This is a genomic window from Bacillus sp. FSL P4-0290 (assembly GCF_037975435.1).
GTDB lineage: Bacteria > Bacillota > Bacilli > Bacillales > Bacillaceae > Bacillus > Bacillus subtilis.
Map to the genome: position 1 here is coordinate 682,778 of NZ_CP150253.1, position 461,373 is coordinate 1,144,150.

The window sequence follows — 461,373 nt, forward strand, 5'->3', positions numbered from 1 at the left end:
TCAAAGGGGAAAAGGTGTATCCAATGGTGATTGCCCAGGATCACAAGCGTGCGTTTGACGGAGACAAAGGCCCGAACACGGGCGGAATGGGCGCTTACTCTCCAGTTCCGCAAATTTCGGAAGAAACGGTCCGCCATGCTGTAGAAACGATCGTTAAGCCGGCCGCAAAAGCAATGATACAAGAAGGCCGTTCCTTCACTGGCGTTTTGTACGCTGGATTGATGCTTACTGAAAATGGCTCGAAGGTCATCGAATTTAATGCCCGCTTCGGCGATCCGGAAACACAGGTCGTGCTTCCGCGCATGGAATCTGATCTGGTACAGGTGCTTCTTGATCTTTTAGATGATAAGGAAGTTGACTTAAGATGGAAGGATACCGCGGCAGTGAGTGTTGTGCTTGCATCAGAAGGGTATCCGGAAAGCTATGCAAAAGGCACGCCGATCGGCAGCCTTGCAGCAGAAACTGAGCAGGTCGTGGTCTTCCATGCCGGAACGAAAGCAGAAGGCGGAGAGTTCGTTACAAACGGGGGACGCGTCGCCAATGTGACGGCTTTTGATGAAACGTTTGAAGCGGCTAGAGACCGAGTGTACAAAGCGGTTGATGAAATTTTCAAACCGGGACTCTTTTTCAGAAAAGACATTGGGGCACGCGCTTTAAAGGCTGCTCAAAAATAAGTGAGGAAAACCCGCAGATGAAGCTGCGGGTTTTTTTATTATGTAAAAGTGGGATGGCAGCTAGAAGAAGAAAGCACAACGAGCGTGGTTGGTTTTCCATGGGCCATCGAGGCGTCAATAAAATCCTCAAGCGTATGTACCGATTCAGTCACGACCTTTGTCACATAGCTGTACATCCCCGTGATGCGGTGGTTTTCTGCTACATCAGGATGCGATGTTGCAAAGGCGGCGTAGTGCTTGCAGCTTTTCGGCTCCATGAGAATAAAAGCGGTGACATGCTTGTTTAGTTTTTCGTAACAGATATTCGCGCTGTAGCCGGTAATCACTCCTTTGTCTTCCAGCTTCCTGACACGCTCCGCCGCGCTTGGCGAGCTGAGTCCGACAAGCTTTCCCAGCTCAACCATCGTTAATCTGCCGTTTCGCTGCAAATGCGAGAGAATCTGAAGGTCTGTATCGTCCATTTGTCTGGCTCCTTTACATATTTAGGCGAATGAATGAAAATTCCTTTGATCGTAAGGTAATGCTGTTGATTTAACTTCATTGTAGCATATGGATGCCGTCTTATTTTTTCTATAATAAAGCCATCAATCAGAGAGGGGGCATCATGTTGCCAGAATTACAGCGCTCTATTACTTGGATACAAGGGACGGCGTTAACGATTGGGGCGGTTTTAGGATGCGGGATATTAATCCTGCCGTCTGTTACCGCGGATACGGCCGGTCCGGCTTCTTTATTTGTCTGGGTATTCATGTCTTTTTTATCTTTTCTTCTCGTCGGCACGCTGGCACGGCTTGTGAAAATTGCGCCTAGTGCGGGAGGAATCACTGCTTATGTGCAGCTGGCCTTTCAGAAAAAAGCCGGGGCTATTTTGGGCTGGATCATGTTAGGGTCCGTTCCGATCGGCGTTCCCATCATCGCTTTGACTGGCGCGCATTACGTCAGTTACATCACAGAGGCGGCCGATTGGCAGATTACATTGATTGCTGGTTGTATGCTGGCTATATCTATTTTGCTTCATATGAGAGGGATTCAACTATCCGCAAACATCAGTACACTCGTTATTTGTGTCATTGTATTTCTGCTTGTCACTTCTATTGCTGTGTCATTGCCACACGTCACGATAGCAGAATTCAAGCCGTTTCTTCCGCATGGCTGGTCTGCCGCTGGATCTGTTTCAGTTATGATTTTTTTCTCTTTTGTAGGCTGGGAAATGATTACCCCGTTGGCTGAGGAATTTCATCGCCCTGAAAAAGATGTCCCGCTCAGCTTGTTTTTGGCAGCGTCTTGTGTGGCAGGGCTGTATATCATGCTGTCATTTGTGACGGTGGGGACTCATTCATATGGAGAGAATGGAGAAATTGCATCGCTTGCCATGCTCATTTCAAAAGGAGCAGGAGAAAGCGGTGTATATGTCACGGTATGTTTAGCGCTGTTTATTACATTCGCCACCATCCATGCCAATATTGCCGGTTTTTCAAGAATGGTGTACGCATTGGCGAGAGAGGGGCACATACCCGTATTTTTTGGAAAACTCAGTGCGACAAAACGTACGCCTATTCGCGTTTTGACAGCGATGGCCGCAGTGTTTGGCTTAGTGCTTGCAGCGCATGGTCTGTTTCAAATCGATTTGACGACTCTGTTGAAAGGGCCGAGCGCGGCTTTTATCGCATCTTACATATGTACAATGGCGGCAGCACTGAAACTGCTGGGCAGGAGAGATATAGGCTGGTGGATGGCGCTCGGGGCATTTGTGGCGTGCGCGGTGATTTATTCATTCAGCGGCTGGGCACTGCTTTATCCGGCAGTGCTGGCAGCTGCAGGATATTTCTATATGAAAACAAAGGGTGGGCATAAAAAAAAGCTTGATCACGTTTTGTGATCAAGCTTTTCCATTTATCCGTTTTGATGCTCGTTATTTCCAGAATCGCTGTGTTGAAACATGTAGGTCACAGGACAGAAGCGCAAGATTCCCGAACCCGCTTTCATGGCCCCCATAAAGATGTAAAAGAGATGCATTCTGCACCAAGGTTTTTTCGTAAACTTTGCACTGGCGGCTGACATAATCGTCAATCCGCAGGCGATTCTGAACACGGCATTGATGAGACTGATGTTTGGCTTCAAGGAAATCCGCTCCTTTTACTTAAAAAAGTTTTTTAATCGAACCTTCAAAAATTTGTAACGTTTTTATCGTGCGTGATGAGGAAGGATGTGATACCATGAGTCTAATACATGTAAAGGAGAGTATGTGAATGTCCGAACGCACCTTTAACTGGAAAAACAAAGACATCAGGGCACAGGTTGATGTTGTAGACTCAAAGCTGCTTCCAACGCTCCTTTTACGGAATGCTCTCGTCTTAAATCCATATGTAAAACAATGGCTGAAAAAAAACATTTGGATTTATCAGGACCGCATTGTTTATGTGGGTCATGAACTTCCGAATAGAGCCGAAGAAATTCATACGATTGATTGTGAAGGAAAATACATTGTGCCAGGTTATATTGAACCGCACGCACATCCTTTTCAAATATATAATCCCCAAACACTGGCGGAATATGTGTCTCAATACGGAACAACGACATTCGTGAATGATAACTTATTTTTGCTTTTGCAAAGCGGAAAAAAGAAAGCGCTTACGATTTTGAATGAACTCAAAAAGCAGCCTGTCCAGTATTTTTGGTGGTCACGCTATGACCTCCAGACCGAGGTTCTGAACGAGGACCACGTCCTTCCATTTGACGTCAGAAAACAGTGGATTGAACATCCGGATGTGATTCAAGGCGGAGAAATGACCGGATGGCCTCGCCTGGTAGATGGTGATGATTTAATGCTCCACTGTATGCAAGCTACAAAGAAACAGAGAAAACGTATTGAAGGGCATTTTCCCGGCGCTTCTGATAAAACGCTTACAAAAATGAAGCTGTTCGGTGCGGATTGTGATCATGAAGCGATGACAGGTGATGAAGTGATGAGAAGGCTGGAACTGGGCTATTATGTTTCCCTTCGGAACTCTTCCATTCGCCCCGATGTAAGAAAAATCTTGCAAGAGCTGCATGAGAAGGGCTTCCGCTATTATGACCACTTCTTTTACACGACAGATGGCGCAACCCCGAATTTCTATAAAGGCGGCATGACAAACGAGCTGATTCGCATTGCGTTAGAAGAAGGCGTACCTGCAATCGACGCCTACAATATGGCATCATTTAATATCGCAAAGTATTACCAAATGGATGATTATTTAGGAGTTGTCGGACCGGGCAGACTGGCATCGCTAAACATACTGGAAGATCCGTTAAATCCGAATCCAGTGACTGTTCTGTCAAAAGGGACCATTCTGCGTGAAAACGGCTGTGATTTGAAGGCGTTTACAAAGACGGACTGGCACAAAGGCGGTCTTGTCCCGCTTGAGCTTTCATATGATATGACGATGGATGACTTGCAGTTTTCTATGCCGATGGGCGTGAAAATGCGGAATGCGGTTATTATGGAGCCATATATGATTGAGATCGACAATTCGATGGAACAGCTCTCGTTTGACCATGATGAAAGTTATTTGACGATGCTCGACAGACACGGGAAATGGCGCGTCAATACGATGATAAAAGGGTTTGCCTCAAGCGTGCAGGGATTTGTAAGCTCCTTTACGACGACGGGCGACATTGTCGCGATTGGAAAAAATAAAGCGGATATGCTGCTCGCTTTTGCCTGCATGAAAGAAATCGGAGGAGGAATTGTTTTAGCGGAGAACGGAAACATTCTGCATGAAATCCCGCTAGCGCTGTGCGGCTGCGCCTCTTCGGAAGCGTATGAAGAAGTGCTTGAGAAGGAACAAAAGCTGAGAGATCTTTTGACTGAAAGAGGCTATGAGTTTTGCGATCCTATCTATACGCTGCTCTTTTTGCAAAGTACGCACCTTCCGTATATACGCATTACGCCAAGAGGAATCTTCGACGTCATGAAAAAAACTGTACTCTTTCCATCGATAATGCGTTAAAATATAAAAGAGCAGGGAGCCGACATATGAAAAAATGGATGACAGTTTGCGCGCTGTGTTTCGTGTTTTTTCTGCTGGTATCCTGCCAGCAGAAGGATGCTGTCCCGGATACTGCAAAGAAGCTGAAAGCTCCTTTAACGGGGCTAAAGACTGAACAGAAAGTGACTGAACGCCGCCCTGTTGCTGTTGTGGTGAACAATCACCCGAAGGCGAGGCCGCAGTCGGGTCTGTCTAAAGCCGACATTGTCATAGAAGCGCTAGCCGAAGGGCAAATCACAAGATTTCTGGCCATTTTCCAAAGCCAGATGCCTGAAACTGTCGGACCTGTGCGGAGCGCGCGGGAATATTTCGTCACTCTCAGCAATGGCTTTGACAGCATATTTGTCCATCACGGCTGGAGTCCCGGCGCCAAAGAGCAGCTGGAATCCGGAGCTGCCGATTATATGAACGGATTGGATTTTGACGGAAGCTTATTTTGGAGAGCTGATTTCAGCAAACCGCCCCACAATTCCTATACGTCTTATGATTACATAAAAAAGGCGGCAGAACAAAAGGGTTATAAGCTGAAGCAGGAAACAAATCCGCTGCTGTTTCAAACATCAGATGCAAAACCTGCAAATGAATCTTACAATGTTCGGGTAGATTATGGAACAAAAAACGTTACAAATCTTGTCGAATACAACTATGATAAAAAAGCTGAATCTTATACAAGAAGCTCTGATGGTGTCATAACGACAGACCGGGAAACCGGAAAGCCGGTTGCAATGCAAAATATTTTCATTGTTGAAGCCAGCCATCATATTATTGATCAAGATGGAAGGCGGGACATCGACTTGGAATCAGGAGGAAAAGGTCTGTTGTTTCAGCACGGAAACGTCATTGAAACAGACTGGAAACAAGTGAATGGCAGAATTGTGCCGATAAAAGACGGCAAGTGGCTTCCGTTTGTGCCAGGAAAGACTTGGATCAATATCGTACCTGATCTTGATGCGGCTTCCATTAGTAAAGGAGAAGGTGTGTAACGATGCAAATCGATAAATTACGCGGCAAAGAGCTGGACCAGTTATTTAACTCGATCTTATCGCTGAAAGACCTGGAGGAATGTTACCGATTCTTCGATGATCTATGCACAATTAACGAAATTCAATCGCTGGCTCAGCGCCTTGAAGTGGCGCGCATGCTTCGCGAAGGAAACACGTATCATAAGATTGAAACAGAAACAGGCGCTTCCACGGCTACGATTTCCCGTGTGAAACGCTGCTTAAATTACGGGAATGACGCTTATGAAATGGCGCTTGACCGTGTGAAGGAGACGGAAACTGAGTCTTCTTCAAAATAACATAGAACCGCCCTGCCGTTCGGCAAGGGCGGTTTCTTTATGAAACAAATTGATGGATCAGGTTGTCGATATCGATGATACTGCCATCCTCTTTCCGATAGACAACATGCTCCTTGGAAAAGTGAATCGGCGAATTAATCCCTGCTGCGGCTGCGAGGTTAAACAGCCCCTCGCGCAGGGAAATGACGTAGTTGCAGACACGATGCTGTTTTTCCTCAACGCTCAATGCTTTTTGCAATTTCGGATCTGTCGTCGCCACACCTGCCGGACAGGTGTTGGTGTGGCAGACGAGAGCGCGGATGCAGCCAACGGAAAACATCATGCCGCGTGCGATGTTGACAAAGTCAGCGCCGAGGGCTAAGGCGACCGCGATTTTATCAGGAGTCAGGAGCTTTCCGGAAGCAAAGATTTTCAGCTGGCTGCGCAAGCCGTATTGTTTAAGAAGCGTGTCAACAATAGGCAGCGCTGTCATAATCGGAAGGCCGACTGTATCCGCGAGCTCGTAAAAGGAAGCTCCGGTACCGCCTTCACTTCCGTCGATCGTGATAAAATCCGGATGCTTTCCGCTTTTCTGCATATGAGAGAAAAGCTCATGCAATTCTTCAGGATGCCCTGCGACCAGTTTGATGCCGACTGGCTTTTGTCCGACATCTCTAAGTTTTTCAATAAAGTCGAGCATTTCAGGAGGGTTTGAGAATTCATAAAAGCGGTTCGGGCTGTCAATCGACTTTCCAGGTTCGACATTCCGAATGTCTGCCACTTCCTCTGATACTTTGGCGCCGTCCACATGGCCGCCCCGGGTTTTCGCTCCTTGTGCCAGCTTTAGCTCAAACGCTTTAATCTGGTCAATCCTGCTTTTTCTTTTAAATTCCTCCCACGAAAATTCCCCGTTTCTTTTGCGCACGCCGAATAGGCCCGGTCCGATTTGGCAAATGATATCGGCGCCGCCCTTTAAGTGATATTCAGACAATCCCCCTTCACCTGTATTCATCCAGGTGCCGCCTGCCTGATGGAGCCCTTTTGAGAGCGCCGTAACAGCCCGTTCTCCAAGAGAACCGTAGCTCATGGCAGACTGACCGACTAAGCCCTTCACATAAAATGGCTTCTCGCATGTATGCTCGCCAATCACCTGTACATCATCAGGATGGAGAAAATACGGGTCTGCCTTGATATGTTCGGCATGCTCCTTGCGTTTGAACAGATTGTCAGCATCCATTTTATAGATTTGGGTTTCAATTTTTGGCGTTTGATTTACGTGCATTTCTTCCCTTTGTTTTGGAAACATAGCGTTACGGATATAATAGCCAGGTTTATCAAAATCTCTTACAGATCCAAAGCCCATCATTCTGCTTTTGTATTTGCCGGAGATGACGGTTTGCTCATATTCCTTTCGTGAAAAAGGCTGCTCCTCATTGTCATTGCTGTATAAATACTGTCTGAGCTCCGGCCCGATTTTTTCAAGGATATACCGAAACCTTCCGATGACGGGATAGTTGCGAAGAATTGAGTGCTCCTGCTGTTTTTCATCCTTTATGTAGATCCAGGCAAACAAGACGATCGGGATAGCGATGATCCCTATGATAAATGCGATGAGTGCTATTATGATGGTTTCCATCTCTCAGCCTCCCTTTTTATGTAACCATTTCCACAGTTGAACACTTTCCAAACAATAGCAGAAGGAATCTGGTGAAAAATGTGTGCTTCTGCCGATACAGGACTCAGAGAGCAGGTACTGCCATATGCTCTTTTTTTATGAAAATAGAATCAAAACACCTTTTTCAGTGAATAACGAGATTAACGGCTTTTTCCGTTTTTCCGCGCTATGTGAATTTGTTATAATGTTTAAATGGTAACAAACGAATGGAGGAACGTATGACGTGTACGATGTAACGGAGTGGAAGCATGTCTTTAAACTCGATCCAAATAAAGATTTGCCTGACGAACAGCTGGAGATTCTTTGCGAATCAGGAACGGATGCGGTCATTATCGGAGGCAGTGATGGTGTAACAGAGGATAATGTCCTGCGGATGATGTCTAAGGTAAGACGGTTTTTGGTGCCGTGTGTCCTTGAGGTATCAGCGATTGAAGCGATCGTTCCCGGCTTTGACTTATATTTTATTCCGAGTGTATTAAACAGCAAAAACGCGGATTGGATTGTCGGAATGCACCAGAAAGCCATGAAGGAATACGGAGAACTGATGTCTATGGAAGAAATCGTGGCGGAGGGCTACTGCATCGCAAATCCAGATTGCAAAGCCGCGGCACTGACTGAAGCGGACGCCGATCTGAATATGGATGATATTGTCGCCTATGCGCGTGTGTCGGAGCTGCTGCAACTGCCGATTTTTTATTTAGAATACAGCGGCATGATTGGAGACATAGAAGCTGTCAAGAAAACGAAGGCTGTATTGGAAACGTCAACCTTGTTTTATGGCGGCGGCATCAAGGATGCGGAAACGGCAAAACAGTATGCAGAGCATGCGGACGTGATCGTTGTAGGCAATGCGGTGTATGAAGATTTTGACAGGGCTTTGAAAACAGTAGCGGCTGTGAAAGGCGAGTAGTAAATTGTACGGATTTGGTTTATGATAGAACATATGTTTTGTATAGGCGGGTGAACAAATTTTGAATTATATTAGCAATCAATTACTAAGCGGTTTAAACCCCGTTCAGCAGGAAGCAGTCAAAACAACGGACGGGCCTCTTTTGCTGATGGCGGGAGCGGGAAGCGGAAAGACGCGTGTCCTGACCCATAGAATTGCTTATTTAATGGCAGAAAAGCATGTGGCGCCGTGGAACATTCTGGCGATCACATTTACAAATAAAGCGGCACGCGAAATGAAAGAACGTGTGGAAAGCATCCTTGGACCCGGCGCGGACGATATCTGGATTTCCACATTCCACAGCATGTGCGTGCGGATCTTGCGCAGAGATATCGACCGGATTGGGATCAACCGAAATTTCTCCATCCTTGATACGGCTGACCAGCTTTCAGTGATCAAGGGGATTTTGAAGGAGCGCAATCTTGATCCGAAGAAGTTTGACCCGAGAAGCATCCTCGGTACGATCAGCAGTGCGAAAAACGAATTGACCGAACCGGAGGAATTCTCTAAAGTTGCTGGCGGCTACTACGATCAGGTGGTCAGCGATGTATATGCTGATTATCAGAAGAAGCTATTGAAAAACCAGTCGCTCGATTTCGACGATTTGATTATGACGACGATTAAACTGTTTGACCGAGTGCCGGAAGTGCTTGAATTTTATCAGCGCAAATTCCAGTACATTCACGTTGATGAGTATCAGGATACGAACAGGGCGCAATACATGCTCGTTAAGCAGCTTGCCGAGCGTTTCCAGAACCTTTGCGTTGTCGGGGATTCTGATCAGTCAATCTACAGATGGCGCGGCGCGGATATCACCAACATTCTTTCATTTGAAAAAGATTATCCGAATGCAAGCGTGATTTTGCTAGAACAAAACTATCGTTCAACGAAACGGATTTTGCGCGCGGCTAACGAGGTCATTAAAAACAACTCTAAACGCAAACCGAAAAATTTGTGGACGGAAAACGATGAAGGCATCAAGATTTCCTATTATCGCGGTGATAATGAGTTCGGTGAAGGACAGTTTGTGGCCGGCAAAATTCATCAGCTTCACAGCACAGGCAAGCGGAAGCTGTCGGATATCGCCATTTTATACCGGACAAACGCGCAGTCCCGTGTGATTGAGGAAACGCTTCTCAAAGCGGGTTTGAACTATAACATTGTCGGCGGCACAAAGTTCTATGACAGAAAAGAAATTAAAGACATTCTTGCGTACCTGCGCCTCGTATCCAATCCGGATGACGATATCAGTTTCACGCGCATTGTCAATGTGCCGAAGCGCGGAGTCGGCGCGACATCACTTGAAAAAATCGCTTCGTATGCGGCAATAAACGGCTTGTCCTTTTTCCAAGCGATTCAGCAGGTTGATTTTATCGGCGTCAGTGCCAAAGCGGCAAACGCGCTTGACAGCTTTAGACAGATGATTGAAAACCTGACCAATATGCAGGATTACTTATCCATTACAGAGCTGACAGAAGAAATTCTTGATAAGACGGAATACAGAGAAATGCTGAAGGCTGAGAAATCGATCGAAGCCCAAAGCCGTTTAGAAAATATCGACGAGTTCCTGTCTGTAACGAAAAACTTTGAACAGAAAAGTGAAGACAAGACACTCGTTGCGTTCCTGACAGACTTGGCGTTAATCGCAGATATTGATCAGCTCGATCAGAAGGAGGAAGAGTCAGGCGGCAAGGATGCGATCACCCTGATGACACTGCACGCCGCGAAAGGACTGGAGTTCCCGGTTGTTTTCTTGATGGGGCTTGAAGAAGGCGTCTTCCCGCATAGCCGTTCACTCATGGAGGAAGCGGAAATGGAAGAAGAACGCCGCCTTGCGTACGTTGGGATTACAAGGGCTGAACAGGAGCTTTATCTGACCAATGCTAAAATGCGCACCTTGTTTGGCCGGACAAATATGAACCCGGAATCTCGCTTCATTGCTGAAATACCGGATGATTTATTGGAAAACCTAAATGAGAAAAAAGAAACGAGAGCGACGTCTGCGAGAAAAATGCAGCCGAGACGCGGCCCTGTTTCACGCCCCGTATCCTACGCCAGCAAAACAGGCGGCGACACCTTAAACTGGGCAGTCGGAGATAAGGCGGGCCATAAAAAATGGGGAACAGGAACTGTCGTCAGCGTGAAAGGCGAAGGAGAAGGGACGGAGCTCGATATTGCCTTCCCGAGCCCTGTCGGCGTGAAACGCCTGTTAGCAGCATTTGCTCCTATTGAAAAGCAGTAATCGAAGAGGAAAGGAAGAAGCAGATGGACAAAGAAACAGCGAAGCAGCGGGCAGAAGAACTGCGCCGCACCATCAACAAGTATAGCTATGAATATTACACCCTAGATGAACCGAGCGTCCCTGATGCGGAATATGACAGATTGATGCAGGAGCTGATTGCGATCGAGGAGGAGCACCCAGACCTCAGAACGCCTGATTCTCCTACGCAGCGCGTCGGCGGAGCCGTGCTTGAAGCGTTTCAAAAAGTCACCCACGGCACACCGATGCTCAGTCTGGGCAACGCCTTTAATGCTGATGATCTTCGTGATTTCGACCGCCGTGTGCGCCAAGCCGTCGGCGACGATGTGGCGTATAATGTGGAGCTGAAAATAGACGGTCTTGCTGTTTCTCTCCGTTATGAAGACGGCTATTTTGTCAGAGGAGCCACAAGAGGTGACGGAACGACGGGAGAGGATATTACGGAGAATCTGAAGACGATTCGCAATATCCCGCTCAAAATGAACCGTGAGCTGTCAATCGAAGTGCGCGGCGAGGCGTATATGCCGAAGCGTTCGTTTGAAGCTCTCAATGAGGAACGAATTAAAAATGAGGAAGAACCGTTCGCCAATCCGCGAAATGCCGCGGCGGGATCTCTCAGGCAGCTTGATCCGAAAATTGCAGCGAAACGAAACCTCGATATCTTCGTCTACAGTATAGCGGAGCTTGACGAGATGGGTGTGGAGACGCAAAGCCAAGGGCTTGATTTTCTCGACGAACTCGGATTTAAAACGAATCAGGAACGAAAAAAATGCGGCAGCATAGAAGAAGTCATAGTACTGATCGATGAGTTTCAGGCGAAGCGCGCTGACCTGCCGTACGAAATAGACGGCATTGTCATTAAAGTCGATTCCCTCGATCAGCAGGAGGAGCTAGGTTTTACGGCGAAAAGCCCGCGCTGGGCCATCGCGTATAAGTTTCCTGCTGAAGAGGTCGTGACGAAGCTTCTTGATATCGAATTAAATGTCGGCAGAACGGGTGTGATTACGCCGACCGCGATTCTTGAGCCGGTAAAAGTTGCCGGCACAACGGTCTCAAGAGCATCCCTTCATAACGAAGATTTAATTAAAGAGAAGGACATTCGGATTTTGGATAAGGTTGTCGTCAAAAAAGCGGGCGATATCATCCCGGAAGTTGTGAATGTCCTCGTTGAACAGCGCACAGGAGAAGAAAAGGAATTCAGCATGCCGACGGAATGTCCTGAATGCGGCAGTGAGCTCGTCCGGATCGAAGGAGAAGTGGCGCTTCGCTGCATTAACCCTGAATGTCCGGCGCAAATCCGGGAAGGGCTGATCCATTTTGTTTCCCGGAATGCCATGAACATTGACGGGCTCGGCGAACGAGTGATCACACAGCTGTTTGAGGAAAACCTTGTCCGCAATGTGGCAGATTTATATAAGCTGACGAAGGAACGAGTCATCCAGCTCGAGCGCATGGGCGAAAAGTCCACTGAAAACCTGATTAGCTCCATCCAAAAATCAAAAGAAAATTCGTTAGAGCGTTTGTTGTTTGGGCTTGGCATCCGCTTTATCGGATCAAAGGCTGCAAAGACGCTTGCCATGCATTTTGAAAGCTTGGAGAACCTGAAAAAAGCCTCTAAAGAGGAACTTCTCGCGGTAGATGAAATCGGTGAAAAAATGGCTGATGCTGTGATCACCTATTTTCATAAAGAAGAAATGCTTGAACTCTTGAATGAACTTCAGGAGCTGGGCGTAAACACGCTCTACAAAGGCCCGAAAAAAGTAAAAGCAGAGGACAGCGATTCTTACTTTGCCGGTAAAACAATTGTTCTGACAGGAAAGCTGGAAGAGCTGTCAAGAAACGAAGCCAAAGCGCAAATTGAAGCGCTGGGCGGAAAGCTGACTGGAAGCGTCAGCAAAAACACAGACTTAGTCATCGCCGGAGAAGCGGCGGGAAGCAAGCTGACAAAAGCACAAGAGCTGAACATTGAAGTGTGGAATGAAGAACAGTTAATGGGAGAGCTAAAGAAATAAGAGGAGTGTTTTCTATTGAAAAAGACGTTGGCATTGGCGGCAACGGCGGCAGTATTAATGCTGTCTGCCTGCTCGTCAGGTTTCGGGGGGGAGAAGGAGGAAGAGATTACGCAAAAGACGGCGAAATCGTCAGAAAAAGCGATTGTCCCGAAATATAATATCTCTGACTCCTATTACAAAATGGTGCTGCCGTTTAAGGCAGGCAAAGCGCGCGGCTTAACAACGGAACAGCTGAATACTAGGCTGGACATTGACGAGTTTGAAACAGGGCTGATGCGTCTTGCCCAAGATTCTTTCTCGACTGACGATTATCTGTTCCAAGAAGGACAATATTTAGATGAGGATACAGTATTAAGCTGGCTGGCACGGAAAAAAACGGGCTCTGATTTGAAAAAAGCCGAAAAAGAAGATAAAAACTTCAAAAATGAAGGCTTGAACCCGGCGCTCCCGAGCTCTGGTTCAACAGAAGAAAAGAACGAAAGCAGCCCGATTTATTTAGCATCCATGCTTGAGCACGATTATTTAGTCAGAAAAGACAAGAATTCTATCCAGCTTGGCGGCGTCATGATCGGACTGGCGTTAAACTCCGTGTATTACTATCGTGAAAAAACTGGCGACCCGCAAAAAGAAGTGGAGATTAAAGACAGCACGCTTCGCCAGCAGGGAGAAAAAATCGCACAGGAGGTTATTAACCGCCTCCGCAAAAAAGATAACTTGAAGAATGTGCCGATTACCGTCGCGCTCTACAAGCAGGCGTCAAAAACATCGATTGTGCCGGGGAACTTCATCGCCAAAACAGAGGTCAAAGCAGGCTCTACTGATATCTCAAATTGGGATGACATCAATGAAAAATATGTATTCTATCCGGCGGATACAACCACAGCAGAAAAGTACCCGGATGACACCGAGGTCTTTAAGCGGTTCAAAAACTCAATTGAAGAATATTTCCCGAACTATACAGGCGTTGTCGGTACAGCGCTGTATGAAAATGATGAAATGAAGAAAATGAAGATTGACATACCAATGCAATTCTACGGAAAAAGTGAAGTTGTCGCGTTTACCCAGTTCTTAACGGGTGAAGTGATGGACTACTACTCTAAGAGCTCAGTTGATGTCGAAGTCAATATCACGTCCTCAGACGGACAGGAAGCGGTCATTATCCGCAATGCCGGAGATAAAGAGCCGACTGTTCACATTTATGACTGATAGAAAACCCTTGTGCCATATTGGCACAAGGGTTTTTATGTTACAATTAACAGGAAAAGGGAAATTGTTTCCGCTTCTGCCGAAACACAAATCAAGGGGAGGTATGTTGATGCTGGAAATCGTGTGAAAACAATCATTATCAAATCTATAGCAATGAAAGGATGTTAGACGTGCATAAAGATATCAAAAAAATATTTCATGAAGAGCAGGTTTTGGCAGAAGCTGCAGCGAGATACGGTTTCTCAAAAGATCAGGTGCGTTTTCTGGCTGATGCGGAAAACTATGTATATGAATGTATGAAAGACAATCAACCTTATATTTTAAAGATTACCCATACGATTCGGAGATCTTCTGATTATATAATGGGAGAGATGGAATGGCTCCGTCACCTTGCAATAGGGGGAATTTCAGTAGCCAAACCGCTCCCGTCGCTGAACGGAAAAGACGTAGAAGCAGTGCCGGACGGAAACGGCGGGTCATTTTTATTGAGAGTGTATGAGAAAGCTCCGGGGCAAAAAGTGGATGAATCGGACTGGAATGAAACGCTATTTTATGAGCTTGGCAGATACACAGGCAGCATGCACAGCCTGACAAAAAGCTACAAATTGAGCAATCCCGCTTTCAAAAGACAGGAATGGGATGAAGAGGAGCAATTAAAGCTGAGAAAATATGTGCCTGAAGATCAGATAAAGGTGTTTCAGCAAGCCGATTCTTTGATGAATGAACTGCGGAGGCTCCCGAAAAGCCAGGACAGCTACGGCTTGGTGCATGCGGATCTGCACCATGGCAATTTTAACTGGGATCATGGCAAAATCACGGCATTTGATTTTGATGATATCGGCTACAACTGGTTTGTTAACGATATTAGCATTCTTCTCTACAATGTCCTGTGGTATCCTGTTGTGCCATATGATGATAAAGCTGCGTTTACAGAAGAATTTATGACGCATTTTATGAAAGGGTACTGGGAGGAAAATGAGCTTGACCCTGCATGGCTGATGATAATACCTGATTTCCTCCGCCTTCGCCATATGCTGATTTACGGATTGCTGCATCAGATGTTTGACCTTAACACAATAGGAGAAGAAGAAAAAGAAATGCTGGCCGGTTTCAGAAGAGATATAGAGAATGGCACGCCGATTACAGCATTTGATTTTTCAGCACTGGTGTAGATAGAAAAAGCCAATGGGATTCCAGTCCCATTGGCTTTTATAATGTATCACACTTCACGCCGACTACGCCTTCAATGGCTTTAATGTCATAGTAGACATCGGTCGTGTATCTGTTTTTATGGACGCGGACCTTCACTTCCATAATTGGAAAATCCTTTTCGCCCAGGTCGTCGATCCGAACGGAGTGTGCTTTGATATCTCTTCTTTTCATTTCTTTTAAAATCTCTGTCATTTTGTCTTTATCAGAAAGCGACATTCTGATGCGGATGTCTTTTTCCTGCAGGCGGTCGGGGCCTATTTTTCTGACCACCCATGGGAGAAATTCCACGCTGATCAGGATGAACAGAAGACTGGCAAACGCTTCTTTATAAAAACCGGCTCCCGTAGCAAGCCCGAGCCCCGCTGCCCCCCAGATCATGGCCGATGTCGTCAGGCCGGAAATGACATCATTGCTTTTTCGCAGGATGACACCGGCTCCGATAAACCCGACGCCGGAGATGATTTGTGCCGGCAGACGAAGCGGATCCATCATGATGCGGTAGTATTTAGGGAAATGATATGCCGCATTAATACTGACGATCGTCAGCATGCATGAGCTGACTGCGATGACAATACAGGTTTTTAATCCGAGCGGCTTATTTTTTAATTCGCGTTCAAGCCCGATGACCATGCCAATCAATGTGGCAATGCCCAATTTCAATAAAATATCAGGATCAATATACCAGCTCAACAGCAACTTCCCCCTTCTCTATGGTGTTTTTAAATAAATATGATTTTCTCACAGTATTTATAGCAAAACAAGAGCACAAAAGCCACCAAGCTGCGCTTGATGGCTTATTGCTTACTTTTTGCGTTTTAACAGCTTTTCCATGACACCGAATAATCGGTAAGAGGCTTTTGCAGGACGTTTTGTGATCATGCTGACAATGATGCCGGCAATCATACTGAGAATAAACCCAGGGATGATTTCGTACACACCGGTTGATTTTGCCAGGCCGGTTGTAATCCAGATCAACACGGTCGCAGCCCCGACAATCATGGCAGCAAGCGCGCCCCATTCGTTCATTCGCTTCCAATATAGACTGAGCAGAATCGCAGGTCCGAAAGCTGAACCGAAGCCGGCCCAAGCGTATCCGACCAAATCAAGAATGGTGCTGTTCGGGTTCAATGACAAGAGTACCGCGATAACGGCAATGACTAAGACGGACAATCGCCCGATCATGACCAATTCTTTATCAGAAGCTTTTCGTCTGAAAAATGACCGGTATAAATCCTCTGTTACAGCACTTGCTGTGACCAAGAGCTGCGAGGAGATGGAACTCATGATTGCAGCCAAAATAGCTGACAATAAGAACCCTGTAATTAATGGGTGGAACAAGATTTTAGAGAAGATAATGAAAATCATCTCCGGATCTTTTACAGCAACTCCGAATTTATGGGCGTATGCAACACCGATTAAACCCGTCAGCACGGAACCTAGAACTGTAATGATCATCCAGCTCATGCCGATTCGGCGTGCAGGTTTTAAATCTTTAATGTCTTTAATGGCCATAAATCGGACGATGATATGAGGCTGGCCGTAGTAGCCCAACCCCCAGGCTAAATAGGAAATAATGCTAATGACGCTCGCGCCTTTAAAAATATCCAATAAATGTGGATTAACAGCGTCGATTTCATGGAAAGTCGGAGCAACGCCGCCCACATGGGTAAAAGCAACGATCGGCACAAGCACTAGTGCTGCAAACATGATCGCACCCTGCACGAAGTCAGTCAGACTGACAGCAAGGAAACCGCCAAACAGTGTGTATAACACGACAACTGCAGTGGTCAGAAACAAGCCTAATTTGTAATCCGCACCAAAAGCAGATTCAAACAGCCGTCCGCCAGATACCATACCGGAAGAGGTATACAATGTGAAAAAGATCATGATGATCAATGCAGATACGATTTTCAGCAGTGATGAAGAATGCTGGAATCGTTTATCAAAGAAATCAGGAATTGTAATCGCATCATCTGCCGCTTCTGTATAAGCACGCAGCCTTGGAGCCAGCAACAAGTAATTTGAGTACGCCCCGATTGTAAGACCTAAAGCAAGCCATAAGGTGGACAGCCCTGTCGCAAACATCGCGCCGGGAACACCCATCAGCATCCATCCGCTCATATCGGCCGCACCGGCAGACAAAGCAGTAACGAATGGTCCGAGGCCTCTTCCTCCAAGCATGTAATCATTGATGTCAGTGGTTTTCTTGAATGCATACCAGCCGATTAACAGCATGGCAATAAAGTAAATTCCTAAAGATATAATAATTTCAATACTCACGTTTTACCCTCTCTTCATTTCTAATAATGTTGCATCACCTCTCAAATTGATGGTGCCAGTTAAGCAGCCTGGCGTAAGTGCAAAACAAAAGAAATTCTTTTGCGGGTGCACTTGGTAACTTAACCTAACAAAGTATTCCCGGCCATTCAAGCGATGAAACATTGATCATGAGCGAGAAATACCGTTGCAAACCTAGAAGGGAATAAAGAATAAAACGCTTTCAAAAAATAATTAAAGTAAAAATATTCAGAAAAATATTTCGTTTCTCCTTCGCCTCATTTTAGTATAAAATATATAGGGTATTGTTTCGAAAACACAGGCCTGTCTTAAGGCGTTTTGTTGCTTTAAAGGGCTTGTTTTTGATATGATCAGTATTATATGACTTAACGGAGAAATATGTGGAGGTGGATCATATGTCACGAATTTCAATAGAAGAAGTAAAGCACGTTGCGCACCTTGCAAGACTTGCAATTACTGAAGAAGAAGCAAAAATGTTCACTGAACAGCTCGACAGTATCATTTCATTTGCCGAGGAGCTTAATGAGGTTAACACAGACAATGTGGAGCCTACAACTCACGTGCTGAAAATGAAAAATGTCATGAGAGAAGATGAAGCGGGTAAAGGTCTTCCGGTTGAGGATGTCATGAAAAATGCGCCTGACCATAAAGACGGCTATATTCGTGTGCCATCAATTCTGGACTAAAGGAGGGACACAAGAATGTCATTATTTGATCATAAAATCACAGAATTAAAACAGCTCATACATAAAAAAGAAATTAAGATTTCTGATCTGGTTGATGAATCTTATAAACGCATCCAAGCGGTTGATGATAAGGTACAAGCCTTTTTGGCATTAGATGAAGAAAGAGCGCGCGCATACGCGAAGGAGCTTGATGAGGCGGTTGACGGGCGTTCTGAGCACGGTCTTCTTTTCGGTATGCCGATCGGCGTAAAAGATAATATCGTAACAAAAGGGCTGCGCACAACATGCTCCAGCAAAATTCTCGAAAACTTTGATCCGATCTATGACGCTACTGTCGTTCAGCGCCTTCAAGACGCTGAAGCGGTCACAATCGGAAAACTGAACATGGACGAATTCGCCATGGGATCATCTACCGAAAACTCAGCTTACAAGCTGACGAAAAACCCTTGGAACTTAGAAACAGTTCCCGGCGGTTCAAGCGGCGGATCTGCGGCTGCGGTTGCTGCGGGAGAAGTTCCGTTTTCTCTTGGATCTGACACAGGCGGCTCCATCCGTCAGCCGGCATCTTTCTGCGGCGTTGTCGGATTAAAACCTACATACGGACGTGTATCTCGTTACGGCCTGGTCGCATTTGCGTCTTCATTAGACCAAATCGGACCGATTACACGTACGGTTGAGGATAACGCGTTTTTACTTCAAGCGATTTCCGGCGTAGACAAAATGGACTCCACGAGTGCAAATGTGGACGTGCCTGATTTTCTTTCTTCATTAACTGGCGACATCAAAGGGCTGAAAATCGCCGTTCCGAAAGAATACCTTGGTGAAGGTGTCGGCAAAGAAGCGAGAGAATCTGTCCTGGCAGCGCTAAAAGTCCTTGAAGGCCTCGGCGCTACATGGGAAGAAGTGTCTCTTCCGCACAGTAAATACGCGCTTGCGACATATTACCTGCTGTCATCTTCTGAAGCGTCAGCGAACCTTGCACGCTTTGACGGCATCCGCTACGGCTACCGCACAGACAATGCGGATAACCTGATCGATCTTTACAAGCAAACGCGTGCTGAAGGTTTCGGAAATGAAGTCAAACGCCGCATCATGCTCGGAACGTTTGCTTTAAGCTCAGGCTACTACGATGCGTACTACAAAAAAGCGCAAAAAGTGCGTACGTTGATTAAGAAGGATTTCGAGGACGTATTTGAAAAATATGATGTTATTGTTGGACCGACTACACCGACACCTGCGTTTAAAATCGGTGAAAACACGAAGGATCCGCTCACAATGTACGCAAACGATATCTTAACGATTCCGGTCAACCTTGCCGGCGTACCGGGAATCAGCGTGCCATGCGGATTAGCAGACGGACTTCCGCTCGGCCTGCAAATCATCGGAAAACACTTTGATGAAAGCACTGTATACCGCGTTGCTCATGCATTTGAACAAGCGACAGACCATCATAAAGCAAAACCTGAACTGTAAGGGGTGAAAAGAATTGAACTTTGAAACGGTAATCGGACTTGAAGTCCACGTTGAGTTAAAAACAAAATCAAAAATTTTCTCAAGCTCTCCAACGCCATTCGGCGCGGAGGCGAATACGCAGACAAGCGTTATTGACCTCGGATATCCGGGCGTCCTGCCTGTTCTGAACAAAGAAGCCGTTGAATTCGCAATGAAAGCCGCTATGGCGCTCAACTGTGAGATCGCAACGGATACGAAGTTTGACCGCAAAAACTATTTCTATCCTGACAACCCGAAAGCGTATCAGATTTCTCAATTTGATAAGCCAATCGGCGAAAACGGCTGGATCGAAATTGAAGTCGGCGGAAAAACAAAACGCATCGGCATCACGCGCCTTCACCTTGAAGAAGATGCCGGAAAACTGACGCATACGGGCGACGGCTATTCTCTTGTTGACTTCAACCGCCAAGGAACGCCGCTTGTTGAGATCGTATCAGAGCCGGATATCCGCACGCCGGAAGAAGCGTACGCGTATCTTGAAAAGCTGAAATCCATCATCCAGTATACAGGCGTTTCTGACTGTAAAATGGAAGAAGGCTCACTTCGCTGTGACGCCAATATCTCTCTTCGTCCGATCGGCCAAGAGGAATTCGGCACAAAAACAGAATTGAAAAACTTGAACTCCTTTGCGTTTGTTCAAAAAGGCCTTGAGCATGAAGAAAAACGCCAGGAGCAGGTTCTTCTTTCCGGCGGCGTCATCCAGCAAGAAACTCGCCGTTATGATGAAGCAACGAAGAAAACCATTCTTATGCGTGTCAAAGAGGGATCTGACGACTACCGTTACTTCCCAGAGCCGGATCTAGTCGAGCTCTACATTGATGATGAATGGAAGGAACGCGTAAAAGCAAGCATTCCTGAGCTTCCGGATGAGCGCCGCAAGCGTTATATCGAAGAGCTTGGCTTGCCTGCATATGACGCGATGGTTCTGACGCTGACAAAAGAAATGGCTGATTTCTTCGAAGAAACCGTTCAAAAAGGCGCTGAAGCCAAACAAGCGTCTAACTGGCTGATGGGTGAAGTGTCAGCTTACCTAAACGCTGAGCAAAAAGAGCTTGCCGATGTTGCCCTGACACCTGAAGGCCTTGCCGGCATGATCAAATTGATTGAAAAAGGAACCATTTCTTCTAAGATCGCGAAGAAAGTGTTTAAAGAATTGATTGAAAAAGGCGGCGACGCTGAGAAGATTGTGAAAGAGAAAGGCCTTGTTCAGATTTCTGACGAAGGCGTGCTTCTGAAGCTTGTCACTGAGGCGCTTGACAACAATCCTCAATCAATCGAAGACTTTAAAAACGGAAAAGACCGCGCGATCGGCTTCCTAGTCGGACAGATTATGAAAGCGTCCAAAGGACAAGCCAACCCGCCGATGGTCAACAAAATTCTGCTTGAAGAAATTAAAAAACGCTAATAAAAAAGCAGCCCTTAGAGGCTGCTTTTTTTATGGTCAAATTGAGATAAAGACAGAGATGAGGGCCCGAAGCCTTTCAACTTCTTTGTCGTTGGTTCCGGTCAAATTGGACAGCATGCCTTTAATAATCGGCTTGCGCGGTTTATCCTGAGTCAATTCTTCCTCGATAACATCAAGTGACACGGTGATATCCTCGGGCAGCGTGCTGTTTTCTTTCACTTTCTGAATGTCCTCAAGCAGCTGGTCTTTTCCCGCAGGCATCGGGTTGAAAATGTCTTTTGATACAATCGGATTGAGTGCAGAACGGCTCAGCCCCTGTACAAGATCATCCAGTCTCTCAATAATAAAGGCTGAGATTTCTTCTGCATCGATATTAAGCTCACCGTTAAATACCATCACGTTCATATAGGAATGCACAATGCCTCTTGCCATGATGGACAGATCTGCGACATACCGCTCGATTCCTTCGCCATAGGATACCAGCAAGGCGTTCCGGTACAGCTTATCCGTCTCCATGGTTACTTTGTAAAAGTATTGCTTGATTTCTTGATTTTCCGGAATGATATTTTCGGTAAGCAAAAGAACGATAAAATCTTTATGATCGCGAAAATCCTCAAATTGAGCGCCAATTTGCTTTTTTAACACTTCCTTAGGGGGCTTTCCGGCGAGATCTTCTTCTATATTTTTCATTTTGTTCATAGACATACCGATATAATATTCACAGGCAGATAACAGCAGCGCTTCTTTCGATTTGAAGTGCAAATAAAAAGCGCCCTTCGAAATGCCGCATTCACTGGCGATTTCTTGGATCGTCGTAGCTGCGAATCCTTTTTTCGCAAATAAACGAATGCTGGTTTTTATGATTCTCTCTTTTTTTTCATTCATGACGTGCTTCCCCTTAATCCTTGAAAAATTTAGTAAAATTTTCTGGTATATGAGTTGACGTTGTTGCGTTATAACGTTTAGTATTATATAGAATGACCAGTCAGTCAATAAAAAATGTAATGGAGGATATGATGAACCACGTTATTAATTTCGTTCTGAAAAACAAATTCGCCGTATGGCTGATGACGATTATTGTAACGGCAGCCGGCTTGTATGCGGGTATGAATATGAAGCAAGAGTCTATTCCTGACGTGAACATGCCTTACTTGACGATCAGCACGACATATCCGGGTGCAACACCAAGCCAAGTGGCTGATGAAGTGACCAAACCGGTTGAACAAGCCGTACAGAACTTGGACGGTGTCAGCGTTGTGACGTCGACGTCCTATGAAAACGCATCGTCGGTCATGATTGAATATGATTATGAGAAAGATATGGACAAAGCGAAAACAGAAGCAGCTGAAGCGTTAGAAAACGTCAACCTGCCTGATGACGCGAAAGATCCGGAGATTTCACGCTACAGCTTGAACTCATTCCCGATTCTGACGCTGAGCGTGTCCAGTGATAAAGATAATCTGCAAGAGCTGACGAAACAAGTGGAGGACAGCCTCGTTTCTAAACTTGAAGGCATAGAAGGCGTTGCGTCCGTCCAAGTATCAGGCCAGCAGGTGGAAGAGGTTGAATTCTCTTTCAAAGAAGACAAACTGAAGGAATACGGCCTTGATGAAGATACAGTCAAGCAAGTGATTCAAGGTTCAGATGTGACAACTCCGCTTGGATTGTACACATTCGGAAATGAAGAAAAATCTGTCGTCGTCAGCGGCGATATTGAAACAATTAAAGATTTGAAGAATATGAGAATCCCGACGGCATCTGCTTCAAGTGCAGGCAGCAGCGCAGCATCTCAAGCGGGTGCGCAGAGTGCTCAAGCAGCCCAAAGCGCACAAGCGGCAGCACAGGCGCAGCAAAGCGCAAGCACAGCAGTGCCGACAGTCAAGCTTTCTGACATTGCTACAATTAAAGATGTGAAAAAAGCTGAATCTGTTTCACGCACAAATGGCAAAGACAGCATCGGCATCAATATCGTCAAAGCAAACGATGCGAATACGGTAGAGGTTGCCGACAATGTCAAAGCTGAGCTGAAGAAGTTCAAAGAAGACCATAAAGGCTTCAATTACAGCGCAACTCTCGACATGGCGGAGCCGATCACACAGTCAGTTGACACGATGTTAAGCAAAGCCATCTTCGGTGCTATTTTTGCGATTGTGATTATTCTCTTATTCTTAAGAGATATCAAATCAACATTAATTTCTGTTGTTTCAATTCCATTATCATTGCTGATCGCACTCCTTGTGCTGCAGCAGCTTGATATCACATTGAATATTATGACGCTCGGCGCAATGACCGTTGCCATCGGACGTGTAGTCGATGACTCCATCGTTGTGATCGAGAACATTTACCGCCGCATGAGACTCAAAGATGAGCCGCTCCGCGGAAAAGCCTTGGTTCGTGAAGCGACGAAGGAAATGTTTAAACCGATCATGTCATCAACGATTGTGACAATCGCGGTATTCCTGCCACTCGCACTTGTAGGCGGACAAATCGGTGAATTGTTTATTCCATTTGCCTTAACGATTGTTTTTGCGCTTGCCGCATCCCTGGTGATTTCAATCACGCTTGTGCCGATGCTCGCACACAGCCTGTTCAAAAAATCATTAACGGGTGCGCCGATTAAAGCGAAAGAACACAAACCTGGCAGACTTGCAAACATCTATAAAAAAGTATTGAACTGGGCGCTGAGCCACAAATGGATCACGTCTATCATCGCTGTTCTGATGCTCCTTGGAAGCTTGTTCCTTGTACCGCTAATCGGTGCCAGCTACCTGCCGTCCGAGGAAGAAAAAACGATGCAGCTCACATACAGCCCAGAACCGGGTGAAACGAAAAAAGAAGCCGAAAATGAAGCTGAAAAAGCGGAAAAAATCCTGCTTGACCGCAAGCATGTCGATACGGTTCAGTATTCATTAGGCTCTGGCAGCCCGCTTGCCGGAGGAGATTCTAACGGTGCGTTATTCTATATCAAATATGAAAGCGACACACCTGACTTTGATAAAGAAAAAGATAACGTTCTGAAGGAAATCCAAAAGCAATCTGACCGCGGAGAATGGAAGTCACAGGACTTCAGCTCTTCAGGCAATAACAACGAATTAACATACTATGTGTATGGCGATTCTGAAAACGATATTAAAGACACGGTCAAAGACATTGAAAAAATCATGAAAGATGAAAAGGATCTGAAAAACGTAAACTCAGGCCTTTCCAGCACATATGATGAGTACACATTTGTCGCTGACCAAGAAAAACTAAGCAAACTCGGTTTAACTGCGTCTCAAATTTCTCAGGCCTTAATGTCACAAACATCACAAGAACCGCTCACAACAGTGAAAAAAGACGGCAAAGAGCTTGATGTGAACATTAAGACAGAAAAAGACGAGTATAAGAGTGTGAAAGATTTAGAGAATAAAAAGATCACTTCCGCGACTGGCCAGGAAGTCAAAATCGGCGATGTGGCAAAAGTGAAGGAAGGATCAACATCAGATACCGTGTCAAAACGTGACGGAAAAGTCTATGCAGATGTCACAGGTGAGGTTACCTCTGACAACGTCACAGCCGTATCAGCTGCTATCCAGAAGAAAATTGATAAGCTAGACCACCCTGATAACGTATCGATTGACACAGGCGGCGTATCAGCGGATATCGCTGATTCCTTCACGAAGCTCGGTTTAGCGATGCTGGCAGCAATAGCGATCGTTTACCTTGTGCTCGTGATTACCTTCGGTGGAGCACTAGCGCCATTTGCGATTCTGTTCTCATTGCCGTTCACAGTCATCGGTGCACTGGTCGGACTTTACGTATCAGGTGAAACGATCAGTCTGAACGCCATGATCGGTATGCTCATGCTGATCGGTATCGTTGTCACGAATGCCATTGTCTTAATTGACCGCGTGATTCATAAGGAAGCGGAAGGCCTGTCTACGAGAGAAGCGCTCCTGGAAGCCGGCTCTACACGACTCCGTCCGATCCTGATGACAGCCATTGCGACAATCGGCGCCTTGATTCCATTAGCCCTCGGCTTCGAAGGCGGAAGCCAGGTCATTTCAAAAGGACTCGGCGTCACGGTTATCGGCGGTTTGATCAGTTCAACACTTCTGACACTCCTGATCGTGCCAATCGTATATGAAGTATTGGCGAAGTTCCGCAAGAAAAAACCGGGAACGGAAGAAGAGTAAAAAACAAAAAGCCTCAGCTCTGCTGAGGCTTTTGTGCGTTTTCACCTGTAAGATTATGTACATTTTGTTGCGATTTTTTTAACTCATAGTATAATTAAAGGTTGTTAGTGTAAAAATGGATCGGATACTCTTAAGTAGGATGATGAGATAATGAAACGTGCACGCATAATATACAATCCGACTTCAGGACGGGAGATCTTTAAAAAGCATCTTGCCCAGGTCCTGCAAAAATTTGAACAAGCCGGCTATGAAACCTCCACCCATGCGACGACATGCGCAGGAGACGCTACACACGCTGCCAAGGAAGCGGCATTGCGTGAGTTTGACCTGATCATTGCGGCAGGCGGAGACGGAACGATCAACGAGGTCGTCAACGGGCTTGCGCCTTTAGACAACCGTCCGACACTTGGTGTCATTCCTGTCGGCACAACGAACGACTTCGCCAGAGCGCTCGGCATTCCGCGAGAGGATATTTTAAAAGCGGCAGATACGGTCATTAACGGCGTTGCCCGCCCGATTGATATCGGACAGGTCAACGGCCAGTATTTTATCAATATCGCCGGCGGAGGCCGTCTGACGGAGCTGACGTACGACGTGCCAAGCAAACTCAAAACAATGCTAGGCCAGCTTGCTTATTATTTAAAAGGAATGGAAATGCTGCCTTCACTTCGTCCGACAGAAGTCGAGATTGAATATGACGGCAAGCTGTTTCAGGGTGAAATCATGCTGTTTTTGGTCACGCTGACAAACTCCGTCGGCGGGTTCGAAAAACTCGCGCCGGATTCCAGCTTGAATGACGGCATGTTTGATTTGATGATACTAAAGAAAGCAAACCTTGCTGAATTTATCAGGGTCGCTACGATGGCGCTTCGCGGCGAACACATCAACGACCAGCACATTATTTATACAAAAGCGAACCGCGTGAAAGTCAATGTATCAGAAAAGATGCAGCTGAACCTGGACGGCGAGTACGGCGGCATGCTGCCGGGCGAATTCGTGAATCTGTATCGGCACATTCACGTCGTCATGCCGAAGGAGAAAGCGGAACAGCTGGATGACTAAAAACTTGGCTTTGTAAGCCAAGCTCAGAATGTTGACAAAATCCTAAAACAGTTTTCGTTTTAGGATTTTGTCATCTTTTCAGCGTGATTGAAAACCTTTGAAGTCTAGGAAGGGCGAGCATCGGAGCACAGCGAATGTTGAATTCGTGAGCACCGAAGCACAGGACTGACAACGAATGCGAAGGTTTGCCTACACGCTGAAACTTGGCTTGAATAGGCCAAGTTTTTCTTTCGCTTAAAACAAGAGGTGAACATACATGAAAATGAAACCCCCAGTAGAAAAAAACGAATACTATGACGTGACATTTGAGGATTTGACCCACGAAGGAGCGGGTGTCGCAAAGGTCCAAGGATTCCCGATCTTTGTGCCGAACGCCCTGCCGGAGGAAAAAGCCCAAATCAAAGTCACACGTGTCAAAAAAGGGTTCGCCTTCGGCCGTCTGATTGAGCTGAAGGAAGAAAGCCCGCATAGAACCGACGCCCCATGCCCGATTTACAAGCAATGCGGAGGCTGTCAGCTTCAGCACATGACCTACGAAGGCCAGCTCTTGTTTAAACAGAAACAAGTCAAAGACGTCTTAGAACGCATCGGCAAGCTGGACCTTTCAAACGTCACCGTGCACCCGACACTCGGCATGGAAGACCCGTGGAACTACAGAAACAAAGCACAGGTGCCGGTAGGAGAACGGGAAGGCGGACTCGTCGCGGGATTCTATCAGCAAAGAAGCCATGACATCATCGACATGAGCGCCTGCCTGATCCAGCAATCCAAAAACGACGAAGCCGTTCAAGCTGTCAAAGACATTTGCGCAAACTACGGTGTCAAAGCCTACAACGAAGAACGCCACAAAGGCTGGCTCCGCCACATCATGGTCAGATACGGCGTTGTTACGGGCGAAATGATGATCGTCTTCATCACAAGAACAAGCGACTTCCCGCACAAAGCGAAGATCATCGAAGACATCACAGCGCAATTCCCGCACGTCAAATCCATCGTGCAAAACATCAACCCAAACAAAACAAACGTCATTTTTGGCAACGAAACAAACGTCATCTGGGGCGAAGAATACATCTACGACCTCATTGGAGACGTCAAATTCGCCATCTCCGCCAGATCGTTCTATCAGGTCAATCCGGAGCAAACCAAAGTGCTCTACGACAAAGCGCTTGAGTACGCTGAGCTTCAAGGGGAAGAAACCGTCATCGACGCCTACTGCGGCATCGGAACGATTTCTTTATTTCTGGCAAAGCAAGCGAAAAAAGTGTACGGCGTAGAAATTGTACCGGAAGCAATTGAGGATGCCAAACGAAACGCCGAGCTCAACGGCATCACAAACGCTGAGTTCGCGGTCGGGGAAGCGGAAACTGTGATTCCAAAATGGTATGAAGAAGGCATTACAGCTGATACGCTAGTCGTCGACCCACCAAGAAAAGGCTGCGACGAAGCCCTCCTGCGGACGATTGTGGAGATGAAACCGAAGCGAGTTGTGTACGTGTCCTGTAATCCTGGCACGCTTGCGAGAGATTTGCGGGTGCTTGAGGATAGCGGGTATCAGACGCTCGAAGTGCAGCCTGTAGATATGTTTCCGCATACGAATCATGTGGAGTGTGTGGTTGTGCTAAAATTAATTAAATAAGAAGCAGGTGGGTTCGAGAATCGATAAAAAATTCTCGGACTTCATCTGCTTTTATTTCAATTGTCTCAAGAAAGCGATGAAGCATTTCTTGAGTTAATTCTTGAAATTCCATAAAAGCATCTAACTGTTGTTTAATATCATTGATATTGGTTGCAAGAGAAGTCTTCAATTGCTCGGTTTTAGAATTGATAATGTCCGTCTGGTCATTGATATCGCTGACACTCCATCATAATCTGCTTTGGATATTTTTTCGTCAATAAACAAATTGAGTGACTTCTTTTTCTTTTGTTTGAGCCGTTCTAATTCCTTCTCAAAGATTCTAATTTGCTTTACTGAATTCTTTTTCTGTTGAATAGATTGCTTACATTGATATGAAAATTTTGTCCAAATCGATGCTAGATGTTTTAAACTATTGAGAATGAATTGTAGTGATCACAGCTGATTTCTAATATTAATAATTAAGAGTAGAAATAGACACTATTTCGCTCAGGATTGATGAAACAATGTGTCAATAGATCGACAATTTTATTTAGAAATGTAGTAACACAATTTGAATACATAAATTTTCCTTTATTATTCTTTAATAATCTAAATAATTAGTATAAAAGCCCCTTATATAAGTGGGTTTTTAAAAGAGTCTGAATATTTGTAGCGTTTGACCTCTCATCGAATATTGGAGTTTTGTGCCCCCTCTTTACTTTATAGGGACACTCCATAAAATTTGGATGCTTACTAAAAAAAGAAACATGTAGTAGCAAATGTAGAGGGAGATTTTTATATGGTATTACTTTTTGTTGTACAAACTCTTATAATAATAGGTAATGATATCTATTTTGATGAATCAGTGAATAGGGTGTCAGTAGGTGATATGAGCGAAAAAATGCTCAGTTATTACAATAGATAAGCATCCTTAAATCTTGCTCAAATTATCTCAATCTAGCTACATGGAATTAGATTCGAAAAAAATTTTTAAATGAGGTATATAACATGATTAACTTCCAAGATAAAGTAAACTTCATTTGGTCAATTGCTGAGATTTTACGTGGACCTTATAAACCAGAAGACTACGGTAAAATCATTTTACCATTAGCAGTATTACGTCGTTTTGATTGCGTATTAGAGAGCACAAAAGAGGAAGTATTAGCTAAGGCAGAGCAGTTTGCAGCAATGAATGAAGATGCTCGTGAGCAGATTTTAAATCGTGTCTCAAAGCAAAACTTCCATAACACTAGCAAATATGATTTCAACAAGCTATTAACAGATTCAGATAACATTGCGGATAACTTACGTGATTATATAAATGGTTTTTCAAAAGTGGCTCGTGATATTATGGATCAATTTGACTTTGATCGCCAAATTGATAAGCTCGAACAAAATAACTTGTTGTACTTAACGATTAAACGCTTTAGTGAAATCGACTTACATCCAGAAACAGTGTCAAATATTGAGATGGGCTATGTATTTGAGGAATTAATTCGTCGTTTCAATGAAAATGCAGAAGCAGGGGATCACTATACGCCACGTGAAGTAATTCGCCTTATGACGCACTTATTATTCTTACATGACGATGCCAGCATTTTAACGAAGCCAGGTTTAACACAAACCTTGTATGACTGTGCAGCTGGTACCGGTGGGATGGGTTCTGTAGCACAAGAGTATTTACTAAGTCAAAACCCAACAGCACACTTAGAGTTTTTCGGCCAAGAAATTAATCCTGAATCATATGCGATTTGTAAAGCAGACTTGCTGATTAAGGGGGAAGACGCGCGTAACATTCGTTTGGGGAATACGTTATCAAAAGACCAATTCCCACGTGATAAATTCGATTACTTAATTTCAAATCCGCCATACGGAGTAGACTGGAAATCGTATGAGAAGCCAATTAAAGAAGAACATGAGAAACAAGGGTTTAACGGTCGTTTTGGTCCAGGTACACCAAGAACGAGTGATGGACAGCTACTATTCTTAATGCACTTACTGTCAAAAATGAAGCCAGTCACAGTAGAAAATCCACAAGGCTCTCGTTTAGCCATTATTATGAATGGTTCGCCGTTATTTACAGGTGATGCAGGTTCTGGTGAAAGCGAAATTCGTAAGTATGTGCTTGAAAACGATTTAGTAGAAGGTATTGTGGCATTGCCGAACGATCTTTTCTACAACACAGGCATTGCAACGTACATTTGGATTTTAACGAACAATAAAGCACCTCTTTATAAAGGGAAAGTACGGTTAGTCAATGCTGTAGACTTTTCGAAAAAAATGAAAAAGTCGATGGGGAGCAAGCGTAACGAAATTACAGAAGAGCAAATTAATGAGATTGTTCGTTTATACGGTGATGCACAGCCAAATGAGTACGTGAAGATTTTTGATAATGAGGACTTCGGCTACGCAAAAATTACAGTAGAACGTCCATTACGTTTAAACTTCCAAGTCAATGAAGAGCGTCTTGCTCGTGTTGCAGAGGGAAAAGGTTTTGCAAACTTAGCAACCTCAAAGAAAAAAGGCGATGCAGGTCACTTTGAAATTGAAGAAGGTAAGAAGCTGCAAACGCAAATTTTATATGTTTTACGCACGTTAGAAAGCGATACATTATATAAAAATCGTGACGAGTTCACGAAAGTACTAAAAGATGCATTGAAGCAAGCGGGTATTACTATCGGAGCACCTGTATTAAAAGCAATTTTAGCTGGTCTATCTGAAAAAGATGAAACAGCTGACGTATGTATGAAAAATAAAACTGATATCGAACCAGATACAGATTTACGTGATACTGAAAACGTACCGTTAAAAGAAAACATTCATGACTACTTTGCACGTGAAGTATTACCACATGTACCAGATGCATGGATTGATGAATCAAAAACAAAAATTGGCTACGAAATTCCATTCACTCGCCATTTCTACAAATACACAGCATTACGCAGCTCAGCAGAAATTATGGAAGAAATTCGTGCGTTAGAAGCAGAGATTGCTGTACAGTTGAAGAAGGTGATGGGATGAGGTTTAAAGAATCAAATATCAAAGGAATAGGTGCTATTCCATCACATTGGGAGATTAAAGAATTGAAATTTTGTTTACTTCCAGGGAGTGAAGGAATAAAGATAGGTCCATTCGGAAGCGCATTAAAATCAGAGATGTTAATTGAAGAAGGATATAAAGTTTACGGTCAAGAAAACTTAATAAAAGATGATTTTACTTTAGGTCATAGATTTATAAGTGAAGAAAAATTTAAAGAGTTAGAGGTTTATGAGATTTCTGAGAACGATGTCTTAATTTCAATGATGGGTACTATAGGTAAATGTAAAGTTGTTCCGCCAAATATTGAAAAAGGAATTATGGATTCTCACCTTATTCGAATTCGATTTAATGAAAATCTAATTTTACCAGAATTTGCAGCATACTTGATACAGGATTCGTATTATATCAAAGTACAAATCGACTTATATAGTAAAGGCTCAATTATGTCTGGTTTAAATTCCAGTATCATAAAAAATCTTAAATTAGTTCTTCCATCTATAGAAGAACAAAAGGTTATTTTAAAATATATTAGAAAGAAGAACACACAATTAAATCAATTGATAGATTCAAAAAATTTCTTAATTGATTTATTGAATCAACAACGCCAATCAATCATTACAGAAGCTGTTACAAAAGGTTTAAATCCGAATGTGAAAATGAAAGATTCAGGTGTTAAGTGGATTGGTGAGATTCCTCAGCATTGGGGAAAATCTAAACTTAAATACTTAACAAGGCAGATTATTGATGGAACACATCATACACCTGATTATCAAGATGAAGGTGTCCCTTTTTTAAGGGTTACTGATATAACTCAATCTAAAGGCAAGGATATTAATTTATCTGATGTAAAATATATTTCTCAAAGAGAACACAATGAATTAATTAAACGCTGTAGACCTGAAAATGGGGATCTTTTAGTGTCGAAAAATGGAACTATAGGAATTCCTAAAGTTATTGATTGGGATTGGGAATTTAGTATTTTTGTTAGTTTATGTTTAATTAAAATGAATAATGAAAAACTAAATACTTATTTCGCTAGTTTCTACTTTGAAAGTCAATTGGTTGACGAACAAATTGCATTTGGAAGTAAAAAGAGTACTATTATTAATTTACATCTTGATAAAGTCAAAGAATTTTTTATTTTTGTCCCTCCATTATTTGAACAAAATGAAATAGTAAAATTCCTAAAAGTTAAAATTTCCGAAGTAGATAATTTAAAAAGAATTGTAGAAAATGAAATCGAAAACCTAAAAGAATACCGCCAAGCCCTTATCTACGAAGCAGTAACAGGTAAAATCGATGTACGTGATATGAAACTTGATTAAGTGAGGTGAGTATTGATGGCAGTGGATACTTCAGAAAAAGGTTTCGAAACGAATATCGAAATCGCCTTAATTGCGAATGGATATAAAAAGCGTGTGCTTGAAGGTGAGGCGAGTGCATCTTTCAAGCAGCATGCAATCGACGTAGAAGAGCTATTTGCTTTTTTAGAGGATACGCAGGAAAAACGTATGCGTACCTTAGAGAAATCGTATGGTCCTTCTTATAAAGAAGAAGTGTTAAAACGTATTAAAGCCCAGCTGCATAAACAAGGTTTAGTCGAATGTTTACGGAAAGGTATCAAAGACCGTGGTGTGACATTACAGCTTGCGTATAATAAGCCACCTACAGATATGAACAAGACGTTAAATGAACAGTATGCGAAAAACCGCTTTAATGTTGCTCGCCAAGTGTATTACAGTGATAAGCATAATAATAGCTTAGATATGGTCCTGTTTTTAAACGGTTTGCCGCTTGTTGTGATGGAGCTGAAAAATCCATTAACAAATCAAACAGTTGAAGATGCGATGAAGCAATTAAAGACGTACCGTGATCCACGTGAGCAACTGTTCAAATTTAATGAGCGTGTTGCTGTCTACTTTGCAGTTGACTCAGATGAAGTATTTATGACAACAAAGCTTGATAAAGGTAAAACCTACTTCCTACCATTTAACAAAGGCAATAATGGTGGGAAAGGTAATCCGTTAACTTATGGAGACAATTATCGTACGCATTATTTATGGGAAGAAATTTTAGCCCCAGATAGCTTGCTCGATATTTTATATCGCTTTATCTTTATTAAGAAGGACGACATTAAAGATTCAAACGGTGAAACGATTGGTGAGCGTCAAATGCTCATTTTCCCCCGTTTCCATCAGCTTGATGTTGTACGTAAGTTAGAAGCAGATGTTGCACAAAAGCTTGTCGGTCGTAATTATTTAATTCAGCACTCTGCGGGATCGGGCAAGACGAACTCGATTTCGTGGCTTGCACACCGTTTAGCGAAGCTACATAACGAGGACAATGAATCAATTTTTAGTAGTATAATCGTAATTACCGATCGCCGAGTCTTAGATAAGCAATTGCAAGATGCAGTGTATCAGCTGGAGCATAAAGCAGGAATGGTAGAGCCGATTGATAAAGATTCAGAGCAATTGGCACGTGCCATTAATAATGAGACTCGTATTATTATTACGACGCTCCAAAAGTTCCCGTTTATTTTAGAAAAAGTAGCGGGCTTAGAGCGTAAAAAGTATGCGGTCATTATTGATGAGGCGCATTCATCCCAGGGTGGTAAAGCTTCAACTGCATTAACGAATGTGTTATCAGATAAAACGTTAGAAGCAGCTTATGAGGAAGATCGTATTGCGGAAGAAAACTTAGGTGATGTGGACGAAAAGATCGTTGAAGCCATCATGAAAAGTGGTAAACAAGATAACGTATCTTTCTTTGCGTTTACGGCGACACCAAAGCCAAAGACATTAGAGAAGTTCGGTACAATTGGCATAGATGGCAAGCCAGCTGCATTCCATCAATACACAATGCGCCAAGCGATTGAAGAAGGCTTTATTTTAGACGTACTTGAAAATTATACGACCTATAAAACGTTCTGGAAAATTGCAAAGACAGTTGAAGATGATCCAGAGGTATCAAAAAAACAAGCTACTAAAAAGCTAGCACAATACGTGTCACTACATCCACATAGCATCGCACAAAAAACAGAAATTATTATCGAGCATTATCGCAATTTCGTACAGCGCAAAATTGGCGGCCGTGCAAAGGCAATGGTTGTTACAGCAAGCCGTTTACACGCAGTACGTTACAAAATGGCTTTCGATAAGTATATTAATGAAATGGGCTACGATGATTTAAAAACAGTAGTTGCTTTCTCCGGTACTGTGAAAGATGGTGAGATTCATTATACTGAGTCAGAAATGAATCAGTTCTCTGAAAAAGAGTTACCTGAAAAGTTTAATTCTGATGAATACAAAGTGCTACTTGTTGCAGAGAAATATCAAACTGGATTTGATGAACCACTGTTGCACACAATGTATGTAGATAAGCCATTAAGCGGTATTAAGGCAGTGCAAACACTATCTCGTTTAAATCGCACATGCCCTGGTAAGGACGATACATTTGTTTTGGATTTTGTAAATGATCCAGAAGACATAAAAGCGTCTTTCCAGCCTTATTATGAATCGACAGGTCTATCAAAAATTTCTGATCCGAATATCCTATATGATATGCAGGCCGAGCTAGAGCCCTATCAAGTATTTACTGAGGAAGAGGTGCAAAAGGTAAATGAGCTTGAAGTAACGGGTGGTGTGAAGAAGTCTACGAAGGCCCAAGCCGAGTTAAATGCGCTTCTCGATAAAGGTGTGGAGCGTTTTAAAAAACTTTCGGGAGAAGAACAATTCGCATTTAAACAAGTGGCTACGAAATTTATACGTACGTATGGCTTTGTACTACAAGTAGTAACATTTATCGATTTAGATCTACACAAGCAATATATTTACCTGACGTACTTGTTACGTAAATTGCCCCGTGGTCGAGTAGATAAGGACGTTTACTTGGCGGATGATGTAGCACTTGAATACTACCGTAATCAAAAAGTATTCGAAGGTAGCATTGAGCTTGAGAAAACGGGCGGCTACGACTTAGATCCTCAGGAACATGGTGCTGGTGGTGCAGCTGAAGATGAGAAGGTTCGTTTATCGAGCGTGTTAGAAAAGTTAAATGAGCGCTTTGGCACGCAATTCACAGAAACAGATTTCCTTTCTCGCGAGCAAGTGAAAGAGGATATGTTAAATGACGAAGATATTTGTCAAAAAGCAAAAAACAACACAAAAGAAAACTTCAAATTCGCCTTTGAAAAATCCTTTATGGACTTCGTTATTGACCGTATGAGCAGCAATCAAGAGTTCTTTATGAAGATTTTAGAGAACGACGAGTTTAAGGCTTATATTATGGAAGATATGATGAATGAAGTTTATGGAGAAGTGAATAGTTAGCTCTTTAGTTTGGACGGAGTTATGATATTAATCTTTTAAGGTTAGTCTTGGCTCCGTTACATATATTATTTACAGAAAGGAAGTTTTATATTGACGCATTATTACGATTCTAATAAAGTAGATATTTCGTCTATTATTATTGATGATAGGCAAAATATTATACCGGGTGTAAATTTAAGATATAGCTTATCAATTCCTTTTAAAAATCGAATGGAAGGTATTACTGTTACAGTAATATTAATGAATCCATCGGAAGCTGAATCAAATATTTCAGATAGAACTGTAAATAAATTAATTGATTTTTTCTACTGTTATACCCATGAGAAAATTCAAGTAAAAAAACTTTACGTAGGAAATGTTATACCTATCTATGCTCCAAATCCAGCAGACACCTCAGCAAAATTGAAAAATATTCACGGTGCAAATCTATTAAATCATGTTCAAAAGAATAATATTAATATAGTTAGTTCAATGATAAATGATTCAGATATAGTTGTCCTTGCATGGGGGAAACCAAATGTGAAAACTGTACACAACCTTTATTACTATTCTCAAGTATATAAAATCATAGAGGTAATTTCGAATACTGATAAAGATATTTTTGTATTTAATATGGGAAATACAAACACATTCTTAACAGAACATGGCGACCCGAGACATGCTGGACGGTCAGCAACTTTAATTGATTTAATCAAAATAAATAGTAATGAATTATTGGAGTTAGCGTGAAATATGGGAATTTACGAATACAATTGAAAAAATTTCAATATCGAAAATAGCCCAGCAGTAAAGAGCTGAGCCATTTTTGATTTATAGACTGAAGTAGTTTATTACAAAATCTTTGTCTTTCTTATCTTCAGGCAAGATACCTAAATTCTTATATTCCCATACGACTTGCCGTTGTGTTCCGTTAAAGTCTGAGGCGATGACATCGGTGTAATCATAGTCTATTGAGAATTTACCGGTATTCTCTAGTTTAATCGTTAAATTGGTCCAAGTATCTTGGTTGTATGCTTTAAATTCTTCTCTTAACTCCTCGAATATCTCTTGAAGTTCAATTAATAAACTCACGTATATTTTTTTTTTACTAACATCGAATTGTTTCGGTATATCATGAGAATAGATATACTCTTCACTTTGCGGTGTATTGAAGAAAAAGTAAACTTCTGATGAATTATCTAATATTTCCGCATAAAGAATGATTTTTGTCCATCAAGATGGAATCATTTCATTAAGCTGTTCTGCTATTTGTTGATATAACTGTCCCATATCAGAAATTAATTTAAATTTTCCCTTCGTTAGTCTTGATATAATCCTCTAAAAAGTCTATTACCGTTTTCCTTTTTGGCAGTAAACCTAGATTTTTATACACCCAAACAGCCTTTCTTTGAGATCCATTTAGCTCTGAAGCAATTACATCTTCATAATTATAATCTATAGAAAACTGGCCTGTCCTATTTAGTTTCAAAGTCAAGTTCGTCCAAGTTTCTGGATTATTTTCCTTATATTCTTCGCGTAATTCTTCGAATGATTCTTGAAGTTCGATTAATAAATCATCATAAATATCTTCGCTTACATTAAAATATTCTGGAATGTTATGTGAGTATAAGAATTCATTCTCGGCCGGTATATTAAAATAAAAATATACTTCCGAAGAGTCGTCTAATATTTCAGCGTAAAGATATACATTTTCCCATACAGAGGGAATGATTTCATTTATCTGATTTGCTATTCTTTGATATAAGTCACCCATTTTTGGTGTTTCCATGATCTCAACCTCCGGATTGATTCTTTAATGTTACTTTTTCAAAATCAGCATCTCCAATTCTGTACTTAACGATGAATTTGTCTGGTCTTAGTGAATCACCTTTATATATGGCTTTTATATTAACGTTAACTTTTTGCGGGGGTTCTTCTTTAAGAGCCTTTGCCCATTCTTGCTCCATTTCATACCATCTGCCACCGCTCCTATTAATCTGAGAATTCATCGGCACGATATTGTCGAACTGGCCTGAGCCTTTGAATTGGGTGGCGATTAAATGGCCGCCGTCATCGTCAGGCTTTCGGTCTTGGGGCTTTCCAGCATTCGTCTGTGCATATTGGTTTCGTTTTGCTTCTCCCAACTGCAAGTCTGCTTTGACACTTGTAATTCTACCATAGTTGTCAGTCGTGTACGTGTAGCCTTCTTTTGTTTTGTAGATGATATTGGGCTTCAGCACTTTCTTTCTGCTCCATCTTGCGAAATGCTCGCCGTATTTGACGGTTACCGGCGGTACATGTGGCGCTGGAGTTCGTCTTCCGCTTGATGACGTTCCGTATGGTTTCGGCAGGATGACCTTGGCGAATTTTTGCAGTCCTTCTTTAAGCGTGACACCGTTGACTGCGTTGTAAGGAACGCCTGCCGGCACTAAATCGTGACGGGGATGATAGGGGAGAATATCCGCAAGTGTGAGATCTCCGATTTGATTTAACTTGGTTTTGACGTGTTTTTTTGATACTTCAATGCCTGTGTTTACTTTTTGTTTGATGTGATCAACGGTTTGTTTTGAGACTGTTATGGCTTTTTGGGCTGTTGCAGATTTGCTTGCTGTTGTTTTGACTTTGGCCGTCACTTTGGCTGCTGTGCCTGTTTTAGAGACGGCGCCAACACCTTTTGTGCCGACAATTGATGTGACAACAGTGCCAACCGCATATGACACCCATCTTGCTCGTGAGTAGGTGTTACCATTCACCATGTCTTTTTGGTACGATTCTTCGATTGCCGCTGAAATGGCTTCATACGTTTTGATCGGGTGAGCCACAGCTCCTGTAATGGCTTCAACGGTTCCGCCCGGATCTGTGACCATATCCCACAGGCCTACGACCGCGTCTTTCCCGGAATCATAAAGGCCGACGGCGACCCCTTTGAAGCCTGCTTCAAGCTCACGCGTGTTTTCAATTTGGGTGAAGTATCTTTGCTGTTCCGCTGTCAGATTTTTATAGCCGATCGTTTTTGCCATTTCGTAGAATTCATCGGCATCCGCATAATCGTAGTTTTTCAGTCTTTCTTTTAATTTTTCAATCTCGCGTTCCTTCGCTTCCTCTTTCTTAATCTTCAAGTAAGCCTCAGTCCGCTTTTCAATGTCGCCTTTTTTCTTATGTATGTCACTCTCACGGTACGCCTTGGCGTTGTAGTGGATGGGTGTGGCGTTTTTGCCTTTACCCGTTGCTTCTTGGAGCTTTTGGAAGTCGGATTTGATGAATTGTTCGTTTGGTTCAGACAGGGCGTATTCTGTTTTCAGGTCTTCGTCCAAGGCGTCCAATTTTTCCAGTGTTTTTTTGCGTTTGTCATTGGCATCGGCCAGCTCGTCTTTGAAGGTTTCTGTTGAAAACAAGTCGAGCGGGAGGATGTCGTCGACATCGTTCAGGATGTCTTTCATCGCTTTTTTCTGTTCGGACATGATGGATTTTGATTTTTTATTGGCATTTGCCAGTTCGTGCTCCAGGAAGGATTCTTCGATGTATGCGTCTGAGAGGCCTTTGTCTTCGGCGGCTCCGGCGATGCTGTTGAAAAATGCGATTTCATGTCGATGTAGTCGATCCACTGGTCTGTGACGCCGACGTGGTCGTGATAGAATGCCTTGATGTTGCTGGCGCCTTTTCCTGAGAATTCGCTGTCACTGAGATCAGCGACGCTTTTTAATGCTTTTCTCAAATTTACCATTTGCGTTCTTAGTTCTTTGTACTCTTTTGCACGGTCTGTTGCTTCCGAAAGCAGTGTTTTCGCTTCAAATACTTTCATGACCATTTCCCTTCTTTTGTTCGCTCAATATCACAAATTTTACCACGGGGCGGGATAAGGGTGGGGGTGAGAACGTGTTTTGGTGGAAAAATGAGTCATTAGGCATGTGTCTTTATTCGTGGAGGGATTGGCGGAAACATCCTCGAAGTGTATTGTCGCTACACATTTTTTGGAAGTTTGTATTCTATATTGTTATTTAAGGAGCATGTTGATGAAGAAAAAACGGTTTACATTTGGTTTATTAGGGTTAATGGTATGCGTCATACTGTTTGTTCAGTTACTCAATAAAGATAGTATTCCTGTCCAATCTTCCTCCATTCACTCCGAAGAAGACCGGATCTTTTTTATCTACTCCAATCCTTTCATAAAAGAAAGCGTGCTGCTTTCAACCTCAACAGGCGAACGGTTTAACAGGCGTACGTTTAAGGTGGCGGATGTTCCTTATATTCAAACGAAATCTTATGCATCAACAGACCTTGTATTATTGGCGGAACACGAGCCTTTTTACTACACGCTGGAGAAGGATGCGATCAAAGAGCATCCGCTTTCAGATCCATTTGCGTTTTGGCATGAGGGGAAGGATGTCTCTGTTAAGGCCTATAATGTTGATACAACGGGAAATGAGATCCACATAAACGACAGAAAAACGAAAAAGGAATATACCCTTACCTTGCCTTCGCTTGTCACGATGGGGGCCAGTGATGAGAACTATATTTATATCATTCAAAGCATGTCTATTTACGTGATTGATAGAAAAACAGAGGAAATGATTGAGACCCTGAGTTTAGCCTCGTACGCTGATCAATTCGTAGAATCGGAGGAATTTATTGTTGCGAGCTCGGAGCATGAATTGACTGTGATTGAAAAAGGGACATGGAAGACGACATATATTGCGTATCCTGAAGATCTTGAATATGCAGATACTGTGTATTATGACAAAGAAAGCGGCAGTTTTTATGTGACGTACGAGGACAAAGAGGGTGAGGCGAACTTGCTGAAGTATGGGAAGGAATTTTCCTTTCATACATATAGTTTGAATTTCCCTTATATGGAAGCGGAGTTTAAGGCGAATCTATTGTATATTGTCGCCCAGGAAGAGCATAAAAAGGGCATCGGCGGGTATGTGGGTGTGTTTGATATCCATTCTAAGAAGATGCTTTATCAGTTTGATTTGCCTGAGGAACAGGTGAAGGTGCAGGATTTTGTTGTGGTTGATTAGACTTCATAGCTATAATCTTGAATCAACTCATATGTAACGAGGTGAGTAAATTACAAATGTCCTTTTGCTTAATAATAGAATTTATTAAAACTTCAGATTGAAAGCATTTACTAGGAATATAATTTGAAAATATATTTTAATTCTAGTTTTTATGGTTTATAATGTATGTAAGTCCTGTATTTTACAATTTTAATTGATGGAGGTATTTGATAATGAAAAGAGTAAACCACTTGATGACACTAGTTCTTGCAGGTGTAATGGCATTTGGACTAGTATTCATTGGATCAGGTCAATCGGCTAAGGCTGTTAGTAAAACTACGAGTTTTACTTTTCATGCAACTGTAGAATCAAAATCTTATATTCACACATCAGAAAACTATAAGAATGTTTATACTACAGTTGAAATGGGGAGAACAGGAACTTGGGAAAGTGCTGCTTATTGCAAATTATATTTGCAACGTTATACAAATGGTTCTTGGAAAACAATTGATACAGCTTCTGGAAATGCATCATACGGTAAAAAACTAAATGTTACATTCACAAATATTGCAAAAAAATCTGCATCGACTAGAGTGAAACTAAAACTTTATAATAATTGGGATCATTCAGACTATATGCAAACAGTATATTCTAGTAAATGGACTAGATGAAGAAAAAGCTCTCCTTTTTAAGAAGGAGAGCTTTTTTTGTTATATTATGATTCCTTAGTTACCATTTTGATTTTGATTCTCTGCTAAGGTTTATTTAAATATATTGTTCTATAGTTTAGGTATCTGATTTTAGATTTGCAAACCTACAAAAACTATGAAATAAGAAAGCTACCATGAGAGAGCAGAAGGGTGAGAGAGACAATGAGTTATAAATTAGTTGCGATGCTTTTATCGATACTATTCCTATTATCGGCGTGTTCTAATAGCGGATCTTCTGATAAGGATCAAGAAAAGCAAGCCGTGAAGAAGGCGAGCGTTGCGAAGCTGACGGAGCAGGAAGTAAAATCAGCTTTGGAAAACGATATAGATTCGATCTTCAATGCATTTGATAAAGCGGGAAAGGAAAACGGCTGGAGCACGGCAAACAAGGCGGATTTCAGCAAGCTGCGGCCTAGTGTGCTGCCTTATGCAACAGAAACGTTTGCAGATCAGACCTTAAAGGATTTGGCCGGAGAGTACTTTTGCGAGTGTGATGCTCCTTTTCACCCCGGCACTGATTTCGATGTACGTTTTACTTATGAACAGGACAAGAATAAGATAGAGGCTTCATCAATAGACCCGGCAACAGAGTTAAACAATATGGGCACGTTATGGACGTTTGAATTGGTGAAGGAAGATGGCGATTGGAAGATCAACAAATGGGACAGTAAGTCGCTTCAAGGGGATGATATCAAGCTGACAAAAGAAGAAGCGAAAACGATTCTGTCTAGAAACGGTGAAACGGCGGAATTTGTGAAGTCCTATGAATCGAAGACTGCCGGCGGAACAGCTTATCTTTTCAATGTGAAAAGTTCAAATGGAGAAAGACAGGCGGCGATCAGTTCAAAGGTACCAGTATAGTGAGTGATAATGAAGACGAGACTGAGGCTCCGGAGCAAGAAAAAGTTCAAACGGCTGAGGAAACCGAGTCATCAGATAACGCGGATACACAGAGCAGTGAGCAGACAACGGGAAGTACAAAAGCAGATTATGTTGCCAAATTGTCAGCGACGGAACAGAAAGAAAAGCACAATGACTATCAAAGTGATTATCAGATGATTGAGGATTACGGCTACAATTATCAAATGTGGGACGGATTGCTAAACGAGATATACGGCGTGCTGCAGAAACAGCTTCCTGCTTCAGACATGGCGGCATTAAAAGTGAAACAGCGCCAATGGATAAAGGATAGGGATGCTGCGGCCACGAAACGATATGATGAGGAGGGCGGCGGTTCATTATCCCGAGTCGTCCAAACAGAAGAGCTTGCCAAACAGACGAAAGAGCGCTGTTACGAGCTCGTGAATACGTATATGAAATAGAATGACAAAGACCCTTGTGTAAAGGGTCTTTTTTGCGGAGAAAAACAAATTGACAGGATGAAAAAACAATTTCTTCCTTCTATATTGTTTTCAAAATTTGGGATTGATAGAATATGACATATCTCATAGAGAAGGAGGGAAGCCGTTGAGTCAAGCCATACCGTCTTCGCGTGTAGGTGTTAAGATTAATGAATGGTATAAAATGATTCGCCAGTTCAGTGTTCCGGATGCTGAGATTCTGAAAGCGGAGGTGGAGCAGGACATTCAGCAAATGGAAGAAGACCAGGATTTGCTGATCTATTATTCTCTGATGTGTTTTCGGCACCAGCTGATGCTTGATTATTTGGAGCCTGGACAAACATACGGAAATCGCCCTACAGTGACAGAGCTTCTTGAAACGATTGAGACCCCTCAGAAAAAACTCACAGGCCTTTTGAAATACTACTCTTTGTTTTTCCGCGGCATGTATGAATTTGACCAAAAAGAATATGTGGAAGCGATCGGATATTATCGCGAGGCGGAGAAAGAACTGCCGGTTGTGTCAGATGATATTGAGAAAGCCGAATTCCATTTTAAAGTGGCAGAAGCGTATTATCACATGAAGCAAACCCATGTGTCGATGCATCATATTCTTCAAGCCTTAGACATTTATCAAAAAAATCCCCTATACAGCATTAGAACGATACAAAGCTTGTTTGTGATCGCCGGCAACTATGATGATTTCAAACATTATGATAAAGCGCTCCCGCATTTAGAGGCGGCGCTAGATTTGGCAATGGACATTCAAAATGACAGGTTTATCGCCATTTCTCTATTGAACATCGCGAACAGCTATGACAGATCAGGAGACGATCAGATGGCTGTAGAACATTTCCAAAAAGCGGCGAAAGTAAGCAGAGAGAAAGTGCCTGATCTGCTTCCGAAAGTCTTGTTTGGATTAAGCTGGACATTATGTAAAGCGGGCCAAACACAGAAGGCGTTTCAGTTCATAGAGGAAGGATTAGACCATATCACAGCACGTTCTCATAAATTTTATAGAGAATTGTTTCTGTTCTTGCAGGCCGTGTACAAGGAGACTGTTGACGAACGAAAAATTCATGATCTTTTAAGCTATTTCGAAAAAAAGAACCTGCACGCTTACATTGAAGCATGTGCCCGGAGTGCTGCCGCTGTGTTTGAAAGCAGCTGTCACTTTGAACAAGCCGCTGCGTTTTATCGGAAAGTGCTGAAAGCCCAAGAAGATATTTTAAAAGGAGAGTGTTTATATGCCTATTAAGAAAAAAGTGATGATGTGCCTGGCTGTTACTCTAGTTTTGGGAAGCATGTCGTTTCCAACCCTGACAAACTCCGGCGGATTTAAGGAATCAACAGATCGAAATACGACGTATGTCGATCATTCCCCTTACAAACTTAGTGATCAGAAGAAAGCCCTTAGCTAGTGCTTTTTCTTGCTTTACAGAAGACGTTCCATTTTCCACATCGCGGCATTCCTTCTATTTCTAACGCAAGACACTCGAAACAACCAAACCATTTGAGGTATAATGGATAAAGTGAATAACAGTATTTAGATTGATATATATGAAAGAGAGTGGAACATCATGGGCCGTAAGTGGAACAATATTAAAGAGAAGAAGGCGTCTAAGGACGCAAATACGAGTCGGATTTATGCGAAGTTTGGCCGTGAGATTTATGTGGCGGCGAAACAGGGCGAGCCTGATCCGGAGTCCAACCAGGCGCTGAAGGTTGTGCTTGAGCGTGCGAAGACTTACAGCGTGCCGAAAAACATCATTGAACGTGCGATCGAGAAGGCGAAGGGCGGAGCGGAAGAGAATTACGATGAGCTTCGTTATGAGGGCTTCGGGCCGAACGGATCAATGATTATCGTTGATGCGCTGACGAATAATGTAAACCGTACGGCGCCGGAAGTGCGTGCGGCGTTCGGGAAAAACGGCGGAAACATGGGTGTGAGCGGATCTGTTGCTTACATGTTTGACGCGACGGCTGTAATCGGTGTGGAAGGCAAAACTGCTGACGAAGCGCTTGAAATCTTGATGGAAGCGGATGTTGATGTACGTGACATTTTAGAAGAGGATGACAGCGTGATCGTATATGCTGAGCCTGATCAATTCCATGCGGTGCAAGAGGCGTTTAAAAACGCGGGTGTCGAGGAATTTACAGTAGCGGAGCTGACAATGCTTGCGCAAAGTGAAGTAACGCTTCCGGATGATGCAAAGGAACAGTTTGAAAAATTGATTGATGCATTAGAAGATTTGGAAGATGTTCAGCAGGTATATCATAACGTTGATTTAGGTGAGTAAGGAGTGAGCAGGCTGTTATGGCCTGCTTTTTTTGTCCCGGAAATTGTTTTAGCTGTATGTAGGCGGCCGCCTATACGATCTATAAGATATTCTCATACTCTGGACTGTAACCTATGTGAAGGAGAGAGTGAATATGACTGATACAAGACATATGTATGGCGGACCTGGTTTTGGTCATTATCAGGGCTTTGGTATTGGCCACCCGGGCTATGGCATGCAAAGCACAGGCTATCCGGGCTATGGCATGTATGGAGGCCACCCGGGCTATGGCATGCAAGGCTACCCAGATCACGGCATACATGGAGGAGTCGGCGGCTATCCGGGATATGGAACGTACGGAGGATCCGGCGGTTACCCAAGCGGCGGCTATGGAGGCTCTCCGGGAACTGTAAGTTATCCGAACATGCACCATGAAAATGATGGCCATTACCACTATTATCACCATCATCATGATGGAAAAGATAATCTTCATCACCATCATCACCATGTTGGAAAGGATAATCATCACCATCATCATGATGGTCATTATGGCCACCATCATATGGGCCACTGGGGAAAAGACGGTTATAAATAAAGAAGATGATGGTATAAAGAGGACACTCTTGCAGATCAAGAGTGTTTTTTTATCTTTTTTTTCTTGACTGTTCAGTCTGAAAACTGGTAACATTTGTTTTAGGAGGTGATCATTTTTTGGGGAGGAATAAAGAATTTGATACGGCGCTTGTTCTTCACAGGGCGATAGAGGTCTTCGGAGAGTATGGCTACGAAGGAACGTCTCTTCAGGATCTGCTCTCTCATTTAGGCATTGCGCGCCAGAGCTTGTATGATACGTATGGCACGAAGCGTGATTTGTTTTTGTCCGCGGTGAAATCGTATCTTGAAGGGAAAAACGCTGCCGTTATGGAAAGGCTTGAAGCGCCAGGATCTGTAAAGGAAGCCATTCGTGATATTTTTCAAGAAGGTGTCAATGCCCTGAGGGATCCGGAACGGGCGAAGGCGTGCTACATTATTAACAGCGCGATTGAACAGATCCCGCATGACCCTGAGCTTGCCCGGTATTTTGAAAGACAATCCAAGCAGCTTGAGGACGCTTTTTATCAGGCGCTTTTAAGGGCGAAGGATCAAGGAGAATTGAATGGCGAAGATACTGATATATCTGCGCTTGCTCGGTACCTGAATCAGAGCAGGCTGTCACTGACATTTATTGCAAAAGTGACGGCAGATATGGATCGGCTTCAGGACCATGTTGACGTGAGTTTATCAGTGCTTGATTAACATGTGGTAAAGGATTCTTTGCCCATGTATGTACTTTTTGGACTGAATAGTCTAGAAATAAAAATGAGGTGATGATGAATGTTGATGAATGAGTTTGAAAAAGCATGTGAAACATTGAGAAAGTTTATGGCTTATATGCTTGAGAAGGACATGAAGAGCTGGACGGAGCTTTGGGATGAGAATGCTGTATTTGAGTTTCCTTATGCGCCGGAGGGATCACCAAAAAGAATAGAAGGAAAAGCGGCCATTTACGATTATATTAAAGATTATCCTAAGCAGATTCATCTTTCTTCATTTACCGCTCCGACAGTGTACCGTTCAGCAGACTCGAATACGGTGATTGCGGAGTTTCAATGTGACGGCCATGTGATTGAGACTGGACTGCCTTATCGCCAAAGCTATATCAGTGTCATCGAAACGAGAGACGGCCGCATTGTGCGTTATAGGGATTATTGGAATCCGCTTGTTGTAAAAGAGGCCTTTGGAGGATCATTTTTGCAAACAGAGGAGAGTGGGAAATGATGAAACAGAATCCGATTTTAATCACGGGCGGGACCGGCACAGTCGGCAGCCGAATCGCCAGCCGTTTAATAAAGCTGGGATACAGAGTGCGTATTGCAAGCCGAAAAAAGGGCGCGCTTGCAAGTGCGGAGTATGTGTATTTTGATTGGAAGGATGCCTCCAGTTTTACGCCTGCTCTAGAACAGGTAAAAGACATCTATCTTGTTGCTCCGGTTGGTGTACTTGATCCGGCTCCCTATGTGCTTCCCTTTTTAAAGGAAGCAAAGCGTCTCGGCGCAAAGCGGGTAGTGATGCAAAGTGCGTCTGTTGTCTCCGAGAACGGTCCCGTGTTTGGCGCGCTTCACCAGGCAGTGCGCGAGTTTCCAGAATGGACGGTGCTGCGGCCCTCATACTTTATGCAAAATTTCATCAATGTCCAGCATCGCATGTCTATTCAAACGGAGGGGCGCATCACAACGGCTTCGGGTGAAGGAAAACTTGGGTTTATTGACGCTGATGACATCGCAGAAACAGCCGTCAGGGCTTTGATTGATGATGTTCCTCATCAAACACATCATATTCTGACAGGTCCCGAGGCGCTGAGCTATGCCGAAGCGGCGGAGATCATTGGAGCTGCGGCGGGACGCCGGGTGGAGCATGTCAGCATTTCTCGTTCCGAGCTGCAGCATAAAATGGAGGCAGGAGGTTTGCCCGCGGATTATGCCCATTTTATGGCGAAGCTTGATGAGGCAATCAGCCATGGTGCGGAACATCGGGTAACGGATACAGTGAAGCGTGTGACGGGAAAAGAACCTCGTTCGCTGTCAGAGTTTGCGGCTGCTCATGCTGCATATTGGAAACACTGACCTCATTTTGGACTGAATAGTCTAGAAAGACCTTCGGCGCTTCCGAAGGTCTTCTTATTGAAAAAGCTAAGTCGTGTTTAGTCATAATCATGCCTCCTGCCTCATACCTATTAAGGTCATTGTTTTTGAGAAAGGAGGAGCCGGAATGAAGGATATGCAGCCGTTTACGCCTGTCAAATCATATACGCCCTTTCACAGCCGTTTTGATCCCTGTCCGCCCATAGGGAAGAAATATTACAGAACGCCCCCTAACCTTTATATGACCTTTCAGCCTGAGCACATGGAGCAGTTTTCGCCGATGGAGGCTTTGAGGAAAGGCACCCTTTGGAAGGATCTCTATGATTTTTATGAAAACCCTTATCGAGGGGGAGACGCACATGGCAAAAAAGGTTGACGCCGAATATTATCGTCAGCTTGAGCAAATACAGGCTGCTGATTTTGTGCTTGTTGAGCTGAGTCTTTATTTAAATACACATCCTCATGATGAAGATGCGCTGAAGCAATTCAACCAATATTCCGGCTATTCAAGGCACTTAAAAAGACAGTTCGAATCCTCTTACGGACCGCTTCTGCAGTTCGGCAACAGCCCCGCGGGCAAGGATTGGGATTGGGGAAAAGGGCCATGGCCGTGGCAAGTATAAGGAGGAATGCCTGAATGTGGGTGTATGAAAAGAAGCTGCAATACCCTGTCAAGGTCAGTACGTGCAACCCGACGCTGGCGAAGTATTTGATTGAGCAGTATGGCGGAGCGGACGGCGAGCTGGCCGCGGCTCTCCGGTATTTGAACCAGCGTTATACGATTCCTGATAAGGTCATCGGCCTTTTAACAGATATCGGCACGGAGGAGTTTGCCCATTTGGAAATGATTGCGACCATGGTCTATAAGTTAACGAAAGACGCCACACCGGAGCAGCTGCGTGAAGCCGGGCTTGGCGATCATTACGTCAATCACGACAGCGCGCTTTTTTATCATAATGCGGCGGGCGTGCCGTTTACCGCGAGCTATATCCAAGCGAAGGGCGATCCGATTGCCGATTTATACGAAGATATTGCCGCAGAAGAAAAGGCGCGGGCGACGTATCAATGGCTGATTGATATTTCGGATGATCCTGATTTAAACGATTCCCTGCGTTTTTTGCGTGAGCGTGAAATCGTACACTCTATGCGCTTCAGAGAAGCGGTTGAAATTTTAAAAGAAGAACGGGATAAAAAGAAGATTTTCTAATAGGCAGATTGGCCTCTCTTTCATACACCCTTTTACATACAGAGAAAATGGTCTGTTTTTGCAGTTTGGTCTGCATTATAATCAAGGTGTGTGTGCAAGCTTACTTTTTGATTGGGAGGCCTTTATGTCAGCTTTTAAGATTGAGAACGAAACGATTGCAGATGGATTTTACGCGTGTCCGGCCGTCTATGAGGATGCAGAATCGATTACCGGGTTGCTCGTCCGAACAGCTGAATGGCTCCGGGATCGGGGTTCTAACCAATGGAGCGGACTTCTGAAAGGGCAAGATATACATGATATCACGGGGTCAATTGAAAAGGGACATGTGTTTGTGTTTAAAAAAGATGAAGAGCTTGCGGCTGTCGTGATGCTGCTGCCTGAACCGAGCGAGTGGGACCGGACGCTTTGGGGAGACGATGGGCATGAGGAGTCCATTTATTTGCACCGCCTCGCAGTAAGCCGCCGGTTTGCGGGACAGGGGCTAGGAGCCCGCGTCCTTCAGTGGGCGGAGACGGGCATACACTTTCCGGAAAAAACGCGGATCCGGCTTGACTGTGTCGCTGATAGCGACGCCCTGCATTCCTTTTATCGGCGTATGGGATATGAATTCATGGGTGCTGATGCGTCCGGATATCATTTGTTTGAGAAAGAGATTACGGCAGAATAAGCGTCCTTTGCAGGGGGCTTTTTTGTCTTTTCTAAAAGGGAGGGCAGGCGATGTGTGGCCAATATTATTTGTGACAGGGATTGTGACGGCTTGTCTGTTTGCTGGCGTATCCGTTTTGATGCGGATGAGATTTCCTGACAAAAGTCGGCCGGAATGGATGTTGACCGGGCTGATCGTCCTTGGTGTGTTTCTGATCTGGTACAGCCTCGTGTATGTACGCGGCTGGGAAGGGGCTGCGCTCGGAATGCTTGGATTCAATGTCATTTTCGGAGCCATTGCCGGATATTTGATCGATAAGGCCATCCGGCGTTACAGGAAAAGATAAGGCTGCTGCCGTCTCTCATCATGTCGAAATTTTCACAGACCGGCAGGAATTTTCTTTCGAAAGGAGAAATACATATTACTTTAAAATGAAAGCGTTTTCCAAAGCGGGAAGGTGATGTTGATGATACACAGTGTGACAAATGGGCTGAATCGTTTTTGTACGTGGGTGATGAGATTGGCCTATTTGAATGTGCTTTGGATTTTGTTTTCTCTTGCAGGCCTGGTTGTGTTTGGGCTGATGCCCGCTACTGCCGCGATGTTTACAGTGGCGAGAGAATGGGCGAAGGGGAATACAGATGCCCCGGTGTTTTCTGTCTTTTTTCGGACGTTTAAAAAGGAATGGCGGGCATCACAGATCCTCGGGCTTATCGTTGTGACGGCTGCCCTGTTTCTGTTTGCGGATATGCGGATAGCGGCTCAGATGGACCAGCCTGTGCTCGTCAATGTATTCCTGAGCATTAGTTTGATTTTCGCGTTTGTTGTGCTGTATGTGTTCCCGGTATTTTCTCATTTTGACGTAAAAATCAGAGAGGTGCTGAGCATCAGCTTTTTCATTGCCTTCAGCCGTCCGGCGGTGACGCTTTTGATGGCGGCGGGCGCTGTCGGTGTGCTTTGTCTCGTTCTGTTTCATGTCACGTTTCTATTGTTTTTCAGCGGGAGTTTACTCAGCCTGATCTTAACGAAGCTGTCCTTTAAAGCGTTTCGGTCAATGGATCAGCGGCAGGAGAAAGAAAAGGCGGCATGAAGAAAAGAGTTGCTGGCTGGTACAGGCGGATGAAGATTAAGGATAAGCTGTTTGTGTTTCTATCGTTGATTATGGCCGTATCCTTTCTGTTTGTATACAGCGGGGTCCAGTATGCCTTTCATGTGTATGATGAGCAGATTTACCGCAAGTCCTCGGAGGTGCTTCGGATGTCTTCTGAAAGGATCGAAGACGAGCTGAAGAAGATAGAGGATGTGTCATATGAAATCATTACAGACGAACAGATTCAGCGCATCCTGAGTATGCAAAATCGGGATGATACGTATGATCAATATCAAATGAAGCAGGAGCTGTGGGATCAGCTTGCGGGATATGCCAGCGATGAAAAGTACATCGATTCCATTCATGTGATTGATGCCCGCGGCTCAGAGTATTCAGCCGGAAGCAGTTCTTCAGATCTTTTGCAGCAGGAGCAGGAAGAGGTATTTAAGCGAGCGAAAGCGAAAAGTGGAAGAAATCTTTGGATGACGCTCGGCGGGTCAGATCCTGTCCTGATTTCAGCACGGCAGATCAGGTCCTATCACCAGCTGAGTTTGAACGGCTTGGGCATGGTGCTGATCCAGGTCAATGTAAAACAGATGATTCGTGATGTGCCGAAGGATTGGGGCGATTCAGTCGGAGACATTATGATTGCTGACCAAGGCGGTAATTTGGTGTATACGGCACATGCATCAGCGCATGTTCCTGAGGCAGCAAAAGAGACGCTGAAGCACCCCGGTTATGACTTGATAAAAAAGAATGGCAAACGTTACTTTATTTCTTACCTTCAATCATCCTACCAAAATTGGAGCTACTATAACGTTATCCCCTTTGATCAGATGTTCGCAAAAATTTCCTTTATGAAAACAGTGATCGGCACATGCTTTCTTCTCTTTTTCTGTGTGGTTTTGCTTTTCGGAAGGAAAATCGCCAACAGCATCACGGAGCCGATTGAACAGCTTGTGACCGCGATGAAATCGGTACAGCACAGCGGCATTGAAGCAGGTGTGTCGCTTTCTCTGCCGGAACATACACAGGATGAGGCCGGCATGCTGAACCGCCATTTTACTGTCATGATGAAACGGATTAATGAGCTGATGGAAGAAAATGTGGAAAAACAGCTCATCATTAAAGAAACCGAATTGAAAGCACTGCAAGCCCAGATCAATCCGCATTTTTTATATAACACGCTCGAGTCCATCAATTGGCTGGCCAAGGCGAATCAGCAAAAGCAAATCTCAAAAATGGTGGAATCGCTCGGTTTTCTTCTGCGAAACAGCATACATATGAAGAAGGATATCGTGACCATTCAGGAGGAGGCGGACATTGTACGTCACTATATGACCATTCAGCGATTTCGATTTGAAGAGCGCCTGAATTTCACGTTGGATATTGACGATGAGGTGAAGCATTGCCTCATTCCGAAACTGACGCTCCAGCCGCTTGCGGAAAATGCGATTCAATACGCGCTTGAACCCTTTACAAGGCCATGCGCCATCCGGATTCAGGCGAAAAAGGCGAAGGGCTGTGTCTGTATTACGGTCGAAGATAACGGCCCTGGCATGGATGGACGGATTCTTGAATCAACGGGTGGAAGAGGAATCGGACTTTGGAATATTCGCGAGCGCATCAGCCTGACATTCGGAGAGCCATACGGCTTGCGGATTCATAGTGAGCATGAAAAGGCGACGAGGATTGTGATCACAATACCGTGCCGAAATGAGGTGGTGTGATGTATAAAATACTGCTGGCTGATGATGAGAGGATTATCCTTGATGGAATGGCGGGAATCATTGAGTGGGAGTCGCTTGGCGCCTCATTGATCGGAAAAGCGCAGAACGGACATGAAGCATATGAAAAGATTGTACATAAGCAGCCGCATATCGTCATCACAGACGTCAAAATGCCCGGCATGGACGGGCTTGAGCTGATCAAAAAGGTGTCAGCCGTCAGCCCGTCGGTGCAATTTATCGTCCTGTCCGGGTTTGGAGAGTTTGAATACGCAAAGGAAGCCATGAAATATGGGGTGAAGCATTATTTGCTGAAACCCTGCAATGAACAGCAGATTATCAGCTCGCTGGAGGAAATCATTGCTGAGCTGAAGCGGCAAGATGTGCACAAAAAGAAAACAGCCCATCTGAAACACGAGCTGGACCATATCCGTTCCTTTGCAGCCGATCAATACTTGGAAGGCTTGATCGCCGGTGTGGCCCAGCTGTCTCCGCCGCCATCACTTGCCGGAAAAAAGATCCGCCTCTTGATCTTAAAAGGGGAACAATCTATTGATGCCGCAGCCAGAGAGGCACTCGGATCGGCACTGACAGCGGTTTGCAGCAGCGGAGAATGGACCGTACTCGCCGTAGAGGAGAACGCCGCTGAAAAGGTGGCGGAGGTTTTTGCAACCCGCAAGATGGCCATCAGTCAGGCGGGAGAACTCCGGCACGCGGGGCAGCTGTTTCGTGACACAGCTGAAGCGTCTGGTGACCTGCATGGGAGCGCAGTGATTTCAAAAATGATCAGGCTTATTGCCGACGAGCTCGGAAATCCGAATCTGTCCTTAAAATGGGCGGCGAAGGATATGCTGTTTATGAATCCTGATTATCTCGGGAAGTTATTTAAGCAGGAAACAGGCGAGAAATTTTCCCAATATGTTACACGAGTGCGTCTTGAACATGCGATGAAACAGATGAAAATGAGGCGGGACGCGAGTGTATCAGAAATTGCTGAAGAAATCGGATTTGGCGATAATCCGAAGTATTTCAGTCTTGTTTTTAAAAAATATACCGGTCTGACACCGTCAGAATTCAGAAGAAAACAGGGAGGCGCTTCCGCAGGATAGCCATCTCTGTTTTTTTGACTTTCGCCACTGTTTTTTGAGTGTTTCGCCCTATCCGAACGCTTTAAAATAAAATGTAAGCACTTACATTAAAGGGGGGATTGGTTTGAAGAAGATTTGTTACGTGCTGTTATCCCTTGTCTGCGTCTTTTTTTTCAGCGGATGTTCAGCGGGTGAAGAGGCCTCGGGAAAAAAAGAAGACGTTACACTCAGAATCGCGTGGTGGGGCGGGCAGCCAAGACATGATTATACAACAAAGGTAATTGAACTTTACGAGAAAAAGAATCCGCACGTCCATATTGAAGCGGAATTTGCGAACTGGGATGACTACTGGAAAAAGCTCGCGCCCATGTCTGCCGCCGGCCAGCTTCCTGATGTCATTCAAATGGATACCGCTTACTTAGCCCAATACGGAAAGAAGAACCAGCTGGAAGATTTAACGCCGTATACAAAGGATGGAACGATTGACGTCAGTTCAATCGACGAGAATATGCTGTCGGGCGGAAAAATCGACAATAAGCTTTATGGATTTACGCTAGGTGTCAACGTGCTGTCTGTGATTGCCAATGAAGATTTGCTGGAAAAAGCCGGTGTGTCTATCAATCAGGAAAACTGGACGTGGGAGGATTACGAGAAGCTGGCGTATGATCTTCAGGAAAAAGCCGGTGTCTACGGTTCCAACGGAATGCATCCGCCTGATATTTTCTTCCCGTATTATTTGCGCACAAAGGGTGAGCGCTTTTACAAAGAAGACGGCACTGGCCTCGCGTATCAAGATGATCAGCTGTTTGTCGATTACTTTGAACGGCAGCTGAGGCTGGTGAAAGCGAAAACGTCCCCAACACCTGATGAAAGCGCACAGATTAAAGGGATGGAAGACGATTTTATCGTCAAAGGCAAATCAGCGATTACATGGAACTACTCCAATCAATATTTGGGCTTTGCCCGGCTGACAGACTCGCCGCTGTCTCTCTATCTGCCGCCGGAGCAAATGCAGGAAAAGGCGCTGACACTGAAGCCCAGTATGCTGTTTTCCATTCCGAAAAGCTCTGAGCATAAAAAAGAGGCAGCGAAATTTATTAATTTCTTCGTGAATAATGAGGAAGCGAACCAGCTGATTAAAGGCGAGCGAGGCGTTCCAGTCTCCGACAAGGTGGCGGATGCGATTAAACCGAAGCTGAATGAGGAAGAAGCCAACATCGTGGAGTATGTCGAAACCGCGTCAAAAAACATCAGCAAAGCCGATCCGCCAGAGCCTGTGGGAAGCGCGGAGGTCATCAAGCTGCTGAAGGATACGTCAGATCAGATTCTGTATCAGAAGGTATCGCCGGAAAAAGCCGCCAAAACGTTCCGGAAAAAGGCCAATGAGATATTAGAGAGGAATAATTGACGGGAAATGGGGCTGACGCAATGAAAAAAAGCCGGAGTATAAGAAAAGACAATCTGGCGGGATATGCTTTTATTTCTCCGTTTATCATCGGGTTCCTATGCTTTACGGTGATCCCGATGGGGGCGTCCCTGTTTCTGTCCTTCACGAGCTATGACTTGTTTACGGCGCCGAAATGGATCGGGCTCGACAACTTTAAGGAAATGTTTACGGGTGACGAAAAGTATTGGCAGTCTCTGAAGGTGACGTTTACGTATGTGCTTGCCGGGGTTCCGCTCCGCCTCGGCTTCGCGCTTTTTATCGCTGTCATTTTAAACAATGCAGCAAAAGGAACGGCCATTTACAGAACGCTCTTTTATCTGCCTTCGATCATCGGCGGGAGCGTCGCCGTGGCGATTATGTGGCGCAATATTTTTGGCAATGACGGGGTCATCAATGCGCTGCTGTTTTTTGTCGGGATTGATCAAAAAATTCTTTGGTACCAGAATCCGACAAGTGCGCTGTGGACATTGATTCTGCTGTCCGTCTGGCAGTTCGGGTCGTCAATGCTCATTTTTCTGGCCGGGCTGAAAAACATTCCGTCTTCGTATTTGGAAGCGGCAAGTGTGGATGGGGCGAATCGGGTGCAGCGTTTCTTCAAGATCACGCTTCCGATTCTTACACCGATTATTTTCTTTAACCTAGTGATGCAGACGATTTCTGCTTTTATGACATTTACACCTGCCTATATCATTTCGAAGGGCGAGGGCGGGCCGCTTGACGGGACACTTCTCTATTCGCTCTATTTGTTCCAGCGTGCGTTTAACTATTTTCAAATGGGCTACGCATCGGCGATGGCGTGGGTCATGCTTGTCATTGTCGGGCTGATTACGCTCATATTGTTTAAAACATCGTCATATTGGGTTCATTACGAGTCAAAGGAGGAATGACGGATGGAGCCGGTCAACGAGCCTGTCAGAAAAGCCCCGGTTTTAGAAAGAAAAAAAGCCGGGCGCGTCAGTCCCAAACGCATACTGTTCCATGTTTTTACGGCAACGCTGGCGGTGTTGCTGCTGTACCCGGTCATTTGGCTGTTTGTCAGCTCGTTTAAAGAAAGCGCCAGTATTTTTACAACCTCACATTCTCTCATTCCAGACCCTTTTATTCTCAGTAACTATGCTGAAGGGTGGAAGGGTATCGCGGGACAGCCGTTTCTGACGTTTATTAAAAACTCGGCGATCATTGTCGGACTGTCAACAATCGGTGCCGTCCTGTCATCGGCTGTCATTGCGTACGGATTTGCGCGTATTCCGTTTAAGGGAAAAAAATTTTGGTTTGCGTGCATGATGGGGACGTTAATGCTGCCTCATGAAGTGTTGATGATTCCGCAGTATATTATGTTTGCGAAATTAGACTGGCTGAATTCCTTTAAACCAATTGTCGTTCCGCAATTTTTCGGGCATGCGTTTTTTATCTTTCTGATGATCCAGTTTATCCGGACGATTCCCGAGGAGCTGGATGAAGCCGCGCGAATCGACGGATGCGGGCGCTTTGCCTGCTTTTGGCGGATCATTCTCCCGCTGATTGCCCCCGCGCTTGCGACGTCTGCGATTTTCTCCTTCTATTGGAAGTGGGAGGAGCTGATTCAGCCGCTTTTGTATTTGAATAAGCCGGAGCTTTACCCTGTTTCACTTGCGCTGAAGCTTTTTCTCGATACAGAGTCGGCTTCGAACTGGGGCGCGATGTTTGCCATGTCAGCCGTCTCGTTATTGCCTGTGATTCTTGTATTCTTTTTGTTTCAGAAATATATCGTTCAGGGCATCAGTACGACCGGATTAAAATAAAAAGGAGTGTTGCAGATGGCACAGCTTATCTTTGATGAAGAAAAGGTGACGTCGGTTATTGACCGGATCGTGAAACGGACATTTCAGATGGATTTTGCGTGGGATTGGCCGGGCGGCGTCGCGTTTTACGGTGTGGCGGAGGCCTATGAAGCGACGGAAAACGAGGAATATATCAATCTGTTAAAAACGTGGGTGGATGAACAGCTGGAGGATGGGCTGCCGCCGCTTTCGATCAACGGAGTTTCCATTGGGCATACGCTTTTGTTCCTCCACAAGGTGACAGGTGATGACGTGTATTTGGAAACAGCGGCCGAGATGGCGGAATATGTGCTGCATAAGGCGCCGCGCTTTGGCGAGGGTATCCTTCAGCATACGGTGAATGCGGCAGAATACGTGTTTCCTGAGCAGGCATGGGCGGATACGCTGATGATGGCTGGGCTGTTTATGCTGAGAATCGGGCGGATCATGGAGCGTGAGGATTATTTTGAAGACGGCCTGCGCCAGTTTCACGGACATGAGGACGTGCTTCAGGACCCTGTCACGAATTTGTACTACCACGCCTGGGACAACAAAGCGCAAAATCATCTGTCGGGGATTTATTGGGGCAGGGCGAACGGCTGGGCGGCACTCACGATGGCAAAGGCGCTCCCCCTTATTGAGGTGACACATCCTTCCTTTATGATCATCGACGGATCGCTCAGAGACCAACTGAGCGCGCTTGTCCGGCTTCAGGATGAATCAGGGCTGTGGCATACGATTTTGGATGATCCGGATTCTTATCTGGAGGTTTCGGCATCAGCCGGTATTGCTTCTGCTCTGATGTCGAGCGGAAAGCTGTATACAAAATATGTGCAGAAATCGCTTGCCGCCATTTTGGATGCGGTGGAAGAGGACGGACGGGTCAGCAAGGTATCGGCCGGGACAGCCGTCATGAAAAATGCCGAAGGATACAAACAGGTGCCTTACAAACGAATACAAGGATGGGGGCAGGGACTTGCGCTGACGTTTCTTGCTGATGTTTTGAAAACGAAAAAACACGTGTATCAGTAAAGACAGCGGCGGGGGGAAAGGGATGAAAAAACAGTCTCAACAGAAGGAACGGGTTTCTCGCTGGAAGGGAACGTATTTCAAAAGAAACTTTGTCTTCATTTTGCTGATTGCCTGTATTCCCGGATTGCTGACTGGCGGCGCAATCTACTTTCTTTCGATCGACAAGGTGGAGAAAGAGCTGCAGAGATCGCATGAAACACAGGTGGCGCGTGAGGTCAGCCGAATGGATGAGAAGCTGGGAGTGCTTGAACTGGCCCTCACCCAGATGGCCTACGATTCTTCACTGATGAACGGATTGGCTGAGAGGGATTTGGAGAAAGACTTTACGTTCTCCTATCAATTAACGAAAAAGCTGTTTCTTTTGCGGGACCAGCAGCCGCTGATCGAGCAGGCCTCCATCTTTCTGAACAGCCCCCGGCCTCTTGTGCTGAGCCCTGAATACAGCGCTTTGACAGAACAGGAGGCGCTTCGCAAGTATCGCTCGCTGCTTTCCTCAGACCACAGCATTTATTGGAAACGGTCGGGAAACCAAGCGATGCTGATCCAGCTCATTCCGGGCGCGGCGGAGAAACCGTTCGGCGCGATCATGCTGGCGGTTGATCCGAAAGAAATGGAATCAATCCTGCAAAGCTTGTCCCCCTATCCTGATGGAAGTGCGCTGCTTTTAGATCAAAATCGAGAGGTGCTGTTTCATGAGGGAGAAAAAGATTTTAAAAAGACTTTACTTCAAGAGATAAAAAAACAGCCTGCTGAGAACGGCCATTTTCAGATGGAATGGGAAGGCAAGGTGTATTCTGTCTCCTTTGGAGAAATGAACCGGATGCATCAGCAATGGACCTTTGTGTCAGCGGCGCCTCTTTCAGCTATTACAGCGCCGATGGTGTTTTTATCAAAAGTGATCATCGTGATGCTGGTCATTTGCATCGGTTTGGCGGTATGCATGACATGGTATGCATCAAAAAAAATCTATCGTCCCATTCAGCATTTGCTTGGCTTGTTTACCGGAGGAGAGAAGAAAACATGGCAGGCGTCCGGGCAGGATGAATTCAAGTGGATTGAAAAGAGGTGGCAGGATCTATCCCTTGAAAGCCGGAAGCTCCAAGAGCAGCTCCTGCGGCAGACGCCCCATATGAAAAAGAGTTTTTTGCAGCACCTCTTGCAGGGGGATTTTTACTATGACAACGAGGACAGTCTCAGATCTCGGATGGAGGAGGCCGGCTGGAACATCGGCGAAAACGTGTTTCATGTGCTGGATCTACAGGTGACAGGGCTCCGCTGTGAAAAAAGCGTCTTCCGTGAAGGTGATGAACAGCTTGCCGTGTTTACCCTGACCAATCTGGCTGAGGAATTGGCGGATAAACGCGTTTTTCAGCTCTCCATACTTGATATCGGCCGGCTTTCTGTCACCGTTCTTGTAATGAAAACAAACAGCTCTGATCTGAAGGCGTATATAACGGAGCTGGCACGCCAATTTGGGGATGTAACCGGACTATGCCTGACCTCGACATTGAGCAGCAAAACGGAGCGTATCACGGAAATTCCTTCTTTATTTCAGAATGTGAAATGCGGCAAATCCCGCAGGAAGTTTGCTAACCGGGATCAGGTCATTGATTTGCAGGCCGACTTCCCTCAGGATGAGCAGTTCGCTCCTTATTACCCTTTTGAGCTGGAAAAACAAATTGTTCAGGCCATACGGCTGGAAAGAAAACAGGAAGCCAAGGAACTGATAGATGGATGTATGAAGGAACTGGCGGAAAAGGTGTCCATAGACAGGCATGTGCATTCCGCCCTGATTCAGCTGTTTTCCCGCATTCAGGAGGATATTTTGCATTCCGGGCTCAATCCCAGTGAACTGTTTCAGCACCGGAATCCGTTTCTTGATATTTCAGAATTGCGCGAACCCAATGAAGCGGCGGCCTGGCTGATGGATGTAGTGGTGACGCCTTACCTTTCCAAGCTTGAGGGCAGAAAAAACAGACAGCAAAAGCAGCTGGCAGAACGTGTGATTGCGATGATTCACGAACAGTATATGGCGGACATTTCATTGGAAAGCTGTGCCGATGCGCTTGGCATGAATTCATATACGTTAAGCAAGGCATTTAAGCAAGTGACCGGCATTAATTTTATCGATTATGTGACCCAGATCAGAATCGAAAAGGCGAAGGAACTGCTGGTCAATACGAATAAAAAAATTCATGACGTGTCAGAAGAAGTCGGCTACCGCCACAATTACTTTAACCGGATTTTTAAAAAACAGGTCGGCATGCCGCCGGGTGTCTTCAGGCAAATGTATCAGGAAACGCCGTGAAAGGAGAGAACATGTGATGAAGAAACCAATTCAAGTATTTTTAGCGGGAGATTCCACTGTGAGTGACTGCCCGCCTCATGAAGCGCCGATGGCGGGGTGGGGGCAGGTATTCGGGCAATTGTTTTCTGAAGATGTGCTGGTCCGCAATCATGCCAAAGGAGGAGCGAGCACCAATTCTTTTGTGAAGGAAGGAAGGCTTCAAGCAATTGCCGAGCACATCACACAAGGCGATTATTTGTTGATTCAATTCGGCCACAATGACCAAAAACCGCGGGGGACGAAGCCGTACTCCACATTTCAGCAGTTTCTTACCTTGTTTGCAGATACGGCACGCGAAAAGGGCGCGCATCCTGTGTTCGTCACATCGGTGCAGCGCCGCCGCTTTGATGAATACGGACGGATCGAGCATTCCCTCGGTGAGTATCCCGATGCGATGAAAGCACTGGCGAAGGAGCTCGATGTACCTGTGATTGATCTGCTTGCGAAAACAAAGGTGCTGTATGAAGAATACGGGCCGGAGGAGTCGAAGCGATTGTTCGTTTGGTTTCAGCCGAATGAACATCCGAATTACCCGGACGGCATTGAGGACAATACGCATTTTTCGGAAAAAGGTGCAATGGAGGTTGCGAAGCTTGTGGCAGAAGGCATTGAAGAGCTCGGACTTCCGCTTAAGGACCACCTTGTGAGCCGGGAGGGAAAAGAACATGTATAAGGAAGGCGCGTGCCTGTACCGCAATCCGCTCCGGTCTAAAAGCGATGTGAAGGACTGGCGGATGGAGGGAGGCGGACAGATCTCATTTGACGATCACAGCTTGCACCTGTCACATGTTCAGGACGATGTGCACTTTGTCTTTTGGTGTCCGGAAACCTTTCCAGACGGCATCATTGTGACATGGGACTTCTCTCCGATCGAGCAGCCGGGATTGTGTATGCTGTTTTTTTCTGCTGCGGGAATGGGAGGCGAGGATTTGTTTGATCCAAGTCTCCAGAAAAGAACGGGAAAATACCCCGAGTATCATTCGGGGGACATCAATGCGCTCCACCTGTCGTATTTCCGCAGAAAATACGCGGAGGAAAGAGCGTTCCGCACCTGCAATTTAAGAAAAAGCCGCGGTTTCCACCTCGCCGCAATGGGGGCCGATCCGCTGCCTTCTCCAGACGACGCTGATTCTCCGTATCGTATGAAGCTGATCAAAGACAAAGGCTATGTGCACTTTTCAATCAATGGTCTGCCCATTCTTGAGTGGATGGACGACGGCAGCACATATGGGCCTGTGTTAACAAAAGGAAAAATCGGGTTCCGGCAGATGGCCCCCATGAAAGCCGTTTACAGGAATTTTGCCGTGCATCAAGCGGTGAGAAGATGAAGACGACTGTAACGGATGCGCTTTATGCAGGCTGCGAAGCGGTGGTGAAAATAGCATGGCTCAACGGGCTGTGGCTGTTGTTTACACTTTTGGGCGGCGTTCTTTTCGGATGGGCGCCGAGCACAGCCGCGATGTGTGCCGTTATAAGGAAATGGCTGATGGGGCAAAAGGATGTCTCGATATTTCCGTTATTTCTCGATACCTATAAAAAAGAGTTTCTCAAGGTTAATGCGATCGGATTGGCGTTTTCGGCTCTTTTGATCATATTGTCTGCCAACTATCATTATTTTTCTGCCAGTACGAATTGGCTGTCCTTTGCCGTAACAAACTGCACGCTGCTTGCAGGGCTTTTGTATATCATCGCGCTGATGTATGTGTTTCCCCTTTATGTGCATTACCAGCTCCCGCTTCGCAAATATATTCCGCAGGCACTGCTGTTTGGCGCCATGAGACCGCTGACAACCGGCTGTATGCTGATCGGGTGCGGATTTGTCCTTTATTTGCTTTATACGCTTCCTGGCCTGATCCCATTTTACGGCCCGTGTTTATTTGGGCTTGTGTTGATGTTTTTTGCTCTTAGGGGATTTCAAAAGACGGAGGCCCGGCACCATCAAGCCGGGTAACAAAAAAGTGACAAATACGCAAAAAAGTGCAGTGTCCGAAATAGGCAGATGCAAAAAAGTGAAATTGAAGACAGCTCACACAGCGCATAAAATCCAATTTAAGTAAGCGCTTACAGATAAATGAGAAGGAGCTGTCTGATGATTACACGAAGGAAACGCATGTTTACCGCTATTACGTTGCTGGTCTTGTTGGTGATGGGAACCTCTGTATGTCCTGTGAAAGCTGAAGGGGCAGCGCGGCAGATGGAAGCGCTGAACCGGGGGCTTGTAGCGGTCAAGACGGACGGGGGCATTTTTGTCAGCTGGCGGTTTCTTGGAACCGAAAACGCATCTGTTTTGTTCAATGTGTACAGAGACGGGCAAAAACTGAATGCTGCGCCTGTCAAAACCACGAACTATGTGGATAAAAACGGATCGGCGGGCTCAACGTATACGGTTCGGGCTGTTGTAAACGGTACCGAACAGCCGGCTTCTGAAAAAGCCTCCGTATGGGCGCAGCCGTATCATTCCGTCCCGCTGGATAAACCGGCTGGCGGCACGACGCCAAAGGGTGAAGCTTACACGTACAGCGCTAATGACGCAAGTGTTGGCGATGTGGATGGTGACGGGCAATACGAGCTGATCCTGAAATGGGACCCGTCTAACTCAAAAGACAATTCACAGGATGGCTATACGGGTGACGTGCTGATTGACGCGTATAAACTGGACGGCACAAAGTTATGGCGGATCAATCTCGGCAAAAACATCAGAGCGGGCGCGCACTACACCCAGTTTATGGTGTATGACCTTGATGGTGACGGAAAAGCAGAAGTGGCAATGAAAACGGCAGACGGGACAAAAGACGGCACGGGCAAAGTAATTGGAAATGCCAATGCTGATTACAGAAATGAACAGGGGCGTGTGCTTTCAGGCCCTGAATATCTCACTGTGTTTCAAGGTTCAACCGGGAAAGAGCTTGTCACCGCAAATTTTGAACCGGCGCGCGGCAATGTGTCGGATTGGGGAGACAGCTACGGCAACCGTGTTGACCGTTTTCTCGCCGGCATTGCCTACCTTGATGGACAGCGGCCGAGCCTGATCATGACCAGAGGGTATTACGCTAAAACCATGCTAGTTGCCTATAACTTCAGGGATGGAAAGCTGTCAAAGCTTTGGACGCTGGACTCCTCAAAGTCAGGAAATGAAGCGTTTGCTGGACAGGGGAATCACAACCTGAGCATCGCGGACGTTGACGGGGATGGAAAAGATGAGATTATTTTCGGCTCAATGGCTGTTGATCATGACGGGAAAGGCATGTACTCGACCGGCTTAGGCCATGGGGATGCCCTCCATACAGGAGATCTTGATCCGGGCCGGCCGGGGCTTGAGGTATTTCAAGTTCATGAGGACAAAAATGCAAAATACGGCTTATCTTTCCGGGATGCTGCAACCGGAAAAATCCTTTGGGGCGTTTATGCCGGCAAGGATGTAGGCCGGGGAATGGCTGCTGATATTGACCCGCGTTATCCGGGACAGGAAGTGTGGGCAAACGGTTCTCTCTACTCAGCGAAAGGGGTCAAAATCGGAAGCGGGGTTCCGTCCTCGACCAACTTCGGCATCTGGTGGGACGGCGATCTGCTCCGGGAACAGCTGGACAGCAACCGAATTGATAAGTGGGATTATCAAAACGGCGTATCAAAAAATGTGCTGACTGCATCAGGCGCAGCGGCTAACAACGGCACAAAAGCAACACCGGCGCTTCAGGCTGATCTGCTCGGTGACTGGCGCGAGGAAGTGGTGTGGAGAACGGAGGACAGCAGTGCTCTGCGCATTTACACGACGACCATTCCGACTGAGCACAGGCTGTATACACTGATGCACGATCCGGTGTACCGGCTCGGCATCGCCTGGCAAAATGTCGCCTATAACCAGCCGCCGCACACAAGCTTCTTTTTAGGAGACGGCATGGCGGAACAGCCAAAACCAAATATGTATACGCCTTAACTGAAAGGGGGAAGGAACGGGCTGCGCGCAGCCCGTTCCCATTAAAATGAAACCAAAAAAGAGGCAAATGGAATACTTGACCAGAGGTTTGATTGCGGTAAAGACAGAACAGGGCGTGTTTGTCAGCTGGCGTTTTCTCGGCACGGATCATGAGACGACGGCTTTTCACCTTTATCGAGATGGAAAGCGGATCACCCGCGATCCAATCGCTGAAAGCACTAATTTTCTCGATCAAAACGGAACGGCTGACGCTGTTTATCAGGTGGAGGCCGTCAATAAGGGAAGGGAAGAAAAACTGTCCAAAGAAGCTTCCGTCTGGCGGGAAAATGTACTGGAGGTTCCGCTTGCCAAACCGGAAGGCGGTATCACGCCGGACGGAAAGCCGTACACCTACAGCGCCAATGATGCCAGCGTCGGGGATGTGGACGGGGATGGAGAATATGAAATCATCCTGAAGTGGGACCCGTCCAATTCAAAAGACAACGCCCATGACGGGTATACCGGGGAGGTGCTCATAGATGCCTATAAACTGGACGGCACCTTTTTGTGGCGCATCAACCTCGGCAGAAACATCAGAGCGGGCGCTCATTACACACAATTTATGGTGTATGACCTGGATGGTGACGGAAAAGCAGAAATCGCCATGAAAACAGCTGACGGCACAACAGATGGGAAAGGACATATCATCGGTGATGAGCATGCCGATTTTAGAAACGAACAGGGCAGAATTTTGTCCGGTCCGGAATATTTGACGGTGTTTAAAGGAGAAACCGGTGAGGCGCTCACGACCGTGGAATATGAACCGCCCCGCGGCAAGCTGGAGGATTGGGGAGACGGCTATGGAAACCGGATGGACCGTTTTCTCGCTGGAATCGCTTATTTGGATGGGGAGCGGCCGAGCCTTGTAATGGCACGCGGCTACTATACGAGAGCCGTGCTCGTGGCATACGATTTCAGAAACGGAAGGCTCAAAAAACGCTGGGTATTTGACTCCAACCAGCCGGGACATGAAGCATACGCAGGACAGGGGAACCACAGCTTGAGCGTGGCGGATGTCGATGGAGACGGAAAGGATGAAATCATATACGGCGCAATGGCGGTCGATCATGACGGAACCGGCCTGTACTCAACGGGGCTCGGGCACGGAGACGCGATGCATGTAGGGGATCTGGACCCGTCACGAAAAGGGCTTGAAGTGTTCCAGGTACATGAGGACGCCACGAAGCCGTACGGACTGTCACTGCGAGATGCCGGAACCGGTGAGATATTATGGGGCGTCCATGCTGGAACTGACGTTGGCCGGGGCATGGCAGCTCATATTGATCCAAGCTACAAAGGGTCGCTCGTCTGGGGAATTGATCCGCCGGGCAATGATGGCATGTCGTATGGGCTTTTCACGAGCAAAGGCGAAAAAATCAGCGACAAAGCGCCCGCTTCAGCCAATTTCGCCATCTGGTGGGACGGTGATTTGGTCAGAGAACTGCTTGATCATGACTGGGACGGAACGATCGGCAGGCCAAAGATTGAAAAATGGGATGCTGAAAACGGCTGTCTGAAGACGATATTTCAGCCGGTTGGCGTGCTGTCCAACAACGGCACGAAAGGAAACCCGGTTCTTCAGGCCAACCTGTTCGGAGACTGGCGGGAAGAAGTGATATGGAGAACGGAAGACAGCAGCGCGCTCCGTATCTATACAACGACACATCTCACCCGCCACCGCTTTTACACGCTGATGCATGATCCGGTTTACAGGCTCGGCATCGCCTGGCAGAATACCGCCTACAACCAGCCGCCGCACACGAGCTTTTACCTCGGAACGGGAATGAAAAAACCGCCGAAGCCCGCCCTGTACATAGCGGGAAGTAAAGCGGAGGCACCGCTGTAGGAGGACTAAGGGATAAGACGCAAAGGCTGAACGCTACGACAAGATGATTAACGAACGGGCAGGACGAACCAATGCTCAAGCGCTGTACGCACCGGTCTTTTTCAAGGGAAGAGCTATCCGTGATGGAAGCTGTATAAAAAACGAGGGGGAATGAAAAATGGCAAATCATATTTATCTTGCCGGCGATTCGACTGTTCAAATGTATGGAGACAGCACAAATCAAGGGGGCTGGGGGCAGTTTCTCGGCTCGCATCTGCCGGAGCATATTCAAGTGATCAACAGAGCGATCGGGGGAAGAAGCTCGAAAACATTTGTGGAGGAGGGCAGGCTTCAGGCGATTCTTGATGTGATCGAGCCGGATGATTGGCTGTTCGTGCAGATGGGCCATAATGACGCGTCAAAAAATAAGCCGGAGCGCTACACCGAGCCCTATACTACTTATAAACAATATTTAAAGCAGTATATCGCCGGCGCGCGGGAAAAAGGCGCCCATCCGCTTCTCATTACCCCCGTAGCCCGCTTTCATTACGAAAACGGCGTGTTTTTGAACGATTTTCCTGATTACTGCATTGCCATGAAGCAGACGGCTGAAGAGGAGAATGTCCAGCTCATTGATCTGATGGAGAAAAGCCTTGCTTTCTTTACTGAGAAGGGCGAGGAAAAAGTATACACCTATTTTATGATTTCAGAAGGGATTAACGATTACACGCATTTTACAAAAAAAGGCGCAAATGAAATGGCGAAACTTGTGGCAAAAGGCATAAAGGAGCTCGGCCTGCCATTGACAGAATCGATCATCAAAGAAAGGTGAAAATGGGATGAGAAAACTGTATCATGGCGCTTGCTATTATCCGGAATTATGGGATGAAGAGACGATTCAGCAGGACATTGACATCATGCGTGAAGTTGGCGTAAATGTTGTGCGGATCGGCGAATTTGCCTGGTCTGTCATGGAACCTGAAGAAGGAAAAATTGACGTCGGTTTTTTCAAAGAAATCATCGCCCGGCTGTATGAAAGCGGGATCGAAACGATTATGTGCACGCCGACGCCTACCCCGCCAATTTGGTTCTCACACGGCCGGCCCGAACGCATGCATGTCAATGAAAAAAGAGAGATCATGGGGCATGGCTCCCGTCAGCATGCCTGTACGAACAACCCGTATTTCCGAAAAAAAGCCGCCATCATCACCACAGCCATCGCCAAGGAGCTTGGCCGGCTCCCGGGGCTGATCGGATGGCAGCTAGACAATGAGTTTAAATGCCATGTTGCAGAATGCATGTGTGAGACATGCTTGCGCTTATGGCATGACTGGCTCAAAAATCGCTACGGGGTGATTGAGCGCTTGAATGAAGCTTGGGGAACCGATGTGTGGAGCGAGACCTATCAGACGTTTGAGCAAGTCCCGCAGCCGGGACCTGCCCCGTTTCTGCATCATGCCTCTCTACGCACTATGTATCAGCTGTTTTCGATGGAGATGATCGCTTCGTTTGCGGATGAACAGGCCAAAATCATCCGCTGCTATTCAGATGCGCCGATCACGCATAACGGATCAGTCATGTTCAGCGTGGACAATGAACGAATGTTTCAGAATCTCGATTTTGCCTCCTATGACACGTACGCTTCGCAGGAAAACGCCTCTGCCTTTTTATTGAACTGTGATTTATGGAGAAATCTGAAACAGGGACGCCCGTTTTGGATTTTGGAAACGAGTCCGTCGTATGCCGCCTCGCTTGAAAGCTCCGCTTACCCGCACGCAGACGGGTATTTGCAGGCCGAAGCCGTATCGTCCTATGCCTTAGGGAGCCAGGGATTTTGCTACTGGCTATGGCGACAGCAGCGTTCAGGCAGCGAGATTTCCCACGGTTCGGTTCTCAGTGCCTGGGGCGAACCCACCATCGGCTATCAAAATGTGCTGGCGGTTGAGCGGGCAAGAAAGGAAATCGAGCCTATTATTCTATCGACTGAACCCGTTCAAGCCGAGGCGGCGATGACTTACTCTGACAGAGCAAAAGCATTTATTAAAACTGAGCCTCACCGGGGACTCCGGCATCGTTCGCTTGTGACGCATTTTTATGAACGTATTCTCAACACGGGGATTCACCGTGACCTTATTCCGGAAGGCGCTCCACTGGACGGCTATCGCTTGCTGTTTACGCCATTTGTGCCGTATTTGTCTTCTGAATTTATCAAAAAAGCTTCGGCATTCGCTGAAGCGGGCGGCATCTGGATCACCGGGCCGCTGACAGGAGGGCGCACATGCGAGCATACCATTCATACCGATTGCGGACTTGGCGAACTTGAGAAAACGTCAGGGGTCAAAACACTGTTTACCTTTCCGATGAATGAGAACGTGAATACAGGAAAAGCGTTTGGCATCACGGCGCCGCTCGGACTATGGAGCGCGGTGTTTGACACAGAGAGCGGAAACACCCTTGGCACGGTTGAAGCAGGACCGGGGGCGGGCCATGCTTTTCTGACGGAACGGAATTACGTCGAGGGGAAAATTGTCATGCTGGGCTCGCTTCCATCCGGGAAAGAAGGGGATGCGATGCTGGAAGCGCTCGTCAGGCATTACGCGGAGGAAGCTGGTATTTCCAGCCGGTCGGATGTTACGCCCGGCACAATCGTTGCCCCGCGCAAAGGCGATAACGGCCTTGTGTGGATCATCGTGAATATGGATGGAAAAGGAGGAAGTGTGACACTGCCGGAAGCGGGAACAGATCTGTTGACGCACCGCTTGGAAAAGGCGGGGAGACTGGCGGTCGGACCGCATGAATACCGTGTGATTCAATTTGACAATCACAGCTGATTCTTTGCATCGAATCAGCTTTTTTCTATGGAGGGAGAGACCGATGAAAAAGATCAAATGGTTATCAGGACAGCCAAAGGTGATAAGTGGTGTGACGTGGGGCGTGCCATGGAAAAAAGGAGAATTAAAAAAGGGTGACCGTCTGGCGCTTATGAATGAAAACGCGGAAATGCGATATGTGCAAAGCGAACCGTTGGCCTATTGGCCGGATGGGAGCATCAAGTGGACGAAGCACGCGGCGGTGTTTGGTGGTCGTAGAAACCAAATATTTACAGTTAGCAAAAGAGAAGTGCCGCAGCCAACTGAATCGCTCAGCATTCATGAGACAGAGCATGATATCCAAGTGAATACAGGATCACTCGTTTGTACCATTCATAAAAAAGGATCTGATTTCATTCAATCATTGCAGATCAATGGAAAGCCGATCGCCGCAGGCGGGAGGCTCGTTGCGATAAGGGAAACGAGAAAGGAGTCAGCGGCGGAAACGGTTCTTTTGCATGAAAGGTCTGTCAGCTTTATCAAACGGGCGGCGATTGAGCAGAGTGGTCCTGTCAAAGCAGTAGTCAAAATCGAGGGAGTGCATGTGCTCCATAAAACGAATGAAGAATGGCTGCCGTTTGTCATCCGATTGACGTTTTATGCCGGGCTGTCTGAGATCGGCCTTGTGCACACGCAGCTGATTGACAGGAGCGGTAAACAAGAATTCATTAAGGGGCTCGGCATCGAATTCGACCTTTTTTTGGAGGGAGAGCCGTACAACCGCCATTTCCGCTTTGCGGGAGAGAAAGGGATGTATAAAGAACCCGCCCAGCTGTTTGGCACACGTAAATTCAATGAACGATATCCGCTTTATGAAAAACAAATCAATGGCGAAATGCTGTCTCCAGATGAAGAGCATAAGGAATGGTTTGCACATGGCACACAGAATGTGGTTTGGGACGATGTCAAGCTCGTGCAAGATTCCAGCGATCATTACAGCCTGTCAAAACGGACCGGAAAAGATTATGCGTGGGTTGGAATGCTGCATGGCAGCCGGGCGAAGGGGCTCTGCTATGCGGGCGGAAAAAATGGCGGTGTGGCTCTCGGCCTGCGGTATTTCTTTGAGAAATATCCTTCAGCACTGGAAATCACAGGTCTTGCCGGCAGCCGCCCCAAAATGACTATCTGGCTTTGGCCTCCGGACGGCGAAGCGATGGATTTGCGGCATTATACAGGAAACACCCACGTGGCCAGCGCGTATGAAGGCTTTGATGAAATGCGCTCTGATCCGACAGGCATTGCGAACACAAATGAAATCAGCCTGGCGTGCTTTTCGCACATGCCGTCTGACGAAGTCCTCAATGCGCTGGCTGACAAATGGCAGGCGCCGCCGCTCATTGTATGCGAGCCGGACGTCTATTACGAATCAAAAGCACTCGGGGTATGGAGCATCATTGACACAACCCATCCGCTCAAAAAAGAGCTGGAAGAACAGCTCGATGCGGCCTTTCTGTTTTATAAAAAGGAAGTAGAGCAACGCAGATGGTACGGTTTTTGGCATTATGGCGATGTCATGCATACGTATGACCCGATCCGGCATATGTGGCGGTACGATCTCGGCGGATACGCATGGCAAAACAATGAGCTCGTTCCGACCCTATGGCTGTGGCAGGCGTTTTTCCGCTCAGGCAGAGAGGATATCTTCCGAATGGCAGAAGCCATGACCCGCCATACGAGTGAAACGGACAGCTTTCACCTCGGTGAATATGCCGGGCTTGGCTCACGGCATAATGTTGTGCACTGGGGATGCGGCTGCAAGGAAGCGAGAATCAGCATGGCCGGGCTTTATAAATTCTATTATTATCTGACGGGTGATGAGCGGACGGGAGATCTTTTGACAGAAGTGAAGGATGCCGATTATGCCCTCGTCAAAACCGATCCGATGCGCGCTTTTTACGAGAAAGGCAATCACCCGACTCACGCCAGAACGGGACCGGACTGGGCGGCGTTTTGCTCGAACTGGCTGGCGGAATGGGAGCGGACCGAAAATCCTGATTATCTCCACAAAATCCAAACAGGCATCAACTGTCTGAAGCGGCTGCCGCTCCGCTTATTATCCGGCCCGACATTTGAATATGATCCGGCGACCTCGATGCTTCATCATATGGGAGACGGCATTGCGGGCGGATATCATATGATCATTGCCTTCGGCGCGCCGCAAGTGTGGATGGAGCTGGCTGAGCTTCTTGATGACCGGGAATGGGAGGATATGCTGAGTGAATTCGGCGAATTTTACACACTCAGTGATGAGGAAAAACGGAAAAAAAGCGGAGGCGCTCTTCATGACGGGCATTTTCACTGGCCGATGTTCGCCGCCGGTATGACAGCCTACGCTGCAAGAAAAAAACAAGATCCTCATCTCGCCGCCAAAGCGTGGAATCTTTTGCTAGAAGATAAGCTCAGCCATACGCCGCTTCCGATCAAACCGGAGCGCATCGAGACATGGAAGCAGCTAGAGGAGCTTCCATGGGTGACAACGAACACTGTCTCTCAATGGTGTTTAAATGTCATAGCGGCGCTGGAACTGATCGGAGATTCCCTTCCGGCAAAAAAAGAAACATCGGGCAAAAAAGGATAACAGCCGGAATTTCATAGGAGAAATGGTGCAAAAAATGAAGATTGCAAGAATTTATGTAAGCGCTTTATATTGAGAGGGGCAAAGGGGAAATGCAAATTGAAAAAAGGGGGACATACGCAACATGAAAATAAGAATGCGAAAGAAATGGATGGCCTTGCCGCTTGCTGCCATGATGATCGCCGGATGCAGCCATTCGGAAACATCCAATTCAGCAAGCGGTTCGAAAGATACGATCAAAATTATGGCGCCGCTTTTATCGCCGGAAAGCCCGAGTGATAAGAGCCCTTCATTAAAAGCGCTCGAAAAATACACAGGCAAAGAGATTAAGGTCACATGGGTGCCTGATTCATCCTACAACGACAAATTCAACATCGTCATGGCTTCAGGAGAGATGCCTCACGCGATTGTCATTAAAGATAAGTCAGCGGGCTTTATCAAGTCTGTCAAAGCAGGGGCGTTTTGGGAGCTGTCTCCTTATTTAAAAGACTACAAGAATTTAAGCCAGGCAGATGAAAAGATTTTGAAGAACAGCTCGGTGAACGGCGAGGTGTACGGAATCTATAGAACGAGGGATCTGATCAGGGCGTGTATGATCATCAGAACCGACTGGCTGAAAAATGTCGGTCTGGATATGCCGGAAACGCTTGATGATTTCTATGAAGTGCTGAAAGCCTTTAAGGAAAAAGATCCTGACGGAAACGGCAAGGATGATACGTACGGCATGGTCGTGCCGAAATGGATGGGACTCGGCAACGGAAGCCCATGGGATGTTCTGCAAATCTGGTTCGGCGCTCCGAACCGCTACGGTGTTGAAAACGGAAAGCTGATTCCGGATTTTACAACGAAGGAATACATGGATGCGCTCACGTTTTTTAAAAAGCTCTATGATGAGGGCTTGATCAATAAGGACTTTGCTGTCATGGATTCTGCGAAGTGGAATGATCCGGTTGTAAAAGGAAAAGCGGGTGTCATCGTTGATACAGGCTCAAGAGCGTCTCAAATCCAAAGCGCGATGGAGGAGGCGGATGAGTCGAACAAGGATATCATTGATATCGTCGGCTCGCTTGAGGGACCGAATGGCAAGCGCACTTTCCCGACATCTGGTTATTCAGGCATGATCACGATACCAAAATCAAGCGTCAAAACCGAAAAAGAGCTGAAAGAGGTGCTGTCCTTCCTCGATAAGATGAATGATAAGGAAGCGCAGATTCTCACGAACAACGGAGTGAAGGGCCGCAATTACGAGCTCAAGGACGGCGTATTCACCTCACTTGAAAAAAACAACAAATCTCTCCTGTATGAGCATGAAGGCTTGGCACAGTTCAGCATGTCGATTCCGAAAAGCGAGTATTACATCGAAGACCAGAAAACCAAGCTCTTCCAGCATCGCAAGGACATCATAACCGAAGGAGAAAAAATAGCCGTCTTTAACCCAGCTGAATCGCTTGTATCTGATGTCTATACCCAAAAAGGAGCCCAGCTTGACAACATCATCCTCGACGCGAGAACACAATTTATCATTGGAGAAATTGATGAAAAAGGGTTCGCTGATGCAGTGGAGCTTTGGAAAAAAAGCGGCGGCAATGACCTGATGAAGGACTTGAACAAATTGTACCAATCGTCAAAATAAACCGATGCGCCTGCCGTTCGGCGGGCGCCCCGGTAACATGAAAGGAGAACAGATATGGAAACAGTGCCGAAGAAGGGAGATTCACCTGTTCTCACCGCTGGAAAAGGCATCAGCTGGATGGCTGCGCTCAAACGGGACAAATGGCTTTATCTTCTTCTTATTCCCGGTCTGATTTATTTCTTGATTTTCAAATACTTGCCGATGTGGGGCGTGCTGATCGCTTTTAAAGACTATTCGCCGTATCTTGGCTTCTGGAAAAGCGAATGGGTCGGTTTTGATTATTTCAAAGACTTTTTTATGAATCCGAATTTTTTCCGGCTGCTGCGCAACACCCTCATGCTGGCGAGCCTGGATCTTTTGTTTGCCTTTCCCGCGCCTCTCATTTTAGCCCTGCTTTTGAATGAGGTAAGAAAGGCCGTGTATAAAAGATGTATCCAAACCTTTATTTACGTACCCCATTTTGTATCATGGACAATTGTGGTCAGCATCACCTTCGTTTTCTTTACTGTCGATACAGGTGTGATCAACAAAATGATCATGAGCCTGACAGGTGAGCAGATTTCTTTCTTGTCGGATGCAGACTGGTTCCGGCCGATGATTGTGATGCAAAGCATCTGGAAGGAGACAGGCTGGGGAACGATTCTATTTTTGGCAGCGCTCGCTACAGTTGATCAAGAGCAGTATGAAGCGGCCATCATGGACGGAGCGGGGCGGTTCAGGAGAATGTGGCATATTACGCTGCCGGCGATTAGAAGCACCATTATCGTTTTGTTGATTTTAAGAATCGGCAGCTTTTTGAATCTTGGCTTTGAACAGGTGTATTTGATGACGAACTCACTCAACCGCAGTGTGGCTGACATCTTCGACACGTATGTGTATATGATGGGGATTACCCAAGGGGCGTATAGCTACAGCACGGCGGTCGGTTTGTTTAAATCAGTTGTCGGGATTATCTTGATTTTTGGCGCCAAATACATTGCGAAAAAGTTTGATCAGGAAGGATTGTTTTAGAGGAGGGAGAGGTATGGCTGAAATTCACACGATGCACAACACCAAAGCCGGACGGGTGTTTGACGTCTGCAACATTCTGTTTCTCGGCGGTGTCGGCGCGATTACCATTTTGCCGTTTTTATATATTATCGCCGGTTCCTTTGCGACAGAAGCGGAACTCGCCCAGCGGAGCTTCTTTATTTTCCCGAAAACCTTTACACTTGATGCTTACAAGTATGTGTTTTCGACACCGACGTTCCTTCGAAGCATGGGCGTGTCCATCTTCATCACGGTGGTTGGGACGGCTGTACAGCTGTTTTTCACCTTCACGATGGCGTATCCGCTGGCGAAGCGGCATGTGAAGGGACGGAATCTGCTGTTGAATCTGGTGATTTTCTCCATGCTGTTTTCAGGCGGCATGATTCCGACGTATCTTGTCGTAAAATCACTTGGCCTTTTGGATACGTATTGGGCATTGATTCTGCCGATGGCGATTAATCCGTTCAACCTTATTATTATCAAAAACTTCTTTCAGCAGCTGCCGCGCGAGCTGGAGGAATCAGCAAAAATTGACGGCTGTTCCGAAATCGGCGTCTTCTGGCGGATCGCCCTGCCCCTGTCAAAGCCGGTTATTGCGACCTTTGCGCTGTTTTATGCGGTCGGGATTTGGAATGATTTCTTCCACGCTCTCTTATATATCAATGACAGTGCAAAATGGCCGCTGCAAATGGTGCTTCGCCAAGTCACGATTTTATCGGATTTAACGGCGACCAATGGCGATACGATGCAAAATGCCGTTCCGCCGGAGCAGGGAATTAAACTCGCTGTCATTGTCATTGCGACGCTGCCGATTTTGGCGGTCTATCCATTTTTACAAAAACACTTTGCAAAGGGAATGCTGATCGGTTCGGTGAAAGGCTGAGAAAGGGAGTGTTTCATATCAGTACATTAGATCAGATTAAGATTGCCTATATCGGCGGGGGGTCCCAAGGCTGGGCCAGAAGCCTGATGAGTGATTTGTCGATTGATGAAAGGATGTCAGGCACGGTGGCGCTCTATGATCTTGATTTTGAAGCCGCTCAGAAAAATGAAGTGATCGGCAATCACAGCGGGAACGGCAAATGGAGATATGAGGCTGTTTCTACTTTGAAAAAGGCGTTATCAGCCGCGGATATCGTCATTATTTCCATTTTGCCGGGATCACTGGATGATATGGAAGTCGATGTCCACTTGCCTGAGCGCTGCGGTATTTATCAGTCTGTAGGTGATACTGTCGGGCCTGGAGGAATCATCAGAGGCTTGCGTGCTGTGCCGATATTTGCAGAAATTGCCCGGGCAATAAGAGACTACGCACCAGAGTCATGGGTCGTTAATTATACAAACCCGATGTCTGTCTGTACAAGAGTACTGTATAAAGTGTTTCCCGGCATCAAAGCAATTGGCTGCTGCCACGAGGTATTCGGGACGCAAAAGTTATTGGCGGAAATGGTCACGGAAAGGCTGGGGATTGAGGTGCCGCGGCGTGAGGATATCCGCGTTAATGTGCTCGGCATTAACCATTTTACATGGATCACAAAAGCCTCTTACCGCCATATTGACCTGCTGCCTATATTCGGTGAATTCAGCGCGCACTATTGGGAATCAGGATATGAGCTGGAGGGGGAAAGCTGGAGGGACAGCGTCTTTTGTTCGGCACACCGTGTTGCGTTTGATTTATTTGAAACGTATGGCGCCATCCCTGCTGCGGGTGACAGGCATCTGGCAGAGTTTCTTCCCGGTCCATACCTCAAACAGCCTGAAGTATGGAAATTTCATCTCACACCTATATCATTCAGAAAACAAGACAGAGCTGAGAAACGACAAGAAACAGAACGGTTGATCGTGCAACAACGGGGCGTTGCTGAGAAAGCTTCGGGAGAAGAAGGCGTGAACATCATAGCGGCTCTTCTCGGATTGAGTGAACTCGTCACAAATGTAAATATGCCGAATCAAGGCCAGGTCTCAAACCTTCCTATACAAGCCATTGTCGAAACAAACGCATTCATCACAAGGAACCGTGTCCAGCCGATTTTGTCCGGAGCGCTTCCGAAAGGTGTGGAAATGCTGGCGGCTAGGCATATATCCAATCAGGAGGCAGTGGCGGACGCAGGTTTAACAAAGGACACTGGCCTCGCGTTTCAAGCCTTCCTCAATGACCCGCTTGTCCAGATTGACCGCAGTGATGCAGAGCAGCTTTTCAATGACATGCTCCAATGCACCATGCAAAGCTGAGCTTGCCGATTAGCTCTTTCCGGTTTAGAAAGGAAAGCATTGACCATACTGATAGTATAATCAAGAAGTAGGTGCTATCAATATGGGAAATTATTTAAGTGTTGCGGTAGAACTGGTCTGCGGTTTAGGCATTTTATTTATCATCTTAAAGCTTCTCGGGAAAACCCAATTTTCTCAAATTACGCCGTTTGACTTTATCTCTGCTTTAATTTTAGGAGAATTGGTCGGAAATGCCGTTTACGATCATGAAATCAAAATCAAAGAAATTATTTTTGCTTCGCTGCTGTGGGGCGTGCTGATTTATATTATTGAATTTATCACGCAAAAAATGAAATCATCGCGAAAGTTCTTGGAGGGCGAGCCGAATATCGTCATCCGCAAAGGGGAGCTTCAATATAAAGTATTGAAGAAAAATAAGATGGACATTAACCAGCTGCAAAGCCTATTGAGGCAAGCTGGGAGCTTTTCGATCCAAGAAGTAGAATATGCGATTTTGGAAACAAACGGGATGGTCAGCGTGCTTCCAAAATCAGACTTTGACAAACCGACCAATAAGGATTTGCAGGTTCCTTCGAAGTCTGTTTCCCTGCCAATCACGTTAATCATAGATGGAGAGCTTGTCCGGGATAATCTGAAGGAAGCAGGTGTGGATGAACAGTGGCTGAAGCAAGAATTGAAAAAGAAGAACATTGATAAGACAGAGGACGTGTTATTTGCAGAATGGCATAAAAATAAGCCGCTGTATACCGTAACATACGAACAAAGCAGATCAACATGACTCTTAGAAAAAAGCTTGCAGCAAGGCGCAAGCTTTTTATTGATTGTATGTCCCTTGTTTGACAGCACGTACATGGTACATGCTCACTTCAGTGCTGATCAGATAGTCAGGCTTTGGTTTGCCTTTGTTTGCTTTATGGCCGGCGATATGCGCATCGCTTTTTTCCCATTGCTTCCAGTGATCCTCTGATTCCCAGCGAATCATGACAACAACTTCTTCATCACCGCGGCGCACATTTTTCTCAAGCACTGTCACATCAATTAAACCTTCTTGTTTTTCAATGATTCCTTCAGCGCTGAAACGTTCTATGACTTTATCTGCAAAGCCTTCTTTAACCGTCATTTTTCTCAACTGTACAAACATTTGTCTCACTCCAATCATTCTCACATATGAATAATTGTAAGTGAAATTCATTCTCAATGTCAAAGAAAGCGCAGGGCGGAATCGAACCGCAGTGCGCAACAGTTTATTCTTTTAATAAAAACACATTTCCGTCTTCGTCCTTAAATTGAACGAAGGTGCCCCACTCCATTTGATTGGGCTCACCGAGGAATTCTACACCGTTTGTCTTCATTTTCTCGTATGTACCAAAGATGTCTTCGCATTCAAACACAATAGAAGCCTTCATTTGCTCTGAGCCTTTCATCATGGCTTTCGGGTAAATGACTAAACGAGTCTCGGCCCCTTTTGGCGCAACCTCCAGCCAGCTTGCTTCAGGTCCCATTGGGTGGTCCGCTGCAATATCAAAGCCTACCTTCTCTGTCCAAAATTGCTTCGCTTTCTGCTGGTCCTCGACATATACAGCAACAGTGCCAATTTGTTTGATCATAGGGAAACCTCCAAGTTGAAAAGATAATAATACTATAACCTGTTTACGGCCGAAGTAACATAAAAAAATCAGCCGGGAAACCGGCTGATTATTAAAATGAGCAGCTTACAACATCGATGTGATTTGTGTCTAAGGCGAAATAAACCCAGCGGCGCCGTGAGGAATCCCAATAAAAGCCGCCGACGGATCTTCTGCCAAGGATGATCGGGTAAAACCAAAATGAGCGGCCATTGGTTAACCAAACATAGGTAAATCGGAAAAGGCAAGGACGAATGGTGATTGGTTCAACTAACAAAACGGCTCCTTGAGAACCCTGCGGTTTTGGGGGTTTCGCTGGTATTTGGGAAGGAGGAGGTCCCTGCGGCGCACCGCCGAAGCCTGGGCTGGCACCGCTGCCAATACCAGGGCCGGAGCCGCCGCCAAAACCTGGAATAGCGCCACCGCCAATGCCAGGGCCGGAGCCGCCGCCAAAGCCTGGAACAGCACCGCCGCCAAAGCCAGGGCCGGAGCCGCCGCCAGAGCCCGGAACAGCACCGCTGCCAATGCCAGGCCATGGATATCGGTATTCATATTCAAAAGCAGGCCAAGGCTCATAAAAATGCCCCGCAAACATATAAGGATCAACATAATACATGTGATAACGTCCTTTCTCATTGTAAACTGTACACTGCAGTTTATGCGGGCGGACTCTTATTGGTGCATTCGCCTAAGGATATGAAGCTGGAATGCTCTCAAAGAGCAGAATCATTTGATTTTTCTCTAGTCTTATTCACAATTCCGATTTATCATTTTATAATGAAAGTGCTTCTATTACGAAAAAGGAGACAGACCGTGAATATCGATCAATTATTATATCAATATATCATAGACAACACTGCGGATATTACTGAGAAATGGTTCAGTTTGCGTTGCCAGCTAAAAGGCGAGCTATATTCCGCCAGCCATTTAAGTGAAGAAACGAAAACACTTTTAACCGAGCAGCATACATTTACCAATATAACAATCGCAAGCGCATTTCTGGAGGATCAAACCGATTTTCAAGAAAACATGACAAAATGGGCGGAAAACGTTGCGAAAAACAGGGTAGAGCAGGATGTTCAAGTGCATGAGGTCGTAGAAGCCATATCCAATTCTAGAATCTCATTCTGGGACGCAGTCGCCACATTTATAAAAGAGAATCAGGAGATTGTGACAAATGAGGATGCAGACCGATGGAACCGCATTGTGAATCAGTCGTTCGATAAGCTGATTATTGAATTCTCTGAGCAGTACCAAAAATTCATGCTGATGAGGCTCACATCTCAGCAGGAACTGATCTCAGAGCTTGGCTGCCCGGTCATTTTCATTGCCGATGGAATCGGGATATTGCCGCTTATCGGCTCCATTGATACAAAACGGGCACAGGTCATTTTAGAAACAGTGCCGGTCCGCTGTGTCGAGAGAAAAATCACAAGCCTCGTCGTTGATCTTTCGGGTGTTCCGATTGTGGATACCATGGTGGCTCAGCAATTGTACAACCTGTATAAAACGCTTTTCTTATTAGGCGTCAAAGCCGTATTTTCAGGGATTCGCCCGGATGTGGCCCAAACTTCGATTCAATTGGGGCTTGATTTTAGTGAATATGAAACGTACGGCACGCTGAAGCAGGCATTAGAAAATATGGGTGTCCGCTGTATTGTTGAGGAATTGGAAGAAAACAAATAGGAAGTTTCCAGGCATATGATTGACCGTCACAGGGTGATCATATGCCTTTTTGATTTGAACAGAAATCACCATTGATTTATCAAAAAAAACATAATATTATAATTCTTATAAGAATACTGTGAATTAAAACCTATTCAACAGGGGGGAAGGTCTTTTGGTTTCTAAATCAACGATTGATCCGGAAGTGATTGAAAAAATAATCAGCTCGCTGGAAACACTCGATTTCGGCACCGTTCAGATTACAGTTCATGATTCTCAGATTACCCAAATTGAGAAAATAGAAAAGCACCGTTTTTCGCTGAAAAGGAAAGAATCAAAATGATAATGTAAAGGGCGTTTGTTTTCATTAAATTCTCCTTAAAACATATACATATTTCATCCAATTTTTATATAATAGACCTTTAAGATCATTTTTTAGGAGGATTTTTGACATGCAAGCTACGGTTCACGAGAGTAAGCAATCGATCATGCAACGCATTTTGACAGTCTTTGTCTTCACTTTGCTGATCGCGACTGTCGGCCTTTTTATCGGCCAATTTGTTCCTGCCGCTTTGATGCTGCCGCTTTCTATTCTTGAAGTGGCGATGATTATTCTGGCCTTCTGGATGCGCAGAAGAAAAGCGGTCGGGTATGCGTTTGTATATACATTCGCGTTCGTTTCCGGCATTACCTTATTTCCGATCGTCAGCCATTACGCTTCCATCGCCGGCGCCTATGTCGTGCTCGAAGCCTTTGGTTCTACATTTGTCATTTTTGCCGTCTTAGGCACAATCGGCGCAAAAATGAAGAAGGATTTATCCTTCCTGTGGTCGTTTCTGCTGGTTGCGGTGCTCGCACTCGCAGTGGTAGGGATTTTCAACATTTTCAGCCCGTTAAACTCAGCGGCGATGAAGGCGTACTCCGTGATCGGAACCATCGTCTTTTCCCTTTACATTTTGTATGATTTGAATCAAATCAAACACCGCCACATTACGGAAGACTTGATTCCGGTTATGGCGTTATCGCTGTACCTAGACTTTATCAACTTGTTCATCAACCTGCTCCGCTTCTTCGGCATTTTGAGCAGTGATGATTAATGAAAAAGCGCCTGTCATTGGATAGGCGTTTTTTGCCATACATCAAAAAGGCAGGTGGAGTCGTGCGTCTGTCATGTTGTCAGCCGTGATATTGAAGGAGCCGTTTGAGCTTGTGCATACTGTGTGTCATCAGCGGCATATTTGTTACGGTCATAAAGAAAAAACAGCCGGATGCGTATCCGGCTGCAGAAGAAAAGACGCTATAGCCTGTCCGGATCGGACGGGTTTTTTAGTCTTTAAACACGCTCAGCCTTTCAAAAAGATCACCAAGCATCTTCACGAACATGTCTTTTTCCTCGTCGCTGTAGTTTTCCATGACCGCTGAGATTTTGCTGAAATGGCCGGGCAGAAATTGCTTCAGGCGTGCTTTGCCTTCTGTTGTCAGTTCAATGCTGATTTTTCGTTTATCCTCTGTGTGATGCCTGCGGCTGACAAAACCGTCTCTCGCCAGCCCGTCCAGCAGGCCTGTAATTGTTGCTTTCGTGACATTTGACCGCTTGGCAAGCTCTGTCGGACTTAACCTATGATCCTTGGCATCAAAGAGCAGCATCAGGATTTTGAATTTTCCTTCTGAAAGCCCTCGGCCAGCAAAGTAATGCTCCATCACATGATTCATTTTTTTTGAAATATCAAATAGAGATAAAAACAATTCAAGAGAGCCGGCGTCAATATTGGCATACGTTTCGGCGTGCTCTGTTATATGCTTATATTTCGGTAAATGTTTTAATTCCATCGCAAGTAGCTCCCGTACATTCGTTGTGACACGATTATAAAGGAGGGAAAACCATAACGCAACTTGGCTTGGAGATGATTGACAGCTTTTCTTGGGACATAGTAAGGTAATATAGTTAGGTGCCTAACTAATACATATAGAGCTGAAAAGGTGGTTATTGATATGAAACATATGTTAATAGCAGGAGGCGGCATCGGCGGCTTATCAGCGGCCATTTCTCTCCGTAAGGCAGGGTTTTCCGTCACCTTATGTGAAGCGGCTTCAGAAAACCGAAAAACAGGTGCGGGGATTCTTCAGCCGCAAAACGCACTGGCGGTGTTGAAAGAACTGGGCGTATTCGAAGAGTGCTGTAAGCACGGCTTTCAAACAGAATGGTTTAAAACGTTTGATGAACAGGGGAATTTGCTGTTTCAAGTCAGTGAATCCTTTTTAGACGATTCACTTCCGGGACGCAATAATATCCTGCGCAAAACGTTAAATGACATTCTCATGAAGCATGCCGAGGCAGTGGGTGTAGACATCAAGTGGGGGAAAAAGGTTGTCGCTTATGAAGAAACAGCTGAATCGGTCACTGCCGTATGTGAAGATGGGGAAAAGATGCAGGCTGACATTCTGGCGGGCTTTGACGGCATTCACTCTGTTGTTCGCGATAAGATGCTGCAAAAGGAGACGGAAAAAGAGCATCTCGGCATGGGAGCGTGGCGCTTTTATATCGAACTTCCCGATTTTACATTTAAGGACGCGACATTGATGTACAGAAGCGGAGACACACAAATTGGCGTCGTGCCGTTGGCGGAACACGCTGGCTATGTCTTCGTCCTCCAGCCTTGCACGAGCGATTACTGGGATGAGGAAGATACCCGGTTTGATAGAGTAAAAGAGGTTCTTTCTGGTTTTCCGGGGCTGGATTTTGTCACAAAGCACATGTCAAAACAGCATCCTGTCATCTTTAACAAACTGGAGCAGGTCGCCGTGCAGGAGCCATGGCATAAAGGCCGCGTTGTCATCGGAGGAGACGCCGCCCACGCCGGCGCGCCGACCCTGGCGCAAGGAGCGGCAATGGCGATCGAGGATGCCATCGTCCTCGCCGAAGAACTCCAAAACCACGCCGACCACGAAACAGCATTACTGGCGTACTACAAAAGAAGAGCCCCACGAGCGCTCAAAGTCCAGAACTTATCATCGGAAATCGTACGCCGTGGGCTGAAAGGAGAGCCGGGAGCGGAAGAACTGATTGGGGAGTGCTATGCGGTGTTGAGGGAAGGGTATTAAATAGGAAAAGTCCAGAAAGTGATTTCTGGACTTTTTAGTCTTGCTCTGTTTTATTCCTTATCCGCTCAATCACCTCATGCAGCCCCTCAGGCTTATAAAACTCCACCGGTGAACTGCCTTTCTCAAACGAAATCGTCTCGGCTTCAATCAGCGCGACATAGCGCCCGTTTACTTTTGCGAGATGAATAGAATCGCCAAAATCCGCTAGCAATCCCTTAATCTCTGTTTCTCCGACTTTCATTTTCAGCTGGGCCTCTGGCGTGTGCTCGATGATTTGGGCGGAGGCTTCGATGACTTGATGGGTGTCGAGGCGCTCTTGGATTTCCCGTTTTTCGCTTGCTTCCCAAATCTCAATGTCGTGCTCGAACTGCTTGAGTTCTTCGCTGTTGTCTTCAAATGTCTCGTAGACGTGCTCTTGTACCATGTTCATGACCTGATTTTTCATGATTTCTGGCATTGATTCTCCGTACTCGACGAATTTCAGAAAGTCCTCAAAATAGCGGGCGTGTGAGGCCTGGTGGATTTTCAGTTCACCTTCCTCGACCATTCCTTCCTCTGGCATGTACGGGTATTGGATGCTTTTCATGTTTTTTGTCGTGATCGCCATTTCGACTTTTTTAATGAGAGAAGACGCGTCAGAGATGCGGGCGACCTTCGGCTCAAAATCACATTTCATAATAAAGACAAATGACTCGTCAAAGTATTTTCTCGGTACGGCCGAAGCGACGAGAAACACGCCGCCGCGAACCGCGCTTGTGTCAAGGTACGTGCGGACGAACTGCTCGCTCAGCTCATTGAAGTCTTCTTTTGTTTCCGCCAGACGCGCGCGGTTGAACATGTTGTAGTTTGGGTTAGAATCGAGCTCGTGGCCGGGCTCGACGATAAAATGGCCGATTTTCGTCGGGACCTGCTCGGACTGCGGATGGCGGTCTGCTTTCCGTTTGACGATTTTTTTCAGTTCCCCGTCGAGAAAGTCCTTCAGCTCGCTTTCTTCAAATTCGCCCGTATCAAGGGTCTGGAAGTGCTTGAACTGCTTGTTCGCCTGCTCATCTTTGCCTTCCACCTGTATGACATAAAAGGATAAAAACCGAATTTCAAAATCCATATATAAACTCACCTTATTCGCGTATTGTACAGCTTCTCAAGTATAGAAAAAACAGCGATCATGCGTCAATTGGGAGAACGGAATAATCATGACCATGAAAGGGAAATGTAGTCAAATAGAAGGCATCTCATACGGAAAGGAATGGTTCGATGAAGGAAACAAGCCCGATTCCTCAACCGAAGACGTTTGGGCCGCTCGGCAATTTGCCTTTAATCGATAAAGACAAGCCGACGCTTTCGCTGATCAAACTGGCGGAAGAACAGGGCCCGATTTTTCAAATCCATACACCCGCGGGCACGACCATTGTAGTGTCCGGCCACGAATTGGTGAAAGAGGTTTGTGATGAAGAACGGTTTGATAAAAGCATTGAAGGCGCCTTGGAAAAGGTTCGCGCATTTTCCGGTGACGGATTGTTTACGAGCTGGACGCATGAGCCTAACTGGAGAAAAGCGCACAACATTTTGATGCCGACGTTCAGCCAGCGGGCCATGAAGGACTATCATGAGAAAATGGTCGATATCGCTGTTCAGCTCATTCAAAAATGGGCAAGGCTCAACCCGAATGAAGCAGTCGATGTCCCGGGAGATATGACCCGGCTGACGCTCGACACCATTGGGCTATGCGGGTTTAACTACCGCTTTAACAGTTACTACAGAGAAACGCCCCACCCGTTTATCAACAGCATGGTGCGGGCGCTTGATGAAGCGATGCATCAAATGCAGCGGCTTGATGTTCAAGATAAGCTTATGGTCAGAACAAAGCGGCAATTCCACCATGATATTCAAACGATGTTTTCGTTAGTCGACAGCATTATTGCAGAGCGCAGATCGAATGGAGACCAGGATGAAAAAGATTTGCTCGCCCGCATGCTGAATGTGGAAGATCCGGAAACGGGTGAAAAGCTCGACGACGAAAATATCCGCTTTCAAATTATTACGTTTTTGATTGCCGGCCATGAAACAACGAGTGGCCTGCTTTCCTTTGCGACTTATTTTTTATTGAAGCATCCTGACAAACTGAAAAAGGCGTATGAAGAGGTCGATCGGGTGCTGACAGATGCAGCGCCGACCTATAAACAAGTGCTGGAGCTTACATACATACGGATGATTTTAAATGAATCACTGCGCTTATGGCCGACAGCTCCGGCTTTCAGCCTTTATCCAAAAGAAGACACAGTCATTGGCGGGAAATTTCCGATCACGACGAATGACAGAATTTCTGTGCTGATTCCGCAGCTTCATCGTGATCGAGACGCTTGGGGAAAGGACGCAGAAGAATTCCGGCCGGAACGGTTTGAGCATCAGGACCAAGTGCCTCATCATGCGTACAAACCATTCGGAAATGGACAACGGGCCTGTATCGGCATGCAGTTTGCCCTTCATGAAGCCACACTTGTGTTAGGCATGATTCTAAAATATTTCACATTGATTGATCATGAGAATTATGAGCTTGATATCAAACAAACCTTAACACTTAAGCCGGGCGATTTTCACATCAGGGTTCAAAGCCGTAATCAGGATGCCATTCATGCAGACGTCCAGGCAGCTGAAAAAGCCGCGTCTGATGAGCAAAAGGAGAAAACGGAAGCAAAGGGCACATCAGTCATCGGTCTTAACAACCGCCCGCTTCTCGTGCTGTACGGCTCAGATACCGGCACCGCAGAAGGCGTCGCCCGGGAGCTTGCGGATACTGCCAGTCTTCACGGCGTAAGGACAGAGACAGCACCTCTGAACGACCGGATTGGAAAGCTGCCGAAAGAGGGAGCGGTTGTCATTGTGACCTCGTCTTATAATGGAAAACCGCCAAGCAATGCCGGACAATTCGTGCAGTGGCTTCAAGAAATCAAACCGGGTGAGCTTGAGGGCGTCCATTACGCGGTATTTGGCTGCGGCGACCACAACTGGGCGAGCACGTATCAATACGTGCCGAGATTCATTGATGAGCAGCTTGCGGAGAAAGGCGCGACTCGGTTTTCTGCGCGCGGAGAAGGTGATGTCAGCGGTGATTTTGAAGGGCAGCTTGACGAGTGGAAAAAAAGCATGTGGGCGGACGCCATTAAGGCATTCGGACTGGAGCTGAATGAAAACGCCGATAAGGAACGAAGCACGCTAAGCCTTCAGTTTGTCAGAGGGCTGGGCGAGTCTCCGCTGGCTAGATCGTACGAAGCCTCTCACGCATCCATTGCCGAAAATCGTGAACTCCAGTCCGCGGACAGCGATCGAAGCACCCGCCATATCGAAATCGCATTGCCGCCGGATGTTGAATATCAAGAGGGCGACCATCTTGGCGTATTGCCAAAAAACAGCCAAACCAATGTCAGCCGGATTCTTCACAGATTCGGTTTGAAGGGAACCGACCAAGTGACATTGTCGGCAAGCGGCCACAGTGCGGGGCATCTGCCATTGGGCCGTCCTGTCAGCCTGCATGATCTTCTCAGCTACAGCGTCGAGGTGCAGGAAGCAGCCACAAGAGCGCAAATACGTGAACTGGCGGCATTTACAGTGTGTCCGCCGCATAGGCGCGAATTAGAAGAACTGTCAGCAGAGGGTGTTTATCAGGAGCAAATATTGAAAAAACGAATTTCCATGCTGGATCTGCTTGAAAAGTACGAAGCGTGCGACATGCCGTTTGAACGATTTTTAGAGCTTTTACGTCCGTTAAAACCGAGATATTATTCAATTTCAAGCTCTCCAAGAGTGAATCCGCGGCTAGCATCGATCACAGTCGGCGTCGTGCGCGGCCCTGCGTGGAGCGGCCGTGGCGAATACAGGGGCGTGGCTTCAAATGATTTAGCTGAGCGCCAAGCCGGTGATGATCTCGTGATGTTTGTACGCACACCAGAATCTCGGTTTCAGCTTCCAGAAGACCCTGAAACGCCAATCATTATGGTCGGACCTGGCACGGGAGTCGCGCCATTTCGCGGTTTCCTTCAAGCCCGCGAAGTTTTAAAGCGGGAGGGGAAAACGCTCGGTGAAGCTCATCTCTATTTTGGATGCAGAAACGATCGTGATTTTATATACCGCGATGAGCTTGAGCAGTTTGAAAAAGACGGAATCGTCACTGTCCACACAGCCTTTTCCCGTAAAGAAGGCATACCGAAAACGTATGTCCAGCATGTAATGGCTGACCATGCAGAAACGTTAATATCGATCCTTGACCGCGGAGGCAGGCTTTATGTATGCGGTGATGGCAGCAAAATGGCCCCGGATGTGGAGGCGGCACTACAAAAGGCGTATCAGTCTGTCCATGGCACCGGGGAGCAAGAAGCGCAAAACTGGCTGAGACATCTGCAGGATACCGGTATGTACGCTAAGGATGTCTGGGCAGGGATATAGATAAAGAAGACTGGAGACATCCAGTCTTTTTTGTCCTTTCGAAAAAATGGTGATCGCGCTAAACATTGATGCATACAATAACTTCAGTCCGCCGGAAGGGCGGGCTGTCTGCAAAACCTATTTTTCGTTTTTGCTAGTTTATGTTATTCTTATACTCGGTATCTATTTCTTTTTTCAAAGGCACACATGACAAAAGAAATCCTTTTTTTATTTTGGAGAAAAAAATGTGAAACGAAATGAAGGTTTCTTTCGTCCAGTGATTGGTTTCCAAATGGTTGTAATAAAAATGATATGGTGCGAAACATAAATATTCCGGCTTGCCGCGGTGTATTTCTTGTTGTGTGATGCCTTGATTTTGTTTGGAAAGAAGGAATTGGAAGGCAGGATATAAAGAGCAGGTAAATATGAATGAAGAACTTAAAGTGTTTAAGAAAGTAGAGGTTGCCATGAAGAAACTTTTTTCTTACAAACTTAGCTTTTTTGTGCTGGCTGTTATACTGTTTTGGGCAAAAACGTATTTATCCTACAAGACTGAGTTTAATCTTGGGGTAAAAGGCACAACTCAGGAGATCCTCCTGATATTTAACCCATTCTCAAGCGCCGTCTTCTTTTTAGGACTGGCTTTGCTGGCGAAAGGGCGTAAATCAGCCATTATTATGCTGATTATCGATTTCTTGATGACATTTGTGTTATATGCAAATATTTTATTCTATCGTTTCTTTGACGATTTCTTGACGTTCCCGAACATTAAACAGTCCGGAAACGTTGGAAACATGGGAGACGGGATTTTCAGTATCATGGCCGGTCATGATATTTTCTATTTCTTAGATATTATCATTTTGATTGCGGTATTGATCTGGAGACCTGAATTAAAAGAATACAAAATGAAAAAACGCTTTGCATCTTTAGTGATCCTTTCTGGGATCGCACTGTTTTTCATCAACCTGCACTATGCGGAAAAAGACCGTCCGCAGCTGCTGACAAGAACGTTTGACCGCAATTATATTGTGAAATATTTAGGTTTATACAACTACACCATTTATGACGGTGTACAGACGGCTCAAACAGAAACGCAACGGGCCTATGCAAGCAGCGATGATTTAACAAGCGTCGAGAATTACACGACGTCTCATTATGCAAAACCGAACGCCGAGTACTTCGGCTCTGCCAAAGGCAAAAATATCATTAAAATTCACCTCGAAAGCTTCCAGTCATTCCTGATTGACTACAAGCTAAACGGTGAAGAGGTGACGCCTTTCTTAAATAAACTTGCGCACGGCGGGGAAGATGTGACGTATTTTGATAACTTCTTCCATCAGACAGGCCAGGGAAAAACATCTGATGCCGAGCTGACAATGGATAACTCGATCTTCGGTCTTCCTGAAGGCTCCGCGTTTGTGACGAAAGGCGAAAACACCTACCAGTCGCTTCCTGCGATTTTAGACCAGAAGGAAGGCTATACAAGCGCCGTCCTGCATGGTGATTACAAATCGTTCTGGAACCGTGACCAGATTTACAAACATATCGGATATGACAAGTTCTTCGACGCAAGCACGTATGATATGTCAGATGAAAATGTGATTAATATGGGGCTTAAGGATAAGCCGTTCTTTACAGAATCGATTCCAAAGCTTGAGTCTCTTAAACAGCCGTTTTACGCGCATTTGATTACTTTGACAAACCATTATCCGTTTAACCTGGATGAAAAAGACGCGTCTCTTAAAAAAGCGACAACTGGCGATAACACAGTTGACAGCTACTTCCAGACAGCGCGTTACCTTGACGAAGCGCTTGAGCAATTCTTCAAGGAGCTGAAGGAAGCCGGCCTGTATGACAACTCAGTCATCATGATTTACGGTGACCATAACGGTATTTCTGAAAACCATAACCGAGCGATGAAAGAGATTCTTGGAAAAGAGATCACAGATTATCAAAACGCACAGAACCAGCGTGTGCCGCTGATGATCCGCGTTCCTGGCAAAAAAGGCGGAGTGAACCATACGTATGGCGGCGAAATTGACGTCATGCCGACAATTCTGCACTTAGAAGGAATTGATTCTCAGAAATACATCAACTTTGGTACTGACTTATTCTCTAAAGACCACGACGATACAGTGGCATTCAGAAACGGAGACTTCGTAACGCCGAAGTACACATCAGTCGACAATGTCATTTATGATACGAAGACTGGTGAAAAACTGAAAGCGAATGAAGAAACGAAGAATCTGAAAACAAGAGTGAACCAGCAGCTGAGCCTTTCAGACAGTGTCCTGTACAAAGACTTGCTGAGGTTCCATAAACTAAATGATTTCAAAGCCGTTGATCCGTCAGACTATCATTACGGCAAGGAGAAAGAAATCAAATAAGATGAAAAAGAGCCTTGAGCGGGCGCATTGCCTTCGCTCAAGGCTCTTTTTTTGGTTATACAACCAACTTGAAAAAATAGATTCCATTTGGTCACCAAGGCTGGCTTTCTCTCATATCATTACAGTAGATTTTGAAACCGGATTGAAATCGGACAAATTATCGGGGAAATGCCTTGATAGATTGTGAAGATGTACCAGGTTTCGAACTCAATATTCATAGAGATGAGGGGTAGAGATGAAAGCGGTCATTCTCTGCGGCGGAAAAGGAACGAGAATGAGTGAAGTCACGAATGACATTCCTAAACCGCTCGCCATGATAGGCGGCAAACCGATTCTATGGCATATTATGAAAATTTATCAGTACTACGGAGTAAACGAGTTTATTCTGCTTTTGGGCTATAAAGGAGAAAAAATCAAGGAATACTTTCTCGACTATGAATGGAAGCACAACAGCCTGACACTCGACAGCTCTACGGGAGAGGTACAGATGCTGGGGCAGCCTGAAACGTGGAAAATTACGTTTTTGGAGACTGGGGAAGATACGCTGACAGCCGGAAGAATCTTGCAGGCGAAAGACTATATCGGTGATGAAACATTTCTGCTCACCTATGGAGACGGGCTGGCCAATATCAATCTTTTTCATCTCATCAGCTATCATCAGACAAAAGGTGCTGCCGCGACTGTCACCGGGATTGACAAAGTCTCGCAGTTTGGCACCTTGACAGTTGAGGACGGCATGGCGAAAACATTTTCTGAGAAGACATCAAGTGACGGAATCATCAACGGCGGATTCTTCGTTCTCAGTCCAAAGGTTTTCGATTATTTGCCTAAAGACGGGAACACGATGTTCGAAGATGAACCGCTGAAGAACCTTGCCAAAGACGGGGAGCTTGCTGTGTACCGCCATTACGGATTTTGGACGGCCATCGATACGTATAAAAATCTCTTAGAAGTCAACAAAATGTGGAATCAAGGACAACAAGTATGGAAGGTATGGTGAATCGATTTGAGTTTCTGGAAAAATAAAAACGTATTTGTCACGGGATGCACAGGTCTTTTAGGCAGCTATTTGGTGAAAGAGCTGATCGATCAGGGCGCAAACGTTACGGGGCTTGTCAGGGATCATGTGCCTCAATCCAATCTTTATCAGGGAGAACATATCAAGAAAATGAATATCGTGCGGGGCTCTCTTGAGGACTTGGCTGTGATTGAACGCGCGCTTGGCGAGTATGAGATCGACACTGTCTTTCATCTTGCTGCACAAGCGATTGTCGGCGTGGCAAACCGCAACCCGATTTCTACCTTTGAAGCGAATATCCTCGGCACCTGGAATATTCTCGAAGCCTGCCGCAAGCATCCGTTAATTAAGCGGGTCATTGTCGCTTCAAGTGATAAAGCTTACGGCGATCAAGAAAACCTTCCATACGATGAAAACATGCCGCTGCAAGGCAAGCACCCGTACGACGTCTCAAAAAGCTGCGCAGATCTGATCAGCCACACCTATTTTCACACGTACGGGCTTCCGGTCTGCATTACGCGCTGCGGAAACTTATACGGCGGCGGAGATTTGAACTTCAACCGCATCATTCCTCAGACGATTCAGCTTGTGCTGAACGGGGAAGCGCCGGAAATCCGAAGCGACGGCACATTTGTACGGGACTACTTCTATATCGAAGACGCCGTTCAGGCTTATCTTCTTCTTGCAGAAAAAATGGAAGAAAACAATCTTGCCGGAGAGGCCTTTAACTTCAGCAATGAGATCCAGCTGACCGTACTTGAACTGGTAGAGAAGATATTAAAGAAAATGAACAGTAATCTGAAACCTAAGGTGCTGAATCAGGGAAGCAATGAAATCAAACATCAATATTTATCCGCGGAAAAAGCAAGAAAGCTGCTGAATTGGACACCGGCCTACACTATTGATGAGGGACTTGAAAAAACGATTGAGTGGTATACGAAATTCTTCAAAAAGTAATGTGAAACGAGGTGAACAAGACTGTGACCAGCGCGTATTGCACCGTTTTATCAAAAGGAAGATTATATCAGGCAGTCGCTTTGTTTAAGTCGTTAGAGCAAGTTGATCAAGACAGTCCCATTTTTATACTTTGCATGGATGAAGATACGCACCGCGTGTTACAGAAGCTGAAGATGAAGCAGCTGAACCTTGTGCCGGTGGCCGCTCTTGAAAATGAATTGCTATTGAAGCTGAAGGAAACTAGAGATCAAAGTGAGTATTGCTGGACGATGAAGCCGATCTTTCTGCAAGCTGTACTGAACAGCAATCCTGAGCTGGAGCGCGTGACGTATATTGATGGGGACCTCTTTTTCTATGCAGATCCATCGCCGATTTTTGAAAACCAGCCGGACTGCTCGGTGCTGCTTTCACGGGGGGATATTGTAATCCCTTCTTTTGAGAAAGAGCAGATTGACATGCTGCAGCGTCTTTTAGGCAGGTATAATTCCGGGTTTATCAGCTTCAAGCATGATGATGCAGGCACGGATTGCTTGGAGTGGTGGAAGGAACGCTGTCTTGAGGAATGCAAAAATGCACCGGGTGAAGGGAAATTCGGTGATCAGGGCTATTTGGATTATATGTCTGAGCTGTTTCCGAATGTGTGTGACATTACAACACCCGGCGTGAACATCGGGCATTGGAATTATGGGCAGCATACGTTTTCCTGGAAAGATGGCCGGATCGTGCTGGAGGATGGCAGTCCGCTGATCTTTTATCATTTCAGCGGATACCGAATCGTCAGCATCAATGAAATCAAACAGATTCATGAAACAACCCGCAAAGATCTGCCGTTTGTGCATGAACTGTATCAAGAGACACTGCCGCATATCATTCAGCACATGAAAACGTTAGACCCTGAATTTAACGGTTTTGCTTCAAAAGATGACAACAAATAAATGAGTAAATACAGGAAGTGAAAATGAAGTGAAAGCAAGCGTTATTATTCCTGCATATAATTCAAAGGAGCGCCTTTACAACAGCCTTCTGTCATTAAACCAGCAGGAGTGCGATGAAGAATTCGAAGTCATTGTAGCGGACAATGGCTCTGAGGACGGGACGCTCTCGATGCTTGAGTCATTTCAAGCTGATTTTCCGCTGATCTTTACACGGATTAAAGAAAACAGGGGCATTGCGTACGGACGAAATCAGGCGCTTCGCAATGCCAGAGGAGACATCCTGATTTTCCATGACAGCGATATGCTTGCGGCAAAGGACCTTGTGGCAAAACATATTAAAGCCCATGAGAACGAAGAGAATCTCGTCGTGTGCGGGTTGTTTTGGAAACGGATCTACAGTTTTTATTATGAACGGTTTGAAGAAGAACATAAGGAACAGCTCGCAAAGCTCACAGATGAAATGCCGAAGAAAGACAAACAAAAGCTGCTGGAGGAAGCAGACATCAAAAACGGAAGCTTTCTTGATAAAAGCTTTGACCTCGATACCGACTTTATAGACGTGCTCAAGAAGATTTTAGATGAGTACGGCGATGACTTGAAAGGCTATCATATGCCATGGCGCTTTTTTATCACGAATAATTCCTCTGTGAAACGCAAGCATGTGGTTGACCTCGGTTTATTTGACGAAGGCATTGTGAGGTACGGGTTTGAGGATTATGACCTCGGGATCAGGCTTCATCAGGCCGGATTGACCTTCAGGCTTCGCCGCGATATTGTCAGTGTTCATCAGGAGCATCCAAGCAATTGTAAATCTGTAGATGATATTCGGGCCAACATTGCCTATATGTGCGATAAATACAATAACATCCGCTCCTTAGACGTTCATCTCGCTTTTAATGGGCCGTTCCCGCCTGACATGACGAACAGAATCATGGCTGATATTCAAAAGCTGCTGGAATCACAGAAATATGATATGCTGCTGAATCTGTTTCTTGAGCTTCTGCATGTTGTTAAAGAGCGCAACATTGATCCGGATTGGCGAAAGAAAGCCCCAAGGGTGACGGCAAAAAGCTTTGATTTACAAACTGTCCGCAAGCTTCTGCCAAAAGCGAAGAAAAAGCTAGGCGTAAACGATTTTGCCAACGCACTGTATGCGCTTGTCAACGATTTGCTGCACGTGGATCTTAGATCATTGGATGTGGTATAAGTGAGTACATTTCATTTTTCAACGATAGTGTCAAGGACACATATCTTTAAGCTCATGCCTATGATTCATTCTCTCCATGAGCATTGCGATGATTTTCATTTATATGTGCTGTGTGTCGACCAGAAAGCGTATGAATTGCTTCAGCACGTTCCATGGGAGCATGTAACCTTTGTGCAGCTGCATGAAATGGAAGACCCGGAGCTGCTGAAAGCGAAAAGCAACAGAACGTTTCATGAATATTGCTGGACGTTAAAGCCCGCCTTTTTGTTTCATGTGATGAGCAAGTGGGATGACGCTGAATACTTTGCCCATATGGATACGGATCTATTTTTCTTTTCTGATCCGGCGCGTATTTTTGCAGAAAACCCAACGGCGTCTCTGTATTTGACTGATCATCGTAATTCGCCGCGCTTCATGTCCTACTACGACCGAACCGGACGCTTTAATACAGGCTTTGTCGGTGCCGGTAATACAAAGGAAGCATATGAAGCGGTGTGGCAGTGGAGACAGGACTGTATTGAATTTTGCACGGTCGAAATGGATACGGAACGCAAGACATACGGTGATCAAAGATATGTGGAGAAATGGCCGGAGCAGTTTAAAGGTGTTCATGTTGTCAAATCAATAGGAGCCAATACAGCGCTTTGGAATATCGAAAACTATAAGGTCGGGCAAAAGGACGGCCGCGTGTATATAGATGAAACGCCGCTGATTTTCTATCATTTCTCTGGGTTTACACTGGTGACAGAAAAAGAGTTTAATCTTTGCTGGTACTACCGGATTGAAGACGAAGCGACAATTGAGATGATTTATATGCCGTATATATTAAATCTGAAAAGATGGATTGATGAAATACAGTCGGCGTTTCCGGACTTTGCGGATGGCTTTATCCCGAAGCACGCAGTGCCTGACACTCATTTTATCCAGCTGGATTAAAAAAACCCCTGCCGCCTGGCAGGGGTTTTTTCAGCTATGCCATTCTCTCAGCTTCTGGTCACTTGGCAATAGGAAGGCAAGGATGCCGAGAACAGGGAGAAAGGCAATGGCGATTATCGTCGGTGTCAGGCCCGCGGCGTCAATCAGAGCGCCCAGCGCCACAGCGCCGATTGCGCCCATCCCGAAGGCAAGCCCGACGGTTAAACCGGACATTGTGCCGATTTTTCCAGGAACTAGCTCCTGTGCGTAGACGACCGTTACAGAAAAGCTCGACATCAGAACCAAGCCAATCAATGCGAGCACGCCATAGGCGAGAACCGGGCCGGCAAATGGCAGCACAATCGCCAGCGGCGCCGAGCATAACAGCGAACCGAGAATAACGAAGCGTTTTCCAAAACGGTCTGCAAGCGGGCCGCCGAGAAACGTGCCGATCGCGCCGAACAGCAAGAAGACAAAAATATAGCTTTGTGCCTGCTGAATGCTTACGTGATATGTATCCATCGCGTAAAACGTGTAAAAGTTACCGATCGCACTCGTATACCAAGAACGAGCAAAAATGAGAAATATAATAATAATAAGAGCAGATACAACAGATTTGGTGATGGCCGTGTTTTCAGCCGTTTTCTTTTGCTTGCCTGATTTCTGGGCAAGGCTGCCGAGACGTGAGGCGTACCATTTCGCAATATACATGAGAAACATAACAGCAAGCGCGGCGACAAGCGTGAACCAAACAGCGCCGAATTGCCCGAGCGGCACAAGGATCAGCGCGGTGATCAGCGGCGCCATCGCCTGGCCTGAGTTTCCGCCCACCTGATAAATCGACTGGGCGAGCCCGCGTTTTGTGCCGGCGGCCATATACGCCACACGGGAGCCCTCCGGATGGAAAATGGCCGAGCCTAATCCAATGAAAAACACACAGCATAAGATCGTTATGAATGACGGGGCAAATGCAAGGCCCAAAATGCCAAGCATGCTGGCGGTCAAACCGACTGGCAGCGCATACGGCCGCGGCCGTTTATCGGTATACCAGCCGACAACAGGCTGCATGACGGATGACACCATGTTTAATGTGAAAGCAATGATGCCGAGCTGTGTAAACGTCAGGCTCATGGAGCGTTCCAAAATAGGGAACATGGCCGGAATCACAGCCTGAAGCGAATCGTTGAGCATATGGCAAATTCCGATAATAATCAAAATCGGATACACCGTGGTGCCTGGTTTTTGAACTGTTTTTTCTTTTAACGGGGCGGCGATAGCCAATTGAGTCTCCTCCTTACATATATAACCAAAGCATACCACCATATTATTCATAAGGTGAAGAATTTATCAAGAGGAAAAAAGACTCTTATGAAAGAAACGCCGTCAGCCTGATTAGCAGCTGACAGTATTTTCGATATTCAAAATGTGATATAGCTCTTCAAGCTTACGAATCTCATAGGTTGGTATGATCTCTGGCACATTCGGCTTCATGTCAGGGTTCATCCAGCAAGTATCAAGCCCGGCGAGCTGTCCGCCTTTGATATCAGCAGTCAGTGAATCCCCAATGATTAATGTGTGCTCTGCTGAAAATTGAGGAATCCGTTCAAATACGTAATCGAAATATTCCTTCATCGGCTTTTGGAAGCCTGTGTCTTCAGAAACGAAAATGTCCTTGAAGAATGAAAATAATCCTGAATCACGGAGACGCTTATATTGTGTGTGAGACACGCCGTTTGTCACGATGTACAAATCAAACTGTTGCTGCAGATTTGAGATGAGATCAAATGCACCGTCAATAAGCTGATGTCCTTCTTCAAGAAAGCGGCGGTATTTTTGCTCAAGCAAAGCGCCGTCCGCTTCGTAAACGTACTCCTTGAGCAAAGCGGAAAAACGTGTGTTTACGACTTCATCCCGTGTCATCTTACCTTCTTCAAAGGCTCTCCAGAGACCTTGATTGATGGTTTTATACTGCGCCTTCATGTCATTTGTTAAAGGAATGTTCTGATCTTCAAACAGCAAACGCAGGGCTAAAGCTTCTGCCGCTTGAAAATCAAGGATGGTATCATCTACATCAAATAATAAAGTGCGGTATCGTTTCATCTGTGTGTCTCCCTTTCCTCATATGTATTCAAAGTATAGCACATAAAAAAAGGAAAAAGCCGGCGGGTGAGGCACCGCCGGCTGAAAAGAGATTATTTGTTTAATAAGCTGTGTTTTCTCGAATATAGGAAGTAAACCAGTGTTCCGACAGCGATCCAGATGACAAATGAAAGCCATGTGACGCCGGGAAGGCTGTACATGAACCAAAGGCAGATGCCTGCGCTGATAATTGGCACAACCGGAACGAACGGCACTCTGAAGGACGCCTTGATTTCAGGATGTTTTTTTCTTAGCACAATGACAGCAACGGAAATGACCGTAAACGCGGCAAGTGTTCCCATGTTCACCAGATGGGCCAGCGTTCCGAGGTTAATAAAGCCGGCGATTCCCGCTGCAACGATTCCTGTCAGCCATGTGTTGCGGAACGGGGTTTTAAATGACGGATGAACCTTTGCGAACAATCCAGGCAGAAGGCCGTCTCTGCTCATGGCAAATGTCAAACGAACCTGAGCGTACAGCAAAGCGAGCATCACCGTCGTAATCCCGATAATCGCACCGACAGAAATAATTCCGGCAACAGCGTCCTGTCCGACGAATTTCAGCGCAAAAGATACAGGATCTCCGACATTCAATTTGGCATAAGGCATCATGCCTGTCAGCACAAGCGATACCGCGATGTACAGAACCGTGCAGACGGCTAGAGCTGAAATAATGCCGACGGGCATGTTTTTTTGCGGATTTTTCACTTCCTCTGATGCGTTTGAAACCGCGTCAAACCCAAGGTACGCGAAGAATACAGTGGCAGCGCTAAGTATGACGCCTTTCATCCCGAATGGCATAAAAGGAGACCAGTTGTCCGGTTTCACATAGCCGATGCCGACAATAATGAACAATAAAATGATCGCGATTTTCATCAGTACAATAACGTTGTTAAAGCGTGTGCTTTCCTTGACGCCTCTGCTGACAATCGCAGTGATGAGGAGAATGATCACCGCAGCCGGAAGGTTAAATACGGCGCCCGCCGTGCTTCCCGGCGCTCCTGTCAGTGCAGCCGGAATATGAAGATTGAAGCCGGCAAGCAGTGATTGAAAGTATGAAGACCAGCCGGTGGCAACCGCCGACAGTGCAATGACATATTCAAGCATGAGATCCCATCCGATCAAAAAGGCGAGCAGCTCTCCAAGTGTCACGTATGAGTATGAGTACACGCTTCCCGAAATCGGAATGGAAGACGAAAACTCAGCATAACAGAAAGCAGCCAGCGCACAGGCGAGCCCCGCTAAAATAAACGATATGATGAGGGCGGGACCTGCACCGGTCGCTGCCACTGTTCCTGTAATGACAAAAATCCCTGTACCGATGACACAACCGATACCGAGCAAGGTTAAATCAAATGCGCTTAACGTACGGGCAAGGCTTTTTGACTTGCTCTGCGCACTCAATGTTTCAAGCGGTTTTTTTCTAAATAATGAACTCATCAAAAGTTCCTCCTAGAAATATTCAAAATATTCTAATCATTATATGCAGTTCTTGTTGTATTATATTGTCGAAATTTGACGCAGTCAATAAAATATTTTTCTGCTTTAAATGATAGAAGCGAAACAGCGTTGTCGTATCATAGGATAGTAATTTTTACTAATCGTATATTCAATTTTATGCAAGATGAACCGATAGAAAAAATAGATTCGCCCATATTTTGATTTGCGGTTATAAAGGAGATGCTGACCATGTTTCAATATGAAGAGTTGAATAAACAGTTTATCGGCGGGAAATGGCAGGAGGGCAGCAGCCCAAATGTATTGGAAAACAAAAATCCTTATACTCAAAAAACATTCACAACATTCCGTAAAGCGACTGCTGACGATGTAGATGAAGCGTACAGGGCAGCGGCGCTGGCGAAGAAAAAATGGGATGCGGTCAATCCGTTCGAGAAAAGGACCATTTTAGAAAAAGCCGTCACGTATATCGAAGAGAACGAAGAAGCCATCATTTATTTGATTATGGAAGAGCTTGGCGGAACAAGGCTCAAAGCAGCTTTTGAAATCGGTCTTGTCAAAAACATCATAAAAGAAGCGGCAACGTTCCCTGTCCGCATGGAAGGCAAAATTCTTCCGTCCACAATAGATGGCAAGGAAAACAGATTATATCGCGTGCCGGCAGGTGTTGTCGGTGTCATCAGTCCGTTTAACTTCCCATTCTTTTTATCTATGAAATCAGTGGCGCCTGCACTCGGAGCCGGCAATGGCGTTGTGCTAAAGCCGCATGAGGAAACGCCGATTTGCGGCGGAACGCTGATTGCGAAAATTTTTGAGAACGCGGGAATTCCAGCGGGGCTGCTGAATGTTGTTGTCACAGACATTGCTGAAATCGGCGACAGCTTCGTTGAGCATCCAGTGCCGAGGATCATCTCATTTACCGGTTCTACGAAAGTCGGCAGCTACATCGGACAGCTTGCGATGAAGCATTTTAAAAAGCCGCTTCTTGAGCTTGGCGGGAACAGTGCCTTCATCGTACTTGAGGATGCAGATATAGAATATGCGGTCAATGCGGCGGTGTTCAGCCGATTTACACATCAAGGACAGATTTGCATGTCAGCCAACCGCGTGCTTGTTCATTCTTCTATTTATGACAAGTTCCTTGAGCTGTACCAGGCAAAAGTGGAATCGCTGAAAGTCGGCGACCCAATGGATCCTGATACGATTATCGGGCCATTAATCAACAGCAGACAGACGGACGGGCTGATGAAGACTGTAGAGCAAGCAATTGAAGAAGGCGCTGTACCAGTGAAGCTTGGCGGATTTAACGGGACGATCGTGGAACCGACGATCTTAAAAGACGTCAAACCGTTCATGAGCATTGCCAAGGAAGAGCTGTTCGGACCAGTCGTCTCCTTTATGAAGTTTGATTCAGAAGACGAGGCGGTGGATATCGCAAACGAAACCCCGTTTGGCTTGAGCGGTGCCGTACATACGTCAAATCTTGAGCGCGGCGTGGCTTTTGCGAAACGCATTGAAACGGGCATGATTCACGTCAATGACACGACCATCAATGATGAACCGAATGTAGCCTTCGGCGGTGAAAAGCAATCAGGCCTCGGCCGTTTAAACGGTGAGTGGAGCCTCGAAGAATTTACAACGCTGAAATGGATCTCGGTCCAGCACGAAAAACGCAGCTTCCCTTATTAATGAAAAGGAGTGAATGGAATTGACCATAAATACGGAAAAAGAAACCGCAGATATTCTGGACGCATTTATCAAAGTAGCCCCTTATTTAAACAGCCTGGTTCAGGATGATATTACAATCGGCATTTATGATACGGAAAAACTGCTCGTGAATATACCGGCCAAAACCTTTTCGCTGAACGTAAAAGCCGGCGATCCGCTGCAGGAAGGGGATATTATCACTGATGCCATCCGCAGCAATGAGAAGAAGACGAGTATGGTTCCGAAAGAATTGTTCGGCTTTCCATTGATCGCGCGTGCCATCCCGCTGCACGACGAGAATGGAAGAGTCATTGGAGGCGTCGGCCTCGGAACGAGCCTTGAGGAGTCGTCAAAGCTGCATGATGTGGCGGAAAGCTTATCGGCTGTCGTTGAACAAACGGCCGCGGCTATTTCCGACATTTCTGAATCAATTAACGGGTTTTCAACTCAAATGTCGGGCATTTCCTCTCAGGCGAAAAAAGTAAGCGAAAGCGCCGGTGAAATCGCCGATATTTCAGTAACTGTTAAAGGCATCTCGGACCAAAGCAATCTGCTAGGCTTGAATGCCGCGATCGAAGCGGCAAGAGCAGGGGAGTCTGGAAAAGGATTCTCTGTCGTCGCAGATGAGATCAGAAAGCTAGCGACGCATTCAAAAGAAAATGTCGGCCAAATTGACCAGATTACGAAAAAAATCCACAGCCTGCTGAAAGGGCTGGAGGAATCCATTGAGTCGATTAACCAGCATACAGACGGACAAGCCGCTGCCGTTGAACAAATTTCCGCCACGATGCAGGAGATTTCAGGAAGCGCGCAGCATCTTGCAAAAATGGCCGAAAAAGCGCTTGAGGAAGAGTAAGAGACCGGGGACAAATGTCCCCGGTCTTTTTCTATCCTGCATTTCCATGAAATTCGTCTGACGTTTTACTAGTTTTATTCCAGCGGCTGATTTAAAATGTACACATGAACTTACGTGAGGATTGATAGGAACCATGAGCATATTAAAAGCGGAAAATCTTTATAAAACATACGGAGATAAAACATTATTTGACCATATCTCCTTTCATATTGAAGAGAATGAGAGAATCGGATTAATCGGGCCGAACGGAACAGGAAAATCAACGCTGCTGAAAGTGATTGCCGGCTTGGAATCTACCGAAGAAGGAGAAATCACGAAATCCGGAAGCGTGCAGGTCGAATTTCTTCATCAAGACCCGGAGCTGCCTGCGGGGCAAACAGTGCTGGAGCATATCTATTCCGGTGAATCGGCTGTGATGAAAACCTTGCGTGAATATGAAAAAGCGCTGTATGAACTGGGGAAAGATCCCGAAAATGAACAGCGCCAGAAACACCTGCTGGCAGCACAAGCGAAAATGGACGCAAACAATGCATGGGATGCAAACACCTTGGCAAAAACCGTATTGTCTAAGCTGGGCGTCAAAGACGTAACAAAACCGGTCAATGAGCTCTCAGGCGGCCAGAAAAAACGGGTAGCCATTGCCAAAAACTTAATTCAGCCCGCTGATCTGCTCATTTTGGACGAGCCGACAAACCATTTGGATAATGAAACGATTGAGTGGCTTGAAGGGTATTTAAGCCAATATCCCGGCGCCGTCATGCTGGTGACGCACGATAGATATTTCTTAAACCGTGTCACCAACCGCATTTATGAGCTTGAAAGAGGCAGCCTCTACACGTACAAAGGCAACTATGAAGTGTTTTTAGAAAAACGCGCGGAACGGGAAGCGCAGGCTGAGCAAAAGGAAACGAAGCGGCAGAACCTGCTGCGCCGCGAGCTGGCCTGGCTCAGACGAGGAGCGAAAGCCCGCTCCACAAAACAAAAGGCGAGAATTGACCGGGTAGAGTCGCTTAAAGAGCAGAAAGACCCTCAGTCATCAGGTTCACTCGATTTTGCCATTGGCTCGCACCGTCTCGGAAAACAGGTTATTGAAGCGGAGAACGTCATGATCGCTTATGGCGGCCGCATGCTCGTCGACCGTTTTAATGAACTTGTCATACCAGGTGAACGGATCGGGATCATCGGGCCAAACGGCATCGGGAAAACAACGCTGTTAAATGCCCTTGCCGGCTGTCATACGCCGGACGGAGGCGATATTACGATCGGACAGACGGTCAGAATCGGCTACTATACTCAGGATCATAGTGAAATGAACGGTGAGTTAAAGGTCATTGACTATATAAAAGAAACGGCGGAGGTCGTAAAAACGGCAGATGGCGATATGATTACAGCTGAACAAATGCTCGAGCGTTTCCTCTTCCCGCGTTCGATGCAGCAGACGTATATCCGCAAGCTGTCCGGCGGGGAAAAACGCCGTTTATACTTGCTTCAGGTTCTCATGCAGGAGCCGAATGTCCTGTTTCTCGATGAGCCGACGAACGATTTGGATACTGAAACATTAAGCGTTCTTGAGGATTATATTGACCAGTTCCCTGGCGTCGTCATCACCGTATCCCATGACCGCTATTTCCTTGACCGCGTCGTCGACCGTTTGATTGTATTTGAAGGAAATGGCGTCATTTCCCGCTTTCAAGGCTCCTATAGCGACTATATGGAGGAGTCAAAAGCGAAAAAAGCGGCCCCAAAACCGGCAGCTGAGGAAAAAACGGCTGAAGCCGAGCCGAAGAAAAAACGGAAAAAGCTTTCTTACAAAGACCAGCTGGAATGGGATGGCATCGAAGATAAAATTGCCCAGCTGGAAGAAAAGCATGAGCAGCTCGAAGCTGACATCGCCGCAGCAGGCAGTGATTTTGGCAAAATCCAAGAGCTGATGGCCGAGCAGGCGAAAACTGCGGAAGAGCTTGAGGCTGCGATGGACCGCTGGACAGAATTGTCCCTCATGATCGAAGAACTGGAAAGCTAAAAAGCGTGGCCGCAGCAGGCCGCACTTTTTTCACATAATGGACAAAAACGAATCGGCCTGCTTATGTTAGGATAAAATTGTGTGTCAGCGGCACATGGAAAACTAACGGAGATGATGAAGTATGACATGGGCGATCGTGATGTTAATTCTCATGAGTCTGGTGAAAATCGTATTAACCTGTCTTCCTACAGGCGTCATAGAATGGCTGCTCGGCAAATTTGAAGTGCACGCCAAGCTGAGTGACGAAAATGCGAGTCTCTCTCTAGATGGAAAACGCCTCGAGGGTGCAGAGAAGCAGAAAGTGATTGATCAATTTAACGAAGCTATCTTCCTGGAAAAATATTATATCTATCCAGGTGATGAAGAGCGTTATTTACATCCGGAAAACGGCGGCACGCCGCTGATGATAGATACAAAAAAAGGAAAAAAAGACGTGAAGCTGTTCGTGTACCGCTATGACGACCATATCGACGTCGTGAAACAGTACAAGAAGAAAGTGATCGCGTATCGAGTGCTTTCTGAAAGCCTTCAAAAAGAGTCTCTGTCAGTGGCGGGAAGTTTAGCTTAAACAGGAAAGTGAAAGACGGGTGCTTTATGCTGCTCGTCTTTTTTATTGTTTTTTAAAACTTAACGTTTACGTTAAGGTTCAAAAGGTGTATAATGGTAACAGAAACGGTGAAGGGGGATTTACCTTGGAATGGATGAAGATTGATCAAGTGGCCAAAAGGAGCGGACTGACAAAGCGGACCATCCGGTTTTATGAAGAAATCGGCTTGATTCCGGCGCCGAAACGGACAGACGGCGGTGTAAGGCTTTATTCAGAGGATGATATGGAGGAGCTTGAGAAAGTCATCAGCACAAAAGAGGTGCTCGGTTTTTCCCTTCAGGAGCTTCAGCATTTCATGGAAACCAGCCGCCAGCTAGAGTTAAACAAAGAGGGGTATTTGTTGTCACTGGATCCTAAGGAACGGAAAGAAAAACTGGAGGAAATTCAGGAAACCCTGAATCACCAGCTGAGTTTGATTGATGAGAAAATCCGCACATTCCAAAGCTTTAAAGAACGCCTGCAAGGCATGAAAGGCAAAGCGGAACGCGCCATTCAATCAATCGAATGAAAAGTTTGCCAAACGCTATTTTTGTAGCGTTTCTTTTAATGGAATAAAGATGGAGGTCAGGTCAAATGGATAAGACAAAACAAGTGAATCAGAAAACAGGCTTGCTCAGCCAGCCAAAAGCGGTATGGGCTGTCGCATTTGCCTGTGTGATTTCCTTTATGGGAATCGGGCTGGTCGATCCAATTCTTCCGGCCATTGCCGCACAATTACATGCTTCACCTAGTGAAGTATCACTCTTGTTTACAAGTTATTTGCTTGTAACCGGATTTATGATGTTTTTCTCAGGAGCCATTTCCAGCCGCATCGGCGCGAAATGGACATTAATTCTCGGACTTATTTTTATTATTGTGTTTGCGGGGCTTGGCGGCAGCTCAAGCTCAATCGCTCAGTTAGTCGGCTATCGCGGCGGCTGGGGATTAGGGAATGCTTTGTTTATTTCAACAGCGCTTGCGGTCATCGTCGGCGTATCAGTCGGTGGCAGCGCCCAAGCGATTATTTTGTATGAGGCTGCGCTCGGTCTCGGGATTTCTGTCGGGCCGCTTGCAGGCGGAGAGCTTGGAAGCATTTCATGGCGCGCGCCGTTTTTCGGAGTATCTGTCCTGATGTTTATTGCGTTAATCGCGATTTCTTTCATGCTTCCGAAATTGCCGAAACCGGCGAAACGCGTCGGTGTGTTTGATGCGATGAAGGCGCTAAAATATAAAGGCCTTTTAACAATGGCGGTATCGGCATTCTTATACAACTTTGGATTTTTTATTTTGCTTGCTTATTCTCCGTTCGTTCTGGATTTAGATGAACACGGTCTTGGATATGTCTTCTTCGGCTGGGGCCTTCTGCTGGCGATTACGTCAGTCTTTACGGCGCCGCTCGTGCACAAAGCGCTGGGCACAGTGCGTTCGCTCGTCGTTCTCTTTATCGCCTTTGCGGCCATTCTCGTTATTATGGGGATCTGGACAGACCATCAGACTTTGATTATTACATGTATCGTTGTCGCCGGTGCAGTCCTCGGTATGGTGAATACGATTATGACAACCGCTGTGATGGGTTCTGCGCCGGTTGAACGTTCAATCGCGTCTTCAGCCTACAGCTCAGTCCGCTTCATCGGCGGCGCGCTCGCCCCGTGGATTGCAGGAATGCTGTCAGAACACTTTACTGCAAGCACACCATATACAGTAGGCGGAATCGTCGTTTTTGTCGGCATGCTTGTCCTTCTCATGGGACGTAAACATCTTGCTGGAATTAAGGCGGGGCATTAATAACGAAAGACACTGCACAGATGCAGTGTCTTTTTTTAATCGTGGAATTTCCCCATTACTACCGTATTATAGTAATTTCCGTCAGAAAGCAATTTCTCCTTTTTTAAGATTCCTTCTGCTTCAAATCCTTTCGTTTGTTTCCAGGACATTCAGTGAGATTTTTTTAATTTCGTTGGCATCCGCTTCGGTCAGGCATTGATGCGGCTGGGATTTATCTTGGAGAAGCTGAGAATGTGTCCGTTCATTTACGATTGCCATTTCAAGTGATGGTTCATGCTGTAGAGGGGACGTTTGCCATGAAGGCAAAACCTGACGAATATGATCATAAATGTTTAGAAACGCTCTATCAATACATACACAGCGTCATGAAAAACAGCTTTTCTCGGTCGAGTGGTTTACCGCTTGGGAAGATGAGGAGGATTTTGAGCTGTCTGCCAAAAGAGGGCTTGACACTTGATGAATTCACATCTCCATTGCAGCTCATTTTAAAAGACAGAGAGCTTTTGAGAATCGTTCAGAATAAATGGCAGTAAAAACCCGCCCTTTAGCAGGCGGGTTTTTTTATAAATTAAAGCACTTTCGTCGTCCAAGACTCGCAGTTCCACGTTTCTGTCGCGATATCCACATAAAAATCTGGCTCGTGGGAAATGAGCAGAATGGAGCCTTTATATTCTTTCAGGGCGCGCTTGAGCTCTTCCTTGGCATCGACATCCAAGTGGTTTGTCGGCTCATCGAGCACCAGCAGGTTTGTTTCTGAGTTGATTAGCTTGCACAATCTGACTTTCGCTTTTTCGCCTCCGCTTAATACGGAGACGCGGCTTTCGATATGCTTTGTCGTCAGCCCGCATTTTGCCAGAGCGGCACGGATTTCATACTGCGTATAAGAAGGGAATTCGCTCCATACTTCTTCGATGCACGTATTGTTGTTTGTTTCCTTGACCTCTTGCTCGAAATAGCCGGTATAGATGTGCTCACCGCGTTCTACAGAGCCTTCGAGCGGCTGGATTTCACCAAGCAAACTTTTCAACAACGTCGTTTTTCCGATCCCGTTTGCGCCGTAAAGGGCGATTTTTTGGCCGCGCTCCATGCGGAGGTTGAGCGGACGGGACAGCGGGGAATCGTAACCGATCACGAGGTCCTTCGTTTCAAAAATCAGCTTGCCTGACGTTCTCGCCGGCTTAAAGTGGAATTCCGGCTTTGGCTTTTCTGCCGCAAGCTCGATCATATCCATCTTATCGAGTTTCTTTTGGCGGGACATCGCCATGTTTCTCGTGCTGACGCGCGCTTTGTTGCGGGCGACGAAATCCTTCAGCTCTGCGACTTCCTGCTGCTGCTTTTTATAGGCCGCTTCAAGCTGTTGTTTCTTCACCTCGTAGACTTCCATAAACTGATGGTAGTCGCCGACATAGCGTGTCAGCTCTTGATTTTCAACGTGATAAATCAGGTTGATGACACTATTCAAGAACGGAATATCGTGGGAAATCAGGATGAACGCGTTCTCGTATTCCTGCAGGTAGCGTTTCAGCCATTCAATATGCTGTTCATCAAGATAGTTGGTCGGCTCATCGAGAAGCAGAATTTCCGGCTTTTCAAGGAGCAGCTTAGCGAGAAGGACCTTTGTGCGCTGTCCGCCGCTCAAATCGGTGACATCTCGCTCTAAACCGATATCGCTCAAACCGAGACCGCGGGCAATTTCCTCCACCTTGGAATCAATGACATAAAAATCATTGTTTGTCAGCGCGTCTTGAATGACGCCGACTTCTTCAAGCAGCTTCTCGAGCTCATCGGGATCAGCCTCGCCCATTTTGTTGTATATCTCGTTCATTTCCTCTTCCATCGCAAATAAATAATGGAATGCATCTTTCAGGACGTCGCGAATAGATTTTCCTTTTTCCAGCACGGTATGCTGATCAAGGTATCCGACACGGACGTTTTTTGACCACTCGACTTTTCCCTCATCAGGTTCAAGCTTTCCGGTAATAATATTCATGAAGGTTGACTTTCCTTCACCGTTTGCGCCGATCAAGCCGACGTGCTCGCCTTTTAACAGGCGGAAGGAAACGTTATTAAAAATGGCCCGGTCCCCGAAGCCGTGGCTTAAATCCTTTACAGATAAAATACTCATGTTTACACCTCTATCGTTATCAAACACGCACAATCGGCGTGTAATATTCATCCTTTTGATTATAAAGGAGGATTCGGAATGTTGAAAGGTATAGGAAAGAAAAAGAAAAATTGCGTTCCGGGCGAGGTTTTGAGATACTATGGAATAGATTTCAGGAATTGAGGAGAACAAAATGACGCAAACTTGGCCATTTTTACATAATGCACAATCATTTATACAAGAGAATTGGAATGCTTCCGGCTTTCAAACGCCAACCCCTGTTCAAGAGCAGGCAGCCCAGCTGATCATGGACGGAAAGGATGTCATTGCAGAATCGCCGACAGGCACAGGGAAGACGCTGGCGTATGCGCTGCCGGTCTTGGAGCGGATCAAACCAGAGCAAAAGCATCCGCAGGCGGTGATTTTAGCGCCTTCCCGTGAGCTGGTGATGCAGATTTTTCAGGTGATTCAGGATTGGAAAGCGGGCTCAGAGCTGCGCGCGGCTTCCTTAATCGGCGGGGCGAATGTGAAGAAGCAGGTCGAAAAGCTAAAGAAACATCCGCATATCATTGTCGGCACGCCAGGCAGGGTATTTGAACTGATTAAAGCAAAGAAACTCAAAATGCATGAAGTGAAAACGATTGTACTTGATGAAGCGGATCAGCTTATCCTGCCGGAGCATCGCGAGACGATCAAACAAATTATTAAAACGACATTAAGAGACCGCCAGCTTCTATGTTTCTCTGCCACGCTTAAAAAGGAAACAGAGGATGTGCTCCGCGAATTGGCGCAAGAGCCTGAGGTGTTGAAGGTGCAGCGAAGCAAGGCAGAGGCAGGGAAAGTGAAGCATCAATATCTCATTTGTGACCAGCGTGACAAAGTAAAGCTGCTGCAAAAGCTGTCAAGGCTTGAAGGCATGCAGGCACTCGTATTTGTGAGAGACATTGGCAACCTGAGTGTATATGCGGAAAAGCTGGCATATCACCACGTTGAACTCGGCGTTTTGCACAGCGAAGCGAAAAAAATGGAGCGGGCGAAAATCATTGCCGCATTCGAAAACGGAGAGTTTCCTCTTTTATTGGCGACTGACATTGCCGCACGCGGTTTAGACATTGAAAACCTGCCATACGTGATTCATGCTGATATTCCAGATGAAGATGGCTATGTCCACAGATCAGGACGAACAGGCCGGGCCGGAAAAGAAGGCAACGTGCTGAGCCTTGTGACAAAATTGGAGGAATCAAAGCTGAAAAAAATGGCGAAGAAGCTTGGTGTTGAGCTGAGTGAAGCTGTGTATGCAGGCGGAAAACTGAAGACGAAATAAAAAGGAGGGCGGAAAGCCCTTTTTTTGTTGTAAAATAATAGAAAAGATTTTGCGCGGAGGTGGGAAAATGGCTTCAATAGACAGGTTTCAAGTAATGCAGGAGCCAGAGCTGAAAATACTTGAACACTGGTTTGAGAATGAGGATACCAGACGGAGAATGGATGGGATGCTGCCATTAGATGAGTGGTACGCACGAGTAAATAAAGATAAACACGATACTGTCATCATGGCGTATGATGGACAGCTGCCGGCAGGGATGGTCGTTATTGAGTTCGGAGAGGAGCGGACGTATATTGGATTGATCGTCAATCCTTTGTACCGGCTTCAAGGGTACGGAAAACGGATACTGCAAAAGCTGATGACCGAACCTGATTTTACTAGCGTGCGAGAATGGGTGGCATGCATTGAAGAAGACAATCGAATCAGTTTAGCTTGCTTTCAAGCAGCAGGATTCACTTTAGAAGACACGGAACCTGATGAAGATGGTTTTCTTACGCTGATTCTTCGCAACTGATCTCATCGAAACACAAAAGGAGGGCAAAAAGCCCTCCCGTTTTCATCTTCATTCAGCTCGGATCACTGACCTTGATCAGCTGTTTCCCTTTATTTTCTCCCTTAAATAAACCGAGAAACGCGTCAGGAATGTTTTCGAAGCCTTCTGTGATGGTTTCCTCGTAATGGAGTTTACCAGCCTTCAGCCATTCGGCCAGCTGTTTTGCTCCCTCAGAAAAACGATCGGAGTAGTCGCTTACGATAAAGCCTTGCATCAGCGACTTCGTTTTAATGAGTTTTGATTGGACACGAGGGCCCATGTCATCTGCTTCGCTTTTTGCGTTATAGGAAGAAATGGCGCCGCACACCGGAATGCGGGCAAATTCATTGAGCAGATTCATCACCGCGTCTGAAATCGGTCCGCCGACATTGTCAAAATACACATCGACACCGTCAGGACAAGCGTTTTGAAGCGCTTTTTGGATATCATCCGCTGTTTTGTAATTGATGGCTTCGTCAAACTGAAGCTCCTGTTTTAAATAGTCGATTTTTTCATCAGAGCCCGCGATGCCGACGACTCGCGCGCCTTTGATTTTGGCAATTTGCCCGACTGTTGAACCGACGGCTCCAGCAGCTCCGGAGACAACCACGGTTTCGCCTTCCTTCGGGCGTCCGATGTCCAGCAATCCGAAGTATGCTGTTAAGCCGGTCATTCCCAAAATGCCGAGATAGGCCGAAGCGGGAGCAAGGCTTGTATCAATTTTTCGCAAGGCAGACTCGCTCACAGCGGAAAATTCCTGCCAGCTGAGATTTCCGATGGCGATATCGCCTTTTTTCAGATGATTCCCGTCTGACACAACTTCAGCGATAACCCCGCCAGAAAGCGCTTCATCCAAGGCGAATGGCTCAACATATGACTTCGTATCCTGCATACGGCCGCGCATATAAGGGTCAACCGAAACATAAAGCGTTTTGACAAGCACTTCCCCTTGCTTGGGTTCAGGAACCGGAATGGTTTCAAAGCGAAAGTCTTCATGAACAGGAATACCTTGTGGACGTCTTGCTAATTGAATTTGCTGCTGAGATGCTGTCATTTTCATCCTCCTATCACTTGGTTGACATCACTGTAACATGGACAGGAGAGGAAATACAAAAGGTAAGCTGGCAAACAAAAAAGGTTATAGATGAGCTTATGCTTTCTACAAGCTCTTTTGTTTTAAAAGTTCTCTTTAGTCATTTATCATTATTAGAAAACAGAACAGAAAAAGAGCTCCTGTACACCTAGCTAAGATTGGCTAGTGTGTATGTCGATTCTTTTTCATATTCTTGCAAGCATCTGCGAGGGGGAGCTTAGTCGTTCACATTTTGCTTTCGCATCAATCTTCAATAGCAAAGTCTATGCGATTTTTTTACATCAGCAAAGATTTGTTCAATTTTTTCCTTTTATGCCGAGTTTTTCTGAAACAGATAATTGATGGTACTCAACCATTTTCTTTTGGTCAATAAAGTAATGTTTACTATTAATTAAACACGCGAAAAAGCAAACGAAAACATAATTAAATTTTATATATTTATTAAAAGCTTATATGTTTATTTACCTTTTTTTTGAATTGTAATTGAGAAAATCCATATATTGCGGACACTAATAAAAGAATACCTGCTGAAACATAAACTAAACGAACTCCAAGGAAATCTGAAATAGCCCCTATAGCCAGAATTGAAAACATAAAAATGAACTGTACTAAAGAAGACCTTGCAGACATTATATTAATTCGAGTTTGCTCGGTTGTTATGTTCTGAATAAGTGTTTCTTGTGTAAGATCTCTTAATATATAAGCCGGCCCCATAAAGAGAACCAAAATTAGAGCTAAGTATGAATTACTTATAAAACCATATATTAAAGTTAAACTTCCATATGAGACAGCGCCAATTAACATAAAATTAATTAACTTATTTTGAAATCTCTCCGACAGCTTATATATTATAAATCCCCCTATCATCGAACCTAAATAATATGCTCCATTAATAAATCCCCACCATGATTCTCCTTTATGCAAGACTTCGTTAACGAAAGCTAAAGAGACAGATCCTATCCAAATCATTCCTGCCCATGACTCAATTAAATCCATAATAATAATTGTTCTAAGTTTCTTTTGGCTAAATAAATACCGCCAACCACTTACTATACTCTTATTGGGAGAATTTTTTTCACGTATGACAGAATTAGCGTGGCCATGTGGTAGACAAAATAAAAGAGAAAGAAGAGATGTAAACAACAAAAAGATAGTAAGTATAATGGTATATCCCTCACCTAAAAATGCAATTATGAGACCACCTAAAGACCAGCCTACAAATTGAAAAGTTTGGTCCACTGTAGATAATAAACCATTTGCTTTTACTCTTTTATCAGGAGAGATTATTTCCCCTATAATTGCACTTTTTAAAGGTGAGAACCATCCATTAAAAAAGGAAATACAGCTAATAATAATAAAGACTAAAATGAGAGTTTGATTAGAGTAAGTTCTTAATAAAGCATAGAACAAACATATTAATAACAGCATTTGTATCAATTGAGAAATAATTATTGTAAGAGGCAGTTTTAATCGAATTGTTATTAACGGTAATATAGCACTTCCAAAAATACGAAAAATAATACTTATTAATGTCACCATAGAGGCGATGGTTGTCGAATTGGTCATTTTAAACAAAAACGAAATCACTACCATAGTATATAGAGAAAAACCTAAATTTGTAGTGGTCTGGCTAAATAAAATAGAATAATAACCTTTACTCATATGTATCCTCCCTTGGAATAATTTTTCTCGGTAAAGAGCTTAAACATATTTAAACACCTTAAAACAACAAAAGTAAAGAAAAAATTTCCTTGTAAACTATTTACTTTTATTCTATTTATTGTTATTGTTTATTTAAGTTCTCTGACTATTCTATCAATATTCAGGGAACCACATATCTTATTAAAGGGGGGAAAACCATGAGAAAATTAAGAAAAAACTGGAGAAAATCGATTGTTAGCCCGGTTCTTTATACTAATGAAAAATGGTAAACACTTAGGGAATAGCATTTAATGCTATTCCTTATTTCAACAAACAAATCGGGAGGTTATCGTAATTTGACTCTATTAATGCAAGATCATAAATCAATTTACAATAAAGATATAGAAATATTAATTGAAGTTGAAGAACTTATTACTTCTGTTCCAGAAAATAAAAAAAATGATTTTAAGAGTTTAATCGATAATAGAATTATGACTCTACTAAATAAAATTCAACACCCTGTAGCAGCGGAAAATGTGTTTGGGATGTGTATTGCTTATCCGAATACTTACATAAGGTATAGATTAATTGATTTCGTTGAAAAATGGGTACCTTATTTCTCTGCTGTAGAAACTATAATCAATCTAACCCAGGATCCGGATGATTTAGTTTCTTTTAAAGCTATGGATGTCTGTGCAAATCATAAAATTGAAGAATCTGTAGCATATTTGTCTTCGATTATTGATGATGTCCGGGAGAGTATAAGCTACCCTAAAAAACCTGTGGGATTAGGGGCCCAAAAAGTATTAAGTACATTATTAGATATATTCGGTGTTGAAAAACATGAAGAGCTAGTAATGCTAAAAAATTATTTTGATCAAAATGGTATACTTCCTAATAACTTTGACTTTGAAGAAAAAATTCCTCAAAGTCTAATAGAGGAATTCGAAAAAACAGAAGAAGATGGGATGATTTTAATTCCGGGTGGCTTTTTTGAATTCGGTTTAAATGAAAATGAAATTCCTGACAAAACATTTAATTGGAAAGATGCTGTTCCTAGACAAAAAGTATGGTTACCTCCATTTTTTATCGATAAGTATCCTGTTACAAATAAAGATTATGATATCTTTACCGAGTTCATAGAGGAAAATGGGCATATATTCTGTCATCCTAATGAACCGCAGAATAAACAACATAGAAGAAATACATATTGGGATGATAGGTATTTAGATAATCATCCCGTTACAGGTATAGATTTTTATGATGCATTTGCTTACGCAAGATATAAGGGGAAAGAATTGCCAACCGAGTTTCAATGGGAAAAAGCTGCTCGAGGCGAAAAGGGTAATGTCTGGCCTTGGGGAGATAAATTTGATCCTGCAAAGGTTCAATATGCTGGAAGTCTTTATAATGAACCCATTACTTCTTTAAAGTCCTGGAGAGAAAATTTATTAAAAGCTCATGCTGATAAAGAATTAAATCATTTAACAAGTGATATTTTTGAGCAAAATGGTGAAAGTCCCTATGGAGTATGCGGTATGATCGGCGGAACATGGGAGTGGACTAGAAGTGAGCTTAAAACAAAGAGAGCTTTCCACCCTATTTTTGAGAATGTACCATTTAATAGTGTTAACTCATTTGCCGTTCTTAAAGGAGGATCATTCTTCTCTCATCCAGGCTTAATGTTCCCTTCTTTTAGAGCAAAAGATATTCCTTTCTGTCGACACAATGAAATGGGGATTAGATGCGTAAAGAATATTCCAGTATATAAAATTAGAGAATCAATTAATGGGCCAATTACTAATAAAGCAATTTATTAATCATTCTAGGTTAGAGACTTGATAAAAGTATACTAACATTGTGTAATAATGTTCAGCTTGTAGAAAAAACAATGTTTTTTCTACAAGATTTTATTTTAAATGCTTTTCAAAATTATCAGGGATTGAGAATCAGAAAAAGAGCCATTAAGCTCGATCTTAGCTAGGTATTACGATCTTCTGTATATTATTGTGAGAAATATAGAAGATTCAGTTAGTTAGCATTTCGATTTTAAGCTGAGCCTGCAATAGCAAAGCATCTGTTTTGATTATTCTTTTTCTGATACATAAGCTAATTTTGTCGCTTTTCTTTTTTGTCTTTTCACGCATTTCGAGGATGACTTACTATAATTCTTTCAGCTTTTCTATGTGTTAAGATTCGAATAGATGAAATAACTTTAACAAGTTGGTCAATAAGAACAGATTTAACTTTATGTTAAAAGAGTATCTCGTATAGAACATAAGAAGAATGACGAGTTTTTTAAGATTATCATCAATTATGTGAGAATAAAATATTATAAGGGAAAATGAAGGCTGTCACGTTTCTCGACAGCCCTAGGGATTTCCTCTCCTTTTCATTTCGCCCGTAATTTCGGGCACAGTCCCGTCGGCAGGCACATTGGCTTCTGGTCGATCGGGCTTCTCATGATGCAGCATTCCAAGCCGAAGACTTCACGGAAAAATGGCTGGGTGAACACATCTTCCGGTGTTCCGGCGTTGTATATTTTTCCGTCCAGCACACTGATCAGATAGTCAGCATATTGAGCGGCTTGGTTTAAATCATGGAGCACCATGACAACGGTGCGGCCATGGTCGCGGTTCAGCTTTTTCAGCAGTTCAAGCACTTCAATCTGGTGTGAGATGTCTAAATACGTGGTCGGCTCATCAAGCAAAAGCAAATCAGTGCCTTGCGCAAGTGCCATGGAAATCCAGGCTCTTTGTCTTTGACCGCCTGAGAGGGCATCAAGTGTCCGATCCTTCAGTTCAATCATGCCCGTTGCTTCCAGTGCCCACTCTACCATGTCATGATCCTCTTGGGTATGCTTGGATAACAGCTTTTTGTGAGGATGTCTGCCAAAATAGCATAATTCCTCTACCGTCAATCCTTCAGGAGCCTGAGGAGATTGTGGAAGAATGGCCAGTTTTTTTGCGACTTCTTTTGATGGCTGGCGGTGGATGTCTTTTCCTTCTAGTAGCACTGTACCGCTTTTTGGGGCCATCAGCCTGGCGAGCGATTTGAGGATTGTTGATTTACCGCAGCCATTAGCGCCGATGAGCGCAGTGATTTTTCCTTCTTCTATCTTTAAGTCGACTCCGTCAATAATCACTGTACTGTCATATGAAAGAGTGAGCTGGTCTGCAGCCAGTTTTCCCATGGTATCCTCTCCCTACTGTTTCCTCGCTTCGAATTTCAATAAATATAAGAAATAAGGCGCGCCGATCACGGCTGTCAGTATTCCGGCAGGTATTTCAACCGGAGGCATGATGCCGCGCCCTAACGTATCTGCAATTAATAATATAATAGCACCAATCAATGCCGATGCAGGCAGTAAATATTTAGCTTTTTCTCCGGCAAGCCGTCTGGCGATATGCGGAGCAAGCAAGCCGATAAAACCGATTGAGCCGACGACGGCTACACAGCTTCCCGCCAGCGCAACCGCGGTGAAAATCAGGATGAATCTCAGCCGGTTTGCGTTTTCTCCGAGACCCTGCGCAAGCTCATCACCGAGTGACATAAGATCCAGCTTCGGTATGAGAATGCAGACGATCGGAAAAAGAATCAAAAGCCATGGCGCAAGCAGGTTGACTTCTTCCCAGTTTCTTCCCCAGAGGCTTCCTGTCAGCCAAATGAGTGCAGCATTCACGTCGCCCGGAAACTTGACCATCATATATTGCATTCCGGCGTGGCAGACCGCGCCTAAAGCAATGCCTGATAAAGCCAGTGAAGAGGGCTGAATGCTCTTTTTTCGGGCTATCATTAATAATAGTACAGCAATAATGGCAGCTCCGGCAAATGCGGAGAACGGAAGCACGTATACCGGCGACTCAGGAAAGATGAGAATCACAGCCATCGCCGCAAGTCCGGAGCCTTTTGAAATGCCGACAACGTCCGGGGAAGCGAGCGGATTTCGGATCACACCCTGTAAAATCGCTCCGGCAGCGGCAAGCCCAGCACCGGCCAAAATCGCTAATATAATGCGGGGAAGGCGATATTGCTGGATGATAAATTCAAAGGAATGATCCAGTCCCAGCAGATTCGTCACTACCGCATCAGGTGAAATGTATAATGCACCGATTCCAATGCTGATGACGGACAGAACGATTAAAATCACGGCCAATATGAGTATCGCCAGCAAGGGGCGTTTTTGTTTTCTGGTTGTTTTCTTCATTTCAGATGCCGCCCTTTCCTTGCCAAATATAAGAAAAACGGCGTTCCGATAATCGCGGTGACAATGCCGACCGGTGATTCATAAGGAAATGCAATCCATCTGGCCAGAACATCTGCGTACACCAGCAAAATGGCACCGAACAGTGCCGAAAACGGAAGCACGTATTGATAATGTTCTCCGATCAGCTTGCGGACAATATGCGGGACGAGCAGCCCGACAAAGCCAATCGGCCCGGCGACGGCTACGGAAGCGCCGGAAAGGATTAAAATAATCAAACTGATCAGAATCCGGATGCCGTTCATATTTTGTCCAAGCCCTTTTGCTGTTTCGTCTCCGAGACCGAGAACAGAAACAGAACCGGAAAATACGAGGGCAAGCCCGATGCCAATGACAGAAAACGGAGCGATGGTTATGACATCCTGCCAGTTGCTGCCGTCGATTGCGCCTGTCATCCAGTACAGAACATCCTCACCTGACTCATTTAAAATAATGATGGCCTGTGTCATAGAGGAGAGGAACAAATGCACGGCCATTCCTGACAGCGCCAGCTTGACAGGTGTCATTCCGCCGGATGAGGCAATCATATATACAATCGCGCCGCCTGCTGCCGCACCCGCAAAAGCGAATATAAAAGATGAATAGGGCGATGCCGGCAGAATGACGAGAGAAGCAACAACAAAAAGCGATGCACCCGCATTCACACCGAAAATTTGGGGTGAAGCCAGAGGATTTCTGGTCATAGCCTGCATCAGCGCCCCTGCTACAGCTAGGCTGGCGCCGACAAAAACGCCGATTAATGTGCGGGGAAGGCGAAGAGTAGAGATGATGAGCTGTTCCTTTGAACCGTCCCATACAAAAAGATATTTCAATGAATCTATGATGCCGATGTCTGAGGCTCCTACTGAAAGATTCAGCCCAAGCCCAAATATAAAAATAATCAGTGCAATGATGAACATCATCAGTCTTGATGATGAGCGCCGTTTGGCTGAATGATACAACAGTCTCACTTCCTTACTGCGTCTGGTGGCAAAAACGAAGAAGCAAGGATTCCCCTCGCTTCTCATTTGTCCTATTTATTATACACTTTTTTAAGCACATCTTTGGCGCTTGTTTCACTAGACTTGATGCCTCTGAATCTTGTCCAAGTGTCACGGTCCGCATCATAGACTTGTCCATTTTTCACCGCTTTGAGATTTTTCCAGAGCGGGTTCGTTCTCCACTCATCTACAATGGTTTTGCCTTCGTTGGCTGAGATGAACAAAATATCAGGATCGATTTTGCTCAATTGCTCAAGGCTGACCTCTTGATAGGCGTTATCTGACTTCACAGCGTGTGTAAAGCCTAGCATTTTAAAGATTTCTCCGTCATAGGATGATGAGGTATGAAGCTGGAAGGAATCCGCTCTTGCAACGCCGAGAACGATGTTGCGGTTTTCATCTTTCGGAAGTTCGGCTTTTAGATCGTTGATGACTTTTTTGTGCTCGGCAAGCTTTTCTTTTCCTTCATCTTCTTTATTTAATGCTTTAGCAATGGTCGTAAAGCTGTCGATCGTTTCTTCATATGTCGCTTCACGGCTTTTTAATTCAATCGTCGGGGCGATTTTTTTCAGCTGTTTATAAATGTTTTTATGGCGCTCAGCGTCAGCGATGATTAAATCAGGCTTCAAGGAACTGATGACCTCAAGATTGGGTTCGCTGCGTGTGCCTACAGATGTGTAATCAATGGAGCTGCCGACAAGCTTTTTAATCATATCTTTTTTGTTGTCATCGGCGATGCCCACCGGCGTAATGCCGAGGTTGTGAACGGCATCCAAGAATGAAAGCTCAAGCACAACCACCCGCTTAGGTGTGCCGCTTACTGTCGTTTTTCCTTCTTCGTCATGGATCACTCTGGAATCCTTAGACTTGCTTTCGCCGCTTCCGTTGTTATTCTGGCTTGATGAACAGCCGGATACAATGAGGCAGGCGAGCAATAAAACACTCATGATGGCAATCAACTTGTTAGAATAGGTGCGCATGTCATTCTTCCTTTTTTCAGATTTAGTAATGAGAATCATTATCACATGTAACACTATAATAGCATGGCTTATCATGTCAATATTTTTTTAGTAAAGAAAGATGCGTTTTTTACTGCTTTCTCATGAAAGCATCATCAGACACAAATAAGTGGTATGAAGCGTTACCGTGTCTTCGAGACAAAAACGCATGGGCGTTGGCTTTAGAGGTTTCGAACATATCAGCAGTGACATAAGGAAGGAGAGTGCTGAGATAACCGGACAATTTCTTTTCTATTTCATCTGTTAGTGCAAATTCAATGTCGCCGATATTCATGATAATCGAGAAAACAAAGTCGATATCGATATGAAAATGTTCCTCGGCAAAAACCGCAAGCTCGTGAATTCCTGGTGAACATCCGGCACGCTTATGGAAAATCTGTTTGACTAAATCACTCACAATCCAAGCATTGTATTGCTGTTCTGGTGAAAAGTATTGCATTAGACATACCTCCTGCTCGTACGGATAAAGGCAGCGTTTCATGGTCGTGTGCTCCGTGCAGCGGCTTCTCCTTAATTTTGATTTTTCTGAAAATAGTTCCCGTTCCTATCACTTTACCATGGACGGAAAACAAATAGCTACTACCATTCCTCCTGTTTTTCTCTTTAATGTTCTGGAATCTGTTTCAGGTACAGACGATCGGGTATGAAAGAAATATAGAAAACATGAAGGAGGAATATCGACATGAAACCAGTTGTAAAAGAGTATACAAATGACGAACAGCTCATGAAGGATGTAGAGGAATTGCAGAAAATGGGTGTTGCGAAAGAGGATGTATACGTCTTAGCTCACGACGATGACAGAACGGAACGCCTGGCAGACAACACGAACGCCAACACGATCGGAGCCAAAGAAACAGGTTTCAAGCACGCGGTGGGAAATATCTTCAATAAAAAAGGAGACGAGCTCCGCAATAAAATTCACGAAATCGGTTTTTCTGAAGATGAAGCCGCTCAATTTGAAAAACGCTTAGATGAAGGAAAAGTGCTTCTCTTTGTGACAGATAACGAAAAAGTGAAAGCTTGGGCATAAAGCAAGGAAAAAACCAAAAGGCCAATGTCGGCCTTTTGGTTTTTTTGCGGTCTTTGCGGTGGGATTTTGCAGAATGCCGCAATAGGATAGCGGAACATTTTCGGTTCTGAATGTCCCTCAATTTGCTATTATATTTTTGTGATAAATTGGAATAAAATCTCACAAAATAGAAAATGGGGGTACATAGTGGATGAAAAAAGTGATGTTAGCTACGGCTTTGTTTTTAGGATTGACTCCAGCTGGCGCGAACGCAGCTGATTTAGGCCACCAGACGTTGGGATCCAATGATGGCTGGGGCGCGTACTCGACCGGCACGACAGGCGGATCAAAAGCATCCTCCTCAAATGTGTATACCGTCAGCAACAGAAACCAGCTTGTCTCGGCATTAGGGAAGGAAACGAACACAACGCCAAAAATCATTTATATCAAGGGAACGATTGACATGAACGTGGATGACAATCTGAAGCCGCTTGGCCTAAATGACTATAAAGATCCGGAGTATGATTTGGACAAATATTTGAAAGCCTATGATCCTAGCACATGGGGCAAAAAAGAGCCGTCGGGAACACAAGAAGAAGCGAGAGCACGCTCTCAGAAAAACCAAAAAGCACGGGTCATGGTGGATATCCCTGCAAACACGACGATCGTCGGTTCAGGGACTAACGCTAAAGTCGTGGGAGGAAACTTCCAAATCAAGAGTGATAACGTCATTATTCGCAACATTGAATTCCAGGATGCCTATGACTATTTTCCGCAATGGGATCCGACTGACGGAAGCTCAGGGAACTGGAACTCACAATACGACAACATCACGATAAACGGCGGCACACACATCTGGATTGATCACTGTACATTTAATGACGGTTCGCGTCCGGACAGCACATCACCGAAATATTATGGAAGAAAATATCAGCACCATGACGGCCAAACGGATGCTTCCAACGGTGCTAACTATATCACGATGTCCTACAACTATTATCACGATCATGATAAAAGCTCCATTTTCGGATCAAGTGACAGCAAAACCTCCGATGACGGCAAATTAAAAATTACGCTGCATCATAACCGCTATAAAAATATTGTCCAGCGCGCGCCGAGAGTCCGCTTCGGGCAAGTGCACGTATACAACAACTATTATGAAGGAAGCACAAGCTCTTCAAGTTATCCTTTCAGCTATGCATGGGGAATCGGAAAGTCATCTAAAATCTATGCCCAAAACAATGTCATTGACGTACCGGGACTGTCAGCTGCTAAAACGATCAGCGTATTCAGCGGGGGAACGGCTTTATATGACTCCGGCACGTTGCTGAACGGCACACAGATCAACGCATCGGCTGCAAACGGGCTGAGCTCTTCTGTCGGCTGGACGCCGTCTCTGCATGGGTCGATTGATGCTTCTGCTAATGTGAAATCAAATGTCATAAATCAAGCGGGTGCGGGTAAATTAAATTAAGAAAGTGAAAAACACAAAGGGTGCTAACCTTTGTGTTTTTTAATTAATTAAAATGTTTATTAACTTAGTTAAGGAGTAGAATGGAAAAGGGATCGGAAAACAAGTATATAGGAGGAGACCTATTTATGGCTTCAGAAAAAGACGCAGGAAAACAGTCAGCAGTAAAGCTTGTTCCATTGCTTATTACTGTCGCTGTGGGACTAATCATCTGGTTTATTCCCGCTCCGTCCGGACTTGAACCTAAAGCTTGGCATTTGTTTGCGATTTTTGTCGCAACAATTATCGGCTTTATCTCCAAGCCCTTGCCAATGGGTGCAATTGCAATTTTTGCATTGGCGGTTACTGCACTAACTGGAACACTATCAATTGAGGATACATTAAGCGGATTCGGGAATAAGACCATTTGGCTTATCGTTATCGCATTCTTTATTTCCCGGGGATTTATCAAAACCGGGCTCGGTGCGAGAATTTCGTATGTATTCGTTCAGAAATTCGGGAAAAAAACCCTTGGACTTTCTTATTCACTGCTATTCAGTGATTTAATACTTTCACCTGCTATTCCAAGTAATACGGCGCGTGCAGGAGGCATTATATTTCCTATTATCAGATCATTATCCGAAACATTCGGATCAAGCCCGGCAAATGGAACAGAGAGGAAAATCGGTGCATTCTTATTAAAAACCGGTTTTCAGGGGAATCTGATCACATCTGCTATGTTCCTGACAGCGATGGCGGCGAACCCGCTGATTGCCAAGCTGGCCCATGATGTCGCAGGGGTGGACTTAACATGGACAAGCTGGGCAATTGCCGCGATTGTGCCGGGACTTGTAAGCTTAATCATCACGCCGCTTGTGATTTACAAGCTGTATCCGCCGGAAATCAAAGAAACACCGGATGCGGCGAAAATCGCAACAGAAAAACTGAAAGAAATGGGACCGTTCAAAAAATCAGAGCTTTCCATGGTTATCGTGTTTCTTTTGGTGCTTGTGCTGTGGATTTTTGGCGGCAGCTTCAACATCGACGCAACCACAACCGCATTGATCGGTTTGTCCGTTCTCTTATTATCACAAGTTCTGACTTGGGATGATATCAAGAAAGAACAGGGCGCTTGGGATACGCTCACTTGGTTTGCGGCGCTTGTCATGCTCGCCAACTTCTTGAATGAATTAGGCATGGTGTCTTGGTTCAGTAATGCCATGAAATCATCCGTATCAGGGTTCTCTTGGATTGTGGCATTCATCATTTTAATTGTTGTGTATTATTACTCTCACTATTTCTTTGCAAGTGCGACAGCCCACATCAGTGCGATGTATTCAGCATTTTTGGCTGTCGTCGTGGCAGCGGGCGCACCGCCGCTTTTAGCAGCGCTGAGCCTCGCGTTCATCAGTAACCTGTTCGGGTCAACGACTCACTACGGTTCTGGAGCGGCTCCGGTCTTCTTCGGAGCAGGCTACATCCCACAAGGCAAATGGTGGTCCATCGGATTTATCCTGTCGATTGTTCATATCATCGTATGGCTTGTGATCGGCGGATTATGGTGGAAAGTACTAGGAATATGGTAGAAAGAAAAAGGCAGACGCGGTCTGCCTTTTTTTTATTTTCACTCCTTCGCAAGAAAACGGATTTTGAAAAATGAGAAAATTGCCTGTGAAAAATGGTATGATCTAGGTAGAAAGGACGGCTGGTGCTGTGGTGAAAAAGCGGTTCCATTTTTCCCTGCAAACAAAAATAATGGGGCTGATTGCGGCTCTGCTGGTCTTTGTCATTGGTGTGCTGACCATTACGTTAGCCGTTCAGCATACACAGGGAGAACGGAGACAGGCAGAGCAGCTGGCGGTTCAAACGGCGAGAACCATTTCCTATATGCCGCCGGTTAAAGAGCTCATTGAGAGAAAAGACGGACATGCGGCTCAGACGCAAGAGGTCATTGAACAAATGAAAGAACAGACTGGCGCGTTTGCCATTTATGTTTTGGACGAAAAAGGAGACATTCGCAGCGCCTCTAGAAAAAGCGGATTAAAGAAACTGGAGCGCAGCAGAGAAATTTTGTTTGGCGGTTCGCATGTTTCTGAAACAAAAGCGGATGGACGAAGAGTGATCAGAGGGAGCGCGCCAATTATAAAAGAACAGAAGGGATACAGCCAAGTGATCGGCAGCGTATCTGTTGATTTTCTGCAAACGGAGACAGAGCAAAGCATCAAAAAGCATTTGAGAAATTTGAGTGTGATTGCTGTGCTTGTACTGCTGCTCGGATTTATTGGCGCCGCCGTGCTGGCGAAAAGCATCAGAAAGGATACGCTTGGGCTTGAGCCGCATGAGATCGCGGCTCTATATCGTGAGAGAAACGCAATGCTTTTCGCGATTCGAGAAGGGATTATTGCCACCAATCGTGAAGGCGTCGTCACCATGATGAATGTATCGGCGGCCGAGATGCTGAAGCTGCCCGAGCCTGTGACCCATCTTCCTATAGATGACGTCATGCCGGGAGCAGGGCTGATGTCTGTGCTTGAACAAGGAGAAATGCTGCCGAACCAGGAAGTAAGCGTCAACGACCAAGTGTTTATTATCAATACGAAAGTGATGAATCAAGGCGGGCTGGCGTATGGGATTGTCGTCAGCTTCAGGGAGAAAACAGAGCTGAAGAAGCTGATCGACACATTGACAGAGGTTCGCAAATATTCAGAGGATCTCAGGGCGCAGACTCATGAATTTTCAAATAAGCTTTATGCGATTTTAGGGCTGCTTGAGCTTGGGGAGTATGATGAAGCCATTGATCTGATTAAAGAGGAATATGCGATACAAAATGAACAGCATGATCTTTTATTCCATAACATTCATTCGCAGCAGGTGCAGGCCATTTTGTTAGGGAAAATAAGCAAGGCATCGGAAAAGAAGGTCAAGCTGGTGATTGATGAGAACAGCTCACTCGCGCCTCTTCCTGCACATATCGGCTTGTCCCATCTTATTACGATTATTGGCAATTTAATTGATAACGCTTTCGAAGCTGTAGCGGAGCAAAGCATGAAGGAAGTTTTGTTTTTTATCACGGATATGGGCCATGACATTGTCATTGAAGTATCAGACACAGGGCCCGGTGTGCCGCCAGAGAAAATAGAAGCTGTGTTTGAGAGAGGCTATTCTTCAAAGGGGATGAGGAGAGGCTACGGTCTGGCCAATGTGAAAGACTCAGTGCGTGAACTGGGCGGCTGGATCGAACTGGCGAATCAAAAAACTGGCGGGGCGGTATTCACTGTGTTTATACCGAAGGAGAAACAAAGGGGGAATCCATTTGATTCACATCGCGATTGCGGAGGATGATTTTCGAGTTGCGCAAATCCATGAGAGATTGATCAAACAGCTTGATGGATTCAAGATTATCGGCAAGGCGGCTAACGCAAAAGAGACATTGGCGCTTTTGAAGGGACACAAGGCTGATTTGCTTCTGCTGGATATTTATATGCCGGACGAGCTTGGGACCGCGTTGATTCCTGAAATACGAAGCCGATTTCCTGAAGTGGACATTATGATTATCACAGCGGCAACAGAAACCCGGCATTTGCAGGAAGCGCTAAGGGCAGGAATTGCCCACTATTTGATCAAACCCGTAACGGCTGACAAGTTCAGGCAGGTGCTGCTTCAGTATAAAGAAAAAAGGAAGCTGCTCATGTCTCAGCCGGAGGTCAGCCAATCCATGATCGACCATATTTTTGGGAACGGTGTGAAGACAGCTTTGCCGGCAGAGGATTTGCCGACTGGCATTAATTCGATTACACTGCGAAAAATTAAGGAAGCGCTTCAGACTGCGTCAGAAGGATTGACAGCGGAGGAACTTGGGGAAAAAATGGGGGCGTCTCGAACAACTGCCCGCCGTTATGCCGAGTACCTTGTGTCAAAGGAAGAAGCAAGAGCCGAGCTTGAATACGGGATTATCGGCAGGCCGGAGAGAAAATATTATTTGGCGGCGGATTAGATATGAAAAAATCTATAATCCTATTGATTATTCTATTGATCTTTATGCAGGGTGATATCAGGCAGGCGGCTGCGCCGCGCCTGCCGGACGGGCCGATAGAAATTGTCGTCCCTGCCGAACCTTCTGGCGGCTGGGATGTCACAGCGCAGGCGATCCAATCAGTTTTGAGGCAGAAGCAGATCGTGAAGGGTGATGTTCATATTGTCTATAAATCCGGCGGCGGGGGAGAGAAAGGCTGGAAATATGTCAACAAAAGCAGCAAACAAACCATCAGCATGACGTCCAGCCTAATATTGAGCAATGATCTTCTCGGGCAAAGCAAATTAAAAATGGCCGATTTTACGCCGCTCGCCATTCTCTCCAAGGAATGGCAGACGGTTGCATTGCCAAAAGGATCAGCGTTAACAAATGGCAAGGATGTGCTGAATGAGATCAACATGCATCCCGGCAAGGTGAGAATCGGCTTTGCCCCGGGGTTTGGCAATGATGATCAGCTCTCGTTCGTCAGAGCGGCAGATATGTACGGCATTGACCCGTTTGACATTCAATTCTCACAGTATGACAGCAGCGAACAGCTCATTCAGGCGCTGATCAGACATGAGATAGAAGCGGCCTCCATGACACTTTCTGAAGCGAAACCATATGAACGAAACGGCGATATCACGTTAGCCGCTGTAACATCTGATAAAAGACTTCCCGGTTTTCCAAATGTACCGACGTGGAAGGAGCAGGGAATCCCGTTTGTTTTTTCTCATTGGAGAGGGATTTTGGGCCCGAAAAATATGTCTGAGGAAGAGATTTCTTACTGGGATCAAGCGCTAAAGAAGGTCACCTCTTCACCTGAATGGAAGCGGAAAATAAACGAACAGGACTGGGAAAGCTTTTATTTAAACAGCAGGGAAACGAAACGGTTTTTAGAAGAGCAATCTGCTTTTTATCAAAGCATCATGACAGGAAATTAAGATCCCGGCATCCCGGGATTTTTTTCATGCCGAAAATTGATCAAAAAGAACAAAACGGTTTTAAAAAATTAAAAATACAAAAAAACCAAATTATTTACTTGCGGTTGGTTTTCCCATACGATGGCAAAAAGGCAAGACAAAAAGGGGAGTAAGGGAGAAAAAAAATGTAAGCGGATTCATTTAAGGGGGAATGGATGTGTTAGCAATCTTAGGCTTTCTCATGATGCTTGTGTTTATGGCATTGATCATGACAAAACGGCTTTCTGTTTTAACAGCATTAGTTTTGACGCCGATTGTGTTTGCGCTTATCGCCGGATTTGGATTTACTGAAGTTGGGGACATGATGATTTCCGGGATTCAGCAAGTCGCGCCGACTGCGGTCATGATTATGTTTGCGATCTTATATTTTGGAATTATGATTGATACAGGCCTGTTTGATCCAATGGTTGGCAAAATTTTAAGCATGGTCAAAGGAGACCCTTTAAAAATTGTTGTCGGGACAGCGGTTCTTACAATGCTCGTCGCCTTGGACGGAGATGGCTCGACAACGTACATGATTACGACAAGCGCCATGCTTCCGCTCTATTTGCTGCTAGGCATCCGGCCAATTATCTTGGCAGGAATCGCGGGAGTCGGCATGGGAATCATGAACACGATTCCATGGGGAGGTGCGACGCCGAGGGCGGCGAGTGCGCTGGGGGTTGATCCAGCTGAGCTTACAGGGCCGATGATTCCTGTCATTGCAAGCGGGATGCTTTGTATGGTGGCAGTTGCGTATGTGCTTGGAAAAGCGGAACGAAAGCGCCTTGGTGTGATTGAACTGAAACAGCCAGCCAATGCCAATGAACCGGCTGCTGCGGTTGAAGATGAGTGGAAGCGGCCGAAGCTTTGGTGGTTCAATTTATTGTTAACGCTTTCTTTAATAGGATGTTTAGTATCGGGTAAAGTCAGTTTAACCGTACTGTTTGTCATTGCGTTTTGTATTGCGCTGATTGTGAATTATCCCAATCTCGAGCATCAGAGACAGCGCATCGCGGCGCATTCCAGCAACGTGCTGGCTATCGGTTCAATGATTTTTGCCGCGGGGGTGTTCACGGGGATTTTGACAGGCACGAAAATGGTTGATGAAATGGCGATCTCGCTCGTGTCCATGATACCGGAACAAATGGGCGGATTGATCCCGGCGATTGTTGCCTTAACAAGCGGCATTTTCACATTTTTGATGCCGAATGACGCGTATTTCTACGGGGTGCTGCCGATTTTATCAGAAACAGCTGTCGCATACGGTGTGGATAAAGTGGAAATTGCCAGAGCCTCTATTATCGGCCAGCCGATTCATATGCTGAGTCCGCTTGTGCCATCCACTCATTTGCTTGTCGGACTCGTCGGAGTTTCTATTGATGACCATCAAAAATTCGCATTGAAATGGGCGGTTCTCGCAGTGATCGTCATGACGGCTATCGCTCTATTGATCGGTGCGATCTCTATTTCCGTATGATAATTCAGGCGTAATGACACACACTAACGGCATACAACATTCCGGAGGTGTCATTATGAGTGATCCTTATATGCCGCTGACTTCAGTCAGAAGCGGAACGGGGTTCGAAGCGGCAAAAGGGGTGCACGGCCTGTCTGTGCAAATTGCGAATGTCTATTTTATTCAGCTGCCTTCTGAACCTCACTCATTTGTTTTAATTGATGCCGGCATGCCTCAATCAGCCGGCATGATTGTCAATGAAGCCAAACAAAGATTCGGTGAAGGGTTTCAGCTGAAGGCGATTATCCTCACACACGGGCACTTTGACCATATTGGGGCAATCGAAGAGATCCTTGAGCATTGGGATGTGCCTGTTTATATCCATTCTCGGGAAATGCCTTATGTAACAGGTAAAGAGGATTATCCTCCGGCTCGTCCTGACAGCAAGAGCGGGCTGGTCGCCAAGCTGTCGCCGCTGTTTCCGCGGCACTCCATCGATATTTCCTCACATGTCCAGGCACTGCCGGAAGACGGTTCAGTTCCTTTTCTTGACGAGTGGATGTGGATCGCGACACCAGGACACACGCCGGGCCATATTTCGTTATTCCGCGATGACGGCCGCGTGCTTGTGGCAGGTGATGCTGTTATTACAGTGGAACAGGAGAAAATGGCTGACGTCTTGATACAAAAACAGGAGCTTCACGGGCCGCCGGCTTATTTCACGCCTGACACAGAGACGGCCGCGGAGTCCATTCTAAAGCTGGCCGGTCTTGAACCGGAAGCGTTATTGACAGGGCACGGCATACCGATGACCGGCAAAAACTTTCGAAGTGACTTAACTGAATTGGCAAATCGGTTATCGTCTATTTGACACCCGCACCACGCGGGTGTTTTTTATTGTTTTCCAGGAAGTTGCAGAAAAATCATTTGTCTTGCCGCTTAAAAACGATACAATGAAAAGCATGAAGTGATGTGAAGGGGAGAGTTTGTTGGAAGAAAAAGAAATACTCTGGAACGAAGCGAAAGCGTTTATTGCCGCATGCTATCAGGAATTGGGAAAGGAGGAGGAAGTGAAAGACCGTCTCGAGGACATTAAAAGTGAAATTGACCTGACCGGAAGCTATGTACATACGAAGGAAGAGCTAGAGCACGGAGCGAAAATGGCTTGGAGAAACAGCAACCGCTGCATCGGCAGATTGTTCTGGAATTCGAAGAATGTTATCGACAGACGAGACGTCCGGACGAAGGAGGAAGTGCGTGACGCCCTCTTTCACCATATTGAAACCGCCACCAATAACGGGAAAATCAGACCGACCATTACGATTTTCCCTCCGGAAGAGAAGGGTGAAAAGCAAGTCGAGATCTGGAATCATCAGCTGATCCGGTACGCTGGATATGAGTCAGACGGAGAAAGAATCGGCGACCCGGCTTCCTGTTCCCTGACAGCATCCTGCGAAGAGCTCGGCTGGCGGGGAGAGCGAACGGATTTTGACCTGCTGCCGCTCATTTTTCGCATGAAAGGGGACGAACAGCCTGTCTGGTATGAGCTGCCGCGTTCACTTGTGATCGAGGTTCCAATCACACATCCCGACATCGAGGCGTTTTCTGATTTGGAGCTGAAGTGGTACGGCGTGCCTATTATTTCTGATATGAAGCTTGAGGTCGGGGGCATTCATTATAATGCCGCGCCATTTAACGGCTGGTATATGGGCACGGAGATCGGAGCGAGAAACCTCGCAGATGAAAAGCGGTACGACAAGCTGAAAAAAGTAGCGTCCGTGATCGGCATCGCCGCTGATTACAATACGGATTTATGGAAGGATCAAGCGCTAGTTGAATTGAATAAAGCAGTGCTGCACTCGTATAAAAAGCAGGGTGTCAGCATCGTTGACCATCATACAGCGGCAAGCCAGTTTAAACGGTTTGAAGAACAGGAGGAAGAAGCGGGCAGAAAGCTGACGGGGGACTGGACGTGGCTGATTCCGCCAATTTCACCCGCTGCCACTCATATCTTCCACCGATCCTATGATAACTCAATCGTTAAGCCGAATTACTTTTATCAAGATAAGCCTTATGAGTAAACAATAGAAAATCGATGATGGCCTTCAAGGCTGCGGGATTCAGTCACAGAGATGTCGGTAACCTTTGAGAAAGGGCTTCCGTTCTTTACAGCCTCAACAAACGATTGCAGGGCGTTTTCCGGACCCTCTGCCAAAATCTCGACACGCCCGTCATCACGGTTTTTGACCCAGCCGGCCAGTTTTCGCTTATCAGCTTCCATTTGAACAAAATAGCGAAAGCCCACACCTTGAACCCGGCCGTTTACAATGATTCGGTATTGAAGCATGTAAAAACCACCTTTTCTTTTTATGATAATCAATCATTTTACAACCTGTAAAGGGGATGTGTTTGTATGAAACCAGAGTGCTATTCAGTTCTTTCTCTTAATCTGGGAAAACCGCAGACGCTTGAATATGACGGAAAGAAAATCGAAACCGGCATCATGAAGCGGCCGGCTGAATCAGCCGTCATGCTGTATCGGGAGAATTTTGAAGGAGACGGACAGGCGGACCTCGTCAACCACGGCGGACCTGATAAGGCTGTCTGTGTCTACCCGGCAGAGCATTATCCGTTTTGGGAAGAGTTCCTCTCAAGACCGCTGTCAAATGCCGCATTTGGAGAAAATTTGACGGTCGCGGGCCTGACTGAGGAGAATGTTTGCATCGGGGATGTGTTCAGGCTTGATGAAGCTGTTGTTCAGGTCAGCCAGCCGCGCCAGCCGTGTGTAAAGCTGGCGAAAAAGTTTGGTGTAAAAGAAATGGTGCTGAAGGTCCAGCAAACCGGCTATACAGGGTTTTATTTTCGCGTGCTGGAGGAGGGCAGGGTGTCTCCCGGCGCGAACCTTGAATTGCTGTCCAGAGGAGAGAAGGGCATATCCGTCCAGTTCGCCAACCGCATCAACTACCATGATGCAAAAAATCTCACCGCCATAGAACTGATTTTAAGTGAGGCTGCACTATCGGAAAGCTGGAGAGCGTCCTTTATGAAAAAAAAGGACAGGCTGCTGCCGGTTGAATAGAAAAAAGCCGCGCATATCAACGTGCGCGGCTTTGCCATATTTAAGATTGTTTTTTCTTTGATTCAAGCAGGTTGGCAAGAAAATAGGTTTTATAGCTTTGAAGCTTTCTTCCTTCATGGTGCGTGATCCCCTGCTTTTTTAGTTCTGCCACATACCAGCCTTTACTGCCGTAATGCATGTCAGAAAACTCCTTTCCCTATCTGATTTCGAAACGATTGGCATTGTAACATCTATAAAAAGATGCTGAAAAGAGATGCGGGGAAAACTGAGCCTTTCGAACTAGATGTACGAATGTTCTTCTGTATGTATATGCGGAGCAAAAGCCGAATATGATTTAATGGCCGGTTAGTTTGATCATGACAACGCCAAATGTCATAATGGCGAAAACAATGCCGATATATGTGAGCATCCCGTTTTTTTTCTTAACGCCGTAAACGGTTATAATGATGCCTTCAATGAAAAAAATGATGCCGAAAATAATAAACCACATGCAGATAAAGGCTCCTTTCACAGACATAATAGTAGTGTAGCATATCTGAAAGAGCCGGGCTGTGACAATATCAAGAAAGCCGGGCGCATATCGCCCGGCTCATGTTTTATTGTTTATCAACCAATTTGACCAGAAGCTGTGCCAAATGTTCTTTCTCATCTTCGTCTGCAACGCTCCAAAGCTCTTGCAGCAGCATTTCTTCACCGTTTTGCGGCTCTTCATGCTTTGCGAGGTAGTCTCCCAAGATCGCAGCGCTTTTTACAAGCTTGCCGTCATCCAATCCCAGCTTTTTGCCTCGGTTGACTTGTTTTTTCAGGTAGCCTTTAAATTCATCAAAGTCTTTTAAAATGTCTTCTTTTATTGTGCCATGCATCGCGTTCATTTCGTTTTCAATTTGGATTTTTTCTTGATCTCTGTTCATTGCAAGACCTCCTCGTGCAGAATAATGATGTTTTACCTGCTATTGGAGGAGGTTAAACCTGCCGGAAGCCCGGAATGTGTTTTACAGTTTCGTCAGGATAATCGGTTCATCTTTTGTGATGACGATCGTGTGTTCAACTTGGGCAACCATGCTTTTATCCGGCGTCTTGAACGTCCAGCCGTCTCCAGCTTCAACAATCGTTTCTGCTTTCGTTGAAATAAACGGTTCAAGCGCGATGACTGTGCCATTTTTGAACAGCGCATTATCAAACGGATCATAATAGTTCATGATGTGGTTCGGCGCTTCATGCAGGCTTCGGCCGATTCCGTGGCCGGTCAGGGTTTTGATGACGGTAAAGCCTTGAGAGCGTGCTTCATGATAAACGGCTCTTCCGATCTGGTTTTGGCGCTTGCCCGCTTTTGCCTGCTGAAGCCCCTTTTGAAAAGCGTCTTCCGCGCATTGGCAAAGCTTATGAAGGCGTTCTTTTCCTTCACCGAGCACAAATGAGATGCCTGTGTCGGAATAGAACCCGCCAAATTCAGCGGAGATGTCGATGTTGACAAGGTCCCCTGCTTTTAAAATCTTGGAAGTGCTCGGTATGCCGTGAGCCACTTCATCATTTACGCTGATGCATGTCACACCTGGAAAATCGTATTCCTTCTCAGGAGCTGAAACGGCGCCATGCTCATCAAGCACAGCTTTTCCGATAAGGTCAAGGTCTTTTGTGCTCATGCCGGGCTCTGCCTTCCGCTTCATTTCTTCACGCGCAAGCGCGACGATTCTTCCGATTTTTTTCAGGCCTTCTAATTCTTGATCGTTTGTTACAATCATCTGTCATTCCCGCTTTCTTTTTAAATAATCTAGATTAAGCTTACCACAACTGTCTTAAAAATAGGAAACACACGGACCTGGGAAAAAAGAAATACCCCCGGGAAAATTGGTATAGATCACTAGATATCTTATATGGTATATTTGAAAAAAAAGGGTATGAGGGGGATGGGTATGCTTTCATTTTTACAAAAACTCGGGAAGTCATTTATGCTCCCGATTGCGGTTCTGCCTGCGGTTGGAATTATCCTTGCGCTTGGCAGAGAGGATGTATTTAATATCCCGTTTGTCTATCAGGCGGGGACGGCGGTTTTTGATCATCTGCCGCTTATTTTTGCGATCGGTATTGCCATCGGCATTTCAAAAGACAGCAATGGGGCAGCGGGTTTATCAGGGGCGATATCGTATCTGATGCTTGACGCGGCAACAAAGACAATTGATAAAACAAATAACATGGCGGTGTTTGGGGGAATTATTGCCGGTTTAATTGCCGGTTACACCTATAACCGCTTCAAGGATACCAAGCTGCCTGAATATCTCGGGTTCTTCAGTGGCAGACGGCTTGTGCCGATTTTAACAGCCATTATTACGATCATTTTAGCGGGCATATTCGGAGTGGTCTGGCCGCCGATTCAATCGTGTATCAACTCGTTTGGAGAGTGGATGCTCGGGCTCGGCGGCATCGGGGCAGGCATATTCGGCCTATTCAACAGGCTGTTAATTCCGCTTGGCCTTCACCATGTGCTGAACAATATTTTCTGGTTCCAATTCGGAGAATATAACGGAGTGACAGGGGATTTGGCGCGCTTTTTCGCGAAAGATCCGACTGCGGGCACATATATGACCGGATTTTTCCCAATCATGATGTTCGGTCTTCCGGCGGCGTGTCTGGCTATGGTTGTGACTGCGAAGCCGTCTAAACGGAAAGCGACGGCTGGAATGATGATTGGATTTGCTTTAACGGCGTTTATCACAGGGATTACGGAGCCGATTGAGTTTGCATTTATGTTTTTATCTCCGCTTTTATACGCTGTTCACGCGGTCTTAACCGGGTTATCTTTATTTATCGTCAACTGGCTCGGCATCCGCTCAGGCTTCTCTTTTTCAGCCGGAGCTATCGATTATGTGCTCAGCTATGGAATCGCGGAAAAACCGCTGCTTCTGCTTTTGGTAGGTATATGCTATGCGGCAGTATACTTTATCGTGTTTTATGTACTGATTAAGGCTTTGAATTTAAAAACGCCTGGACGGGAAGACGATGATGTGGATGAAGTGCTGGATGAAAATACTGTTCAGGATGTAAATGAAAACATCATGCTGAAAGGGCTCGGCGGAAAAGAAAACCTTCAAACCATTGATCATTGCGCCACAAGGCTGCGACTGACTGTGAAGGATACCGCTTTGGTGGATGAAGCGCTGCTAAAGAAAGCAGGCGCAAAAGGGGTTGTCAAATCGGGCGGGCAATCGGTTCAAGTCATTATTGGCCCGAATGTGGAATTTGCAGCTGAGGAATTGAGGGCTGCTGTCAAATAAAAAAGCGGAGAGGGCAACCTCTCCGCTTTTTCTTATTTATCTTCGTTATCCTTTGACGTTTCGGAAGAATCTTCGTCATGTTTTGTGTAATCATAATCAGAAGGATTCACCTTCTTAAAACCTTTCGGCTCGTAGAACCGCAGCAGGTCTCCGTTTATGATTTTATCGGACATTTCAAGTTCCTTCTTGACGAGTGAGTCTTCTGACTTGTCTACTTCGGATTCATCGAGTTCTTTTCCGGTTTTCGTGTCGTAATACTTACCGGATATTTTCGTGTACTTCGGTGAAATAAAGTCTCCGTTTCGGAACGGAATCACTTCACGGTGTTCTTTCGATAAAATATCAGAACCGGACATCAGATAGTCCTTCGTATCCACTCCGAGCAGATGCAGAATGGTAGGAGCCACATCAACGTCTCCGGCATATTTATGAACTTTCTCGCCCTTCACGCCGGCAGCGTGGATAAAGAGCGGCACCCGTTGAAGCTGGGCGTTGTCGTAATCAGTGATTTCATCCTTGCCAAGCACTTTCGCCATCGCTTTATTGTGGTTTTCAGAGATGCCGTAGTGGTCTCCGTACATTACAATAATCGATTTATCATATAACCCGTCTTTTTTCAGATCATTGAAGAATTGTTCAATGGACTGATCAAGGTAATGGGCTGACTGGAAATAGTTATCGACGACAGAGTCACCAAAGTCTCCAGCCGGGAAGTCTGTATCCCCCTCATCCATTCCGAATGGGAAGTGGTTGGAAAGGGTAATGAACTTCGTATAGAACGGCTGCGGCAGGCTTTCCAGCAGCGGCATTGATTCTTTGAAGAACGGTTTGTCTTTCATGCCGTAGTTTTTCGTGTTTTCTTCGTTCATGTCATAGTAGGCAGAATCAAAGAATTTATCAATGCCTTCCGCTTTGTACATTTCGTTACGGTTCCAGAACGTCTGCGTGTTCCCGTGGAAAGTAGCAGATGTGTAATTCTTAGACTTCAGAATCGCCGGAACGGATTGCAGCGTGTTTTGCGCTTTGTTTACGAAAACTGAACCTTGAGCCAGCGGGTACAGAGAGTTTTCCATCATAAATTCAGCATCAGATGTTTTACCTTGTCCCGTTTGGTGGAAAAAGTTATCAAAGTAGAACGTTTCGTTATCATGTGCCAGTTTATTTAAGAACGGTGTCACTTCTTTGCCGTCAATTTTATAGTCGATGATAAATGACTGTAAAGATTCAAGTGAAACGTAAATGACGTTTTTTCCTTCCGCTTTGCCGAAATACACGTTATTCGGCACATCGTAATTGGCTTTCATGTAGTTTTCTACTTCCGTCACGTCGCTGGAATCGGCAAGCGCGCGCTGGCTGTTGGACTTGATATTCTGTACAGCGTCATAAATCGTGAAATTGTATGTTCCCAAGTATTTCACAAGATAGTTCCGGTCGAATGATCTTGTCAGCAATTCAGGACGGTCTGATTCCGCAACTGCCAGGTTGATCAAGAACACAAGAATTGAAGACGCAAAAATAATTCGGAACGATTTTTTGCTTGACGTTTCGGCAGGCTTGTTTACTTTGATCGCCAAGATGATCAGGATGATCGTATCGATAAAGTAAAAGGCGTCAGTCGGTCTCATCAGCGAAAATGCGCTGTCTCCGAGTTGGCCGCCGTTTGTTTTAGCCTGCATAATGACCGGAATTGTAATAAAATCATTGAAAAATCTGTAGTACACAATGTTGGCGTACAGTAAAAAAGACATTAAAAAATGAATCACTATAATGGCTGTCTGCTGTAATTTTTTCTTGAACAAGAGTCCAAAGCCAAGAAAGAACAAGCTTGAGCTAAGAGGATTCACAAAAAGCAATATTTTTTGTATCGTGTTGTCTATTCCTAAGTTGAAGTTCAGGACATAACCGACATACGTTTTGATCCATAACAGGACGACCGCGATTAAGAAGAAGGCCAGTCCTCTTTCTTTTATAAATGTTTTCATTGTTACACTCCTTTTTTCCGATCCAGTTCGAGCGAAACGATAGAAAAAACGAACGTATCCAATATAACACGAATCAGCAGATTAGAAAAGTGAAAATCGTATGATGGAGAAAGTGGCGAAAAACGCCGTCGAATCAACGTTTCGCTTTGATATTACCAAATGTAAAACAAGGTATCTTTCTAGAAATAAAGGAATAAAATGGTACATTGAGAATTGTATGATAAAATATAAGGTATAGATAAAAAGAGGTGAAATGATGGATTTTTCCCATATTGTGTCTGAAGATAAAATTAAGCGCGCCATCAAAGACGGGGACTTTCAAAACCTCCCGGGAATGGGGAAGCCGCTGCCGAAGGATGACGCGGCACACTTGCCGGAATCGCTGCGCATGGGCTATCGTATTTTGAAAAACGCGGGAATGGCAGAGGACGAGGGCGCGCTCAAAAAAGAGCTTATGACCATCGACCATTTAATCGAAAAGTGCTATGACGAAAAAGAACGCGAGCAATTAATCAGAAAAAAATCTGAAAAGCAATTGCTGCTTGATAAGCTTGTCGACAAAAAAGGCATGTTTTCAAAGCCAGCATCCGCTTTTTATAAGAATAAAGTATATGATCGGCTTGGACGAAACAGACCTTCTTCCAGCTGATTTGTCTTGTCTGCAGGATGGCGATTGATAATAGCCATCCTTTTTATGTTCCAAGTTCTATGTCAAAAGGTTTGTGTTTTTCCATCTATGGGAAATGATTCATAAACGAAAAAAGGGTGATGGGATGGAACGACTATTAGTATGGATAGAGCATATATCTGATTGGCTGTGGGGTCCGCCGCTAATCATCCTGCTGACGGGGACGGGCTTGTATTTCACTATTTTGCTGAAAGGTTTTCAATTTCGCTATCCTTTATACATTTTCAAACAGACAATCGGCAGCGTAGGAAAAAAGCCGAAGGGAGAAGGCACAGTCACACCGCTTCAGGCATTGACCTCAGCCCTCAGTTCAACGATCGGTGCAGCGAACATTGTCGGTGTGCCCGCCGCTATTATGTTTGGAGGGCCAGGAGCGGTTTTTTGGATGTGGCTTATTGCCTTATTTGCCATGGCGATTAAGTTTTCTGAAAGTGTTCTTGCTGTTCATTACAGAGAAAAAAATGAGCAGGGTGAATACGTCGGGGGACCGATGTATTACATAACAAAAGGGCTGCGCATGAAATGGCTCGGCGTATTCTTCTCTGTTGCGCTGATTGTGGAGCTGATTCCCAGCATTATGGTTCAGGGAAATTCGGTTTCAGTCTCGCTTGCCGAGACGTTTTCTTTCAATAAAATATACGCAGGAATCGGAATTGCATTTTTGATTGGGTTAGTGGTGATAGGAGGGGTAAAGCGGATCGGAAAAGTAACAGAGTTTGTCGTGCCTCTTATGGCAGGGGCATACGCAGGTGCCGGTCTCCTGATTGTTCTCATGAATCTATCATCAGTGCCGGCGTTTTTCTCTCTCGTTTTTTCAAATGCGTTTACCTCTTCTTCAGCAGTTGGAGGGTTCGCAGGTGCTGCGTTGGCGGAAACCGTTCGCTGGGGATTTGCCCGCGGGCTTTATTCTAATGAAGCCGGAATGGGAACAGCCCCGATTGCACATGCGGCAGCAATGACTGATCATCCTGTGCGGCAAGGGTTTTGGTCTGTGATCGGCATTGTCATTGACACCTTGATCATCTGCACGACCACTGCTTTTGTCGTTCTTGCATCTGGTGTCTGGACAGGGAAGAACGCCTCAATTGACCCGGCAGCACTGACGACGGCTGCATTTCAGCATTATTTCGGTTCTGGCGGAGGGTACTTCGTTTCGGTTTCCCTAGTCTTCTTTGTCGTATCAACCATTATGGTTGTCATTTTTTACGGCGTAAAGCAAGCTGAATTTCTGTTCGGGCGGCTGGCAGGACACGTGATTAAATTCGTTTATTTAGCGGCTATTATCATTGGTGCCGCAGGCGGAGCAAAAGCCATTTGGGGCTTTTTGGACTTAGCATTGGCTTTTATTCTCGTTCCAAATGTGATTGCGCTGTTGTTATTGAGCAGAAAGGTAAAAGCGCTGTACACCGAATTCTTTACATCTGAACAGTACTACCTGAAAGATATAAGAAAAACAAAACAGAATCCTGTTTATCAAACAAAAGAAGCTAAAAATTCCTAGTGCTTTGCTTTGGCGCTGAACAACGCTTTGCTTTTTATGATCAAATAAATGAGTAAAGGCAGCAAAAGAGAAATCACTACATTAATGATTGGTTTGATTCTGTTAAAGTCGAAGCTGAGTTGTATGTAAGAAGAACCAAAAGCTGCCGGTTGGTGTATACATGGCTTTCGGGTCGTTTTTTGAGTGTAAGAGCGATAGGCTGTACCACGATACTTCACTATAATGACGGAAATCCAAAAGGCCGTGATGATCAGGCCTGTACGATCCAAGATACAATCATCACCATGGGGCAGACCCAATTTCCGCATCAGTACTGTCCCAATAACAAGAGCGCCGAGGATGCCGACCGTCTGACCAACGGTTTTCGGCAGGCGCACTCCCTTTTCACGGAGAGCCTCAGCTGTTTGGCGGGGAAAGAAATCGGCTAGCGGGCAGACGCCGCCCTGAACATTATACCCTGAGGCTTTCAGTGAAGCCCTCTCTCGATCCTTTGATGGTCGATTCTGTTATTAACTTTTCAAAGTTTCTTCATAAACAATAAATCCGCACAGCCCGTTTCCAAAGTCAAATTGTCTAAATACGATGTCTGAGCAGCCTTCTGTTAATAAGGTCAGATTTTCGAGGTTTTCCTTCAAATTGGGAGAGATCGGTCTGTCCTGATTGTCTTCAAGCTCTTTGATGAGCTGAAGCGCTTTGTCGCGTTTATTCATAGAGGCTCACCCTGCTTTTTAATGTCATATTCAATAAGTGCTTGTGACTTTTAGGGTAACCTTGTCTGTTTCATATATTCCAGACTAGGATGAAAGCGCTATAAAAAAGTGTTGACTACCTGTATATACAGGAATACAATATGATTATAAGTTGTATATACAAGTTATAAAAACGGATACGGAGGGGTTGGCATGGGGGAACTGAACAAATCGGCACGTCAGATTGTCGAAGCAGTCGGCGGTGCTGAAAATATTGCAGCGGCAACTCATTGTGTTACACGTTTGCGTTTTGCTTTAATAGATGAAAGCAAGGTTGACCAAGAGATGCTTGATCAAATTGATGTGGTAAAGGGATCATTCTCGACAAACGGACAGTTTCAGGTCGTAATCGGCCAGGGAACTGTCAATAAAGTATATGCTGAACTGGTTAAGGAAACGGGGATTGGCGAGTCAACAAAGGATGAAGTGAAGAAGGCCTCAGAAAAAAATATGAATCCTTTGCAGCGTGCTGTGAAAACGCTTGCAGATATTTTTATTCCAATATTGCCTGCGATTGTCACGGCGGGTCTTTTAATGGGGATCAATAACATTTTAACGGCGGAAGGCATTTTCTTCAGCACAAAATCGATTGTGCAGGTTTATCCGCAGTGGGCGGATCTTGCTAATATGATTAACCTGATTGCAGGCACGGCCTTTACGTTTTTGCCTGCGTTAATCGGATGGTCTGCCGTCAAGCGGTTCGGCGGCAATCCGCTTCTCGGCATTGTGCTCGGAGTTATGCTCGTGCATCCTGATTTGCTGAATGCGTGGGGATATGGCGCGGCAGAACAAAGCGGAGAGATCCCGGTATGGAATCTATTCGGCCTAGAGGTGCAGAAAGTCGGCTATCAGGGCCAGGTGCTCCCAATTTTGCTTGCTTCTTATATGCTGGCGAAGATTGAGGTATTTTTAACAAAACGCACACCTGAGGGCATACAGCTGCTCGTTGTCGCACCAATTACGCTTCTCTTAACGGGATTTGCCTCTTTTATCATTATCGGCCCGATTACATTTGCGATCGGTAATGTACTGACTTCAGGGCTTATTTCGGTGTTTGGTTCTTTTGCCGCACTGGGCGGTCTGTTATATGGCGGTTTCTACTCAGCGCTCGTGATTACCGGTATGCATCACACGTTTCTTGCAGTCGACCTTCAGCTCATCGGTTCAAAGCTCGGCGGCACCTTTTTATGGCCGATGCTGGCGCTTTCTAATATCGCACAAGGTTCGGCGGCTCTGGCCATGATGTTTATCGTGAAGGATGAGAAACAAAAAGGCCTCTCCCTCACATCAGGGATTTCTGCTTATCTTGGCATTACAGAGCCTGCCATCTTTGGGGTGAATCTGCGATACAGATTCCCGTTTATCATTGCAATGGTCAGCTCTGGCCTGGCCGGAATGTATATTTCTTCTCAAGGTGTGCTGGCAAGCTCCGTCGGTGTCGGCGGCGTGCCGGGGATTTTCTCAATCATGAGCCAGTACTGGGGCGCGTTTGCAATCGGGATGGCTATTGTATTGATCGTGCCGTTTGCCGGAACATACGCGTATGCGAGATTCAAACATAAATAACAAGTGGGGAGCGGGACGTGTTGAACGTTCCCTTTTCCGGTTTTCAATTTAAATATGGTGGTGGAGACAGATGAAAACAGAACAAACGCCATGGTGGAAAAAAGCTGTGGTTTATCAAATTTATCCGAAAAGCTTTAACGATACGACGGGAAATGGTGTCGGCGATTTGAACGGCATTATTGAAAAGCTGGATTACTTAAAAACACTTCAAGTGGATGTGCTATGGCTGACGCCGATTTATGATTCTCCTCAGCATGATAATGGGTACGATATTCGTGATTATTACTCGATTTATCCTGAATACGGAACGATGGAGGATTTTGAGCGGCTAGTGTCCGAAGCACATAAAAGAGACCTGAAAGTCGTCATGGATCTTGTTGTCAATCATACGTCAACAGAGCACAAATGGTTTCGCGAGGCGATCTCTTCCATAGACAGCCCGTATCGTGATTTTTATATATGGAAAGACCCGCAGGAAAACGGTTCTGTTCCGACGAACTGGGAATCGAAATTCGGCGGCTCGGCATGGGAGCTTGACGAAGCATCGGGCCAATACTATTTGCATCTGTTTGATGTGACACAGGCTGATTTGAATTGGGAAAATGAAGAGGTCAGAAAGCATGTCTATGACATGATGCATTTTTGGTTTGAAAAGGGAATAGATGGCTTCAGGCTTGATGTCATCAACCTGATTTCTAAAGATCAGCGCTTTCCGGATGCGGAGGACGGCGGCGACGGCCGCTCTTTTTACACTGACGGGCCGCGGGTGCACGAATTTCTGCATGAAATGAACGAAAAGGTGTTTTCGCATTACGACAGCATGACGGTCGGTGAGATGTCTTCAACAACCGTAGACCACTGCATCCGGTATACGAATCCTGACAATAAAGAACTTGATATGACATTCAGCTTCCATCATCTCAAGGTTGACTATCCTAACGGCGAAAAATGGGCCTTGGCGCCGTTTGATTTTTTGAAGCTGAAGGAGATCCTATCTGACTGGCAAACGGGGATGCACGCAGGAGGAGGATGGAACGCTCTGTTCTGGTGCAATCATGATCAGCCGCGCGTTGTATCAAGATATGGAGATGATGGCGCATATAGGGTGAAATCGGCGAAAATGCTTGCTACGGCCATTCATATGATGCAGGGCACGCCTTATATTTATCAGGGCGAGGAGCTGGGGATGACGAATCCGAAGTTTACTGACATAAGCTCCTATCGGGATGTCGAATCGCTGAACATGTATCACGCCTTTAAGGAAAAAGGAATGGCTGATCAAGAGATTACAGCCATTTTACAGGCGAAATCCCGTGACAATTCCAGAACCCCCGTTCAGTGGGATGCTACGGAGAATGGCGGTTTTACAACGGGCACACCATGGATACCGGTTGCAGGAAATTACCGGGAAATCAATGCTGAAGCGGCGCTGAGGGATCAGAATTCGGTGTTTTACCATTATCAAAAATTGATTCGAATTCGCAAAATGTATGACATTGTGACAGAGGGAACGTATGAGTTAATCGCAAAGGATGACCCGAACATTTTTGCGTATCTCAGACACGGCAGCAATGAAAAGCTGCTCGTGATCAATAATTTTTACGGGACAGAGGCGGCCTTTACACTGCCGGACTCTTTAGCGCCTGACGAATGGAAGGCAGAGGTGCTGTTGACGAACGATGAAGCAAGGGAAGGGCTTCAGAACATGACGCTTCGCCCGTATGAGTCCATTGTTTATCGTTTAACGAAACCGTGTTAAACTAAGCTGGGTGGTCCATAATGAAGGTGAATAAATTCATCACAATTTATAAAGACATCGCACAGCAAATTGAAGGCGGCCGATGGAAAGCGGAGGAGATTCTTCCGTCTGAACATGAGTTGACCGCACAGTACGGTACATCAAGAGAAACGGTCCGAAAGGCGCTTCATATGCTCGCGCAAAACGGTTATATCCAGAAAATCAGGGGAAAAGGCTCCGTCGTGCTCAACCGTGAAAAAATGCAGTTTCCCGTTTCGGGCCTTGTCAGCTTCAAGGAGCTCGCGCAAACGCTTGGCAAAGAAACGAAAACAACTGTACACAAATTCGGGCTGGAGCCTCCGTCAGAGCTGATCCAAAAACAGCTCCGGGCCAATCTGGATGACGACATCTGGGAAGTCATCAGGTCTAGAAAGATTGACGGGGAACATGTGATTTTGGACAAGGATTACTTTTTCAGAAAGCATGTCCCTCACCTGACGAAAGAAATTTGTGAAAACTCCATATATGAGTATATAGAAGGAGAGCTCGGTCTTTCGATCAGTTACGCCCAAAAAGAAATTGTCGCCGAGCCGTGTACGGACGAGGACAGAGAGCTGCTCGATTTACGCGGCTATGACCATATGGTCGTGGTGAGAAACTACGTCTTTTTGGAGGATACCAGTTTGTTTCAATATACGGAAAGCAGACACCGTCTCGACAAATTCCGATTTGTTGATTTTGCGCGGCGGGGGAAATGAGAGAGGCGCCTGCCTGAGGCAGCGCGCTTTTTTGTTTGGTATCAAAATTGATACTATCCAACAAAAATGTGCGTACTTTTACTTTTTATCATAATGGCTACAATAGAGATGAGAGTAACCTAAAGGAGAGGTGTTTTACATGGCAGATCTAAAGAAACAAATTCTGGATGCATACAATTTCAGGCATGCGACTAAGGAATTTGACCCGAATAAAAAAGTGTCAGACAGCGATTTTGAATTTATTTTAGAAACAGGAAGACTGTCTCCGAGCTCACTTGGTCTTGAGCCTTGGAAATTTGTCGTCGTCCAAAATCCGGAGTTCCGCGAGAAGCTTCGTGAATACACATGGGGCGCGCAAAAGCAGCTGCCGACCGCAAGCCATTTCGTCCTGATTCTTGCGCGTACAGCGAAGGATATCAAATATAATGCGGACTACATCAAACGTCATTTAAAAGAAGTAAAACAAATGCCTCAAGACGTGTACGAAGGCTATTTAAGCAAAACAGAAGAATTCCAGAAAAACGATTTGCATTTGCTTGAAAGTGACAGAACATTGTTTGACTGGGCATCAAAACAAACCTATATCGCGCTTGGCAACATGATGACTGCCGCTGCGCAAATCGGTGTTGATTCCTGCCCGATCGAAGGCTTCCAGTACGATCACATTCACCGTATTCTTGAAGAAGAAGGCCTTCTGGAAAACGGAAGCTTCGATATTTCTGTGATGGTGGCATTTGGCTACCGAGTGAGAGACCCTCGTCCGAAAACAAGATCTGCTGTTGAAGATGTTGTGAAGTGGGTTTAAATAAAGAAAGCTGCTCGCTTAGCGAGCAGCTCTTTTTTTATGCCTGATTCGTTCTATTCTGTTTTCTCCTCTGATGTAAGTACATTGCAGTTCCGAGTGCGCTGATAAGAAATCCGGCCAACAGGATCGAGTACATGGATGTGGCTGTGTCCGGAAGCAGGCCGCCAGCCGGACCGTCTGTTCCTGATCCGCCCGAACCGTTTCCTCCAGAGCCGTTAGTCGGTTGAGTGCCGGGAGGCGTATCATTTCCTCCGTTTCCGTCAGTCGGCTGTTTTCCGCCTGGTTTGTCGGAGCCTCCGCCATGACTGCCGTCATCACCGCCTGTCGGTTGGTCGGACGGGAATGCCGGCGGTTTGTTGTTCGAACCGGAATTTAAGATCGTGTATTCGCTGAAGTGGTTTGTATATCCTGTCACCATATCATCGTCAACTGATCCGTTATCTGTCTTTGTGAAAGCTCTCTTTTTCCTGTCGACGTGATAAATGGCAGGGTTATGAGCTTCTTCAATATCAAACATGCGAAGCGAAAGCTGTACGGGCTCCTTGAATGATTTTATTTCTTTTCCTTTTTGCTTTACTGTAAAGTCATATACATCTGCCAATGACACATTCAATTCTCCCGTCGACTTGATTCCGATTGCAGTGTCTGCAGTTTTAAGGTTCGCCATTGGCATCTTCATGCTGTACCAGTAGTTGAACACCGTCAATGAAGGATCTGACTCTCTTTCTTTCAAAAGTTTGACCTGATCTTTTTTTACTTTGAGATTGATAGGCTTCTCTTGTGATCCTTCATGTGTTCCGTAATAGACAAGCGGCGTGTTGGCATTTTTAGCGTAAATCTCAAATTTGTCTTCATCAAGTGTCCAGCTGCCGTCCTTCTGCTTTGTCGGCAGGAATACTTCTTTGATCCGTCCTTCAACTTTAGGAGAGACCTTGTTTCCTAGTTTTTTCAGCTGTTCGGTGAAAATCTCATAATCAACGTAGCCAAGGTCTTCACCATGGGAGGCTTCTGTAAAGACAGAATATCCGTCTCCTCCGGCACCGACAAAATTATTTGTTGCCACGCGGTAGGTATCATCCGTATTTATAGCAACTTTGTCTCCGTTAGGCGATTCAATTTTCACTTCTAACACACGGTGCCCAGGTTCGTTGTTTAATGTAAAGGTATATTCGATTCCGGCCACCTGAGGGAAAGCGCCGCCGCCATTTTCCACATTGCTTAGGCCTTGTTCAAGGGCTTCTTTAATTTGTTTTCCGGTTAAATCGGCCACGTAAAGCGTATTGCCGAACGGCATCACGTTGAGCACCTCGCCGAGTGTGATATCACCTTTGTCAATGCCGGCTCTGATGCCGCCGCCATTTGTTATCGCTATTCTGGCGCCGGCTGCTTCTTTCGCTTTTGCCAGCATACCGTCCGCGATGAAGTTTCCGAGATTCGTTTCTTTCGTGCGCACATGCTCACGCTGGCCGTCAAGCGCCACATCCGTATAGCCGACTTTTTCATTTTTTAAGTCCTCTAATTCATTTTTGAACTGATCGAGCTTTTGTTTGGCTTCTGCATTTTCTTCTGTATGCTCATCAATTGGCAGCACGCTCAGATTTGATTTGTCTGTTTGCACAACGCCATTTTCATCAAACGCGACATCAACGCGCCCCAAGAATTGGCCGTATTCTTTTGCCTGCGCCACGATCGTCGGTTCTTCGTTGTTTACGACCTCCATTTTGTCAACGAGGGTGTGAGTGTGTCCGCCGATGATCAAGTCAATGCCTTTTACTTTTTTGGCTAGCTCAAGATCACGGTTATGACCGATATGGGTTAAAGCAATAATTTTATTTACCTTTTCTTCTTCCTGAATCGCTTTGACGGTGTTTTGTGCTGTTTCAAAGGCATCATTGAATACGATGCTTTTGCCCGGGCTTGATGTGGTGGCTGTATCTTCTGTTGTCAGGCCGAATACGGCGACTTTCTCTCCGTCAACGTCTAACAGAATGTAAGGATGGATGCCGGCCTCCTTCTTTTCACCTGCCGTAAAGGTTTGCGGCTTTTTGACAAATGATTTCAGCTTGGGCTCATTTGACACATCTACGTTTGCGCTGACAATCGGAAATTCCGGCGCTTCAAAGTGATAGCGGTTCGCTGGATCAACGGTTGCGCTGTTTCCGCTTAGAAAATCAGAAAGCACTGTCGGGCCTTTATCAAATTCATGGTTCCCGAAGGTCATGGCGTCATAGCCCATCATGTTCATCATTTTCAGATCGGCCAAACCGTTCCATTTAGTAAAATACAGATCGCCGGAAAACACATCTCCCGCATCAAGGAGAATGTTGTGATTTGTTTCGCTGCGTACTTCGTTGATTTTCGTCATTCGTCTCGCTGCATCATCGAGATGTGCGTGCGTATCATTGGTGTGCATGACGGTCAGGTCCCACAGTCCGTCTTTAGGAGGATCTGGATTTGAATCATCATCGAATTGCAGCTTATACACACCATAGCCTTCATTCGCAGACTTGCCTACATAAGCGACGTCGTCTGCTTTATCGGCAAATGGCTTGGCCAAAAGCGAGGATTCAAACGTCAGATTCGTGCCGGAAACAGGCGCGATTGACCAGTTGTTGTCTGCCTTTGGATTGACTGTTTTTTGTTCAATAATGTAATCCATCAGCACCTGCCTATTTTCAACTGCAGAGCCGTGGACAATTTTATCGCTCGTCAGATGAGGGAACCCGCCGCCTCCGGACGCACGATAGTTATTGGTGACTACGAGAAATTCCTGGCTTGGGCTGATCGGCTTGCCTTCATAGGAAAGGTTGATGATCCGGGATGAATCCGCATTGATCACTTTTCCGTTCTCATTGTATTTAGCCGGTTTTGTCACATCGACCTGATATGTGACACCGTCAATCACGTCAAAATTATAGGAGCGGAAATTCTCGTTCAGCAAGGCCTGGTCGCCGCCTTTAGCTGGATCAATTTGATTGAATTGGCCTGCTGACATCTCCAGCCAGTCCTTGACCTCGCTGCCTGTCAGCTTGACGATTTGAACAGTATTATCGTAAAGATACAAGTCACCGACATTTTTAATCGCAAGATCTCCGGCTGGAATGTTTGTATAGTAATTGGCTCCGTTTCTGCCGCCTGCTTTAAACGGCGCTCCAGCGGATAAAATCGGCAGGTTCTTGTACTCGGTATCCTTCATTTCTTTTTCAGCGTACCACTTTTGCGCGTCAGTCACGATCTGAATGGAAGGATCATCTTTGACCTGTGCAAAGAAGCTGTTAATATCTGCTTCGGTTTTGCCGACTGGCTTTCGGACATACTCCAGTGTGTTTTGGTGTGTTTGCTGAATGGTGTTTGTAACGGTTTCGTTTCTTGATGTGACGTTGCCAGCAATAGATTCAATACTTCCTTTGGAATCTGCTACTTTCCATGAGCCGTCCGCCTTTTCAAGCTTGAGGTCAATCACGCCTAAATATTTGCCCCAGCTGCTTGGCATGACGACAGGAATGCCGTTAATTGTTCCCTTTTCCACATTGAACTGAGCAACACCCGCATACTCGGCGGAAGGAAAGAGTCCGTGCTGATGGCCCGAGATAATCGCGTCAATGCCTTTCGTTTTAGTGGCAAGGTCAAACACGGCGTTTTCTGCGCCTGATGATTGCGCCTGCTTTTCAATGCCGGTGTGGGCGAGGGCAATAATGACATCTGCGCCTTCCGCCTTCATTTTCGGGATCGTTTCATTGGCGGATTCTACGATATCCTGCACCTGAACTTGCCCCTCGAGATTCTTTTTGTCCCATGTCATGATTTGCGGCGGGACAAAGCCTATGTAGCCGACTTTTACTTTCTGCTCATTACCGTTTTCATCAATGAGGGTTTTTTCATTAATCATATACGGCGTATAACGGTTTTCGCCGCTAGTTGTTTTGACGTTGGCATTTACAATCGGGAAATCGGCTCCTTTGATTGTGCCGTCGAGAAAGTCGAGCCCGTAGTTGAATTCATGATTGCCAAGCGTTCCGGCGTCGTATTTCAGCGCATTCATGACGCTGATAATCGGATGGGTTTTCGTGCCGGAGATAATGTCGTCTTTTTGATATTTCACCGCGTATTCACCCAGCGGATTCCCTTGAATCAAGTCGCCGTTATCCACAAGCAGAGTGTTAGGGTTTTGCTCGCGGTGCTTTTGGATCAATTGCGCTGTTCTTGCCAGACCGAAATCCGCCGTTTCTTTGTCGCTGTAGTAATCGTAATCCATCATGTTGGCATGAATATCAGTTGTAGCCAAAATACTCAGATGCACCTGAGGAGCCGCGCTTTCTTCTGCATGAATGGGTGGTGTTGGGAGGATTAGGCTAAGTATCATAATTGGGGGCAAAAGAATACGGAGAATGTTTTCGACGTGTGTTCGTCTTTTCTGTATTCTCACCAGTTCTCCACCTTTCAACGAAATTTGTGTTACAGCTCCTATTGTAAGAATATTTTGTAACTATTTGTAGGTGTTTCTTTATGATTATTGTAAAAGGGAGAAAAATGAGTACTATGTAGCAGCTTCAAGCGACAAATACTGGGTATTTATGCTTATCGTTTGTCCATATTCGCAAAATGTTTATTTTAGTGTGGCTGGGGTAGAGTGTTTTATGTAGACATATAAAGCGGGAGGTTATGAACCATGGGGAAAAAAATTGCAGTTGTTTTGACAGATTACTTTGAGGACAGCGAGTACACTGAGCCTGCGAAAGCCTTTAAAGAAGCGGGACATGAACTGACTGTCATCGAAAATGAAAAAGGAAAAACAGTAAAAGGCAAGCAGGGAAAAGCGGAAGTGACGGTTGACGCGTCCATTGACGACGTAAACCCTTCAGACTTTGATGCGCTTTTGATTCCCGGAGGATTTTCACCAGACCAGCTTCGCGCTGACGATCGTTTCGTCCAATTTACAAAAGCGTTTATGACTGACAAAAAACCGGTATTCGCCATTTGCCACGGCCCGCAGCTTTTAATCAATGCGAAAGCGCTCGACGGCCGAAAAGCGACGGGCTATACGTCTATTCGTGTTGACATGGAAAACGCCGGTGCCGACGTTGTGGACAAGGAAGTGGTTGTTTGCCAGGATCAATTGGTCACTAGCCGCACACCGGACGATATACCGGCATTTAATCGCGAGTCATTGGCATTGCTTGAGAAATAAGAAAAAACGGACGCTCTTGGGCGTCCGTTTTTTTGTTGCTTAGGCTTGAGCACCTGTCAGTTTCTTGTACCTGTAATACAAGAAAGCAGCTGCAGCCGTTCCGATGACCGCAATGCCGAAGTCGAATATGAAAATATGAGCGATGCCCCCCGCTTTTGCGATAAGCCCTGTTGCAATCGGCAGCAGAATCGATGCAAGGCTTGAAGCGGTCGCTACAATTCCGGTAACGGTTCCTTTTCGCTTCCAGAAAAGCTCTGTCATTAACGTAATGGTAATTTGAAACACACCCGCAGTTGAAAAGCCTAAGAAAAAGGCAGTGATGTCCAGCACAACTGGGATATGAACGGTCAGCATGACTGCGAGCGTACATAAAGTAATAATAGGATATAAGAGCGTTATGAAGACAGGTTTGACCCATCTGTTCAGCAAAACGGCTAATAATAAAACAGATGCCAGAGATCCTATACTATAATAGCTCAGCAATTGTACAGATGCTGATTCAGCTAAACCGGCTGCCTTTTGCGCGTAGCTCGGGAGCCAGATTTGAGAAACCGTAAATAAAGCCGTGGATGTAAAACCGATGATAATCAGTGCGGTGCCTTCTTTCTGAAAAACGGGTTCAGACAAGAAAACGGGAGATTCCTGTTGTCCGCTATTAGTTGGTTTCTTATGTTTTTTAGGAAACGAAAGCGTTGATAAATAAATAATATTCAGGAGATAGACCGCTGCCGGCAGATAAAAAGCAAATCCGTAAAACATGCTGTGGTCTGCTAAAAATGTGATCAAAAGCGGCAAAAGTGCGGCCCCGACAGACATAAAGGCCTTGACCAAGACATTCGCCGAACCGGAAGCAGACGGAAAGAGCTCGGTTAGGGCCGGATATGTTCCGGCATCCATCGCTGAATTTGCGACTCCGGCTAATAAGGCGAAAACAAACGCCAGCTCATAGCTCGGTGATAAAGGAATACCGACTAAAAAGACGGCCATAATTCCTGCAGAAGCGACAACAAGCGGCTTTCTGCCGATTTTATCTGATAGAACGCCGGAAATGCCGTATGTCAGCAGTTTGCCAAACCCGATAGCGGCAATGACATAACTGATGCCAGTCGGATCGGTATTCCACTGTTTTGTTAATGAGGACATATTGGATGCGAGAATGATGTTGACCATCCCCAGAAAGAAGTAGTTGATATACATTCCGGATGCTGTTTTGATAGATGTCGTTTGCATGCTTGTACTCCTTCAAATCTTATTCGAACACTTTGCTGTTTACTGTTCTAAGGAAAATTGGTTTGGGGAAATGATAAAAAAGACTCGCCGAGTTTCCGGCCAGTCTCCATTATTTACGAAGCGAGGCTAATTCTTGAGCAATCGCCTGCATTTCACTTGGGCTGAATGATTCTTTTTTCATCACCATGCTGTGAAGGTACGTGAGGTCTTCAATCTTCTCATCACTGAAATCCTCCGCTTTGATTACGCCGACGTTCAGCATGTTCAGCTTTTGGGAAATCTCTTCAATCATTTGAGTTAATGTTTCTGTATTTGGGCTGGACAAATGGTTCCATCCTTTCTATGCGCAATATAGGTATGTTTTATTCTAACAGAATTCCATCAGAAAAAAACCCTATTCTAAAAGCAGGCTTTTCATTCCAAAAAAGTGAAGACATCAGTTGAAAAGGAAATGAACATCCTACTAAGATATTCATGAAGGTTTCTTTTTAGAGAAATAGGGGCAAAGAATAGGGAGGTTGCACATCATGATAAGCGTGTTATTTGTTTGTTTAGGTAACATTTGCCGGTCTCCGATGGCGGAAGCGATTTTTCGGGACCTGGCAGCCAAAAAAGGATTAGAGGGGAAAATCAAGGCGGACTCAGCCGGTATTGGCGGCTGGCACATCGGCAACCCCCCGCATGAGGGAACGCAGGAGATATTGCGCAGAGAAGGAATCAGCTTTGATGGCATGCTGGCGCGTCAAGTCAGCGAACAGGATCTGGACGATTTTGATTACATCATTGCGATGGACGCAGAAAATATCGGGAGCCTCAGAAGCATGGCGGGTTTTAAAAACACCTCGCATATCAAAAGGCTCTTGGACTATGTTGAAGATTCAGATCTGGCTGACGTACCCGATCCTTACTACACAGGGAACTTTGAAGAGGTCTGCCAATTAATCAAAACGGGCTGTGAGCAGTTGCTTGCATCCATTCAAAAAGAAAAACAATTGTGAGTGAAAGGAGAATTTGCATGAACAACGAACGTTTAATGCTGAAAGGGATATTTCTCGGAGCTGCGGCAGGCGCGGCGTTATCACTGCTCCATAAGCCGACAAGACAGGCGTGCGGCATGAGATGGCTGACATGCAAGCATAAACTTTCACTGTACAAAAGCAACCCGGAGCTGTTAAAAAACACTGTTATCACAAAAGTGGATGAGGCCAAAAAGCTCGCCCAAACGCTTTCAAAGGAAGTCGACTTTGTGAACCAGCAGGTGAAAGAGCTGAAGAAAACAACGCCGCAAGTGATGGAACTCGTGCAAGAAACGAAAGAGCATTTTTCAAAAAAATGATCAAACATGCGAGGTGAGACGACATGAGTTTTTTGAAAGAGCTTTTCAGCAGATACACCCTTCATGAAGGACAAAGTAAATCAGCGGAGCTGGCGTATTTTTTTCTATTGTCACTGTTTCCGTTTTTGATTTTTATGCTGACGCTCACCGCGTATCTTCCGCTTTCTACTGATGATGTTTTAGGAGTCATAGAACAATATGCTCCCGCCAGTGCGATGTCTCTCGTTGAATCCATTACCCATCAAACCTTAAATAATCGAAATGGCGGTTTGCTGTCATTCGGGATTATCGCCGCATTATGGTCTGCGTCTAATGGAATGAACGCGATCGTCCGGTCGCTAAACCACGCGTATGATGTGGAAGAAAACCGCTCTTTTATCATTGTTCGTCTAACCTCGATTTTTTTGACGATTGCCATGGTATTTACGATTTTAGTGGCTTTGCTTCTGCCGGTATTTGGCCGGGAGATTGGAAGGCTCGCTTCTGACTTTGTCGGCGCGTCGGATCTGTTTTTATCCGTCTGGGCCGCCATTCGCTGGGGTGTCAGCCCGCTTGTGCTTTTGATTGTTTTTTCCGCGCTGTATGTGATTGCGCCGAACAAAAAGCTGTCTCTTCGGTTTGTCATGCCGGGTGCGGTCTTTGCGACTATCGGCTGGATCATTGTCAGCACATTGTTTTCATTTTACGTCAGCACGTTTGCGAACTATAGCGCCACTTACGGGAGCATCGGGGGAATCATCGTTCTGATGATTTGGTTTTACTTGAGCGGCATTTTAATTATCCTAGGCGGAGAAATCAACGCTCTTTTACATAAACGTAAAAAGCTTCCTGATGAAAATCCCTACCATTAGCGCACCCTATAAACGAACTTCGGTTCAAAAAGAAGTCGGGGGGACATCGTGATGACCAAGCATACGAAAAAAGGCGGAAGCCATAACAAACAAAACTCGAAAAGCAAATCGAGCCATAAAACAAGCGGAAGCGCCAACGGACAAAACGGCTACCATTAGCATAAAAGCCTCCTGACATGATGTCGGGAGGCTTTTTGATTAAGAAGATGAAGAATAGGTTTCAGCCGGTGACCAGCTTTTCGGTTTGCCCAGCACAAGGGCCAGCCACACAGCGCTAAGCGTGAGAGTAATGAAGTAGAACAAGTTTGCGCTTTCAAATGTCTGCATATACCAGCCGCCGGCAACCGGGCCGAGGATGCTGCCGAGACTGAATGTAATGCCGCAAAGCAGGTTTCCCGCCGGCAGGAGGTGAGGCGGAAGAAGATCTGTCATATAGCTGATGCCAAGTGTAAAGGTTGATCCGACTGCCATTCCTGCAATAAAAAAGCAGCCGCCGATCACGTAGGGCGAAGGAAATACACCGGCGATGAAAAAGCAAAGAGCCCCAGTCAGCAAAATCACCAGCAGCACATTCCGCCTGCCGTATTTATCGCTGAGGATGCCGAGCGGAAACTGAAAGATAATGCTTCCAATCGCAAATGCGGGAAGGATGATCGCTACTGCGTCTACTGATATCCCCAAACGGAGCGCGTACACCGGAAAGCTTCCGTTCAGCGCCGTTTCCAAAAAGCCATAGCCAAATGTAGGCATAAAGGCAACCCACCCAAACAGCATGGCCTGATAAAATCGCCTGAAACTATTGTCTGATTTGGTTTCATGAGGACTGGTTTCCGGGTATGCATTTTGTAGAAAGAAAACAAAAAGCCACGCAAACAGACTGATGCAGCCGGACACGATAAAAGGAAGCGACGGACTCAGCTTGACAAGCGGCACCATGAACGGGCCTGCGGCAAAGCCAAGGCCAAAGGAAAGCCCGTAAATAGACAGGTTTCTTCCGCGATTTTGTTTTGATGACATGGAGGTCACCCACGTTTGCGTAGAAAAGTGAAGCATGTGGTCGCCGATTCCAATGAACAGGCGAAGCAGGAACCAGACCCAAACTGACTGAAGCCAAATAAATCCGAATAAGCTTAAAATGACAATGCTTCCGCCCATGACGATCAGCGGCTTGAACCCGAGCTTTCTGAGCGGCGCTTCCATAAACGGCGAAGCCAAAAGCACACCGATATACAGCCCGGTCGCGTGCAGGCCGTTGATAGCAGCGGATTCTCCATTTGTTTCAAAAATGATTGAAATGACAGGCAGCAGCATGCCTTGTGAAAACCCGGAAATGGATACGAGCAAGACAAGGATAAAGAAATGAAATCGTGACATCGTGTCAGTTCTCCTTATGTGGAATCTATGTTGATCGTACAATGTTTTCCAAAAGCAGGCAACCTGAAAAAAGCCTATATCACGCTATACATTTGCCCTCGTGTAATCATGAAGGTTTTTGTGAAGAATAAAAATAAAACAAGTCATAAAAAAGGAGCTATTTCACCATGAATCGTATCTTTTTTATTTTAGTGGCGGCCGGTGTTCCGCTTTCTGTGATTGGCAGTTTGATGCATTGGCCTTCCGCGGTTCTATTTGCCGTTTATTGCGTGACGATTATCGCTCTTGCAAGCTATATGGGGAGGGCGACAGAATCACTGTCCATCATTGCAGGACCGCGTATCGGCGGTTTGTTGAATGCAACCTTCGGGAATGCGGTGGAGCTGATTATTTCCCTTTTTGCATTAAAAGAAGGCCTGACAGGAATCGTTCTTGCCTCTTTAACCGGTTCAGTGCTGGGGAACCTGCTGCTGGTAGCGGGCCTATCGTTTTTTGTCGGCGGTTTAAAATATAAGCGGCAGGAATTTAATATCCATGATGCCCGCCATAACTCCGGGCTTCTGATTTTTGCCATCATTGTCGCCTTTGTGATTCCGGAGGTATTCTCTGTTGGTATGGGAAACGCCAGCAAGCTCAATTTAAGCATCGGCATCAGCATCATTATGATTCTGTTGTATGTGGCGGCGCTGTACTTTAAACTTGTCACGCATCGGGGCGTTTATCAGCCGAATAATGCCGCTCAGACTGAAGAAGAGGAAGAGCCGGAATGGTCAGGGAAGGTTGCGACGATTGTCTTGTTTGCGGCAACGATTGTGGTGGCATACATATCCGAAAACCTGGTCCATACCTTTCACTCGGTGGCTGAACAGTTCGGGTGGAGCGAGCTGTTTATCGGGGTCATCATCGTGGCGATTGTAGGAAATGCGGCGGAGCACGCGTCAGCGATTATTATGGCCTTCAAAAATAAAATGGACATTGCGGTTGAAATTGCAGTCGGCTCTACGCTGCAGATCGCTATGTTTGTCGCACCGGTTCTCGTCATCTGTTCTATCTTTTTTCCGACAAGCATGCCGCTTGTATTTACATTGCCTGAGCTCGTCGCGATGGTATCAGCGGTTCTCTTGATGATCGCGATTTCGAATGACGGGGATTCCAACTGGTTTGAAGGTGCGACACTGCTTGCTGCATATGTCATTATGGCGATCGGCTTTTTCCTTCTTTAACCTGAAAAAATGATGGATAACAACAAAGCGGGATGAAAAGACTAAGGGAAAATGCCATAGAAAGAGTGATATGATGAAAAAGCTATTTCATTCCACACTTATCGTGTTGTTATTCTTTAGTTTTTTCGGCGTTCAGCCCATCCACGCGAAAAAGCAGTTTAAGGTTCCTAATTCTGTCGCAAGCATTTCAAAGGAAAACACGTATCCGAATGCTTCACAGGATCAGCCAATGCTTCAGCCGAGCAAGCTGGCAAAGGAATTGCTCGATCATTCTGAGGTGAAGATTGAAAATCCGCATCTCATCAAAATGCTGAATGAATCCAACATATCCGGCACACCGCTTGCAGTAGGGTACCGGGCGACAATATTTCTCGGGAAATGGGCGCTCGGCTATGAATCAAATGAAACAGTCGCAAACTGGGAATATAAAAAAATCAATACAAACCGTGCGGATAACCGCGGCGGGAAAGAAACGGCTGAAATGCATTATGCCCAGGAACAGCAGTACAGAGTGAAGGGCGGCCTGACAGCTAAAGTTCCAAATGCTGAAGATGTCAAAAGCATGATGATGCAAAAAGCAATGAAGAAAACGGACCTCCCGCTTGCATTTGAGACGGTCATTGGGGCTGGCACAAAACGGGATCAGATTTATAAAGTCGCTCCTAAAAAAATCGGTTATTTACATGCATATGCACCGGCTGTGAATGAAAAAGGAAAAGTAACTTACGGAGAAGTGTACTTAGTGCTGAAAGGAAATAAACGAAAACTCGTCGTGAAAAATGTCACGTCACAGGGCATCGGCGCGTGGATTCCGGTTCAAGATCATGTCACATTTGGCTTTCAGCTTTCCTCACTGCCAAGATAAATAAAAAACTGATTCCAACTCGGAATCAGTTTTTTTGTTTATTGGGTTCTCTCGATTCGGACCGCTTCCTCAAGCATTTGCACATTGTTTTGGTAGAGCAGGCGAACGAGAACCCGTCTGACTGCAAGGCTGGCACTGAAATAATCATCATCTTTCACCATGCCTTTAACCGTAAATTCGACGCCGCGATTGATTTTATTCAATGCGGTGATGCCGTGGATTTGAAATGGTTCTGTCGGATTGCCGAATACATCCCGCTTCAATGAATCACGAAGCTCTTCATTCAGCATGTCACATGCCTCTTCCAACACGCTGTACACGCGGTCCGGATCTTCTTTAAAGCTGATAAGAAAGGATTCGGTAATCCGCATAAAATCAATATTATAGTTCTCTATTTGTCTGACCTCGCCGTTGCTGATGGTGAGCAGCTTCCCGCTCCATTCTCGGATTTGCAGCGAGCGGAGGCCGATTTCCTCCACTGTCCCGTTGAACAAGTTGTTGACGGTGACATAATCGCCTTTGTGCAGCTGGCGTTCATATATTAAGAACACACCAGCCAGCACATCTTTGATCAGCGATTGGGCGCCAAAACCGATCACGATACCTGCTACGCCCGCCCCGGCCAATATCTTGCCGAAATCATGCACAAATAAAGAAATAACGTAAAAAATAAAACCAATTGTCGCCGTATACTGGGTGACAGAACGGACAAGGCTTTCAATCGTTTTTTCCTTTTTTTCTTCAATAAAATCCGTCCGTTTAAAAAATAGCTGTACCAGCCGGTTGATGATAAAGACACCGATCCAAAGGATAACGGCAACGAGGAGAATATCGACGATTTTAGTTTGAAAAATCTCCGTAAGTGTTTCTTTCATCCGCATCTAACTCCTGGCTTGACGTTTTGTGAAGTCTGTATCCTGATAATAACTGTTTTTGACAAGAACATTCGGTCCGAGGCACCGGACATTCGGGCAGTGGCAACTTAGTTCTTTCGCAAGCTTGGTCTCTCTCCACTTTTCATAGGCGGAAGGGAGGCTGTCCGTCTGAATGTTGCCAAGCGGCGGGGTATCACCGAAATCGGTCACGATAATGTTTCCGTCGAAAATGTTCACATTCAGGCGGGACCGGCCGTCAGGGTCATTTCGCACTGTGACGTTTTTCGCCGCGCGAAGCCGGCGAAGCAGCTTTTGGTCGTCTTCGTCCGGACTGCAGGCATAAAACGGCAGCGTTCCGAACAGCATCCACGTATTTTCATCACGAATATCCAGCAAGCGGTGAATGGCCTGTCTCATCTCTTTCAGGCTGAGGGATTCAAGAGCGCTTGCGAAATCGCTTGGATACATTGGGTGGACCTCGTGACGCTGACATTTCATATCTTCTGTGATTTGGCGGTGAATATGCTCAATATGCGGAAGAGTTCGTTTGTTCAGCATCGTTTCCGCAGATACCATTACTCCGGCATCCACGAGCGTGCGGCTGTTTTCGATCATTTTTTCAAAATAGCGCGCGCGCTGTTCGAAGGTCGGTTTTCTGTCCATCATGGCAAAGCCGATTTCAGCAAAATCTTCAACTGTACCCCAGTTATGAGAAATATGTAGCACATCGAGATACGGAATGATCCATTCGTACCGCTCGATGTCGAGGGTCAGATTTGAATTAATTTGTGTCCGCACACCCCGTTCATGGGCATATTTCAATAAAGGAACAACATATTCTTTTACTGATTTCAACGAAAGCATCGGCTCTCCGCCTGTGATGCTGATGGATCTGAGGCGCGGGATTTCCTCCAGCCGTTTTAACAGAAGATCTATTGGCAGAGCATTCGGGTCTTTAGGCTGCAATGTATAGCCTACAGCACAATGCTCGCATCTCATATTGCACAGTGTCGTCGTTGTGAATTCAACGTTTGTCAGCTGCATGTCTCCGTATTGGTCAACATCCATATAGGCTTCCCAAGGGTCAAACTCGGGCGTAATCGGACGCAGCTTCGTGTTTTGTGTCATGACTATCTAACTCCTTTATAAATGGGCATACTAACGCTGCCAACAGTTAATTTTAGACCTGATTTGCCAAGATCGCAAGTAGCGCGGCGATTGAAAAACCGCAAAAAATGAGCTACCATTATAAAAAATGAATGGAGGAACAGAATGGGGAACGCCGTAAACAATAAAGATCAGCAGATTGATTATTTAAAGAACAGACTTGACATGTTTATGAACGTCATCGATTCATTAGACCCTGAAGCAACCGACGTTGAAGATATAGACAGGCTCATCAGCATGCTTGATGACCTGGAAGCCAAATACGAACGTTTTAAAAAAGATTGGGAATAAAACCGCGCGCCCGCCGCGGTTTTTTTATTGGCATAAAGCAACAGTATAAAACAAAGTCTCTATCTGTAAAATAAGAAAAAATGCAGAAGGAGCGCTGGCCATGAAGTGGATGTGTTCAATATGCTGCGCCGCCGTATTGCTTGCCGGAGGTGCAGCACAGGCGGAAGCGGTGCCGAATGAGCCGATTAATTGGGGCTTTAAACGAAGTGTCAATCATCAGCCGCCAGATGCCGGGAAGCAGCTGAACAGTTTAATTGAAAAATATGACGCGTTTTATTTAGGGAATACAAAGGAAAAAACGATTTACTTAACGTTTGATAACGGATATGAAAATGGCTATACGCCAAAAGTGCTTGATGTCTTAAAAAAACATCGCGTAACAGGAACGTTTTTTGTCACCGGGCATTTCGTAAAGGACCAGCCTCAGCTGATCAAACGAATGTCAGATGAGGGCCATATTATCGGCAACCATTCCTTTCACCATCCGGATTTAACGACAAAAACAGCTGATCAGATTCAGGATGAACTAGATTCAGTCAACGAAGAGGTTTATAAAATTACGGGAAAGCAGGACAATCTGTACTTGCGTCCGCCGCGTGGCGTGTTCAGTGAGTACGTACTGAAAGAAACGAAACGCCTCGGCTATCAAACCGTTTTCTGGTCGGTCGCTTTTGTTGATTGGAAAATCAACAACCAAAAGGGGAAGAAATATGCCTACGATCATATGATTAAGCAGGCGCACCCGGGAGCCATTTACCTGCTGCACACCGTATCAAGGGACAATGCTGAAGCACTGGATGACGCGATTACAGATCTGAAAAAACAGGGCTACACTTTTAAAAGCATTGATGATCTGATGTTTGAGAAAGAAATGAAGATGCCGTCCTTGTAATGAGAAGAGCCTCTCCTGAAATGGAGAGGCTTTTCTTTATTTTATACATTTAATCAGTGCGGCCCAGTCCAGATCTCCGAAGCCCTGTTCAATCCCGCTTTCAAAATGGCTCTTGGCCAGCTCGGCAAGAGGAAGATTTGCAGAAACCCGTTTTGCGGCGGCGAGTGCCAGGTTGGTATCCTTCAGCCCTAAAGACATTTTGAAGCCGGCCGGCTCAAATTTCTGCTCGGCCATAATGGTTCCGTAATTTTGATAGACTGGAGAACCAAAGAGCGCGCTGGCGATTTCTAAAAATTGTTTTTGTTCTAAGCCGTATTTCTCCATCATTAAGAAGGATTCAGATAACGCCTCCAGCATAGACACGAGTAAGAAATTGATGCTGATTTTCGCTGCATTTGCTATCTTGCTTTCTTCGCCGACGTCAAATACCTGCTGGCTGAGGCTGTCGAGCAGAGGCTTGGCGGTTTGCTTCGCTTCCGCCGGTCCTGCTGTTATGATGCGAAGCGCGGCTTTGGCTGCGGCATCCGGTCTGCCAAGGACGGGAGCGGCGAGAAAGGATTGTCCTTTCTCTGCATGAGCCGCTGCGAGCTTTTCTGAGAACTCAACACTGATTGTGCTCATCGAGATGTGAATGCCGTTCTCTGCTAATCCTTCAAGCAGCCCGTCTTCTCCGAATGTCACGGTGCTGACAGAATCATCATCTGCAAGCATTGTGATGACAATATCAGCGGACTTTGCCGCCAGCCGCGGCGTATCAGCTGCCTGTGCGCCTGCTGTGACAAGGTCTTCTGTCTTTTGTTTCGTCCGGTTATAGACAGTCAATTCGTAGCCTGCTTGAAGAACATTTCGGGCAATGGGCTGTCCCATATTGCCGAGTCCGATGACAGCAATTTTCAATCTGATCACTCCCTGAATATTTTTTCCATTATAAACAATATAAACAGAATATGCATAGCAATCGGCTTACAACAAAAAAGAACAGCTTCCCGCTGCCCTCATTTAAAAATATTGAACCATCCTTTATGTACAAACCAAATCAGCATCCCGATTACAAGCGCAGCCATCAGGCCAAGTACAGCAAAATATCCGTATTTCCAATGCAGCTCCGGCATGAAGTCGAAATTCATACCGTATACACCGGCAATAAAGGTGAGCGGGATGAAAATGGTTGATACGATCGTCAGTGTCATCATAATCGCATTCATCCGGTTTGAGTTTAGCGTCACGTAGCTGTCACGCAAATCGGACGTCATGTCCCGGTTGGATTCCACAATTTCAGACAACTTTAACAAATGATCGTATATGTCACTGAAGTAGGCTTTCGTTTCCCGCTGCTCTTTCACATGGTCAAGGCTTAAAATCCGATAGAGCAAATCACGCATCGGGATAATCGTCCGTCTCAAATGCAATAGGTCTGTTCTGAGATCAAACACCTCATTCATCAGCGTTCCATACGTTTTGTGGGGACGGCTTTCTTCAATTTCATTCAGCCGGTCTTCGATTTTATACACGAGAGGAAAATATTCATCAACAAGCTGATCCATGATCATATAAGAAATATGCCCGGGCCCTTTTTTCAATATGTCCGGTGAAGCATACAAACGCTCCCGGACTTTAGCGATACCGGGCGTTTCGTGTAAATGAAAGGTGACGACAAATTTTTCGCCTTGAAAGATATCGACTTCCTCCGTCTCAAGTGTTTCCTTATTCAGCGCATGAATCACGTAAAAACGATAGCCGTCATAATGGTCAAGCTTCGGCCGCTGCATATGCTGGAAGCAATCCTCAATGGCAAGCGGGTGAAAATGAAAAAAATCTCTCAATAACGCCGTTTCCGTATCCTCCGGGCCGTAAAAATCAACCCAGTACCATGCAATATCAGGCTGTTCCACTCGTTCGATTGGTATATTTTTCAGCAGCTGATGCTCTGTTGTGATTGCGGTAATGTTGATCATAAACAACCCTCCACCTGCCATTATATCATGCGGTCTTTATGAGAAAAGTATACGGTACTCTCTGCCTAATTCAAGCGGCATGTTATACTGAACAAAAACGGAAAAAGGGTGGATCTCATGTGGAAGGAAAAAGTATCTGTCACGCCTCCGTATCATTTTGACCGCGTGCTGGACAGGCTGTCTTTAGACCCCCTCAATGCTGTTGATCGAGAGGCGAGGGAAGTCCGTGTGCCAATCAGAAATCAAGCGGGGGACGTATGTATTGTAAAGGTACAGGCGTTAGGCCATGCGGGCGAGCCTGAGTTCCTCGTCAGCGGGGAAACGGATCAGGGAGAAATGATGAAGGAAATCAAGCGGATTTTTCAATGGGAAAATCATTTGCAGCACGTTCTGGATCATTTTTCAAAAACGAGCCTGTCCGCCATTTTTGAAGAGCATGCAGGGACTCCGCTTGTTCTGGACTACAGCGTGTACAACTGCATGATGAAATGCATTATCCACCAGCAGCTCAATCTTTCCTTCGCTTACACGCTAACAGAACGGTTTGTTCATGCGTTTGGTGAGCAGAAGGATGGCGTGTGGTGCTACCCAAAGCCGGAAACGATTGCAGAACTCGATTATCAGGATCTGCGTGATCTGCAATTCAGCATGAGAAAAGCGGAATACACCATTGATACATCAAGGATGATCGCAGAAGGCACACTCAGCTTGTCAGAGCTGCCGCATATGGCGGATGAAGACATTATGAAGAAACTGATCAAAATCAGGGGTATCGGCCCGTGGACCGTGCAAAATATCCTCATGTTCGGACTTGGCCGTCCCAATTTATTCCCGCTTGCCGATATCGGCCTCCAGAATGCCATCAAACGCCATTTTCAGCTGGACGATAAGCCGGCAAAGGATGTCATGCTGGCGATGAGCAAGGAGTGGGAGCCTTATTTAAGCTATGCGTCTTTGTATTTGTGGAGGAGTATAGAATAATTCGTCTGACAATGAAGGAAATCCTGCAAACGTGTTATACTAGAAAGATGTGAAAAAACCATTTCACTTTCTGCCATCCGCAGAAAGCTTCATATAGAAACGGAGAGAACAACGTGAACCAACAAAAGAAACAGGCGCCCGTCGAACTGAAGGTCGGACAAACCTTTCCGCTGACGATTAAGCGTCTCGGCATTAACGGAGAAGGTGTCGGCTATTTTAAGAAAAAAGTCGTCTTCGTGCCCGGCGCGCTTCCTGGCGAAGAAGTTGTTGTGCAGGCCACAAAGGTCCAGCCGAAGTTTTCGGAGGGCCGCATTAAGAAAATCCGCAAGGCATCTGAGCACCGGGTGGCACCGCCTTGCCCTGTTTATGAACAATGCGGCGGATGTCAGCTTCAGCACCTTGCATACAGCCAGCAGCTTCGGGAAAAACGCGATATCGTCATTCAGTCTCTTGAACGCCATACGAAGTTTAAAGTTGAAAACATGGAAATCAAAGAAACGATTGGCATGGACAACCCGTGGAATTACCGCAATAAAAGCCAATTCCAGATCGGGCGCTCGCAAAGCGGCAGCATCATCGCCGGCTTATACGGCCTTGATTCTCATGACATCGTGCCGATTAAAGACTGTATCGTTCAGCATCCGGCAACGAACAAAACAACAGGCATCGTCCGCCGCATTTTAGAGGACTTCAATGTGTCTGTTTATAATGAAAGAAAACGAAAAGGTGACGTTCGCACGATCGTGACGAGAGTCGGCTTTGAAACAGGCGAAGTGCAGGTCGTGCTTGTAACCGCAAAAGAAACGCTTCCGCACAAGGAAGAAATCGTCAAAGCGATTCAAAAGCGATTGCCAGAGGTCAAATCCATTATTCAGAATGTAAACGGGGCGAAAACTTCAGTGATTTTCGGTGAGAAAACAAAACCGCTCGCCGGAAAAACAGTGATTCAAGAAGTGCTCGGCGACGTATCTTTTGAATTGAGCGCCCGCGCTTTCTTCCAGCTCAATCCGGAACAGACCGTCAAGCTGTATGATGAAGTGAAAAAAGCGGCGCAGCTGACCGGAAAAGAAAAAGTCGTTGATGCGTATTGCGGCGTCGGCACTATCGGCATGTGGGTGGCGGACGGAGCGAAGGAAGTCCGCGGCATGGACGTCATCAAGGAATCAATTGACGATGCTAAGAAAAACGCCAAAAAACACGGCATGGCAAATGCCACATACGTAACAGGAACAGCCGAGCACTGGCTCCCGAAATGGACGAAAGAAGGCTTCCGCCCGGACGTCGTCATTGTAGACCCGCCAAGAACGGGCTGTGACAGCACGTTCCTGGACACGATCAAAAAAGTCAAACCGAAACGCTTTGTCTACGTTTCCTGCAATCCATCCACGCTTGCGAAGGATTTGCAGACGCTGTCGAAGGACTATCGCGTGGACTATATTCAGCCTGTCGATATGTTTCCGCAGACGGCGCATGTTGAAGCAGTGGCGAGACTTGTATTGAAATCGTCTAACTAAAATAAACAATACCTAATAAGACCTGGATTTCGGTAAAATAAACAATTCCGATTTCCGGGTCTTTTTCATGTGCAGCCCTTGTCCTGACTGTCTGTTCTCAATTTTATCTTCCTTCTCATTCTCGGAGATCTTTATTTTAACTGGCGAAAAGAGTTGAAAAAACGTGTTGAAAAGCGGGTGAAAAAAAGCGTTATTTAACCGGGAAAGTTTCCTTCCAGTATGATTAAAATACATGAGAAGAATGATGTGAAATCATAGATATTTTTTTCATAATTTGTAAAATTATATATTGACTTGCAGTTATTACGTGTGAAATATTGATGATAGGAATATAAGGAAAGGTATGGCGTATATCATTTCAAGAGTCATTCGATGTAAAAAGTTGAAACATTGTAATAAACGAAAGAGGTGAAAATGATGGCCAACCCCATTTTAAAATGAATAACGTATGAGCACTACAACAATTAAATAATAGTGCCGACGATAACAACTATTACAGTAATACCTACAATGGTTATATCCTTGCGACAATCATGCTTCATAATAATTTAGATTGACACTTGGCTAAAAAGTATTGCAGAGAAGGAAATGGATAACTAAATGGATAAAGTATATAAAAAACGACCGTTATATAAAAGAAGTTGGTTTCAAACATTTTTGGCATTTTTAGTATCTCAGCTTTATTTTAATTTTGTAGAATTAACGGGATGGGGTCCTAAGTATAGAGAAATGAATGGATTCCCAGCAAACATAGTTGAACTAGATTTCTTTCAAACATATCTTTCATTCTATGATAATCCATGGTTTAATATTATTACTGTTTTCTTGGGAGTTTTCACTATTATACAAATAATTACAGGGGTAACAAAGGATATTCGAAATTAAAGCAATAACTTCTGATGCCTTATTTAATGATGAAAGAAAATGTACACTTTCTTAATTATCTTATGAGTGAAGACTGCGACACTTAGTCAGCAGTCTATTTTATGGTTCTGGATCAGGATTACCGAATTATAACCCTATACAAATATATAGTAGGTTGCCACTTGCTGCGTTGGTTATTTTCTAAATCATGAGCAAATCCCAAATGATTCAGATTGAAGTTCTTGAATTCTTTTAAATAAGGGTTTATTTTCTCTTCTCATCCTCTTTACTCCATGTGATTCACAAGTGGTAGCAGCTTAAGTAGAGGTTTTTTCATTCTCTTGAGTATTCAGTTATACCACCCCCAACTCAATTTGCTTAATCGAAGTTTATCTCTTGAAATTAGTTTTTCCGCAAATATGATATTGAGATACGGATATGGTGTAGCGTTAAATATCTTATCTTCAATAACAGGGCAATTATTTTGCGTTGGTAATATGGAGAACTCATATGATATTCTATTTAGGTTGGAATCCTTTTTATCCAAAAGTTCAAAAGTAAGGCCACTAAGAAAGACGAAGGTCAGCGCGAGTTAACCACAATATAAAAAATAGGGTAGATAATCATCCCACGTGAAATGTTCAAAATTTACTATAGATTGATAAGAAATGCTTTCGCATGCGATAAGTGTAAAAAGAAGCATGGTCAGTTTTTAATTTGGGATAAAGGTTCAGCCGTATCCCATAATGAAAGGATTTGAATGTATTATGACAGATAATTTCTGGCGTGAATTGCCACGGCCATTTTTTGTACTGGCACCAATGGAAGATGTGACAGATGTTGTTTTCCGGCATGTAGTAAGTGAAGCAGGCAGACCGGATGTATTTTTTACAGAGTTCACAAACTCAGAGAGCTATTGCCACCCGGATGGAAAAGATAGCGTGCGCGGCCGTTTGACTTTTACAGAGGATGAACAGCCAATTGTGGCCCATATATGGGGAGATAAGCCTGAAAACTTCCGTAAAATGAGTATTGGCATGGCAGAGTTAGGATTTAAAGGACTAGATATCAATATGGGCTGCCCTGTGCCTAATGTTGCGGGGAATGGAAAGGGAAGCGGCCTTATTTGCCGTCCTGCAGTTGCGGCAGAATTAATACAAGCTGCAAAAGCAGGGGGATTGCCTGTAAGCGTGAAGACAAGACTTGGATACACGGATGTGGATGAATGGCGCGAGTGGCTGACACACATTTTGAAACAGGATATTGCCAATCTTTCTATTCATCTGCGCACAAGAGCAGAAATGAGCAAAGTAGATGCGCATTGGGAACTCATCCCGGAGATTAAGAAACTTCGTGACGAGGTGGCACCAGATACATTGTTAACAATAAACGGGGATATCCCTGACCGCCAAACTGGCTTAAAACTTGCTGAACAATACGGTGTTGATGGAATTATGATTGGGCGCGGTATTTTTACAAATCCATTTGCCTTTGAAAAGGAGCCGAAAGAGCATAGCAGCAAGGAATTGCTTGATCTCTTAAGGCTGCATCTGGATCTTCATGATAAATATTCAGCATTAGAAGCCCGTCCGTACAAGCCTCTTCCTCGCTTTTTCAAAATTTATCTCCGCGGGTTCCGAGGGGCAAGTGAATTAAGAAATCAATGCATGAACACAAAGTCAACAGATGAAGTACGTGCATTGCTCGACGACTTTGAGAGAAAGTATCTTGATGGGATAGAGTAACAGCAGTGCTTGATTCAAAAGAGGCTAACACAATTCTTGACTAAAATAAACCTGGATTTTCGGTAAATCCGGGTCTTTTTTGTACGCAGCTTTTACTCAGCCTGTCTTTTCTCTAATTTATTGTAAGTAAATAATGGTATATTTAGTGGAGATATCTTATAAAGGGGGAGAGGAAAATGAAACGACTATGCATCATCCCCTGCGGCAAGAAAAAAATCTGGGACGTCCAGCCTGATGCCGGGCCGGTAAGAGCAGAGGACGCTTATCTCAGCCCGTTTCATCAGGCGTGCGAGCGGTATGCGAAAGCATTTTTCGATGAGTGGGTGATTTTGTCGGCGAAGCACGGGTTCCTCCGCCCTGATGATCTCGTTTCGGGAAATTACGATGTCACTTTTGGCACCAGTCATCCGGAAATCATGACAGCGGACGAGCTGCGCCGTCAATTTCACGAAAAAGGCTTTTCTGATATCGAAGAGCTAGTCATGCTTGGCGGAAAAAAATATCGAAGCGTTCTAAACGCCGTCATCGGAGAGCACCAGCATATCAGCTGGCCGCTATCATCATACAAAGGCATAGGCTACATGCTCCAAGCGCTGAACCGGGCTGTTGAAGAAAAGCATGAACTGTAGCATGCACATATGAAGAAAAGAGTGTGAACATGAAAAAACTTGTGTTTGGCTTGCTTGCCATTGCATTATTCGGATGCGGACTATATATCTATCATGTATGGTTCGGTGATCCATTTTCGAAAAATGCTGCAGAACAGAAGCTAGTCTCTTATGTGAAACAAACCTATCCTAAGAAAGAAATCAAGATCACGAATGGGGTATATAACGCTAAAACCTCTGAATATGTATTCGGAGCAACCTCCCAATCTCATCGCTACCCAATGTGTACGAAGGGATTTCTGCATCCTAAAGTAACGTGCGATGGAATTGAAGAAGCGTATACCGAATCAGTATCAAAACATGTAAATGAAGAAGCAACGAAGGCAATCGAAGCAGATCTGAAAAAAGCGGTTCCTCGACTTATAAAAGCTGATGCTGCTTTGAGTATTGAAAACGGACAGTTCACGTTAGATACAAAATGGAACAAACAGCTGGCTGAAAAAGCGCCTATGAGCATGACGATTCAGTTAGACGCCAGCGGGTTATCAAAAACAGATGCCGCAAAGATGGCGGAAACGGTCAGAAAAACGCTTAATGAAAAGGGATATACATACTCAAACGGCACGATAGACTGTATGCAGAAGGACGGGGACGGCGGTATCGGATATGTCAAATATTCAATTGATTTTCTTTCAAAAGCAGCTATTCAGTCAAACGATGCAGAGGAACTAGGAAGTTAAAAAGATTTCCAAGGAAATAAATACGTCGATCATTGTCAAAGGCCGGGTGATATCCGGTCTTTTTTTTGCATGCTGTAAAACGAGACAAATGAATCAGTTTGAGACAAAACGAGACACACGTCTCAAACTGTCTCCAAGGTGAAGACGAGAAGACTGATTTTACGGGCTCAAAAGACTGGCACACTTCTTGCATTTATAATGGTGAACCCTAAATAGAAGGAGGCGCACAAAATGAAATTGTTAAAACGAGAAGGCTTGTCATTAACTGAGGAAAAAGCGCTGTGGATGTACCAAAAGATGCTGGAGATCAGGGGCTTTGAAGACAAAGTGCATGAACTGTTCGCCCAGGGAGTGCTTCCCGGATTCGTTCATTTATATGCCGGTGAGGAAGCCGTGGCTGTAGGGGTGTGCGCTCATTTACATGATGGCGACAGCATTACAAGCACCCACAGGGGACATGGACATTGTATCGCCAAAGGCTGTGATTTGGACGGCATGATGGCGGAAATTTTCGGGAAAGCGACCGGATTGTGCAAAGGCAAGGGCGGTTCTATGCACATTGCGGATCTTGATAAAGGCATGTTAGGCGCAAATGGAATCGTCGGGGGCGGCTTTACGCTCGCATGCGGATCAGCGCTCACGGCTAAATATAAACAGACTAAAAATGTAAGCGTTTGCTTTTTCGGGGACGGGGCAAATAACCAAGGCACCTTCCACGAAGGGCTGAATTTAGCGGCTGTATGGAACCTTCCTGTCGTATTTGTTGCTGAAAACAACGGCTATGGCGAAGCCACCCCATTTGAGTACGCATCAGCCTGTGATTCAATCGCCGATCGGGCGGCTGCTTATAACATGCCGGGGGTTACAGTTGACGGCAAAGATATTTTAGCAGTTTACCAGGCAGCCGAGGAAGCGATAGAAAGAGCAAGAAACGGCGGAGGCCCATCTTTGATTGAATGTATGACCTACAGAAACTACGGCCATTTCGAAGGAGATGCCCAAACCTATAAAACGAAGGATGAAAGAGTTGAGCACCTTGAAGAAAAGGATGCCATTCAAGGTTTTAAAAACTACCTTTTAAAAGAAACAGATGCTAATAAGCTGTCAGACATTGAACAGCGTGTCAGCGAATCGATTGAAAAAGCCGTCTCGTTCAGCGAAGACAGCCCATATCCAAAAGATTCGGAGCTGCTGACAGATGTGTACGTGTCATATGAAAAAGGAGGAATGTAAGAGATGGCGAGAGTCATAAGCATGTCAGACGCGATCAATGAAGCAATGAAGCTTGCGATGAGAAGAGACGAAGATGTGCTTTTGATCGGTGAGGATGTCGCCGGGGGAGCGGCGGTCGATCATTTGCAGGATGATGAAGCATGGGGCGGTGTATTAGGGGTCACGAAGGGACTCGTACAGGAATTCGGGCGTACAAGAGTGCTGGACACTCCGATTTCTGAGGCAGGCTATATGGGGGCGGCTATGGCTGCGGCATCAACCGGTTTGAGACCGATTGCCGAGCTGATGTTTAACGATTTTATCGGCACGTGCTTTGATCAGGTGATCAACCAAGGGGCGAAATTCCGTTATATGTTCGGCGGAAAAGCGCAAGTGCCGATTACCGTCCGCACCACATACGGAGCAGGGTTCCGGGCCGCTGCCCAGCATTCACAATCGCTGTATGGCCTTTTCACGAGCATCCCTGGACTGAAGACAGTTGTTCCATCCAATCCGTATGATGCCAAAGGTCTTTTGCTTGCAGCAATAGAAGATAATGATCCGGTGTTCTTCTTTGAAGACAAAACGTCCTACAACATGAAGGGCGAGGTGCCGGAAGATTATTATACAATTCCCCTCGGAAAAGCGGATATCAAACGCGAAGGCAATGATGTTACGCTCTTTGCAGTCGGCAAGCAGGTCAATACTGCCCTTGAAGCGGCTGCACAGCTTTCAGAGAGGGGCATCGAAGCCGAGGTCCTTGATCCCCGCAGTCTGTCTCCTCTGGATGAGGATGCGATTTTCACATCGTTAGAAAAAACAAACCGGCTGATCATCATTGATGAAGCCAATCCGCGATGCAGCATTGCCACGGATATTGCTGCGATTGTCGCTGACAAGGGCTTTGATTTGCTTGATGCGCCGATTAAACGGATTACAGCGCCGCATACACCGGTTCCGTTTTCACCAGTGCTTGAAGATCAATATTTGCCGACACCAGATAAAATTGTCAGCGTCACGCTTGAATTGCTTGGCGAGCCGGCAATGAATTAAAGGGGGAACACAAATGGCGGTAAAAGTAGTGATGCCAAAATTGGGAATGGCCATGAAACAAGGGGAAGTATCGATATGGAATAAAAAAGTAGGCGACCCGGTTGAAAAGGGAGAAAGCATTGCCAGCATTCAATCGGAGAAAATTGAAATGGAGATCGAAGCGCCTGAAAAAGGAACGCTGATCGATATCAAAGTGAAAGAGGGAGAAGAGGTTCCGCCCGGCACAGCGATCTGCTATATCGGGGACGCCAATGAGTCGGTGCAGGAAGAGGCGAGCGCGCCTGTTGCTGAAGACAATATGCCGCAAGCCGTTCAGCCCGTCAAACAAGAAAACAAACCCGCAGCCTCCAAAAAAGATCGAATGAAAATATCTCCAGTCGCCAGGAAAATAGCAGAAAAAGCAGGATTAGACCTAAAACAACTGAAAGGAACTGGACCAGGCGGACGAATCGTGAAGGATGACGTAACAAAGGCTCTTGCTGAACAGAAAAAAGATCAGGCAAAGCCTGTGTCGGAGCAGAAAGCGCAGGAAATCCCGGTGACAGGCATGAGAAAGGTCATCGCTACCCGAATGCAGGAAAGCCTGGCAAACAGCGCGCAGCTGACGATCACGATGAAAGCTGATATCACCAAGCTTGCCACTCTTCAAAAACAGCTTTCACCAACTGCGGAAGAGAGATACGGCACAAAACTGACGATCACTCATTTTATCTCAAGAGCCGCCGTTCTCGCTCTGCAAGCTCACCCTGTGCTGAACAGCTTTTATCAAAATGAGCGCATCATCACACATCCCCATGTGCACCTTGGTATGGCTGTAGCCTTGGAAAATGGCTTAGTGGTGCCTGTCATCCGCCATGCTGAAAAGCTATCGCTGATAGAACTGGCTCAATCTATCTCAGAAAATGCCAAAAAAGCACGCGAGGGACGTGCGGGAAGCGAAGAACTGCAAGGATCTACTTTCTCCATTACAAACCTTGGCGCGTTTGGAGTTGAGCATTTCACACCGATACTAAATCCGCCGGAAACAGGCATTCTCGGCATCGGAGCAAGCTATGACACGCCGGTGTATCAAGGGGAGGAGATCGTCAGAAGCACGATCCTGCCACTCAGCCTGACATTTGATCACAGAGCGTGTGACGGCGCCCCTGCCGCTGCATTCCTGAAGGCGATGAAAACATATTTGGAAGAACCCGCAGCATTAATTTTATAGGAAAAGCAGGTGAAAACGACATGACATTAGCCATTATCGGCGGCGGACCTGCAGGCTATGCGGCTGCGGTTTCCGCGGCACAGCAGGGCAGAAACGTGCTGCTCATTGACAAAGGCCAGCTTGGGGGGACCTGCCTGAATGAAGGCTGCATCCCGACAAAGTCTTTGTTAGAAAGCGCAAACGTTCTTGATAAAATCAAGCATGCCGACAGCTTTGGAATCGAACTTCCGGCAGGTGCGATATCAGTCGATTGGAGTAAAATGCAAAGCCGAAAACAACAGGTTGTCAGTCAGCTTGTCCAAGGCGTACAGTACCTAATGAAGAAAAATCAAATACAGGTTGTAAAGGGAACAGCCTCCTTTCTTTCTGAAAGAAAGCTCTTAATCGAAGGAGAAAACGGAAAAGAAATCAGAGAGGCGGACCAAGTATTGATTGCCTCCGGATCAGAGCCAATCGAGCTGCCTTTCGCTCCGTTTGACGGCGAATGGATCATCGACAGCAAAGACGCGCTTTCTCTTTCCGAGATTCCGTCTTCACTAGTCATTGTCGGCGGCGGTGTCATCGGGTGTGAGTATGCAGGGCTGTTCGCCAGATTGGGATCGAAGGTGACCATCATTGAAACAGCGGACCAGCTGATTCCGGCTGAAGATGAAGATATTGCCCGTCTCTTTCAGGAGAAACTTGAGGAAGACGGTGTCGAAGTGCATACTTCATCCAGATTAGAGCGGGTGGATCAAACGGCCAAAACGGCAATATGGAAAAGCGGTCAGCGAGAGTTTAAAACGAAGGCCGATTATGTGCTGGTGGCGATCGGCAGAAAACCCCGTCTTGACGGATTACAGCTGGAACAGGCCGGAGTTGATTTTTCTCCAAAGGGCATTCCGGTGAATGGGCACATGCAGACGAACGTGCCTCATATTTACGCGTGCGGAGATGCTATAGGGGGCATTCAGCTGGCGCATGCCGCTTTCCATGAGGGCATCATCGCTGCTTCTCATGCTTCCGGAAGGGATGTCAAAATCAATGAGAAACATGTGCCGCGCTGCATCTATACGTCCCCAGAAATCGCGTGTATCGGAATGACAGAACGACAGGCAAGAAGCATATACGGGGATGTGAAGATCGGCGAATTTTCATTTTCCGCAAACGGCAAGGCGCTCATTAAACAGCAAGCGGAAGGAAAGGTCAAAATCATGGCTGAACCGGAATTCGGCGAAATCGTGGGTGTCTCGATGATTGGCCCGGATGTAACCGAGCTCATCGGCCAAGCGGCAGCGATCATGAATGGTGAGATGACGGCAGATATGACGGAGCATTTTATCGCCGCCCATCCGACTTTATCGGAAACATTGCATGAGGCGCTGTTAAGCACGATCGGCCTTGCGGTACATGCATAATAAAGGAAAAAGCAGGCGCATGGATATAAGGCGCCTGCTTTTTTATTGTTGAAAGCGCTTTATTTTTCCCCTACAATAGATGAAAACGGCGTGTAAGGGAGGAGCGATCAAGGAAATGAATTCGGTCCCAAACGATTTGCAAACCTGGAAACGTTTTGTGAAAGACGGTGTGCTTGACGAAGCCCGAATAAGAAAACGGATCGCCGAGTCATGGCATCGCTGCAAAAAAGCTGAGGTCAATCCTTATTTAGAAAAAGGCCCGAGGGTTTTACAGCAAACGGAGCTGGATCAGCAGTCAAAAAAACATTCATTCTTCTTGACGACCGCAAAGCCTTACCTCGAAAAACTGCTGCCTGCCATAAAAGAAATGGAAATGATGGCGCTGCTAATTGATTCAGACGGTGTTGTTCTGGCATTGGACGGCCATCCCCGCGCGCTCTATGAAGCCAAACGCATCAACTTTGTCGAAGGGGCATGCTGGACGGAAACGGCTGTCGGAACAAATGCGATTGGCACGGCGCTCCACATCAGCGAGCCGGTTGCGATACAAGGATCAGAGCATTACTCCATTGCTTCCCATCTTTGGAACTGTTCAGCCGCTCCGATTCACCATGAGGATGGCAGCCTTGCGGGTGTGATTGACATATCGTGTCCGGCGGCAGGCGCTCATCCTCATATGCTCGGTATTGCCACTGCGATCGCCTATGCAGCTGAACGGGAACTCGCAGCTAAAAGCCGTGAGAAAGAGCTCGAGCTGATCAGCCGTTTTGGAGAGAGGGCTGCATCCAGTGTGCCGATGGTGCTATGCAATAACAAGCAGCACATCATCAGTGCGAGCATACCGATTCGAACCTCAATGCCTGATTGGCAGGGCCGGCACCTGTATGAGTTGAAAGAACGGGGCTACTCAATCGAAAAAGCTGTCACCATAGGAGATGGCGGCACTTGTTTTTATCTTTCGGAACAAAAGAAAAAGAAGGTGTTCCGATTCAATGGAGTGATCGGGAAAAGCGGCCGATCGCAAGCGATGCTGATGAACCTTGAACGTGCAGCTGCGGCAGATGCAACGGTCTGTTTGTCGGGCGAAACTGGTACGGGAAAGGAAGTCGCGGCTCGCGCTCTTCATGAGAACAGTGAGAGACGTCACGGTCCGTTTGTTGCTGTCAATTGCGGAGCGATTCCGTCTGATTTGATTGAGAGCGAACTGTTCGGATATGCAGAGGGCGCTTTTACGGGAGCGAAACGAAATGGCTATAAAGGCGCCTTTCAAAAAGCGAATCAAGGCACATTGTTTTTAGATGAAATCGGAGAAATTTCCCACTCGATGCAGGTTGCACTTTTACGGGTGCTTCAGGAACGCAAGATAACGCCAATCGGCGGGACGAAAGAAATTCCGGTTGATATCAGAGTTATTGCCGCCACACATTGTGATTTACGCGAGCTTGCCGAAAACGGAAAAATCAGAGAGGACTTGTTTTACCGTCTTCATGTCTATCCAATTGAACTCCCTCCATTACGCGATCGCACCGAGGATATCCCGGATCTCTTTGAGTACTACAAACAGAAGAATCATTGGCCAGGCGAACTTCCTTCTGATTTTTGTAATGTGCTGAAGCAATGGAAGTGGCCGGGGAATATCCGTGAGCTGTTTAATGTGTTTGAACGTCTTTCTATCAGATTTCCGGACGGCCGGCTGAGGGATGAATCGCTTCCCGCTTTACTGGAAGCCGCTGGATTGCCGGCCAGCTCTGCAGAAAAAAAGCCGGCTGCTGCCGGCGTGCTTACCTTTCGTGAGCAAATCCAAAAGGATATGATGATCAAAGCGCTTGAATCTGCAAAAGGAAACGTCTCTCAAGCTGCCAAAATCAGCGGGATTCCCCGAAGCACTTTCTACAAACGCCTGAAAAAATTCAACTTGTCCGCTGAATCATAAAGCATACTTCCTTCAGGAAATGGAAACGTTATGTATTGAAGGAGGGTGTTACGATGAATATTCAAAGGGCGAAAGAAATAGTAGAATCTCCCGATATGAAAAAAGTAACATATAACGGCGTTCCTATATACATTCAGCACGTGAATGAAGAAAACGGAACAGCAAGAATTTATCCGCTTGACGAACCACAGCAGGAGCATGAAGTGCAGCTGAACAGCTTAAAAGAGGATTAAACAAAAATGGCCCGCTTCATAAGCAGGCCATTTTGTTATCCGCGCGGCGCAAATAAAATAACACAGACACCGATGAGACAAATGCATGCGCCGATCCAATCATACAGATCAGGTGTTTTCCGGTCAACAAGCCATCCCCACAGGACCGCAAGCACGATGAATACCCCGCCATAAGCGGCGTATACACGGCCGAAGGAAGGGAAGGACTGGAATGTCGGAAGAATGCCGTAGACAATCAAGATCAATGCTCCGGCGATCCCGTAGCCGGCTGGCTTTGCCTCTCTCAGCCATAGCCAAACCAGATATCCGCCGCCAATTTCAGCAAGCCCCGCCGCGAGAAATAAAAGAATGGTAACCAGCATTCATGAGCACTCCTCAAGTTGCTTTTCTCTTTCATTATAAAGGAGGAGAGCTGTTAAAGCTTTGGATGATTTTCAAATTCCTTTAAATACGCGCTGCGCTGAATCTCCGTAAATTGGCTGATCCAGTTGCTTTTCGCCTCTTCATTCAGATGAGGGAGGATATAGCGTTCCACCGCTTCAAAAAACAATGGATTCGCGATAATGTTCCAAGTAGGGATGCGAACGACTTTTCCGTCTGTTTTCTCGATGATAATATCTTCAAAAAAGATCCCTTTCAAGCTGTAATGATGCCGTCCCATATAAATCCGTTTTACCTCAGAAAACATCACGCTGCGCTTTCTAGAGAAAATCTCGCCATCAGGCCCTGTTTTTACGCTGAAAATGACATTTCCCCGGCTTGTGAACGCCGGAAAAGCCATAAAAAATGTGATCAATCCATAAACGATCGCCATTAATCCGCCGCCCAAATAAAGCAGGGCATACTTAGATTCAAATGTAAGAGCTTCAGACACCAGCCATACTCCTGCAATAAAAGCGCCTCCTGTAGCGAGGAACAGCCATATTCTAAAAAACAGTCTGCTTTTGACCTTAATTACTTCATTGTTTTTCAATTGCTATTCTCCTTTATCGCTCTTTAGCAAAAAAGTATTCCTTTTATCACATCTTTATTTGCTGTTACGATAGAAAATTCATTTTGGGTAATACCTGTTACCAGCCAAGTATGATGGCTGCCAGGCAGAACGAAAGCCATGTCAGCCACTTCCGGGGAGTTGTCTTTGTCATAAACCAGCCGCATCAGCGTATCCATTTTTCCTTTTCGCAAAGCCAGATCATTTACAAAACGGGTAACGTCCTCTTGGTGATCATGCTTATCTAGAAACTCCTTGAGATGTGTGGGAGTGTCTGAAGCGCCCTCCAAAAGCAATTCAAATTCAGTTGATGTCAGAGAGATCAGTGATTCTTTGTGATCTTCTGCATCTATTATATTTAAAAACTCGGATGTTTTAGAGAGTAATCCATTAGTTGAATCCATTTTTTTGATTCTATGCACCTGTTCATCAAACAGCAATTCATGAGAGTAAGTACCAAACTTTGAAACATGGCAGGATATATTCTGTTCTTTACCTTGTTCATCAAATTTGGACAGCTTAACTGTATAGTCGGCGTCGTTTAACACATGGATAAACGGACAGTATTCGTCCTTTAGCCGATATTGATGATTCCGATATTCCGCCGCATCTTTGGCTAAGAGTGAGCGGCACGCGGCTTCAAATAAGGCGCCGAGCTGTTCATCTTCTATTTCGGGAAAATAGGCTTGTTTTAAGGCCATTCCCTGTTCGAAAAACCCTTCGCTGTAAAAACAAAACAAGAGTTCTTCTATGCTGATTGTAAACTGCTTCATTGTTTATTCTCCTATCCAAATGAAAATTTCCCTTTAAGGAAATGGGTTGCGCCGTGTATGAGCGAATCCGCTGTTTTCTTTGCTTTTTCTATTCCTTTTTTCGCACTGTCTATCCCTTTATGTATCGTTTTATTCGCCGCATCTATGTCGTCATTCACTGATTTGACGACTTTGCCGGCTGATTCCAGTCCTTTTTTGGCTGTATCAACGACAGCATGGATCGGTTCTTTAAGTTTTATCGCTGCTTTTTCAGCATAGACTGATGTGAATTTTGCGATTTTTTCCCCAACAAACCCTCCTACTGCCGAACCAATTGTGCCTCCGATTACTGTGCCGACAGGACCTAACACACTTCCTACGGCACCGCCCACAACAGCACCAGCTGTGGCACCGCCGGCAACAAAAATCGTATTATTCACAGCATTCCCGACAGCCTTGGCGTTTTCACGCTTGAGAACTTCGGGTTTGTCCTGGTATTTTGCATAATTTTCAGCAATTTTCACGCCTGCTCCGAATGTTTCGGTCGCACCGGTAATCAGTGTGGCGGTAATGGCATTTCCTTTCGCGAATCTCAAGCCCGTTTTTCCCACATCCTTCAAAGTGGAGCGTACGCCGGCTTCATTAAGAAATCCTTTTGTGTAGCTTCTGACGCTGTTTGAAAAATCCACCGTGTCCTGAGGGAAGTATTTTGTAAACTTTTTATGTACCAAATCTGAAAATGGACGGTTTGTCTTTTTCAACAAATATTTAGGATTCAAAAGCACTCTTGCCGCTTTTTGATAACGTGAGCTGTCAACGGCCTTGGAAATATCCAAGAGCAGTTTTGAGTGCTGGGCTGTATGCAAGCCGCTTGGCTGTTTCGCAAATTTTGTAAGCCCTAATCCGTAATATTTTCCCTGCGTCAGCATAAGAGCGGTTAAGCTTGTCATCGTACCGTATTTGTCGTAGGCATTGTAGAGCTTTCGCAAAATATCATCTTGTTCCACAAATTTATCGCCCGTTTTTCTGATGAAAATCTCATTGTCACTCAGCTTAGTGACGAGCGCTTTTCCTGAGCTCCACGCATCGCCCACTCCAGAAAAACAGCTGGTGTAGCGGGGATCGCATTGCAAAATCATCTGCCCCAGCTCCACATGCAGGTCCTTATATTTGTTTTCCATATCAGTTAATTCAGTGACTACATCATTTGCAAGCTGTTCGAGCTTATCCGGATCAACTGTTTCCTGACACACCGTTCACCTCCCGAGTTTATGTCTTTCCTCTCTTGCTTTACGCTCCAGTTCTTCCATTCTGGCAATTTCAGCTTTTCGTTCTTCTATTTTGACAGCGGCAGCCTTCAGCTCTTGGCTTGTTTCAAGCAGCTCCTGTTCGAATTGATCGTAGGCGGCTTTCGTTTCCTCGAAATCCTGGTCAAACGAATCTCTTGCTTTGCCCTGCCAAGCATCTCCCAATGCAGATAACCGGGATTCAAGCAGCATTTTGGAGCTTCTGACCTCTTCTGCGGCCGCACTATACTTGTTTGCCAGCTCAATGACTTTATATGAGTCCAACTTTTGTCCCCTGCCTTTTCTAAATTCACGCACAATTGGATGTTTTATATAAATGATTATAAATAATTCGGCATGTATCCGAATCGTACAAAAGAACCTTTTCATAAGAATTGGAAGGGCGTATATTCACTTAAAATTCACAGTTGGTGAGACTTTAAGATTACAAAAAAGGTAAAAAAACCAAATCTCTCAGACATAAGGCAAATGAGAAATTTCCCGCTCTATGGGAAAAAACACTAAAGTTGATCAAATGACCTAAGTGCGCCAAACGTGTTACGGGACGAGCTATCTCATGGTATAAATGGAATTGTAAACGTTATCAAGGAGGTCGTCATATGAAGAAAAAATCATTCTCAATCGTAATAGCGGGCGGAGGGAGCACTTTCACTCCAGGGATCGTACTCATGCTCTTGGACCATTTGGAGGAGTTTCCGATCAGAAAGCTGAAGCTGTATGATAATGATAAGGAGAGACAGGATCGAATTGCAGGCGCCTGTGACGTTTTTATCAGAGAAAAAGCGCCGGATATTGAATTTGCAGCGACGACTGACCCGGAAGAAGCTTTTACAGATGTCGATTTTGTTATGGCGCACATCAGAGTAGGGAAATACGCGATGCGTGCGCTTGATGAGCAAATTCCGTTAAAGTACGGAGTTGTCGGCCAGGAGACGTGCGGGCCGGGCGGGATCGCATACGGTATGCGTTCGATCGGCGGTGTGCTTGAAATATTAGATTACATGGAAAAATACTCGCCTGACGCGTGGATGCTCAATTATTCCAATCCGGCGGCAATTGTGGCTGAAGCTACGAGACGCCTTAGACCGAATTCTAAAATTCTCAATATCTGTGATATGCCGGTTGGGATCGAAGACCGGATGGCGCAAATTCTTGGCTTATCCTCAAGAAAAGAAATGAAGGTCCGCTATTACGGATTAAATCACTTCGGCTGGTGGACATCAATTCAGGATCAAGAGGGCAACGATTTAATGCCGAAGCTGAAGGAGCATGTATCTCAATACGGCTATATTCCGAAAACAGAGGCTGAAGCGGTGGAAGCGAGCTGGAATGACACATTCGCCAAAGCGCGTGACGTGCAGGCCGCAGATCCTGATACACTGCCGAATACGTATTTGCAATATTATTTGTTCCCGGATGATATGGTGAAAAAATCAAATCCGAATCATACGCGGGCAAATGAAGTGATGGAAGGGCGCGAAGCTTTTATTTTCAGCCAATGTGACATGATTACACGTGAGCAGTCCACAGAAAACAGCGAAATCAAAATCGATGACCACGCATCATATATCGTTGATCTTGCCCGGGCGATTGCCTACAACACAGGTGAAAGAATGCTGTTGATCGTTGAAAATAACGGCGCAATTGCGAACTTTGACCCGACTGCGATGGTCGAGGTGCCATGCATTGTCGGCTCAAATGGGCCTGAACCGATTACCGTCGGCACCATTCCGCAATTCCAAAAAGGGCTTATGGAGCAGCAGGTATCCGTTGAGAAGCTGACTGTTGAAGCGTGGGCGGAGAAATCGTTCCAAAAGCTGTGGCAGGCGCTAATTTTGTCAAAAACAATGCCGAACGCGCGTGTGGCAAGACTCATTCTCGAGGATTTAATGGAGGCCAACAAAGACTTCTGGCCTGAGCTTGATCAAAGCCCGACCCGTATATCATAACTGAAATTCCCCCATTTTCGAATCTGTAATTGTATATAATAGAAAGAAAATGGGGGGATCTGATATGCAGCTCGAAGAACTGATCAATCAGCACTACAGCAAATTGAATGACAACGATTTTCATATTTTAAAATATATATTGAATCATAAGCACACATGCTATCACCTTGGAATCGACGCGCTGGCCAAAGCTTGCAGTGTATCGCGTTCCTCAATTTTACGGCTTGCCCAAAAGCTCGGTTTCAGCGGTTACAGTGAATTTCGCGTCTTTTTAAAGTGGGAAGATCAGCCGGAAGAAGGCGAGAGTATGAGTTTTGAAAAGCTGCTTGATGATATTGAAGCAAATTTGAAGTTCTTACGGACAAAGGACATGACGGACATGTGCCAGCTGATTGATGAAGCGGACCGCATTTTCGTCTACGGTTCTGGAAATGCGCAAAAGATATGCGCCCGCGACCTGCAAAGAATGTTTATTCCGCGCCATCGCTATCTTATTTTAATTGAAGATACAAATGAATTTAATTTGATGCGCGATGATTTTAAAGTAAATGATCTGTTTATCATCATTTCTCTTTCCGGAGAAACACCGGAGCTGATTCCTCAGGCAAGAATGCTTTCTGCAAAGGGTATTCCCTTTATTTCCATTACGAATTTAAAAAACAATGTCCTCGCCCAGCTGACTCCGCATAATCTTTATGCGACAAGCAAACCTGTGACATTAAGCGATAAAACGGAAATTGTCGCTTTTGCACCGTTTTTTCTCGTTGGCGAAGCATTGTTCCGCGCATATGTTGATTACAAAGAGGCAGAAAAAAATGACAATGACTAGCAGGGGGTTCTGGTATGATGCAAAAAATTCAGCGCTTTGGAAGCGCGATGTTTGTGCCTGTTTTATTATTCGCGTTCGCCGGCATTATCGTCGGTATCAGCACGCTCTTTAAAAATAAAACCCTCATGGGCCCGCTCGCCGATCCCGACGATTTTTGGTATCAGTGCTGGTATATTATTGAGCAGGGCGGCTGGACTGTTTTTAACCAAATGCCGCTCTTATTCGCCATTGGCATCCCGGTTGCTTTGGCGAAGAAAGCTCAGGCACGCGCTTGTTTGGAAGCGCTTACTGTCTACCTGACATTCAACTATTTTGTCAGCGCGATATTGACGGTATGGGGAGGAGCATTTGGCGTCGACATGAATCAAGAGGTCGGCGGAACGAGCGGGTTAACGATGATTGCGGGCATAAAAACGCTCGATACCAACATTATCGGAGCCATCTTTATTTCTTCGATTGTCGTCTTTTTGCATAATCGCTATTTTGATAAAAAACTGCCCGATTTTCTCGGCATCTTTCAAGGCTCAACATATATCGTGATGATTTCCTTCTTTATTATGATCCCAATTGCCTTGGCTGTGTCTTATATTTGGCCGATGGTTCAATCGGGAATCGGCTCGCTTCAAAGCTTCCTGGTTGCTTCTGGGGCGATGGGCGTTTGGATATACACGTTTTTGGAACGGATTTTAATTCCGACCGGCCTTCATCACTTTATTTACACGCCGTTTATTTATGGCCCGGCTGTAGCGGAAGGCGGGATCGTCACGTATTGGGCACAGCATCTTGGCGAATATTCGCAAAGCGCCAAACCGCTGAAGGAGCTCTTTCCGCAAGGCGGATTCGCGCTTCACGGCAACTCGAAAATCTTCGGTATTCCGGGTATCGCCCTGGCTTTTTATGTGACAGCCAAAAAGGAAAAGAAAAAACTCGTCGCAGGGCTGCTGATTCCTGTCACACTGACAGCGATTGTCGCCGGTATTACAGAGCCGATTGAGTTTACGTTCTTATTCATTTCACCTTTCTTATTTGCGGTTCACGCCGTGCTTGCCGCCACAATGTCGACAGTTATGTATATGGCCGGCGTCGTCGGAAATATGGGAGGCGGACTGATTGAGGCGGTAACCTTGAACTGGATTCCGCTCTTTGGCAGCCACGGTATGACATATGTGTATCAAATTTTGATCGGGCTCTCGTTTACAGCAATTTATTTTTTCGTCTTCAGATTTTTAATCCTCAAATTCAATATCGCTACACCAGGACGGGAAAAGGATGAACAGCAGGAAACAAAGCTATATTCGAAAAAGGAATACAGAGAACGAAAAAACAAGGATGAAACGGCCTCCGCTGCTGAAACGGCTGATGACACCGCTTTTCTGTATATTGAAGCGCTGGGCGGAAAAGACAACATCACTGAAGTCACAAACTGCGCAACCCGCCTCAGAGTCAGTGTCAAGGATGAAACAAAGGTTGAACCCGACAACGTATTCCGCGCGCTTGGCGCACACGGCGTTGTCAGGAACGGGAAGGCGTTTCAGGTAATTATCGGATTAAGCGTGCCGCAGATGCGGGAGCGTGTGGAAAAAATATTGAATCAATAAAGACTGCCCTCCTTTTCGGGAGGGTTTTCGTTTGCCGTCAAAAAGACCGCCATAGTAAAGTAAAGAAAGAGACAATCGAGTAAAAAGGGGTTTGGAGGCTTTTACATGCAAAAGGCTTTGTCGTTTTTAAAACCATATTCATTGCTGGCGGGAATTGCTCTGATTCTTATGCTGACGGAGCTTGCAGTTGAACTGCTGCAGCCTTTATTGATTGCAAAAATCATCGACGATGGGATATTGAAGCAAGATCTGCGGCATGTATGGATATGGGGCGCGGTCATGATCGGGCTGACCGTGTTATCCTTTGCGGCGGGGATGCTGAATTCCTTTTATGCCGCCCATGTCAGCCAAAGCTTTTCCTATGATACGAGAAAAGGGCTTTTTCAAAAAATCCAGTCCTTCTCCTATTCCACATTTGGACAGTTTTCGTCCTCTTCTTATATTACAAGGCTGACAAACGACGTCACACAGGTTCAAAATATGATTTTTATGAGTTTGCGGTTTATGCTGCGGGCTCCCTTAATGATTGCAGGCGGCATTGTGCTGTCGCTTGCCGTTAATGTGAAACTCGGGTTTTTTCTGCTTGTGACCATTCCGATCCTGATCTTGTTTTTGCTATGGGTATTAAGGAAAGGCGGGGCACTGTTCCGCTCAGTGCAGAAAAGGCTGGATCAAGTGAACACCATCATGCAGGAAAATTTAATTGCAATCAAGCTGATCAAAGCGCTGCTTCGCGGCAGCCACGAAGTCAAACGATTTATCAAAGCCAACACAAGGCTGATGGAAAAAACGGTTTCGGCCTTTCAGCTTGTGGAATTCACGATGCCTGTACTGATGCTTTTGATGAATCTCTGCATCCTTTTGATTTTGTGGGCGGGGTCCTACAGTATTACGAGCGGAAGCACTCAGGTTGGCGATGTTGTTGCGATAATTAACTACGCAACACGAATTACAGGCGCGCTTTCGATGTTTCCGTTTTTGATTATGATTTTCACCCGGGCGAAGGCTTCAGGGGATAGAATCGGTGAGGTGCTTGAAACAGAAGGCGACGAGCGGGAGGAAGGCACCATATCTGATCGTTTGTCAGGACGGATTGAGTTTCAGCATGTATCCTTTCGCTATCCTGAAATGGACAGAGAAGCGCTCAGGAATGTCTCATTTTCCGCAAAGCCAAGAGAAACGATCGCGATTCTCGGTGCGACGGGCTCGGGCAAGTCCACGCTTTTTCAGCTCATTCCGCGGCTTTATCAGCCGGATTCAGGCCGCATTTACATAGATGAAAAGCCGGTTCAAGATATTCCGGCTGAAGGGCTGCGCAGGCAAATTGGATATGTACCGCAGGAAGTCCTCTTGTTTTCCGGCACAATCAAAGAAAACATCGCTTGGGGCAAAGAAAATGCTTCACTAGATGAAATAATGGATGCGGCCAAACATGCGCAAATTCATGAAACGATTTTGAAGCTCCCAAATGGATATGACACTGTTTTGGGGCAAAGAGGCGTCAACCTGTCCGGCGGCCAAAAGCAGCGGATTTCCATTGCGCGGGCGCTGATTCGAAAACCGGCTATCCTTCTATTAGATGACAGCACAAGCGCGCTTGATCTGCAAACGGAGGCAAAGCTGCTTGAAGCAATCAGCACATACCATTGCACAACTTTGATCATTACACAAAAAATAACCACGGCGATGAAAGCTGATCAGATTTTGCTGCTTGAGGACGGCGAACTGATTGAAAAAGGCACTCACAGTGAGCTGCTTTCTGAATCTCAGTTATACAAGCGCATTTACGAGTCACAATTCGGAAGGGAGGGGAGCGAGTCATGCTAAAAGACATCCGCAAGCCTTTCCAATATCCCAAACTGCCAATTGACAAAAAAGAAGGCGCGAAAAAGCGGGCGAAAGCAAAGGATACAAAGGGCACACTGAGACGAATCTGGTCTTACTTGGCTGAAAGAAAAGGACTGCTCATACTTGTCATGCTGATGGTTGTCATCAGCGCCATATTCGGGCTCCTTGGTCCCTTTGTGATCGGAAAGGCCATCGACCATTTTATCGTCGGGAAAACGGTCAGCGGCTTGATTCCTGTTTTGCTTCTTCTGCTCGCTATCTATATCATTCAGTCCCTGTCGCTTTGGTTTCAAAACTATTGGATGATTACGATCTCGCAGGGCACGGTTTTCAGAATGAGAAGCGAATTGTTCACCCATCTGCATGAGCTGCCGATTCCATTTTTTGATAAACAGCGGCACGGCGAGCTGATGAGCCGGGTGACGAATGACATCGAAAATGTCAGTTCTACCTTAAACACGTCAGTCATTCAAATTTTGTCAAGCGTGATCACCTTTGTCGGGACGATTGCGGTGATGCTGTACATGAGCCCGCTCCTTACATTGATTACGCTGACCGTTATTCCGGTGATGGCAGCGAGCCTGAAATGGATCACCAACCGAACGGGAAAGCTGTTTAAAGAACAGCAGAAAAACCTTGGTGATCTGAATGGGTATATTGAGGAATCTGTTTCAGGCGCAAAGGTCATCAAAGCATATTCACGTGAGAAGCAGATTACTGCTGAATTCCTCGAAAAAAACGCTGCACTCAAGACGTCGGGCTTTTGGGCGCAGACGATTTCCGGGTTTATCCCGAAGGTCATGAACTCTTTGAATAACTTAAGTTTTACAATGATTGCGGCAATCGGCGGTTTGTTTGCGCTGAAAGGCTGGATCTCGATCGGCTCCATCGTCGTCTTTGCCGAGTATTCAAGACAATTTACACGCCCTTTAAACGATCTGGCCAACCAGTTTAATACGATGCTGTCCGCAATCGCCGGTGCTGAACGGGTGTTTGACGTGCTTGATGAAAAAGAAGAGCGCGAGGATGAAAAGAACGCCGTGCATCAGCCCATCCAAACAGGCAGCATTGAATTCCGGGATGTGTCCTTCGGTTACGATAAAGGGCAGCAGACACTGAAGCATTTACAGTTTACCGTGCCTGCCGGGCAGTCCATCGCGTTTGTCGGGCCGACGGGGGCGGGAAAGACAACCGTCACTAACCTTCTCGCCCGTTTTTACGAGCCTGACAAAGGAAAAATTTTAATCGACGGTACTGATATTAAAACTCTTACTAGAGCAAGCCTGAGAAAAAACATGGGGTTTGTTCTTCAGGATTCTTTCTTATTTCAGGGAACGATCAGAGAAAACATTCGCTATGGCAGGCTCGATGCTTCTGATCAGGAAGTCGAAGCCGCTGCAAAAACAGCAAATGCCCATAGCTTTATTGAAAGGCTGCCAAAAGGGTATGACACCGTGCTGACGCAAAACGGTTCGGGCATCAGTCAAGGACAGAAGCAGTTGATTTCTATAGCGCGGGCGGTGCTTGCCGATCCGGTTCTTCTCATTTTGGATGAAGCGACAAGCAACATTGATACCGTAACAGAAGTCAACATTCAAGAAGCGCTCGCCCGTTTAATGGAAGGAAGAACAAGTGTCATCATTGCCCACAGGCTGAACACCATTCAAAGAGCGGACCAGATTGTGGTGCTAAAAGACGGTGAAATGATTGAAAAAGGCAGCCATGACGAGCTGATTCGGCAAAAAGGATTTTACAGTGACTTATATGAAAGCCAATTTGAGAAATAGACCTTTGTCCTGCACAGAGGTCTTTTTTGTTACAGTTTTATAGTACTTTTATTTCATTTTCGTAAAATGTAACAAAATTACTTGACGTAAACAAGTTATGTATATATACTAGCTTACATTAAGTAAGTGATAACATTTATCAAGGAGGATAAAATGAATAAATCATTTGAAATTGGCACATTACTTTTAAGAGTTATTACAGGTATTATCTTTTTTGTTCACGGTTTATCAAAGTTTCAGGGAATGGAGGGCACCATCCAATTTTTCGGCAGCATAGGCCTTCCAAGCTTTATGGCGTATGTCATCGCAGCGATTGAACTCATTGGCGGAGTGCTTGTCTTCTTCGGATTGGCTACACGTATTGTCGGTGTACTGTTCGCCCTTACACTGATCGGCGCCATCATCACTGTTAAGCTGAAAGCGCCATTCATGGGCAATGCAGAATTTGATTACCTTCTGCTTTTGACATCCATTCACCTGGCGCTTACTGGAAGTCGATTCCTGGCGCTGGACCCATTTGTATTTAAAGGAAAAAAGAACGAAAACGTTTCAGCATAAGAAAAGAGGCATGCAGCATGACCAGCATTCATGAGGATACACACATTGGCTATGCCAAACTCACAATTCGCAGTCTGGAGCGTTCGCTTCAGTTCTACTGTAACGTCATCGGTTTTCAAGTCTTAAAAAAGACGGATCGCCAAGCTGAATTAACGGCTGACGGGAAACGCGTACTGCTTATTCTTGAAGAAAATCCGAGCGCTGTCGTCTTGCCTGAACGGTCTGTGACAGGCCTTTATCACTTTGCGATTCTTCTTCCGGACAGGAAAGAACTTGGGATCGCGCTCGCCCGCCTGATTGAACACGGCATTGCTATCGGACATGGAGACCATGCTGTCAGCGAAGCGCTCTACCTGTCTGATCCTGACGGAAACGGCATTGAAATGTACGCTGACCGCCCCCGCAGCACGTGGCAGCGTGATCGGGAAGGAAACTACGTCATGACGACAACCGCTGTTGACATTGAGGGCCTTCTGGAAGAGGCAGGAGATGAGCGGAAAACATCGCTTCCGACCGATACAATCATCGGACACATTCATCTGCATGTCAGTGATTTGAAAGAAGCAAAGGCGTTTTATACAGATGTACTGGGCTTTGACATTGTCGGAAACTATGCGGGCATGTCCGCCCTCTTCGTTTCAGCCGGGGGGTACCACCATCATATCGGCTTAAACATTTGGGCGGGAAGAAATGCGCCGCCTAAACCGACAAATGCCAGCGGACTAGATTATTATACTGTTGTCCTGCCCCACCAAGAGGAGCTGGATTTGGTGGCAAACCGAGTCAAACACGCCGGGTATTCGATTGAAGAGACGGAAAACAGCTTTCGTGTGAAAGACCCTGTTTCCGGCGCCTATATTACATTTGTGATTTAACTGCAATCCCCTTGCCGAAAAAACGGCAGGGGGATTTTTTATTTTCCAGAAACTCCTGTCAAAAATGCCCTGAGGCAGGTATGATAAGAAGGGAATTGGGTATCGGGAGTGATGAGCGTGAAAGCTCTTTTTTTTACGAGAATGTTCACCTTGATGGTGAGCTGTTTAATGTATCTGTCCATTGTGAAAGAGGATAACTGGTTTGGATATGTATTTATAGCAGCAGGTGCTGCCATGTATGCAGCCAATCATGTTTTGCTGACAAAAGAGACAAATGCCATCTGGTTCTGCCTGATTGATATTGCAATCGGCTTTTCGTTCGGATTTATCTTTCCCGGCACAGGTTTGTTCATTATTATGCTTTGTCCGGTTGCGGTCGCCTTTTTTCTGCGGGGGTTTCCTAAAAGAACAGCATGGTCTGTCTTATGTCTTTCCTCTATTTTATTTTTGACCGTCCTCATCTGTACATATGCGATGTTCGGCAATGAATTTGTCATTGATCATTTGACTAGCATGACATTCGTTGTTTTCTGCGGTGTCGTGGGCAAATTAATCCGCAAGCTGTTGGATGCGCAGGATACGGCAAAACAGCAGTTTCAGGAACTGACGGAGTCCCATCTGGCGTTGTCTGCTGCACATCAGGAGCTCCATTTATATGCGAAGCAGGTTGAAGAGCTGACTGCCATTTACGAGCGGAACAGAATGGCGCGGGAAATCCATGATACAGTGGGGCATAAAATGACGGCCCTTCTCGTCCAGCTGCAGCTTTTGCGTGAATGGCAAAAAAGAGACAGCCAAAAAGCGGATGAGACAGTAGGTGTCTGTGAAACACTTGCCCGTGAAGCGCTTGATGATGTCCGCTTATCAGTACGCACTCTGCAAACTGAAAACGATCCTTCGCTAATCGAATCGCTGAAACAGCTGACAGAGGACTTTTGCAAAAATGCAGGGGTCACAACAGAATTTGCGGTCAGCGGCGATCCTGCAATCATTCCGCTGTCTCTTCATCCGACCCTGATCAGAACGGTGCAGGAAGCGCTGACCAATGCCAAACGGCACGGCGGCGCCACAGCTTGTTCGATACAGCTTGCCTGCACAACGGACAGCATCAGCCTTGTCATTAAGGATGACGGAAAAGGCAATCCCGAAGCGGCACTTGGCTTTGGCCTCTTGAATATGAAAAAGCGGGCAGCGGAGCATGGCGGAACGATCCGCTTTGAAAGCGAACAGGATCAAGGATTTACTGTGAATGCAGAATTTTCACTTGCCAATAAAAAATGGAGCTTCAGGCCCGTGCAGCAAAAGGAGAGTTTATCATGATTAAGATCATCATTACCGACGATCAGGATATCGTCAGAGAAGGGCTGGCATCCCTGCTCCAGCTCAGAGAAGAGCTCGATGTGATCGCAACGGCGCGAAACGGACAGGAAGCCTTCGAAAAGGCGAAAGAGCTGGAGCCGGATATCGTGTTAATGGACATCCGCATGCCGGTTTCCAACGGGGTGGAGGGAACAAAATTAATCACAAGCTCGCTGCCCGGCGTAAAGGTTTTGATGTTGACAACCTTTAAGGATTCAGCGCTGATTGCTGAAGCGCTTGAAGAAGGAGCAAGCGGGTACCTGCTGAAGGATATGTCGGCAGATACGATTGTAAAAGCGGTGATGACTGTTCATTCTGGCGGAATGGTGCTTCCGCCGGAATTGACTGCCCAAATGCTGAATGAATGGAAGCGTGAAAAACAGCTGAAAGGAATAAATGAGATAGAAAAACCTAACGAGCTGCTCGACCTGACCGAGCGCGAAATCGAAGTTCTGGCTGAGCTGGGGTACGGGCTGAATAACAAAGAAATTGCCGAAAAGCTTTACATTACAGAAGGCACAGTCAAAAACCACGTTTCAAATATTATCAGCAAGCTGGCTGTCAGGGACAGAACCCAAGCCGCCATTTACTCGGTCAGATATGGTGTATCTGTCTTTTGACATATGACGTTTTGCATATACGCTTCTCTGAAAAGGCCCTTTGCAGGCCTTTTTTTCATGCCCTATGTTCTATCTGCCGCTACATGCCGCACGCCTTTCTTTCTTCTACAATGGCAATGGATCAAAAAAAGGAGTGAGACGACGTGCTGCAAGCAGAAAACATCAAAAAGGCATACGGAAAAAAAACAATCGTGAAAGGCATTTCTTTTTCCCTCAAAAAGGGGGAGTCGTTCGGTCTGCTCGGGCCTAACGGTGCGGGGAAATCCACAACCATCTCGATGATTTCCGGCCTTGTGCCGCATGACAGCGGGAACATCACGGTGGGCGGCTATGTTATCGGAAAAGAAACGGCCAAAGCGAAACAAAAAATCGGCATTGTTCCGCAGGAAATTGCATTATATCCGACGCTGACGGCTCATGAGAATCTTATGTTTTGGGGGAAAATGTACGGACTTACGCACGGTGAGGCCAAAAAAAGAGCGGCAGAGGTCCTTGAATATGTCGGTCTGACTGAGCGGGCTAAAGATAAGATTGAAACATTTTCCGGGGGGATGAAACGAAGAATCAACATCGGTGCGGCTTTAATGCATAAGCCCGAGCTGCTGATTATGGATGAACCGACTGTCGGTATTGACCCTCAATCGAGAAATCACATTTTAGAAACGGTCAAACAGCTCAACGAAACGGGCATGACGGTGATCTATACGAGTCATTACATGGAAGAAGTTGAGTTTTTATGCGACCGGATCGGGATAATTGATCAGGGGGAAATGATTGCGATTGGCACAAAAACTGATTTGTGCAGCCGCCTTGGGGGCGATACCATCATTCAGCTCACGGTCAGCGGGATCAATGAAGCGTTTCTTGTGGCGATCCGATCTCTGGCCCATGTGAATGATGTAACAGTACATGAATTAGAGCTCAAAATTGACATTGCTGCGGCTCATCATGAGAAAGTCGTCACAAGCCTGCTTGCTGAAGCCACTGCTCATCATATAAACCTGCTGTCTCTTCAGGTGCAGGAACCGAATCTGGAGCGCCTGTTTCTGAATCTGACCGGCCGCACGTTGCGGGATTGAGGAGGGACGGCCATGAAAAAAAGCATATGGATCGCATGGAAAGATGTGAAAATCAGAATCACGGACAGAAAAGGATTTATGATGCTTATCCTAATGCCGCTCATCCTAACCTGTATTTTAGGCGCAGCGCTCGGATCAGTTGTTGACGGAGGCAGCCGGATTGATGACATCAAAGTCGGCTACATTCAATCAGACCAGTCAGATGCAGCAAACATGTTTACAAAAGATGTTCTCAAAAAAATGAAGTCGATAAAGGTCACAAAAGCCGGCAGCGAAGACAAGATGAAGAAGCTGATTGATGAAAAGAAAATCGATGTAGGCATCGTTATCCCGAAACATTGGGAAGCCGGCAAAACCTCAGCTGTTGTTAATGCCGCTCCTGATCAAACATTGAAAAGTTCCATCATTGAAACAGCTGCAAGCTCATTTATAGAGCAATATAAAGCGGTAAAGGAAGCCGCGTCAGCCTCAATGGACTACATCAGCAAAACGGAAGCTGTACAGCAAGGAAAACTTGACCCTGCACAGTTTGCAGAAAAGCTGGCAAAGACGCTAGAAAAAGAAACAGGTGACAAGCTGACTATTGCGGAAAAATCTGTGGGCAGCAAAGCCGTTACCAGTTTTCAATACTATTCGGCGGCAATGCTTTGCATGTTTATGCTGTTTCATATCACAGTCGGGGCGAAATCGTTTTTACAGGAAAAGGATACGGAGACGCTTGCCAGAATGCTGATGACGCCTGCGCAAAAATCCGTCATTCTCTTCGGAAAATGGCTTGGGACGTATTTGTTTGCCATCATACAATTTTTCATATTTCTGATCGTCACAATCAATGTATTTGGTGTGGACTGGGGAGGTAATCTGCTGTTTGTGAGTGTACTCGGGCTTTCTTACGCTGCCGCTGTATCCGGCATTTCAATGCTGCTTGCGTCGTGCATCAGCGATATGAAATCTGCAGATGCGATAGGCGGCTTCGGCATTCAATTGCTTGCGGTTCTCGGCGGGTCCATGCTGCCGCTGTATCAATTTCCGGACGTCTTGCAGTCTGTATCCAAAGCGGTGCCAAATCGCTGGGCGCTTGATGGCTTTCTTTCTTTAATGGAAGGGGGAGGATGGGCTGACCTTCAAAAGCCTGTGCTTCTTTTTGCGGCGATCGGCCTTTGTTCACTTGTAATTGGTATCAGACGGCTTCATACAAGATAAGGAGGGTACAAAAGGTGAAAAAAATCATAGCCATTTGCGGCATTGAGCTTTCTCTCATTTTTAAGAAGCCGCAGAACTATTTGATCATGTTTGCTGCCCCGCTTTTGCTTACCTTTGTATTTGGGAGTATGCTCGGCGGCAATGATGATAAGGTGCGGCTTGCAATCGTTGATCAGGACGATACGATTCTCTCACAGCATTATATTCGGCAGCTGAAGGCACACGATGATATGTATACATTCGAAAACGTGCCTGAAAACAAAGCGTCAGAAAAGCTGAAACAAAAGAAAATTGCCGGGATCATCGTCATTTCCCGCTCGTTCCAGACACAGCTGGAAAAAGGCAAAAATCCTGAGCTGATTTTCCGTCACGGCCCCGAGCTGTCGGAAGCGCTGATGGTCAAACAATATGCAGAAAGCACATTGGCAACGCTCAATATTCAGGTGACCGCGGCGAAAACGGCATCTCAGACTGCGGGAGAAAACTGGAAGGCGGCGTATAAAACCGTTTTCGCCAAAAAACATGAAGATACGGTTCCGGCTGTAAAACGACAGATGCTCAGTGATAAAAAAGAGGGTGCGGAAGCAAGTGACACAGCCTCCAGAGCAGCAGGTTTTTCCATCCTGTTTGTCATGCTGACCATGATGGGAGCGGCTGGAACCATTTTAGAAGCAAGAAAAAACGGCGTCTGGTCCAGATTGCTTACAGCCTCTGTCAGCCGAGCTGAAATCGGTGCTGGGTATGTGCTGTCCTTCTTTGTCATTGGCTGGATTCAATTTGGCATATTGCTTCTTTCCACCCATTGGCTGTTTGGCATCAACTGGGGGAATCCGGCTGCGGTTATGGTGTTGGTGTCGCTTTTTCTATTGACCGTTGTCGGCATTGGATTGATGATAGCGGCCAATGTCAGAACGCCAGAACAGCAGCTTGCATTCGGCAACTTGTTCGTCATCGCAACATGTATGGTGAGCGGGATGTATTGGCCGATCGACATTGAACCGAAATTTATGCAATCCATCGCTGAATTTCTTCCGCAAAAGTGGGCGATGAGCGGGCTGACGGAGATTATCGCTAACGGTGCCCGCGTCACAGATATTCTCGGAATCTGCGGCATCTTGCTTGCATTTGCTGCGATCACTTTCGCAGCGGGGCTGAAAGCGCTCCGAGCCTAAAAAACATCTGCCGTTTAGGCAGATGTTTTTTTGCATGTGGGTACATTCGTATGGGTGTAGCCTGAACTGCGGTTAATCCTTATCGATCATAGCTAAAATTGATTCCAGCCAAGAAACGTAATTTTTTTCCCGCTCCAGCGCTTTCGTCAGCACAAGATAGTGGCCGAAGTCTGGTGAAGAAAATGACATCGGCTCTGCTGAAGCCATAAGCTTTTCATAGCTTCCCTGTAAGTCAGAAAGCTTGGCCTGGCGTTTTTGCAGCTGGTCTTTGAACAAATCAGAAGCCTCCTGGCGCGATAGACAAGAAATGAAATAAGCCTTCAGCATAAATTCATCCTTCACCGTCTCGGGTATCGGCTGGTGGCGGATCAGCCAGTCATGCAGCTCCTGCTTTCCGCTGTCTGTCAGGGTGTACATCTTTTTCTCCAGCTTTGTGCCCTGAATCGTTGTCCGGAACGTGATAAATCCTTCATCCGTCAGCTTTTTGAGCTCAGGGTAAATCTGGCTGTGCTTGGCGCTCCAAAACTGGCCGAGCTCCTCTTTAAAATAACTCGTAATATCGTATCCACTCAATTCGCCTTTTCGCAAAAGCCCTAATATGGCGTATTTTAATACTCTCATGCTATCCTCCGTGTCTGGCTGTTTCGCAAAACAGATGAGCCGGTGCTCAACTGTGATTCTAACTGCCTATTCCCCTTATTATAGAAAAGGGAGGAAGGGAACACAACCGGGCTCTTTGGAAATGAAGATAAAAGGTTTGTCAGAAGGTATCCGATTTATCACCGTCAATATAAAAGAGATTTAAATTTAATTTTCAGAAAAAATATTAACCATATTGATTTTTTATGTATAATAGGAAATTGGTGGTATCAACATGTTAAGGGGGAATAAACGTGAAAAAAGTACTTATGGCATTTATTATTTGTTTATCGCTGATTCTATCTGTTTTAGCCGCTCCGCCGTCTGGCGCAAAAGCTGAATCAGTACATAATCCTGTCGTTCTTGTTCATGGAATAAGTGGTGCATCATACAACTTTTTCGCTATTAAAAACTACTTAATTTCTCAAGGCTGGCAAAGCAACAAACTGTACGCAATTGATTTTTATGATAAAACAGGAAATAACCTAAATAACGGCCCGCAGCTTGCTTCATATGTTGACCGTGTTTTAAAAGAGACGGGGGCAAAAAAAGTAGATATTGTGGCTCATAGTATGGGAGGCGCCAATACGCTGTACTATATTAAATATTTAGGCGGGGGCAATAAGATTCAAAATGTCGTAACGCTTGGAGGGGCTAATGGTTTAGTGTCATCAACGGCGCTACCGCGCACAGACCCTAATCAAAAGATCCTCTATACATCTATTTACAGTCTCAATGATCAAATTGTTATCAATAGCTTGTCTCGGTTACAAGGAGCGCGAAACATCCAGCTTTATGGCATCGGTCATATTGGCTTGCTTTCTAATAGCCAAGTGAACGGCTATATCAAAGAAGGGCTGAATGGCGGAGGCCTCAATACAAATTAATATCTTCATAAAAAACCTGCAGTCTCCGATACGGCAGGTTTTTTGCATTTTCTAGCAATCTCGTCTGAGAAAGATACACCAAAAAGCCAGAGGGGTTTATGACCTTAGTCTATCATGCATACGTCAATTTATGACATCAGGCACTTTTTCAAATAGAGCGGACATGTTAAGGTACAACCATCGATTTCTATAAATTTGAAATAAAAGGAGCGCTGTTATGCAAATTAAAGAAATTTTTATGATCCGCTGCATTTCGTGCTTAAGTGTCGTCTTGCTCCATATCATTTCAATGGTCCTGATGCTTCAGGCAGAAGCTCTTGCAGATATTTCTCACACTGTTGATTCTTTCCGCACACTCCTGATGTTCAGCACGCCCGCTTTTATTTTCATCTCTGAATTTTTACTGGCCCGTTCTTATCCTGATGGGGTGCCTGACGGTTTTTTAAAGAAGCGGGGAAAAGTGATTTTTGTTCCTTTTCTATTTATCGCGGCCATCGATGCGCTGCTGATGACCAGTGCGATGGGGGGAGAGGTAACCTTTCTCGCGTTTGTGCAAAAATATCTGGAGAACGTATTCTTAGGAAACTTTATCGGATACTTCATTCTCGTCATCTTTCAATTTTACATGCTGCATATGATGTTTCATGAGTATTTGAAAAAAGCATCGCCGAAATGGGTGCTGTCTATCTCATTTGTGGTGACAGCCGCTTATTTAGGCTATTTCTCAGCAGCCAGCCCGGCTCCTGCTTCTGAAGAGGGCGGGGCATTTCCGTTCTTCTGGGTTCCGTTCGCAGGCTGGCTTTTCTACTTTTGTCTAGCCTACTATTGCGGAAAAGAATACAAGCGTTTTTTAGCGCTGCTGAACCAATACCGCTGGGTGGTGTACGGCGCCGCAATTGCTTCTGGGGCGCTGGTTGTCACTGTTTCTTATGTGGGTGAAATCGGCATGATCAGCTCGAAGCGGCCTGATATCATGCTGTATTCAACAAGCATGATTTTTCTGTGTTTTCACTTGTTCTCCAAAATGAAGCATGTGCCGAAAATCATGATGTTTATCAGCAACTATTCGTTTTCGATTTATCTGCTTCATGCCTATTTTATGATTATAGGCTACGTGTTGCTTTTGAATATGCCCGACATTCCTGCCGTACCGGCTGTTCTCCTGCTGTTTGCCGTGTGTACAGCCGGCCCGATTATGACCTCATGGGCGCTGAATAAGTTCAAATATGGGTATTTATTTGTGGGGAAAATTTATCAGCCAAAACAGAAGAAGGTAACAGTCGAAGTGCGTGATCACGCAGGGTGAAAAACAAGCGGCAGGGGGGCTCCTGCCGCGTTTCTTTACTTCTCATCCGCTTGCAGAACTGTTTTTAAATATAGTTTTGCAGACTCAGCAAGTCCAGATACATCAGCCTTTTCTTCATCGAAATACAGGGCGTTTTGAATGATGCCGTCATTCATATTGAGGAAAAACTTGGCGATAGTCGCAAGAGGCTGAAGCGGCTGAAACTCTCCCTGATCGATCCCTTTTTGCAATAGCTTTGAAAATCTTTCCACAAAAAGATCATACCTTTTCTCCAAATACTGCCTACGTTCCTCATTCCGCCAAGCTGTCACTAAATATTCAAATTGCACCGGCGCCAGCGTATCTGCTACATCACGCAGGCCCTCAGTCAGTTCATCCAAATAGATTGAAATGGCGGACCAAACACTTTGGTGTTCAGCTGATTTATCAAGCTTTCGGAGTCCTTCATCCAGCCCTGTTTCAATAATGCGGCGAAACATCTCCTCAGTGCTTGAAAAATAAAGATAGACACCGCCCCGGCTGAAACCTGACTCTTCTACAACGTCCTTCATCGTCGTTAATTCGAATCCTTTACGTTTAAAAACCGTTTTGGCAGCCTCTAAAATCTTTGCCTGTCGTTTATCCTTGTGCTCCTTTGTTACTTTTGGTGACAAGATATCGCCTGCTTTCTGAAACTTTCTTACCTACAAGTGTAATCAACCCAATCAAGATCAGCAAGCAGCCACAGACAAGAAAAGCAAGTGAAACACCGATCCATTCCGCCAGCATGCCTCCGCCCGCCATGCCGAGGATGGAGGCGAGGGTTGTCGCGCTCTGAATGGCGCCAAACACCCTGCCGCTGTAATCAACCGGCACTGTTGTTTGCACGAGAATTTGAAATGGAATATGGACCAGACCAAAAGCCGCTCCCATGATGAAAAAAGCGAAAATAAAAAGAGCAATGCCGGCAATTCCCATTCCGCTCAGAAATGGCACGCCTCCAGTTGCTAGTCCAAGCAGAAAGGTCCCAGCTGAGAAATAAAGAAAATAAGAGGTGATTCGCCGTCTGCCGGCAATTGCCGCCGTAAGGAGCATGCCGGCTCCGCTGACGGCCATGCACCAGCCTGCAAGCTCAGGCGGAGCGCCTGAAAAAGAACGGATAAGAATGATAGCCTGGGAATCACCAATCTGCAAAACAAAGAGAACGACGCAAGCTGTGAGTAAGCCTATTAAAAGAAGCGGCATCCGTTTCAAATACTGAAGGCCTTCTTTAATAGAAGCAAGTGCTGATGTTTTTTCTTGAGGTGTATTGGCTTTTTGTAAAAAAGCATCTTTGGGGAGGAAAAACAAAATGACAGCGGAAAGAAGAAAGGCGCCGGCGTTAATATAGAAAACAGAATGTATAGAGACAGCAGCGATCAGCATGCCGCCAAGGGCAGGGCCGAAGATTTTTGCACTGTTATCAATGATGCTGCTGGCGGAAACAGCCTGCTGAATGTGTGCTTCCGGAGCCAATTCCTTAAGCTTTCCGTTTTTAGCAGGTGAAAAAAGTGAAGAAAAACAGCTCTGAAGGCATAGCAATACGTAAAGCTGCCAAAGCTCACTGACATAAACGCAGCTGATAACGGTGAGGGCACGTCCGATTTCAGACAGAAACATGATCGTTTTTCTGTCAAAACGGTCGGCAAGCAGACCCGATACAGGTCCGAGTACAATGACAGGCAAAGCAAACGACATCATTAAAAGCGACATATCTAATGGAGAAGCATGAAGCTGAAAAGCGGCTAATGTTAGCACGGCCAAAATGTGAAGCCAGTCTCCAAGTGAAGAAATGGTTTGCGAGGCTAACAGTGTCATCAGTCCTTTTTGATTGCGAAACAACGGTTTTTCCATGATTCATCCTCCTGATTATTAAAATGACACTAGTGTCGTTTTTTATTGTATGGGAAAAAGACACAATATACAATCTTTTTCTTGTAAAATAAAAGATAAGAGTGAAAAGAAGGGGGAACATGCATGACAACAGACAACTTAAGCTACCCAATAGGAGAATACAAGCCGAGGGAATCCATATCGAAGGAGCAAAAAGATAAATGGATTCAAGTACTTGAAGAAGTGCCGGCAAAATTGAAGCAAGCTGTAGAGGGCATGACGGACAGCCAGCTTGACACACCATACCGGGACGGTGGATGGACCGTTCGGCAAGTTATTCATCATCTGGCTGACAGTCATATGAACAGCTATATTCGTTTTAAATTGAGCTTGACGGAAGAGACACCGGCTATCCGTCCGTATGATGAAAAAGCATGGTCGGAGCTAAAAGACTCGAAAACGGCAGATCCGAGCGGCTCACTCGCGCTTTTGCAGGAGCTTCACGGAAGATGGACGGCTCTGCTCCGAACCCTGACGGATCAGCAATTTAAGCGCGGATTTTATCACCCTGATACAAAGGAGATCATTACCCTGGAGAACGCGCTCGGCCTGTATGTCTGGCACTCACATCACCATATTGCTCATATTACGGAGCTTTCCAGACGGATGGGGTGGTCTTAACGCTTTTGCCGGCGGAAAGCCGGAATACTGATAGCAGCAATCACTAGAAGTGAGATCACAGCAGCCGCTGCATATAAATGATCATAGCCGCTGGCGACACTCGCATGAATGGCGTCGCTTATCGCGGTTTTGACTTCAGGAACGGGAATGCGTTCGATTTGTTCTTGTAAAGAAGAAACATCAGAACTGTCGATCTCCGGAATCATCTGCATCGCCTTTTCTGAATGTCCGCTGTCCGATAAGCGGCTGTTGATCTCACCACCTATTTGGTCAAACCCGGCTGTGATAAAACCTGCATAAAGAGTAGGCGCCAAGGTCAGTCCAATTTGCCTTACTAATGAAAGCGTGCCAAGAGCTGTACCCTTATTTGTTTTTGCCGCTTCTGATACAAGGACGTTCAGCGGAGCGCCTAACAGAAAACCAAAACCGATCCCAGCTGCCACACTTGCGATCACAAACTCCCATTTTTCCGTCACCCAGAGCGGAAATAAAGCAAACCCCGCACATGAGATGATTCCCGAAAGAATAACGGTTTTTACAGGACCTTTTTTGTCGGTAAGCGCTCCGCCAAGCCAAGCGCCGATTCCGGAAGCCAACGCAAGCGGTGTCATCCAATAGCCTGCTTTTGCGGCAGGGACACCCAAATACTGTTCGACATATGACGGGATAAAAATGACTGCCGCCAAGAGCCCCCCGGATAACAAACCGATGATAAGCGTGCGCTGAAACATATGGTTTCGCAGCAGAGAATACGCCAAAATGGGATCGCCTCCTCGCATTTCAACTCTCTTTTCATACGAGATAAGCGCTGCAAAACAGAGCATGCCAAAAATAATACATCCATAAACCTCCGGATTCCCCAAGCTGTGTAAGAGATTTGCCCCGTCAAGGTTCGTCATGCCGTACATCACGGCTAAAATCGACAGGGACAGAAGGAAGATTCCGGCCGCGTCGAGGCGCTTAGCTTCAGGTGCTTTTGTTTCCGCGATAAAATATGCGCCGAAAACAACCAATAGCACGGCAATCGGCAAATTAATCAAAAATAGCCAATGCCAAGACCCGGTCCAATCAAGCAGAAAGCTTCCGATATTTGGCCCGAGCACAGCGGCCATCCCGTTCATTGCGCCAAGCAGCCCAAGCGCCTTCCCCTGTTTTTCCTTTGGAAGGGTCGCGAGAATGTGAGAGCTGCCGATGATGAAAATCCCGCCGCCTCCAAGCGCCTGAATCAGCCGCGATATCAGAAAGAGCGGGAAGCTTTGGCTCAAAGCAACAAGCAAAGAACCAAGTCCGAACAGGCAAACCTCAATGAGAAAGAGTTTTTTTCTGCCGTAGCGGTCGGAAAGTTTTCCGACGATTGGCACACTGACGCTAAGACCGAGCGTATAAAGGGTAATGCCCCATGATCCCCAGGAAGGGGAAACGGAAAACGACTCGTTTATCGTTGTTAAAGCAGCCGAAATAATTCCGTTATCTAAAGCAGCCATAAACACGCCAATCGTAAACAGGCTGATTGCCCACTTTTGGCTTTTCTGCTCTGTTAATGCTTCAGACATTTTCGTCAACTCCTTTTAGTTCACTTGAAATATATTATTCATTTTAAATGAACTAAATGTCAAATAAAAAAAGCCTGCTCCCGCAGTTTGCGGATGACAGACTTACTGATTTATTCTTTTTTCGCATTCTCTAATGCTCTTGAAAGGATAGATAGCCCTTCGGAAACAGCCTGCTTTTCTTCAGGGGACAGCAGCTCTAATGAACGCTTCAATTTCAGGTGGCCCTTTTCATACAAACCCCGGAAAATCTTTTTCGCATTCTCTGTCAACTGAACAACTACAGAGCGGCGGTCCTCTTCAGAATGTGAGCGTTTGACAAATCCTGATTTTTCAAGCCGGTCAAGCAGCCCAGTTGTATTGGACAGGGAAGCCCCCATTTTTTCAGCAATGTCGCTCACTTTCAATGTTCCATGGTTGTTTAATAGCATCAGCACCTTCATTTGCGGCATGCTCATATCCAGTTTCATCCACTCGGACACATCACCGAGCCCGGCGGACGTTAAGACTTTCATATAGAGCACCCATATTTCCCGTTCCTCCGATGAAAGAATGTTTTCGTTTAATACTGTTGTATCGTGTAAATTATATTCCATTTCATCACTTCCTCATCATTCACTCCTCTTACCATATTACTCGATTTTCACTCCTGAAAGAAAGTGAGCAGAAACCGCATGCGGGACTTTGTCCGAAAAATAACGGTAGTGTATAATGAGTTGGAGATTATTGGGGGAGAGGATCGAACTAGAATATGATTGGAGAGACCATTGCTGATTAAAAAGAATGCTTTATCAATATTAAAAATCGTTTTTCCTATTGCTGTTTTGCTATTTGTTATTTATCAATCGAAAAAAGAACTGACAAATCTGTCATTCAAACGTACGCTCATGGTCATCAACGGACTGGAACGAACGGACTTATTCATGCTTGTGTTGATCGGCTTGCTGGCTGTTGCGGCCATGTCGCTGTATGATTACGTCCTGAAATACTCACTGCGCCTATCGATCACAAACGGAAAAGTATTCAGGGTTTCCTGGATCGCCAATTCATTTAATAATGTGTTGGGATTCGGCGGTTTAGCCGGAGTCGGGTTAAGAATGATGTTCTATAAGGAGCATACGAAAGACCATAAGGCACTCGTGAAAGGAATCGCCTGGCTCACATCATCTATGCTGCTCGGATTATCTGTTTTCAGCATTTTCGTCGCTGCGAGAGTGCTGCCAGTGGATGAAGTGATTCATGAAAAGCCTTGGCTATGGGCGGTCGTTATCGGTTTTGCGCTGATATTGCCGCTGTCTTTGGCGGTGTCCAAAATAAAAGACCGCAAAGCTGGGGACGAAGAGAATGCGGATAAAGTGAAAAATCCGATTTTCGCATATATTGGAGCTTCAGTTGTTGAATGGCTCATGGCCGGGACCGTCATCTATTTTGCTTTGTTCGCTATGGGCATTCATGCAGATATCAGGTATGTGTTCGGGGTGTTCGTCATTGCGGCGATCGGAGGAATGATCAGCCTCGTGCCGGGCGGCTTCGGCTCGTTTGACCTTTTATTTTTGCTGGGGATGGAGCAGCTTGGCTATCATCAAGAGGCCATCGTTACTTCTATTGTGTTGTACAGGCTCGCCTATTCATTTATCCCATTTATCTTGGGACTGTTCTTTGCCGCAGGCGACCTGACGGAAAATACAATGAAGCGGCTCGAAACGAACCCGCGCATCGCACCGGCAATTGAGACGACAAACGTTCTGCTTGTTGTTCAGCGTGCGGTATTAGTGAGAATTTTGCAAGGCTCGCTTTCCCTTATTGTGTTCGTAGCAGGTCTGATTGTCTTGGCCTCAGTTTCCTTGCCGATTGACAGGCTGACGGTTATACCGCACATTCCGCGCCCGGCGCTTTTGCTGTTCAACGGCCTGTCCTTAAGCTCAGCACTCATTCTGCTAATTTTGCCGATCGAGCTTTATAAACGGACAAAACGTTCCTACACGATGGCCATTACAGCGCTTGTCGGCGGCTTTGTGTTCAGCTTTTTAAAAGGGCTTAACATCAGCGCGATATTCGTACTGCCGATGATTATCGTATTGCTTGTGCTATTGAAAAAACAATTTGTCCGCGAACAGGCATCCTATACACTGGGACAATTGATATTCGCTGTGGCGCTGTTTACTGTGGCGCTCTTTAACTACAATCTGATCGCGGGCTTTATTTGGGACCGGATGAAGAAGGTGCTGCGTCACGAATATTTCGTCCACAGCACCTCGCATATTACACATGCAACCATCATGGCGATCATCATTGTGCCGCTGTTCTTCTTGATATTTACAGTGGTCTATCATAAGAGAACGAAACCGATCGGAGAGCAAGCTGACCCTGAGCGTCTTGCTGCGTTTCTTAATGAAAAAGGCGGCAACGCGCTGAGCCATCTCGGTTTTCTTGGAGATAAGCGGTTTTATTTTTCCAGCGATGGGAATGCACTGCTTCTGTTTGGGAAAATCGCCAGAAGGCTGGTCGTGCTCGGCGATCCGTCTGGCCAAAGAGAATCATTCCCGCTCGTGCTGGAAGAATTTCTGAACGAAGCGCATCAGAAGGGATTCAGTGTTTTGTTCTATCAAATTGAACGAGAGGACATGGCGCTGTATCACGATTTTGGCTACAACTTCTTTAAATTGGGCGAGGAAGCATATGTAGATTTAAATACATTTACCTTGACTGGGAAGAAAAAAGCCGGCCTTCGGGCAATCAATAACCGCTTTGAGCGGGAGGAGTATACTTTCCATGTGGATCATCCCCCATTTTCTGATGCGTTTTTGGAGGAGCTGAAGCAAATCTCAGACGAATGGCTCGGCTCGAAAAAAGAGAAGGGATTCTCGCTCGGATTTTTTGATCCTTCCTATTTACAGAAAGCGCCGATCGCCTATATGAAAAATGCAGAAGGAGAGATCGTTGCATTCGCAAATGTCATGCCGATGTACCAGGAAGGAGAGATATCGGTTGATCTGATGCGCTATCGCGGCGACGCTCCAAATGGCATTATGGACGCATTGTTCATCCGCATGTTTTTATGGGCAAAGGAAGAGGGCTGCACGTCTTTTAATATGGGAATGGCACCCTTGGCCAATGTTGGCACTGCCTTTACATCCTTCTGGTCCGAAAGGTTTGCCGCTGTCATTTTTAATAATGTCAGATACATGTACAGCTTCAGCGGCCTAAGAGCCTTTAAAGAAAAATACAAACCGGAGTGGCGAGGGAAATACTTAGCGTATCGGAAAAACAGATCTCTTTCTGTCACCATGTTCCTCGTTACACGTCTGATTGGCAAAAGCAAAAAAGACTCCGTCTAATAAGACGGAGTCTTTTTTTTATTTCGTTTTTAAGAAGTAGGTTTCAATATCATCAAGCAGATAGTTTGCTGCTTTAATTCCGCCTGCGGTTGTCCACACGACGTCATCGACTTCATGTGCATTACCTGACTTCACGGCCTTTAGGTTTTTCCATAGTGAACTGCTTGTCCACTGATTGGCCCATTTTTCATTTTCTTTTGCATTATCGGCTTTATAAGTGAAATAAAACAGCACATCAGCATCCATATCAGGAATAGATTCTTTACTGTCGGTTGAGAACGTAAATTGGTCCTTTTGTTTCTTAAACAGCTCCACTTGTTTTTCAGGGCGGTTGAAGCCAAGCTGGTCTAAAATAATCCCAGAAAATGAATCGGTATAATAGATTCTTGACTCACCGGATAAAAAGCGTACGACAGAAACGGTTTTGTTTGTCTGGTCGCCCAGCTTGTTTTTTAAATCAGAAACACGTTTATCAAAATCGGCAATGACTTCCTTGCCTTTGTCCGCCTTATTCACCGCGTTGGCGTATAGAGTCAGGTTATCCTTCCAGTTCCCGGCCAAAGATTCAGCAAAAACAGTCGGCGCAATCGCATTTAACTGATCATAAATTTTTTCCTGGCGCACTTTGTTTCCAATAATCAAATCAGGCTTTAATTCTGCAATGGCTTCCACATTCGGTTCCGTTTCAAGACCGACGTTTTTAACACCTTTCATGTCATCTTTCAGATAGTCATACCACGGGTCGCCCTTCCATGACTTTACGGCTCCGACCGGCTTAATGCCAAGCGCTAAGAGCGCCTCTGTTCCTTCATTAGTTAAAACAACAATCCGTTTTGGATTGGCGGGGATGTTGTCTGATGTCCCCATTGCATGTTTGACCGTTCTTGTTTTGCTGCTTGACCCCTCGCTGTTGCTTGAACTTTCTGAACTATTACAGGCAGAAAGTACCATAAAGGCCATTAAAAATACGAATAGCATGCTGATATGCTTTTTCATCTTTTTCCTCCCAATATTGAAATTCATTATCATTTAGATCATAATAAGCAGTGTTAAGAGTGTCAATCCCTAATTGAGGATTATTCTCAAAAACAAACATTGCATAGTAAATAACTAGGAGAATTAGATCATGATCTGCAAAAAAGCATCTTCAAAATGGATTGTGTTAGTATGTCTGATTTTCATTTTACTGGCGGCTGTCTGCGCAAGCGTCGTGTATGGCTATACAGGTACGTCATGGAGACAGGTCTATCAGGCGTTTACTTCCTTCAACGGAACAAATGAGCATGTCATCATCAAGGATGTCAGGCTTCCGCGCGCTTTGGTTGCGACAGTCGTCGGCGCCTCGCTTGCAGCCGCGGGCGCTCTCATGCAGGCGCTCACAAAAAATCCGCTTGCGTCACCGGGGATTTTCGGGATTAACGCCGGTGCAGGTTTTTTTATTGTTGCCGGATCGTTTTTTCTGCATATTCAGTCACCTCAGGCGCTAGTATGGAGCTCGTTTCTTGGGGCAGCATTTACCGCTGCGATCGTCTATGCAGCAGGCTCGCTTGGAAGAGAAGGACTGACGCCAATCAAACTGACGCTGGCGGGAGCTGCCATGGCAGCCATGTTTTCTTCTCTGACACAAGGCTTGCTTTCTGTCAACGAACTCGAGCTTGCCCAGGTGCTTTTTTGGCTGACTGGCTCTGTGCAGGGCCGGAGTCTGGATCTGTTGATGACGATGTTTCCATATGCAGCGGCAGCGCTGGTAATCTGCTTCTTTCTCGGCCAAAAAATTAATCTCCTCGTTATGGGAGAAGATGTGGCAAAAGGACTCGGCCAAAAAACGGGCCTGCTGAAATTTGTGATGGCGCTTTGTGTTGTCATGCTTGCAGGGTCCGCTGTCGCCATTGCCGGGCCGATTTCTTTTATCGGCATCATTATTCCGCATTTTGCCCGCTTTGTCGTTGGTAATGATTATCGCTGGGTTCTGCCATTTTCCGCTGTTTTGGGTGCCATTTTGCTTGTTTGCGCGGATATCGGTGCGCGATATATCATTATGCCTCAGGAAGTTCCTGTCGGGGTCATGACCGCCATCATCGGAATGCCTGTGTTTGTGTACATCGCAAGAAGGGGGGCGAAGCTATGAAACTTCGTTTTGGCGTTACTGCGGCTGAAAAGAAAGCATGGATCGTCTTTTTGGTTTTACTGGGGTTAACAGCTGCTGTACTCATCATAAGCGCTGGTCTCGGACAAAGGTTTATTCCTCCCTGGGATGTAGCAAAAACATTCTTTGGTGCAGGTTCCAAGCTGGATGAACTGATGATCATGTCGTTCCGCATGCCAAGAATTTTGACGGCTTTATGCGCCGGTGTCTACTTGGCAGCGGCAGGCGCGATATTGCAGGGGCTCGTCAGAAACCCTCTCGCATCTCCGGATATTATCGGAATAACAGGAGGAGCGGCGGTAGCGGTCGTGCTTTTAATGATGTTCTTCTCAGACCGCAGCAGTTCACTTACGATCAGTCTGTCATGGCTTCCAGCAGCCGCATTTATCGGCGCATCGGCTGTCGGGCTCATCGTCTATTTACTGGCATACAAAAATGGCGCCTCCACATTTCGGCTGGTGCTTATCGGAATCGGATTTTCAATGTCGGCGCAGGCGATGACTACCCTGTTGATGATCAAAGGCCCGATTTACCGAGCATCACAAGCCAATGTGTATATCACTGGGTCAGTTTATGGGTCAAACTGGCAGCATGTAAAAATAGCTATTATCTTATCTGTCATTCTCTTATTCATTTGTTTTGTCGCGCTAAAAAATATGAATATACAGGTGCTGGGTGAAGATATTGCGGCGGGTGCAGGAAGCGCTGTGCAGCGAAATCGTTTTTTCTTGCTCCTTTTGAGTACGGCTCTTACGGGTTGTGCAGTTTCAGTTGCCGGCACAATCGGTTTTGTCGGGCTGATGGCGCCCCATATTGCAAGACGGCTTGTCGGCTCATCTTATGGCGCGCTGCTCCCAACGTCGGCACTTATTGGGGCTCTGCTCGTTTTAACAGCTGATATCGTCGGCAGAACCTTATTTGCTCCGGTGGAAGTGCCGGCCGGCGTCTTTACAGCGGCTATCGGCGCACCTTATTTTATTTATTTGCTCTATAAAACAAGAAATTCTTGATCGTTACACCCATTTTCTTAAAAAAGAAAATGGGTTTTTTTGATAATGACTGAAGATTCGTAATTATTTTTGCTATACTGACAGAGACATTGATAAAGAAAGGGCGGCAGATGAATGAAAGAAGCAGAGGTATTAAAATATGAAGCATTTACAAGCAGTCCCGGCAAAGGAAACCCCGCAGGCGTCGTTTTGCAGGGAGACGATTATACGGAAGACGAGATGCAGATCATAGCTGAACGTGCCGGGTATTCAGAAACCTCCTTTATCCGAAAAAGCGAGTCGGCCGATCTTGAACTCCGTTACTTTACCCCTGGACACGAAATGAATTTGTGCGGTCATGCGACAGTTGCTTCTCTTTACGCATTATGTGAGAAAGGAATGCTGGAGAGCGGTAAAACGTACAGCATCCAAACGAAAGCGGGTATCCTGCCTGTGAAGATTTCTGAAAAAGATGGCCGCATTCATATCACGCTTGAACAGGCCTCTCCGCAATTCAAACCATTTACAGGCGATCGGAAAAAACTTGCGGACGCACTGGGTATCACCGATGAAGATTTTCATGAAGACCTTCCGATTGTGTTTGGCAGCACTGGGATATGGACAGCCATCGTTCCGCTTAAATCATTGGAGGCTTCCAAAAAAATGGTGCCAGATAACAAACAATTTCCGGAAGTGTTAGTTGATCTGCCAAAAGCTTCAGTCCATCCGTTTACCTTTGAAACCGTCCATCCCGACAGCGACCTGCACGGGCGCCACTTTTCATCCCCGTATTCGGGAACGATTGAAGACCCCGTGACCGGCACAGCATCCGGCGTGATGGGGGCTTATATGAAACATTATGGCAATGCCGAGCAGCATAAATTTATCATTGAACAAGGGCAGGAAATTGGAAAAGACGGAAAAGTGGAGATCGAAATGAACGAAGCCGGCGGCCATGTGAAAGTGAACATGACAGGAACAGCCGTTTACTCAGAAACCCGTATTCTTAAAATCTAATACGGATGATGGTTTACAAAAAGATGCACTTTCCGTTATCATTATGAAATGATAATCATTTTCAATTGCATAGGAAGGTGAGACGGTATGCCTCAAACCGAACAAATACATCAGCATTCAGTACTGCGGGACATCATACGCAGCAGAAGATCGATTCGAAAGTTTAAACAAGAGCCAGTACCTTCAGCAGTCATTCTTGACATGCTTGAAACGGCAAAATATGCGCCAAATCACAGAGTGACAGAGCCATGGAGATTTATTTACGTTTCCAGTGAGACAGGTAAAGCGAACCTCATTAATACATTTGCAGCGTTCTCTAAGAAATCCAAGCCGGATATGACAGAGGAAAAGCTTCAAAATTTCAAAAACACACTTGGGCGCGTTCCGGGATTTCTCCTCGTCGTGTTTCAGGAAGATGAAAACGAAAGAGCGCGGGACGACGATTTTGCGGCAACAAGCTCGTTGATTCAAAATCTTCAGCTTCTCGCTTGGGAAAAAGGAATCGGCATGGTTTGGAAAAGCGGAAAAATCCTTTATGACAAAGAAGTCCATCAGGCCTTTGGTTTACAGGATAATGAGCGTTTCGCCGCCATCATACAAACAGGTTATCCTGACGAGGCGCCGGAAGTGAAAAAACGCACACCGATCCGCGAACGGTTTACTGAAATGTAAAAAGCCCCTTGTCTCAAACGGAGACAAGGGGTTTTTCATTAACGAGATTTCTTTTTCGCTCTGTTGTCGGCTGCTTTCGCACGCTCTTGCGCTTCGCGGTCATCTGCATCAGCAAGCTCGGTTGAATATTCTTCGTAAACGCCGTCAGTTTCCCTTTTTAATGCATCGGGAACTTGTGGAAGCTTTTGTTTGTTTTTATCACGGTTTTTGTGGATATGATTTCTGCCCATATCAAATTCCCCCTAAAAAGTGATATCAAACAAATATAGTATTTGGTTTTAAGGGGCTATGTATTCCTACTTCCGCTTAGCAGCTTTTTCCGCTTTTTTAAATTCGCCTGAATAAAGAACTTCCTGCATTTTTTTCAGGTTGGCGCCTTGCTGGTGCTTCTCCCTCTTTTTTTCCATAAAAAGGACCTCCTTCAACCATGTTATTCTTAAGGTTGACGCTTCCTGCTGTTTTTATACAGTCTTTCGGTCCGCTATCAGCTGTGAGAGTGCAAATTCAAGATCCGAATATGTAAAACGAAATCCAGAGGTTATCGCTTTTTTCGGAAGAGCGCGCTGTCCTTTCACAATCAAAAGACTCATTTCACCCAATGCTTTTGATAAAAAGAATTCCGGGACGGGGAGCCAGTGCGGGCGGTGCTTCACCCGTGCAATCGTTTTTCCGAATTGCTTCATGTCCACAGGATTGGGCGCGGTGACATTCATTGGGCCTGAGATGCCGGCGTTTTCCACCGCATATCGGATCATCTGGGCCGCATCCTCGACATGAATCCATGACAGCCACTGCCTTCCCGTTCCGATCGTTCCGCCGGCCAGAAACTTATAGGGGAGAATCATGAGCGGGAGAGCGCCTTTTTCTCCAAGCATCACGCCAAATCTCGCATAAACCGTCCTGATGCCCATCGCCTCAATATGCTGTCCTTCCTTTTCCCACAGGTGTGCAGTATGGCTGAGAAAATCCTCATCTGACGTTGCAGAATCCTCTGTGAAGGTTTTCTCAAGACTAGTGCCGTAAATACCCACGGCACTGGCTTGGATCAATGTGTTCGGCTTCTCCTTCTGTTTCTGAATAAGCCGCTGCACTTCACGCGTCGCATTGATACGGCTGGAGAGAATGTGCTGCTTTGTTTTATTTGTCCAGCGGCCAAAAATCGATTTTCCCGCAAGGTTTATCCAGACATCAATATGAGGAAGTTCCTGCTCCGGGGCGGCTCCTTCCGTCAGCCATTGGACATATGTCATATTTTTTTGTTCAGTTTCCCGTGCGTTTCTTGATAAAATATAAACATGGTGTCCCTGGCGGGTAAGAACGCCTGTCAGATGCTGGCCGAGAAAACCGGTTCCGCCCGTCATTGCGATATTCATGAACATCTCTCCTCATCGTTCTAATAAATATACTTTACCTCATTTTAATAAAAGAAAACGCGTTTCAGGCCTGAGAAGGGAGATTAAGATGCCGTTTATTACAAAAATATCAACGCAAAAAAAGAATACGGAACGCTTCAATATTTTTCTGGATGATAAATACGCCTTCAGCGTGGACGCGGATGTGCTCGTGAAATTTGAGCTCAAGAAGGGAAAAGAACTCGATGATCTTGACATCATTGAGATTCAATACGGCGATGAAGTGAAGAAAGGCTTCAACCGTGCGCTTGACTTTTTATCCTATCGAATGCGGTCGACGAAAGAGGTCGAGGACCACTTAAAGAAAAAAGAAACCTCGCCCCCCGTCATTGCGGAAGTCATCCATAGGCTTAACGATTACAAGTACTTAAACGACCAGGAATTTGCCGCAGCCTATGTCAGCACTCACAAAAAAACAAACGGAAAAGGCCCTGATGTTTTGTTCAGAGAGCTAAGAGCGAAGGGAATTGATGACGATACAATTAAGGAGGCGCTAAGTTCCTTTTCCTTTGAAGATCAGACAAGAGAAGCGGTCAAGCATGTTGAAAAGCTTCTCAAAAAAGATAAAAAGCTTTCGACGAAAGAACTCAAACAGCGCGCCCAGCTGCAGCTTCAGCGCAAGGGCTTCTCATTTGATGTTATCAGCGCGGCGATGGATCAGATTGAATATGAAAATGATGAAGACACAGAGAAAGAAGCGCTGCGCCTTCACGCGGAAAAAGCGTTTAGAAAATACCGCTATGACGGCTCATATGAAAGCGCCATGAAGGTCAAACAATTTTTATTCCGCAAAGGATTCTCACTCGATTTAATCGAGCAATTACTGCAGGAAGAGGAGTACTGAAATGGAGAAACGATACAGTCAAATGACACCGCATGAACTCAATACCGAAATCGCATTACTTTCTGAAAAAGCAAGAAAAGCCGAACAGCATGGAATCATAAACGAACTGGCAGTGCTCGAACGGAAAATTACGATGGCAAAAGCATATTTGCTGAACCCGGAAGATTACTCACCGGGAGAAACATATCGTGTGGAAAACACTGAGGACGAGTTTACCATCAGTTATTTAAATGGCGTTTTCGCATGGGGATACAGGACCTCTTCCCCTCAGCAAGAGGAAGCGCTGCCAATCTCAGTATTGCAAGAAAAAGAATAAAGCGTAACAGGAGGCTGATGATCAGCCTCTTTTTGTTTGCAGCACATTTACACGAATTCTTAAAGAAAAAATCATTGAATTCACTTGAAAAATCTTTTAAGATGAAACTCGTTGTTTTTTAAAATCAAAGGAGGCGATGACGTTGAGTATCAAAAACCCATCTGTAAAATTTATTATATTTGTTCTTATGATTTGTACATTTTCAATCGGCTATACAGAATACGCGGTGATGGGTATTTTGACGTCGATTGCCAATGACTTTCATATACAGGTTTCATCCGCAGGGCTTCTTGTCACGGCTTATGCGGCAAGCGTTTGTTTGACAGGGCCGCTCGTCACCATCATTTCCGTCAAGCTTCCGAGAAAGCCTGTGCTTCTTGGGCTGATGGCGATATTTATCCTTTCCAACCTGATGAGCGCACTGGCGCCGAATTTTGCGGTATTGGCCATTTCAAGAATTTTATCTGCGTCCATTCACGGCGCTTTCTTCGCGATTGCCATGGTATTCGCAAGTGAAATGGTTCCGCCGGAAAAGCGTGCTGCAGCTGCTGCTTCAATGAACGGCGGACTGACAGTGGCTCTAATGCTTGGTGTTCCATTCGGCTCTTATCTCGGAGATGTCCTGAATTGGAGAGCGGTGTTTTCCATCATTACGGCACTTGGTGTCATCGGATTTTTAGGCCTTATGGCTGCCGTGCCGAACAGAAAACCAAAAGTGATCCCAATGCTTATGAATGAGTGGGGTGTTTTTAAACACAAACAAGTGCTGTTTTCCTTCGCGATTACCATTTTAGGCTATTCCGGTGTCTTTATCGCCTACACCTTTATCGAACCCATTTTGAGGCATTCAGCCGGATTCAGCACGGTTGGCATTACAGGTGCTCTCTTTGCGTATGGATTGGGAGGCGTTGCCGGGAATTTCTTTGCTGGAAAAGTACCGCTACCTTTGCTGACTCGGACGATGATCGGCGTAATGATCGGTTTAATCGGTGTTCTGGCTGTATTTCCTTACATCGCCATTTACCCGGCTGCAGCCATTGTGGCAACGTTCCTATTCGGGGCATGCGCATTCGGCACGCCGCCTCTTTTGCAAACAAAGGTCATTTCATCATCTGAGGGCGGCACGACCATTGCCGCAGCTGTCAGCGTATCAGCATTTAACCTTGCCAATGCCCTTGGTGCATGGATCGGCGGAATGATTTTAAACGGAACAGGCTCTTATTCCTGGCTGTTTGCAGGAGGTGCGCTTATGACTGCATGCGGACTTGTGCTTTCTACCTTCGCACACTTATCAGAAAAGAAGAGCGTCTACGAATATCAAGTCAATAAAGGGTAAAAACAGCTGCAGTGTATGCAGCTGTTCTTCTTTACCGTTTGCCTGAGGCTCTCATTCTTTCTTGAGGATGCTGATTGATTGATCCGTCAGCACGCTTTGAAGCATAGTCGTCCTTTGCTCTCGGTTCACCCTGAAATTTGTTTTCGTTTTCGTAAGGAAATCCTTTTTCTTTATTTCGGACCATGTCATATCCCCCTAGGTTCGAGATCAAAAAGTTGCGTCTTTCCAGATGAAGACGTAAGGTTAGTATATGGAGAACACCACGTAATAAAGCGTTATTTTTTTCCTGAAGAAAGGAGACTGCACACATGAATATGTACATTGAGAAACTGACTAATCTGCTTCTGGAAAAGAACGAGATGATCAGCTATATACAGGCAAAAACGTGGGTGGAATTGTTATGGAGCGATTTCGAAGCAACCTATGCAAAAGCCGGACACGCCTATCAAGGTGAAAAAATGACTGAAAAAATCGTCACACAATGGATTGAAAACTATGGTGGCCAGCTCCACCTTTTTCAAAGCTCCCGTAACGACGTGAATGATTACTTAAATCAAAGCAAAGGCCTTTTGCACTAAAAACCTGCCGTTAACGACCGGCAGGTTTTTTCATTTTCTTAAAATTACCTTAACAGGAAGAAATCATAAACAAAACATGTTTCACCAGCCTGTCAATCAGGGAATACCACTTATATCTTGTCAAAATGCGAGGAGGAGCTTTATATGAAAAAGAAACAAGTAATGCTCGCTTTAACAGCTGCCGCAGGACTGGGTTTGACAGCACTTCATTCCGCTCCCGCAGCAAAAGCTGCGCCCCTTCACGACATATCTGTCAGCATGCCATCATCCGATTCTTACATCATAAAAACAGGAAAGCTGAATGTCCGGACTGAGCCAAATCATAAAGGTGACATTCTCGGCACTGTATCATCAGAACAAAAAGTAAAAGTCTATGGATTTGTAAATGCCGATTGGGCTCAAATTCATTTCAAAGGAAAAAAAGCGTATATTTCAACCCACTTTTTAATGAAAACCGCAAGCCAAGCGAAAACAATGAAACAGACAGCCTTCTATGCACCGACGCCCGAAAATGGAAAAGCTAAACAGCTCTCATCTGGAACAGAGGTGACAATACTTGGGTGGGGATTCAGTGAAAACGGCGGATTTGACTTCACTTGGGCGTTCGTGGATTATGGCGGAGTTAAAGGCTATATTCACACAAAGGATTTACAAATGCGATAAAAAGGCAGGCCGAGGCTTGTCTTTTTGCCTATGCATGAAACATTTCTCCTTTCTGCACGTAACAATGAGAAAGGAGATGATGATATGACGGGTTTAGTCGGCGGAGGGCTTATGATCATTGCGGGCATACTGATCAAACTGTTTCCTCCCAAATCGATCAACAGTGTGTACGGATACAGAACGAGACGCTCAATGTCAGATCAAAGATTATGGAATGAAGCGAACCGTTACAGTGCATCATTAATGATCCTGTCAGGCTTGGTGATTGCGGGAATGGGTTTGCTGCTGGGATCAAACTTGTTTATTCTTCAGCTTATCCTGCTGATTGCCGCCTGTGTCATAACATTTATGCTAACGGAGAAAAGGCTGAAAATCATGACGCACAGTCAAGGAGGAGATAGAAGTGGACGGAGTTAAATGCCAGTTTGTCAATACGAACGGAATCACGCTCCACGTTGCAGCCGCAGGACCGGAAGACGGCCCGTTAATTGTCCTGCTCCATGGATTTCCTGAGTTTTGGTACGGCTGGAAAAATCAAATCAAACCGCTTGTTGATGCGGGTTACCGGGTCATTGCTCCTGATCAGCGGGGCTACAATCTCAGTGACAAACCGGAAGGAATTGATTCGTATCGGATTGATACATTAAGAGATGATATCATCGGGCTTATTACGCAATTCACTGATGAAAAAGCAATTGTCATCGGTCATGACTGGGGAGGGGCTGTCGCATGGCATTTGGCTTCCACACGCCCGGAATATCTTGAAAAACTGATCGCGATCAATATCCCGCACCCGCACGTCATGAAAACCGTAACGCCGCTTTATCCGCCGCAATGGCTGAAAAGCTCGTATATCGCATACTTCCAGCTCCCCGATATACCGGAGGCATCACTAAGGGAAAATGATTATGAAACATTAGACAAAGCGATTGGATTATCCGACCGTCCCGCGCTTTTTACATCCGAGGATGTCAGCAGGTACAAAGAAGCGTGGAAACAGCCGGGCGCGCTGACAGCTATGCTGAACTGGTACAGAGCCCTCAGAAAAGGAAGCTTGGCAGAGAAACCCTCTTACGAAACAGTACCTTACCGAATGATCTGGGGAATGGAAGACCGCTTTTTGAGCAGAAAGCTTGCTAAAGAGACGGAAAGGCATTGCCCGAATGGACATCTCATCTTTGTTGATGAAGCTTCCCATTGGATTAACCACGAGAAGCCAGCCATCGTCAATCAGCTGATTTTGGAATATCTTAAGAACCAATAAGCTAAAATTTCTCTCCATCCGTCTGTCATAATGGCAGACTTTTTCTGTGCGTTTTTTTCATAGTCTGTTTTAAACATGACAAAATAAAATTAAAAATCATGAATGTCACCATAAAATTGTAACAAAAAACAGGTTTAAACGACTTTAAAAAAAGGAATAGCCTTACTGAAGATTTGTGTAAAACTCCCCTAAGGCAATACTTAAAAAGAATAATAAAAAGAAGGTGCCTTAATGAAGCAAGGATTAATCTCGATTATTATCCCGTCTTACAATGAAGGGTATAATGTCAAACTCATTCATGAATCTTTAAAAAAGGAATTTAAAAACATTCATTATGACTATGAAATATTCTTCATAAACGACGGAAGTGTTGATGACACGCTTCAGCAGATCAAAGACTTGGCAGCGACGTGCAGCCGGGTAAAATATATATCTTTTTCTCGAAACTTTGGAAAAGAAGCCGCAATTTTGGCGGGCTTTGAACATGTTCAGGGCGAGGCGGTTATTGTCATGGATGCCGATCTGCAGCATCCGACATATTTGCTGAAGGAATTTATCAAAGGCTACGAAGAAGGGTATGACCAAGTCATTGCCCAAAGGAACAGAAAAGGGGACAGCTTTGTCCGCTCACTCTTATCATCTATGTATTACAAGTTCATTAATAAAGCGGTGGAAGTCGATTTGCGTGACGGTGTCGGTGACTTCAGATTGTTAAGCCGCCAAGCTGTGAATGCACTTTTGAAGCTGAGCGAAGGAAACCGCTTCTCAAAAGGCCTTTTTTGCTGGATTGGCTTTGATCAGAAAATTGTATTTTATGAAAATGTCGAACGAAAAAACGGCACCTCCAAATGGTCGTTCAGCAGTCTGTTTAACTACGGAATGGACGGCGTCGTTTCATTTAATCATAAGCCGCTGAGATTATGTTTTTATACAGGCATTTTCATCCTGCTGCTTTCCATCATTTATATCATTGCCACATTCGTTAAAATTCTGACTAACGGTATTTCTGTGCCTGGGTATTTCACCATTATCTCAGCAGTGTTATTTCTCGGCGGAGTACAGCTGTTAAGCCTCGGAATTATAGGCGAATATATCGGCCGAATCTATTATGAAACAAAAAAACGCCCGCATTATTTGATCAAAGAAGCGAATATCCCGAACAAAGACCTGCCTGAAACGAACGAATTAAAAAGCATGCGGCGTCTGACAAAAATGCACTGAAAATACCAAGCGCCATTGGCAGTGCTTTTTTTGCGTGTCTATTATCTTAAAAGCAAGACTGGAGAATTTATATGAAAAGAAAACATATCATGATCTATGCGGCCAGTTTGCTGGTGTCCGTTCTGGCACACGCTTTTTTTGTGAAAGAATGGGCGGAAGGCAGGTATATGACAGGTCCGGGTGACGGGCTTGCGCAAATGATCGTATTTAAAAAATTATTATTTGACCAATATACACACGGGAATTTTTTCTACAATTATTCATTCGGACTTGGCGGCGGCACATTCAGTCAGCTCGGCTATTATTTTTCTGCGTCTTTTCTTTTTCTTGCTGTGTCCGCCGCTGTTTGGCTGCTTCAAGCCGTCCAGCTGATCGGAGAAGCGGATACGCTTTTTTGGGCAGAGTCAGCTGTTTTTATCAGTATTTTCAAATTGAGCTTGATCATCTTTACGTCCGCTTCTGTTTTTCATTATCTTCTCAAGCACAGGGCGGCATCGTTCACGGGAGCTGTGTTATACGGCGTCTCAATTATTTATTTCCGTCACGAAGCGTATTGGGAATTTTTCACCGATACAATGGTTTGGCTTCCGCTGCTTGTGCTTGGCGCAGAAAAAATTATTAGAGAGCGGCGTCCGGCGTGGTTTATCGTTGCGTGTTCGCTGACGTTAATCAATAACTTTTACTTTGCATACATAAACCTTATATTCATCGGAATCTATGTGCTGTTCAGATGGCTGATCCGTTTGGAACCACATGAAGAGAAAAGATGGATTCAAATCAGATTATTTCTCGTTTCAGGCTTCATTTCTTTTGGCATCAGTGCGGCGGCGTTTGTGCCGGTAGTATACGGTTTTTTAAACAACCTGCGCCCTCCATACAGCCAGAAAATAGAGTGGCTCAATTTCGATGATAATATCTTATTTTCGAGCCGGATCATCATTGTGCCGGCCGCTTTTCTGCTGTTTTTGTTTATGATTTCTTTTTACAAAAACCGTGTGTTTCGTCTCTTTGCCGGGTTGAGCCTGCTGTTTATTCTGTTTCATTTCAGTCCGTATGCGGCAAGCGTCTTTAACGGTTTTTCCGCCCCGCAAAACCGTTTTGAATATGTTCTGGCCTTTACCATTGCGGGAGCAGCTGCGGCTGGTTTGTCACAGCTGTCTGAATTGAAACGGAAAGAACTGCTCCCGGCCGCAGCTGTCGTCCTGCTTCTTTACTTGTATCATATTCAAAGGTATAAGCTCGATATATGGAAGCCTGCGAATGAAAGTATTCTATTGCTCTTACTCATGACAATCGCAGCCTTGTTTGCTGCAGCTTTTGCGAAAAAACGGGCAAAAATGGCTGTGCACGGTATAATCATTCTTTCTTCGCTGTTTGTCGCCAACTCCTATCAAAAATACGCGCTCTCAGAAGGCGGCGATTTGGATAGTGTGACAAAAGAATATCTTACAAGTGAGGAATACAGAGGGCGGGAATCATCTGAGCTCATCAGACGTTTACAGAAGGAAGACGATGATCCGCTCATGAGAATCGACTGGATGAACGGGGTCCGCAATAATACGCCAATCATTTACGGATTTAATGGCTTCAGCGCGTATTCCAGCATTTTAAACAAAGATCTGCTGGCCTTCTATTGGAATGATTTAAGCATCGATATGGGCAGGGAAAGCGTCAGCCGTTACGCGTCATTGGGAGACAGGGCGAATTTATACAGCCTGCTTTACGGCAAATATTATATGACCGAAAAAACAAACGAAGCCAGCGTCCCGTACGGCTTCAAAAAGCATTTAGAAACAGAGCATTATGCAGTTTATGAGAATCAGTACATGCTTCCATTCGTCAAAACAGCGGATGCCATATACAGCGAAAGTGAGCTGGACCGATTGCCCGCTCTTGCGAAAGAACAGGCGATGCTGAAAGGAATCATATTAAAAGATCCATCAGGAAAAACGGAGCAGACACCAAAACCGTCCAATTTGATCACCAAGTCGGACATCACTGCAAAACAAGCCCAGTATCAAAACGGGCTGCTAACCGTAACTGGAGAAAACGGAGGAGAGCTGATCATCACCCCGAAACAGCCGTCATCCGCTCCGGGAGACTACTATGTCAGCTTTTATTTGAAAAGCAAAGCAAAAGACAAAGGATTTACGTTAAAGGTAAATGATTATGTCACAACAAGGAAATCGAACAAATCGATATATAAAACCGGAGTAAATAATATAACGGTAAGAGTGCCTAAATCACGCCATATCTCAATCAATCTTCCGAAAGGAACCTATGAGCTGAGAAACATAGCGCTCTATGAAGAAAATTACCAAACGCTGAAAAACGCTGTAATGCAAAATAAAACAGAGAAAGCAGACAAACTGAATTGGAACAAAAATCGACTGACCTTTGCATATCATCTGTCAAAAGACCAGTACATCATGCTTCCGATCCCATATGAAAAAGGCTGGGAGCTGAAGATCAACGGAAAAACACAGAAGATCGAAAAAGCGGATTATGCTTTTATAGGCTTCAAGGCGCAAAAGGGAGACAATCACATTGAGCTGACTTACTATCCGCCATACTTCAAAATATCGGCGATCATATCTCTCGTCAGTCTGCTGCTTGCTGTTTTTTATATAAGACGTAAAAAGCCCGGCTCTATATAGAGCCGAGCTTTAATTTTTTCTGTAGTTTTTCTTCGCTGAATATCCATCCCGTATAGGATGAACGAATTGTGAGATCATGGCCGATATGAACAATTGCGACAAACGGATAATGGCCTTTGCTCCGATAACGCAGGTCGATAAATCTCACCTCATAATGATCTTTAAACGTATCCACTTCCCACCGGTAAACCGGAGAAAAGGACAGAAACGCCGCGATGTTATCATCCTGCTTTGCCGCATGCATTACATCGGTTTCAGGAACAGGCACCCGATTAAATGTATCCAGAATCACGACATGTCCTTCCATGCTTCTTCCTACATAGAAAGCATGTGCTGTCGTCACTGCGATTCGCCATTGCCTGAATTTCATCGTTGGAGAAATAATAATGCTTTCGATCTCATCATGAATCATCTCATGAAGCTTCCGTTTAATTCTCAGCTGCATGATCAGGCGCACCAAGTAATAGCCTGCCAATATGATATATAAGCTGAGAAACGTGATGCCGGGACTCCCGCCTGCATACCAAATCGCGATAGCTGCTAGATGGCTGATAAAAATAAACGGATCAAACGTATTAATCAGCCCGAGCGCAACCCATTTTTTCGAAAACGGACGAATGGCTTGTGTTCCATAGGCGTTGAATATATCAACAAAGACATGCAGAACGACTGCCAGCAGTGTCCACAGCCACAGGTGCAGAAAATCGGCCTGAGGATAAAATAAATACAGAATCGCCGGGATGATGACAGACCAAAACAAAACGGCGGGAATTGAATGGGTAAATCCTCTGTGATTCCTTATATAAACAGCATTGTTTTTAAGCTTTAACACAGTATCAATATCCGGAGCCTGAGAGCCCGCAAGCGTTGCGATCATAACAGCGTGAGCCATTGCCGGATCTGATCCGACAACAGGATCAAGCGTCGCAATACCGCCCAGTGCGATGCCCATAACGACATGTGTGCCCGTATCCATAGGTGACCTCCTTGCAGGATGATCCTGCACATTCACTTTGTAAGAAATTCCCCATTTTCATATACCCAATTTTTAAACTGATTCAATCGTTCTCATATGTTTCCGCTTTTTCTTTATTACTATTTAATGTAACATATTATCGTACTGTGCCCTTAGTGTACAACAAAAAACAGTCTAAAGAAAAGCGGGGCGCGAAAGACTGGGGAGAAACACATATGAACGTACTTGAAGACAAATTAAAACAAAAAGACATACAGCAATTTCGCGATGATTTAATCTCATGGTTTGAACGAGAGCAGCGCGTTCTGCCGTGGAGAGAGGACCAAGATCCTTATAAGGTATGGGTATCTGAAGTGATGCTGCAGCAAACGAGAGTAGAGACAGTGATTCCTTACTTTCTGCGGTTTGTGGAACAATTCCCGACAGTGGAAGCGCTCGCTGATGCTGATGAAGAAAAGGTGCTGAAAGCATGGGAAGGGCTCGGCTATTATTCGCGAGTCAGAAACTTGCAAAGCGCGGTAAAAGAAGTGAAACAGGAATACGGCGGCATTGTCCCTCCAGACGAGAAAGATTTTGGCGGGTTAAAAGGCGTCGGCCCTTATACAAAGGGAGCGGTGCTCAGCATTGCCTACAATAAACCCATTCCCGCGGTTGACGGAAATGTGATGCGTGTCATGTCCAGAATTCTTTCTATTTGGGATGATATTGCCAAACCAAAAACAAGAACGATCTTTGAAGACGCCATACGAGCTTTTATTTCCAAAGAAAAACCATCTGAATTTAATCAGGGCTTGATGGAGCTTGGAGCCTTGATTTGCACGCCAAAATCACCCTCATGCCTGCTATGCCCGGTTCAGCAGCATTGCTCAGCATTTGAAGAAGGCACTGAACGGGAGCTTCCGGTAAAAAGCAAAAAGAAAAAGCCCGGGATCAAAACCATGGCCGCGATCGTACTGACTGATGAAGACGGACAAGTGTATATCCACAAACGGCCGTCTAAAGGTTTGCTCGCCAACCTGTGGGAATTCCCTAATCTTGAAACACAAAAAGGGATCAAAACTGAGCGTGAACAGCTCATTGCTTTCTTAGAAAACGAATATGGCATACAAGCTGATATCAGTGATCTGCAAGGTGTAGTCGAGCATGTTTTCACCCACCTGGTATGGAATATTTCAGTGTTTTTCGGTAAAGTAAAACAAGTGTCGGATACCAGCGAGCTGAAAAAAGTAACGAAAGAAGAGCTCGAACAATTTGCGTTCCCGGTGTCACATCAAAAAATCTGGAAGATGGCAGTAGAAGCAGCCGCCATCTCGGCTGCTCCGTAAACCATTCTTAATCGTAAGAGACGCGCGTGCCGTGGCTGTAGTCCGCTTCATTGCGCTTCATTCCGCCGCGCGCTTCAATTTCTTGCGTTAATTCCCGGTATTTTGATTGGCCTTCTTCGTTCAAATAAGGCATAATTTGCTGAAAGGCATGATGAAAATAAGCGAGTTCACTGTTCTTCCAATCTTTTTTGGAAACCATGTTCAATTCGCTCATATCACGTCCGACATACATAACAGAAGACCCCCTTTAAAGTTCTTGCCATTATTGTTTGTGGAAATAAAAGAACTATACGCTACAAGGAGATGAGGAAAAATGGAACAAAATAAATGTGCACTCGTAACAGGAAGCAGCCGCGGTGTCGGAAAAGCGGCCGCGATCAGACTTGCTGAGAACGGCTATAACATCGTCATTAACTATGCACGCAGCAAAAAAGCAGCATTAGAAACAGCGGAAGAAATTGAAAAGCTTGGCGTTAAAGTGCTTGTCGTAAAAGCAAACGTAGGACAGCCTGCAAAAATCAAAGAAATGTTTCAGCAAATTGATGAAACGTTCGGCAGACTTGATGTTTTTGTCAATAATGCCGCTTCAGGAGTACTAAGACCTGTCATGGAATTAGAAGAAACACACTGGGACTGGACGATGAACATTAATGCGAAAGCATTGCTTTTCTGCGCTCAGGAAGCTGCCAAGCTAATGGAGAAGAACGGAGGCGGGCATATTGTCAGCATCAGTTCATTAGGCTCTATCCGCTATCTTGAAAACTACACCACGGTCGGTGTATCAAAAGCAGCGTTAGAGGCTTTAACCCGTTATCTTGCCGTTGAGCTTTCACCAAAACAAATTATCGTCAATGCTGTTTCAGGCGGAGCGATCGACACAGATGCGCTGAAACACTTCCCGAATAGAGAAGATCTGCTTGAGGATGCGCGCCAAAACACGCCGGCGGGACGCATGGTCGAAATTAAAGACATGGTTGATACTGTTGAGTTTCTAGTGTCTTCCAAGGCTGACATGATCCGCGGACAGACAATTATCGTTGACGGCGGACGCTCACTGCTCGTTTAAAAATTTTTAAAAAAGAGGAATAGCTATACGATCACCTGCACATTCTAATGACCGTGGAGGTGATAACAATGGCTAACTCAAATAACTTCAGCAAAACAAACGCTCAACAAGTTAGAAAACAAAACCAACAATCAGCTGCTGGTCAAGGTCAATTTGGCACTGAATTTGCTAGCGAAACAAACGCTCAGCAAGTCAGAAAACAAAACCAGCAATCAGCTGGACAACAAGGTCAATTCGGCACTGAATTCGCTAGTGAAACTGACGCACAGCAGGTAAGACAGCAAAACCAATCTGCTGAACAAAACAAACAACAAAACAGCTAATCACTGAAACAGAAAAAAGCACTTCATCTTCGGGTGGAAGTGCTTTTTTCTGTTTGAAAAACGACAAAACTTGTGGAAGGTCTACAGAATGAGTCAAAGGGTTTGCTTTACGGAGATCGAAATGATTAAAGGAGGAAATGTTTATACTTTCATCAGGCTGAAGGAGGAACCGATGACCGAATTTGAAAAGCTGGTAAGTGAACAGATGAAAACGATGGATAAGCTTCTCGATCTCCAATCAGAGCTCGACCGCTGCAAACAAATTGAGGCGGAACTCCGGCATTTGGAAAGGGATGCAAGGCTGCGTGGGATTCAGGCTGAAATTGCGGTAAAACGGAAACACCTTGCCGATATACAGGATATGTTTCAAAAGCAGACAGAGCAGGTCATTCGTTCATATCGCAGCTCAGAAAAGCCGTCTTCCTTTGTGTAGTGCAGGAATGTGCCATTCCCCGGCCGGAATGGCTCTTTTATTTTCATTTTTCAATTTGTAACGTTATAATAGGTAAAAGACGTTGTCGGTAAGCAAATTTGGACATACTAACTGTAGGGCTTTATAGAAAGTAGGGGAGAAATATGGGCTATCCCAAGGAAGGAGAAACCATTCAAATTCACAGCTATAAGCACAACGGGCTGATTCATAGAATTTGGAATGAGACAACAATCTTAAAAAGTACAGAAATGTGTGTCATCGGAGCCAATGACCGGACGATGGTAACCGAATCAGACGGCCGGACATGGATAACCAGAGAGCCCGCAATCTGTTATTTTCACGCAAGACAATGGTTTAATGTCATCGGGATGCTGAGGGAAGACGGGGTTCATTATTATTGCAACATCAGTTCTCCGTTTGCCTATGATGGCGAAGCAATTAAATATATTGATTATGACTTAGATGTTAAGGTTTTTCCTGACATGACCTACAATATTCTCGATGAAGACGAATATGATGATCATCGGAAAGCCATGAATTATCCAAAAGAAATCGACAGTATTTTAAGAGACTACTTAAATACGCTGCTCCATTGGATTCACCAGCGTCAGGGACCGTTTGCGCCCGAGTTTGTCGATATGTGGTATGAACGGTATTTGCGCTATACAAAATAATGGTTACGTAAAAAACCTGTTGCGGGGTACAACAGGTTTTTCACATGGGCTCACACACATCATGATAAAGAGAGAGGGGGAATCAACGTGGGGGTTATGAAACGCTACATGCAATTCGTCAAACCTTATAAGAAGCAAATTTTCGTTACAGTGTTAATCGGGATCGTAAAATTCTCCATTCCGCTTGCTCTCCCATTGCTTCTGAAGTACGTAGTTGACGACATTATTCAAGGAGGCGGCACGGCCAGTGACAAAACCACGTCATTGTTCACGATTATGGCGATCATGTTCGCCTTATTTTTAATTTTGCGCCCGCCTGTTGAATATTACCGGCAATATTTTGCCCAGTGGACTGCCAGCAAGGTGCTTTATGATATAAGAGCTAAGCTGTTTGACCATATACAAAAACTGAGCCTTCGTTTTTACGCGAATACAAGAACAGGGGAAGTCATTTCCCGAGTGATTAATGATGTAGAACAAACAAAGGATTTCGTCATCACAGGGCTGATGAATATATGGCTCGATATGCTGACGATTTTGATTGTAATCTCTATCATGCTCACACTGGACGTTAAATTAACGCTGATCTCTATCGTTTTATTCCCATTATACGGAATATCAGTGAAGTATTTTTACGGCCGTTTACGAAAGCTGACAAGGGAGCGCTCACAGGCTCTTGCTCAAGTGCAGGGGCATTTGCACGAACGAATTCAAGGCATGCCTGTCATCAGAAGCTTTGCGATAGAAGATCATGAACAGGCTCAATTTAATGAGAAAAACGGTCATTTCTTAGATAAAGCCATCCGCCACACGAATTGGAACGCCAAAACCTTTGCGGTCGTTAATACCATTACAGATTTGGCGCCGCTCATCGTCATAGCGTGCGCCGGGTATTTTGTCATTAATGGACCGCTGACAGTCGGAACAATGGTCGCGTTTGTCGGATATATTGACAGAATGTACAACCCTGTTAGAAGGCTGATCAATTCCTCTACAACTTTGACACAGTCAATCGCATCAATGGACAGGGTGTTTGAATTTATTGACGAGCCCTATGAACTCACTGACAAACCAAATGCGATAAAGGCCGATCAGATTCGCGGAGGAGTGGAGTTTCAAAACGTTTCGTTTCAATATGAGAAGGACAAAGAAAATATTCTTCATGATGTATCCTTAAAAGTAAATAGAGGAGAAACTGTAGCTCTCGTCGGCATGAGCGGAGGAGGAAAATCAACGCTCGTCAGCCTGATCCCAAGATTTTATGATGTAACAAGCGGCAGACTGCTGATTGATGGGACGGATATTCGCGATTATGAAGCAAGAAGCCTTCGCAACCAGGTTGGTATGGTGCTTCAAGATACCTTTTTATTTAGTGAAACGATTCGGGAAAATATCGCGATCGGCAAGCCTGATGCCACACTTGAAGAGATAATCGAAGCCGCCAAAGCTGCAAATGCCCATGAATTTATCATGAGTTTTCCAGAAGGATATGAGACCCGGGTGGGGGAACGAGGCGTTAAGCTTTCAGGCGGACAAAAGCAGCGGATCTCAATTGCGCGGGTATTCCTGAAAAATCCGCCGCTCCTCATTTTAGATGAAGCTACATCAGCTCTGGATTTGGAAAGTGAGCATTACATTCAAGAAGCGATGGACAAACTGGCGAAGGATAGAACAACTTTTGTTGTCGCCCACCGTTTATCGACAATCACCCATGCGGATAAGATTGTTGTCATGGAAAACGGCACAATCATTGAAATCGGAACCCATGATGAACTCATGGACTATGAGAGCCAGTACAAGCACTTATTTACCATTCAAAATTTGAACTAAAACATCAATCTTATATCCTTTTAACGAAGGATATAAGATTTTTTTGTATATAAAAAAACCCGGCTGTTTAACCGGGTTACTCTTCTGTTTCTATTTCGCAGTCTTTCGGATGATACGTTTGAAAACTTGTGATAAGTGTTTCTAAATGTTCAAGCTGCTCGCGATATTCCACGGCGCTTGCCATAATATTGAGCATGTTGTAATCAATAAGCTCCTCATCCGTATTCTGCTGATTTTTTAAAAATGACTTTGTTAAAAGCTGCTTATACCGGATGCCTTCTTCAACCGCGTCATCATGCGGCTTGATTTTTCCGACAAACCTCATCAAAATCCGTTCGTGCCAGTAAAGCAGGTAATCAAGTTCTTCAGTCAATGTTTCCTGAAACTCTTCCGGCATATGATAGATCTCGTTTTCCAGACGATGCAGCTTCTTCAATGTATCAAGCGCCCGATTTGCAGTAATAATGGCCTGTCTGAACAGGACAAGCTTTCTTGATTTCACATAAGTGGTTTTCTTAAAGTAACTTCTTTCTTCTTTATATAGAAGATATGTCTGATCAAGCTTGATCATTTTTTCTTTCAGTTTTTCAATATCCTCTTTCAAAATCGAATGCTCTGTCGACTGCCGCATGGACAATCTGATCCACTTCATAATTTCTTCGGTGTTTTCGACGGTATTATGAATCAGCTTTGTTTCGTACTTAGGAGGCAAAAACACAAGGTTGACGATAAAGGAAGAAAGCACCCCTAAGATGACTGTGCTTGTTCTGATCAGCGCGAACATTAAAAAGTCGTCACCGGCAGATTCTAATATCGCAATGACTGTTACAAGAGCAATTGAAATTGTATGTTCAATTTTAAGTTTCAGCATGATTGTAATGACAATAACTGCTGTTAACCCGATCATAATCGGGCTGGGTCCGAAAATAAGGCCGAACACTGTGGCAATCACAGCTCCGATGATATTTGCTTGAACCTGGTCAATAATAATGAGAAAAGAGCGGTAAATCGACGGCTGGATCGCAAATATCGCTGCAATTCCAGCGAAAATCGGCGCGGGAAGCCCGATCCACGAAGCCAAATAAAGGGCAAGTGTAATCGCAATCCCGGTTTTGAAAATGCGGGCACCAAGTTTCATTGGTTTGTGCGTGCATTCCTTTCTATAGTAAATTGTGTGACATAGCAAATGGGCTAATCCTTAAAATTCCCGGTTAGTTTATTTGCTAAACAATTAAGTAATATACAGGGATCGATACAAATATTCAAGCTATTTTTCTAGAAAAAGACCAAAATCTTACACGTTGTTTGATTCCATAAAAAAAACAGGAGCTCAAAGCTCCTGTTCAAGGTATTTGATTCTAGTTTTTTAGATGTTTAAATGCATCCTCGACCGCTGTAAGCGTGTCTTTAATATCCTGCTCTGTATGTGCTGTGGTAATAAACCAAGCTTCATACTTAGAAGGTGCTAAATTAATTCCGCGTTCCAGCATCAGCTTGAAAAACGTAGCGAATGTTTCTCCGTCACTCCGTTCAGCCTGCTCGTAATTTTCCACTTTCTCATCAGAGAAGTATACCGTGAGCGCACCTTTTAACCGGTTGACCGTAATGGTGATGCCGTGTGTTTCTGCGTGCTTCAAAATGCCTTCCTCAAGCATAGCGCCAAGGTGATCAAGCTTTTCATACACGCCTTTTTCTTTGAGCACTTCCAGACAAGCGATGCCTGATAGGATGGAAGCGGGGTTCCCTGCCATTGTTCCTGCCTGATAAGCAGGCCCTAGCGGAGCTACCTGCTCCATGATTTCTTGTTTGCCGCCATAGGCCCCAATCGGAAGTCCGCCGCCGATAATTTTCCCGAGTGCTGTTAAATCTGGTTTCACCTGTAAGAGATCCTGCGCGCCGCCATACATAAAGCGGAAAGCCGTAATGACTTCATCGTAAATAACGAGAGCCCCTGCATTATGTGTTAATTCATTTACTTGTTCTAAGAAGCCCTCTTTCGGCTCCACGATACCGAAGTTGCCGACAATCGGTTCAACGAGAACCGCCGCGATTTCACTGCCCCATTTTTCAAGAGCTGCTTTATAGCTATCGATATCATTAAATGGTACTGTGATCACTTCGTTTGCAATGCTTTTCGGTACACCGGCTGAGTCTGGTGTGCCAAGAGTAGACGGGCCGGAGCCTGCGGCGACAAGCACAAGGTCCGAATGCCCGTGATAACAGCCCGCAAATTTAATGATTTTTGTCCGGCCTGTATATGCGCGAGCCACGCGGATGGTCGTCATAACGGCTTCTGTACCCGAATTGACGAATCTTACTTTGTCCATAGCGGGAATGGCTTCTTTGAGCATCTTTGCAAATGTAACCTCGTGTTTCGTTGGTGTTCCATACAATACACCGTTCTCTGCCGCTTTTTTAATCGCTTCTGTAATATGCGGGTGGGCATGTCCTGTAATAATCGGACCGTACGCCGCTAAATAATCGATGTATTTGTTGCCGTCCACATCCCAAAAATAAGCGCCGCTTGCTTTCTCCATTGCAACAGGAGAACCGCCGCCGACTGCTTTATATGATCTAGACGGGCTGTTTACACCGCCGACAATGTGCTGTAATGCCTCATTGTGAAGTTCAATTGATTTTGTATGCAAGAATAAAAACCTCCTATATCTCCATGCGTCCTTTCTATTGTAGCATGCTTCCGAACAAGAACAATGGCTTCGGGCTTCAGATTCAGCTGAGATGGTTGTAATCTGGACAAGAATTGGATACGCTTAATAAAAAAACATCCGGAGGTAACGTAATGACTATAGAAATCGGACAAAAAGCGCCTGATCTTGAGTTAAAAGGTGATCATGGGGAAACAGTAAAATTATCGGATTATAAAGGAAAGTACATCGTGCTTTATTTTTATCCAAAGGACATGACACCCGGATGTACAACTGAAGCATGCGATTTTCGGGACAGTCACGAAAGCTTCGCCGAACTGGATGCCGTCATTATCGGCGTCAGCCCGGACAGCCAGGAAAAACACGGAAAATTTAAAGAGAAGCATAACCTTCCATTTCTGCTTCTTGTTGATGACGAGCATAAGCTGGCGGAAGCATTTGATGTGTGGAAGCTGAAGAAAAACTTCGGAAAAGAGTATATGGGAATCGAGCGTTCCACTTTTTTAATTGATAAACAAGGCCGGCTCATTAAAGAATGGAGAAAAGTAAAAGTAAAGGACCATGTAGCCGAAGCGCTTCAAACCCTCAAAGATATGTCGGAAAAGTAAATCTCTATGAGCCTATGCTTACTTTTACCCTGATATCAATTGACAAATTATCGTAGAAAGAGTTACACTAATTATAAACATTACAATGTAAGAATTTTTTTTAGAAGAGAGGTGCATGACGGATGGCTGCACATGAACTAAAAGAAGCCTTAGAAACGTTGAAGGAAACCGGAGTTCGCATTACTCCTCAACGTCATGCGATTCTGGAATATCTCGTTAACTCTATGGCTCATCCAACAGCGGACGATATATATAAAGCTCTGGAAGGGAAATTTCCTAACATGAGCGTAGCGACGGTATATAACAATTTGCGTGTGTTCCGGGAATCAGGTTTGGTAAAAGAGCTCACATACGGTGATGCTTCCAGCAGATTCGATTTTGTCACATCCGATCACTATCACGCGATTTGCGAAAACTGCGGTAAAATTGTGGACTTCCACTACCCGGGCCTTGATGAAGTGGAGCAGCTCGCTGCCCACGTCACGGGCTTCAAGGTAAGCCACCACCGTTTAGAAATTTACGGCGTCTGCCAAGAGTGTTCGAAAAAAGAAAATCATTAAAAATAAGCTGACCGCACGAAACGGTCAGCTTATTTTATTTCGACATTTTCTTTTTATTATAAGACTCATCAAATTCTTTTCCTTCTAATCCCTTATCTAAAGTCAGCGGCTCTCGGCAATGCATGCACATATCGACTCTTCCTAAAACCTTTGTCTCTTTATCACAGCCTGGACAAATGACGCGAACCGCTTTAGTCGAAAGCATTCCGATCCAAAAGTAAACTACCGTGCTGAGACCGATGGATAAAAGCCCAAGTATCATAAACAAACTAGAAAGCAAAACTGACTCTTTGAAAAAGATCCCGATGTACATAATGATAAACCCAACGAAAACCAAACTTAACGCAAATGTTCTGATTTTATTAATTTTGCTGGAGTATTTCGCCATGTCCATCCCCCTCTGTTTTAACTATAGCACAAACCCGATGGGATTTTCTTCATGTTTTCGGTTGAACTGGAATTTACATATGGAGAGTTACTGTGAAATTGTTTATAATAGTTCAATGTGTTTAGAAAAAAGGAATTTCGTTTTAACCATAGAATTGAATCAAATAGAGAATAAAAAAATTTGAACAATTGCATTGGAGGAATAGTGATGGAAAATCTTCTCCGTCCAATTTACCAAGAAAGAGCAAGTCACCCCAATACATTGGCTGTCATTATGATTGAGAGAAGAAACAAAACATCTTCCTTAACAGATAACTTTGATGCAGCTTTGCTGGTGATTGTAAAGGATGCTGATGAGCCAGTTTTTATAAAGCATTATGAATTTGATCATCAAACAGCTTCTTTGCATGTGGTAACAGATTCTCAGATTCAAGAATGGATTTTGCTTGGAACAAATAGAAGAATCATAGATTGGATTGTAAATGGCAGAGTCTTGTTTGACCGTAATGAATACGTAGTTGAACTGATTGACAGGCTGAATACATTTCCGTTTGCCGAACGTAAACTGAAGATCGGACTCGAATACGGCAAATTAATCAGAAGGTATGTTGAAGGGAAAGCTTTTTTTGAAGCCAATCAATTTTTAGATGCCTACAATGCCGTTGTTCATGCGCTGCATCATTTAGCACGTATTGAAGTAATCGACAGAGGATTCCATCCCGAAACCACGGTGTGGAGCCAAGTGCGCCAGATGGAGCCCCAAGTGTACAAATTATATTCCGAGCTGATTGAAAGTCATGAGAGCCTGGAAAAAAGACTTGAATTATTATTCTTAGCAAATGATTTTCTCATCCATTCCAAAGCCGAGATCGGTTCGGCGCATCTTTTCGAAGTAATGAAAGAAAAAGACATTTGGCAATTCGGTGAGCTTCTTCAACATCATGACCTAAAGCACTTTACCCAAGATCTTGGCGTTATGCTTGATTACTTGACGGAAAAGGGACTTATCAACGTCTGCCAGATAGAAACGAAAGGACAGGCTGTCTATCACCGAGGATATTCTTTTAAAAAAGGTGTTGACTCTGATTCTTGACCGTGTTATATTATTAAACGTCGCTGATGCGCTTCTGAGAAAACAAGCTCACAGCGGCGGGAAAATAAATCAAAAAAACATTTGACAAAAGAAAGTCAAAATGTTATATTAATAAAGTCGCTTCAACAAGAAGTGAAAATGATCTTTGAAAACTAAACAAGACAAAACGTACCTGTTAATTCAGTTTTTAAAAAATCGCACAGCGATGTGCGTAGTCAGTCAAACTAGGGCCTGCACGACGCAGGTCACACAGGTGTCGCCGCAGGATGCGGTGAACTTAACCTGTGATCCATTTATCGGAGAGTTTGATCCTGGCTCAGGACGAACGCTGGCGGCGTGCCTAATACATGCAAGTCGAGCGGACAGATGGGAGCTTGCTCCCTGATGTTAGCGGCGGACGGGTGAGTAACACGTGGGTAACCTGCCTGTAAGACTGGGATAACTCCGGGAAACCGGGGCTAATACCGGATGGTTGTTTGAACCGCATGGTTCAAACATAAAAGGTGGCTTCGGCTACCACTTACAGATGGACCCGCGGCGCATTAGCTAGTTGGTGAGGTAACGGCTCACCAAGGCGACGATGCGTAGCCGACCTGAGAGGGTGATCGGCCACACTGGGACTGAGACACGGCCCAGACTCCTACGGGAGGCAGCAGTAGGGAATCTTCCGCAATGGACGAAAGTCTGACGGAGCAACGCCGCGTGAGTGATGAAGGTTTTCGGATCGTAAAGCTCTGTTGTTAGGGAAGAACAAGTACCGTTCGAATAGGGCGGTACCTTGACGGTACCTAACCAGAAAGCCACGGCTAACTACGTGCCAGCAGCCGCGGTAATACGTAGGTGGCAAGCGTTGTCCGGAATTATTGGGCGTAAAGGGCTCGCAGGCGGTTTCTTAAGTCTGATGTGAAAGCCCCCGGCTCAACCGGGGAGGGTCATTGGAAACTGGGGAACTTGAGTGCAGAAGAGGAGAGTGGAATTCCACGTGTAGCGGTGAAATGCGTAGAGATGTGGAGGAACACCAGTGGCGAAGGCGACTCTCTGGTCTGTAACTGACGCTGAGGAGCGAAAGCGTGGGGAGCGAACAGGATTAGATACCCTGGTAGTCCACGCCGTAAACGATGAGTGCTAAGTGTTAGGGGGTTTCCGCCCCTTAGTGCTGCAGCTAACGCATTAAGCACTCCGCCTGGGGAGTACGGTCGCAAGACTGAAACTCAAAGGAATTGACGGGGGCCCGCACAAGCGGTGGAGCATGTGGTTTAATTCGAAGCAACGCGAAGAACCTTACCAGGTCTTGACATCCTCTGACAATCCTAGAGATAGGACGTCCCCTTCGGGGGCAGAGTGACAGGTGGTGCATGGTTGTCGTCAGCTCGTGTCGTGAGATGTTGGGTTAAGTCCCGCAACGAGCGCAACCCTTGATCTTAGTTGCCAGCATTCAGTTGGGCACTCTAAGGTGACTGCCGGTGACAAACCGGAGGAAGGTGGGGATGACGTCAAATCATCATGCCCCTTATGACCTGGGCTACACACGTGCTACAATGGACAGAACAAAGGGCAGCGAAACCGCGAGGTTAAGCCAATCCCACAAATCTGTTCTCAGTTCGGATCGCAGTCTGCAACTCGACTGCGTGAAGCTGGAATCGCTAGTAATCGCGGATCAGCATGCCGCGGTGAATACGTTCCCGGGCCTTGTACACACCGCCCGTCACACCACGAGAGTTTGTAACACCCGAAGTCGGTGAGGTAACCTTTTAGGAGCCAGCCGCCGAAGGTGGGACAGATGATTGGGGTGAAGTCGTAACAAGGTAGCCGTATCGGAAGGTGCGGCTGGATCACCTCCTTTCTAAGGATATTTTACGGAATATAAGACCTTGGGTCTTATAAACAGAACGTTCCCTGTCTTGTTTAGTTTTGAAGGATCATTCCTTCGAAACGTGTTCTTTGAAAACTAGATAACAGTAGACATCACATTCAATTAGTAACACAAGATATCACATAGTGATTCTTTTTAACGGTTAAGTTAGAAAGGGCGCACGGTGGATGCCTTGGCACTAGGAGCCGATGAAGGACGGGACGAACACCGATATGCTTCGGGGAGCTGTAAGCAAGCTTTGATCCGGAGATTTCCGAATGGGGAAACCCACCACTCGTAATGGAGTGGTATCCATATCTGAATTCATAGGATATGAGAAGGCAGACCCGGGGAACTGAAACATCTAAGTACCCGGAGGAAGAGAAAGCAAATGCGATTCCCTGAGTAGCGGCGAGCGAAACGGGATTAGCCCAAACCAAGAGGCTTGCCTCTTGGGGTTGTAGGACACTCTGTACGGAGTTACAAAAGAACGAGGTAGATGAAGAGGTCTGGAAAGGCCCGCCATAGGAGGTAACAGCCCTGTAGTCAAAACTTCGTTCTCTCCTGAGTGGATCCTGAGTACGGCGGAACACGTGAAATTCCGTCGGAATCCGGGAGGACCATCTCCCAAGGCTAAATACTCCCTAGTGACCGATAGTGAACCAGTACCGTGAGGGAAAGGTGAAAAGCACCCCGGAAGGGGAGTGAAAGAGATCCTGAAACCGTGTGCCTACAAGTAGTCAGAGCCCGTTAACGGGTGATGGCGTGCCTTTTGTAGAATGAACCGGCGAGTTACGATCCCGTGCAAGGTTAAGCAGAAGATGCGGAGCCGCAGCGAAAGCGAGTCTGAATAGGGCGCATGAGTACGTGGTCGTAGACCCGAAACCAGGTGATCTACCCATGTCCAGGGTGAAGTTCAGGTAACACTGAATGGAGGCCCGAACCCACGCACGTTGAAAAGTGCGGGGATGAGGTGTGGGTAGGGGTGAAATGCCAATCGAACCTGGAGATAGCTGGTTCTCTCCGAAATAGCTTTAGGGCTAGCCTCAAGGTAAGAGTCTTGGAGGTAGAGCACTGATTGGACTAGGGGCCCCTACCGGGTTACCGAATTCAGTCAAACTCCGAATGCCAATGACTTATCCTTGGGAGTCAGACTGCGAGTGATAAGATCCGTAGTCGAAAGGGAAACAGCCCAGACCGCCAGCTAAGGTCCCAAAGTATACGTTAAGTGGAAAAGGATGTGGAGTTGCTTAGACAACCAGGATGTTGGCTTAGAAGCAGCCACCATTTAAAGAGTGCGTAATAGCTCACTGGTCGAGTGACTCTGCGCCGAAAATGTACCGGGGCTAAACGTATCACCGAAGCTGCGGACTGTTCTTCGAACAGTGGTAGGAGAGCGTTCTAAGGGCTGTGAAGCCAGACCGGAAGGACTGGTGGAGCGCTTAGAAGTGAGAATGCCGGTATGAGTAGCGAAAGAGGGGTGAGAATCCCCTCCACCGAATGCCTAAGGTTTCCTGAGGAAGGCTCGTCCGCTCAGGGTTAGTCGGGACCTAAGCCGAGGCCGAAAGGCGTAGGCGATGGACAACAGGTTGATATTCCTGTACCACCTCCTCACCATTTGAGCAATGGGGGGACGCAGGAGGATAGGGTAAGCGCGGTATTGGATATCCGCGTCCAAGCAGTTAGGCTGGGAAATAGGCAAATCCGTTTCCCATAAGGCTGAGCTGTGATGGCGAGCGAAATATAGTAGCGAAGTTCCTGATTCCACACTGCCAAGAAAAGCCTCTAGCGAGGTGAGAGGTGCCCGTACCGCAAACCGACACAGGTAGGCGAGGAGAGAATCCTAAGGTGATCGAGAGAACTCTCGTTAAGGAACTCGGCAAAATGACCCCGTAACTTCGGGAGAAGGGGTGCTCTGTTAGGGTGCAAGCCCGAGAGAGCCGCAGTGAATAGGCCCAGGCGACTGTTTAGCAAAAACACAGGTCTCTGCGAAGCCGTAAGGCGAAGTATAGGGGCTGACGCCTGCCCGGTGCTGGAAGGTTAAGAGGAGCGCTTAGCGTAAGCGAAGGTGCGAATTGAAGCCCCAGTAAACGGCGGCCGTAACTATAACGGTCCTAAGGTAGCGAAATTCCTTGTCGGGTAAGTTCCGACCCGCACGAAAGGCGCAACGATCTGGGCACTGTCTCAACGAGAGACTCGGTGAAATTATAGTACCTGTGAAGATGCAGGTTACCCGCGACAGGACGGAAAGACCCCGTGGAGCTTTACTGCAGCCTGATATTGAATGTTGGTACAGCTTGTACAGGATAGGTAGGAGCCTTGGAAACCGGAGCGCCAGCTTCGGTGGAGGCATCGGTGGGATACTACCCTGGCTGTATTGACCTTCTAACCCGCCGCCCTTATCGGGCGGGGAGACAGTGTCAGGTGGGCAGTTTGACTGGGGCGGTCGCCTCCTAAAAGGTAACGGAGGCGCCCAAAGGTTCCCTCAGAATGGTTGGAAATCATTCGCAGAGTGTAAAGGCACAAGGGAGCTTGACTGCGAGACCTACAAGTCGAGCAGGGACGAAAGTCGGGCTTAGTGATCCGGTGGTTCCGCATGGAAGGGCCATCGCTCAACGGATAAAAGCTACCCCGGGGATAACAGGCTTATCTCCCCCAAGAGTCCACATCGACGGGGAGGTTTGGCACCTCGATGTCGGCTCATCGCATCCTGGGGCTGTAGTCGGTCCCAAGGGTTGGGCTGTTCGCCCATTAAAGCGGTACGCGAGCTGGGTTCAGAACGTCGTGAGACAGTTCGGTCCCTATCCGTCGCGGGCGCAGGAAATTTGAGAGGAGCTGTCCTTAGTACGAGAGGACCGGGATGGACGCACCGCTGGTGTACCAGTTGTTCTGCCAAGGGCATCGCTGGGTAGCTATGTGCGGACGGGATAAGTGCTGAAAGCATCTAAGCATGAAGCCCCCCTCAAGATGAGATTTCCCATTCCGCAAGGAAGTAAGATCCCTGAAAGATGATCAGGTTGATAGGTCTGAGGTGGAAGTGTGGCGACACATGGAGCTGACAGATACTAATCGATCGAGGACTTAACCATATTTTTGAATGATGTCACACCTGTTATCTAGTTTTGAGAGAATAAGTTTTTCAAAAAAACACTTGATTTTCTCAAGAATACATAGTATAATGTTAAATGTCACTGAAATTGTCTGGTGATGATGGCGAAGAGGTCACACCCGTTCCCATGCCGAACACGGAAGTTAAGCTCTTCAGCGCCGATGGTAGTCGGGGGTTTCCCCCTGTGAGAGTAGGACATCGCCAGGCAGACTTCATTCCGCAGTAGCTCAGTGGTAGAGCTATCGGCTGTTAACCGATCGGTCGTAGGTTCGAATCCTACCTGCGGAGCCATTATTGGAGAGCTGTCCGAGTGGTCGAAGGAGCACGATTGGAAATCGTGTAGGCGGTCAACTCCGTCTCAAGGGTTCGAATCCCTTGCTCTCCGCCACTGATACTTATACATAATTACAATTGAAAGTCTGGGCCCGTTGGTCAAGCGGTTAAGACACCGCCCTTTCACGGCGGTAACACGGGTTCGAATCCCGTACGGGTCATTATATGATGGAGGATTAGCTCAGCTGGGAGAGCATCTGCCTTACAAGCAGAGGGTCGGCGGTTCGAGCCCGTCATCCTCCACCATTATATCATCGCGGGGTGGAGCAGTTCGGTAGCTCGTCGGGCTCATAACCCGAAGGTCGCAGGTTCAAATCCTGCCCCCGCAACCAAATTTTAAAATGGTCCGGTAGTTCAGTTGGTTAGAATGCCTGCCTGTCACGCAGGAGGTCGCGGGTTCGAGTCCCGTCCGGACCGCCATTTGAATACTTAGGCTCGGTAGCTCAGTTGGTAGAGCAACGGACTGAAAATCCGTGTGTCGGCGGTTCGATTCCGTCCCGAGCCACCACCTATGCCGGTGTAGCTCAATTGGTAGAGCAACTGACTTGTAATCAGTAGGTTGGGGGTTCAAGTCCTCTTGCCGGCACTGTTTTTTCAAAATTTAATGTGGAGGGGTAGCGAAGTGGCTAAACGCGGCGGACTGTAAATCCGCTCCCTCAGGGTTCGGCAGTTCGAATCTGCCCCCCTCCACCATTTATAGGGGCATAGTTTAACGGTAGAACAGAGGTCTCCAAAACCTCCGGTGTGGGTTCGATTCCTACTGCCCCTGCCAAATTTATGACATCTTGAGATTATGGCGGTTGTGGCGAAGTGGTTAACGCACCAGATTGTGGCTCTGGCACTCGTGGGTTCGATTCCCATCAATCGCCCCATATTATCATTGGGCTATAGCCAAGCGGTAAGGCAACGGACTTTGACTCCGTCATGCGTTGGTTCGAATCCAGCTAGCCCAGTCTCACTTTTTATATCAACTGCATATAATGTATTAAGTCCATTAAAAATGCGGAAGTAGTTCAGTGGTAGAACACCACCTTGCCAAGGTGGGGGTCGCGGGTTCGAATCCCGTCTTCCGCTCCAATTACGGCGGCATAGCCAAGTGGTAAGGCAGAGGTCTGCAAAACCTTTATCCCCGGTTCGAATCCGGGTGTCGCCTTCTTATTGCCGGGGTGGTGGAATTGGCAGACACACAGGACTTAAAATCCTGCGGTAGGTGACTACCGTGCCGGTTCAAGTCCGGCCCTCGGCACCAATTTTACTTACATGGTAAGTTGAATTGGTGTTTGTGTTTTATCATTATAACTAATCATATTAATGATCTACATAAGTAGATCATTTTTTTAATGCTTTGATTTATCATAACAAGTTAAGTTCCGAGGCCTAGTATAAAGCGGCTGTATAGCTAGTCTTTCAACACTTTTATTTTATATTTCCATAAAAACTTTTTTGAAATACGTTGACACTTTATGAGATCCATGATATATTTATATTCGTCGGTTAGATACGACGTAAAACTTGCCGGTGTGGCGGAATTGGCAGACGCGCACGACTCAAAATCGTGTTCCTTCTGGAGTGTCGGTTCGACCCCGACCACCGGTATACTGAAAAACCCGTTTCTTAACAGAAACGGGTTTTTATTTTTTATTAAAGAAAAGGAGCCGAGGCTCCTTTTTATACTTACTCAGCGTATTGGTCTAGGATCTCTTCTAGCACCTCTTCTAGCTCTTCTGTATCTTCAAGCTCTGATTGGCTGAAACGGACGCGTACAAGCTGTTCTCCGTCATTATACATCTCTTCCAACCACCCTCGGAGTCCTCTTGCTCTGCGGTCGACTTCGAAAATGATTTCCAAACCGTCTTCGTCTAAAAGGAAAATGAGCTCTAATTCATCAAGCATCTGACGATAATATCCGGAAGTCGGAACGAATTCGAATTCTTGAACGAACGGAAGACGACGCTGGAAGTAGGGCGCTTGTTCGCAGTCTGCTTCGTTAAGACGGAAGCCCAGGTTTTCGATTGCTTCAAGCACATTTTCAATCCAAGGGTGCGCTTCAACGAAAATGCGGTCATGATCGGATTTATCGATACCGCCTTGAATGTCAAGGTCTGTCACCACGGCAACCTCTACTTTCCCTACAGTGATCGGCGTATCTAGAGGCAGAGTGAATGTGAACGGAAATTGATGCTCTTCACCAGGCTGTATGGTAAATGAACCAGTGACCCGGAAAGAATGAATTGTAGCGTATTTCCGGTGCTCTTCATCGTCTTTTACAATGACATACCGTGTGCTAAGCTGTAAATCGATATAACGGATGTCCTGAGCGATTTTTCCGCCTTTGACATGTACCGTTCCCTGTACTTCTTCTCCTGGAAAATATGCGTCTTTTTCTAAAATTGTATCTACTTTTGCAGCTCCAATTCCGGCACTTGCCGCAAGCTTCTTAAAAAATGACATGTTAGATCTTCCCCTTTTTCTTTTTTCTCAACAGATATACGTAAGAAGGAGGAAAAAAGATTCGTTTGATTCATACTTTTTTCCTATTATTCGTCTCGGCCTAGGGACAGACTAAGAATAATATTGAAAATAAAGGAGTGGATGGAAGTGAATAAAGAAAGTTTGGTTGCAGATGAATTACACAGAATGTTTTTGGCTGGTGAGCTGCAAATCACAGTAGAGGAGGATATAAACAATATTTCCGAAAGGCTGAGAAACGGCGATCTCAGTTTAGACCGATTAAGCGGTGAAGACGTGTTTATAAAAGAAACGGTAAATGAGGCTTTAAGAAGAGTGGAGCAATAAAAAAGAGACGGCATCTCATCTTTGAGATCCCGTCTCTTTTTGTGGTCTTTGCTGTAAGATAAAAGCGAATCGATTTGGAATTGCTCACCCGAGCCACCCCTTTTCTAACAGAAGATCTGACAGTTCATCATGGAGATAAACAGCTGTATCTAATTGATCATGCAATGCTCTTCTGATGTGGGGATTTTCGGTTGCTGTTGTTGCGACAGTGTATTTGTTAATGCTGGTTTTTATTGTTGTTAACAAATCAAGAATATCTTTGGGACAAAGACTTTGTTCAATGGGAAACCACCTCCTTTGTTTTTTTAGCAGCTCCTGATAAGAAAGTATTTGACTTTGTTTCTTGCTTCTATACAAAATGCTATAATAAGCAACAAATTTTGTTGGGGGGTGTGATGATGAAGCAGATTATTGCGATGGGGGGCGGGGGTTTTTCGATGGAGCCGGATAATTTGTCCCTCGATCAATATATCCTCAATCAATCAAAACGAGAGCAGCCTCGTATTTGTTTTTTGCCGACGGCGAGCGGAGATTCCCAAAACTATATTCAGCGGTTTTATCATGCATTTCAAACATTGGATTGCGTGCCGTCTCATTTATCTTTGTTTAAGCCGCCATCATCAGATTTAGCTTCTTTTGTTATGGAAATGGACGTGATTTATGTTGGCGGGGGAAATACGCGGAATTTACTTGTGTTATGGAAAGAGTGGGGGCTGGACCATATTCTCAGGGAAGCATGGAAGAACGGTGTGGTTGTAGCTGGAATAAGTGCCGGTGCGATCTGCTGGTTTGAGGAAGGGGTGACAGATTCAGCCGGACCGCTGACAAGTTTGAAAAGTTTAGGTTTTTTGCAAGGGAGCTTTTGTCCCCATTATGACGGGGAAAAGGATCGGAGACCGGCATACCACCAGCTGATATCTAACAAGTTCTTATGCAGTGGCTATGCAGCTGATGATGGGGCTGCTCTCCATTTCATAAATGATCAGCTGTTTCAGACTGTGAGTTCAAGGTCGGGTGCAAAGGCATATCGGGTGATGATGGCTGAACATGAAATAGCTGAAATCCCGTTGCCGGTCAAATATTTAGGGTGAAATTGGCTGAATATTATCTATATTCCTCTTTTTTTCAGATTGATTTTATGATAAGATGAGTGCGAAATCAATAGTTACTGGGGGTGCCCGCTTTCGGGCTGAGAGAGAAGGCAAGCTTCTTAACCCTTTGGACCTGATCTGGTTCGTACCAGCGTGGGGAAGTAGAGGAATTGTTTTTGTTATTGTCTTGCTGGGCAATAATATGTTTCTTTCTGACTGTAACCGGGTTCATTTATATGAATCCGGTTTTTTGTGCTGGTTATGGGCTTGATTTTGTCCTTTCAAACGTAGAAAGGGGAAGGAAAAGTAATGCAAAACAATTCAGTGCAGCAAGCCAACATTTCCATTATGTCAAGTTTTTCAGGCAGCAAGAAGGTATACGTGGAGGGTTCTTCTTCGGACATCCAAGTGCCGATGAGGGAGATTGCATTGAGTCCGACGACGGGATCGTTCGGCGAAGAGGAAAACGCGCCTGTGCGTGTCTATGATACAAGCGGACCGTATACGGACCCTGAAGTAACCATTAATATTCAAGAAGGATTAAAGCCGCTCCGCCAAAAATGGATCACAGAGCGCGGTGACGTGGAAGAGTATGAAGGTCGGGCTATAAAACCAGAAGATAACGGTTATAAAAAAGCAAAACCAAACGTAAGCTATCCAGGATTAAAGCGGAAACCGCTGAGGGCGAAGGCAGGTCAAAATGTCACACAAATGCACTATGCAAAAAAGGGGATCATTACACCTGAGATGGAATTTATCGCCATTCGTGAGCATGTGTCTCCTGAATTCGTCAGAGACGAGGTAGCCAGCGGCCGGGCGATTATTCCCTCAAACATTAATCACCCTGAAAGTGAGCCAATGATTATCGGCCGGAATTTTCATGTGAAGATTAATGCAAATATCGGGAATTCAGCGGTTACGTCATCCATTGAAGAAGAAGTGGAAAAAATGACGTGGGCCATCCGCTGGGGAGCGGATACGATGATGGATCTCTCTACCGGAAAAGATATTCATACGACGCGTGAATGGATTATCCGCAATTGCCCCGTGCCTGTGGGAACTGTTCCGATTTATCAGGCGCTTGAAAAAGTAAACGGCGTAGCTGAGGATTTAACGTGGGAGATTTATCGTGATACGCTAATCGAGCAGGCAGAGCAGGGAGTGGATTATTTTACGATTCACGCGGGTGTTTTGCTTAGGTATGTACCGCTGACTGCCAAACGGACAACTGGTATCGTGTCACGCGGGGGAGCGATTATGGCGCAGTGGTGTCTGGCTCATCATCAAGAAAGCTTTTTATACACACATTTTGAAGAAATATGTGAGATTATGAAAATGTATGATATTGCTTTCTCTCTTGGGGATGGTTTGCGTCCCGGATCAATTGCTGATGCCAATGACGAAGCGCAGTTTGCTGAATTAGAGACGCTTGGAGAGCTGACGCAAATTGCCTGGAAGCATGATGTTCAGGTGATGATTGAGGGTCCTGGCCATGTTCCGATGCATAAAATCAAAGAGAATGTCGATAAACAAATGGACATTTGTAAAGAAGCGCCTTTTTACACATTGGGGCCGTTGACAACGGATATTGCTCCGGGATATGACCATATTACTTCAGCGATCGGAGCGGCGATGATCGGTTGGTACGGGACAGCAATGCTTTGTTATGTAACGCCGAAGGAGCATTTGGGGCTGCCAAATCGTGATGATGTTCGTGAAGGAGTCATTACATATAAGATCGCTGCGCACGCTGCGGATCTTGCAAAAGGGCATCCCGGAGCACAAATCCGGGATGATGCGTTATCGAAAGCCCGTTTTGAATTCCGCTGGCGGGATCAGTTTAATTTATCTCTTGATCCGGAGAGAGCCCTTGAATACCATGATGAAACCCTGCCTGCTGAAGGAGCAAAAACCGCTCACTTTTGTTCCATGTGCGGTCCGAAATTTTGCAGCATGAGAATTTCACAGGATATTCGGGATTATGCGAAGAAAAACGATCTCAGTGAAGCAGAAGCCATAAATAAAGGATTAAAAGAAAAAGCAAAAGAGTTTGTCGATACGGGAAGCAATTTATATCAATGAAAAAGATGAAGATGGAGAATGCTCCATCTTCATTTTTTTAGAAAAACAGAGAGCGTCGAAGCGGCGGAATGCTCTGTTCAAAGCGGAAAACATTTTCTGGATCATATTTCGTTTTGACACGGCGGAGGCGTTCAACGTTTTCGCCGTAATATGTTCTTGGCCAGTTTCTGATTTCAATATCTGGCCAATTTACGTAGTCTCCCATCGTTTCTCTCGAAAGGGACGTTCTCAGCCCCTCAATCCAGCGGACGTTTTGTCTTTTTTCTCCAGGGGATGTCCAGTTTGTTAAGTATTCCTGGGCAATGATTGCATCACGATAATAAAATGCCGTTTGGTTGGGAGCGATCCGTCCGGCTGCCCCGCCGAGTGCTTGCTGCCAGACACTGGCGTTTTGATTCGGAGCGTGCTCTAAAAAGTGTTTTATTGTTGAGATCGCACGTTCTGATACTGGCTTTTCAATGAAAGAGCCGGAGCGTTTCATTTTTTGAGGCTGATTGCCTCCCGGGCTGTTAAAAAAGGTTACCGCTTCAATGAATGGCGTTGTTTTTACCATTCCGCTTGTCGGACTTCCTGCTTTCAATAAAGGCTTTAACAGTTTTTTTAACTCTGTTTTTGGCCCGACAAATTGGCCGAGGGCTTCTATGCGGTTTACTTCTTTAGGCCAAAACTCTATTGATGATGTAAGCCGGTCATCTGTATACGGGGCCCAGTGCTGCCACGTGTTAAATACTTCCTCAAAATCATCCCATCCCCATGTAATAGAAAAAATCGACACTTGAGAGATGGGCACTGCTTTAAATGTCATGGAGGTGACTATGCCGAAATTGCCTCCTCCGCCTCCCTGAGACGCCCAAAATAAGTCTGGATGATTTGAACAGCTGACTGTAATCAGATCAGCGCCCTCTTTTTCGTCTGCTACGATCATCTCGAGATTCACGAGACGGTCACAAGTAAGACCGGCAGCCCTTGTTAAAAGTCCAATTCCCCCTCCGAGAGTTAAACCTGTGAGCCCTACATTAGCAATGGTGCCTGCTGGAAGCGTCAGGCCGTATTGCCAGAGTGTCCGATAGACTTCTCCCAATTCAGCCCCCGCTTCAATATAGGCCAGCTTTTTATCCTGATTCACTGTTATTTTTTTCATTTCGCTTAAATCAATAACAAGACCGTTATTTAAAAGGGAAAAGTTCTCATAGCTGTGTCTGCCGCCTCTAATACGGAAAGGCACACGGTTTTCACGCGCCCATTTCAGCGCATTGAGTGCATCCTGTTTGTTTTGGCAAAACACAATGATATCAGGATACCTTTCTAAGCTTAGGTTAATATTGGTTCTTGCTTCGTTATAGTCCGGATCATCCCGTGTCACGATACGTCCGGTCAATTTTGTCTTTTCCACACTCCCACATCTCTTTCTCTCATATTCTAGTTTCTCTAGCTTATGCGTCAGGGGAAAAGTGTGTATAAGGAAAAAGCGGGGATGCAATCTGATACAGTGTCAACACCCTTAAAAAATAGTTGACAGATCGGTATTATATGAATTAACATGGTCAGTACAAATTTTTCAAATTTATCGCGCTGATCGGAACACCGAAGGCTCTTATCGTTTAGATAAGGGCCTTTTTTGTATGAAAAAGGAGGGATTATTGATGGGAGTCAAAAAAGAAAAGGGGAGAAAACGATTCAGAAAGCGAAAAACCTACGGGAATCAGATTTTGCCGCTTGAGCTGCTGATTGAAAAAAACAAACGAGAGATTATAAACAGCGAGGAGCTCATGGAAGAAATTTATATGAAGATTGATGAGAAGCATACGCAATGTGTAACTAAATAGAAAAAAACCCGCTGATTACAGCGGGTTTTTGCATTTCTACATTAAGCATCTTTTTTAATCGGCAATCCAAGGCCTTCTGCCACGCGTTTTCCGTATTCAGGATCCGCTTTGTAGAAGTGCTCGATTTGGCGCAGCTTGATTTCTTCTTTTTCTACCGGCTTCATAGCATTAACAATATTTTCAATAAGGCGGGTACGTTCATCTTCACTCATTAAACGATACAGATCACCGGCTTGAGTGTAGTGATCGTTGTGATCGTAGCTTACGCTGTCAGCGATGCCTTGTACCGGATATGCTGCTTGCTTATCCTCAGGTGACTCTTTTGGACCGCCGAAGCTGTTAGGCTCGTAATACACAGATCCGCCGCCGTTATCGTCAAAACGCATTTGTCCATCACGCTGATAATTGTTTACTTTGTTGCGGGCACGGTTGATTGGCAGCGCTTGATGGTTTGCACCGACACGGTAGCGGTGTGCATCATGATAAGCAAACAGTCGGCCTTGAAGCATTTTATCCGGTGAAACATCAATACCAGGCACGAGTGTTCCAGGTGAAAATGTCGCTTGTTCTACCTCTGCAAAGTAGTTTTCCGGATTTCTGTCTAGAACCATGCGTCCGACCTCGATTAACGGGTAGTCTTTTTGAGACCAAACTTTTGTGACATCAAACGGATCGAAACGGTACGTGTTTGCATCTTCTAAAGGCATGATTTGCACATATAGTTTCCATGCAGGATAATCACCGTTTTCGATTGCATTGAAAAGGTCTTCTGTATGGTAATCAGGGTTTTCACCGGCAATTTTTGCTGCCGTATTGACATCAAGGTTTTTCACGCCTTGTTCCGTTTTAAAGTGATATTTAATCCATACGCCTTCGCCTTCGGCATTTGTCCATTTGAATGTATGGCTTCCGAAGCCGTGCATGTGGCGAAGTGTTGCAGGAATTCCGCGGTCAGACATCAGGATTGTCACTTGGTGAAGTGACTCTGGTGAAAGTGACCAGAAATCCCATACAGCCGTAGGGTTTTTCAGGTGTGTTTTAGGATCTCTTTTTTGTGTATGGATGAAATCAGGGAACTTAATCGCATCGCGGATAAAGAATACAGGCGTATTGTTGCCGACGATGTCGTAGTTTCCTTCTTCAGTATAAAATTTAACAGCAAATCCGCGCGGGTCGCGAACTGTGTCAGCAGAGCCAAGTTCACCGGCAACTGTTGAGAAACGGATGAACAACGGTGTGCGTTTGCCGACTTCAGAAAGGAAAGCGGCTTTCGTGTATTTTGTTACGTCGTTTGTCACTTCAAAATATCCGTGTGCGCCTGCTCCTTTGGCGTGAACAACACGTTCAGGAACACGTTCTCGGTTGAAATGGGCCAATTTTTCGAGTAAATGTACATCTTGAATTAAAGTTGGTCCGCGAGAACCGGCAGTCATTGAGTTTTGATTATCTCCAACCGGAGCGCCCCAGCTAGTTGTCAGTTTATTTGAACTCATGTTATCACCTCTTGGAATTTATAAGAACATAATATCATCTCTAAGTAAAAAGTCAATATTATTTTATAATTATTATAAAATAGTTATCTCTATTAATCGATATCTAGTATCGAAAGTGTTGAAAAACTTTGTTGGAACAGCTTTTTATGACACTTAATAATTTTTGGAGAAATAATTTTTCCTTCTCTATTTGCGAAACAAGCAGAGTAAGTGATAAACAAGGATATCAAAAATCGTATTTAAAAAAGAGTTGACATATCGGAATAATTTGAATTAACATGTTATTCAAACAAAAAAACAATTGGGCAGCTGATCGGACCGCCGAAGGCTCTCATCTCTACAAGAACAGAGATGGGGGCCTTTTTGTTTTTTTTGAAGGCGGGGTTGGCAGAAAGAGAGGGATAAAAGTGGCTGTGACCATCAGCATCAAAGAAAAGGCATTTGTTCAAGAGGGCCGCAAAAACACGGTCTTAGAGAACATAGAATTATCAATCGCACCAGGCGAATTTCTAACGCTTATCGGACCGAGCGGGTGCGGAAAAAGCACCCTGTTAAAGATTATTGCAGGGCTTGATTCTGAATATGACGGGAGTGTTGAAATTAACGGCCGCAGCGTAACAGCTCCGGGTATTCAGCAAGGATTTATTTTTCAGGAACACCGCCTCTTTCCTTGGCTGACTGTTGAGCAGAATATTGCAGCCGACTTGAATTTGAAGGACCCAAAAGTCAAACAAAAGGTGGATGAACTGATCGAGATTGTCAGATTGAAAGGATCGGAGAAAGCATATCCGCGCGAGCTGTCAGGCGGCATGTCACAAAGAGTAGCCATCGCCCGGGCCCTGCTGCGGGAGCCTGAGGTGCTGCTTTTAGATGAACCGTTTGGTGCACTCGACGCTTTTACAAGAAAACACCTGCAGGACGTGCTGCTGGATATATGGAGGAGGAAAAAAACAACGATGATTCTCGTGACTCATGATATAGATGAATCTGTTTATTTAGGAAATGAGCTTGCGATCCTTAAGGCCAAACCGGGGAAAATCCATAAGCTGATGCCCATTCACCTGGCGTATCCGCGAAACCGGACGACTGCGGATTTCCAGGCGATCAGACAGAGAGTGCTGTCGGAATTCGAGAAAACAGAAGATTTGGAGTACGCAGAAGGTTCAGGGATATAGAAAGGGCGGAAGCGGAAATGAAAAAAGGACTCATTGTATTGGTTGCCGTTATTTTTCTGCTCGCAGGCTGTGGAGCAAATGGAGCCAGCGGTGACCACAAACAATTGAAGGAAATTCGTATTGGTATTCAGCAAAGCTTAAGCCCGCTTTTGATCGCAAAGGAAAAAGGCTGGTTCGAAGATGCATTTGAAAAAGAAGGCATCAAAGTGAAATGGGTGGAGTTTCAAAGCGGTCCGCCCCAATTTGAAGGCCTTGCGGCAGACAAACTTGATTTTTCTCAAGTCGGTAATTCGCCTGTGATCGCTGGACAGGCGGCAGGCATTGACTTTAAAGAAATCGGTTTGTCTCAGGACGGCTTGAAAGCAAACGGCATCCTTGTCAATCGAAACAGCGGCATTCAAGACGTTAAGGACTTAAAGGGGAAGAAAATTGCAGTCGCCAAAGGCAGCAGCGGGTTTGATTTTTTGTATAAAGCGCTTGATCAAGTGGGGTTGTCAGCTAATGATGTGACAATTATTCAGCTTCAGCCTGATGAAGCAGCTTCCGCATTTGAAAACGGATCTGTTGATGCCTGGTCCATTTGGGAGCCGTACTTGTCCTTAGAAACAATGAAACACGGAGCAAAAATCCTTGTGAACGGAGAAAGCACAGATTTATATTCACCGGGTTTTACTTTAGTAAGAACAAAGTTTTCAGAAGAGCATCCAGACGAAGTGGTCCGTTTTCTGAAGGTGTTTAATAAAGCCGTTGTATGGCAAAAGGAACATCTGGATGAAGCAGCGGACTTGTATTCTGACATTAAAGATCTCGATAAAAAGGTCGTCGAAAATGTGCTGAAAAATACTGAACCTCTGAATGAGGTCATCAGTGACGACATTGTGAAAGCGCAGCAGGAAACAGCAGATTTTCAATTTCGAACAAAGGCGATAGATAAGAAGATTGATGTGAAGGATGTTGTCGATAACACTTTTATCAAAAAAGCATTAAAGGAACATTCCTCAGGAGGTGATCAATGATGAAAGCAGAGGCTGCGGGCTCGCTGCCCAAAACGAATGCGGAAGCGGTGCGAAAAAAGCCCGGAAGGAAGAGATACGGCTGGATGAAGGGGCTTTTACTGCCCGCTGTCATCATTGCCATCTGGCAGGTCATCGGCGGGCTGGGGGTTGTGTCTGCTACAGTGCTGCCTACACCTGTTACGATTGTTCTGACCTTTAAGGAGCTTATTTTGTCCGGCGAACTGTTCGGCCATCTGCAAATCAGCATTTATCGGGCGGCGCTTGGTTTTTTGCTTGGCGCGGGGCTTGGATTGATGATCGGGATTTTGGCCGGATTTTCCAAACGGACGGAGCTGTATCTTGATCCGTCGTTGCAAATGCTTAGAACCGTACCTCATCTGGCCGTCACGCCGCTGTTTATTTTATGGTTCGGATTTGACGAAGTATCTAAAATTTTGCTGATTGCGCTCGGTGCCTTCTTTCCTGTCTATATCAATACGTTTAACGGCATCCGCGGGGTTGACGCGAAGCTGTTTGAAGTCGCCCGGGTGCTTGAATTTAAATGGCATCAGCAGATATCCAAAGTGATATTGCCGGCAGCCCTGCCCAATATATTGCTAGGCATTCGCTTATCGCTCGGCATTGCATGGCTCGGGCTCGTTGTGGCAGAGCTGATGGGCTCAAGCTCGGGAGTCGGCTATATGATCATGGATGCGAGACAGTTTTCACAAACGAATAAAGTCTTTGCAGGGATTATCATTTTTGCAGTGGTTGGAAAGCTGACGGATTCCTTCGTCAGGCTGCTTGAACGAAAGCTGTTAAAGTGGAGAAACAGCTACGAAGGATAAAAGATATAAAGGGGAGATGAATATGGAAATTCTTTGGTTTATACCAACTCATGGAGACGCGAGATATTTAGGATCTGAAAGTGATGGACGGACTGCGGATCATCTTTACTTTAAACAAGTCGCGCAGGCGGCAGACAGGCTGGGATATACAGGAGTTCTTCTGCCAACGGGAAGATCGTGCGAGGACCCGTGGCTTACAGCGTCGGCACTGGCAGGAGAAACAAAGGACTTAAAGTTTTTAGTCGCGGTAAGACCTGGTTTAATGCAGCCTTCTCTGGCAGCCAGAATGACATCCACCCTAGACCGCATTTCAGACGGCCGGCTGCTGATCAACGTTGTGGCAGGGGGCGATCCGTATGAGCTGGCAGGCGATGGCCTGTTTATCAGCCATGATGAGCGCTACGAGGCAACAGACGAATTTTTAACCGTTTGGCGGAGACTTTTGCAGGGAGAAACGGTTTCCTATGAAGGAAAGCATATAAAAGTGGAAAACAGCAATCTGCTTTTCCCGCCGCAGCAAGAGCCGCATCCGCCCATCTATTTCGGTGGTTCGTCACAGGCTGGAATTGAAGCTGCCGCAAAGCATACAGACGTGTACTTGACATGGGGTGAGCCGCCTGAACAAGTAAAAGAAAAGATAGAAAGAGTCAAAAAGCAAGCGGCAAAAGAAGGGAGATCCGTTCGATTTGGCATTAGGCTGCATGTCATTGCCCGTGAAACTGAACAAGAGGCATGGGAAGCGGCAGAGCGCTTGATCAGCCACTTGGATGATGACACCATTGCCAAAGCGCAGGCAGCTTTGAGCCGTTACGACTCTTCAGGCCAGCAGCGGATGGCCGTCCTTCATCAAGGCGATCGGACGAAGCTTGAAATCAGCCCGAATCTGTGGGCGGGGATCGGCCTGGTCAGAGGAGGGGCAGGAACAGCTCTTGTCGGTAATCCGCAGACGATTGCCGACCGGATAGCGGAGTACCAGGCACTCGGCATAGAATCGTTTATATTCTCCGGCTATCCGCATTTAGAAGAAGCGTATTATTTTGCAGAGCTTGTATTTCCGCTTTTGCCGTTTGAAAATGATCGGACGAGAAAGCTTCAGAACAAAAGGGGAGAAGCGGTAGGAAACACTTATTTTGTCAAAGAGAAAAATGCATGAGTTTAACTAAAATACAGCCCCCAAACATGGTATGATATTCAAAAAAAGGGGGCTTTTTTTCTGAAAACATTGAGAAGCGCGGCAGTCATTTGCCTCATAGCTATGCTGTCAGCATGCGGACATTCAAAACAGATGGAAATCAAAGCGGCGGACATATCAGATCTTGAAAAAAACAGAATGGATGTCGCAGCTTCACAGGCATTCACTGCCGAAGCCGTCAATATCGGTGAAGGTATTTCTTCAGCTGACATGTACATCGAACATTATCAAAAGGGAAAGCTTGTTGAGAGGTTTGGACCGGTTCGTGCAGATTATTCAGAGGAAAAAACTGATACCATACAATTTGTTTATTTTGAGAATGAAGAGGGGGAAGGAAAGAATAAACATACCACCATTCATTTTGGCATTGTGGATAAACAGGGAACTATAGCGGCTGATTCATCGGTGAAACGCGACGATAGCACAACACAGGAAATGACTCAGAATATTTCATCGCCGGAACCGATTACTTTCGAGAAGCCTGCTTTGATCGGCAGCAGTATTAGAGGGACTGACGAGACAATGCACACCTCTGAACATAAAAAAGAGCTCATTAAGCATCAAGATGCGTTACTGTATTATGTGGAATTGCATCATTAGAATGGGCGGCTTCAGGCCGTCTGTTTTACAAAGCGGTATGCTTGCTTTTTTGAATGGTGCATGATACATTTTAAATCGTAACAATTTCGATTTAAAGGGAGGCTATGTGACTTGGCTAAAAAATCAAAAGTGGCAAAAGAGTTAAAACGCCAACAGCTTGTTGAGCAATACGCTGGTATTAGACGCGAGTTGAAGGAAAAAGGAGATTACGAGGCACTCAGCAAGCTGCCAAGAGATTCAGCACCGGGAAGGCTTCACAACCGCTGCATGGTAACGGGGCGCCCGAGAGCATATATGAGGAAGTTTAAAATGTCCAGAATCGCTTTCAGGGAGCTGGCCCATAAAGGCCAGATTCCCGGTGTGAAAAAAGCAAGCTGGTAAAAAAAAACTCCGGCCGATTACAGCGCGCCGGAGTTTTTTTCGTTTTTCTTGAAAGAGATGACGTAGGAAAGGTGCTGGATGATCATGATGATAAACACAATAATAATAGGGAAAAACGGAATGCGCGATTGAAATAGCGGATAAAAAATGAGAAGAACCGCTGCGGCAGGCAGCGAGAAGTAGACAGCGATATATGACGCGCGACATGCTTTTGCCGTCATCATCTGCTCTCTTTCATCCTGCTCTTCAAACTCATCAGGCAGAAGTAGCTGCTTTCTGGCAGGGCGGCTTTTTTTCTGTAAGTACAAATAAACCGCAGACGCCGCAACAAACAGAATAAAGGGAGTGAGGTTTAAATCAAATACCATCCCGCCGCTCTTTGTGCCGAAAAAAGATGCTATGCCTTCTGAGGCTTCAAAGTATGAAATCAGCGCCCAGCATGCAAGGCCAAATAAAACAAGGTGAAAAGCTGCTTTTGTTTTCATGCTCATCTTAGTTTTCCTCCTCTAACCAAAAGACATCCTCCATTTTCATGGAGAAGGCTTTGCAGATTTTCAGTGCTAACAGCAGTGAGGGAACATAATCGCCTTTTTCAATCGCTGCCACAGTCTGTCTTGTGACGCCGACCGTTTCTCCGAGTTTTTCCTGAGAATAGCCGAAGCGTGCCCTCAGCTCTTTTACTTTATTTTTCATCATGACGTCTGTCCCCTTCACAATCTCGATTGATTATATTGTATAGTATACTTAACATTATGTAAATGGAACTTAACAACTTTACAAAAAGATAACTTTTTTTCGACAAAATTTTTATATTCCCTTGACGAAAAATAAATAAACATGTAATATAAAAAAAGTCAGAGCGGTACTGTTGCTGACAATCACAAATGCGGGTGTAGTTTAGTGGTAAAACCTCAGCCTTCCAAGCTGATGTCGTGAGTTCGATTCTCATCACCCGCTCCATACATACGTTATTAACGCAGTGTTTCGTTTCTCAGATAAACGAAGTATTGCGTTTTTTTATGTGAAAAAGAACACGGTATTCGTGTTCTTTTACGTAAGCCAATGTACTGTATGGGTGCCGCCGTGAATTTGTTCAAACATTTTCGTTAATGATGATAAGAGGTTAACAGCGCTGCTTTTCTCAATCGATGGCGGGAAAAAAATGATTTGCAGCATATTCTTAGTCTCGTTTGAAACGGGATAGTGGTTGACGCTGTTTTTGAAATCGCCAAAAATGCCGTTTTCATCAGAGAAAAGCAGTATGTTTTCTTTTTCTCCCAATGAGATCCGGACCGGCTCATGAAGCTTTCCGGCATCATAAATCATAATAGGCAGAGAATATTTTAATGCGAAAAAATCGATTGTGTCATGGGCCGAGTCTTTACTTTCCATGAATTGTTCCTTGGATATCGGGACCAGCATGTCCTCCATTGGGGTTGTTTCTCCCTCAAATGAAGGGTTAAGCTGTTTAAAGAGTTTCTGCCATTCCTTGACGAAGGATTCATCGGATATACCGCCGTCCGCATAGTCGAAAAACAAGGATTCTTGAAACAGGCGGAGTCTGCCTTTCAGCATTTGCGGTGAGGAGCCGACTTCGATATTCTCATAAATGACAGCAGCTGCATGTAAGCCGGCCGCACGTTCAGTAATAACAGAATCAAGTTTGATATTCACTAGCATTCACTCCAGTTACGTGATATCAACCTATTATAAACGCTGTATCGTTTTATCACAAAGAAAGGAGGCTGTGCAAAACATGAACGTTTATCAGCTCAAAGAAGAATTAATTGAATACGCGAAAAGCATTGGCGTGGACAAGATTGGTTTTACGACCGCTGATACTTTTGACAGTTTAAAAGACCGTTTGATTCTTCAAGAATCACTCGGCTATCTCTCCGGCTTTGAAGAGCCGGATATCGAAAAAAGGGTGACGCCGAAGCTTCTTTTGCCGAAAGCGAAATCAATAGTGGCAATTGCTCTCGCATATCCTTCCAGAATGAAGGATGCGCCGAGAAGCACGAGAACTGAGCGCAGGGGCATTTTTTGCAGAGCCTCCTGGGGAAAAGACTATCATGATGTGCTGAGGGAAAAGCTTGATCTACTGGAGGATTTTCTAAAAAGCAAGCATGAGGATATCAGAACGAAGTCAATGGTTGATACAGGTGAATTGTCTGATCGCGCCGTTGCGGAACGTGCCGGAATTGGATTCAGTGCGAAAAACTGTATGATCACAACACCCGAGTATGGCTCTTATGTGTATTTGGCGGAAATGATCACAAATATCCCTTTTGAGCCTGATGTGCCGATTGAAGATATGTGCGGGTCCTGCACGAAATGCTTGGACGCCTGTCCGACGGGAGCACTGGTTAATCCCGGGCAGCTTAATGCGCAGCGCTGCATCTCTTTTCTGACCCAGACAAAAGGATTTTTACCTGATGAATTCCGGACAAAAATCGGAAACCGCCTGTACGGGTGCGATACGTGCCAAACGGTATGCCCTCTCAATAAAGGGAAGGATTTTCATCTTCATCCGGAAATGGAGCCTGATCCTGAGATTGCCAAACCGTTATTGAAGCCGCTTTTGACCATCAGCAATCGGGAATTTAAGGAGAAATTCGGGCATGTCTCAGGTTCTTGGCGCGGAAAAAAACCGATTCAGCGAAACGCCATTCTCGCGCTTGCGCATTTTAAGGATGCTTCCGCACTGCCTGAATTGACGGAACTGATGCACAAGGATCCGCGTCCTGTCATCAGGGGGACAGCCGCATGGGCAATCGGAAAAATCGGAGACCCCGCATACGCGGAAGAGCTTGAAAAAGCGCTGGAAAAAGAGAAGGATGAAGAGGCAAAGCTGGAAATTGAAAAAGGAATTGATTTGCTAAAAGCTTCAGGCATGACTAAACGAGGCTTGTCCTGACATACGTATAGAGCAGAAGGAAAAAACACTTGAGATCATCCAAGTGTTTTTTCTCTATAAAAAAGTATGGCGGGTGGGGTGAGCTTGAAGCACATTTTAGAACAATTAGCGGAGGAGCGGCTGGGCTTTCTGGTTAACGGGCATGCTATGAGACAGGAGTCTCAAGTCGGAGACCTTAAAGTCATGGAGCGTAAGAAAAAGCTTCTGGAAAAACGTAAAGTTGACATCATAAAAGCGAAAGCAAAGGCCGTGATTAATCATGTGCGGGTTGAGGATGACGGAACGACCTGCCTTTCGTATACCATTCATTACGAATACGTGTGTAAGGAACAAGATGACAGCTTGTATATAGAAGAGCACATAGAGGAGCGAATGGCTTTCCTGTATGATCACATTTTGATTAGTGATCAGGAAATTGCGAAAAAGCCGGCTGGATTTCATGAAGGGACCAGTATTATTGACTATTCTGAAGCTGAAGAGGAAAGAGAAGCGTTTGGCAGGGCTTTTCAATACGATCGTCTCGGCGCTGTCCAATATGCCGAGAAATTTTGGAACAAGCGCAATCCTGCTTATAAAAATTTCAGCGATAACTGTACAAATTTTATTTCTCAGTGTCTTCATGCAGGAGGCGCGCCGATGCGCGGTCATCCGAACAGGGGATCAGGCTGGTGGATGAAACAAAGCTCATGGAGCTACAGCTGGACGGTGGCGCACTCTATGAAAATGTATTTGTCGAATTCAAAGGCCGGACTGCGTGCGGTGCGGGTGAAATCAGCGGAAGAACTGATGCCGGGCGATGTGATTTGCTATGACTTCGAAGGAGACGGCCGCTTTAATCATACAACGATTGTCGTGGCAAAGGACAAAGGCAATATGCCGCTTGTCAACGCCCAGACCTATGACAGCCGGATGAGGTATTGGTCATATGAGGATTCTACAGCATACACGCAGTCAATACGATATGCCTTTTTTCATATCGTTGATGATACGACAAAAGAGTAATTAATGTTATAATGATGGGCGGATAAGAAAAACAGAGGTGAACATTGTGGCATTACATGTCGTTTTATATCAACCAGAAATTCCCGCTAACACAGGGAATATTGCACGTACTTGTGCAGCAACCAATACAACGCTACACCTGATTCGTCCGCTCGGCTTTTCAACGGATGATAAAATGCTGAAGCGTGCCGGACTCGATTATTGGGAGTTTGTTAACGTTGTGTATCATGATTCGTTAGAAGAATTGTTTGAGGCATATGAAAAAGGCCAGTTTTTCTTTATTACAAAATTCGGCCAGCAGCCTCATACATCATTTGATTACACTGATCTTGACGAGGATTATTTCTTCGTGTTCGGAAGAGAAACAAGCGGTTTGCCAAAGGATTTAATTCAAAATAATATGGACCGCTGCCTGCGTCTTCCGATGACAGAGCATGTCAGATCGTTAAATCTGTCCAATACTGCCGCGATTCTTGTTTATGAAGCGCTGCGCCAGCAAAATTACCGTGATTTAAAATAGTGAAAAAACCCGCTCATCGATGATGGGCGGGTTTTTTTGCGGATGTTGAAATGCTTTGTTTCGTTTTTGGGCTTAACAACGTAACAGTGTTATGTTACAATGTACCCATCAAAGGAGCTGGACTTATGGAAGAACAATTAATCTCTAAAAAAGAATTACTTGAAAGAACATCGATTTCATACGGTCAGCTGTATCGATGGAAGCGGAAAAACTTAATACCTGAGGAATGGTTTATTCGTAAATCCACATTTACAGGGCAAGAGACGTTTTTTCCGAGAGAGGAGATTTTAAAACGTATATCAATGATTCAAAAGATGAAAGAAAATTTGTCTTTGGATGAAATGAGGGAAATGCTGTCGCCGAAAATGAAGGATGTCAGCATGACCGCTGATGAATTGCTTCATAAAGGTTTGGTTTCAAGGCCTGCTCTTGAAGCCTATTCAGAAGACGGAGGAAGTCCGGTTTTTTCATCCAGCGATTTGCTTTCGCTATATGTGCTTGAGGGACTGCTGCAGTCTGGAAATGTAAGCCTTGCAGAAGCAAAAATGGCTGCAGAGGTATTAAAGAAGCATGATAATGAAGAGATTGAAAAACAGACGGAGCTGATTGTGCTCCGCAAGCTCGGTGTCACAACTTGTTTTATAGCGGCTGCGGCGGACAGCATTTTGTTTGAATCATCCGTAAAGGTTGTGGAACGGGTAGATTTATTAAAAGCTTCAGAGGAATTAAAAACAACATTTATGCAGGAGGGCCATCAATGGATGTAGTGGAAAAGCTGGTGATAAACGGATCAGGAAGTTCAAAGGGAGGAACATTTCAATCTGTTGAGATTAATGGCAGCGGGACAGTGGCCGGGGACGTGGAGTGTGACACTTTTTCTTTTAATGGAAACGGAAAAGCCGACGGCAGCGTCAAAGCGAAAGCGGTAACCATCAGCGGTTCAGGAAAGATACATGGAGACGTTGAAGCAGAATCTATCCGGATGAATGGCACTGGTTTTATTCAAGGAGAGGTATCTGCAAAACAATTGAAAATCGCTGGATCATCAACATTTGGCGGCACTGTCAAGGCTGATGGCATTGACATTAGCGGAAAAGCTGTCATGGAAGCAGATTGTGAAACAGAAACCTTTCAATCAGAAGGGAAATGCAAAATCAGCGGGCTTTTAAATGCAGACCAGGTGATCATTAAGCTTTCTGCAGGGGAAAGCTATGTGCGGGAGATCGGCTGCCGCCATCTTCAAGTGACCTGCAGAAAAGGAATGCTGACATTGCTCAGATTAATGCCGCAGCCTGTTCTAACAGCAGAGCTGATCGAAGGTGACGTGATTGAATTGACAAATACAAAGGCGAAAACCGTGCGCGGAAATAAAGTGGTCATCGGCCCGGATTGCCAGATTGAAACCGTCGAATACAGTGGGGACTATACCTGTGATCCAAGCGCGTCGGTTGAAACATCCACAAAGTTGTAAGGAGGATCGTAATGGAGACAACAAAACTGGGAAATTTAAAATTATATGGCGCTGGGCATGCCGCAGGAGGCGCGTATCACAATGTCAGCATCAAAGGAGAAGGTGTAGTTGGAGAAGGGCTGTCTGCTGTAGGCTGCCGCATATACGGAACGGGCCTTTTTCTCGGAAAAGCAGAGACTGAGCGGCTGCGTGTGCTCGGAGAAAGTGAATGTAAAGGCGATCTGACAGCCGGCAAAATCAATATATATGGGATAATGAAAGTCAGCGGCTCACTTCAATTTGATCGATTCAATCTGAAAGGCCAGACTGAAATTGGCGGGAATATGACTGGAGAATCCTGCGATGTGAAAGGGAAGCTCAGCGTAAAAGGTGATTGTGAAACAGAAATGTTCCATGTCACAGGCTGTGTTGATGTATCGGGGTTATTAAATTCGGGTGAGATCAAGCTGGGATTGAGCCATGATATAAGCCATGTGCAGGAAATCGGCGGAACAACAATTACAGTGAAAAGACGCGCGAGTTTTTTTAACCGGAAGAAAGTGAAGCTGATCGCCGATGTCATAGAAGGCGATCGGGTTTATTTGGAGAATACCGAAGCGGCAGTCGTCAGGGGAAAAGAAGTGATCATCGGGCCGGGATGCAGTATCGGAACAATTGAGTACGAAAACAAATATGAATGCGATCCGCATTCACAGATTAAAGAAAAAACAAAACTGTAAAACATTGTTCTGTTATACAAAAAGGGTGCTCTTTCAGGAGCACCCTTTTTTATTCTTTTCCAGGCTTGCTTTCGTATCCTGCGGTAAAAATTGATACTAAAAAAGTGACAATGACACCCATCATGATGATTGTTTTCACCGTCTCTCCCCCTCTTCAATTTTTCCGTGCTGTCCGAGTCTGGATGATTCTGTATTTTTCTTTATTATGAACGGTCGCAGTCTGCCTTGTCAACGATGTATAAGTATCTTTATTTTTAAGAAACCAAAGCATGTATCACGAGATGGCGGCATAGATTGTATCAAAGTACCTTATTTGCATAGTGTATCAAACATGATAGAGGAGGTCCTTATGGATATATTAAAGAAAATTGAACAGTACAGAGAGGAAGAGCAGCGGCTGAAATGGGAAGGAACTTTCGCCGATTATTTGGAGATTATTAAAGAAAATCCGATGGTCGCGCAATCTGCTCATTCTCGAGTTTTTAATATGATAAAAGACAGCGGGATAGAGGAGATTGACGGACGCAAGAAGTACAGTTTTTTTGACCGCGAGCTGTTCGGGCTTGAAGAATCTCTGGAGCGTCTTGTGGAAGAGTATTTTCATCCGGCTGCCAAACGTCTAGATGTCAGAAAGCGGATTCTATTGCTGATGGGGCCTGTGAGCGGCGGTAAATCCACGCTGGTCACAATGCTTAAAAAAGGTCTCGAAGCGTACACGCTGACAGATAATGGCGCTGTATATGCGATTAAAGGCTGCCCGATGCACGAGGACCCTCTACATTTAATCCCCCATCATTTACGCGATGACTTTTACAGGGAATACGGCATTAGAATAGAAGGAAGTCTTTCTCCTTTAAATGTCATGAGGCTGGAGGAAGAGTACGGAGGAAGAATTGAGGATGTGAAGGTGGAGCGCATCTTCTTTTCAGAAGATAAGCGTACGGGAATTGGAACATTCAGTCCCTCTGATCCGAAATCTCAGGATATTGCCGATTTGACGGGGAGTATTGATTTCTCAACAATCGCCGAGTACGGTTCAGAATCAGATCCGCGTGCTTATCGGTTTGACGGAGAGCTGAATAAAGCGAACCGCGGGATGATGGAGTTTCAGGAGATGCTGAAATGTGATGAGAAATTTCTCTGGCATTTGCTTTCCTTGACACAGGAAGGGAATTTTAAAGCTGGGCGGTTTGCGTTAATTTCTGCTGATGAGCTGATCGTGGCTCACACGAATGAAACGGAGTATCGCTCATTTATTTCTAATAAGAAGAATGAAGCCCTGCACTCAAGAATCATCGTGATGCCGGTTCCTTATAATTTAAAAGTGTCTGAGGAAGAGAGAATTTATGAAAAAATGATCGCAGAAAGCGATGTGGCGGATGTTCATATTGCCCCGCATACGTTGAAGGTCGCCGCGATGTTCTCAATCCTTACCCGGTTAAAAGAGCCGAAGCGGTCGGATATTGATCTGGTCAAGAAAATGAGACTGTATGATGGAGAAAGTGTGGAAGGATATAATTCTGTCGACGTTGAGGATATGAAAAAAGAATATAATGATGAAGGCATGAGCGGCATTGATCCGCGGTACGTGATCAACCGGATTTCTTCAACGATTATCAGAAAAAATATGGAATCGATTAATTCTCTCGATGTTCTTCGCTCCTTAAAAGAAGGTCTTGATCAGCACCCATCAATTTCAAGCGAGGACAGGGAGCGGTATTTGAATTTTATTTCTGCCGCCCGCAAGGAATATGACGATATTGCGAAAAAGGAAGTTCAAAAAGCGTTTGTGTATTCATATGAAGAATCAGCAAAAACACTTATGGACAATTACCTCGATAACGTAGAGGCCTATTGCAATAAAAACAAGCTTCGTGATCCTTTGACAGGAGAGGAAATGAACCCTGACGAAAAGCTGATGAGATCCATCGAAGAGCAGATCGGCATTTCGGAAAACGCCAAAAAAGCGTTCCGCGAAGAAATTTTAATCCGCATCTCAGCCTATGCGAGAAAAGGCAAGCGGTTTGATTACAATTCCCATGAAAGACTGCGTGAAGCTATTCAGAAAAAGCTGTTTGCTGATCTGAAGGATGTCGTTAAAATTACGACCTCAACAAAAACGCCGGATGAGCAGCAGCTGAAAAAGGTAAATGAAGTCGTGGCCCGTTTAATTGATGAGCACGGCTACAACTCGACGAGCGCCAATGAGCTGCTGAAATATGTCGGCAGCCTGCTGAACCGATAAGCAACGTGACCCGTCCGAATAGGGCGGGTTATTTTGTCCCATTTTCTAAATAGTTTGTCAATTAAATGTGCTTTTATGCATATGATGAATATAAATCTTTTCGAAAGACTTGTTTCATAATCTGGCACAAGCCGGAATACGTATGTATCACGACCACAAATGGTTAAGGAGGGGAATTCATGTCCCAAAATGACAGCGGCCATTTTTTGATTTCTGAGGAAAACTGGTCCCTCCATCGCAAAGGCTTCGATGACCAGCAGCGCCACCAGAAAAAAGTGCAGGAAGCGATCAAAAACAATCTTCCGGACCTCGTAACTGAGGAAAGCATTATTATGTCTAATGGAAAAGATGTAGTGAAGATCCCAATCCGTTCACTTGATGAGTATAAAATCCGTTATAACTATGATAAAAATAAACATGTAGGGCAAGGAGACGGCGAGAGCCAGGTTGGAGATGTTGTGGCCCGGGATGGATCAGACAAAAAACAAGGGCCTGGAAAAGGGCAGGGTGCCGGTGATCAGGCAGGCGAGGATTATTATGAAGCGGAAGTTTCATTAATGGATTTAGAAGAAGCGCTTTTTAAAGAATTAGAGCTTCCGAATCTCCAGCAAAAAGAGCGGGACAATATCATTCATACAGATATCGAGTTTAATGATATCCGTAAAACAGGGTTAACCGGTAATATTGATAAGAAAAGAACGATGATGTCAGCCTTTAAACGAAACGCAATGTCAGGAAAACCGTCGTTCTACCCAATTTATCCGGAGGACCTGAAATATAAGACGTGGAATGACATCACAAAGCCCGAATCAAAAGCCGTCGTTTTAGCCATGATGGATACAAGCGGCAGTATGGGGGTTTGGGAAAAATACATGGCCAGAAGCTTCTTTTTCTGGATGACCCGTTTTTTGCGGACAAAATACGAGACTGTGGAAATTGAATTTATTGCCCATCATACAGAAGCAAGAGTGGTCTCGGAGGAGGATTTTTTCTCAAAGGGAGAAAGCGGTGGAACCATTTGTTCTTCCGTATATCGGAAGTCGCTTGAGCTTATTGATGAAAAGTACAATCCCGCCCGCTATAACATTTACCCGTTTCATTTTTCTGACGGTGACAACCTGACATCTGATAACGCGCGCTGTGTGAAGCTGGTCAATGATATTATGAAGAAGGCCAATCTGTTTTGCTACGGCGAGGTCAATCAGTACAACAGGCATTCAACGTTAATGTCTGCATATAAAAATGTAAAAGATGAGAAATTTAAGTACTATATTTTAAAACAGAAATCTGATGTTTTTCAGGCTCTAAAGAACTTTTTCAGAAATGAAGAGTCTGGTGTAAGCCATCAATTTTCGTAATGAAAAGCCCATTTCAGGGCTTTTTTTTATTTAATAAAAGCAAGAAAACGCTTGCGAAAAAAATACGGGAGAAAAAGAAATTTTTCCTTTGACAAATCTTCTTTCATTTATTAATATTTTATCTTGTGAACTATTATTGAGGAATGAGGTGAAAAGGAGTTGACTGAATCAGAACGTGCTTTGCTCACTTTTGAACAGCTCTTCGATACGTCTCGGGCGATATATAAAAAACAGAAGAAGATATTGGAGATTGTGCTTGAGCCTTTTGATATTACAGTCCTTCAATATTTGCTGATGTTTAAAATTCATCAAAGCGGAAGCACCCCGCTAAGCAAGCTGGCAATGTCGCTTGATCTTAAGCCTGCTTCTGTGACGCGGATGACAGATATTCTGTATAAGCGCCAATTGATGAATCGATATGACAGTCCGGATGACCGCCGTATCGTCATGATTCAGTTAACCGAAGAGGGGGAAGAACTGATAGAAAAAGCCGCTGTGCAATATGCAAAAATGGGTGCTGGCTTGTACCAAAAGCTTGATACCTCCCAGCTGCAGTATTTGCGCAAACTAGCCGGAAGTTTAACGAAGCTTGCTGAAGGCTGTTCAGAAAAAAGCGGTAATTAAAAACTTCTCACATATTTTCACCAGCTTTCCGCAAAATGATAGAGGATGAAACGAAAGGAGAAAACAAAATGAACAGAGGACGTTTAATTCTGACCAACATTATCGGTTTGATTGTTGTTCTTGCAATTATAGCTGGAGGTGCTTACTACTATTATCAAAGCACAAACTACGTAAAAACAGATGAAGCAAAAGTAGCGGGCGATATGGCTGCTATTACTGCTCCAGCAGCAGGTAAAGTATCTGACTGGGATCTGGACGAAGGAAAAACAGTGAAAAAAGGCGACACAGTTGCAAAAATCAAAGGTGAACAAACTGTTGACGTAAAATCCATTATGGATGGCACAATTGTGAAAAACGAAGTGAAAAACGGACAAACCGTACAAGCTGGTACAACAATTGCACAAACGATTGACATGGACAACCTATACATCACAGCAAATATTAAAGAAACAGATATTGCGGATATTGAAGTAGGAAATAGTGTAGACGTAGTAGTTGACGGAGACCCTGATACAACATTTGACGGTACTGTAGAAGAAATTGGCTATGCGACTAACTCAACTTTTGATATGCTTCCATCTACAAATTCAAGCGGAAACTACACAAAAGTAACACAAAAAATTCCTGTGAAAATTTCAATCAAAAACCCATCTGATAAGGTGCTTCCTGGAATGAATGCATCTGTTAAAATTTCTGAGTAAAACAGATCAGTCATCAAACCATGAAAGGAGGTTGTCTTAGATGGCTACAGGCAAAGAAAAAAATGCAAAAAACCCTATGTCATTGCTGATTGTGCTAATGGCGGGTTTATTTTTGGCAATCCTAAACCAAACACTGCTTAATGTTGCAATGCCGCACTTAATGACTGAATTTGGCGTAAGTGCAACGACGATTCAGTGGCTGACAACAGGTTACATGCTTGTTAACGGTGTATTGATTCCGTTATCTGCTTTCCTGATTACACGATTTGGCCAGCGGAGTCTCTTTCTCGTCGCGATGTTTTGTTTTACGCTCGGTACGTTAGTCTGCGGTATCGCACCTAACTTCTCTACAATGCTGATCGGCCGTTTGATTCAGGCCGTGGGCGGAGGTATCTTGCAGCCGCTCGTTATGACAACCATTCTGTTAATTTTCCCGCCTGAAAGCAGGGGGAAAGGAATGGGGATTTTCGGGCTAGCGATGATGTTTGCTCCAGCGGTCGGCCCGACTCTTTCCGGGTGGATTATTGAGCATTATACATGGCGCATTATGTTTTACGGACTTGTGCCGATCGGCGCAATTGTTATCATTGTGGCTTTCTTCATCTTTAAAAATATGGTGGAGCCGCAAAAAATCAAACTCGATACTCTTGGCGCAATCCTCTCGATTGTCGGATTCGCTTCCTTATTATACGGAGTCAGTGAAGCCGGATCTGACGGCTGGACCGACCCGATTGTATTGTCTACAGTTATTATCGGAGCCATTGCAATTGTTGCTTTTGTGGTTCAGCAATTGCGTCATGATGATCCGATGCTTGATTTCAGAGTGTTTAAATATGACATTTTCTCACTCTCGAGTGTCATTAATATCATTATTACAGTGGCACTTTACACTGGTATGTTCCTTTTACCGATTTATCTGCAAAACCTGGTCGGCTTTACGGCGCTTCAATCCGGTCTGCTTCTGCTTCCGGGTGCGATCGTTATGCTGATTATGTCACCGATCTCAGGTATTTTGTTCGATAAATTCGGACCGAGACCGCTTGCGATTATCGGGCTTCTCGTGACAGTGGTAACAACGTATCAATACACGCAATTGACAATTGATACACCATATACACACATCATGCTGATCTATTCAATTCGTGCATTTGGTATGTCTCTCTTAATGATGCCAGTCATGACAGCCGGGATGAACCAGCTTCCTGCCCGTCTGAACAGCCACGGAACGGCGATGAGCAACACGCTTCGCCAAATCAGCGGATCAATCGGAACAAGTTTAATTACGACGATTTATACAAACCGGACGACATTCCATTATTCACAAATTGCAGATAAAACAAGCACGGCGGACCCGAACTTCCTCCATGCGTTCCAAAATGCAGTTTCGAATTTAATGGTGAATATGAATGTGTCTTATGATACGGCGAAAACATATGTGTACTCACATATTTATAAACACGCGTCACTCGATTCCAATGTCATGGGGATAAATGATGCCTTTATGTGGGCAACCTTATTCTGTGTAGCAGGTTTGATTTTAAGTATCTTCCTGCGTGACGTCAGAAAAGATAAATTGCGTAAGAAGAAAAAAGAGGAGCTTTCATTACTTCCTGCTCCAAAAGAAGCTAAGGAATCTTAATCTGTACAGGGAGGTTTCCTGAATGAAAATTTATGTAGTGTATGATAGTGAAGGCGAACATACTAAAGTGCTTGCAGAAGCGATTGCTGAAGGCGCGAGAGAAAACGACACGGCTGAAGTGTTCATCGACCATGTAGATCAGGCTGATATCCGCAAGCTTAAAGATATGGATGCGATTATTTGGGGATGCCCAGGGCATTTCGGAACAATCAGCTCCGGTCTTAAAACTTGGATCGACAGACTTGGCTACTTGTGGGCTGAAGGCGAGCTGATCAACAAAGTCGGTGCTGTCTTCTGCACAACGGCAACGACACACGGCGGCTTGGAAATGACAATGCACAATTTAATCACGCCGATGTTCCACCAAGGCATGATCGTTGTCGGACTGCCTGGCAACGTGCCTGAAAACGCACTTTATGGCTCTTATTACGGAGCAGGTGTCACTTGTCCGGTAGACAGTGATGAGTTAATGTCTGAGGAAGGTATTCAGCTTGGACGCGCGTTGGGAAGACGTGTCAGCCAAGTCACAGGAAACCTAACAGCAGGACAGTAAGGAGAGGTTGAAATGGCCATTATTATAGCAATAATTGCTGCTGTCATTGTCATTGCGGCCCTTATTACATTTAACGTCCGCAACGCCTCACCTGGACCTGAGAAGCAAGAAGCAACCGATAGAATCGCACCTCCAGAAGAGGAAAAAAACGAAGCGCATTACCCTGCTGAAGCAAGGGCTGCCGAGCATACGCCATCCGTTGTCAAAAACGATTCTCCAAAAGAGAAGCGTGACACAATGGGTGATGATATTTACAGGCAGGCGCTGCAAAAGTTTAAGCATTCTGATGAAGTTCATGCAGAAGAAGAGGTCACTGAGGAAAGTGACAAAATGCAGGACCGCAGCTATCGTGATGCGCTGCTCTCTATGAAAAATAAGAAAAAGTAATGAAAAAGGCAAATCCGTTTACTCATGCGGGTTTGCCTTTTTTGCTGTTTCCATCAATTATGTTTTTATCAAATAAATCCATGGAATATGTTGTATTCCACCTTGATCTAGTGTACTATGTTACTCATACACCGAGGATTTTTTCCGGGAGGTAAAGACATGAATTCTTTTTTAGGTTTATTAAAGAAAGATATCAAGCTTTCAAGAATGTGGCTGCTAGTATGGATATGCGGAATCATTTTCTTATTGGGAACAGGCCATATTATAGCTTCTCGCACGAAAGAACCTCTAGTCATTTTTGGTTTTTTTGTTGCAGTTGCTTTTTTTCTGCTTTTCTTATCTCCTGTTTTTGTGTTTTATCACCTTCGCAAGGAAGGGAAATCACAGCTTTGGCTGTACAATCCAAATGGCGGCTTATGGCTGTTTTCTTCTAAATTGGCAGCATCTTTGCTCTATCAATTTGTGATTCAGTTGGCATTAACAGCCTATGGCATATGGATGTATCATATGCTCTCTGTAAAAAATCTGCTGGAGCATCAAGTTGATATAACGAGTATAGTGGCTCTGCTGAATATGTATGGGCTTATTTCTTCGTTAGATATGTCAGTAACAGTCATTGTGTTTTGGACTGTTTTTCACTCTCTCAGAAATTGGCGCGGAATGCGGTGGGCTGCGATGGTTCTGTTGGTTGCAGTGTGGTTATTCTTCGATGAATACATCATAAGCCCTTTGGTTGAATCTCAAAAGCATTTCTGGCCTGTAACAGTCTATTGCAATTTTGATTTCCACTTCCACAATGTTTGGAGATTGGAATTAAAACCTATCCATCTGTCTGTGCTAGGGTTGCCTATTACTTTAGTCATCACATTCTTGCTGCTCATTATGGCTTCAAAACTGCTTGATCGTAAAGTAGAGGTGTAAATATGGACAATCAATTCCAATCCTCGAAACCGATTTATCTGCAGATCGCTGATCAGATCTTTTATAGGCTGGTCAGGAAGGAGCTGCTCCCAGGAGACAAGCTTCCTTCAGTAAGAGAAATGGCGATTCAAACTAAGGTAAATCCCAATACAATTCAAAGAACTTACAGTGAGATGGAAAGGCTGGGTATTGTGGAGACAAGAAGAGGTCAAGGGACGTTTATTGCGGAAAAAGCAGAAATCGTAGACGAGCTGAAAGACAAGCTGACACGAGAGGTGCTGGAAGGCTTTGTCAAGCAAATGAAAGAGCTGGGGCTAACGAAAGAGGAAATGGTAGAAGGGATTAAAACATTCACAGAGGGAGGCTAAAATGGAAATCAAGCTAGAACATGTATCAAAAAAATACGGCCGCCATACGGCCGTCAATGATGTGTCAATCACCCTATCATCCGGACGGATTTATGGCCTGATCGGACCGAACGGCAGCGGCAAGTCAACGACCCTGAAAATGATGGCTGGCCTTCTGTTTCCGACTTCAGGATTTGTGAAAGTTGATGAAGAGCAGGTTACGAGAGAAATGGTGCGTCAAACGGCTTATCTTACTGAGCTTGATATGTTTTATCCGCATTTCACTGTTAAAGATATGGTGAATTTTTATCAGTCGCAGTTTCCTGATTTTCAAACAGAACAGGCTTATAAGCTATTGAATGAGATGCAGCTGAATCCGGAAAAAAAGATCAAAAAGCTATCAAAAGGAAATCGGGGCCGGCTGAAAATCGTTCTTGCTTTAGCGAGACGGGCAGACGTCATCTTGCTTGATGAACCTTTTTCCGGGCTTGATCCGATGGTCAGGGATTCCATCGTAAACAGCCTTGTGTCGTACATTGATTTTGAGCAGCAGATTGTCGTGATCGCGACACATGAAATTGATGAAATTGAGACTTTGTTAGATGAAGTAATCATCCTCGCCAATGGAGAAAAAGTTGCGCAGCGTGAAGTAGAAGATATTCGTGAACAGGAAGGCATGTCTGTTTTGCAATGGTTTAAATCAAAAATGGAAGTTTGCTAGAAAGAGGAGGAATATGATGAAAACAGTGTTGGAATTGAAAAACGTGACTAAAAACATCAGAGGCCGAACGATCATTGATGATCTCAGTTTTACGATTCGTGAAGGCGAGGTATTCGGTTTTTTAGGACCAAACGGAGCGGGGAAAACGACAACCATCCGGATGATGGTGGGGTTAATGAAGCTGTCGAAAGGTGATGTCCTCATTTGCGGCCAATCAATTACGAAAGAATATGCCAAGGCGATTAAGCATATCGGAGCGATCGTTGAGAATCCCGAGCTGTATAAATTTTTGAGCGGATATAAAAATCTCCAGCAATACGCAAGGATGGTCAAGGGTGTCACGAAGGAAAAAATTGATGAAGTTGTTGAACTGGTCGGTTTAACAGACAGAATCCACGACAAGGTGAAAACATATTCTCTGGGGATGAGACAGCGTCTTGGCTTGGCACAATGCCTTCTGCACGATCCGAAAGTGCTGATTTTGGATGAACCGACAAACGGCCTTGATCCGGCGGGGATCAGAGAAATCAGAGATCATTTAAAGAAGCTGACCCGAGAAAGAGGAATGGCTGTCATCGTTTCAAGCCACCTGCTGTCAGAAATGGAACTGATGTGTGATCGAATTGCGATTCTGCAAAAAGGAAAGCTGATCGATATTCAAAATGTAAAAGATGAAAACATTGATGAGAATGATACATATTTCTTCCAGGTTGAGCAGCCGAATGAAGCCGCTGCTGTTTTAAATCAGTACGATTTGCTGAGTAAGACAAATGGTGTAGAAATCAAACTGGCTAAAGAAGAAGTCCCTGCGGTTATTGAATTGCTGGTGATGCAGCAAATCCGTATTTATGAGGTCAAGGTCATAACAAAATCATTAGAGGACCGTTTCTTAGAAATGACAGGTGAAACAAAAGAGGAGGTTCAGCATGCTTAATTTGATTTATAATGAGTGGCTAAAAATTTTCAGCCGTGCCGGAACATGGGTGATGATCGGAATTCTGGGGCTGACAATGGTTGGATTTGCATTTTTGGCGAATCATTTTTCTGCTGGTGAATCAAATTCCCATTGGAAACAAGAACTTCAAGCACAAAACGCCGAATTAAAGAAAGAAATCAAAGAAGATCCTTCACTGAAAGATGGGTATAAAGAAACAATCACACTCAACGACTATCGCATCGAGCATAATATCCCTAGTGACACGGGCTATACGGTATGGTCTTATGTAACGGATTCAGCAAACTTTACCATCCTTACCGGTCTGTTTACTATTATCATCGCGGCCGGAATTGTCGCGAACGAATTTAATTGGGGAACGATTAAGCTATTAATGATTCGGCCGCTCAGCCGTTTTCAAATTTTGATGTCCAAATATATTACAGTTCTCCTGTTTGGGCTCCTATTGCTGTTGATTTTATTTATCGGTTCTACTTTATTAGGGTTGATCTTCTTCGGGACGGGTGGTGAAACCGCCGCGAATATTCATTTAATCTATAAGGATGGCCATGTCATTGAGCAAAACATGATGGGGCATTTGGCCACAACGTATCTTTCTGAATCCGTCTCGGCTTTAATGGTGGCGACGATGGCGTTTATGCTGTCTGCGGTATTCAGAAACAGCTCTCTTGCGGTTGGTTTTTCCATCTTCTTGTTGGTTGCCGGTACGACTGCAACTGCATTTATTGCAGCGAAATTTGACTGGGCAAAGTATATATTGTTTGCTAATGTCGACTTGACTCAGTATGTGGATGGCACACCGTTAATAAAAGGGATGACTATGACGTTTTCTCTCGTCATGCTAGCGATCTACTTTATCATCTTCCTGTTGCTTGCTTTCGGAATCTTCATGAAGCGGGATATTGCAAACTAATAAAGAAAGCTGTTTTGCTTATGCAAAACAGCTTTTTTGTCAAAATAAAAACTGCAGGTTTGCACCTGCAGTTTTTCATATCAATTTATGCTTACGCTTCTTTAGTAACGTTAGCAGCTTGTGGTCCGCGGTTTCCTTCAACGATTTCAAAAGAAACAGCTTGGCCTTCTTCTAAAGTTTTGAAGCCTTCGCCTTGAATAGCAGAGAAATGAACGAATACATCGTCTTGACCTTCTACTTCGATGAATCCGAAACCTTTTTCAGAGTTGAACCATTTTACTTTACCTTCTAACATGAAATTTCCTCCTAAAGCGATCATAACGCTTAAATTCACTATTCTTGCTCTTAACAAACTTTCAAGACGAAAACTCTTACAAAACTTTCTTCTTAAAGATAGTTCGAACAAAAATAATTACCTTTACTCTACCAGTAATCTTCAGAAAAAACAACTGCTTATTGAAATTTTTTTCGGAAAATACCATATTTATTTTTCAATTTGATATTTATTTACGGAAATTCATCTGTTTTCTCGATATGTGATCATACGTTTGCCTTAGTATTCCTTCATTTTGGGAAGATAAGTAATAGGAATTGACAACCTTATTGGATATGAGTAAGGTAAAAGTTAATCAATATTACAAATGACAACGTTTATCAACTAAGAGAGCGTATGATTTTTATGTCTGATATTGCTTGCATGCTCTAATACATAGATAGGAGTATGGTCACAATGAAAAAGTGGCTTATATGCAGTTTCGTCCTTGTTCTTCTCGTTTCATTTACTGCATGTTCACCGTCTGCAGAACATGAATCGATAAAAATCGGGATTGCTGAGTCTGACGGGGCAATATGGAACTATATTGCTCAAAAGGCTGAAGAGGCAGGGCTGGATATTCAGCTGATCCCTTTTTCTGATTATGCGGAGTCTGATATCGCACTTGCTAACAAAGAAATTGATGCCAACGCCTTTCAAACCATTTCATATTTTCAGTCGTTCACTGAAAAATACAAACTTAATTTGGCACCGCTCGGGACGACATACATAACGCCCATGGGCATTTATTCAAAACGATATGAACGAATCCGAGATATATCGCGGGGAGCTGTCGTTTCTGTTCCGGATAAAGCGTTCGATTTTGGCAGGGCGCTTACGGTGCTCCAGGAAGCGGGTTTGCTAACGCTGAAAAACGGATTTAACGGAACAGGTTCAGTTGATATGATTAAAGATAATCCGAGACACCTGAAATTAAAAGCTGTCCGGCAACAGGATGCAGTGAGCGGTGCCGACGTGTTTGTCATGAAACCATCAGAAGCAAAAAAAGCGGGCTTGAACCCGAAAAAGCATACGCTAAAGAGCGGCGGACTCATGTCTGAGGAAGAGATGAATTTGATTGTTGTCAGAGCGGAGGATCAAGATCGGGAAGCGCTGCAAACCATTCTTGAGCTTTATCAAGCTGATGATACAGCGGCATTTATAGAAAAAGAATATCAGGGAGATCTTGTCCCGGCTTTTCTGCCTTTGAAACGTCTTTCAGATTGGAAGAATGAATTCGAACATTGAATTCATTCTTTTTTTTCTGAAAAACACACTCTGTTCCGTCCCGTTTCTTTCGCTTTGTAAAGCATTTGATCGGCAAGAATGGGCAAGGATCCTGGCTGTTCCGTATTATTGGGGTAATGAGCGGCCCCTAGTGATATCGTAACTGAAAGCTCGTCGCCGTTTGTTAATACAATCGGTGCATCACTTACAGTGCTCCTGATCCGTTCAGCGATCCGGGCTGCTTTATCAAGAGAACAGTTCGGCAGGAGCACGGCAAATTCTTCACCGCCGATCCGAGCGGCAGGATCAGTATTTCGGATGCTCTGCTTCAGACGTAACCCTAGCTCTTTGAGCACCTGATCTCCTTCATGATGGCCATATTGGTCATTGATGGTCTTAAAATGATCGATATCCATATAAATCAGTGCAAATTGAAAATGCGGGGTATCGGCCGCCTGCTGATACAGAGCTTTTGTGGTTTCTTCAAACTTTCTTCGGTTATACACGCCTGTTAAAAAGTCAAAGTGCGCCTGAAACTTATATTGTTTAAAAAGAAGATGTGCATTTGTTTCATGATCAATAATATATAAACTGAGCATGCCGCCCGCTATTGATATGATCCAAAAATACAAATGAAGTTCGTATGAATGTAAATCTATAAGAAAATAAAAGGAAAAGGAGATCAAGCTATTTGTGATTATTAAAAGATAGAAAGCATGTTTTAGTTGAACTTTTTTTCTTCTAGAAACAATGAGTGACGGGATGGCAGCGATACAAATGATAATAACCGAGTATAGTGCAGATGTGTTCATTGTAATCAGCAAGCGGCCTGCAGTGATCATGGCCAGGGCCGTTGCCGTTGAAACCCAGCCTCCATAAAGAGCGGCAATCATAATAGGGATATTTCGAAGATCAATAATTGAATGCTGATAGGTAAATCCAAAAACCATCAGAATAACCCCGAGTAAACCGCAGGCCAGTCCCTTAACAGCTTGAAAAGATATGCTGTCTTTTTTATGTACTAACCTTTCTTTAAACAGGTGGGTGAAGAGATAATTAAATGTGATTAAAATGGTCAAATTTACAAACAGTTCTTTCAGCAATATTATCACCCTTATATAAGGTACTAAAGATGGAAGGGAAAGAAAAGAACAAAAAAGGCATTATATAAGGTTTTTTTACTTGAATTGATAAGTTAAAATAATTCGCACTTGACCCATCGGAATTAGTGTAATATAGTAAATGAGAAAATTTGAAGGGAGAGTTTACCTGCTTTGGAGACTTTACTGGTTGTATTACATGTATTTATTTTATTTTTACTTATCTTAGGGCTCTTTGTTATGCAGAAAAAACATGTTTCCTTCTCTAAACGTGTATTTACTGCGCTGGGGCTGGGAATTGTATTCGGATTTGCGCTTCAGCTGATTTACGGCCCGACTTCAAATATAGTCATTCAAACAGCCGACTGGTTTAATATTGCCGGGGGCGGATATGTCAAATTGCTTCAGATGGTTGTCATGCCGCTCGTCTTTATTTCGATTCTCGGCGCATTTACAAAGCTGAAGCTGACAAAAAATCTTGGGAAAATCAGCGGTTTGATTATCGGGATTTTAGTAGCAACAACAGCAGTTGCTGCAGCTGTCGGTATCGCGTCCGCGCTTTCATTTGATCTGCAGGCGATTCAGGTTGACCAAGGAAGTACAGAGCTTTCACGGGGGCAGGAGCTTCAGCAGAAATCAGAGGATATGACAGCGAAAACGCTGCCGCAGCAGATTGTTGAACTGCTGCCTGGAAACCCGTTTTTAGATTTCACGGGAGCTAGACCGACTTCAACAATCGCTGTCGTTATTTTTGCCGCTTTCCTTGGAGTGGCATTCCTCGGCGTCAAACACAAACAGCCGGAACAGGCAGAAACATTTAAAAAACTGGTTGATGCCGTTTATGCCATTGTCATGCGTGTTGTCACACTCATTTTGAGACTGACGCCTTATGGGGTGCTAGCCATCATGACAAAAACAATTGCCACGAGTGATCTTGACAGCATTTTAAAACTGGGCATGTTCGTGATTGCTTCATATGCCGCGTTAATCACTATGTTTATCATTCATTTGCTGCTGCTGACGTTCAGCGGCTTGAATCCGGTGATTTATTTGAAAAAAGCGGTGCCTGTACTTGTATTTGCATTTACGTCAAGATCTAGCGCAGGTGCTTTACCGCTGAATATTAAAACACAGAGAAGCATGGGTGTACCGGAGGGAATCGCAAACTTTGCCGGTTCGTTCGGTCTTTCGATCGGCCAAAATGGATGTGCCGGCATTTATCCTGCGATGCTGGCGATGATGATTGCTCCGACTGTCGGCCAAAATCCATTTGACCCGGTGTTTATTATCACTGTTATCGCAGTCGTTGCCATCAGCTCCTTCGGGGTTGCCGGAGTCGGCGGCGGAGCGACATTCGCGGCGCTTCTTGTTTTATCATCATTAAACATGCCTGTCGCGCTCGCCGGTTTGTTAATCTCAATTGAACCGTTAATCGACATGGGGCGTACTGCTTTGAATGTCAGCGGAAGCATGACATCCGGTCTTATTACAAGTAAGGTCACAAAGGAAATTGATCAAGGGGCATTTCATGATCAATCCAGAGTGATTGAAGCTGAAGAAGCGTAACATATGAAAACGTGTAATCCAACAGGATTACACGTTTTTTTAACGGCCGGGTTCTAAGTCCTCCAGCATTTCCATCATCGTGTTGTCGTCCATGACATTCATTGCGCTTTGTTCAAAATGAATGGGTTCAGCATAATGCGGCTGTCTTTTTTTCGCGGGTGTCTCAGTTTGCCTAGTTTGAGACTGTGTATGCTGATGCTGTGGTTGCTGCTGTCCTGCGTGCTGGTGCTGACGGCCATTTTGCCGCTGGCTTTGATGTTGCGAACGGTCTTGGTTATCACCGCTGCTTCTGCTAAATGCTTGTTTGACCATGTTTCCTACATTAGAAGCATCAAACGTGTTATTTTCTGAATTTCGTCTGTTCATTTGTCCTGTGATAAACCCGCTGATTCTTTGGCGGATCTGAGGTGATAATGCAGCAATAAGCATAGTTGATCCTATGATCAATGCTGCGGGGCTGATTCCTCTTCGCTGGTTGAACAACATGATCCCTCCTTTGCAGTGTATTCATATTTTCCCCCTCGTTAGACAAATTAACCGTTATATTTCCCGGGAAAGCATTTCCTCCAGATTTGCATGCATAATTAAACCCAGTTAGAAAAACCTATAAGTAAAGTGATAAAGGAGGAATTCACATGTTTGGAAAAAAACAAGTCCTTGCGTCTATGCTTCTTATCCCTTTGCTTATGACTGGCTGCGGTGTAGCCGACCAAGGTGAGGGCAGACGTGATAATAATGATGTAAGAAACGTAAATTATCGAAATCCGGCCAATGACGATATGCGGAATGTAAACAATCGGGATAACGTTGACAATAATGTTAATGATAATGTCAATAACAATCGTGTAAATGACGATAATAAAAACGACCGAAAACTTGAGGTTGCTGATGAAGCAGCTGATAAAGTAACAGACCTAAAAGAAGTAAAGCATGCCGATATCATTGTGGCTGGAAATCAAGCCTACGTTGCAGTCGTTTTAACCAATGGAAATAAAGGTGCAGTAGAAAACAATTTGAAGAAAAAAATAGCCAAAAAGGTAAGATCTACTGACAAAAACATTGATAATGTTTACGTTTCAGCTAACCCTGATTTTGTAGAGCGTATGCAAGGATATGGAAAACGTATTCAAAATGGTGACCCAATCGCCGGATTATTTGATGAATTTACACAAACTGTACAGCGCGTATTCCCTAACGCTGAATAAATAAAAAAAGCCGCACAATTTGTGCGGCTTTTTCTTTGCGTTAATGACACACTGCGAACTCAGGCTGCATAGAGTAAAAATAAAAAGGTACAAGACGGACCGGCTCAGGGAGGGAGACGTTTGCGGGATGGCATAGGAAAGCGTGCGGCATCCGCTCTATTCCTGTGCGGAGTCCTTGTGATGCTGGCTGTGAGCTCAGCCATCGTATCAAGCGCGATGTATATCCTGTCTTTTCCAGGTCAGGCATCTGGAATAACAAAAGAACAAGTGACGAAGCACATGAAGAAAGAGTCATTCAAACAGGCCGATATTTATTACACTTCTAAGGAAAAGTCCTTACTGCCATTGACGAAAGAAACGCTTGAATATGCGGTCAGTATTAATCAGATTATGATTGGATATTCGAATCAAAAGCCTATTGACATTATTTTTTTTCCTAATGAAAAACAGATGGAGGCTTACTCCGGTTTATTGGATGTAGTTGGTTTTTATTCTGAACGGGAGCAGCTGATCGGATTGTTGCCTGAAGAGAAAAAGAAACTGTTAGAAGGGGACGAGGTAGCGGTTTATTTGTACCAGAGATTGTTGATTCATGAATACTCGCACCATGCGTTTCACCAGAAATTGAAGGAGCTTGAGACGGATCCCGATGAGTTTCCGTTATGGTTTCATGAAGGGTTAAGCGAGTGGATTGCGAACTATGAATTGCTCATAGATCCGATCACGTTTTCTGTCGTGCCCTTTGACCGTTTGCAGACTGATCGAGACTGGCAGGAAGCCAGAGCCGAATATGACACTGATGTCTATTTGCAAAGCTTTTATATGATCGATGAGCTGACGGACAAATATGGGAAAGACATTATTTCAGAAATGATTAAGGAAACAGCAAAAAAAGGGGACTTTGAAAAAGGGTTTAAATCAGCAACAAAGGAAAGTCTTGATCAATTTGAAAAAGATTTCAAGAAAAAATTTGAAAAAAAACAGTGCGGCATTGGATAGTATCTATCCAATGCCTTTGTTATTAGTGAAGTCCTTGCTGACCCATTCCGCCTTGTGTCGGAGGCATTTGTCCTTGGGCAGGGGCGAATGAATTTCTCAGCTGTTCCATATCCTGCGCATCAAGCTGAGGAACCTGGTAATAGCCGTGTTTGTTTTGGTATAGGAAAATTTCAAATGCCATTTCAACATACTCCTGAATTTGCGCAGACAGTACGCGTCTTACGGCCGGATTTGTCATTTCCAGAGAAGCCATCGTCAGCATAGAAGCTTGTGCTTTAATCGCGCAAAGCATTTGTCGGCTGATGATGCTGTCATCAATATCATTCATGGATTGAACAGGTTTTTTAGGCTGTGACGGCTGCATGCCGTAAACAGTCTGGTTGTCCTCCTTCATCATATAAGTTGCTGTTTTTTGTGAAGGTTCGCTTCCTGTTTTGAAGCATTCTGCAGTTATATTGTATTGAGATGTAATGAATTGATGTTGACGATCAAGGATGTTTAGTAATTCTTGATCCTTACAGAATTGTCTCAGCATCATAAACTGATCTAGCACAGTAAGTGTTCCGGAAAGCACCTCATGCATATCAAACATTTCATGTCCGCCGTGGTTTTTATGCGGTTTGCCAGGAATACCTTTGTTCATTTGGGATTGTTGCTGCTGATTGAACTGATCCAAACCGAATTCCTCCTTTTTTTTCAGATCAGCTGTATTTTGTGTCAGTCTGCCGTGTATTATGCAGAAGCCTGAAAGGATTTATATGCTGTCTGTCGAAATGATAAGCAGACAAAATCGTTGTCATTATGTGTATAAGGGAGGAAATATGATGAGGCGTATTCTGCATATTGTGTTGATCACGGCATTGATGTTCTTAAATGTAATGTACACGTTCGAAGCTGTAAAGGCAGCTGAACCGCAACAGCCTATATCGATTGAGAAGGCAATACAGCAAAAAGAAGGACAGGCGCTTGTCGAAGGATATGCAGTCGGCCAGGCTGTTTCCCCACAGCATTATAAGCTGACAAGCCCTTTTTCAAATGATTATAATGTTGCGCTGGCAGACCGTAAAAACGAGACATCGCCCGAACACATCCTTCCTGTGCAAATCCCCTCCGCCTTCAGAAGCCAATTTGGGCTGCAAACCAATCCGCTTCTTCTTGGGAAAAAGATAACGGTTCAAGGAAAGCTTGAAAATTACTTTAACACGACAGGACTTAAAAACGTTCAGTCGATGAACGTAACCGATGACACGAAAACTCCGCCGGCTGAACAGCAAGTGACCATAAATGAAGCACGGGGAAGGCTGAATGAAGAAGTAACGATAAAAGGGATCATTACAGCTGATCAAAACGCAATCGGAGGCGGGAAGCTGTCGACCTTTTTGCAAGATGAAACCGGAGGCATTAACATTTATTCGCCATCCCCTGAACAATTTCCCGAATTAAAAGAGGGTATGGATGTCACGGTGACAGGGAAAATCATGTCTTACCAGGGGCTGAAAGAAATCGTTCCAAGCTCATCAGGCATCAAAATCAACCAGTCAAATCAATCCCTCCCCGCCCCCAAACACTTAACAATCAATGAACTTATTAACGGCAGCCTAGGTGATCAGTATGAAGGACGCCTTGTGAAACTAACCGCTTTTGTTTCCTCAATTCCAAGTTCTCCTGCCGGCGGCGGTTACAATGTAACAATGATTGATGACGACCATCATGCAATGACGCTCCGGGTTATGAATGAAACAGGGGTGATAGACGAGCTTGATGAGGGCAAATGGTATGAATTTACCGGTGTGTTAAGCAGATACCAAACCTTTCAGCTGCTTCCGCGAAAATCGGCTGACCTGAAGCTGCTTGAAGAGCAGCCTGCACCTCCGTCTGCGGAGGGAGAATATGAAGGGATTGTTGACCGGGTAGTTGACGGCGATACCATTCATCTCAAATCTCCGGTGCTTGGAACGACAAAAATCCGGTTTGTAAATGTAGATACACCCGAAACATATCACACACCAAAAAATGACGCAGATGAAAATCAATTAAGATTTGGCAAAAAAGCATCTGACTATCTAAAAACGGTTCTGTCCCCGGGTGATAAAATTACTGTCAAGGTCGGGAGTGAAGCCAAGGACAGCTATGGCAGATTGCTTGGACAAGTCATAACCGAATCAGGTTCCAACGTAAACTTAGAGCTTGTAAAAAATGGCTATGCTCCGACGTATTTTATTTGGCCGGTTGACAATGAAGAGGATTATCAGCAATTTCAGGCCGCAGTAGCCGCTGCAAAAAAAGATCAAAAAGGAATTTGGAATGAAAACGATCCCCTCATGGAAATGCCGTTTGAATTCAGAGCCAGAGAGCAAGGGAAAGGCTTAACAAGATATGTGGGGGACTCGTCGAATAAAACATATGTGCAGCCAGCTGACTGGAAGAAGGTAGCTGTGGAAAACAGAATTTTCTTCGCTTCAGCAAGTGAAGCGGAGAGCGCGGGATATAAAAAAAGGCAAACGGCACCTCAAGAACATGTGCCGCTTAGAATTCTCAGCATGAATGATTTGCATGGCAAAATCGATCAGCAATATGAGCTTGATCTTGATGGAAATGGAATTGCAGACGGCACGTTTGGACGCATGGATTATGCCGCCGCATATTTAAAAGAAAAAAAGGCTGAAAAGAAAAACTCGCTGATTGTGCACGCGGGAGATATGATCGGCGGAAGCTCTCCAGTTTCCTCTCTTCTTCAAGATGAACCGACTGTAGAACTGATGGAGGACATCGGATTTGATGTCGGAACCGTGGGAAACCATGAATTTGATGAAGGCACGGATGAACTTCTGAGGATCTTAAATGGCGGTGATCATCCGAAAGGCACAAGCGGATATGATGGACAGAACTTTCCCCTTGTATGTGCCAATTGTAAAATGAAATCAACTGGAGAGCCCTTTTTGCCGGCTTATGACATCATAAATGTGGAGGGCGTACCCGTTGCTTTTATCGGGGTTGTCACACAGTCGGCAGCTGGCATGGTTATGCCTGAAGGAATAAAAAATATCGAGTTTACAGATGAAGCAACAGCGGTGAATAAGGCGGCCGAAGAGCTCAAGAAAAAAGGCGTGAAGGCCATCGCGGTTCTCGCACATATGTCAGCTGAACAAAACAGCAACGCCATTACCGGTGAGTCTGCTGATCTTGCAAACAAAACAGATTCTGAAATTGACGTGATTTTTGCCGCGCATAATCATCAGGTTGTTAACGGTGAAGTGAATGGAAAACTGATTGTTCAAGCGTTTGAATATGGAAAAGCGATAGGTGTCGTTGATGTAGAGATCGATAAAACGACAAAAGACATTGTCAAAAAGTCCGCGGAAATCGTATATGTTGATCAAAGTAAAATCGAACCGGATGTCAGCGCGTCAGCCATTTTAAAGAAATACGAAACAATTGCGGAACCGATTATCAGCGAGGTAGTCGGCGAAGCCGCTGTTGATATGGAAGGGGGGTATTCAAATGACGGCGATACACCTCTTGGAAACCTGATTGCGGATGGCATGAGAGCTGCCATGAAAACGGATTTTGCCCTTATGAATGGCGGCGGCATACGTGAAGCGTTGAAGAAGGGCCCGATTACGTGGGGAGATCTTTACAATATTCAGCCGTTTGGAAATGTGTTAACGAAGCTTGAGATTAAAGGAAAAGATTTAAGAGAGATTATCAATGCTCAAATCTCGCCGGTTTTTGGGCCTGACTACAGCATCAGCGGGTTTACGTATACGTGGGATAAAGAAACCGGAAAAGCAGTTGATTTGAAAATGGCAGATGGCACCGAGATCCAGCCCGATGCCACATATACATTGACCGTCAACAACTTTATGGCGACGGCGACAGGAGCCAAATATCAGCCAATCGGACTGCTGGGAAAAAATCCGGTGACAGGGCCTGAGGATTTGGAAGCGACAGTTGAGTACGTGAAGAGTTTTGATGAGCCAATTGCGTATACAAAAGAGGGAAGAATTAAGCTTGCTGAAACCAGTGATATTGAAGACCCTGTAACAGAAGACCCGATTACGGAAGAGCCTGGAGATGATCCGGGGACGGAAGATCCGATTAAAGAGGATCCAAGGCCAGATGAAGATTTGCCTGATATAAAAGAAACTCCGGGAACAGCACCGGTTCATCAGCTTCCGCCTTCAGCCATTTCGAGATTCAATGAAATACCAATCAACAACACAAAAACCGCTGATACTGCTAATAGCATCAGCACATTGCCGTTACAAACCGAGACTGCGGAAAGCGGGTCTGATCATCAGCTTCCGGATACGTCAGCGGGCTACTATAACTTTATGGTAATCGGTGCTGCGGTGACATTGTCAGGAACTTATCTATATGTCAGAAGAAAAAGGAGCGCCTCCAGAACGTGAAAAAAGTTATTCCACTATTCATCATTGCTGCCGGCCTAGTGATCGCAGGCTATGGAGGCTTTAAATTAATCGATACGAATATGAAAACGGAACAGACATTAAAAGAAGCAAAACTGGCGGCAGAAAAGCCGCAGGAACTTTTGGGGACGAAAAATAGCACAGATCAAGCAAAGAACAAAGCATCATTTAAGCCTGAGACCGGCCAAGCGAGCGGCATTTTGGAAATACCGAAAATCAATGCAGAGCTTCCAATCGTGGAGGGCACCGATGCTGATGATTTAGAAAAAGGTGTCGGGCATTACAAGGACAGCTATTATCCTGATGAAAACGGACAAATTGTGCTGTCGGGACATCGGGATACCGTGTTTCGCCGGACGGGAGAGCTGGAAAAGGGGGATCAGCTCCGTCTTCTCCTGTCATATGGAGAATTCACATATGAAATTGTAAAAACAAAAATTGTCGATAAGGATGACACATCTATTATCACGCTCCAGCATGAAAAGGAAGAGCTGATTCTGACGACCTGCTATCCGTTTTCATACGTCGGAAATGCCCCGAAGCGCTATATTATATATGGAAAACGAGTGACTTAAAAAGCCGAGGCAGTGCCTGCGGCTTTTCTTCATGAAAAATATGTGCGGCAAAGGTTTTTCATATCAGCAGGGAAAGGGGCTTCAGCAACTATGAGCTCGTCTGTTATCGGGTGAACCGCTTGTACTTTATTGGCGTGCAGTGCCTGCCTGTTTAGCAGCTTGCTCCCGCCTCCGTAAAGCGAGTCTCCTGTCAACGGATGGCCGAGGCTCGCCAGATGAACACGGATTTGGTGTGTTCTGCCTGTTTCCAGCTCTAATTCAACGAGCGACAGCCGTTCTTTCGCATTGCTGGCCATTACCTTGAAATGAGTGACGGCTGTTTGCCCGCCTGGTGAAACCCGGCGTCTTGTCGGGTGTGAGCGGTCTCTGCCGATCGGTGAATTAATTGTCCCTTTTTTCGTCCGTAGCTTACCTTCAGCGATAGCGGTATACGTACGCTTCAGCGTCTTTTTCTCTAACTGCTGGTCTAAGATGGCGTGTGCCAAACGATGCTTGGCAAAAACGATAGCGCCAGATGTATCCTGATCAAGACGATGGACGTGGCGCACCTTACATGTTTCGCCATTTATCTGATAATGATACGCGATCAAATTAGCCAGTGTGCCGGTTTGCCCATCCTCATTCGGATGCGTCGCGATGCCAGCGGGTTTATTGACGATGAGCATATGATTGTCCTCATATAAAATATCAAGCTCGCCATACTCCGGAATGACCGAAGATGCTTCAATTTCCTGAAGATCAATGAACACGCGGTCTCCCTTTTTTACAATCATATTGTTTAAGACCGATTCGTGATTGACCTTTATCTGTTGATGGGACATCCAGTCTTGTATCACTGGTTTAGAAGCTTTGAGCGCTGTTTTGAGTACGGAAAACAGCCATTGGCCGTCCTGTTTTTCATTGATGAGGATCTCAAGCCCTCTGCCTTTTTGGTTCATGTTAAATGGCTCCTTTTCGAAGCGGAAGGCTGCTGTTTCTCATAGGAAACACTTACCTTAGCTTTCGCGTTTTTTTCTGTGCTATTCTTGAGTAAGACTTAGGATATTCGATGGCAAGAAAGGTGATTGACGTGAGAATTGTGAACGCAGCAACTGCAGAACAGGAGAGCTTTATCAAGGAGCTGACTATGGAGCTGATCCATGATGTATTTCCTCTTTATTTCTCCGAACTGGACATTCAGCGCTTTAAAAAGAAAGGCGTTCTGTCTTTAAATAACCATTATTACCAAGGAACATTAAAAGAAGCATTTCAAATTATGGCTTGTCTGCAAATGATACATATTATCCTGACCAAGCCTTCGCCGCACTCTGATTTGAGTGATCAGGCGATTTTTGAAAAAAACAGCAAGATGCTGAATGATTTTGGGATTTATTTTCCGTTTGCTTTTTCTGACTTTCAAAAGAAGACTAACAAAGCCTTTTTCGGTCAAAGAAGGCTGATATAATCATGCGGCAAGGGCTTTTCTATTTTTAGAAAAGCTCTTTTTGTATCAGAGAAATCATATCATAAAACCTTTCCTCTAACTCCCTTTTTAAACGGCTCGTGTCTGAACATACTAATGATTGAAAGGGGTGCTGACAATGAGTTCAGTTAAAGATACAATGACAACGCAGGTGGCAACCGTTTCTCCGAATCAAACGATTCAGGAAGCGGCTTCTCTAATGAAACAGCATAACGTCGGGGCGATCCCCGTTGTAGAGCAAGGTGTTTTAAAAGGAATGCTGACTGACCGTGACATTGCATTAAGAACTACAGCTCAGGGCCGTGATGGCCAGACACCCGTTTCAGAAGTGATGTCAACAGAACTCGTATCAGGAAACCCTAATATGAGTCTGGAAGACGCGTCGCAGCTGATGGCCCAGCACCAAATCCGCCGCCTTCCTATTGTAGATCAAAACAATCTAGTCGGGATCGTTGCGCTTGGAGACCTGGCAGTCAATCAGATGTCGAACGAGTCTGCGGGATCAGCGCTGACAAACATTTCTCACCAAAACATTCATTAATAAGAAAGAGCTTGCAGTGTGCAGGCTCTTTCTTCACATAAAACCTTACTTTTTGAAAGCAGACTTGTTTCGGGGTATAGTGAGTGTATACATATGTCTCAATTCGTACTAAAGGAGTTGTACCCAGTGATTAAAGCGTTAATTTTTGATTTTGACGGGCTTATTCTAGATACAGAAACACACGAATATGAGGTTCTTCAGGAAATATTTGAAGAGCACGGCTCAGTGCTGCCGCTATCTGTCTGGGGAAAGGTCATCGGAACTGCTGCGGGTTTCCGGCCTTTTGAATATTTAGAAGAGCAGATCGGGAAAAAGCTGAACCATGAAGAGCTCACACAATTGAGAAGAGAGCGGTTTGCCAAACGCATGGAATCAGAAAAAGCGAGACCTGGTGTCGAAGCGTATTTGAATGCGGCAAAGGATTTAGGCTTAAAAATAGGCCTTGCCTCCAGCTCTGATTATAAATGGGTGTCCGGCCATTTGAAGCAAATCGGCCTGTTTGATGATTTTGAAGTTATTCAAACGGCGGATGATGTGGAAGAGGTGAAGCCGAATCCTGAACTCTATTTATTGGCGGCAAAGAACCTGGGGGTATCGCCAGCGGAATGTCTCGCGTTTGAGGATTCTGTCAATGGTTCGATTGCTGCGAAACGCGCAGGAATGAAGTGTGTCATTGTCCCGAATAAAGTAACGGGCACCTTGATGTTTGAAGACTATGATCACAGGCTTGAATCAATGGCGGAAATGGAGCTCGCCCTATTGCTTGATCATCTGAACTCACAAAACTAGAAAGGAGCGAGTAGGTTGTCTGAGAAATTAGATTTGACCCGGTTTGAAAAGAAAATGGTTATCCGCAATATCGAAGAGAAAGACATCGAGAAGATTATCGATCTTCAAAAGGACTGCTTTCCGGGGATGGAACCTTGGAAGCGAGAGCATTTAATCAGCCATTTGGAGCATTTTCCAGAAGGGCAGTTTTGTGCAGAATTCGAAGGTGAAATTATCGGTTCGTGCTCAAGTCTCCTGATTAACTTTGATGAATATGATGACCGCCATACATGGCAGGACATTACAGATGACGGTTATATCACCAACCATAATCCTGACGGCTTGAATATGTACGGAATTGAAGTCATGGTGGACCCGAAGTACAGACGAATGAAGATCGGCCACCGTTTGTACGAGGCGAGAAAGGACTTAGCCAGACGCTTAAACCTGAAAAGCATCATCATAGGCGGACGGATTCCAAACTATCACAAATATGCAGAGGAAATGACAGCGAGAGAGTATGTTGAACAGGTGACACGCCACCAAATTTACGATCCGGTTCTTTCTTTTCAGCTGATGAACGGCTTTACCCTTATGCGAATTAACCCGAACTATCTCCCGGATGATACAGCTTCGATCAAGTATGCGACGCTGATGGAATGGAATAATGTGGATTATCTACCGCAGCAGACAAAACGCTATTATAAATCGGCGTTCCCTGTTAGAATTTGTGTGATTCAATACGAAATGAAGAAAATTTATTCCTTTGAGGAATTTGCGAATCAAGTAGAATACTATGTCGATGTTGCTTCAGACGCAAGATCTGATTTTGCGGTGTTCCCGGAAATTTTCACAACCCAGCTGATGTCCTTCCTTGAGGAACGGTCACCGAGCTTGGCGGTGCAGAGAATTACTGAGTATACAGAAGATTACATCAGCCTGTTTACTGACTTGGCTGTGAAGTATAACGTCAACATTATCGGCGGATCTCATTTCGTCGAAGAGGAAGGCAAGATCTATAATATCGCTTACCTGTTCAGACGGGACGGAACGATCGAGAAGCAATACAAACTCCATATTACGCCGAATGAACGCAAATGGTGGGGGATCAGCGCAGGAGACCAAGTTCGCGTGTTTGATACGGACTGCGGGAAAATCGCGATCCAGATCTGTTATGACATTGAATTTCCTGAGCTTGCCCGGATTGCGGCTGATAAAGGAGCCAAAATCATCTTTACGCCATTTTGTACAGAAGACCGTCAAGGCTATCTACGTGTCAGATACTGTTCGCAGGCTAGAGCGGTTGAAAATCAAATTTATACGGTTATCTCTGGAACGGTCGGAAACCTTCCGCAAACGGAAAACATGGATATCCAATACGCCCAGTCAGGCATCTTTGCCCCGTCTGATTTTGAATTCGCCCGAGACGGCATTGTCGGCGAAACAAACCCGAATATTGAAATGGTCGTCATCGGCGATGTTGACCTGGAAATTCTCAGAAGACAGCGCCAAAACGGTACAGTGCGCCAGCTAAAAGACAGACGGCGTGATATTTATCATATTCAATATAAAAAATAATTCCCAAAAAACCCGCCAATTCAGGCGGGTTTTTTAAAACAAAAGCGGAATTGTTTAGGTGCTATCTTTAAAATAAAAGTAGGTATAGTGGAGGTGCCTTATGGAGTTTCTGTATTTTCGCCATTTCCTATATCATACAGAAAACGGCTAGGCTTCACATTGCTATTGCAATGGCTGTCCAAGTTGTTTCGAGTGCGACCTTTATTAGTATGATGCTGGAGCATTGTCACTTTGCCTGTTTTGCTTTGGAAGCTGCATCCTCTTTCTTCTTGAGAAAGGGGATGTTTTATTATTTACGCGGTTTATTGACTCTGACCCGGTCTGGCTTTATATTGAAGGCAGGGAAATCATCACCAAGACATCACATAAAGAGAAGGTCTGTTTCAATTGAATTGGCATTATAGGGAACGCTAATGAAATGGAGATGATGGGGATGGAAAACATTCAGCAAAATCAGGGATTAAAGCAAAAAGATGAGCAATTTGTGTGGCATGCCATGAAGGGAGCGCATCAAGCGGACAGCCTGATAGCCCAGAAGGCCGAAGGGGCCTGGGTAACCGACACAGACGGACGCCGCTATTTGGATGCGATGTCCGGTTTGTGGTGCGTCAACATTGGTTACGGCAGAAAGGAGCTTGCGGAGGCTGCCTATGAGCAACTAAAGGAGCTGCCTTACTACCCGTTAACGCAAAGTCACGCACCCGCAATTCAACTGGCGGAAAAGCTGAATGAATGGCTTGGCGGCGATTATGTTATTTTTTTTTCCAACAGCGGATCGGAAGCAAACGAAACTGCTTTTAAAATTGCCCGCCAGTACCATCTGCAAAACGGCGACCACAGCCGTTATAAATTCATCTCAAGATATCGGGCATACCACGGCAATACATTGGGAGCGCTCTCAGCTACCGGACAGGCGCAGCGGAAATATAAATACGAGCCTTTGAGCCAAGGGTTCCTGCATGCAGCTCCGCCAGATATATACCGGAATCCTGATGATGCAGACACGCTTGAAAGCGCAAATGAAATCGACCGCATCATGACATGGGAATTAAGCGAAACGATTGCCGGGGTCATTATGGAGCCCATCATTACAGGCGGAGGCATCCTAATGCCGCCGGACGGATATATGAAGAAGGTGGAGGACATTTGCCGGCGCCACGGAGCCCTTTTGATTTGCGATGAAGTGATCTGCGGGTTTGGACGGACAGGTGAGCCGTTCGGGTTTATGCACTACGGTGTGAAGCCTGATATCATTACGATGGCAAAGGGAATCACAAGCGCGTATCTGCCATTGTCAGCGACTGCTGTGAAACGGGACATTTTCGAAGCGTATCAGGGGGAAGCTCCTTATGACCGTTTCCGCCACGTGAACACGTTCGGCGGAAGCCCGGCTGCCTGTGCTTTGGCGTTGAAAAACCTGCAAATTATGGAGGACGAACAGCTGATTCAGCGATCCCGTGATCTTGGAGCAAAGCTTTTAGGTGAGCTTCAAGCTCTGAGAGAACACCCGGCAGTCGGGGATGTTAGAGGAAAAGGGCTGCTGATCGGAATCGAACTCGTCAAAGACAAATTGACTAAAGAGCCGGCTGATGCCGCCAAAGTAAACCAAGTGGTTGCAGCGTGCAAAGAAAAAGGGCTGATCATCGGCAAAAACGGCGATACAGTCGCCGGCTACAACAATGTCATCCAGCTTGCGCCGCCATTTTGCCTGACAGAAGAGGACCTTTCCTTTATCGTGAAAACGGTGAAAGAAAGCTTTCAAACGATATAATATAAAAGTGAATTATTAAAGGAGCACATGATGAGTTTTCACAACCAGCCGATCTTACCGGCTATTCGCAATATGAAGCAATTTGATGAGTTTTTGAACAGTTCGTTCTCTTACGGTGTTATTCTTGATATTCATCTCGGCCAGCTGAAGGGCGTGATCAAAGAAGCGCAAAAGCACGGAAAGAACATGATGGTGCACGTCGATCTCATTCAAGGGATTAAGCATGACGAATACGGTGCGGAATTTATATGCCAGGATATCAAGCCCGCTGGGATTATTTCCACAAGATCGAATGTGATTGCCAAAGCGAAGCAGAAGAAAATTTATGCCATTCAGCGCCTGTTTTTGCTTGATACAAGCGCGATGGAGAAAAGCATGGAGTTTATCGGCAAGCATAAGCCTGACTTCATCGAAGTGCTTCCCGGCATCGTTCCGTCACTCATTCAGGAAATAAAAGAGAAAACAGGGATTCCCATCTTTGCCGGGGGTTTCATCCGTACGGAAGAGGATGTAGAGCAGGCATTGAAAGCGGGGGCTGTAGCTGTCACAACATCTAATACCAAATTGTGGAAAAAATATGAAAACTTTTTGACGGAAAGTGATTGACACCGCTTTCATGCACTGATACAATTGCACTAGGTTAATACATTGTGATGGAGAACTCGGAGACCACAGCAGCTCTTTACGGCAAATGTTTATGCACCCGTAAAGCGGTTTGTTGTGGTTTTTTTATTCTCTTCTTCTCTATCATGCTTTTTAATCGTGACTTTAGGAGGAATGTGCTATGACAGCATTTTGGGGAGAAGTCATCGGTACGATGCTGCTTATCATTTTTGGTGCAGGTGTTTGTGCAGGTGTCAATTTAAAGAAATCGCTTTCATTCCAGTCTGGCTGGATTGTTGTTGTATTTGGATGGGGATTGGGTGTTGCAATGGCGGCATACGCGGTTGGCGGCATCAGCGGTGCCCATTTGAATCCGGCGCTAACGATAGCGCTTGCATTTGTAGGAGATTTTCCTTGGAAAGAGGTTCCGGTTTATATTGCGGCGCAAATGATCGGAGCGATCATCGGTGCGGTGATTATTTATCTGCATTACCTCCCGCACTGGAAGTCAACGGATGATCCCGCTGCCAAGCTGGGTGTTTTCTCAACAGGGCCCAGCATTCCGCATACATTTGCAAACGTTTTAAGCGAAGTGATTGGGACATTTGTCCTTGTGCTTGGAATCTTGGCCATTGGGGCAAATCAATTTACAGAAGGACTTAATCCTTTAATCGTCGGTTTCCTCATTGTAGCAATCGGTATTTCTCTGGGAGGCACCACCGGCTATGCTATCAATCCTGCACGTGACTTAGGTCCGCGGATAGCCCACGCTTTTCTTCCGATTCCGGGGAAGGGCTCATCAAACTGGAAATATGCATGGGTTCCGGTAGTCGGCCCGATTTTAGGCGGATCATTCGGCGGCGTATTTTACAACGCTGCATTTAAAGGGCACATCACAAGCAGCTTCTGGATTGTAAGCGTTATATTGGTTGTGGTATTGTTAGGACTCTATGTTTATACGAAATCACATTCTGCTAAAACATTATCAAATTCTAAATATATTTAAACAAAGGGGAGACATCTTATGGAAACGTACATTTTATCCTTAGATCAGGGGACGACAAGTTCAAGAGCGATTCTGTTTAATAAAGAAGGCAAAATTGTCCACTCTGCTCAAAAGGAATTTACACAATACTTCCCGCATCCTGGCTGGGTTGAGCATAATGCCAATGAAATTTGGGGCTCTGTCCTCGCGGTTATCGCCTCAGTCATCTCTGAATCAGGAATCAGCGCTTCTCAAATTGCCGGCATCGGCATCACGAACCAGCGCGAGACGACGGTTGTGTGGGATAAAGATACAGGAAGTCCTGTCTATAATGCAATCGTTTGGCAGTCCAGACAGACGTCCGGCATTTGTGAGGAACTTCGTGAAAAAGGATATAATGATAAATTCAGAGAAAAAACTGGGCTTTTAATCGATCCATACTTCTCCGGCACGAAGGTGAAGTGGATTTTAGACAATGTGGAAGGCGCGAGAGAAAAAGCGGAAAAAGGCGAGCTGCTGTTTGGAACGATTGATACGTGGCTCATTTGGAAAATGTCAGGCGGAAAAGCGCATGTGACCGATTACTCCAATGCCTCAAGAACACTGATGTTTAATATTTACGATTTAAAATGGGACGATGAACTGCTCGACATTCTAGGCGTACCGAAATCCATGCTCCCTGAAGTGAAGCCGTCCTCTCATGTGTATGCGGAGACTGTTGATTATCACTTCTTCGGAAAAAATATCCCGATTGCTGGAGCGGCAGGCGACCAGCAGTCCGCATTGTTCGGCCAGGCATGCTTTGAAGAAGGCATGGGGAAAAACACTTACGGCACAGGATGTTTCATGCTGATGAATACCGGGGAAAAAGCAATTAAGTCCGAACATGGGCTTTTGACAACAATCGCTTGGGGCATTGACGGAAAAGTGAACTATGCGTTAGAAGGAAGCATTTTTGTCGCAGGCTCTGCCATCCAGTGGCTTAGAGACGGTTTGAGAATGTTCCAGGATTCATCGCTAAGCGAATCTTATGCAGAAAAAGTGGATTCAACTGACGGCGTGTATGTCGTTCCGGCCTTTGTCGGACTGGGAACGCCTTACTGGGACAGCGATGTGCGCGGTTCGGTTTTCGGCCTGACAAGAGGGACAACAAAAGAGCACTTTATCCGTGCGACACTGGAGTCATTGGCTTATCAGACAAAAGATGTGCTTGACGCAATGGAAGCAGATTCAAACATTTCATTAAAGACGCTTCGTGTAGACGGAGGAGCTGTAAAAAACAATTTCCTAATGCAGTTCCAAGGAGACCTGTTGAATGTTCCTGTGGAGCGCCCGGAAATTAATGAAACGACTGCACTTGGCGCGGCTTATTTGGCAGGTATCGCTGTGGGATTCTGGAAGGACCGTTCTGAAATCGCGAACCAGTGGAATCTGGATAAACGGTTTGAGCCTGAATTGGAAGAAGAAAAACGAAATGAGCTGTATAAAGGCTGGCAAAAAGCCGTGAAAGCAGCTATGGCTTTTAAATAAAGTAATACTATGGTATAATGGTTACAAGTTAATAAGAACGGTCCTGAGATGAGGAGAGACCACAGCACCAAAGTGTAAGCATGCACTTTGGCTGTTGTGGTCTCTTTTTCTATTTACCGTGACAACAAGGAGGAAACGTAATGATGAAACATCAATTTTCAAGTCTTGAAAGAGATCGCATGCTGACAGACATGACGAAAAAAACATATGACCTATTTATTATCGGAGGAGGAATTACAGGAGCCGGAACAGCTCTTGACGCGGCATCAAGGGGAATGAAGGTCGCACTAAGCGAAATGCAGGACTTTGCGGCGGGAACATCAAGCCGATCAACGAAGCTGGTACATGGCGGCTTGCGCTATTTAAAACAATTTGAAGTGAAAATGGTCGCTGAGGTAGGAAAAGAGCGGGCGATTGTTTATGAAAACGGCCCGCATGTCACTACACCGGAATGGATGCTGCTTCCGTTTCATAAAGGCGGCACATTCGGTTCATTTACAACATCAATCGGGTTAAGGGTTTATGACTTCCTTGCAGGTGTGAAAAAGTCAGAACGAAGAAGCATGCTTTCAGCAAAAGAAACGCTGCAAAAAGAGCCTTTGGTAAAAAAAGACGGCTTAAAAGGCGGCGGGTACTATGTGGAATACCGCACTGACGATGCGAGACTGACCATCGAAGTCATGAAGGAAGCGGTGAAATTCGGGGCAGAGCCTGTGAATTACTCCAAAGTGAAGGAGCTTCTTTACGAAAAAGGCAAAGCCGTCGGCGTATTAATTGAAGATGTGCTGACAAAGAAAGAATATAAAGTGTATGCGAAAAAAATTGTCAATGCTACAGGCCCTTGGGTCGATCAGCTCAGAGAAAAAGACCATTCGAAAAACGGAAAGCATTTGCAGCATACAAAAGGCATTCACCTTGTATTTGACCAGTCTGTCTTTCCGCTGAAACAGGCTGTATATTTCGATACACCTGATGGCCGGATGGTATTTGCGATTCCTCGTGAAGGCAAAACATACGTGGGAACAACAGACACTGTTTACAAAGAGGCGCTGGAGCATCCGCGGATGACAACGGAGGATCGTGATTATGTCATCAAATCAATCAATTACATGTTCCCGGAACTGAATATCACTGCGAATGACATCGAATCCAGCTGGGCGGGGCTGCGTCCGCTGATTCATGAAGAAGGCAAAGATCCTTCTGAAATTTCACGGAAAGACGAGATTTGGACATCTGACTCAGGCCTGATCACCATTGCCGGCGGAAAACTGACTGGATACAGAAAAATGGCGGAGCACATCGTTGATCTTGTCCGTGATCGCTTAAAAGAAGAGGGCGAAAAGGATTTTGGACCATGTAAAACGAAAAACATGCCAATCTCTGGCGGGCACGTCGGCGGTTCGAAAAATCTCATGTCCTTCGTTACCGCGAAAACAAAAGAAGGAATTGCAGCCGGTTTATCAGAAAAAGACGCAAAACAGCTGGCAATCAGATACGGCTCTAACGTAGATCGCGTCTTTGACCGGGTAGAAGCGCTGAAAGATGAGGCCGCGAAACGCAACATTCCGGTTCATATTCTTGCTGAGGCAGAATACAGTATAGAAGAAGAGATGACTGCAACCCCTGCTGACTTCTTTGTCCGCAGAACGGGACGTTTATTTTTTGATATCAATTGGGTAAGAACATATAAAGATGCCGTTATTGATTTTATGAGCGAGCGATTCCAATGGGGTGAGCAGGCGAAAAACAAACATACAGAAAACCTCAACAAGCTTTTACACGATGCGGTCGTACCGCTTGAGCAATAAATCATAACGGGCTGTCTGCAGCCCGTTATTTCTTTTTACGTGCCGAAAGGGCCAGATCTCAGGTTATCAAGTGACAGAGGCACCCGCTTCATATAAAATAATGGCATAAGCTGATACATAGGAGGACGAATATGACTTGGAGAAAGAGCTATGAACGCTGGAAACAGACAGAACATTTAGATCCGGAATTAAAAGAGCGCCTTATTGAATTAGAGGGAGATGAACAGGCCCTTGAGGACTGTTTCTATAAAGACCTTGAATTCGGTACCGGCGGAATGCGCGGGGAAATCGGCGCCGGGACAAATCGGATGAATATTTACACTGTGCGCAAAGCATCGGCCGGGTTTGCGGCATACATCTCGAAGCAAGGTGAGGAAGCGAAAAAACGGGGCGTTGTCATTGCTTATGATTCCCGCCATAAATCTCCGGAGTTCGCGATGGAAGCGGCAAAAACACTTGCGACACAAGGCATCCAAACATACGTGTTTGATGAGCTTCGCCCGACGCCAGAGCTGTCATTCGCTGTCAGACAGCTGAACGCTTATGGGGGAATTGTGGTAACGGCAAGCCATAACCCGCCTGAATATAACGGCTACAAAGTATACGGGGATGATGGCGGCCAGCTGCCTCCAAAGGAAGCGGACATCGTCATTGAGCAGGTAAACGCGATTGAAAATGAGCTGACGATCACAGTGGACGAAGAAAATAAGTTAAAAGAAAAAGGCTTAATCAAAATCATCGGTGAAGATATTGATAAAGTTTATACAGAAAAACTGACGTCCATTTCTGTACATCCTGAATTATCGAAAGAAGTAGATGTAAAGGTTGTTTTCACACCGCTGCACGGAACTGCAAATAAACCGGTCAGACGCGGTCTTGAAGCACTCGGCTACAAAAATGTAACGGTTGTCAAAGAACAGGAACTGCCGGATTCAAACTTCTCCACTGTTACATCGCCGAACCCGGAAGAGCATGCGGCATTCGAATATGCCATTAAGCTTGGGGAGGAGCAGAATGCAGATATTCTCATCGCGACAGATCCTGATGCTGACCGCCTCGGCATCGCGGTGAAAAACGATCAAGGCAAATATACAGTGCTGACAGGAAACCAAACCGGAGCGCTGCTGCTTCATTACCTGCTTTCTGAAAAGAAAAAACAAGGCATCCTGCCTGATAACGGTGTTGTTCTCAAAACGATCGTCACAAGCGAAATCGGCCGTGCTGTAGCTTCTTCATTCGGCCTTGATACGATTGATACGCTGACAGGCTTTAAGTTTATCGGTGAAAAGATCAAGGAATACGAAGCATCAGGCCAGTATACCTTCCAATTCGGTTATGAAGAGAGCTACGGTTATTTAATCGGGGATTTTGCCCGCGATAAGGACGCCATTCAGGCTGCGCTTTTGGCAGTTGAAGTTTGCGCGTTCTATAAAAAACAGGGAATGTCTTTGTATGAGGCGCTCATCAATCTCTTTAACGAGTATGGTTTTTATCGTGAAGGGCTGAAATCCCTGACGCTGAAAGGCAAACAAGGAGCAGAGCAAATTGAAGCGATTCTTGCTTCCTTCAGACAAAATCCGCCGCAGAAAATGGCGGGCAAACAGGTTGTCACAGCAGAAGATTACGCTGTAAGCAAACGGACGCTTCTGACTGAAAGCAAAGAAGAAGCCATCGACTTGCCAAAATCAAATGTATTGAAATACTTCCTGGAAGACGGGTCTTGGTTCTGTCTTCGTCCTTCAGGAACTGAGCCGAAGGTGAAATTTTATTTCGCCGTAAAAGGGTCATCTTTGGAAGACAGTGAACAGCGTCTTGCCTCCCTTTCTGAAGGTGTAATGAAGACGGTGGATGAAATTGTTGAGTCAACAGCAAAATAATTCAAGTATGAGCTGGGTCATTGTAAATGATCCGGCTTTTTCTCTTTCTCATCCAAAAGTCTGAAAGAAAATCATCCTACAAGTGAAGTAATGAAATACAAAAAACTGGTATAATCTTAAATACAAGATCAATGCCGGAGTGAGAAACGTGAGCAAAACGAGGATGGAAAAATTAAAAACGCTGAAAACGATTGCGGAAACCTTAAATCAAGGGCACGATATCAAAGCAACACTGGATGAGGTTTTAAAAGAGTTGCTGAGTCTGACAAATCTTCAATCCGGATGGATTTTTCTGATCGAAGAAGATGGGTCTTATACGTTAGCGGCCGACGCTTATCTGCCCCCGGCTTTAAGCCGCAAGGAAAAAGTGCTGATGTGCGAAGGGGAGTGTTACTGTCTGACGAAATTCAATAACGGAGGGCTTAGAAAGGCTGCAAATATCATGAACTGCAAACGCATCGAATCAGCAGAAAACCTGCATTGTTTTGACACAGAAGGGATTACGCATCATGCAACTGTGCCTTTAGAAGACGGGGACAGAAGATTCGGATTGTTAAATGTAGCGGCGGCCGGAAAAACCATGTTTGATGAGGAAGAGCTGCATTTACTCGAGTCTGTCGCCTTTCAGATCGGAACGGCAATCCAGCGTATGAGGCTTTCTGAATATCAACAAAAAAATGCTCTTTTAATGGAGCGTAACCGCCTCGCTCAGGAGCTTCACGATTCAGTCAATCAAATGCTGTTTTCCGTCAGTTTAACTGCCAAAGCTGCGAAGACACTAACAAAAGATGAGAATTTACAGCAGATGATTGATTTCATCCAAAACCTATCACAGGACGCGCTCGCAGAAATGAAAGCGTTAATTTGGCAGCTTCGCCCCGGAGGATTGGAAAAAGGCTGGCTGAAGCCATTAAAAGTTATGGTGCGCTCATTGGATTGAAGATCATTTTTACACAAAAAGGCAGTCCTGTTCTGACTGATGAGCAGGAGCATATGCTATGGCGTGTCGTACAGGAAGCTTTAAATAACTGCAAAAAGCATGCCGGAACGGATACGGCTTATGTTAGTCTGACTGCTTCTTTGTGCCATGCGGAGCTGGATATCATCGATCATGGGGCGGGATTTCGCTATGAAGCGCATGCCGGTCTGCCTTCACTTGGCATCAAGGGTATGAAAGAACGGGCGGAAAAAGCCGGAGCTAAGTTTTGGATTGAGTCAGCGCTTGGAACTGGAACAAAGCTGTCCATCAGGCTTCCGCTAAAAAGCCGAAAAGGAGGGGCGGTATGAAAATTGTCATTGCTGATGATCATCATGTTGTCAGAAAGGGTCTGCGTTTTTTCTTTGCCACCCAGGATGATATTGAAGTTGTCGGAGAAGCTGCAACTGGATTAGAAGCTCTCCGTGTCATCGAAGAGACAAAGCCGGATCTTGTGCTAATGGATCTGTCTATGCCCGAGATGGACGGCATTCAAGCCATTAAAAAAGCAATACAGCAATTTCCGGATACGAATATCATTGTGCTGACGAGCTACTCTGATCAGGAGCACGTCATCCCCGCGCTTCAGGCAGGCGCGAAGGCGTATCAATTAAAGGATACGGAGCCCGAGGAATTGGTGAAAACACTAAGACAAGTGCATGCTGGCGAATACAAGCTTTCTACAGCTATTATGCCCCATGTGCTGACACATATGAAAAATCAGCACGACCCGGAAAAAGAAAAATACTATCAATTAACAAGAAGGGAAAAAGACGTTCTGACTGAAATAGCAAACGGGAAAAGCAATAAAGAAATCGCAGCAGCCTTGTTTATTTCAGAAAAAACAGTAAAAACCCATGTATCGAATCTTTTAGCAAAACTTGAAGTGGCCGACCGCACGCAAGCAGCGCTTTTCGCAGTGAAATATAATCTGAATGGAGAGATCTCGAAATGAACATGTTAGTCATAAATGGCACGCCTAGAAAACATGGCAGAACAAGAATTGCAGCATCCTATATTTCAGCTCTGTATCACACGGATTTGATTGATCTAAGCGAGTTTGTATTGCCCGTTTTTAACGGTGAAGCGGAACAATCTGAACTGTTGAAAGTACAGGAGCTTAAGCAACGCGTTACGAAAGCGGATGCGATTGTATTATTATCGCCTGAATATCACAGCGGCATGAGCGGCGCTTTAAAAAATGCCTTGGATTTTCTAAGCAGCGAACAATTCAAATATAAGCCCGTTGCATTATTGGCAGTAGCGGGAGGCGGAAAAGGCGGCATCAATGCGCTGAACAATATGAGAACTGTGATGCGGGGTGTCTACGCCAATGTCATTCCGAAGCAGCTGGTGCTTGATCCGGTGCATATTGATGTTGAAAATGCTACAGTGGCTGAAAACATTAAGGAAAGCATAAAAGAGCTTGTCGAAGAACTCAGCATGTTCGCAAAAGTAGGAAATCCCGGCGTCTAAACGCCGGGATTTGTTTATGTGAGGAGGGCTATTTGATCTTCATAAGTCAGCTCTGTGGCATGATCAATATATCGGAGAAGGGAATACAGCATCTTTTCTAAAACGGCGTAATCCTGTTCAAAATGATACGCATGCAGAAAATGCTCAATTCGTTTTGATAACAAATCGTCCTCTGTACGCACCATTAAAATTAATAAATTATCCCATTGAGAACGATGGGTGTAATAAAGCGCTTTATCGTAATCGGCATAATCCATGAATCGCTTCTCCTTTCTTGGGTGAGAAGTTCATGATTAGTTTATGCCGCATCCTCTGTTATTGACGGGGCAAAACTTGCCGTCTGCGTCAGTAAAGGGGTAGCAATATGAGGGAGACATAAAATCAAAATGCCTGAATGAAGATATCGCTTTTGGTAAACCTATGAGGGAATATATTCTGGGTACAGGAGACTGAAAAAATGAAATCCCTGCCGTATACCATCGCGCTTCTTTTTTGCGGATTGATTATCGTGTCAATGGCTGCAAAAGGTCATTCAACGGACACAGACGAGTCCGTTCAAAAGTGGGAACAGCTTGCCTGGAGCAAAATTCAGGATGAATATAAGGGCGCTTCATTTTCTGATTATGCTTATATGGGGCGTACAGAGGTGAATGATCAGCAGACGAAAGATGTCTTTCGGGTGACAGTCAGACAAAAAGATGACACTTTTTCTGTTCGGGCCGAAGTCTATTTTCATCCGGTGACAAATCATATGATCAGCATCAACGTCTTTAGGCTCTAATAAAAAACTGTACAGCCGTTAAGGCCGCACAGTTTCTGTTTTTAGAAATATCGTTTTGCACCGAGATAGCGCTGTTTCCAGTAAGAGTTGTTCATATTGGAAATGACAACTCCGGAATCGTTGGCATTTATGAATTCCCCGTTGCCTAGGTAAATTCCGACGTGGGAAGGGCCGGCTTTATATGTTGTAAAGAAAACAAAATCTCCGACAGCAGGCTGGCTAACTGATTTCATTGTGTTCCAATATCCCGCTGCCGTTAATCTAGATACGGATGTGACTTTGTTCAGTACATAGTAAATGAATCCGCTGCAGTCAAACCCGGACGGTGTCGTGCCTCCCCAGCGATATGGAACCCCAAGCTGCGCTTTAGCGGCCGAAATCATTGTGTTAATCTTCGCACTCGTTGAGCTGGTGGTGTTTGAAGAACCGGATGAAGACGATGATGAAGCTTTTCCGGAAATGACCAGCTTTTGGCCAACCTGCAAGACATCCGTTTTTAAATTGTTTTTCTCACGAATCTGCTGAGCTGTTACATTAAATTTTTGTGCAATCACCCATAAGGAATCACCGCTTTTCACCGTGTATGTAGTCGTCGTGCCGGAGCTTGCATTTGACGAAGAAGACGACGATGATGAAGAGCCTGAAGATGCTTTACCTGTCAGCTTCAATACTTGTCCAACGTAAAGCACATCTGATTTCAGATTGTTGATATTTCGGATTTGCTGTACAGTCAGGTTATAGTTGTTTGCGATTTTCCAAAGTGAATCACCGCTTTTAACGGTATATTTAGTTGTTGCTGAAGTTTGGTTCGATTTGGATGAAGTGTCTTTAGAAGACGTATCAGAGCCGCTTGATTTTGTTTTCAACACCTGATTCACGTAAATGGTGTCTGATTTTAAGTTGTTCAAGACCTTCAATTCAGCGATGGACATATTGACTTTGTTTGCAATTTTCCAGAGTGAATCTCCAAGCTGCACCTTATATGTTCCCGTAGAAGATGAGGAACTTGAACTCTTATTAGAACTGCTTTTTGAACTGGAGCTTGAACTCTTATTAGAGTTGCTTTTTTTACTGGAACTAGGGCTTGAAGAAACAGTACCGGACACCTTTAATTTCTGCCCAGCACGAATTAAATCGCTGCTTAGTCCGTTTAATTTTTTCAGTTCTTGCACGGTCATTTTAAACTCATTTGCGATCAGCCAAAGTGAATCTCCGCTTTTCACTGTGTAAACAGAACTTCCGCTCTTCTTGGTTGTTGAGCTTGAAGTAGATGAAGAAGTGCTGGATTTGCTGCCTGGAATAGTAAGCGTCTGGCCGATCGACAGAACAGTAGTCGAAAGATGATTGGCGGATGTGAGGGCCGCCACACTTGTGTTATAGGTTTGGGCCAGTTTCCATAAAGAATCTCCGCTTTTGACCTTAATCGTTGCTGCTTCAGCTGGTGTCACTACTAAAGTTGTGCCGACAATCGCAGATGCTGTCAGCCCTGCTGCTAATTTCTTTTTCATCTTAGCTCTCCTTTTTCCCCCAATGATTTTGCATTTCCTGTTTCTTTTTTATATCGGCACATTTGTCTCATCGTTTTGCCTTTTTATAAAAATAGCCAAATTATCTTAACAATAAGGGGGAAAAAGGGCATAAAAAAGAAGGAATCTTAATCTATTCCTTCATTTTTAAAAGCTTCATGATATCTTCTTTGTTTTTGACGAGGTCGCGCAGTGTGTATTTGTCTAAAACTGCGAGGTAGGCTAAAAGCGCTTCATTCAGCACATGTTTTAAGCCGCAAACCGGGGAAATAACACAGAGATTCTTGTTCGCATCAAAACATTCAACAATATTAAAATCGTCTTCCGTTTTTCTGACAACCTCACCGATGTTGATGTCTTCAGGTTCCATGCCTAATCGTATGCCGCCGCCCCGTCCGCGTATCGTTTCTACGTAGCCGAGCTGGCCGAGCCTGTATATGACTTTCATGAGATGATTTTTTGAAATAGAATACGTTTCGGCAATCTGTTTTATATTTGAAAGTTCTCCGGGACGCTCTGCAGCCAGAAAAATCAACACTCTTAATGAATAATCTGTATAATTGGTTAACTTCATAATAAGACCTCAGAATAAGACATTTTCTATATCTTATCATAATCGATTGAAAAATGAAAAAAAAGGAATTAAAAAAACATGCACCCAGCTGGGTGCATGTTTTTTGCTTACATGTCATTCGGCGGATTTTGGTTTTTACGGTTTTTTTCGATTTCTGTGTTTTGCATTTTGCGTTCAAATGTAGACAGATAACGTGATGCAAAATCCTTACCGCCAAGGCCGAAGGATAAACCGAAAGCGAGTGCGAAGCCGCTAAGAACGATGATAAACGCGGAATTGACGATTGTCGCAGCGACACCAAGCTGATCCAGGGCCATAAAGAAAGCAAGTGCGATAATCGTATATTTAGCAATAGGCGCTAAAGACTTGAATTCCTGGCCTTTTATCATGCTTGAGAGCACTTTTCTCACCAATTCTCCTGCGTAAAGGCCGAGTCCGAGAATGAATACTGCGACAAGGACATTCGGCAGATACGCGATGATGCCAGTGGCAATTTCTACGAGGAAGTGCAGCCGAACAATTTGAAGCGCCTCAGCTGTAAAGAGCAGAATGACAATGATTTGCGCAATCATACCGACAACTTGAGACAAGGACAGCTTTGCAGGCGTTCCGGCTTCCATGCCCATTTTCCCTAAGACAGAATCAAAGCCTGCGCGATGGAGCAGTCCGGACACCATGGATTTCACCCATTTTCCTGCCCAGATACCCGCTAATACAAGCACGATGGCAATCATGATGTTCGGAAGCATGTTTAAAATCGTATTCAGCATAGAGACAGCTGGTTTTGAAATGCCGGCGACATCCAGCTGATCAAGCGCTGAAATGACCACCGGAATCATAATCAGCACATAAGCGATTGTTCCGATGACTGCTGAAAGGCTTGTGTCTTTTAAGTAAATTGATAAACCCATACGTGCCGCGAATCTTTCCGTGCCGATGCTTGCAAGGAAATTCGTAATGATATCACGGACAAGGCGGGCAACAAGCCAGCCGATTAATACGATAAGCGCCGCTGCAAATAATTTCGGCAGAAAAGCGAGCACGCTTTCCATCATATTTGTAAAAGGACCTGAAATGCCGCTGATTTTCAAAGAAGATAAGACCCCTGGCAGAAAAACAAGCAGCACGAGATAAAAGACAATTTGTGAAGCGGTATTGACAGCCTGGTGAATATCTTTTCCTTCAGACACCAAATTCCACTTGCGCAGTTTGTCACTCGTGTTCAGCTTCATCCCGATTTTTTTGACAAGGAAGCTTAAAACAGAGGCTGCAGCCCATCCTAACAGCAGAATGAGTCCAGCTTTCAGCACGCTTGGGATCGCGGCTGCAATCGCCGAAAGCATACTGACAAACGGCGATGCCACTGTTGTCAGGTGCAAAATGTTAAAGAATAAAATAAAGACGATGATCAGTGCGATAAAATAAACGACCTTGCTTATGACTTTTTCCGAGGAATAGCGTGAAGGCTTTTTCCCAGCAAAGAGCTTGTCGTCGATTTTTGTTTTGCTGAGTCCTTTGTATACCGCTTTTTCAATGATTTTAGCAATAGCCCAGCCGATTAATAAGACGAGTAAAGCAATGATTACGTTTGGCAGCTTACTGAGATAAGTAGAAAGCACGTCTGCTACATTCAATTGGTATCGCTCCTTTTTCGTAGTATGGTGTGTGTTTACCCACTGATCCAATAAGCAAACAGATGAATGTGCCGGGGGAATTTTTTCTTGCCTGAGTGAGACTATCATCTTTTGTATGGCGGGCTCATACATTATAGATAAGTCCAAGTAGGGGGGATTCGGTTGAACGCGGAGGAGAAGAAGGGATTACAGCGGGCAATTGAGGAAATTACCGAAATTGCAAAAGGATTCGGCCTTGATTTCTACCCGATGAGATATGAAATCTGCCCGGCTGAAATTATTTATACATTTGGCGCGTACGGGATGCCGACAAGATTCAGCCACTGGAGCTTCGGCAAGCAGTTTCATAAGATGAAGCTGCACTATGATCTAGGGTTAAGTAAGATCTATGAGCTGGTCATTAACTCAGATCCATGCTACGCTTTTTTGCTGGACAGCAACTCACTGATCCAAAATAAATTGATTGTCGCACACGTTCTTGCCCATTGCGATTTCTTCAAAAACAACTGCCGTTTCCAAAACACGAAGCGCGATATGGTGGAAAGCATGGCGGCAACAGCTGAACGGATAAAACACTATGAACAGGTTCACGGGATAAAAGAAGTCGAATCTTTTTTAGATGCAATCCTTTCGATTCAGGAGCATATCGATCCGTCGTTGGTCCGACCAAAGCTCCAATGGAGTGTGGATGATGAGGAAGAGGAGATTGAAGAGGCAGCCACGCCTTACGATGATCTATGGTCATTGGATGAAAAGAAACCGAAAAAACAAGTGAAAAAATCGAAAAAACCGTTCCCGCCGCGGCCTGAAAAAGATATCCTGCTTTTTATCGAGGAGCATTCCCGGGAGCTGGAGCCATGGCAGCGTGATATATTAACGATGATGAGAGAGGAAATGCTTTATTTCTGGCCTCAGCTGGAAACCAAGATTATGAATGAGGGCTGGGCTTCCTATTGGCACCAGCGAATTATACGTGAGCTTGATTTAACCTCTGATGAAGCGATCGAGTTCGCCAAGCTGAATGCAGGTGTCGTTCAGCCGTCCAAAACAGGCATTAATCCTTATTATTTAGGGCTAAAAATATTTGAAGACATTGAGGAGAGGTACAACAACCCGACGGAGGAAATGAAGAAAATGGGCGTGCAGCCTGACTCCGGCCGGGAGAAAATGTTTGAGGTCAGGGAGATTGAATCCGATATCTCTTTCATCCGCAATTATTTAACCAAAGAATTAGTCATGCGCGAGGATCTTTATTTGTTTCAAAAACAGGGCCGAGATTATAAAATCATCGATAAACAGTGGAAGTCGGTGCGCGACCAGCTCGTAAGCATGCGGGTAAATGGCGGTTTTCCATATTTGACAGTAAACGACGGCGATTATATGAAAAATAACGAGCTCTATATTAAGCATTGGTATGAAGGAATAGAGTTAGATTTGAAATATTTGGAGAAAGTGCTCCCTTATTTATTCCAGCTTTGGGGAAGAAGCGTGCACATTGAGTCTGTGCTTGAGGATAAGGAAGTCATGTTTTCGTACGACGGAAAAGGTGTTCACCGCAGATATTTATAAAAAAGAGGATGCAGCGTTCTGCATCCTTTTTATTTTCCAGTTTTTAAAATCTTAAATATGATGTTTGCCTGGTCCGTATTGTTAATCAATCCGCGGAATTTTTCTTTTCCGGGGCCGTACGCATATACCGGTACTTCTTCGCCGGTATGATCGGTACTCGTCCATCCGCTGTTGGAGCGAGTATTAAAAATCTTGATGATGGCTTTGTAGGCCCCTTTGCTTTTGTCAGCCTGTGCAGCTGCTTCAACGCTTTTGATTTCTTCAGATGTGAAGTCAAGGTCAGTATAGCGGGCGAGCACATCTTTTGCCGGTTTGCCCTCATTGATTTTCTTTGCCATAAATTCCGGGGTTTTTTTGGCGGCGAGAATCGGCTCCGCGTGCCAATTCTTTTCCCCGTTTGCGCCAATGGTAAAGCCGCCGGTTGTATGGTCAGCAGTTGCAATCACAAGTGTATGTTTGTCTTTTTTCGCAAATTCAATCGCGGCTTTATAGGCCTGTTCAAAATCTTTAACCTCGCTCATGGCTCCTACTGTATCATTGTCATGGGCCGCCCAGTCAATCTGGCTCCCTTCGACCATCAAGAAAAATCCTTTTTTATTTTGGTTCAGGCGATCAATTGCTGAAACCGTCATGTCTTTGAGAGACGGTGTTTTGCTGTCACGGTCGAGCGCCTTAGCAAGCCCTCCCTCTGCGAAAAGCCCGAGCACCTGCTGATCTTTATTTTTCTTCAATGCTTGTTTAGTTGTCACATAGCTGTAGCCGGCTTGTTTGAATTCCTTTGTCAAGTTTCTGTCCTTGCGGTTAAAATAAGATTTTCCGCCGCCGAGCAGCACGTCTATTTTATGTTTGCCTTTTATTTTGTCATCCATATAGCTGTTGGCGATTTGGTCCATGTTTTTCCGTGATTCATTGTGGGCGCCATATGCGGCTGGAGTGGCGTGGTTAATTTCAGACGTGGCGACAAGCCCTGTTGACTTGCCTTGCTGTTTGGCCTCTTCAAGTACTGATTTCACTTTTTTCCCGTTTTTATCGACGCCAATTGCATTGTTATATGTCTTAACGCCTGTCGCTAATGCTGTTCCGGCTGCTGCTGAATCTGTAATATTATAGTCAGGGTCATCCGGATGCGTCATCATCATGCCTGTCAGGTTCCGGTCAAATTCTGTTAACTTCGGGTTATTCGGTGTGTCACCGTTATTTTTCATGGAACGGTAGGCTCTTATGTAAGGCGTCCCCATGCCGTCGCCTATCATCACAATGACATTTCTGATCTCAGCTTTGTCTTGTTTTTTGGCGCTGGCCTTTTCTGTTTGCTGCAGCTCAGCTCCGGCAAAGACTCCAGCTGTAAGGACAGAAACAGCGGCGATTGGCAGAAGTTTTGATTTCATATTTTGAAACAAACTCATTTTTTTCATGCCTCCTTTAATGTATTCCGTTTATCATGTTAGGGAAATTTTGTTAAATGCGGCTGTTGATCATGTAAACAATAAGTAAAGTCTTGTAAGGAAATGAAAAAACGCTTTTCGTTATCTTGCCTTATTTGATGTAAAGCATTCATTTTTCAGAAAAATCTTTACCTCTCTGTCTTTGCATGATATGTTTGTTTAAATAAAAAAACTGCGGATAACCGCAACTCTCCTCGAATATTCTTTATCACTCATTTTTCAGGTATGTGAGCCGACCCCGAAAGTTTTTCATTTATTTCCTTTATGTTGAAAAACATCCCATAAAACATGACAAAAGCACTCGTTTTTTGTCACCTTTGCAACGAAAATGAAATATTTAATACCCTTAAAAACTTTTTTTTAGAACGAATAATTAAGAAATTTGTCACATGAAGTCAAGACTATTTCTGATGGGAATCTATCCTTATAATAGAAATCAATAAGATTAATTAAAAAAAGAGATACATATATAGAGAGAGTTAACATTTGGGGAGGAAAATATGAAAAAGCAAATCATTACAGCTACGACAGCAGTTGTTTTAGGATCGACGTTATTTGCAGGAGCGGCATCTGCACAAAGCATTAAGGTGAAAAAAGGCGACACGTTATGGGATCTTTCAAGAAAATACGACACAACGATCAGTAAAATTAAATCAGAGAACCACCTTCGTTCAGACATTATTTATGTGGGACAAACTTTATCGATTAACGGCAAATCTACAAGTTCAAAAAGCAGCAGTTCTTCTTCCTCTTCTTCTACATACAAAGTAAAGAGCGGGGACAGCCTTTGGAAAATTTCAAAAAAATACGGCATGACAATCAATGAACTGAAGAAGCTGAATGGCTTAAAATCAGATTTGCTTCGTGTTGGACAAGTCCTGAAACTGAAAGGTTCAACTAGTTCAAGCAGCTCCAGCTCATCAAAAGTGTCATCGTCTTCCACTTCTACTTATAAAGTGAAGAGCGGAGACAGCCTTTCTAAAATTGCGAGCAAATACGGCACTACGGTTAGCAAATTAAAAAGCTTAAACGGCTTAAAATCAGATGTAATCTATGTCAACCAAGTATTGAAGGTGAAAGGAACAAGCACAAGCAGCTCAAAACCTGCTTCATCTTCATCATCTTCATCATCTTCAAGCAGCAAAACGTCATCTACATCACTTAATGTGAGCAAGCTGGTTTCTGATGCAAAAGCGTTAGTCGGATCGCCATATAAATGGGGCGGAACGACAACTTCCGGCTTTGACTGCAGCGGATTCATTTGGTACGTACTGAATAAACAAACAAGTGTGGGCAGAACAAGCACTGCAGGATACTGGAGTTCTATGAAGAGCATTGCCAGCCCGTCTGTTGGTGATTTCGTCTTCTTCACAACATATAAATCCGGCCCTTCTCACATGGGGATTTACATTGGAAACAACAGTTTCATTCATGCAGGATCTGACGGCGTACAAATCAGCAGCCTGAACAACAGCTACTGGAAGCCTCGTTACCTCGGTGCGAAAAGATTCTAATTTTTAGAGAAAACCCGTTCATTGGAACGGGTTTTTTTCATTAGACGGAGCACAGGCGTTTTGGTTGCTCCTAAAAATGAAAATGTGATAAAAAATCCAAGAATTTTTTTTCTTTCTTATTTTCATAAAGGGCAATCGCGTAAGCGCCGGCATAGGGCAGCTGTACAGACTGATAAGGAATTCTGATCATCTGTTTCTCTGCTAACTCACGCTTTACTGTAGATAAAGGCAGAAATGAAACTCCGAGTCCTTCCTTGATAAACCGTTTCGTTATATGTGTTTGAGTGACCTTCATTGTTCTCACAAATGGAAATGTCATTCTGACTTGACGGAGCAAGTCGTCCCAGTAATCAGGATGATTGTGGGTCAAAAGCAGGTATTGTTCGAGCACCTCTTTGGCATCAATTTCGTTGTCTTCTATGAAACGCTTATCGGGCGGGGCAACAAGGACGACAGGGTCTTTGTATAAGCAGTGGCAGCTTAAAGAAGAAGACTGTACCTTTAAACAGCTTAGTCCGATATCTGCTTCCCCGGCTTTAATCAGTGACGCGATTTCCGCTGATTCGAAAATCGTAACCGCCATTTCTGTTTCCGTATTCATTGCTGTGTACCGCTTCATGACAGAAGGAAGCACTGTATCTGCAATAAGCGGAGAAACCGCGAGCTGTAAGGTTTGAGAGTAGCCTTGTCTCACTCTGTGAAGCTCTGCCATGCTGTTTTCATAATCATCAAGAAGCCTGAGCGCATACGGCAAATACGCCCTGCCTTCATCAGTCAGCTGGATTTGCCTGCCTTTACGCTCGAACAGCTTGCAGCTGATTTCTTTTTCTAATTGCTTGATATGTACGGTCACAGTAGGCTGAGATAAGAAAAGCGTTTCCGCCGTTTTTCGGAAGTTCTCATATTTTGCAGCGGTCACAAAGGTGTGAAGCCATTTGAAATCCATTTCTATTCTCCCTCTGATTAATATTTTTAATTAATTCCCTTTAAAATATTCATTATTTTTTAAATATTATATTTACTATAATAACAGAAAAGGATAGGGGGAATACAAATGGTACATTACGGATTAAAGGGAATTACATGTGTAGAAACATCCATCAGCCATATTGATGGTGAAAAAGGGCGTCTGATTTACAGAGGACATCATGCAAAAGACATCGCACTGAATCACAGCTTTGAAGAAGCGGCTTATTTGATTTTATTTGGAAAACTGCCTTCAACTGAAGAATTGCAGGTATTTAAAGATAAGCTGGCTGCGGAACGGAATCTTCCGGAACATATTGAGCGCTTGATTCAATCACTGCCAAACAACATGGACGATATGTCGGTGCTGAGAACGGTTGTTTCAGCATTGGGGGAAAATACGTACACATTCCATCCGAAAACAGAGGAAGCAATCCGGCTGATTGCAATCACGCCTTCCATCATTGCATACAGAAAAAGATGGACGCGCGGTGAACAAGCAATTGCACCTTCTTCCCAGTACGGACATGTCGAAAACTACTATTATATGCTCACAGGCGAACAGCCTTCAGAGGCAAAAAAGAAAGCGCTTGAAACCTATATGATTCTGGCCATGGAGCACGGCATGAACGCATCCACTTTTTCGGCACGAGTCACGTTATCAACAGAGAGTGATTTAGTGTCAGCCGTCACGTCTGCTCTCGGCACGATGAAAGGTCCGCTGCACGGAGGCGCTCCTTCTGCGGTGACAAAAATGCTTGAAGACATTGGAGAAAAAGAACATGCTGAAGCATATCTGAAAGAAAAACTCGAAAAAGGAGAGCGCTTGATGGGATTCGGCCACAGGGTGTACAAAACAAAAGACCCGCGGGCAGAAGCTTTGAGACAGAAAGCAGAACAGGTGGCCGGCAATGACCGTGATCTTGATCTTGCGCTGCATGTAGAAGCAGAAGCGATTCGTTTGCTAGAAATCTACAAACCGGGACGAAAGCTATACACAAATGTTGAATTTTACGCGGCTGCAGTGATGAAGGCCATCGATTTTGACGATGAATTGTTTACTCCGACCTTTTCAGCAAGCCGAATGGTAGGGTGGTGCGCCCATGTGCTGGAACAGGCAGAAAACAACATGATTTTCCGCCCGTCAGCGAAATATACCGGTGCCATTCCCGAGGAAGTTCTTTCATAACATATTTTGGCGTTTATTCATTTCTTTCATGTGGTAACGTTCAGTATCAACCACATGTCTAGGAGTGATGAATGTGAACCCAATGGACAGACAAACAGAAGGACAAGAACCGCAGCATCAGGACAGACAGCCGGGTATTGAGTCAAAAATGAATCCGCTGCCGCTGTCAGAGGACGAGGATTATCGAGGAAGCGGAAAACTGAAAGGAAAAGTCGCGATCATTACTGGAGGCGACAGCGGAATAGGTAGAGCAGCAGCTATTGCCTTTGCTAAAGAGGGGGCTGATATCTCCATTCTATACTTAGACGAGCATTCGGACGCAGAGGAAACACGCAAACGGATCGAAAAGGAGAATGTCCGCTGCCTGCTTATCCCGGGAGATGTCGGGGACGAGAACCATTGTGAACAAGCTGTGCAGCAAACAGTGGACCATTTTGGTAAACTCGATATCTTAGTGAACAACGCCGCTGAACAGCATCCCCAGGACAGCATTCTCAATATTTCAACAGAACAGCTGGAAAAAACCTATCGCACAAATATTTTTTCCATGTTTCATATGACGAAGAAAGCTTTGCCTCACCTGCAAGAGGGGAGTGCCATTATTAATACGACATCGATTACCGCTTATGAAGGGGATACGGCGTTAATTGATTATTCCAGCACAAAGGGTGCGATTGTTTCCTTTACGCGTTCCATGGCGAAGTCGCTCGCAGATAAAGGCATCAGAGTGAATGCGGTGGCGCCCGGTCCGATTTGGACACCGCTTATTCCGGCGACATTCCCTGAGGAAAAAGTGAAACAGCACGGCTTGGATACCCCAATGGGAAGACCGGGACAGCCGGTTGAGCATGCAGGCGCCTATGTTCTGCTGGCGTCTGACGAATCTTCCTATATGACAGGGCAGACCATTCATGTGAATGGCGGCCGTTTTATTTCAACGTGATCAACGAAAAAACCAGCTCCAGAGCTGGTTTTTTTGTGTGGTGAAAAATTTCAAAATAAAAAATTTGTCGATTTTTCTAACAATTTTGTTTTCATTTTTGCAATTTTATATATAATATTGAGTAGGAGAAAGGAATGATTCGCGACCAGTACAAATATAGTAGAAAAAAAGAAAAATGACCATTGTTACTCATGAATTCAGAAAATTCAAATAAAATATATAAAAATAGATGATCGGGAGTTGAAGGGGAATGAAAGGGAGCGTTTTTAGGAAGAAAAGCATTCAGGATTTAATCGCTGCGACGAGCGGGGAAAAGTCTTTAAAAAGAGAATTAGGGGCATTTGATTTAACGTTGCTTGGAATCGGCGCCATTATTGGCACAGGGATTTTTGTTCTGACGGGAACAGGCGCAGTCACGGCCGGTCCCGGGCTGACGATTTCATTTGTTGTGGCGGCGTTGGCTTGTTTATTCGCCGCCCTGTCTTACGCGGAATTTGCGTCAAGTGTGCCTGTTTCAGGTTCGGTGTATACATTCACTTATGCGACATTGGGAGAGCTTATGGCCTTTATTATCGGGTGGGATTTAATTTTAGAATACATGCTGGCGGTAAGTGCAGTGTCGGTCGGCTGGTCTGGTTATTTCCAATCGTTTTTATCAGGGCTCGGCATTCATCTTCCGGTTGCTTTAACAGCGGCACCGGGCGCAGTGAAAGGCACCTTTACCCTGTTTAATCTTCCTGCATTCGTCATTGTAATGGCGATCACATATTTGCTTTATTTAGGCATCAAAGAATCAAAAAGAGTCAACAATATCATGGTTATCTTGAAGATACTGGTTGTTCTGCTGTTTATCGCGGTGGCAGCCGTTTACGTGAAGCCGCACAACTGGCAGCCGTTTATGCCAATGGGCTTTGGCGGCGTGTTCAGTGCAGCGGCGCTCGTATTCTTTGCTTTTATCGGATTTGACGCTGTATCCTCTGCTGCGGAAGAAACGAAAAATCCCGCGAAGGATCTGCCTAAAGGCATTATTTTCTCTTTACTGGTCTGCACGATTTTATATGTCACCGTATCAGCCATCATGACTGGGGTTATCCCGTTTGCTCAATTTGCGGGTGTGGATCATCCGGTTTCTCTTGTTCTTCAAAGCGCAGGGCAAAATTGGGTGGCAGGCATCATTGATATTGGCGCCGTGCTGGGAATGACAACAGTTATGCTCGTGATGCTTTACGGGCAGACCCGCGTCATGTTTGCCATGTCGCGTGACGGACTTGTGCCGGGTTCACTTTCTAAAGTGCATCCAAAGCACAAAACACCTTATGTAGCCACTTGGTTTTTCGGAACGATGTCGGCGCTTCTCGGCTCACTTGTTCCGCTGGATGAACTTGCAAAGCTGGTAAACATCGGGACGTTGTCGGCATTTGTCCTGATTTCTGTGGCAGTTATCGTTTTGAGAAAGAAACAGCCTGATCTTCCGAGAGCTTTTAAATGCCCGGGAGTTCCCGTGATCCCAGGCCTGGCGATTCTGTTCTGCCTGTTCTTGATTTTAAATCTGGGATGGGTGACGATTGTCCGCTTCCTAGTGTGGCTGTTAATCGGCTTGGTAATCTATTTTCTGTATTCAAGAAAGCATTCAAAATTAAATCAATAACCTTTTGATAAAGAGAGCGTCCATACAGGCCGCTCTCTTTTCTGTTCTTCGCAAATGAATCTATAGAAATGAAGACAAAAATAAGAGATAATATAGGCTGGAAAGGAAGTGACGTTTATTGTCTGAGCAAAAACCAGTCCAATGGGCTTCGAAAATCGGTTTCGTCATGGCAGCGGCCGGCTCGGCTATCGGCTTGGGCGCGATTTGGAAGTTCCCTTACGTAGCGGGGACCAATGGGGGAGGAGCCTTTTTTCTTATCTTCGTGTTATTTACCATCCTCTTAGGCTATCCGCTTTTGGTGGGGGAATTTATTTTTGGAAGACGGAACCAGACGAATGCCATTGATGCATATAAAAAAGAAGCGCCGCGATCAGCTTGGTTTCTTACGGGGTGGATCGGCGTAGCCGCGTGTTTCTTAGTGCTGTCGTTTTACAGTGTAATTGGGGGATGGATTTTGCTGTATATCGTAAAAACGGCGTCAGGCTCACTGTCCGGGCTTTCTCAAGCACAGTATGGCGCTCTTTTTGCTTCTATTATCCAAAATCCGGTGCAGACGCTCGCGGCTCAGCTTGTCTTTATGGTACTTACTGTCATCGTTGTCGCAAGAGGGGTTCAAAAAGGGATTGAACGGGTAAGCGCGGTGATGATGCCGATTTTGTTTTTATTGTTTATTCTGCTCGTTCTTCGGTCTCTTACGCTTAATGGTGCAATGGAAGGCGTAAAGTTTCTGCTTGTGCCTCATTTCGGCGATCTGACTCCGGAATCCATATTATTCGCGCTGGGACAGGCCTTCTTTACGTTAACACTGGGGGTTTCGGTGATGGTGACCTACAGCTCCTATTTGCCGAAAACACAAAATATCCCTCGTTCGGCAGCCTCCATTGTCTTGATGAATATCATTGTGACACTCTTGGCAGGTTTGGCTATTTTCCCGGCGGTTTTCTCATTCGGTTTTCAGCCAAATGAAGGACCGACACTGCTGTTTACAGTGCTTCCGGCCGTTTTTGAACAGCTTCCGTTCGGCACGTTGTTTTTTATCGGTTTTCTCGTTGCATTTTTATTTGCAGCCTTAACCTCAGCATTTTCGATGGTTGAAATTATCGTTGCCACAATCGGAAAAGGGGACGAAAAGAAGAGAAAAAAACTGTCATGGACGAGCGGGCTTTTGATCTTTTTGGTCGGAATCCCATGCTGCTTGTCTTATGGCGTTTTGAGTGATGTGCACCTATTTGGCAAAACGTTTTTTGATATTGCCGATTTTACCGTCAGCAATGTTTTGATGCCTTCAGGCGCTTTGTTAATTTCTCTATTTATCCCGCTGAAAATTTCGAAAAGCGAACTCTTGGCTGAAATGCGAAATGGATCAAATGCAGGTAAAGCATTCTTTTACACATGGTTTTATTTGCTTCGTTTTATCGTGTCGCTTGCCATTATTATCGTGTTCTTAAATTTAATCGGAATTTTATCATTTTAAAAAACAGGCTCCGTTTCCGGGGCCTGTTTTTTATTTAATAAGATGATATCAACGGTGCCCATGCCGTTTTCAGTTTTTGGATGCCGAGCCTGATATCCTCTTCTGACAAACCGCCATAACCGATTAAGACAGAAGTAAAAGGCGTCTGTTCTATATATGAGGGAGACACGGGATAGAGGGTTACACCGTGGTCAGCGGCTGCTTGTATTGCTTCTTCCTCACTTGCTGGAAACAAAAGGCGCAGCAGGATGTGAAGCCCCGAGTTCTTACCGAGAATCTCAACGGTGTTTCCTAGTTCAGAGCGGATGGCTTCTAACAGGACAGCGTGTTTTTTTCGGTATAAGCTTCTCATTCTATTTATGTGTTTTTGCCACTCTCCGGTTTCGATGAAGTCTGCCAGTGCCAATTGCGAGTGAACAGAGACGGTCTGCTTCATTAACTGAGCATTGTTTTTGATCGGTTCCATGAGTTCAGGGGGCACAATCATGAAGCTGAGCCGCAAGGAAGGCAGAAGTGACTTTGAAAAAGTGCCCAGATATATGACTCTGCCATTCGGATCAAGACCCTGTAAAGACGGAATGGGATGGCCGCTGTAGCGAAATTCTCCATCGTAATCATCTTCTATAATGAATGAATTTGTTTCTGCCGCCCATGCCAGCAGCTCCTGTCTGCGGGTAATCGTCATAATGGTCCCAATCGGAAACTGATGCGAAGGAGTCGTATACATGAGATGAGGATTCTGACGGTAGAGCTCATCCGGCAGGACGCCTTCTGCATCAGAACAAATCGGAGTGACATCCATGTGATTTGCTTCAAACATCCTTCTTGAACGGTGAAAGCCCGGTTCTTCAAAGCCGATTTTTGTACCTGGCTTTAGCGAAAGGCAAAGAATTTGCAGAAGCACGGTGGTTCCTGCGCCGATGATAATCTGGCCGGGTTCACAATTTACTCCCCGAGACAGCCTGACGAATCGGGCAATCATGTGCCTGAGTTCGTATTCTCCTTGAGGGTCGCCAGAGGTGTGAAACGATCCGGAATAGCGATCAAGACTTTTTACTATGCTTTTTCTCCATGCGTTAAAGGGAAAGAGGGTCGGGTCAACGTTGCCTTGATGGAAGTCAATAGCAGGTGCGTTCTTTTCATGTAATCCCGGCTGTACAGACTGCTGAAAATGGTCAGGAGCTGTCGGGAATCCTTGTTCTACTTCCGCCGCGAACCAGCCGATTTTCGGCTTGCTTTTGACATAGCCCTCAGCAGTTAATTGCTCATAAGCCCGTTCTATAGTTGCCGTGCTGACATCGAGCAAGCTGGAGAGCCTGCGTTTTGACGGAAGTCTTGTTCCCTTTGTTATTCGCGCATGTGAAATTTCTTGTTTAAAAAAGGTATAAAGCTGCTCATACAGCGGTGTTTTGCTCTTTTTATCAAGAAACGGCGTAATATCCATCTCATGTCTCCTTTGTATCTGGCATGGTCATTTTTTCTGATATTGGCTATTTGGCAAATGCCATTTATTAGCTATGATCATTGTAACGAAAGGAAAGGGGATTGAGAAGATGATCCATATGAAACAATTAACCTCGAAAGAAGAATGGGCTGAGTCGTATCCGATTATGAGTGAATTGAGAACAGAACTGGATATAGAGACGTATTTACAAAGGCTTGAAGCCTGTGTGCAGAAAGAATCGTATATGCTGTTTGCCTTATATGAAAATACAGCAATCAGAGCGCTGTGCGGGGCTCTGCCGAGAGTTTCCATTCATAAAGGAGAGCACTTGTGGATTGCGGATCTTGTTACAACGGCACCTTGCCGATCAAAGGGATACGGCAAAATGCTTTTGGATTATGCCTCAGACTGGGCGAGAAAAGCCGGACTTGGTTTTGTCAGTCTTTCATCTGGCCTTCAGCGTAAAGACGCACATCGATTTTATACAGATAAAATGGGTTTTACTATAGAAAGTTATTTGTTCCGAAAACCGGTGTAATGAAAAAAAGACGCCTGAAAAGGCGTCTTTTTTAAAAGCCAAACTGTAAATTCGTATCTACAGATACAATGGTATACACACAAATAATCACAAAGAGATTAAGGATGACGCCGAGCAGGCCGGGGCCTGTGCGCCCTCTCTTGATGAAGAGTTCAACAACGCCGAACGGAACGGCAGCCATGGCGAACGGAAGCATTTGATAGGAATAAAACGTGACGTTGCTGATAATGGCCAAATTCAGCAACAGCAGGGACAGAACCGCTGTCCCGACAGAGATCCAGCCGAATACATTGTGTTCTTTAAAAATTCTTACCAGTTCCATAATTCCACCTCGCCGACATTCGCTGATTTTACAGATTTATTTTTCAGCATGCGCTGGATTTCCTTGGTTGGCCCTGTAACGACCGAACCGTATACATTGACACCGTTTTTCTCTACATAATCTAATCGGTTATCTACATTCAGGTCTTTCCGTTTTGAAATGACCTGAGCCCATTTTTCGTGTTTGGACATGAATTTCAGGGCGTTGATAAACTGATCGCCATTCGACTTGCCTTTTGTATTAAGGGCGGCCAGGAACTTTGAATCCTTTCCAGGATAGCCAAGAGGTTCTGTGGAAGCTGTCTTATTTGTGTTTTTCTCTGTTTCGATTGCGTTCCACAAAAAGCTCACATCATAGCCTTTGAATTTGTTATACACGTCTTTTGTCGGATATGCACGGTCATATGAAAGGTAGACCTCTGATACCGTTCCTTCAGGCAATGTGCTTAACGTTTTTTCTGCTTTTGCGGTCGTTTGTTCAGACTTGTTTGAAGGATGTGTAAAGTAATGGCCGGTTTTATTCACTTCTAAGTCATAGTAGTTTACTGCCGGCGCTTTTACTTTGTTATAAAACATTTCAACCCGTTCATTCCCGACGGCAGCCGTCTTCGTGCCAATCTGCTTTTGGAGCGGGAATTCCGTATTCATTCCAAATAGCTTCACTTGGCTTTTCAGTCCGGAAGTATCAACAAGAACATTCGGCATGGTCAGGGCTACAGTGACTGCGGCAGTTTCCATAAACTCATTGCCGGTGCTGTGTTTTCCACCCATTCCGTAATAGAGGTAGCTTCCCAGCGTACAAAGCGGCAAAATCATCAATGTCGAAATGACGGCAAGCACAGAAATTCGCAAATAAGACTTGCGTTTGCCGTAGGCTAAAATCGCTTTTTGTTTTTCAGGACTGATGCTGAGATCCCAATCGTTATCGTCCTCTAGTTCGCTGTCAATCAGTTCCTGATATACTTCGAGCTTCTCAAGTTCTTCCTCAAATGCAGTCATTTCCTGGTCGCTCATTTCCCCATTTTTATATTGATCAAAACGCTTTTTAAATTCTTCATTCATCATTAACACCTCTATTATAAAGTGCTTTCAGCCGCTGTCTGGCACGAAATAAAACACTTTTAAAATTCGCCTCTGAAATATTCATAATATGGGATGCTTCTTTGTAGTTTAACTCTTTTAAATAATATAGCGTTAAGGCCTCCCGATAATTATCGGGGAGCTCGGACATATAACCAGTCAGCACTTCCTTTATCTCTACCTGATGGGCAGGACTTTGAACAGCATTTTGAAAGAGGCTTCCGATTAAGTCATCAGAAATGGTTACTTCTTTCTTATGCTTTCTGACGTAATCAATGAAGGCGTTTCGCGCCACTTGAAAAAGCCAGGGCTTTACTTTGCTGTGATCATAGGAGTGAATGTGTATGTATGCCCGCATAAAGGTTTCCTGCAGCAAGTCTTCAGCAAGATGCTTGTCTTTTGTCATGGAGAGCAGGAACCTGTAAACATCATTCATGTACATTTGGTAAATTTCATCGATCGTCACTGCCTTTTCTCCCCTCTATGTTATACACGCATAAGAAAGGTTTAAAGTTGCACATTACATGCAAACGGCTTTTTTATACCTAATCAAACACCATTACTATATAGTACCCAAAAATGGCCCCAAAAGATAGTGCGGAGAAATGTTTAACATTTTTTCCAGAGGGGAAAAGATAGTGAAAAAGTGAAGGAGTGGCACAATGGAATATACCAGTATAGCAGATACAGGAATAGAAGCCTCCAGAATCGGCCTCGGCACATGGGCCATTGGCGGAACGATGTGGGGAGGCACTGACGAAAAAACATCGATTGAAACAATCCGCGCCGCTCTTGATCAGGGGATTACATTGATTGACACCGCACCGGCTTACGGCTTCGGGCAGTCCGAGGAAATCGTCGGAAAGGCAATCAAAGAGTACGGCAAAAGAGACCAGGTGATTCTCGCAACGAAAACGGCTCTGGACTGGAAGAACAACCAGCTGTTCCGCCATGCGAACAGAGCGAGAATTGTAGAGGAAGTTGAGAATTCTTTGAAGCGGCTTCAAACAGACTATATTGATCTTTATCAGGTGCATTGGCCCGATCCGCTTGTGCCAATTGAAGAAACGGCTGAAGTCATGAAGGAATTATATGATGCGGGAAAAATCCGGGCGATTGGCGTCAGCAATTTTTCAATTGAGCAAATGGATACATTTCGCGCCGTCGCACCTCTCCATACGATTCAGCCTCCATATAATCTGTTTGAAAGAGAGATGGAAGAGAGTGTTCTTCCTTATGCGAAAGATAACAAGATAACAACATTATTATACGGCAGTTTATGCAGAGGGCTGTTAACAGGCAAAATGACCGAAGAGTATACATTTGAGGGCGATGATCTGCGTAATCACGATCCAAAATTCCAGAAGCCCCGCTTTAAAGAGTATCTTTCTGCTGTCAATCAATTGGATAAGCTGGCGAAGACACGTTATGGAAAATCAGTGATTCACTTGGCTGTCAGATGGATCTTAGATCAGCCGGGAGCGGATATCGCTCTTTGGGGGGCAAGAAAGCCTGGGCAGCTTGAGGCCCTATCTGAGATTACAGGCTGGACGCTGAACAGTGAAGATCAGAAAGATATCAATACTATATTGGAAAATACGATATCAGACCCTGTCGGACCGGAGTTTATGGCCCCGCCGACCAGAGAGGAAATATAACAAAAGCTGAGGGCGAATCCTCAGCTTTTTGGCGTTTTAACGGGAGAAATCTTAAAAATTAGTACCAGGTAATAAAAAATGTTGTTATAATAGATGACAGAAAGAATCATTGATTACGACAAAGGAAGTGCGATATGTATAAGTTTTGTGCAAATGCTTTAAAAGTTATTCTTTCTCTTCGCGGAGGAGTGAAGGTGTATAACAAAGAAAACCTTCCGGCCGATTCAGGTTTTGTCATCGCGTGTACACATTCCGGCTGGGTTGATGTGATTACACTCGGAGTCGGGATTCTTCCTTATCAAATACACTACATGGCGAAAAAAGAGCTTTTTCAAAATAAATGGATCGGTTCGTTTCTGAAGAAAATTCATGCCTTTCCGGTAGATCGGGAAAATCCCGGGCCAAGCAGTATTAAAACGCCGATTAAGCTGCTGAAAGAAGGAGAGATCGTCGGTATCTTCCCAAGCGGAACAAGAACCTCTGAGGATGTGCCTTTGAAAAGAGGTGCGGTGACGATTGCGCAAATGGGGAAAGCGCCGCTTGTCCCCGCTGCATATCAGGGCCCTTCAAGCGGAAAAGAATTATTCAAAAAAGGAAAAATGAAGCTGATTATCGGTGAGCCTCTTCACCAGGCTGATTTTGCCCACCTGCCTTCAAAGGAAAGACTTGCAGCAATGACAGAGGCTTTGAATCAGCGGATTAAAGAACTAGAGAATAAACTTGATCAGCTATAAGGCGTTCTGAGAGATTGCCCTGAACTGTGAAAATAAGAAAAGCACCTTATACAAGGTGCTTTTCTTATTATGCTTCCTGCTGGTTAGCTGTCTCCAGAAGTTCTTCTTCTTGAAGCTTTTTCACTTCAATATATGCGACGTGGTGGCCGTCAATTTCATTAATGATGAATTCGCAGCCCTCTTCGATGATGGAATCATCTTTTTCAACATCGTATTTTTGAGTAAGGAACCAGCCGCCGATTGTATCGACTTCTTCGTTCTCTAAATGAATGCCTAGCAGGTCGTTTACTTGGTCAATTAACACTTTTCCGTCAAGAATATAATGGCCTTCGCCGATTTTGCGGATTTCGCTAATTTCATCAATATCAAATTCGTCGCGGATTTCACCGACAATTTCCTCAATGATGTCCTCAACCGTCACAAGCCCGGCAGTACCGCCGTATTCATCAGACAAAATGGCCATGTGGACCCTCTCTTTTTGCATTTTGACAAGCAGGTCTTGGATTGGCGCAGATTCAATGACATGAATGATCGGGTTGACGAATTGAGAAATGGTGGAATCAACAGATACCTCACCGCTTATGCAGGCGGTCAGCACTTCTTTAATGTTAATAACCCCGATAATGTTATCTTTATCGCCCTCTTCCACAGGGTAGCGGGTATATTTTTCAATCTGAATGATGTCCATCATTTCAGAAATCTTGATATCATGCGGAAGGCTGACAATTTCGGTCCGCGGAATCATAATTTCTTTCGCGAGCCTGTCGTCAAATTCAAAGATTTTATTCACATATTTAAACTCTGATTGGTTGATTTCACCGCTTTTATAGCTTTCAGACAAAATGATTCGCAGCTCTTCTTCTGAGTGAGCCAGTTCGTTTTCTGAAACGGTCTCCAGGCCAAATGCTTTGGTCAATAACCGTGCGGAATTGTTCAAAAGCCAAATGAATGGGAACGCGATGCGGTAAAACCAAATCAGCGGTTTCGCAAACAGCATAGACACTGCTTCCGCCTTTTGGATAGCGACTGTCTTAGGTGCAAGTTCTCCGACAACAACGTGTAAGAACGTGATAATGGCATACGCAAAAATAAACGATATGACATGTGAAAGGGAACCTGGGACGTTCATTTGTACGAAAAGCGGGTGAAGCAGCCTTTCAATCGTTGATTCACCTAAAACCCCTAATCCGATGGAAGTCAATGTAATTCCGAGCTGACACGCAGATAAATATTCATCAAGATGCGTGGTCACTTTTTTTACGGCTATTGCTGCTTTATTTCCTTCCGCGATCAGCTGATCGATCCGTGAGCCTCTGATTCTGATAATGGCAAACTCAGATGCCACGAAAAATGCCGTCAGGGCGATTAAAACAGCAACTAAAATCAAATTCACTATGTCCAATTAGAACCTTCACTCTAGCAATGAGAATGAAGGTAACACCTCCTGTTAGATAAAATGGTTTTAACTTAACAGCAGCATAAATGATTGGAACACGGCGAGCTTTTCAGGCGGGAGTTTGCTTTTCAGCTTGTCACGATCCTCGGGCTTCAGCCGTTCAAACCGATGCAAGATTCCGGAGATGTTTTGATTCATATGATCAATTTCTAATGCCAGATTTCCAATTTCATCATCAAGTTTAGCTGAAGAGGGAAACTGGTTCTCCAGTCGATCTTTAATATCGGACAGGGCCAATCGCTGCTTCTTGCAATCTACAATAAATATAAGTCGTTTGAGTGCATTTTCGTCGTAGTAACGGTAATTTGAACAGGATCTGGCCGGCGTAAGCAGACCGAGATTCGTATAATAATCAACTGTCCGTTTTGTTACTCCGGCGAGTGCCGCTAGTTCACTGATGCGATAAGTCTCAGCCCCATCTATATCCCTCCCAACCATCACGTTATAGTTATGAGAATAGTTTAATATATGAACGGTGTCTTGCACAAGTTTATTGTTTTTTTCAGACCGGAATTGGAAGTTGTGGAATTCATCATCTGATTGAAGTAACATAGGAAGATAGAATTTTCAAATTTTTATATGCGGAAGGGACAGATGAAATTGGCTGGGTTATCCCGGGAAGTTGAAGAAAATTTAAATAAAGGATCATGGATTCGCAAGCTGTTTGATGAAGGTGCAAGGCTGAAGAAGGAGTTCGGGGAAGACCAGGTATTTGATTTTTCACTCGGCAACCCGATTGTTGAACCGCCTGAAGCTTTTAAGAGAGCGTTAATAGAGGAAGCTGAAAAAGGCAGCCACGGATACATACAAAATCAAGGGCTTCCTGCAGCGAGAGAAAAAGTCGGGCAATTTTTGGGGTCGCGTTTTGAAGCTGATTTCTCAGCGGAGCGTATCGTCATGACGGTGGGCGCGGGAGGCGCTTTGAATGTTGCGTTAAAAAGCATCGTAAACCCTGGGGAAGAGGTCATTATTCTTGCACCTTATTTTGCCGAATATAAGTTGTATATTGAGAACTACGGGGGAAAAGCCGTCAGCTGCCCGTTGACAAGCCGGTTTGAGATCGACATTGAAGCGGTAAGGCAATCAATCACTCCACAGACGAAAGGGCTGATCCTCAATACACCGCATAACCCCACAGGCACGGTTCTCAGCCAGAAAAATATAGACGATTTAGGCGCTTTATTAAAAGAAATAGAAGAGAAGAGCGGCCAGACGATTTATGTGCTGTTTGATGAACCGTACAGTCAATTAATCTATGATGAAGAGCTGGCAAATCCGTTTCAATCGTACCATCGTGTGATATTGGCCAGCTCATTCAGTAAAGATCTAGGCATAGCCGGGGAGCGGCTCGGGTATATCGGATTGGACAGCCGAATGCCGGATGCGGACCTTTTGATCAACGCTTTTGTGTATTGTAATCGAACGCTTGGATTTGTGAATGCCCCTGTCATGATGCAGCGGGCTGTGGCACGAATGGATGATTTAAGAGTAGACGCGAGCGCTTATAAAGAGCGCCGGGATTTAATGGTAGACATTTTAAAAGAAGCCGGTTTTGAGTTTGAAATGCCAAAGGGAGGTTTCTTTGTTTTTCCGAAATCGCCGATTGAAGATGAAGTTGCATTTTGTGTGCATGCCGCCCAAAAATACAAATTATTAATTGTGCCGAGCAGCGGTTTTGGAATGAGCGGGCATTTCCGATTATCCTTCAGTGTGCCGATCGAGCAGATTAAAAACTCACGGGACATTTTCATTTCTTTATATAAAGATTTTGCTTAAGAAGGCAAAGAAAAGAAAACAGTTTTCAAGGCTGTTTTCTTTTTATATCCGCAAAATCCTTCCTCTTCCAATCCAGACAGGCGCAGAATTGACAAGCAGGCATGCAGTTAAGGCTTTCTTCATGATAAAAGTCTAAAAATTAAAAATCATTTTTGGAATGAGTTGTGTTACAATAAAATATACAATTTATAATCAAACTTTGACTTTTGGAGGTGGTATGATGGGGCCCTCTGCTTAGGCAACAATACACCGCGTACCTCAATGTTAAGGAAAAATGATTATATCAGGAGGTGACTCCTTATCCTTTGTTGAGAGGATAGGGTTAAATGGACGATATTGACAGTCTGATTTTAATTGGCGTGCTCATTGCTTTAACCGCGTTTTTCGTTGCAAGCGAGTTTGCGATTGTTAGAGTAAGGAGATCCAGAATAGATCAGCTTATCACAGAAGGAAACAAACGGGCGATACTCGCAAGGCGTGTCATTACAGATTTGGATGAATATTTATCCGCATCCCAGCTGGGCATTACATTGACATCAATTGGACTTGGCGTACTGGGTGAACCGGCCTTTGAACGGCTGCTGCATCCACTGTTTGAACCGCTCGGCTTGCCAGACTCGGTTTCACATGCAGCCTCTTTTGCAGTCGCGTACGGCTTGATCACGTTCCTGCACGTTGTTGTAGGTGAACTGGCCCCGAAAACGGTCGCGATTCAAAAGGCAGAACAGCTGACTTTACTGATAGCGGGCCCTTTGCGTTTATTCTATTTGCTCCTGTTTCCGTTTATTTGGATCCTCAATGGATCGGCGCGGTTTTTATGCGGGATGTTCGGTTTGAAGCCTGCGTCAGAACATGATGGTTCCCATTCTGAGGAAGAACTCAGGATGCTGTTATCTGAGAGTTTAAAAAACGGAGAGATTAATCCGTCTGAATATAAATATGTGAATAAGATTTTTGAATTTGATAATCGGATCGCCAAAGAAATTATGATACCGCGGAAGGAAATGGCTGCTGTGTCAACTGAGATGACGATGGCCGAGATGCTTGAAGTCATGCTGAAGGAAAAATACACGCGCTGGCCAGTCACAGATGGAGACAAAGACAGTGTGATCGGTTTGGTCAATACGAAGCATTTGTTTTCTGATTTGCTGTTTATGACAGAAGAAGAACGAATGAAGATGACGATCCATCCGTATGTGAGGCCGGTCATCGAAGTGATTGAAACGATCCCGGTTCATGACTTGCTGATTAAAATGCAGCGCGAGCGCATTCATATGGCTATATTGTCGGATGAATACGGAGGAACCTCGGGACTTGTGACGACAGAGGATATTCTTGAGGAAATTGTCGGAGAGATCAGAGATGAATTTGATGAAGATGAACAGCCGCTGATCCAAAAGCTTGGCGACGGCCATTATGTGATGGATGGAAAGGTTCGGATCGATCAGGTGAACAGCCTTCTTGGCGCATCGATTCAAGAAGACGTCGATACGATCGGCGGGCTGATATTAAAAGAAAACATCGATATTGAGGCTGGTGAATCCATTCGCATCGGTTCATATACGATAAAGGTGCTGAAGATGGACGGCCGATTAATCAAGCAAATCGATATAAAAGAAGAAGCCGGCAACACAACCGGGATTATGGCGCACCACAAGCTGCCGCTGCCTGAGCCTGTGATGCTGAACAGTGCAACCTTGAGCGAGAAATAAGCTCAAGGTTTTTTTATATTGTGATTGTCCAGCCGCACCAAAATGCCAAAAGCGACCCGCAAAGTGTCAGGGCGATGTACAAGATGCTTTCTATTACACGTTTGGCCATAAGGAGTTGAATACTTTCAACGCTGAAGGTGGAAAAGGTCGTAAAGGCGCCAAAAAACCCCGTGCCGATGATAAGCGAGACCGAAGCATTTGCAACGTGAAGTCCTGTAAATATTCCGAGCCCGAGAGCTCCGAGAATATTGACTGTCAGTATGCCAATGGGCAGGCTCAGACCTTTGGTTTTGGCGGTTATGACATTGCCAAGCCAGAACCGAAGCATTGCGCCAAGTCCGCCCCCTATGAAAATACCCGCTAGTGTCATCTTTCCTGCAGCCCCTTTCTTTGCTGAATGCCTGCTATGCGCCGTCCCGCAAAAACACCAATCAGTGCAAATATGATCCCTGATATCAATGAGGCTGCCACATATAAAAGAGCCAATGAGGGTTGTCCTTGCAAAAGCATCACCGTTTCCTTAGAAAACGTGGACATTGTTGTGAAGCCTCCGCAAAAGCCGGTGCCTAAAAAAGCCGACAGCAGAGGCCGTTTTGCACCGATCATAAAAAATCCGGTCAAAATGCCTAATAGAAGGCTGCCTGCCGCATTTTCCAGCCAGGTTGCCGCCGGGAACTGACCGGTGTGTATCCATAAGTTTAATCCGTATCGGAGGCAGGCGCCAAGCGCGCCTCCGATAAAAACCGCGCTATATATTTTCATGTTTGCCATCCTTTATGATGAAATTCGGGTAATCTGTAACGATGCCGTCCACGCCCATGGCTTGTAATTTTGCCGCTGTCTTTTGATTGTTGACAGTCCATGCAAATATGTTTAAGCCATTTTTATGGACGGAGCCGATCATCAGACGGTTGAGCCGTGTGTATTTTATATTGACATAGTTTGCAAAAGAGCGGAAGGCCTTCATCTGATTTCTGGACAGCATGCCAAAGTTGGGCCTTGTAATGACCGCTGTCGGAATCGAAGGATAAAGCTCGCGGAACCTTTGGACGGAGCGGAACTGAAAGGATTGAACAATATTATTGATAGAAAAAGAAAATTGCCCTAATAGCTGTCCCACCTCTTCTTCAATTCCGACTTGAGACGGATGGCCTTTTAGTTCAATTAAAAGGCCGATTTTTTTGTGGTAGCGCTTGAGCACCGCTTCCAGGGTCGGAATACGCTCTCCTTGAAAAGCGGGGCCGTACCAGCTTCCTGCATCGAGTTTTTGCAATTCCTCCAAGGTAAAATCCTTAACAAAGCCTGATCCGTTTGTTGTTCGGTCAACCCTGTCATCGTGTATCACAACAATCTGCCTGTCTTTTGTAAGCTGGACATCCAGTTCGATCATATCTGCATTCATTTTCACCGCAAGGTCAAATGCGGCAATCGTATTTTCCGGAGCGTAGCCGGATGCTCCGCGATGGGCAATGATGTACAAGCTAAGTCAGCTCCTCGTATGGGCATTTCTGTTATTGTATCAAATCCATATATGCACCGCGATACAAACTGGTGAATTTTTTCTGCCATATCGGAATGGTCCGGGCTGAGGAATGCGTATAACTAAAAAAAGACACTCAGCGTATCAGAACACATTTCGTCAGAAAATTAGGTCTTTCGACATGTTCACAACAAAATATGATCCTTTATAATAGCAAAAAAGGAGGCGAGATCATGGGAAAAGGGAGAATCAGAGTGGAGGAAAGAATTAAAGCCGAAACGGATGCTGAAATGCAAAAAGCAACTCTCCTTGATCAGACACAAACGAAAAAAGGTAAGTGACTGTCCCTATTGAATCTGGCTGATAGATGAATTGAGAAATGACCCCGGCGTTTCGCCGGGGTTTTGTGCTGCAAAAGACATTTAAATGAACATCTTTACGAATATTTTAGTATAATAAACAATTGATTGGGATAGAGGGGAGACAGTCATGCCGGATTATCTGCAGCAGTATTTTACGCTTGATAACATCATTCAAATCGGCATCAGCTTGGCGATTTTGCTAGTGTTTCTTATACTTAGAAAATTATTCACAAGATATTTCTTTAACCTGCTTTTTAATTTGACAAACCGGCCGAAAACAGAAATTTTTAAACAGGTGGTTCTGGCGTTTGATAAGCCGGCCAGATGGTTTTTTGTTGCCCTTGGGCTGTTTTTAGCGATCCGGTATTCACCGTTTTTAGATGAGCAAATGCCGGTCATCAGCAAAATATACCGCTCACTGATTGTGGCGCTCTTGTGTTGGGGTCTTTGTAATTTGACCGCAACATCGTCGTTTATCTTCCATAAGGTGAATCAGCGCTTCGAGCTTGACATGGATGACATTCTGGCCCCGTTTTTATCTAAATTGCTCCGTTTTGTGATCATTGCGCTCAGTGTCAGTGTGATCGCTCAGGAATTCAATTATGATGTCAACGGATTTGTAGCGGGCCTTGGTCTTGGCGGACTCGCTTTTGCGCTTGCCGCGAAGGATACCATCAGCAACTTCTTCGGCGGTATTATTATTATTACTGAAAAGCCGTTTACAATTGGTGACTGGGTGGAGACGTCGACAGTAACAGGATCAGTCGAGGATATTACCTTTAGGAGCACGAGATTCAGAACAGCACAGGGGGCGCTTGTAACGGTGCCGAACTCTACGCTGTCGATGGAAGCGATCACGAACTGGACAAGAATGACCAAACGCCAGATTACGTTTTCCATCCATGTGTCCTACGCTACGCCGATTGAGAACCTTGAACGCTCCATTCATTCTCTCAGAACAATGCTCTTAGAGCATGAGGGCGTTGATAATGAAACAATCATGGTCAACTTTGATACGTTTGCCGACAGCTACTACAATTTATTTTTTAACTTCTATACAAAAACGACGGTTTGGGCTGAAAACCTTAATATTAGAGAGGATATCAACTATAAAATTATTGAGATTTTAGGTGCAGAAGGTGTCCAGTTTGCATATCCCGGCCAAATGGTTGTTGTCAAGCAAAAGCACGAAAGCGACCCATTCCATGTGAATCTAAATAAAGAGGAAAAGGAACGGGCTTAAAAGAGAGACTTCGTCTGACAGAGGCGGAGTCTTTTTCATGGTAAAATAAGAGAAAAAGGCGGTGTTGAGTTGGAAGCATTCAAAAGTATTCTACATGAAGCACAGAGAATTGTTGTGCTGACAGGAGCGGGAATGAGCACAGAATCAGGGATTCCAGACTTTCGTTCAGCAGGGGGCATTTGGACGGAAGATGCCTCAAGAATGGAAGCGATGAGCCTTGATTATTTCTCAAGTCATCCGCGTCTGTTTTGGCCCAAATTCAAAGAATTGTTCCAGATGAAAATGAGCGGCAGCTTTGAACCGAATGAAGGACACTTGCTTTTAGCTGAGCTGGAGAAGCAAGGGAAGCAGGTCGATATTTTTACGCAAAACATTGACGGTCTTCATAAAAAAGCGGGGAACAGGCATGTATACGAACTGCATGGTTCTATCCAGACAGCAGCTTGTCCGGCATGCGGCGCCCGATATGATCTTCCCCATTTGCTGGAGCGGGAGGTGCCGGAGTGCACGGCGGCCGGAAACAATGGGGACATTTGCGGAACGGTATTAAAAACCGATGTTGTTCTCTTTGGCGACGCCGTCATGCACTTTGACACCCTTTATGAAAAGCTGGATCAAGCAGATCTTTTATTGGTTATCGGCACGTCTCTCGAAGTGGCTCCGGCTAGATTTGTGCCTGAGGATGCAAGCCTGATTCCCGGCATGAAGAAAGTCATCATAAACCTTGAACCAACGTATTGCGACAGCTTGTTTGACATGGTCATCCATCAAAAAATCGGCGAGTTTGCCCGAAGTTTGGGCATAAAAAAGTGAGCCGCTTTATGCGCCTCACTTTTTTATTCATGAACAGGAACCATTGTGTCCTCTAACACTCCGAAGGAATAGCCTTTTTCTTTTAATTTATTGATTAGTACCGGCAGCGCATTTACAGTAGCAGGAAGATCATGCATGAGAATTACATTTGGGCGGCTTGAAGAGCTGTGTTCCATATTCTCAAGCTGCTGTAATACGGCGGTCACATACTGTGAATTCCGGTATTTCCAGTCCATGCTGTCGATCGTCCAATCCCAGTACACAAACCCATCTTTCTCCAGATTGCGAATTTGTGAGGCGGTTAGTGACGGCTTGCTTCCGTATGGCGTTCTGACAAGATCGGTTTTATATCCTGTAATGTCCTGCAGCGTGTCACGCGCCTCCTGCATTTCTTTTAACGGAGATGTCGGTGATTGATAGAACAATCTGTTATTGTGGGTAACGCCATGTAAACCGAGTGCGTGGCCTTCCTTTTCTGCTCTTTTCACAGCCTGCTTGAATTCGTTCATCCGCGGTGACAGCATAAAAAACGTCGCTTTTACATCAGCGCTTTTCAGTACGTCGAGCAAGCGGGTTGTAACGGCTGAAGGGCCGTCGTCGAAGGTTAAGTAAACTGTTTTATCTCCCATGTTCTGCTTTTTCTGCAGATGTTTTATCAGCAGATCGGGGGAGTCGTTTTTCAGCTTAAGGCTTTCTTTCTCATCTCGAAGCTGGCCGTTTGTTGTGACAGTGACTTCCTTTGTTTTCGTTGAACTGTTGGAATAACCCAAAATCACCATAAGCAAAAGCAGCACACATAAAACTGCTAAACTTGCAAATTTAAAAGCAAGCGAAACTGCAGAAGGAGAAGCCTCTCCTCTCGTTTGTCGCATAACAATCTCTCCATTGGCATAAAATCTCTACATAATGCTGTACAGCAGGCAGCTTATGAAGATGCCTTATGTTTACAACCTATGTATTACCAGTCAAGTATACAGGAATAAAACTGGAAAGCACATAGAAAATTTGTCGAAATGTCAGATTTTAAGGAAAAAATAAACTCCTTTCCGCTATAGATCTCTTGATCTTTCTGTTTTTCAGCATGTCCAATATGATAGAATTAGTGACAATGACAGCTTGAATGACATCAGGGACATCTCGAAAAGGGAGGGCTTTTATGAAGGTATTAGTCAATGGCCAGCTGATTGGGCGCAGTGAAGCATCAATCGATTTGGAAGATCGCGGTTATCAGTTTGGTGACGGCATCTATGAAGTGATCAGGGTGTACAAAGGAGTATTGTTCGGCTTACGTGAGCATGCAGAGCGTTTTTTCAGAAGTGCTGCTGAAATCGGAATTTCACTGCCATTCAGTATAGAAGATCTCGAGTGGGACCTGCAAAAGCTTGTACAGGAAAATGCGGTCAGTGAGGGAGCGGTATACATTCAGACAACAAGAGGTGTGGCCCCGCGAAAACACCAGTATGAAGCCGGCCTCGAGCCGCAGACTACTGCTTATACGTTTACGGTGAAAAAACCGGAGCAAGAGCAGGCATACGGAGTGGCGGCCATTACAGATGAGGATCTTCGCTGGCTAAGATGTGATATCAAAAGTCTGAATTTACTGTATAATGTCATGACGAAGCAAAAGGCCTATGAAGCGGGAGCATTTGAAGCCATTTTACTTAGGGACGGCGTTGTTACGGAGGGTACATCCTCTAACGTTTATGCCGTTATCAACGGCACGGTGCGAACACATCCGGCTAACCGGCTCATTCTCAATGGAATTACACGGATGAATATTTTAGGACTGATTGAAAAGAATGGGATCAAACTGGATGAGACTCCTGTCAGTGAAGAAGAGTTGAAACAGGCGGAAGAGATCTTTATTTCGTCAACGACGGCAGAAATTATTCCGGTCGTGACGCTCGATGGACAATCGGTCGGAAGCGGGAAACCCGGACCGGTGACCAAACAGCTTCAGGCTGCTTTTCAAGAAAGCATTCAACAGGCTGCTAGCATTTCATAAATGAACGAAGAAAAGAGCCCGCTTTATACAGCGGAGCTCTTTTTATTTTTTAACAAATCCAATCAAAATGGAGATCATCGGCGATATATAGAGGAAGAACGTAAACGGGATGTAGTCTATGACTGGAACACCAAGTGCGCTCGCCATAAATGCGCCGCTGACGCCCCAAGGAATCAATGGGTTAATTAATGTTCCGCCGTCCTCTAATGATCTTGTCAGAAATTTTCGCTGGATGTTTTGTTTGTCATATAAGGATTTAAATGATTGTCCCGGTATTAATATCGATAAATACTGTTCGCCGGTTGCCAAGTTGACGCCGATGCTTGAGCAGACAGTTGCTGCAACAAGACGGCCTTTTGAGCGGATGCCTTTCATGACGCCTTCCAATAGTGCAGAAATCAATCCGATTTTCTCCATCAATCCGCCGAGTGCAAAAGCAATCATAATGAGAGAGACAGAGCCCATCATGGATTGCAGTCCGCCTCTGTTGATAATTTTAGCGGCTGCCTCATTGTCAGTTTCGAAAGTTGTGCCATTTTGCAAAGCTGTCATAAACGCCTGCAGGCTGCTGTCGGGTACAAAAATAGCAGTCAAAATTCCCGAGGAAATAATTCCGGCAGTCAGAACGGGGATTACTGATACCCGTTTCATTGCCAGCAAAACGACTAAGAGCGGAGAAAGAAGGGCCCACGGTGTCACGTTTGCAGCATCTTTTATTCCGGTTATGACCTGCTGAATATTATCGGTTGAAGCAGCGTCCGCTGACACTGATGAACCGAGAAAGTAAAACAGAACGACAGTGATGAGCAAAGCTGGAATGGTTGTGCCCATCATATGGCGAATGTGTTCAAAGATCGGTATTTCGCCTATTCCAGCTGCAAAGTTGGTTGTGTCCGACATCGGCGACATTTTATCCCCAAAACAAGCGCCGCATATGACTGCGCCTGCTGTCCATTCAAGCGGAACGCCAGCCGCGCTCGCTACGCCAATCAGCGCTACCCCGATTGTGCTTACAGTTGTCAGGCTTGAGCCAACAAGTGTGCTGATGATCATACATGAAAACAAAGCAGTCAACAGAAGGTGGCTTGGTTCAATAAAGGATAGGGCATAAACTGTCACAGTCGGTATTGCGCCGCTGTACATCCAGGCGCCGATTAAGATGCCGATCAGCGCTAGAACAATAATCGGCTGTACGCCGTTTTTGATCCCGTCTACAATCCCTTTTTCAATACTCTTCCAGGAAAATCCAAACCATAAAGCTGCTGCTGAAAGCATGACAACACTTAAAAACAGCGGGATATGAGGTTCTACATGAAGCAAGAATAAGCAAGAAATAATAATGCATAACATCAATATAAATAAACCGACGGCTAACGGAAACGTCAACTTTTTTTGAGAATCCAAAATAACACCCCATATTTATCTTTAATGCTTTTGTGCTTTTGGGCACGAAAGCATTATAACAGAAAAAAACGAAAATCTATGTTTTTTCACAATTATGAATATAAAAGAAGTGAGCACAGGGCGTGCTCACTTTACAATCAGGACGGGTATATCCGATTTCGCTGAAAGCTTTTCACTTACACTTCCGAATATTAGCTTTTTCAGCCTGTTTTGGTCTCTGCTTCCGGTTACGATCATATCGGCAGAAATGCGGTTTGCATGCTCGATAATTGATTCAGCCGGATCGCCTTCTAATATATCGATATCTCCACCTGCCTGCTGTTCATTAAGCATCATTCTGGCTTCGGCGATGACTTCTTCCGTACGGTCTTCATAGATCATTGTCTCAGGTGATGTTACATCCGATATCAGCGGATCAGGAACACTTGTCATGCCTCCGCTGATATAGCTTGCCTCAGCTGCGGGTCTGGGCGGGTCTATGACGGTCTGATTGTCTTTCATATCATGTGAATGGGCGACGGTAATAGCGGCATTTACGGTTTTAGCAAGATCAATGGCTGTCAGAAGCGCTTTCTTACTATTTTCACTTCCGTCAAACGCAACAATGATACGGTCAGCATGGAACATCCTTCTCACCCTTTCAAAGCGTCTTACAACACTACTACCCGAATTTGAGCACAATTAACCTTTTCCTATTCAAGTAATGATTGACAATAAAAGGTTTTGTTTATATGATGATAAAAAGATGAAATCAGAATGGAAGGAGGGTTTGCTATGCCAAGGAATTTGCGAGTTTATCAAACAGTTTCATATTGGCGCGGCAAACCTTTTGTTCTGTTTTCGTGAACGGTTTTTTAGGTCGGACCGCGCGCTGAAAAGCGCTGTGCGTAACATATCGGTTAAAAAAGGCATGGAGCTGACGCTTCATGCCTTTTTTATATACAAAATCTAAGGAAAGACAGGTGTATGGGATGTGAAGACAAATACAGAGGCGAGGGCTGTTCGTTCCAAACTGGATGAAAAAAGCTGCAAGGAAAAAATAGAAGGCGACTGATAAGGAGATGGGGATAGATGTTTTCAGTTTTGAAAAAGCTTGGCTGGTTTTTTAAGGCGTACTGGCTGCGCTATACGATTGCGATTGTCCTTTTATTAGCAGTCAATGTCATTGAAATGTTTCCGCCTAAGCTCTTGGGGAACGCCATAGATGATATGAAAGCAGGGGCATTTACTGCGGAAGGGCTGCTGTTTTATATCGGTATCTTTTTTGTGCTGACGGCGGCCGTGTATATCATGTCTTATTTTTGGATGCATCAGCTGTTTGGCGGAGCGAATCTGATGGAGAAAATTCTTCGTACGAAGCTGATGGGGCATTTGCTGACTATGTCGCCGCCGTTTTATGAAAAAAACCGGACAGGCGATTTAATGGCACGAGGGACAAATGATCTTCAGGCCGTCAGTTTAACGACAGGGTTTGGCATCTTGACGTTAGTCGATTCTACGATGTTTATGATGACGATCTTTTTGACGATGGGGTTTTTGATCAGCTGGAAGCTGACCTTCGCCGCCATTATCCCGCTTCCAGTCATGGCGATTGCAATCAGTCTATATGGAAGTAAAATTCATGAGCGGTTTACTGAGGCCCAAAACGCGTTCGGGGCGCTGAATGACAGAGTGCTGGAATCTGTTTCAGGCGTGCGGGTGATTCGCGCGTATGTTCAGGAAACAAACGATGTTCGCCGGTTTAATGAAATGACCGCTGATGTTTATCAGAAAAATATGAAAGTGGCTTTTATTGATTCACTGTTTGAGCCGACGGTGAAACTGCTTGTCGGCGCAAGCTATCTGATTGGGCTCGGCTACGGAGCGTTTCTTGTATTCCGGAACGAGCTGACGCTTGGAGAGTTAGTGTCCTTTAACGTTTATCTTGGCATGATGATTTGGCCGATGTTTGCAATCGGTGAACTCATTAACGTGATGCAGCGCGGCAATGCGTCATTAGACCGGGTAAATGAAACTCTTTCTTATGAAACGGATGTGACAGATCCAAAACAGCCCGCTGATCTTAAAGAGCCTGGAGATATCGTTTTCAGTCATGTCAGCTTTACATATCCAAGCTCAACAAGTGACAATCTTCAGGATATTTCATTTACGGTGCGAAAAGGGCAGACTGTCGGGATTGCCGGTAAAACCGGGAGCGGAAAAACGACAATTATTAAGCAGCTTTTGCGCCAGTACCCTCCAGGTGAAGGGAGCATTACATTTTCAGGCGTACCGATTCAGCAAATCCCTCTTGACCGGCTCCGCGGGTGGATCGGATATGTGCCGCAGGATCATTTACTGTTTTCACGGACTGTAAAAGAAAATATTTTATACGGAAAACAGGATGCAACTGATAAAGAGGTTCAGCAAGCGATTGCCGAAGCACATTTTGAAAAAGATTTGCACATGCTTCCGTCCGGTCTGGAGACAATGGTCGGTGAAAAAGGCGTGGCACTGTCAGGCGGGCAGAAACAAAGAATTTCGATTGCGAGAGCACTCATGGCGAATCCGGAAATCTTGATTCTGGATGATTCACTTTCCGCTGTAGATGCCAAAACAGAGGCTGCAATTATCAAGAACATCAGAGAAAACCGCAAAGGAAAAACGACATTTATTTTGACGCACCGATTATCCGCGGTAGAGCACGCTGACCTGATCCTTGTGATGGACGGCGGCGTCATTGCTGAGAGAGGCACGCATCAAGAACTGCTGGCCAATAATGGGTGGTATCGGGAACAATATGAAAGACAGCAGCTGTTCACGGCCGAAGAAGGGGGAGCAGGGGCATGAAAATAGGAAAAACGTTATGGAGATACGCACTCCTTTATCGAAAATTGCTGATCACGGCCGTCCTATTGCTAGCTGTCGCCGTCGGTGCAGAACTGACCGGGCCGTTTATCGGCAAGAAAATGATAGACGACCATATCCTCGGCATTGAGAAAACATGGTATGAAGCTGCGGAAAAAGATAAAAATGCCGTTCAGTTTCACGGCGTCTCATATGTCAGAGAGGACCGATTGCAGGAGCCTGTTTCAAAAGCAAAAGAAGCACATATTTATCAAGTGGGAATGGCGTTCTATTTTGTTGATCAGGCTGTCAGCTTCGACGGGAATAGAACGGTTTCTGACGGGAAGCTGACGATCACAAACGGAGACAAGAGCCGGACATATGCTGCCGAAAAGCTGACTAAGCAGGAACTTTTCCAGTTCTATCAGCCGGAAATAAAGGGAATGGTGTTACTGATCTGCCTGTATGGGGGCTTGCTTGTGTTTTCGGTATTCTTTCAATACGGACAGCATTATCTGCTGCAGATGAGCGCCAATCGGATTATTCAAAAGATGAGGCAGGACGTGTTTTCGCACATACAGAGAATGCCGATTCGCTATTTTGACAATCTTCCGGCCGGAAAAGTCGTTGCGCGGATTACCAATGATACGGAGGCTATTAGGGATTTATATGTCACAGTGCTTTCAACATTTGTGACAAGCGGAATCTATATGTTCGGGATATTCACGGCTTTGTTTCTGCTTGATGTGAAGCTTGCGTTTGTATGTCTGGCAATTGTGCCGATTATCTGGCTGTGGTCAGTCATATACCGGAGATATGCGTCATATTACAACCAAAAAATCCGCTCGATCAACAGTGACATTAACGCAAAAATGAATGAGTCAATTCAAGGCATGACCATTATTCAGGCTTTCCGCCATCAAAAGGAAACAATGAGAGAATTTGAGGAATTAAATGAATCACATTTTTATTTCCAAAACAGGATGCTGAATTTAAACTCCTTAATGTCCCATAATTTGGTCAATGTCATCCGCAATCTTGCGTTCGTCTGTCTGATCTGGCATTTTGGCGGTGCGAGCCTGAATGCGGCCGGGATTGTTTCTATCGGTGTACTGTACGCGTTTGTCGATTATTTGAACCGGTTATTTCAGCCGATCACAGGCATCGTCAATCAGTTTTCAAAGCTGGAGCTTGCAAGGGTCTCCGCCGGGCGTGTTTTTGAACTGCTTGAAGAAAAGAATACGGAAGAAGCGGGTGAACCGGCGAAGGAGCGCGCGCTGGGACGGGTTGAATTTCGTGATGTGTCATTTGCGTATCAAGAAGGTGAAGAGGTATTAAAGCATATTTCCTTTACTGCGCAAAAGGGCGAAACCGTAGCGCTCGTCGGCCATACCGGATCAGGAAAAAGCTCGATTTTGAATCTTCTGTTTCGTTTTTATGATGCGCAAAAAGGTGATGTCTTAATTGATGGAAAAAGCATTTACAACATGTCAAGACAGGAACTCAGATCCCATATGGGTATTGTGCTTCAGGACCCGTACTTATTCTCGGGCACAATCGGATCTAACGTAAGTCTGGATGACGAAAGAATGACTAAAGAAGAAATAAAAAATGCACTGCGGCAAGTCGGTGCTGAGCCTCTTCTTAAGAAGCTTCCGAAGGGCATTAATGAGCCCGTGATTGAAAAAGGCAGCACGCTATCCTCTGGAGAGCGGCAGTTAATTTCTTTCGCTAGAGCTTTGGCGTTTGATCCCGCGATCTTGATTTTAGATGAGGCAACGGCGCATATTGATACAGAGACAGAGGCCGTGATCCAGAAGGCGCTTGATGTCGTCAAACAAGGACGCACCACCTTCGTCATCGCTCACCGGCTTTCAACAATCAGAAATGCTGATCAGATTTTGGTTCTTGATAAAGGAGAAATTGTTGAGAGAGGGAACCACGAGGAACTGATGGCATTAGAAGGCCAATATTATCAAATGTATGAACTGCAAAAGGGACAGAAACATTCCATTGTATAACGCTCAAAAACCCAAAACAATCGTGTTTTGGGTTTTTGGTTTATGTAGTCAATAAGCCAGTCCGACACGGTTTCCGACATACTCACCTGTAACGAGCTCACGATATAAAAAGTCCGCAGTATCGCCGACCGAAATGCTTGTGCCGCCCTCAGGCAAAACGTTACGCTCCGTACGATAAACGCCGGTTGCTGTTCCGTCCGGGAGGTAAGTGGGGCAGATGATTGTCCAGTCTAATGATGATTCTTTAAGCATTTCGTATACTTTTGCATGCTCCTTGGCTGCGCGGGTCTGCTTTCGTTTCGATTCATTTGTTTCAAACCGGTATTTTCCCGGTTCATATCGAGAATCTAGGATCCCTGCGGTGCCGATCGTAATAAGCCGTTTGATGTGCTGTTCCTCCATAGCGGAGAGAATGTGTGCCATAGCAGTTGACAAGGTATCATCACCATCTGTGCCTAGACAGCTGATCACGATTTCAGCATTCTCCATTATTTTTTTCACATCATCTAAGCGGCGGGCGTTCCCCATGACGGTTCTGTCTTTTGAAAGGGGAAGATCAGCATGTTGAGATCTGATCAGAGCGAAAATATCAAATCTTTCATCTGCTGCAGCTTGTGTTAAAAAGGCTTGTCCGACGCGGCCGCTGGCTCCTAATAAAGCGATTTTCATCAAAAAACCTCCTCGCCTTTTATTATAAAAGGATGTTCTCAGTTTGAACAGCGCGGGAAAGAATACCTGTACAAATAAACAGAACGATGGGAAACATATTCATGAATCATGGATACACTTACGAATTGAACCAGCTCCCAATTCACAATGGTGATGAATGACACCCCGATTCCCTCCCTTTTTTTCTAGGATATGTGGAGCAGGAAAAAAGGGTGACAAAATAAAGAGAGCGCGGAAACCGCGCCCTCTATAGCCATATATTGAATTGTTATTGAACTCTGCCGCCCATTTGCTGCTGAGCGAAAGATACTAAACGTTTTGTGATTTCTCCTCCGACAGAACCGTTAGCGCGAGAAGTTGTGTCCGCTCCAAGGTTAACGCCGAATTCAGAAGCGATTTCAAGTTTCATTTGATCGATAGCCTGAGCTGCGCCAGGAACTAGTAAGTCATTTGATGAGTTTTGGTTAGCCATGTGTAAAATCTCCTTTTTATTTAGTATGGTTGGGTTAACTGGAGTTGCACCAATCTGTGAACCCTTCTCGGGTGTCACTGCCCCTCGGCGTAACCCAATGCTTGCCGGCTTGTTACTAGTATTATGTTAAAATGGCCGGAAACTCATGCGGAGAATTGTGTGGTAAATCTTGAGAAAGAAAAAAAGCTTAGCCGTTTAGGCTAAGCTAGTCATAAATATGAAAAAGCATCAGTTCATGTATCTCGTTTGTAAGAGCAGGCTCGTCAGCGCGGGCGGGAAACAAGTCTCCCCATTCAATTTCACCGCTCTTATGATAGATGCCTTCATAATGGGTCCCTTTATAATAAAATGAAATTTTCCATCCGGGCAGCTTTTCTTTTGGGAACAAAGGTTTCCAGCTGAAATGAGAAATCATTACGGCCACGCTCCTTACATTTGGTATCAATTGACCTAAATAAAAACGGCTTATGTTCATTGTATCATTGTTTCAGAACATCATTGAAGAGGCCTAAATATGCAGTTTGTCCCAGCTTTGGATAAAGATAAGCCCGCTTTATTAAAAAAGCGGACAGGTTACGAAGGCCACAATGCTTCAGGAGATGTGATTGCCTTCTCAGATAAATATGACGCGTATTCAAAACTTCTTCGTTTTGTAAGAGAATCAACATGATGCAAATTTGGATGAGAAAAAATGCTTCGGCCCGGGCGCGAATTCGCTTCAAACATCCATACTTTACCGTTCTGATCAATGCCAAAATCGAAACCAATCTCCCCGATAAACCCCTCGATATGATCATGAAGGACATGGCTTGCCGTCAGTGCCGCTGCAGAAAGCTTTTTTATGACCTCAACTCTTTCAGCGGGATCATCGTATACTTCCGCAAGTGTCTTTACAGTGCCGCCGTTAGAAAGATGTGTTGTAATGCTGTTCTTTCCGGAAATTTTTACGGCGATTGCTGTCACTGTCCATTTTCCTTTTCTGTTTTTATTGGTATGGACACGGAAATCCGCTGGTTTGCCTTGAAATTCGATGAGATCAACACCTTGCTGAATGAGAAAGTCGGACGGGTTGTGATGTTTTTGAAATTCTGCAAGGAATGAGGCGGCATCGGAATAATCAATCGAAGTAAATGTTTTGGCGTCATTTGTATGCTTTACCGTCAGGCCGCCATCTGTTCTTGTCAGCTGATAAATGCCGGTGCCGAGTGCTCCATTTGCCGGTTTGATATAGACTTTTTTGTATGCGCCACAGAGCTCATCAATCAGCTCCACAGACGGTGTCAGCTCGGATCTAGGCAAAAAGGGTGCCGTTCTTGGATCTTTTTCGAGCAATTGATGAACGTTCCATTTATTGAAAAACGTTTTATTAAACCATGGGATCTGATATTCATCGATCAGCCTCTTTTTTGTATGTTGCAAGAGAAGTGAATCTTCAATTTTTCGGTTCGGCAAACGGTCATAAACGACGTTCGGCAATGGAACGATTTTTTTCTCCCAGCCGTTTTCCCTGTAAAGGAGGCCTTCAATCGTGCCTTCCTCCCAATTGATTTGGTGCGCGCCAAAAACGAAGCAGTAGCCCCCGGCTTGCTCGTGTAACGTGACAAGCTTAGAAAAAAAGAGGGAACGATCCTTAAATGGGCGTTCAAGAGATACAGTAAACCCTGCCGTAAAGATGCCGACTAACGGCCCGATATGCACTGTATGATCATGAATCAGTATATCTGCCCTGCTTCGGTGGGGAAGCAAAAGCTCATGAAACAGATTTTCAGAGAGAAGCACGGTTTGTTCCAGATGCCGTCTGTAAGCAACGTGGCATCTGACAACCTTCGTTCCGAATGCAGCATGCAAAAGTCCGTCTTGCTTCAGCGAAGAGGGCAGAAACAGGGTGTTTTCACTGGTTTTGTCTATGCCGATCAAAAACCGTTTAGGATTCACGCGGAAGAACTCCTTTCTGGCTTTGCTCAGAAAACAGATATTGGCAGCGCTTTAGGGGACAAGTGTACAGCTGTTCTTTTTGCTCGGGAGAGACACGCAGGATTGACTTTCTGCCTGGTTTGGAATTGATATCTAAAATCCAAATTCTCCCGTCCTTAGCAAGACATATATCAAGACCGAGTTCAAACAACGGCCCATAGCGCTCGTCAAGATAATACGGAACCGATTGGGTAATCGAAAACACATCATCTAGTAAGACCACTTGCTGTTTTTTCGGTATATCTTCAAACCAGGAGTCAAATGTCAGCGCATCAGATCCGCCTGACAAATTGGCCAGCAGCCCGTGTTTGTATCCGCGTCTTACTGCCTTTCCGACTGTATTCCATTCACCTGCTTCGTTTTTTTCCATAAACAGACGAATATCACAAGGGTATTGTTCCTTATCTTGAATGTTTAAGTAAGGCTGAAGCAAATATTGATGCTGAAGCACTTTTTTGCACCATGTTTTAAAAGAAGTCTGGTTGGAAAACGTTTTTGTCTGCTTATCCTTTCCGATGTGATAAGTAGCAGTGATGTTTTTCTTGCCCAGCTTCAAAAGAATCACGCCTCTGCCTCCCGCGCCAAATGCCGGTTTAAGGATGCAGGCTTTTTCTTTGGATAAAAAGGAGTGAATTTGTTCGTAGCGGCTCACCTTTATCGTTTCGGGAATATAGGGATTGATTACAGAGTGCTGCTGCAAATCGTGAAGGACGGTCCACTTATCGGGAAGACCCCGCCCGATAAATTCCGTTTTCGGATATTTTTTGAGCCACTCAACGATTGGTTTTGCTTTTTGGGAATGTGAATCCTTGCCGTAAAAACAGCGATCATAAATATAATCTGGAATCGCCATTTCAGTTTCGTTCCATGTGCTGCTGGCCGAATGATAGACCGATGCTTTGACACGCAAAGTGTCAGGTGAAATATCAAATGGTGTAAACCGGATGAAACGTATGCCGAATTCGGGTGCTCTTTTGGCCAGTTCTGCGGAATAATCCGCTTCATGCTGGCGGGATAAGGACATAAAACCGAGTGTTATCATGGTGAGACTCCCCCTTTTATTCAAAAGCTGCCGGCGGGTGTCCGCAGCTTTACACTAAATACATGTAAGACGAACGCAGCTGACGGTATTCTACTTTACAGAATACGATTCTCCACCTTGCCCTATTCCAAAAGAACAAGCTGATTTTCTAAGAACAGGAATTTGTCTCCTCGTTTGCTAAGTGATTGCATGAGCCTCTATAATACGTATAGGTACATAATCTATATGAAAAAAGCTGAAGCACAGATGGAGGAAGATGAATAGGAATGGGTATTGCAGGAACCTTTATTTTTATGATCGTGATCGGCGCTGCCATTGGGGCGGTGACCAATCATTTAGCAATTCAAATGCTGTTTAGGCCGTATAAAGCGTACTATTTGTTTGGGAAGCGAGTTCCTTTTACGCCCGGGCTGATTCCAAGACGGCGAGATGAACTTGCAAAACAAATGGGACTGATGGTAGTCAATCATCTCTTAACCCCTGAAGGCATTAAAAAGCGGCTCGTCTCTGATGCAGCCAAAACGCAGGCTCTTCGCGTGGGGGAACAGCTGATTCAAAAGCTGTCACTTTCTGAAGTGACAGTAAAAGAAGCGCTTGAAAAAGCCGGGATGAAGCGCCCAGAAAAAGCTGCTGATGCATGGATCAGCAGCTGGACCGATGATAAGCTGAATGAGCTTTTCCGCCAATACGGGGATCAATCGTTAAAAGAGCTGGTGCCTATAGAGGTGCAGGAAAAGCTTGAGGAAAAAATTCCGATGATTTCAGGATATATATTGTCACGGAGTGTCCGTTATTTTGAAAGTGATGAAGGAAAAATCCGTCTTGGCAATATGATTGATGACTTTTTAAAAGAGCGCGGCATGCTTGGAAGCATGGTGCAAATGTTTCTTGGCAATTCAAGCCTTGCGGATCGCGTGCTGCCGGAGCTGCTGAAATTCTTGCGCAATGAGGAAACAAATAAATTGCTTTCTGATCTCTTAAAAAACGAATGGGGCAAGCTGAGGGAGTATACGTTTAATGAAGCAGATGAAAAATGGAATGCAAAGGCTCTCATTTTCAGTTTGAAACGAAGAGTGCTGCAAGCATTTTCGACTGCCCCTTTCTTCGACAATACGATTGGCACGCTTACCGTCCGCTATGAATCTGAGCTGACCCAGCAAATGCTGCCGGCACTGTTAGACAAATTGCTTGAAGGGATTTCGTCCAACCTTGAAAGTGCCTTAAAACGGTTGCATCTTGAGGAAATCGTCAAGGAGCAGGTGGATCAGTTCCCGGTGGAGCGTCTTGAAGAAATGGTGCTGTCCATTTCAAAAAAAGAATTTAAAATGATTACCTATTTGGGGGGGCTTCTCGGCGGAATTATAGGCGCGATTCAAGCATTGTTTGTCATCCTTTTTTAAGAAGAAATGGGTTTTGATTAATGAAAGGAGCTCCATAGTCTGTTATAGTGGAGTGGTATGTCAAACGGCAATGATGAAAGGAGCTATTTACAATGGCTGTTAATTTTTATGATGTAGCATATGATCTGGAAAATGCATTACGCGGGAGCGAAGAGTTCACCCGTTTAAAAAACCTTTACGACGAAGTTAACGCAGATGAATCAGCGAAGCGCATGTTCGAAAACTTCCGTGATGTACAGCTTAGACTCCAGCAAAAACAAATGGCAGGAGAAGAGATTACACAAGAAGAAGTGACGCAGGCTCAAAAAACAGTTGCGCTTGTACAGCAGCACGAAAAAATTTCTCAGCTGATGGAAGCGGAGCAGCGCATGAGCATGCTGATTGGTGAATTGAACAAAATCATTATGAAGCCTTTAGAAGAGCTTTACGGCAGTGTTGAAGGCTAATAAGCAAAATCCCTTCTTGGATAAGAAGGGATTTTTTATTCATTCAGCAAACTTGGAAATCCAATGAATCTTTTACCTCTCCATTGATGATCACTGATAATGTATGAATTCCTTTGTAATGCTTTCTGGTGGTTAAATCCTTAAAGGATTGGATTCTTGTGTATGATTTCGTTTCGTTTTTTCGTATATTTGTTTCTGTTATTTTAAATACTTTCTGATGACGCTGGCCTCTTGCTTTTACAAAATCAATTGCGTACTCAATTCTTACTTTTTGATCCCTGTCTGAATGAATATAGAAAGAAAATTCAAGGCTTTCGCCAATAACTATACGTTTGGGCTGGCATGTTAAATCATGTAGTTGTATCGAATCAGCATTTTCATAACCAAAAAGCGCTAAGGCCTGTTTATCACCCTTTTTTAATAAGGTCCGATAGGCGTGTTTGATAATCCAGTCTGTATGGGGATGTGTTCCGTACCATTGATCTGCGACTTTTCTCAGTAAATGAGGATGCGTTTTTGATATATCATTAAGGTTGTTGGCCACGCTTTTTCTTACATATAAGGACTCGTCCTGCATCAGCTTTTCAAGGATCGGCAATACGGGGGAAGGGTCCGATTTCAAAGCCGGTATCGATTTTCCCCATGGCAGGCGGGGCCTGCTGCCTTCGCTCGCAAGTCTTCTCACGTGTTCATTTTTATGCTCAGACCATGCAAGCAATTGTGCAATCATCTTTTCTTGATCTAACAGCAAAAAAGGCCTTACAGCAAATTCTGAGGTCGAATATTGCGTAAAGTATTCCAATGCCTTTATTGATTCTTCCCAATGCGCTAACCCGTACTGTTCCACATAATCTGGAAATAAAATTCCGCTGAGTCCTTTAAAATGAGGGGCTGTATCCCGTAAAATTGTGAGCGCTTCAACGTATTGTTTTGGCAAAGTTTCGTATAAAGAAACTGTCACGCGGCGCATCCGCTCTTTTAAAGTGAGTTCAGGCCAGTCCTCCAGCCGTAATGTATCCAAGAATCTGTTTTTGTTAAAATCAGGATAGGATGACCTTACATGATGGATCAACTGAGATATCAGTTCTTCATTATATATTTCTTTTAAATCAGCCATATAAACACCGCTTTTTCGTTTATTATTTATATTGTATGGGAATGTACGTTCTGGATCAAGTGTATAGTCCTAAAAATTAACAACTGATCCTACCACGGATATACAAAAGTTGGTTACTTTTTTTAGTTAAAAAAACCCTTGTCATCGGAAAAGAAAACTGAGATAATAACATTGAAAGCGCCTACACTTACCTATTTCAAATGGATACGGTCGCATATCATGCCGTTATATAGAGGGGATAAGCAACAGAGAGTAAGTGTTCGGAGCGCATCATTGGTCAAACAAGGGGTTCCTGATACATGATTTTTCGTAAATCGAAATAACGATATTAGGGAGAATGGCTGCTTCGATCGTATCCTATCAACAAGCCATACATAAAGTCTGCTGAGCCAGGCTTTTTTTGCTTTAAGAAAAGGTTGTTCTAAACACAGAGACAGGGTCATATCCTATACACAAGTACAGTCATCAAGGAGGGGGACATCTCTGTGTCAAAACAATTGCTTGCCTTAAATATAGATGGAGCGCTGCTTCGGTCGAACGGGAAGATTCATCAGGCAACGAAAGACGCGATTGAATATGTAAAGAAAAAAGGGATTTACGTCACACTTGTGACCAACCGTCATTTTCGCTCAGCACAGAAAATAGCGAAATCGCTAAAGCTTGATGCCAAGCTGATCACCCATAGCGGGGCATATATCGCTGAGAAAATTGACGCCCCGTTTTTTGAAAAAAGAATTTCTGATGATCATACCTTTAACATTGTTCAAGTGCTGGAGAGCTATCAATGTAATATTCGGCTTCTTCACGAAAAGTATTCCATCGGAAACAAGAAAAAGGTGAATTCGAATTTATTGGGTAAAGCACTCATTCATCCGTCTGACCCGATCTTTTATCCAGTCCAGTTCGTTGAATCATTAAGCGATCTCCTCATGGATGAGCCGGTGAGTGCACCCGTCATCGAGGTGTACACGGAGCACGACATTCAGCATGACATTACAGAAACGATTACAAAAGCCTTCCCTGCAGTGGATGTGATTCGCGTAAACGATGAGAAGCTGAATATCGTCCCGAAAGGTGTCTCGAAGGAAGCGGGTTTGGCCCTCGTCGCTTCAGAGCTGGGCCTGAGTATGGATGATGTCGTGGCCATTGGGCATCAGTATGACGATCTGCCGATGATCGAACTTGCCGGTCTTGGGGTAGCGATGGGGAATGCCGTTCCGGAAATTAAGAGAAAGGCAGATTGGGTTACAAGGTCCAATGACGAGCAAGGTGTCGCTTATATGATGAAGGAATATTTCCGAATGCAGCAGCGAAAAGGATTTCTTGATAAGTTCCACATGAAACGTGTGTAAAAAAGCCGCTCGCGCCCTGACAGGTGCGGCGGCTTTTTTGCCGGATTGATTTTAGCAGTTTATTTCTGTACACTAAAGAAAGTTTTGAATCTGATAAATTAGGTGATGAAATTGCAAATTAAAATAGAAGGCATACATGATGACCGCCTGCATCGGCCTCTGCAAAATATTGCAAATTTGTTTTATGAAGAGTGCGAGCTTGCGTATGGCGGAGAGGAGCCCGCAGATTTTGTCATTTCTTTAGCGTTGTCACAAACGGATGAGCATGTGACGGTTTCGGGAGAAGTGAAGGGTACTGGCATAAAGGAACAGCATACAAAATTCTTTTCTCCCGGCATGAATGAAAAAGAAGCTTTTAAGCAAGTGAAAAACACAATTTCTTATGTGTATCTCAATCTTCTTCAGGCGCATACGGGCATTACGCAGAAGTGGGGAATCCTCACAGGAATCCGGCCCACAAAGCTGCTTCATAAAAAACTGCAAAGCGGAATGTCCAAGGAGCAAGCGCATGCTGAGTTGAAAAAAGACTATTTAATTCATGATGAAAAAATCATGCTAATGCAGGAAATTGTTGACCGTCAGCTGGCGGCAGTTCCGGATTTGTACCGAGTAAAGGATGAAGTCAGCATTTATATCGGCATTCCGTTCTGCCCGACAAAATGCGCGTATTGCACATTCCCTGCGTACGCTATCCAAGGACAGGCGGGCAGAGTCGGCTCATTCCTATGGGGACTGCATTACGAAATGCAGAAAATCGGTGAATGGCTGAAGGAGCATGATGTTAAGGTTACAACCATTTACTTTGGCGGCGGGACGCCGACAAGCATTACAGCGGAGGAGATGGATCTGCTGTATGAAGAAATGGTCCGCTCCTTCCCGGATGTGAAAAACATTCGTGAGATTACGGTGGAGGCCGGTCGTCCTGACACGATTACAGAAGAAAAACTCGCCGTTTTAAACAAATATGACATTGATCGGATCAGCATCAATCCGCAATCCTACGAAAACGAAACGCTAAAGGCGATCGGGCGGCACCATACGGTTGAAGAGACCATTGAGAAATATCATCTGTCACGCCAGCATGGCATGAATAATATCAACATGGACTTGATTATTGGTTTGCCTGGGGAAGGCGTGAAGGAGTTCAGGCACAGTCTTTCAGAAACAGAAAAACTGATGCCGGAATCCCTTACCGTTCATACTCTTTCATTTAAACGGGCGTCAGAAATGACGAGAAACAAGCATAAGTACAAAGTTGCCGGCAGGGAAGAGGTTTCTCAAATGATGGAAGACGCGGTAGCCTGGACGAAAGAGCATGGGTACGTGCCTTATTATTTATACCGCCAGAAAAACATTCTTGGAAACCTTGAAAACGTCGGATACTCTTTGCCGGGACAAGAAAGCATCTACAACATTATGATTATGGAAGAGGTCCAGACGATTATCGGAATCGGCTGCGGCGCTGCTAGTAAATTTATTGATCGGGATACAGGGAAAATCACGCATTTTGCGAATCCGAAAGATCCGAAATCGTACAATGAGCGCTTCGAGCACTACACGGACGAAAAAATCAAATATTTAGAGCAGATTTTTGAAAAAACGACAAAGCAGCACTGATTACAGTGCTGCTTTTTTTATCCCTGTTTTTTTGCGGGCTGAACCTCAGGCTTCCATTTAAATACCTTGTTCAGCAAGCGGTAAATTCGTTTTGATTCCTTTGTGACAAGCGGTCCCAAAATCGCCAGAATGAGGACATATAATGCGGCAAACGGCTTTAATGTGGCTGACAGTCCGCCGGCTATTCCGAGATTCGCAACGATAATCGAAAATTCTCCCCGCGATACGATCGTCAGCCCGATATTCGATGAAGCCTTATGAGAAAGCCCTGCGCGTCGTCCTGCCACCATTCCGGCGATAAAATTTCCCAGAATGGTCAAAATCACTGCACCCAACGCAAGCCAAACCGCTTCACCAAGCGAAAACGGATCGATACTGAGGCCGAAGCTGAAAAAGAACATCGCACCGAAGAAGTCGCGAAACGGAACAACGAGGTGTTCAATCCTATCGGAATGCTCTGTTTCTGAAAAGACCAAACCGAGCAGCAGCGCGCCGATTGCTTCTGCTACATGAATCGTCTCTGAAAACCCGGCGATAAAAAAGAGTGCTGCGAAAATGACGATAATAAACACTTCGTTTGAGCGAATGTCCAACAGTTTGTTCAACAGCGGCGGGAGTTTTCTTGCTGCGATAAAAAACAGCAGCATATAACCGAAGGCGATCAAAATGGACAAGAGTGCACTCCCTACGGATGTCGCATCACCTAGCACAAGCCCGGAAACAACGGACAGATATACGGCAAGGAAAATATCTTCAAACATGATGATGCCGAGAATCAATTCGGTTTCCGGATTGGCGGTTCTTTTTAAATCAACGAGCACTTTTGCGACAATCGCACTTGACGAGATTGTGATCACGCCTGCGAGGATGAGGACTTCCAGAAAGGAAAATCCGGTGATAAACCCGTAAAGCAGTCCGAGGCTGAAGTTAATCAAAATATAAATCGTCCCGCCGACCGCGATTGATTTTCCTGATTTGATTAACTTCCCGACAGAGAATTCGAGTCCGAGATAGAAGAGGAGGAACAGTACGCCCATTCGCCCGAAAAACTCGATGATTTCACTGCTTTGAATAAATGTTAGATCAATAATCCCCATTTTCGGCGCGTGCGGTCCAACAAGCATTCCCAGCACAATCAGAAACGGAATAATCGAAAATTTAATTTTATTGGCGATCACACTGGCGATTGCCACAAGGACAAGTGCAGTTCCGACTTCAAATACAAGATGGTCCATCGGGGCTCACACGCCCTCTCCAGAAAGAAAATCGTGAATCAGTTTCTTCAGATGCTTTCTCTCACCTGAGAGGACAAGGGTGTCATTTTCTTCAATAATCGAATCGGCTCCGGGATTTAGGAGCTTTTCCTGGTTGTGTTTGATAATGGCAATCACAGTGACATCGTAATTCTGGCGGACATCAAGCTCTCCGAGTGTGCGCCCGATCGATTTGGCGCCTTTTTCGACCTTAAACCATTCAATAATAAGATCGCTGAAGGCCATTTCGATGGACTCCAGAGCTTGCGGTTTATAGACCATGCCTCCAAGAATAGCTGCAATTTGCCTTGCTTCAGAATCATCCAATGAAATATTTGAAAGAAGCTCATCCGGGTCCCGGTCATTAAACCGGTAAATTTCCCTTCTTCCGTCATCATGAATGATAATCGTCATTTTTTCGTGGCTTCTTGTTTCGATTTCAAACTTTTTGCCGATGCCCGGCAGATCGTTTTCTTTAATATTCAATGAAAATCCCTCCGAATGTAGTGTTGGCAGTATGGGGTGAGTTACAAATAAAACTTGAGCAAATTATATTCGGAGGTAGTTAGACTGGTATTTGACAGGGACGGCCAAAGCCTTTTCCAGCCTGTTTATCAGCGGTTCGTCAAGTGGTTTGACAGAGAGCTGCCTGACAGACTGCGCCAGCGGGCTGTACTCTTTGATCAGCTCAGCCGGGTGCATGCTGCCCGGCGATGGCGTTTTTGCCGATTGTGTTTCCTGCGGATATGAAGACATAGGCACATAGCTGTCAGTGCTTGCTTCAAACTGGGAAGGCAGAACCACGTCCGAAGGGGGAAAGTACACCATAAATAAACTTAACAGAAAACTGATCAGCAATTTATCCATGTTCCTTTCCTCCCTTCTCATCAAGATATCCCTTCTTTTTCACTATATAAAACTTTATGTTTCCATTCAAACAATATGCATTTTTCGGTATCTATTGACCTTGAAAAATAAAAAGGTTTATTTGGGGATGGCGGGGAATGTATAGGAGAAAGAAAAAAGTAAGCGTATACATGGAGGTGCTTTTAATGGAGTTTGTTCAATATGCATGTAATGGGGCCGTTGCAGAGATTATCCTGAATCGGCCTGATGCCCATCACGCCCTGAATGAACAGATGCTGTCTGAATTGAAGGAGGCAGTCGAAATGGCGGCTGCAAGCGAGGCGCTCATCGTTCTCCTGAGAGGAAGCGGGAAAGGCTTTTCGGCCGGCGGTGATATCAGGATGATGATGTCAGAGCATGACCCTGACCAATTTAAACGGCTGATGGATACGATTGAGGCTGTCACCCTGAATTTATATCAGATGAAGAAAGTGACAATTGCAGCCATTCATGGTGCTGCTGCGGGACTGGGCCTGAGTTTGGCGCTTTGTGCGGACATTGTGCTCGCTGAAAAAAACGCCGTTCTCGCGATGAATTTTATCGGCATTGGGCTTGTTCCGGACGGCGGAGGACATTATTTGCTGAAGAAAAGAATCGGTGAAGCAAAAGCGAAAAAACTGATTTGGAGCGGAAAAAAACTATCTGCCTCGGAAGCTGCCGATATGGGGCTTCTTGATGGGACATTTGCCGGAGACCCTGCCGAAGGCGCAAGACCCATTATCGAAACCCTGTTGGCCTCCCCTCTTTTGGCGATGATCGAAACGAAAGGTATTTTTCAAAGCCTCCAAATTGAAGAACTGAAAAAAGTGCTATCCCTTGAGCGCAGCGCCCAAGAGAGAATGAGAAGGACCAAGGATCACCAAGAAGGAATCCGTGCCTTTTTAGAAAAACGGGAGCCGAAGTTTCAAGCGTAACAGATCAGCCGGAAAGCTGATCATCTGTGAAACAAAATCAGCTTTCCGGCTGCATTGACTAAACGATGAGTATGACTATGAAGCTCTTTTTCTTTTAAGAGGGCTTCACCATGCGTTTTTGCCGCTTCTTCATGTTCTGCCTCGAATTGCTCGTTTACCAGCGTGTTCCCCGAAAGATCAAATACGGTAAGGAAATAATCAGCCATCAGGTTTCTCCTCCATTTTAAGGTTTATCAGTCTTTCTTCATTTATATTCTAAAAAGGAAATCAAAATCCTTTATTATGCTTTATCCAAAATTAGTATATAATGGGTCAGGGAAGGAGGAGATTCAGTGCTTACAATTGATCACGTAACGAAGACATTTGGAGATTATAAAGCCGTTGACGGATTGGACTTAGATATTCCGGAACAGCAAATGTTCGGTCTATTAGGCGCAAACGGAGCGGGAAAAACAACAACGTTTCGCATGATCCTAGGATTATTAAGCATTACGGAGGGCTCAATCAGCTGGAAGGGCCGTCCTGTGAATTATCATATCAGCAACAAAATCGGTTATTTGCCGGAAGAGCGGGGCCTTTATCCGAAAATGAAGGTAAGGGATCAGCTCGTCTATCTTGCCAGATTAAAAGGGATGGAGAAGCGAGAGGCTGTAAAAGAGCTCGGGACATGGCTTGAACGCTTCAATATTACAGATTACGAGAATAAGAAGGTGGAAGAGCTTTCGAAGGGGAATCAGCAGAAAATCCAATTCATTTCGGCAGTTTTGCATAAGCCGGAGCTCCTGATTCTTGATGAACCATTCAGCGGCTTGGACCCTGTCAATGTTGAGCTGCTAAAAGAGGCCGTGATCTCGCTGAAAAACAGCGGTGTTTCTATTTTATTTTCAAGCCATCGGATGGAACATGTGGAGGAGCTTTGTGAGAACCTTTGCATATTGCAGAAAGGAAAACCGGTTGTACAAGGCAAGCTGAAGGAGATCAAGCGTTCTTTCGGTAAAAAGAATGTTACCATTCACTCCGATGACGATCTGCGCTTTTTGCAGTCCCATGAAGGCATTCTTCAATGGAAGGAAACGGCAGACGGCGTCAAGCTGCAGATTGCCAATGAAGACATTTCTCAAGAGATTTTTGCGATGCTCCAAGGAAAAGGGTTTATCAGAAAGTTTGAGCTTGAAGAGCCGTCACTGCATGATATTTTTATAGAAAAGGTGGGGGCCGTCTATGAATAAATTTTGGATCATGCTTTCTCATACATACAAAAATAAGATTATGGCAAAATCCTTTATTATTTCGACTGTCATCACGGTGCTGCTTGTTTTAGTTGTAACGAATTTGGAGTCGATCATTTCTTTGTTTCAAGGTGACGATGCGAAAGAAAAAATCGCCGTTGTTGATGAAACAAACGAATTATATCCGGTTTTTTCTAAGCAGCTGAAAGCGGTGGATACAGACGGCGATCTTGATGTGAAGCTGTCGAAGCAATCGGAGGATGAGGTCACAAAGCAAGTCAAAGATGAATCACTCGATGGCATGCTCATCATCAAACGAGATGAAAAAGGGACCATTTCAGGAACATATAAAGCGTTAACGATTTCTGATGAAAGCACGTATCAAACACTGCAGCAGGCGCTGACGCAAACCAAAACAGCTGTCGGAACAGCGGAGCTCGGCGTGTCGCAGGAAACGATTAGCAGCCTTTATGCGCCTGTTACTGTGGGGCAGAAGGCGCTGAAAGAAGGGGCAAAGTCTGAGGAAGAGCTTGGCCAGACGGTAGGGCTTGTTTACATTATGCTGTTCGTCATTTATTTCTCGGTGATTATGTATGCCAGCATGATAGCGATGGAGGTCGCAACCGAAAAATCTTCGCGAGTTATGGAAATCCTGATCTCAAGTATGCCGCCGATCCAGCAAATGTTTGCAAAGCTGCTTGGTATCGGGCTTGTCGGGATCACACAGCTTGCTATTATTATAGGTGCCGGCTCTCTGTCGCTTAAGCTGAACCAAAAGAGCGAAACGGCTTCATCTGTCGGCGGATTCCTTAATTTGACCGACGTATCTGCAACCACTGTCATCTATGCTGTCATTTTCTTTTTGCTCGGATACTTTTTGTACGCGACACTTGCCGCGTTTCTCGGCAGTGTCGTCAGCAGAATAGAGGACGTGCAGCAAACGATCACGCCGATGACGCTTTTAGTTGTCGCCGGTTTTATGATCGCGATGTTCGGTTTGAATGCGCCTGACGCAGGATTTATTACGGTAACTTCGTTTATTCCGTTCTTTACGCCAATGATTATGTTCCTGCGCGTTGGCATGCTTGATATTCCGTTCTGGCAGGCGGCTGTCGGAATCGGAATCACACTGCTCACCATTGTCATACTGGCCGTTATCGGCGCCAGAATTTATAAAGGCGGTGTATTAATTTACGGCAATTCAAGCGCGTTCAAAGCGATCAAACAAGCGCTACGTTTAGCGAAAAACTGATTGGAAAACAGCCTGGGGATTCTCAGGCTGTTTCTTTATTGACAGAACGTGCATTCGCAAGAATTCGGTGCTAAAATAAGGGTACTTCATCCTGGAAAGGAGCAGAATGTTGACTGAACTAACCTTTATTCATGCGGCAGATCTTCATCTTGACAGCCCGTTTTACGGGATATCGCATCTGCCGGAGCCGATTTTTGCCCGGATTAAAGAAAGCACGTTTGCAAGCGTGAGACATATGATAGACGCTGCAGTGAGAGAGCACGTTGATTTCATTTTGCTGGCGGGAGATCTGTTTGATGAAGCCAATCGAAGCTTAAAGGCTCAGCTCTTTTTGAAAAAACAGTTTGAAAGACTCAGAGAGTGCGGGATTTCGGTATACGTCATCTTTGGGAATCACGATCATCTTGGCGGGGAGTGGACGCCGATTGAATGGCCTGAGAATGTCCATATTTTTTCGTCCGCTGTTCCAGAAGAAAAATCGTTTTTTAAAGAAGGCAGGCGCATAGCAAGCATTTACGGCTTCAGCTATCAAGCCAGAGCAGTGACGGAAAACCAAGCCGCCCGCTATCGGAGATCAACTGACGCACCGTTTCATATCGGCATGCTCCACGGCACGCTGTCAGGATCTGAAGGACACGATCCGTATTGCCCGTTTACACATGACGACCTCGTGAAAAGCGGGATGGATTATTGGGCGCTTGGCCATATACATAAACGCCAGGTTCTATCTGCCGAGCATCCGGCAGTCATTTACCCGGGAAACACGCAAGCACGCCATATAAAGGAGACGGGAGATAAAGGCTATTATCTCGTTCATGTGACAAACGGAGATATATCTTATGAATTTCAGAGAGCGCATGATGTCCTGTGGGAAAAAGCGGCGGTTGATGTGACGGAGGCAAAGAATATGACAGCCCTCTTCCAAATGGTGGAGGACACGTTTTCGAAGCTGCGGAAAAAGGGGAGCCCTGTTTGTGTAAGGCTTGTTTTACAAGGGACGGCGCCGGAATGGCTGCTGGAGGCGCCAAAAGGCACCTTGGATGAGTTTCTTGAAGCTCTTCAGGAACAAGAAGCGGAAGAGGAACATTTCGTTTGGCCTCTTAGATTGGACGATGAGACAGAAAACGAAGCAAACCTAACAAACCTTGATCCTTTTTTTGGCGGTTTATTTGAAGACATTGATCGCAGCGATCTGTCAGACGTGCTGGAAGGGCTTGAGCGGCATCCAGTGTATAGAAGGCACGCGGACCGGTTTAGCCAAGAGGAGGTAAAGGAAATAAAAGAGCAGGCACAGATAATATTGAAAAGACAGCTTAAGGTGCTTGATACATGAGGCGGTGACAGCTTTGCGAATTATATCTTTACATATCTACCAATACGGAAAATTTTCCAATCGGACCTTTGACTTTTCCGCCTCTCCTGTCCAAGTCATCTACGGATTAAATGAGGCAGGAAAAACGACGATGATGTCATTCATTGAAAGCATGCTGTTCGGTTTTCCGAAAACGAAAAAGTATGAACCGAAAACAGGCGGTGTCTACGGCGGTGTTCTTGAAGCTGAACATCCTGAGTATGGGGTGCTGAAGATCGAACGGACGAAAGGGACTGCCGAAAAACTAAGCGTGTACACAGAAAAGGGCGAAGTAAAGCAGGGAGATGTTTTAAAGCAGCTGTTCCAGGGCACAGACAGGTCGTTGTACAAAGCCATATATTCGTTCGACGTATTCGGGCTGCAGGAAATTCACGCCTTTAATCGGGACAAGATAGGGGAATTTTTGCTCTTTTCCAGCTTGTTTGGTGCTGAAGCCGTATCAAAGCTTGATTCAAGGCTGACGAAGGAAAGCGAAAGGCTCTATAAACCAAATGGGCGAAACCCTCAATTGAATCAGGAGCTGGAAACGCTTAAGCAGCTGGCAGTTAAGCTAAAACAGGCTGAAGCAGAGGAAGCGGGCTATCATCAGCTTCTCGAGGAAAAACGAACGCTTGAAGCCCGCCTTGCAGCCGCGGAAACCGAATTGAAAGAGACGGCGGGACATATCCGAATGATTGAGGGAGCGATTGAGCGAAAACCATTGCTAAATGAAAAAGCGACACTCGAACAGGTGATTGCAGAATTTCCGGAACATGCAGGACAATTTCCTGCTGACGGACTGCATCAGCTGGAAAAATATGAATCCCATCTGCACCCGAAATCAGCACAGCTTGAGGCGCTTCGGGTGAAGATGGCGGAGTTGGACAAACAGAGGCAAAAGCTTATCCCCAATAAAGAACTATTGGCGAAAGAAACGCTGATACAAGAGCTTTCGGCAGGGTTTCATATGTACCAATCCTGGGGAGAACAGCTGGCAGCCATTCAGGCACAGCTGCGCCAGACGTCTGCGCAGACAGCGGCAGGGCTGGAACAGCTCAATAAAACGGATGAAAATGAGCTCCTGAATATGAACACCTCATATGATTATGAATGGCAGCTTCAGCAAGCGGTGCAGCAATATGTACAGGCAAGAGACAGAAAACGGCAGCTTGACGAGACGTTTGAACTTGCCCGGCAAGAGCTGGAAGACGCGGAAAAGGCCGTTCATGCCGCTTCGTCCGCGATTCTTGAAAACAGCCAAAGAAAAGATAAAGAAGCAGCTCTTAGAGCATATGATGAAACACAGGGGCAGCACCAAGAGCAAGCGAAGCTCAGAGAACAGCTAACGTTTTTTGAAAGACAGCAGGCTAAACAGAAAAAGACTGTCATTGCAGCTGGTATGTTGTTCATCGTTCTCTTTTCTCTGCTCCAGCAATGGATTCCCGCCATAAGTTTCGGCGCTGCACTTATTGTGTATTGGCTTGTATCAGGAAAATCGTCTTCTCGAAACAGCCGAGAGACAAGACAGCCCATGACGGATATTTCACCAGCAGAAGCTGAAATGCTTAGAGGAGCGTTATGGGAGGATGACCGCAATAAGCAGCACCTTCTCACACAGCGTGCAGCGCTCCAGCAAAAAGAGGCGGCGTATGAAAGGGTCATCCAGCAGTTTGAACAGTGGGAAGCCGAAATGGCGCCGTCCTTTACACAGGTTGAGCGTTTTATGAATGAGCTCGGATTTAAGGAAGATCCATCATTTTTGCTTGATGCATACAGCTTAATGAAGGATGTTAAAAAAGAAGTGAAGAAAAAGCATGAGCTGACCATTGAAGCAGGCAGGCTGAAAAAGCACCGGAGAACATTCGAAGAACGCGTCAGTATGCTTCTTCCCGTGAATCAGAGTCAGGATATCTCCATTTCGGACGCCCTTCACACATTGCGGAAAAACATTGAACGTGAAAAAGAAATTGAGAAGCAAAAAAAGGAAATTGAAACAGATATTCATTATACAAAGGAACAGATGCTTGAACTTGAGCAAGAAATACAGTATTTCCACGCACAGATTGAACAGTTATTTGCCGCGGCTGCTGCAAAAGACAGAGATGCGTTTTTTGCCATAGCCGACATCAGCAGGCAATTGAAGGATACGGAGAACAAGCTTCATCACGTAAACGCACAGCTTCAAGGCGGGTACCCGGAGGAACTTGAACTGGCGGATTCCAATACGCTTTCTGAATTGAAAGATAAGCAATTTGTTGAGAATGAAAGAAAAGAGCGGCTGACTGAGGAGATCGAGCAGCTCCGCAGCCAAATCGCACTGCTCTCAGTCAAACAGGAACAATTAGAGGCTTCGGGAATGGTCTCAGACCTCAAGCTTCAAACCGAAATGCAAAAAGAACGTGTGAAAGAAACGGCTAAAAAATGGGCCTCCATACAAATGGTCAAACAGGTGATCAGAAACAAATTGGAGCGGCATAAAAAAATCGAGCTTCCGCGCCTTCTGGAGACGGCAGGAGAATTTTTCCGCCCTCTGACTGACGGAAACTACCAGACCATTTATTTTTCCGAAACGGATGATTCGATCATGGTTATGCATCGCGATGGCACTGTCTATCATGCGGAAGAGCTGTCACAAGGGACGTGTGAACAGCTGTATACAGCGATCCGCTTTGCTTTGGCCGTTACGCGCCAGGGTGAGTCAAAGCTTCCGTTCCAGCTTGACGACAGTTTTGTTCATTTTGATCAGGAAAGGCTGAAACGTGTATTACATGTTCTGTATGATTTATCTGAAGGCGGTAGGCAGATTTTGTATTTTACATGCCATGAGCACGTAAAAGATGCATTTCATAGCAGCCAAATCATCCATTTGGTGTCATAAAAGAGGTTCTATAGCTGAAAATCGGTATGTGATATACTGGTATTATGTAAGATACGGAGGGAGCTTTAATAGAATGGCTAAAGGGATTATGCTACATGAGGTTGGCGAACAGGTGGACCAGTATCTATTGATTAAATCCTCGACGAAAGGGATTGCAAGCAATGGAAAACCGTTTTTGACGCTGATGCTGCAAGACCAGTCAGGCGATATTGAAGCGAAGCTGTGGGATGCCAAGCAAAGTGATGAAGTGACCTATGCGCCGCAGACGATTGTCAAGGTCGTCGGCGATGTTCATCATTATCGCGGACGCACCCAGCTGAAGCTAAGAAATATCAGACCGGTAAGCGAGCAAGAAAACGTCAATATTGATGATTTTTTAGAAACCGCGCCGATTCCGAAAAATGAAATGATGGATACCATCACTCAATATATATTTGAAATGAAAAATCCGAATATCCAGCGAATCACAAGGTTTTTGGTTAAAAAACACGAAGCTGAGTTTATGGATTATCCGGCGGCTACGAAAAACCACCATGAGTTTGTCTCAGGTTTGGCGTATCATGTTGTCTCTATGCTGAACCTGGCGAAAGCAATAGCAGATTTATATCCTTCTCTTGATCGTGATCTGCTTTACGCCGGTGTTATCCTGCATGATCTTGGAAAAGTGAAGGAGCTGTCCGGCCCTGTTTCCACTTCATATACGGTTGAAGGCAATTTGCTCGGCCATATTTCCATCATGGTGACAGAGCTTTCAAAAGCTGCTGAGGAGCTTCAAATCGATTCTGAAGAGGTGTTAATTCTTCAGCATTTGATTTTGAGTCACCACGGCAAAGCAGAATGGGGCAGCCCGAAACCGCCGATGGTGAAAGAAGCGGAAATTCTTCACTATATAGACAATCTGGATGCAAAAATGAATATGATGGACAGAGCGCTTGAGCGCGTGAAGCCGGGCGAGTATACTGAACGTGTATTCGCACTGGAAAACCGTTCCTTTTATAAACCGACATTTCATAAATAACTTAAAAAGGACTGATGCTGACATATTCAGCTCAGTCCTTTTTGATGCGTCTTTCCCGCACATAACTCGTCTCATTCCCGCATATGGTTAAGAATAAAGAATCTATGCAAAGGGGGAGGAGCCCGTGTTATTTTTTCCGTGGTGGGTGTATCTTTGTATTGTAGGCATCATTTTCAGCGCATATAAACTTGTGGCGGCAGCCAAAGAGGAAGAAAAAGTAGACCAGGCTTTTATTGAAAAAGAAGGACAGATTTATATGGAGAGGATGGAAAAGGAGCGAGAACGCCGCAGTTCTCAGCAGCATGAAGAAGAAAATCAAAACCATTCCATCGCATAAAAAAAGCTGTGCGGCTCAATGAGCCTGCACAGCTTTTTTATTATTTAGAACTGCTTGAAGACGAAGAAGTGCTGTTGCTTGTTGAAGATGTATTAAATGTGTCTTTCAGATCTTTATCTTTTACTTCGATGTCAGCTTTCTTCATAACTTTTTGAACAGCTTCCTGAACAGCTGCGTTGTCATTTAATTTTTGTTCAAGCACTTCAGATTTCAGTTCTTTTTTCATATCATCATATTTGCCGCGTTCTTCTGTCTTTTTAATGATATGGTAGCCGTATTGCGTTTTGACAGGATCACTGACTTCACCTGTTTTTAATTTGAATGCAGCTTTGCTGAATGTTTCGTCCATTTGGCCTTCTTTTGCGAACCAGCCAAGATCCCCGCCTTTTGAAGCAGAGCTGTCTGTTGAGTATTCTTTCGCAAGGTCTTCAAACTTCTCGCCTTTTTTCAGCTTTTTCTCTACTTCTTCAGCTGTCTTTTTATCAGCAACAAGGATGTGGCTTGCACGGATTTTGCCTTTTAAGCCTTCCCAGTACTCTTTGATATCGGCGTCTGTTACTTTGATGTTATCTTTAGCCGCTTTTTGTGTCAGCAATTCATATTTTACTTGTTCTTTCAGGTAATCTTTGCCATATTGCTTTTCGAGGGCAGTATATTGATCGCCAAGCTGCGTTTTATATTCTTTCAGCTTGTTGTCAATTTCTTTATCCGAAACTTTATACTTCTTGTCCAATACTTTTTCTTGCACTAGCTGTGTCAGTACGCTTGCGCCAGCTGTTTTCTTCATGTTTGTGTAAAGCTCGCCTTTTGTTACATCGCCTGCGTCTGTTTTTGCGATGACTTCTTTGTCGCCGCTGCTGCAAGCACTGAGAGCGAGGATGCTTGTAGCAGTGATAGCTGCTATTGCGATTTTCTTCATTGTTTTCAAACACTCCTAATCATTCCAAATTAAATTACCTATGCGTATCATAACATATTGTGGCTTTCTGTAAAAAGATTTTAAATAAAGGGCATTCGTCTAGTCAAACTTTTGCTGATGACATACTTATATATTGATCAAGAAAAGGAGGTATGTAACATGAGCGGAGGATACTCTAACGGATTCGCGTTGCTCGTAGTACTGTTCATTTTGCTTATCATCGTAGGTGCAGCTTACATCTACTAAGCAGCCCGAGGATCGCTTGCAACATAAGCGATCCTTTATTTTCACTAGCGCCTAATCGTTTCAAACATGAATTGCATAACATGTAATTGGTAAATAAAGCTTATTACAGGAGGTGCTTTTTAAGATGGGTGAAGTATTTGCAGGCGGATTCGCTTTATTGGTTGTGTTATTTATTTTATTGATTATCATCGGCGCTTCTTGGCTGTACTAATCAACATAAAAAAGCATAGCTGCTTAATCAGCAGCTATGCTTTCTTTCGTATTTACACTGTAAAGGAGATCTCCACAAACGAAGAGATCAGTAAAATTAATATAGATACATTAATAAATCGGAATACCTTATCTTGCCGCTCTTCAGGAATCTCTCTGACAAGGCATAATGTATTGGTGAGCCTGTTTATGAAATATAAAATAAACACGGCAGCCACGATAAAGTAGAATAAAATGATGGGAGATTCCCCCTCTCTCTGAACTGTCCCATATTACATTACCAAATATTTATTAAAAAAGATAGAATGCAAATTGAAAAATCGCCACCAGCACCAGGGTTTGACTACTTTTCAACAAGAATATCCAAGCCGTCAGCTTCCTGATCAATAAAAGCGGTTTTCGGTGCTTTTATCAGCTTGAGAGCCAGCAGGAAATCAGGCAGACAGTAGCCGGCGTGAATGCCCGAGATCATGCAAAAATAATGAGCGTGATTCGGAAATGCCAGTGCTGCGTAAAACAATACCGGTGTAATCAGCAAGAACGGGCTGACGAGTGAAATCAGCATTGTTGTTTTTGGTATACGTTTCCATGTGCGCATGCGCAATATGTAAAACTTTTTTTCTATTTTTCTTTTTTTGCAGATGATTGGCAGGACATGGATGACTTTATGTACAAATAAAATAACGACGAGCAAACCGCCGAATAAAGATACATATTCATCGCTTAAGCTTGTGCCAGGCCGCAGCAGCTCAAAAGCTAAAAAGGTAGATATAAAAACCAAAATCATAAAACATACAGCAGTTAATATTATGCGAACGGCGCCATAATCCTTCATGAGATTTATGGTCTTCCAGCAATTCATCAAAGTCATCCTTCCATACATCTTGAATAGAATCTCAAAATAATTTACTCCTCCCAAGAGAAAAAATCAATGCTTTTTTAAGAAAAAATATCATCCTGCAGGTATTTTTTTGAAAGAAGCAAACAAACTGCGAAATATGGGGTTAGAACTTTCTTCTCAGTGAATTATCAGCTAAAATAAGATTAAAGATAGAAAGAAGTGGTGTGGATGGATTCGATGGATCATCGCATTGAGCGATTAGAATATTACATACAATTATTAGTGAAAACAGTAGATATGGACAGGTACCCCTTCTATGCGCTTCTCATTGACAAAGGGCTGAGCAAGGAAGAAGGGGAAGCGGTTATGAGGATATGCGATGAATTGTCGGAAGAGCTGGCAACACAAAAAGCGCAAGGATTTGTAACCTTTGATAAGCTCCTTGCGCTTTTTGCCGGACAGCTGAATGAAAAATTAGATGTTCATGAAACGATTTTTGCCCTGTATGAGCAGGGGCTTTATCAAGAGCTGATGGAAGTCTTTATCGACATCATGAAGCATTTTGATTAACTGTTTACAGGTTCGAGCTCTTCAGCCGGTTCATCCGCCGCACTGTCCTTTGCTTTTTTCTTCAATTTTCCGTTTACGCTTTCAAAGTCATTGTCAATATTGGTGAGTGACGTTTCGAAAATTTCCATAAAATCATCGCCGTAGATATGGCGTATCATACACATCATTTCTGCCACTTCAGGAAATTTTCCGAATAAATGATACAAAGGCTGTGAACCTTTAAAAACAGCGTTGCGTGTCGGATCAAATTCCTCAAGCAAGCTCCAGAATACCTCGGTACCTTCCTCAGTCAATTGGACATATGTGTTCCGTTTATCATTCAGCCGTTTGGAGAACCTTAAATATCCCCGTTCTTCCAGCTTTTTTGAAAAGTTGAATGCGGTTGATACGTGCATGACCCCGAATTTCGCGATTTCAGAAATGGAAGCTCCGTTCAATTGATACGCAATCCATAAAATATGATGCTCATTAATATTCAGGTCATACGGTTTGAGCCATTGCTGCCAATCCTTCTCGATCGATTTCCAAAGTGCCTTGCTAAGCTGAGCCATTTTCTGGGTGAAAACCAGAGCTTCTTTCACATCATAGGGCGGTTCCACTCGATTCATTACGTCACCTGCTTCTCTTTTTCTTTTTCTCTATTATGCCAATAAAATAAAGATTAATAAAGATGAAAATGTAAGAATTTTTTAATAAATTCACAAACCATTGCGACGAAAGGGTTTTTCGGCCAAAAAAAAATACGGGTCCAATTTTGGCCCGCATTTTTTTCTTTTGAATAGGATATTAGTTTTGTAAGGTTTTCTCCAGCTGTCTGATTTTCTCTTCGATATCGGCAATTTCTTTTTGCAGATCCTGCTGGTGAGGCTTGATCTCTTCCTGCCATTTTTTAATTGACGTTTGGAGCTCGCCGCCCACGTCTTTAATAACATCCGTGCTTTCTTTTGCCGCTTTGATCAGCTGGTCTTTTAATGCAAGCCCGTCTGACTTTAAGCGTTTGATTGTTTCTTCAAAAGAATCATAATTGGTTTTCATTTTTTCACGCAGCTGCTTTCCTGAGGAAGGTGCAGTAAGAAGAACCGCTGCTCCTCCGATGATGCCGCCTACGAATAGTCCTGTTAATAGAGAACGTCCGCTCGCCATTACAATCACCCCGTCTTTTTCTTCAAAATAGGATTCATTCAGCATTTTTCATTTTTGTTGAAAGCCTGAACTTCTATACATAGCTTGCTTTATTTTAGCATATTTTTTAAGTGAAAAGGAGGGAGAAGGTTGTCTGTCTTTTTGATTGTATTATCCTGCATCACCCTTGCCTTCGCTTCAGGCGCTGTTTACTATATCAAACTTCTCAGCCAGGCTGCTTCTTATCCGCCCAAGAGGGTTATCCGGCAGAAAGCGAAGGAGGGAGAAGGTTGTCTGTCTTTTTGATTGTATTATCCTGCATCACCCTTGCCTTCGCTTCAGGCGCTGTTTACTATATCAAACTTCTCAGCCAGGCTGCTTCTTATCCGCCCAAGAGGGTTATCCGGCAGAAAGCGCTTGTTTGTTCAACCGGAACCGCCTTTACACTATGTCTTATCTTTTTCACAAAACTCCTCGCTTAAAACATGCTGACATGCTGCGGGCGCTCTGTTCAAAAAAACCTCTCCCGGAAGCGGAAGAGGTTTTGTGTGACAATTATTTAGCAGCTTCCATAAAGCTTGAACGCCTTAAAATGGTTTGCACAATCGGATAAATAATGATCATTGAGATTGTATTCAGCACAGCGGCCGGCAGAACAACAGCCGCGAACAATGCGGCGAAACCGCCCGGTAAACCGACGATCAATAAAGCTGACGATAGAAACACAATTCCTGATAAGATGGTCCCGATCACTGTCAGCACAGCGGCTGCACCTGTTTTTCGGCTCTTTCTGAACAAGAGAAACAGGGAGAAGAACAGAAACGCTGATACCGGTTTATCAATGATGTTAGGGATCTGTCCAGCTGGAAACGCGGTTGTAAGCGCGGAAATGATTCCGGTTACGATCCCGATGACGAGTACATTTTGCACCCGCGGGAACAGCAGAATGCCCATGAACATCATGATCAGCATCATATCTGGTTTCATGCCGCCTAAAAAGGGCGGAATAATGGAATGAAGCGCTGCGCCGATTGCGGCAAACAGAGCCATAATGACTAACTCTTTTGTTTTCATAACTATGCTCTCCTCTGCTAAGCTTTTTGCCCTCCAATAATATGCTCATCATTTATTGCGAAGGCTTTACAGAATGTGTTATGCAAACAGTATACCAAACGGACGGTTTGCATAGCCAGACTTTTTACTCATTTTCCTGCTGGAATTTCTTCATGAACGCAGCTAATTTTTCACAGTCTTCGAGAGAGACCGCGTTATAAATAGAAGCGCGGCAGCCTCCCACCGAACGGTGTCCGCCAAGGCCGATCATCTTCTCATCTTTTGCTTTCTGAACGAATGTTTTCGTTAATTCGTCATCCCGAAGCGTGAAGGTGACATTCATGCGTGAGCGGCTGTCTTTTCTGGCATGTCCTTTATAGAAGCCGTTGCTTTCATCAATACAGCTGTAGAGAACCTGCGCTTTTTGTTCATTGCGCTGTTCAGCAGCTTCCACACCGCCGTTTTCCTTGAGCCATTCCAGAACAAGGCTCAGCATATAAATCGCAAATGTCGGCGGAGTGTTGTAGAGTGAATCAGCTTTGACATGCGTGGAATATTTCAGGATTTTTGGGACGTTCGCATTTTCATTTTTCAGCCAGTTTTTTTTCATGATGACTACAGTCACGCCGGAAGGGCCGAGGTTCTTTTGGGCGCCTCCGTAGATCACATCAAATTTGGACACATCGATTTTTCTGCTTAAAATATCGCTGGACATGTCGGCTACGAGCGGAATTGGAGAATTCGGAAACTCCTGCCACTGAGTGCCGAAAATTGTATTGTTGGATGTGATATGTAAATATGCGCCGTCTTTTACATCCGTAAGGTCAACCTCTGGAATATAACTGTAATTGTCTGTTTCACTTGTAGCGGTGATAGACGTGTTCCCGAACAGTTTCGTTTCTGCCAGTGCTTTTTCAGACCAAGCGCCGGTCATCACAAAATGTGCGGTTTTTTCAGGTGTTAAAAAGTTCATCGGAAGCATTGAGAATTGAAGGCTTGCCCCGCCTTGAAGAAACAAGATATCGTAATCTTCCGGAATGCCCATCAGTTCGATTAAGAGGCTTTTCGCTTTTTGGTGCACCGCTTCATACTCTTTGCTGCGGTGGGAAAGCTCCATAACAGACATGCCGGATTCGTTAAAATCAATAAATTCTTTCTGTGCTTTTTGCAGAACTTCCAGTGGCAGCGCTGCAGGACCTGCGTTAAAATTCGTTGTACGTTCCATTATGATCTCTCCCTGTTTTCCACGTTAATGTATAAAATAATACAATTATCCTATCACAAAAATTCAGTTTTTTGATAAAAAATTAGAATTATCAAAAGAAATTGACGGATGTTTGCGAAATGTTCACAAAATAAAATAACCTCATCTTATGATGAGGCCAGGCGTTTTGCGATAGAGGAAGAGATGTTCTGCAGATCCTCCGGTTTATAATCATCAGCATGCGTTTTCCAAACCGCTCCGAATCCATCTCCTTTTCCGTAGCGAGGGATAATATGCATATGGTAGTGGAACACAGATTGTCCAGCTTTTTCGCCGTTATTGTTCAGCGTATTTAAGCCGATCGGTTCAAATTCATCCCGGATAGCGCGGGCGATTTTCGGAACAGCATGGAAATATTGTTTTGCTAATTCATCTGTAAATTCATATACATTCTCAATATGTGTTTTCGGAATGACAAGCGTATGGCCTTTTGTCACTTGGCTGATATCAAGAAAGGCAAGTACATGTTCATCTTCATACACCTTCGCGGATGGAATGTCGCCGGCGATAATTTTACAAAAGATACAATTTTCTGCACAATGCATGAGGGTTCCTCCTTATGAAATTGTTTAGTATGTATACACTCATCGTACCACAGAAATGCAGAAAATAGAAAACAGGATGAACCGCGAGCGTTCACCCTGAATGCAGAGGAAGAGCTTATATGAAGAAAATGTGTTATGCCTTTGGTAAGCACCTCATTTGTCAATAAAATGAAGACTTGTTTAATGCCTAACGATTCCTGCGATAAACACCTCATTTGACAATTTGCTTCATACATGAAGAATTCATCAATTCAGTGAAGAGAAATGGTTTGAGCATTGGACATGTTTATTTTCTATCCAACTGTTTCTAAGACGTCTTTGACAAACACCTCATTTTTCAGTTGATATGCTTTTCCTCTACAACTATTATGATGTCCAGAACCCTGTCTCTTTATGACAGCAAATTCATCATTTGTTAAAAGGGAATTGTTTCAAATCAGGCCTTGTTTTTGGTACTATGAAGAAAAACACTATAAGGGGAGAAACTATGTCTCTGCTATCGGTAAAAGACTTGACCGGCGGATATACAAGGAATCCGGTTTTAAAAAGCGTATCATTCACCCTTGAACCGAATCAAATTGTCGGCTTAATCGGGCTGAATGGTGCTGGTAAAAGTACAACAATCAGACACATCATCGGGCTGATGGACCCGCATAAAGGTTCAATCGAATTAAACGGTAAAACGTTTGCTGAGGATCCGGAAGGCTACCGTTCACAATTTACCTATATACCTGAAACACCTGTTTTATACGAAGAATTGACGCTGATGGAGCATCTTGAACTAACAGCCATGGCATATGGACTGTCAAAAGAAACGATGGAGAAAAGGCTGCCTCCGCTTTTAAAGGAATTCCGAATGGAAAAGAGGCTGAAGTGGTTCCCGGCCCATTTTTCTAAAGGAATGAAGCAGAAGGTTATGATTATGTGCGCATTTTTGGCAGAGCCTGCGCTCTACATTATTGATGAGCCTTTTCTAGGGCTTGATCCGCTTGCCATTAACGCGCTGCTTGAACGGATGAATGAAGCGAAAAAAGGCGGGGCGAGCGTGCTGATGTCAACACACATTTTGGCAACGGCAGAACGCTATTGCGATTCGTTTATTATTTTACATAACGGCGAGGTGCGGGCGCGCGGCACGCTGTCAGAGCTCAGAGAGCAGTTTGGAATGAAGGACGCGGCGCTGGACGATTTGTATCTTGAGCTTACAAAGGAAGACGCTGGCCATGAATAATATGCTTGATATTTGGCAGTCGCGGCTGCAGGAGCATATCAAAGAAACAAGAACATACATGAAATATATGCTCAACGATCACCTCGTCATTGTTTTGATTTTTTTTCTAGCGGGCGCTGCAAGCTGGTACAGCAAATGGATACGGGACATTCCCGCTCACTTTCCGTCCTTTTGGGTGATGGCCGTGCTGTTTTCGCTCGTGTTGACAAGCTCTTATGTGCGAACGCTTTTGAAGGAGGCTGACCTTGTTTTCTTATTGCCTCTTGAAGCAAAAATGGAGCCTTACTTGAAGCAGGCGTTTATCTACAGCTATGTGTCTCAGCTGTTTCCGCTTATTGCGCTGAGCATCGTTGCGATGCCGCTTTATTTCGCAGTCACACCGGGAGCTTCGCTCGTATCGTATGCCGCGGTCTTTGTCCAACTGTTGCTGCTGAAAGCGTGGAATCAGGTAATGGAATGGAGAACGACTTTCCAAAACGACCGCAGCATGAAACGGATGGACGTCATCATTCGCTTTGCGGCGAATACACTCGTTCTTTATTTTGTTTTCCAATCTGTTTATATGTATGCGCTTCTCGTCTATGTCATTATGGCTGTTCTTTATCTGTATATGTCTTCCGCAGCAAAACGGAAAACATTTAAATGGGAAAGCCATATTGAGTCCGAATTGAGACGAAAGCAGCGTTTCTATCGGATTGCCAACCTGTTTACTGATGTGCCGCATTTGCGAAAGCAAGCCAAACGAAGAGCTTATCTCGACTTTTTGCTGCGGCTTGTGCCGTTTGAACAGCGCAAAACATTTGCCTATATGTTCACCCGCGCCTTTTTGCGTTCGAGCGATTATTTGGGCATTCTTGTCAGATTAACGATTGTTTTCGCGCTGATCATTATGTATGTCTCAGCTAGCCCGCTTATTGCAGCGGTTTTGACTGTGTTTGCCATTTTCATTACGGGCATTCAGCTTCTGCCGCTCTTCGGCCACTTTGACCATCTGGCGCTTCAAGAGCTGTACCCTGTGAAAAAAGAAACAAAGCTGAAAAGCTATTTCTCTCTATTAAAAACTGCACTTAGTATTCAAGCGCTGCTGATGTCTGTTGCATCTGCCTATGCAGCCGGCTTGACCGGTTTTCTGTACGCGTTAATCGGTTCTGCCGTTCTGATTTTTGTTGTTTTGCCTGCTTATATGACAACCAGGCTGAAAAAGCACGGAAAGCTGTGAACTGAAAAGGGGTAATCAAATGACAGATAATCAGCTGCTGATGCAGGAAGCTTTGCAATGGAAAATGCATTTTTTGCGAAAGGATTCCATGTTTGAACGCTTTTCGAAGCGTGTCCAGACGAAGGTGAATGAACGGATTCCTGAAAAAATCCATACGGTCGTCACCGAGAGTGTAAGAAAAATGGTAGAAGCGACAATGGCCGGCTCCAATATCATTACTTATAAAAAGGATACAAGTGCACTGTCGCTCAGTGAAAAAAACGAATTGGCGAAAAAAACGATTGTTTCTTATCAGAAAGTGGCAGCTGCTGAGGGAGTCGGCACCGGAGCGGGCGGCATTTTTTTAGGCATTGCTGATTTTCCGCTGCTGCTTTCAATTAAGATGAAGTGTTTATTTACCTTGTCTTCCATTTACGGCTTTGATGTGAAGGATGCACAAGAAAGGATGTTTTTGCTGCTCGTGTTTCAGCTTGCATTTTCGAGTGACGATGGCCGTAAATCGCTTTTTTCTGTCATCGAAAATTGGGAGACGGAGAAAAAGAGCATCGACTGGAGAGTGTTCCAGCAGGAATATCGCGATTATATCGACGTCGTGAAGCTTTTTCAGCTTTTGCCGGGCGTAGGAGCGGCAGTCGGCGGAATTGCCAATTATAAGCTGCTTGCTCAGCTTGGAGAAACTGCAAGACATGTTTTTCATCTGAGGATATTAAAGGAAACAGCCGGAGAATAAACACTCCGGCTGTTTTTTTATAGCTGATGATAGGTGATCGCAGCGCCGGCAAGGACCTTGGCCGCTGTCAGTATGGCTTTTTCGTTGATATCAAATTTCGGATGGTGGTGGGAATAAACTCGGTCTGGCTGTTCGGGAGCGGCGCCTGTAAAGAAAAAAGTGCCCTTCACGTTTTGTAAGTAATAAGCAAAATCCTCGCCGCCCATTTGTGGTTCACCGTCAATGACCTGCTGAACGCCCTCGGTATTCTTTGCGGTGCTCACCAAGTGGTTCGTTTCTGCAGGATGGTTCACAACCGCTGGATAACCCTGTTCATAGGTGTACTCATAGGACGCGCCGTGCATGCTGCATATTCCTTTTACAACCGCTTCAATTTCTTTCTCCAGAATGTCCCGGACATTTTCATCAAAAGAACGCGCTGTGCCGATGAGTACTGCTTGGTCTGCGATGACATTAAACGGATTGTCGGCGATGAAGGAGCCTGTCGAAATGACGGCGGATTGAATCGGATTGACTTTGCGGCTGACAATGTGCTGCAAAGAGGAAACGATTTGCGAACCGATCAGGACGGCGTCTTTTGTATCATGCGGATGAGCGCCGTGGCCGCCCTTTCCGAAGACTTTAATCGTAAATCGGTCCGCCGCCGCCATGACGGCGCCGGGGCGGCAAAGAATAGTTCCGAGCGGCTCAGTTGCCCAAAGATGAGTGCCGAATATCACATCCGCGTTTTCGAGACAGCCGTCATCAATCATTGGCTTTGCGCCTCCCGGATAATATTCTTCTGCATGCTGGTGGATCATCACAAATGTTCCCTTCAGTTCATGTCTGTTTTGGTGAAGGACCTTGGCCACTGCGAGAAGAGCTGCGGTGTGGCCGTCGTGGCCGCATGCATGCATGACACCAGGCACTTTGGAGGCGTAAGGGACATCTTTTTCATCTTGAATGGGGAGAGCGTCAAAGTCGGCCCTCAAAGCGACTGTAGGGCCGGTTTCGCTTCCTTCTATATATGCTAAAACCCCTCTGCCGCCAACGTTTGTGCGGATTGGGACTCCTAACGATTCATAATAGGAAGCAATAAATGCGGCGGTTTTTTCTTCTTGAAATGAGAGCTCAGGATACATATGAAAATGGCGCCTGATCTCAACCATTTCTTCAAAACAGCCGTCGAGCTGTTTGTTTATCTCTTTCTGCAGTGTGGATATGGACAAAGCGGCTTCCCCCTTTTCTATGCTTTTCCATGATTGTATAGAAAAAGTCTGAATATTTCAACTCATGCTGTTTTAAAGCATCATCACAGCTGCGAGGGTTGTCACCAAAAGGCCAATCGCGACGGGAATGAAGTTTTTTCTGGCAAGCTCAAAAGGATCAACTTTGCAAATGGCCGCGGCGGGAATCAACGCCCATGGGACCAGTGTTCCTCCGCCCACCCAGATGGCAGAGATTTGTCCGAGCGCGGTCAGAACGGCGGGATCGGCATGGAGAGCGGACGAAAAGAGCTTTGCGATGGAGCCGGCGAGAGAAATGCCAGAAAATCCTGAGCCGTCAAGGCCTGTTATGGCTCCAGCGGCAGTTAATGCAGTGGCGGCAAGCTCCTTTGACATAGGCATCATATGGGATAAAGCAATGCCAAGATCGTTGACAATGCCGTGGGAACCTTTAGGGAGTGAAGTGCCCAGTATGCTTTCATAGCCTGAGTCGCCAAGATAAAAGAAAGCGGCAATCGGGATGACGGGGCCGAAAACCTTAAAACCGAACTTAAATCCGTCAATAAAATAGCCGGTGATTTTTTCAAGCCCTTTATGCTTATACACGAAAAAATGAACGGTAAAGAGGATACAAATTGCAGACCCGCCAATTAACGCGGTTGCATCATTTCCTTGTAGGTTAAACAAGAGCATGCAGGCGATATCTGCAAGAAAGGCAAGCGGAATCAAAAAAGCCAGTATGGACCGCAGGCGTTTTGGCAAGTACAGCGAGTTGTCTTGTTCGCCGGAAAGAACGGGGGAAAAAGAAGCGGGATGCTCCTGTTTTTTGCGTTCGCGCTGAATCATGATAAAGGCAGCAGTTGTTGTTGTCACACCCATAATCAGCACAAGCGGAATACTGGCCGAGACGACATCACCGACTGGAATGCCTGCTGCATCCGCAGTCAGCTTTGGCGCCGCCTGAATGACAAAGTCTCCTGACAGGGCAAAACCGTGTCCGAATAAGTTCATGGCCATGGCCGCGGCAAGAGGTGTCAAACCGGCACGTGCGGCTGCGGGGAGCAGGACGGCGCCGATCAAAGCGACACCCGGAGAAGGCCAGAAGAATAGAGAAATGGCGAACATCAGGCCTCCAATCAGCCAATAGGCAGTCACAGGCCCTCTCACAAGGCTTGCAAAGGGAGAAATCATCGCTTCATTTATCCCTGTTTTTGTTAACAAATCACTCATTGAAACGATAAAGCAAATGATGAAAATCGTGGGCAGCAGTTCGCCGGCCGCATAGATAAAGCTGTGGAATAAACTGCTGACAGAAGCTGAAAGTGAATGGCTGGCCCATAGCGATATGATAAAAATGCCGAATAGAGAAATAAATGTCGTGTCTTTTCTCAGCAGCATAAATAGGATAATTGCACCGATAAAAAACACATACAGAACATGGACAGGCAAAATCCCGACTTCCATCATCGATCACTCCTTCCGCTTACAGATTATTCATAGGCGGGCGGAAGGTGCCGGGACAGAGGGGAAGGTTATGATGGAAGATGAACATTGATCTGTTTCAGCTGCTCAATCAGATGATGCCTTAATCCTCTATTCGCTTTTTGCAGATGTTTTGGGAAGCATTCAGGAGAAAAAATGACGCACCCTTCAGCAAGCCAGTTTTTTCTATAGGCGATGATGCTTTCCGATGGCTCTATATGAGTTATCCTCGTGCTGCATCTCGTACTCATCAAATCCGAACTGAAAACCGCAGCACGGGCAGATTTCATGAGAATGATTGCCTTCATGATCATATGGCGGTTCAGCCAATCCCTTAAACCCGCAGACTGGGCAAGTATGCTTCATTTTGCTTTCCTCCCAATAAAATAAGCTGCCGGACATGCCGGCAGCTATTCGACAGCGAAATATGTGGTGACATAGGAAGGCCGGGAGAAGATCGACGTTGTGTCAATTCCGGCAGATGTATCGCGTTTTTTGTGGGCTTCTTTGTAAGAACCGGACTGCTGCCAGTCTTGAAAGGCGCTTTCCGTTTCCCACAAGGTCAGAATGACATAGGTGTCACTGTCAAGCGGACGGAGCACTCGAATTGCTTCAAAGCCAGGCTCATTTTCGACTTTTCCCGCTCTGTTTTTAAATCTGTTTTCAAACAGCGGACGCCCTTCCTGAGTGACGGCAATATTGTTCAATACTGCAAAACCGGGATGCTTGATCTCTCCGACTTGGTCAATGACTTCATAAGCGTGTGGTGCCTGGAAAACGGTTTCTCCGTTTGTTTCATGAATCAAAATGGCGTTTTCCTGCCCCTGCATCAAAAGGATATTTTCTGAGGGATGCTTCTCTACGATCGTTTTTAAAAAATCGGCTGTCCCATATGTAATATAAACCTTCATATCAGCCACCTCCTGCTTGCTAGTATATCAAAACAATGGTATAAGTTTCTATTGGCGAGTGCTTCGAACATAATTCCAAACAATTTTTCCCATACTACCTTTAGAAAGGCGAGGTGAGTTCATGTTTAAGATAAAGAAAAAGAAACTTTTTATACCTATCATTATTTTAGTGTTAACTGCTTTTCTCGCTTTAATAGGATATATTTCAATTATTTTTCTCGGCCATTATGTCATAGATGAAAAGAAGCTGATACTTCATGCTTCTTCAAAAATTGTTGATCAAAACGGAGATGAGGTTGCAAGCCTGTATACAGAAAATCGTGAGCCGGTCTCGATCAATGAGATTCCAAAGCAGGTCAGAGAAGCGTTTATCGCTGTTGAGGATAAAAGGTTCTATGAGCATCACGGCATTGATGCAAAATCTGTCGGAAGGGCAGTGTATCGCGATATATTAGCAGGCGGAAAGGTGGAAGGCGGAAGCACGATCACCCAGCAGCTTGCCAAAAATATTTTTCTGACACATGACAAAACGTTTCTAAGAAAAACAAAAGAAGTGATCATTGCGATCAATCTTGAACGGGATTACAGCAAGGACAAGCTGCTTGAAATGTATTTAAATCAGCTTTACTTCGGACATGGGGTTTACGGCATACAAGCGGCGTCCCACTATTATTTTAATAAAGAAGTAAAAGATTTGACTGTATCTGAAGGCGCTGTTTTGGCCGCTATTCCGAAGGCGCCTTCTACGTACTCTCCAATTTTGCACCCTGATAAAAATAAGGAGCGGCGTGATACAATTCTAGGTATGATGAATGACCAAGGCTATATCAGTGCGAAAGAGGCTGTCACCGCACAGGGCCGAACGCTTGGACTGCACGTGAAGAAACAGTCGGAAACACCTTGGTTTGACAGCTACATTGACCTTGTGATCAAAGAGGCGGAAGACAAGTATTCCATTTCCGGAGAGCAGCTTCTTCAAGGCGGATACACGATCAAGGTGCCGCTCGATTCGAAGCTGCAGAAGACGGCTTACCAGGTGATGAAAGAGGGAAGCTATTATCCCGGAACAGATCAGAATGCCGAGGGAAGCGCGGTATTTATTAATAACAAGACAGGCGGTGTAGAAGCGGCCATCGGCGGAAGGGATTACACATCCAAAGGATATAACCGTGTCACAGCTGTCCGCCAGCCGGGTTCCACATTTAAGCCGCTTGCTGTATACGGACCGGCGATGCAGGAAAAGAAATTTAAGCCATATTCTCTATTGAAGGATGAGTTGCAGTCCTACGGAGATTATACGCCGAAAAACTACGACAGCATGTATGAGGGCGAAGTCACTATGTCTGACGCCATTACGTACAGCAAAAACGCGCCGGCTGTCTGGACGCTGAATGAGATCGGCGTCGAAACAGGAAAATCTTATTTGAAAGCAAACGGCATTGATATCCCTGATGAAGGCCTTGCTCTTGCTCTAGGCGGCTTGGAAAAAGGCGTTTCACCGCTCCAGCTTGCCGGCGCGTTTCATACATTTGCCGCGAATGGAACGTATACTGAACCCTTCTTTATCTCGAGCATAATAGATGAAGACGGAGAAACAATAGCCGATCATAAAGAAGAAGGAAAGCGGGTATTCAGCAAGCAGACGTCTTGGAATATGACGAGAATGCTGCAGCAGGTAGTCAAAAAGGGAACGGCTACGTCCGGCACCTATCACGGCGACCTGGCGGGAAAAACAGGTTCTACATCTTATACAGGCGTCTCCGGCGCGACAAAGGACGCCTGGTTTGCAGGCTATACGCCGAAAATAACCGGGGCAGTCTGGATGGGCTATGACAAAACGGATCAAAACCATTATTTGAAAGCCGGGAGCTCATACCCGACGCGGCTGTTTAAGGATATTTTGACACAGGCAGGAGAAACCGGTCATGTGTTCACAAAGCCTAAAAACGTTAAAGACCTGGAAAGCCCGATTGAGCTGAAGCCGGTCAAAACACTCACAGCCGATTACACATTTAAAGCAGCGGGGCTCTTTACTATTGAATTAAAGTGGGACGCTCAAGAGGATGATCGGGCCGTATACAGAATTTATGTAAACAAGGACGGCGAGGAGACGCTTCTTGATTCGGTTGAAGGGAAGGGAAGCTATGAAATTCCTTATGCCAACTTATTTTCGGGCGCGTCTTATAAAATTGTGCCTTATAATACACAGACAAAAAGAGAAGGGGAAGGAACCGATTACGTTCAGCCGAAATTGTTTTCCTCTTAATGGAATTCGGCGATTTTTTGAACTTTGAGCTACATTTCTATACCATTTGCCTAAAACAAGGTATAGTGTAATAAGTCAAGAAATACGAACGTATGGTTGCCGTATGAAAGGTGGAAATCAGATGAGTAAACGAGAAACGTTTAACGAGACGTTTTTAAAAGCTGCGCGGGGAGAAAAAGCGGATCACACGCCTGTGTGGTATATGAGACAAGCAGGGCGCTCACAGCCGGAATATCGCAAGCTGAAGGAAAAGTACGGATTGTTTGAGATCACACATCAGCCCGAACTTTGTGCGTATGTCACAAGACTGCCGGTTGAGCAATACGGAGTCGATGCTGCAATCCTTTATAAAGATATCATGACGCCGCTGCCGTCAATCGGTGTGGATGTTGAAATCAAAAACGGGATCGGTCCTGTGATTGATCAGCCAATCCGGTCTCTGGCGGACATTGAAAAACTCGGCCAGATTGATCCGGAACAGGACGTGCCGTACGTGCTTGAGACGATTAAACTGCTTGTCAATGAGCAGCTGAACGTCCCGCTCATCGGTTTCTCAGGTGCGCCTTTTACGCTTGCAAGCTATATGATCGAAGGCGGCCCGTCGAAAAACTACAATAAAACAAAAGCCTTCATGTACAGCATGCCAGATGCATGGAATCTGCTGATGTCCAAGCTTGCCGACATGATCATCGTGTACGTGAAAGCGCAGATTAAGGCAGGCGCAAAAGCGATTCAAATCTTTGATTCGTGGGTCGGCGCATTGAATCAGGCAGATTACAGAACATACATCAAACCCGTGATGAACCGGATCTTTTCAGAGCTCGCAAAGGAGAATGTGCCGCTGATCATGTTTGGCGTTGGCGCAAGCCATCTTGCAGGTGATTGGCATGACCTTCCTCTTGATGTTGTCGGGCTTGACTGGAGACTCGGCATTGATGAAGCCAGATCAAAAGGAATTACTAAAACAGTGCAGGGCAACCTGGACCCGTCCATTTTGCTTGCGCCATGGGAAGTCATTGAGCAGAAAACGAAGGAAATACTTGATCAGGGTATGGAGTCAGACGGCTTCATTTTCAATCTTGGCCATGGGGTATTTCCTGATGTCAGTCCAGAGGTTTTGAAAAAACTGACAGCATTTGTCCATGAATATTCACAAAACAAAAAAATGGGTCAATATTCCTAAGCATATCTTTTGGTATCTTAATGATATCCTGTCAAAATGTTTGTATCAGATCATTAAAGAGGGTGTAAACAGTGAGTAGAAAGAAAATGGGGCTTCTCGTGATGGCGTACGGCACGCCTTATAAGGAAGAAGATATTGAACGTTATTATACACATATCAGAAGAGGCAGAAAGCCTGAACCTGAAATGCTTCAAGATTTGAAAGACAGATACGAAGCGATTGGCGGCATTTCACCGCTTGCCAAAATCACAGAAGAGCAGGTGCATAATCTGGAACAGCACTTGAATGAAATTCAGGATGAGATTACGTTTAAAGCGTATATCGGACTGAAGCATATCGAGCCGTTTATTGAAGACGCCGTAGCAGAGATGCATAAGGATGGCATTACAGAAGCAGTCAGCATCGTGCTGGCGCCGCATTTCTCCACGTTCAGCGTTCAGTCCTACAACAAACGCGCCAAAGAAGAGGCTGAAAAACTCGGCGGCTTAACGATTACGTCAGTTGAAAGCTGGTACGATGAACCGAAGTTCGTGACATATTGGGTTGACCGAGTGAAGGAAACATATGCGTCAATGCCTGAGGATGAAAGAGAAAACGCGATGCTCATCGTATCCGCACACAGCCTGCCGGAAAAAATCAAAGAATTTGGAGACCCGTATCCGGACCAGCTGCATGAATCGGCGAAATTGATTGCTGAAGGCGCAGGCGTTTCCGAATATGCTGTCGGCTGGCAAAGTGAAGGGAACACGCCTGATCCTTGGCTCGGACCCGATGTTCAGGATTTAACACGTGATTTATTCGAACAAAAAGGCTATCAAGCATTTGTATATGTTCCTGTTGGGTTTGTCGCGGATCACTTAGAAGTGCTTTATGATAATGATTATGAATGCAAAGTGGTTACTGACGATATCGGCGCAAGCTATTACCGGCCGGAAATGCCAAATGCCAAGCCTGAATTTATTGATGCTTTGGCAACAGTCGTATTAAAAAAATTAGGACGTTAAAGAAGGCGATGAACATGAGTGACGGCAAAAAACATGTAGTCATCATCGGCGGCGGCATTACCGGTTTAGCCGCCGCCTTCTATATGGAAAAAGAAATCAAAGAAAAGAATCTGCCGCTTGAGCTGACGCTTGTTGAGGCAAGTCCGAGAGTCGGCGGGAAAATCCAGACTGTCAAGAAAGACGGCTATATCATCGAAAGAGGGCCAGACTCATTTCTGGAACGAAAGAAAAGCGCCCCGCAGCTTGTTAAAGACTTAGGTCTTGAGCATTTGCTTGTCAACAATGCGACCGGACAATCCTATGTGCTTGTAAACCGCACCCTGCATCCAATGCCGAAGGGCGCCGTAATGGGGATACCGACAAAAATTGCGCCGTTTGTTTCTACGGGTCTGTTTTCTTTGTCTGGGAAGGCCAGAGCTGCTATGGATTTCATCCTGCCTGCAAGCAAAACAAAGGATGATCAGTCATTGGGAGAATTCTTCCGCAGACGTGTCGGAGATGAAGTGGTCGAGAACTTAATCGAGCCGCTACTATCAGGGATCTACGCAGGCGACATTGACAAGCTCAGCCTGATGTCGACATTTCCGCAATTTTATCAGACGGAACAAAAGCATAGAAGCCTGATTCTCGGCATGAAAAAAACAAGGCCTCAAGGCTCAGGCCAGCAGCTGACGGCAAAAAAACAAGGGCAGTTCCAAACTCTGTCAACCGGTTTGCAGACCCTTGTAGAAGAGATCGAAAAGCAGTTAAAGCTGACGAAGGTGTATAAAGGCACAAAAGTGACCAAACTCAGCCATAGCGGCTCTTGCTATTCGCTCGAACTGGATAACGGCGTCACACTTGATGCTGATTCAGTAATTGTGACTGCTCCGCATAAAGCGGCTGCGGGAATGCTTTCTGAGCTTCCTGCCATTTCTCATTTGAAAAATATGCACTCCACATCCGTGGCAAACGTCGCTTTAGGTTTCCCTGAAGGCTCCGTCCAAATGGAGCATGAGGGCACGGGTTTTGTCATTTCAAGAAACAGTGACTTTGCGATCACAGCCTGTACGTGGACGAATAAAAAATGGCCGCACGCAGCGCCGGAAGGCAAAACGCTGCTTCGGGCATATGTCGGAAAAGCCGGAGACGAATCCATTGTCGATCTATCAGATAATGACATTATCAACATTGTGTTAGAAGACTTAAAGAAAGTCATGAACATAAACGGCGAGCCGGAAATGACATGTGTCACCCGATGGCATGAAAGCATGCCGCAGTACCATGTCGGCCATAAGCAGCGTATCAAGGAGCTGCGTGAAGCACTTGCATCTGCGTATCCGGGTGTTTATATGACAGGCGCTTCTTTCGAAGGTGTCGGCATTCCCGACTGCATTGATCAAGGAAAAGCTGCCGTGTCTGACGCGCTTACCTATTTATTCAGCTAAAACCTCCGCTTTATCGCGGAGGTTTTTTTGATGTGCAATGGCAATATTGTGTAAAAAAATGATTGAATTGAACGGCAGGTTATGATACATTTGCATATGTACTTAATGACTAAAATGTTCAAACGGTCAGTTTCGAGGTGAATACAATGTCAATAGATCGAAAAAAGCTCATTTTGGAGGCGGCTACAAAGTCTTTCACGCAGTTCGGGTATAAAGCGACGACAATGGATCTTGTCGCAAAACTTGCGAACGTGGGGAAGGGAACCATTTATACTTTTTTCAAAAACAAAGAAGAGCTGTTTGACGAGATTTTCACTACTTTATTAAAGGAAATGAAACAAAAAGCGGATGAAGCGATGGAGCCGAACCTTCCGTTCCATGAAAATGTGCACAGAGCGCTGTTTGCCATTCTGGAGTTCAGGAAAACACATCAGCTGACGATTAAAATTTTCCAAGAGAATGCCGAGATTGGTACAATGGCTGTTCAGGAAGTGATCCAGAAAATGGAGCGAGCCATACTGTCTTATATCAAAAGTAAGATTGAAGACGGGATCAAAAGCGGCGCAATCAAGCCGTGCGACCCTGAACTGACAGCCTTTGTGATGCTGAAGCTTTATATCGCGCTCATTTTTGACTGGGAAAAACAACACCCCCCGCTTGATAAAGAGACAATTGCGGGACTGCTTGAATTGTATGTTGTCAAAGGATTGTCAGCGAACTAGATAATCCTTTCTCTTTGCAAGAAAATGACCATTTTTCATGATGAGTCAGTTTTAGAATGGAGGCATCAGGATGAACACAATACGAAGTCAGTGGAAAGACATCGTAACAAGTAAAAAATTATTGATTCCCATCATCGCCATTTTGTTTGTCCCGCTTATTTACAGCGGCGTATTCTTAAAGGCTTATTGGGACCCGTACGGCACAGTTGACCAGCTGCCTGTCGTTGTCGTCAACCAAGACAAGGGAGCAACGTATGAAGGAGAAAAACTTCAAATCGGTGATGATCTGGTCAAAGAATTAAAGGATAATAACAACTTTGATTGGCATTTTTCCAATGATCTCGACCAATCGTTAAAGGACTTATTGAATCAAAAATATTATTTAGTTGTCGAGATTCCTGAGGATTTTTCTAAGAATGCCAGCACTGTATTAGACAAAAATCCGAAAAAATTGGATCTGAAATACCACACAAATGCAGGTTCTAACTATGTAGGGGCAACGATCGGCGAAAAAGCGATTGATAAACTGAAAGCCTCTGTTTCAAAAGAAGTGACCGAGCAATATACGAAAGTTATTTTTGATAACTTTAAAGATATCGCAAAAGGTTTGAGCGACGCGAGCAGCGGCGCGAAAAAAATTGATGACGGCACAAAGGATGCGAAAAACGGAAGCGCCCAGCTGAAAGAAAATCTGGCGAAGCTGAAGGAAAGCACCGCTACCATCAGTGACAAAACAGCGCAGCTTGCAGATGGAGCGGCTCAGGTGACGAGCGGCATCCAATCACTTGACAGCTCGCTCGGTAAATTCCAGGACAGCAGCAACCAGATTTATGATAAATCTGGTCAGCTTGCAGCAGGATCAGGCGAACTGACAAGCAAGATGAATGAACTTCTTGCCGGACTTCAAAACGTGCAGAAGGGTACACCTAAACTTACTAACGGGTTGGATCAGCTCAACAGTAAAGTCCAAGAAGGTTCTGAGAAAGCGGCAAAAGCGGAAAAGATCATTAATGCGCTCGATTTAACGAAGCTTGAAACTGCTGTAAACAATCTGGAAAAGTCAGAAACTGCGATGAAGGAATTCAAAAAACAGCTGACTGACTTTGAAAACAGTTTGAAAAACCGTGATCAGGCATTTAAAAATGTCATCAATTCGAGTGACTTCTTAACAGCGGAGCAAAAAAGCCAGCTGATTAATTCTGTTGAGAAAAAGCTTCCGCAAGTTGATGCGCCTGATTTTGATCAAATATTAAGCCAGCTACCTACAGCTGATCAGCTGCCTGACATCGCAACGATAAAAAGCTCTCTTGAAGACGTGAAAGCGCAGGTGGCGCAGGTGAAAGCCATGCCGGAAGCTACATCTAAGCTTTATAACGGCGCAAAAACAATCCAAGATGCGATTGACAGATTAACTGAGGGAGCTGATAAGATATACAATGGTTCTCAGAAGCTGACAGATGGCCAAACTAAACTGACAGCGGGCATCGGTGAATATAATAAGCAGTTCGCAAAAGCAAAAGCGGGCTCAGAGCAATTGGTGACAGGAAGCAGCCAAGTATCCGGCGGATTGTTTAAGCTGTTAGACGGGTCTAAACAGGTCCAAAGCGGATCATCAAAACTCGCAGACGGATCTGCATCACTTGATACAGGTTTAGGCAAGCTATTGGACGGCACAGGAGAGCTGTCTAGTAAGCTGAAGGATGCGGCTGACCAAACAGGAGATATCGATGCTGATGATCAAACATACGGCATGTTTGCGGATCCGGTTAAAACCAAAGATGATGCCATTCATTCCGTTCCTAACTATGGAACAGGGCTGACACCTTATATCCTGTCAATGGGCTTGTATGTCGGCGGCATCATGCTGACGGTTGTCTTCCCGCTGAAGGAAGCGTCAGGACGTCCGAGAAACGGTTTTGAGTGGTTCTTCAGCAAATTCAATGTCATGATGCTTGTAGGAATCATTCAATCATTGATTGTGGCGACGGTTCTTCTATTGGGAATTGGTCTTGAGGTAGAGAGCACGTGGAGATTTTACGTGTTTACGATCATTACGAGTCTCGCTTTCCTGGCGATAATTCAATTTTTGGCTACAACGATGGGCAACCCGGGGCGATTTATCGCAGTCATTATTTTAGTGCTGCAGCTGGGAGCGAGCGGAGGAACCTTCCCGCTGGAATTGCTTCCGAATTTCTATCAGGTCATCCACGGCGCATTGCCGATGACCTACAGCATTAACGGATTCAGAGCAGTCATTTCAAACGGTGACTTTGGCTACATGTGGCAGATGGCCGGCGTCTTAATCGGCATTGCCCTCGTCATGATTGCACTAAGCATTACTTACTTTACAATGTTAAGCCGGAAGGAAGAAACATCAGAAGAACAGCCGGCTTCATAAAGAAAAAGAACTTGTTTCCTTGGAAACAAGTTCTTTTTTTGTTACATTCCCCATTTAATAAGCAATCCTGTATAGGTTAATCCGCCGCCAAACCCGAAAAGCAAAACGATTTGATCTTTTTTCAGCTTCCCGGCTTTCACTGCGAGATCGAGCGCCAAAACAATTGAAACCGAAGACGTGTTTCCGTAGTGCTCAACACTAGTGAGCGTTTTTTCAATCGGGAACGGTGTTTTTTCACAAATTGACTCGATCATGCGCAAGTTGGCGCTGTGAGGAACAAACCAATCGAGATCATCAGAGCTGAGTCCTGCTTTATGTAAAAGCCGTTCAAATTCGCCAGGGACGGTTCTTGCGGCCCATTTATATACCTCGCGTCCGTTTTGCACCATTTTTCCAGAACCGACAAGCTGCACACCGTTTATTTCATTTCGCAGTCCGGCACGATACAAAATATCGCCGCCGTTCCCGCTTGTTCCTTGTACAGACGCAAGAAATCCCGGCGTTTCTTCATCTCGTTCTACTAACAGCGCACCCGCGGCATCGCCGAACAGTACGCATGTCGTTCGATCGGTATAATCGGTTACCTTTGATAACGTCTCTCCGGCGATGACGAGAATTTTTTGATGAAGGCCAGATGTGATCAATCCATTTGCCAAATGGAGGCCGTATGTCAGCCCGGCGCATGTCGCATTAATATCCAGCGCGCCGGTGCTTTCCCAGCCGAAATATTCCTGTACGCGGCATGCCGTACTCGGAAAGGCGTAATCGGATGTGGTTGTGGCAACGAGGATCATATCGACATCATCAAGCGTTCCTTTATAACGGCTCTTGAGATTCTTCACCGCTTCTATGCATAAATCAGAGGTAAATTGATGTTCATCCGCAATCCGGCGTTCTCTCATTCCTGTGCGCTGAACGATCCATTCATCAGAGGTATCAACGATCTTTTCTAAATCTGCATTGGTTAAACGTCTGCTCGGCGCATAGGTGCCGATAGCTGTAATTTTTGCTTTTGACATATGAATCACTCCTTATGGTCAGATTATAACACTAGATATTAGTATCTGGTACTAAAAAGAAGGTTTTTTTACAAAAAAAGAGAAGTGTAGATAGGAATCTATGAAAAAGAAAAAGGAGGCTGAAAAATGGTCAGTCAAGAAGCAGTAGTCTTTTTGGCATTATCCGGGGCTATTGCGTTTCTGTTGCCAATCGGGCTGATTGTATGGTTTAAGCGAAAGTATGGTGCCTCGCTTAAAGTGTTTTTTATTGGCGCTCTCACGTTTTTTGTCTTCGCTCAGCTGCTGGAAGGCGGCGTTCATGTTTATGTACTGCAAGTGAATGAAATGACGAAAGAAGCGATGCAGCATCCATTATGGTATGGCATTTACGGCTGCTTGATGGCCGGCATTTTTGAGGAGTGCGGAAGGTATTTGATGATGCGATTTTTTATGAAGCGCCATCATACTTGGGCAGATGGTCTGGCTTTCGGGGCAGGCCATGGCGGGCTTGAAGCCATCCTGATTACAGGCTTGTCCTCTATCTCACTTATTGTATACGCATTTGCAATCAATAGCGGGACGTTTGAACAGCTTTTGGTCAATGGCGACGTCAAACAGGCGCTTTTGCCGATACAGGAGCAGCTGCTGCATACTCCTTCGTATGAATGGATGCTGGGCGGAATAGAAAGAATCAGTGCCATTGCCGTCCAGATTGGTCTGTCTCTGCTTGTTTTGTACGCGGTTAAAAACCGCCGGCCGCTGTTTTTGCTGTATTCTATTCTTTTACATGCACTGTTTAATGTCCCGGCGGTTTTATATCAAAGAGGAATCATAGAGCATGCTGCAGCTGTTGAAATCATTGTTGCTCTTATAGCGGCTTTATCAGTTTATTGGATTGTAAAAGCAAAAAGGGTGTTTCAATAAAAGGTCCAAGCAGCAGCAATGCCCGCTTGGAAAAATGTGAATGGAAATATTCATTAAGCATGGGTCATCAGAATATTTCTGATTCAGTCTTTAGCAATGACAGCAAGAATGTCTGTGTTTTTTACAAGAGAAACAATGGTGTTTCTTTTTCTTCTTCTCGAAAGGGTCATGGCATTCTTTCTTTTTCTTGCAATGGTCGTGGAAATCTTTATCGAACCACTCGTCAAAGAACCAAAAATCATCGAACCAATCGTGACAACGACATTTCTGTTCATGTGAATGACGACAGCACATAGAAATCCCTCCTCTTCCCATGCTCTCTACAGCATATGAGAGATTGATAGGAAAAGATTGGACGGGTCCCTCGGGAAAAGAGTATATTTTAAGTAGAAAATAAAAGGAGGAATGCCCTATGACGTCCGTACGTAAAACGATGGAGCTCATTAAAGAACTTGTATCGATCCCAAGCCCGACAGGAAATACATATGAGGTGATCAATTATATTGAAAGCCTTTTAAAAGAATGGAAGGTAGAAACGGTTCGGAACCACAAGGGCGGCTTAATTGCAACGCTTCCAGGACGCGACACATCCCGGCATCGCATGCTGACAGCGCACGTTGACACCCTCGGCGCTATGGTGAAGGAAATTAAAGCGGACGGCCGGCTGAAAATCGACTTAATCGGCGGGTTCCGCTACAACTCGATTGAGGGGGAGTATTGCCAAATTGAAACCGCCTCGGGAAAAATGTACACAGGCACAATCTTAATGCATCAAACGTCTGTGCACGTATACAAAGACGCGGGAAAGGCTGAGCGGAATCAAGAGAATATGGAGATCCGCCTAGATGAACCTGTTCACTGCCGGAAAGATACGGAGGAGCTTGGCATTGGCGTCGGAGACTTTGTGTCGTTTGATCCACGTGTCGAGATCACATCAAGCGGATTTATTAAATCGCGCCATTTGGATGACAAAGCAAGCGTCGCCTTATTGCTCCGCTTAATTCATGAAATTCAAACAGAAGACATTGAGCTGCCGTATACAACCCATTTTCTTATTTCCAATAATGAAGAAATCGGTTACGGCGGGAATTCGAATATTCCTCCTGAAACAGTTGAATATTTGGCGGTTGATATGGGCGCTATTGGTGACGGGCAGGCGACAGATGAATATTCAGTATCAATCTGTGTGAAGGATGCGAGCGGGCCGTATCATTATCAGCTCAGAAAGCATTTAGTTCAATTAGCCGAGAAGCATCATATTGACTATAAGCTTGATATATATCCGTACTACGGGTCTGATGCGTCAGCAGCGATCAAATCCGGGCATGATATTGTGCATGGCCTCATAGGGCCGGGAATTGACGCTTCCCATGCATTTGAACGCACCCATAAATCATCTCTTCGCCATACCGCTAAGCTTCTGTATTACTATGTACAGTCACCAATGGTATAAGGGGGAGGACCAATGAAGATTTATAAGCTGAAAAGCACATTCGGCTGGGAAGGTGATGACGGGTTGGGAGAACAGCTGATTCAGCAGATCCTTGCCGGAGAAAAAACCGCCACGTGCGCGCCGAAATCATTGTATTCAAAAGATGAATTGAGGGACGTTTATCAAACAGCGGGTCAGCTTGTTACCGTTTATGATAAACATGACAATCCAAGATGCAATATAAAAGTAACAGATGTCTTTGAAACCATCTTTGGTGCGCCTGATATGAGGTTAGTCAAAGGAGAGGGCAATGGAGACCGAATTGAGGAGTTTCAAGAGGATCATCGGATGGCATGGGCGGAACTGATCAAAAGCGGTGAACTGGAGCTGAATGAGGATACTGTTTTGATTACAGAGCTGTTTGTGCTTGTTAAAGATTAAAAAAGCCTGCGGGGCAAGAACCCCGCAGGCTTTTCATTAACCAGAAATGGTTGCGTTTTGTTCTGTTTTCGATTGGGACATAACAGTTTCTGCTTTCGCAGGATTAAACATGCCTTCCCATTTAGACATCACAACGGCAGCAAGCGCGTTACCAGTCAGGTTGACAACTGTTCGTGCCATATCCATGATGCGGTCTACGCCGGCAATAAAGGCAAGTCCTTCAGCCGGAACGCCGATGGTGCCAAGCGTTGCAAGCAAGACAACAAAAGAAGTACCAGGCACGGCAGCCATCCCTTTAGATGTCACCATTAAGACGAGCACAAGCGTAATCTGGTGCCAAATCGTCAAATCAATGCCATATACCTGTGCTAAAAAGAGTGCGGCAATAGATTGATAGAGAACGGAACCGTCTAAGTTAAACGTGTAACCGATCGGAATGACAAATGAAACAATGCCTTTCGGACATCCGATTTTCTCCATTTTTTCCATGATGCGCGGAAGAACCGTTTCAGAGCTGGACGTACTGAACGCCAGTAAGATTTCGTCCTTCATGTAAGCAAGGAACTTGAAGATGCTGATGCCGGCAATTTTTGCGACAATCCCGAAAATAACAATTAAGAAGAAAGCAAGCGCGACATAAACCAATCCGACGAGCTTTCCGAGAGAGATAAGAGAACCGAGTCCGAATTTAGACACAGTCACTCCGATAAGAGCGAAAACGCCGAATGGCGCCACTTTCATCACAAGGTTTACAACGTGGAACATGGCATGGGATACACCTTCAAAAAAGGCTAATACAGGCTTGCCTCTTTCACCGATCGCGGAAATACCCAATGCAAATAGTACTGTAAAGCAGATGATGGCTAGAAGATCCCCTTCGACCAATGACTGGAAGAAGTTTGTCGGCACAATATGGAGGAACGTTTCCGCCACTGATTTATTACTTTGTTCTTTTTCAGTTTCAACATATTGACTGATGTCCGATTTTTGAGCTTCGTGTATATTAACTCCTGTACCCGGATGGAAGATGTTTGCAAGGGCTAGTCCGAGAATAATGGCAAAAGTCGTGATGATCTCGAAGTACAGAATCGTTCTGAAGCCTAATTTACCGACTTGCTTTCCATTTCCTGCACCGGCTACACCGATGATTAAGCTGGAGACAACAATAGGAATCACTATCATTTTGATTAAGCGTAAAAAGAGATCCCCGATTGGCTGCAGGTAAGTAGGCAATGCTGGGTTGCCATACCAAATGACGCCAACAATGACACCTAGAATAAGTCCAACGAATATTTGTGTGGCTAATCCAAACTTAATTCTTTTCATAGATTACCTCCCAAAAAACAAAGTATCAACATATATCATGAATAGACATATATTTAATCTCACTATTAGATCAAATTATAATAGATAAGAAATCAATTCGTCTATAGTAAATTATATTTCGAAAATAAAGAATATTCAATGACATTATGATAATCACCAGAATTATCTAAAAACAGGTGAGCTTTGACCTAACCTGACTATTATTTCAAAATTAAGAGATATGTGAAAAAATAAGAAAATCCCACGCGTAAGGCGCGGGATTTTCGCTCATTACAAATCGTTTACTTTTATACAGTCATTGCAGATATTACCATAGCACTCATGCTGCTCTTCTATCTTTTTTCCGCATTCCGCACACTTTTTCGAAGGCAGGTTTCTAAAAAATTCTGTGATTTTCCCCAGCATAACCAATCCCTCTTTCCCCTTTGTAGTGATTTCATTGTAATATAACAGATCACAAAAATCAATAACTGTTTTGATACAATGTTTAAAACATGCTTTTTTCAAGAAAAATGGGTATATTGAAGGAGGATCAATTTTTTTTGAAAAGATAGGAGGACATTATGAAAGTTACAGTTATCGGATGCTATGGCGGTTTTCCGGCCGCAAATGAAGCGACGTCAGGCTATTTGTTTCAGTCAGGTGATTACTCTCTGCTTGTTGATTGCGGCAGTGCCGTATTGTCTAAGCTGTTCGGATATGTGCCGGCGGAAAAGCTGGATGCGGTCGTTCTGTCTCATTATCACCATGACCATATCGCTGATATCGGGCCGCTGCAATTTGCCAAGCAAGTCGGTTCGTTTCTCGGCAAAGGAGAGCATACGCTTCCGATTTACGGACATGATGCTGATATAGAACAGTTTCAAAAGCTTACATATAAAACACATACAAAAGGGATCGCCTATCAGCCGGATCAGCCGCTGACTGCCGGTCCGTTTACGATCACCTTTTTAAAAACGATTCATCCGGTGACGTGCTATGCCATGCGGATTACTGACGGCAGCCACACTGTCGTTTATACTGCTGATTCCAGCTATCAGGATTCATTTATACCGTTTTCGAAAGATGCTGATTTATTGATCTCGGAATGCAATTTTTATGCCGATCAAGACGGAACAAGTGCAGGCCATATGAACAGCCTGGAAGCCGGGCGCATTGCAAAAGAAGCGGGAGCGGGAGAACTGCTGCTGACACATTTGCCGCATTTTGGCGTGCATGACAATCTTCGCAAAGAAGCGAAAACCGTTTTTAACGGAGAAGTGAATATTGCGAAATCAGGTTTTGTGTGGGAAGGATAAAGGAGGAGCACCATGTTATTTATAGACAATCAAAATATCAATGATCCGCGGATCAATCTTGCTATCGAGGAGTACTGTGTCAAGCATTTAGACCCTGAACAGCAATATTTGCTCTTTTATGTGAATCAACCGTCTATTATCATTGGGAAAAACCAAAATACAATAGAAGAAATCAATACAAAATATGTTGAGGAAAACGGGATTATCGTCGTCCGCCGTTTATCAGGCGGGGGCGCTGTGTACCATGATCTGGGGAACTTGAACTTCAGCTTTATTACCAAGGATGACGGGGACAGCTTTCATAACTTTAAAAAATTCACTGAGCCGGTGATTCAGGCGTTACATCAGCTTGGAGTTGAAGCCGAATTAAGCGGCCGGAACGACATTGTAGTGGATGGCCGGAAAATATCCGGAAACGCTCAGTTTGCAACGAAAGGCCGTATTTTCAGCCACGGCACCCTCATGTTTGATTCAGCCATTGATCATGTTGTATCAGCATTAAAGGTGAAAAAGGATAAAATTGAATCAAAAGGCATCAAATCGATCAGAAGCCGAGTAGCAAACATCAGTGAGTTTCTCGATGATAAAATGACCACCGAAGAATTCCGCAGCCATTTGCTTCGCCATATTTTTAACACAAACGACATTGGAAACGTGCCGGAGTATAAGCTGACGGAAAAAGATTGGGAGACCATTCATCAAATTTCGAAAGAGCGCTATCAGAATTGGGATTGGAACTACGGCCGCTCGCCGAAATTTAACCTTAATCATTCGAAACGTTATCCGGTTGGATCGATCGATTTGCGCCTAGAGGTCAAGAAAGGCAAAATCGAGGACTGCAAAATCTTCGGAGATTTCTTCGGTGTCGGTGATGTATCTGAAATTGAAAACCTGCTGGTCGGAAAACAATACGAACGCAGCGTCATCGCTGATGTGCTCGAAGGTGTGAATCTCAAGCATTACTTTGGGAACATTACGAAAGAGGATTTCCTTGATCTGATTTATTAAGGCAAAACACATCGTTTGAAAGAGCGGTTGTGTTTTTGAAATAATGGAGGCAGGAGGGATTCACATGAAAGTGTTTTTAATCGGAGCGAACGGACAAATCGGGCAAAGACTCGTCTCTTTATTCCAAGATAATCCTGATCATTCCATCAGAGCGATGGTCAGAAAAGAAGAACAGAAAGCGTCTCTTGAAGCTGCCGGTGCAGAAGCTGTGCTTGCGAATCTGGAGGGCAGCCCGGAAGAAATCGCCGCTGCGGCAAAAGGCTGTGACGCGATCATTTTCACAGCCGGTTCCGGTGGCAGCACAGGCTATGATAAAACACTGCTGGTGGATCTCGATGGAGCGGCGAAAGCCATTGAAGCTGCGGACATTGCCGGAATCAAACGGTTTATTATGGTCAGCGCCCTGCAAGCCCATAACCGTGAAAATTGGAATGAGGCACTCAAGCCTTATTATGTGGCCAAGCATTATGCTGATAAAATTCTGGAAGCGAGCGGTTTAACCTATACGATTATCCGTCCGGGAGGCCTTCGCAATGAGCCTGGAACGGGAACTGTTTCAGCAGCGAAGGATCTGGAGCGGGGATTTATTTCCCGTGATGACGTTGCAAAAACGGTCATTGCCTCTTTAGATGAGAAGAATACGGAAAATCGGACCTTTGATCTGACAGAAGGAGATACGCCGATTGCCGAAGCATTGAAGAAACTATGACAGTACTGACACTCAGGGCTTTTTGCTCTTGAGTGTTTTTTTCTGTTTCTCTATAATGGAGGAGAAAGCTTGGCTTCAATAATGAATGACTATTCATTCACTTTAAGGGGTGGGAGAATGAATCTTGTTTCAAAATTGGAAGAAACAGCATCTGAGAAGCCCGACAGCATCGCATGCAGGTTTAAAGATCACATGATCACGTATCAAGAGCTGAATGAACATATTCAGCGATTTGCGGACGGCCTTCAGGAAGCCGGTATGGAGAAAGGGGACCATCTAGCTTTGCTGCTTGGCAATTCGCCTGATTTTATCATCGCGTTTTTTGGCGCTTTAAAAGCTGGGATCGTGGTTGTTCCCATCAATCCGTTGTACACGCCGACAGAAATTGGTTATATGCTGATAAATGGCGATGTAAAGGCGATCGTGGGCGTTAGCCAGCTTTTGCCGCTTTATGAGAGCATGCATGAATCGCTGCCAAAGGTTGAGCTCGTCATTTTATGCCAGACGGGGGAGGCCGAGCCGGAAGCTGCGGACCCAGAGGTCAGGATGAAAATGACAACGTTTGCAAAAATATTGCGGCCGACATCTGCCGCTAAACAAAACCAAGAACTTGTCCCTGATGATACCGCGGTTATTCTATATACGTCAGGAACGACTGGAAAACCGAAAGGCGCGATGCTGACTCATCAGAATTTGTACAGCAATGCCAACGATGTCGCAGGCTATTTGGGAATGGATGAGAGGGACAATGTGGTCTGCGCTCTTCCCATGTTTCACGTGTTTTGTTTAACCGTCTGCATGAATGCACCGCTGATGAGCGGCGCAACTGTCTTGATTGAGCCTCAATTCAGTCCGGCATCTGTTTTTAAGATTGTTAAGCAGCAGCAGGCGACCATTTTTGCCGGTGTGCCTACAATGTATAACTACTTGTTTCAGCATGAAAACGGAAAGAAAGATGATTTTTCTTCCATCCGGCTGTGCATTTCGGGAGGCGCGGCCATGCCAGTCGCGTTGCTGACGGCGTTTGAAGAAAAATTCGGTGTTACCATTTTGGAAGGCTACGGGCTCTCGGAAGCATCACCCGTCACGTGCTTTAACCCATTTGACAGGGGCAGAAAACCGGGCTCCATCGGGACAAGTATCTTACATGTCGAAAACAAGGTCGTAGATCCGCTCGGACGCGAGCTGCCCGCTCACCAGGTCGGCGAATTGATCGTGAAAGGCCCCAATGTGATGAAGGGCTATTATAAAATGCCGATGGAAACAGAGCATGCATTAAAAGACGGGTGGCTTTATACGGGGGACTTGGCAAGACGGGATGAGGACGGCTATTTTTACATTGTTGACCGGAAAAAAGACATGATCATAGTAGGAGGATACAATGTGTATCCGCGGGAGGTAGAGGAGGTGCTGTACAGCCATCCGGACGTCAAGGAGGCGGTTGTCATCGGCGTGCCGGACCCCCAAAGCGGGGAAGCGGTAAAGGGATATGTGGTGCCGAAACGCTCTGGGGTAACAGAGGAGGACATCATGCAGCACTGTGAAAAGCATCTGGCAAAATACAAGCGGCCTGCCGCCATTACGTTTCTTGACGATATTCCGAAAAATGCGACGGGGAAAATGCTCAGACGGGCACTGAGAGATATTTTGCCCCAATAAAATGAAAAAGCGAAGCGGTTAGCTTCGCTTTTTCATTTTCAATCCTTTGCTTCTTTTTTAATAATATTTAGCAGCGCCTTTGTATCATTTTTGCTTAATTTGTAGTATGTGCCATCCTTCAAAAAAACGGCTTGCTGGCTGTCGTCAATCCATAGTCTGAATGAGTCATACCGGTCTTTATGAAACTTGATTGTCCCTTCGTAATCAGGGGCTGATGTTTTTTCTGTCTTCACCTGTTTTCCCTGATTCATAATATCCAGCATATCTTTGACGTGCTGTCTTTTTTCAATCTCGATATCTTCCTGGCCGCTTGAAGACAGTGTGATCAAATCCGCGTCTACCGATTGATACACATCGCCTGATCGGCTGTAAAGATAAAAAAATGCGATAAACACAAGACCGATTACCACGATGGCTGCCACTATTTTTTTCATTTGCATCACTCCAAACATTGTTAGTTTTCCCAGCGATCGGGCTTTCCATGCTTAAAAGGGTGGAAAAGTGCGGAACACAGCTTGGTTCTAAGAATTTGAATTTATGATTACAATAGAAGTAACGGGTTGATGTGAGGAGTGAGGCGTTATGCGCAAGTGGATTGCGGCAGCAGGACTTGCTTACGTGCTGTACGGGCTGTTTTTTTATTGGTATTTTTTCCTGTCGGGTGATTCCGCAATACCGGAAGCCGTGAAAGGGACGCAGGCTGATCCGGCTTCTTTCATGAAGCCGTCTGAGTTGGCAGTGGCCGAGCAGTATTCGAATGTCAAGAATTTTTTATTTTTTATCGGGGTACCACTTGATTGGTTTCTGTTTTTTGTTCTGCTTGTCAGCGGTGTTTCAAAGAAAATCAAGAAATGGATCGAAGCGGCCGTGCCTTTTCGGTTTTTGCAGACCGTTGGTTTTGTGTTTGTGCTTTCGCTGATTACAACATTGGTGACGCTGCCTTTAGATTGGATAGGCTATCAAGTATCGCTTGACTATAACATTTCCACACAGACAACGGCCAGCTGGGCTAAGGATCAGGTTATCAGCTTTTGGATCAGCTTTCCAATCTTTACGCTTTGCGTTCTCGTTTTTTATTGGCTGATCAAAAGGCATGAAAAAAAATGGTGGTTATACGCCTGGCTGTTAACAGTGCCGTTTTCGCTGTTTCTGTTTTTTATTCAGCCGGTCATTATCGATCCTTTATACAATGATTTTTATCCGCTGAAAAACAAAGAGCTTGAAAGCAAAATTTTAGAGCTGGCAGATGAAGCCAATATTCCGGCTGACCATGTATATGAAGTGAACATGTCAGAAAAAACAAATGCGCTGAATGCCTATGTTACAGGAATTGGGGCCAATAAACGGATTGTATTGTGGGATACGACGCTGAACAAACTTGACGATTCAGAAATCCTGTTTATTATGGGCCACGAAATGGGCCATTATGTCATGAAGCACGTTTACATCGGTCTGGCTGGTTATTTGCTCGTGTCGCTCGCCGGATTTTATGTCATTGATAAGCTTTACAAGCGGACGGTTCGCCTAACCCGCAGCATGTTTCATTTAGAAGGGCGGCATGATCTTGCGGCACTTCCGCTGTTATTGCTTTTGTTTTCTGTTTTGAGCTTTGCGGTGACGCCTTTTTCTAATGCTGTCTCGCGTTATCAGGAGAATAAGGCTGACCAGTATGGGATCGAGTTGACAGAGAACAGAGAAGCCGCTGTTAAAACGTTTCAGGATTTGGCCGTGACGGGGCTGAGCCAGGTTGATCCTCCGGTGCTTGTGAAGATTTTCAGAGGCAGCCATCCTTCGATCATGGAACGGATTCAACATACGGAGAAAGAAGAGAATGCGCCGGAACATCAGGATGCTGACAAATAAAAAGAAGCAGGTATGGAGGAACCTGCTTCTTTTTACTATTATTGTGCAGCTGCTTGTACGTTGATTAACCCTTTTCCATAGTAGAAAGAGTTTCCAAGATATGTTGCAGTGCTTTCTAAACGATCACGGACTTGCGCGTTTGTCCAAGTCGGGTGCTTAGAAAGAATTAGCGCTGCTGCTCCGGCAACGTGAGGAGTCGCCATGGACGTGCCGTTGTAAGCACCGTAAGTGCCTCCAGGAAGTGTGCTTTGGATGGATACGCCAGGAGCCATCACATCAAGCTCAGAACCTGCGCTTGAGAATGAAGCTCTTTGGTTGCTGCTGTTTACCGCACCTACCGCAATAGTAGAAGGATATTTTGCAGGGTAGCCGACTGTGCTTGAGCTTCCGGACGAACCTTCGTTTCCGGCAGCGGCAGCAACGACGATACCGCTGGAAACGGCTTTATCAACGACTGTTTTCAGCGCTGTAGAACCAGAAGGTCCGCCAAGGCTCATGTTAATAACATCCATATTGTTGGAAATGGCCCATTCAATGCCGTTAATAATCCAGCTATATTGGCCGCTTCCTGTTGAATCAAGCACTTTTACTGCATATAATGATGCGCTTGGCGCTACGCCCAGAACACCGATTGAGTTATTAAGAGCGGCAATCGTACCGGCTACATGCGTACCGTGAGAACTGCCGTCCTGGTATGGGTTTGTTTCAGAAGGTACGAAGCTTGCTCCGCCTCTGACGTTTAAGTCAGGATGAGAAGAGTCAATTCCGCTGTCGATAACAGCTACTTTTACGTTAGAGCCTGTGTAGCCTTGAGAGTGAAGAGCCGGCGCTTTAATTTGAGAAATGCCATAAGGAACAGATTGCGCATATTCATGTGCAATATGATCTTCTTCCACATATGCAACGCTCGGATCTTTTTTCAATTCTTTTACAGCTTTTTCATCCAATGTTGCTGCGGCCGCGTTAACATACTTAAATTGCTTTTGAACCTTTCCGCCTTTTTCAGAAATAACATCCTTTTTCTTGGCGGAACTCATGGCACTCATTGTCTGTTTAAATCCGACAATGTATTTCTTTTCTGTACTGCTTTTTCCGGCAGCCTGCACAGACATGTTGCTGAACGCCATCGTAAAGATTAACGTTAACGCAAACAACAAGCTGATCCACAATTTTTTGCTTCTCACTCTTACCCTCTCCTTTTAAAAAAATTCAGAGTAGACTTACTTAAAAGACTATTCTGTGAATTTATTGTAATAGATGGAATAATATTTTAGTAGACCCATTTTTTTGAGATGATTTTATCTCTATTTAGGTATATCATCTCTCGCTATTTCCGTAGAGACTCGAAATAACTATTTTCATACAGAAAAGAACGAAAATAGACATGAGTAAATGTTCATTATGCTGAAATGTCATGCTTTTTTAGGTTAAATGCTCCTGAGTCCCGGCAAATTTCTGTCGAAAAAATTCGTTCAAATGACCTGCGTGTGCTTCCGTGAGAACAATGGATATTATCGTGATATTTTTTCAAAGCATGATGATAAAAGTATTCTGAAAAATAAACTTTACAGAAAAGGGATAGAATGAAAAAATTATTGAGAGGGAGGAAGAAATAAGATGAACATTCGCCAAGCAAAGACATCAGATGCGGCCGCCATTGCGCCGTTGTTTAACCAATATCGGGAATTTTATAGACAGGCATCCGATTTGCAAGGGGCAGAGGCTTTTTTGAAAGCTCGTTTGGAAAATCACGAGTCTGTTATTTTGATAGCAGAAGAAAATGGAGAATTCATAGGTTTTACCCAGCTCTATCCAACGTTTTCTTCTGTGTCAATGAAAAGGATATACATATTAAATGACTTATTTGTCGTTCCTCATGCACGTACAAAGGGAGCCGGCGGCCGGCTGCTTTCTGCCGCAAAGGATTATGCAGAGGAAAACGGGGCAAAATGTTTAACACTTCAGACTGAGCACCACAACCGGAAGGCAAGAAGCTTGTATGAGCAAAACGGCTATGAAGAGGATACCGGATTTGTCCATTATTGTCTCAATGTGCCGGCGAAGTGAAAATGGCTGCTTGATGATTTGGTTTTTTGAACGTTCTTCGGTTACGATATAAATGAAAAGGAGTGTGCCGAATGTCAACGTTATTTCAAGCCTTGCAGGCAGAAAAAAATGCCGATGATGTTTCAGTCCATGTGAAAACCATATCAACAGAGGATTTGCCGAAGGATGGTGTCCTGATTAAAGTTGCTTATTCCGGCATTAATTACAAAGATGGTCTGGCCGGAAAAGCAGGAGGCAATATCGTCAGAGAGTATCCGCTTATTTTAGGCATTGATGCTGCGGGTACGGTCGTCTCTTCCAATGATCCGCGTTTTGCGGAGGGGGATGAGGTGATCGCGACAAGCTATGAGCTCGGTGTCTCCCGTGATGGCGGATTAAGTGAATACGCTTCGGTGCCTGGTGACTGGCTGGTGCCTTTGCCACAGAATCTTTCGTTAAAAGAAGCGATGGTGTACGGAACGGCGGGATTTACTGCGGCGTTATCAGTGCATCGGCTTGAACAGAACGGTCTGTCTCCGGAAAAAGGCAGCGTGCTAGTCACAGGAGCAACCGGCGGTGTCGGCGGAATTGCGGTATCGATGCTGAACAAGCGGGGTTATGATGTGGTGGCAAGTACCGGAAACCGGGAGGCGGCTGATTATTTGAAACAGCTTGGTGCAAGCGAAGTAATCAGCAGGGAAGATGTCTATGACGGAACGCTTAAGGCGCTGTCCAAGCAGCAATGGCAGGGAGCGGTTGATCCAGTCGGCGGAAAACAGCTTGCCTCGCTTTTAAGCAAAATTCAATACGGCGGATCTGTCGCAGTGAGCGGCTTAACCGGCGGAGGAGAAGTTCCGGCAACCGTGTATCCTTTTATTCTTCGCGGAGTAAGCCTGCTCGGAATCGATTCAGTATATTGTCCGATGGACGTCAGAGCCGCTGTTTGGGAGCGCATGTCTTCTGATCTCAAGCCTGATCAGCTGCTGACCATCGTGGACAGGGAAGTATCATTGGAAGAAACGCCGGGTGCGTTAAAAGATATTTTGCAAAATCGCATTCAAGGAAGAGTGATTGTGAAGCTTTAACAGGATCAGCTTGCAGAGAATGTTATTTTTCTGCAAGCTTTTTTGTGGACAGGATGATCAGCTGCTGAACTGCTGTGTCGCGAAACAAGATTTTCCTGTAAGCCGAACTTTCTCTTCTCATTTTAAAAATAATTGGTGATAATGATTCTCATTCCGTGTTATACTACTCTTGGACATCTTAACCATAGAAACTACCAACAGGAGAGACTGGAACATATGAAAAAAACACTGATTATTCTTACAGTTTTACTTCTTTCTGTCTTAACGGCTGCTTGCTCGTCTTCAAGCGGCAATCAAAACAGTAAAGAACATAAAGTGGCGGTAACACATGATTTAGGGAAGACAAATGTGCCTGAGCATCCGAAGCGGGTTGTTGTTCTTGAGCTAGGTTTTATTGATACACTGCTTGATCTCGGCATTACGCCTGTCGGGGTTGCCGATGACAACAAAGCGAAGCAGCTGATCAACAAGGATGTGCTGAAGAAAATTGACGGCTACACATCTGTCGGCACTCGCTCACAGCCAAGCATGGAAAAAATCGCTTCATTAAAACCCGATTTAATTATTGCTGACACGACCCGGCATAAGAAGGTGTACGATCAGCTGAAAAAAATAGCGCCGACGATTGCGCTTAATAATTTAAATGCTGATTATCAGGATACAATTGACGCTTCGCTTACGATTGCAAAAGCAGTCGGCAAGGAGAAGGAAATGGAGAAAAAGCTGACGGCGCATGAAGAAAAGCTTAGCGAGACAAAGCAGAAAATCAGCGCGAACAGCCAGTCCGTGCTTTTGATCGGAAATACAAATGATACCATTATGGCCAGGGATGAAAACTTCTTTACATCGAGACTTTTAACACAGGTCGGCTACCGATATGCAATCAGTACGTCAGGAAATAGCGATTCAAGCAATGGCGGCGACTCTGTGAATATGAAAATGACACTGGAGCAGCTGCTGAAAACAGATCCGGATGTGATCATCCTGATGACAGGAAAAACAGATGACCTCGACGCCGACGGTAAACGCCCGATCGAAAAGAATGTCCTTTGGAAAAAACTGAAGGCAGTGAAAAACGGGCATGTATACCACGTGGATCGTGCGGTGTGGTCTCTGCGCCGCAGTGTAGACGGGGCGAATGCCATTTTGGACGAGCTTCAAAAAGAGATGCCGGCTGCTAAGAAATAAAAGAAAAGACAGGCAAACGCCTGTCTTTTTCTTATTTGATAAAGCCGGATAAGTGGCTGTTGATATTATAGTCTTTTATCCGCCATTTTTCTTCTGCAAATTCAATGTTGCTGAGGCAGGCGTTGACGAGACGGGTGCTTTGAAGCTCCGGGTCACCGCCGGATATTTCTGTCAGCAGGGCGTGAATTGCCGCACCGTGCGCCACGATCAGCACCTTCTTGTTTGGATACGCCTGATTCACTTTTGCCAAACCGCCCATCAGCCTGTCAGTGAGTTCTTCTAAGGTTTCCATATTCGGATAGATGTTATCTGGATAGCGCTTTGTCCGTTCCTCCAGCGGCATGCCCTCCGCGTCGCCGTAATCGCGTTCCTTAAAATCATCCATCTCGACTATCGGAAGATGCAGATATTCATTAATAATTTCCGCGGTTCTTTTCGCTCTTTTCAGCGGGCTCGTCACAATAATATCCCAAGAAAAGTCCTTTACATATTCTCCGGTTTCTCTTGCTTGGCGTTCACCTGTTGCGTTTAGCGGGATATCGGTTTTGCCTTGGCATTTTTGCTGCAGGTTCCAATCGGTTTCTCCATGTCTTACTAAACAAACGGCTGTCATAAAATCCCCTTCCTGACTTTATTCATATCGCTATTATACTAAATCGAAAGCGTGTGTCCTATGAAAAAGCCTATGCAAGAACTTCAAATAATAAAGCAAGTCCAATTCCGCCGCCGCTTCCGATGGCTGCAACCACATATTGACAGTCTGTCCGTCTTTTCGCTTCATAAAACAATCTGGTTACCAGAGCTGCACCTGATGCACCGTACGGATGGCCAAGAGCTAAGGCGCCGCCGCGCACATTGATTTTTGAAAAGGGAATGCCGAGTTCTTGCGAGCAGACACAAATTTTGACGGCAAAGGCTTCATTGATTTCAAATAAACCGATATCCTCAGGTGTTACATCGTGTGTATGTAAGAGGTTACGGATCGCATCAACCGGTGCCGCGGGCGGATAGTTGGGGTGAATGCCGCTGACAGCGCTGCCGATAAACCGAAGCACAGGCTTAAGTCCGAGGGCTGCCGCTTTTTCTTCTTCCATTACCAAAAGAGCGGCTGCTCCGTCTGCTATGCCGCTGCTGTTGGCTGCTGTGACTGTTCCGGAGCTGATGTCGAAAACCGGCTTTGCACGGGGAATAATCGCTTCTATCGGCCGCGTTTTCAAAAATGCTTCGTCCATCTCCAATTCCCCAAGAGCAACAATTTCTTCACGGTAAAATCCTTCATCATGCGCGTTCCTGCTGCGTTGATGGCTGAGAAGCGCGTACTCATCCTGCATGCTTCTGCTGATGGAATAGCGTGCAGCCGTATATTCTGCCGCAATGCCCATGTCTGGATCGCCGATGGCATCTGGAGAAAAGCGGGCCCGTTCTGAAAAAGGGGATTGGCTGCTGCTTTCTGAGCCGCCCGCGATATACATCGTGCCGGCTCCCGCTTGAATAAGGCTGCAGGCATAGCGCACAGCTTCAAGGCCGGAGCCGCACTGTCTGTCAATTGTCATTCCGGGAACCGATAAAGGCAGTCCGGCTTGAAGGGCTGACAGTCTGGCGAGGTTGCCGCCTCTGCCGGTAGCGTTTCCGAGAATGACCTCGTCAATTTGATCCTCTAGCTTTCGGCTGAGACAGCGGATGATGGGAGCTGACAAATCCTCCGGCAGGAAGGGCTTCAGCAGTCCGTTTTGATTTCCAAAGATCGTTCGTTTTGCATCAACAATAACCGCATTCATTTATACTGTATACTCTCTTCCAGCCATTTTTTCACGCTGGAACGGGCAATTTTTCCGCTGCTCGTTTCCGGCAAGCTGTCTGCAAACACCCATTTTTTCGGAATTTTATAGGAGGCTAATTTCTGTTTACACAAGGCTTTCAGTGTTCTGGCATTAGCGTTTCCATGAATGACAGCTACAGCGATTTCTCCCCAATACTCGTCGGGAATGCCAACGACAGCCGCGCTTTCAACCTCTGGGCAGGCGAGAAGCACACGTTCAATTTCTTCTGGGAAAATATTTAATCCTCCGTACACGATCATCCCGTTTTCTCTTCCTGATATGTATAGAAAGCCCTCTTCATCAACATAGCCCATATCATCCACTGTCATCCATTCATCTGGTGTGCTGCCGTTCACATAGCCGGAAAACCGCATCGGGCTGTTGACAAATATTTTTCCGACTTCGCCTGGCTGACAGCGTTCTCCTTCAGCGTTGCGGATTTCGATCCGGACATTATGAAAAGGGCGGCCCGCTGAATGCGGTTTCCGTTTGCTGTCTTCCGGTGAAGAAAACGTCACAAAACTAAGCTCTGATGTGCCGTAAAAATCGTACAGCTTGAGATGAGGCCATGCAGCGGCAAGCTTCTCCTTGGATTCTGCCGGCCAGTCTGCGCCGGATGAAATGATTTTGACGGGACTGTCGGGAAAACCCTCAATCCTTGTGAGGGCGTCTGTCATCGTCGGTACGGTATAGAGAACACTGATGGATTCACGGCACAGCCATTCCTTCGCTTTGGCAGGAGAAAACTTTTTCAGCAAACAAACGGTTCCTCCGAGAAACAAAGTGCTGACTGCCCCGTATAAGAAGTGAGAGGACATTAACGTCCCGGGAATCAATACCGTGTCATTTGATGAAATTGAAAAATCTGTTTCTGTACAGGTAAAGCTCTCTATCCATGAGCGGTGAGATCGCGTAAAGGCCTTCGGTTTTCCTGTCGAGCCCGACGTAAATCCCATATAAAAAGGGTGCTCCGGATCAATGGTAGGCAAGGGATCAGCGGCTGCCTCAGAAATATCTGCCATACAGTTATCCAGCAAAACAACAGGTGTCTGGCTATCTGTCAGTTTGTTTTTAAAAAAGGCTAAAGTAACCACAAGATCCGCATTGCTTATGGACAGCCGCTCCTTACATTCAGCCGGGCTCCAGCGTGTGTCGATGGGAATGGCTGTGCATCCAGCCGCTGCGGCTCCGGCAAACAGCTGTAAAAACGCCAGACTATTTGGGAGCAGGATCGCCACACGATTCGGCATGCTCGGCTGTGACTGCAGCCAATTTGCGGTTTGAGAGACAAGCCGATCCCAATCATGGTACGTGATTTGCTCCGATTCAGTCTGGATCGCTACACGGCCGGGCGATGTTTCGGCAGTAGATGAATAGGTATGAGTAATTGTCATGTAGTGTCATCCTCCTTTTGTAAACATCGTATCAGAAAGAGACAAGGCTTGAGTGATTTTTATCGCCAGAAATGCAGATACAGCCGCTTTTATCAAATCACCAGGCACATATGCAAGGCTCATGAAGGCGGCCTGTGACAAATCAATATGCATGATAAAAGCTTGTACCGGTATACCGAGCAGATAAATAAAGATGATGCCGAATACGATATGAGTGAAAAAGAGACGCAATACTGTCACCTTCCGCAGCCTGTTAGCGGCTAAACTGATCAGCCATGAAGCGAGGGGATAAGCAATCAAAAAGCCTGCGCTCGGTCCGAAAAACACACCAAAACCGCCTCGTCCGCCGGGCAACAGCGGCGCTCCGAAGGCCACGAGCAGCAAAAAGACAAGCTGGCTTAAGAAAGCAGACTTTGGCCTGAGGATGCTGCCTGCCAACATGACACCAAGCGTTTGCAATGTAATCGGAACAGGTGTAAAGGATAAGAAGAGAGGGGGCATAAAGCCGAGCACTGCCATCAGTGCGGTGAAAATCGCAATATGCATCATGTCGATTAATTTCAGCATGTGAAATCCTCCAAACAGTAATCAAATATGGTTATACAATAAATGCAGGCAATTATTATGTCAACTTATTTTTAATTTAAGTTTACATAATGAACGCAAAAAAACCGGCCGTATGGCAGACCGGTTTTTGATGGTTATTCTTCTGTCAGGATGACAAGCGAATCAACGGAAGCGGCCACATGGGAAACGGCGCGGCTTACTTCCTGAAGCCCTCCAAGAAAGGCTTGCAGATCGACGTCGATTTTGCCTGATTGCTCTTTGCTGATTTTCATGCTGTGGACGATTTCATCGAATAAGCGGTTAATTTGCGTCATTTTTTCTTTACTTTCGCTGACTAGCTCATTCACGTCTTTGATATGCTTGGATACAATGTTGATTTGTGTATTCGTATTGTTCACAAGCTCAGAAACAGTAGAGACGGTTTTTTTCGTATCCTCAGAAAGCTTCCGCACTTCATTTGCCACGACAGCAAAGCCTTTGCCGTGTTCTCCGGCGCGGGCGGATTCAATAGATGCATTGAGCGAGAGAAGGTTTGTTTGTTCAGCTATGCCTGTGACGATGCCGAAGATTTTTTCAATTTGCTGCGCGATTTCATCCAGCTTGACCATTTCTTTTTCGATTTGGATAAGGCTTGTGTCAATTTTGTTCATCTGTTTTTGCTGGACTTCTAGCTCTTTTTTTCCGCCGATCGACTTTTCTTCAACAGTGCTGGATGTTACAGTGCCGGCTTTGGATGCTTGAGAAATGCCCTCAGATTTGTCCACAAGCTCTTGAACTGATCTGCTTGTTTCTGAAAACAGATTGGCAATCGATCCAGAGGTTTCTTGAATTTTCTGATGAAGAAGGTTTTTCTTTTCTTCTTGTTCATCACGGGTTTGGTTGTACTCGCTTTGAAATGCTTCAAGGACAAGCTGCTGTTCTAAGTTCAAGATTTTTGTTGTTGCTTTAATGGCTTTTAGCAGTTCTTGCTGATTTGTAATGGATGCTTCATAAATGTCAATCATTGACAAAAGAAGCTCTTGAAACGCACCCATATACCATTTTGGCAAAAGGCCGATTCTTAAATGGATGGAGGCGATTCGGTTACGCTTTTCAATAAATTCATCATCGATAACGCCTGCAAACATTTCCTGAATATGCCGTTTTAACGTTTGTTTTAAGCGGTCAACTGAGCTGTGATCATTAATGATATCCATCAATGAGCTTTCATGGTCAAGGTTTTTATAAAACGCATCAACGATATTTACGATATTTTCTTGAATGAGTGGCTGAAGCTGCTCTAACACGTAAAGCTCAGCATCTCCCAACCTGACCATTTTGAGCTGTTTTTTGACATCTGCATGTTTGTTTGTGAGCTGAATGCGGTTTTTTTGCTGTCCGTTTGAATCTGAAAAGTAAGCTGTTTCTTGTTTTCTGTCTTTTTTAAATAACAATACAATGATCCCCCTTGGGAAAAATATAATTTTTACTTTTTGGCTTTTTAAGCCTTTTTCTTTTTTATCGGCCAAGGGAAACATGAATGAAGCTGCAGATGAAAAATATTTGAAAAACCGTTCATTAAAATGAACGGTTTAATCGAGATCTATTTGTTTTAATGGTTTAATGGCCGGACCCTCTACAACTTCGCCAGATGGCTTAAAGCGTGATCCGTGGCACGGACAATCCCACGTATGCTCACTGTCGTTCCACTCGACCTCGCAGCCTAAATGGGTACAAGTCGTATCAACGAGATGGAGGCAGCCTGTCTCATCCCGAAATGCTCCCGCTCGCCTGCCGTTTATGGTGACGGCTTTCCCTTCTCCTGGCGAAATGTCTTCAAATTGGACATCAGGCTTTTCAAGCTTTCCTTTAATCAAATGCTTGGCGACATCGGCATTGTAGGAAATCACTTTCTGCAACCCGGGATTCAGATGGAAACGGGACGGAGTGAAAATGCTTTCGTATGGATTGTCTTTTTTCTCCACAAGGTCTGACAATAGAGTGGCTGCGACTGCTGAGGACGTCATGCCCCATTTTTTGAACCCGGTCGCTACTAGAATATTGTCCTCATTTTCCGACATCGGCCCGATAAACGGGATTTTGTCGATCGTCACTAGATCTTGTGTGGACCAATAATATGGAATGCTTTCGATGCCGATTGTGCTTTCGGCCAGTTGTCTCAGTGTTTCATAATGTGTAGACATGGCTTTTCCCTGGCCTGTTTTATGGCTTACTCCGCTGAAGAGAATCAGCTTTTCACCGTTTACAACCGTATAGCGGAGCGCCACTGACGGCTGATCGATACTCAAATACATGCCCTCGGGATACTCGATCTTCGGCTTGATGGCAAGGACATAAGATCTGTCGGAGTACATTCTCGCAGCATATAATCCGCCTCCGTCATAAAAAGGGAAGTGGGAACAGCATATGATAAAGCGGCTCTTAATGGCGTGCCGGCTTTTTGTTACCACTTCGGGCCTTTCGCCTTTTTTGATATCAAGCGCAACGGTCTCTTCATAAATTCGGCCGCCTTTTTGAACAATTTGCTCCAGAAGCGCTTTTAAGTATTGAAGCGGATGAAATTGAGCTTGATTCTTCATGACAAGCGCCAGCTTAGAACCTAAGGGAATTGGAAGATCCTTGATAAGGTCTCTTTCAATTCCGAGCTTTGTGTATGCCTCATGCTCGGTGCGGATTTTTTGAACAGCGTTTTCATTTGCCGTATAAAGATATGCGTCTTGCTCGATCCATTCACAATCAATTTGATGTTCATCCACAATGCCTTTTATGTAATCAATTGCGTTTTGGTTTGCTTCATAATAAAGCCTCGCATGGTTTAATCCGAAATGGCGGATAAATTCGTCGTATATCATGTCATGCTGTGCGGTAACTTTAGCAGTTGTATGCGCAGTGGTTCCGTTAAGAACCTGATTTGCTTCAATCAAAACGACACGGAAGCCTCTCTTCGTAAGTTCATATGCCGTTGTGATTCCCGTAATCCCGCCTCCGATAATGGTGACGTCACATTCAGTGTCCTCTTGAAGCGCAGGAAAAGAAGGCAGGTCAGTTGATGTTTTCCAGTATGTTTCAGGTGCTTCCTTTGCAAAATGTTGATTAGCCAAGCCGTTATACCTCCAATCAGATTTATTCTTAATTTTTCCATATTCTATCTTTTCATACATAGGAAGCAGGCATTGTTCATAACATAATAAGGTTGAAAAGGAGTGATTTCATTGGCGAATCAAAAAAAGAAAACATTACCGCCTCAGCACCAGAACCAGCAGCCTGGTTTTGAATATCTGATGGACCCGCGTCCGGTTTTTGATAAGCCGAAGAAAGCGAAAAAATTAGAGGGCAAAACCGCTATTATTACTGGAGGAGACAGCGGGATTGGACGCGCTGTCTCGGTGTTATTCGCAAAAGAAGGGGCTAATGTGGTCATTGTGTATTTGAATGAACATCAGGACGCCGAGGAAACAAAGCAGTATGTAGAAAAGGAAGGGGTAAAATGCCTGCTGATTGCAGGAGATGTCGGGGATGAAGCGTTTTGCAATGATGTGGTCGGGCAGGCAAGCCAAGTGTTTCCATCCATTGATATATTGGTTAACAATGCAGCTGAGCAGCATGTCCAGCCCAGCATTGAAAAAATCACCAGCCACCAGCTGATCAGAACCTTCCAAACAAACATTTTTTCCATGTTTTACTTAACAAAGGCAGTGCTGCCTCATTTAAAAAAAGGGAGCTCTATTATTAATACCGCTTCAATTACCGCCTATAAAGGCAATAAAACGCTGATCGATTATTCAGCGACAAAAGGCGCGATCGTTACGTTTACAAGGTCCCTTTCCCAGTCGCTTGTTCAGCAGGGCATACGGGTCAATGCAGTGGCACCGGGTCCCATTTGGACACCGCTTATCCCGGCCAGCTTTGCCGCAAAAGACGTGGAAGTGTTTGGTTCAGACGTGCCGATGGAACGCCCGGGACAGCCGGTCGAAGTGGCGCCAAGCTATCTATACCTTGCCAGCGACGATTCCACATACGTCACAGGACAGACGATTCACGTCAATGGCGGAACCATTGTGAACGGATAATAAAAAGCCAATCCTTGAAGGATTGGCTTATTCGCTCTGCTTGAGCGCTGCATATTCTTTAGAGAGCGTAAGAAACGCATCTTTATCTTTTTCGTCCAAGGCTTTGTTAATTTGGTCCGTCAGCATGGCAAGCCGACGGTTATACAAGGATTCATCGAGCACCATTTGAATGTAGATATCCGTCATTGTGACATCGAATTCTTTTGTTTTTTGCGTGTTGCGGGACTTCATGAGCTCAGTGTACGATTTTTTCTCTTTCATAAAGAATCCCCCCAATGCCTTTTTTATAGTATATGGATAACGGTCGAAAAAATCAATAAATTTTTATAATTTTTAGACAACTAATACTTGGCAATCTATCGACATATCCTGCAAAATGCCGTAAACCGGCAAGTCTTATGAAAGTAAAATCGATTTATTACTAGTCATTTAGTACCATTAAATATCATTAAAAGATGATTTTATCTTAAATGTTAAAAAAACCTGTCGTTTTATAAAAACAGATGATAGATTATTAGTATAAATTTTGCAGAAAAAGGATGGAGGCCATAATATGAGTCAGAAAACAGACGCACCTTTAGAATCGTATGAAGTGAACGGCGCAACAATTGCCGTGCTGCCAGAAGAAATAGACGGCAAAATCTGTTCCAAAATTATTGAAAAAGATTGCGTGTTTTATGTCAACATGAAGCCGCTGCAAATTGTCGACAGAAGCTGCCGATTTTTTGGATCAAGCTATGCGGGAAGAAAAGCAGGAACTTATGAAGTGACAAAAATTTCACACAAGCCGCCAATCATGGTGGACCCTTCGAACCAAATCTTTTTATTCCCTACACTTTCTTCGACAAGACCCCAATGCGGCTGGATTTCCCATGTGCATGTAAAAGAATTCAAAGCGACTGAATTCGACGATACGGAAGTGACGTTTTCGAATGGGAAAACGATGGAGCTGCCGATCTCTTATAATTCGTTCGAGAACCAGGTATATCGAACAGCGTGGCTTAGAACCAAATTCCAAGACAGAATCGACCACCGCGTGCCGAAAAGGCAGGAATTTATGCTGTACCCGAAGGAAGAGCGGACGAAGATGATTTATGATTTTATTTTGCGTGAGCTCGGGGAGCGGTATTAGAAAATAGAAAGGAGCTGACCCACAGGGCAGCTCCTTTCATAAACCTATGCCGTCGGAATTCCTCCGGTGATTCCATATACCTGAGATGTCACATAGCTTGAATTCTCTGAAGCTAGAAATACATAAACATCGGCCAATTCCACTGGCTGCCCAGCACGATTTAATGGAGCTGGCGGCGTGCCTTGTCCGAATTTCGGGATGTTTTCCGTCGGCTGTCCGCCGGAAATTTGCAGCGGTGTCCAAATTGGTCCGGGCGCAACTGAATTTACTCTGATGCCTTTGGAAGCAAGCTGTTTTCCCAGTCCGACGGTAAAGCCGATAATGGCGTTTTTCGTTGCTGCGTAATCTAACAGCATCGGGCTTGGATTATAGCCTTCAACTGAGGTAGTTGTGATAATTGAAGCTCCCTCCGGCAAATACAGAAGCGCCGCTTTTACAACCCAGTAAAGGGAAAAGACGTTCACTTCAAATGTTTTATAGATTTGTTCAGTAGGCAGATCTTCGATGTTTTCGACCGCTTGCTGTTTGCCTGCAACGAGCGCTAGAACATCAAGTCCGCCGAGTTCGTGATGCGACTGTTTGACTAGATCTTGGCAAAAGGATTCGTCGCTCAAATCTCCGGGGATCAGCACTGCTTTTCGGCCTTCTGCTTCAATCAGCTCTTTTACCTCTTCAGCATCTGGCTGTTCCTCGGGCAAGTAGTTAATGGCCACATCGGCACCTTCTCTGGCGTAAGCAATCGCGGCAGCGCGGCCGATACCGGAATCGCCGCCCGTGACAAGCGCTTTTCGACCCGTTAGTTTACCTGATCCTTTGTAGCTTTTTTCTCCGCAATCAGGGACAGGCTTCATGTTCTTTTGCAGTCCTGGCGGTTCTTGATATTGTTCGGGAAATTCATCATGAAAAAATGCTTTTATAGGATTCGTAAGATTTGAATCAGACATCAGCAACGCTCCTTTTCTGTTTGGTGTACATTCGTATGTGTACCCCTGAGCATAAGCAGAAAAACATGTTTTGGCAGTTTGAACACTGAAGGACCAAAGAAAACAAGAAAAAACAAAGCCTTCTTCCATATTTATCTTGTCAAATAAGACTATATGAATTATGATAAATTCGAGCTATAAATCAACTAAATATTGGGTATTGGGGGAGTGAATCGTCATGAAAAAAGCGGCGGCGGTTTTGCTGTCACTCGGTCTCGTTTTCGGTTTTTCATACGGAGCTGACCATGTGGCGGAAGCCAAAACAAAGGTGAAGGTCTATAAGAACTGCAAGGAGTTAAACAAAGTATACAAAGGCGGAGTGGCCCGCACTTCGAAGGCGAAAAACAAAGGCGGAAAAACAAAGTACAAGCCTTACGTCTCTAAGGACCTTTATGATGCCAATAAAAAGAAAGACCGCGATAAAGATCTTATCGCCTGTGAACGGTAAATAAGAAAAAGCAATCTGGTGTCCAGATTGCTTTTTCTATTGCTTAAGCCGCCTGATCGGCCGCAGCGCTTTTCGCCTTCCTTGTCATAAGGCTGACTGCCATCATGACCGTGATATTCAAAAGCAGGGCGACGATTCCTACATTCAAGTCTTTTGCGGCTTGCGGCAGAGCCGGAAATAAAGTGCCGATCGTCGTTTCCGTCATTGTAATATAAGTAACTGCTCCGACACCTGCAATAATGCCGGCGAAGGCTCCTTGCTTTGTCACCATATTATGCTTGAACAGGCTGAACAAAAGGGCGGGGAATAGCTGTGTGACAAGGCTGTAGCCCATCAAAAGCAACGTAACGATGGTATTCCCGCCTTTGAAGGTAAAATACACCGAAATCAGCGCAATCACCGGCACTAAAAACTTAGCAAGCGCCGAAACTTGCTGTTCTGTCGTGCGGGGCGCGATTACCTTGTACACATTTTTTGCAAACAATGTGGAGGCGGACATTAAGATCATAGACCCTGGCACAAGTGCTGTCAGCAGTCCGGCAGCACCGATAATTCCGACAAACCAAGGGTCAAATGCTTGCAGAGACAGTCTCAAAAGCGACAAATCCCCGTCTGCGCCATTCAGATCTGGAACTTGCAGGATAGCCGCAAAGCCAACGAAAAGGACGAAGAGCAGGACCAGCTGGTACAAAGGCATGATGATGGCGTTTTTACGAAAGACTTTTGGGTTTTCGGCTGAATACGAGGCGGAAAACGTGTGAGGCCACATGTAAAACCCGAGCGCTGTCAAGAGTACGGTTGAACTGAACCAGGCTACACTTTGTCCCGATTCGGGTAGCGTAAGAAAGCCAGGCTTTGCCGTTTCAATCTGCTGAAACATGTCTTGAAATCCGCCGTAGTAATGAATTGGCAAATACACACCTAAAAACAGAACGACAACCAGAATCATGATGTCCTTCACAACCGATATCCAGGCAGACCCGTGAATGCCTGAAACCATAACATAAACCGTGATGGAAACAGCGCCGATCCAGATGGCAGCGGTCGGGGTGATTTTGCCGTACGAGGTTTCCGATACAATCAGCCCGAGGCCTTTCAGCTGCAGTACAAGATAGGGAATGAGTGCGGCGATGCCGACCAGTGAAACGAGAATGCCAAGCAGCGGACTGTTGTATTTTTTTGTGAAAAAATCAGACTGCGACATCAGTTTATGCTGTTTCGCGTACGTCCAAACTGCTGGAAGAAGCCAGTAAGAAAGGATGTAGGCCAGACATCCGTAGGCGATGATATAAAAGGCTGGACCGCCTTTTCCGTAGGCCCAGCCGCTGCCGCCGAGAAACGTAAAAGTAGTATAAATTTCGCCTGCCATCAAAAGGAAGACGAAAACAGTTCCGAAGCCGCGCCCTCCGACCGTCCACTGCTCCAGGTTCATGTCTTTTCCTTTTTGGGCGCGTATACCGAGAAAAATACTCAAGAGCAGGACACCGAAGATGATGATGAGAGCTGCATTCATTCTGTTTCCTCCTTTTTATTTTCCTTGTCGAGGACATACACAATCGCCATCAGCGCAGAGGTCAAAAGAGCCCACATCACAATATAGGCAAGAATAAACGGCATGCCGAACACATAGGGGGTCACCTTATTTGCAAAAGGGATGCCGAGTAAGATTCCGATAAAGGGCAAAGCGGCAAGAACGTGAATCAGTTTCATAGAATCCTCCTTCTATTTAGGATTGGGGTGTACAAGCCTAAGCGTACTGAAAATGATGTCGCAGATATGGCAGAACATGTCACTTTTTAGGGTGAAAGGCTGTGGTTCGAATTATAAATAAATTTATTTTGTTTGTATAGTGTGAATTGTCTGAAATTAATGATCTGAATCGCCCGAAGAGGGAACGGGCAGTATGATTCAAAAGGCTCGGAGTCTGTCCGGGGCAAATAGATAGTATGTTAATAATTCGCTGACCTGCTCACGGATTCGCGGATTAAAATAGCGGTGGTTTTCTTCATAACCGTCGATGACAAATGTATAGAGTGTAAAGGCCTCATCGCGTTCCGTCTCGCGGATTGCAATTTTTCTTTTCCTCAGTTCTTTTCTGACCTCCATCAAATCCTTTTGTGCTATTTTTAATGATTCGCTGATAAGCTGTTTATAAGGATGCTTCAATTTTAATGTGCTTTCTTCAATTCCGGCGAGATCACGGTTAAAAATCGTAATGGCCATAGGCAAAAAGAGAGCCCGTTCAATTAAATCGTATATTTCCTCCTGCAGATTTGGCATGTTGACTCCTTCTTTCTAAGGGAACGTTTGTTCTATTTGTATTCTATATCGGCTGGTGAAATGTTTCAAGACAGAAAAAATCACCAAAACTTTTTAGTTTTCTGCTGATAATGTGTAGAATAAGGATAGACAAACCCGGTAAGGAGTATAAATGTTGGAGCATTTTTTATCCTATTTGACACAAGAACATTTAACTGAATTATTTCAAAGCTATAGGGCTTTCGGTCCGCTCATTGCTGTGCTGCTGCCTTTAATTGAAGCATTTCTCCCGTTTTTGCCGCTGATCGTGTTTGTGGTGGCGAATACGAACTCGTTTGGCTTGTGGGAAGGATTCATCCTGTCCTGGGCGGGATCAACTGCTGGTTCCATTCTCGTATTTTTGATTGTCCGTCAATACGGACAGAGAAAATTGCTTGGATTTATCCGCAGTCATCCGTCTGTCAGAAAGCTGATGTTATGGGTGGAAAGACACGGCTTCGGTCCCATGTTTCTTCTGCTTTGTTTTCCATTTACACCGTCAGCCGCGGTGAATGTTGTTGCCGGTTTGTCAAGGATCGGAACGCGGCCGTTTATTTTGGCGGCAGCCTCGGGGAAGCTTGTCATGATTTTTATGATCAGCTTCATCGGATATGATCTGCACGCGCTGATTACACAGCCGATTCGAACGGTCATCGCCGTATTGGTGATCACTGTCTTATGGTATGTCGGCAAAAAGGTGGAGCGGTATCTGCATGTAAGAGCCAGTCAGCGTGAGCATGATGGAGGGAGACAGTAACATGAAAAAACGGTTTTGGTTTCTTGCCGGTGTAGTGTCCGTTGTTCTCGCCATTCAGGTTAAAAATGCTGTCTTTATTGATTACAAGGTAGAAGGCGTCAGTATGAACCCGACCTTCCAGGAAGGAAACGAATTGTTGGTCAATAAATTTTCGCATCGATTTAAAACCATCCATCGTTTTGACATCGTCCTTTTTAAAGGTCCTGATCATAAAGTGCTGATTAAACGGGTAATCGGCTTGCCCGGTGAAACGATCAAATATAAAGATGATCAGCTGTATGTGAACGGAAAGCAGGTTGCTGAGCCATTTTTGAAGCATTTGAAATCTGTTTCTGCCGGCAGCCATGTAACGGGTGATTTTTCTTTGAAAGATGTGACGGGAACAAGCAAGGTGCCGAAAGGAAAATATTTTGTCGTTGGAGATAATCGCATATACAGCTTCGACAGCCGGCATTTTGGTCCGATAAGAGAAAAAAATATTGTCGGTGTGATTTCTGATGCCGAATAAAAAGACGCTAATTGAAGAGGCGTCTTTTTGTATGCCGTTTGGAAAAATGTGTTGAAGAAAAATTTGTAAGGAGCTATAATCAAAATTGTTACCTATGTAACAAAATTTATATATTTTTTTGATTAGAGGGCCGTTTTTATTGGTTTTTGTTCGTTTTTCATGAAACAAAAGGAGTGGTGAATGATGATGAAATATGAAACAGTGATTATAGGAGGAGGGCCGGTTGGATTTATGCTGGCTTCTGAGCTTGCGATGGCCGGAGTGGGAACTTGTGTGATTGAACGGCTTGAAAAACCTGTTCCGCATTCCAAGGCGTTGACGCTGCATCCCCGAACGCTGGAGCTTCTTGAGATGAGAGGGATTTTAGAGCGGTTCGTATCCAAGGAAAGCAAGATACCTTCCGGACATTTTTCAATGCTGGATACCCGTCTGGATTTTTCAGGCTTGGATACGAGCTGTCCTTACACGCTTTTGCTCCCGCAGTCAAAAACAGAAAAGCTTCTTGAAGATCATGCACGAAGCCTGGGAACAGAGGTGTTTCGGGGTGCCGAGGCGCTGGCGGTTACGCAAAACGGGGAAGCGGTCCAAACAATTTTTAAGGATCGGGACGGCAGTGTACGGACGATCACAAGCAAGTTTGCCGTTGGGGCAGATGGCGCCGGGAGTACCGTCCGGAAACAGGCGAAAATTGAGTTTCCGGGAACAGACAGCACTGTCACCGCTGCGCTTGGGGATGTGGCGCTCCTTTCTCCGCCGGCGTCAGGCGTGCTGTCCCTTTGCACAAAAGAGGGCGGTGTTATGATTGTTCCGTTATCTTCAGACCGATATCGTGTCGTTGTGATCAGCCCTTATCGCACGCAAACGCCGAAAGATGTGCCTGTGACTGAGGAAGAGCTGAAAGCTGACCTCCTGCGAATTTGCGGAACTGACTTTGGTTTAAGCGACCCTTCGTGGATGTCGCGGTTCGGGAACGCCGCGCGCCAAGCGAAACGGTATCGGGACGGCAGAATCTTTCTTGCGGGTGATGCCGCGCATATTCATTTTCCGGCGGGCGGGCAAGGACTGAATGTCGGCCTTCAGGATGCGATGAACCTTGGGTGGAAGCTGGCGGCGGCCATCAAAGGCTCTGCGCCTTCATGGCTTTTGGACAGCTACCATGACGAGCGGCACCCGGCAGCTGAAGGGCTCCTGAGAAACACGGAGGCACAGACAAAGCTGATCGATTTCACTCAAGCAGGCCTCCATTTGCGAAGCATGATGTCGGAGCTGCTGGCCTTCCCTGATGTGAATCGATATGTAGCGGGGCAAATTTCTGCGCTCGATGTCAGATATGAAGCTGATCGTACCATGCCGCCGAATCGTTTGAACGGGGCAAGGCTCCCTGACATGGAACTGATTCTTTCCGACGGCAATTCGGAACGGCTGTACAGCTTTCTCCAAAACGGGACATTCGTTTTGCTGTCATTGAGGCAGGAAGCTGATGATCATATCGAAGTGAAAGGCTTACGTACGGTAACCGCCTCGCTTGCAGAACCGAATGAAAAGTTGCGGGATGTGCATACCATATTGATTCGTCCCGATGGACATGTAGCCTGGGCGGTGGATGCATCAGCGCCCGATTGTGCCGAGGTGATTCAAAAAGGGATCAGCCGCTGGTTTTCCGTCACCAGCCGAGTATAATTCAATTCGATTGTTTCATCTGTAACAAAACGGTATGATAGAAGAAACAATCGAATGAAAAAGGATGGAAAACCCGATGAACACAGATCATACGAAACGCAATCTTTTTGAATTGTATGCGGAGCTCATTCATCAGCAGGAGAAATGGGAGGGGCTTATTAAAGCCTTTTTATCTGACGAATTGAGGAAGCTGGATGTAGAGCACGGGAGTAAATCTCAATTGACGATGACAGAAATTCATGTTCTATCTTGTGTCGGGGACAATGAACCAATTAATGTCACGTCGATAGCAGAAAAAATGAATACGACAAAAGCGACTGTATCACGCATCAGCACAAAATTGCTCGGCGCAGGCTTCCTTCACAGAACACAGCTCAGCGATAATAAAAAGGAGGTCTACTTCCGATTGACGCCTGCTGGAAAAAAGCTGCACAGTTTGCACAAATATTATCATCAGAAGGCTGAACAGCGTTTTCTGTCATTTTTTGACCGCTATACCGAGGAAGAGATTCTTTTTGCGGAACGGCTGTTTCGGGATCTGGTGACAAAATGGTACCCGTCGTCAGAAGAAATTGAAGAGGGGCTTCCTAGCATTTTTAAATAAAAAAACACGCACTGCGGTGCGTGTTTTTCGCGTTTCTTCCTTCTTTTTCAAGGCTGTAACGTAAATCAGTTTTCCTCTTGAAGAGATGTTCAGGAATTTGCCCTGCTTATACGATATGTCTATTAGTATCTTTAATTTACACATTTTCTACTGTGTTTTTGATGCTTTGTTTTCAAGTGAAATAGGGTCTTCTGTTTTAGTTCTCCTAATCTTTACAGAAATACCTACTAGAATGACCGCCATAGTTGTAAATATTCCCATGGTTAATAAGATCGTATCCTGATTTAAACTCCATCCAATTAAGAAAGAGATGATCGCTCCTCCGAAACTTGCCGAGGCAATAAATAAACTTGTAACTTCGTCAACGTACTTCTGAATAATGATTGATGCTAGTGTTAAAGCAATGGGAAATATGCCCGCTATACTTAGGCCAATCAAAAATGTACCGCCCAATTGAAGTATTGGGTTACTTATATAAGAGAAAGCAATCAACAAAACAATTAAACAACTACAGCTAAAAAGGAGGTATTTAGAAAAATCAAGCCTTCTGCTTACTAAACCAATCAATATTCTTCCTATGATGATCCCTACCCAGAAAAAGGAGACACTTATAAGACTAATTTGTTCATTGTCTTGGTTTATCATGATTGAAGGTAAAAAGTTGGCAAAATTTGTTTCGATTCCAGCATATAGGAAAGCAAAAAATACAAAAAAGCCTAATTGCTTTGATTTTTTTCTATCTCCTATAAAGTATTGAAATGCTCCTCCGTCTGGAAAGGTCACTTGTTGGTTGGCATTCTTAGCGTACTTTCGGTTCTTGGACAAGAAAATTAACCACCCTACGAATAGGACGAATAAAAAGGTGAATATACAGTAATACGGTAAAAACCAGTTATTGATATCTATGAAGGAATTAATTAATAATGGGAAAGATAAAGCGCCTAATCCAAAGAGAACTTCCAGCTTACTCATTTTTTCTGCATTACTTTCGAAATTAGCAATAACAAATGAACCAACTGTCGTTTCTAATGTGCCTGCCCCATATCCTAAGAGAAAAGCCATTACAACAATATAATACCAATCCTTAGTTAGAAAAAAGATACTTAACGCTACAAGCATTATTGTCAAAGCTAAAGTAAGTGTCCTAAAATGACTGTATTTCTTAATCATTAACGGTGCGATTAATACTCCGCTTAGAAATCCGGTAAACTGAAAAAAGATTATGACTGAAATATCATCTGTTGTCTTGTTAAAAGCCTCTAATAGAAATGGTGTCAAACTCCCTGTTGATATATGGATAATACCTACTGTAAAAAAGAAAGCATATCCAAATAAATATGTCCCTCTTAACATTCATTACACCCCTATATGAAAAAGCAGGAAAATAAATTCCTGCTTTTTTAGTAACTTCTCTCTTCGAAATACTAGTTGACTGCTGAAACAGACATTGGTTGAGAGTTGCTGTCTTTCTCAAAGAACATTTCTAACACTTCCTGAGATCTAAAACCATCACTAAAAGAAGGGATCTCAACCCAATCATTCTGAGTTGATGCAATCCAATTGATTAACTCGCTTCTAAAAGAATCAGCCCATCCATAAAACTCGTTTGGCGGATCGTTTAATAGGCTTTGCGGTACTGGGCAGTCTACCACGTTCAAGCCATCTATGAGCTTGTAAACGTGAGGATTACCTGTGTGGTATTTAAACTCTTTTTTGTGTCCAACTACCTCAATGCTAAAACCACAGTCTTCAGGTACAGAACATTTTGATGTGATGATATTTACAAATACCTTGTTCTTCAGCTGGCTATAAATTTCTGCATAGTCATCTACGAGTACCTGTTTATCCTCTTTTGTTTTTACATTTGTGTTCATTTTTGCCCTTACTGATTCTGTGATGAAATCACTCTCGAACAAATACCATACCATGTCAATAAGGTGAATACCCAGATCCCCCAATGATCCACTCGTCTTCTTACTGTTAGCGTCATCTCTCCAAGTAAACTTCTTACGTCTAAGTGCACTATTTTTCTTGAAGTGTACTTTTATGGACAGTATGTTACCTAGTTCATTATTGATAATTAAGCTTTTTAAGATATTTACGTAAGATAAATATCTATAATTAAATCCCATACTGGCTCTTACGCTCAACTTTTCAGCGGTATCTTTCATTATGCTTGCTTCTTCAAGAGAAATAGCCATAGGCTTTTCACACAATACATGCTTATTTTTTGCTAATGCTTGCAAAGCATGTTCTTTATGGCAAAAGTTTGGTGATGCTACAATTAAACCTTCTGAGGCATCAATTAGTTCATCTGCGTTTTCAAATGACTTCCCGCCGAAAGTTTTCACAAAGCTTTCCGCATTTTGTTGATTTATGTCATATACCCCTACTAACTCTGCATTTTTTATTGTAGATAAAGCAGTTGCATGCACTCTTGCAATACCACCTGCACCTATGATTCCTATCTTCTTCATTTTTATTTCCTCCTCATGATCCAATTAATTTTTTTAAGGTATTAGTAATTCCTTTTGAGTACTCACTATCAGTTATAAGGTGGTGCAAGTTTTTGGCTTCTTGTGTTGCATTTTTTAGCAGATATCCATTCCCTACTGTCTGTAACATACGAACATCATTTCCACTATCCCCAAATGCGATAGCTCTTTCGGTATTTAGGTTGTATTTCTCTAACATAAACGTTACAATTTCATTCTTTCCTGTCCCTGTGGGGATAAAATCTACATCATAGCTGTCTTCTGGATCGCCTGCTAAGGGATTACACCGATTTATATTTACTGAAACGCCATATTCCTCGCAGATTTTTTCAATTGCTAATAGGTTTTTCTTGTCGTTTATTTCATCTTGTTCCTGATAGTAGAAGTTATGCTTATACCGTGACTTTCCTAATTGAGTTTGAGGATTCAAAAGAATGTTATGATTTTCATGTAGCTGTTTCACAAGTTTTTCAACCTTTTCTTTACTAAACCCTTCATTAATGCGACTGTTCCACTTGTTATCTTGCTGACCGAAGTTATGCTCTGAAAAGTACGTAATTTCAGTTCCAAGATCACTAGCTATAAAATGCGGAAAATATCTAAAATTTCCTCGTCCCATTTTATCGAGAATAGATTCTATACTGCTCCCAGTAACCCATCCGATTATTAGCTCCCCATCTTTACTTTTTTGTTCTAGGTAGTCTTCGAGTTCATAAATGTCTTGTTGTTTTTGTTCGTCGATTGTATGCGGAAAATACGTTTCATCAAAATCACAAAAAACAATATACTGAGGATGTTCAACCGTGGATAACGTTTTATACTCCGATTTCTTGCTTAATAACATGAAACAGTCCCTCCATTACTCTGTCTTGTTCTTCTAAAGTAAATGACGGATATAAAGGCAAATGCAGTACCTGACTATGAGCCTTTTCCGTATGAACCAATTGGAGTCCTGCATACTTGTCCTGTACTAAAGGAGTTTTTTGCATATGAGACAGTATTGGATAATATACATCTGTTTGAACACCAAAATCTTCATTTAATTTAGTCATGATATCTGCTCTATCTTCTGTTCTTACCTTAATAGGAAACAGATGCCATACATGATCTTCACTTAATTCTGGTAATTCAATATAGCCTTTATTCTGCAACTCTGCTAATTGGGTAATGTATCTATCCGCCAAGAACAGTCTTTTGAAGTTGTTTAATGAAAGGTACTTCATTCTCTCTAAACCAATTGCTGCCTGTAAATTGTCCATTTTTGAATTAAATCCAAAATTGATGACTTTCTTATTTTTTACATTTACTTCAAAACCGTGATAACTAAATTGAATGCATTTTTTAGCGAGTTCTTCATTATCAGTTGCTATTGCCCCAGCCTTGCCACATACACCCAAATTCTTATAGGGATTAAAACTTAATGTAGTGATGTCTGCATACTTTCCTAAGTCTGTCAGTCCAATTCCTTGGCAGGCATCTTCAATTACTTTTAATTTATAACGATTTGCGATTTGACGGATATGCTGCATGTCTGAATGTTTTCCGTATAAATGCACAGGTAGAATAAACTTTGTATAAGGAGTTATTGCTTCTTCAATTTTGTCAGGATCGATGCAGAATGTTTGTGGGTTAATATCTACATAGATAGGAACGCCTCCCAAAGCTAACACAGCATTTTCAGTAGCTGAAAAGCTATTAGCCGGCATGATAACTTCATCCCCTGGGTTTAACCCTAAAGCCAATAAACCTATCATAATAGCATCGGTTCCACTGCTGGTTGCAATTACATACCTTTTATGTAAATATGTAGATAAAACGTTTTCGAATTGCTCTAAATAGGGGCCACTCGTAAATTTTCCAGTTGGCAAAACTTCAGTTAATGTATTTAAGATATCTTCCACTTCATCATTGGTTATTAATCTGTCTACAGGCAAAAAAGGGACTTTACTGATTTCACGATTTTTTTGATAGTTGAAAAGGTCATGTTCAATATCTATCTTTTCTTTTAATACTTGTTTCCACCGCTCGTTTACAATACTGTCTTCAATAACAAGTTCTTTTCCTTGTACGTCACCTTTTAAGTGTTTTAATAGTGACATGTTTTCTTTGCTTTTACCTGAAATCTTAACCTGTTTTTGCATGAACAGTACCTCCAATGATTTTATAATCTAAAAATTTATTACAAATTTATCCTAGTTTCTGAAATCGGTAACATGTCAACAACTTTTTTAAGGAAGGGAAAATATGCCTACAATTGATGAAATAGCAAAATTATGCAATGTGTCTAAAACCACAGTGTCAAGAGTATTGAATAATCATCCTTATGTGTCGAAAGAAAAAAGAGATATGATCTTAAAGGCTATTAACGAACTTGACTACACTCCCAATTATTTAGCTCGGAATTTTAGGAGAAATAAGACACAAACGATAGCTTTATCGGTTCCGAGTATCGACCATCCATTTTTTGCTCAATTAATAAAAGGGGTCTCTCATGAAGCACTGTTTAAGAATTACAAGGTAATTGTATTTCAGACCTTTTATGACAAACAGACGGAGCTAGAATTATTAGAGTTATTGAAACATAAAGAAGTGGATGGCATTATTCTTGGAACTTTAGAAAATGAATGGGATCAGATATCCCCTTTCTTAAAGTATGGTCCTATCTTATTATGTAATGAATATCATCACTCAGCGGACATCACGATAATTGGGTATGATGAATTTGAAGCCGCATACATGGGGGTAGTACATTTAATTGAAAGAGGGCATAAAAAAATTGGGTTTTGTTTTGATACTCCATATAGCGAAGCTCAATGTCAGAGGAAAGAGGGTTATTTGAAAGCTTTACAAGATTACAATTTACATCATAGAAACGAATGGATATTCGGCGAAATGTTTAATATCGAGGATGGCTTTCGTGTTTTTCATAAGATAAAGGATCTAAAGGACAGACCCTCAGCAATATTTACAGGAAATGATCAAGTCGCCGCAGGGATTATTAAACAGGCGATGAAAAATGGCTTTAAAGTTCCAGAAGACTTAGCTGTAATTGGTTTTGACAACCAATTGATCTGCCAAGTCGTTACTCCGACCATAACAACAATTGATATCCCCGTAATAGAATTAGGCCAACAGGCTGTGTTGAAAATCATCGAGTCCATTTCGGGTAATGCCTCTTTAAACAGAAGAATTATTAAACTGCCAACAAAGCTTATTATAAGAGAATCAACGTAACGATAGATTTCCCTTTATCATTTTATATCTTTATATAAGAAAAAGAGGTTATTCATTTTAACCTCTTTTTCAATCGTAAGTCGTCAATTATTTCTTTCATTTCATCCTCTGGCAGCACTCACTTCAAATCTGATCCATTAACAACGAAATATCCGCTTATATTTCCCCATCTCGATGGTTTGCGAATTAAAAGTTCTTGAAGCCTTTTTTCAACTAGGCATTACTGCCGCTGATTGAGCTCTTTTTGTCTTTTTTTTCACCATGAAGATGGTGAAGCAGGCGATAAAACGGCGGCAGCAGGGCAATAACCAGAATGACGCGAATGACCTGAACCGCAACGACAAAGGTGGAATCAGCATGTAAGGTAACTGACGTCGTCGCCATCTCTGCAATCCCGCCGGGCGCAAATGCCAGAACAGAAGTGATCAGCGAAATACCTGTTAGCTCGGAAACGATCACGGCGCTCAAAAACATTGCTGCGATTAAACCGACGGACGAGACAAACCCGACGATGATAATACGGGTGACGCCGGCAAACATGCTTTTGTACATCTTGGAGCCGATCGTTGCCCCGAGAAATACTTGTGATACATGGTTAGCTTGTGACGGCCACCATGCCGTCATGTCGTGCCCTGTCACCGCAGCTCCGCCAACATGTACAATTGCTACACCGAGCATGCTGCCGAGCAGCCATGGAGCTGGAAATTTTAAAAATTTCGCAGCTTTGCAAGCTCCCCAGGCAGCGAGAATAAGAATGACGGTCCACAAAACGGGAGCGAGCCTAAAATCTGTCGTTGCAGAAGAAATTGTCTCTGCTGCGGCACTTGCGGTACGATCTTGTTTTGTATAGATCAGAATGACTAAAAACGGAATGGAAAGCACCACGAGCAGCACACGCATCATTTGAACGAGGCTGACTATAGCGGTATTGGCGCCTACTTCCTGTGCGATGCTCGGCATGGCGGAAAGCCCGCCGGGAGCGGTTCCGACAAAGCTAGTCATCATATCCGTTTTGCTGAAACGCCAAAGCACATATCCTGACAGCATGGCCAGCAGGATAGACAATATCAGCATAACGCCGACTGAAAACCAATGGTCTTTGAGAACAGAGAGAACGGATAAATTCAGCTTTTGGCCCAATTCGATGCCGAGGATCATCTGCCCGAGGGCGAGCCATCGTCGGTTAATTCCTTTTTGGTCTGGTGCCATCATCAGCCATGCCGGCCGTATCATGGCGAGGCAGCAGGCGACAATCAGTGTTCCGATCATCCATCCAATTGATATTCCGGTTAATGAAAGAATAAACCCCCCGGCTGCACTGATTGCGATAAACCATAGATCTTTGAGGAGATTTTCGTCTTTCTTCAATGTAAAACCCTTCTTCCTTTTTCACGTAACACTCCAATTGTTCACGTAGTGAATGTATTTATTACTATAGTATATTTTTGTTGATAAAGAAATTATGAATTATTTTCTATAAGCGATTCACTTTTCTTATGACCTTGTGTTCGAGCTTCTCTATTGTGTAAGTCAGAGATAAACCCGCTGTCAGCAGACATACGGCAAGAGCGTAAAAAATCACTTCTCCGCCAAATGATGTCAGGATCAGCCCGCCTGCCAGCGGTCCGATTGAGCGGGATATATCCCAATGCAGACCATAGACAGCATAAAACCGGCCCAGCAAATGAGGCGGCGCCAATTTTGATATGAAGGTCTGGATGTGGGTTAGCCCGATGCTTTCGCCAACCGTCATCATCGCTGCCGTCACTAAAAGCATTATCAGGGAGGTTGAGCATGCAAAACCGGCAGCCGCAAGGGAGTAGCAAATATAAGTAATGAAGAGGATCGTTTTTATTGAAAGCTTTTCGGTCCCTTTGACAAGAGGTACTTGGAGAACACAGCTGAATAAAGCTTTTGCTGCTGAATAGATGGTCAGCATGGACAGATAATCAGAAAACATGTTTTTGCTGAACAGCCTGTATGTTGTTTCTGTTTGTGCATATAACATGCTGATGGGGAGAGAAAGCAGCAAAAGAAGCAGGACAGGCCTGTATATCGTAAAGCTCGCGGACATTTTCGGGGTAACAGCTGGGTGTAGCGGCTTTGTCTCAGGCAGTTTCAGTGCAGCGATCAGAAAGTAGATAAACAATGCTGCGGCATCTAATGCGAATATCCACACGGGGTTATGATTGTACAGCAGCATCCCCACTAGCGGCCCTGCCGTCAGTCCCGCCGAATAGATCGCATTGATGACCGCAAACACTTCCGAACGTCTGCTTTCCGGCGTGCTTTCGGCGATTTGGGCGCGGGAAGCGGGAATGTACAACGATCTTCCGATGCCATTCATGACATAGAGAATAGCGAAAACATACGCATGCTCAGCAAATACAAACCCTGTCATTGCCGCTGATTGAAGAAGCAATGCGGTCAAAATCGCTGTGCGCCGCCCAATCCGGTCCGCCGCCTTTCCTGCAGCGAGCGTCAGGAAAATATCAGCAAATGGCTGAAGGCTGATGATCAGCATTGGCATCATGATACTGCCGTTTAATTGTTCATGCAGATACAGCACCATAAAAGGTCCCATCATTGCACCTGTCAGGCTTGTCAGCAATTCGCCGAAAAAGCGGAGCCGAACGGGAGCGGTATATCTCGATTTTATAGAGTGAAAACTGGTCAACATGTGATCGCCGCCTTTCGCTGTTTGATATAGTAGTAGTGTATAGAAGGGGCGGCGGCCCAAAAAGTGAAGAAAAGAAGAGATAAAAGTTCCCCTTTTGTCGGGAGGTGCGGGGATTGAAGCTGATAGAGCACTACGTGGCGCTTGTAAAAACAGGCTGCGCCGAGTATGGGCAAATGAACGAAATGACGCTTACTGAGATTGCCGACTGTTTATTTTGTACAGAAAGAAATGCAAAGCTCATTTTACATAAGCTGGAGAACAGCAATTGGATTATCCGGGAAAGCGGGGCGGGGCGCGGCCACAAATCTAAAATCGCGTTTCTTCGGAGGCCTGAGGAACTGCTTCTTCAAACTGCAAAGGAATATACCATGTCAGGAAAGCTTAAAAAGGCAAAGGAGCTGCTTCAGCAGTATCAGTCCGCGTTTCCAGGGCTTCAAAACGAATATAACATGTGGCTATCAGAGGTATTCGGATTTGTGACGGAGACAGGCGAGAATGGGGCGAAGGATGTCCTGCGGCTGTTCATCACGCCTGAATCTGTCAGCAGTTTGGATCCATGCCAAATATTTTTGCGGTCTGAGGGCCATTTCGTCAAACAGATATTTGATACACTCTTCACGTTTGATTCGGATATGCAGGAGCCGAAGCCTCATTTGGTTCATGGATGGGAAGAGGTCGGAAAAAAACAATGGAGATTTTTTCTTCGAAAAGGTGTGTTATTTCATAATGGACAGCCGCTGACATCGCGGGACGTTGCGTTTACATTTCAGCGCTTTTTGGAACTGGCTGACAACCCGTATAAATGGCTTCTGCACGGAGTGAAACAAGTCTTAGAAAAGGGCCCTTATTGTGTGGAGCTCATACTCGATAAGCCGAATGCGCTTTTGCCGTATGCTCTTTGTGATGAACGGCTGTCCATACTGCCGGCAGAACAGGGCGGCGGGAAAAATGGAACAGGGCCTTTTCAGATGAATCAGCAACATAGCGGGATGCTTGTGCTTGAAGCCAATGAGCGCTACTTCAAGGGACGCCCCTATTTGGATCGCGTTGAGTTTGTGTTTTCTGAGCAAGCCGGAGAGATGAACGGTTTTACCATTCAAGAAAAACAAACATGTCCTGAGCAGCAAACTGTCTTTGATGAGCGGCATGTTCAGTATTTGTCGCTTAATCTGAAAAAGAAGGGGCCTCTTCAGCACCGAAGCTTTAGAAAAGCGCTCCGGCTGCTGATTTCCTCTGAACGGCTCGTTCGTGAAGCGGGAGGGCACCGAAGAATTCCGGTTACGTCCTTTTTGCATCCGAGTCCTTTTGAGTGGGAGGGCGTTTCGCCATCTGAATTGTTGAAAAAAAGCGGATACGAGGGCGAAACAATCGTGCTTTATACCTTTTCGGAAACGGATCATCGTGAGGACGCCGAATGGATTCAAAATATTTGCGCCCAGCACGGTATCAGGCTTACACTTCAATTCTGTGATGCTGCTGATCTGCGACGGCCGGAAATCGTGCAGATGGCGGATATCATTCATGACAGTGCGACGTTTTATCAAGACAGCGAGTTTGGTTTTCTGCATTTGCTGCTGTCGGAGAACAGTTTCTTGTATCAGCATCTATCTGAAAAGCTGACACAGATTTGCTCAGGAATGACAGAGCGGATGTTTTCCATGCCTGACCGCTGTTCGAGAATCAACATCCTGCGTGACATTGACCGGCAGATGATACAGGAGCTGAACGCGATCCCGCTGTATCAAAATGTGCTCCAGGTGACATCAAGTAAAAATGTAAAAGGCCTGGTGCTTGATGAAGAGGGATGGATTGATTTGTACTCCGTATGGCTGTCCAAATAAAAAGAGGGTTCTTTTTTGAACCCTCTTTTTTACGCTGCCATGCTGCGGCATTGTTCAGCACAGGCGAAGCAAGCTTTCGCACATGTTTGGCAATGATCATGATCGTGCTTTCCGCATTCAGTGCCGCGTGCTTCACAAATGTCGGCGCAAAGTTCACAAATTTCTTTCATAAACGGGCTGTCCGTTTGCATGGCTTTGACCGCCAGCGCGCAAATATCCGCGCATTCCCTGTCAAGCCGGATGCATCCGCTGAGATGATGCTGCATGCTTTCTTCCAAGCATTTAGTAAAACAATGATTGCAAGCCTTCATACAATCGATGCAAGCCTCAATACAAGCTTCAGAATATTGCTCCATGGTTGATTCCCCCTGTATGGCAGTATATGGTTTTATGTTTCCCGGCTGCATTTGAAAAAAACAGGGGAGTGTGTTTTTAGCTAAGGGGATATGTACATATACCCTGAACGGGTATATCTAACGTTCCATCAGATAGTATAGGAACCAGACAGCGTGATTTTGTTCATCACGTGCTGCGCGCGTAAAGACGCCTTTCGCTTTTAAGTTTGACGTTTCCTCGGCCGCACGCAAGTAAAAGTCGACGGTTTCTTGTTCATCTTTAAAAGCGGCGTCCAATCCTCTTGTGAAATTGTCCGGGCATTCTTCCGTTTGTTTCGGCATGATGTGTTTGCCGGTAATTGAACCATACAGTGTGGAAAATTCACGGAGGTGGCGAATCTCGTCACGCCTGATTTCTTCAATCTGTTTTCTGACCTCATCGCTGTGGGCGAGTTCGGCGAGCTTGCGGTAGCATTGAATGGCACTGAATTCTCCGTTGATGGCCTTCTGCAAATTTCGAATCAAAACAGGATCTTCCCTGTATGGCACCGGATAGGGATAGTAGCTGTAATGCAAGGGGATTCAACTCCATTCTTAGGAATTGGGCTTCTGTAAAAGTATATGTTGGGCAGGGAGAGATGTGCGGAGATAATCAGCTTTTTATATGTGAAAAGGCCGTTTTTACCAATAGATCAGATTGGTCATTTTCGTCAACATTCGATAAAATATATAGAGATAAAAAGAGAGGGGTCTTCTAATTTGGGAGCAGAGTTTTTAGTAGGCAGGTCCGGGAGTGGAAAAACGAAGCTGATCATCAACAGCATTCAGGATGAATTGCGCCGGGCTCCATTCGGGAAGCCGATCATTTTTCTAGTCCCGGATCAAATGACGTTTTTAATGGAATACGAGCTTGCTAAAACGCCAGATATGGGCGGGATGATACGCGCTCAAGTGTTCAGTTTTTCACGATTGGCCTGGCGCGTCCTCCAGCATACGGGAGGAATGAGCAGGCCGTTTCTGACGAGCACCGGCGTACAAATGCTCCTGCGGAAGCTCATTGAGGAGCATAAACAGGAGTTCAAAGTCTATCAAAAAGCGAGTGACAAAAGCGGGTTTACCGCACAGGTTGAGCGGATGCTGACAGAGTTTAAGCGCTATTGTCTGGAACCGGAGGATATCCGCCGGATGGCGGAAAGCGGAACGGCTTCCGAGTATCGCGGAGAACGTGTTTTATCTGAAAAGCTCCATGACTTATCAATTCTGTATCAGCAAATGGAAAAAAGCCTCGCAGATCAATATCTTCACTCTGAGGATTATTTGACATTGCTGGCAGAGCATATCCCGCTTGCGGAAGATATAAAAGGCGCCCATATCTATGTGGATGGCTTTTATCAGTTTACCCCGCAGGAATTCAGGGTGTTGGAGCAGCTTATGGTTCATGCGGAGCATATCACGTTTTCGCTCACAGCGGACAAGCCGTCATATGAGCGGGAGCCGCATGAACTGGAATTGTTCAGAATGACGGGGAAAACCTATTACCGCCTGCATCAGAAGGCGAAGGAACTGAATTTGGACATTACGTATAAAGAGCTGAGCGGGACTGAGCGGCATACAAAGACGCCGGAATTGGCGCATCTAGAGGCACAGTATGAAGCGCGTCCGGCCGTTCCATACGCAGAAAAACAAGAAGCCCTTACTGTGATGCAGGCCGCAAACAGACGAGCTGAGCTGGAAGGCATTGCCCGGGAAATTCACGCCCTAGTCAGAGAGAAGGGATATCGCTATAAGGATGTAGCAATTCTTGCGCGCCAGCCGGAAGACTACAAGGATATGGTGAAGGAAGTTTTCGCAGATTACGAGATTCCTTATTTCATTGACGGAAAAGCATCTATGCTGAACCATCCGTTAATTGAATTTATCCGGTCAAGCCTTGATGTTCTGAAAGGGAATTGGCGTTATGAAGCGGTGTTTCGCTGCGTGAAAACCGAACTGCTATTCCCGCTCAATGAACCGAAGGCCAAAGTGAGAGAACAGGTCGATCAGCTCGAAAATTACTGTATCGCCTATGGTATTAAAGGCGACCGCTGGACAAAGGGCGATCGGTTCCAATACAGGCGTTTTGTGTCATTGGATGATGATTTTGCGCAGACTGATCAGGAAATCGAAATGGAAAACATGTTGAATGACACCCGCGATTGGATTGTTCCGCCGCTTTTTCAGCTTCAAAAACGCATGAAAAAAGCGAAGACGGTTCAAGAGAAGGCGGAGGCGCTCTATCGTTATTTAGAAGAGACGGATGTGCCGCTGAAGCTGGATCAGGAAAGGCAGCGTGCTGAGGATGACGGCAGAATCATTGAAGCGCAGCAGCATCAGCAGGCGTGGGACGCAGTCATTCAGCTGCTTGAGGAGTTTGTTGAAATGATGGGAGATGATGAGATTTCTCTTGATTTGTTTCAGCAAATGATAGAAGCCGGCGCGGAGTCGCTTACGTTTTCTCTAATTCCGCCTGCGCTTGACCAGGTGTTTGTCGGCAATATGGATTTGTCCAGAATGTATGGCACCTCCTGCACCTTTGTGCTCGGGGCAAACGACGGCGTTCTGCCGGCACGCCCTGATGAAAACGGGGTCCTGTCGGATGATGACCGGGAATGGCTGAAAACGATTGGGGTTGAGCTATCCTCAGGCGGACGGGAGCGTTTGCTTGATGAGCATTTCCTCATCTACATGGCGTTTTCAAGTCCGTCTGACCGGCTTTACGTATCGTATCCGATTGCTGATGCGGAAGGAAAAACGCTTTTGCCGTCGATGATCGTTAAGCGGCTGGGAGAACTGTTTCCGCATCATAAGGAGCGCCTGTTAACAAATGAACCTGAACAGGTCAGCGATGAGGAACAGCTGATGTATGTCGTGAATAAAAGCGTGGCACAGTCCTTTACCGCGAGCCAGCTCAGGTTATGGACTCGGGAATACGACATCAGCGACGTCTGGTGGAGCACGTACAATGTGCTGATGAGTGAGCAGGACAGGCTGCAATCGAAAAAGCTGTTCTCAAGCCTGTTTTTCCGGAATGAAGTGAAGCAGCTTGAACGCAGCGTGTCGAGACAGCTCTATGGTGAACGCATTCAGGGCAGTGTATCGAGAATGGAAACCTTTAACGCATGCCCGTTTTCCCATTTTGCGTCACACGGGCTGCATTTGAAGGAACGGCAATTCTTCAAGCTTGAAGCACCGGATATCGGCCAGCTGTTTCATTCCAGCTTAAAGCTGATTTCGGACAGGCTGCGTGAGCAAAAGCTGGATTGGCGCGATTTAACGAAGGAGCAGTGCGAGCTGTTTTCCTATGATGCGGTAGAGCGGCTGGCACCGAAACTGCAAAAGGAAATTCTGCTCAGCTCAAACCGGCATTATTATGTGAAGGAAAAACTGCAAAAAATTGTGACACGTGTGTCCGGCATTTTAAGCGAGCATGCGAAAGCGAGCGGATTCGTACCGATCGGGCTTGAACTGGGCTTTGGAGGAAAAGGGCCGCTTCCGCCGCTGACCTTTCAACTGAAAAACGGTTGTACGATGGAACTCGTCGGGCGAATTGACCGTGTTGATAAGGCTGAAAGCTCAAAAGGCCTGCTCCTCAGGATTGTCGATTATAAATCAAGCGACAAAGGCCTTGACTTAGCGGAAGTATATTACGGATTGGCACTGCAAATGCTGACGTACCTTGATTTATCGATTACACATTCAGCTGACTGGCTCGGGATGAGGGCGACGCCTGCCGGAGTGCTGTATTTCCACATTCATGACCCGATGATTCAATCTAATCTCCCGCTTGGGCTTGACGAGATTGAACAGGAGATCTTTAAGAAATTTAAAATGAAGGGCTTGCTCCTCGGTGATCAGGAAGTGGTTCGCCTCATGGATACAACTCTTCAAGAGGGACGTTCAAATATCATAAACGCCGGCTTGAAAAAAGACGGATCTCTCAGATCAGACTCGGCAGCAGTCGGTGAAAAGGAATTTGATCTTTTGACAAAGCATGTGCGCCGCACCTTCCAGGAAGCGGGCGAACAAATCACCGACGGACGCGTATCCATTGAGCCGTACAAAATGAAGAACAAGACGCCGTGCACATACTGTGCGTTCAAATCAGTATGCCAATTTGATGAATCACTGGAAGAAAACGAGTATCGCCCATTAAAGGCTGAAAAGGACAAGACAATACTTGAGTGGATAAAAAAGGAGGCGGATGGCAATGAACATTCCTAAACCGGCAGACAGCACATGGACAGATGACCAATGGAATGCCATTGTTTCAACCGGCCAGGATATTCTTGTGGCAGCGGCTGCGGGCTCTGGTAAAACCGCTGTGCTCGTTGAACGAATGATTCGGAAAATCACCGCGGAGGAAAACCCAATAGATGTAGACCGTCTTCTCGTTGTGACATTTACAAACGCCTCAGCGGCAGAGATGAAGCACCGAATCGCAGAAGCCTTGGAAAAAGAGCTTGTACAGCGCCCCGGCTCGCTGCATATTAGACGCCAGCTGTCTCTTTTAAACCGGGCCAGCATTTCGACGCTCCATTCCTTTTGCCTGCAAGTGCTGAAGAAATATTACTACTTGATCGATCTTGATCCGGGCTTTCGGATAGCTGATCAGACGGAAGGCGAGCTGCTCGGGGATGAAGTGCTTGACGAGCTGTTTGAAGACGAATACGCAAAGGGTGAAAAGGCGTTTTTTGAGCTTGTTGACCGCTATACGACAGACCGGCATGATCTGGATCTGCAATTTCTCGTTAAACAGGTGTACGAGTATTCCCGATCCCATCCCAACCCGGAGGCGTGGCTGGAAAGCTTTGTTCATTTGTATGATGTATCAGAAAAGAACGCCATCGAGGAGCTGCCGTTTTATCAATATGTCAAAGAAGATATTGCAATGGTGCTTAACGGGGCGAAGGAAAAGCTCTTGCGCGCGCTTGAGCTGACGAAAGCGCCGGGCGGCCCGGCGCCGCGTGCTGACAATTTTCTTGATGATCTTGCTAAGATTGATGAACTGATTCAGCATCAGGACGATTTCAGTGAACTATATAAGCGGGTGCCCGCCGTCTCTTTTAAGCGTGCCAAAGCAGTAAAAGGGGATGAGTTCGATCCAGCGCTCCTTGATGAGGCGACAGATTTGAGAAACGGCGCAAAAAAACTGCTTGAAAAGCTCAAAACCGACTACTTCACGCGAAGTCCTGAACAGCACTTGAAAAGCCTAGCCGAGATGAAGCCTGTCATTGAAACGCTCGTACAGCTTGTCATCAGCTATGGAAAACGATTCGAAGCTGCGAAACAGGAAAAATCAATCATCGATTTTTCTGATTTGGAGCATTACTGTTTAGCGATTTTGACAGCTGAGAATGACAAAGGTGAACGTGGGCCGAGCGAGGCTGCAAGGTTTTATCAGGAACAGTTTCATGAGGTGCTCGTTGACGAATATCAGGATACCAACCTCGTGCAGGAATCGATTCTGCAGCTTGTCACAAGCGGGCCGGAGGAGACTGGTAACCTGTTTATGGTAGGAGATGTCAAACAGTCGATTTATCGATTCAGGCTTGCGGAGCCGCTTCTTTTCCTCTCTAAATACAAACGGTTTACAGAGAGCGGAGAAGGCACGGGGCGGAAAATCGATTTAAATAAAAATTTCCGAAGCCGGGCTGATATTTTAGACAGCACAAACTTTTTATTTAAACAGCTGATGGGCGGCAAAATCGGTGAGGTCGATTATGACGAGCAGGCTGAGCTGAAGCTTGGTGCAGCGTATCCGGACAATGACGAGACGGAAACAGAGCTGCTGCTGATCGACAACGCAGAAGATACGGATGCAAGCGAGGAAGCAGAAGAGCTTGAAACCGTGCAGTTCGAGGCCAAGGCCATCGCTAAGGAAATTCGCAAGCTGATTTCATCGCCATTTAAGGTGTATGACGGAAAAACGAAAACACATCGCAATATTCAATACCGGGATATCGTGATTTTGCTCCGTTCGATGCCGTGGGCTCCGCAAATCATGGAGGAGCTGAGAGCACAGGGCATACCGGTTTACGCCAATTTAACGTCAGGCTATTTTGAAGCGGTCGAAGTCGCCGTCGCGCTTTCTGTGCTGAAGGTGATTGATAATCCGTATCAGGATATACCGCTTGCCTCTGTGCTGCGCTCACCGATTGTCGGAGCAGATGAAAACGAGCTGTCTTTGATCCGGCTTGAAAATAAAAAAGCGCCGTACTATGAGGCGATGAAAGACTACCTGGCTGCTGGTGACCGGAACGATGAGCTTTATCAAAAGCTAAATACGTTTTACGGACATCTGCAAAAATGGCGCGCGTTTTCGAAAAACCACTCAGTATCTGAGCTGATTTGGGAAGTGTACCGCGACACCAAATATATGGATTATGTCGGCGGGATGCCGGGCGGAAAACAGCGCCAGGCCAATTTGCGTGTTCTTTATGACAGGGCGCGTCAATATGAATCAACGGCATTTCGCGGCTTGTTCCGTTTCCTGCGGTTTATCGAACGCATGCAGGAGCGGGGCGATGATCTTGGTACGGCGAGAGCGCTCAGCGAGCAGGAGGATGTTGTCCGCTTAATGACGATTCACAGCAGCAAAGGGCTCGAATTTCCAGTCGTGTTTGCAGCAGGTCTCGGCCGGAATTTCAACATGATGGATTTGAACAAATCGTACCTGCTGGATAAGGAGCTCGGATTTGGCACGAAGTATATTCATCCGCAATTACGCATCAGCTATCCGACGCTTCCGCTCATTGCGATGAAGAAAAAAATGCGCAGGGAGCTGCTGTCAGAGGAATTGCGTGTTCTCTATGTTGCATTAACGAGAGCGAAGGAAAAGCTGTTTCTGATTGGCTCATGTAAGGATCATCAGAAACAGCTTGCAAAATGGCAGGCATCCGCGTCCCAAACTGATTGGCTTCTGCCAGAATTTGACCGCTATCAGGCGAAAACGTATCTAGATTTCATCGGGCCGGCTCTTGCCAGGCACAGAGACTTGGAGGATTTGGCTGGTGTGCCAGCACACGCTGACATCTCAGATCACCCGGCTCGTTTTGCCGTTCAAATGATCCATTCCTATGATTTGCTTGATGATGATCTGGAAGAAAGAATGGAAGAAAAAAGCGAGCGCCTAGAAGCGATCCGCCGAGGTGAACCAGTTCCCGGCTCGTTTGCGTTTGATGAAAAAGCCCGCGAGCAGCTGAGCTGGACATACCCGCATCACGAGGTGACGCAAATTCGGACAAAGCAATCGGTTTCTGAGATCAAAAGAAAAAGAGAGTACGAGGATGAATACAGCGGCAGGGCCCCTGTAAAGCCGGCTGATGGAAGCATTCTGTTCAGACGTCCCGCTTTTATGATGAAAAAAGGCCTGACAGCAGCAGAGAAAGGGACTGCCATGCATACGGTTATGCAGCATATCCCGCTGTCACATGTGCCGTCGATAGAAGAAGCTGAGCAGACGGTTCACAGGCTTTATGAAAAAGAGCTTCTCACTGAAGAACAAAAAGACGCTATTGATATAGAAGAAATCGTGCAATTTTTCCATACAGAAATCGGCGGACAGCTGATCGGCGCAAAGTGGAAGGACAGGGAAATACCATTCAGCTTAGCGCTTCCGGCCAAGGAGATCTATCCTGATGCACAGGAGGCAGATGAGCCGCTTTTAGTGCAGGGGATCATTGACTGTCTCTATGAAACTGAGGACGGATTATATCTATTGGATTATAAGTCGGACCGGATTGAGGGCAAATTCCAGCATGGATTTGAAGGAGCGGCCCCGATCTTGAAGAAACGATATGAAACGCAAATTCAGCTGTACACGAAGGCAGTGGAGCAAATTGCAAAAACAAAGGTAAAGGGATGTGCGCTTTATTTCTTTGACGGAGGGCACATTCTGACATTATAGCGAGATCCATAAGCTCCGGAATTTCAGGCGGAGCGGGTCTCGTTTTCTATATAAAAGAGAGGTGAAAGCATTTGCGGATTTTACATACGGCTGACTGGCATCTTGGAAAAACGCTTGAAGGAAGAAGCAGGCTGAGTGAACAGGCCGATGTGCTGGATGAAATGAATACGATTGTAAAGGATGAGCAGATCGATGCCATTGTAATGGCGGGGGATGCATTTGACACCGTAAACCCGCCAGCTTTAGCCGAGCAGCTGTTTTATGAAAGCCTGTCTGCGCTTAGCGACAGAGGAAAGCGCCCGATCGTAGTCATTGCCGGAAACCACGATAATCCTGACCGTTTGTCCGCCGCTTCACCGCTGACACATGAAAACGGCATTCATTTAATCGGTTATCCGACAACAGAGCCGATTCATATTGAAGTGCCTTCAGCAGGAGAGCTTTTGGCGGTTGGAGCGCTGGCGTATCCATCTGAAGCGCGGTTAAATGAAGTGCTATCCGATACGTTTGATGAAAAGCTGCTCCGTGATCACTATGATGTGAAAATCAGGCAGGCGTTTGAGCATATGACAAGCCGGTTCCGGAACGATGCAGTGAAGATTGCCGCCAGCCATATTTATGTGGCAGGCGGAAACCAAACCGATTCAGAACGGCCGATTGAAGTCGGCGGTGCATACACGGTGGCTGCTGAAAGCCTGCCGGCAGATGCCGCTTACGTGGCGCTTGGCCATTTGCATCGCCCGCAAACGATCAAGCGGGCGCGGACGCTTGCGCGTTATTCAGGATCTCCGCTCGCCTACAGCTTTTCTGAAGCGGGCTACGCAAAATCAGTGACGATTGTGGACGCAAAGCCTGGGGAAGAGGCCACTTGGCAAGAGGTGTTATTATCAAGCGGCAAGCCACTTGTGAAGTGGAAAGCGGCAAATGGATTGAGTGAGGTGTACAGCTGGCTGGATGAAGGCAGAGATCAGAATGCTTGGATTGACTTGGAAATCCGTGTCGCGGACCAGCTGTCACTTGAAGAGATTCACAGGCTGCGGAAGGCGCACCCGGGCTTTATCCATATCAGGCCGGTTTTTGAAGAACAGAACAAAGACCGGAAACGGATCGAGGTTAAACATGTCTCAATCGAGGACCGCTTTAAGAAATTTTATGAAAAACAAACTGGCGGTGCGGTGCCGGATGAAGAAATGGTGAAGCTGTTTTTAGAGCTTGCATCAGGCGTTGAAGAGGAGGATGCGAAATGAAGCCGATCGCCTTAAGCATTAAGGGGCTCCACAGCTTTAGAGAGGAGCAGACGATAGATTTTGAAGGCCTTTCCGGTGCCGGTGTTTTCGGCATTTTCGGCCCGACAGGAAGCGGTAAATCCTCTATTCTCGACGCAATGACGCTTGCTTTATACGGAAAGGTGGAACGGGCGGCGAATAATACGCACGGTATCTTAAACCAGGCGGAAGATACGCTGTCTGTTTCCTTTACCTTTGCGCTTCAGACGAATCACCAAATCTCATACAAAGTCGAGCGTGTGTTTAAGAGAACGGATGAAATGAAGGTAAAAACGGCACTTTGCCGCTTCATCGAAATCAAGGACGAGCATACGGTGCTGGCTGATAAAGCCAGCGAAGTGAATAAAAGAGTTGAGGAGCTCTTAGGGCTGACGATCGACGATTTTACGAGAGCGGTGGTGCTGCCCCAAGGGAAATTTGCTGAATTTCTGTCTTTAAAAGGGGCAGAGCGCAGGCATATGCTTCAGCGTTTATTTAATTTGGAGCAATATGGAGACAGGCTTGTGAAAAAGCTGAGACGGCAGGCGCAGGAAGCCAATGCGAGAAAAAATGAAATGCTTGCTGAACAGTCCGGTCTCGGTGAGGCGAGCTCAGAGGCAGTGGAGCAGGCTGAAAAGGCTCTCGAACAAGCTGAAGCCCGGCTGGAAGCGATGAGGAAGAACCGTGATCAGGCGAAGGAGCGGTTTACAGAGCATCAGGAGATATGGAATGTCCAAAAGGAAAAATCCGCTTATGAAGAAGAGGAAAAACGTCTCGCAGAAGAACAGTCGCATATAGACAGCATGCAAAAACGCCTGCTGGAAGCAGAAACAGCAGCAGCCCTTAAGCCCTATGCGGACCGGTACGCAGAAGCGATCCAGCATGAGGAGCAAGCTGAAAAGGAACAAACGCTAGCCCAAAAGGATTTAGCAGACCGGACAGCTTTCTTTCAGCAAAAACATGAAGAGTATGAAGCGTGGCGCCAGCATAAAAGCGAGAAAGAGCCTGAGCTTTTAACAGAGCAGGAACAGCTTTCACGCTTGCAGGAAATCGAAATCAAACTGAGTGAGGCCAAGCAAGAGGAAGAGCGCAAAAAGGCTGACCTTCGGCAGAAAGAAGAGGCTCTTCAATCTGTCATGAATGAATTGGAGACGGTAACAGACCGCCTGACACGAGGGCAAAACAGACAGACAGAATTGAAACAGCAGCTCAAATCCCTGCAGGTGACATCCAATGAGCGAAAAAGCTGCCATCAGGCTGCAGAAATGGCATTGCGCATCAGACAAACCGAGGAGCAAATCAAAAAAGAGAAAAAACGAAGTGAAGAATTGAACCTCGTGCTGCAGAAGATGAATGAAGAGAAGAATACACTCGTTCAAAAGACGGAAGCGGAAGAAAACAACATCATTCAGGCATATGAGGCTGTACAAACTGTGTACCATTTGGTGTGCGAAACGGAACGCTCATTAACACGTATGACGGAAGAGACTAGAAAGAGCCAACACACGCTTCACTTACAGCGTGAAAAAGCAAGGGTGGCACTGCTGACAAAAGAGTTAGCCCAAAAGCTGACTGCCGGTAAGCCTTGCCCGGTATGCGGTTCAACCGATCATGATCCATCTGCCTCAGTACATGAAACATATGAAGCCGACAGCCATCTTGAAGAGGACATTAAACGGACAGATGTGTTATTGACGGAAGCTGCAGCTCTCAGCCAGGAGATTCTTTCAGCCAAAATTACGCTTGAAGAACAGTCCGCGCGCTTTATTGAACAGTGTCCGTTTTTGCAGACAATTCAAGCGCAGAACCTTGAAGCGGCAGCTTCCTTCGAAAATCAGCCGGTGTATGAAGCATTTGAAACTGTCAAATTCGAATGGAAACGAATCAAGCAGGACATTCTTTCTGTTAAGACACGAATGGCACAAATGATCGGCGCCTATCAGGAATCTTTAAAAAAGGCCGAGCAGCTTAATGAAAAAATCGGTTTTGAAAAAAGAGAAGCTGACCGTATTGAAAGCATCATCAGCGAGCTTCAATCCTCAATGGACAGCAGTCTGAACATGTTTAAAGAAGCATTTCAGAATCAATCTGTGGACGAAGCAGAAAAATGGCAGCAAGCCATTGAAGAAAAGGACCGGGCTGCAGAAGAATGTGAAAAACGAATTGAGAAGAGTATCGCGTTTCTTGCTGAGCATGAAGCACAAAAGGAAAAACTGCGGGAATCGGGACACCGGCTTGAACGGGAAAAGCTGGAGCTTCATTATGCGGCTGAACGCATCAAGAGCGTGATAGCTGATTATGAGCACGAACTCGGAGATTATGCAAAAGGAGATTCGATTCAAATCAAACTCCGCTCTGTCCAGCAGGATCTAAAGCTGTTAAAGGAAAAAGAACAATCTTTATATGAAGAACTGCAAAGCGCCCAAATGAAGCTCAACCAAGCGAAAAGCCGCGCTTCTGCAAGCGAGCTCACTCTTCAAGAGGCGAAGGGCAGATTGGAAAAAGCAAAAGCTGCTTGGCTTGAGCATACAAAAAACACCTCCATTACCCTGACTGAGGAGGTTGAACAAAGTCTCATCCCAGCTGATGAACTTGAAAAGATGAAAACCGGCATAGACCAGTTTATGGATAAACTGAAGCAAAATGCTGCAAACTTAAAACGAGTAGCAGAGATACTTGCCGGCAGAGCATTATCAGAGAGCGAATGGAACGAAACCGTTGCAGCATTACAAAAAGCTGAGGACGCATTTGGCGCTGCTATAGAGGAAAAAGGCGCGGCAGCAAAAGCACTGGCTGTCATTCGCGACCATCATAAACGGTTTAATGAAATTGAAGCTGAACTGAAAAAATGGCAGACGCATATCGACAGGCTGGACAAGCTGCAAGCTGTGTTTAAAGGCAATACCTTCGTTGAATTTTTAGCTGAGGAGCAGCTTGAAAGCGTTGCGAGGGACGCTTCAGCAAGACTCAGTATGCTGACAAGACAGCGCTATGCCATCGAAGTAGATTCAGAAGGCGGCTTCGTGATGCGGGATGATGCGAATGGAGGCGTAAGACGCCCGGTTTCCAGTTTGTCTGGAGGAGAGACCTTCCTCACATCGCTTTCACTTGCTCTTGCGCTGTCTGCGCAGATTCAGCTTCGCGGGGAATACCCGCTTCAGTTCTTTTTCTTAGATGAAGGCTTCGGCACACTGGATCAAGATCTGCTTGATACGGTTGTAACGGCCTTGGAAAAACTTCAGTCAGACAATCTGGCTGTCGGTGTCATCAGCCATGTGCAGGAACTGCGTGCACGGCTTCCGAAAAAGCTGATCGTCCATCCGGCTGAACCGAGCGGCCGCGGTACGCGGGTATCACTTGAGTTGATGTGAGGGAGGAGCGGATATGGCAAAGCAGACTGCCGGAATATGTGAGCTGTGCGGCCGGAGCAATGTCCAGCTGACAGAGCATCATCTCACACCGAAAGAGGAAGGCGGAACGTTTTTGCCGACAGCGATGCTCTGTATTCCTTGCCATAAACAGATTCATGCCTTATATACCAATCAAGAGCTCGCCGTACGTTTAAACGGAATGGCTGAACTCAGAAGCGATCCAGAGCTTGCCCGGTTTGTCAAATGGATCAGAAAACAGCCGCCTGAGAAGCTGATCAAAACAAAGAAATCAAATGAACGAAAAAAGAAAAAATGACTAAAAAGCAGCCCTCTCTTTGCAGAGCGGCTGCTTTTATCCGTTTCCAACCATATCCTGATCGTTGACATCGGGGTCTATATAATTTGTCGCGTTGACTGCGTTATTTAATAGAAGGAAATCTCCCGTGTTTCCTGCTCCCGAACCGAGCGCAGATTTTGAAGAGCTTTTCGGAGAAAGGTAAAAGGAATCACCAAAGTTTACGACTCCGCCCGATATGGAATTGATAGCTATAGGCCCGACAATTGCTGGCATAAACGACACCCTTTATCGAAGTCTCTGTTTATTATATGTTCTTGGCGGGCGATTGTGAGCGGGGAGACTGAATCTGTCTGATATGTTTGAGTCTCGCATCACCGCGAATAAGCGAAGCTGATCCGGCATGTAAAACAGAAGAGGCTGAGACCCCTTGAATTTTGATGCTGCGAACATAAATAGCCGGCACCTCGTGGCAAAACGCGCTTTGTACACCTGTTTCGGGGAGTGGCTTCACGGCCTGCTGCTGAAAGATCTGATACTCCTTTTTGTTAAATGAGCCTTCATTATGGTAAAACGTGGACAGAGAACGCTGCACAGCAAATACTTTTACACTCATATTGATTTCATTTGTGTCGCCAACTTGAAACACACTTGCGATCCCGAGAGAATTAAACTTAACTAGTCTGATGCGTGATATGCGTTTAAGCATTATTCTGGCGCAAGCGGAGCAAACGGCCCAATAATAAGAGATTCAGGCGGTGTATCAAAAATAGAAGACAGGTAGATGGATTCAGTGTCTCCGATGTGGAAAACGGAGGAACTGGACACACCGTTCATCCGAATGTCCCCGACTTCCAAGCTGCGGTTGATGACTGTAAAGATCATGCTTGCTCATCTCCTTTCATTTCTGATGGAATATGCTCCAGAAAGTGTTCTACAGCGCGGATGACATCACGCTTCACATGCTCAGCGATATGTTCTGCATATTGTGCAGGCGGTGTATGTTCTTCTTTTTTGATATGGGACATATAATAATGGATTCGGCTGTCCATTTGTTTTCTGATGTCTTCAATAACATGATGTCTGTTTGTATCGTCAAGTCTGCTGTCATATTGGTTTTCAAGCTGTTCCAAAATATCTGGGATTTCCTCGGTTAAGTACATGTCGACATTCTGGCGGATCTGCTGCATGAGCTGAGCGCTCTCTTCCTGCTGCATCATCCCGATTTGCGGTGTCGACTGGCTGACGTCAAAGTTTTGGACGCTGTTCGGGTCAGTCGGATTTAAGCCGATATTCAAAGTTCCGTCGAGCCTTTCGATTTTCAGCTGATCAAATTTATACTCCACACGCTCAATGGTAGTGGCCGGCCGCTGTTTCATCGTATTCATTTCAGTTTGAATCTCTTTCAGCTGACGTTCGAGCTGCTGAATGTGAATCGCCTGCTGCTGAACGAAGGAATTCAAGTTTTGCAGGTAAGAGGAAACAGATTGATCATACATGTTCTTCACCTCTTTCATATGATTAACGGCCAGGAGGCTGGAGCGGGACCAATGAACCTGTGTCGGGCTCCTGCAGCTGGAGCGGTTGCCCTGAGCCAGAAACTTCTGGTGCCGGTTCTACATAGCTTCCTGTATTATACAAATTTGACAGTGACTTGATTGATCCGGCGCTCCCGATTTGCAGAATGGAGGAGTTGCTGATTGATTCCAGCCGGAGATAGTTGATTTGAATGGTTTGATTAATATAGAAGTTCATGAGCCTCACTCCTTTTACGCATTGGCCACGATCGGCTGATCAACCGCATCATTGTCATACACATTCGTCGCGTTTTGATAATTCATCACCTTGAGGCTGTCGCCGGTATTAAAGCTGCCAGCACCGGCAAACGTTCTGACCTGAGCCTGAGGAGAAATCGTAATGCAGTCCCCGATGTGAACGACTCCGCTCGTACCAATCGCATTAATTTTAAACGCTCCGACAATGGCCGGCATACGAGCACATCCTTTGTTGAAAAATTAAAAAAAGACAGGTAAAGTGAAATGACAATTCTGATTTCAATTGGGCTATTCACGATAGCTTATGACAAACGCACATATGTGTGAGAGAAATTTAAAGGGGACATATCGGCTCTTGATGAAAGCGTTTTATTTTTTCGGGCCGTTATGTTTAAACATGGCAAAAGAGGATGTTGGGTATAAATTGAGCGGAAATGCGGCGAAGGATGCCGCTATCCGCCTATGGTGATTTTTGTTTATTTCTTTGGTGTTTTTGCGTGTAGAATGCTTTTTGGAGTATGTCGTGCTGCGGTATTCGATTTTTGGGCGGGCACATTCTCGCCCTGAGGTATATCCCAGAAGTGCTGAGCAAAAAGCGGAGTTACATGTGGTGTATTCTAATTGTTATAGAAAATGATTTACATACGGGAGTTTTCAAGATATCTCCCAAAAATCATTTCTTCTTTAATCCGGGTATTCAGCAGGATATCCAGCTCTTGGCTGCATTGAATCGTTTCTTTTGAATTCATGCCGTATTTTTGTGCGGTTTCAATTAGTGTGATCCTCATTTCTTCAATTTTACTGTTCATTACGCTATCTCCAATTCTAGATTTTATTTTGATATAAATACAGGATATCGTTAGTATAACCTATTTTGGCTCAAAAGGTTGCCTTTCGTCAATTTGACTAAAAAAGCGACAATTTTTGCTGCGGCCTTTTTTAATGGAGAAAGGACTAAAGTCTTGCTAAGTGTGCTTGCAAAAAGTCCTGCCGTTCCTCAATTTCTCTAAGTATGTTTGTCTGCTCCTTTTCGATCTGAAAGGGGCTTTTTTTGATAAAAGGATCATCAGCAGCACTTTGACAAATGTCAAGGTGCCATTCGTTGATGAGAGGAGATAATCGTTCAATAGTAAACGACCGCTTCAGCACGTTTTTCATTAATGTGTGATATTGCGACCGGAAGGCGGGAATGGATAGAAGCCTTGACGAAAGCGTCTTTCCTTTTGTCAGAAGCGGGTCTTCTTCATACCATTCTTGTACGGCAAGCGATCTTGTCTCCATCGGGGAAACGTAAAGCCGACCGGATTCGTTTAAACAAAATGTGTAGTAAAAGCCTTGATTGGTGCAGGCGTTGCCGATCAGCCACAAAAAAAACAGCTTGACATCCAGATACAATTTAATCCTTTCAGCCAATTCGTCATCTCCGGCTGTGCGGATCAGTATGAAAAATTCATGTAAGAATGCCGAGGAATCATTGTTAAAAAGGGACAACGGAACCCTTGGATCGGCCGTCTTCACTCCGTAACTCCTTTTACCGGCTGGCTGATGGTTCTTGATGTTCAAATAAATGCCTTCAGGCTGGCCATTGATGGTCAGAAAGCTGTACGAGGCAACGGGAGCAGGTACGCCGATCTGGTCAAAAAAACAATAGGCGAGTCTGCGCCGCATCAGGGACGGATCATCCTGTTCTGCATTCAAAAAAAGTGTCCTTTCACCAAGCAGAGACTTTTCCCAGCTGATTTCATAGGATGCCTTTTCCGCTCTGTCACGCTGTGTGAGAAGAATGGGAGAAACAGATCGATCTGTTACGAAAAGCCCCTTGGCAGTACCTTTCCTTTTCAGCTGATCCCGATGAAAAAATAAATGCACGCGCTCCATATTCTTTCCTCCTTCTCAAAACGACATTTGTATGATATGTAGAGCAAGCCCGTCCTGAAACGAAATGAAAACGGAATTGAGAAAAAGGGATTTCAGCATTCGACAGAGAATACATGAAGGAGCATTCTGATTTAAAAGATGATGGAGGAATAACATGAAATTTGCGACAGGGGAACTTTACAACCGAATGTTTGTCGGCCTGATCATTGATGATGAGAAAATTATGGATTTGCAAAAGGCTGAAAAAAAACTGTTTGAACTTGAGACGATTCCGGGATCGCTGATTGAATGTATCGCAGAAGGGGATAAATTCGTTGCGCATGCAAGGCAGCTGGCCGAGTGGGCAAAGAAACCGAATGATGAGCTGGGATCATTTATGTATTCATTATCTGAGGTGAAGCTCCATGCACCCATTCCGAAGCCATCAAAAAATATCATCTGCATCGGCAAAAACTACCGGGATCACGCGATTGAAATGGGAAGCGAGGCTGATATTCCGGAGCATCCGATGGTATTTACAAAATCGCCGGTAACGGTTACGGGGCATGGTGATATCGTAAAGAGCCATGAAGAGGTTACCTCTCAGCTTGATTATGAAGGAGAACTTGCTGTCGTGATCGGAAAAAGCGGGACCCGCATTTCAAAAGAAGATGCATATGACCATGTTTTCGGATATACGATTGTGAATGATATCACGGCGCGTGATCTGCAAAAAAGGCATAAGCAGTTTTTTATCGGAAAAAGCTTGGATACGACATGTCCGATGGGGCCCGTGCTTGTACATAAATCAACGATTCAGGAGCCAGAGCGCCTCAAGGTTGAAACAAGAGTCAACGGCGAGCTGCGCCAATCCGGTTCGGCAAGCGATATGATCTTTTCCATTCCGGAATTAATTGAAACCCTCTCAAAGGGGATGACGCTTGAAGCGGGCGACATCATTGCCACCGGTACGCCGTCTGGTGTCGGCAAGGGGTTTACGCCTCCAAAATTCTTGCGGTCAGGTGACAAAATTGATATTACAATTGATCCGATCGGAACGCTGTCAAACCAAATTGGCTGAATAAAACTGGAGGGCGGACCCGGACCCGCCCGTTTTTTCTGATAATCATCTTTGTGGCAGAGGACAAGTTCATGGTACTATAAGTGGGGTAATTTATCTGATAGGGGGAACATATATGACACACCTACATATTACGACATGGGTGGTAGCGCTGATTCTGCTTTTCGTCAGCTACTCGCTGTATTCGTCAGGAAGTGCAAAGGGCGCAAAAATCACTCATATGATTCTGCGGTTATTCTATATCCTTATTATTTTGACAGGAGCTGAGCTGTTTGTCCGTTTCGCCAACTGGAACGGAGAATACGCCGGCAAAATGATTCTGGGCATTATCACCATCGGCCTGATGGAAATGCTCCTCATCCGCAAGAAAAAAGAAAAATCAACAGGAGGCCTGTGGGTCGGCTTCGTCATTGTCCTTTTGCTGACAGTGCTGCTCGGTCTGCATTTGCCAATTGGTTTTCAATTGTTTTAATAGAAAAACCTATGAACCCGGCTCTTTGATAGAGTTGGGTTTTTTTATATTTATCCCCTCATATTCCAAATCATTTAAAATAACCTTAAAATTCCCTGTAAGCGGTATCTCGTCCTATGAAATTATGATACCTTCAAGGAGATTCATTATTTTGCAGGAGGGATAACATGAAACGCAGAAAATTCAGCTCGGTTGTGGCGGCAGTGCTTATTTTTGCACTGATTTTCAGCCTTTTTTCTCCGGGAACCAAAGCTGCAGCGGCCGGCGCGATCGATCAGGCGGCTGCTCTGGAAAACGGCAAAGAGCAGACAGGCGCCATGAAGGAGCCGGAACAGGTGAAATGGTACAAAGTGACCCCGGGAGCAACGGATATTCAGAAAAACTCACATATGGCACTGACCGTAAAGAGTGATTCAGTACTGAATGTATCTGTATATCCAAGTAAGGAAAAAGCGCTTAAAGATGAGACGTTTGAGATGTACCGTTCTTTCACAGCGGAGGATGGAAAAAGCGAAGTCATTTTTCCATACGCGTGGAGCGGCCCTTACTATGTAAAAGTTGAATACCTCGGAGAAGAAGAACCAGAGGACGGCGGAACGGCAGAAGCAGCTGCAGAAGCCAAGTATACGATTGGGTATAAAGGCACCAAAAAACAGCCGTCAGATTTAGAAGAGGAAGAAGCTTGTCCGGTTGAAATGAGTGTCGATCAGAAGAAATCAGGAAAAGGCATCCTGGATAAGCTGAGAGCGATTCGTGATGAGCAGCTGAGCCAAACAGCAGAAGGCAAAGAACTGACAAGCCTTTATTACAAAGCAGCACCGTTTATCGTTGCAAAACTCGCACTAAATAAAACAGCAAGAAATGAAATCTATCAGGATCTTGTGACATTAAAGCCGTTATTTGACGATGTGTCAGAAAACGGAGCATCATCTTCGTATAAGGTCACTGAAAAGGATCAAAAAGCGATCAACCGGCTATATGATAAAGCTTTACAATCAGTCCCGTCATTCCTTAAAGAGGAGATAAAGAAACAAGCGGACCGACTAAATATGAAGCAGCTGCAAGGCAAAACAGCCGGAACCATTTTAACAGAAAACAATATTGCAGCAAAAAGTGAAGTTCAGACAACAAAGGTTATTTTCAAGGTGAAGGACAATAAAAGCCTCTCATCCGTACATAATGAAATGAAGGGCTTTTCTGCAAGCGCGCAATCGAAAAAAGACATATCCAATGTGAAAAAGGCAAAGAAACTGTTTGACAATCTGTATTCATTTGAACTTCCGAAAGACGAGAAACAGAACGGCGCATATACGGCAAGCGCCAAAAGGGTCAAAAGCGCTGCTGCGACACTATCCAAGATGTCCAATGTAGAGTTTGCGGAACCCGTGCAGGAATACAAAAGCCTGGCAAACGACATTCAGTACCCTTATCAATGGCCGCTTAAAAACAACGGTGAAAACGGCGGTGTCAAAAACGCGGATGTGAAATATGAGCCTGCCAACACATTGCTGTCCAAACGCAAGCTTAACGATACACTCATTGCAGTAGTAGACACAGGCGTAGACAGCACGCTTGCTGATTTAAAAGGAAAAGTAAGAACAGATCTCGGACACAACTTTGTCGGACGGAATAACAATGCAATGGATGATCAGGGGCATGGGACGCATGTCGCAGGCATTATTGCGGCCCAAAGCGATAACGGCTATTCAATGACTGGATTGAATGCCAAAGCAAAAATCATCCCTGTCAAAGTGCTTGATTCCGCAGGTTCCGGAGATACTGAACAAATTGCTCTCGGCATCAAATATGCTGCTGACAAAGGAGCAAAGGTGATTAATTTAAGTTTAGGCGGAGGCTACAGCCGCGTACTTGAATTTGCTTTGAAGTACGCAGCTGACAAAAATGTGTTGATTGCCGCAGCCAGCGGGAATGATGGAGAAAATGCCTTATCTTATCCTGCATCTTCTAAATATGTGATGTCAGTCGGCGCAACGAACCGCATGGATATGACCGCTGATTTCTCTAACTATGGAAAAGGTCTGGACATATCTGCTCCAGGGTCTGATATCCCGAGCTTAGTGCCGAACGGAAATGTCACGTACATGAGCGGAACGTCTATGGCGACGCCATATGCTGCCGCTGCTGCAGGATTGCTGTTTGCTCAAAATCCTAAGCTGAAAAGAACAGAAGTTGAGGATATGTTGAAAAAGACGGCAGATGATATTTCCTTTGAAAGTGTCGATGGCGGAGAAGAAGAGTTGTATGACGATTATGGCGATCCGATTGAAATTCCGAAGACACCTGGTGTAGACTGGCATTCAGGCTACGGGCGGCTGAATGTCATGAAGGCTGTCAGCGCAGCTGATTTACAGCTTAAGGTCAACAAGCTGGAAAGCACTCAAACAGCTGTCAGAGGAAGCGCGAAGGAAGGCACACTTATCGAGGTGATGAACGGCAAAAAGAAACTCGGCAGCGCCAAAGCCGGAAAAGACAATGCGTTCAAGGTTAATATCGCGACTCAAAAACAGGATCAAGTACTGTATGTGAAAGCAACAAAAGGCGATGCGAAAACATCGTATAAAGTTGTTGTCGTCAAAGGAAAACCTTCCGGCACACCGAAAGTAAACGCGGTGAAAACGAAGGATACGGCAGTAAAAGGGAAGGCAAACAGCAAAGCGATGATCAGAGTGAAAAACAAATCAAAGAAAGTCATTGCTTCTGCCAAAGCTGACGCAAAAGGAACGTTTTCGGTGAAAATCAAAAAACAAAAAGCCGGAACGGTGCTGTACGTCACGGCTGCGGATACAGATAAAAAAGAAAGCAAGGAAGCAAAAGTGGTTGTTGAAAAGTAACCAAAAAGCGGTGCTCGATGCACCGCTTTTTTATTTGCCCCCCCGTTGGACTGCTGAATACATAATGGATCGCTTTCCGTTTGAAGCCGTCCATTCAAAACGGTCTCCTGTCCCTTCGCTGCTGTAGTGATGCTGCATCGCGCATTGGGCGGTGTCATTTGAAAAGTGATAAAAGGACACACCCTGCTCCGCCGAAGAATTCGAAAAGACTCCTTTATTATAAGAAAAGACGCAATCGAATACCGATAAGCCGAAGCTGTGCAAGTGCTGCAGAAACGCGATAAAGGTTTCGTCGTCAAGAGAATCCAAAAGCGCCATGAGCGGCCGCTTGACTGATTTCTCATAGCGGATGCGTTCTCCGCCGGAAAGGGAGATGTTTTCTGCACCGCATGCCAAAACCAACTTGTCCTGAAAGCCGGCTTGCTCCCACTTTCCTTTATGATGGATCCAGATTGGGCTGTGTTGGAGACTGTCCGCCAGCAGTATATCGCCTTCTCCGTTTTCGATTAAACAGATGCCGTCTTCAATGAGGATGGTGCCGTATTCCCACTTTCGTTCCTCTGTATATAACAATTGTTTCCGTTTCATCCATGCTGTCTCCTTTTTCTTCATTCCTCTCTTTTCTTTCCAATTCAAGCCTGTCCCATACAACTCTTTTATGGACAAATCAACTATCTGCCTATAGATGCATAAACTTACTAAGGTGCTGAAAGAAACGAAATTGTTACGAAAGAAACGGGATTGGAGCTGATGTCACATGTGTGGAATTACGGGTTGGGTCGATTTTAAAAAGCAGCTCGTCCAGGAAAAACAAACGATGGACAGAATGACAGACACTCTTTCCAAACGAGGGCCTGATGATTCAAACGTTTGGGGGGAGCACCATGTTTTATTCGGACATAAAAGACTTGCAGTTGTTGATATTGAAGGAGGACGCCAGCCGATGGCGTGTACCTATAAAGGGGATACGTACACCATTATTTACAATGGCGAGCTGTATAACACGGAAGATTTGCGCAAAGAATTGCGGGCGCGGGGCCATCAATTCGAGCGTACGTCAGATACCGAGGTGCTTCTGCACAGCTACATCGAGTGGCAGGAAGACTGTGTCGACCATCTCAATGGCATATTCGCTTTCGCTGTGTGGGATGAAAAGCGTAATCTGCTGTTTGCCGCGAGAGACCGTCTCGGTGTAAAGCCGTTTTTTTACACGAAGGAAGGCTCTTCATTTCTCTTCGGGTCGGAAATCAAAGCAATCCTCGCGCACCCTGATATAAAAGCGCGAGTGGACAGAACGGGACTTTCTGAAATTTTCGGTCTTGGACCGTCCAGAACCCCGGGCACTGGCATATTTAAAGGTATAAAAGAAATCCGCCCGGCTCATGCGCTGACATTTTCCAAAGACGGACTTAATATTTGGCGTTATTGGAATGTTGAAAGCGAAAAACATACGGACAGTTTTGATGACACGGTTGCCAATGTCAGATCGTTATTTCAGGACGCGGTGACGCGGCAGCTTGTGTCGGATGTGCCTGTTTGCACATTCCTATCAGGCGGTCTGGACTCAAGCGCAATTACAGCGATTGCGGCGGGCCATTTTGAAAAGGAAGGAAAAGCACCGCTTCATACTTATTCGATTGATTACGAAGAGAACGATAAATTTTTTCAAGCAAGCGCTTTTCAGCCGAATGATGACGGACCATGGATTGAAAAAATGACAGAGGCTTTCGGCACAACGCACCACAAATGCGTCATCAGCCAAAAAGATCTCGTTGATCATTTGGAGGAAGCTGTACTGGTCAAAGACTTGCCGGGAATGGCGGATGTCGACTCATCCCTGCTGTGGTTTTGCCGGGAAATCAAAAAGGACTTTGTCGTCAGCCTATCGGGAGAGTGCGCGGATGAGATTTTCGGCGGGTACCCGTGGTTCCATACGGCAGATGTTGAGTCTGGCTTTCCATGGATGAGATCAACGGAGGAGCGGATCAAGCTGCTTTCTGACTCATGGCAGAAAAAATTGAATCTGAAAGAATACGTAAATGCCAAATATGAAGAAACCTTGGCAGAAACGCCATTATTAGACGGAGAAACGGGTGTGGATAAAGCAAGAAGACAGCTGTTCTATTTAAATATGCTTTGGTTTATGACGAACCTTTTGGATCGGAAGGATCGCATGAGCATGGGGGCGAGCCTGGAAGTGCGGGTGCCGTTCGCCGATCACCGGCTTGTGGAATATGTTTGGAATATTCCGTGGGAAATGAAAATGCATGATAATCGGGAAAAAGGCATTTTACGCAAAGCGCTTGAAGGTATTTTGCCTGATGACATTCTGTATCGCAAAAAAAGCCCGTATCCGAAAACACACCATCCGGAATATACAAAAGGCGTCAGCGAATGGCTGAAAACGATCAGAAGCCAAAAGGACTCCGTGCTCCATACCTTGCTGGACAGAAAACAATTAGATCAGCTTTTAGAAACGGAAGGCTCCTCCTTCAAGGTGCCGTGGTTCGGGCAGCTCATGAAGGGGCCTCAGCTGATCGCCCATCTTGCTCAAATTCATACATGGTTTGAAGCGTATCGCATTGATATTGACGAGAGGTAGTTTCAATACAAATGTGATTAAAAGCCAGAGATGTATAGATTTAAATAAGAAGGATAGATGAGCAGGGAAATATATGCTCTATCTATCCTTTTTTGTACAACAGCACTATCGAATTGCCCCCGCATTCCTTCAATAAGAATGAATAGGTTTTAATGTTCTGCCGATAAAACTAGCTGATACCGGGCTTAACTTTAATTCCCTAGCCCATACAGAAAGTTGACCAATATGGTGAATTTCGTGAGCGATGATATGGTGTAATATTTCATCTCGCGTATATAAAACACCTGTCTCCCAAGGAACGCTTACAAGTTCATCTTTTATTTGATCTGAATGTGTTTGTAAAACATCAATTATTTCAGTTCGGAATGTATTTGAGAGAGATTTCACTTTATTGAGTGTTTGATAATCAGCGAACTGAACAGCGATATCTTCTTTTCCTTGGATAGCACGAATCCAACTATATTCCACATCAATAATATGAAAAAGGGTATATAAAATATTCTCTACTCCGCCAAGACGGTTTTTAAGTAATTCTTCAGTGGTTAGTTGATGACACCAAGTAAACCATTCCATTGATCTCTAACCTGCCAGTTATATTCAAAAAAATTTATCACTGAACTCACTCCAATACTATCATGTATCATAACAATTAGCCCTTTTTTCCGTGATTCCTCTATTATTGAAGTGATGATTGAGAAATGTTTACATTCTACCTGTTGTATGGCATTAAAAATAATAATGCATATCTCGTCGATGATGCTGTGTGTCTTGTTACTTTTACAAAGTAAGAATCGGCATTTTCTTCATATACAATTAGGAAAAAACATACTAGACTTGAAGAAGCAGTGATACATAGGAGTGAGAAAAATGAAAGAGATAAAGGAAGCTTACCAGCAATGCGGACAGATTGTTGGCGAATACGCGCCAGCCTGTTTCAAAGCATTATCATATCTTCCGCTAAAGCAAAGACAAGCCTCTTGGGCAGTATTGTCGTTTTGCCACACGGCGGCCAGTGCAGACGAAAAGGTATTGCCCGCATTTGAAGCTAAAGCTGATCATGTTTACCAAAGGACAAATAACGGTAATCAACATCTATGGAAGGCTTTTGATCATGCGTATCGGACCTTTACATTGGAAAGCGAACCTTTTCAGGAGTTTATTGCCGCACAAAAAGAAGACGCCAAGCCGTATGATGACCTTGATGAACTGCTCATGTACGCATATCGGACGGGCGGTTCTGCCGGATTGATGCTGCTGCCGATACTGACACGCCGAAAACAAGATCAGCTCAAACAAGCAGCCGTCTCTCTCGGCTTGGCCATACAGCTGGTTCGCTTCTTAAGTGATCTTGGCACAGATCAGCAAAAAAACCGCATTCCCCGTCAGGTAATGCAGCAATTCGGCTATACAGAGGCTGATCTCCAAAAAGGCACCGTAAATAAAGCGTTCACAATGACGTGGGAGTATATCGCTTTTGAAGCAGAAGCCTACCTTGAAGAGTGTCAGGATGCCTTGCCGCTATTTCCGCAGTATTCTCAAAAAACGGTGAAAGCCGCTCTTCATTTGCACCGGGCTGTTTTAGAAAAAATCCGGGCGAAGCAGCACGATGTATTTCAATATCACTTCGCTCTCACAGAGACCGAAGTGAAGCAGATTCTCTCTGATATCTAAAAAACACCCGGCCTTGATTGAGCCGGGTGTTACGCCATACCTTTTTGTATCCAGATACGTGAGCGCCATCTTCTGTACATTAAGATTCCCCGGACCCATTCATCCGCGATAAAAGAAATCCAAATGCCGGCAAGACCGAAACCGAGGTGGATGCCGAAAAGATAAGCAAGCGGGAGGCCAATGCCCCACATTGAAATCATTGCCATGTAAACCGGGAATTTCGCATCCCCCGCGGCCCGCAGAGAGTTAATGATAATGACATTAAACGAGCGGCCTGGTTCAAGGATAATGGTCATGGCAATCAATAGGCTTGCAGTTGCTATAATGTCAGGGCTTTGTGTGAAGAGTCCGATCAGGTCTTTTGAAAAGATCGTCATCAAAACAGAGGTAGCCGCAGCAATTCCGAGTGCCCAATATAAGCTCTTCATGCAGCGCTCATAAGCGGCATCAAATTGTTTGCCGCCGATATAACGGCCGATTAAGATTTGTGTACCCTGGCTGATCGCAGTGCCGAACAGCAAAATAAACATCGTAATATTTTGCGTATACACTTTTGTTGTCAACGCCTGCGCGCCCATGATGGCGATAAAATACGTGACAATCATTTGCGAAAGGTTGTATGAAAGCTGCTCTCCCGCAGAAGGAATGCCGATTTTCAGCAGCTTGCGCAAATGCTCTTTATGCATATGAAAGACTTTTTTCAGCGACATCTTCAGCTGGATGCGTTTGTTGACAATCACAATCATCGCGATTAATCCGATGACACGGGCGATAGATGTGGACATGGCCACACCGGCAACGCCGAGAACAGGAAAGCCGAACAAACCGAAAATCACAACAAAGTTTCCGGCAATGTTTAAAATGTTCATGCCGATAGTGACAAACATTGTATCTTTTGTGTAGCCGTAGCTTTTTAAGATCGCGCTGAATGTCATGATTAAAGCCTGAATAAAGGACAGACCTCCGACAACTTGTAAAAAGACTTTCGCATCAGGCATCAGTGCGTCTGATAATCCCATCATATGAAGCAGAGGGACAGCCGCGAAAAAGACGACGGCGCTGATGGCCAGGCTGATGAAGAAGTTGGCGCCGATTGACACATAAGCGACTTCCATGGCTTCTTTCTTTTGCCGTGAGCCTAGAAATTGTGAAATGATAACGGTCGTTCCTGTTGCGATAAAGCTGAACATCACGATAATTAAATTTAAAATCTGGTTGCTGACGCCGACTGCTGCCACGCTGTTATCCGAGTATTGGCTGAGCATCAGTGTATCGGCATTACCCATAAACATATATAATGAGACCTCAATAAAGATCGGCCAAGTAAGCGAAAATAATGAGAACGTTTTGTCAGCGGGTTTTTTCAAAGCAGTTGATTTGAAGACAGCTTGTTTCATAGTGTCTAACCCCTTTCGTAAATAAAATCAACGTTTTAAAGTGTACCTCCATTTCCTTATAATAAAAAGGGATAGAAACGATACTTCTTGTAAAAATCCGACTTAAAAAGGAGGATGATTCAAATGCCTCGCATCCTGTTTACAGTCCCGCCTTTTCCGGTATTTATCGCAGCTGGGGAAGGGGTTTTTAAAAAAGGAGAAACCCATGTGAAACGTGTATTCTCCGTGTTTGATCTGATATATGTCAAACAGGGAACGTTATATATAACGGAAAATGAAACATCGTTTTCTGTTGAAGGCGGCGAGTACATCTTGCTTTCTCCCGGTCTTGAACACTACGGGACGAAGGGCAGTGATGAAGCAACCTCCTACTATTGGCTTCACTTCGATGAACATCGATATGAATTTACGGCAAAGGGAGGCAGCAACTGGTCTGAGCTTCAGCAGGAAAAAGGGAGCTTCGAAGAGCCGGCCCGCTACAGATTGGCCTTGCCGAGAAAAGGCAAGGTGCAGCGCCCGCAGTTTATGGCGCAGCAGTTTGAAAAGCTGATCGATTACTCCGCGGAAAACTCTGATTTGCCGCTCAGAAAGCAAATCTTATTTGAGGAGCTGATGCTGCATCTTCAAAAAGAAGCGTTCCAAATACCGTCTGCGAAAGAGCGGGTAGCCTGGGAGGCGGCCCGGTACTTACAGGAGCACTATAAGGAAAAGACGACAATCAAGGATCTGTCGCTCGCCCTTCACTATCATCAGGATTATGTGAGCCGCTGCATGCAGCAGGTGCTCGGCGTAACTCCGGCACAATACACGAACCGGGTGAGAATGACGGAAGCGAAGCGTCTTTTATCCTCTACAAATGATAAAATGGGCGTTATTGCGGAAACGGTCGGAATGGAAGATCCGACATACTTTTCAAAACTCTTTAAGCAGATAGAAGGCATTTCACCAATTGAATACCGGAAAATTGTCAGCCGGAAAGTTCAATAACCAGACGAGGGATGAACATGAAAACAACAATTTACGATGTGGCAAAGGCGGCGGGTGTCTCGATCACAACTGTGTCCCGTGTGATAAACAATACGGGGAGAATCAGCGATAAAACACGGCAGAAGGTCATGAATGTCATGAATGAAATGGCATACACGCCCAATGTTCACGCCGCGGCGTTAACGGGAAAACGAACGAATATGATTGCTCTCGTGGCGCCTGATATTTCAAATCCGTTTTACGGCGAACTGGCCAAAAGCATTGAGGAAAGAGCGGATGAGCTCGGTTTTCAAATGTTGATTTGCAGCACCGATTACGATCCGAAAAAAGAAACAAAGTATTTTTCTGTGCTGAAACAGAAAAAGGTGGATGGCATTATTTTTGCAACAGGGATTGAAAGCCATGACAGTATGTCTGCTTTGGAGGAAATCGCCAGTGAACAAATTCCGATTGCCATGATTTCTCAGGATAAGCCGCTTCTTCCGATGGATATTGTTGTGATAGATGACGTTCGTGGCGGATATGAGGCTGCCAAGCATCTTCTGTCACTCGGCCACACGAACATCGCCTGCATTATTGGAGACGGGTCAACGACAGGCGAAAAAAATAGAATCAAAGGCTTCCGTCAGGCGATGGAGGAAGCGGGCGTGCCCATTGATGAATCACTTATCATCCAGACGCGGTTTTCCTTGGAAAGCGGCAAGGAAGAAGCGGGAAAATTGCTCGACAGAAACGCTCCGACTGCTATTTTTGCCTTCAACGACGTATTGGCTTGTGCCGCCATACAAGCTGCGAGAATAAGAGGCATAAAAGTGCCGGATGATCTTTCTATCATTGGTTTTGATAATACGATACTCGCAGAAATGGCGGCTCCGCCCCTGACAACCGTAGCCCAGCCGATAAAAGAGATGGGGCGGAGCGTCATCGAACTGCTGGCAGAAGCAATAGAGGGAAAACGAAAGGCGAAACAAAAAATAGTGCTCCCGCCTGAGCTTGTAGTCAGACATTCTACATCACCGCTCAACACATGAGCCCGCTAATGAGCGGGTTTTTTCATTATGACAGTTGAAGCCAAAAAAACATATTGCGTGTAAACCAAAGGCAGTGTAAAATAAAACCATCTTTTGAGAAAGCGCTTGCGCAAAATGGTAAAGCGGATAGAACCGCTGTTTTTTTAGCTGTTAAGAGAAAGCGCTTTCTCGAAGCGAGCCTGAAATGAGATAAAGGAGAGGATGGGACGTGGAACATCAAGTAAGATGTGCAGTATTGGGATTAGGGAGGCTCGGTTATTATCATGCGAAAAATCTCGTCACCAGTGTGCCGGGGGCAAAGCTGGTTAGTGTCGGTGATCCGTTAAAAGGGAGAGCGGAGCAGGTTGCCAGAGAACTCGGTATCGAAAAATGGTCAGAGGACCCGTATGAAGTGTTAGAAGATACCGGCATTGACGCTGTCATTATCGTAACGCCGACAAGCACACATGGTGATATGATCATCAAAGCTGCCGAGAACGGCAAACAGATCTTTGTTGAAAAACCGCTGACATTAAGCCTTGAGGAATCTAGAGCAGTTTCTGAAAAAGTGCAGGAGACAGGTGTCATCTGCCAAGTCGGCTTTATGAGACGGTTCGATCCAGCATACGCAGATGCCAAACGGCGGATCGACGCTGGAGAAATCGGCAAACCTATCTATTATAAAGGCTTTACGCGCGACCAAGGCGCGCCTCCCGCAGAATTTATCAAACACAGCGGTGGGATTTTTATTGACTGTTCCATCCATGACTATGATATTGCCCGTTATTTGCTAGGGGCGGAAATCACTTCTGTTTCAGGACACGGCAGGATTCTGAACAATCCGTTTATGGAGCAGTACGGTGATGTGGATCAGGCGCTGACGTATATTGAATTTGACTCCGGCGCAGCGGGGGACGTCGAGGCAAGCAGAACCTCTCCATATGGACATGACATTCGGGCGGAGGTGATCGGGACAGAGGGCAGTATTTTCATAGGAACATTGAGACATCAACATGTGACCATCCTATCGGCTAAAGGGAGCAGTTTTGATATCATTCCAGACTTTCAAACTCGTTTTCATGAAGCCTACTGCTTGGAGCTTCAGCATTTTGCCGAGTGTGTCCGGGATCGAAAAACACCGATTGTGACAGATATCGATGCGACGATCAATTTAGAAGTGGGCATCGCGGCGACCAATTCCTATAAGAGCGGCAGGCCCGTACAGCTTGATGTGAAGCGCGCTTATACAGGTATGTAAAAGCTAATGTGTTGCATTTGAGGCTTTCCGCAAAAAAAAGCAAGGACATTTTAGCCCTTGCTTTCTCTTTTCTCATATAAATAGTACATATAATCAGTAGGTACGCCTGAATGGCCCAGCTGTCTCAGCATGGCGGTTACGTTTCCTCTGTGGTAAGTGCCGTGATTGACGACATGCAGGATGGTGTCTGCATAGGTTGATTCCAGTGTACCTAGTTTCGGATGCTGCATTGTGAAGGTCTGTTCTAAGTCCGTCTGGCGGCTGAAGAAATCATGATACTGTGACTCCAGCTCGGCAGCGTGCTGTTTAATCGCTGCCATATTACCTTGCGCGGACTCTAATTTGCCTGCGCTGTCTATAATCTCTTGGTAGGCCACTCCCGAAAGAACATTCAGCCAAATGTAGTCAGCCCTGCACATATGAAGCAGCACGTCGCTGACAGAAGGAAATACGCTCTTTACTTCTTGATAGGCAGTTTCCTCCGGCAGGTTTTCGATATGGGTAAATATTTTCTTGTTTGACCAAGAATGATAGTCATAAAACTGTTTTGCATCAGTCATCAGCATGCCCCCTTTTCTAAGAAATTCGTTTTTTTCATCTGTTTCTCCTTCAATTGCAAAAGAGTGACACCCCAAAATATCCTGCCGCTGCCCACATTACCGCTGCAGAGCATTTGTTTACGATCAGCATAAGCCTGCCGCTCGTATCTATCGTCTGAAACAACCGACCCGCTATTGCAAGGCTGATGAACCAAATCCAAGACACAGCGATGCAGGCGGCCATAAAGAGCCATTTCTCAAGCCCCGAATATTGAAGAGAGCTCGTGCCGATGACGCCGATCGTGTCCAGAATGGCATGCGGGTTTAAAAGAGAAACAGCGGCCGCAAACGCAGCTTGCTTTTTTGGTGTGAACGTATGTTTCTCGTTTTGGCTTGTGTTCGGACGGCTGTTCCAAGTCACCCAGCCCATATAGAGCAAAAATAAAAATCCGCCGGCCATCATGACTGTCTCAAACACAGGCAGCTCCTGCACAATGACAGACACGCCCGCAACGGCTAATACGATTAACAGGGTATCGCAGACTGAAGCACTGATGACAGCTGGGAGAGCCCGCCAAATATGCTTTTGCCACGCGCCTTGCTGAAAAATAAACACATTCTGCACTCCCAGCGGCAAAATTAAGCCAAACGCGAGCACAATTCCGTGAATGATTGCATTCATGCTGAAAAAGCTCCTTTCACATTTTTTTTCAATCATAAGAGAGATTGTCACTAAAGTCTCCAGCCATTTGGTTGGGTTAGAAACCAGCCAAATGTATAATGTGTAAAAAAGGGGGGCATGACCTTGTCGCAATGGCAGCCAAGCCGAAAGTCGGATGTTCCGCTGCATCGGCAGATCGAACAATATATGAAAGACAAGATTCTTCACGGAGAGTGGGTTGTAGGGACGAAAATCCCCTCACAGAGAACGCTGGCCGACATGTTTCAAGTCAACCGCAGCACAGTCACAGCAGCCATAGATGAACTCACGTCTCAAGGCTTGTTAGAGGGAAGAAGAGGCGGCGGTACGAAGGTTGTAAACAGTACTTGGAGCGTGCTGGCGGCTGAGCCTCCGCTTGATTGGAGCGATTACGTCCGTTCGGGCATTCATCGCGCCAATTCTTCCATCATTCAAGCTATTAATCAGAACGAACCAAGAGCGGATATCATCAGATTAGGAACTGGAGAACTTTCACCGGATCTTGTGCCTGCTGACACAATTGGACGGATGTTTCAGCAAATCAATCCGGGCGTCCTGTCTTTAGGATATGAGCAGCCGAAAGGAAACCGTCAGCTGCGGGAGGCAGTGGCCGACCATTTAAAAGGAAAGAAGATCCATGTGTCACCGTCTGCAATTTTAATTGTGTCCGGTGCACTTCAGGCACTTCAGCTCATCTCAATTGGACTTTTAAAACGAGATTCTGTCATTTTGACGGAGAAGCCGTCCTACCTTCAATCCTTGCATGTATTTCAATCAGCTGGGATGCGGCTTCGCGGCTTGCCGATGGATGATGAAGGGGTCAAAGCGGGGCTTGTTTCTTCTAATCGAAAACAATATGGAGGACAGCTGCTTTACACGATTCCGTCGTTTCATAATCCGACAGGCACAGTCATGTCAGAGCAGCGAAGGAAAGAGATCATCAGCCTATCAAAAAAAGAGCAGCTGCCCATCATTGAGGATGATGCGTACGGTGATTTATGGTTTGAAGAAAAACCTCCGCAGCCGTTGAAAGCAATGGATCATGAGGGCAATATTCTGTATCTGGGCACGTTTTCAAAAACGGTTAGCCCCGGTCTGCGAATCGGCTGGCTTGCCGGTCCGGAGCCGGTTATTGAAAGGCTGGCGGACATTAAAATGCAGACAGACTACGGATCAAGCGGCCTGTCCCAGTGGGCGGCTGCCGAGTGGCTGTCACAGGGGTATTATGAAGAGCATCTGACTTGGGTACGCAGGAAGCTTAAAGAAAGGAGAGACGCCGCCGTTCATTTTCTCGAGCGGTATGCCGGGGACATTGCCACGTGGCGGATTCCCGCAGGCGGCTTTTATATTTGGGTGACATTTCACAAAAACCTGCCTGTCAGCCGTTTCTTTTATGGATTGCTGAAACGGCAGGTGCTTGTGAATCCCGGCTACATTTATGACGGTGAAGACCGAAACAGCATCAGGCTGTCATATTCCTATGCATCTCTTGGAGATTTGGAAACTGGCATTAAAGCGGCAGCTGAAACAGCACGCCGCCTGATGATGTCCTAAGCTTTGGTTATACGATGACAGCTCCCAGTGACCTGGCGAAGGCAATCGCGTGCTCAGGTGCGATTTTGCAGCCTTTCAATTTGTCGAGGGAGACATGAAGCTGTTCAAAACGGCACGTGCTGATGTCCATGTTTTGAAGGGACGTGCCGGTAAAGCTGGCGCCTTCTAATTCGCATCCGTCAAAGTGTGTCTGCTGGAGCACCGTATTGCTGCATTCACTTTGCATAAGAGCACAGTGATCAAATCGAACTTGTTTCATATTTGAGTACGAAAATGAGCTGAAATGTCCGTGGCATTCCTCGAATGAAACATTCCGCAGCGTTGCTTCCGCCACATTCATTCCAACCATTTTTGACTGCTTAACTGAAGTTCTGTGAATGACAGCCCCGCTGAAATCGGCGTTTGATAAATCACATTTTTCAAAGATCACATCGGTCAGTTCAATATGCCGAAAAGACACATCGATAAAGACGACATTTCTGAATACCGTTTTTTCCACACAGAGTCTTTCGATATCTTCGCCGCAGATTGTACAATCTTCAAACAAATGCATGCTGATTACATCATCCTGCGTCACGGCATCATGAAAATCTGCGGTTTGCAGGTTTTCCGGTATGTTCGGTTTTTGAATTGCGATTTTATTCATGTGATGACATCCTTTGCTGCCCGAAAAACAGAGGCTTCCGGGTTCAATTTAATAGATCGTTAAGGAAATTGATACATATAGTAAATCGTGAAGAGCCTTTTCTTGGTACAGCAGCCAGCTTGTTTTGTAAGCATAAATGGAAAGCTTCCTATACGTCAAGGCGTTTACAGGCCGGGAAAGCCAAAGGGAACAGGAGGAATGCGGAATGGGGCATTACATCAAAACCGAGGAGCATGTGACACTGTTTGTAGAGGATATCGGACATGGAAGGCCGATCATCTTTTTGCACGGGTGGCCGTTGAATCATAAGATGTTTGAATATCAAATGAATGAGCTTCCGAAAAGGGGATTTCGTTTTATCGGCGTTGATTTACGGGGATATGGGCAATCTGACCGCCCTTGGGAAGGCTACGATTATGACACGATGGCCGATGATGTGAAAGCAGTCATTTATACGCTGCAGCTTGAGAATGCGATTCTTGCCGGTTTTTCAATGGGCGGCGCCATTGCAATCCGTTATATGGCAAGGCATGAAGGAGCCGATGTTGATAAGCTGATTTTACTGTCTGCAGCGGCCCCCGCGTTTACAAAACGCCCGGGTTATCCGTACGGGATGAGGAAGCAGGATATTGACGATATGATTGAATTGTTCAAAGCTGATCGGCCCAAAACACTGGCTGATTTAGGGAAACAGTTTTTTGAGAAAAAAGTGTCTCCAGAGCTTAGACAGTGGTTTCTCAATCTGATGCTGGAGGCCTCCTCCTACGGGACGATCCACTCGGGCATCGCATTAAGAGACGAAGATCTCAGAAAGGAACTTGCTGCAATCAAGGTGCCGACGCTGATCCTGCACGGGAGAAAGGATAGAATTGCGCCGTTTGATTTTGCGAAAGAATTGAAGCGCGGCATCAAACAGTCGGAATTGGTTCCGTTTGCAAACAGCGGGCACGGAGCATTTTATGAGGAAAAAGAGAAGATTAACAGTTTGATTGCGCAGTTCTCCAACTCATAAGAAAAAACCCGACATTGATCGGGTTTTTTATATAATTCCTCTGTTTTGCAGTGCGTTAATGATGAGATCAGCTCCATCGGAAATAGAAGTCTGGTCAGACTCAATGATGAAATCGGGTGAAAGCGGCGCTTCATACGGAGAATCGATCCCGGTGAAATGTTTGATCTCTCCGTTTCGCGCTTTTTTATAAAGCCCTTTTGGATCGCGCTGTTCACAAACATGCAGCGGGCACTTCACATAAATTTCGAAGAACTCACCTTTAGGAAAGAGCGCTCTAACCATGTCCCGATCCTCTCTGAATGGAGAAATAAAAGCCGTTAAAATCATTTGCCCGCTGTCGACAAACAGCTTCGCCACTTCTCCGATCCGGCGGATGTTTTCAATCCTGTCACCAGTCTGAAATCCAAGATCTTTGTTTAAGCCGTGGCGGATATTATCACCGTCAAGCACGTAGCTCTGAATGCCCTTGCGGTAAAGCTTTTCATCGACTGCATTGGCCAGCACCGATTTTCCAGAGCCGGACAAACCTGTAAACCAGAGGACGCAGCTTTTGTGTCCGTTTAAGGACTGTCTGTCAGACTTTGAGATGGCAGCGGGATGCCAAATGATGTTCGGATTGTGTGTCATTGCAATTCCCCGCTGTTTTGCTTGATGGCAACAGGCTGTTGGTGAAGTCCCTTGATCAGCACGGCTGCGACCTCAGGCCGGCTGAATTCTTTAGGCGGCTTTTTGCCTTGGCGGAGAAGCTCTCTCACTTTTGTGCCTGATAAGTGGATGTGGTCTCTCGGGCTGTGCGGACATGTTTTGGAGGTGCCCATGTTTCCGCATTTTCGGCAATAAAAGCTGTGCTCAAAAAACAGCGGCTTGATGCCCAGCTCTTCCTCTGTGAATGATTGAAAAATATTTTGGGCGTCGTATGTTCCATAGTAGCTGCCGACACCCGCGTGATCACGGCCTACAATAAAATGGGTGCAGCCGTAATTTTTTCGGACGAGCGCATGGAAAATCGCTTCCCGCGGACCTGCATAACGCATGGCGGCAGGGAAAACCGATAACATGACACGATCCTTTGGATAATAGTGATTAAGCAAAGCCTGGTAGCTCTCCATTCTGATATCGCTGGGGATATCGTCTGACTTTGTTTCTCCGACAAGTGGGTGAAGCAGCAGACCGTCGACCGTTTCTAACGCTGTTTTTTGAATGTATTCATGCGCTCTGTGAACAGGGTTCCTGGTTTGAAAGCCGACAATCGTTTTCCAGCCGAGTTTTTGAAAGGCCGCTCTTGTTTCTGCGGGCGTTGCATAAAACTGTTTGAAAGATTTGTCAGGCAGGCGGCTGACCGTGATAGGCCCTCCGATATAGTAATCCGGGCGCGCCAGCAATTTTTTTACGCCTGGGTGGGCAGGATCGTTTGTTTTAAAAACAGACAGTGCTTCTTGTGTTTTATCAGGCTGGTATATATCGGTGACTGTGATCATGCCGTAGGTAACACCGTCTTTCACAAGCTTGACGTGATCTCCGGCAGACAGCTGTCTTGCTGTTTTTTCTCCGACAGGCAGCGTAATCGGCAGGCTCCACGGCAAGCCGTTTGCCAGCCTCATCTCTTTCACAACGGAATGATAATCTTTTTCTCCCAAAAAACCTGTTAACGGGCTGTAGCCGCCGATCGCAATAAGCTCCAGATCACTCAGTGCAAGCTGATCCAGCTCTGCTTGGCACGCGCACCCTTCAAAATGGCATGCGGGATCACAGCGGTTGATTAATACCCCTCCGTGGGGTTCGTTTCCATTCAACGTGTTCAACCTCCATTTATACGTTTCCTTGTTTTCTTTTCTGCACTTAATGAAAGTTTGACATCAGCGCCTTAACATCATTTCGATTCTCACATCAAGAACCTGCCATCCGCTATTCTTGATGCAGGCCGCATTCTGTTTTCTCCCGTCCGGCCCATCTTCCAGCCCTCTCATCGTTCGGGTCCGGGGAAGGCAGTGTACACATTTCACAGCCTATGCTCGGATAATGTTGATCGTGCAGTTTGTTATAAGGCAAATTGTGCAGGCGGATGTACGTCCAAACGTCATCCCATGTCCAGTGGATAAGCGGGCAAATTTTGATGAGCTCAAACTTCTGGTCCAGGTTTACGTATTGAATATGCTTTCTCGTTGGTGACTGCTCCCGGCGCAGTCCTGAAATCCAAGCTGTCATGCCGGACAGGTGCTTTTTGAGCGGTTCGATTTTCCGCAATTGGCAGCAGAGGTTCGGGTTATGCTTCCACAGCTCTCCGCCGTACTTCGTCCCCTGTTCTGTTAAGCTCAGCTCGGGTTCGAGCATCTGGATTGCAAATCCCGGATATCGCTCTTTGACGGTCTCGATCAGCTCATATGTTTCCTGAAAATGAAGCCCGGTATCCAAAAAGATGATGTGTGCATTTTTGTTGATTTTTGATATTAAGTCGAGAAGCACCATTCCTTCTGCGCCAAAGCTGCAGGCGTACACAATCTTTTCTCCGTACGTTCGGTAAGCCCATTTCAACACATCGAGCTCATCGATCAATTGATCCGTTATCCGTTTGGACAGCATGTCGTTCCAAGTGTCATATGTGATGGTTTCGTTCAATGTTTTCCCCCCGTTTGCATCTGCTTTTTTTATCTATTGATCGAGTTATAGGCAGACTATTCATTTTTTGCATAAAGGTTCAGGTTTTAGGTGCCGCGCCCGCCTAAAATGAGGTGCGGAACCATTAAGAGCCCGGCTGAATATGCTTTTTAGCAAAATGGTTTTATGCCCAAGGAGAGGTAGTATGCCGATTGCCATTTATCAGGGGCATCATCATTCGCTTGCCCCGGCGGACATTAACATCGTCATTGATGTCATCAGAGCCTTTACGGTCGCCCATTATGCGTTTATCGGCGGGGCGAAAGAGATTTTGTTGGTCCGGACAGCTGATGAAGCCTTTGCGCTGAAAGACACCTATCCGGATTATGTTTTGACGGGAGAGGAAAAGGGGGTCGGTATCAGCGGATTTGATTTAGATAATTCTCCAAAACGTATGGCTGGGCAGAATATGACGGATAAAAGCCTGATCCAGAAAACAACAAACGGCGTCACAGCAGCATTGGGGGCGCTGAACGCAAAGCATCTGTTCGTAACTGGATTTTCCAATGCCAAAACAACGGCACAGCATGTGAAAAAGCTCGTCGCAAACGATTGTGTCATAAACATAGTGGCTTCCCATCCATCCGGTGATGACGATATGGCGTGTGCGGAGTATATCAAAGGCATCATTGAAGGGACAAATGCGGTAACGGCTGAGGAGGCGATTCAAAGAATAAAAGGCTCTTCTGTTGCAGAGAAATTTTTTGACCGCCGCCAGCCATTATTTGATTCGGAGGACATCGCTTACTGTGCAAAAGAACTGACGGGCGATTTTGTGATGAAAGTGAAACAAGATGGAGAAGTTCCAACGATAGAGAGGGTCATAATATGAATGATTTTTCACTAGAATTGCCAGTGAGAACAAATAAGCCGAGAGAAACCGGGCAGTCCATTTTAATTGATAACGGCTATCCCTTGCAATTTTTCAAAGATGTCATAGCCGGAGCGTCCGACTATATTGATTTTGTGAAATTCGGCTGGGGCACATCATTACTTACGAAAGATCTTGAAGAAAAAATCAGCACACTGAAAGAACATGACATTACATTTTTCTTTGGCGGCACACTGTTTGAAAAGTACGTAAGCCAGAAAAAAGTGAATGAATTTCATCGGTACTGCACCTATTTCGGCTGTGAATATATTGAGATTTCAAACGGTACGCTCCCGATGACAAATAAAGAGAAAGCGGCTTACATTGCCGATTTTTCTGATGAATTTCTTGTGCTCAGTGAGGTGGGCAGCAAGGATGCGGAATTAGCAAGCCGGCAAAGCTCTGAGGAATGGCTTGAATATATCGTTGAGGATATGGAAGCGGGCGCGGAAAAAGTGATTACAGAAGCCAGAGAAAGCGGAACGGGAGGGATCTGTTCCAGCAGCGGCGATGTCAGGTTTCAAATTGTTGACGACATCATTTCCTCGGATATTGATATCAACAGGCTGATTTTTGAAGCGCCTAACAAAACGCTTCAGCAAGGGTTTATTCAAAAAATCGGGCCGAATGTGAATCTGGCCAATATTCCATTTCATGATGCCATCGCGTTGGAAACGCTGCGTTTAGGGCTAAGATCCGATACCTTTTTTCTGTAAAACAGCGGCTGCGGGGCTCTCGTCGTGAAGAGAGCCTCTGCCTATTATTTTTTATGGCGGTACATAGGCGTGAGATAGGGAAGAGAGGTCAGGCGGATGTTGTAGATGAAGTCGATGACTCTTGTCGATATCACCTGGCATATGAGGGCTTGAATGACGATGCCCCAGTCAATAATAGACGCGGTGACCATAAAAATGATGCAATTCATGATGAGCAGGATCGTTCCGGGATTCCCGCCGCGGTAGATAGAAATCATCAGAGCAAGGGCTCCGAATCCTCCGTTCGAAATTTTATATTTGTATAAAAGTCCGATGCCGAGTCCCAATAACACTGCGCCGCTTGCCAGATCAAGCCACAGATTAGATGTGATATCCGGAAAAACCGCATCAAAGATCAATACCGAGACAGAGGTGACGGTGATAGAAGCGAGGGTGCCGGTGAATGTTCTCATCTCCAGCCATTTTAAAGCGGTAAAAAGCATTGATACATTCACAGCCCACACTGAAAATCCGTGGGGGATTTGAAACAGATAATGCAATAGCACCGCAATACCTGCTGCACCGCCTGTCGGAATATCATGCGGAAATAAAAACAAGGACATGCCGAGTCCCTGTAGTACGCCGCCTACGACAATCATAAACGTAAGTTTTGCTTTCATCAGCAGTTCAGCCATTAAGTCATTTGCTCCTTTATGAAAAGACTTGTCCGCTGTTTTCATTTTATGAGGCTGTCCATTATTTATGTCTCAAAATAAAGAAATGGCCCAGCTTAATATGCTGAGCCATCCCACTTGTAGCGATTGACGACCTCCATATTGATCTCTGTTCCAATGCCTTTTCCTTTCGGGATGTGGACCATTCCTTTTGAAGGCTGCAGGCTGACGAGATCTGTAAAAGGATTCTCCATGACGTCCCACTCGATCGGTTCAATGTGATCGTACTTCATTTTAGACCATGGGGGCAGACAGGCTTGTGCAAATAAAGCATAGAGCCGTGAGAGCGATCCGTCATATGCATGGGCGGATGCTCTGACGCCGAAATAACGCGCGAGCTGGAGGCAGTCCCGAAACTCATCAATTCCGTTGACATGCATGACATCGGGCTGAATGATATCCAAACAGCGCTGTGAAAGGAGAGGCACATATTGCGCCGGGCCTTTCATGTTTTCTCCGCCGGCAACAGGAACAGACAAACGGCTTCGAAGCATAGCGTAATCCTGCGGCTGATCAAAGGGCAAAGGCTCCTCAAGCCAGCCAATGTTCGTCCATTCGGAGAAATAGCGCTCCCATTTAAAAGCCGCAGCGGCATCGTAGCTTTGGTTTGCGTCCAGAATCATCGTAATGGAGCTGCCTGCTGTATGCTGCAGCGCATTGATGTGCCGGACATCCTCCTTGAATGAAGTCCCGCCAATTTTGACTTTGATTTGCTCAAAACCTTTTTTCAACTGGGCTTCAACATTGGAGACTGAGCGGCTGATCCATTGCGGGGAGTCTGAGTACGATTGAAAAGACGCGTACACAGGAATCTCCTCTCTGTATCGCCCGCCCCATAATTCGCAAACCGAACAATCCGCAGCTTTGGCTGCAATCTCTGTCAGCGCCATGCTTACAGCGGAGGCCGCCCGCTGGTGCCATTTTTGAATCGTGCGCACTAATGACAGGCGGCTGCCAGCCTGTTTTCCTAATAGAAATGGGATGATCCGCTTCGTAAAACCGACATGGAGAGCAGGGAGCCAATCAACGCATTCTCCCCAGCCGTCTATCCCGCTTTCGGTGATAATCCTGATGAGATAACAAGTCCGATATCGTTTAAACCCATTGGCATCTCCGTATGGCTTTTCTAATCGGTGAAATAGCGGAAAGGTTTCAATCCGTACAATTTTCACACTGGGTGCTACCTTTCCTCAGCGGGCTGGAGCCGATTGCCAGCCATTTTAGGGTCTTCTTTTTCTTTTGTTTCTTCATTGTTTTGCTTCACATGGATGAGCATCATCACAAGAATCCCGACAACGAGAGTCAATCCCGCGATGCTTAAAAACATGCCGGGTCTGGACCATTGCATCAGGCGGCCGAAAATCGGAGGACCGATCGCTACCCCTAAGAAACGTACAGAGCCGTACAGCGAGGTGACAAATCCCCGTCTTTCTTTGCCGACAGCCCCGGTAATGAAACTGTTCACACAAGGAAGGACAAGACCTGAGCCTATGCTGCTCAGTACAAGAACACTGATAAAAAGGACAAGATTTTCAATGAATGACAGTGCCGCGTAGGATACGGTCATGAACGCCAATCCAAGTACGATCAGCTTTTTCATTAACGATTGCTTTTGCCCGATTTTGCTTCCTGTTGTATAGGACGTCACACACATAACCAAAAGCGGGATCGCTAAAATCAAGCCTTTTTTCACGCCGTCGGTGTCGTATGTTTTTTCAAGAACATCTGAGAGATAAAACAGGATGCCGAATAAAGTAAACAAACAGGTCGCACCGGCTAAATAAGCGGTAAACAGCCATCTGCCCTCATGTTTAAAGACACTTAACAGCCCTTTTGCATATTTTCCGATTGGTGGCGGTTCTTTTTCCTTTTTCTTTTCTTTAATAAAAATCCAAGTCAGTACGATCGAAATGATACAAAACACAGGAAAGGCAAAAAACGCACCATACCAGACAAGCAGGGCGATCAGCGAGCCAATGATCGGCGATAGCACTTTCCCCATGCCGTTTGAAGCTTCAACAAGGCCGAGCACCTTGCTCTCCTGGGCGCCTTTAAACAGATCTCCCGTCAGTGCCATGGCAATTGGGCCGGTTCCGGCTGCCCCGATTCCCTGTAACGCTCGTCCTGCCATGACCCAAGGGTATGCATTGTCAAAAAAACCTGCCGCAAACCCGGCTAACAAACCGCCGGCACCATACAAAATTAAGCAGGGAATAATGATGACTTTCCTTGAGAATCGGTCTGCGAGATAACCGACAATCGGAATCGCAAATGCTGCAATCAAGGAAAATACTGTGATCACGAGACTGACTTGAAATTGTGATAAATGAAGTTCAGATTTCATTTTTGGCAAAATCGGAATAAGCATCGAGTTTCCTAGGGTTAATATTAAAGGGATTGAACCGATTGCTACAATCGTCATTCCGTTATTTTGTTTTGATGATTCCATCTCAGAGCACACTCCTTTTCTTCTGCTTAGAATGTCCCTGATGGCTTCGTTTATTCAGCGATCAGACAGCAAAAAACCGAACAGAAGATACCTGTTCGGGAAAAAAGAGGGTTAACCGAGAGCCTGTGAAATCAAAGCATATATGTGTCCATTTTGAATAGGCGCTTTTTTCTGATAGAACAAAAGCGGAGGTTCATCATCTTTAAGAAATCCCATTTCTATCAGGCTGTCATGCAGAGACGTGTGTTCACTCGGTATATCGATTCGCATCGGCCCTTGTTTGCCGGCCGCCAGCCTGTTAATTATTTGTGCTGCAACATCTGATGATGGAGCGATGATAGGGCCGAATTTCAAATTGGCCGGTGTCTGTACAGAAAGTCCGTAGCCAATTAGCTGTCCGTCCTGATTTCGGGCGATGATACATTCGCATGAAGCAGAAATAAGCTGCTGCAAAAGGTTTGATCGATCTCCGCCAAAGGCAGCCAGATCCGCCGCGGTTAAGTCGTGAAAGTCTTGTTCTCTAAAGGATGTCAGTTCAGCATCAAGCTTTTTTGTATAAGGTTGAAAACTATGACAGCTGTACTTTCGCACTGAACCTGCCGTATGAAAACCTGCTTTTTCATAAAGCGGCAAACCTTCTTTTGTGGCGCAAAGCCTGATGGCGGTGTTTTCATCCGTTTGGGTGATACAGGCGTTTACCATACGCCGACCGAGACCGAGCCGTTGATATTCTTTGTCCACGATCACGAGGCCGATAGAAGCAAGACGGCCAAACAAAAACAAGCCGATGCAGGAAATCATCTCACCGCTGACATTTTGATAGCCGAAAAAGCGTCCTTGCTGGACAAGCAGTGCCAGCTCTTGTTCGCCGTAATCCGGCCACCCGGCTTGCCTGCAAAGCCGCAATAGACTAGGGATATGTTCTTCATGAAGCTTAATCAGCTTATCGATTACCCTCATACAGATCACCTGCTTGTTTCGAGTTTTTTATACATGATGATATGAGTGCCTATGCCGGGAATCTCAAACGGTTCGCCGAGTACTTCCCACCCAAGCTTTGAATAGTAGCCTTTCACATGGCTTCTGGCATTGCACCAGACTGCCTGAACGCCGTTCTCCGCCAGTTTCTCTTCCGCGTGTTTGATCAGCGTGCTCCCGCCTTTTTGATCGCGATATCCTTCAAGCGTTGCCATGCCTCTCAGCCGATATGCTGGGGATTCTTTTATTAATGGCTGATTTTGCGGGGAAAAAGAAGCGATGCTGATCAGCTTTCCTTCAAAAAACGCGCCGAGATGAAAGGAGCCTTTTGCATGATCCTCTTCATATTTGCATTGTTCAATGGATTGATGGGGACGCAGAATGCGATGCCGGATTTCATATGTATCTTCCGCGGAAATGGTTTTGACTTCGAGCATAATGTTCCTCCTCATGACTGTTTTTCTATATCGTAACACGAATCCCGTTGAAAAAGACCGTCCGATTGGATCAGACAGTCTTTAAAGGGATTAATGCAAAAAGATATTTTGGCGCTGCTCATCTTTTTGCTGAATATATGAAGTGAGCTCAGCGGTTAAGTCAGATCTGAGGAAAGGCGTTATCAAGTAGATGCCGTTAAACAGCTCGCATGCCGTATCCAGCAGGGAGCGTGCAATTGCAAGGCCTTCCGCCTTTTGCTTTTCTTTATCTTCACCGGCATGGGCCATTTTTTCGCGAATCGT

Annotated in this window: 435 protein-coding genes, 17 tRNA genes, 3 rRNA genes, 13 pseudogenes and 1 riboswitch (2 of these 469 only partly in view); of the genes and pseudogenes, 306 read left to right on the forward strand and 162 right to left on the reverse strand. The window is 45.1% G+C overall.

The genetic code is table 11. From position 1 onward, the window contains the following. On the forward strand, positions 1 to 674 hold the 3' portion of the coding sequence (gene purD, locus MKY10_RS03550) for a phosphoribosylamine--glycine ligase (RefSeq protein WP_061891237.1). The gene continues 595 nt to the left of window position 1, outside the view; 674 of the gene's 1,269 nt are visible here — the last part of the coding sequence; the start codon falls outside the window, past its left edge; its stop codon occupies positions 672 to 674. A gap of 38 nt (positions 675 to 712) precedes the next feature. Here the strand turns inward: purD and MKY10_RS03555 are convergent, their stop codons facing one another. Then, the gene (locus MKY10_RS03555; protein WP_048655153.1) at positions 713 to 1,135 is read right to left on the reverse strand and encodes an Lrp/AsnC family transcriptional regulator; all 423 of its coding nucleotides are present in this window, start codon (positions 1,133 to 1,135) and stop codon (positions 713 to 715) included. Between the two features lie 143 nt (positions 1,136 to 1,278). Here MKY10_RS03555 and MKY10_RS03560 point away from each other — a divergent pair, with 143 nt between their 5' ends. After that, the gene (locus MKY10_RS03560) at positions 1,279 to 2,553 is read left to right on the forward strand and encodes an amino acid permease (protein ID WP_339226176.1); all 1,275 of its coding nucleotides are present in this window, start codon (positions 1,279 to 1,281) and stop codon (positions 2,551 to 2,553) included. Between the two features lie 14 nt (positions 2,554 to 2,567). Here the strand turns inward: MKY10_RS03560 and MKY10_RS03565 are convergent, their stop codons facing one another. Beyond that, positions 2,568 to 2,795, reverse strand: coding sequence for a DUF2892 domain-containing protein (locus MKY10_RS03565; protein WP_003233931.1), 228 nt, complete (start codon positions 2,793 to 2,795; stop codon positions 2,568 to 2,570). Positions 2,796 to 2,923: 128 nt separating this feature from the next. Here MKY10_RS03565 and MKY10_RS03570 point away from each other — a divergent pair, with 128 nt between their 5' ends. From MKY10_RS03570 to MKY10_RS03580, 3 genes are read left to right on the forward strand one after another with little or no spacing between them, the layout of a single operon-like run. Next, complete coding sequence (locus MKY10_RS03570; RefSeq protein ID WP_339226178.1) at positions 2,924 to 4,666, forward strand: adenine deaminase; 1,743 nt, start codon at positions 2,924 to 2,926, stop codon at positions 4,664 to 4,666. A gap of 26 nt (positions 4,667 to 4,692) precedes the next feature. After that, on the forward strand, positions 4,693 to 5,688 hold the full coding sequence (locus MKY10_RS03575; RefSeq protein ID WP_033883873.1) for a DUF3048 domain-containing protein: 996 nt from the start codon (positions 4,693 to 4,695) through the stop codon (positions 5,686 to 5,688). 2 nt (positions 5,689 to 5,690) lie between these two features. Further along, a complete protein-coding gene (locus tag MKY10_RS03580; RefSeq protein WP_003219429.1) occupies positions 5,691 to 6,005 on the forward strand; it encodes a YerC/YecD family TrpR-related protein in 315 nt (104 codons plus the stop codon). A gap of 37 nt (positions 6,006 to 6,042) precedes the next feature. On the opposite strand, the gene MKY10_RS03585 is transcribed toward MKY10_RS03580, so the two are convergent. Further along, the gene (locus tag MKY10_RS03585; RefSeq protein WP_015252644.1) at positions 6,043 to 7,620 is read right to left on the reverse strand and encodes an FMN-binding glutamate synthase family protein; all 1,578 of its coding nucleotides are present in this window, start codon (positions 7,618 to 7,620) and stop codon (positions 6,043 to 6,045) included. Between the two features lie 262 nt (positions 7,621 to 7,882). Between MKY10_RS03585 and MKY10_RS03590 the strand changes: the two genes are divergently transcribed. The 5 genes from MKY10_RS03590 to MKY10_RS03610 all read left to right on the forward strand — a co-directional run bounded on the left by MKY10_RS03590 (position 7,883) and on the right by MKY10_RS03610 (position 15,258). Beyond that, positions 7,883 to 8,569 carry a heptaprenylglyceryl phosphate synthase gene (locus MKY10_RS03590; protein ID WP_015252643.1) on the forward strand — a complete coding sequence of 229 codons (687 nt, stop codon included), beginning with the start codon at positions 7,883 to 7,885 and terminating at the stop codon, positions 8,567 to 8,569. Positions 8,570 to 8,630: 61 nt separating this feature from the next. Beyond that, positions 8,631 to 10,850 carry a DNA helicase PcrA gene (pcrA, locus tag MKY10_RS03595; protein WP_015252642.1) on the forward strand — a complete coding sequence of 740 codons (2,220 nt, stop codon included), beginning with the start codon at positions 8,631 to 8,633 and terminating at the stop codon, positions 10,848 to 10,850. A 23-nt stretch (positions 10,851 to 10,873) separates the two neighbouring features. Continuing rightward, positions 10,874 to 12,880 carry an NAD-dependent DNA ligase LigA gene (gene ligA, locus MKY10_RS03600; protein WP_015252641.1) on the forward strand — a complete coding sequence of 669 codons (2,007 nt, stop codon included), beginning with the start codon at positions 10,874 to 10,876 and terminating at the stop codon, positions 12,878 to 12,880. A 15-nt stretch (positions 12,881 to 12,895) separates the two neighbouring features. Next, positions 12,896 to 14,086 (forward strand): CamS family sex pheromone protein, encoded by a 1,191-nt coding sequence (locus tag MKY10_RS03605; RefSeq protein WP_003242795.1) that lies wholly within the window; start codon positions 12,896 to 12,898, stop codon positions 14,084 to 14,086. Positions 14,087 to 14,247: 161 nt separating this feature from the next. Beyond that, the gene (locus tag MKY10_RS03610) at positions 14,248 to 15,258 is read left to right on the forward strand and encodes a phosphotransferase enzyme family protein (protein WP_003233909.1); all 1,011 of its coding nucleotides are present in this window, start codon (positions 14,248 to 14,250) and stop codon (positions 15,256 to 15,258) included. 37 nt (positions 15,259 to 15,295) lie between these two features. Here MKY10_RS03610 and MKY10_RS03615 read toward each other — a convergent pair whose 3' ends face one another. Both MKY10_RS03615 and opuE read right to left on the reverse strand, forming a co-directional pair. Continuing rightward, positions 15,296 to 15,994: an MgtC/SapB family protein gene (locus MKY10_RS03615; RefSeq protein WP_010886431.1), complete on the reverse strand. Its 699-nt coding sequence runs from the start codon at positions 15,992 to 15,994 to the stop codon at positions 15,296 to 15,298. A 105-nt stretch (positions 15,995 to 16,099) separates the two neighbouring features. Beyond that, complete coding sequence (gene opuE / locus MKY10_RS03620) at positions 16,100 to 17,578, reverse strand: proline transporter OpuE (RefSeq protein WP_003242814.1); 1,479 nt, start codon at positions 17,576 to 17,578, stop codon at positions 16,100 to 16,102. 413 nt (positions 17,579 to 17,991) lie between these two features. On the opposite strand from opuE, the gene gatC reads away from it, so the two are divergent. Genes gatC through gatB form a run of 3 tightly spaced genes read left to right on the forward strand, consistent with a single transcriptional unit; the run spans position 17,992 to position 21,199 of the window. After that, positions 17,992 to 18,282 (forward strand): Asp-tRNA(Asn)/Glu-tRNA(Gln) amidotransferase subunit GatC, encoded by a 291-nt coding sequence (gatC, locus tag MKY10_RS03625; RefSeq protein ID WP_003219442.1) that lies wholly within the window; start codon positions 17,992 to 17,994, stop codon positions 18,280 to 18,282. Between the two features lie 15 nt (positions 18,283 to 18,297). Beyond that, entirely contained in the window at positions 18,298 to 19,755 is a 1,458-nt protein-coding gene (gatA, locus tag MKY10_RS03630; protein WP_003233901.1) for an Asp-tRNA(Asn)/Glu-tRNA(Gln) amidotransferase subunit GatA, read from the forward strand. 13 nt (positions 19,756 to 19,768) lie between these two features. Then, complete coding sequence (gene gatB / locus MKY10_RS03635; RefSeq protein WP_003219444.1) at positions 19,769 to 21,199, forward strand: Asp-tRNA(Asn)/Glu-tRNA(Gln) amidotransferase subunit GatB; 1,431 nt, start codon at positions 19,769 to 19,771, stop codon at positions 21,197 to 21,199. Between the two features lie 14 nt (positions 21,200 to 21,213). Here the strand turns inward: gatB and MKY10_RS03640 are convergent. Next, positions 21,214 to 22,084 (reverse strand): annotated as a pseudogene (locus tag MKY10_RS03640) (TetR/AcrR family transcriptional regulator). Between the two features lie 131 nt (positions 22,085 to 22,215). Here MKY10_RS03640 and srfP point away from each other — a divergent pair. From srfP to MKY10_RS03675, 7 genes are all read left to right on the forward strand, one after another. Then, the gene (gene srfP / locus MKY10_RS03645) at positions 22,216 to 25,374 is read left to right on the forward strand and encodes a surfactin resistance protein SrfP (protein ID WP_014479080.1); all 3,159 of its coding nucleotides are present in this window, start codon (positions 22,216 to 22,218) and stop codon (positions 25,372 to 25,374) included. Between the two features lie 150 nt (positions 25,375 to 25,524). Further along, positions 25,525 to 26,436, forward strand: a complete 912-nt coding sequence (locus MKY10_RS03650) for a diacylglycerol kinase (RefSeq protein WP_003233894.1) — start codon at positions 25,525 to 25,527, stop codon at positions 26,434 to 26,436. A 256-nt stretch (positions 26,437 to 26,692) separates the two neighbouring features. Beyond that, positions 26,693 to 28,072, forward strand: a complete 1,380-nt coding sequence (gene rlmD / locus MKY10_RS03655) for a 23S rRNA (uracil(1939)-C(5))-methyltransferase RlmD (RefSeq protein WP_015252637.1) — start codon at positions 26,693 to 26,695, stop codon at positions 28,070 to 28,072. Between the two features lie 987 nt (positions 28,073 to 29,059). Next, on the forward strand, positions 29,060 to 31,072 hold the full coding sequence (locus MKY10_RS03660) for a class I SAM-dependent DNA methyltransferase (protein WP_038428539.1): 2,013 nt from the start codon (positions 29,060 to 29,062) through the stop codon (positions 31,070 to 31,072). Further along, a complete protein-coding gene (locus MKY10_RS03665; protein WP_051047173.1) occupies positions 31,069 to 32,415 on the forward strand; it encodes a restriction endonuclease subunit S in 1,347 nt (448 codons plus the stop codon). The genes MKY10_RS03660 and MKY10_RS03665 overlap by 4 nt, the downstream gene beginning before the upstream one ends. A 15-nt stretch (positions 32,416 to 32,430) precedes the next feature. Next, positions 32,431 to 35,421 (forward strand): type I restriction endonuclease, encoded by a 2,991-nt coding sequence (locus MKY10_RS03670; RefSeq protein ID WP_044052610.1) that lies wholly within the window; start codon positions 32,431 to 32,433, stop codon positions 35,419 to 35,421. A gap of 90 nt (positions 35,422 to 35,511) precedes the next feature. After that, complete coding sequence (locus MKY10_RS03675) at positions 35,512 to 36,150, forward strand: DUF1643 domain-containing protein (protein WP_015252633.1); 639 nt, start codon at positions 35,512 to 35,514, stop codon at positions 36,148 to 36,150. An 81-nt stretch (positions 36,151 to 36,231) separates the two neighbouring features. On the opposite strand, the gene MKY10_RS03680 is transcribed toward MKY10_RS03675, so the two are convergent. The 3 genes and pseudogenes from MKY10_RS03680 to yeeF form a co-directional block, all read right to left on the reverse strand. Further along, positions 36,232 to 36,624 carry an immunity protein YezG family protein gene (locus tag MKY10_RS03680; RefSeq protein WP_242139234.1) on the reverse strand — a complete coding sequence of 131 codons (393 nt, stop codon included), beginning with the start codon at positions 36,622 to 36,624 and terminating at the stop codon, positions 36,232 to 36,234. Between the two features lie 79 nt (positions 36,625 to 36,703). Further along, complete coding sequence (locus MKY10_RS03685; RefSeq protein WP_015252631.1) at positions 36,704 to 37,189, reverse strand: antitoxin YezG family protein; 486 nt, start codon at positions 37,187 to 37,189, stop codon at positions 36,704 to 36,706. A 4-nt stretch (positions 37,190 to 37,193) separates the two neighbouring features. Continuing rightward, a pseudogene (gene yeeF, locus MKY10_RS03690) lies at positions 37,194 to 39,202 on the reverse strand (LXG family T7SS effector deoxyribonuclease toxin YeeF). A gap of 211 nt (positions 39,203 to 39,413) precedes the next feature. Between yeeF and MKY10_RS03695 the strand changes: the two are divergent. The 37 genes and pseudogenes from MKY10_RS03695 to MKY10_RS03875 all read left to right on the forward strand — a co-directional run bounded on the left by MKY10_RS03695 (position 39,414) and on the right by MKY10_RS03875 (position 76,708). Next, complete coding sequence (locus MKY10_RS03695) at positions 39,414 to 40,421, forward strand: hypothetical protein (protein ID WP_044052609.1); 1,008 nt, start codon at positions 39,414 to 39,416, stop codon at positions 40,419 to 40,421. A 212-nt stretch (positions 40,422 to 40,633) separates the two neighbouring features. Further along, a complete protein-coding gene (locus MKY10_RS03700) occupies positions 40,634 to 41,071 on the forward strand; it encodes a hypothetical protein (RefSeq protein WP_015252628.1) in 438 nt (145 codons plus the stop codon). A gap of 201 nt (positions 41,072 to 41,272) precedes the next feature. After that, positions 41,273 to 41,971, forward strand: a complete 699-nt coding sequence (locus tag MKY10_RS03705; protein ID WP_015252627.1) for a hypothetical protein — start codon at positions 41,273 to 41,275, stop codon at positions 41,969 to 41,971. After that, positions 41,971 to 42,432 (forward strand): lysozyme inhibitor LprI family protein, encoded by a 462-nt coding sequence (locus MKY10_RS03710; RefSeq protein WP_015252626.1) that lies wholly within the window; start codon positions 41,971 to 41,973, stop codon positions 42,430 to 42,432. Before MKY10_RS03705 ends, MKY10_RS03710 begins: the two co-directional genes overlap by 1 nt. A gap of 145 nt (positions 42,433 to 42,577) precedes the next feature. Further along, the gene (gene rapH, locus MKY10_RS03715) at positions 42,578 to 43,708 is read left to right on the forward strand and encodes a response regulator aspartate phosphatase RapH (RefSeq protein WP_015252625.1); all 1,131 of its coding nucleotides are present in this window, start codon (positions 42,578 to 42,580) and stop codon (positions 43,706 to 43,708) included. Further along, positions 43,698 to 43,871: a phosphatase RapH inhibitor PhrH gene (gene phrH / locus MKY10_RS03720; protein WP_044052608.1), complete on the forward strand. Its 174-nt coding sequence runs from the start codon at positions 43,698 to 43,700 to the stop codon at positions 43,869 to 43,871. Before rapH ends, phrH begins: the two co-directional genes overlap by 11 nt. Positions 43,872 to 44,030: 159 nt before the next feature. Then, the gene (locus MKY10_RS03725; RefSeq protein ID WP_003233863.1) at positions 44,031 to 44,750 is read left to right on the forward strand and encodes a YebC/PmpR family DNA-binding transcriptional regulator; all 720 of its coding nucleotides are present in this window, start codon (positions 44,031 to 44,033) and stop codon (positions 44,748 to 44,750) included. Between the two features lie 133 nt (positions 44,751 to 44,883). Continuing rightward, on the forward strand, positions 44,884 to 45,324 hold the full coding sequence (yeeK, locus tag MKY10_RS03730; RefSeq protein ID WP_015252624.1) for a spore coat protein YeeK: 441 nt from the start codon (positions 44,884 to 44,886) through the stop codon (positions 45,322 to 45,324). A 116-nt stretch (positions 45,325 to 45,440) separates the two neighbouring features. Beyond that, on the forward strand, positions 45,441 to 46,025 hold the full coding sequence (locus MKY10_RS03735) for a TetR/AcrR family transcriptional regulator (RefSeq protein WP_015252623.1): 585 nt from the start codon (positions 45,441 to 45,443) through the stop codon (positions 46,023 to 46,025). A 78-nt stretch (positions 46,026 to 46,103) separates the two neighbouring features. Continuing rightward, positions 46,104 to 46,547: a nuclear transport factor 2 family protein gene (locus tag MKY10_RS03740; RefSeq protein WP_003233857.1), complete on the forward strand. Its 444-nt coding sequence runs from the start codon at positions 46,104 to 46,106 to the stop codon at positions 46,545 to 46,547. Continuing rightward, positions 46,544 to 47,409, forward strand: a pseudogene (locus tag MKY10_RS03745) (NAD-dependent epimerase/dehydratase family protein); the annotation flags it as partial. The gene MKY10_RS03740 and the pseudogene MKY10_RS03745, both read left to right, overlap by 4 nt. 128 nt (positions 47,410 to 47,537) lie before the next feature. Then, the gene (cotJA, locus tag MKY10_RS03750) at positions 47,538 to 47,786 is read left to right on the forward strand and encodes a spore coat-associated protein CotJA (protein WP_003219489.1); all 249 of its coding nucleotides are present in this window, start codon (positions 47,538 to 47,540) and stop codon (positions 47,784 to 47,786) included. Then, entirely contained in the window at positions 47,770 to 48,033 is a 264-nt protein-coding gene (gene cotJB, locus MKY10_RS03755) for a spore coat protein CotJB (RefSeq protein ID WP_003219491.1), read from the forward strand. The genes cotJA and cotJB overlap by 17 nt, the downstream gene beginning before the upstream one ends. A 14-nt stretch (positions 48,034 to 48,047) precedes the next feature. Continuing rightward, positions 48,048 to 48,617, forward strand: a complete 570-nt coding sequence (gene cotJC, locus MKY10_RS03760) for a spore coat protein CotJC (protein WP_003233850.1) — start codon at positions 48,048 to 48,050, stop codon at positions 48,615 to 48,617. A 124-nt stretch (positions 48,618 to 48,741) separates the two neighbouring features. Then, complete coding sequence (locus MKY10_RS03765; RefSeq protein WP_014479097.1) at positions 48,742 to 49,284, forward strand: GNAT family N-acetyltransferase; 543 nt, start codon at positions 48,742 to 48,744, stop codon at positions 49,282 to 49,284. A 22-nt stretch (positions 49,285 to 49,306) separates the two neighbouring features. Continuing rightward, positions 49,307 to 49,609, forward strand: a complete 303-nt coding sequence (locus MKY10_RS03770; RefSeq protein ID WP_048655143.1) for a YesK-like family protein — start codon at positions 49,307 to 49,309, stop codon at positions 49,607 to 49,609. A 114-nt stretch (positions 49,610 to 49,723) separates the two neighbouring features. Further along, positions 49,724 to 50,353, forward strand: coding sequence for a YesL family protein (locus tag MKY10_RS03775; RefSeq protein WP_072173406.1), 630 nt, complete (start codon positions 49,724 to 49,726; stop codon positions 50,351 to 50,353). Further along, positions 50,350 to 52,083, forward strand: coding sequence for a two-component system sensor histidine kinase YesM (gene yesM / locus MKY10_RS03780; RefSeq protein ID WP_048655142.1), 1,734 nt, complete (start codon positions 50,350 to 50,352; stop codon positions 52,081 to 52,083). Before MKY10_RS03775 ends, yesM begins: the two co-directional genes overlap by 4 nt. Next, entirely contained in the window at positions 52,083 to 53,189 is a 1,107-nt protein-coding gene (yesN, locus tag MKY10_RS03785) for a two-component system response regulator YesN (RefSeq protein ID WP_048655141.1), read from the forward strand. The genes yesM and yesN overlap by 1 nt, the downstream gene beginning before the upstream one ends. A 103-nt stretch (positions 53,190 to 53,292) precedes the next feature. Continuing rightward, on the forward strand, positions 53,293 to 54,576 hold the full coding sequence (locus tag MKY10_RS03790) for an ABC transporter substrate-binding protein (protein WP_046160167.1): 1,284 nt from the start codon (positions 53,293 to 53,295) through the stop codon (positions 54,574 to 54,576). Then, positions 54,573 to 55,502: a sugar ABC transporter permease gene (locus tag MKY10_RS03795; RefSeq protein WP_003233835.1), complete on the forward strand. Its 930-nt coding sequence runs from the start codon at positions 54,573 to 54,575 to the stop codon at positions 55,500 to 55,502. The genes MKY10_RS03790 and MKY10_RS03795 overlap by 4 nt, the downstream gene beginning before the upstream one ends. A 3-nt stretch (positions 55,503 to 55,505) precedes the next feature. After that, positions 55,506 to 56,396 (forward strand): carbohydrate ABC transporter permease, encoded by an 891-nt coding sequence (locus MKY10_RS03800; RefSeq protein ID WP_015252615.1) that lies wholly within the window; start codon positions 55,506 to 55,508, stop codon positions 56,394 to 56,396. Between the two features lie 15 nt (positions 56,397 to 56,411). Continuing rightward, positions 56,412 to 57,446 carry a rhamnogalacturonyl hydrolase YesR gene (yesR, locus tag MKY10_RS03805; RefSeq protein WP_048655140.1) on the forward strand — a complete coding sequence of 345 codons (1,035 nt, stop codon included), beginning with the start codon at positions 56,412 to 56,414 and terminating at the stop codon, positions 57,444 to 57,446. Positions 57,447 to 57,468: 22 nt separating this feature from the next. After that, a complete protein-coding gene (gene yesS, locus MKY10_RS03810) occupies positions 57,469 to 59,754 on the forward strand; it encodes a transcriptional regulator YesS (RefSeq protein ID WP_048655139.1) in 2,286 nt (761 codons plus the stop codon). Positions 59,755 to 59,767: 13 nt separating this feature from the next. Beyond that, on the forward strand, positions 59,768 to 60,466 hold the full coding sequence (gene rhgT / locus MKY10_RS03815) for a rhamnogalacturonan acetylesterase (protein WP_080348114.1): 699 nt from the start codon (positions 59,768 to 59,770) through the stop codon (positions 60,464 to 60,466). Further along, complete coding sequence (locus MKY10_RS03820) at positions 60,459 to 61,121, forward strand: YesU family protein (RefSeq protein WP_046160169.1); 663 nt, start codon at positions 60,459 to 60,461, stop codon at positions 61,119 to 61,121. The genes rhgT and MKY10_RS03820 overlap by 8 nt, the downstream gene beginning before the upstream one ends. Then, entirely contained in the window at positions 61,118 to 61,744 is a 627-nt protein-coding gene (locus MKY10_RS03825) for a YesL family protein (protein ID WP_046160170.1), read from the forward strand. The genes MKY10_RS03820 and MKY10_RS03825 overlap by 4 nt, the downstream gene beginning before the upstream one ends. 120 nt (positions 61,745 to 61,864) lie before the next feature. Next, positions 61,865 to 63,727, forward strand: coding sequence for a rhamnogalacturonan lyase (rhgW, locus tag MKY10_RS03830; protein WP_080348113.1), 1,863 nt, complete (start codon positions 61,865 to 61,867; stop codon positions 63,725 to 63,727). A gap of 46 nt (positions 63,728 to 63,773) precedes the next feature. Beyond that, positions 63,774 to 65,612 carry a rhamnogalacturonan exolyase gene (rhgX, locus tag MKY10_RS03835; protein ID WP_048655138.1) on the forward strand — a complete coding sequence of 613 codons (1,839 nt, stop codon included), beginning with the start codon at positions 63,774 to 63,776 and terminating at the stop codon, positions 65,610 to 65,612. A gap of 157 nt (positions 65,613 to 65,769) precedes the next feature. After that, complete coding sequence (locus tag MKY10_RS03840; RefSeq protein WP_015252607.1) at positions 65,770 to 66,423, forward strand: rhamnogalacturonan acetylesterase; 654 nt, start codon at positions 65,770 to 65,772, stop codon at positions 66,421 to 66,423. A 7-nt stretch (positions 66,424 to 66,430) separates the two neighbouring features. After that, entirely contained in the window at positions 66,431 to 68,422 is a 1,992-nt protein-coding gene (gene yesZ / locus MKY10_RS03845) for a beta-galactosidase YesZ (RefSeq protein WP_015252606.1), read from the forward strand. Between the two features lie 43 nt (positions 68,423 to 68,465). Continuing rightward, on the forward strand, positions 68,466 to 71,039 hold the full coding sequence (locus tag MKY10_RS03850) for a hypothetical protein (RefSeq protein WP_048655137.1): 2,574 nt from the start codon (positions 68,466 to 68,468) through the stop codon (positions 71,037 to 71,039). 121 nt (positions 71,040 to 71,160) lie between these two features. Then, on the forward strand, positions 71,161 to 72,669 hold the full coding sequence (locus MKY10_RS03855; protein ID WP_015252604.1) for an extracellular solute-binding protein: 1,509 nt from the start codon (positions 71,161 to 71,163) through the stop codon (positions 72,667 to 72,669). 54 nt (positions 72,670 to 72,723) lie between these two features. Then, the gene (locus tag MKY10_RS03860) at positions 72,724 to 73,680 is read left to right on the forward strand and encodes a sugar ABC transporter permease (protein WP_339226195.1); all 957 of its coding nucleotides are present in this window, start codon (positions 72,724 to 72,726) and stop codon (positions 73,678 to 73,680) included. A gap of 13 nt (positions 73,681 to 73,693) precedes the next feature. Continuing rightward, positions 73,694 to 74,581 (forward strand): carbohydrate ABC transporter permease, encoded by an 888-nt coding sequence (locus MKY10_RS03865; RefSeq protein WP_003242715.1) that lies wholly within the window; start codon positions 73,694 to 73,696, stop codon positions 74,579 to 74,581. 8 nt (positions 74,582 to 74,589) lie between these two features. Next, the gene (lplD, locus tag MKY10_RS03870) at positions 74,590 to 75,930 is read left to right on the forward strand and encodes an alpha-galacturonidase LplD (RefSeq protein ID WP_033883224.1); all 1,341 of its coding nucleotides are present in this window, start codon (positions 74,590 to 74,592) and stop codon (positions 75,928 to 75,930) included. An 82-nt stretch (positions 75,931 to 76,012) separates the two neighbouring features. Then, entirely contained in the window at positions 76,013 to 76,708 is a 696-nt protein-coding gene (locus tag MKY10_RS03875) for a DUF421 domain-containing protein (RefSeq protein ID WP_015252601.1), read from the forward strand. Between the two features lie 36 nt (positions 76,709 to 76,744). Here MKY10_RS03875 and hmoA read toward each other — a convergent pair whose 3' ends face one another. The 3 genes from hmoA to MKY10_RS03890 form a co-directional block, all read right to left on the reverse strand. Then, positions 76,745 to 77,071 (reverse strand): heme-degrading oxygenase HmoA, encoded by a 327-nt coding sequence (hmoA, locus tag MKY10_RS03880; RefSeq protein WP_003243958.1) that lies wholly within the window; start codon positions 77,069 to 77,071, stop codon positions 76,745 to 76,747. A gap of 103 nt (positions 77,072 to 77,174) precedes the next feature. Next, complete coding sequence (locus MKY10_RS03885; protein WP_003233803.1) at positions 77,175 to 77,537, reverse strand: VOC family protein; 363 nt, start codon at positions 77,535 to 77,537, stop codon at positions 77,175 to 77,177. 91 nt (positions 77,538 to 77,628) lie between these two features. Then, positions 77,629 to 78,171 carry a hypothetical protein gene (locus tag MKY10_RS03890; protein WP_044052603.1) on the reverse strand — a complete coding sequence of 181 codons (543 nt, stop codon included), beginning with the start codon at positions 78,169 to 78,171 and terminating at the stop codon, positions 77,629 to 77,631. Between the two features lie 197 nt (positions 78,172 to 78,368). Here MKY10_RS03890 and MKY10_RS03895 point away from each other — a divergent pair, with 197 nt between their 5' ends. The 4 genes from MKY10_RS03895 to MKY10_RS03910 all read left to right on the forward strand — a co-directional run bounded on the left by MKY10_RS03895 (position 78,369) and on the right by MKY10_RS03910 (position 80,523). Continuing rightward, complete coding sequence (locus tag MKY10_RS03895; protein WP_015252598.1) at positions 78,369 to 79,241, forward strand: STAS domain-containing protein; 873 nt, start codon at positions 78,369 to 78,371, stop codon at positions 79,239 to 79,241. Positions 79,242 to 79,395: 154 nt separating this feature from the next. Further along, on the forward strand, positions 79,396 to 79,563 hold the full coding sequence (locus MKY10_RS03900; RefSeq protein ID WP_003244522.1) for a YezD family protein: 168 nt from the start codon (positions 79,396 to 79,398) through the stop codon (positions 79,561 to 79,563). Positions 79,564 to 79,672: 109 nt separating this feature from the next. Continuing rightward, the gene (locus tag MKY10_RS03905) at positions 79,673 to 80,317 is read left to right on the forward strand and encodes a Bax inhibitor-1/YccA family protein (RefSeq protein WP_048655135.1); all 645 of its coding nucleotides are present in this window, start codon (positions 79,673 to 79,675) and stop codon (positions 80,315 to 80,317) included. 110 nt (positions 80,318 to 80,427) lie between these two features. Then, a complete protein-coding gene (locus tag MKY10_RS03910; protein ID WP_044052602.1) occupies positions 80,428 to 80,523 on the forward strand; it encodes a hypothetical protein in 96 nt (31 codons plus the stop codon). Positions 80,524 to 80,546: 23 nt separating this feature from the next. Here MKY10_RS03910 and yetL read toward each other — a convergent pair whose 3' ends face one another. Then, positions 80,547 to 81,050, reverse strand: coding sequence for a transcriptional regulator YetL (gene yetL, locus MKY10_RS03915; protein ID WP_015252596.1), 504 nt, complete (start codon positions 81,048 to 81,050; stop codon positions 80,547 to 80,549). A 162-nt stretch (positions 81,051 to 81,212) separates the two neighbouring features. Here yetL and MKY10_RS03920 point away from each other — a divergent pair, with 162 nt between their 5' ends. Then, on the forward strand, positions 81,213 to 82,322 hold the full coding sequence (locus MKY10_RS03920) for an FAD-dependent oxidoreductase (RefSeq protein ID WP_015252595.1): 1,110 nt from the start codon (positions 81,213 to 81,215) through the stop codon (positions 82,320 to 82,322). A gap of 34 nt (positions 82,323 to 82,356) precedes the next feature. On the opposite strand, the gene MKY10_RS03925 is transcribed toward MKY10_RS03920, so the two are convergent. After that, entirely contained in the window at positions 82,357 to 83,427 is a 1,071-nt protein-coding gene (locus tag MKY10_RS03925) for a DUF3900 domain-containing protein (protein WP_003233793.1), read from the reverse strand. Between the two features lie 149 nt (positions 83,428 to 83,576). Here MKY10_RS03925 and cypD point away from each other — a divergent pair, with 149 nt between their 5' ends. From cypD to MKY10_RS03960, 7 genes are all read left to right on the forward strand, one after another. Continuing rightward, positions 83,577 to 86,762, forward strand: a complete 3,186-nt coding sequence (gene cypD, locus MKY10_RS03930) for a bifunctional P-450/NADPH--P450 reductase (RefSeq protein WP_015252594.1) — start codon at positions 83,577 to 83,579, stop codon at positions 86,760 to 86,762. Positions 86,763 to 87,208: 446 nt separating this feature from the next. Continuing rightward, positions 87,209 to 89,128, forward strand: a complete 1,920-nt coding sequence (gene ltaS1, locus MKY10_RS03935; protein ID WP_015252593.1) for a lipoteichoic acid synthase LtaS1 — start codon at positions 87,209 to 87,211, stop codon at positions 89,126 to 89,128. A 235-nt stretch (positions 89,129 to 89,363) separates the two neighbouring features. Beyond that, positions 89,364 to 90,128 (forward strand): glucose-1-phosphate cytidylyltransferase, encoded by a 765-nt coding sequence (locus MKY10_RS03940; protein WP_014479136.1) that lies wholly within the window; start codon positions 89,364 to 89,366, stop codon positions 90,126 to 90,128. Between the two features lie 6 nt (positions 90,129 to 90,134). After that, a complete protein-coding gene (locus tag MKY10_RS03945) occupies positions 90,135 to 91,103 on the forward strand; it encodes a GDP-mannose 4,6-dehydratase (protein ID WP_015252592.1) in 969 nt (322 codons plus the stop codon). A gap of 23 nt (positions 91,104 to 91,126) precedes the next feature. Then, on the forward strand, positions 91,127 to 92,038 hold the full coding sequence (locus MKY10_RS03950) for a putative nucleotide-diphospho-sugar transferase (RefSeq protein WP_015252591.1): 912 nt from the start codon (positions 91,127 to 91,129) through the stop codon (positions 92,036 to 92,038). Positions 92,039 to 92,066: 28 nt separating this feature from the next. Further along, a complete protein-coding gene (locus tag MKY10_RS03955; RefSeq protein ID WP_015252590.1) occupies positions 92,067 to 93,245 on the forward strand; it encodes a glycosyltransferase family 2 protein in 1,179 nt (392 codons plus the stop codon). Next, positions 93,246 to 94,181: a putative nucleotide-diphospho-sugar transferase gene (locus MKY10_RS03960; RefSeq protein ID WP_015252589.1), complete on the forward strand. Its 936-nt coding sequence runs from the start codon at positions 93,246 to 93,248 to the stop codon at positions 94,179 to 94,181. It abuts the gene before it with no gap. A 30-nt stretch (positions 94,182 to 94,211) separates the two neighbouring features. On the opposite strand, the gene MKY10_RS03965 is transcribed toward MKY10_RS03960, so the two are convergent. From MKY10_RS03965 to MKY10_RS03975, 3 genes are all read right to left on the reverse strand, one after another. Beyond that, positions 94,212 to 95,441 (reverse strand): MFS transporter, encoded by a 1,230-nt coding sequence (locus tag MKY10_RS03965; protein WP_339226202.1) that lies wholly within the window; start codon positions 95,439 to 95,441, stop codon positions 94,212 to 94,214. A gap of 111 nt (positions 95,442 to 95,552) precedes the next feature. Further along, positions 95,553 to 96,260 (reverse strand): YjjG family noncanonical pyrimidine nucleotidase, encoded by a 708-nt coding sequence (locus MKY10_RS03970; protein WP_015252588.1) that lies wholly within the window; start codon positions 96,258 to 96,260, stop codon positions 95,553 to 95,555. A 92-nt stretch (positions 96,261 to 96,352) separates the two neighbouring features. Next, positions 96,353 to 97,738, reverse strand: coding sequence for an amino acid permease (locus MKY10_RS03975; protein ID WP_015715491.1), 1,386 nt, complete (start codon positions 97,736 to 97,738; stop codon positions 96,353 to 96,355). 249 nt (positions 97,739 to 97,987) lie between these two features. On the opposite strand from MKY10_RS03975, the gene yfmT reads away from it, so the two are divergent. The 6 genes from yfmT to MKY10_RS04005 all read left to right on the forward strand — a co-directional run bounded on the left by yfmT (position 97,988) and on the right by MKY10_RS04005 (position 104,713). Then, positions 97,988 to 99,445, forward strand: a complete 1,458-nt coding sequence (gene yfmT / locus MKY10_RS03980; protein WP_019712579.1) for a benzaldehyde dehydrogenase — start codon at positions 97,988 to 97,990, stop codon at positions 99,443 to 99,445. A gap of 13 nt (positions 99,446 to 99,458) precedes the next feature. Next, positions 99,459 to 100,319, forward strand: a complete 861-nt coding sequence (locus tag MKY10_RS03985; protein WP_015252586.1) for a methyl-accepting chemotaxis protein — start codon at positions 99,459 to 99,461, stop codon at positions 100,317 to 100,319. A 133-nt stretch (positions 100,320 to 100,452) separates the two neighbouring features. Beyond that, complete coding sequence (locus MKY10_RS03990) at positions 100,453 to 102,342, forward strand: ABC-F family ATP-binding cassette domain-containing protein (RefSeq protein ID WP_015252585.1); 1,890 nt, start codon at positions 100,453 to 100,455, stop codon at positions 102,340 to 102,342. A 121-nt stretch (positions 102,343 to 102,463) separates the two neighbouring features. Further along, positions 102,464 to 102,910 (forward strand): YfmQ family protein, encoded by a 447-nt coding sequence (locus MKY10_RS03995; RefSeq protein WP_015252584.1) that lies wholly within the window; start codon positions 102,464 to 102,466, stop codon positions 102,908 to 102,910. A gap of 124 nt (positions 102,911 to 103,034) precedes the next feature. Beyond that, positions 103,035 to 103,457 (forward strand): MerR family transcriptional regulator, encoded by a 423-nt coding sequence (locus MKY10_RS04000; protein ID WP_014479143.1) that lies wholly within the window; start codon positions 103,035 to 103,037, stop codon positions 103,455 to 103,457. Positions 103,458 to 103,522: 65 nt separating this feature from the next. Further along, entirely contained in the window at positions 103,523 to 104,713 is a 1,191-nt protein-coding gene (locus tag MKY10_RS04005) for an MFS transporter (protein WP_015252583.1), read from the forward strand. A 35-nt stretch (positions 104,714 to 104,748) separates the two neighbouring features. Here MKY10_RS04005 and MKY10_RS04010 read toward each other — a convergent pair. Continuing rightward, positions 104,749 to 104,905, reverse strand: a pseudogene (locus tag MKY10_RS04010) (GNAT family N-acetyltransferase); the annotation flags it as partial. A gap of 104 nt (positions 104,906 to 105,009) precedes the next feature. Here MKY10_RS04010 and MKY10_RS04015 point away from each other — a divergent pair. Beyond that, a pseudogene (locus MKY10_RS04015) lies at positions 105,010 to 105,156 on the forward strand (hypothetical protein); the annotation flags it as partial. 125 nt (positions 105,157 to 105,281) lie between these two features. On the opposite strand, the gene MKY10_RS04020 reads toward MKY10_RS04015, so the two are convergent. Then, positions 105,282 to 106,838: an ABC-F family ATP-binding cassette domain-containing protein gene (locus MKY10_RS04020; RefSeq protein WP_033883242.1), complete on the reverse strand. Its 1,557-nt coding sequence runs from the start codon at positions 106,836 to 106,838 to the stop codon at positions 105,282 to 105,284. Positions 106,839 to 107,010: 172 nt separating this feature from the next. Here MKY10_RS04020 and MKY10_RS04025 point away from each other — a divergent pair, with 172 nt between their 5' ends. Both MKY10_RS04025 and MKY10_RS04030 read left to right on the forward strand, forming a co-directional pair. Beyond that, positions 107,011 to 108,141 carry a DEAD/DEAH box helicase gene (locus tag MKY10_RS04025; protein ID WP_015252580.1) on the forward strand — a complete coding sequence of 377 codons (1,131 nt, stop codon included), beginning with the start codon at positions 107,011 to 107,013 and terminating at the stop codon, positions 108,139 to 108,141. 67 nt (positions 108,142 to 108,208) lie between these two features. Beyond that, entirely contained in the window at positions 108,209 to 108,655 is a 447-nt protein-coding gene (locus MKY10_RS04030; protein WP_015252579.1) for a GNAT family N-acetyltransferase, read from the forward strand. A gap of 52 nt (positions 108,656 to 108,707) precedes the next feature. Here the strand turns inward: MKY10_RS04030 and MKY10_RS04035 are convergent, their stop codons facing one another. Next, positions 108,708 to 109,727 carry an NADP-dependent oxidoreductase gene (locus MKY10_RS04035; protein WP_044052601.1) on the reverse strand — a complete coding sequence of 340 codons (1,020 nt, stop codon included), beginning with the start codon at positions 109,725 to 109,727 and terminating at the stop codon, positions 108,708 to 108,710. Between the two features lie 480 nt (positions 109,728 to 110,207). Further along, positions 110,208 to 111,428 carry an MFS transporter gene (locus MKY10_RS04040; protein WP_015252577.1) on the reverse strand — a complete coding sequence of 407 codons (1,221 nt, stop codon included), beginning with the start codon at positions 111,426 to 111,428 and terminating at the stop codon, positions 110,208 to 110,210. Between the two features lie 335 nt (positions 111,429 to 111,763). Between MKY10_RS04040 and MKY10_RS04045 the strand changes: the two genes are divergently transcribed. Then, positions 111,764 to 113,227 (forward strand): formylglycine-generating enzyme family protein, encoded by a 1,464-nt coding sequence (locus MKY10_RS04045; RefSeq protein WP_003244287.1) that lies wholly within the window; start codon positions 111,764 to 111,766, stop codon positions 113,225 to 113,227. Positions 113,228 to 113,799: 572 nt separating this feature from the next. On the opposite strand, the gene yfmF is transcribed toward MKY10_RS04045, so the two are convergent. The 5 genes from yfmF to MKY10_RS04070 all read right to left on the reverse strand — a co-directional run bounded on the left by yfmF (position 113,800) and on the right by MKY10_RS04070 (position 118,109). After that, on the reverse strand, positions 113,800 to 114,600 hold the full coding sequence (gene yfmF, locus MKY10_RS04050) for a Fe(3+)-citrate ABC transporter ATP-binding protein YfmF (RefSeq protein WP_003233737.1): 801 nt from the start codon (positions 114,598 to 114,600) through the stop codon (positions 113,800 to 113,802). A gap of 12 nt (positions 114,601 to 114,612) precedes the next feature. Further along, positions 114,613 to 115,614, reverse strand: a complete 1,002-nt coding sequence (gene yfmE, locus MKY10_RS04055; protein ID WP_015252575.1) for a Fe(3+)-citrate ABC transporter permease YfmE — start codon at positions 115,612 to 115,614, stop codon at positions 114,613 to 114,615. Beyond that, positions 115,611 to 116,612 carry a Fe(3+) dicitrate ABC transporter permease FecD gene (fecD, locus tag MKY10_RS04060; RefSeq protein WP_048655247.1) on the reverse strand — a complete coding sequence of 334 codons (1,002 nt, stop codon included), beginning with the start codon at positions 116,610 to 116,612 and terminating at the stop codon, positions 115,611 to 115,613. Before fecD ends, yfmE begins: the two co-directional genes overlap by 4 nt. Positions 116,613 to 116,683: 71 nt before the next feature. After that, positions 116,684 to 117,631, reverse strand: coding sequence for a Fe(3+)-citrate ABC transporter substrate-binding protein YfmC (gene yfmC / locus MKY10_RS04065; protein ID WP_015252573.1), 948 nt, complete (start codon positions 117,629 to 117,631; stop codon positions 116,684 to 116,686). 109 nt (positions 117,632 to 117,740) lie between these two features. Then, complete coding sequence (locus MKY10_RS04070; RefSeq protein ID WP_015252572.1) at positions 117,741 to 118,109, reverse strand: YfmB family protein; 369 nt, start codon at positions 118,107 to 118,109, stop codon at positions 117,741 to 117,743. A gap of 243 nt (positions 118,110 to 118,352) precedes the next feature. On the opposite strand from MKY10_RS04070, the gene MKY10_RS04075 reads away from it, so the two are divergent. From MKY10_RS04075 to nosA, 10 genes are all read left to right on the forward strand, one after another. Further along, positions 118,353 to 118,700 carry a general stress protein gene (locus MKY10_RS04075; RefSeq protein ID WP_003233729.1) on the forward strand — a complete coding sequence of 116 codons (348 nt, stop codon included), beginning with the start codon at positions 118,353 to 118,355 and terminating at the stop codon, positions 118,698 to 118,700. A gap of 190 nt (positions 118,701 to 118,890) precedes the next feature. Continuing rightward, positions 118,891 to 120,153, forward strand: a complete 1,263-nt coding sequence (locus MKY10_RS04080; protein ID WP_003244025.1) for a pectate lyase — start codon at positions 118,891 to 118,893, stop codon at positions 120,151 to 120,153. 125 nt (positions 120,154 to 120,278) lie between these two features. Then, complete coding sequence (locus tag MKY10_RS04085) at positions 120,279 to 121,715, forward strand: anion permease (protein WP_015383080.1); 1,437 nt, start codon at positions 120,279 to 120,281, stop codon at positions 121,713 to 121,715. Positions 121,716 to 121,842: 127 nt separating this feature from the next. Further along, positions 121,843 to 123,471, forward strand: a complete 1,629-nt coding sequence (gene yflR, locus MKY10_RS04090) for a two-component sensor histidine kinase CitS (protein ID WP_061891233.1) — start codon at positions 121,843 to 121,845, stop codon at positions 123,469 to 123,471. Then, positions 123,443 to 124,123 carry a two-component response regulator CitT gene (citT, locus tag MKY10_RS04095; RefSeq protein ID WP_038427522.1) on the forward strand — a complete coding sequence of 227 codons (681 nt, stop codon included), beginning with the start codon at positions 123,443 to 123,445 and terminating at the stop codon, positions 124,121 to 124,123. Before yflR ends, citT begins: the two co-directional genes overlap by 29 nt. A gap of 2 nt (positions 124,124 to 124,125) precedes the next feature. Then, positions 124,126 to 125,085, forward strand: coding sequence for a tripartite tricarboxylate transporter substrate binding protein (locus tag MKY10_RS04100; RefSeq protein ID WP_029946126.1), 960 nt, complete (start codon positions 124,126 to 124,128; stop codon positions 125,083 to 125,085). A 26-nt stretch (positions 125,086 to 125,111) separates the two neighbouring features. Continuing rightward, a complete protein-coding gene (locus MKY10_RS04105; protein ID WP_003233716.1) occupies positions 125,112 to 125,237 on the forward strand; it encodes a hypothetical protein in 126 nt (41 codons plus the stop codon). A 44-nt stretch (positions 125,238 to 125,281) separates the two neighbouring features. Further along, positions 125,282 to 126,583 (forward strand): citrate transporter CitM, encoded by a 1,302-nt coding sequence (gene citM / locus MKY10_RS04110; RefSeq protein WP_003242978.1) that lies wholly within the window; start codon positions 125,282 to 125,284, stop codon positions 126,581 to 126,583. 55 nt (positions 126,584 to 126,638) lie between these two features. Next, positions 126,639 to 127,433 carry an MBL fold metallo-hydrolase gene (locus tag MKY10_RS04115; RefSeq protein WP_061891232.1) on the forward strand — a complete coding sequence of 265 codons (795 nt, stop codon included), beginning with the start codon at positions 126,639 to 126,641 and terminating at the stop codon, positions 127,431 to 127,433. A 118-nt stretch (positions 127,434 to 127,551) separates the two neighbouring features. Next, positions 127,552 to 128,643 carry a nitric oxide synthase gene (gene nosA, locus MKY10_RS04120; protein ID WP_339226208.1) on the forward strand — a complete coding sequence of 364 codons (1,092 nt, stop codon included), beginning with the start codon at positions 127,552 to 127,554 and terminating at the stop codon, positions 128,641 to 128,643. Here the strand turns inward: nosA and MKY10_RS04125 are convergent. Then, on the reverse strand, positions 128,634 to 128,909 hold the full coding sequence (locus tag MKY10_RS04125; protein WP_003233709.1) for an acylphosphatase: 276 nt from the start codon (positions 128,907 to 128,909) through the stop codon (positions 128,634 to 128,636). The two genes, nosA and MKY10_RS04125, sit on opposite strands and share 10 nt — an antisense overlap. Positions 128,910 to 128,975: 66 nt before the next feature. On the opposite strand from MKY10_RS04125, the gene MKY10_RS04130 reads away from it, so the two are divergent. Beyond that, positions 128,976 to 129,641, forward strand: a complete 666-nt coding sequence (locus tag MKY10_RS04130) for an MOSC domain-containing protein (RefSeq protein WP_038427523.1) — start codon at positions 128,976 to 128,978, stop codon at positions 129,639 to 129,641. A gap of 40 nt (positions 129,642 to 129,681) precedes the next feature. On the opposite strand, the gene MKY10_RS04135 is transcribed toward MKY10_RS04130, so the two are convergent. The 4 genes from MKY10_RS04135 to map all read right to left on the reverse strand — a co-directional run bounded on the left by MKY10_RS04135 (position 129,682) and on the right by map (position 131,383). Then, a complete protein-coding gene (locus MKY10_RS04135; RefSeq protein ID WP_003233704.1) occupies positions 129,682 to 129,819 on the reverse strand; it encodes a YflJ family protein in 138 nt (45 codons plus the stop codon). Between the two features lie 156 nt (positions 129,820 to 129,975). Further along, entirely contained in the window at positions 129,976 to 130,131 is a 156-nt protein-coding gene (locus MKY10_RS04140; protein WP_032722995.1) for a hypothetical protein, read from the reverse strand. Positions 130,132 to 130,237: 106 nt separating this feature from the next. Further along, a complete protein-coding gene (locus tag MKY10_RS04145) occupies positions 130,238 to 130,552 on the reverse strand; it encodes a DUF3243 domain-containing protein (RefSeq protein WP_003233700.1) in 315 nt (104 codons plus the stop codon). Positions 130,553 to 130,633: 81 nt separating this feature from the next. Next, on the reverse strand, positions 130,634 to 131,383 hold the full coding sequence (gene map, locus MKY10_RS04150) for a type I methionyl aminopeptidase (RefSeq protein ID WP_339226211.1): 750 nt from the start codon (positions 131,381 to 131,383) through the stop codon (positions 130,634 to 130,636). A gap of 171 nt (positions 131,384 to 131,554) precedes the next feature. On the opposite strand from map, the gene nagE reads away from it, so the two are divergent. Beyond that, positions 131,555 to 132,913 carry an N-acetylglucosamine-specific PTS transporter subunit IIBC gene (gene nagE / locus MKY10_RS04155; RefSeq protein ID WP_003243372.1) on the forward strand — a complete coding sequence of 453 codons (1,359 nt, stop codon included), beginning with the start codon at positions 131,555 to 131,557 and terminating at the stop codon, positions 132,911 to 132,913. Between the two features lie 32 nt (positions 132,914 to 132,945). On the opposite strand, the gene ltaS is transcribed toward nagE, so the two are convergent. After that, positions 132,946 to 134,895, reverse strand: a complete 1,950-nt coding sequence (ltaS, locus tag MKY10_RS04160; protein ID WP_003233694.1) for a lipoteichoic acid synthase — start codon at positions 134,893 to 134,895, stop codon at positions 132,946 to 132,948. Positions 134,896 to 134,995: 100 nt separating this feature from the next. Here ltaS and MKY10_RS04165 point away from each other — a divergent pair, with 100 nt between their 5' ends. From MKY10_RS04165 to MKY10_RS04175, 3 genes are all read left to right on the forward strand, one after another. Beyond that, positions 134,996 to 135,133 carry a hypothetical protein gene (locus MKY10_RS04165; RefSeq protein WP_072557053.1) on the forward strand — a complete coding sequence of 46 codons (138 nt, stop codon included), beginning with the start codon at positions 134,996 to 134,998 and terminating at the stop codon, positions 135,131 to 135,133. 18 nt (positions 135,134 to 135,151) lie between these two features. After that, positions 135,152 to 135,544: a DUF1992 domain-containing protein gene (locus MKY10_RS04170; RefSeq protein ID WP_003233692.1), complete on the forward strand. Its 393-nt coding sequence runs from the start codon at positions 135,152 to 135,154 to the stop codon at positions 135,542 to 135,544. Between the two features lie 124 nt (positions 135,545 to 135,668). Further along, positions 135,669 to 137,084, forward strand: a complete 1,416-nt coding sequence (locus tag MKY10_RS04175) for a sodium:alanine symporter family protein (RefSeq protein WP_015252561.1) — start codon at positions 135,669 to 135,671, stop codon at positions 137,082 to 137,084. On the opposite strand, the pseudogene MKY10_RS04180 reads toward MKY10_RS04175, so the two are convergent. Next, a pseudogene (locus MKY10_RS04180) lies at positions 137,081 to 137,353 on the reverse strand (spore gernimation protein); the annotation flags it as partial. The gene MKY10_RS04175 and the pseudogene MKY10_RS04180 overlap by 4 nt on opposite strands. A 261-nt stretch (positions 137,354 to 137,614) precedes the next feature. Continuing rightward, positions 137,615 to 137,794 (reverse strand): annotated as a pseudogene (locus MKY10_RS04185) (spore germination protein); the annotation flags it as partial. A 192-nt stretch (positions 137,795 to 137,986) separates the two neighbouring features. On the opposite strand from MKY10_RS04185, the gene treP reads away from it, so the two are divergent. From treP to MKY10_RS04205, 4 genes are all read left to right on the forward strand, one after another. Beyond that, a complete protein-coding gene (gene treP / locus MKY10_RS04190) occupies positions 137,987 to 139,399 on the forward strand; it encodes a PTS system trehalose-specific EIIBC component (RefSeq protein WP_003233682.1) in 1,413 nt (470 codons plus the stop codon). Positions 139,400 to 139,469: 70 nt separating this feature from the next. After that, complete coding sequence (treC, locus tag MKY10_RS04195; RefSeq protein WP_339226213.1) at positions 139,470 to 141,158, forward strand: alpha,alpha-phosphotrehalase; 1,689 nt, start codon at positions 139,470 to 139,472, stop codon at positions 141,156 to 141,158. 20 nt (positions 141,159 to 141,178) lie between these two features. Next, a complete protein-coding gene (gene treR / locus MKY10_RS04200; RefSeq protein WP_003233679.1) occupies positions 141,179 to 141,895 on the forward strand; it encodes a trehalose operon repressor in 717 nt (238 codons plus the stop codon). A gap of 139 nt (positions 141,896 to 142,034) precedes the next feature. Continuing rightward, a complete protein-coding gene (locus MKY10_RS04205; protein ID WP_014476144.1) occupies positions 142,035 to 142,700 on the forward strand; it encodes an NAD(P)H-dependent oxidoreductase in 666 nt (221 codons plus the stop codon). Positions 142,701 to 142,737: 37 nt separating this feature from the next. Here the strand turns inward: MKY10_RS04205 and MKY10_RS04210 are convergent, their stop codons facing one another. Beyond that, positions 142,738 to 147,126: a multifunctional 2',3'-cyclic-nucleotide 2'-phosphodiesterase/3'-nucleotidase/5'-nucleotidase gene (locus MKY10_RS04210; protein WP_015252558.1), complete on the reverse strand. Its 4,389-nt coding sequence runs from the start codon at positions 147,124 to 147,126 to the stop codon at positions 142,738 to 142,740. A 243-nt stretch (positions 147,127 to 147,369) separates the two neighbouring features. Here MKY10_RS04210 and yfkM point away from each other — a divergent pair, with 243 nt between their 5' ends. After that, the gene (gene yfkM / locus MKY10_RS04215) at positions 147,370 to 147,888 is read left to right on the forward strand and encodes a general stress protein 18 (RefSeq protein WP_003233673.1); all 519 of its coding nucleotides are present in this window, start codon (positions 147,370 to 147,372) and stop codon (positions 147,886 to 147,888) included. 39 nt (positions 147,889 to 147,927) lie between these two features. Here yfkM and MKY10_RS04220 read toward each other — a convergent pair whose 3' ends face one another. Next, entirely contained in the window at positions 147,928 to 149,118 is a 1,191-nt protein-coding gene (locus MKY10_RS04220; protein WP_003243812.1) for an MFS transporter, read from the reverse strand. Positions 149,119 to 149,227: 109 nt separating this feature from the next. Continuing rightward, on the reverse strand, positions 149,228 to 149,443 hold the full coding sequence (locus MKY10_RS04225) for a DUF1128 domain-containing protein (protein ID WP_010330293.1): 216 nt from the start codon (positions 149,441 to 149,443) through the stop codon (positions 149,228 to 149,230). A gap of 202 nt (positions 149,444 to 149,645) precedes the next feature. Between MKY10_RS04225 and yfkJ the strand changes: the two genes are divergently transcribed. Genes yfkJ through MKY10_RS04240 form a run of 3 tightly spaced genes read left to right on the forward strand, consistent with a single transcriptional unit; the run spans position 149,646 to position 151,305 of the window. Continuing rightward, a complete protein-coding gene (gene yfkJ, locus MKY10_RS04230) occupies positions 149,646 to 150,116 on the forward strand; it encodes a protein-tyrosine-phosphatase (protein ID WP_003243480.1) in 471 nt (156 codons plus the stop codon). 17 nt (positions 150,117 to 150,133) lie between these two features. Further along, positions 150,134 to 150,454, forward strand: a complete 321-nt coding sequence (locus tag MKY10_RS04235) for a hypothetical protein (RefSeq protein ID WP_003233665.1) — start codon at positions 150,134 to 150,136, stop codon at positions 150,452 to 150,454. Between the two features lie 23 nt (positions 150,455 to 150,477). Further along, entirely contained in the window at positions 150,478 to 151,305 is an 828-nt protein-coding gene (locus MKY10_RS04240; RefSeq protein WP_003242564.1) for a YihY family inner membrane protein, read from the forward strand. Between the two features lie 198 nt (positions 151,306 to 151,503). Here the strand turns inward: MKY10_RS04240 and MKY10_RS04245 are convergent, their stop codons facing one another. Beyond that, on the reverse strand, positions 151,504 to 152,679 hold the full coding sequence (locus MKY10_RS04245) for an MFS transporter (RefSeq protein ID WP_003243008.1): 1,176 nt from the start codon (positions 152,677 to 152,679) through the stop codon (positions 151,504 to 151,506). 167 nt (positions 152,680 to 152,846) lie between these two features. On the opposite strand from MKY10_RS04245, the gene cax reads away from it, so the two are divergent. Beyond that, entirely contained in the window at positions 152,847 to 153,902 is a 1,056-nt protein-coding gene (gene cax / locus MKY10_RS04250; protein WP_003242902.1) for a calcium/proton exchanger, read from the forward strand. Positions 153,903 to 153,972: 70 nt separating this feature from the next. Further along, complete coding sequence (locus MKY10_RS04255; protein WP_076458585.1) at positions 153,973 to 154,767, forward strand: YfkD famly protein; 795 nt, start codon at positions 153,973 to 153,975, stop codon at positions 154,765 to 154,767. A 38-nt stretch (positions 154,768 to 154,805) separates the two neighbouring features. On the opposite strand, the gene mscC is transcribed toward MKY10_RS04255, so the two are convergent. Both mscC and yfkAB read right to left on the reverse strand, forming a co-directional pair. Continuing rightward, the gene (gene mscC, locus MKY10_RS04260) at positions 154,806 to 155,648 is read right to left on the reverse strand and encodes a mechanosensitive ion channel protein MscC (RefSeq protein WP_080348125.1); all 843 of its coding nucleotides are present in this window, start codon (positions 155,646 to 155,648) and stop codon (positions 154,806 to 154,808) included. Then, complete coding sequence (gene yfkAB / locus MKY10_RS04265; protein ID WP_003233655.1) at positions 155,649 to 156,770, reverse strand: radical SAM/CxCxxxxC motif protein YfkAB; 1,122 nt, start codon at positions 156,768 to 156,770, stop codon at positions 155,649 to 155,651. A 144-nt stretch (positions 156,771 to 156,914) separates the two neighbouring features. Here yfkAB and MKY10_RS04270 point away from each other — a divergent pair, with 144 nt between their 5' ends. After that, positions 156,915 to 157,100: an SE1561 family protein gene (locus MKY10_RS04270; RefSeq protein WP_003223132.1), complete on the forward strand. Its 186-nt coding sequence runs from the start codon at positions 156,915 to 156,917 to the stop codon at positions 157,098 to 157,100. Between the two features lie 100 nt (positions 157,101 to 157,200). Beyond that, positions 157,201 to 157,992 carry a delta-lactam-biosynthetic de-N-acetylase gene (pdaA, locus tag MKY10_RS04275; RefSeq protein WP_014479173.1) on the forward strand — a complete coding sequence of 264 codons (792 nt, stop codon included), beginning with the start codon at positions 157,201 to 157,203 and terminating at the stop codon, positions 157,990 to 157,992. A gap of 36 nt (positions 157,993 to 158,028) precedes the next feature. Here pdaA and MKY10_RS04280 read toward each other — a convergent pair whose 3' ends face one another. Both MKY10_RS04280 and corA read right to left on the reverse strand, forming a co-directional pair. Next, positions 158,029 to 158,889, reverse strand: a complete 861-nt coding sequence (locus MKY10_RS04280) for an NAD(P)-dependent oxidoreductase (protein WP_046160199.1) — start codon at positions 158,887 to 158,889, stop codon at positions 158,029 to 158,031. A 98-nt stretch (positions 158,890 to 158,987) separates the two neighbouring features. Then, positions 158,988 to 159,947 carry a magnesium/cobalt transporter CorA gene (gene corA, locus MKY10_RS04285; RefSeq protein WP_003233650.1) on the reverse strand — a complete coding sequence of 320 codons (960 nt, stop codon included), beginning with the start codon at positions 159,945 to 159,947 and terminating at the stop codon, positions 158,988 to 158,990. Between the two features lie 117 nt (positions 159,948 to 160,064). On the opposite strand from corA, the gene MKY10_RS04290 reads away from it, so the two are divergent. The 12 genes from MKY10_RS04290 to MKY10_RS04345 all read left to right on the forward strand — a co-directional run bounded on the left by MKY10_RS04290 (position 160,065) and on the right by MKY10_RS04345 (position 173,437). After that, positions 160,065 to 160,928 (forward strand): DNA-3-methyladenine glycosylase, encoded by an 864-nt coding sequence (locus tag MKY10_RS04290; protein ID WP_015252552.1) that lies wholly within the window; start codon positions 160,065 to 160,067, stop codon positions 160,926 to 160,928. A gap of 113 nt (positions 160,929 to 161,041) precedes the next feature. Then, a complete protein-coding gene (gene rlmD / locus MKY10_RS04295) occupies positions 161,042 to 162,442 on the forward strand; it encodes a 23S rRNA (uracil(1939)-C(5))-methyltransferase RlmD (RefSeq protein ID WP_015252551.1) in 1,401 nt (466 codons plus the stop codon). Between the two features lie 600 nt (positions 162,443 to 163,042). After that, the gene (locus MKY10_RS04300) at positions 163,043 to 163,327 is read left to right on the forward strand and encodes a YfzA family protein (protein WP_015252550.1); all 285 of its coding nucleotides are present in this window, start codon (positions 163,043 to 163,045) and stop codon (positions 163,325 to 163,327) included. A 746-nt stretch (positions 163,328 to 164,073) separates the two neighbouring features. Then, positions 164,074 to 165,051, forward strand: a complete 978-nt coding sequence (locus tag MKY10_RS04305; RefSeq protein WP_015252549.1) for a tRNA-dihydrouridine synthase — start codon at positions 164,074 to 164,076, stop codon at positions 165,049 to 165,051. 176 nt (positions 165,052 to 165,227) lie between these two features. Further along, entirely contained in the window at positions 165,228 to 165,680 is a 453-nt protein-coding gene (locus tag MKY10_RS04310; RefSeq protein ID WP_015252548.1) for a DUF6884 domain-containing protein, read from the forward strand. Between the two features lie 29 nt (positions 165,681 to 165,709). Beyond that, a complete protein-coding gene (locus MKY10_RS04315) occupies positions 165,710 to 166,399 on the forward strand; it encodes a hypothetical protein (RefSeq protein WP_015252547.1) in 690 nt (229 codons plus the stop codon). A 231-nt stretch (positions 166,400 to 166,630) separates the two neighbouring features. Beyond that, on the forward strand, positions 166,631 to 167,632 hold the full coding sequence (gene acoA / locus MKY10_RS04320; RefSeq protein WP_003242898.1) for an acetoin:2,6-dichlorophenolindophenol oxidoreductase subunit alpha: 1,002 nt from the start codon (positions 166,631 to 166,633) through the stop codon (positions 167,630 to 167,632). Positions 167,633 to 167,635: 3 nt separating this feature from the next. Next, positions 167,636 to 168,664, forward strand: coding sequence for an acetoin:2,6-dichlorophenolindophenol oxidoreductase subunit beta (gene acoB / locus MKY10_RS04325; protein WP_048655254.1), 1,029 nt, complete (start codon positions 167,636 to 167,638; stop codon positions 168,662 to 168,664). 13 nt (positions 168,665 to 168,677) lie between these two features. Then, positions 168,678 to 169,874, forward strand: a complete 1,197-nt coding sequence (gene acoC, locus MKY10_RS04330; protein ID WP_015252544.1) for an acetoin dehydrogenase complex dihydrolipoyllysine-residue acetyltransferase — start codon at positions 168,678 to 168,680, stop codon at positions 169,872 to 169,874. Between the two features lie 20 nt (positions 169,875 to 169,894). Then, the gene (acoL, locus tag MKY10_RS04335) at positions 169,895 to 171,271 is read left to right on the forward strand and encodes an acetoin dehydrogenase complex dihydrolipoyl dehydrogenase (RefSeq protein WP_015252543.1); all 1,377 of its coding nucleotides are present in this window, start codon (positions 169,895 to 169,897) and stop codon (positions 171,269 to 171,271) included. Positions 171,272 to 171,386: 115 nt separating this feature from the next. Then, positions 171,387 to 173,204, forward strand: coding sequence for an acetoin dehydrogenase operon transcriptional activator AcoR (acoR, locus tag MKY10_RS04340; protein WP_015252542.1), 1,818 nt, complete (start codon positions 171,387 to 171,389; stop codon positions 173,202 to 173,204). Between the two features lie 53 nt (positions 173,205 to 173,257). Further along, a complete protein-coding gene (locus MKY10_RS04345) occupies positions 173,258 to 173,437 on the forward strand; it encodes a small acid-soluble spore protein H (protein WP_003233621.1) in 180 nt (59 codons plus the stop codon). Between the two features lie 35 nt (positions 173,438 to 173,472). Here MKY10_RS04345 and MKY10_RS04350 read toward each other — a convergent pair whose 3' ends face one another. The 5 genes from MKY10_RS04350 to MKY10_RS04370 are packed head-to-tail and all read right to left on the reverse strand — an operon-like array spanning position 173,473 to position 176,751. Then, positions 173,473 to 173,799, reverse strand: coding sequence for a YnfA family protein (locus MKY10_RS04350; RefSeq protein WP_014663228.1), 327 nt, complete (start codon positions 173,797 to 173,799; stop codon positions 173,473 to 173,475). 53 nt (positions 173,800 to 173,852) lie between these two features. Then, a complete protein-coding gene (locus tag MKY10_RS04355) occupies positions 173,853 to 174,410 on the reverse strand; it encodes a YfjD family protein (protein WP_044052593.1) in 558 nt (185 codons plus the stop codon). Between the two features lie 23 nt (positions 174,411 to 174,433). Further along, positions 174,434 to 175,201, reverse strand: coding sequence for a hypothetical protein (locus MKY10_RS04360; protein WP_015252540.1), 768 nt, complete (start codon positions 175,199 to 175,201; stop codon positions 174,434 to 174,436). Positions 175,202 to 175,212: 11 nt separating this feature from the next. Further along, entirely contained in the window at positions 175,213 to 176,433 is a 1,221-nt protein-coding gene (locus MKY10_RS04365) for a hypothetical protein (protein WP_339226219.1), read from the reverse strand. Between the two features lie 3 nt (positions 176,434 to 176,436). Continuing rightward, positions 176,437 to 176,751, reverse strand: a complete 315-nt coding sequence (locus tag MKY10_RS04370; RefSeq protein WP_003243177.1) for a WXG100 family type VII secretion target — start codon at positions 176,749 to 176,751, stop codon at positions 176,437 to 176,439. Between the two features lie 335 nt (positions 176,752 to 177,086). On the opposite strand from MKY10_RS04370, the gene glvA reads away from it, so the two are divergent. The 12 genes from glvA (at position 177,087) to lnrN (ending at position 191,364) form a co-directional block, all read left to right on the forward strand. Then, positions 177,087 to 178,436, forward strand: coding sequence for a maltose-6'-phosphate glucosidase (glvA, locus tag MKY10_RS04375; RefSeq protein WP_015252538.1), 1,350 nt, complete (start codon positions 177,087 to 177,089; stop codon positions 178,434 to 178,436). A gap of 64 nt (positions 178,437 to 178,500) precedes the next feature. Then, a complete protein-coding gene (gene glvR / locus MKY10_RS04380) occupies positions 178,501 to 179,265 on the forward strand; it encodes a MurR/RpiR family transcriptional regulator GlvR (RefSeq protein WP_015252537.1) in 765 nt (254 codons plus the stop codon). Positions 179,266 to 179,279: 14 nt separating this feature from the next. Then, positions 179,280 to 180,863 carry a PTS maltose transporter subunit IIBC gene (gene malP / locus MKY10_RS04385; protein ID WP_048655255.1) on the forward strand — a complete coding sequence of 528 codons (1,584 nt, stop codon included), beginning with the start codon at positions 179,280 to 179,282 and terminating at the stop codon, positions 180,861 to 180,863. Between the two features lie 105 nt (positions 180,864 to 180,968). Continuing rightward, a complete protein-coding gene (locus MKY10_RS04390) occupies positions 180,969 to 182,690 on the forward strand; it encodes an ABC transporter ATP-binding protein (protein ID WP_048655256.1) in 1,722 nt (573 codons plus the stop codon). Continuing rightward, complete coding sequence (locus tag MKY10_RS04395) at positions 182,684 to 184,498, forward strand: ABC transporter ATP-binding protein (RefSeq protein WP_048655257.1); 1,815 nt, start codon at positions 182,684 to 182,686, stop codon at positions 184,496 to 184,498. Before MKY10_RS04390 ends, MKY10_RS04395 begins: the two co-directional genes overlap by 7 nt. A gap of 153 nt (positions 184,499 to 184,651) precedes the next feature. Further along, on the forward strand, positions 184,652 to 185,056 hold the full coding sequence (catD, locus tag MKY10_RS04400) for a DoxX family oxidoreductase CatD (RefSeq protein ID WP_015252533.1): 405 nt from the start codon (positions 184,652 to 184,654) through the stop codon (positions 185,054 to 185,056). A gap of 17 nt (positions 185,057 to 185,073) precedes the next feature. Beyond that, positions 185,074 to 185,931, forward strand: coding sequence for a catechol 2,3-dioxygenase (catE, locus tag MKY10_RS04405; RefSeq protein ID WP_015252532.1), 858 nt, complete (start codon positions 185,074 to 185,076; stop codon positions 185,929 to 185,931). A gap of 117 nt (positions 185,932 to 186,048) precedes the next feature. After that, the gene (lnrJ, locus tag MKY10_RS04410) at positions 186,049 to 187,251 is read left to right on the forward strand and encodes a two-component system sensor histidine kinase LnrJ (RefSeq protein ID WP_080348126.1); all 1,203 of its coding nucleotides are present in this window, start codon (positions 186,049 to 186,051) and stop codon (positions 187,249 to 187,251) included. Continuing rightward, a complete protein-coding gene (gene lnrK, locus MKY10_RS04415) occupies positions 187,248 to 187,910 on the forward strand; it encodes a two-component system response regulator LnrK (protein ID WP_015715522.1) in 663 nt (220 codons plus the stop codon). The genes lnrJ and lnrK overlap by 4 nt, the downstream gene beginning before the upstream one ends. 143 nt (positions 187,911 to 188,053) lie before the next feature. After that, positions 188,054 to 188,989: a linearmycin resistance ATP-binding protein LnrL gene (gene lnrL / locus MKY10_RS04420; RefSeq protein WP_048655258.1), complete on the forward strand. Its 936-nt coding sequence runs from the start codon at positions 188,054 to 188,056 to the stop codon at positions 188,987 to 188,989. Between the two features lie 12 nt (positions 188,990 to 189,001). Next, positions 189,002 to 190,192: a linearmycin resistance permease LnrM gene (gene lnrM, locus MKY10_RS04425; RefSeq protein WP_015252528.1), complete on the forward strand. Its 1,191-nt coding sequence runs from the start codon at positions 189,002 to 189,004 to the stop codon at positions 190,190 to 190,192. Positions 190,193 to 190,206: 14 nt separating this feature from the next. Beyond that, positions 190,207 to 191,364, forward strand: a complete 1,158-nt coding sequence (gene lnrN, locus MKY10_RS04430; protein WP_046160209.1) for a linearmycin resistance permease LnrN — start codon at positions 190,207 to 190,209, stop codon at positions 191,362 to 191,364. 72 nt (positions 191,365 to 191,436) lie between these two features. Here the strand turns inward: lnrN and padR are convergent, their stop codons facing one another. Next, entirely contained in the window at positions 191,437 to 191,985 is a 549-nt protein-coding gene (padR, locus tag MKY10_RS04435; RefSeq protein WP_003233588.1) for a transcriptional regulator PadR, read from the reverse strand. 272 nt (positions 191,986 to 192,257) lie between these two features. On the opposite strand from padR, the gene estB reads away from it, so the two are divergent. Both estB and MKY10_RS04445 read left to right on the forward strand, forming a co-directional pair. Continuing rightward, positions 192,258 to 192,890 (forward strand): esterase EstB, encoded by a 633-nt coding sequence (gene estB / locus MKY10_RS04440; protein WP_015252526.1) that lies wholly within the window; start codon positions 192,258 to 192,260, stop codon positions 192,888 to 192,890. A gap of 217 nt (positions 192,891 to 193,107) precedes the next feature. Next, positions 193,108 to 194,196: an acyltransferase family protein gene (locus tag MKY10_RS04445; protein ID WP_015252525.1), complete on the forward strand. Its 1,089-nt coding sequence runs from the start codon at positions 193,108 to 193,110 to the stop codon at positions 194,194 to 194,196. A gap of 35 nt (positions 194,197 to 194,231) precedes the next feature. Here the strand turns inward: MKY10_RS04445 and MKY10_RS04450 are convergent, their stop codons facing one another. Beyond that, positions 194,232 to 194,849: a TetR/AcrR family transcriptional regulator gene (locus MKY10_RS04450; protein ID WP_042978133.1), complete on the reverse strand. Its 618-nt coding sequence runs from the start codon at positions 194,847 to 194,849 to the stop codon at positions 194,232 to 194,234. After that, a complete protein-coding gene (locus MKY10_RS04455; RefSeq protein ID WP_014479207.1) occupies positions 194,815 to 196,068 on the reverse strand; it encodes an MFS transporter in 1,254 nt (417 codons plus the stop codon). Before MKY10_RS04455 ends, MKY10_RS04450 begins: the two co-directional genes overlap by 35 nt. Before the next feature lie 123 nt (positions 196,069 to 196,191). Between MKY10_RS04455 and bstA the strand changes: the two genes are divergently transcribed. After that, positions 196,192 to 196,728: a bacillithiol transferase BstA gene (gene bstA / locus MKY10_RS04460; protein WP_021481174.1), complete on the forward strand. Its 537-nt coding sequence runs from the start codon at positions 196,192 to 196,194 to the stop codon at positions 196,726 to 196,728. On the opposite strand, the gene MKY10_RS04465 is transcribed toward bstA, so the two are convergent. Beyond that, positions 196,725 to 198,281, reverse strand: a complete 1,557-nt coding sequence (locus MKY10_RS04465) for an MFS transporter (protein WP_069703956.1) — start codon at positions 198,279 to 198,281, stop codon at positions 196,725 to 196,727. The two genes, bstA and MKY10_RS04465, sit on opposite strands and share 4 nt — an antisense overlap. A gap of 110 nt (positions 198,282 to 198,391) precedes the next feature. Next, positions 198,392 to 198,874 (reverse strand): MarR family transcriptional regulator, encoded by a 483-nt coding sequence (locus MKY10_RS04470; RefSeq protein WP_015252522.1) that lies wholly within the window; start codon positions 198,872 to 198,874, stop codon positions 198,392 to 198,394. 171 nt (positions 198,875 to 199,045) lie between these two features. Here MKY10_RS04470 and mprF point away from each other — a divergent pair, with 171 nt between their 5' ends. After that, a complete protein-coding gene (gene mprF, locus MKY10_RS04475; RefSeq protein ID WP_003233575.1) occupies positions 199,046 to 201,616 on the forward strand; it encodes a bifunctional lysylphosphatidylglycerol flippase/synthetase MprF in 2,571 nt (856 codons plus the stop codon). An 18-nt stretch (positions 201,617 to 201,634) separates the two neighbouring features. Here the strand turns inward: mprF and MKY10_RS04480 are convergent, their stop codons facing one another. Beyond that, positions 201,635 to 202,612 carry an iron-siderophore ABC transporter substrate-binding protein gene (locus tag MKY10_RS04480; protein WP_339226225.1) on the reverse strand — a complete coding sequence of 326 codons (978 nt, stop codon included), beginning with the start codon at positions 202,610 to 202,612 and terminating at the stop codon, positions 201,635 to 201,637. A gap of 130 nt (positions 202,613 to 202,742) precedes the next feature. On the opposite strand from MKY10_RS04480, the gene MKY10_RS04485 reads away from it, so the two are divergent. From MKY10_RS04485 to MKY10_RS04500, 4 genes are all read left to right on the forward strand, one after another. Further along, a complete protein-coding gene (locus MKY10_RS04485) occupies positions 202,743 to 203,744 on the forward strand; it encodes an iron ABC transporter permease (protein ID WP_003233570.1) in 1,002 nt (333 codons plus the stop codon). Next, positions 203,741 to 204,772, forward strand: coding sequence for an iron ABC transporter permease (locus MKY10_RS04490; RefSeq protein WP_339226227.1), 1,032 nt, complete (start codon positions 203,741 to 203,743; stop codon positions 204,770 to 204,772). Before MKY10_RS04485 ends, MKY10_RS04490 begins: the two co-directional genes overlap by 4 nt. A gap of 114 nt (positions 204,773 to 204,886) precedes the next feature. After that, positions 204,887 to 205,768: a PhzF family phenazine biosynthesis protein gene (locus tag MKY10_RS04495; RefSeq protein ID WP_003242763.1), complete on the forward strand. Its 882-nt coding sequence runs from the start codon at positions 204,887 to 204,889 to the stop codon at positions 205,766 to 205,768. Positions 205,769 to 205,855: 87 nt separating this feature from the next. Continuing rightward, a complete protein-coding gene (locus tag MKY10_RS04500; protein ID WP_046160214.1) occupies positions 205,856 to 206,440 on the forward strand; it encodes a nitroreductase in 585 nt (194 codons plus the stop codon). 38 nt (positions 206,441 to 206,478) lie between these two features. Here MKY10_RS04500 and MKY10_RS04505 read toward each other — a convergent pair whose 3' ends face one another. The 3 genes from MKY10_RS04505 to MKY10_RS04515 form a co-directional block, all read right to left on the reverse strand. Then, on the reverse strand, positions 206,479 to 206,670 hold the full coding sequence (locus MKY10_RS04505) for a YfhD family protein (RefSeq protein ID WP_003233561.1): 192 nt from the start codon (positions 206,668 to 206,670) through the stop codon (positions 206,479 to 206,481). Between the two features lie 66 nt (positions 206,671 to 206,736). Continuing rightward, on the reverse strand, positions 206,737 to 206,847 hold the full coding sequence (locus tag MKY10_RS04510) for a YfhE family protein (protein WP_003223230.1): 111 nt from the start codon (positions 206,845 to 206,847) through the stop codon (positions 206,737 to 206,739). Positions 206,848 to 206,901: 54 nt separating this feature from the next. Beyond that, positions 206,902 to 207,813 carry a TIGR01777 family oxidoreductase gene (locus MKY10_RS04515; protein ID WP_044052591.1) on the reverse strand — a complete coding sequence of 304 codons (912 nt, stop codon included), beginning with the start codon at positions 207,811 to 207,813 and terminating at the stop codon, positions 206,902 to 206,904. A gap of 88 nt (positions 207,814 to 207,901) precedes the next feature. Here MKY10_RS04515 and recX point away from each other — a divergent pair, with 88 nt between their 5' ends. The 3 genes from recX to MKY10_RS04530 all read left to right on the forward strand — a co-directional run bounded on the left by recX (position 207,902) and on the right by MKY10_RS04530 (position 210,348). Beyond that, a complete protein-coding gene (gene recX / locus MKY10_RS04520) occupies positions 207,902 to 208,696 on the forward strand; it encodes a recombination regulator RecX (RefSeq protein ID WP_003243354.1) in 795 nt (264 codons plus the stop codon). A 1-nt stretch (position 208,697) separates the two neighbouring features. Then, positions 208,698 to 209,012 carry a YfhH family protein gene (locus MKY10_RS04525; RefSeq protein ID WP_003244592.1) on the forward strand — a complete coding sequence of 105 codons (315 nt, stop codon included), beginning with the start codon at positions 208,698 to 208,700 and terminating at the stop codon, positions 209,010 to 209,012. Between the two features lie 142 nt (positions 209,013 to 209,154). After that, the gene (locus MKY10_RS04530) at positions 209,155 to 210,348 is read left to right on the forward strand and encodes an MFS transporter (RefSeq protein WP_003243500.1); all 1,194 of its coding nucleotides are present in this window, start codon (positions 209,155 to 209,157) and stop codon (positions 210,346 to 210,348) included. Between the two features lie 31 nt (positions 210,349 to 210,379). On the opposite strand, the gene MKY10_RS04535 is transcribed toward MKY10_RS04530, so the two are convergent. Continuing rightward, positions 210,380 to 210,532, reverse strand: a complete 153-nt coding sequence (locus tag MKY10_RS04535; protein ID WP_003223241.1) for a small, acid-soluble spore protein K — start codon at positions 210,530 to 210,532, stop codon at positions 210,380 to 210,382. 124 nt (positions 210,533 to 210,656) lie between these two features. On the opposite strand from MKY10_RS04535, the gene MKY10_RS04540 reads away from it, so the two are divergent. The 6 genes from MKY10_RS04540 to MKY10_RS04565 all read left to right on the forward strand — a co-directional run bounded on the left by MKY10_RS04540 (position 210,657) and on the right by MKY10_RS04565 (position 216,731). Further along, positions 210,657 to 210,926, forward strand: coding sequence for a YfhJ family protein (locus MKY10_RS04540; protein ID WP_015252516.1), 270 nt, complete (start codon positions 210,657 to 210,659; stop codon positions 210,924 to 210,926). Positions 210,927 to 211,070: 144 nt separating this feature from the next. Then, positions 211,071 to 211,589, forward strand: coding sequence for an SH3 domain-containing protein (locus MKY10_RS04545; RefSeq protein WP_015252515.1), 519 nt, complete (start codon positions 211,071 to 211,073; stop codon positions 211,587 to 211,589). A gap of 84 nt (positions 211,590 to 211,673) precedes the next feature. Beyond that, positions 211,674 to 212,006: an SdpC immunity protein SpdL gene (spdL, locus tag MKY10_RS04550; protein ID WP_003242803.1), complete on the forward strand. Its 333-nt coding sequence runs from the start codon at positions 211,674 to 211,676 to the stop codon at positions 212,004 to 212,006. Next, a complete protein-coding gene (gene ephM / locus MKY10_RS04555) occupies positions 211,993 to 212,853 on the forward strand; it encodes an epoxide hydrolase EphM (protein WP_014479220.1) in 861 nt (286 codons plus the stop codon). The genes spdL and ephM overlap by 14 nt, the downstream gene beginning before the upstream one ends. Positions 212,854 to 213,084: 231 nt before the next feature. Next, positions 213,085 to 214,074: a glycosyltransferase family 2 protein gene (locus tag MKY10_RS04560; RefSeq protein WP_003244113.1), complete on the forward strand. Its 990-nt coding sequence runs from the start codon at positions 213,085 to 213,087 to the stop codon at positions 214,072 to 214,074. 71 nt (positions 214,075 to 214,145) lie between these two features. Beyond that, on the forward strand, positions 214,146 to 216,731 hold the full coding sequence (locus MKY10_RS04565; RefSeq protein ID WP_048655261.1) for a YfhO family protein: 2,586 nt from the start codon (positions 214,146 to 214,148) through the stop codon (positions 216,729 to 216,731). Here MKY10_RS04565 and MKY10_RS04570 read toward each other — a convergent pair. Further along, on the reverse strand, positions 216,724 to 217,707 hold the full coding sequence (locus MKY10_RS04570; protein WP_014476212.1) for a metal-dependent hydrolase: 984 nt from the start codon (positions 217,705 to 217,707) through the stop codon (positions 216,724 to 216,726). The two genes, MKY10_RS04565 and MKY10_RS04570, sit on opposite strands and share 8 nt — an antisense overlap. 215 nt (positions 217,708 to 217,922) lie before the next feature. Between MKY10_RS04570 and mutY the strand changes: the two genes are divergently transcribed. Next, complete coding sequence (mutY, locus tag MKY10_RS04575; RefSeq protein ID WP_015252513.1) at positions 217,923 to 219,032, forward strand: A/G-specific adenine glycosylase; 1,110 nt, start codon at positions 217,923 to 217,925, stop codon at positions 219,030 to 219,032. A gap of 7 nt (positions 219,033 to 219,039) precedes the next feature. Here the strand turns inward: mutY and MKY10_RS04580 are convergent, their stop codons facing one another. Further along, on the reverse strand, positions 219,040 to 219,264 hold the full coding sequence (locus tag MKY10_RS04580; RefSeq protein ID WP_003233542.1) for a hypothetical protein: 225 nt from the start codon (positions 219,262 to 219,264) through the stop codon (positions 219,040 to 219,042). An 81-nt stretch (positions 219,265 to 219,345) separates the two neighbouring features. Between MKY10_RS04580 and fabL the strand changes: the two genes are divergently transcribed. From fabL to MKY10_RS04605, 5 genes are all read left to right on the forward strand, one after another. Further along, positions 219,346 to 220,098, forward strand: a complete 753-nt coding sequence (gene fabL / locus MKY10_RS04585; RefSeq protein ID WP_003223262.1) for an enoyl-[acyl-carrier-protein] reductase FabL — start codon at positions 219,346 to 219,348, stop codon at positions 220,096 to 220,098. Between the two features lie 68 nt (positions 220,099 to 220,166). Further along, positions 220,167 to 220,421, forward strand: coding sequence for a gamma type acid-soluble spore protein SspE (gene sspE, locus MKY10_RS04590; protein ID WP_003233541.1), 255 nt, complete (start codon positions 220,167 to 220,169; stop codon positions 220,419 to 220,421). Between the two features lie 172 nt (positions 220,422 to 220,593). After that, positions 220,594 to 220,854, forward strand: a complete 261-nt coding sequence (locus tag MKY10_RS04595; RefSeq protein ID WP_003242708.1) for a YgaB family protein — start codon at positions 220,594 to 220,596, stop codon at positions 220,852 to 220,854. A 143-nt stretch (positions 220,855 to 220,997) separates the two neighbouring features. Further along, positions 220,998 to 221,528: a DUF402 domain-containing protein gene (locus tag MKY10_RS04600; RefSeq protein ID WP_003223272.1), complete on the forward strand. Its 531-nt coding sequence runs from the start codon at positions 220,998 to 221,000 to the stop codon at positions 221,526 to 221,528. A gap of 87 nt (positions 221,529 to 221,615) precedes the next feature. Further along, on the forward strand, positions 221,616 to 223,358 hold the full coding sequence (locus tag MKY10_RS04605) for an ABC transporter ATP-binding protein (RefSeq protein WP_009966836.1): 1,743 nt from the start codon (positions 221,616 to 221,618) through the stop codon (positions 223,356 to 223,358). 76 nt (positions 223,359 to 223,434) lie between these two features. On the opposite strand, the gene MKY10_RS04610 is transcribed toward MKY10_RS04605, so the two are convergent. Both MKY10_RS04610 and MKY10_RS04615 read right to left on the reverse strand, forming a co-directional pair. Then, positions 223,435 to 224,496, reverse strand: coding sequence for an aromatic acid exporter family protein (locus MKY10_RS04610; protein WP_003233537.1), 1,062 nt, complete (start codon positions 224,494 to 224,496; stop codon positions 223,435 to 223,437). 220 nt (positions 224,497 to 224,716) lie between these two features. Next, positions 224,717 to 226,006 carry a glutamate-1-semialdehyde 2,1-aminomutase gene (locus MKY10_RS04615; protein WP_015252511.1) on the reverse strand — a complete coding sequence of 430 codons (1,290 nt, stop codon included), beginning with the start codon at positions 226,004 to 226,006 and terminating at the stop codon, positions 224,717 to 224,719. Between the two features lie 152 nt (positions 226,007 to 226,158). On the opposite strand from MKY10_RS04615, the gene bcp reads away from it, so the two are divergent. Beyond that, on the forward strand, positions 226,159 to 226,632 hold the full coding sequence (bcp, locus tag MKY10_RS04620) for a thioredoxin-dependent thiol peroxidase (protein WP_046160215.1): 474 nt from the start codon (positions 226,159 to 226,161) through the stop codon (positions 226,630 to 226,632). 122 nt (positions 226,633 to 226,754) lie between these two features. Continuing rightward, a complete protein-coding gene (gene perR, locus MKY10_RS04625) occupies positions 226,755 to 227,192 on the forward strand; it encodes a peroxide-responsive transcriptional repressor PerR (RefSeq protein WP_003223285.1) in 438 nt (145 codons plus the stop codon). A 34-nt stretch (positions 227,193 to 227,226) separates the two neighbouring features. Here the strand turns inward: perR and MKY10_RS04630 are convergent, their stop codons facing one another. Then, entirely contained in the window at positions 227,227 to 227,580 is a 354-nt protein-coding gene (locus MKY10_RS04630; RefSeq protein WP_014479226.1) for a YgzB family protein, read from the reverse strand. Between the two features lie 207 nt (positions 227,581 to 227,787). On the opposite strand from MKY10_RS04630, the gene MKY10_RS04635 reads away from it, so the two are divergent. From MKY10_RS04635 to MKY10_RS04730, 20 genes are all read left to right on the forward strand, one after another. Next, positions 227,788 to 228,672 (forward strand): nucleotidyltransferase-like protein, encoded by an 885-nt coding sequence (locus MKY10_RS04635; RefSeq protein ID WP_003243727.1) that lies wholly within the window; start codon positions 227,788 to 227,790, stop codon positions 228,670 to 228,672. A 293-nt stretch (positions 228,673 to 228,965) separates the two neighbouring features. Next, a 16S ribosomal RNA gene (locus MKY10_RS04640) occupies positions 228,966 to 230,515 on the forward strand. 170 nt (positions 230,516 to 230,685) lie between these two features. Then, positions 230,686 to 233,613: ribosomal RNA gene (locus MKY10_RS04645) — 23S ribosomal RNA — on the forward strand. A 111-nt stretch (positions 233,614 to 233,724) separates the two neighbouring features. Then, positions 233,725 to 233,840, forward strand: a 5S ribosomal RNA gene (gene rrf / locus MKY10_RS04650). The 16S, 23S and 5S rRNA genes sit together here with 16 tRNA genes alongside, the layout of an rRNA operon. 9 nt (positions 233,841 to 233,849) lie before the next feature. Continuing rightward, a tRNA-Asn gene (locus MKY10_RS04655) sits at positions 233,850 to 233,924 on the forward strand. Between the two features lie 5 nt (positions 233,925 to 233,929). Beyond that, positions 233,930 to 234,021, forward strand: a tRNA-Ser gene (locus MKY10_RS04660). Positions 234,022 to 234,055: 34 nt separating this feature from the next. Then, positions 234,056 to 234,127: transfer RNA gene (locus MKY10_RS04665), tRNA-Glu, on the forward strand. Between the two features lie 9 nt (positions 234,128 to 234,136). Further along, positions 234,137 to 234,212, forward strand: a tRNA-Val gene (locus MKY10_RS04670). Between the two features lie 9 nt (positions 234,213 to 234,221). Continuing rightward, positions 234,222 to 234,298, forward strand: a tRNA-Met gene (locus tag MKY10_RS04675). An 11-nt stretch (positions 234,299 to 234,309) separates the two neighbouring features. Beyond that, positions 234,310 to 234,386, forward strand: a tRNA-Asp gene (locus MKY10_RS04680). A 12-nt stretch (positions 234,387 to 234,398) separates the two neighbouring features. Continuing rightward, positions 234,399 to 234,474 (forward strand) — tRNA-Phe (locus tag MKY10_RS04685). 5 nt (positions 234,475 to 234,479) lie between these two features. Then, positions 234,480 to 234,552 (forward strand) — tRNA-Thr (locus MKY10_RS04690). A gap of 22 nt (positions 234,553 to 234,574) precedes the next feature. After that, positions 234,575 to 234,659 (forward strand) — tRNA-Tyr (locus tag MKY10_RS04695). A gap of 5 nt (positions 234,660 to 234,664) precedes the next feature. Then, a tRNA-Trp gene (locus MKY10_RS04700) sits at positions 234,665 to 234,738 on the forward strand. 24 nt (positions 234,739 to 234,762) lie between these two features. Beyond that, positions 234,763 to 234,838, forward strand: a tRNA-His gene (locus MKY10_RS04705). A gap of 9 nt (positions 234,839 to 234,847) precedes the next feature. Beyond that, a tRNA-Gln gene (locus MKY10_RS04710) sits at positions 234,848 to 234,919 on the forward strand. Positions 234,920 to 234,968: 49 nt separating this feature from the next. Then, a tRNA-Gly gene (locus tag MKY10_RS04715) sits at positions 234,969 to 235,043 on the forward strand. Between the two features lie 5 nt (positions 235,044 to 235,048). Then, positions 235,049 to 235,119 (forward strand) — tRNA-Cys (locus MKY10_RS04720). 7 nt (positions 235,120 to 235,126) lie between these two features. Next, positions 235,127 to 235,215 (forward strand) — tRNA-Leu (locus MKY10_RS04725). 265 nt (positions 235,216 to 235,480) lie between these two features. Beyond that, a tRNA-Leu gene (locus MKY10_RS04730) sits at positions 235,481 to 235,562 on the forward strand. 78 nt (positions 235,563 to 235,640) lie between these two features. Here the strand turns inward: MKY10_RS04730 and spo0M are convergent. Continuing rightward, positions 235,641 to 236,417 (reverse strand): sporulation control protein Spo0M, encoded by a 777-nt coding sequence (gene spo0M / locus MKY10_RS04735; RefSeq protein ID WP_003233481.1) that lies wholly within the window; start codon positions 236,415 to 236,417, stop codon positions 235,641 to 235,643. Between the two features lie 141 nt (positions 236,418 to 236,558). Between spo0M and MKY10_RS04740 the strand changes: the two genes are divergently transcribed. Then, positions 236,559 to 236,762, forward strand: a complete 204-nt coding sequence (locus tag MKY10_RS04740) for a hypothetical protein (RefSeq protein WP_003233478.1) — start codon at positions 236,559 to 236,561, stop codon at positions 236,760 to 236,762. Positions 236,763 to 236,846: 84 nt separating this feature from the next. On the opposite strand, the gene MKY10_RS04745 is transcribed toward MKY10_RS04740, so the two are convergent. Further along, a complete protein-coding gene (locus tag MKY10_RS04745; protein ID WP_010886449.1) occupies positions 236,847 to 237,119 on the reverse strand; it encodes a spore coat protein in 273 nt (90 codons plus the stop codon). Between the two features lie 41 nt (positions 237,120 to 237,160). Between MKY10_RS04745 and MKY10_RS04750 the strand changes: the two genes are divergently transcribed. Both MKY10_RS04750 and thiC read left to right on the forward strand, forming a co-directional pair. Beyond that, a complete protein-coding gene (locus MKY10_RS04750) occupies positions 237,161 to 237,853 on the forward strand; it encodes a Type 1 glutamine amidotransferase-like domain-containing protein (protein WP_015715544.1) in 693 nt (230 codons plus the stop codon). A gap of 69 nt (positions 237,854 to 237,922) precedes the next feature. Continuing rightward, positions 237,923 to 238,030: riboswitch (TPP riboswitch) on the forward strand. Between the two features lie 132 nt (positions 238,031 to 238,162). Beyond that, positions 238,163 to 239,935, forward strand: a complete 1,773-nt coding sequence (gene thiC, locus MKY10_RS04755) for a phosphomethylpyrimidine synthase ThiC (protein ID WP_003233473.1) — start codon at positions 238,163 to 238,165, stop codon at positions 239,933 to 239,935. A gap of 37 nt (positions 239,936 to 239,972) precedes the next feature. On the opposite strand, the gene MKY10_RS04760 is transcribed toward thiC, so the two are convergent. Next, positions 239,973 to 241,328, reverse strand: a complete 1,356-nt coding sequence (locus MKY10_RS04760; protein WP_044052589.1) for an FAD-binding oxidoreductase — start codon at positions 241,326 to 241,328, stop codon at positions 239,973 to 239,975. Between the two features lie 250 nt (positions 241,329 to 241,578). Here MKY10_RS04760 and senS point away from each other — a divergent pair, with 250 nt between their 5' ends. Next, complete coding sequence (gene senS, locus MKY10_RS04765; RefSeq protein WP_044052588.1) at positions 241,579 to 241,761, forward strand: transcriptional regulator SenS; 183 nt, start codon at positions 241,579 to 241,581, stop codon at positions 241,759 to 241,761. A gap of 41 nt (positions 241,762 to 241,802) precedes the next feature. On the opposite strand, the gene katA is transcribed toward senS, so the two are convergent. Continuing rightward, complete coding sequence (katA, locus tag MKY10_RS04770; RefSeq protein WP_015252505.1) at positions 241,803 to 243,254, reverse strand: catalase KatA; 1,452 nt, start codon at positions 243,252 to 243,254, stop codon at positions 241,803 to 241,805. 407 nt (positions 243,255 to 243,661) lie between these two features. On the opposite strand from katA, the gene MKY10_RS04775 reads away from it, so the two are divergent. From MKY10_RS04775 to rpsN, 6 genes are all read left to right on the forward strand, one after another. Continuing rightward, on the forward strand, positions 243,662 to 244,429 hold the full coding sequence (locus MKY10_RS04775) for an ABC transporter ATP-binding protein (protein WP_061891226.1): 768 nt from the start codon (positions 243,662 to 243,664) through the stop codon (positions 244,427 to 244,429). A 17-nt stretch (positions 244,430 to 244,446) separates the two neighbouring features. Next, a complete protein-coding gene (locus tag MKY10_RS04780; RefSeq protein WP_029317518.1) occupies positions 244,447 to 245,445 on the forward strand; it encodes an aliphatic sulfonate ABC transporter substrate-binding protein in 999 nt (332 codons plus the stop codon). Further along, complete coding sequence (locus tag MKY10_RS04785) at positions 245,442 to 246,272, forward strand: ABC transporter permease (protein WP_010886451.1); 831 nt, start codon at positions 245,442 to 245,444, stop codon at positions 246,270 to 246,272. Before MKY10_RS04780 ends, MKY10_RS04785 begins: the two co-directional genes overlap by 4 nt. A gap of 22 nt (positions 246,273 to 246,294) precedes the next feature. Next, on the forward strand, positions 246,295 to 247,425 hold the full coding sequence (gene ssuD, locus MKY10_RS04790; protein ID WP_048654839.1) for an FMNH2-dependent alkanesulfonate monooxygenase: 1,131 nt from the start codon (positions 246,295 to 246,297) through the stop codon (positions 247,423 to 247,425). A 102-nt stretch (positions 247,426 to 247,527) separates the two neighbouring features. Then, positions 247,528 to 248,064, forward strand: a complete 537-nt coding sequence (locus MKY10_RS04795) for a hypothetical protein (RefSeq protein ID WP_003245073.1) — start codon at positions 247,528 to 247,530, stop codon at positions 248,062 to 248,064. 111 nt (positions 248,065 to 248,175) lie between these two features. After that, positions 248,176 to 248,445: a 30S ribosomal protein S14 gene (rpsN, locus tag MKY10_RS04800; protein ID WP_003233455.1), complete on the forward strand. Its 270-nt coding sequence runs from the start codon at positions 248,176 to 248,178 to the stop codon at positions 248,443 to 248,445. A 17-nt stretch (positions 248,446 to 248,462) separates the two neighbouring features. Here rpsN and MKY10_RS04805 read toward each other — a convergent pair whose 3' ends face one another. Together MKY10_RS04805 and MKY10_RS04810 are read right to left on the reverse strand one after the other, a co-directional pair. Then, positions 248,463 to 248,936: a lipoprotein gene (locus MKY10_RS04805; RefSeq protein ID WP_003245008.1), complete on the reverse strand. Its 474-nt coding sequence runs from the start codon at positions 248,934 to 248,936 to the stop codon at positions 248,463 to 248,465. A gap of 1 nt (position 248,937) precedes the next feature. Further along, the gene (locus MKY10_RS04810; RefSeq protein ID WP_009966860.1) at positions 248,938 to 249,138 is read right to left on the reverse strand and encodes a helix-turn-helix transcriptional regulator; all 201 of its coding nucleotides are present in this window, start codon (positions 249,136 to 249,138) and stop codon (positions 248,938 to 248,940) included. Positions 249,139 to 249,331: 193 nt separating this feature from the next. On the opposite strand from MKY10_RS04810, the gene MKY10_RS04815 reads away from it, so the two are divergent. Next, positions 249,332 to 249,405 (forward strand) — tRNA-Gly (locus MKY10_RS04815). Positions 249,406 to 249,495: 90 nt separating this feature from the next. Here MKY10_RS04815 and MKY10_RS04820 read toward each other — a convergent pair. Next, positions 249,496 to 250,119, reverse strand: coding sequence for a B3/4 domain-containing protein (locus MKY10_RS04820; protein WP_003245517.1), 624 nt, complete (start codon positions 250,117 to 250,119; stop codon positions 249,496 to 249,498). A gap of 82 nt (positions 250,120 to 250,201) precedes the next feature. On the opposite strand from MKY10_RS04820, the gene queG reads away from it, so the two are divergent. The 19 genes from queG (at position 250,202) to MKY10_RS04915 (ending at position 266,438) form a co-directional block, all read left to right on the forward strand. Then, the gene (gene queG, locus MKY10_RS04825) at positions 250,202 to 251,362 is read left to right on the forward strand and encodes a tRNA epoxyqueuosine(34) reductase QueG (RefSeq protein WP_014479245.1); all 1,161 of its coding nucleotides are present in this window, start codon (positions 250,202 to 250,204) and stop codon (positions 251,360 to 251,362) included. A 66-nt stretch (positions 251,363 to 251,428) separates the two neighbouring features. Next, positions 251,429 to 252,364 (forward strand): amidase domain-containing protein, encoded by a 936-nt coding sequence (locus tag MKY10_RS04830; protein ID WP_072592515.1) that lies wholly within the window; start codon positions 251,429 to 251,431, stop codon positions 252,362 to 252,364. Between the two features lie 37 nt (positions 252,365 to 252,401). Further along, on the forward strand, positions 252,402 to 252,884 hold the full coding sequence (gene trmL / locus MKY10_RS04835) for a tRNA (uridine(34)/cytosine(34)/5-carboxymethylaminomethyluridine(34)-2'-O)-methyltransferase TrmL (protein ID WP_003233442.1): 483 nt from the start codon (positions 252,402 to 252,404) through the stop codon (positions 252,882 to 252,884). 125 nt (positions 252,885 to 253,009) lie between these two features. Then, positions 253,010 to 253,651, forward strand: coding sequence for a YhbD family protein (locus tag MKY10_RS04840; protein ID WP_014479247.1), 642 nt, complete (start codon positions 253,010 to 253,012; stop codon positions 253,649 to 253,651). Next, positions 253,642 to 254,355: a polymer-forming cytoskeletal protein gene (locus tag MKY10_RS04845; protein WP_021479697.1), complete on the forward strand. Its 714-nt coding sequence runs from the start codon at positions 253,642 to 253,644 to the stop codon at positions 254,353 to 254,355. Before MKY10_RS04840 ends, MKY10_RS04845 begins: the two co-directional genes overlap by 10 nt. Positions 254,356 to 254,366: 11 nt before the next feature. Next, complete coding sequence (locus MKY10_RS04850) at positions 254,367 to 255,074, forward strand: hypothetical protein (RefSeq protein ID WP_003233436.1); 708 nt, start codon at positions 254,367 to 254,369, stop codon at positions 255,072 to 255,074. 349 nt (positions 255,075 to 255,423) lie between these two features. Then, positions 255,424 to 257,319: a serine/threonine protein kinase PrkA gene (gene prkA / locus MKY10_RS04855; protein WP_003239626.1), complete on the forward strand. Its 1,896-nt coding sequence runs from the start codon at positions 255,424 to 255,426 to the stop codon at positions 257,317 to 257,319. Positions 257,320 to 257,498: 179 nt separating this feature from the next. Further along, positions 257,499 to 258,677 (forward strand): sporulation protein YhbH, encoded by a 1,179-nt coding sequence (yhbH, locus tag MKY10_RS04860; RefSeq protein WP_003233432.1) that lies wholly within the window; start codon positions 257,499 to 257,501, stop codon positions 258,675 to 258,677. 159 nt (positions 258,678 to 258,836) lie between these two features. Beyond that, the gene (locus tag MKY10_RS04865) at positions 258,837 to 259,301 is read left to right on the forward strand and encodes a MarR family transcriptional regulator (RefSeq protein WP_003233431.1); all 465 of its coding nucleotides are present in this window, start codon (positions 258,837 to 258,839) and stop codon (positions 259,299 to 259,301) included. Positions 259,302 to 259,336: 35 nt separating this feature from the next. Continuing rightward, the gene (locus MKY10_RS04870) at positions 259,337 to 260,002 is read left to right on the forward strand and encodes an HlyD family efflux transporter periplasmic adaptor subunit (RefSeq protein ID WP_014476241.1); all 666 of its coding nucleotides are present in this window, start codon (positions 259,337 to 259,339) and stop codon (positions 260,000 to 260,002) included. Between the two features lie 40 nt (positions 260,003 to 260,042). Continuing rightward, on the forward strand, positions 260,043 to 261,641 hold the full coding sequence (locus MKY10_RS04875; RefSeq protein WP_003233429.1) for an MFS transporter: 1,599 nt from the start codon (positions 260,043 to 260,045) through the stop codon (positions 261,639 to 261,641). A 22-nt stretch (positions 261,642 to 261,663) separates the two neighbouring features. Beyond that, on the forward strand, positions 261,664 to 262,194 hold the full coding sequence (locus MKY10_RS04880) for an NAD(P)H-dependent oxidoreductase (protein WP_015252498.1): 531 nt from the start codon (positions 261,664 to 261,666) through the stop codon (positions 262,192 to 262,194). A gap of 12 nt (positions 262,195 to 262,206) precedes the next feature. Next, positions 262,207 to 262,581: a hypothetical protein gene (locus MKY10_RS04885; RefSeq protein WP_003233427.1), complete on the forward strand. Its 375-nt coding sequence runs from the start codon at positions 262,207 to 262,209 to the stop codon at positions 262,579 to 262,581. Continuing rightward, positions 262,581 to 262,736: a hypothetical protein gene (locus tag MKY10_RS04890; RefSeq protein ID WP_003233426.1), complete on the forward strand. Its 156-nt coding sequence runs from the start codon at positions 262,581 to 262,583 to the stop codon at positions 262,734 to 262,736. Before MKY10_RS04885 ends, MKY10_RS04890 begins: the two co-directional genes overlap by 1 nt. A 4-nt stretch (positions 262,737 to 262,740) precedes the next feature. After that, positions 262,741 to 263,502 (forward strand): hypothetical protein, encoded by a 762-nt coding sequence (locus MKY10_RS04895; RefSeq protein ID WP_015252496.1) that lies wholly within the window; start codon positions 262,741 to 262,743, stop codon positions 263,500 to 263,502. Between the two features lie 2 nt (positions 263,503 to 263,504). Next, the gene (locus MKY10_RS04900; RefSeq protein ID WP_015252495.1) at positions 263,505 to 263,870 is read left to right on the forward strand and encodes a GntR family transcriptional regulator; all 366 of its coding nucleotides are present in this window, start codon (positions 263,505 to 263,507) and stop codon (positions 263,868 to 263,870) included. A gap of 1 nt (position 263,871) precedes the next feature. Next, on the forward strand, positions 263,872 to 264,570 hold the full coding sequence (locus tag MKY10_RS04905) for an ABC transporter ATP-binding protein (RefSeq protein WP_015252494.1): 699 nt from the start codon (positions 263,872 to 263,874) through the stop codon (positions 264,568 to 264,570). 16 nt (positions 264,571 to 264,586) lie between these two features. Beyond that, positions 264,587 to 265,504 carry an ABC transporter ATP-binding protein gene (locus MKY10_RS04910; RefSeq protein ID WP_015252493.1) on the forward strand — a complete coding sequence of 306 codons (918 nt, stop codon included), beginning with the start codon at positions 264,587 to 264,589 and terminating at the stop codon, positions 265,502 to 265,504. Next, entirely contained in the window at positions 265,497 to 266,438 is a 942-nt protein-coding gene (locus MKY10_RS04915) for an ABC transporter permease (RefSeq protein ID WP_003233421.1), read from the forward strand. Before MKY10_RS04910 ends, MKY10_RS04915 begins: the two co-directional genes overlap by 8 nt. Positions 266,439 to 266,529: 91 nt before the next feature. Here the strand turns inward: MKY10_RS04915 and cspB are convergent, their stop codons facing one another. Beyond that, complete coding sequence (cspB, locus tag MKY10_RS04920) at positions 266,530 to 266,733, reverse strand: cold shock-like protein CspB (RefSeq protein WP_003224086.1); 204 nt, start codon at positions 266,731 to 266,733, stop codon at positions 266,530 to 266,532. Positions 266,734 to 267,168: 435 nt separating this feature from the next. Between cspB and MKY10_RS04925 the strand changes: the two genes are divergently transcribed. Next, positions 267,169 to 267,999: a MetQ/NlpA family ABC transporter substrate-binding protein gene (locus MKY10_RS04925; RefSeq protein ID WP_003245726.1), complete on the forward strand. Its 831-nt coding sequence runs from the start codon at positions 267,169 to 267,171 to the stop codon at positions 267,997 to 267,999. Positions 268,000 to 268,001: 2 nt separating this feature from the next. On the opposite strand, the gene dgcK is transcribed toward MKY10_RS04925, so the two are convergent. Continuing rightward, positions 268,002 to 269,081 carry a diguanylate cyclase DgcK gene (gene dgcK, locus MKY10_RS04930; RefSeq protein ID WP_015252491.1) on the reverse strand — a complete coding sequence of 360 codons (1,080 nt, stop codon included), beginning with the start codon at positions 269,079 to 269,081 and terminating at the stop codon, positions 268,002 to 268,004. 171 nt (positions 269,082 to 269,252) lie between these two features. On the opposite strand from dgcK, the gene tcyP reads away from it, so the two are divergent. Further along, positions 269,253 to 270,644: an L-cystine transporter TcyP gene (gene tcyP, locus MKY10_RS04935; RefSeq protein WP_003244685.1), complete on the forward strand. Its 1,392-nt coding sequence runs from the start codon at positions 269,253 to 269,255 to the stop codon at positions 270,642 to 270,644. 39 nt (positions 270,645 to 270,683) lie between these two features. Here the strand turns inward: tcyP and MKY10_RS04940 are convergent, their stop codons facing one another. Continuing rightward, positions 270,684 to 271,130 (reverse strand): hypothetical protein, encoded by a 447-nt coding sequence (locus MKY10_RS04940; RefSeq protein WP_015252490.1) that lies wholly within the window; start codon positions 271,128 to 271,130, stop codon positions 270,684 to 270,686. A gap of 149 nt (positions 271,131 to 271,279) precedes the next feature. On the opposite strand from MKY10_RS04940, the gene MKY10_RS04945 reads away from it, so the two are divergent. Continuing rightward, positions 271,280 to 271,849, forward strand: coding sequence for a YhcN/YlaJ family sporulation lipoprotein (locus MKY10_RS04945; RefSeq protein ID WP_015252489.1), 570 nt, complete (start codon positions 271,280 to 271,282; stop codon positions 271,847 to 271,849). A 120-nt stretch (positions 271,850 to 271,969) separates the two neighbouring features. Further along, a pseudogene (locus MKY10_RS04950) lies at positions 271,970 to 272,939 on the forward strand (hypothetical protein). Here MKY10_RS04950 and MKY10_RS04955 read toward each other — a convergent pair. Then, entirely contained in the window at positions 272,871 to 273,524 is a 654-nt protein-coding gene (locus MKY10_RS04955; RefSeq protein WP_009966881.1) for a spore coat protein, read from the reverse strand. The pseudogene MKY10_RS04950 and the gene MKY10_RS04955 overlap by 69 nt on opposite strands. An 82-nt stretch (positions 273,525 to 273,606) precedes the next feature. On the opposite strand from MKY10_RS04955, the gene yhcR reads away from it, so the two are divergent. Further along, positions 273,607 to 277,260 (forward strand): endonuclease YhcR, encoded by a 3,654-nt coding sequence (yhcR, locus tag MKY10_RS04960; RefSeq protein WP_015252487.1) that lies wholly within the window; start codon positions 273,607 to 273,609, stop codon positions 277,258 to 277,260. Then, on the forward strand, positions 277,257 to 277,853 hold the full coding sequence (gene srtA / locus MKY10_RS04965) for a sortase SrtA (RefSeq protein ID WP_015252486.1): 597 nt from the start codon (positions 277,257 to 277,259) through the stop codon (positions 277,851 to 277,853). Before yhcR ends, srtA begins: the two co-directional genes overlap by 4 nt. Positions 277,854 to 277,882: 29 nt before the next feature. Here the strand turns inward: srtA and MKY10_RS04970 are convergent, their stop codons facing one another. After that, positions 277,883 to 278,791, reverse strand: a complete 909-nt coding sequence (locus tag MKY10_RS04970) for an RluA family pseudouridine synthase (RefSeq protein WP_015252485.1) — start codon at positions 278,789 to 278,791, stop codon at positions 277,883 to 277,885. Positions 278,792 to 278,901: 110 nt separating this feature from the next. Between MKY10_RS04970 and MKY10_RS04975 the strand changes: the two genes are divergently transcribed. The 13 genes and pseudogenes from MKY10_RS04975 (at position 278,902) to yhdA (ending at position 293,228) form a co-directional block, all read left to right on the forward strand. Further along, entirely contained in the window at positions 278,902 to 279,297 is a 396-nt protein-coding gene (locus MKY10_RS04975) for a YhcU family protein (RefSeq protein ID WP_015252484.1), read from the forward strand. A gap of 136 nt (positions 279,298 to 279,433) precedes the next feature. Further along, positions 279,434 to 279,856: a CBS domain-containing protein gene (locus tag MKY10_RS04980; protein WP_003245462.1), complete on the forward strand. Its 423-nt coding sequence runs from the start codon at positions 279,434 to 279,436 to the stop codon at positions 279,854 to 279,856. 126 nt (positions 279,857 to 279,982) lie between these two features. Next, entirely contained in the window at positions 279,983 to 280,645 is a 663-nt protein-coding gene (locus MKY10_RS04985; RefSeq protein WP_003245030.1) for an HAD family hydrolase, read from the forward strand. A gap of 15 nt (positions 280,646 to 280,660) precedes the next feature. Beyond that, positions 280,661 to 282,202: a bifunctional GNAT family N-acetyltransferase/carbon-nitrogen hydrolase family protein gene (locus MKY10_RS04990; protein WP_015252483.1), complete on the forward strand. Its 1,542-nt coding sequence runs from the start codon at positions 280,661 to 280,663 to the stop codon at positions 282,200 to 282,202. Between the two features lie 418 nt (positions 282,203 to 282,620). Continuing rightward, on the forward strand, positions 282,621 to 283,973 hold the full coding sequence (locus MKY10_RS04995) for an aspartate aminotransferase family protein (RefSeq protein WP_010886456.1): 1,353 nt from the start codon (positions 282,621 to 282,623) through the stop codon (positions 283,971 to 283,973). Positions 283,974 to 284,000: 27 nt separating this feature from the next. Beyond that, positions 284,001 to 284,579 carry a glycerol uptake operon antiterminator GlpP gene (glpP, locus tag MKY10_RS05000; RefSeq protein WP_003233388.1) on the forward strand — a complete coding sequence of 193 codons (579 nt, stop codon included), beginning with the start codon at positions 284,001 to 284,003 and terminating at the stop codon, positions 284,577 to 284,579. Positions 284,580 to 284,757: 178 nt separating this feature from the next. Further along, entirely contained in the window at positions 284,758 to 285,582 is an 825-nt protein-coding gene (gene glpF, locus MKY10_RS05005) for a glycerol uptake facilitator protein GlpF (protein WP_003233386.1), read from the forward strand. 18 nt (positions 285,583 to 285,600) lie between these two features. Continuing rightward, positions 285,601 to 287,091, forward strand: coding sequence for a glycerol kinase GlpK (gene glpK / locus MKY10_RS05010; RefSeq protein ID WP_003233384.1), 1,491 nt, complete (start codon positions 285,601 to 285,603; stop codon positions 287,089 to 287,091). Positions 287,092 to 287,231: 140 nt separating this feature from the next. Next, on the forward strand, positions 287,232 to 288,899 hold the full coding sequence (glpD, locus tag MKY10_RS05015; protein WP_044052584.1) for a glycerol-3-phosphate dehydrogenase: 1,668 nt from the start codon (positions 287,232 to 287,234) through the stop codon (positions 288,897 to 288,899). 131 nt (positions 288,900 to 289,030) lie between these two features. Continuing rightward, positions 289,031 to 290,776: a phosphoglucomutase gene (gene pgcA / locus MKY10_RS05020; RefSeq protein WP_048654841.1), complete on the forward strand. Its 1,746-nt coding sequence runs from the start codon at positions 289,031 to 289,033 to the stop codon at positions 290,774 to 290,776. Positions 290,777 to 290,924: 148 nt separating this feature from the next. Then, positions 290,925 to 292,063: pseudogene (yhcY, locus tag MKY10_RS05025) on the forward strand (two-component system sensor histidine kinase YhcY). Further along, complete coding sequence (gene yhcZ, locus MKY10_RS05030) at positions 292,060 to 292,707, forward strand: two-component system response regulator YhcZ (protein WP_015252479.1); 648 nt, start codon at positions 292,060 to 292,062, stop codon at positions 292,705 to 292,707. The pseudogene yhcY and the gene yhcZ overlap by 4 nt, the downstream one beginning before the upstream one ends. Next, complete coding sequence (gene yhdA / locus MKY10_RS05035; protein WP_015252478.1) at positions 292,704 to 293,228, forward strand: FMN-dependent NADPH-azoreductase; 525 nt, start codon at positions 292,704 to 292,706, stop codon at positions 293,226 to 293,228. Before yhcZ ends, yhdA begins: the two co-directional genes overlap by 4 nt. 14 nt (positions 293,229 to 293,242) lie before the next feature. On the opposite strand, the gene MKY10_RS05040 is transcribed toward yhdA, so the two are convergent. After that, a complete protein-coding gene (locus tag MKY10_RS05040) occupies positions 293,243 to 293,485 on the reverse strand; it encodes a YhdB family protein (RefSeq protein ID WP_003233373.1) in 243 nt (80 codons plus the stop codon). 200 nt (positions 293,486 to 293,685) lie between these two features. Here MKY10_RS05040 and MKY10_RS05045 point away from each other — a divergent pair, with 200 nt between their 5' ends. Beyond that, the gene (locus MKY10_RS05045; protein ID WP_003233371.1) at positions 293,686 to 294,009 is read left to right on the forward strand and encodes a YqzG/YhdC family protein; all 324 of its coding nucleotides are present in this window, start codon (positions 293,686 to 293,688) and stop codon (positions 294,007 to 294,009) included. Between the two features lie 41 nt (positions 294,010 to 294,050). Here the strand turns inward: MKY10_RS05045 and lytF are convergent, their stop codons facing one another. The 3 genes from lytF to MKY10_RS05060 all read right to left on the reverse strand — a co-directional run bounded on the left by lytF (position 294,051) and on the right by MKY10_RS05060 (position 297,875). Further along, positions 294,051 to 295,517, reverse strand: coding sequence for a peptidoglycan endopeptidase LytF (lytF, locus tag MKY10_RS05050; RefSeq protein ID WP_015252477.1), 1,467 nt, complete (start codon positions 295,515 to 295,517; stop codon positions 294,051 to 294,053). A 151-nt stretch (positions 295,518 to 295,668) separates the two neighbouring features. Continuing rightward, on the reverse strand, positions 295,669 to 296,109 hold the full coding sequence (nsrR, locus tag MKY10_RS05055) for a nitric oxide-sensing transcriptional repressor NsrR (RefSeq protein ID WP_014479293.1): 441 nt from the start codon (positions 296,107 to 296,109) through the stop codon (positions 295,669 to 295,671). A 107-nt stretch (positions 296,110 to 296,216) separates the two neighbouring features. Continuing rightward, entirely contained in the window at positions 296,217 to 297,875 is a 1,659-nt protein-coding gene (locus MKY10_RS05060; protein WP_015252476.1) for a mechanosensitive ion channel, read from the reverse strand. A gap of 30 nt (positions 297,876 to 297,905) precedes the next feature. Here MKY10_RS05060 and spoVR point away from each other — a divergent pair, with 30 nt between their 5' ends. After that, positions 297,906 to 299,312 (forward strand): stage V sporulation protein SpoVR, encoded by a 1,407-nt coding sequence (gene spoVR, locus MKY10_RS05065; RefSeq protein WP_014479295.1) that lies wholly within the window; start codon positions 297,906 to 297,908, stop codon positions 299,310 to 299,312. Between the two features lie 29 nt (positions 299,313 to 299,341). Here the strand turns inward: spoVR and phoA are convergent, their stop codons facing one another. Beyond that, on the reverse strand, positions 299,342 to 300,727 hold the full coding sequence (gene phoA / locus MKY10_RS05070; protein ID WP_080481039.1) for an alkaline phosphatase PhoA: 1,386 nt from the start codon (positions 300,725 to 300,727) through the stop codon (positions 299,342 to 299,344). Between the two features lie 530 nt (positions 300,728 to 301,257). On the opposite strand from phoA, the gene lytE reads away from it, so the two are divergent. After that, positions 301,258 to 302,271: a peptidoglycan endopeptidase LytE gene (gene lytE / locus MKY10_RS05075; protein WP_339226245.1), complete on the forward strand. Its 1,014-nt coding sequence runs from the start codon at positions 301,258 to 301,260 to the stop codon at positions 302,269 to 302,271. Positions 302,272 to 302,341: 70 nt separating this feature from the next. Here the strand turns inward: lytE and citR are convergent, their stop codons facing one another. After that, complete coding sequence (citR, locus tag MKY10_RS05080; RefSeq protein ID WP_003233357.1) at positions 302,342 to 303,217, reverse strand: transcriptional regulator CitR; 876 nt, start codon at positions 303,215 to 303,217, stop codon at positions 302,342 to 302,344. Between the two features lie 108 nt (positions 303,218 to 303,325). On the opposite strand from citR, the gene citA reads away from it, so the two are divergent. The 4 genes from citA (at position 303,326) to MKY10_RS05100 (ending at position 308,491) form a co-directional block, all read left to right on the forward strand. Beyond that, on the forward strand, positions 303,326 to 304,426 hold the full coding sequence (gene citA, locus MKY10_RS05085; RefSeq protein WP_041335618.1) for a citrate synthase CitA: 1,101 nt from the start codon (positions 303,326 to 303,328) through the stop codon (positions 304,424 to 304,426). Between the two features lie 73 nt (positions 304,427 to 304,499). Then, the gene (locus tag MKY10_RS05090) at positions 304,500 to 305,369 is read left to right on the forward strand and encodes an SDR family oxidoreductase (protein WP_029726337.1); all 870 of its coding nucleotides are present in this window, start codon (positions 304,500 to 304,502) and stop codon (positions 305,367 to 305,369) included. 250 nt (positions 305,370 to 305,619) lie between these two features. Continuing rightward, the gene (bcaP, locus tag MKY10_RS05095) at positions 305,620 to 307,017 is read left to right on the forward strand and encodes a branched-chain amino acid transporter BcaP (protein WP_003245791.1); all 1,398 of its coding nucleotides are present in this window, start codon (positions 305,620 to 305,622) and stop codon (positions 307,015 to 307,017) included. Between the two features lie 118 nt (positions 307,018 to 307,135). After that, positions 307,136 to 308,491 carry a sodium-dependent transporter gene (locus tag MKY10_RS05100; protein ID WP_339226248.1) on the forward strand — a complete coding sequence of 452 codons (1,356 nt, stop codon included), beginning with the start codon at positions 307,136 to 307,138 and terminating at the stop codon, positions 308,489 to 308,491. A gap of 34 nt (positions 308,492 to 308,525) precedes the next feature. Here MKY10_RS05100 and MKY10_RS05105 read toward each other — a convergent pair whose 3' ends face one another. Next, complete coding sequence (locus MKY10_RS05105) at positions 308,526 to 309,935, reverse strand: PLP-dependent aminotransferase family protein (RefSeq protein WP_061891224.1); 1,410 nt, start codon at positions 309,933 to 309,935, stop codon at positions 308,526 to 308,528. Between the two features lie 109 nt (positions 309,936 to 310,044). Here MKY10_RS05105 and MKY10_RS05110 point away from each other — a divergent pair, with 109 nt between their 5' ends. After that, positions 310,045 to 310,473, forward strand: a complete 429-nt coding sequence (locus MKY10_RS05110; protein ID WP_009966899.1) for a GNAT family N-acetyltransferase — start codon at positions 310,045 to 310,047, stop codon at positions 310,471 to 310,473. A 31-nt stretch (positions 310,474 to 310,504) separates the two neighbouring features. Here MKY10_RS05110 and MKY10_RS05115 read toward each other — a convergent pair whose 3' ends face one another. The 3 genes from MKY10_RS05115 to sigM are packed head-to-tail and all read right to left on the reverse strand — an operon-like array spanning position 310,505 to position 312,340. Continuing rightward, a complete protein-coding gene (locus MKY10_RS05115) occupies positions 310,505 to 310,795 on the reverse strand; it encodes an anti-sigma-M factor (protein ID WP_003233341.1) in 291 nt (96 codons plus the stop codon). Then, positions 310,783 to 311,859 (reverse strand): anti-sigma factor, encoded by a 1,077-nt coding sequence (locus MKY10_RS05120; RefSeq protein WP_010886459.1) that lies wholly within the window; start codon positions 311,857 to 311,859, stop codon positions 310,783 to 310,785. The genes MKY10_RS05115 and MKY10_RS05120 overlap by 13 nt, the downstream gene beginning before the upstream one ends. Continuing rightward, on the reverse strand, positions 311,849 to 312,340 hold the full coding sequence (gene sigM / locus MKY10_RS05125; protein ID WP_003224177.1) for an RNA polymerase sigma factor SigM: 492 nt from the start codon (positions 312,338 to 312,340) through the stop codon (positions 311,849 to 311,851). Before sigM ends, MKY10_RS05120 begins: the two co-directional genes overlap by 11 nt. 196 nt (positions 312,341 to 312,536) lie before the next feature. Between sigM and akrN the strand changes: the two genes are divergently transcribed. Continuing rightward, complete coding sequence (akrN, locus tag MKY10_RS05130; RefSeq protein WP_003245422.1) at positions 312,537 to 313,532, forward strand: aldo/keto reductase AkrN; 996 nt, start codon at positions 312,537 to 312,539, stop codon at positions 313,530 to 313,532. 134 nt (positions 313,533 to 313,666) lie between these two features. Then, positions 313,667 to 314,266 (forward strand): 1-acylglycerol-3-phosphate O-acyltransferase, encoded by a 600-nt coding sequence (locus tag MKY10_RS05135; RefSeq protein WP_003233335.1) that lies wholly within the window; start codon positions 313,667 to 313,669, stop codon positions 314,264 to 314,266. Between the two features lie 67 nt (positions 314,267 to 314,333). Here MKY10_RS05135 and MKY10_RS05140 read toward each other — a convergent pair whose 3' ends face one another. Together MKY10_RS05140 and cueR are read right to left on the reverse strand one after the other, a co-directional pair. Then, positions 314,334 to 315,668: a hemolysin family protein gene (locus MKY10_RS05140; RefSeq protein WP_009966903.1), complete on the reverse strand. Its 1,335-nt coding sequence runs from the start codon at positions 315,666 to 315,668 to the stop codon at positions 314,334 to 314,336. Positions 315,669 to 315,728: 60 nt separating this feature from the next. Further along, positions 315,729 to 316,160 carry a Cu(I)-responsive transcriptional regulator gene (gene cueR / locus MKY10_RS05145; RefSeq protein WP_010886460.1) on the reverse strand — a complete coding sequence of 144 codons (432 nt, stop codon included), beginning with the start codon at positions 316,158 to 316,160 and terminating at the stop codon, positions 315,729 to 315,731. Between the two features lie 156 nt (positions 316,161 to 316,316). On the opposite strand from cueR, the gene MKY10_RS05150 reads away from it, so the two are divergent. Both MKY10_RS05150 and MKY10_RS05155 read left to right on the forward strand, forming a co-directional pair. Next, positions 316,317 to 317,498: a pyridoxal phosphate-dependent aminotransferase gene (locus MKY10_RS05150; protein ID WP_029317543.1), complete on the forward strand. Its 1,182-nt coding sequence runs from the start codon at positions 316,317 to 316,319 to the stop codon at positions 317,496 to 317,498. 326 nt (positions 317,499 to 317,824) lie between these two features. Then, positions 317,825 to 319,210: a hemolysin family protein gene (locus MKY10_RS05155; protein ID WP_061891223.1), complete on the forward strand. Its 1,386-nt coding sequence runs from the start codon at positions 317,825 to 317,827 to the stop codon at positions 319,208 to 319,210. Positions 319,211 to 319,223: 13 nt separating this feature from the next. Here MKY10_RS05155 and crcB read toward each other — a convergent pair whose 3' ends face one another. From crcB to MKY10_RS05170, 3 genes are read right to left on the reverse strand one after another with little or no spacing between them, the layout of a single operon-like run. Then, the gene (gene crcB, locus MKY10_RS05160; protein ID WP_003233320.1) at positions 319,224 to 319,580 is read right to left on the reverse strand and encodes a fluoride efflux transporter CrcB; all 357 of its coding nucleotides are present in this window, start codon (positions 319,578 to 319,580) and stop codon (positions 319,224 to 319,226) included. Next, complete coding sequence (locus tag MKY10_RS05165; RefSeq protein WP_014479308.1) at positions 319,577 to 319,972, reverse strand: CrcB family protein; 396 nt, start codon at positions 319,970 to 319,972, stop codon at positions 319,577 to 319,579. Before MKY10_RS05165 ends, crcB begins: the two co-directional genes overlap by 4 nt. Next, the gene (locus MKY10_RS05170) at positions 319,959 to 320,690 is read right to left on the reverse strand and encodes a glycerophosphodiester phosphodiesterase family protein (RefSeq protein WP_061891222.1); all 732 of its coding nucleotides are present in this window, start codon (positions 320,688 to 320,690) and stop codon (positions 319,959 to 319,961) included. Before MKY10_RS05170 ends, MKY10_RS05165 begins: the two co-directional genes overlap by 14 nt. 233 nt (positions 320,691 to 320,923) lie before the next feature. On the opposite strand from MKY10_RS05170, the gene MKY10_RS05175 reads away from it, so the two are divergent. The 3 genes from MKY10_RS05175 (at position 320,924) to srtN (ending at position 323,108) form a co-directional block, all read left to right on the forward strand. Further along, a complete protein-coding gene (locus tag MKY10_RS05175) occupies positions 320,924 to 321,031 on the forward strand; it encodes a YhdX family protein (protein ID WP_009966908.1) in 108 nt (35 codons plus the stop codon). Between the two features lie 148 nt (positions 321,032 to 321,179). Next, positions 321,180 to 322,295 carry a small-conductance mechanosensitive channel protein MscY gene (gene mscY / locus MKY10_RS05180; RefSeq protein WP_046380885.1) on the forward strand — a complete coding sequence of 372 codons (1,116 nt, stop codon included), beginning with the start codon at positions 321,180 to 321,182 and terminating at the stop codon, positions 322,293 to 322,295. Between the two features lie 69 nt (positions 322,296 to 322,364). Continuing rightward, positions 322,365 to 323,108 (forward strand): sirtuin NAD-dependent deacetylase, encoded by a 744-nt coding sequence (gene srtN, locus MKY10_RS05185; RefSeq protein ID WP_046380886.1) that lies wholly within the window; start codon positions 322,365 to 322,367, stop codon positions 323,106 to 323,108. A 23-nt stretch (positions 323,109 to 323,131) separates the two neighbouring features. Here the strand turns inward: srtN and MKY10_RS05190 are convergent, their stop codons facing one another. Then, on the reverse strand, positions 323,132 to 323,980 hold the full coding sequence (locus tag MKY10_RS05190; protein ID WP_046380887.1) for a polysaccharide deacetylase family protein: 849 nt from the start codon (positions 323,978 to 323,980) through the stop codon (positions 323,132 to 323,134). A 284-nt stretch (positions 323,981 to 324,264) separates the two neighbouring features. Between MKY10_RS05190 and dat the strand changes: the two genes are divergently transcribed. Next, on the forward strand, positions 324,265 to 325,113 hold the full coding sequence (gene dat / locus MKY10_RS05195) for a D-amino-acid transaminase (protein ID WP_046380888.1): 849 nt from the start codon (positions 324,265 to 324,267) through the stop codon (positions 325,111 to 325,113). A gap of 42 nt (positions 325,114 to 325,155) precedes the next feature. Here the strand turns inward: dat and nhaC are convergent, their stop codons facing one another. Both nhaC and MKY10_RS05205 read right to left on the reverse strand, forming a co-directional pair. Beyond that, positions 325,156 to 326,517, reverse strand: a complete 1,362-nt coding sequence (gene nhaC / locus MKY10_RS05200; protein WP_046380889.1) for a Na+/H+ antiporter NhaC — start codon at positions 326,515 to 326,517, stop codon at positions 325,156 to 325,158. 126 nt (positions 326,518 to 326,643) lie between these two features. Further along, on the reverse strand, positions 326,644 to 327,144 hold the full coding sequence (locus MKY10_RS05205) for a universal stress protein (RefSeq protein ID WP_048654850.1): 501 nt from the start codon (positions 327,142 to 327,144) through the stop codon (positions 326,644 to 326,646). 142 nt (positions 327,145 to 327,286) lie between these two features. Here MKY10_RS05205 and MKY10_RS05210 point away from each other — a divergent pair, with 142 nt between their 5' ends. The 3 genes from MKY10_RS05210 (at position 327,287) to bmrD (ending at position 331,364) form a co-directional block, all read left to right on the forward strand. Next, complete coding sequence (locus MKY10_RS05210; protein WP_041335668.1) at positions 327,287 to 327,469, forward strand: hypothetical protein; 183 nt, start codon at positions 327,287 to 327,289, stop codon at positions 327,467 to 327,469. Positions 327,470 to 327,588: 119 nt separating this feature from the next. Then, positions 327,589 to 329,346, forward strand: coding sequence for a multidrug ABC transporter ATP-binding protein BmrC (gene bmrC / locus MKY10_RS05215; RefSeq protein ID WP_003245157.1), 1,758 nt, complete (start codon positions 327,589 to 327,591; stop codon positions 329,344 to 329,346). Continuing rightward, positions 329,343 to 331,364: a multidrug resistance ABC transporter ATP-binding protein/permease BmrD gene (bmrD, locus tag MKY10_RS05220; protein ID WP_048654852.1), complete on the forward strand. Its 2,022-nt coding sequence runs from the start codon at positions 329,343 to 329,345 to the stop codon at positions 331,362 to 331,364. Before bmrC ends, bmrD begins: the two co-directional genes overlap by 4 nt. 48 nt (positions 331,365 to 331,412) lie before the next feature. On the opposite strand, the gene MKY10_RS05225 is transcribed toward bmrD, so the two are convergent. From MKY10_RS05225 to spaC, 6 genes are all read right to left on the reverse strand, one after another. After that, entirely contained in the window at positions 331,413 to 332,033 is a 621-nt protein-coding gene (locus tag MKY10_RS05225) for an SDR family oxidoreductase (protein WP_048654853.1), read from the reverse strand. Positions 332,034 to 332,071: 38 nt separating this feature from the next. Beyond that, positions 332,072 to 332,197, reverse strand: coding sequence for a hypothetical protein (locus MKY10_RS05230; protein ID WP_003245136.1), 126 nt, complete (start codon positions 332,195 to 332,197; stop codon positions 332,072 to 332,074). A gap of 104 nt (positions 332,198 to 332,301) precedes the next feature. After that, complete coding sequence (sspB, locus tag MKY10_RS05235) at positions 332,302 to 332,505, reverse strand: beta type acid-soluble spore protein SspB (RefSeq protein ID WP_003233287.1); 204 nt, start codon at positions 332,503 to 332,505, stop codon at positions 332,302 to 332,304. 205 nt (positions 332,506 to 332,710) lie between these two features. Beyond that, entirely contained in the window at positions 332,711 to 332,929 is a 219-nt protein-coding gene (locus tag MKY10_RS05240) for a YheE family protein (protein WP_010886462.1), read from the reverse strand. Between the two features lie 149 nt (positions 332,930 to 333,078). After that, positions 333,079 to 334,440, reverse strand: a complete 1,362-nt coding sequence (gene yheD, locus MKY10_RS05245) for a spore coat associated protein YheD (RefSeq protein ID WP_003245015.1) — start codon at positions 334,438 to 334,440, stop codon at positions 333,079 to 333,081. Further along, positions 334,430 to 335,521 carry a spore coat associated protein SpaC gene (spaC, locus tag MKY10_RS05250; protein ID WP_003245845.1) on the reverse strand — a complete coding sequence of 364 codons (1,092 nt, stop codon included), beginning with the start codon at positions 335,519 to 335,521 and terminating at the stop codon, positions 334,430 to 334,432. Before spaC ends, yheD begins: the two co-directional genes overlap by 11 nt. Before the next feature lie 266 nt (positions 335,522 to 335,787). On the opposite strand from spaC, the gene MKY10_RS05255 reads away from it, so the two are divergent. Next, the gene (locus MKY10_RS05255; RefSeq protein WP_015252451.1) at positions 335,788 to 336,921 is read left to right on the forward strand and encodes a DUF445 domain-containing protein; all 1,134 of its coding nucleotides are present in this window, start codon (positions 335,788 to 335,790) and stop codon (positions 336,919 to 336,921) included. 92 nt (positions 336,922 to 337,013) lie between these two features. After that, on the forward strand, positions 337,014 to 337,367 hold the full coding sequence (locus MKY10_RS05260; protein ID WP_003224239.1) for a YlbF family regulator: 354 nt from the start codon (positions 337,014 to 337,016) through the stop codon (positions 337,365 to 337,367). Positions 337,368 to 337,410: 43 nt separating this feature from the next. On the opposite strand, the gene MKY10_RS05265 is transcribed toward MKY10_RS05260, so the two are convergent. After that, complete coding sequence (locus tag MKY10_RS05265; RefSeq protein ID WP_015252449.1) at positions 337,411 to 338,484, reverse strand: DNA alkylation repair protein; 1,074 nt, start codon at positions 338,482 to 338,484, stop codon at positions 337,411 to 337,413. A gap of 485 nt (positions 338,485 to 338,969) precedes the next feature. Between MKY10_RS05265 and MKY10_RS05270 the strand changes: the two genes are divergently transcribed. After that, a complete protein-coding gene (locus MKY10_RS05270) occupies positions 338,970 to 339,836 on the forward strand; it encodes a Cof-type HAD-IIB family hydrolase (protein WP_003233277.1) in 867 nt (288 codons plus the stop codon). A gap of 111 nt (positions 339,837 to 339,947) precedes the next feature. Next, positions 339,948 to 341,453 (forward strand): coproporphyrinogen III oxidase, encoded by a 1,506-nt coding sequence (locus tag MKY10_RS05275; RefSeq protein WP_014479327.1) that lies wholly within the window; start codon positions 339,948 to 339,950, stop codon positions 341,451 to 341,453. A gap of 17 nt (positions 341,454 to 341,470) precedes the next feature. Here the strand turns inward: MKY10_RS05275 and khtU are convergent, their stop codons facing one another. The 3 genes from khtU to khtS form a co-directional block, all read right to left on the reverse strand. After that, positions 341,471 to 342,688, reverse strand: a complete 1,218-nt coding sequence (khtU, locus tag MKY10_RS05280; RefSeq protein ID WP_038428703.1) for a K(+)/H(+) antiporter subunit KhtU — start codon at positions 342,686 to 342,688, stop codon at positions 341,471 to 341,473. Positions 342,689 to 342,694: 6 nt separating this feature from the next. Next, complete coding sequence (khtT, locus tag MKY10_RS05285) at positions 342,695 to 343,192, reverse strand: K(+)/H(+) antiporter subunit KhtT (RefSeq protein WP_003233269.1); 498 nt, start codon at positions 343,190 to 343,192, stop codon at positions 342,695 to 342,697. Positions 343,193 to 343,255: 63 nt separating this feature from the next. After that, the gene (khtS, locus tag MKY10_RS05290) at positions 343,256 to 343,594 is read right to left on the reverse strand and encodes a K(+)/H(+) antiporter modulator KhtS (protein WP_010886463.1); all 339 of its coding nucleotides are present in this window, start codon (positions 343,592 to 343,594) and stop codon (positions 343,256 to 343,258) included. A gap of 164 nt (positions 343,595 to 343,758) precedes the next feature. Between khtS and MKY10_RS05295 the strand changes: the two genes are divergently transcribed. After that, positions 343,759 to 344,526, forward strand: a complete 768-nt coding sequence (locus MKY10_RS05295) for an enoyl-CoA hydratase (RefSeq protein WP_015252445.1) — start codon at positions 343,759 to 343,761, stop codon at positions 344,524 to 344,526. A gap of 20 nt (positions 344,527 to 344,546) precedes the next feature. Here the strand turns inward: MKY10_RS05295 and MKY10_RS05300 are convergent, their stop codons facing one another. Then, positions 344,547 to 344,732 carry a YhzD family protein gene (locus tag MKY10_RS05300; RefSeq protein WP_044052579.1) on the reverse strand — a complete coding sequence of 62 codons (186 nt, stop codon included), beginning with the start codon at positions 344,730 to 344,732 and terminating at the stop codon, positions 344,547 to 344,549. A gap of 126 nt (positions 344,733 to 344,858) precedes the next feature. Here MKY10_RS05300 and MKY10_RS05305 point away from each other — a divergent pair, with 126 nt between their 5' ends. The 6 genes from MKY10_RS05305 (at position 344,859) to yhaL (ending at position 352,591) form a co-directional block, all read left to right on the forward strand. Then, positions 344,859 to 345,755 (forward strand): ABC transporter ATP-binding protein, encoded by an 897-nt coding sequence (locus MKY10_RS05305; RefSeq protein ID WP_003233262.1) that lies wholly within the window; start codon positions 344,859 to 344,861, stop codon positions 345,753 to 345,755. After that, positions 345,748 to 347,007 carry an ABC transporter permease gene (locus tag MKY10_RS05310; protein WP_003244912.1) on the forward strand — a complete coding sequence of 420 codons (1,260 nt, stop codon included), beginning with the start codon at positions 345,748 to 345,750 and terminating at the stop codon, positions 347,005 to 347,007. Before MKY10_RS05305 ends, MKY10_RS05310 begins: the two co-directional genes overlap by 8 nt. A gap of 106 nt (positions 347,008 to 347,113) precedes the next feature. After that, positions 347,114 to 348,340, forward strand: a complete 1,227-nt coding sequence (locus tag MKY10_RS05315) for an exonuclease SbcCD subunit D (RefSeq protein WP_015252444.1) — start codon at positions 347,114 to 347,116, stop codon at positions 348,338 to 348,340. 4 nt (positions 348,341 to 348,344) lie between these two features. Next, positions 348,345 to 351,236 carry a DNA repair/recombination ATPase SbcE gene (gene sbcE, locus MKY10_RS05320; RefSeq protein WP_015252443.1) on the forward strand — a complete coding sequence of 964 codons (2,892 nt, stop codon included), beginning with the start codon at positions 348,345 to 348,347 and terminating at the stop codon, positions 351,234 to 351,236. Between the two features lie 73 nt (positions 351,237 to 351,309). Continuing rightward, the gene (gene yhaM, locus MKY10_RS05325; RefSeq protein ID WP_003245698.1) at positions 351,310 to 352,254 is read left to right on the forward strand and encodes a 3'-5' exoribonuclease YhaM; all 945 of its coding nucleotides are present in this window, start codon (positions 351,310 to 351,312) and stop codon (positions 352,252 to 352,254) included. A gap of 124 nt (positions 352,255 to 352,378) precedes the next feature. Continuing rightward, positions 352,379 to 352,591: a sporulation protein YhaL gene (yhaL, locus tag MKY10_RS05330; RefSeq protein WP_003233252.1), complete on the forward strand. Its 213-nt coding sequence runs from the start codon at positions 352,379 to 352,381 to the stop codon at positions 352,589 to 352,591. Between the two features lie 40 nt (positions 352,592 to 352,631). Here the strand turns inward: yhaL and prsA are convergent, their stop codons facing one another. Further along, positions 352,632 to 353,510 carry a peptidylprolyl isomerase PrsA gene (gene prsA, locus MKY10_RS05335; RefSeq protein ID WP_014476317.1) on the reverse strand — a complete coding sequence of 293 codons (879 nt, stop codon included), beginning with the start codon at positions 353,508 to 353,510 and terminating at the stop codon, positions 352,632 to 352,634. A 159-nt stretch (positions 353,511 to 353,669) separates the two neighbouring features. Here prsA and yhzE1 point away from each other — a divergent pair, with 159 nt between their 5' ends. After that, entirely contained in the window at positions 353,670 to 353,756 is an 87-nt protein-coding gene (yhzE1, locus tag MKY10_RS05340) for a sporulation protein YhzE1 (RefSeq protein ID WP_003327753.1), read from the forward strand. Positions 353,757 to 353,880: 124 nt separating this feature from the next. Continuing rightward, on the forward strand, positions 353,881 to 353,967 hold the full coding sequence (gene yhzE2 / locus MKY10_RS05345) for a sporulation protein YhzE2 (RefSeq protein ID WP_003155248.1): 87 nt from the start codon (positions 353,881 to 353,883) through the stop codon (positions 353,965 to 353,967). Between the two features lie 52 nt (positions 353,968 to 354,019). Here the strand turns inward: yhzE2 and MKY10_RS05350 are convergent, their stop codons facing one another. Both MKY10_RS05350 and MKY10_RS05355 read right to left on the reverse strand, forming a co-directional pair. Beyond that, positions 354,020 to 354,202 carry a hypothetical protein gene (locus tag MKY10_RS05350; RefSeq protein ID WP_024571667.1) on the reverse strand — a complete coding sequence of 61 codons (183 nt, stop codon included), beginning with the start codon at positions 354,200 to 354,202 and terminating at the stop codon, positions 354,020 to 354,022. Between the two features lie 107 nt (positions 354,203 to 354,309). Then, the gene (locus tag MKY10_RS05355) at positions 354,310 to 354,828 is read right to left on the reverse strand and encodes a DUF3267 domain-containing protein (RefSeq protein ID WP_003245590.1); all 519 of its coding nucleotides are present in this window, start codon (positions 354,826 to 354,828) and stop codon (positions 354,310 to 354,312) included. A 207-nt stretch (positions 354,829 to 355,035) separates the two neighbouring features. Between MKY10_RS05355 and MKY10_RS05360 the strand changes: the two genes are divergently transcribed. Continuing rightward, positions 355,036 to 355,377 (forward strand): YhaI family protein, encoded by a 342-nt coding sequence (locus MKY10_RS05360; RefSeq protein ID WP_009966921.1) that lies wholly within the window; start codon positions 355,036 to 355,038, stop codon positions 355,375 to 355,377. Here the strand turns inward: MKY10_RS05360 and MKY10_RS05365 are convergent. Together MKY10_RS05365 and MKY10_RS05370 are read right to left on the reverse strand one after the other, a co-directional pair. Then, the gene (locus tag MKY10_RS05365; RefSeq protein ID WP_003239501.1) at positions 355,374 to 355,985 is read right to left on the reverse strand and encodes an HTH-type transcriptional regulator Hpr; all 612 of its coding nucleotides are present in this window, start codon (positions 355,983 to 355,985) and stop codon (positions 355,374 to 355,376) included. The genes MKY10_RS05360 and MKY10_RS05365 overlap by 4 nt on opposite strands. A 178-nt stretch (positions 355,986 to 356,163) precedes the next feature. Further along, positions 356,164 to 356,520, reverse strand: coding sequence for a YtxH domain-containing protein (locus tag MKY10_RS05370; RefSeq protein ID WP_003245875.1), 357 nt, complete (start codon positions 356,518 to 356,520; stop codon positions 356,164 to 356,166). A gap of 129 nt (positions 356,521 to 356,649) precedes the next feature. Here MKY10_RS05370 and MKY10_RS05375 point away from each other — a divergent pair. Then, a pseudogene (locus MKY10_RS05375) lies at positions 356,650 to 356,775 on the forward strand (hypothetical protein); the annotation flags it as partial. Between the two features lie 14 nt (positions 356,776 to 356,789). Continuing rightward, the gene (locus MKY10_RS05380; RefSeq protein WP_003233238.1) at positions 356,790 to 356,981 is read left to right on the forward strand and encodes a hypothetical protein; all 192 of its coding nucleotides are present in this window, start codon (positions 356,790 to 356,792) and stop codon (positions 356,979 to 356,981) included. 73 nt (positions 356,982 to 357,054) lie between these two features. Here MKY10_RS05380 and trpP read toward each other — a convergent pair whose 3' ends face one another. From trpP to MKY10_RS05395, 3 genes are all read right to left on the reverse strand, one after another. After that, complete coding sequence (gene trpP / locus MKY10_RS05385; RefSeq protein ID WP_003233236.1) at positions 357,055 to 357,573, reverse strand: tryptophan transporter TrpP; 519 nt, start codon at positions 357,571 to 357,573, stop codon at positions 357,055 to 357,057. 124 nt (positions 357,574 to 357,697) lie between these two features. After that, a complete protein-coding gene (gene serC / locus MKY10_RS05390; RefSeq protein ID WP_015252440.1) occupies positions 357,698 to 358,777 on the reverse strand; it encodes a 3-phosphoserine/phosphohydroxythreonine transaminase in 1,080 nt (359 codons plus the stop codon). Positions 358,778 to 358,923: 146 nt separating this feature from the next. After that, the gene (locus MKY10_RS05395; RefSeq protein WP_003233231.1) at positions 358,924 to 359,361 is read right to left on the reverse strand and encodes an HIT family protein; all 438 of its coding nucleotides are present in this window, start codon (positions 359,359 to 359,361) and stop codon (positions 358,924 to 358,926) included. 487 nt (positions 359,362 to 359,848) lie between these two features. Here MKY10_RS05395 and ecsA point away from each other — a divergent pair, with 487 nt between their 5' ends. The 3 genes from ecsA to MKY10_RS05410 are packed head-to-tail and all read left to right on the forward strand — an operon-like array spanning position 359,849 to position 362,541. Further along, a complete protein-coding gene (gene ecsA, locus MKY10_RS05400) occupies positions 359,849 to 360,592 on the forward strand; it encodes an ABC transporter ATP-binding protein EcsA (protein WP_017695370.1) in 744 nt (247 codons plus the stop codon). Continuing rightward, positions 360,585 to 361,811, forward strand: a complete 1,227-nt coding sequence (gene ecsB, locus MKY10_RS05405; RefSeq protein WP_048654855.1) for an ABC transporter permease EcsB — start codon at positions 360,585 to 360,587, stop codon at positions 361,809 to 361,811. The genes ecsA and ecsB overlap by 8 nt, the downstream gene beginning before the upstream one ends. Positions 361,812 to 361,830: 19 nt before the next feature. Beyond that, positions 361,831 to 362,541 (forward strand): EcsC family protein, encoded by a 711-nt coding sequence (locus tag MKY10_RS05410; RefSeq protein WP_015252437.1) that lies wholly within the window; start codon positions 361,831 to 361,833, stop codon positions 362,539 to 362,541. 17 nt (positions 362,542 to 362,558) lie between these two features. On the opposite strand, the gene sndC is transcribed toward MKY10_RS05410, so the two are convergent. The 4 genes and pseudogenes from sndC to hmoB form a co-directional block, all read right to left on the reverse strand. After that, positions 362,559 to 363,749, reverse strand: a complete 1,191-nt coding sequence (sndC, locus tag MKY10_RS05415; protein WP_044052577.1) for an N-acetyl amino acid acetylase SndC — start codon at positions 363,747 to 363,749, stop codon at positions 362,559 to 362,561. Positions 363,750 to 363,821: 72 nt separating this feature from the next. Then, on the reverse strand, positions 363,822 to 365,213 hold the full coding sequence (locus MKY10_RS05420; protein ID WP_080019530.1) for a hypothetical protein: 1,392 nt from the start codon (positions 365,211 to 365,213) through the stop codon (positions 363,822 to 363,824). A 65-nt stretch (positions 365,214 to 365,278) separates the two neighbouring features. Continuing rightward, positions 365,279 to 365,594 (reverse strand): annotated as a pseudogene (locus MKY10_RS05425) (hypothetical protein). 44 nt (positions 365,595 to 365,638) lie between these two features. After that, on the reverse strand, positions 365,639 to 366,139 hold the full coding sequence (gene hmoB / locus MKY10_RS05430; protein ID WP_044052575.1) for a heme-degrading oxygenase HmoB: 501 nt from the start codon (positions 366,137 to 366,139) through the stop codon (positions 365,639 to 365,641). Positions 366,140 to 366,260: 121 nt separating this feature from the next. Between hmoB and MKY10_RS05435 the strand changes: the two genes are divergently transcribed. From MKY10_RS05435 to MKY10_RS05460, 6 genes are all read left to right on the forward strand, one after another. Then, positions 366,261 to 368,405: a transglycosylase domain-containing protein gene (locus MKY10_RS05435; protein ID WP_044052574.1), complete on the forward strand. Its 2,145-nt coding sequence runs from the start codon at positions 366,261 to 366,263 to the stop codon at positions 368,403 to 368,405. Positions 368,406 to 368,526: 121 nt separating this feature from the next. Beyond that, a complete protein-coding gene (gene hemE, locus MKY10_RS05440; RefSeq protein ID WP_017695362.1) occupies positions 368,527 to 369,588 on the forward strand; it encodes a uroporphyrinogen decarboxylase in 1,062 nt (353 codons plus the stop codon). A gap of 71 nt (positions 369,589 to 369,659) precedes the next feature. Further along, positions 369,660 to 370,592: a ferrochelatase gene (hemH, locus tag MKY10_RS05445; RefSeq protein ID WP_339226267.1), complete on the forward strand. Its 933-nt coding sequence runs from the start codon at positions 369,660 to 369,662 to the stop codon at positions 370,590 to 370,592. 14 nt (positions 370,593 to 370,606) lie between these two features. Then, a complete protein-coding gene (gene hemY / locus MKY10_RS05450; protein WP_003245394.1) occupies positions 370,607 to 372,019 on the forward strand; it encodes a protoporphyrinogen oxidase in 1,413 nt (470 codons plus the stop codon). 146 nt (positions 372,020 to 372,165) lie between these two features. Beyond that, positions 372,166 to 372,741, forward strand: a complete 576-nt coding sequence (locus tag MKY10_RS05455) for a TetR/AcrR family transcriptional regulator (RefSeq protein ID WP_014479348.1) — start codon at positions 372,166 to 372,168, stop codon at positions 372,739 to 372,741. A gap of 70 nt (positions 372,742 to 372,811) precedes the next feature. Beyond that, positions 372,812 to 375,139: a YhgE/Pip domain-containing protein gene (locus MKY10_RS05460; protein WP_015252436.1), complete on the forward strand. Its 2,328-nt coding sequence runs from the start codon at positions 372,812 to 372,814 to the stop codon at positions 375,137 to 375,139. A gap of 41 nt (positions 375,140 to 375,180) precedes the next feature. On the opposite strand, the gene fabHB is transcribed toward MKY10_RS05460, so the two are convergent. After that, on the reverse strand, positions 375,181 to 376,158 hold the full coding sequence (gene fabHB / locus MKY10_RS05465; protein WP_003233200.1) for a beta-ketoacyl-ACP synthase III FabHB: 978 nt from the start codon (positions 376,156 to 376,158) through the stop codon (positions 375,181 to 375,183). A 126-nt stretch (positions 376,159 to 376,284) separates the two neighbouring features. Here fabHB and MKY10_RS05470 point away from each other — a divergent pair, with 126 nt between their 5' ends. The 4 genes from MKY10_RS05470 (at position 376,285) to MKY10_RS05485 (ending at position 378,934) form a co-directional block, all read left to right on the forward strand. After that, on the forward strand, positions 376,285 to 377,061 hold the full coding sequence (locus MKY10_RS05470) for a YhfC family intramembrane metalloprotease (RefSeq protein ID WP_003233198.1): 777 nt from the start codon (positions 376,285 to 376,287) through the stop codon (positions 377,059 to 377,061). Between the two features lie 114 nt (positions 377,062 to 377,175). Then, the gene (locus MKY10_RS05475) at positions 377,176 to 377,340 is read left to right on the forward strand and encodes a hypothetical protein (RefSeq protein ID WP_187287956.1); all 165 of its coding nucleotides are present in this window, start codon (positions 377,176 to 377,178) and stop codon (positions 377,338 to 377,340) included. A gap of 133 nt (positions 377,341 to 377,473) precedes the next feature. Further along, a complete protein-coding gene (locus MKY10_RS05480) occupies positions 377,474 to 378,514 on the forward strand; it encodes a M42 family metallopeptidase (RefSeq protein ID WP_009966936.1) in 1,041 nt (346 codons plus the stop codon). 12 nt (positions 378,515 to 378,526) lie between these two features. Next, positions 378,527 to 378,934, forward strand: coding sequence for an ASCH domain-containing protein (locus MKY10_RS05485; RefSeq protein WP_015252434.1), 408 nt, complete (start codon positions 378,527 to 378,529; stop codon positions 378,932 to 378,934). Between the two features lie 36 nt (positions 378,935 to 378,970). Here MKY10_RS05485 and gltT read toward each other — a convergent pair whose 3' ends face one another. Further along, a complete protein-coding gene (gltT, locus tag MKY10_RS05490; protein WP_003245579.1) occupies positions 378,971 to 380,260 on the reverse strand; it encodes a glutamate/proton symporter GltT in 1,290 nt (429 codons plus the stop codon). 270 nt (positions 380,261 to 380,530) lie between these two features. Continuing rightward, on the reverse strand, positions 380,531 to 380,665 hold the full coding sequence (gene yhfH, locus MKY10_RS05495; protein WP_003244802.1) for a protein YhfH: 135 nt from the start codon (positions 380,663 to 380,665) through the stop codon (positions 380,531 to 380,533). A 158-nt stretch (positions 380,666 to 380,823) separates the two neighbouring features. On the opposite strand from yhfH, the gene MKY10_RS05500 reads away from it, so the two are divergent. The 4 genes from MKY10_RS05500 to lcfB all read left to right on the forward strand — a co-directional run bounded on the left by MKY10_RS05500 (position 380,824) and on the right by lcfB (position 384,934). Further along, positions 380,824 to 381,558: an MBL fold metallo-hydrolase gene (locus MKY10_RS05500; RefSeq protein ID WP_003233185.1), complete on the forward strand. Its 735-nt coding sequence runs from the start codon at positions 380,824 to 380,826 to the stop codon at positions 381,556 to 381,558. A gap of 12 nt (positions 381,559 to 381,570) precedes the next feature. Further along, the gene (lplJ, locus tag MKY10_RS05505) at positions 381,571 to 382,566 is read left to right on the forward strand and encodes a lipoate--protein ligase LplJ (RefSeq protein WP_014479356.1); all 996 of its coding nucleotides are present in this window, start codon (positions 381,571 to 381,573) and stop codon (positions 382,564 to 382,566) included. 64 nt (positions 382,567 to 382,630) lie between these two features. Next, positions 382,631 to 383,275, forward strand: coding sequence for an SDR family oxidoreductase (locus MKY10_RS05510; protein WP_015252433.1), 645 nt, complete (start codon positions 382,631 to 382,633; stop codon positions 383,273 to 383,275). Between the two features lie 117 nt (positions 383,276 to 383,392). Continuing rightward, positions 383,393 to 384,934: a long-chain-fatty-acid--CoA ligase LcfB gene (gene lcfB / locus MKY10_RS05515; RefSeq protein WP_015252432.1), complete on the forward strand. Its 1,542-nt coding sequence runs from the start codon at positions 383,393 to 383,395 to the stop codon at positions 384,932 to 384,934. Positions 384,935 to 384,972: 38 nt separating this feature from the next. Here the strand turns inward: lcfB and MKY10_RS05520 are convergent, their stop codons facing one another. After that, positions 384,973 to 385,368 (reverse strand): hypothetical protein, encoded by a 396-nt coding sequence (locus MKY10_RS05520; RefSeq protein WP_015252431.1) that lies wholly within the window; start codon positions 385,366 to 385,368, stop codon positions 384,973 to 384,975. A gap of 148 nt (positions 385,369 to 385,516) precedes the next feature. On the opposite strand from MKY10_RS05520, the gene MKY10_RS05525 reads away from it, so the two are divergent. Continuing rightward, complete coding sequence (locus tag MKY10_RS05525) at positions 385,517 to 386,797, forward strand: M48 family metallopeptidase (RefSeq protein ID WP_048654857.1); 1,281 nt, start codon at positions 385,517 to 385,519, stop codon at positions 386,795 to 386,797. A gap of 38 nt (positions 386,798 to 386,835) precedes the next feature. On the opposite strand, the gene aprE is transcribed toward MKY10_RS05525, so the two are convergent. Then, positions 386,836 to 387,981, reverse strand: a complete 1,146-nt coding sequence (aprE, locus tag MKY10_RS05530) for a subtilisin AprE (RefSeq protein WP_015252429.1) — start codon at positions 387,979 to 387,981, stop codon at positions 386,836 to 386,838. A gap of 433 nt (positions 387,982 to 388,414) precedes the next feature. Between aprE and MKY10_RS05535 the strand changes: the two genes are divergently transcribed. From MKY10_RS05535 to MKY10_RS05545, 3 genes are all read left to right on the forward strand, one after another. Continuing rightward, complete coding sequence (locus tag MKY10_RS05535) at positions 388,415 to 388,864, forward strand: GNAT family N-acetyltransferase (protein WP_015252428.1); 450 nt, start codon at positions 388,415 to 388,417, stop codon at positions 388,862 to 388,864. Positions 388,865 to 388,935: 71 nt separating this feature from the next. Beyond that, on the forward strand, positions 388,936 to 389,928 hold the full coding sequence (locus MKY10_RS05540) for an acryloyl-CoA reductase (protein WP_003233163.1): 993 nt from the start codon (positions 388,936 to 388,938) through the stop codon (positions 389,926 to 389,928). Positions 389,929 to 390,144: 216 nt separating this feature from the next. Further along, on the forward strand, positions 390,145 to 391,116 hold the full coding sequence (locus tag MKY10_RS05545; RefSeq protein ID WP_003233159.1) for an ABC transporter substrate-binding protein: 972 nt from the start codon (positions 390,145 to 390,147) through the stop codon (positions 391,114 to 391,116). A 31-nt stretch (positions 391,117 to 391,147) separates the two neighbouring features. Here MKY10_RS05545 and phoE read toward each other — a convergent pair whose 3' ends face one another. The 6 genes from phoE to MKY10_RS05575 form a co-directional block, all read right to left on the reverse strand. Next, complete coding sequence (gene phoE, locus MKY10_RS05550) at positions 391,148 to 391,729, reverse strand: phosphatase PhoE (protein WP_003233157.1); 582 nt, start codon at positions 391,727 to 391,729, stop codon at positions 391,148 to 391,150. A 70-nt stretch (positions 391,730 to 391,799) separates the two neighbouring features. Further along, positions 391,800 to 392,894, reverse strand: coding sequence for an acetyl-CoA C-acyltransferase (locus MKY10_RS05555; protein ID WP_015252426.1), 1,095 nt, complete (start codon positions 392,892 to 392,894; stop codon positions 391,800 to 391,802). After that, positions 392,891 to 394,330, reverse strand: a complete 1,440-nt coding sequence (locus MKY10_RS05560) for an acyl-CoA synthetase (protein WP_015252425.1) — start codon at positions 394,328 to 394,330, stop codon at positions 392,891 to 392,893. Before MKY10_RS05560 ends, MKY10_RS05555 begins: the two co-directional genes overlap by 4 nt. A 6-nt stretch (positions 394,331 to 394,336) precedes the next feature. Then, a complete protein-coding gene (locus tag MKY10_RS05565; RefSeq protein WP_003233151.1) occupies positions 394,337 to 394,897 on the reverse strand; it encodes a biotin transporter BioY in 561 nt (186 codons plus the stop codon). 134 nt (positions 394,898 to 395,031) lie between these two features. Further along, positions 395,032 to 396,330, reverse strand: coding sequence for a heme-based aerotactic transducer HemAT (gene hemAT / locus MKY10_RS05570; RefSeq protein ID WP_015252424.1), 1,299 nt, complete (start codon positions 396,328 to 396,330; stop codon positions 395,032 to 395,034). Positions 396,331 to 396,468: 138 nt separating this feature from the next. Further along, positions 396,469 to 397,998: an FAD-dependent oxidoreductase gene (locus tag MKY10_RS05575; RefSeq protein WP_015252423.1), complete on the reverse strand. Its 1,530-nt coding sequence runs from the start codon at positions 397,996 to 397,998 to the stop codon at positions 396,469 to 396,471. Positions 397,999 to 398,109: 111 nt separating this feature from the next. Between MKY10_RS05575 and MKY10_RS05580 the strand changes: the two genes are divergently transcribed. Further along, positions 398,110 to 398,967 carry an SDR family oxidoreductase gene (locus tag MKY10_RS05580; protein ID WP_003245662.1) on the forward strand — a complete coding sequence of 286 codons (858 nt, stop codon included), beginning with the start codon at positions 398,110 to 398,112 and terminating at the stop codon, positions 398,965 to 398,967. Between the two features lie 27 nt (positions 398,968 to 398,994). On the opposite strand, the gene MKY10_RS05585 is transcribed toward MKY10_RS05580, so the two are convergent. Further along, positions 398,995 to 399,228, reverse strand: coding sequence for an IDEAL domain-containing protein (locus tag MKY10_RS05585; protein WP_003233142.1), 234 nt, complete (start codon positions 399,226 to 399,228; stop codon positions 398,995 to 398,997). Positions 399,229 to 399,520: 292 nt separating this feature from the next. Between MKY10_RS05585 and comK the strand changes: the two genes are divergently transcribed. After that, complete coding sequence (gene comK, locus MKY10_RS05590) at positions 399,521 to 400,099, forward strand: competence transcription factor ComK (RefSeq protein WP_003245329.1); 579 nt, start codon at positions 399,521 to 399,523, stop codon at positions 400,097 to 400,099. Positions 400,100 to 400,143: 44 nt separating this feature from the next. Here the strand turns inward: comK and MKY10_RS05595 are convergent, their stop codons facing one another. Continuing rightward, positions 400,144 to 401,043, reverse strand: coding sequence for an SDR family oxidoreductase (locus MKY10_RS05595; RefSeq protein ID WP_339226276.1), 900 nt, complete (start codon positions 401,041 to 401,043; stop codon positions 400,144 to 400,146). A 217-nt stretch (positions 401,044 to 401,260) separates the two neighbouring features. Between MKY10_RS05595 and MKY10_RS05600 the strand changes: the two genes are divergently transcribed. Next, the gene (locus MKY10_RS05600; RefSeq protein ID WP_003224373.1) at positions 401,261 to 401,530 is read left to right on the forward strand and encodes an excalibur calcium-binding domain-containing protein; all 270 of its coding nucleotides are present in this window, start codon (positions 401,261 to 401,263) and stop codon (positions 401,528 to 401,530) included. 43 nt (positions 401,531 to 401,573) lie between these two features. Here the strand turns inward: MKY10_RS05600 and MKY10_RS05605 are convergent, their stop codons facing one another. The 3 genes from MKY10_RS05605 to MKY10_RS05615 form a co-directional block, all read right to left on the reverse strand. Next, the gene (locus MKY10_RS05605) at positions 401,574 to 403,043 is read right to left on the reverse strand and encodes a sodium:solute symporter (protein ID WP_015252422.1); all 1,470 of its coding nucleotides are present in this window, start codon (positions 403,041 to 403,043) and stop codon (positions 401,574 to 401,576) included. Then, the gene (locus tag MKY10_RS05610; protein ID WP_015252421.1) at positions 403,040 to 403,240 is read right to left on the reverse strand and encodes a DUF3311 domain-containing protein; all 201 of its coding nucleotides are present in this window, start codon (positions 403,238 to 403,240) and stop codon (positions 403,040 to 403,042) included. The genes MKY10_RS05605 and MKY10_RS05610 overlap by 4 nt, the downstream gene beginning before the upstream one ends. A gap of 198 nt (positions 403,241 to 403,438) precedes the next feature. Beyond that, positions 403,439 to 403,810 (reverse strand): hypothetical protein, encoded by a 372-nt coding sequence (locus MKY10_RS05615; RefSeq protein WP_014476361.1) that lies wholly within the window; start codon positions 403,808 to 403,810, stop codon positions 403,439 to 403,441. A 151-nt stretch (positions 403,811 to 403,961) separates the two neighbouring features. Between MKY10_RS05615 and MKY10_RS05620 the strand changes: the two genes are divergently transcribed. The 4 genes from MKY10_RS05620 to MKY10_RS05635 all read left to right on the forward strand — a co-directional run bounded on the left by MKY10_RS05620 (position 403,962) and on the right by MKY10_RS05635 (position 407,377). Continuing rightward, positions 403,962 to 404,585, forward strand: a complete 624-nt coding sequence (locus MKY10_RS05620) for a VTT domain-containing protein (protein WP_010886465.1) — start codon at positions 403,962 to 403,964, stop codon at positions 404,583 to 404,585. Between the two features lies 1 nt (position 404,586). Beyond that, positions 404,587 to 405,093, forward strand: coding sequence for a signal peptidase I (gene lepB, locus MKY10_RS05625; RefSeq protein ID WP_003233128.1), 507 nt, complete (start codon positions 404,587 to 404,589; stop codon positions 405,091 to 405,093). A gap of 180 nt (positions 405,094 to 405,273) precedes the next feature. Continuing rightward, positions 405,274 to 406,773 carry a monooxygenase gene (locus MKY10_RS05630; RefSeq protein ID WP_015252420.1) on the forward strand — a complete coding sequence of 500 codons (1,500 nt, stop codon included), beginning with the start codon at positions 405,274 to 405,276 and terminating at the stop codon, positions 406,771 to 406,773. Positions 406,774 to 406,849: 76 nt separating this feature from the next. After that, a complete protein-coding gene (locus MKY10_RS05635; protein ID WP_015252419.1) occupies positions 406,850 to 407,377 on the forward strand; it encodes a MarR family transcriptional regulator in 528 nt (175 codons plus the stop codon). 147 nt (positions 407,378 to 407,524) lie between these two features. Here MKY10_RS05635 and glcP read toward each other — a convergent pair whose 3' ends face one another. The 4 genes from glcP to ntdA form a co-directional block, all read right to left on the reverse strand. Beyond that, positions 407,525 to 408,730 carry a glucose/mannose transporter GlcP gene (gene glcP, locus MKY10_RS05640; RefSeq protein ID WP_015252418.1) on the reverse strand — a complete coding sequence of 402 codons (1,206 nt, stop codon included), beginning with the start codon at positions 408,728 to 408,730 and terminating at the stop codon, positions 407,525 to 407,527. A 71-nt stretch (positions 408,731 to 408,801) separates the two neighbouring features. After that, positions 408,802 to 409,854 carry a glucose-6-phosphate 3-dehydrogenase NdtC gene (gene ntdC, locus MKY10_RS05645; RefSeq protein ID WP_339226279.1) on the reverse strand — a complete coding sequence of 351 codons (1,053 nt, stop codon included), beginning with the start codon at positions 409,852 to 409,854 and terminating at the stop codon, positions 408,802 to 408,804. A 13-nt stretch (positions 409,855 to 409,867) separates the two neighbouring features. Then, positions 409,868 to 410,716 carry a kanosamine-6-phosphate phosphatase gene (ntdB, locus tag MKY10_RS05650; RefSeq protein ID WP_015252416.1) on the reverse strand — a complete coding sequence of 283 codons (849 nt, stop codon included), beginning with the start codon at positions 410,714 to 410,716 and terminating at the stop codon, positions 409,868 to 409,870. Further along, positions 410,688 to 412,013: a 3-dehydro-glucose-6-phosphate--glutamate transaminase gene (gene ntdA / locus MKY10_RS05655; protein WP_015252415.1), complete on the reverse strand. Its 1,326-nt coding sequence runs from the start codon at positions 412,011 to 412,013 to the stop codon at positions 410,688 to 410,690. The genes ntdB and ntdA overlap by 29 nt, the downstream gene beginning before the upstream one ends. A gap of 103 nt (positions 412,014 to 412,116) precedes the next feature. On the opposite strand from ntdA, the gene ntdR reads away from it, so the two are divergent. Beyond that, the gene (gene ntdR / locus MKY10_RS05660; RefSeq protein WP_015252414.1) at positions 412,117 to 413,106 is read left to right on the forward strand and encodes an NTD biosynthesis operon transcriptional regulator NtdR; all 990 of its coding nucleotides are present in this window, start codon (positions 412,117 to 412,119) and stop codon (positions 413,104 to 413,106) included. A 213-nt stretch (positions 413,107 to 413,319) separates the two neighbouring features. Here the strand turns inward: ntdR and MKY10_RS05665 are convergent, their stop codons facing one another. Further along, entirely contained in the window at positions 413,320 to 414,474 is a 1,155-nt protein-coding gene (locus tag MKY10_RS05665) for an AbrB family transcriptional regulator (RefSeq protein WP_015383286.1), read from the reverse strand. A gap of 106 nt (positions 414,475 to 414,580) precedes the next feature. Beyond that, a complete protein-coding gene (locus MKY10_RS05670) occupies positions 414,581 to 415,786 on the reverse strand; it encodes an MFS transporter (RefSeq protein WP_015252413.1) in 1,206 nt (401 codons plus the stop codon). Positions 415,787 to 415,899: 113 nt separating this feature from the next. Here MKY10_RS05670 and MKY10_RS05675 point away from each other — a divergent pair, with 113 nt between their 5' ends. Beyond that, positions 415,900 to 417,627 carry an SgrR family transcriptional regulator gene (locus MKY10_RS05675; protein ID WP_061891215.1) on the forward strand — a complete coding sequence of 576 codons (1,728 nt, stop codon included), beginning with the start codon at positions 415,900 to 415,902 and terminating at the stop codon, positions 417,625 to 417,627. Between the two features lie 29 nt (positions 417,628 to 417,656). On the opposite strand, the gene MKY10_RS05680 is transcribed toward MKY10_RS05675, so the two are convergent. Beyond that, positions 417,657 to 417,983 carry a four-helix bundle copper-binding protein gene (locus MKY10_RS05680; RefSeq protein ID WP_061891214.1) on the reverse strand — a complete coding sequence of 109 codons (327 nt, stop codon included), beginning with the start codon at positions 417,981 to 417,983 and terminating at the stop codon, positions 417,657 to 417,659. 117 nt (positions 417,984 to 418,100) lie between these two features. Further along, on the reverse strand, positions 418,101 to 418,538 hold the full coding sequence (locus MKY10_RS05685; RefSeq protein ID WP_003245806.1) for a ferritin family protein: 438 nt from the start codon (positions 418,536 to 418,538) through the stop codon (positions 418,101 to 418,103). Positions 418,539 to 418,721: 183 nt separating this feature from the next. On the opposite strand from MKY10_RS05685, the gene addB reads away from it, so the two are divergent. The 5 genes from addB to hlpB all read left to right on the forward strand — a co-directional run bounded on the left by addB (position 418,722) and on the right by hlpB (position 430,859). Then, on the forward strand, positions 418,722 to 422,222 hold the full coding sequence (gene addB, locus MKY10_RS05690) for a helicase-exonuclease AddAB subunit AddB (protein ID WP_044052572.1): 3,501 nt from the start codon (positions 418,722 to 418,724) through the stop codon (positions 422,220 to 422,222). Further along, positions 422,209 to 425,907: a helicase-exonuclease AddAB subunit AddA gene (gene addA, locus MKY10_RS05695; protein WP_015252409.1), complete on the forward strand. Its 3,699-nt coding sequence runs from the start codon at positions 422,209 to 422,211 to the stop codon at positions 425,905 to 425,907. The genes addB and addA overlap by 14 nt, the downstream gene beginning before the upstream one ends. A gap of 71 nt (positions 425,908 to 425,978) precedes the next feature. Beyond that, entirely contained in the window at positions 425,979 to 427,154 is a 1,176-nt protein-coding gene (sbcD, locus tag MKY10_RS05700; protein WP_015252408.1) for an exonuclease subunit SbcD, read from the forward strand. After that, entirely contained in the window at positions 427,151 to 430,543 is a 3,393-nt protein-coding gene (sbcC, locus tag MKY10_RS05705) for an exonuclease subunit SbcC (protein WP_015252407.1), read from the forward strand. The genes sbcD and sbcC overlap by 4 nt, the downstream gene beginning before the upstream one ends. A gap of 13 nt (positions 430,544 to 430,556) precedes the next feature. Further along, on the forward strand, positions 430,557 to 430,859 hold the full coding sequence (gene hlpB / locus MKY10_RS05710) for an HNH nuclease-like protein HlpB (RefSeq protein WP_015252406.1): 303 nt from the start codon (positions 430,557 to 430,559) through the stop codon (positions 430,857 to 430,859). A gap of 36 nt (positions 430,860 to 430,895) precedes the next feature. Here the strand turns inward: hlpB and MKY10_RS05715 are convergent, their stop codons facing one another. From MKY10_RS05715 to MKY10_RS05750, 8 genes are all read right to left on the reverse strand, one after another. Next, entirely contained in the window at positions 430,896 to 431,114 is a 219-nt protein-coding gene (locus tag MKY10_RS05715) for a spore germination protein (RefSeq protein WP_003233096.1), read from the reverse strand. Positions 431,115 to 431,145: 31 nt separating this feature from the next. Next, positions 431,146 to 431,547 carry a spore germination protein GerPE gene (locus MKY10_RS05720; RefSeq protein WP_015252405.1) on the reverse strand — a complete coding sequence of 134 codons (402 nt, stop codon included), beginning with the start codon at positions 431,545 to 431,547 and terminating at the stop codon, positions 431,146 to 431,148. Then, the gene (gerPD, locus tag MKY10_RS05725; protein ID WP_003233093.1) at positions 431,547 to 431,723 is read right to left on the reverse strand and encodes a spore germination protein GerPD; all 177 of its coding nucleotides are present in this window, start codon (positions 431,721 to 431,723) and stop codon (positions 431,547 to 431,549) included. The genes MKY10_RS05720 and gerPD overlap by 1 nt, the downstream gene beginning before the upstream one ends. After that, positions 431,720 to 432,337, reverse strand: coding sequence for a spore germination protein GerPC (locus MKY10_RS05730; protein WP_015252404.1), 618 nt, complete (start codon positions 432,335 to 432,337; stop codon positions 431,720 to 431,722). Before MKY10_RS05730 ends, gerPD begins: the two co-directional genes overlap by 4 nt. Before the next feature lie 22 nt (positions 432,338 to 432,359). Continuing rightward, positions 432,360 to 432,593 carry a spore germination protein GerPB gene (gene gerPB / locus MKY10_RS05735; RefSeq protein WP_003233090.1) on the reverse strand — a complete coding sequence of 78 codons (234 nt, stop codon included), beginning with the start codon at positions 432,591 to 432,593 and terminating at the stop codon, positions 432,360 to 432,362. A gap of 14 nt (positions 432,594 to 432,607) precedes the next feature. Beyond that, a complete protein-coding gene (locus MKY10_RS05740) occupies positions 432,608 to 432,829 on the reverse strand; it encodes a spore germination protein (RefSeq protein WP_003233088.1) in 222 nt (73 codons plus the stop codon). Positions 432,830 to 433,251: 422 nt separating this feature from the next. Then, the gene (gene yisI / locus MKY10_RS05745; RefSeq protein WP_003233086.1) at positions 433,252 to 433,422 is read right to left on the reverse strand and encodes an aspartyl-phosphate phosphatase YisI; all 171 of its coding nucleotides are present in this window, start codon (positions 433,420 to 433,422) and stop codon (positions 433,252 to 433,254) included. 145 nt (positions 433,423 to 433,567) lie between these two features. Continuing rightward, a complete protein-coding gene (locus tag MKY10_RS05750) occupies positions 433,568 to 434,491 on the reverse strand; it encodes a CotH kinase family protein (RefSeq protein WP_015252403.1) in 924 nt (307 codons plus the stop codon). 154 nt (positions 434,492 to 434,645) lie between these two features. On the opposite strand from MKY10_RS05750, the gene MKY10_RS05755 reads away from it, so the two are divergent. From MKY10_RS05755 to wprA, 3 genes are all read left to right on the forward strand, one after another. Further along, complete coding sequence (locus tag MKY10_RS05755) at positions 434,646 to 435,551, forward strand: fumarylacetoacetate hydrolase family protein (protein ID WP_003233084.1); 906 nt, start codon at positions 434,646 to 434,648, stop codon at positions 435,549 to 435,551. A 115-nt stretch (positions 435,552 to 435,666) separates the two neighbouring features. Further along, positions 435,667 to 436,023: a YisL family protein gene (locus MKY10_RS05760; protein ID WP_003244937.1), complete on the forward strand. Its 357-nt coding sequence runs from the start codon at positions 435,667 to 435,669 to the stop codon at positions 436,021 to 436,023. 167 nt (positions 436,024 to 436,190) lie between these two features. Further along, entirely contained in the window at positions 436,191 to 438,875 is a 2,685-nt protein-coding gene (gene wprA, locus MKY10_RS05765) for a cell wall-associated protease WprA (protein ID WP_015252402.1), read from the forward strand. 30 nt (positions 438,876 to 438,905) lie between these two features. Here wprA and MKY10_RS05770 read toward each other — a convergent pair whose 3' ends face one another. Beyond that, positions 438,906 to 439,487, reverse strand: a complete 582-nt coding sequence (locus tag MKY10_RS05770) for a DUF2777 domain-containing protein (protein ID WP_080348082.1) — start codon at positions 439,485 to 439,487, stop codon at positions 438,906 to 438,908. A gap of 145 nt (positions 439,488 to 439,632) precedes the next feature. Here MKY10_RS05770 and asnB point away from each other — a divergent pair, with 145 nt between their 5' ends. Next, positions 439,633 to 441,477 carry an asparagine synthase (glutamine-hydrolyzing) gene (gene asnB / locus MKY10_RS05775; RefSeq protein ID WP_029726288.1) on the forward strand — a complete coding sequence of 615 codons (1,845 nt, stop codon included), beginning with the start codon at positions 439,633 to 439,635 and terminating at the stop codon, positions 441,475 to 441,477. Positions 441,478 to 441,606: 129 nt separating this feature from the next. Here asnB and MKY10_RS05780 read toward each other — a convergent pair. Continuing rightward, positions 441,607 to 442,091 (reverse strand): annotated as a pseudogene (locus tag MKY10_RS05780) (DinB family protein). Between the two features lie 231 nt (positions 442,092 to 442,322). Between MKY10_RS05780 and farP the strand changes: the two are divergent. Beyond that, positions 442,323 to 443,148 (forward strand): annotated as a pseudogene (gene farP, locus MKY10_RS05785) (farnesyl diphosphate phosphatase). A gap of 29 nt (positions 443,149 to 443,177) precedes the next feature. On the opposite strand, the gene MKY10_RS05790 reads toward farP, so the two are convergent. Further along, the gene (locus MKY10_RS05790; RefSeq protein ID WP_003233074.1) at positions 443,178 to 444,545 is read right to left on the reverse strand and encodes an MATE family efflux transporter; all 1,368 of its coding nucleotides are present in this window, start codon (positions 444,543 to 444,545) and stop codon (positions 443,178 to 443,180) included. A gap of 123 nt (positions 444,546 to 444,668) precedes the next feature. Between MKY10_RS05790 and MKY10_RS05795 the strand changes: the two genes are divergently transcribed. From MKY10_RS05795 to iolX, 3 genes are all read left to right on the forward strand, one after another. After that, entirely contained in the window at positions 444,669 to 445,532 is an 864-nt protein-coding gene (locus tag MKY10_RS05795) for an AraC family transcriptional regulator (RefSeq protein ID WP_015252397.1), read from the forward strand. 17 nt (positions 445,533 to 445,549) lie between these two features. After that, entirely contained in the window at positions 445,550 to 446,563 is a 1,014-nt protein-coding gene (gene degA / locus MKY10_RS05800) for a transcriptional regulator DegA (protein ID WP_003245813.1), read from the forward strand. A gap of 208 nt (positions 446,564 to 446,771) precedes the next feature. Then, positions 446,772 to 447,800 (forward strand): scyllo-inositol 2-dehydrogenase, encoded by a 1,029-nt coding sequence (gene iolX, locus MKY10_RS05805; protein WP_015252396.1) that lies wholly within the window; start codon positions 446,772 to 446,774, stop codon positions 447,798 to 447,800. Between the two features lie 50 nt (positions 447,801 to 447,850). Here the strand turns inward: iolX and MKY10_RS05810 are convergent, their stop codons facing one another. After that, on the reverse strand, positions 447,851 to 448,360 hold the full coding sequence (locus MKY10_RS05810; RefSeq protein WP_015252395.1) for a DinB family protein: 510 nt from the start codon (positions 448,358 to 448,360) through the stop codon (positions 447,851 to 447,853). Between the two features lie 49 nt (positions 448,361 to 448,409). Beyond that, positions 448,410 to 449,072: a LysE/ArgO family amino acid transporter gene (locus tag MKY10_RS05815; RefSeq protein ID WP_015252394.1), complete on the reverse strand. Its 663-nt coding sequence runs from the start codon at positions 449,070 to 449,072 to the stop codon at positions 448,410 to 448,412. Between the two features lie 66 nt (positions 449,073 to 449,138). Between MKY10_RS05815 and MKY10_RS05820 the strand changes: the two genes are divergently transcribed. Beyond that, positions 449,139 to 450,593, forward strand: a complete 1,455-nt coding sequence (locus MKY10_RS05820; RefSeq protein ID WP_015252393.1) for a PLP-dependent aminotransferase family protein — start codon at positions 449,139 to 449,141, stop codon at positions 450,591 to 450,593. 7 nt (positions 450,594 to 450,600) lie between these two features. Here the strand turns inward: MKY10_RS05820 and MKY10_RS05825 are convergent, their stop codons facing one another. Then, positions 450,601 to 451,239: a pentapeptide repeat-containing protein gene (locus MKY10_RS05825; RefSeq protein WP_015252392.1), complete on the reverse strand. Its 639-nt coding sequence runs from the start codon at positions 451,237 to 451,239 to the stop codon at positions 450,601 to 450,603. 205 nt (positions 451,240 to 451,444) lie between these two features. Between MKY10_RS05825 and MKY10_RS05830 the strand changes: the two genes are divergently transcribed. Then, positions 451,445 to 452,251 (forward strand): alpha/beta hydrolase, encoded by an 807-nt coding sequence (locus MKY10_RS05830; protein ID WP_003245141.1) that lies wholly within the window; start codon positions 451,445 to 451,447, stop codon positions 452,249 to 452,251. Positions 452,252 to 452,278: 27 nt separating this feature from the next. Here the strand turns inward: MKY10_RS05830 and cysC are convergent, their stop codons facing one another. The 3 genes from cysC to MKY10_RS05845 form a co-directional block, all read right to left on the reverse strand. Beyond that, positions 452,279 to 452,878, reverse strand: a complete 600-nt coding sequence (cysC, locus tag MKY10_RS05835) for an adenylyl-sulfate kinase (RefSeq protein ID WP_003245829.1) — start codon at positions 452,876 to 452,878, stop codon at positions 452,279 to 452,281. Further along, positions 452,875 to 454,044: a sulfate adenylyltransferase gene (gene sat / locus MKY10_RS05840; RefSeq protein ID WP_015252391.1), complete on the reverse strand. Its 1,170-nt coding sequence runs from the start codon at positions 454,042 to 454,044 to the stop codon at positions 452,875 to 452,877. Before sat ends, cysC begins: the two co-directional genes overlap by 4 nt. A gap of 112 nt (positions 454,045 to 454,156) precedes the next feature. Then, a complete protein-coding gene (locus MKY10_RS05845; RefSeq protein ID WP_015252390.1) occupies positions 454,157 to 454,867 on the reverse strand; it encodes a phosphoadenylyl-sulfate reductase in 711 nt (236 codons plus the stop codon). A 184-nt stretch (positions 454,868 to 455,051) separates the two neighbouring features. On the opposite strand from MKY10_RS05845, the gene MKY10_RS05850 reads away from it, so the two are divergent. Together MKY10_RS05850 and MKY10_RS05855 are read left to right on the forward strand one after the other, a co-directional pair. After that, positions 455,052 to 455,738, forward strand: a complete 687-nt coding sequence (locus tag MKY10_RS05850; RefSeq protein WP_046160265.1) for a 2-phosphosulfolactate phosphatase — start codon at positions 455,052 to 455,054, stop codon at positions 455,736 to 455,738. After that, positions 455,735 to 456,493: a phosphosulfolactate synthase gene (locus MKY10_RS05855; RefSeq protein ID WP_015252388.1), complete on the forward strand. Its 759-nt coding sequence runs from the start codon at positions 455,735 to 455,737 to the stop codon at positions 456,491 to 456,493. Before MKY10_RS05850 ends, MKY10_RS05855 begins: the two co-directional genes overlap by 4 nt. A gap of 44 nt (positions 456,494 to 456,537) precedes the next feature. On the opposite strand, the gene MKY10_RS05860 is transcribed toward MKY10_RS05855, so the two are convergent. From MKY10_RS05860 to MKY10_RS05885, 6 genes are all read right to left on the reverse strand, one after another. Beyond that, positions 456,538 to 457,167, reverse strand: a complete 630-nt coding sequence (locus tag MKY10_RS05860) for a YitT family protein (RefSeq protein ID WP_009966972.1) — start codon at positions 457,165 to 457,167, stop codon at positions 456,538 to 456,540. Between the two features lie 95 nt (positions 457,168 to 457,262). Beyond that, a complete protein-coding gene (locus MKY10_RS05865) occupies positions 457,263 to 458,378 on the reverse strand; it encodes a mandelate racemase/muconate lactonizing enzyme family protein (RefSeq protein ID WP_015252387.1) in 1,116 nt (371 codons plus the stop codon). An 8-nt stretch (positions 458,379 to 458,386) separates the two neighbouring features. Next, a complete protein-coding gene (locus MKY10_RS05870) occupies positions 458,387 to 459,655 on the reverse strand; it encodes an MFS transporter (protein WP_003233041.1) in 1,269 nt (422 codons plus the stop codon). 111 nt (positions 459,656 to 459,766) lie between these two features. Beyond that, the gene (locus MKY10_RS05875; RefSeq protein WP_015252386.1) at positions 459,767 to 460,615 is read right to left on the reverse strand and encodes a GNAT family N-acetyltransferase; all 849 of its coding nucleotides are present in this window, start codon (positions 460,613 to 460,615) and stop codon (positions 459,767 to 459,769) included. 5 nt (positions 460,616 to 460,620) lie between these two features. Beyond that, on the reverse strand, positions 460,621 to 461,070 hold the full coding sequence (locus MKY10_RS05880) for a GNAT family N-acetyltransferase (RefSeq protein WP_041345512.1): 450 nt from the start codon (positions 461,068 to 461,070) through the stop codon (positions 460,621 to 460,623). 90 nt (positions 461,071 to 461,160) lie between these two features. After that, positions 461,161 to 461,373: the 3' portion of a bifunctional homocysteine S-methyltransferase/methylenetetrahydrofolate reductase gene (locus MKY10_RS05885; RefSeq protein ID WP_003245847.1), read on the reverse strand. 1,626 nt of this gene lie beyond the right edge of the window; only the last 213 of its 1,839 coding nucleotides appear in the window; its start codon lies off the right edge, out of view; the stop codon is at positions 461,161 to 461,163.

Coding starts and splice junctions, on each gene's coding strand:
- MKY10_RS04570 (WP_014476212.1), bottom strand. CDS start 217,707: ATGGATACGGGCACACATGTCGTTATGGGCATCGCACTGGGCGGTATT.
- mutY (WP_015252513.1), top strand. CDS start 217,923: ATGAACGTACTTGAAGACAAATTAAAACAAAAAGACATACAGCAATTT.
- wprA (WP_015252402.1), top strand. CDS start 436,191: ATGAAACGCAGAAAATTCAGCTCGGTTGTGGCGGCAGTGCTTATTTTT.
- cueR (WP_010886460.1), bottom strand. CDS start 316,160: ATGGTTGGGAGGGATATAGATGGGGCTGAGACTTATCGCATCAGTGAA.
- yisI (WP_003233086.1), bottom strand. CDS start 433,422: ATGAACAGTAAAATTGAAGAAATGAGGATCACACTAATTGAAACCGCA.
- yhbH (WP_003233432.1), top strand. CDS start 257,499: ATGTCCCAAAATGACAGCGGCCATTTTTTGATTTCTGAGGAAAACTGG.
- MKY10_RS04595 (WP_003242708.1), top strand. CDS start 220,594: ATGACCGAATTTGAAAAGCTGGTAAGTGAACAGATGAAAACGATGGAT.
- MKY10_RS03555 (WP_048655153.1), bottom strand. CDS start 1,135: ATGGACGATACAGACCTTCAGATTCTCTCGCATTTGCAGCGAAACGGC.
- MKY10_RS05420 (WP_080019530.1), bottom strand. CDS start 365,213: ATGATGGAAGTCGGGATTTTGCCTGTCCATGTTCTGTATGTGTTTTTT.
- lplJ (WP_014479356.1), top strand. CDS start 381,571: ATGTTATTTATAGACAATCAAAATATCAATGATCCGCGGATCAATCTT.
- MKY10_RS04785 (WP_010886451.1), top strand. CDS start 245,442: ATGATGAAAGCAGAGGCTGCGGGCTCGCTGCCCAAAACGAATGCGGAA.
- MKY10_RS04850 (WP_003233436.1), top strand. CDS start 254,367: ATGGAGACAACAAAACTGGGAAATTTAAAATTATATGGCGCTGGGCAT.
- treR (WP_003233679.1), top strand. CDS start 141,179: ATGAAGGTGAATAAATTCATCACAATTTATAAAGACATCGCACAGCAA.
- MKY10_RS05825 (WP_015252392.1), bottom strand. CDS start 451,239: ATGAATAAAATCGCAATTCAAAAACCGAACATACCGGAAAACCTGCAA.
- MKY10_RS04175 (WP_015252561.1), top strand. CDS start 135,669: ATGGAACGACTATTAGTATGGATAGAGCATATATCTGATTGGCTGTGG.
- MKY10_RS04560 (WP_003244113.1), top strand. CDS start 213,085: ATGAAGCAAGGATTAATCTCGATTATTATCCCGTCTTACAATGAAGGG.
- yfkM (WP_003233673.1), top strand. CDS start 147,370: ATGGGGAAAAAAATTGCAGTTGTTTTGACAGATTACTTTGAGGACAGC.
- MKY10_RS03575 (WP_033883873.1), top strand. CDS start 4,693: ATGAAAAAATGGATGACAGTTTGCGCGCTGTGTTTCGTGTTTTTTCTG.
- MKY10_RS03995 (WP_015252584.1), top strand. CDS start 102,464: ATGACATGGGCGATCGTGATGTTAATTCTCATGAGTCTGGTGAAAATC.
- MKY10_RS05435 (WP_044052574.1), top strand. CDS start 366,261: ATGTTTAAGATAAAGAAAAAGAAACTTTTTATACCTATCATTATTTTA.
- MKY10_RS05510 (WP_015252433.1), top strand. CDS start 382,631: ATGAAAGTGTTTTTAATCGGAGCGAACGGACAAATCGGGCAAAGACTC.
- gltT (WP_003245579.1), bottom strand. CDS start 380,260: ATGAAAAGAATTAAGTTTGGATTAGCCACACAAATATTCGTTGGACTT.
- yfkJ (WP_003243480.1), top strand. CDS start 149,646: ATGATAAGCGTGTTATTTGTTTGTTTAGGTAACATTTGCCGGTCTCCG.
- khtS (WP_010886463.1), bottom strand. CDS start 343,594: ATGAGAAGGGAGGAAAGGAACATGGATAAATTGCTGATCAGTTTTCTG.
- glpP (WP_003233388.1), top strand. CDS start 284,001: ATGATGAGTTTTCACAACCAGCCGATCTTACCGGCTATTCGCAATATG.
- MKY10_RS04885 (WP_003233427.1), top strand. CDS start 262,207: ATGGCCATTATTATAGCAATAATTGCTGCTGTCATTGTCATTGCGGCC.
- MKY10_RS04020 (WP_033883242.1), bottom strand. CDS start 106,838: ATGAGTATTTTATCTGTAAAGGATTTAAGCCACGGCTTCGGGGACCGG.
- acoC (WP_015252544.1), top strand. CDS start 168,678: ATGGCGGTAAAAGTAGTGATGCCAAAATTGGGAATGGCCATGAAACAA.
- MKY10_RS04100 (WP_029946126.1), top strand. CDS start 124,126: ATGAAAAAATCTATAATCCTATTGATTATTCTATTGATCTTTATGCAG.
- MKY10_RS04300 (WP_015252550.1), top strand. CDS start 163,043: ATGGATAAAGTATATAAAAAACGACCGTTATATAAAAGAAGTTGGTTT.
- MKY10_RS05830 (WP_003245141.1), top strand. CDS start 451,445: ATGGGGCATTACATCAAAACCGAGGAGCATGTGACACTGTTTGTAGAG.
- ecsB (WP_048654855.1), top strand. CDS start 360,585: ATGAATAATATGCTTGATATTTGGCAGTCGCGGCTGCAGGAGCATATC.
- acoR (WP_015252542.1), top strand. CDS start 171,387: ATGAATTCGGTCCCAAACGATTTGCAAACCTGGAAACGTTTTGTGAAA.
- MKY10_RS04455 (WP_014479207.1), bottom strand. CDS start 196,068: ATGGAAAAACCGTTGTTTCGCAATCAAAAAGGACTGATGACACTGTTA.
- MKY10_RS03825 (WP_046160170.1), top strand. CDS start 61,118: ATGAAGACGACTGTAACGGATGCGCTTTATGCAGGCTGCGAAGCGGTG.
- MKY10_RS04535 (WP_003223241.1), bottom strand. CDS start 210,532: ATGGTCCGAAATAAAGAAAAAGGATTTCCTTACGAAAACGAAAACAAA.
- ltaS1 (WP_015252593.1), top strand. CDS start 87,209: ATGAAGAAACTTTTTTCTTACAAACTTAGCTTTTTTGTGCTGGCTGTT.
- MKY10_RS05300 (WP_044052579.1), bottom strand. CDS start 344,732: ATGGCTGATTATTTCCTTACCGTATTTGATCTTTCGGGGAACACGCTG.
- MKY10_RS04910 (WP_015252493.1), top strand. CDS start 264,587: ATGAAAACAGTGTTGGAATTGAAAAACGTGACTAAAAACATCAGAGGC.
- MKY10_RS04525 (WP_003244592.1), top strand. CDS start 208,698: ATGGAGAAACGATACAGTCAAATGACACCGCATGAACTCAATACCGAA.
- spaC (WP_003245845.1), bottom strand. CDS start 335,521: ATGATAACACTCGGTTTTATGTCCTTATCCCGCCAGCATGAAGCGGAT.
- MKY10_RS05790 (WP_003233074.1), bottom strand. CDS start 444,545: ATGAAACAAGCTGTCTTCAAATCAACTGCTTTGAAAAAACCCGCTGAC.
- MKY10_RS03990 (WP_015252585.1), top strand. CDS start 100,453: ATGAGCATATTAAAAGCGGAAAATCTTTATAAAACATACGGAGATAAA.
- yfmT (WP_019712579.1), top strand. CDS start 97,988: ATGTTTCAATATGAAGAGTTGAATAAACAGTTTATCGGCGGGAAATGG.
- MKY10_RS05360 (WP_009966921.1), top strand. CDS start 355,036: ATGGATTCGATGGATCATCGCATTGAGCGATTAGAATATTACATACAA.
- acoL (WP_015252543.1), top strand. CDS start 169,895: ATGACATTAGCCATTATCGGCGGCGGACCTGCAGGCTATGCGGCTGCG.
- MKY10_RS05165 (WP_014479308.1), bottom strand. CDS start 319,972: ATGAAAATATATAGCGCGGTTTTTATCGGAGGCGCGCTTGGCGCCTGC.
- yhcZ (WP_015252479.1), top strand. CDS start 292,060: ATGAAAATTGTCATTGCTGATGATCATCATGTTGTCAGAAAGGGTCTG.
- cotJB (WP_003219491.1), top strand. CDS start 47,770: ATGGCAAAAAAGGTTGACGCCGAATATTATCGTCAGCTTGAGCAAATA.
- crcB (WP_003233320.1), bottom strand. CDS start 319,580: ATGACACTAGCGGGTATTTTCATAGGGGGCGGACTTGGCGCAATGCTT.
- MKY10_RS04130 (WP_038427523.1), top strand. CDS start 128,976: ATGAAACCAGAGTGCTATTCAGTTCTTTCTCTTAATCTGGGAAAACCG.
- MKY10_RS04805 (WP_003245008.1), bottom strand. CDS start 248,936: ATGAGCATGAAAACAAAAGCAGCTTTTCACCTTGTTTTATTTGGCCTT.
- bmrD (WP_048654852.1), top strand. CDS start 329,343: ATGAAAATAGGAAAAACGTTATGGAGATACGCACTCCTTTATCGAAAA.
- MKY10_RS04360 (WP_015252540.1), bottom strand. CDS start 175,201: ATGAAGCAGTTTACAATCAGCATAGAAGAACTCTTGTTTTGTTTTTAC.
- MKY10_RS04540 (WP_015252516.1), top strand. CDS start 210,657: ATGAATATGTACATTGAGAAACTGACTAATCTGCTTCTGGAAAAGAAC.
- bcp (WP_046160215.1), top strand. CDS start 226,159: ATGACTATAGAAATCGGACAAAAAGCGCCTGATCTTGAGTTAAAAGGT.
- MKY10_RS04115 (WP_061891232.1), top strand. CDS start 126,639: ATGAGTGATCCTTATATGCCGCTGACTTCAGTCAGAAGCGGAACGGGG.
- rhgW (WP_080348113.1), top strand. CDS start 61,865: ATGAGAAGGAGCTGTCTGATGATTACACGAAGGAAACGCATGTTTACC.
- MKY10_RS04630 (WP_014479226.1), bottom strand. CDS start 227,580: ATGGCGAAATACTCCAGCAAAATTAATAAAATCAGAACATTTGCGTTA.
- MKY10_RS05770 (WP_080348082.1), bottom strand. CDS start 439,487: ATGAAGAAAAAGGAGACAGCATGGATGAAACGGAAACAATTGTTATAT.
- MKY10_RS05535 (WP_015252428.1), top strand. CDS start 388,415: ATGAACATTCGCCAAGCAAAGACATCAGATGCGGCCGCCATTGCGCCG.
- yesS (WP_048655139.1), top strand. CDS start 57,469: ATGAAAAAACAGTCTCAACAGAAGGAACGGGTTTCTCGCTGGAAGGGA.
- citA (WP_041335618.1), top strand. CDS start 303,326: ATGGTACATTACGGATTAAAGGGAATTACATGTGTAGAAACATCCATC.
- cspB (WP_003224086.1), bottom strand. CDS start 266,733: ATGTTAGAAGGTAAAGTAAAATGGTTCAACTCTGAAAAAGGTTTCGGA.
- MKY10_RS05545 (WP_003233159.1), top strand. CDS start 390,145: ATGAAAAAAACACTGATTATTCTTACAGTTTTACTTCTTTCTGTCTTA.
- MKY10_RS04870 (WP_014476241.1), top strand. CDS start 259,337: ATGATAGAGGATGAAACGAAAGGAGAAAACAAAATGAACAGAGGACGT.
- MKY10_RS05205 (WP_048654850.1), bottom strand. CDS start 327,144: ATGTTCCATGCTGACCGTATCATTGTTGCGTTTGACGGAAGTGAAAAT.
- MKY10_RS04395 (WP_048655257.1), top strand. CDS start 182,684: ATGCTAAAAGACATCCGCAAGCCTTTCCAATATCCCAAACTGCCAATT.
- MKY10_RS04830 (WP_072592515.1), top strand. CDS start 251,429: ATGGCGGGTGGGGTGAGCTTGAAGCACATTTTAGAACAATTAGCGGAG.
- MKY10_RS05755 (WP_003233084.1), top strand. CDS start 434,646: ATGAAATTTGCGACAGGGGAACTTTACAACCGAATGTTTGTCGGCCTG.
- lnrK (WP_015715522.1), top strand. CDS start 187,248: ATGATTAAGATCATCATTACCGACGATCAGGATATCGTCAGAGAAGGG.
- MKY10_RS05595 (WP_339226276.1), bottom strand. CDS start 401,043: ATGTCTGATTCAAATCTTACGAATCCTATAAAAGCATTTTTTCATGAT.
- MKY10_RS03905 (WP_048655135.1), top strand. CDS start 79,673: ATGCAAGCTACGGTTCACGAGAGTAAGCAATCGATCATGCAACGCATT.
- fabHB (WP_003233200.1), bottom strand. CDS start 376,158: ATGTCAAAAGCAAAAATTACAGCTATCGGCACCTATGCGCCGAGCAGA.
- MKY10_RS03725 (WP_003233863.1), top strand. CDS start 44,031: ATGGGCCGTAAGTGGAACAATATTAAAGAGAAGAAGGCGTCTAAGGAC.
- yhzE1 (WP_003327753.1), top strand. CDS start 353,670: ATGAGCGGAGGATACTCTAACGGATTCGCGTTGCTCGTAGTACTGTTC.
- rlmD (WP_015252637.1), top strand. CDS start 26,693: ATGAAAATGAAACCCCCAGTAGAAAAAAACGAATACTATGACGTGACA.
- MKY10_RS04005 (WP_015252583.1), top strand. CDS start 103,523: ATGGATAAGACAAAACAAGTGAATCAGAAAACAGGCTTGCTCAGCCAG.
- ntdA (WP_015252415.1), bottom strand. CDS start 412,013: ATGCAAAAACAGGTTAAGATTTCAGGTAAAAGCAAAGAAAACATGTCA.
- MKY10_RS04810 (WP_009966860.1), bottom strand. CDS start 249,138: ATGAAAAATAAAGTAAAAGAGCTGAGGGCACGCTTCGGCTATTCTCAG.
- MKY10_RS04895 (WP_015252496.1), top strand. CDS start 262,741: ATGAATTCTTTTTTAGGTTTATTAAAGAAAGATATCAAGCTTTCAAGA.
- yetL (WP_015252596.1), bottom strand. CDS start 81,050: ATGGAATTAAAACATTTACCGAAATATAAGCATATAACAGAGCACGCC.
- yfmC (WP_015252573.1), bottom strand. CDS start 117,631: ATGCGCACCTATTCTAACAAGTTGATTGCCATCATGAGTGTTTTATTG.
- acoB (WP_048655254.1), top strand. CDS start 167,636: ATGGCGAGAGTCATAAGCATGTCAGACGCGATCAATGAAGCAATGAAG.
- prsA (WP_014476317.1), bottom strand. CDS start 353,510: ATGAAGAAAATCGCAATAGCAGCTATCACTGCTACAAGCATCCTCGCT.
- gerPD (WP_003233093.1), bottom strand. CDS start 431,723: ATGATCTTTACAGTCATCAACCGCAGCTTGGAAGTCGGGGACATTCGG.
- MKY10_RS03975 (WP_015715491.1), bottom strand. CDS start 97,738: ATGAGTTCATTATTTAGAAAAAAACCGCTTGAAACATTGAGTGCGCAG.
- MKY10_RS05355 (WP_003245590.1), bottom strand. CDS start 354,828: ATGAATTGCTGGAAGACCATAAATCTCATGAAGGATTATGGCGCCGTT.
- MKY10_RS04245 (WP_003243008.1), bottom strand. CDS start 152,679: ATGTCACGATTTCATTTCTTTATCCTTGTCTTGCTCGTATCCATTTCC.
- MKY10_RS05365 (WP_003239501.1), bottom strand. CDS start 355,985: ATGAATCGAGTGGAACCGCCCTATGATGTGAAAGAAGCTCTGGTTTTC.
- yesZ (WP_015252606.1), top strand. CDS start 66,431: ATGAGAAAACTGTATCATGGCGCTTGCTATTATCCGGAATTATGGGAT.
- MKY10_RS04905 (WP_015252494.1), top strand. CDS start 263,872: ATGGAAATCAAGCTAGAACATGTATCAAAAAAATACGGCCGCCATACG.
- ssuD (WP_048654839.1), top strand. CDS start 246,295: ATGGAAATTCTTTGGTTTATACCAACTCATGGAGACGCGAGATATTTA.
- MKY10_RS05810 (WP_015252395.1), bottom strand. CDS start 448,360: ATGACTGATGCAAAACAGTTTTATGACTATCATTCTTGGTCAAACAAG.
- trpP (WP_003233236.1), bottom strand. CDS start 357,573: ATGAAAACAAAAGAGTTAGTCATTATGGCTCTGTTTGCCGCAATCGGC.
- queG (WP_014479245.1), top strand. CDS start 250,202: ATGAACGTTTATCAGCTCAAAGAAGAATTAATTGAATACGCGAAAAGC.
- MKY10_RS03570 (WP_339226178.1), top strand. CDS start 2,924: ATGTCCGAACGCACCTTTAACTGGAAAAACAAAGACATCAGGGCACAG.
- cypD (WP_015252594.1), top strand. CDS start 83,577: ATGAAGGAAACAAGCCCGATTCCTCAACCGAAGACGTTTGGGCCGCTC.
- lepB (WP_003233128.1), top strand. CDS start 404,587: ATGAAAAAACGGTTTTGGTTTCTTGCCGGTGTAGTGTCCGTTGTTCTC.
- MKY10_RS05295 (WP_015252445.1), top strand. CDS start 343,759: ATGGAGTTTGTTCAATATGCATGTAATGGGGCCGTTGCAGAGATTATC.
- MKY10_RS05310 (WP_003244912.1), top strand. CDS start 345,748: ATGAATAAATTTTGGATCATGCTTTCTCATACATACAAAAATAAGATT.
- MKY10_RS03740 (WP_003233857.1), top strand. CDS start 46,104: ATGTTGATGAATGAGTTTGAAAAAGCATGTGAAACATTGAGAAAGTTT.
- MKY10_RS05750 (WP_015252403.1), bottom strand. CDS start 434,491: ATGGAGCGCGTGCATTTATTTTTTCATCGGGATCAGCTGAAAAGGAAA.
- MKY10_RS04040 (WP_015252577.1), bottom strand. CDS start 111,428: ATGAGTAAAGGTTATTATTCTATTTTATTTAGCCAGACCACTACAAAT.
- MKY10_RS04305 (WP_015252549.1), top strand. CDS start 164,074: ATGACAGATAATTTCTGGCGTGAATTGCCACGGCCATTTTTTGTACTG.
- hmoA (WP_003243958.1), bottom strand. CDS start 77,071: ATGTTTGTACAGTTGAGAAAAATGACGGTTAAAGAAGGCTTTGCAGAT.
- MKY10_RS04940 (WP_015252490.1), bottom strand. CDS start 271,130: ATGTTGTTCAACCAGCGAAGAGGAATCAGCCCCGCAGCATTGATCATA.
- lcfB (WP_015252432.1), top strand. CDS start 383,393: ATGAATCTTGTTTCAAAATTGGAAGAAACAGCATCTGAGAAGCCCGAC.
- MKY10_RS05470 (WP_003233198.1), top strand. CDS start 376,285: ATGGTCAGTCAAGAAGCAGTAGTCTTTTTGGCATTATCCGGGGCTATT.
- asnB (WP_029726288.1), top strand. CDS start 439,633: ATGTGTGGAATTACGGGTTGGGTCGATTTTAAAAAGCAGCTCGTCCAG.
- MKY10_RS05720 (WP_015252405.1), bottom strand. CDS start 431,547: ATGCTTAAACGCATATCACGCATCAGACTAGTTAAGTTTAATTCTCTC.
- MKY10_RS04740 (WP_003233478.1), top strand. CDS start 236,559: ATGGAAGTGAATAAAGAAAGTTTGGTTGCAGATGAATTACACAGAATG.
- MKY10_RS05155 (WP_061891223.1), top strand. CDS start 317,825: ATGGACGATATTGACAGTCTGATTTTAATTGGCGTGCTCATTGCTTTA.
- MKY10_RS05740 (WP_003233088.1), bottom strand. CDS start 432,829: ATGCCGGCCATTGTCGGAGCGTTTAAAATTAATGCGATTGGTACGAGC.
- catE (WP_015252532.1), top strand. CDS start 185,074: ATGACCAGCATTCATGAGGATACACACATTGGCTATGCCAAACTCACA.
- MKY10_RS05635 (WP_015252419.1), top strand. CDS start 406,850: ATGAACACAGATCATACGAAACGCAATCTTTTTGAATTGTATGCGGAG.
- spo0M (WP_003233481.1), bottom strand. CDS start 236,417: ATGTCATTTTTTAAGAAGCTTGCGGCAAGTGCCGGAATTGGAGCTGCA.
- prkA (WP_003239626.1), top strand. CDS start 255,424: ATGGATATATTAAAGAAAATTGAACAGTACAGAGAGGAAGAGCAGCGG.
- MKY10_RS03840 (WP_015252607.1), top strand. CDS start 65,770: ATGGCAAATCATATTTATCTTGCCGGCGATTCGACTGTTCAAATGTAT.
- glpF (WP_003233386.1), top strand. CDS start 284,758: ATGACAGCATTTTGGGGAGAAGTCATCGGTACGATGCTGCTTATCATT.
- gerPB (WP_003233090.1), bottom strand. CDS start 432,593: ATGAACTTCTATATTAATCAAACCATTCAAATCAACTATCTCCGGCTG.
- MKY10_RS05225 (WP_048654853.1), bottom strand. CDS start 332,033: ATGAAAATCGCTTTATTAGGAGCCAGCGGCCGCGTCGGACAAGCCTTT.
- acoA (WP_003242898.1), top strand. CDS start 166,631: ATGAAATTGTTAAAACGAGAAGGCTTGTCATTAACTGAGGAAAAAGCG.
- MKY10_RS04490 (WP_339226227.1), top strand. CDS start 203,741: ATGAAACTTCGTTTTGGCGTTACTGCGGCTGAAAAGAAAGCATGGATC.
- MKY10_RS05460 (WP_015252436.1), top strand. CDS start 372,812: ATGAACACAATACGAAGTCAGTGGAAAGACATCGTAACAAGTAAAAAA.
- MKY10_RS05850 (WP_046160265.1), top strand. CDS start 455,052: ATGCCGATTGCCATTTATCAGGGGCATCATCATTCGCTTGCCCCGGCG.
- MKY10_RS04545 (WP_015252515.1), top strand. CDS start 211,071: ATGAAAAAGAAACAAGTAATGCTCGCTTTAACAGCTGCCGCAGGACTG.
- padR (WP_003233588.1), bottom strand. CDS start 191,985: ATGAGAGTATTAAAATACGCCATATTAGGGCTTTTGCGAAAAGGCGAA.
- MKY10_RS03985 (WP_015252586.1), top strand. CDS start 99,459: ATGGAATTGACCATAAATACGGAAAAAGAAACCGCAGATATTCTGGAC.
- MKY10_RS04105 (WP_003233716.1), top strand. CDS start 125,112: ATGCCGAAAATTGATCAAAAAGAACAAAACGGTTTTAAAAAATTAAAA.
- pdaA (WP_014479173.1), top strand. CDS start 157,201: ATGAAGTGGATGTGTTCAATATGCTGCGCCGCCGTATTGCTTGCCGGA.
- MKY10_RS04880 (WP_015252498.1), top strand. CDS start 261,664: ATGAAAATTTATGTAGTGTATGATAGTGAAGGCGAACATACTAAAGTG.
- MKY10_RS05370 (WP_003245875.1), bottom strand. CDS start 356,520: ATGGCGAGCGGACGTTCTCTATTAACAGGACTATTCGTAGGCGGCATC.
- ntdR (WP_015252414.1), top strand. CDS start 412,117: ATGCCTACAATTGATGAAATAGCAAAATTATGCAATGTGTCTAAAACC.
- MKY10_RS04025 (WP_015252580.1), top strand. CDS start 107,011: ATGACGCAAACTTGGCCATTTTTACATAATGCACAATCATTTATACAA.
- nsrR (WP_014479293.1), bottom strand. CDS start 296,109: ATGAAGTTAACCAATTATACAGATTATTCATTAAGAGTGTTGATTTTT.
- perR (WP_003223285.1), top strand. CDS start 226,755: ATGGCTGCACATGAACTAAAAGAAGCCTTAGAAACGTTGAAGGAAACC.
- map (WP_339226211.1), bottom strand. CDS start 131,383: ATGATTGTAACAAACGATCAAGAATTAGAAGGCCTGAAAAAAATCGGA.
- MKY10_RS04510 (WP_003223230.1), bottom strand. CDS start 206,847: ATGGAAAAAAAGAGGGAGAAGCACCAGCAAGGCGCCAACCTGAAAAAA.
- katA (WP_015252505.1), bottom strand. CDS start 243,254: ATGAGTTCAAATAAACTGACAACTAGCTGGGGCGCTCCGGTTGGAGAT.
- MKY10_RS03560 (WP_339226176.1), top strand. CDS start 1,279: ATGTTGCCAGAATTACAGCGCTCTATTACTTGGATACAAGGGACGGCG.
- MKY10_RS04875 (WP_003233429.1), top strand. CDS start 260,043: ATGGCTACAGGCAAAGAAAAAAATGCAAAAAACCCTATGTCATTGCTG.
- MKY10_RS04080 (WP_003244025.1), top strand. CDS start 118,891: ATGAAAAAAGTGATGTTAGCTACGGCTTTGTTTTTAGGATTGACTCCA.
- MKY10_RS04205 (WP_014476144.1), top strand. CDS start 142,035: ATGGCAGATCTAAAGAAACAAATTCTGGATGCATACAATTTCAGGCAT.
- MKY10_RS04795 (WP_003245073.1), top strand. CDS start 247,528: ATGCTGTCAGCATGCGGACATTCAAAACAGATGGAAATCAAAGCGGCG.
- MKY10_RS03585 (WP_015252644.1), bottom strand. CDS start 7,620: ATGGAAACCATCATAATAGCACTCATCGCATTTATCATAGGGATCATC.
- MKY10_RS04290 (WP_015252552.1), top strand. CDS start 160,065: ATGTGGAAGGAAAAAGTATCTGTCACGCCTCCGTATCATTTTGACCGC.
- gatA (WP_003233901.1), top strand. CDS start 18,298: ATGTCATTATTTGATCATAAAATCACAGAATTAAAACAGCTCATACAT.
- MKY10_RS04235 (WP_003233665.1), top strand. CDS start 150,134: ATGAACAACGAACGTTTAATGCTGAAAGGGATATTTCTCGGAGCTGCG.
- sspB (WP_003233287.1), bottom strand. CDS start 332,505: ATGGCTAACCAAAACTCATCAAATGACTTACTAGTTCCTGGCGCAGCT.
- nagE (WP_003243372.1), top strand. CDS start 131,555: ATGCTTTCATTTTTACAAAAACTCGGGAAGTCATTTATGCTCCCGATT.
- MKY10_RS04085 (WP_015383080.1), top strand. CDS start 120,279: ATGGCTTCAGAAAAAGACGCAGGAAAACAGTCAGCAGTAAAGCTTGTT.
- MKY10_RS04505 (WP_003233561.1), bottom strand. CDS start 206,670: ATGGGCAGAAATCATATCCACAAAAACCGTGATAAAAACAAACAAAAG.
- glvR (WP_015252537.1), top strand. CDS start 178,501: ATGCAGCTCGAAGAACTGATCAATCAGCACTACAGCAAATTGAATGAC.
- MKY10_RS05040 (WP_003233373.1), bottom strand. CDS start 293,485: ATGGATTATGCCGATTACGATAAAGCGCTTTATTACACCCATCGTTCT.
- ntdC (WP_339226279.1), bottom strand. CDS start 409,854: ATGAAGAAGATAGGAATCATAGGTGCAGGTGGTATTGCAAGAGTGCAT.
- MKY10_RS05455 (WP_014479348.1), top strand. CDS start 372,166: ATGTCAATAGATCGAAAAAAGCTCATTTTGGAGGCGGCTACAAAGTCT.
- MKY10_RS04030 (WP_015252579.1), top strand. CDS start 108,209: ATGGCTTCAATAGACAGGTTTCAAGTAATGCAGGAGCCAGAGCTGAAA.
- srfP (WP_014479080.1), top strand. CDS start 22,216: ATGAACCACGTTATTAATTTCGTTCTGAAAAACAAATTCGCCGTATGG.
- MKY10_RS05060 (WP_015252476.1), bottom strand. CDS start 297,875: ATGTATGAGCCCGCCATACAAAAGATGATAGTCTCACTCAGGCAAGAA.
- MKY10_RS03820 (WP_046160169.1), top strand. CDS start 60,459: ATGTATAAGGAAGGCGCGTGCCTGTACCGCAATCCGCTCCGGTCTAAA.
- lytE (WP_339226245.1), top strand. CDS start 301,258: ATGAAAAAGCAAATCATTACAGCTACGACAGCAGTTGTTTTAGGATCG.
- MKY10_RS04890 (WP_003233426.1), top strand. CDS start 262,581: ATGAAAAAGGCAAATCCGTTTACTCATGCGGGTTTGCCTTTTTTGCTG.
- yeeK (WP_015252624.1), top strand. CDS start 44,884: ATGACTGATACAAGACATATGTATGGCGGACCTGGTTTTGGTCATTAT.
- MKY10_RS04610 (WP_003233537.1), bottom strand. CDS start 224,496: ATGAAACTTGGTGCCCGCATTTTCAAAACCGGGATTGCGATTACACTT.
- MKY10_RS05175 (WP_009966908.1), top strand. CDS start 320,924: ATGGGAAAAGGGAGAATCAGAGTGGAGGAAAGAATTAAAGCCGAAACG.
- MKY10_RS05585 (WP_003233142.1), bottom strand. CDS start 399,228: ATGAAAGAGAAAAAATCGTACACTGAGCTCATGAAGTCCCGCAACACG.
- hemE (WP_017695362.1), top strand. CDS start 368,527: ATGAGTAAACGAGAAACGTTTAACGAGACGTTTTTAAAAGCTGCGCGG.
- MKY10_RS04075 (WP_003233729.1), top strand. CDS start 118,353: ATGAAACCAGTTGTAAAAGAGTATACAAATGACGAACAGCTCATGAAG.
- MKY10_RS05795 (WP_015252397.1), top strand. CDS start 444,669: ATGCCTCGCATCCTGTTTACAGTCCCGCCTTTTCCGGTATTTATCGCA.
- senS (WP_044052588.1), top strand. CDS start 241,579: ATGGGAGTCAAAAAAGAAAAGGGGAGAAAACGATTCAGAAAGCGAAAA.
- ligA (WP_015252641.1), top strand. CDS start 10,874: ATGGACAAAGAAACAGCGAAGCAGCGGGCAGAAGAACTGCGCCGCACC.
- MKY10_RS04600 (WP_003223272.1), top strand. CDS start 220,998: ATGGGCTATCCCAAGGAAGGAGAAACCATTCAAATTCACAGCTATAAG.
- bstA (WP_021481174.1), top strand. CDS start 196,192: ATGACAACAGACAACTTAAGCTACCCAATAGGAGAATACAAGCCGAGG.
- MKY10_RS05670 (WP_015252413.1), bottom strand. CDS start 415,786: ATGTTGACCAGTTTTCACTCTATAAAATCGAGATATACCGCTCCCGTT.
- phoA (WP_080481039.1), bottom strand. CDS start 300,727: ATGAAAAAAATGAGTTTGTTTCAAAATATGAAATCAAAACTTCTGCCA.
- MKY10_RS04915 (WP_003233421.1), top strand. CDS start 265,497: ATGCTTAATTTGATTTATAATGAGTGGCTAAAAATTTTCAGCCGTGCC.
- hmoB (WP_044052575.1), bottom strand. CDS start 366,139: ATGAAGGTTTATATTACATATGGGACAGCCGATTTTTTAAAAACGATC.
- MKY10_RS04315 (WP_015252547.1), top strand. CDS start 165,710: ATGAAAAAACTTGTGTTTGGCTTGCTTGCCATTGCATTATTCGGATGC.
- malP (WP_048655255.1), top strand. CDS start 179,280: ATGATGCAAAAAATTCAGCGCTTTGGAAGCGCGATGTTTGTGCCTGTT.
- thiC (WP_003233473.1), top strand. CDS start 238,163: ATGCAAAACAATTCAGTGCAGCAAGCCAACATTTCCATTATGTCAAGT.
- degA (WP_003245813.1), top strand. CDS start 445,550: ATGAAAACAACAATTTACGATGTGGCAAAGGCGGCGGGTGTCTCGATC.
- MKY10_RS04390 (WP_048655256.1), top strand. CDS start 180,969: ATGCAAAAGGCTTTGTCGTTTTTAAAACCATATTCATTGCTGGCGGGA.
- glpD (WP_044052584.1), top strand. CDS start 287,232: ATGATGAAACATCAATTTTCAAGTCTTGAAAGAGATCGCATGCTGACA.
- MKY10_RS03705 (WP_015252627.1), top strand. CDS start 41,273: ATGAGTTATAAATTAGTTGCGATGCTTTTATCGATACTATTCCTATTA.
- MKY10_RS05615 (WP_014476361.1), bottom strand. CDS start 403,810: ATGCCAAATCTGCAGGAGGAAATATACGATTTAATTGAACGGGCTCTC.
- mscY (WP_046380885.1), top strand. CDS start 321,180: ATGCCGGATTATCTGCAGCAGTATTTTACGCTTGATAACATCATTCAA.
- MKY10_RS04780 (WP_029317518.1), top strand. CDS start 244,447: ATGAAAAAAGGACTCATTGTATTGGTTGCCGTTATTTTTCTGCTCGCA.
- MKY10_RS04465 (WP_069703956.1), bottom strand. CDS start 198,281: ATGTCTGAAGCATTAACAGAGCAGAAAAGCCAAAAGTGGGCAATCAGC.
- MKY10_RS03925 (WP_003233793.1), bottom strand. CDS start 83,427: ATGGATTTTGAAATTCGGTTTTTATCCTTTTATGTCATACAGGTGGAA.
- MKY10_RS03860 (WP_339226195.1), top strand. CDS start 72,724: ATGGAAACAGTGCCGAAGAAGGGAGATTCACCTGTTCTCACCGCTGGA.
- glvA (WP_015252538.1), top strand. CDS start 177,087: ATGAAGAAAAAATCATTCTCAATCGTAATAGCGGGCGGAGGGAGCACT.
- MKY10_RS05555 (WP_015252426.1), bottom strand. CDS start 392,894: ATGAATGCGGTTATTGTTGATGCAAAACGAACGATCTTTGGAAATCAA.
- MKY10_RS05045 (WP_003233371.1), top strand. CDS start 293,686: ATGAAATCCCTGCCGTATACCATCGCGCTTCTTTTTTGCGGATTGATT.
- MKY10_RS05760 (WP_003244937.1), top strand. CDS start 435,667: ATGACACACCTACATATTACGACATGGGTGGTAGCGCTGATTCTGCTT.
- MKY10_RS04165 (WP_072557053.1), top strand. CDS start 134,996: ATGATGGAGAAAGTGGCGAAAAACGCCGTCGAATCAACGTTTCGCTTT.
- MKY10_RS04125 (WP_003233709.1), bottom strand. CDS start 128,909: ATGCTTCAATACCGAATCATTGTAAACGGCCGGGTTCAAGGTGTGGGC.
- yesR (WP_048655140.1), top strand. CDS start 56,412: ATGGCACAGCTTATCTTTGATGAAGAAAAGGTGACGTCGGTTATTGAC.
- MKY10_RS05150 (WP_029317543.1), top strand. CDS start 316,317: ATGAAATTGGCTGGGTTATCCCGGGAAGTTGAAGAAAATTTAAATAAA.
- yfmF (WP_003233737.1), bottom strand. CDS start 114,600: ATGGGAAAACTGGCTGCAGACCAGCTCACTCTTTCATATGACAGTACA.
- MKY10_RS04255 (WP_076458585.1), top strand. CDS start 153,973: ATGATGAAAAAGCTATTTCATTCCACACTTATCGTGTTGTTATTCTTT.
- bcaP (WP_003245791.1), top strand. CDS start 305,620: ATGAAAGGGAGCGTTTTTAGGAAGAAAAGCATTCAGGATTTAATCGCT.
- yfmE (WP_015252575.1), bottom strand. CDS start 115,614: ATGAAGAAAACAACCAGAAAACAAAAACGCCCCTTGCTGGCGATACTC.
- yesM (WP_048655142.1), top strand. CDS start 50,350: ATGAAGAAAAGAGTTGCTGGCTGGTACAGGCGGATGAAGATTAAGGAT.
- MKY10_RS03660 (WP_038428539.1), top strand. CDS start 29,060: ATGATTAACTTCCAAGATAAAGTAAACTTCATTTGGTCAATTGCTGAG.
- yhcR (WP_015252487.1), top strand. CDS start 273,607: ATGCTGTCTGTCGAAATGATAAGCAGACAAAATCGTTGTCATTATGTG.
- MKY10_RS05190 (WP_046380887.1), bottom strand. CDS start 323,980: ATGCGACAAACGAGAGGAGAGGCTTCTCCTTCTGCAGTTTCGCTTGCT.
- citR (WP_003233357.1), bottom strand. CDS start 303,217: ATGGATTTCAAATGGCTTCACACCTTTGTGACCGCTGCAAAATATGAG.
- fabL (WP_003223262.1), top strand. CDS start 219,346: ATGGAACAAAATAAATGTGCACTCGTAACAGGAAGCAGCCGCGGTGTC.
- MKY10_RS03875 (WP_015252601.1), top strand. CDS start 76,013: ATGGGAAATTATTTAAGTGTTGCGGTAGAACTGGTCTGCGGTTTAGGC.
- MKY10_RS04925 (WP_003245726.1), top strand. CDS start 267,169: ATGAAAAAGTGGCTTATATGCAGTTTCGTCCTTGTTCTTCTCGTTTCA.
- MKY10_RS05875 (WP_015252386.1), bottom strand. CDS start 460,615: ATGAGGGTAATCGATAAGCTGATTAAGCTTCATGAAGAACATATCCCT.
- MKY10_RS04515 (WP_044052591.1), bottom strand. CDS start 207,813: ATGAATATCGCAATGACGGGCGGAACCGGTTTTCTCGGCCAGCATCTG.
- MKY10_RS03695 (WP_044052609.1), top strand. CDS start 39,414: ATGAAGAAAAAACGGTTTACATTTGGTTTATTAGGGTTAATGGTATGC.
- yhaM (WP_003245698.1), top strand. CDS start 351,310: ATGGCTAAAGGGATTATGCTACATGAGGTTGGCGAACAGGTGGACCAG.
- MKY10_RS04350 (WP_014663228.1), bottom strand. CDS start 173,799: ATGCTGGTTACCATTCTTTTATTTCTCGCGGCGGGGCTTGCTGAAATT.
- MKY10_RS03970 (WP_015252588.1), bottom strand. CDS start 96,260: ATGAAACGATACCGCACTTTATTATTTGATGTAGATGATACCATCCTT.
- MKY10_RS04945 (WP_015252489.1), top strand. CDS start 271,280: ATGTTTGGAAAAAAACAAGTCCTTGCGTCTATGCTTCTTATCCCTTTG.
- MKY10_RS04310 (WP_015252548.1), top strand. CDS start 165,228: ATGAAACGACTATGCATCATCCCCTGCGGCAAGAAAAAAATCTGGGAC.
- MKY10_RS05730 (WP_015252404.1), bottom strand. CDS start 432,337: ATGTATGATCAATCTGTTTCCTCTTACCTGCAAAACTTGAATTCCTTC.
- MKY10_RS05620 (WP_010886465.1), top strand. CDS start 403,962: ATGTTGGAGCATTTTTTATCCTATTTGACACAAGAACATTTAACTGAA.
- MKY10_RS04345 (WP_003233621.1), top strand. CDS start 173,258: ATGAATATTCAAAGGGCGAAAGAAATAGTAGAATCTCCCGATATGAAA.
- khtU (WP_038428703.1), bottom strand. CDS start 342,688: ATGGACCATCTTGTATTTGAAGTCGGAACTGCACTTGTCCTTGTGGCA.
- MKY10_RS04480 (WP_339226225.1), bottom strand. CDS start 202,612: ATGAAAAAGCATATCAGCATGCTATTCGTATTTTTAATGGCCTTTATG.
- MKY10_RS05870 (WP_003233041.1), bottom strand. CDS start 459,655: ATGGAATCATCAAAACAAAATAACGGAATGACGATTGTAGCAATCGGT.
- treP (WP_003233682.1), top strand. CDS start 137,987: ATGGGGGAACTGAACAAATCGGCACGTCAGATTGTCGAAGCAGTCGGC.
- MKY10_RS04975 (WP_015252484.1), top strand. CDS start 278,902: ATGGCAAGAAAGGTGATTGACGTGAGAATTGTGAACGCAGCAACTGCA.
- MKY10_RS05820 (WP_015252393.1), top strand. CDS start 449,139: ATGACCTTGTCGCAATGGCAGCCAAGCCGAAAGTCGGATGTTCCGCTG.
- MKY10_RS05525 (WP_048654857.1), top strand. CDS start 385,517: ATGCGCAAGTGGATTGCGGCAGCAGGACTTGCTTACGTGCTGTACGGG.
- MKY10_RS04900 (WP_015252495.1), top strand. CDS start 263,505: ATGGACAATCAATTCCAATCCTCGAAACCGATTTATCTGCAGATCGCT.
- MKY10_RS05500 (WP_003233185.1), top strand. CDS start 380,824: ATGAAAGTTACAGTTATCGGATGCTATGGCGGTTTTCCGGCCGCAAAT.
- MKY10_RS03765 (WP_014479097.1), top strand. CDS start 48,742: ATGTCAGCTTTTAAGATTGAGAACGAAACGATTGCAGATGGATTTTAC.
- MKY10_RS05880 (WP_041345512.1), bottom strand. CDS start 461,070: ATGCTCGAAGTCAAAACCATTTCCGCGGAAGATACATATGAAATCCGG.
- sbcC (WP_015252407.1), top strand. CDS start 427,151: ATGAAGCCGATCGCCTTAAGCATTAAGGGGCTCCACAGCTTTAGAGAG.
- lytF (WP_015252477.1), bottom strand. CDS start 295,517: ATGAAAAAGAAATTAGCAGCAGGGCTGACAGCATCTGCGATTGTCGGC.
- MKY10_RS03865 (WP_003242715.1), top strand. CDS start 73,694: ATGGCTGAAATTCACACGATGCACAACACCAAAGCCGGACGGGTGTTT.
- MKY10_RS04980 (WP_003245462.1), top strand. CDS start 279,434: ATGAGTTCAGTTAAAGATACAATGACAACGCAGGTGGCAACCGTTTCT.
- MKY10_RS03670 (WP_044052610.1), top strand. CDS start 32,431: ATGGCAGTGGATACTTCAGAAAAAGGTTTCGAAACGAATATCGAAATC.
- comK (WP_003245329.1), top strand. CDS start 399,521: ATGAGTCAGAAAACAGACGCACCTTTAGAATCGTATGAAGTGAACGGC.
- ntdB (WP_015252416.1), bottom strand. CDS start 410,716: ATGTTATTAAGCAAGAAATCGGAGTATAAAACGTTATCCACGGTTGAA.
- hlpB (WP_015252406.1), top strand. CDS start 430,557: ATGGCAAAGCAGACTGCCGGAATATGTGAGCTGTGCGGCCGGAGCAAT.
- MKY10_RS03890 (WP_044052603.1), bottom strand. CDS start 78,171: ATGTATTATGTTGATCCTTATATGTTTGCGGGGCATTTTTATGAGCCT.
- phoE (WP_003233157.1), bottom strand. CDS start 391,729: ATGACAGCCGTTTGTTTAGTAAGACATGGAGAAACCGATTGGAACCTG.
- MKY10_RS03685 (WP_015252631.1), bottom strand. CDS start 37,189: ATGGAAACACCAAAAATGGGTGACTTATATCAAAGAATAGCAAATCAG.
- ecsA (WP_017695370.1), top strand. CDS start 359,849: ATGTCTCTGCTATCGGTAAAAGACTTGACCGGCGGATATACAAGGAAT.
- MKY10_RS04170 (WP_003233692.1), top strand. CDS start 135,152: ATGGATTTTTCCCATATTGTGTCTGAAGATAAAATTAAGCGCGCCATC.
- MKY10_RS03700 (WP_015252628.1), top strand. CDS start 40,634: ATGAAAAGAGTAAACCACTTGATGACACTAGTTCTTGCAGGTGTAATG.
- MKY10_RS05715 (WP_003233096.1), bottom strand. CDS start 431,114: ATGCCAGCAATTGTCGGGCCTATAGCTATCAATTCCATATCGGGCGGA.
- MKY10_RS03855 (WP_015252604.1), top strand. CDS start 71,161: ATGAAAATAAGAATGCGAAAGAAATGGATGGCCTTGCCGCTTGCTGCC.
- MKY10_RS04140 (WP_032722995.1), bottom strand. CDS start 130,131: ATGTGGTTTATTATTTTCGGCATCATTTTTTTCATTGAAGGCATCATT.
- akrN (WP_003245422.1), top strand. CDS start 312,537: ATGGAATATACCAGTATAGCAGATACAGGAATAGAAGCCTCCAGAATC.
- catD (WP_015252533.1), top strand. CDS start 184,652: ATGAATAAATCATTTGAAATTGGCACATTACTTTTAAGAGTTATTACA.
- lnrM (WP_015252528.1), top strand. CDS start 189,002: ATGAAAAAAAGCATATGGATCGCATGGAAAGATGTGAAAATCAGAATC.
- glpK (WP_003233384.1), top strand. CDS start 285,601: ATGGAAACGTACATTTTATCCTTAGATCAGGGGACGACAAGTTCAAGA.
- glcP (WP_015252418.1), bottom strand. CDS start 408,730: ATGTTAAGAGGGACATATTTATTTGGATATGCTTTCTTTTTTACAGTA.
- MKY10_RS04500 (WP_046160214.1), top strand. CDS start 205,856: ATGCCTCAAACCGAACAAATACATCAGCATTCAGTACTGCGGGACATC.
- MKY10_RS04995 (WP_010886456.1), top strand. CDS start 282,621: ATGGAGATGATGGGGATGGAAAACATTCAGCAAAATCAGGGATTAAAG.
- MKY10_RS03920 (WP_015252595.1), top strand. CDS start 81,213: ATGAAACATATGTTAATAGCAGGAGGCGGCATCGGCGGCTTATCAGCG.
- MKY10_RS05395 (WP_003233231.1), bottom strand. CDS start 359,361: ATGCATTGTGCAGAAAATTGTATCTTTTGTAAAATTATCGCCGGCGAC.
- MKY10_RS05110 (WP_009966899.1), top strand. CDS start 310,045: ATGATCCATATGAAACAATTAACCTCGAAAGAAGAATGGGCTGAGTCG.
- cotJA (WP_003219489.1), top strand. CDS start 47,538: ATGAAGGATATGCAGCCGTTTACGCCTGTCAAATCATATACGCCCTTT.
- MKY10_RS03610 (WP_003233909.1), top strand. CDS start 14,248: ATGTTAGACGTGCATAAAGATATCAAAAAAATATTTCATGAAGAGCAG.
- phrH (WP_044052608.1), top strand. CDS start 43,698: ATGCCTATTAAGAAAAAAGTGATGATGTGCCTGGCTGTTACTCTAGTT.
- MKY10_RS04580 (WP_003233542.1), bottom strand. CDS start 219,264: ATGTATGTCGGACGTGATATGAGCGAATTGAACATGGTTTCCAAAAAA.
- cotJC (WP_003233850.1), top strand. CDS start 48,048: ATGTGGGTGTATGAAAAGAAGCTGCAATACCCTGTCAAGGTCAGTACG.
- MKY10_RS05265 (WP_015252449.1), bottom strand. CDS start 338,484: ATGGCTGATTTAAAAGAAATATATAATGAAGAACTGATATCTCAGTTG.
- MKY10_RS05605 (WP_015252422.1), bottom strand. CDS start 403,043: ATGAATGCAGCTCTCATCATCATCTTCGGTGTCCTGCTCTTGAGTATT.
- MKY10_RS05610 (WP_015252421.1), bottom strand. CDS start 403,240: ATGAAACTGATTCACGTTCTTGCCGCTTTGCCCTTTATCGGAATCTTA.
- MKY10_RS03800 (WP_015252615.1), top strand. CDS start 55,506: ATGGAGCCGGTCAACGAGCCTGTCAGAAAAGCCCCGGTTTTAGAAAGA.
- mscC (WP_080348125.1), bottom strand. CDS start 155,648: ATGCGGATGAAAGAAACACTTACGGAGATTTTTCAAACTAAAATCGTC.
- recX (WP_003243354.1), top strand. CDS start 207,902: ATGCCGTTTATTACAAAAATATCAACGCAAAAAAAGAATACGGAACGC.
- MKY10_RS04565 (WP_048655261.1), top strand. CDS start 214,146: ATGAAAAGAAAACATATCATGATCTATGCGGCCAGTTTGCTGGTGTCC.
- MKY10_RS05855 (WP_015252388.1), top strand. CDS start 455,735: ATGAATGATTTTTCACTAGAATTGCCAGTGAGAACAAATAAGCCGAGA.
- sspE (WP_003233541.1), top strand. CDS start 220,167: ATGGCTAACTCAAATAACTTCAGCAAAACAAACGCTCAACAAGTTAGA.
- MKY10_RS04445 (WP_015252525.1), top strand. CDS start 193,108: ATGCAAATTAAAGAAATTTTTATGATCCGCTGCATTTCGTGCTTAAGT.
- MKY10_RS03885 (WP_003233803.1), bottom strand. CDS start 77,537: ATGATCAAACAAATTGGCACTGTTGCTGTATATGTCGAGGACCAGCAG.
- hemY (WP_003245394.1), top strand. CDS start 370,607: ATGAGTGACGGCAAAAAACATGTAGTCATCATCGGCGGCGGCATTACC.
- MKY10_RS03650 (WP_003233894.1), top strand. CDS start 25,525: ATGAAACGTGCACGCATAATATACAATCCGACTTCAGGACGGGAGATC.
- MKY10_RS03940 (WP_014479136.1), top strand. CDS start 89,364: ATGAAAGCGGTCATTCTCTGCGGCGGAAAAGGAACGAGAATGAGTGAA.
- corA (WP_003233650.1), bottom strand. CDS start 159,947: ATGATCAACATTACCGCAATCACAACAGAGCATCAGCTGCTGAAAAAT.
- MKY10_RS05600 (WP_003224373.1), top strand. CDS start 401,261: ATGAAAAAAGCGGCGGCGGTTTTGCTGTCACTCGGTCTCGTTTTCGGT.
- rhgX (WP_048655138.1), top strand. CDS start 63,774: ATGAAACCAAAAAAGAGGCAAATGGAATACTTGACCAGAGGTTTGATT.
- yfkAB (WP_003233655.1), bottom strand. CDS start 156,770: ATGACACAAAACACGAAGCTGCGTCCGATTACGCCCGAGTTTGACCCT.
- MKY10_RS05105 (WP_061891224.1), bottom strand. CDS start 309,935: ATGGATATTACGCCGTTTCTTGATAAAAAGAGCAAAACACCGCTGTAT.
- yhdA (WP_015252478.1), top strand. CDS start 292,704: ATGAACATGTTAGTCATAAATGGCACGCCTAGAAAACATGGCAGAACA.
- bmrC (WP_003245157.1), top strand. CDS start 327,589: ATGTTTTCAGTTTTGAAAAAGCTTGGCTGGTTTTTTAAGGCGTACTGG.
- MKY10_RS05260 (WP_003224239.1), top strand. CDS start 337,014: ATGGCTGTTAATTTTTATGATGTAGCATATGATCTGGAAAATGCATTA.
- MKY10_RS04070 (WP_015252572.1), bottom strand. CDS start 118,109: ATGCAATACTTTTCACCAGAACAGCAATACAATGCTTGGATTGTGAGT.
- serC (WP_015252440.1), bottom strand. CDS start 358,777: ATGGAACGTACAACGAATTTTAACGCAGGTCCTGCAGCGCTGCCACTG.
- MKY10_RS03580 (WP_003219429.1), top strand. CDS start 5,691: ATGCAAATCGATAAATTACGCGGCAAAGAGCTGGACCAGTTATTTAAC.
- MKY10_RS04135 (WP_003233704.1), bottom strand. CDS start 129,819: ATGCATTACGGCAGTAAAGGCTGGTATGTGGCAGAACTAAAAAAGCAG.
- MKY10_RS04220 (WP_003243812.1), bottom strand. CDS start 149,118: ATGCAAACGACATCTATCAAAACAGCATCCGGAATGTATATCAACTAC.
- MKY10_RS04845 (WP_021479697.1), top strand. CDS start 253,642: ATGGATGTAGTGGAAAAGCTGGTGATAAACGGATCAGGAAGTTCAAAG.
- MKY10_RS05565 (WP_003233151.1), bottom strand. CDS start 394,897: ATGCTGAAATTAATCGACATGATGCATATTGCGATTTTCACCGCACTG.
- yhzE2 (WP_003155248.1), top strand. CDS start 353,881: ATGGGTGAAGTATTTGCAGGCGGATTCGCTTTATTGGTTGTGTTATTT.
- MKY10_RS03775 (WP_072173406.1), top strand. CDS start 49,724: ATGTTGATGATACACAGTGTGACAAATGGGCTGAATCGTTTTTGTACG.
- cysC (WP_003245829.1), bottom strand. CDS start 452,878: ATGACACACAATCCGAACATCATTTGGCATCCCGCTGCCATCTCAAAG.
- MKY10_RS04635 (WP_003243727.1), top strand. CDS start 227,788: ATGGAAAATCTTCTCCGTCCAATTTACCAAGAAAGAGCAAGTCACCCC.
- MKY10_RS04840 (WP_014479247.1), top strand. CDS start 253,010: ATGGAAGAACAATTAATCTCTAAAAAAGAATTACTTGAAAGAACATCG.
- MKY10_RS05480 (WP_009966936.1), top strand. CDS start 377,474: ATGACGTCCGTACGTAAAACGATGGAGCTCATTAAAGAACTTGTATCG.
- MKY10_RS05630 (WP_015252420.1), top strand. CDS start 405,274: ATGATGATGAAATATGAAACAGTGATTATAGGAGGAGGGCCGGTTGGA.
- MKY10_RS04485 (WP_003233570.1), top strand. CDS start 202,743: ATGATCTGCAAAAAAGCATCTTCAAAATGGATTGTGTTAGTATGTCTG.
- dat (WP_046380888.1), top strand. CDS start 324,265: ATGAAGGTATTAGTCAATGGCCAGCTGATTGGGCGCAGTGAAGCATCA.
- MKY10_RS05315 (WP_015252444.1), top strand. CDS start 347,114: ATGTTGACTGAACTAACCTTTATTCATGCGGCAGATCTTCATCTTGAC.
- MKY10_RS05520 (WP_015252431.1), bottom strand. CDS start 385,368: ATGAAAAAAATAGTGGCAGCCATCGTGGTAATCGGTCTTGTGTTTATC.
- MKY10_RS05485 (WP_015252434.1), top strand. CDS start 378,527: ATGAAGATTTATAAGCTGAAAAGCACATTCGGCTGGGAAGGTGATGAC.
- MKY10_RS04035 (WP_044052601.1), bottom strand. CDS start 109,727: ATGACAGCATCTCAGCAGCAAATTCAATTAGCAAGACGTCCACAAGGT.
- MKY10_RS04470 (WP_015252522.1), bottom strand. CDS start 198,874: ATGGAATATAATTTACACGATACAACAGTATTAAACGAAAACATTCTT.
- cax (WP_003242902.1), top strand. CDS start 152,847: ATGAATCGTATCTTTTTTATTTTAGTGGCGGCCGGTGTTCCGCTTTCT.
- MKY10_RS03665 (WP_051047173.1), top strand. CDS start 31,069: ATGAGGTTTAAAGAATCAAATATCAAAGGAATAGGTGCTATTCCATCA.
- MKY10_RS05120 (WP_010886459.1), bottom strand. CDS start 311,859: ATGATGAATGAAGAATTTAAAAAGCGTTTTGATCAATATAAAAATGGG.
- MKY10_RS04750 (WP_015715544.1), top strand. CDS start 237,161: ATGAAGCAGATTATTGCGATGGGGGGCGGGGGTTTTTCGATGGAGCCG.
- MKY10_RS05135 (WP_003233335.1), top strand. CDS start 313,667: ATGTATAAGTTTTGTGCAAATGCTTTAAAAGTTATTCTTTCTCTTCGC.
- gatC (WP_003219442.1), top strand. CDS start 17,992: ATGTCACGAATTTCAATAGAAGAAGTAAAGCACGTTGCGCACCTTGCA.
- spdL (WP_003242803.1), top strand. CDS start 211,674: ATGACGGGTTTAGTCGGCGGAGGGCTTATGATCATTGCGGGCATACTG.
- addA (WP_015252409.1), top strand. CDS start 422,209: ATGAACATTCCTAAACCGGCAGACAGCACATGGACAGATGACCAATGG.
- yesN (WP_048655141.1), top strand. CDS start 52,083: ATGTATAAAATACTGCTGGCTGATGATGAGAGGATTATCCTTGATGGA.
- MKY10_RS05410 (WP_015252437.1), top strand. CDS start 361,831: ATGACAGATAATCAGCTGCTGATGCAGGAAGCTTTGCAATGGAAAATG.
- pgcA (WP_048654841.1), top strand. CDS start 289,031: ATGACTTGGAGAAAGAGCTATGAACGCTGGAAACAGACAGAACATTTA.
- MKY10_RS04270 (WP_003223132.1), top strand. CDS start 156,915: ATGGGGAACGCCGTAAACAATAAAGATCAGCAGATTGATTATTTAAAG.
- MKY10_RS05115 (WP_003233341.1), bottom strand. CDS start 310,795: ATGGAACTGGTAAGAATTTTTAAAGAACACAATGTATTCGGCTGGATC.
- MKY10_RS04145 (WP_003233700.1), bottom strand. CDS start 130,552: ATGAACAGAGATCAAGAAAAAATCCAAATTGAAAACGAAATGAACGCG.
- yhfH (WP_003244802.1), bottom strand. CDS start 380,665: ATGCTGGGGAAAATCACAGAATTTTTTAGAAACCTGCCTTCGAAAAAG.
- MKY10_RS05560 (WP_015252425.1), bottom strand. CDS start 394,330: ATGACAATTACTCATACCTATTCATCTACTGCCGAAACATCGCCCGGC.
- MKY10_RS05255 (WP_015252451.1), top strand. CDS start 335,788: ATGGGTATTGCAGGAACCTTTATTTTTATGATCGTGATCGGCGCTGCC.
- MKY10_RS05540 (WP_003233163.1), top strand. CDS start 388,936: ATGTCAACGTTATTTCAAGCCTTGCAGGCAGAAAAAAATGCCGATGAT.
- treC (WP_339226213.1), top strand. CDS start 139,470: ATGAAAACAGAACAAACGCCATGGTGGAAAAAAGCTGTGGTTTATCAA.
- ltaS (WP_003233694.1), bottom strand. CDS start 134,895: ATGAAAACATTTATAAAAGAAAGAGGACTGGCCTTCTTCTTAATCGCG.
- MKY10_RS03850 (WP_048655137.1), top strand. CDS start 68,466: ATGAAAAAGATCAAATGGTTATCAGGACAGCCAAAGGTGATAAGTGGT.
- MKY10_RS04240 (WP_003242564.1), top strand. CDS start 150,478: ATGAGTTTTTTGAAAGAGCTTTTCAGCAGATACACCCTTCATGAAGGA.
- MKY10_RS05680 (WP_061891214.1), bottom strand. CDS start 417,983: ATGGAGCAATATTCTGAAGCTTGTATTGAGGCTTGCATCGATTGTATG.
- MKY10_RS05860 (WP_009966972.1), bottom strand. CDS start 457,167: ATGGCTGAACTGCTGATGAAAGCAAAACTTACGTTTATGATTGTCGTA.
- MKY10_RS04970 (WP_015252485.1), bottom strand. CDS start 278,791: ATGAACCAAAAAGGCAGAGGGCTTGAGATCCTCATCAATGAAAAACAG.
- MKY10_RS04495 (WP_003242763.1), top strand. CDS start 204,887: ATGAAAGAAGCAGAGGTATTAAAATATGAAGCATTTACAAGCAGTCCC.